The following is a 451,248-nucleotide window of genomic DNA, read 5'->3' as shown; positions in this document are numbered from 1 at the left end:
GCCGGCGGGCCGCCGTGAGCCCGTCCATCCGCGGCATCTGGATGTCCAGCACGATCAGGCCGGGGGCGTACGAGGCCGCCTTGTCGAGGGCATCGAGCCCGTCGACGGCGGTCTGCACGGCGTACCCCTCGAAGGCGAGGCTGCGGCGCAGGGCCTCGCGTACGGCCGGTTCGTCGTCGACGACGAGGATCCGCGCTTCGCCCTCGGCGGGGTTCATGGATGGGTCTCCCAGGTGTGGTGGCCGGCTGCGGGGTCCGCCGGGTGACGGCGCCTCCAGCGTCGCACGGACGGCTGGGGGGTGTCCGGCAGATCAGGCCGGGCCCGGGCCGCCCGGTGCCGCGCCTTGCCGCGTTGTCGTCACGCTCCGCGTCGACTCCCTCCTCCGCCTTGCAATCACCCCCTAGAAGGACGTGCCGAAGCCGTCTGCGAAGGAGCCGCCGCCGGAGGTGTCGGGGGTGCCGGTGAAGCCCTTGCCGCCGGGGCCGCCCTTGCGCAGGGAGTCCAGGTCGGCCTTGATCGTGTCGACGGGGATGGCGAAGCCGAGGCCGACGCTGCCCGCGGCGGAACCGGCCGAGGCGGGGGAGTAGATCGCGGAGGGCATGCCCACGATCTCGCCGTTCATGTTGAACAGGGCGCCGCCGGAGTTGCCGGGGTTGAGGGAGGCGTCGGTCTGGAGGGCCTTGTACGAGGTGGTGTTCGAGCCGGTGTCGCCGTTGAACTGCCGGCCGCCGAAGGAGAAGGGCCAGCTGTCGTCCTGCCGGCGGTTCTGCGGGGCGCTCCGCTCCGACTTGGGCACCTTCACCTCGCGGTTCAGCGCCGAGACGATGCCGCTGGTCACGGTGCCGGTGAGGCCGTCGGGGGAGCCGATGGCGACGACCTGGTCGCCGACCTTGACGCTGCCGGAGTCGCCGAGCTTCGCGGGCTTGAGGCCGGACGCGCCCTGGAGCTTGATCAGGGCCAGGTCCTTGTCGGGGTCGGTGCCGACGATCTTGGCGGGGTACTTCCTGCCGTCGCTCGTCGTCACCTGGATCTCGGTGGCGCCGTCCACGACGTGGTTGTTCGTGGCGATCTCGCCGTCGGCGGAGAGCACGATGCCGGAGCCGGTGCCCTGACCGGATCCGGTACGGGTGTCGATGCGGACGACCGAGGGGCTGACCTGCTCGGCGAGAGCTGAGACGGTGCCGCTGCTGGACTGCGAGACGTTCGTGCCGGTGACCCCGCCGGCGGTGCCTGTCTGCCGCTCCATCAGCTGCTGGACGGCGGCCGCGGTGCCGCCGCCGACCAGGGCCGCGGCGAGCGCGACGGCGGCCAGCAGGGCGACGGGCCTCTTCGCGCGCCGGCCGGGGGCGGCATGGGCCGGCCCCTGCGGGAGGCCGCCGCCTCCGCCGTCACCGCCCTCGCCGCCCTCGTCGCCGGCTCCCGCCGGGACCGTCTCGCCGCGGATGACCGGCGGCTGGTGCGCCTCGTACCAGCCGGGTGCGGCCGGCGGGTGGGCGGGCGGCGGCGGGTACGCCCCCGTCCCGGCTCCGGCTCCGACTCCGGCCTCGTGTGCCAGCCGGTCGCGTCCGCGCTGCCAGTGCTCGCCGAACGGCGCGTGCTGGGGGCGGTGTTCCTGCGGGTACTCGCCTTCGCGGCGGAAGCTCTCGGTCATGGGACGACTCTCCCCGCCGTTGATGAGAGCTTCCTGAGTCCGGCCTGAGAAGCCCGACAGAACCGCGTATGCCCGATGTAAGGACGCTTCCCGTTCCCTCCCCCTTCCGCTATCTTGAACGCGTTCAAATGAACGTGTTCACATGCTGATCGGGGGATCGTGATGGACGAGGTCGTACGGCGGAAGGTGTCCCGCGTGCCGTGGCGGCTGGCGGTGACGGCGGCCGCGGTGACGGCCGCCGCGACGGCGTGGTCGGCGACCGTGGGGACGGGGGACGTGCTGCCCCGCGTGTACCTGGCGGTTCTTGCCGTCGTGGCACTGCCGCTGCTCGCGCGTCACGCGCCGACGGCCTTCACCCGCGTCTGCCTGCTCGCCGGGATGGTCCTGCTGTGGGTGTCGCTGATCGGGGCCGCGTTCGGACTCGGGCCCGTCGTCGCGGCGGCGCTCCTGCTGCTGGCCGCATCGGTCGCCGATCGCGACAACCCGCCGACCGGCTGTTCGGTGGCGCTGGCCGCGGCGCTGCCGCCGGTGTTCTTCCTGCTGGCCTTCCTCTTCGCCTACTGAGGCGGCCCGGCTCCCTACTTGCAGCCGCAGGAGCGCCGGATCACCAGGGCCGACGGGAACTGCTTGAGGCGCTCGCGGCGGGAGCCGGCCACACGCAGGCCGTCGTCCAGTACCAGGTCCACCGCCGCGCGGGCCATCGCCGGGCGGTCCGAGGCGATCGTGGTCAGCGGCGGGTCCGTGAGGGCCGCCTCCTTCACGTCGTCGAAGCCCGCCACCGCCAGCTCCCCGGGCACGTCGATGCGCAGCTCGCGCGCGGCGCGCAGCACACCGATCGCCTGGTCGTCCGTGGCGCAGAAGACGGCCGTCGGCCGGTCGGGCCGCGCCAGGACCTCCAGGGCGACCGTGTACGCGTCGTAGCGGTTGTACGGGGCCTCGATGAGCCGGCCCTCGACCGAGCGGCCGGCCTCCAGCATGGCCCGCCGCCAGCCCTCGACGTGGTCGGCGACCGGGTCGCCGACCGACGGGGTGTTCTCGATGCCGCCGATGCAGGCGACGTACTCGTGTCCGTGCTCCAGCAGGTGCCGGGTGGCGAGCTGGGCGCCGCCGATGTCGTCCGTGACGACCGCGACGTCGTCGATCGCCTCCGGGCGCTCGTGCAGCAGCACCACGCGGGCGTCCCAGGCCTCGATCTCGCTGGCGGCCTGCTCGCTCATGCCCTGGCTGACCAGGATCAGCCCGGACACCCGCATCCCGAGGAAGGCCCGCAGGTAGTGGACCTCGCGCTCGGTGCGGTAGTCGGAGTTCCCGACCAGGACCATCTTTCCGCGCTCGGCGGCGGCCTGCTCGACCGCGTGCGCCATCTCCGCGAAGAACGGCTGACGGGCATCGGGGACGATCATGCCTATGAGGTCGGTGCGCCGCGACGCCATCGCCTGGGCGACCCGGTCCGGGCGGTAGCCCAGGTCCTTGATCGCGGCGAGGACACGCTCGCGCGTGGCCGGGGCGACCGGCCGGGGTCCGTTGTTGATGACGTAGCTCACGACGGCGGTAGAAGTACCCGCAAGTCGCGCTACGTCATCCCGCGTCACCTTGGCCACGCGCGGAAGTCTACGCGGGGTGACCTACCTCTGGGCAGGGCGTCCTGAAGACCGGACGATCATCCGACGCTTAGGCCGACCGGGTGGTGGCCCCGGAAGCCCGTACGGAGCCCTCCGCGGCCGCCTCCGCGGCGACCTGGGCCGCAGCCTGGGCCGCGGCCTCGGCGGCCGCCCGCTCGACCTTCTCCGGCGTGACGAAGCGGTAGCCGACGTTGCGGACCGTACCGATCAGGGACTCGTGCTCGGGGCCGAGTTTCGCGCGCAGCCGCCGTACGTGCACGTCGACCGTCCGGGTGCCGCCGAAGTAGTCGTAGCCCCAGACCTCCTGCAGCAGCTGGGCACGGGTGAAGACGCGGCCCGGGTGCTGCGCGAGGTACTTGAGGAGCTCGAACTCCTTGAAGGTGAGATCCAGCACCCGCCCCTTGAGCTTGGCGGAGTACGTGGCCTCGTCCACCGACAGGTCGCCGTTGCGGATCTCCATGGGGGAGTCGTCCGAGCCGAGCTGCTGACGGCCCGTGGCCAGCCGCAGGCGCGCCTCGACCTCGGCGGGACCGGCGGTGTCCAGGAGCACGTCGTCGATGCCCCAGTCGGCGGTGACGGCCGCCAGGCCGCCCTCGGTGACGACGAGGATCAGCGGACAGCCGGGGCCGGTGGAACGCAGCAGCTGGCACAGCGACCGGACCTGCGGCAGGTCGCGGCGGCCGTCGACGAGGATGACGTCGGCGCCCGGGGTGTCCACGAGGGCCGGGCCCTCGGCCGGCGCCACCCGGACGTTGTGCAGCAGCAGGCCGAGTGCGGGCAGCACTTCGGTGGACGGCTGCAGCGCGTTGGTGAGCAGCAGGAGCGAGCTCATGACCGACCACCTGCCCGGGCCGGACGGTGGTGCACGGTTCGCTGGTCCATCACGTCGGTTCCTCCTCGGTCCCGTCGAGGACGTGCGCGGTACTGCTTCGTACGTGTCGCCTGGTGCCCTCGCGGCCCCGCGCCCCGGGGTTCCGCTCGGTCACCACTGTTCTCGGTTCGTTCAACGTGCTGAAAGCACAAAAGGACCCGGGGGCCACATTGCCCGGATCCTCTCGCCAAGCAGAATAGCCCACTCGCTCTTTCCCGGCCGGGACTCTCCTGCATCGTCTGCTGTGGTTCCTGCCACGCTCCTGCCATGTCCCCGCCCTGCGTATGCACCGTTTTTCACCGGATCGGGGGCAAGCGGTACGGAAGGGCCCGACCGACGGGGCGCACACCCGGCGCGTCGGGGCACGCCGGGGGCGGCGGTGGGAGGGGCCATCATGGAGGCCGACGGTAGAGAGCCGACGATAGGAGCTGCAGTGGCAACCGGAACCATCCGCTACTGGGCGGCGGCCAAGGCCGCGGCCGGGACTGCGGAGGAGCCGTACTCGGCGCGGACACTGGCCGAGGCGCTCGACGGCGTGCGGGAACGCCACCCCGGGGAGCTGACCCGGGTCCTGCTGCGCTGCTCCTTCCTCGTGAACGAAGAACCTGTGGGCAAGCGCCCGCACGATTCCGTTCCGCTGACCGAGGGGGGCACCGTCGAGGTGCTCCCGCCGTTCGCGGGCGGGTGAGCGGGAGCCGATGAGCACGCCTGACGAACAGCAGCAGCAGCCGCAGCAGCAGCCGCAGGACCCGTACGGGACCCAGACCTGGCAGGCCGACACCTGGGACACCGGCTACCAGCCGGTGCATCCGCCGCTCGGCGCGGTGCCCGGGCAGCCGGTCGCGCCCGAGGGCTGGTTCCGCGACGAGGCCGCGGCCCCGGCTTCGGCACCGGCCGACGGTACGGGAGTGCCGTGGCCGGACGGCTCCGCCGCCGGGCCGGGCGCGGGGGCCGTGCCCGGCCCGGCCGAGGCCTACCCGTCGTACCCGGGCCAGGGGCAGAGCCCGGGGCAGAGCCAGGCCGGGGGACCGGCCTGGGGTGCGCCGCTCGCGCAGGGTCCGGGCACCGGCCCCGAGCAGCGGGCCGTGGCTCCGGAGGGCTGGTTCCGGGACGAGGCCCCGGTCCAGGCGCCCGCTCCGGCCCAGGACTGGTCCCAGGGCGGCCAGGGGCTGCCCGCCGCTGCCGCCGCCGAGACGGCGTACCTCCCTCCGTACCCCGGCCCCGGGCAGGACCAGGGCGCCGCCGCGGAGCAGACCGCCTACCTCCCGCCGTACCCCGGCCCCGAACAGCAGGCCGTGGCTCCGGAGGGCTGGTTCCGGGACGAGGCCCCGGTCCAGGCGCCCGCTCCGGCCCAGGACTGGTCCCAGGGCGGCCAGGGGCTGCCCGCCGCTGCCGCCGCCGAGACGGCGTACCTCCCGCCGTACCCCGGCCCCGGGCAGGACCAGGGCGCCGCGGAGCAGACCGCCTACCTGCCGCCGTTCCCCGGCCCCGGGCAGCAGCAGGAGCCCCCGGTGTCCGCCGCCGAGCAGACGGCGTACCTGCCGCCCCAGGCCGCCGCAGCCGGAGCCGCGGCCCCGGCCGGAGCCGGGGCCGCCGCCGCGGCTCAGGAGGTCACCGACTGGTCCCCGCCCACCCTCGGCGGGAACACCGTGCGCGCCGTGGACCCGGCCCAGGCCCGCGCCGAAGGCCGGTCGCCGATCATCGACCCCGGCCCGCAGCCGGCCATACTGACCGCCGCGCTCGGGCTGCTGCTCGCCCTCGCCGCCGTCCTCGGGCAGTTCGCGCTGCTCGTGCCGCTGATCGCCCTCCAGGGCCTCACCGCGGCCGGCTGGTTCCGCCTCAACGGCATGTGGCCGGCCCGGCAGGGCATCGCCCTCGCCTTCGCCGGAGCCCTGGCCGCCGACGCGGCCGTGCTCGCGGTCGAGGACACGTACGGCGCCGGCGCGATCGTCGGCACCCTCGGCGCCTGGGTGCTGCTGACCCTCGTCCTGCAGCTGCGCAGCCAGGCCGACCCCGACGAGCGGATGTACGGGCTGATGGCCTCGGTGGCCTCGGCAGCCCTCGCCATCATCTGCGCCGGCTACCTGGCCGCCGACACCGCCGCCGTCACGGTCGGCGCGGCCGCCGTGGCGGTCGCCGTCTTCGTCCGCGCGCTGCCGCTGCCCACCGCCACCTCGGTCGGCGTCTCGCTGGCCGCGGCCGCCGGTGCGGGCGTCGCGGCCGGGGGGCTCACCTCCGTCGGGGTCGGCGGGGCACTGCTCGGCCTGGTCGCCGGGGTGTGCGCGCTGATCGGGCTGCGCGTGGCGGCGTACGACTACCCGTCGAAGTTCGTGCACATGACGGCCGGTGTCGCGCTGCCGCTGGCGGCCGCCGCCCCCGCCGTGTACCTGATCGGCCGGGTGGTGGGCTGATCCCTGTCCGACGCGGAGCATGGTCCACTAGAACGCACGTACCGATATCTAGGGGGAGAGGCGCGTGCGCGTTCTGCGTGTCGTTGTGATCGTCGGAGTGGTGCTGGCGGCCCTGTTCGCCGGAGTGGACCGGTGGGCGGTCGGCTATGCCGAGAACCGGCTGGCCGAGCGCATACAGGCGCGCCAGGGGCTGGCCGGCACCGCCGAGGTGGACATCCACGGATTCCCCTTCCTCACCCAGGCGCTCAGCCACGATCTGGACCGGGTGGACCTCGGGCTCCGGGGCGTCGAGGTCATGGCGGACGGCCGCAAGACGCGGCTCGCGGAGCTCGACGCCAGCTTCCACGGGGTGAAGCTGGACGACGACTACAACGGCGGCACGGCCGAGCGGGCCACGGGCAGTGCGCTCATCACCTACGCCGACCTGACCGCGGCCTCGCAGACCGGCGCGACCCTCTCCTACGGCGGAGCCCCCGGCAAGGTGAAGGTCACGGCGTCGGTGGACATCATCGGCAGGACGCTCTCGCGCAGTGTCATCTCCACGATCACGCTCGTGGACGCGCCGGGTTCCAAGGGCGGCAAGATCGTCCGGGTGCACGCCGAGGAGGTGCCGGGCGAGGGCATCCCGGGGCTGGAGCGTCAGGTGCGCAAGCGGACCGACTTTGACCGCGACCTCGGCACCGGGCTCCCCGCCGGGCTCCAGCTCTCCGCCCTGACCTCGGACGAGGCCGGTGTGCACCTCACGCTGGGCGGCACGAACGTGCAGTTGGCCGGATCGTGAGACAAGGCGGTCCGATCCGCAGAAGGACGGGCCGCGCGGCGGGCCCGGGAGCCGCCGGGGCGCCCGGGAAAGCCGATCCGATCCCAGTATTCGGACGATCCTGTCTCGGCATATGACACACCGGTGACAGGGCGGCCGATTCGTCCCTACGATCCATGGCTATGAAGCATCAGCAGGCGGACCTCACGAAGCGACGGGCAGTAGACCTGTGTCGCGTCGCCGCCATGCTCTGTCGATCCATGTGACGTGTGAGCGCATCCGCTCCATCAGCCGGACGACGGCCCCGACAGGCCCTTCCCGCGTGACCGCACCTGCCTCCTGATCCCTGACGCCTCCCCGCGCAGGAAATCGAGCGCACCCGCAGGCACGCAGCACAGCGCAACCCGCACCGCCCCGCCGCACACTGCCCCGGAGGAGAACACCATGAGCCGCAGCGACGTCCTCGTAGACGCCGACTGGGTCGAGGCCCACCTGAACGACGCCAACGTCGTCATCGTCGAGGTGGACGAGGACACGTCCGCCTACGACAAGAACCACATCACCAACGCCGTCCGGATCGACTGGAAGAGCGACCTCCAGGACCCGGTCCGCCGCGACTTCGTGGACCAGGAGGGCTTCGAGAAGCTCCTCTCCGCCAAGGGCATCTCCAACGACGACACCGTCGTCCTCTACGGCGGCAACAACAACTGGTTCGCCTCCTACGCCTACTGGTACTTCAAGCTCTACGGCCACCAGGACGTCAAGCTCCTCGACGGCGGCCGCAAGAAGTGGGAGCTCGACTCCCGCGACCTGGTCGACGGCAAGGACGTCCCCAACCGCCCGGCCACCCAGTACAAGGCCAAGGCCCAGGACACCTCCATCCGCGCCTTCCGCGACGACGTCGTGGCCGCGATCGGCTCCCTGAACCTGGTCGACGTCCGGTCCCCCGACGAGTTCTCCGGCAAGCTGCTCGCCCCGGCGCACCTCCCGCAGGAGCAGTCGCAGCGCCCCGGCCACGTGCCCAGCGCCCGCAACATCCCGTGGTCGAAGAACGCCAACGACGACGGCACCTTCAAGTCGGACGAAGAGCTGACCGCCCTCTACGAGGCCGAGCAGGTCGATCTGGCGAAGGACACCATCGCCTACTGCCGCATCGGTGAGCGCTCCGCGCTCACGTGGTTCGTGCTGCACGAGCTCCTCGGCCAGGAGAACGTCAAGAACTACGACGGCTCGTGGACCGAGTACGGCTCGCTGGTCGGCGTGCCGATCGAGCTCGGCCCCAACAAGTAATCCCGGGCACGCGACGCCCTCGTAGCACGACCTCTAGGACAGGACAGAGAACATGTGTGGAGCACAGATCGGCGGGCCCGACCTCGCGACCCTCAAGCCCGGTGAGACCGCGATCCAGGGCCAGGTGACCAAGAACGGCGAGCCCGTCAGCGGTTACGTGCGGCTGCTGGACTCGACCGGTGAGTTCACCGCGGAGGTCCCGACCTCGGCCACCGGCCAGTTCCGTTTCTACGCCGCCACCGGCTCCTGGACGCTGCGGGCGCTCGTCCCGGGTGCCCAGGCGGACCGTGCCGTCGTGGTCGCCGAGGCCGGCGGCGTGACGGACGTGGCGATCGCGGTCTGAGCACCGCGCATGTGATCGCCTGATCGACCGGCCGAAGGGCCGCACCCCCGGGGGTTGGACGCCACTGGAACGGGGTGCGGCCCTTCGCGCCGTCCGCGCGCGGTTCTACGCTGGAGGCATGTACGCCCGGCGCCGGCGCGCCTACTTCCTCCTGATGGGCGGATGCCTGTTCCTCTTCGTCTCCGCCTGGACCTTCGTGCGCCTGTGGTCGGTCGAGGCAGCCGTCGCCATGTGCGTCGTCGCCATGGTGATCCCGCCGGTCGCGGCGATGATCGCGAACCGGCGCGGCCCGGACGACCGCTGGTGGGACGACCCCTCGGGCGATCCGAAGTCGGACGAATGGTGGGACGAACTGGACGGAAAACGGCGCCACGAGGACTGAACCCTCCATGAGACGAGAACGTGATCTAGTTCCGTACAACTGCTCCCCTCTGTAGCGGGTCATCGGGTACGCGCGGGTAACCAGCCCGCGCTTCCGCTTTGTGGGGGATCCTTTTGGAACACGAACAGACCGTCTCTGAGCAGCGGAAAGAGGGGGAGAACGCACCGGAATCGATCATGTCGGGCACGCCTGACACGTCGGTGCCGCGTCGCCGCGCTCGGCGCACGACGCTCCTGATCGCGGGCGCGGCCGTGCTCGGCGCCCTCGCCGGAACGGTCACCGGCTACGCGGTCCAGTACCACCGCGAGCCCACCCCGCTGCCGCCACTGGCCCAGCAGAAGATGGACGGGCCCGAGCCGGCCGCCATGAACGACGCGACGAGCCGGCGCTCGGTCAACGCCCAGCGCTGGCACAAGGCGGACGAGGACCTGGCCAAGAAGCTGGTGGACGTCCCCGCCGGCGCACAGGACAGCTTCTCGGGTGCCGTCTCCGCGGACGCGTTCGCCGCGTCCTGGTACCTGCAGCCCTCCGACGCCGTCGGCGGGCTGATCAGGGACGGCATCAAGAGCGTCGCCACCGCGAGTTGGGCCGAGAGCGACCGGAACTTCGTCGGCATCCACCTGCTCCAGTACCGCGACCGCAGCGGAGCCGAGGGCTTCCAGGCGGAAATGGTCGGCTACATGCCCGAGAAGGACTACGCGGGCAACACGGGCAAGGACTTCCCGGGCGTGCCGGCGGACTTCGGGCACCTGTGGATCGACTCCAAGGCGCACGAGGAGCCCGGCTACCACCCGGTCCGGCAGGCCCGTGCCCTGATCCGCCGCGGCGACATCGTGATGATCGTCGAGTACTCGAACAACCGCGGCGAGGTCGACGAGAAGGCCCTGGTCGAGATCGCCAAGCGACAGATGGAGCGGCTGTGAGCGAGCAGCAGAACGCGGTGGACGCCGCACAGCACAACGAGGTCGAAGCCGCACAGCACGACGAGCCCGCGGCTGCTCCGGAGCCCGCGGCCGCTGCGGAGCCCGCGACCTCTGCCGAACCCGCGGTCGCCGTTGCGGCCGCGCCCGTGCGCAAGGGGAACCGCAGGACGCTCGCGCTGATCTCGGCGGCCGTCGGTGTCGTCGTGCTCGCGGGCGGCGGTGTCGCCGCCGCGGTCGCGCTCGCCGACGCCGAACGGACCGCGCCGACGCGGTACTGGATGGCCGAGGACCACATCACCGGCGGCACGCCCGCCCCGGTCCCGTCCGTACCGCCCAACGACCTGACGGGCAAGCTGATGCCGCTGCCCGCCGACTACTGGCCGGGCCCGGACCTCGACGCCGAGGGCAACCACTACTTCCTCGCCAGTGACAGGGCGCTGGAGGCCTTCAAGGGCGCCCGGACGGGCCTGTCCAGCAGCGAGCGCGCCGAACGGGACAAGGCGCTGGCGGATCTGAAGCTCAAGGGCCTGGCCGGGCGCAGCTATGCCCGCGCCGAGGGCAACGGCGCAGCCGTCGCCGAGGTCCGGCTCACGCAGGCCGACCCGCAGCAGCTGGCCAGGTTCGCCGAGTTCACCAAGAAGTTCATCGAGCTCACCGCCGGCGGCGGCGAGGCACCCCAGGTGGAGGGCTACCCGCAGGCCAAGTGCGGACTGGACGACTCGCTCAAGGGCGGGAAGGACGGCAAGGACAAGATCGTCGCCGTCGACTGCGTGGCCGCCGAAGGCGACGTCCTCGTGACCTTCCGCATGTACGGGAGCAAGGGATTCGCGGCGAAGGACGCCGCGAGCCTCTTCAAGCAGCAACTCGACCACCTCAAGTCCCCCGGAGAGTCCGCGTGAGCAGCGAGCCGACCACCACCGGCCCCGAGAAGGAGCCCGCGCCGGTCGCCGAGGCCGCCGCCGCGCCCGCGCCGGTCGCCGAGCCCGCTGCGGAGCCCGCGCCCGCGCCGGTCGCCGAGCCCGCGTCCGGGGCCGCTGCCCAGCCCGCGCCCGCCCCGCAGGGCACCGCGCTCGCCGACGCCCCGGCAGAAGCCCCGGCCGCGCCGGCCAAGGACCGGCGGGTGCTGTTCGCCGCCCTGCGGTGGACCGCCGCCGTCGCCGTCTTCGCCGCCGTCGGCACGGGGGTCGCGTACGGGATCACCGTGCCCGAGCGCACCGACATCCCCGGCCTGGCCACCGAGGACGACGGCCGCTGGACGTTCCCGAAGCTCTCCCAGCCCGCGCTGCCCCCGGGCGCACCCCTCGCCCAGGGCCCGGACAACACGGACGGGACGCACTACGCGCAGCTCGCCGGCCTGCTCCTGCCCGCCCCCGCGGGCTCCAAGCCGGACGACGCGGTCAAGGCCGGCAAGGACGGCACGGTGCCGGTCGACTCCTTCCTGGAGGAGTACGCGCCCGAAGCCCGCGAGAAGCTCAAGACCTCCCTCGAATGGGACGGCCTGCGGCAGATCGCCGGCCGGGGCTGGACCACGCCGGACGGCACCCGCACGCACGTCTACCTGCTGCGCTTCCACTCGTCCGGCTTCGTGGACGCCTTCAAGGGTTGCGACAGCAACGCCCAGCTGAACGGCGTCTCCGCCCTGGACCTCGACGACGCCTGGAGCAAGGCCAAGAACACGCAGATGAACAGCACCGCCCTGGACTTCCCCGGCGCCGCCCACTTCGACGGCACCGACCTCAGCGTGTACCAGGAGATGAAGCCCGTCACCGGCGAGGAGCAGACCAAGGTCGGCTGCCTCCGGACGGGTGACGTCCTGGGCATGGTCGTCCAGTCCCGCAAGGGCGAGGTGGCCCCGGTCCCCTTCCACCAGACGGTGATCCTGCAGAGCCAGCTGCTGAGCTGACCCCCGCGGCTGCCCCCGCGGGCGGACCGTACGGCCCGCCTCGCACCGTACGGCCCACCTCACACCGTGCGCCGGTCCCCGGGCCAGTAGGCTTGGGGACCGGCCCCGTACAGCCCCGAAACGATTCCGAGGAGCACCCCGTGCTTGAGGCAGTCTTCACCTCCCTGCTGGTCCTGGTCTGCGTCGGCGTCATGGCCTTCACCGGCCTGGCCGTCAAGAAGCTGTACCAGGGTCAGCGCTGAGCCCCGGCTCGGCTGACCGCCCCGGAACCCCTCCCACAGATCGCCTGAGCAGCCACACATGATCCAGATCCCGTCCGACCTGAACCCGGGACTCGTCCCCCTCGCCTTCCTCCTCGGCAACTGGGAGGGTGCGGGAGTCTTCGACTTCCCCGGCGAGGAGAAGTGCAACTTCGGCCAGGAGGTCGTCTTCAGCCACGACGGCCGGGACTTCCTGGAGTACACCTCCCGCACCTGGGTCCTCGACGCCGAGGGCAACAAGGTGCGGCCGCTGGAGTCCGAGTCGGGTTACTGGCGCATCGACGCGGACCGCAAGGTCGAGATCGTCATGGTCCGCGACCAGGGCGTCGTCGAGGTCTGGTACGGCGAGCTCGCCGACCAGAAGCCCCAGATCGACCTGGTCACCGACGCGGTCGCCCGCACCGCCGCCTCCGGCCCGTACAGCGGCGGCAAGCGGCTCTACGGCTACGTGAAGAGCGACCTCATGTGGGTCGGCGAGAAGGCCACCCCGGACGTCGAGCTGCGCCCCTACATGTCGGCCCAGCTCAAGAAGGTCGTCACGCCCGAGGAGGTCGCCGAGATGGCGCGCAACCTTCCGGACATGCCCGACGACGGCATCGCCTTCTTCCGCTGAGCGGAAACCTCCACAGGCTGTGCGTGAAAGGGGACCGCGGGCTCGACCGCGGTCCCCTTCGCACACATACACTGACGGGGTGGTGAGCACCGAGAGCACCGAAGGAACCCCGGGCACCGACTGGAAGACCGATCTGCGCCGGCGCGGCTACCGTCTGACGCCGCAGCGCCAGCTCGTGCTGGAAGCCGTGGACGCACTGGAGCACGGCACCCCGGACGAGATCCTCGCGGAAGTGCGCAAGACGGCCTCCGGGGTCAACATCTCCACCGTCTACCGGACGCTGGAGCTCCTGGAGGAGCTCGGCCTGGTCTCGCACGCCCACCTCGGCCACGGGGCCCCCACCTACCACCTCGCCGACCGCCACCACCACATCCACCTGGTGTGCCGCGACTGCGGCGACGTCATCGAGGCGGACGTCGACATCGCCGCCGACTTCACCGCGAAGCTCCGCACCACCTTCGGGTTCGAGACCGACATGAAGCACTTCGCGATCTTCGGACTGTGCAAGAAGTGCGCCGCGAAGCAGCGTGCCGCCCACGCGTAGCAGGGTCGTAGGCTTGGCCGTATGACCAGCAGCCCCTTGCTCCATCTTCCCGGCGCCGTCCAGGCCGAAGGCCGCGACGAGGGCGTCGCCGCCCACTACGGCGAGCTGTACGGCGAACAGCGCGCCCTCGCGGACGGCCGCGGCTTCGTCGACCTCTCGCACCGCGGGGTCGTCGCCGTCACCGGCCCGGAGCGGCTGAGCTGGCTGCACCTGCTGATCACCCAGCACGTCACCGAACTCCCGGCCGGACAGGCCACCGAGGCGCTGATCCTCTCCGCGAACGGCCACATCGAGCACGCGCTCTACCTCGTCGACGACGGGGAGACCACCTGGGCGCACGTCGAGCCCGGCACCCAGGAGGCCCTGATCGCCTACCTGGAGTCGATGAAGTTCTTCTACCGCGTCGAAGTCGCCGACCGCACCGAGGAGTTCGCCGTCGTGCACCTGCCGGCCGGCTCCATCGCCGAGATCCCCAAGGAGCTCGTCGTCCGCGAGACCGCGTACGGCCGCGACGTCTTCCTGCCCCGCGCCGACCTGGAGGCCTTCGCCGCCGCCCACGGACCGGCCGCCGGCCTCCTGGCCTACGAGGCGCTGCGCGTCGAGGGGCACCGGCCGCGGGTCGGTCTGGAGACCGACCACCGCACCATCCCGCACGAGCTGGGCTGGATCGGCACCGCCGTGCACCTGCAGAAGGGCTGCTACCGCGGCCAGGAGACCGTCGCCCGCGTCCACAACCTGGGCAAGCCCCCGCGCCGCCTGGTCTTCCTCCACCTCGACGGCTCCGAGGTCGTCCTCCCGGCCCACGGCGCGCCGGTCCGGCTCGCCGCGGACGGCGAGGAAGGCCGCCAGCTGGGCTTCGTGACCACCGCCGTCCGCCACCACGAGCTGGGCCCGATCGCCCTCGCCCTGGTCAAGCGCAACGTCCCGGTCGACGCCCCACTCCTGGTCGGCGGCACGGCCGCCGCCCAGGAGGTCGTCGTAGCGCCCTGACCGGGCCGCTCAGACGTCGACGACGATGGTGAACGGGCCGTGGTTGGTCAGCGACACCCGCATGTCCGCGCCGAACCGGCCCGTCGCCACCGTCGCACCCAGCGCCCGCAACTGCGCCACGACCTCGTCGACCAGCGGCTCGGCGACCGGACCGGGCGCCGCCGCGTTCCACGTGGGCCGCCGTCCCTTGCGGGCGTCGCCGTAGAGCGTGAACTGGGAGATCACCAGCAGCGGCGCCCCGTTGTCGCTGCAGGACTTCTCGCCCTCCAGGATCCGCACGGACCACAGCTTGCGCGCCAGCAGCGCCGCCTTCTCCGGCGTGTCGTCATGGGTCACCCCCACCAGCACGCACAGCCCCTCGCCGACGATCTCGCCCACGGTCTCGCCGCCCACGACGACACTCGCCCCGTCCACCCTCTGCACCACAGCTCGCATACCACCTGTGTACCAGCCGTGCACCCGTCCGGGGCCGATCGGGTGGACCGGGACTGCATCGGGGCCACGGAGAGTGGCACGATGCACGCAGGCGGTGCGGGTGCGCCGCACCGGTCGAGGGGACGGACCCGAACGACATGAACACTCCTGGTACCTCCGTACCTGCATCACCCGCTTCCGTCGCAGCTGCCGCGGTACGACCGCCCGCGCAGCGCACGGCCGAGACGCGGGACCAGGGGCCGGGGGCCCCGGCCACCGCGCTCGGACTGCCCGAACTGCGCGCGCTGCGCCGCGACGCGCAGCGCGACGAGGCCGATCTCAGCTACGTACGCAGACTGCTCCAGGGCCGCATCGACATCCTGCGCGCCGAACTCGCCCGGCGGACCGATCCCGAGGCGCCGGTGGTGGACCGGCTCTCGGTGATCCTCGCCGACGCACCCTCCAGCCGCAGCGCCTCCGCCCGGCACGTCACGCTCGGCACCCCGCACAGCGAGGAGTACCGGGTGCTGGCGGCGGAGATGCTTGCCGACGTGGAGCTGTCGGACCTTCAGGCCCGCACGGACGGCGAACTGCTCGACGGGATGGGCCGGCTGGTGCGCTACGAGCAGCAGGTCTCGCGGCGCCGGCAGCAGCTGCAGCGCACCGCCGACGAGTGCAGCGCGGAGATCACCCGGCGGTACCGGGAGGGAGAAGCGCAGGTGGACGACCTGCTGGCGTAGGAAATTCGGGCGACCCACGCCGGTCGGGCGATTAGCGTGGGCCGCTATGAGTGCTGACGTCCGGCCGATCGCCGAATCCGAACTCCATGACTGGCTGCGCGCCGTTCACACCGGTTTCCTGACCGCGACCCGGGTGACCGACTCCGATGTCGCCCAGCGTGCCAAGTACGACGACCTCGCCCGTACCCAGGGCGCGTTCGACACCGACACCGGCCGCTGCGTCGGCGCCCTGCGTTCCTTCGCGCAGGAGTTGACCGTGCCCGGCGGCGCGGCCGTCCCGGCCGGCGCGGTCTCCAACGTGGGCGTGCTGCCCACCCACCGCCGGCAGGGTCTGCTGACCCGCATGATGCAGGCCGAGTTCGCCGCGGCCGCCGGGCGCGGCGACGTCCTGGCGACGCTGATCGCCGCCGAGTACCCGATCTACGGACGGTACGGCTTCGGGCCCGCGACCACGATCACCGAATGGGAGATCGACGTACCGCGCACCGGGCTGGACCGGCGGCTGTCGGCGCCCGTGGACGGCGGACGGATCGACCTGGTAGACGCGGCCGAGTTCCGGCGGATCGGGCCCGGGCTGCACGACCGGCTGCGGGCGGCCACGCCGGGGGCGGTGGACCGCCGCGAGCGCTGGTGGAACGTGGCGACCGGGCTGGAGGAGATGTCGTACCGGCCCTACAAGGAGAAGTTCCACGCCGTGTACCGGACGGCGCGGGGCGAAGTGGCCGGCGTGGCCGTCTACACCGCCGACGACCACTGGTCGGACGCGAAGGTCCCGCAGAACACCGTGCAGGTCCACGACCTGCTGGCGCTCGGCCCGCAGGCGGAGCGCGCGCTGTGGCAGTTCCTGTGCTCGATCGACTGGGTGCTGAAGGTCCGCACCGGCTACCGGGCCCCCGACGACCTCCTCCCGCAGCTGCTGCCCGACCCGCGCGCGGCCCGCGTCGTCACCTCCGCCGACTTCCTGTGGGTGCGGGTCCTGGACGTCGTACGGGCGCTGGGCGCGCGGACGTACGAGGTGCCGGGCGTGCTGGTGCTGGACGTCACGGACGCGGTGGGTCCGGCGGCCGGACGCTACCGGCTGGACGCGGCCGCGGGTGTGTGCGAGCGCACGCAGGAGGCGGCCGACCTGCGACTGGACGTGTCCGTGCTGGGCTCCTTGTACCTCGGTGACGCGTCGGCGGTGCGGCTGGCCGCGCTCGGGCGGCTGGCCGAGGAGCGGCCTGGCGCGGTGGCCCTGGCGGACGCGGTGTTCCGCACCGCGCGCCGCCCGTGGTGCCCCGACGTCTTCTGAGACGAGGACCGACATGATGACGTCACTTGTGGAATCGCTGCGCGCGGCCGGCTGCGTCTTCGCCGAGGAGGAGGCGGAGTTGCTGAGCGGCGCCGCCCGGGACGAGGCGCACCTGGCGGAGCTGCTGGCCCGCCGGGTGGGCGGCGAGCCCCTCGAACACGTCGTGGGCTGGGCGGAGTTCTGCGGGCTGCGCGTGGAAGTGGGCGCGGGGGCGTTCGTGCCGCGCCGGCGCACCGAGTTCCTTGTGGAGGAGGCGGTGGCGCTGGTCCGGCCGGGTGCGGTGGTGCTGGACCTGTGCTGCGGGGTCGGCGCGCTGGGCGCGGCGGTGGCGGCGCAGGCGCCGGGCGGGGTGGAGCTGCACGCCGCCGACATCGATCCGGCGGCGCTGGCGTACGCCCGGCGCAACGTGGCCCCGTACGGCGGCCGGGTGTGGCAGGGCGACCTGTACGCCGCGCTCCCGTCCGAGCTGCGCGGCCGGGTGGACGTACTGGTGGTCAACGCCCCGTACGTGCCCACGGGGGAGGTCGGGCTGATGCCGTCGGAGGCGCGCGACCACGAGCCGCTGGTCGCGCTGGACGGCGGGGCCGACGGTCTGGAGGTCCATCGCCGGGTGGCGGCGGGGGCTCCGGCCTGGCTGGCCCCGGGAGGTCACCTGCTGATCGAGACGAGTGCCCGGCAGGCACCGTCGACGGCGTCGGCGCTGACCTCGGCGGGCCTGTCGGTCCGGGCGGTCACGTCGGAGGAGCTGTACGCGACGGTGGTGATCGGCACGTCCTGAGCCGGGGCCGGCTCGGCCGGTTCTTCCGGCTACGGCGTGGCGAGTGCGCGGGCGGCCGATGTTCCGGTGCGCCGGGCGTACGCGAGCCGCTCGCGCACCTCGCGCAGGCTGCGCGGCCGGTAGCCGGGCCCGCACCCGCAGCAGGCCTGCCGGAAGTCGAGCCCGGCGTGCAGGAGCACGGACAGCACCCGCCAGGCGTCCCGGTCCCGCCTCGGCGGCGCCTCGAAGGCGTCACCGGCGAGGATGAGCGCCCGGCGGCACCGGGGACAGCGGTACCCGTGCTGTCCGGAATGGTCGACGGTGTGCTTGAAGGACACCCGGCAGTCGAGGCACACATAGGCGGAGCGGTGCGGCATGCCGCCAGTCTCCTTGGCCGGTTCGCCGTCCCGCCACGGCTTTTCGAGCCCTTCGCAGACCGCCCGGCGTTGGCTCTCCTGGCGCCGGGCCCAGCGTCATCGCCCCAACCTGCAATTCCTCGTCAGCACCGTCACCACGGGGCCGAGAGTCTGGAGGAGGCACGCCTGCTCCTGGTCGACTTCGTGGCCGGCCTTGTCGACGTGCTGTCGCAGCCCATGCGGCTGCGGTTCGACACCGTGACCGGACGCAGGGGACACATCCCGGACTTCCTGGCGGTGACGCGGACTGGTATCTCGCTGATCGACGTACGGCCACGCACGCTCATCGCCCCGGAGGACCTGGAGGCGTTCGCCGCGTCCGCCGAGGTTGCGCTGGCCTGCGGCTGGCATTACACCGTCGCTGCGGGCTGGAAAGAGCACGTCACCGCCGCGGCCGACGCTTTCTCCTCCCAGCGCCGACCCTTGTCTGACCCGCTCGCACTGGGGCCAGCCCTTGTGGCGGCGGCCCGCGACGGGCGGACGCTCGGCGAGGTCGTGGACACCGCGCCGTGGATCAGGCGTCGCTGCGGCCGGGTACGGCTGTAAATTCCAGCCACTTGTCCACCAGGTCGCGGACTTCGTCCAGGGCGGGATCGCGGCGTCCACCGGGCGCGTATGCCGGAGACCTGTCCGCGTGCAGCGGCACGTGGGCGCAGTACCAGGCCCGTTTGGCGCCCGCCTGTTCGGCGTCCGTGCCCGTCAGTAGATAGTCGAGCAGTGTCGCCATGACGCGGCGGCGTCCGAATACGTAGACCGTGGGCTCGACGAACCAGCGGCAGAAGCTCGGGTCGGGGTCGTAGACGGCCGCGGCCATCAGCGGAGCGAAGAACTCCTCGGGCAGCCTCGCGCGTTCGAGTAGCGGCTTGCGCGCTGCATGCGCCAGGTGCCGCGCACGTCGGTCTTCCGGCACGTTGGCCACGGTGTCGAGGTCCAGCAGCCGAGCCACCTCGGCTGCGGACGACAGGAACGTGGGTGCTTCTGCCTCGTTGCGCTCTCCATCGGCCATGGGCAGCATTCTGGGCCGATCCCGGACGGAGAGGTAGAGATGCTGGTTGCTGTGTGTCAGTGGAACCACACGACGAGCCGCACGTTCTCCGTCCCGTGGACTTCGCTGAGCGTGCCCATGACGCTCCATACTCGGCCCCAGTCGCTCCCGTCACCTGCGGCAGCGGCCCGGCTTCGGGTGCCGGAGCTGTCTGTTTCTTGCCAATCGACGGCGGTGACCTCAGCCCAGGTGACCCATGTCGTTCCGAATACGTCACCGGGTCCCCCGTAGGCTTCGTACTCGCTCCTCAGCCCCACCGAGGCATCGTCCGGGAAGCCACGGCCTTCGGCCAGAGGGCGGAAGCCGAAGGAGTTGCGGACTCCGAAGAGACAGGCGAGGCCGTCATAGGCGTTACCCCGATTGAGCATGAAGAGATCGATGGCGGCTTGCCACACGGAGTCCTCGTCGTCGGGACCCCAGAGGCGGGCCCCTGGTCGGCATTCGATCATTCCGCTGATGTCGGTGGACATGCCCGGATCTTGCCCGACCCGCCCAGGACTCGGCACCAGCATTTGGCCCGCACCTCCCCATCGGTCGCCGACAGCAGGCGGCCAACGGGAACGCGCATATCGACCCGTAGCGTCGGTGGCCAGAAGGCTCCTTACCTCGTTGGCCGGCCCTCCCGGACGCCTCGTCTTCAGGCTGAGGGATCACGCGAGCGTGACGATTTGGATCCGCGCCTACGACGACGAGAGCGTTATCCGGTCGTACTTCGAACTCGACGACGCCTGCGGCCTCGCCGGCAGAGGTCATTGAGATCCGTGACCATGGAGAGCTCGCGGCTATGGCCTCCTACGAACGGCATTAGGGCGTCCTCACGGAAGGCGCCCTGCAGGGCGGGCAAGAAGCGGACGGTGCTGCCGAGATCACCCGCCAAGAATTCGAGTCGACGTGGGCCGCTGCGCGAGAGACCCTCGACGCGGATCGCACCGAGGAGACGCGTTGATCACGGAGTACCAGCAGAAGCTGCGCGAGCGCTACATCGCCGCTACCGTCATGCCGGCCCCGGAGCCGTGGCAGAAGGTGCTGGACGACAGGACCCCCATCGGGGGTCTGCTCGGCATTGGCTTCGCCGTTCATCCCGACAGCGGTCACGACCTCGTCATGGTCGTGTCCAGCGACGGCCATGGACTCTTCGACGCGGTCACCGGCGAGAAGATCGCCCGCGACCAGGATCCAGACCCCGAAACGAGCACCCCCGACGCCCACCCCGACCTCGCCAGCCCCGGGCTCGGCCCGATCGCAGGCGTCCCGGTGCGCATTGCCGGGCTCTTCGGCGGCGGCCTGCACAGCACCACACCAGACGGCTGGACCCTGGACATCGTCAGCCCGGAGTGGCCCCATGACCGCGTCATCCTCTCCGCCGACGGCGGGTCGCACAAAGGCCCGGCGGGAGGGACGTGGTGGCACATCTTCCACTCCGAGTACTCAGAACTCCGCGCAGCCGGGTTCTCTCCCTCCGGCCTGACCCTGGCGGTCGCCACCAGCAGCGACCTCACCCTCTGGACCCGACCTGAGCTCCACTTTGACGACTGAGCGGACAGCGGGACAGCGGCCCAGCGGGCGACAGGGCGACAGATGGCCCAGCGGAATTCGCCGGGATGTTGGGAGGCCAGACCAGGGCCGGCGAACCTGTCAGAGCGGCGCTTCTCGCCGGAGGCGAGTCCGTTGTATGGGACGGCTCAGGCGCTACCGGTGACAACAACTGCTGAAGGTGACAGCTAACGCTGGAAGTCGCAGAGGGATTCCGCCCGGCAGGCGGGAGATGCTGCAAGCATCTGCTTGCAAAAGTTAGCAGGGTGGGGCAGGATCTGGAGCATGGCATCGCTCAACGTCGGAAATCTCGGCGAATACCTCCGTGAGCAACGGCGGCAGGCGCAGCTCTCGCTGCGGCAGCTGGCCGATGCGGCGGGGGTGTCGAATCCGTACCTGAGCCAGATCGAGCGCGGGCTGCGCAAGCCGAGCGCGGACATCCTCCAGCAGCTGGCCAAGGCGCTGCGGATCTCCGCGGAGACGCTGTACGTGCAGGCCGGGATCCTGGACGAGCGCGACCGCGACGAGGTGGAGACGCGAGCCGTCATACTCGCCGACCCCTCCATCAACGAGCGGCAGAAGCAGGTGCTGCTCCAGATCTACGAGTCGTTCCGCAAGGAGAACGCACTCGAGACGCCCGCCGACGAGATGCCGTCGAAGACCGACTGAAGTTGATCCGGGAGGACCAGCAGCATGGCCATCGCCGATGACCTGAAGAAGACCCTCACCGACCCCACTCCCCTCTACTTCGCCGCCGGCACCGCCGACCTCGCCGTCCAGCAGGCGAAGAAGGTGCCGGAGCTCATCGAGCAGCTGCGCGCCGAGGCCCCCGCGCGCATCGAGGCCGTGAAGAACACGGACCCGAAGGCCGTGCAGGAAGCGGTCTCCGCCAAGGTCGCCGAGGTGATCGGCGCGATCGACCCGAAGAAGATCGGGGAGACCGCCCAGGACCTGGCGCTGCGCGGTGTCGGCGTGGCCGCCGAGTACGCGGTGCGCGCCAAGGAGACCTACGACAAGGTCGCCGAACACGGTGAGCAGGCCGTACGGGCCTGGCGCGGCGAGGTCTCCGAGGAGATCGTCGACATCGCCGTCGTCGTCGAGCCGCGGCCCGAGCCGGCCGGCGAGACCGCTGCCGAGGAGCAGCAGCCCGCGGCCAAGAAGCCGGCCGCGCGCAAGAGCACGGCCAAGAAGGCCGTCGTCACCGCGGACGACGCGAGCTGAGCCGCGCCCGCATGGGCGACGACGGGCCGGGCACCCTTCAAGGGCCCGGCCCGTTGTGGTCTCCGGAGGGGCATGTGCCGGTAGCGTGGAGTGAGGCGGGATCGGAAGTGCGAAGCGGAAGCATGAGAAGGCGGTCGAAGCGATGTTGATGGACGGGTTCGATCGAGGCGTGATCCCGCTGCTCGGGCTCGCCATGCTGGTGCTCGCCGTGGTGGCCTTCGGCTTCGCGCTGCTGGCGCGCGACGACGCGTACCGGGCCGCCGACAAGCAGAGCAAGACCTTCTGGCTGGTCATCCTCGGCATCACCGTGCTCGTGGACGCCTTCCTGGGGATGCTCTTCCTCCAGATCGCTGGCCTGGTGGCGACCATCGTGTTCTTCGTGGACGTACGGCCGGCCCTCAAGCAGGTCTCGGGCGGCGGCCGCCGCAGCGGTGGCAGCAGCAGCGACGGCCCGTACGGCCCCTACAACGGCGGCCGATAGCCGGCTCTGCTCTCCCGCTCAGCCTTCTGAGCGGGAGAGCAGCACCACGGCCACGTCGTCGGTGAGCTCGCCGCCGTTGAGGCGGCGGGCCTCGGTGACGGAGGCCTCCAGCAGCCCTTCGCCGCTCAGACCGAGGTCCAGGTGGCGGTTGATCATCTCGACCATGCCGTCCTGGCCCAGCCGTTCCTTCCCCTCGCCGATCCGCCCCTCGATGAGGCCGTCGGTGTAGAGCATCAGGCTCCAGGTGCCGCCGAGCTCGACCTGCCGGCGCGGCCAGCGGGCCCGGGGCAGCAGCCCCAGGGCCGGGCCGCTGTTCTCGTACGGGAGGAGCCGCGCGCGGCGGCCCGGCCGGGAGATCAGCGGAGCCGGATGGCCGGCCAGGCACAGGCCCGCGCGGCGGCCGTCCGGGGCGATGTCGACGGTGCAGAGCGTCGCGAAGATCTCCTCGCAGGGGCGCTCGACCTCCAGCACCTCCTGGAGGGTCGCCAGCAGGTCGTCGCCGCACAGGCCGGCCAGGGTCAGGGCGCGCCAGGCGATGCGGAGCTCGACGCCGAGGGCGGCTTCGTCGGGTCCGTGGCCGCAGACGTCGCCGATCATCGCGTGGACGGTGCCGTCGGGGGTGCGGACGGCGTCGTAGAAGTCGCCGCCGAGGAGGGCCCGGCTGCGGCCGGGCCGGTAGCGGGCGGCGAAGCGCAGATCGGAACCCTCGAGGAGGGGAGTGGGGAGCAGACCGCGCTCCAGGCGGGCGTTCTCCTGGGCGCGCAGTTTCGATTCTGCGAGCTTGTACTGGGCTATGTCGGCGCGCTTTCTCTCCACGGCGTAGCGGATGGCGCGGCTCAGCAGCCGCCCGTCCAGCTCGTCCCGGAAGAGGAAGTCCTGGGCGCCGACGCGGACGGCCTCGGCGGCGCGCTCGGCGTCGTCCTCGTCGGTGAGGACCAGGACGGCGTGGCGGGGGGCGAGACGCAGCACCTGGTGCAGGACGGCGAGCTGCTGGTCCAGGGTGGCGGTGGTCGTCGCCGTGGCCGCGCCGGAGCCGCGGGTGCCGGGGAGGGACAGGTCGAGCAGGATGCAGTGCACGTCGGGCGTGAGCAGACGCTCGGCCTCGGTGAGGTTGCGGGCGGTGCGGAGCCGGATGCGGTGGCCGTCGGCGTCGAGGATCTCGGGGACGGTGAGCCCGCCGGCCGGGTCGTCCTCGATGACCAGGAGGGTCAGGGCGGTGGTCTGCGGGGTCGCCTGCGCGACGTCGGCGCCGATGGGAGTGGGCGGTGCGACGGCGTGCAGTACGGCCTGACCGCTCTCCGTGGCGGGGGTCTCCCTCTGCCGCGGTACGGGTACGGGCATCGTTTCCGGTTCCTTCCCTCCCCCCGAGGGTGCGCTCCGGCAGACCCTAGCGGTCCCGGCACCGCGAACGGAATGCCGTTCTTGGTGCGGGCCTCTGTCATATGCCGTCATCACGGGGGAAAATCGGCCTCGCCGGATGACAAAGGTCACGGCGGGGTGGTGTTCCGTCCCGTCCAACGAGACGTCCGCCACCCTTGCCGGTGCCCTGGCCGGGCGGGGCGGGGCTTTCCGTCTGCGGGCCGGTGGCCGCCTCTGCCCTGGCCGGGCGGGGCGGGGTTTTCCGTCTGCGGGCCGGTGGCCGCCTCTGCCCTGGCCGGGCGGTGCGGGGTTTTCCGTCTGCGGGCCGGTGGCCGCGCCTCAATCGCCGGCGGGGCTGGGTGGTGCGGCGGTGGTTTCGGGTGGGCGGTGGTGTGGGGTGGGGCGGTGCCCCTCCGGGGGCTCTCCTCGGCTCGGCGCGTGCGGCCATGGCTCGAACGTACGGCCCTGGTCGCGCCTCGTCCTGCGGGGAGCCCCCGCAGTGTCCCCGCCCCACAGCCCCGGCTCCGCCCGAGACGGCCCGAAGGGCCCCGACTCGCCTCGTCCGGGGTGGGCGGGAGTTGCCGGGTGGGGGTGTGGGGACGGTGGGGGGTGTCCCCGCAGGACGAGGCGGTACCGCCGCCCGGCAGCCGGGACAGGGCCGCACGCGCCGAGCCGAGGAGACACCCCCCGGCGGCCCCGCACCCCCACCCCCTCTCCCACTCCGCCCCGCGACACCACCCAGCCCCGCCGGCGATTGAGGCGCGGCCACCGGCCCGCACCCGGAAAACACCCGCACCGCCCGGCCAGGGCAGAGGCAGCCACCGAGCCGCACCCGGAGGGCAACGGCAGCGCCCGGCCAGGGCAGAGGCGGCCGACCGGCGCCGGAGGCGTTACGCGTCGGGGCGGACCACCGCCTTGATCGGCATGGAGCCCGCGCCCGCCATCGTGATGTTGCGGCCGGGGCGCGGGGCGTGGACCATCGCGCCGTCGCCCACGTACATACCGACATGGCTCGCGTCGTCGAAGTAGATGATCAGATCGCCCGGCCGCATGTCCTTGAGTGCGATCTTCGGGAGCAGCCGCAGCTGCTCCTGCGAGGTGCGTGGGATGCCGCGCCCCGCCGCCCGCCAGGCCTGGGAGGTCAGCCCGGAGCAGTCGAAGGAATCGGGGCCGACGGCGCCCCATTTGTACGGCTTCCCTATCTGCGCCGTGGCGAACTGCACGGCCTGCTTGCCGGCGTCCGTCGCCTTGCCGTTGACGTCCTTCATCGCGCCCGTGGACAGCCACGCCGTCTGCGCCCGGTACTGGGCTTCCTGCTCCAGCTGGATCAGCCGGGCCTTCTCCTCGGCCTCGAGCTTGCTCTCCAGTTCCTCCGCGGCCTTGATCTTCTCCTCGATCTGCTTCTTGGACTCCTCCTGCTTGACCCGGTTGGCCTCCAGCTTCTGCCAGCGCTCGCTCGCCTCCTCCGCGTAGCGCTGCAAGTCCGTCTGGGTGCGGTCCAGTTCGGACAGCAGGTCGGAGGCGGCCTTCTCGCCCTGGCGCAACCGGCCCGCCCCGTCGAGGAAGTGGTTCGGGTCCTCGCTCAACGCCAGCTTCGCGCCCGGCGGCAGGCCGCCCGAGCGGTACTGCGCGCGGGCCGCGGCGCCCGCGCGGCTCTTCAGCGTGGCGATCCGCTCCTTGCCCGCGACGATCAGGTTGGCGATCTCGACGATCTTGTCCGACTGGGCCTTGGTCTCGGCCTCGGCGAGGTTGTAGGCGTCCGTCGCGGTGCCCGCCTGCCGGTAGAGCTCCTCGATGTCCTTGCGGACCTGCTCCAGGGACTTGCCGCCCGGCCCCGGCAGAGGAGCGGCCGGAGCGCCCGGAGTCGCCGGAGCGCCGGGCGCGGCCGGAGCCGCCGGCGCCGCATACGCCATGCCCGTCGCGAGGCCCGGTGCCGTCAGCACCGCCATCGCGCACAGCAGCACGAGAGAGCTTGCGCCTCGTCGTCGCCTTACCGACCCCATGGTCCCCCCAGGCACCCGCGTCAGACCCGGACTCAGATCTGACTATTCATCAGTAACTTCGCACTGCCATCGGGATGGTGCCACGAGTCGATGAATTCCGACACCCTTGTGGATACCGTTTCGATCTTGTCTGCCCCAACGGACCCCGCGCCCTGCCCCTCACGGATCAACGGGGTACCCCCCGCCCCCGGTTCCCCGCCGCACCGCATTCACCCCACCGGGCGCAACGCCTCCCAGCGCAGCGTCAGTTCCCCCTGCCGCCACCGCCCCGGCCCGTCCGCCAGCGGCCAGTCCGCCGACAGCGCCCGCGCGGTGCGGATCCAGCGCTGCCGTGCCCCGTACGAGGCGTACGGGGCTGCCGCCGCCCAGGCCCGGTCGAAGTCCCGCAGGAAGGCGTGCACCGGCTCACCCGGCACGTTCCGGTGGATCAGCGCCTTCGGCAGCCGCTCCGCCAGGTCGGACGGACGCTCCAGCGAGCCCAGCCGGGCCGCGAACGTCACCGTGCGCGGCCCCTCCGGCCCCAGCGCCACCCACACGTGCCGCCGCCCGATCTCGTCGCAGGTCCCCTCCACCAGCAGCCCGCCCGGCGCCAGCCGCGCACACAGCCGGGCCCAGACCTCCGCGACCTGCTCCTCGTCGTACTGGCGCAGTACGTTCGCCGCGCGGATCAGCATCGGCCGCTCCCCGCCCTCCAGCGGGACCTCGAAGCCGCCGTGCCGGAAGCTCAGCCCCTCCCGCTCGTACGGCTTCGCCCCCGCCACCCGCGCCGGCTCGATCTCGATGCCGACCACCCGCACCCGCGGCGCCGCGTCCCGCAGCCGTGCCAGCAGCTCCACCGCGGTCCAGGGCGCCGCCCCGTATCCGAGGTCCACGGCCACCGGGTCCCCCGCTCGCCGCAGCGCCGCCCCGTGGGCGAAGGCGATCCAGCGGTCCATCCGGCGCAACCGGTTCGGGTTCGTCGTCCCGCGCGTCACCGAGCCCACAGGACGGCCGGAGGCGCGGCTGCGTGACGGTGACGGGGTACTGCGGGAGGCCATGAGCCGAGGGTAAGCGGAGGGCCCGCACACCGTGAAAAGCGCCCGGTGCCCCCAGAAAGCACCGAGAAGCACGAGGAACGCGCAGGAAAACCGGGCACCCCGGAATGCGGGGGACGGCCATCCGGGTTGCACTCCTTGCAGGGCGCCCTACGCGCCCCCGCAGTCATGCCGTCCGTCATGTCGTCCGAGCGTCGCGCGCGCACCGTCCGAGCCGAGAGGAACAGCTTCCTTGAGCCAGTACGTGTCCCGCCTCGGCGGCAGCCTCAGCGGGCGCCTCGCCGCCGCCCGTGCCGCCACCCGTCACGAGCCGCCCCGGCTGCGCCTGCCGGCCGTAGGCCACCACCGCAAGCCGCGCCGCGTGGCCATGCTCAGCGTGCACACCTCACCGCTGCACCAGCCCGGGACCGGCGACGCCGGCGGGATGAACGTCTACATCGTGGAGCTGGCCAGACGGCTCGCCGCGATCAACATCGAGGTCGAGATCTTCACCCGCGCCACCACCGGCGGGCTGCCGCCCGTGGTCGAGCTGGCACCCGGCGTACTCGTACGGCACGTGGACGCCGGCCCCTACGAGGGCCTCGCCAAGGAGGAGCTCCCGGCCCAGCTGTGCGCCTTCACCCACGGCGTGATGCAGGCCTGGGCCGGCCACCGCCCCGGCTACTACGACCTCGTCCACTCCCACTACTGGCTCTCCGGGCACGTCGGATGGCTCGCCGCCCAGCGCTGGGGCGTGCCGCTCGTCCACGCCATGCACACCATGGCCAAGGTCAAGAACGCGGCGCTGGCCGAGGGCGACACGCCCGAGCCCGCCGCCCGTGTCATAGGCGAGACGCAGATCGTCTCCGCCGCCGACCGGCTCATCGCCAACACCGCCGAAGAGGCCGACGAGCTCGTGCGGTACTACGAGGCCGACCCCGCCAAGGTGGCCGTCGTCCACCCCGGCGTGAACCTCCAGCGCTTCACCGTCGGCGACGGCCGGGCCGCCGCCCGCGCCCGCCTCGGCCTGCCGCAGGACGCCGTCATCCCGCTCTTCGCCGGACGGATCCAGCCGCTGAAGGCCCCCGATATCCTGCTGCGCGCCGTCGCCGTCCTCGTCGACCGGGACCCCTCGCTGCGCCGCCGCCTGTTCGTCCCCGTCGTCGGCGGCCCCAGCGGCAGCGGCCTCGCCAAGCCCGAGGGCCTGCAGAAGCTCGCCGCGAAGCTGGGCATCGCCGACCTCGTGCACTTCCACCCGCCGGTCGCCCAGGACGGGCTCGCGGACTGGTTCCGCGCCGCGTCCGTGCTGGTCATGCCGTCCTACAGCGAGTCCTTCGGGCTCGTCGCGATAGAGGCCCAGGCCGCCGGCACCCCGGTGCTGGCCGCCGAGGTCGGCGGGCTGCCCGTCGCCGTCGACGACGGCGTCACGGGGATCCTCGTACCCGGGCACGACCCGGCGGACTACGCGCGCCAGCTGCGCCGCTTCGTCGACGATCCCGCGCTCGCGGACCGGATGGGGGCCGAGGCGGCACGGCACGCGCAGTTCTTCGGCTGGGACACCGCGGCGAGCGGCACGGCCGACGTGTACACGGCGGCGATGCACGATCATCGCCGTCGCGTACGCTCCCACCATGGCTGACACCGCCGAGATCATCGAGAGTGCGCTCACCGGCGCGGAGCTGGACTGGGAGAGCCCCGCACCGGGCTCCTACGTCGTCACGCTCCCCGGCACGCGCAAGCTGAGCACCACCTGCTCGATCCGGGTCGGCCGGCATTCGCTGTCGGTCAACGCCTTCGTGATCCGCCATCCCGACGAGAACGAGGCGGGCGTCCACCGCTGGCTGCTGGAGCGCAACCTCAAGCTGTACGGGATGGCGTACGCGGTGGACCGGCTCGGCGACATCTACCTGACGGCCCGCCTGCCGCTGTCGGTCGTCACCCCGGAGGAGCTGGACCGGCTGCTCGGGACGGTGCTGGAGGCCGCGGACGGTTCGTTCAACACGTTGCTTGAGCTGGGCTTCGCGAGCGCGATCCGGCGCGAGTACGAGTGGCGGGTCTCGCGCGGTGAGCCGACCTTCAACCTCGACGCCTTCAAGCACCTGACGCGGCCGCAGGGCGAGCCGGCCGGCCCCGGCGGCCCGACCGGCTGACGCGCGACCGGCTGACGCGCGATCGGCTGACGCGCGATCGGCTGACGCCCGACCGGCTGACGCCGGCGGCCGGCGCACGACCCGGCTGACGCGATCGGCTGACGCGGCGCACCGGACGGCGGGGGCGGGCGTGTCGGCCCGCCCGTCCGGCCCCGGGAACCCGCACCGTGGCGGGATGAGCGGGACCACAGCCGAAGCACTGATGTACGCCTGGTTCGCCCTGGCCCTCCTGTCCGCCGGCTACGTCGCCCACGACGCGTTCACCGCGAACCCCGAGCTCACGGTGATGAAGTGGGGCTGGGTGCTGGTGACCCTCTACATCGGCCCGGTGGGCGCCGCGCTGTACGTGCTGTCCTGCAAGGAGCCGCGGCCGGGGACCCACGAGCGGTTCGTGGCACCGCTGTGGAAGCAGGCGCTCGGCTCGACCATCCACTGCGTGGCCGGCGACGCGACCGGCATCATGGTCGCGGCCGTCGTCGCCTCGCTGCTCGGACTTCCGCCGTGGGCCGACGCCCTGTTCGAGTACGTGGTCGGCTTCGGCTTCGGGCTGCTGGTCTTCCAGGCCCTGTTCATGCGCGACATGCTCGGCGGCAGCTATCTGCGGGCCGTCCGCTCGACGGTGTACGCGGAGTGGCTGTCGATGAACTGCGTGATGGGTGCCATGGTCGCGGTGAACGTGATCGTCCGCAGTCAGGTGCCGGGCGCGCGCGACGTCGGGGACGTGCGCTTCTGGGCGACCTTCTCGCTGGCGGTGCTGGCCGGCCTGGCCTGCGCGTACCCGGTCAACGCGTGGCTGGTCGCCCATCACCTGAAGCACGGGATGGGAACGGTACGGGCGCTGGGCGCGGGCGGCGAGCCCTTCCCGGCGGGCCCCGCCCCGACCCCTGCCCAGGCCCAGGCCCCCGCCCCGACCCCTGCCCAGGCCCCCGCCCCGACCCGAGCCCCTGCCCCGGCCATGACGACGGCCATGCCGGAGACCGGGGTCACGGGGGAGCAGAAGGCCGCCATGGCGGTGCTGACGGTCCTCTTCCTCGCGGCGGGCGTCCTGCTGGCGGCCCTCTTCGGCCACCTGGCCTGACCCGACCGGGCGCGCCCCGAGCGGTCAGTTCGGTGCGGCGGGGAGGGGTTCCGGCGTCCCGGGGGCGGCGGTCGTCGGGCCGCCGGCTGCCGCCGGGGCGGTGTCCGGGGCGTCCGGGGGGAGGTTCCGCATCAGGAGCCAGTAGCCGACCGCCGCCCCGGTGCCGAGGACGCCCGTGGCCGCCCAGAGCCAGTTCGCCCCCCACCGGTCGATCATGAAGCCCGCCATCAGCGGTGCCACCAGCGCGGCCACCGACCAGGACATCGTGTAGACGCCCTGGTAGCGCCCGCGCCCGTGCACCGGCGAGAGCCGTACGACCAGGCCCATCTGGGTCGGCGAGTTGACGATCTCGGCGAGCGTCCACACGCACACCGTCAGCGCGTACGCCCACACCGGTCCGGCGAAGGCCGTCAGCGCGAAGCCGTAGCCGGCCAGCAGCGCCGAGACCACCAGCAGCTTCTGCGGGTCGCGGTGCTCGATGAGGCGGGTGACGGGGATCTGCAGGACGACGATCAGCAGGCCGTTCACCGCGATGACGAGCCCGTAGTCCCCGGGGGAGAAGCCGGCGGTGCCCATCGCGACGGGCAGGCCGACCGACCCCTGCGTGAAGATCAGCGAAATCAGGAAGGACAGACCGACCACGCCCATGAACCGCCCGTCGCGCAGCACCGTCCCGAGGCCGGTCTCCGGCTCCGTCTCCGCGCCCGCGCCGCTCTTGTCCGGGGAGGCGCCGGCCGCGGCGGACGTGCCGCGCTCCGGCCGGGACTCGGGCAGCTTGACGTAGACGAGCACCGCGCAGACCAGCGTGAGCGCCGCCTCGCCCAGGAAGCCGGCGAGGTAGCTGTACTCGGCGATCAGGCCGGCCGCGGTCGCGCTGATGGCGAAGCCCAGGTTGATGGCCCAGTAGTTGAGCGCGAAGGCCCGTACGCGGTCCTCGGGGCGGACGATGTCGGCCATCATCGCCGCGACCGCCGGGCGGGAGGCGTTCGAGGTCATGCCGACCAGGAGGGCCACCGTCGCGATCGCCGCCGGATGCTCCATGAAGCCCAGCAGCGCGACCGAGAAGGCCGTCGAGGCCTGGGCCGCCAGCAGGGTGGGGCGCCGCCCCAGACGGTCGGTCATCACGCCCGCGACGAGGGAGGAGACCACGCCGCCCAGGCCGTGGAGGGCGACGACGAGTCCCGCGAAGGAGGCCGAGTAGCCCCGGTCCAGGGTCAGGTACAAGGTCATGAACGTGGCGACGAAGGCCCCGAGGCGGTTCACGAGGGTGCTCGTCCACAGCCACCAGAACGCCCGGGGCAGACCCGAGACGCTCTCCCGCGCGGCCCGTCTCAGACTGTCAGCGGACATACGGAATCCCCCCGAGGCTGTAAGTGTCGCTCTGCCGAGGTGCACATTACGAGCGGCTGGGCTCCGGGCGCCAGTCGATTGACGCCCGCCGTCAATCGACGGGACCGGGCACCGCGCGCGGGCGCGCTCGGGCGTCCATTAGGCTCGTACGCATGGCCGACGCACCGTACAAGCTGATCCTCCTCCGCCACGGCGAGAGCGAATGGAACGCGAAGAACCTGTTCACCGGCTGGGTGGACGTCAACCTCACCGAGAAGGGCGAGAAGGAGGCGGTCCGGGGCGGTGAGCTGCTGAAGGACGCCGGCCTGCTGCCCGACGTTCTGCACACCTCGCTCCAGAAGCGCGCCATCCGCACCGCCCAGCTCGCGCTGGAGGCCGCGGACCGCCACTGGATCCCGGTGCACCGCTCCTGGCGCCTGAACGAGCGCCACTACGGCGCGCTGCAGGGCAAGGACAAGGCGCAGACCCTCGCGGAGTTCGGCGAGGAGCAGTTCATGCTGTGGCGCCGCTCCTACGACACCCCGCCGCCGGTGCTCGAGGACGGTACGGAGTTCTCGCAGTCCGAGGACCCGCGCTACGCGTCGATCCCGAACGAGCTGCGTCCGCGCACCGAGTGCCTCAAGGACGTCGTCGAGCGCATGCTGCCGTACTGGTACGACGGCATCGTCCCGGACCTGCTGGCGGGCCGCACGGTCCTGGTGGCCGCGCACGGCAACTCCCTGCGCGGTCTGGTCAAGCACCTCGACGGCATCTCGGACGCCGACATCACGGGCCTGAACATCCCGACCGGCATCCCGCTCGTCTACGAGCTGGACGCTGACTTCAAGCCCCTCAACCCGGGCGGCACCTACCTCGACCCGGCCGCCGCCGCGGCCGCCATCGAAGCCGTCAAGAACCAGGGCAAGAAGAAGTAGTCACCACGAGCGAGCCCCTGACCTGCGCGTACGGCGTGGGTCAGGGGCTTTCGTCTGCTCCGGTTGCGCCGTGGGCCCCGGTGTCCTCTGTCCGGTCGGATCCGACGGTGGGGCGCGCCGGGATGCCCGGGGGTCAGTTCGGGGTCGCCGTCGGCGTGTTCCTGCGCCATTCCGCGCCGATCGAGCGGAGGAGGGCCGGGTACACGCCCAGGTAGCGGAAGGGCTTGATGGCCAGCATGTAGGCCGCGCCCAGGAAGCCGTTGGGCTTCACCAGGACCGTCATCTGGCCGCGGTGGCCGCCGTTCCCGTCCGGGACCCAGCCGATGTGCATCACCCCGTGCATGGTCCTGTTCGCCATCTCCGCCGCCCACTCGTCATGCGTCTGGTAGACGGAGGTGAAGGGGACTGCGGCGAGGTCCGGCCCGCGCTCCCCCTCGCGCAGGTCCGCCGGCAGCCGGTCGCGGAGCGTCGGCACCCGGGAGCGGAGGCCGCCCTCGGGCTTGTCCCAGCCGAGCAGGGCGCCGAGCTTCCACCGGATCGCGAAGAGCGCCCGGCCGACGGGGGAGGGGACGGGGTCCCCGGTGCCCTCCGCGAACTGGCGCACCAGGCGGGCGAGGTCGTCGGGTCCGCCCGGTGTCGGGAGCGCCCACACGTCCTCGATCCGGAAGTCGCCCGCGATCTCGTGGATCCGCCAGGGCCGGGAGGTGTGCGCGGTGCTGCGGAGTCTCATGAGCAAGCCCCTATCTATACGATGCCGTATAGATCGAGGCTAGCACCCTTCTATACGGCACCGTATAGAAGGGTGGGTGTACGAGGAGGGACACGGCATGGGTGTGACCCGCACGCCGCGCGGCAGGTGGATCGAGGAGGGGCTGCGGGCGCTGGCCGCCGGCGGCCCCGAGGCCGTCCGGGTCGAGGTGCTGGCGCAGGCGCTCGGCGTCAGCAAGGGCGGCTTCTACGGGTACTTCGGCAGCCGCGGCGCGCTGCTCACCGAGATGCTCGACACCTGGGAGCGCGAGGTCACCGAGGCGGTGATCGAGCTGGTCGAGAGCGGCGGGGGAGACGCCAGGGCCCGGCTGGACCGGCTGTTCACGATCGTCGCCTCCTACGAGGAGGGACCGGTGGTCGGCGTCGACGCCGACCTGGCGATCCGCGACTGGGCCCGGCGCGACGAGGCCGTCGCCGAACGGCTGCGCCGTGCGGACAGCCGGCGTATGGAGTACCTGCGCTCGCTGTTCCGCGCCTTCTGCGCCGACGAGGACGACGTCGAGGTCCGCTCCCTGATCACCTTCTCGCTGCGCATCGGCTCGCACTTCATCGCCGCCGACCACGGCGGCCGCAGCCGCGCGGAGGTGATGGAGCTGACCCGGAAGTGGCTGCTGAGGTAGGAGGCCGGACCTTCTAACCGGGATAGGTGTGGAAGGCGACCAGGGCGTGGTCCGGGCCGTCCGCCGTGAAGTCGACCGTCACCGCGTCGATGTCGCGGTTGCCGAAGTTGGGGGAGTCCGGGTAGGTGAGGCGGGCGTGGAGGCTGCCCTCCGGGCCGTCGAGCGACTCCGTCTCGTACGTGTGGGAGCTGTAGCGCTCCTCGGGGCGGGCTTCGAGCCAGGCCGCGACCTCCGCCCGGGGCATCCGGAAGGTACCCGTCCACTGGCTGGGGAAGAGGGTGTCCGCGTGCTCGGTGCAGCTCCCGCCGTCCGCGCCCGGCGGGAGCCGCCAGCCGATGGCCTTCATCGCCCTCTCGCACGCGACCGCGCGCGGGGCCGTCCCGCCCGACTGCTTCACGGCGTACAGGAACAGGCCGCCCACGACCAGGGGTGGCACGACCAGCAGGGTCACCGCCAGGCCGAGCAGCCACTTCGTACGCCGCCGCATCCGCGGCTGTCCGCCCACCGGGCCCGTCACGCCCGCCCCGCCCACCGGGCCCCAGCCCGCCACCGGGCCCGCCTTGCTCCCTGCGCCCACCCTGTTCACCGCACCCGCCCCACTTGATCGATTCGAACGTGTTCAGAATCGGTGACGCGGCAACCCCGGCCCGCGGTTGCGCCGGACGTACGCCAAAAGGCCCCCCGCCGGCGGGAAGTCCGCGGGCAGGGGGCCTCTTCGCGGGGCCGACCGGGTGGGCCCGGTCAGCCCCCGCACTGGCAGGGGGCACCGGACTGGCAGCCGCAGCCGCAGCCGGAGCCGCAGCCGCAGGCCGCGAGCAGCGGGAGCCGCAGCGGCTCGGGCTTCGGCGGCTGCTCCTGCTCCGGGGTGATGGGTACGGGGGAATCGGGCATGGTTCCTCCTCGGCGGGGCGGTGCCCCGCGGCATACGGGACTCGTACGACTGACCGCCCTCGCCCTCATTCATGCCCAGCTCCACCGGCGCGTCAACGGCGCACGGGAGCTCGAAGTGGCCCCGGCGCCGACGTCCGCCGAGGTGCGCCGCCGCGCGCCGTCGTACGCCGTCGTACGCCGAGGTGCCGCGTCAGGCGCCTTCGATCTGCGTCGGCTGCTGGAGCTCGTCCGCGTGCTCGCCCGTCACCAGGTAGACCACGCGCTTGGCCACCGACACCGCGTGGTCCGCGAAGCGCTCGTAGTAGCGGCCGAGCAGCGTCACGTCCACCGCCGTCTCGATGCCGTGCTTCCAGCGGTCGTCCATCAGATGCTGGAACAGCGTCCGGTGCAGCTGGTCCATTTCGTCGTCGTCCTGCTCCAGCTGGAGTGCCAGGTCCACGTCCTTCGTGATGATGACCTCGGCTGCCTTCGCCATCAGGCGCTGCGCCAGCTGACCCATCTCCAGGATCGTGGCGTGCAGGTCCCGCGGAACGGCGCGGTCCGGGAAACGCAGCCGGGCGAGCTTCGCCACGTGCTGGGCCAGGTCGCCGCTGCGCTCCAGGTCGGCGCTCATCCGCAGCGAGGTCACGACGATCCGCAGGTCGGTGGCGACGGGCTGCTGGCGGGCGAGCAGCGCGATGGCACGGGCCTCCAGGTCGTGCTGGAGGTCGTCGACCTTCTGGTCGGCGGCGATGACGCTCTCGGCGAGCTTCAGGTCGGCATCGAGCATGGAGGTCGTGGCCCGCCCGATCGCGGAACCGACGAGCCGGGCCATCTCGACCAGGCCGTCTCCGATCGAGTCCAGTTCTTCGTGGTACGCGTCGCGCATGTCTCGTGTCCCTCTCTCGACCTACTACTGCGGTGATGCCCGGGGCGGGCCGGGGGGCGGCCTTCTGCCCCACGTTGACACGGTGAGCCGGAAACGCGTCCGACTCCGGCACCACAAGTGAATCAACCCCATCGCCAGGGTGAACTCTGGGCGACGACTGTTCGAGGTGCCACCCGAACGGCTGTGGAAGTGTCGTCGTGCCTGCTTAACCTGGATGCATGGACGTGAACGCGGCGGTCGCCGCAGCTGCAGCGATCGCCGGTCTGTGCACCGGCGTCATCGCGATGCTGGCGTTCCGCTGGAGCGAGCGCGACCACGCCCGCCCCACCCGGAGCTCCATGCGCCCCGACATCAACGCGGTGCTGCCGCCCGGCGTGGACACCGTCCTGTCCGTGCTCCGTTCCTCCGCCGTGGTCCTCGACGAGGGCGACGCCGTCGTCAAGGCCTCGTCCGCCGCCTACGCCCTCGGCCTCGTACGCGGCGGCAAGCTGGCGGTGGAGCCCATGCTCCACATGGCCCGCGACACCCGCCGGGACGGGGAGATACGCCAGGTCGAGCTGGACCTGCCCCGCCGCGGAACCGGCCGGGGCGAGGCCCTCGCGGTATCGGCGCGCGTCGCCCCGCTCGGCTCCCGCCTCGTGCTGCTCCTGGTCGAGGACCTCACCGAGGCCCGCCGCATCGAGGCAGTGCGCCGTGACTTCGTCGCCAACGTGTCCCACGAGCTGAAGACCCCGGTCGGGGCGATCTCCCTGCTGTCAGAGGCCGTCATGGACGCCGCGGACGACCCCGAGGCGGTCAGCCGCTTCGCCGGCCGCATGCAGATCGAGTCGACCCGGCTGATCAATCTCGTGCAGGAGCTCATCGACCTCTCCCGGGTGCAGAACGACGACCCGCTGGAGGACGCCGAGCCCGTCCGCGTGGACACGCTGGTCGCCGAGGCCATCGACCGCTGCCGTCACACGGCGTCCTCGAAGCAGATCACCATGGCCGCGGGCGGCACCGCCGACCTGCGCGTCTGGGGCAACCGCGGGCAGCTCGCCGCCGCCCTCGGAAATCTGGTCGAGAACGCCGTCAACTACAGCCCCGCCCGTACCCGCGTCGGCATAGCCGGCCGCCGGGTCACGGCACCCGGAGGGGACCTGATCGAGATCGCCGTGACCGACCAGGGCATCGGCATCCCCGAGAAGGACCGCGAGCGCATCTTCGAGCGCTTCTACCGCGTGGACCCGGCCCGCTCCCGCGCCACGGGAGGCACCGGCCTCGGCCTCGCGATCGTGAAGCACGTGGCCGCCTCGCACGGCGGCGAGGTGTCGGTGTGGAGCTCGGAGGGCCAGGGCTCCACCTTCACCCTGCGACTGCCCGAAGCGGCCGCCTCGGCCACGCCGGCCGCCGCCCGCACCCACCCGACCCCAGCCTGAACCAGAACCGCTCCAGCCATCCCTGCCCCGGAGGTCCTTCCGTGACCCGAGTGCTCGTCGTCGAGGATGAGGAATCCTTCAGCGACGCCCTGTCCTACATGCTCCGCAAGGAGGGCTTCGAGGTCGCCATCGCGGCGACCGGCCCCGACGGGCTCGACGAGTTCGAGCGCAACGGCGCCGACCTCGTCCTCCTCGACCTGATGCTCCCCGGTCTGCCCGGCACCGAGGTCTGCCGGCAGCTGCGCGGCCGTTCCAACGTCCCCGTGATCATGGTGACCGCCAAGGACAGCGAGATCGACAAGGTCGTCGGGCTGGAGATAGGAGCCGACGACTACGTCACCAAGCCCTTCTCCTCGCGGGAGCTGGTCGCCCGCATCCGCGCGGTCCTGCGCCGCCGCGGCGAGCCGGAGGAGGTCACCCCGGCGGCCCTGGAGGCGGGCCCCGTACGGATGGACGTCGACCGCCACGTGGTCACCGTCGCCGGCGGCAAGGTGGACCTCCCGCTGAAGGAGTTCGACCTGCTGGAGATGCTGCTGCGCAACGCGGGCCGCGTACTGACCCGCATGCAGCTGATCGACCGGGTCTGGGGCGCGGACTACGTCGGCGACACCAAGACCCTCGACGTCCACGTCAAGCGCCTCCGCGCCAAGATCGAACCGGACCCGGGCGCGCCGCGCTACCTGGTCACGGTCCGCGGCCTGGGCTACAAGTTCGAGCCGTAGCCCCGGGCCGGGCGTTCCCGCGGGCCGGTCGGAGGCCGGCGCAGGGTCCCGAAGCCGATGAGGCCCCCCGGGGCCGTGTCGTGCGAGGGGCGCACGCGGGAGGGGTTCGAACCGGACCCGGGCGCGCCGCGCTACCTGGTCATGGTCCGCGGCTTGGGCTACAAGTCCCGCGGGAGTGCCGTGCCCCGGGCCGGGCGTTCCCGCGGGAGTGCCGTAGCCCCGGGCCGGGCGTTCCCGCGGGAATGCCGTGCCCCCGCGCCGGGCGTTCCCGCCCGCCGGTCATGGAGAGGGCCCCCGTCCGCAGGTGCGGACGGGGGCCCTTCCCGTATGCGTACGTGTACGGCGCTACGCCGCGACCTGACTCAGTGGCCCGCGGGGCGCGAGGCCGAGCCCGACGGCGAACCGGCGGGCGAGCCCGAGGCGGAGCCGGACGGGTTGGCGCCGGCGGCGCCCGACGGGGAGCCCGAGGGAGAGCCGGCCGGGGAGCCCGACGGCGTGCCTGAGGGAGAGCCGGCCGGGCTGCCGGACGGGGTGGCGGCCGGGGCCGCGGACGGGCCGAAGCCCGCGTACATGCCGGTGGCCGGGACCACGAAGGCCTGGAGCTCGACGCCGCCGGTGCTGCTCAGCTGGAAGACGACCTTCTGCACGTCGCCGTTCTTGGCGGCCTCGGAGCCGTTCTCGATCACGGCGGAGGCGTTGCCCGTGCCGCCCAGCACCACGGAGCCGCCGGCCGGCACGGTGATCTTCGCGGCGCCGCCGGCCGGCTTCAGCGCGACCTTGCCCTTGCCATCCGCAAGGGTGATGCCGTCAAGCGTCTGCGCCTTGGTGCCGTTGTTGAAGACGGTCGCCGAGACGACGGCCGGGCCCTTCTTGTCCTTCTCGCCCTGGGTGATCACCATGGCGTTCTGGATCTCGATGTCGCCCTTGGTGGCGGAGGCGTTGTCCGGCTTGATCTGGAGAGTCTGCGCGTCGTTGCCCGCACCGCATGCGGCCAGCGAGGCGATCGAGAACACGACGGCGGTGGCGGCGAGGGCGCCGCGTCGAAGGCTGCGGCTCACGGCGGCGGCAACTCCTTGGACGAACGGAACGGAGGGTGGGCTCTCCCGGCAACCGCTGGGAGGTACCCCCGGAGCGGCCGAGGTAAAGCCGCTCTAAGGGTGTGTCAGCGCGCTTAGGTTACCGAGCCGCCGCCCCGCCCCCGCACCCGACCCTCCGCAGGGCGGCCGCCGCCCTGGGGACGGTCCACGATCTTGCATTCCGCCCGGGGTTCACCTTCTCGTTCACCTCGCCGATCATGCGCCGCCCGCATATCGTGCGAGCGGCCTCCGTTGATCAATTCCCGGATTCCCCCGAACCCCGCCGGTGATCAATTCAGGATTGGGCCGGAACCGCTCCCGTACGCACGCTCGCCAGCCGAACGGAGCAGTTCGGTTTCGCGACTCCCAACCCGGCAAAACGGGACGTACGTCACACTGGTGGGGGTGTGAGGGAGGTGTAGCGTGGCCCTTTCGCCCGGTCCGCGCACTACCCCCGACCTGCGAATACCCCCTTCCGGAACCCTTCCGCAGCACGTTCCTGTCGCTGTTGTCAAGCCCCGAGATGTGCCCTGACCTGCGAAAACGCCATTCATAACAGTCAGTTCTCGTGTTACCCTGGATAGCCACGGAAGGGGTACCTGTCACATGACGTTCAAGGTTGGCGACACCGTGGTCTATCCCCATCACGGGGCCGCGCTGATCGAGGCCATTGAGACTCGCCAGATCAAAGGCGTGGACAAGACCTACTTGGTGCTCAAGGTCGCTCAGGGCGACCTGACGGTTCGTGTGCCTGCGGACAATGCGGAGTTCGTCGGCGTTCGCGACGTAGTCGGCCAGGACGGGCTGGACCGGGTCTTCGAGGTGCTTCGTGCACCGTATGCCGAAGAGCCGACGAACTGGTCCCGGCGCTACAAGGCAAATCTGGAGAAGCTCGCTTCTGGCGATGTCATCAAGGTCGCCGAAGTGGTGCGTGACCTGTGGCGTCGTGAGCGCGAGCGCGGGCTCTCCGCGGGCGAGAAGCGCATGCTCGCGAAGGCGCGCCAGATTCTGGTCAGCGAGCTCGCGCTCGCTGAGAACACGAACGAGGACAAGGCCGAGGCCCTCCTCGACGAGGTGCTCGCGTCCTGACGCGAGGCCCCGTGCACGGTGTGCACAGCTTGCCGCGGTGCCCGATGACAAGGTTTCTCCTCCCGGAGAGACCTGTTGCCGGGCGCTGCGGCATGTCTGTATCCGTACCTCTTGACCTCTTGCCCCACACCTCGTGCCGTACTCGTACTTCTGCGCGCCCCGCCGTGCTCGTAGCCGTACTCGTACGTGTCACTGGCGTGCCGGGTCCGGACTGCCTGCTCGACCGGTCGTCACGGAAGGGGCGAGGGCGTCGCACCCGGCACCCTTCAGGCCATACCCATGTCGGCCGAAGTCACAAACCTGGCTCGGAAACCTGGCTCGGAGCTACTGATGTCTGACGTAACGCGCCCCCGCCGCACCGCCGCGGTGATCCCGGCCGCCGGCCGCGGGGTACGCCTCGGTCCCGGCGCCCCCAAGGCCCTGCGGGCCCTCGGCGGGACCCCGATGCTCGTCCACGCCGTCCGCGCGATGGCCCGCTCCCGCGCGGTGTCCGTCGTGGTGGTCGTCGCCCCGGCCGCCGAAGCGGCCGAGGTGCGCCTCCTGCTGGGCGAGCACGCGCTGCCCGAGCGGACCGAGGTCCTGGTCGTCCCCGGCGGGGACACCCGCCAGGAGTCCGTACGGGCCGGTCTGGACGCCCTCCCGCAGGACGTCACCTCCGTCCTGATCCACGACGCGGCCCGCCCGCTCGTTCCGGTGGACACCGTCGACGCCGTCGTCGAGGCGGTACGCGACGGCGCCCGCGCCGTGGTGCCCGCGCTCCCGCTGGCCGACACCGTCAAGGAGGTCGAGCCCGGCAGGCCGGGCGAGCCCGAGCCGGTCGTCGCCACGCCCGAGCGGGCCCGGCTGCGCGCCGTGCAGACCCCTCAGGGCTTCGACCTCGCCACGCTCCTTCAGGCACACGCCGCGATCGCCGTCGCCGGCGAGGGCGCCACCGACGACGCGGGCATGGTGGAGCGCCTCGGTGTCCCCGTCGTGGTGATCCCGGGACACGAAGAGGCCTTCAAGGTCACCCGACCGCTCGACCTGGTCCTCGCAGAGGCCGTACTCGCCCGCAGGAGGGCCACCGATGGGTTCTAGCACCGCCGCACCCGGCGCAGCCGCCGCACCCGAGGCGGCCGCTGTCCCCGCCGCCACGCCCCTGATCCCGCTCGTCGGGATCGGCACCGACGTGCACGCCTTCGAGACCGGCCGCGAACTGTGGTGCGCCGGCCTGCTGTGGGAGGGGGAGGACGGCCTCGCCGGCCACTCCGACGGCGACGTCGCCGCGCACGCCGCCTGCGACGCCCTCTTCTCGGCCGCCGGAGTCGGCGACCTCGGCGCGCACTTCGGCACCTCCCGCCCCGAGTGGTCCGGCGCCGCCGGGGTGACTCTGCTGGCGGAGGCCGCCCGGATCGTGCGCGCGGAGGGCTTCGAGATCGGCAACATCGCCATCCAGGTGATCGGTGTACGCCCGAAGATCGGCAAGCGGCGCGAAGAGGCACAGAAGGCGCTCGCCGCCGCCGCGGGCGCCCCCGTCTCCGTATCGGGCACCACCACCGACGGACTGGGCCTGACCGGCCGGGCCGAGGGGCTCGCCGCGATCGCCACCGCCCTCGTGTACCGGACGAACCGGGCCTGAACGCCCCCGGAAACGGCACATCTTCGGCAACAAAGCGGCCCCGCGCCCCCAAAGGTCGCGGGGCACTGCTACAGGCGCACTACCCTGGATGCCGTGACTATTCGCCTGTACGACACCAGCGCCCGGCAGATCCGCGACTTCACCCCGCTCGTTCCGGGCTGTGTCTCGATCTACCTCTGTGGCGCCACCGTGCAGGCGGCCCCGCACATCGGGCACATCCGGTCGGGTCTCAACTTCGACATGATGCGCCGCTGGTTCCAATACCGCGGCTACGACGTCACCTTCATCCGCAACGTCACCGACATCGACGACAAGATCATCGCGAAGTCGGCCGAGCAGGGCCGCCCCTGGTGGGCCATCGGCTACGACAACGAGCAGGCCTTCAACAACGGGTACGACGCCCTCGGCTGCCTGCGGCCCACCTATGAGCCGCGCGCCACGGGCCACGTCCCCGAGATGATCGAGATGATGCGCGGCCTGATCGAGCGCGGCCACGCCTACGAGGCCGACGGCAACGTCTACTTCGACGTGCGCTCCTTCCCCGGCTACCTGAGCCTGTCCAACCAGGAGCTCGACAACCTCCTCCAGCCCTCCGGCGAGGGCGAGACGGGCAAGCGGGACCCCCGTGACTTCGCCATGTGGAAGTCCGTGAAGCCGGGCGAGCCCTCCTGGGAGACCCCGTGGGGCCGGGGCCGTCCGGGCTGGCACCTCGAATGCTCCGCCATGGCGCACAAGTACCTCGGCGAGGCCTTCGACATCCACGGCGGCGGGCTCGACCTGATCTTCCCGCACCACGAGAACGAGATCGCCCAGGCCAAGGCCTTCGGCGACGAGTTCGCGAACACGTGGGTCCACAACGCCTGGGTCACCATGGCCGGCGAGAAGATGTCCAAGTCCCTCGGGAACTCGGTCCTCGTCTCCGAGATGGTCAAGCAGTGGCGCCCGATCGTCCTGCGCTACTACCTCGGCACCCCGCACTACCGGTCGATGATCGAGTACAGCGAGGAGGCGCTGCGCGAGGCCGACGCGGCCTTCGCCCGCATCGAGGGCTTCGTCCAGCGCGTCGTGGAGAAGGCCGGCGGCCCCGTCGAGCCCGCGAAGGAGGTCCCGCCCGCCTTCGCCGAGGCCATGGACGACGACCTCGGCGTCCCGCAGGCCCTCGCGATCGTCCACACCACCGTCCGCCAGGGCAACAGCGCGCTCGCCGCCGACGACAAGGACGCGGCCATCGCACGCCTGGCGGAGGTGCGGGCCATGCTGGGCGTCCTCGGTCTCGACCCGCTCGACCCGCACTGGGCCGGCGAGAGCGAGCGCGGCGAGGACCTCCACGGCGCCGTGGACACCCTCGTACGCCTCGTCCTGGACCAGCGCGAGTCCGCCCGGGCCCGCAAGGACTGGGCGACCGCCGACGCCATCCGCGACCAGCTCCAGCAGTCCGGTCTGGTCATCGAGGACAGCCCGACGGGTCCGCGCTGGACGCTCGGCGCCCGCTGAGCCCCCGGCACCCGGAGCAGTCCGACTGTGCCGCCCGGCCTTCCGGGCGGCACACTCTTCATACGTACATATCGCAGCACCAACGAAAACAGGTAGAGGTCATGGCCGGGAACAGCCAGCGCAGGAACCGCCGCACGTCCAACAAGAAGGGCGCGACGGTCGGCAGCGGTGGCCAGCGGCGCAAGGGCCTGGAGGGCAAGGGCCCCACGCCCAAGGCCGAGGACCGCAAGAAGCACAAGGCGAACCGCATCGCCAACGCGATGGCCCGCCAGGCCGCCAAGCGCCGCCCCGCCCCCCGCCGCGGCGGCCCCAAGGGCACCAGCGAGATGGTCGTCGGCCGCAACCCGGTCTTCGAGGCACTGCGCGACGGCGTCCCCGCCACCACCCTCTACGTCCAGCAGTTCATCGACAACGACGAGCGCGTCCGCGAGGCCCTCCAGATCGCCGGCGAGCGCGGCAACATCAACCTGATGGAGGCCCCGCGCCCCGAGCTCGACCGCATGACCAACGGGCTCAACCACCAGGGCCTGGTCCTCCAGGTCCCGCCGTACGAGTACGCGCACCCCGAGGACCTCACCGACGCCGCCTACGACAACGGCGAGGACCCGCTGATCGTCGCCCTCGACGGGGTCACCGACCCGCGCAACCTCGGCGCGATCGTCCGCTCCGTCTCCGCCTTCGGCGGCCACGGCGTGGTGATCCCCGAGCGCCGTGCCGCCGGCATGACCGCCGGTGCCTGGAAGACCTCCGCCGGCACCGCCGCCCGCACCCCGGTCTCCCGCGTCACCAACCTCACCCGCGCCCTGCAGGAGTACAAGAAGGCGGGCATCGCCGTCGTCGGCCTCGCCGCCGAGGGCACGCACGAGGTGCAGGACCTGGAGGCGCTGGGCGGCCCGGTCGTCATCGTCGTGGGCTCCGAGGGCAAGGGCCTCGGCCGCCTCGTCGGCGAGAACTGCGACTACCTCGTGCGCATCCCGATGCCGGGCGGCGCAGAGTCCCTCAACGCCGGTGTCGCCGCGGGCGTCGTGCTGTACGAGGCGGCCCGCCGCCGCGCCACCCGGCCGCGCACCTGATCGCCTTGATCCACTTGGCTCACGGAATGTGACACGTGAGCGTGTCACCCCGCCCGTTTCGGGCGGGGTGGCTTGATCTTGACGGGTCTCGGACAGATCCCTGATGTCAAGGCAGTGTCCTAAACACTGATCACTCGGTTAGATGAGTGTGGACACCAGAACGTCAGGGTTCGACGACCAGCCCGCGCTGAGCATGGTCAAGGTGCCGTGCGACCCCGCACAGGTCATCGTCAACCACGCCAGCTTCCGCGTGCGGCTCGCACCGAGCCCGAGCGCGCGTCCCAAGCCCGCGCAGGCCCCCGGCCGCGCGCCCGTCCTGGGCGGCGCCGTGGTGGCGGCCGCCGGGGCCACCCGCCGCCGTGCCCCCGTGGTCTGGAGCGGAAAGTCCGACACCGCGGGCGCCGCCGCGGCCATGGGCGGACTGCTCCAGGCCGTACGCGGCCACGACGAGCACGACGGCGGGGCCACCCAGGTCATCCCGCGCGTCGACCTGGCCCACGACCTCGCCGAGGACACCCTGGCCACGCCGACCGTCATCGGTCAGCGCAGCTACGGCGACCCCGCCGAGACGCGCCCCCTGGCCGCCGTACGGGACCTGCCGTACGAGCAGCCGCACGGACCCGGGGCCGGCCCGGGGCCGGATTCCCGGCGCCCGCAGGCCGACAACCGCGGACAGGCCTCCTACTACCCCGGCCGCCGGATGAACCTCGGCGTCGTGCTGCTCCCGCTGCGCGTCTTCCTCGGCTTCATCTCCATCTACGCCGGCATGGGCAAGCTGTGCGACCCCGTCTACTTCGACGGCGGCGAACGCGGCTCCATGGTCACCTGGCTGCACACCCTCACCCCGTGGGCGCTGGCCGAGCCGCTGCGCGACTTCGCGCTCGCCCACCCGGTGGGCGCGGGCCTCAGCGTGGCCTTCCTCCAGGTCATCGTCGGCGTGCTGACCGTCTTCGGCCTGTGGCAGCGGTTCGCCGCCTGCTTCGGGGCGCTGCTGTCCGCCGCGCTGCTGATGACGGTGAGCTGGAAGACCGTACCGGCCTACGACGCCCCCGACATCATCTACCTCGCCGCCTGGAGCCCGCTGATCATCGCGGGCGCGCCGGTCTACTCCCTCGACGGACGCCTCGCGGGCGAGGCCTGGCGCACGCTCGGGCCGCGCTCGGAGATCTGGCGGCTGCGCCGGCGCGTGCTGCGGCGCGGGGCCGTCATGGCGACCGTCGTGTGCGGGCTCACCCTGCTCGTCGGCTCCCTCCTCGGTGGCGCGGTCCGCTCCACCACCGTCGTCACCGTCCCCGGTCCCGGCCAGGCTCCCAGCAACTACCTGCCGGGCCGCCCGCTGCCGCAGGCTCCCGCGAAGCAGCCGCCGGCGCAGCAGCAGCCGACCCGGCCGGCGTCGCCGACGCCCTCCGCGTCCGAGCCCTCCGCCAAGTCCGGCAGGACCGCGTCGGGCTCGCCCTCGCGGGGGACGGCGGGGACCGGTTCCGAGTCGCCCGCCGCGACCCGCGGCACGACGACCGGCAAGCAGCAGACCCCGCGCAGCACCCCCCGGCAGTCCACGGCGCCGAAGTCGTCGTCGTCCTCCTCGTCGGGCAGCAGCACGCGCGGGGGCGGCAGCACCGCGACCAATCAGCCCGGCCTGATCGGCGGGCTCATCGGCTGAGCCCTCCGCCAGGGGCAGGCCGGCAGGGGCCCGGCACGCGCAAGCGTGCCGGGCCCCTGCGGTGCGTACGGCTGCGCCGGGCTTCGTACGGTTCGGCTGTGCCGGGCTTCGTACGGGGCCGTGCGGGCGGCTGCCGGGGCGGCGTGCGGGTCGGTGCGTCGGCTGCGCCGGGCCGCGTCAGGGTCGGTGTCGGCGCTGCGCCGGGCGACGTGCGGCTCGGTGCCGGGGGTGCGCGGGGCGGCGTGCGGGTCGGTGCTGGGGGTGCGCGGGGCGGCGTGCGGGTCGGTGCCGGAGCGCGGGGGTGGTGTGCGGGTCGGCGCGGGACCGTGCGGGGGCTCAGGGGGCCGTCTGGGACGCCAACTCCCGTGCGGCCTCGGTGAGGTCCTTGGCCGTGTCGATCGCCCGCCAGTAGGCGCCCTGGGGCAGCGGGTAGCCCGCCAGCCGCCGCTCCCTCGCCAGCCGCGGGAAAGTGGTGCGCTCGTGGTCCCCCAAGTCCGGGAGCAGCGCCGCGAATTCGGGCCCGAAGACGTACACCCCGGCATTCACCGGGTAGGGCGACGGCGGAGCCTCGATGAAGTCCAGGACGTGCCCGAACTCGTTGGTCTCCACCACCCCCCACGGGATCCGCGGCCGGGCCAGCGCGAGCGTCGCGACCGCCCCGCGCTCGGCGTGGAAGGCCGCCATCTCGCGCAGCGAGAACCGGGTCCAGACGTCGCCGTTCGTCGCGTACCAGGCCCCGCCGGGGTCCGGGAGGTGCCGTGCCGCGTACTTCAGGCCGCCGCCGCGCCCCAGCGGCTCCTCCTCGACCACCGTGGTCACGCGCAGCGGCAGCGGCGCCTCGGCCAGCCACTCCTGGAGCACCCCGGCGAGGTGCCCGCACGAGACGACCGCGTCGGTGACCCCCTCGGCCGCCAGCCAGGCCAGCTGGTGCCCGATGATCGGCAGCCCGGTCCCCGGGATCTCGACCATGGGCTTGGGGCGGTCGTCGGTGTACGGACGCAGCCGCGACCCCTGGCCGCCCGCCAGGACGACGGCCTGGGTGGGGGCGGCGGGGAACGCGGCTGCGGAGGGGGCGGATCGGTGGTCGTCGGTCATGGCGGCCAGCGTAGGGACGAGGCGCGGGTCAGCCCATGGAGGCGACGCCCGTGGCGTACGAGGTGTCGCAGACGGGGCGGGCGAACGACTGGGCCTTCGTGGGCCCGTACGCCTCGACGGCGGCGCGGCCGAGCGCCCGGGCGATCCCCACGCAGTGCTCGGCGAGCGACGGCCGGCGGTTCACCTCCTGCTGGAGGTGGGTCAGGACGTCGTCCGGCTCCTGGCCCTGCTGCAGCTCGCCGACGAGCTGCGTGCGCAGCACCTCGTGGGCGGCGCGCGGCTTCGCGGGCGTGGAGACGCCCTCGGCGGACGCGGTCACGAGCTGGGAGGAGGAAGTGTCCGCCCAGGGGACCATGGTGACCGCGAGGGTCCCGGACAGGACCAGGACGACGGGCAGGACCAGGGCGAGGGAACGGCCGATTCGGCGGGCAGTGTGGGTCACGAGGGCGAGAGTAGCGCTCGGTGAGGATTTGGCGACATTTAGTCACTCTGTCGGGGGATGGTTCGACGTGGTTTTTCGAATTCCGGGTTGACGGCCCCGCCCGAATGGCCCGGTCTGCCGGGGTTCCTGCGGGTGCCCCGCGACAACGGACGGCGGAGGGGCGCCCCTTGACGGGACGCCCCTCCAACCTCCGTGCCGGTACGACTAGTCGGACAGTCGCTGCCCGGAGGAGGTCGAGAAGACGTGGATCTCGTCGGCCCGCGGCACGACGTGCAGGCTGGAGCCCTTCTCCGGGACCTGACGGCCGCCCACGCGGACCACGAGGTCCTGCGAGCCCTCGGCGGCCGAGGTGGAACCGTAGACGTAGCCGTCGGCGCCGAGCTCCTCGACCACGTTCACCGTGATGGTCAGACCACCGCTCCCGGCGACGTCGAAGTGCTCCGGGCGGACGCCGACCGTGACGGTGCGGTCGCCCGCGTCGGCCGCGGCGGACAGCGCGGCGCGCGACACCGGGACGACGCTGTCGCCGAACTTCACGCCGCCGTCGGTGATCGGGACCTCGACCAGGTTCATGGCCGGGGAGCCGATGAAGCCGGCGACGAAGAGGTTCGCGGGGCGGTCGTACATGTTGCGCGGGGTGTCGACCTGCTGGAGCAGACCGTCCTTGAGGACCGCCACCCGGTCGCCCATGGTCATGGCCTCGACCTGGTCGTGCGTGACGTAGACGGTGGTGATGCCGAGGTCGCGCTGCAGCGCCGCGATCTGCGTACGCGTCGACACGCGGAGCTTGGCGTCGAGGTTCGACAGCGGCTCGTCCATCAGGAACACCTGCGGCTTGCGCACGATCGCACGGCCCATGGCGACGCGCTGGCGCTGGCCGCCGGAGAGCGCCTTCGGCTTGCGGTCCAGGTACTGGGTGAGGTCGAGCATCTTCGCCGCGTCCTCCACCTTCTTGCGGATGGTGGCCTTGTCCTCGCCGGCGATCTTGAGCGCGAAGCCCATGTTGTCGGCGACGGTCATGTGCGGGTAGAGCGCGTAGTTCTGGAACACCATCGCGATGTCCCGGTCCTTGGGCGGCAGGTGCGTGACGTCGCGCTCACCGATGCGGATGGCGCCGCCGTTGACGTCCTCCAGGCCGGCGAGCATGCGCAGCGAGGTGGACTTGCCGCAGCCGGAGGGGCCGACGAGGACGAGGAACTCGCCGTCCTCGATCTCCAGCTCCAGCTGGTCGACGGCGGGCTTGTCGCCGCCAGGGTACAGACGGGTCGCCTTGTCGAAAGTGACAGAAGCCATGGTGGTGAATCCCTTCTACCGGCAGGAACGTGCCGGACGATCCGAGTGGAAGGTCTAGTCCAGAAATCGGACTCCGCCCGACGCTACCTTCCGGAACGCCTCCTGTCAGTACCGCGGCCCTGTGGGATTGTCGGTGCGAGCCGCTTCGATACCCCCATGAGCGTGTACGAGATCCTCCGGCGACAGCGGGGGCGGTGCCGGGATGCCCGGCGGAGGGCTGAGCCTCCCCTCCGGGCGGGATGGGCAGAGCAACACACTTTTGACCTTGCTGTTCCTGTTTCGACGCCCGCCGCCCGCCCGGCGTGACCCCGAGGGGCACACCGGGCCGGTCTTGCGCGGGCTCCACAGGCATTGCGGCCGACGGCCCGTCGGTCCGTACTGCACCCGACTACGCGGCCGGTACGAGAGCGATCAGCTCCGAAGCCCTGATCACACTCGGGGGCCTGTGCGGCGGTGGAAGCGATGCGGCCACCGTCCAGTACAGCCGCATCCCCTCGGCCCGGAGGTTCACGGCGGCATTCGTGTCCCGGTCGTGGACGGCTCCGCACTCCGCACAGCACCACTCGCGGACCGAGACGTCCAGCTTCGCCCCTTTCGCGTGGCATGCGGAGCATCGGCGGGTCGACGGGAAGAACCGGTCCACCACCACCAGCGTCCTCCCGTACCAGGCGCACTTGTAGCGGAGCTGCCTGAGCAGCTCGCCCCAGGCGGCATCGGTGATCGACCGGCTCAGCGCCGCCTTGCGGCGCCTGCCCCTGCCCGTCGCTCCACGCATGAGGTTGGCGATCGGCAGGTCCTCCACCACGAGCACTTGGTTCTCGCGCACGAGGCGGGTCGTGAACCGGTTCAGCAGGTCACGACGGACATCACCGATTCTGGCGTACAGGCGGGCGACCCGCTCCCGCACCTTGTCCCGGTTCTTCGACCCCTTCAGCTTCCGGTGCAGCTCCCGCTGAAGGGTCGCGAGCTGCTTCCCGTACTTCGCGAGCAGGCGGGGGTGCGGCAGCTTCTCCCCGTCGTCGAGGGTCACCAGCGACACGAGTCCGAGGTCCAGGCCGACGGCCTTCGGCTCGTGGTCGCCGGGCAGGAACACCGCGGGCAGCGGCGCGATCACTTCCTCCACCAGCACCGCGAGGAAGAACCGGCCGGCCCGGTCGCGGGTCACCGTCAGCTTCACCGGTAGCAGTCCGGGCGAAAGCGCACGCGACCAGCGCACGTCCAGCGGCTTCGTCTGCTTGGCGAGGGTGACGGAGGCCGTGCCCGGGCGCCGGGCGTCCTCCACCCACCGGAATCCGGTGCGTACGTACGTCGCCGCGTCGTTGGACCGGTGCTTCGACTTCCGCTGCGGGTACTTCGCCACCCCCTTGTAGAACCGGGAGAACGCGGATTCGAGGTGCCGCAGCGACTGCTGGAGGACGGTGGACGACGCCTCCTTCAGCCACGCCCTCTCCGGGATTCCCTTCCACCCCGTCAGGGCCCGGCACGTGTCCGCGAACCCCAAGGACACGCGGTGGTCCTGCCAGGCTTTCGACCGGAGGGCGAGGGCCTCGTTGTAGACCCAGCGGCAGGCGCCGAAGGTCCGATGGAGCTGTGCTGCCTGATCCGCGGTCGGATAGAAGCGGAAACGGTAGACGCGCTGCTGAGCTCCGGGGGCTCCGGTGAATCCCTTCAGCGGCGCGGCCGTCCGGGACCGGTGCTTGGTCCGCTCGCCCACCCCGAGCAGGTCGCGCTTGATGCGGTGGGCTTCCTCGCCCACTGTGCGCTCCGCCATCACCCCTCCCACGGTCTGATCTTCAGAACGGCACACCTGTCCGTCCAACGAACGCACGTGTGGTTGGTTACGGGTGCGGTCCAATGCGATGGCTCGGGGAAACGGGCGCTGTGTAGAGTGATGGCGGCTCCACTCGCAGTGTGTCCGCGAGTGGGTTCGTGCCGCCTTAGCTCAGTTGGCAGAGCGGTTGCCTTGTAAGCTCCAGGTCATCGGTTCGATTCCGATAGGCGGCTCCATCGCAGGTCAGAAGCCCCGGACGTGTCAGCGTCCGGGGTTTTTCGGCGTTCTGGGGGCGGGGCGTCAGTGGCGGCCCGAGATGCGGTCGGCCAGGCGGGCCAGGGGGGTCGTCGTCGGGGAGTGGGTGGCCGCCTCCCGGCGGTCCGCCTCGCGGTAGGCGGCGTACAGGGCCTGCACACCGAGCCAGCGGAAGGGCTCCGGCTCCCAGCGGCGGACGCGGTGGTTCACCCACGGCAGGGCGGTCAGCTCGGTGGACTCGCCGAGGACCAGGTCGCGCAGGGTGCGGCCGGCGAGGTTGGCGGTGGCGACGCCGGAACCGACGTAGCCGCCCGCCCAGCCCAGGCCCGTGGTGCGGTCCAGGGTGACGGTGGCGCACCAGTCGCGCGGGACGCCGAGGACGCCCGACCAGGCGTGGGTGATTTCCGTACCGGTGAGGACCGGGAAGAAGGAGAAGAGGAGGTCGCGGAGGGAGCCGACGGTGGCCGGCTGGGTGCGGCCGTCGTTGTCGGTGCGCGAGCCGAAGCGGTACGGGACACCGCGTCCGCCGATCGCGATCCGGTCGTCGGCGGTGCGCTGCGCGTACATGTACGCGTGCGCCATGTCGCCCAGGACCTCCCGGCCCGACCAGCCCAGCCGCGCCCAGGTCTCGGGGGACAGCGGGGCGGTCGCGATCATCGAGGAGTTCATCGGGAGCCACGACCGCTTCTGGCCCTTGAGGGCGGCGGTGAAGCCTTCCGTGCAGCGCAGGACGTACGGGGCGCGGACCGTGCCGTAGGGGGTGACGGCCTTCCCCGCGGCGATCTCCGTGACCGGGGTGGACTCGTGGATGACCACGCCGAGGCGTTCGCAGGCCGCGGCCAGGCCCCGGACCAGCTTGAGGGGGTGGATGCGGGCGCCGTGCGGGCTCCAGCCGGAGCCGACGGCGTCGGCGATGTCGATGCGGGCGCGGGTGGCGGCGGCGTCGTGGAGCTCGCGGTCGCTCTCGCCGAAGGCGAGCTCGGCGGCGTGGAAGGCCTTGAGGCGGCCGAGCTGGGCGGGGGTGCGGGCGACCTCGAGGACGCCGCCGCGGTGGATGTCGGCGTCGATGCCCTCCTTGGCGGCGACGGCGATGACCTCGGTGACGGTCTCGTTCATGGCCTGCTGGAGGCGCGCGGCGGCGGGCCGGCCGTGGAGGGCGGCGTAGCGGTCGCGGCCGGCGATCCCGTTGTAGAGCCAGCCGCCGTTGCGGCCGGAGGCGCCGTAGCCGCAGAACTTCTGCTCCAGGACGGTGACGCGGAGGTCGGGGGCGGCCTGCTTGAGGTAGTAGGCGGTCCACAGGCCGGTGTAGCCGCCGCCGACGATGACGACGTCGGCGGCGGCATGGGCGGTGAGGGGCGGCCGGGGTGGGGTGGTGGCCGGGGTGCCGGGGTCGGTCGCGTACCAGAAGGAAATACCGCCGTTGATCGTCATGGGGGAGTTGCTACACCCTTTCCCTCACGGGGTGCCAGGGACGGGGTGTCGCGTGCCGGGGCGGCAGGAGTGGCCCTACGCCGATTGCCGTCTGCACTGCGTGCGGCTCCGCGGTCCGGCTCGGGCTCCGCCCGGGCTGTGTCCCGTGGTGCTGGGTGGTTTGGCTTGGGTTCCTGGCGGGGCGGGGGTTGGTCGGGGTCGGGGAGCGGGGCCGGTCCGGGGTGTCTCCTCGGCTCGGCGCGTGCGGGTACGTCCCGGCCAGGCGGCCTTGGTTGCGCGCTCGTCCTGCGGGGACACCCCGGCCCGTCCCCACTCCCCTCGGCCGGGGCGCTGCCGTGGGGTGGGGACACGCAGGAGGGTCCCCGCAGGACGAGCGCGCAACCAAGGCCGCCATGCCGCGACAAGGCAGCACGCGCCGAGCCGAGGAGACCCTCGTGCGGGGCACCACCCCACCCCCCACACCACCGCCCCGCAACACCACCGCACACGACATCACCGAGCACCGCAGGGCCCCTGGCCCGGGCGCAGCCCGACCGACTCACCGCCGAGCCACCCCGCAGGGGCACGGCCGAGGAGACCCTCGTGCGGGGCACTACCCCACCCCCCCCCACACCACCGCCCCGCAACACCACCGCACACGACACCACCGAGCACCGCAGGGCCCCCGGGCGCAGCCCGACCAGCGCACCGCCGAGCAACCCCGCAGGGGCTAGGTTTGGGGGGTGGACAGGCTTGAGGTTCCTCGGGAGTTGGCCGAGGCGCAGGTTCGGTACAACGGGGATGCCGGGCGGGAGTTCGTCGCGGCGTTGCCCGCGCGGGCCGCGGAGTTCCTGGAGCGGTGGCGGCTGCGGCGGGCCGGGCCGGTGATGCACGGGGTGACGGCTCTGGTGCTGCCGGTGGAGCGGGCCGACGGCAGTGGGGCCGTGCTGAAGCTGGTGTCGCTGGACGAGGAGTGCGTGGGGGAGCCGGTCGCGCTGCGCGCCTGGGACGGGGACGGCTGCGTGCGGCTGCTGGAGCACGATCCGCAGACGGGCACGCTGTTGCTGGAGCGGCTGGACGCCGGGCGGGATCTGGCGGAGCTCGCGCGGCGGGACGCGCGGCAGGCGGTGCGGGTGGTCGGGGAGTTGCTGGCGCGGCTGACGGCGGTGCCCGCACCGGCCGGGTTGCGGGGGCTCGGGGAGATGGCGGCGGGGATGCTGGCGGACGTACCGGGGGCGCTCGGGCGGCTGGTGGACGAGCGGGACCGGCGGTTGCTGCGGGACTGCGCGGCGGCGGTCGCGGAGGTGGCGGGGGAGCCCGGGGACCGGTTGTTGCACTGGGACCTGCACTACGGGAACGTCCTGGCGGGCGGCCGGGAGCCGTGGCTGGCGATCGATCCGAAGCCGCTGGCGGGCGACCCGGGTTTCGACCTGCTGCCGGCGATCGTCAACAACTTCCGTCCGCAGGACGTGCGGTGGCGGTTCGATCTGCTGACGGAGGCGGCCGGGCTGGACCGGGAGCGGGCGCGGGCCTGGACGCTGGGCCGGGTGCTGCAGAACTGCCTGTGGGACGTGGAGGACGGCGAAGAGCGGCTGGACGAGGAGCAGTTGGCGGTGGTGGACGTGCTGCTGGCGCCCCCTAGGCTGCGGGGATGATCCGTAGGGCTGAAGTCACCGATGTTCCTGTCGTCTGCGAGATGATCCGCGAGCTCGCGGAGTACGAGAGGGTGCCGCACGAGGCGCGGGCGACCGAGGAGCAGTTGCGGGAGGCGCTGTTCGGGGAGCGGCCGGCGGTGTTCGCGCATGTCGCGGAGGCGGAGGACGGGGAGGTCGTCGGGTTCGCGGTGTGGTTCCTCTCCTTCTCGACGTGGCGCGGGGTGCACGGGATCTATCTGGAGGACCTGTACGTACGTCCGGGCGTGCGCGGTGGTGGTCATGGAAAGGCGTTGTTGCGGGAGTTGGCGCGTACGTGCGTCGAGCGCGGCTACGAGCGGCTGGAGTGGTCGGTCCTGAACTGGAACGCGCCGACGATCGCCTTCTACGAGGCCCTGGGTGCCCGGCCGCAGGAGGAGTGGTCGGTGTACCGGCTGACGGACGGGGCGCTGGCGGAGTTCGGGGCCGGCTAGGAGCCGGGTTCGAGTACGACTTTGCCGGTGGTGGCGCGGGTTTCCAGGGCGTGGTGGGCGGCGGCGGCCTCGGCGAGGGGGTAGCGGGTCAGGGCCGGGCGCAGTCGGCCGGCGGCGGCTTCGGCGAGGGCGCGGGTCTCCAGGAGGCGCAGGGGGTCGTCGCCGCCGGCGCGCCGGAGCATGACGGGGCCGAGTACGCCCTGGGTGGTGATGCCGCGGGCGGTGAGGTCGGCGCGTTCGGTGTCGGTCAGGTCGAGGGGGCCGCCGGACCAGCCGAAGACGAGGTGCTGTGCGCCGGGGGCGAGCAGGCCGAGGGCGGTGCGGGCGGTGTCGCCGCCCACGGAGTCGAAGAGGACGGTGGCGCCGGCGGGGTGGTGGGCGCGTACGGCGTCGGGCCAGCCGGGGTCGGTGTAGTCGAGGGCGAGGTCGGCGCCGTTCGCGGTGGTCAGGGCGGTTTTGGCGGCTCCGCCGGCGAGGGCGACGACGGTGGCGCCGGCGTTCTTCGCGTACTGGACGAGCAGGGTGCCGATGCCTCCCGCGGCGGCGGGGATCAGGGCGACCGAGTCCGGGCCGAGGTCGGCGAACTGGAGGATTCCTAGGGTGGTGCGGCCGGTGCCGATCATGGCGACGGCCTGGGCGGCGTCGAGGCCGTCGGGTACGGGGTGCAGGCGGGCGGCGTCGGCGACGGCGTACTCGGCGTATCCGCCGGGGGCGAAGCCGAGGTGGACGACGACGGGGCGGCCGAGCCAGGCGGGGTCGGTGCCGGGGCCGAGGGCGTCGACGGTGCCGGCTACCTCGCGGCCCGGGATGGTGGGGAGGTCGGGGAGCGGGGCGGGCGGGCCCTGGATGCCCTGGCGGAGCGAGGTGTCGAGGAGGTGGACGCCGGCGGCCGCGACGGCGATGCGGACCTGGCCGGGGGCGGGTACGGGGCGGTCCGTGCGCTCGTAGGTGAGGTTCTCGGCGGGGCCGAAGGCGTGGAGGCGGACGGCGTTCATGGTGGTGGCGTGCGTGTCGGTGGCGTGCGGTTCGGTGGGCATGGGGCCAGCCTGCGACCTCGAGTTCGGTTGAGGTCAAGGGCCGGGCCGGGGCCGGGGCCGGGCCGTTGTCGGTGCTGTCGGCCACGATGGGGGCATGGTGCGAAACGAGCGGCAGCAGTCGGTGAAGGCGGCGCGCAGGCCGGAGCTCAGGCTGCCGGATCTGGCGCCCTGGGAAGGGCGGGAGCTGGAGGCGGACGGGGACTACGACGGGGTGGAGTTCGCGGACCTGGACCTGGCGGGGCAGGAGGGGGTCGGGGCCCGGTTCATGGACTGCGCGGTGCGGCGCTGCGCGCTGGACGAGGCGGGCCTGGCGAAGGCGCGGATCCTGGATTCGGTGCTGGAGGGGGTCCGCGGGGTGGGGACCGACCTGTCGGGGGCGTCGCTGCGGGACGTGGAGCTGGTGGACGCCCGCCTGGGCGGGGTGCAGTTGCACGGGGCGGTGCTGGAGCGGGTGGTGGTCCGGGGCGGCAAGATCGATTACCTGAACCTGCGGAAGGCGCGGCTGCGCGACGTGGTCTTCGAGGGGTGTGTGCTGGTGGAGCCGGACTTCGGGGGTGCGGTGCTGGAGCGGGTGGAGTTCCGGGACTGCGCGCTGCGCGGGGCGGACTTCTCGGGGGTGCGGATGGCGGACGTGGACCTGCGGGAGGCGGCCGTGCTGGAGATCGCGCGGGGGGTGGATGCGCTGGCCGGGGCGGTGATCAGTCCGGCGCAGCTGTTCGATCTGGCTCCGGCGCTCGCGGTTCAGTTGGGGGTGCGGGTGCTTTCGTAGGGGGCCGTCGGGGGTGGTGCCGGTGGGTGGTCGGGTGCGGGTGTGTTGTCGGGTGCGGCGCCGTTGCGGGGGCTCTTGCCCCCGGGCCCCCGCGCCTCAATCGCCGGCGGGGCTGAGTTGGTGCCGGCGGGGCTGAGAGGTGCCGGCGGGGGTGAGAGGTGCCGGCGGGGCTGGAGGGTGGGGCGAATGGGCGAGTGTGGGGGTGGTTGGGCGGGCGGTTCGGTGGGGTGGTGCCTAACGTGCTGGCAGGCGCAGCGGTGCGCGAGGCCTGTGGAGGTGTCATGTCCCATCGGGGTCGTTGGCTGTCGGGTGCCTGCGCCGGTGCGGTGGTCGTCGCCCTGCTCGTCGTGGGGGGCGTCCTCGACGCGCGGCCGTCCCGGGAGGGGGCCGCGGGAGGTGCGGGGAGCGAGGCCTCGGGGACGGCCGTCGGCGCGTATCTGCACTACGGCTCGCCCGGCGTCGAGCGGATGGCGGAGCTTTCGCGCTGGCTCGGCGGCACCGAGCTGCGCGCCGGGCACACCTATCTGCCCGGCGACACGTGGGCGAACATCGAGGGGGCACCGGATTCCCTGCGCAGCTGGGCGCGCTGGCGGCGGGAGCGGGCCGATCGGCTGTTCGTCCTCAACGTGCCCATGCAGGAGCGCAACGAGGCCGGTGTTCCCGACGGCCGGGTCGCGGAGCTGATCCGTGCCGGCGCCCGCGGTGCGAACGACGAGCACTTCCGGCGGCTGGCCAGGAGGCTGGTCGGCCTCGGGGTGCCGGACACGGTGATCGTGCTCGGGTGGGAGATGAACGGCTTCAACTACACCCACCGGTGCCGTCCCGACCCGGAGAACTGGAAGGCGTACTGGCGGCGCATCGTGGCGGCCATGCGTTCGGTGGAGGGGCAGCGGTTCCGGTTCGACTACGCCCCGAACCGCGGGGGTGACGCGATCGCCTGGACGAGCTGCTATCCCGGCGACGACGTGGTCGACGTCCTCGGTATGGACTCCTACGACCAGGAGCCGGGCCGTACCTTCGAGGAGCAGGTCCGCCAGCCCTACGGGCTCCAGCAGCAGGTGGATTTCGCGAAGGCGCACGGCAAGCGGATCTCGTACCCCGAATGGGGGCTGTTCCGGCACGGGGACAATCCGGAGTACGTACGGGGCATGCTGTCCTGGTTCGCCGAGCACCGGCCGCTGTACCACAGCATCACCGACTACTGCCCGCACGGCGTGTGGCAGTGCGGGCAGAACCCGCGTTCCGCGGCGGTGTTCCGGGAGTTCCTGACCGGCCGTGACCTGCCGTGACCGGCGCTGACCTGCCGTGACCCCGGTCGCGGTCAGGCCGGGACGCGCGGGAAGCGGGCCTGGAGGGTCCAGATGGCCGGGTTGTCGGCGAGCCCGTCGTGCATGTCGATCAGGTCGGCGAGCAGGTCGTGCAGGAAGTCGCGGGCCTCGCGGCGCAGCAGCCGGTGGCTGAAGGTCAGCGGGGCCTCCTCGGCCGGCATCCAGTCGGCCTCGACGTCGACCCAGCCGAAGCGGCGCTCGAAGAGCATGCGGTCCGTGGACTCGGTGAAGTCGATCTCGGCGTACTGGCGGTTGGCGGAGCGGCTGCCGCGCGGGTCCTGGTCGAGCTGCTCGACGATGTCGCACAGCGCCCAGGCGAAGTCCAGCACGGGCACCCATCCCCAGGCTGTGGATACTTCCCGGTCCGAATTCGTGTCGGCGAGGTAGACGTCCCCGCAGAACAGGTCGTGCCGCAGCGTGTGGACGTCCGCCGAGCGGTAGTCGGTCTGCGGGGGGTCGGGGAAGCGCCGGGAGAGGGAGTAGCCGATGTCGAGCACGTACCCGATGGTGTCACGGGTGCGCAGCGGTCCCCACCCGGGTCGTCAGGAGGGCAGGAGGCGCTGTTCCTTCGCGACGGAGACGGCGCCCGCGCGGGTGTCGACGCCGAGCTTGTCGTAGATCCGCCCCAGGTGGGTCTTGACGGTGGCCTCGCTGATGAACAGGGCGCGGGCGATGTCACGGTTGCCGAGGCCGCGGGCCAGCTGGCCGAGGATGTCCAGTTCGCGGTCGGTGAGGGTGGGGCGGCTGCCGCGCATGTGGGCCATGACGCGGCTCGCGACCGGCGCCGAGAGGGTGGTGCGGCCCTGGGCGGCGGAGTGGATCGCGGCGAAGAGCTCCTCGGGGCGTTCCGCCTTCAGGAGGTAGCCGGTGGCGCCCGCGCCGATGGCCCGGGTGATGTCCGCGTCCGTGTCGTAGGTGGTGAGGACGAGGACGTGCGGGGGCCGGGGGAGCGCGGTGATGCGGCGGGTGGCCTCGACGCCGTCGATGCCCTCGCCGAGCTGGAGGTCCATGAGGACCACGTCGGGGTGCAGTTTCGCGGCCAGGGCGACGGCCTCCTCGCCGCTGCCCGCCTCGCCGAGGACCTCGATGTCGGGTTCGCTGCCGAGGAGGGCGAGGAGTCCGGCGCGGACCACCACGTGGTCGTCGCAGAGCAGGATCGTCGTCATGGAGCGGGCTCCAGGGGGATGGCCGCGGAGAGGACGGTGCCCTCGCCCGGCGTGGATTCGATGGTCAGGGTGCCGCCCAGCTGGCGGACGCGGGCCCGCATGGCCGGGAGGCCGTGGCCGCGCCGGTCGGCGTCGGTGCGGGGCTCGGTGAAGCCGTGGCCGTCGTCGGCGATGTCGAGCACCACCTGATCCCCGAGGAAGCTCAGGGTGAGGGCGGCCGTACGGGCGCCGGAGTGCTCCCGGACGTTGGCGAGGGCGCCCTGGGCTATGCGCAGCAGGGCGGACTGGACGCGGTCCGGGAGCGGGGTGGGGGCGCCTTCGAGGTGGAAGCGGACCTCGATGCCGGGTCCGGCGTCGAGGGCGCGCAGTGCGTCGGCGAGGCCGGCGCCGTCGGCGAGCTCGGACGGGGCCAGGTCGTGCACCAGCCGTCGGGCCTCGGCGAGGCCGTGTGCGGCGATGCCGGTGGCGGTACGGACGTGGGCGCGGGCGATGGCCGGGTCGGTGTCCCAGGTGCGGTCGGCGGCCTGGAGGAGCATCTGCTGGCTGGACAGGTTCTGGGCGAGGGTGTCGTGGATCTCCATGGACAGCCGCTGGCGTTCGGCGAGGGTGCCTTCGCGGCGCTCGGTGGCGGCCAGTTCCCGGCGGGTCCGGATCAGGTCGTCGATCAGGGCCCGTTGGGCCTGGGCCTGGCGTTCCATGTGGACGAAGACGGCGGTGGCGAGGGCGGCGACGGCGGGCGGGGCCAGGAGCAGGTTGGGGTCGAAGGACTTGGACAGCTCCATCTGGGCGGTCACGACGAAGGCGGTGAGCAGGGCCACCAGGACGATGGCGGCGCGCGGCGGGAGGGTGCGCAGGGAGGTGAAGAAGAGCGGTACGGCGCACCAGGCGAAACTCGGCGCGAGGACGACGAGGACCACCCAGGTGGTGACGACCAGGCCGAGCCAGAGGAGGCGGCGGCGGGTGGGGGCGGCGCCGAGCACCGGGCCGAGTACGTAGAGCACGGCGAGGGTGACGCTGAGGGCGATGACCCACGGGGTGCGGGGTTCGCCGGGGTGGCGGAGCAGGAAACGGGCCACGGAGGCGCCGAGGAGGAGGAAGAAGGCGGTGTGGGCGACCGTCGCGAGGGTTCGGGTGTCGTCGCGCGGCGGTGCGGGGGTCACGGGGTGCTCCTTGGTCGGGCGTGCGTCCATTGTGGGCTGCGGCGCAGTGCCGTTGCCTGCGGCGCGTGCCATTGACGGGTGCGGCGCCGTTGCGGGGGCGCTGCCCCCGGGCCCCCGCGCCTCAAACGCCGGCGGGGCTGGGATAGGCCGGCGGGGCTGGAAGAGCGGGGCTCCGCCCCGGACCCCGCACCTCGATCGCCGGCGAGGCCGGGATGGTGCCGACGGGGATGGGCGGCGGGGCTGGGATGGTGCCGGCGGGGTCGGATGCCCCGTCCGACCAGCAAATACCGCGCCGGAGGCGCTGCGCATCGGCCGATCGGATGACCCCCGGGTCAGCCGGTGCGGTGGGCGGGGCGAGCCGGTACGGGGACGGGGTGGAGGGGGCCCGGGGCCCAGGCTTGGAGCAGTGAAGGAGCCGGTTCGCCCGGCCCGGACCGACCGATCCGAAGCCGTCACCGCGGCACCGTTCTCAGGAGCAGAGATGAAGACCCGCACCCGCGTTCTCACCGGTACCGCCCTCGCCGTCGCCCTGGGCGCCGGAACCTTCGGTGCCGTGAGCGCCAGCGCGAGCCCCGCCGGCGCCACCGCCCAGGCCGCCGCCGTCGCGGCGAAGAAGGACGGCCCGAGCGACAAGAACTTCACCACGACGACCCACCTGACCGTCGACGCCGCCACTCGTGCCGCCCAGGCCGCGCTCCAGGCCGCCGCGGCGGAGAACCAGAAGGTGTCCGTCGCGGTGGTGGACCGCAACGGCAACACCATCGTGACCCTGCGCGGCGACGGCGCGGGTCCGCAGTCCTACGAGTCGGCCGAGCGCAAGGCCTTCACCGCCGTGTCCTGGAACGCCCCGACCTCGGTGCTCGTGGGCCGGCTGGCCCAGGCCCCGAACCTGAAGGACATCCCCGGCACCCTCTTCCTCGGTGGCGGCACCCCGGTCCAGGTGAACGGCGCTCCCGTCGCCGGTATCGGTGTGGCGGGCGCCCCGAGCGGCGACCTGGACGAGAAGTTCGCCAAGGCCGGCGTGGACGCGCTGAGCAAGTAGGACGGGCGCTTTGCCCGCTTAGGATCGGGTGTGTGGAACACCGCGCACTTCCCCGCCTCGCCGCCCCTGCCGTAGCCGCCCTGCTCGCCGTCACCACGGCGTGCACGGGGGGCACGGTGCAGGGGCGGCCGGGCGCGTCGGGGCTGCGCGACCCGTACTTCCCGAAGGCCGGCAACGGCGGCTACCAGGTCGAGCACTACGCGCTGGACCTGGACTACGACCCCGCCGACGGGGTGCTGCACGGCAGGGCGGTCATCACCGCGCGCGCCGAACAGGGGCTCAGTTCCTTCAACCTCGACCTGAGCGGCCTGCACGTCGAGGGCGTGGACGTCGACGGCGAGGGGGCCCGGTTCAACCGGACCGGGAACGAACTGACGGTGCGCCCGGCCGACGACGTGAAGAAGGGCCGGGTCTTCCGTACGGAGGTCGTCTACAGCGGCAGGCCGAAGGCCCTCACGGACGCGGACGGTTCCCGGGAGGGCTGGATCACCGGTGAGGCCGGTGCGGTCGGCGTCGGCGAGCCGGTCGGCTCGATGACCTGGTTCCCCGGCAACCACCATCCGAGCGACAAGGCCGCCTACGACATCACGATCAGGGTCCCGCGCGGCTACGAGGCGGTGTCCAACGGGGAGTTGCGTTTCCGTACCGAAGGTGCGGACGGGCGGACGCAGTTCGCGTGGCACAGCCCGGAGCCGATGGCCAGCTATCTGGCGACTGCCGTGGTCGGCCCGTACAAGGTGACGACGGGCCGGACGCCTTCGGGGGTGGCCGTCTACAACGCGGTGTCGCCGGAGGAGGCGGCCGCGAGCGAGCCGACGCTGGCGCGGCTGCCGGAGATGGTGGAGTGGGGCAGCGGGCGGTTCGGCCCCTACCCGTTCGGTACGGCGGGTGCGGTCGTGCTGCCCGCCGGGACGCTCGCCTACGCGCTGGAGACGCAGACCAAGCCGGTGTACCCGGGGGCGCCCGGGGACGAGTCGCTGGTGCTGCACGAGCTGGCCCACCAGTGGTTCGGCAACTCGGTGTCGCCGAAGAGCTGGAAGGACATGTGGCTCAACGAGGGCTTCGCGACCTACGCCGAGTGGCTGTGGGACGAGGACCACGGCGGGCCGACGGCGCAGGAGCACTTCGACGCGCTGCTGGCCGGTGACACGGACGTCGACGAGGCCGCCGATGCCGGCTGGGACGCCTTCCCGCCGGCCGACCCGCCCGGGCCGGAGGACATCTCCGCGAGCCCGGTGTACCAGCGCGGTGCGATGGTGCTGCAGCGGATCCGGCAGGAGGTCGGCGACGAGAAGTTCTTCGGCCTGGTGCGCGGCTGGGCCGCCGACCACCGGCACGGGAACGCGAGTACGGCCGACTTCACCGCCTACGCCGAGGAGCGGACGGGCCACGACCTGAAGAAGGTCTGGGACGTCTGGCTGTACGGGAAGGCCCGCCCGAAGTAGGCCCGTCCGGAGGAGGCCCGTCCGGAGGAGGCCCGTCCGGGGGAGGCCCGCCCGGAGGAGGCCCGCGACAGCCCCGGCACCGGACCCGGCTACGCGGGGCCGAGGGGTTTGCGCAGCACGGTGCAGTCGCGGCCCATGTCGAGGTCCTTGGCGCGGCGCACGGGGGAGTACCCCTGGGACTGCCAGAAGGCCAGGCCCTTGGGGTTGTTGTCCAGTACGGCGATCTGCACGCCGGTGCGTCCGGCGGCGCGGAAGCGGTCCTCGACCAGGGTGGCCACGGCGCGCCCGTGTCCCGCGCGGTGCGCGGTGGCGTCGATGAGCAGCAGGCCGATCCAGGGGTCGTCGTCCCCGGGGGCGGCGGCCGGGTTGTGGGCGAGGGTGGCGACGAGGCCGACGAGGCGGCCGGCGCTGCGGGCGAGCAGGATCTCGGCGCTGTCGTGGGCGAGTTCGCCGGCGAGGGCGGCCGCGACCTGTTCGACCGTGATGCGGTTCGGGTCGGGGAAGTCGCCGCTCAGTTCGAAGAAGGCGTGGTTGGTCGAGTAGAGGGCGGCGATCTCGGTCAGGACCGGCCCGGGAAGGGCGCCGTCCACGGGGGCCAGCGGTTGGAGGATCACCTGCGGAACGGTAGCGAAGCCCCCTCCCCGGACGGCCGGGAGGGGGCTTCGCCTCGCCCGCGTCGGTGTCCGTCAGTGACGGACCCGGCGGACCCGGGGACTCAGACGTTGACGCCGAAGTCCTGGGCGATGCCGGTGAGGCCGGAGGCGTAACCCTGGCCGACCGCGCGGAACTTCCACTCCGCCCCGTTGCGGTAGAGCTCGCCGAAGACCATGGCGGTCTCGGTCGCCGCGTCCTCGGAGAGGTCGTAGCGGGCGATCTCGGCGCCGCCGGCCTGGTTCACGACGCGGATGTAGGCGTTGCGGACCTGGCCGAAGTTCTGGCTGCGGCTCTCGGCGTCGTAGATGGAGACCGGGAAGACGATCTTGTCCACGTCGGCGGGCAGGCCGGCGAGGTTGACGTTGATGGCCTCGTCGTCGCCCGCGCCCTCGCCGGTGCGGTTGTCACCGGTGTGGACGATGGTCTGGTCCGGGGTGGACTTGTTGTTGAAGAAGACGAAGTGGCCGTCGGAGACGACCTTGCCCGTGGCGTTGACCGCGATGGCCGAGGCGTCGAGGTCGAAGTCGACACCGGTCGTCGTACGGACGTCCCAGCCGAGACCGACCGTGACGGCGGCGAGGCCCGGGGCCTCCTTCGTGAGCGAGACGTTGCCGCCCTTGGACAGGCTGACAGCCATGGGATTGTCCCTTTCCTCATCCGACATGCACGTACAGGCGGTCAAAGTACCGCTGACCTCTATAACGCGACGAGAGGCCGCTCGGGTTCCCGGTGTGAATTCCGGGTGACGGCAAATGCGGGTGACGCGGGCCGGGCGGGCACGGATCATAGGGGCATGCCTGGTCCCTATGTCATCCGCGGTTCGGTCGTGCTCCCCGAGGGGGAGCTGTCCTGGCGCTTCTCGCGGTCCTCCGGGCCTGGCGGGCAGCACGTGAACACCTCGGACTCGCGCGTGGAGCTGCTGTTCGACCTGGCGGCGACCAAGGCGCTGCCCGAGGTCTGGAAGGAGCGGGCGCTGGAGCGGCTCGCGGGCCGGCTGGTGGGCGGGGTGGTGACCGTACGGGCCTCCGAGCACCGCTCGCAGCTGCGCAACCGGGAGATGGCGCTGGTCCGGCTGGCCTCGCTGCTGGCCGAGGCGACGGCGCCGCCGCCCAGGCAGCGCCGGCCGACGAAGATCCCGCGGGGGATCAACGAGCGGCGGCTGCGTGAGAAGAAGGCGCGGGCCGAGACCAAGCGGGGCCGGACCGGCCGGGACTGGTAGCCCGGCCCCGAGAGGCGGGTTCCGGGACTCGGGCCTCCGGGGGCCGGCCGCGGGTGCCGCGTGCCGGTCGGGATCCGCCGGGATCGGCCCGGGTGGCAGGTTCCGGGTGCCGGGTGCCGGGTGCCGGGTGCCGGGTGCCGGGTGCCGGGTGCCGGGTGCCGCGCGCCGGGTCAGCCCAGGTGGCGGTAGCGTCCGCGGAAGTACGTCAGCGGCGAGGAGTCCGGGGACGGCAGGGAGGCCGTCAGGACACGGCCGATCACCAGGGTGTGGTCGCCCGCCTCGATGCGCTTCTCCGTACGGCATTCCAGGGTGGCGAGGGCGCCGCTGAGCAGGGGCGCGCCGGAGGCCTCGCCGCGTTCGTACGGGAGGTCGGCGAAGAGCAGCCGGTCGCTGATGCGGCCCTTCATGGCGAAGCGGCCGGCGGTCTGGAGCTGGTGGTCGGCGAGGACCGACACCGCCCACAGCGGCTGCTCCGCCAGCAGGTCGTCCATGCGGGAGCCCTCGCGCAGGCTCACCAGGACCAGGGGCGGGTCCAGGGACACGGACAGGAAGGCGGTCGCCGTCATGCCGACGTCCTCGCCGCGCGGCCCGTCGGCCGTCAGCGGGGGCTCGTGCGCGGTGATCAGGCACACGCCCGCCGCCAGCCGGGACATCGCGGCGCGGAACTCGTCATTGCTCACCCCCTCAGCATGGGGGTTCGCGGCGGGCGGGGCGGGTACGGGGGTCGTCTTCAGCACACGGAAACGCTAATCTCGCCCTCCCGTACGGCACATCGGGCCCTGGTCCGAGTCGCGCCCCCGCCCCTCGGCCTAGGCCCGGGCGTATCGTTTGCTCACGAGAATGAGGGGGAGCGCTCCCAGTCCGAACCGTCCCAGCGCGCACCGTTATTCATCTCATGTGACTTGAGTCACAGAGGGCAAGATTTGTTGACCCTGTGTACCTGCCGCACAGCTCACTGTGATTCAGTGGACGGGACACCGCAACGAAACGCCGATGACAAACCTGGAGTTGCTGTCGAGGTCTCGGGGAGAGCGAGCAATGGAGACCGAGTCGGAGCCGTACGTCCGTCTTGCGACCCTGCGGCAGCTGCACCGGGTGGTGGCCGATCTCAACACGGCCCGCAGCCTGGCGGACACTCTGCAGACCGTCGTGGACGGCATCGTCGTGGGCCTCGGCTATGAGCTCGCCTGTGTCAACCTCGTTCGCCCCGACGGGGATCTCGTCGTCGCCGCCTTCGCCGGCGACCCCGCCGCCGAGGCGCTCATCACCGGTCGCGTGGGCTCCCGCGCCTCCTGGGAACGCCGTCTGACGATGGGTGAGTGCTGGGACGGGCTCCGCTTCATCCCGCACACCGAGGGCTGGGTCCTCCTGGAGGACGACGTCCCCCAGTGGCACACCGACGGGCCCGATCCGCGCTTCGAGGACGAGTGGCACCCCGAGGACCGGCTCTACGCCCCCATGTATGCGTCCGGCGGGGAACTTCTGGGTGTCATTTCGGTGGACAGACCGCGCAACGGCCGCCGGCCCGGCGCCTGGGGCCGCGAAGCGCTCCAGATGTACGCCTTCCAGGCGGCGATTGCGATCAGCAATGCGAGGCTCCGCGCGAACATGCAGCGCGCCCTGGTCCGGCTGGAACGCGAGCAGCAGGCGCTCCGCGCCAGTGAAGAGTCGTTCCGCCAGGCCTTCGAGTACGCGCCCAGCGGCATGGCCATCGCCGAGATGGGCGGGGACCAGCACGGCCGGCTGCTGCGCACCAACGACGCCCTGTGCCGGCTCCTCGGCCGCCCCGCCTCCGTGCTGCGCCGCTACTCCTTCTCCGACCTGGTCCACCCCGAGGACATCGGCACCCTGCTGCGGACCTCCGCCGAAGGCGGCCGCGCCGAGCTGCGGCTGGGCCGCCGGGACGGCACCTACGTATGGGTCTCGCTGCGCAACTCCGTCGTCGCGGACGCCGCCGACGGGCCGCGTTTCCTCCTCACGCACGTCGAGGACATCGAGGAGCGCAAGCGCCACGAGCTCCAGCTCGCGCACCGGGCCAGCCACGACTCGCTGACCGGCCTGCCCAACAGCGCCGAGCTGCGGGCCCGGCTCGGGGCGCGGCTGTGCCGCAGGCCTCAGTCCGCGCGGGCCAGCGCGATCGAGGCCCTGGACGCGGCCTTCGAGGGGCGCGAGGCGCACGGCGGGCACGACGGCCACGAGGTGCGGGCGGAGGTGGGCGGCGGGGGAGAGCACGGCTTCCAGCCCGACGGCCCCGACCGGTACCCGGGGGGTGATCCCTTCGACTTCCCCGGGGCGCCGACCGCCCCGACGGACGGACCGTACGACCACCACGTGCACACGGTGGCGCCCGCGGCCGACGTCGACGACGGGACGAAGGGGCTCGCGGTGCTCTTCTGCGACCTCGACGGCTTCAAGTCGATCAACGACCGGTTCGGGCACCACACGGGTGACGCGGTCCTGATCGAGGTCGCCCGGCGGCTGACGACGGGCGTCAGGGACGGTGACACCGTCGCTCGGCTGGGTGGTGACGAATTCGTCGTTCTGGCGGACGGGCTCGGTGCCGCGGACGCCGCGGACCTAGCCGTCCGGCTGCGCAACGCGATCATCCCGCCGATCCGTGTGGACGGCCGTGCGGTGCGTGTAGGCGCCAGTTTCGGCATCGGCTGGGCCAGCTGCGGCATGTCGGCCGACGAGGTGCTGCGCTCCGCCGATCAGCGGATGTACATCGAGAAGAGGTCCCGCTCCAAGGCGCACCGCAGGGCCGGCTGAGGCGGTCCGTCACCCGTGTGTGCACCTGTTCGGGGTAGGCTCCCGGGGGTCGAAAGGAGTGACCTGCGATGACGACGCCCGCGAACAACGGCTCGCACGGTGGGGCGAACAAGCCCGAGGACGATGATCCGTTCGGCTATCTCTACGAGGATGGCCAGGCGGCCGGCGCCACCCCGCCCTCGTCGGGCGGCGGATACGGCTACCCCGGGGCGTCGGTCGGCGGTCACCCCGGTGCGCAGCCCGGCGTCCCCCGTACCTCGCACCACCAGGTGCGCACCGTCGGCGACCGCAGGAACGGCGGCCAGCGCGGTCCCGTCCCCCAGCAGCAGAACCCCGGCTACCAGGCCCAGTACCAGGCGCCGGAGGCGCTGCAGGCGGGCGGCTACGGCGTTCCGCAGCAGCCCCAGTCCGTGCAGCAGACCCAGACGATCGGGCACCCCGGCGGGCACGGCGGGCACGGCGGCGGCGCCTCCAGCCGGCGCGGTCTGCTGATCGCGGCCGTCGCGGTGGTCGGCGCGGTCGTGATCGGCATCGGCGCGGCCCTCGCCTTCGGCGACAAGGACAAGCCGGAGGACAAGGGCAAGGACACCGCGACCGGCGGCGGCCAGCAGTCGTCGGCCCCGCAGGACCCGGCGAGCCCCACCCCGAGCGCGAAGCCCTCGCAGGTCCAGCTGCCGAAGGCGGACTTCGGCGGCAGCGGCATGTCCCTCACGGGCGGTGCGAACCTGCAGAACACGCTGCCGGGTGCGAAGAGCGAGAACGGCCAGTACGTGACGGGCCTGAACGCGGTGGGTGCGGCGGCCACCTGGTCGGTGGAGGTCCCCAAGACGGGCAAGTACAAGCTGAAGATGACCTACGGGGTGCCGGGCAAGGACGCCAACACCACGCTGACCGTCAACGGCGAGGCGCAGACCCGGCCGGTGAACATGGCGAACTTCTCCAAGGCCGCCCCCGGCGACTGGGCCAAGGGCTGGACCAACACCTACTCGCTGGTGGACCTCAAGCAGGGCGCCAACACGATCAAGATCTCGTGCGAGGCGGGCAACCAGTGCGACGTCGTCCTCGACCAGCTCTGGCTGGAACAGGGCTGATCCGGCCGGAGCTGCCGCCCTCTAGGCGGCGGGTGTCACCTTCACCGACCCCCGTACCTCCTCGTAGGTGCGGGGGTCGAACTCTCCCGCCACCGGGGACAGGACCGTGGCCGCCGAGAGGGCGACCGCGCGGCTGAGGCGGTCCGGCCAGTCCAGGCCCTCGGCGAGGCCGGACAGCAGGCCCGCGACGACGGAGTCGCCGGCTCCGGTGGGGTTGCCGGACAGCGGGCGCGGTGGGGCCGCCTGCCAGGTGCCCTCGGCGGTGGCGGCCAGCAGGCCGGCCGGGCCGAGCGAGGTGACCACCGCGTGCGCGCCGCGGCGGCGGGCGTCGCGGCTGGCGGGCAGGGGGTCGCGGGAGCCGGTCAGCTCGGCCAGTTCGGCGGCGTTCGGCTTGATGATCTCGGGGCGGGCGGCGACTGCGCGGCGCAGGGCCTCGCCGCTGGTGTCCAGCAGGACGGGGACCCCGGCCGAGCGGGCGGCCCGTACGAGTACGGCGTACGCGCCCACGGGCACGCCCGGCGGGAGGCTGCCGCACAGGGCCACCGCCCGCACCCCGGCGACCAGCTCCTCGTAGTGCGCGAGGAACCGCGACCACTCCGCTTGTGTGATGAGCGGCCCCGGCTCGTTGAACTGCGTTGTGTCGCCGGAGGCTTCGTCGACGACGGCCAGGGTGCGGCGCGAGGGGCCCTCGCAGGGGAGCAGGGCGTCCACCACCGCGGGGCAGGTCGCCAGCTGCCGGCGCACGACGGAGCCGACCGGGCCGCCGGCAAAGCCCGTCGCCGTCACCTTGTGGCCCAGCGCGCCGAGGACGCGGGCGACGTTGAGCCCCTTGCCGCCGGGCCGTTCGGTGACGGCGGTGACCCGGTGCGAGGCGTGCGGAAGCAGCCGCGGCACGCGGTAGGTGACGTCGAGTGCGGTGTTGAGCGTCACGGTCAGGATCATGGGCACCCCCGGGTCTGTTGCTGCCGGGATCATGCCAAACACGAGGCGGTCGGCCCAGTCCCACGGGCCGACCGCCTCGGCTGCGCCAGCCGCTTGGCCGTCAGAGCTGCCCTCGGACGGCGGGGCTGACGATCCATTCGCCGCGCCGCATGACGCCCTTGACGTCGAAGGCGGCGTCCAGGACGACGAGGTCCGCGTACTTGCCGGGCTCCAGTGAGCCGACCTGGTCGTACAGGCCGAGCAGCTTGGCAGGGTTGGCGGAGATCGCCTGGACCACGGACTCCACCGGCAGTTTGTCGAGGGTCACCGAGCGCTTGAAGGCGGTGTCCAGGGTGAGCGTCGAGCCGGCGATGGAGCCGCCCTCGACGAGGCGCGCCACACCGTCCTTGACCTCGACCTCCAGCGGGCCGAGGTGGTAGGTCCCGTCGCCGAAACCGGCCGCGTCCATGGCGTCGGTGATGAGCGCCACGCGGTGTGCGCCCGCGTGGTGGAAGGCCAGTTCGAGGGCCGCGGGGTGCAGGTGCGTGCCGTCGTTGATGAGCTCGACGGTGATCCGCTCGTCCTCCAGGAGGGCGGCGATCGGGCCGGGTTCGCGGTGCGCGAGCGCGGGCATCGCGTTGAAGAGGTGGGTGGCCACGGTCGCGCCCGCGTCGATCGCGGCGCGCGTCTGCTCGTAACTGGCGTCGGTGTGCCCGATCGCGGCGATCACGCCGTGCTCGGCCAGCAGCCGTACGGAGTCCAGGCCGCCCGGGAGTTCGGTGGCCAGGGTGACCATGCGGGCGGCGCCGTGGGCCGCGTCGACGAGCTTGCGGACCTCGGCCGGGTCGGGGTCGCGGAGCAGGTCCTCCTTGTGGGCACCCTTGCGGCAGGGGTTGATGAACGGCCCCTCGAAGTGGATGCCGGCGATCTCGCCCGCCTGTGTCAGCTCGGCCAGCAGCCCGGCCCGCCGGGCCAGTTCGTCCAGGTCCCCGGTGACGGTGGAGGCGACCAGGGTGGTGGTGCCGTGCGCGCGGTGGGTGCGTACGCCCTGGAGCACGTCCTCGGCGGTGCCGGAGGTGAACGAGGCGCCGCCGCCGCCGTGGTTGTGCATGTCGACGAAGCCGGGGACGATCCAGTGCCCCGTCAGGTCGACGATCTCCGCGCCCTCGCGGGCGCTCCCGGCGATGCGGTCGCCGTCGACGATGACCCGGCCGCCCGCCACGGTCCCGGTGGGCAGCACCACCCTGGCGCCGGAGAGAACAGTGCCGTGTGCGCTTCCGGACATCAGGCCGGTACCTCCGTGGCGAGTAGGTCCCAGGCGAGCAGCCCTGCGCCCAGGCAGCCGGCGGTGTCCCCGAGGGCCGCCGGCACGATGTGGGGGAGCCGCTGGAACGTCACGCGCTCCTCCACGGCCTTCCGTAGTGGTGTGAACAAGGTTTCCCCGGCCTCGGCGAGCCCGCCACCGATGATCAGCGTGCGCGGGTCCAGCAGGGTGATCGCGGTGACCAGCCCGTCGGCGAGGGCTCCGACGGCGGCCAGCCAGACCTCGCTGGCGCGGGCGTCACCGGACCGGACGGCCTTGGCGCAGTCGGCGGCGTCGGCCTCCGGGTCGCCGGAGGCGGCGGCCCAGGCGCGGCTGACGGCGGCGGCGGAGGCGAGGGTCTCCAGGCAGCCGCGCTGGCCGCAGCCGCAGTCGGGGCCGCCGGGGCGCACCACGATGTGTCCGATCTCGCCCGCGTACCCGTGCGCGCCGGCCTCGATGCGGCCGGCGATGCCGATGGCGCCGGCGATGCCGGTGCCGAGGGGGACGAAGAGGAAGCGGTCGGCGCCCCGGCCGGCGCCGATGCGTCCTTCGGCGAGTCCGCCCGTGCGCACGTCGTGGCCGAGGGCCACGGGGATGCCGCCGAGGCGCCCGGTGAGGAGCGTGCGCAGCGGTACGTCGCGCCAGCCGAGGTTCGCCGCGTAGACGGCGATGCCGTTCTCGGCGTCGACGATGCCGGGGACGGCGACGCCGGCGGCCGAGGCGGCCCGTCCGAAGCGTTCCCGGCCGGTGTCGAGCAGCTCGGCGGCGAAGTCCTGGATCGTCTCGACGACGGCGTCCGGGCCCCGCTCGCGGCCGGTGGCGCGGCGCGCTTCGTGCAGCAGGGTGCCGTCCTCGGCGATGAGGGCGGCCTTCATCCCGGTGCCGCCCACATCGAGGGCGATGACGTGTTTCACGGGTTTCACAGAGACAGTCTCGCGTGCTCGGGGGCGAAAGGTCTAGTCCAATGAGGGGGATTGTTGAGTGACCATACAAATCGGGCGCCCTGGTGGGGAGCCGGATGTGGACGAGCCGCCAAAGTGGTGTAGACCTTACGTGGATCGTACGTACAACAAGGGGTGGATCGATACCTGTGAAGGGCCGTTACCAGAGCCTGGCCGCGTCCGGCGCCGCGCTGTGCCTGACCGCGGTGACGCTGACGGGCTGCGGAGCCGTCGGTGGACTCACCGGAGACAACGAGGTGACCCTGCGGGTCGTGGCGGCCGATTACGGGGACAATCCGCAGAACTCCTCGGCGGCCTACTGGAAGGGCCTCGCCGACGGCTTCGAGAAGGACCACCCCGGCATCAAGGTCGAGGTCGACGTCTACTCGTGGTCCGAGGTCGACGCCAAGGTCGCCGACATGGTCAAGGCCGGCAAGGCCCCCGACATCGCCCAGATCGGTGCCTACGCCGACTACGCGGCCGCCGGCAAGCTGTACTCCACGGCCGAACTGCTCTCGGTGAAGACCGAGGCCGACTTCCTCGCCCCCCTCGCGGACGCCGGAAAGGTCAAGCAGGCCCAGTACGGCATGCCCTTCGTCTCCAGCACCCGGCTGCTCTTCTACAACGAGAAGCTGCTGGCCGACGCGGGCGTGATCGGCAAGGACGCCAAGGGCTGGCAGCCCAAGAGCTGGGCCGAGCTGGAGGCCGCGGCGAAGAAGCTCAAGGGCGCGGGCGTGCCCACCCCCTTCGCGCTGCCGCTGGGCCGCGAGGAGGCGCAGGCCGAGACGATGATGTGGATGCTCGCGGGCGGTGGCGGCTACACCGACAACGAGGAGGGCTACGCCATCGACTCCGCCGACAACGTCAAGTCGCTGGAGTTCCTGCGGGACAAGATGGTCGGCCAGGGCCTCACCGGGCCGGTCGAGCCGGGCAAGCTGGACCGCCAGGCCGCGTTCGAGGCCTTCACCAAGGGCGAGGTCGGCATGCTCAACGGGCACCCGACGCTGATGAAGCAGGCCGAGGCCAAGGGCGTGAAGTTCGGCATGGTGCCGCTGCCGACCTCCGACGGCTCCCCGCAGCCGGCGATGGGCGTCGCGGACTGGGTCATGGCCTTCAAGAACGGCCACCGCGCCGAGTCCGGCAAGTTCCTGGACTACCTGTACCAGCCGAAGAACGTGACGGCCTTCACCGAGAAGTACGACCTGCTGCCCGCCACCACCAGCGGCTACCTGGCCAAGCAGGGCGCCACCAGCGGTTCGGCCGTCCAGCTGAAGCCCTTCCTGACGGCGCTGCCCAGCTCGCGGCTCTACCCCGCCGGCAAGAAGTCCTGGGCCGGTGTCAGCGAGGACATCAAGCAGAACATCGGCAAGGCCGTCCAGCCCGGCGGGCAGCCCGCCAAGGTGCTGGAGGAGATCGCCACGGCGGCACGCGCGGCGGACCCGCGCTGACCCGGGGGACGCCGCCCTCTGTCAGAGGGCGGCGTTAATCTGGCGGTATGACGGACGAGGGGCGGCTGACGGCCACCGAGGCCGCGGTGCTCGCGTACGAGGGACGCACCTGGCCCGGGCCCGGAGCCAAGGAACGGGCCATACGCGAAGGACTGGGGATGACCCCCGTCCGCTACTACCAGCTGCTCAACGCCCTCATGGACGATCCGCGCGCGCTGGCCCACGCCCCCGGCACCGTCAACCGGCTGCGAAGGATCCGCGAAGCCCAGCGAGCCCGGCGATAGCCGTAGCCGTCGCCCCGCCGGGCCGTTAGGGTCGTGCGTATGGGGAGCCATCCGCACGACCTGCCGATGCCCGTCACCGCAGCCGGACGCGAGGGACTCGAAGCCCTGCTTCGCGCACCCCGCCGGTCCGTGGTCGCCCTGGACTTCGACGGCACCCTCGCCGACATCGTCCCGGACCCGGACCAGGCCAGGGCCCATCCCGAAGCCGTTCCGGCGCTCTCGGCCCTCGCCCCCGAGGTGGACTCGGTGGCCGTCGTCACCGGCCGGCCCGCCGGTGTCGCCGTCCGCTACGGCGGCTTCGCCGGGGTGCCGGGGCTGGAACACCTCGTGGTCCTCGGCCACTACGGCGCCGAACGCTGGGACGCCGTGACCGGCATAGTCCACGCCCCCGCCGAGCACCCCGGGGTGGCGGCCGTACGGGCCGAGCTGCCCGGGTTCCTGGACTCGATCGGGGCCTGGCGCGGCACCTGGATCGAGGAGAAGGGCCGGGCGCTCGCCGTCCACACCCGGCGGGCCGAGGACCCGGCGGCGGCCTTCGCGGCGCTGCGGGAACCCCTGACGGACCTGGCCGCCCGGCACGGGCTGATGGTCGAGCCGGGGCGGGCCGTACTGGAGCTGCGGCCCCCGGGCATGGACAAGGGCGTCGCCCTGACGGAGTTCCTGGCGGAGCGGGACGCGGAGACGGTGCTGTACGCCGGGGACGACCTGGGCGACCTCGCCGCGTACTCGGCCGTCGAGAAGCGCAGGGCCGACGGGCTGCCGGGGCTGCTGGTGTGCAGCGGCTCGGCGGAGGTCCCCGAGCTCGCCGCCCGGGCCGACCTGGTCCTCCCCGGACCGGGCGCGGTCGCCGCCTTCCTGGCCGCCCTGGCCGATGCCCTGCGGGCCTGACCCTCCGCCGCCGGGCGCGCCGCCGCTGCGGGGGCGCTGGCCCGAGCCCCCGCTCCTCAATCGCCGGAGGGGCTGGGCTTTCCAGCCGTCAGGCGCTTGAGGACCGGGTCCGGGCAGAGCCAGGCTGAATCTGTCAGGCCAGGGCCGACAGCTGGGCCTTGAACCACTGGGCCGGGGGAAGGGCCGTCGCGGCCGCCGCCAGGCGCTTGGTGCGGTCCGCCCGCTCGGCATCCGGCATGGACAGCGCCGCGTGCAACGCCTCCGCCGTAGCCGACACGTCGTACGGGTTCACCGTCAGCGCGTCCCGGCGGAGCTCCTCGTACGCCCCCGCCCCCGTCGACAGCACCACCGCGCAGCCCGCCTCCGACACCACCGGGATCTCCTTGGCCACCAGGTTCATCCCGTCCCGCACCGGGTTCACCAGCGCCACGTCCGCCATCCGGTAGACCGCCAGCGACCGCGCGAAGTCGTCCTTCACCGACACCAGCACCGGCTGCCAGTCCTCCGCGGCGAACTCCGCGTTGATCTGCGCGGCCAGCTCCGAGACGGCCGCCGTGTAGTCCCGGTACACCTTCAGGTCCTGCCGCGACGGGTACGCCGAGGCCAGGTGCACCACGCGGCCGCGCCACTCGGGGTGGACCGTCAGCAGCTCCCGGTAGGCCAGCAGGCCCCGCAGGATGTTCTTCGACAGCTCCGTCCGGTCCACCCGGGCGATCGTCCTGCGGTCGCCGATCTCCGCCCGCAGTTCCGCCAGCTTCGCGTCGACCTCCGGCCGGCGCGCGAGGGCCCGCAGCTCGTCCGCGTCCACGCCCAGCGGGTACACGGCCACGCGCCGTTCGTCGTCCAGGTGCGCGGCGCCCATGAAGGCGTCCGCCCAGGCCCGGGTGTGGAAGCCCACCACGTCCGCCCCGAGCATTCCCCGCACCAACTGCTCACGCACGTCGGCCGGGAGCATGTCCAGGAACTCCCGCGACGCCCACGGCGTGTGCGTGAAGTGCCCGATCCGCAGGTCCGGCCGCAGTTCCCGCAACTGCCCCGGGACCAGCGCCAGGTGGTAGTCCTGCACCAGCACGCGGGCGCCCTCGGCGGCCTCCTCGGCCAGGGCGCGGGCGAAGGCCTCGTTGTACGCCACGTAGCCGCCCCACCGGCGCCGGAACTCCGCGTCGAAGACCGGCTCCCGCGGCACGTCGTACAGGTGGTGGTGGGTGAACCACAGCACCGAGTTCGCGATGCCGTTGTACGCGTCGTCGTACATCGTGGGATCGATGTCCAGCATCCGGACGCCCGGCTCGGAGACGTCCCGGCGGACCGCCTCCCGGTCCGCGTCCGACAGCGCCGCACAGACCCAGAGCGCCTCCGGCTGCTCCGAGAGGGCCGCCGAGAGGCCGGAGACGAGACCGCCCCCGCCGCGCCGGGCGCTGAGCGTGCCGTCGGCGGCGAGGGCGTAGGAGAGCGGGCCGCGGTTCGCCGCGACGAGTACCTGAGAAGCCATGCGCCGAACCTAGCCCGGCCCACGCTCGCTCAAACGTATGGACACGTCACGCCACCCGGCGCCGGCCGTACTCCTTCACGCCCAGCATCGGCGGCCGCTCCTCGGTGTCCACCGGGTACGTGTGCGGCACGAAGCCCTCCGGGCCCCGCTCGAACTGCGTCAGCTCCGGCCGTACGAGGTGTCCGCGCGAGAGCCGTACCTGGGCCGTGCGGTAGATCGCCGCGGCCATCCGGCCCAGCGCCTGCCCGCCCTGATGGCGGTGGAGCCGCACGCCCACGTCCACCTGGGCCAGCGCGTCCAGTCCGACCGTGTGCAGCGCGTCGACCAGCAGGCCCAGCTCGACCCCGTAGCCCACCGGGAACGGCAGCCGCTCCAGCAGCGTGCGCCGTACGGCGTACTCGCCGCCCAGCGGCTGGACGAAGCCGGCCAGCTGCGGCCAGTGCAGGTTCAGCAGCGGGCGGGCGACCAGCTCGGTGACCCGGCCGCCCTGGCCGGGAGCGTCCCCCAGCGGGCGGTCGTACATCGCCTTGACGAACTGCACGCCGGGGTCGGTGAGCAGCGGGCCCACGATCCCGGAGACGAAGGTGGCCGAGAAGTCCCGCAGGTCGGCGTCGACGAAGCAGACGATGTCGCCGGTGGTGGCCAGCAGCGAGCGCCACAGCACCTCGCCCTTGCCGGGCAGCGCCGGGATCCTCGGCAGGATCTCGTCGCGGTGCACCACCCGGGCGCCGGCCTTCGCCGCGACCTCGGCGGTCCGGTCGGCCGAGCCCGAGTCGACCACGACCAGCTCGTCCACGAGCGGGACGGGCAGTCCCTCGATCAGCTCACGCCGGATGACCTCGACGATCGCGCCGACCGTTGCCTCCTCGTCCAGCGCGGGCAGCACCACGCTGACCGTGGTCCCGGCCGCCCGTTTGAGGTCGAGCAGCTGGTCGAGCGGTCGGTCGGCGGCGGACCAGGAGCGGTCGGCCAGCCAGCGCTCCACCTCTTCCAGCACCCTCAGTACTCCCTGCGTGTCGGCGATATGGCCGTCTTTGTGATCCATCTCGCGGTTCGGACGGCTGTCTCACCCGCCCGTCCCTTCGGTTACAGTCTTGAACAACGCGAAGGACCACCGCATGCCGGGGTCCCCCGCGCACAAACGCACCGGCGCGCCACAGAGCGCGTGTGCCGGTGCCATACCGCTCATCCAGAGGGGCAGAGGGACACGGCCCGTTGAAGCCCCGGCAACCCTCCAGTCGGTTCTCGCGATCGCGCAGCAGCGCTCGTCAGCGAGGTCCCCGGCTAGGGAAGGTGCCAATTCCGTCTCATGGCGAAATGCGCCATGGGGAAGATGAGGAGAAAGGGCCTCGCCATCATGGCTGCACAGACTGTCGCCACCTCTGTCGATCTCGGACCTGCCACGGGCCTTTCCTGTCGCGAGTGCGGTACCCGCTTCGAGCTCGGTCCCATCTTCGCGTGCGCCGAGTGCTTCGGACCTCTGGAAGTCGCCTACGAGCTGCCGACCGGTGACCCCGAAGCCCTGCGCGCCGCGATCGAGGCCGGCCCGAACAACATCTGGCGCTACGCGCCGCTGCTGCCCGTCCCCGCCGACGTGGCCGCCAAGCCCAGCCTGAACCCCGGCTTCACCAAGCTCGTCGACGCGGCCAACCTGGCCAAGGAGCTGGGCGTCACCGGCAAGCTGTACGTCAAGGACGACTCCGGCAACCCGACGCACTCCTTCAAGGACCGCGTCGTGGCCATCGCCGTCGAGGCCGCCCGCGCCTTCGGCTTCACCACGCTGTCCTGCTCCTCCACCGGCAACCTGGCCGGCGCCGTCGGCGCCGCGGCCGCCCGGGCCGGCTTCCGCTCGTGCGTGTTCATCCCGCACGACCTGGAGCAGGGCAAGGTCGTCATGGCCGGTGTGTACGGCGGTGACCTGGTCGGCATCGAGGGCAACTACGACGACGTCAACCGCTTCTGCTCCGAGCTCATCGGTGACCCGCTGGGCGAGGGCTGGGGCTTCGTCAACGTCAACCTGCGCCCGTACTACGGCGAGGGTTCCAAGACCCTCGCCTACGAGATCTGCGAGCAGCTCGGCTGGCAGCTGCCCGACCAGATCGTCATCCCGATCGCGTCCGGCTCGCAGCTCACGAAGATCGACAAGGGTCTGCAGGAGCTGATCAGGCTCGGCCTCGTCGAGGACAAGCCGTACAAGATCTTCGGGGCCCAGGCCGAGGGCTGCTCCCCGGTGTCGACCGCCTTCAAGGCCGGTCACGACGTGGTCCGCCCGCAGAAGCCGAACACCATCGCGAAGTCCCTCGCGATCGGCAACCCGGCGGACGGCCCGTACGTCCTGGACATCGCGCGCCGCACCGGCGGTTTCGTCGAGGACGTGACCGACGAGCAGGTGGTCGAGGCCATCAAGATCCTCGCGCAGACCGAGGGCATCTTCGCGGAGACCGCGGGCGGCGTGACCGTCGGCGTGACGAAGAAGCTCATCGAGAACGGGCAGCTCGACCCGGCGCTGACCACCGTCGTCCTCAACACCGGTGACGGCCTCAAGACCCTGGAGGCGGTGGCCGCGGACAGCGGGCAGACCGCCACCATCCGCCCGAGCCTGGACGCGTTCCGCGCCGCCGGCCTGGCCTGACCACCCTCCACGTACTACCGGAAAGGCAGTAGCGCCATGAGCGTCAACGTCCGCATCCCCACCATCCTGCGCACCTACACCGGCGGTCAGGCCGAGGTCCCGGCCGAGGGCGCGACCCTCGCCGAGGTCATCGAGTCCCTGGAGAAGAACCACCCGGGCATCGCCGCGCGCGTCCTGGACGACCAGGGCAAGCTCCGCCGCTTCGTGAACGTCTACGTCAACGACGACGATGTGCGCTTCGAGGGTGGGCTGGAGGCGGTCACGCCGGACGGCGCGGGCGTCTCGATCATTCCGGCCGTCGCGGGCGGCTGCTGACCCACCCGGTAAACCGAAATTACCCCCTCCGCTAAAAGCGGAGGGGGTAATTCTGTTTGATTGGGCACGGTACAGTTGGGGAAGTCCCCTCCGCTGGACTTGCCCGCCGCATATGAACGGGTCGCGTGAGGGTCGACATCGGGTCAATGTGCGGGTGCCGTATGGGGCTTTGGCGAGATATGTCTGGCCCGAGTTGCCCTGGAATATGCCAAATTTTCACTCTATTTCAAACTTTCTCGGTGTCCAGATTTCTCGTCGGATTGACCTGTTGCAGACAGCACTCGCGCAGATACATTCAGCCTCGGTCGAAGCGTTCCGACGCAAGTTCTGACCCGGTAACGCGAAGTGCGTTCCCGCGCAAGGGCCAGTAATAGGGGAGTTAGGCATGGCTCAGGGCACCGTCAAGTGGTTCAACGCGGAGAAGGGCTACGGCTTCATCGCGGTCGACGGTGGTGCGGATGTGTTCGTCCACTACAGCGCCATCCAGATGGACGGGTACCGCACCCTTGAAGAGGGTCAGCGGGTCGAGTTCGAGATCTCGCAGGGCCAGAAGGGTCCGCAGGCGGACATGGTCAAGCTCGCGCTCGGCTAGTCCCGGAGCATCGACCACCGACGCTCGGTCTTCCGTCGAAGACCCGGAAGACCTACGAGGGGCCCACATCCCGTGTCCGGGATGTGGGCCCCTCGCGTGTCACCAGGGCCTTCGTCGAAGCCGCTTGCACTCCAGGGGGTCGAGTGCTAATCATTGGCGTTAGCACTCTACGAGTGAGAGTGCTACTGAAACGAGGACCGGGTCGGTGAGGCCCGCAGGGTCCGGTGGGAAGGAACCGCCGGGCACGCAGGCCGTCCGTCGCGGGCGCGGGCGCGGTCCTGGGAGCAATCCACCGCTGTCCGGGAGGACCACTTCAGATGGCCAAGATCATTGCGTTCGACGAGGAGGCCCGTCGCGGCCTCGAGCGTGGGATGAACCAGCTCGCCGACGCCGTCAAGGTCACCCTTGGCCCCAAGGGTCGCAACGTCGTCCTTGAGAAGAAGTGGGGCGCCCCCACGATCACCAACGATGGTGTCTCCATCGCCAAGGAGATCGAGCTCGAGGACCCGTACGAGAAGATCGGCGCCGAGCTGGTCAAGGAAGTCGCCAAGAAGACGGACGACGTCGCCGGCGACGGTACGACCACCGCCACCGTCCTGGCCCAGGCGCTCGTCCGCGAGGGCCTGCGCAACGTGGCCGCCGGTGCCAACCCGATGGCCCTCAAGCGTGGTATCGAGAAGGCCGTCGAGGCCGTCTCCGCCGCCCTGCTCGCCCAGGCCAAGGATGTCGAGACCAAGGAGCAGATCGCTTCCACGGCCTCCATCTCCGCCGCCGACACCCAGATCGGCGAGCTCATCGCCGAGGCCATGGACAAGGTCGGCAAGGAAGGCGTCATCACCGTCGAGGAGTCCCAGACCTTCGGTCTGGAGCTGGAGCTCACCGAGGGTATGCGCTTCGACAAGGGCTACATCTCGGCGTACTTCGCCACCGACATGGAGCGCATGGAGTCGTCCCTCGACGACCCGTACATCCTGATCGTCAACTCCAAGATCGGCTCGGTCAAGGACCTGCTGCCGCTCCTGGAGAAGGTCATGCAGTCCGGCAAGCCGCTGCTGATCATCGCCGAGGACGTCGAGGGCGAGGCCCTGTCGACCCTGGTTGTCAACAAGATCCGCGGCACCTTCAAGTCCGTCGCCGTCAAGGCCCCGGGCTTCGGCGACCGCCGCAAGGCCATGCTCGGCGACATCGCCATCCTCACCGGCGGTACGGTCATCTCCGAGGAGGTCGGCCTCAAGCTGGAGAACGCCGGTCTCGACCTGCTCGGCCGCGCCCGCAAGGTCGTCATCACCAAGGACGAGACGACCATCGTCGACGGTGCCGGTGACAGCGACCAGGTCGCCGGTCGCGTGAACCAGATCCGCGCCGAGATCGAGAACTCCGACTCGGACTACGACCGCGAGAAGCTCCAGGAGCGCCTGGCGAAGCTGGCCGGCGGCGTGGCCGTCATCAAGGCCGGTGCCGCGACCGAGGTCGAGCTCAAGGAGCGCAAGCACCGCATCGAGGACGCCGTTCGCAACGCGAAGGCGGCCGTCGAGGAGGGCATCGTCGCCGGTGGTGGCGTGGCCCTGCTGCAGGCCTCCGCGGTCTTCGAGAAGCTGGAGCTCGACGGTGACGAGGCGACCGGCGCCAACGCCGTGAAGCTCGCGCTGGAGGCCCCGCTGAAGCAGATCGCCGTCAACGGTGGTCTCGAGGGCGGCGTCGTCGTCGAGAAGGTGCGCAACCTCCCGATCGGTCACGGCCTGAACGCCGCGTCCGGTGAGTACGTCGACATGATCGCCGAGGGCATCATCGACCCGGCGAAGGTCACGCGCTCCGCGCTGCAGAACGCCGCGTCGATCGCCGCGCTGTTCCTGACCACCGAGGCCGTCATCGCCGACAAGCCGGAGAAGGCCGCGGCCGCTCCGGGCGGCATGCCGGGCGGTGACATGGACTTCTGATCGACCTGACGGTTGATCGGCTGTTCTCGAACGAGGGCGGCACCCCGACGGGGGTGCCGCCCTCGGGCGTTCCCGGAACCGGAACCGGAACCAGAGCCGGAGCCGGAGCCGGAACGTTCAGAACGCGGTGTCGAGCGCGAAGTCGAACGGTGCGGGGACGCGCAGGGCCTCACCGAAGGACACCGTCGTACGGGCGCGGTAGCCGTGGGGCGACGGGTCGTGGAAGCAGGTGATCTCCGCGTCCTGCATGTCGACGACCAGGTAGATCGGGACGAGGCGTCCGTAGACGTCGAGCTTCTCCTTCCAGTCGGCGTCTTTGGTGGAGACGGACGTGAACTCTCCCACCAGGGAGAGTGCCGCACCGTCCGCGTGAAGCCCGTCCTCCTCGAAAGCCGCCTCGTCCGCGACATACAGATCGGGTCCGTAGCCGCGCTTCGCATCCGGGAACCGGAAGAGGAAGGGAGAGGTATCGGCGAAGTGACCTTCGGGAACATGGGACTGGAGCTGTTCCCGCAGCAGGCGCATGGGGCGCGAGTAGCGCAGCCTGGAAAACGGTGACACGACGATCTTCCCCCGGATGAGCTCGGCCTTGAAGCCGTCTGGTGTGTCCATTTCCGCGACCGTGCGCAGAAGGTCCTCGAAGGCTGGTGGCGCCGACAACGCATCTATGGGTGTGGCCCGCTCGATCATGATCGTCACCGTATTCCTCCGGGATGGCGTGGAGCGCTGAGCCCGTGCCGTTCAAGGCTAGTGTCGCGGCGGGGGCCCCCGCCCGGTCCTCGGAGCGGTCCCCTTCGATCGGGTGGTGAAAACCGCTGGCCGGGGTGGGCGGGGGCGTGTGAACGTACGGCTATGGGCACCTCCGTCGCTTATCCCGTGCTGCGCACCACTGATCCCGCCGAGGCGTACGCGAAGGCGCGACATCTGTGCGGGCTGCTGGCCACGCGGTACGCACAGGTGTACGTGGGGGCCGAGCTGCGGACGGTCGCGGACGTGCGGCGGATGGCAGCCCTGTTGCCGGACGCGATCTACGACCATGCGGAGATCCGCACGGACCCCGTGACGGGTGAGCCCGTCCACTTCGATCTGGATGTACGGACGGCCACCGACGCGGAACTGGCGGGGGAGGTGCCGCTGTGGTTCTCCCAGGAGGAGCTGCCGGACGGGGTCCGTGACGAGGACTTCGTGCGTGCCATGGGCGCCGGGCCGGCCTCGGTGCGGTGGGAGGGGTGCTGGCCCGACGAGCCCGAGCTGGGCTCGTCCCCCTCGCCGGCGTACGACGGCGTGCAACTGGTCCTCAACAGCGAAGCCTGCGAATGGTGTGAGCAGGTCGCCGGGATCCACAGGGTCTACGTCCACGTGACCAAGCACGGTGACCGCGGCCGGGCCGAGCGGCTCGCCGCCGCGATCGGCGGGGCCGTCCTGGGCGAGCCGGAGCAGGGCTGAGGTGGGAAGTTCGCGGGCGTACCCCGTGTACCGGACCGATGATCTCGGGGAGGCCCATCGGCGGGCCCGGCTGCTGTGCGCGCGGATGCGGCCGCTCGAACCGGAGATGTGGCTGTGCGCGCAGGCGACCACCGTCACGGAGGCCCGGGTGCTCGGGGCGCTCATGCCGACCGGCATGTTCGAGCCGTCCTACGACTGGGCGGCGGACACCTGGTACCTGGGGGCCGCCCTGCCCGGCGGTGACCGGGAGCTGGCCGCCGTGCTGCCGCTGACCGTGGACTCGTACGCGGCTCCGGGCCCGGTCGAGGGGGCGCTCCTGCGGGCGCTGGGCGAGGGTGCGGCCACCTTGCTCTGGTACGGGGCCTGGCCCTGGGTCCCCGAGATACCGTCCCACACGGCCGACCCGACCAACCAGCGCGTGGAGCTGGACGTCAACGGGGAGCATCCCGACGGCCGGCACACGGTGTACGTGCACTTCCGGTCCGCCGACGAGGTCGGTGCGGCGCATCTCGCCGCGGCCATCGGCGGAGCGGTGCTGGGGCCCGTGCAGATCGGCCGCTGACACCGCAGCACGCCCGCGCCGCGCCCGCGCCGCGCGTGCGGCCCGTGCGGCCGGTGCGGCCCGTGCCGTTCGGTATGCGGGCGGGCCCGGTGCCGGCCGCCGGGGTCGGCATAGGCTGGGTGCATGGCTGACCTCTTCGTCAAGATCTGCGGGCTCAGGACCGCGCCGGACGTCGACGCCGCGGTGGCGGCCGGGGCCGATGCCGTCGGGTTCGTGTTCGCTCCCGGCAGCCCCCGTACGGTCGACGCGGCCACCGCGCGCGAGCTGGCGGCGCGGGTACCGGACACGGTGCTGACCGTCGGGGTGTTCCGCGGGCAGTCCGTCGAGGAGGTGCGCCGGTTCGCCGAGGAGAGCGGTGTGCGGGGCGTGCAGCTGCACGGCGAGGAGGGCCCCGAGGACTTCGCGGCGCTGCGCGCCGAGGGCCGCACCCTGCTGCGGGCCACCGCCGGGCGCGTGGAGCGTTGCGGTGAGTACGGCGAGGACCTGCTGCTGCTCGACGCCCCCGACCCGGGCTCCGGCAAGCCGTGGAACTGGGGGGCGGCGGACTTCACCGCACCCGAGGGGCGGTGGCTGCTGGCCGGCGGGCTCAATCCGGGCAATGTGCGCGAGGCGCTCGCGGCCACCGCGGCGTGGGGTGTGGACGTGTCCAGCGGTGTGGAGCGGGAGCGCGGGGTGAAGTCGCCCGACCTCATCCGCGCCTTCGTCGAGGCGGCCCGCAGCTAGGGGGTGTCCGGCGGATCAGGGCCGGGCCCGGGCCGCCCGGCACCGCGGCCTGCCGCGTTGTCGTCGGTCGCCGACGCTCCGCGTGGGCTCCCTCCTCCGCCTTGCATTCCTTCCCCTCGGCCCTGCGGGCCTGGGGAGACCCCATGGCACCGGACGACCCGGGCTGTCCGACCCTGATCCGCCGGACACCCCCTAGTCATTTTCTCCTGTCGACCCTTGGCGATCTTGTGTTAGATTCATTCTGTAGTGACCGTTACGGAAATCGAGGGGGAACTGTCATGGGGAAGACAGCACTGGTCACGGGCGGCAGCCGGGGCATCGGCCGGGCCATCGCCGAACGGCTCGCCGCCGACGGCGACACCGTCGTACTGACCTACGCGAACGACGCGACGGCGGCGCGCGAGACCGTCGAGCGGATCACCGAGGACGGCGGACGCGCCTTCGCCCTCCGGGCGGAACTCGGTCTGCCGGGCGCTTCGGCCGCGCTCTGGGCGGCGTACGACGAACTCGGCCTCGACGGGGTCGACATCATCGTCAACAACGCGGGCATCGGACTGCCCGTCCCGCTGGGCCAGGTCACCGAGGAGGACTTCGACCGGGTCTTCGCGGTGAACGTACGCGCGCCCTTCTTCGTCGTGCAGGAGGCCCTCGGGCGGCTGCGCGACGGAGGCCGGGTCATCAACGTCTCCAGCGGCGCCGCCCGCATCGCGATGCCCGAGATCCTCGCCTACGGGGCGACCAAGGGCGCGCTGGACACCCTGACGCTGAACCTGGCGAAGGTCCTGGGCGCGCGCGGGATCACCGTGAACTCGGTGGCTCCCGGCATCGTCGACACCGACATGAACGCCGGCTGGCTGCGCGGCAACGCCGAGGCCGAGGCGCACGCCGCGTCCGTCGCGGCGCTCGGCCGGACCGGCCGCCCCGAGGACATCGCCGACGTCGTCGGCTTCCTCGCCTCCGACGCCGGCCGGTGGGTGACGGGCCGCGTGGTCGACGCCACGGGTGGCTCCGGCCTCTGACCGGCCCGCAACACCGCGCGGGCGGTGGCAACACCGCCGGTGTTGCCACCGGCGTCCCCGCCGGCGGGGCGGCCGACGCGCATGGGGTCCGGCGCACGGGGCACCAGGACGGTGACCACGGTCCGTCGTCCAGGAGGTGGCAGCGGTGCGCCGTACGAAGGTGCTGGACTCCTTTCCCGCCGGTGACCCCTACGGCAGTCGGCCGGCCGAGGAGTACGCGGCCAGGTGCCGGGAGCGGGGGCAGCGGGCGACCGTCGTGATGGACCTCGACAGCGACGCCTTCCTCGTCGTGGCCCCCCTGGACACGGACGCGCCGCGCAGGGCGGGGTGACGCCAGTGCGTCAGGAGGCAGTGCGTCAGGAGGCCGTGCATCAGAAGGCCGTGCATCAACGGGCCGTGCGTCAGGAGGCCGTGCATCAGCGGGCCGTGCATCAGGAGGCCGCGCGCCAGATCGTCATGTCGGCCCTGAGCCAGCTGGGGTCCTTCGACAGGCCCGGGGCCGACTTGATCCCGATGACGAACAGCGCGATGTCCCCGGACGGGTGCTTCACGCAGACCTCGCTGCCGGCGGCCAGGACGTGCAGTGTCAGATCGTTCTGACGGGCGAACCTCAGCTGTTCGCGGCACGTTTCGAGGTTCCCGGTGCCCGCCTTCCGCGGCATGGAGAACACGCTCGCGTCGCTCTCCATCATGCAGCCGCGGGCCATCCCGCACTTCATGCGGATGTCGCCCGTCCGGTCACCGTCCTCGTGCTGGACGGGCTCGTTGAAGCTGATGGAGTTCTCCTCGTTCAGCTCCAGCCCGGGGTAGGGCATGGGCTTGGGCGGCTGGGACGCGCTCGGCGTCGGAGCGGGGGCCGGGGCGGAGCGGAGCGCCGCCGGGGCCGGGCCGGACGCCTTGGCCGCCGCCGCCTCGCGTTCGGCCGCCCGGTCCGTGACGTCCATGAGCTTCCAGCCCAGGCCGCCCAGCGTGAGCGCACCCGTGACCGCCGCCACGACGGCGATCCGCGCGGTCCGCCGCCGCCTGCTCCCCGCCGCCGTTGCCGCGGACGCGGCTGCCGCGGTCGATACAGCCGCTGCGGTCGACGTGGCCGGCGCCGCGGCTCCGGCCGGGACGGACGTCGGGTGCGCCCCGCCCTGCGCGGCGGCGTCCCCGGCGGCGTCCCCGGTGGTGCCCCCCGCGTCCCCCGCGGCGTCCCCCGACGTGGTGTCCGGCGAGGCGGGCCGCGGCTGAGGCCGCGGCTCTGCGACCGGCGCCGGTATCTCCTCGTCCAGGCCGGCGACCTCCCGCCAGACGGCCGGTCCGGCGCCCGTGGCCGCCTCCTCGCCCAGGTACGCGCGGCACCACGCCAGGACCTCCGCCGGGGTGGCCCGTTCCTCCGGGTCGGCGGCCAGGCACAGCGCGAACAGCGGGCGCAGCCGCTCCGGCAGCAGCATCAGGTCGGGCTTGGAGTGCACGATCCGGAACAGCACGGTCATGGAGGGGCCGTCCCCGTACAGCGGCTTGCCCAGTGCCGCGAACGCCGCCGTCTGGCCCAGCGCGAAGACGTCGGTGGCCGGCGTGGTCTCACCGGCCAGCCCCTGCTCGGGAGCCATGTACTGGGGCGTGCCGATGGTGTGGCCCGTGGCGGTGGCCGTCAGGCCGGAGGCCTGGGAGATGCCGAAGTCGATGACGCGGGGCCCGTCGGCGGCGAGCAGTACGTTCGACGGCTTCAGGTCCCGGTGCACGATGCCCGCACCGTGTACGGCCACGAGTGCCTCGGCCACGCCCGCCATCAGCCACACCACCGCGGCCTCCGGCAGCGGCCCGCGCCGGGCGACGGCCTCCGACAGCGAGGGACCGGGCACGTACACGGTGGCCAGCCACGGCGGTGTCGCCTCCGCGTCGGCGTCGATCAGCTCGGCCGTGTACGCCCCCCGGACCCGCCGCGCGGCCTCCACCTCCCGGCGGAAGCGCCGCCGGAAGGTCGGGTCGTCGGCCAGATCGGGATGCACCACCTTGATCGCGACGGGCCGGCCGCCCTGGGTGTGCGACAGGTAGACCCGGCCCATGCCCCCCGACCCGAGCCGGGCGGCGAGGCGGTAGCCGCCCACGGTCCGCGGATCGTCAGCCCGCAGCGGCTGGAAAACTTCGGTCGCGCTGTTCATCGGTCTCCCCCCGACCCACGCCCCGATCAACCGATGGGTTGATCCACGTAACCCTAAGCGCCGGGCGGGGACGGGGGCGTGCCGGGGAGCGGGGAGCGGGTCGCCGGGGGCGGCTTGCGTGCCGAAGCCGGTGTTCCGGTCAGCCGGCGGTGTCGAAGGAGGACACGCCGCCGTCCTCCTGGACGGACTCCACACCGGGAAGGACGTGCAGGGCCAGGACCTGGCCGGGGGTCAGCCGGGCGGAGAAGCCGTGCAGGGCGGTGCGGAAGACGTAGTCCGGGGAGGCCCCGACCATCCTGGCGACCGCCCTCGGATCGAAGTCCTTGTGCACAGTGACGATGTACGGGGCTTCGTCGCCGGCGGCCGCACGCGCCACGGGCACGGGAGCGGTCGCGGCGGCGGTCACGGGAGCGGCGACGGGAGCGGCGAGGGCGGCCGAGGCCGCGGGGAGGGCGGTGACGGTGGCCAGCGCGGCGGCGGCCGCGACCAGGGGCAGGGCTCGGCCCGCCCGGCTCAGGAGGATGCGCATGCAGGGAGGGCATCACGCGCCGCGCGGCGGGTCAAAGACGTGCCGGGGTGTGGCGGGTGCACGGGCGGCGCTCCCGCCGTGCGCCCCCCTGGAGTGGTGGCGGCCCGTACGGGTGATCTTGCCGCGACGGCCATCGGAGGTACGGCCGGGCGCGGCAGGCCCGGCGGCAGAGGTGGTTAACCCTTTCTGCAGCGCTCAGGGGCGCCGAGCCGACGGGACCGCGGGCCGATCGGCCGGCCGGGGGCAGCGGTTCAAGCCGCGCCGAGCAGCCGCCCGATGCAAGGAGGGGCCGCTCCCGCGGAGGTGTTCGACGCCGCGGGCGCGGCTTCACCCATGCCACCCCTCCATCCCCGCACCCCCGCACCCCCGCACCCCCCAAGGGAGCCCCCTTTCATGCGCATGCTCGCCCGCCTCGCCACCGCAGCCCTCCTCACCGTCACCCCGGTGGCGGCAGGTACGGCCTCCGCCGCAGGCCCTGAGCCGACCCCGGCGCCGCTGATCACCTCCACGAACGCCATCGCCGGCAGCTACATCGTCACGCTCGCCAAGTCCGTCGATCCCGCGAAGGTCGCGGAGTCCGTGGGCGTGACGGCGAAGTTCACCTACGAGACGGCGCTGAACGGCTTCGCCGCGCCCCTCACCGAGAAGCAGCTGAAGATGGTCCGGCACACCCGCGGCGTGTTGTCCGTGGCCCAGGACGGGCAGGTGACCGGCCCTCCGGCGCCGCCGAGCGGGGTCACGACCAAGGCGCCCTCGAACTCCTGGGGGCTGGACCGGATCGACCAGAGATTCCTGCCGCTGGACAACGAGTTCAGCCCCAACACCAACGGCCAGGGCGTGACCGCGTTCATCCTCGACAGCGGGATCGACTACCGCCATCCCGAGTTCGGCGGCCGGGCGCTCTTCGGCTTCGACGCCATCGGGGACGGCCGCAACGGCCAGGACTGCCACGGCCACGGCACGCACGTCGCGGGCACGGTCGGCGGCAGCAACGTCGGCGTGGCGCACAAGGTGACCCTCGTCAGCGTCCGGGTCCTCGGCTGTGACAACAGGGGTTCCTGGTCGGGGATCATCGCCGGCCTGGACTGGGTGGCCGCCAACGCCCGCGAGCCCGCCGTCCTGAACGGCTCGCTGGGCGGGGACCGCTTCGAACCGGTCAACAACGCCACCGCCGCGCTGTTCGACCGGGGTGTGCTGCCGATCGTCGCGGCCGGCAACGACAACCGGGACGCCCGCTTCGTCTCGCCCGCCTCCACCCCCAACGCGGTGACCGTCGGCGCGACCAACCGCTTCGACCAGGAGACGGACTTCTCCAACTGGGGCGAGCTCCTCGACCTCTACGCCCCCGGTCAGGACATCGTCTCCGCGCGGATCGGCGGCGGCACGGTGTCGCTGAACGGCACCTCCATGGCCGCCCCGCACGTCACCGGTGTGGCCGCCCTCTACAAGGCCGCGCACCCCAGCGCCCGCCCGGCCGAGGTCGCGAACTTCCTGAAGAACGAGGCCACCGAGGACGTCATCCAGAACCTCAGTGACAACGGCCCCGACAAGCTGCTGTTCACCAACGGCCTCTGATCCGGGACCCGATGACCCGACCCCTGTCGGCGCGGCCGGTTAGGCTCGCCGCCAGGGGGGATCATGGACGACCGCACATCCCGGGGCGCGCGGTGGCTGCCGCGCGCCCTGTTCGTCTCCGGCACGGCCGTCGCCGCCGTGACCGTGCTGTACCTGCTGCTGCTCGGCTGGATGACCACCGTCGAGTGGACCCGCGGCCGGGACCTGCTGCTCCTGCTCACCCCCGCCTTCGGCGTCCTCGCGTACATACTGCTGGCGCGCGGGCGCGGCGGCAGCCGGGGCGCGCCGGTCCGCTGGCTGGCGGCGGCCGTCGCACTGGCCGCGCTGTGGCCGGCCTGGCAGGGCTACCAGTGGATGCGCGGCCCGCAGGCGTACGCGTGGACCTGGTGGCAGGCGGAGAAGCCGGAGTCGGCGCAGCCGATCGGTGCATGGCAGCGCCCCGCGCAAGGCCTCGTACGGGTCCGCACGGACGCCCTGTTCCTCTACAACGGCGAGGGCCGCAGCGCGGGAGGCCGCAAGGCCCCGGAAGGCACGGCCTTCTGCGCGCTGAGCCGGACCATCGCGCACGACATCGGGCTCCTCGCGGCAGCGCGGCCCTCGGGCGGCTGCGGCACCCGGGTCTCGGCCGTGGACCTGGAGCAGGGCAAGGAGCTGTGGGCCAAGGACTTCCCGGCGGCCCCGCCCGCCGACGGGACCTCCCCGCCGGTCGCGGTGGTGGACACCACGGCCGTCGTCGTGACGGAGGGTGCCCTCCTCGGAGTGGACCTGCGCGGCGGCGGGGAAAGCTGGCGGACGCCGGTCCCGGCCGGCTGCCGGGCCCGCGCCCTCGACGGCGCCGCCGACCGCGTCCTGTACGTGGAGGACTGCCCCGGCGCCGGTTCGGCGCGGCTGGTGTCACTGGACGCGCGGACGGGCACCCCGGCGTGGCAGACCCCGCTGCGGGTGGGCCCGTCGGCGGAGCTGCGGATGCTGTCGGCGCAACCGGTCGCGCTGCGTGCTGGGGACACCGTGCGGCTGTTCGACGATGCGGGGCGCGAGCGGGGCGCGGTGCCGGTGGTGGGCCCGAAGGAGGACCTCCTCCCGGAACCGGGCCCGATCGTCAGCGGTGACCTGCTCGTCCTCCCGGTGAAGGCCAAGGCCCCGGGGGTCTCGGCGTACTCCCTGCTGGACGGCCGCCGCGTATGGCATGCCGGGCTCGACGGGGCCACGGTCCTCGGGCTGGCGCAGGGCCGCGCTCCGGGCGGGGTCGACGTGGTGACGTCGACCGCCGCCCGGACGCACCTGTGGCACCTGGACGGCACCACGGGCCGGGCGGACGCGGAGCCCACGATCCTGCGGGACGTCCCGCTGGGCCGGCGGTTCGAGATCTACCCGACGGGGGTCGAGGGCTACACGTTCGTGAACCTGGACCCGTCGGGTGAACTGCCGTCGTACGTGGCCCTGAAACGGGTCAGAGACTGGTGAGGAACGCCTTCCAGGCGGGCCCGCGGAAGGTGAGGTGAGGGCCCTCCGGCACCTTCGAGTCCCGGACGGGAACCGTGATGCTGCCGCTGGCCCCGCTGTGGTCGGACCTCGGCCAGGTGGCCATCTCCAAGCACTCGCCGCCGTCACCGCCGCTGTAGCTCGACTTGTGCCATATGGCCGCCGACAGGTCGTATTCAGGCATGCTCGTAATCCTTCGCCGCGGACTCGATCACGGTCAGCGATTCCCGAGGTGAGAGTGCACTGGCCGTGAGCAGATCGTAGTTCAGCACGTGGCGGGCGACCGTGGCCGGATCGTCAAACAGCTGCCCGGTTCCGTTGCCTTCGGCGTAGGAAAGCGGTGGGGCGTCGTCGAACGACATCAACTTCAGGAGCCCCATCATCCCCGCATGTGCGCCGGCGCTGAACGGAATCACCTGGACGATGATCCGGTGGGACCGGACCAGGGCAAGGATGTGCCGCAGCGCTTCGGCCATCACCTCCCGACTGCCGACTTCGCGGCGGATGACCGCTTCGTCAAACACGCACCACAACAGTGGGGTAGTTGGATCAACGAGGAGCGAGGCGCGAGCCAGACGGCTTTCGACCAGCTCGTCGATCACCTGCTCCGGTGCGGTCGGCTGGTAGGCGCGACATACCGCGCGTGCGTAGGCCTCGGTCTGGAGCAGGCCCGGGATGAGCTGCGGCGCGTAGTCGCGGATGGTCTTCGCCAGAGCCTCCGCTTCAGCGGCTTCGGCGAAGTGGTCCGGGTACTTGGACTTGGCCGCCGCGGCGCAGTTGCGGGCGAAGAAGCCGTTCGTGTCGAGGATTTCGTCTATCTGGCGGGCGAATTCGAGGTGCATCCGACGGGTGCCCGTTTCGAGCTGGCCGATGAACGAGCCGCTCACGAAGAGCGGTTCGCCCAGTTCGGCCTGGCTCATGCCCGCACGCTCGCGCGCCACGCGGAGTTCGGCGCCGAGCAGGGCGCGGGGTGAGGAAGAGGGGTCGAGGTTCTTGCCTGCCACGGCAACTCCAGGGCCAACAGGTGGGGTTGTTCACGGTGCGTCCTTGAAAGGCTAGCCACCCGGTCGCCACGCTGTGTACAGAACCCGACCACTCAGAGTAGAAAGGTGACATGTCATGGTGCTCACGCCCACGGAACGGATCCAGGCGGCCGAGGAGGCCGTACGGGAGCTGAAGGAAGCGCTCGGCGGGGTGGGCGTCGTCTTCCCCTCCCTGGGCGTGGAACGGGTCTCGGCGGCCGGTACGTACGGTCTACCGTTGGTCGACCTGGGGCGCTGCAACCTGGACACCGCGCTCCGGCTGGCCGCCGTACTCCACGAGCGGGCGCATCCGTGAGCGAGTGCGACCGGGAGCGGGCTCGCTGCGAGGCGGCCCTGGAGGGCTTCTTCGCGGTGGCGCAGAGCTGGGAGTTCGAGCTGGCCTGGAAGCTGTGCTGGCTGGAGAAGGACCTCGCCGACGCCGGATGGAGGGGCGGACCGCCGGATGATCCGGGCCGCGATGCGGTCCGGGAGGAGCGCGCACTGCTGACGCCGGGGCTGGGCACCGACGGCCTCGGCGACCGGGGCGCACCGTACTCGGTGGACGATGCGGCCGGCCTTTCGCGGACGGCCGGCGGAGGGGCCGATGCCGGAGCGTGAGCAGCGGACTCGCCCGCTCGGGGTGGACCTGGATGAAGCACTCCTCGCTGAAGCGGCGGAGAGCCTGGGCACGACCACGAAGCGAGCGACCATCAACGGTGCGTCGGCTGAATTCGTTGCCGCTGCCCGGCGGCGGCGCTTCGTGTAACCGGTGGATGAGGGCGTCTTCGACGACCTGCGCGACCCGGACGTGATGCGGGGTGCGGGGCGCTATGGGGCGGTGTCCGTGCGGAGGCGGGCGTGGAGGTGTTCGTCGTGCCAGCCGTCCGCGTGCAGGAGGGCGCCGCGCATGGTGCCCTCCAGGGGGAAACCGGCCTTCGTCGCGACGGCGCAGGAGGCCGGGTTGGCCACGGAGTGGGTGATGCGCACGCGGTGCAGGCCGAGGTCGTCGAAGGCCCAGCGGGCCAGGCGGTCGGTGGCCTTCACCATGACGCCGGTGCCGCGTCCGGCGGGGAGCAGCCAGTAGAGGATCTCGCCGCTGCCGCCCGCCAGGTCGATGTCGGCGATGCCGATCAGGCCGACGGCCCGGCCACCGTCCGGGGCGATCGCCCAGGTCCCGGCCTTCTCCGCCGTCCAGCGCTCGTGCCAGCGGGTGATCCGCGCCTCGGCGCCGGCCAGGTCCAGCCGGCTGGGGCGGTTCCAGTGCCGGATGTCCGGGTCGGGGTGGGCGGCGATGAGCGCCGGGGCGTCGTCGCGGGTCCAGGGGCGCAGCAGCATCCCGCCGGGGAGGGGGAGTTCCGGCTGGGTGAGGGCGCGCATCCGGCCGGCCGGGACCACGGGGGGTATGGAGTCGATCATGGTCCGATCATGCCCGCGGCTTCGCGGAAACGCAGCAGGAGGTACTGGGCGTTGGGGGAGTCCGAGGCGAAGGGCTGGCGGCCCAGGCCTTCCGGGACCGCCGGGCCCCAGAGCCGGGCCAGGTCGCAGCCGTAGCAGAAGGCGGCTTCGAAGAGGGGCGGGGCGGCCGGGTCGTGGCCGTACGCGCGGACGCCCCAGCCGGGGGCGAAGCCGCAGAGCGTCTGCCGGGCGGTGGGGAATCTCCCGATCAGCGCCAGGGCCCCGGCTGCTTCGGCGCCCTCCCACCGGGCCGTGACGTCGCCGGTCATCGGGTCGCCCCACCGTTCGGGGCCGGCGGCGATACGGACGACGTCGAGCCGGGCGGTGGCGCCGACGGCGCCGGCGGGAAGCTTCATGACCACACCCTCGCCCAGGGCCGGCCGGGCGGGCCCCGCCCGGCCGGCGGCCTTCTGGTTCTAGGTCAGGGCCGCTTCCTTCGAGGAGCCCGTCACGGGGTCCGGGGCGGCCGGGTCAGGGCCGGTGTTGAGGTCGGTCAGCATTCGGCCCGTGAAGCCGAAGAAGTAGGTGGCGGCGAAGCCGACGAGGTAGCCGGTCAGCAGGCCGCCCGCGTAGATCGCGACGGTGACGCCCAGGCCGGAACCGCCGGACAGCAACGGGAAGAGGGCCCAGCCGGAGGGGCCGATGGCCGTCGAGCCGAAGGCCATGCCCAGCTGGTTGAAGAGGCCGACGAACGCGCCGCCGGCCGCGCCGCCGACACAGGCCGTGACGAAGGGGCGGCCGAGCGGCAGGGAGACGCCGTAGATCAGCGGTTCGCCGATGCCCAGGAAGCCCGCGGGGAGGGCCGACCTGATGGTGGCGCGCAGCGAGCCGTTGCGCGGGAGGCGGCAGTGGACGGCGAGGGCCGCGCCGACCTGGCCCGCGCCCGCCATGGCGAGGATCGGCAGCAGCACGGTGTGGCCGGACTGCTCGATGAGGGTGGTGTGGATCGGGATCAGGGCCTGGTGCAGGCCGAGCATCACCAGCGGGAGGAAGAGCCCGCCCAGGACCAGGCCCGCGAAGGCGCCGCCGATGGACAGCAGTCCGTCGGCGAAGGTGCCGATGGCGGCGGAGGCCTCACCGGCGAGGAACATCAGGCCGAAGAGGGTGACCAGGCCGGAGATCAGGATCGTGAGGGTGGGGGTGACCAGGACGTCCAGGGCCTCGGGGACCAGCCGCCGGCAGCGCTTCTCCACGTACACGGCGAGCAGGGCGGCGGCGAGCGCGCCCAGGACACCGCCCTGGCCGGGCCTCAGCTCCGTACCGAGGACGGTGATCTTCGCGACGCCCGGGAAGACGATGATCGCGGCGACCGCGCCGCCCAGGATCGGTGTGCCGCCGAACTCCTTGGCGGTGTTGTGGCCGACGAACACCGCGATCAGCGACATGAAGCCGGACGCGATCGCGGCGAGCGCCGGGACCACGGACGGCAACAGGCCCAGATTCATGAGCAGGCCGTTCAGGCCCGCGATGATCCCGCAGCCGATGAGGGCCGGGATCAGCGGTACGAAGATGTTCGCGATCCGGCGCAGCATCAGTTTGAAGGGGGTGGCGTTGCGTGCCTTCCGGGCCTCTTTCAGGGCCGCGCCCTGGGCGGCGAGTTCGCCGGCGGTGACGGGGGGTGGGGTGGGGGCGGAGTGGGCGGCGGCAGGGGGCACGGCGCGGGGCGCGGCCGAGCGGCCCTCCTCGACCAGGGCCTCGAACTCCGGGGTGATGCGGGCGACCGCGCCCGGGCCGAGCACGATCTGGTACGTGTCGTCCTCCACCACGCCCAGGACCGCCGGGAGGGACTTGAGGGCTTCGTCCTGGACGAGGGCGCGGTCGCGCAGCGAGATGCGCAGGCGGGTCATGCAGTGAGCAACCGCGGTGATGTTGTCCGGGCCGCCGACCAGGGGGAGGATCGCGGCGGCCGCGGCGCGGTTCTTGTCGGTCGGCTCGGCGGGATGGGCGGGCTCGGTGGGCTCGGTGGGCTCGGGGGGCTCAGTGGACATGGTGGGGGTCGCCTTGCCGTAGGGGGTGGGTCAGCGGGTCCGGGCCCGGACGAGGGCCGCGCGGAGGTGGCCGCGGGAGGCGGCGAGGAGCTCGGCGGCGGCCGGGCCGTCGACCTCGCCGAGGACGACGAGGATGGCGTTCTTGACCTCGCCGCCGGTGGCGGTGAGCGCGGCCTCGATCTCCTCGTCGGGGGCGCCGGTGGCCAGCGCCACGATGCGGCGCGCGCGGGCGCGCAGCTTCTCGTTGGAGGAGCGCATGTCGACCATGAGGTTCCCGTAGGTCTTGCCCAGGCGGATCATGGTGATGGTCGAGATCAGGTTGAGGACGAGCTTCTGCGCGGTGCCGGCCTTGAGACGGGTGGAGCCGGTGAGGAGTTCCGGGCCGACGACGACCTCGATGCCGTGGTCGGCGGCGGCGGCGAGTGCGGAGCCGGCGTTGCAGGACAGGCCGACGGTGAGCGCGCCGCGGTCGCGGGCGGCGGTGACGGCGCCGATCGCGTACGGGGTGCGGCCGGAGGCGGAGATGCCGATGACGGTGTCGTCCGGCCCGATCCGCAGCGCGGCCAGGTCGTCGGCGGCCAGTTGCGGGGAGTCCTCGGCGCCCTCGACGGCCTTGACCATGGCGGAGGGGCCGCCGGCGATCAGGCCGACGACGTCGGCCGGGTCGGTGTTGAAGGTGGGCGGGCACTCGCTGGCGTCCAGGACGCCCATCCGGCCGGCGGTGCCGGCGCCGGCGTAGACGAGGCGGCCGCCGCGGGCCATTCGCTCCGCGATCGCGTCGATGGCGGCGGCGATCCGCGGGAGCTGTGCGGCGACGGCGGCCGGGACGGTGGCGTCCTCGGCGTTCATGGTGCGGGCGATGTCGAGGGTGGACAGCCGGTCGATCTCGGCGAGTTCGGGGCGGAAGGCCTCGGTGGTCAGCGTCTCCAGCTGGGCGCGGAGTTCGGCGTACGCGGTCATGGCGGGAGCCTCCGGCGGTTCGGCGGTGCGTGAGGGCGTGCGGTGGCAGGCGGGCGGCGCGGCGGGGGTACGGCGGGGCCCCGCGGGCGCGGCGGGCTGCGCCGGGTACCGGTGCGGGCCGTCGCGGGGGTCGGCCTCTGGACCGGGGCGGCGGCCCGGGGGCTGTGCCGACGAAGCGCGGCGGGGCGCCGCGGCCCCGGCCCGGCCCGGCCCGGCCGCGCCCCGTGCCCCTGCCGGCTGGCTGGCGCGGGTCGGCCCGGCAGCGCCCGTACCACTGCCGTCTGGCTGCCGCACCGCGGCCCGTGGCCGTACGCCCGGCGGGCGGGGTTCGTGGTGCGAGGGCGGGTGGCGAGCCGGTGCGCGGCAGCTGGTGGGCGAGGCTGCGGCCGACGGTGCCGGAGGCACCCACGTCGTACCGGTCCCCGCCCAGGGACCCGCTGCGGCGACGTGCACGACGGCTGTGGCTGAGGCTGTGGCTGCTGCGTTGCGGTTCCGGCGGTGAACGGGGACGTGGTGGCCGTGCGCGCGGCGGCGAGGCGCGGGGTGCGGCGGTGTACGCCGGATACCGTGCGCTTCGCGCGGGCCGGCGGGGTGAGCCGCCCGCAGTCCACCGGGTCGGCGGCGTCGGCGCGGGCGGCGTGAGTCCGCGGGCCGGTGGCGCGGGTCGGCCGGCGGAGTTCCGGCGGGCGGGCGGCGGGCCCGCGGTGCCGACCGCCGCGCGGCGGGGCCGCGGGGGTCGCTTTCGGCTTCTTGCGCACCTCTGAAAGCTATTTTCGGGCGGGGTGGTGGTCAATCCGCCATTGGGCCCACGACGGGCGGGCCTTCTTCATGGGCGCCCGGGAGGTCCACAATGGCCCCATGGACCGTACGACCCCCCTGGAGCAGGCGCTGCACGTCGCCCGCGCACTCGTGCTCGCCGATCTCGCCGCAGGCAAGGTCGCCGATGCTGACGTCGTCTCCCTCGTCGAGGATTCGGTCACGCACCGCCGGTGGTGGGTGGAGCAGTGGCCGGAGGGGGTCGACTACCTTCCGGGGCTCGTCGCCCAGGACGTGCAGGACTCGCTGCTGGAGAAGTACGGGCGCTGGCCGCTCTGCCCGGTCTGTGCCCACGGCGAACCGCACGCGCTGGACGTGGAGCCGGAGCTGGGACCCGACCCGCACTGGGTGTGCTCGGAGGCGGGCGTGAGAGTGGCCGCGGTCGGCGGCCTCGGGCCCGTCCTCGGCCTCGGGTGAGCCGCCCGTGACCGTCTACATCGACCCGCCGACCTGGCCGGGCCACGGCCGTATGTGGTCCCACCTGGTCAGCGACGTCTCGTACGAGGAGCTGCACGCCTTCGCGGCGTCCATCGGCTGTCCGTCGCGGGCCTTCGAGCGGGACCACTACGACGTGCCCTCGCACCGGTACGCCGACGCCGTCGGCGCGGGTGCGGTGGAGATCGGCAGCAAGGAGCTGGTGCGCCGGCTCACGGCGGCGGGCCTGCGCCGCCCGAAGGGCCGCCCGGCCGCCTGACCGAGCGGGACGTCAGGGCCGGGACCCAGCCGAACGGCCGGGCGAACGGCCCTACGGCTGCGGCGACGCGGGCGACGCGGGCGACGCGGGCGAGGCGGGCGACGCGGGCGACGCGGGCGACGCGGACGGTTCAGGGACCGCGTTGGGCTGGGCCGCCTTCGGGAGGGACCAGACGTGCTCCGGGGTCACGATCTCGGTGACCTTGTTGGCGACGAGTGAGCTCAGGTTGCCGAACTTCCCGTCGACGTCGGAGTTCACGACGATCACCAGGGTGGCCCGCTCCTGCGGGAGGCGGACGGCGATGGTCTCGTAGCCGGGCAGCTCGCCGTTGTGGCCGATCCAGCCGTCGATGGCGGCGATGCCGAGCCCGTAGCCGACGTCGGGGTGCCCGGTGGGCAGCATGCGCACCCGCTGGGCCTGCGTGCCCGGTTCCAGCAGCCGGCCGCCGTCGGGCAGCCGCCCGCTGACCAGGGTCGGGACCCAGGCGTGCAGGTCGTCGACGGTGGAGATCATCGCGCCCGCGGACCAGGCCCAGGACGGGTTCCACTGCGAGGCGTCGACGGTCGCGCCGTCCGGGGTGAAGTTCGTGTAGCCGTGCACGAACGGGCTGGTGATCTCCGCTCCGGTCGGCAGCGAGGTCGCGTCGAGGCCGGCCGGTTCGGTGACGTGCTGTTCCAGGTAGGTGTGCAGGGGCTGGCCGCTGATCTTCTCGACGAGCAGGCCGAGCAGGACGGTGTTGGTGTTGGAGTACTCCCAGCGCGCGCCCGGCGGGAAGTTCGCCGGGTGCCGGAAGGCGATGTCCAGCAGTTCCTGCGGCTTCCAGGAGCGGTACGGGTCGGCCTTGTAGGCCGCCAGCATGCGCGGGTCCTGGGTGTAGTCGTACAGACCGCTGCGCATGTCGGCGAGCTGCCGGACGGTGATGCGGTCGCCGCCGGGCACCCCGTCGAGGTACGTCGAGACCGGCGCGTCGAGCCGTACCTTCCCGTCGTCGACGAGCTGGAGGACGCCGGTGATGGTGAAGGTCTTCGTGACGCTGCCGATGCGGGTGTGCATGTCGGTCTTGATGGGGGTGCCGGTGGCCTTGTCGGAGGTGCCGAAGGCGCGTACGTAGGGCTCGTCGCCGTCGATCCACAGGCCGATGCCCACACCGGGGATGCCGGCCTCGCGCATGGCCGCGGTGATCGCGTCGTCGAGCTTCTCGGCGATCACGTCGTCGATGCCGACCCGGCCCGGCGGGGCGGCGGCGGGGGCCTGGCCCGCGCACAGCGCGGTCAGCAGCAGGGAGGCGGCGGCCAGGACGGTGGGCGTGCGGTACCGGCCCATGCAGGATCACCCCTGACGCACGTCCCCGAGCGGTATCCGGATCCCCGAGCCGACCTTCCCATCGTAGGAAGGCGGGCCCGGGGCGGCGACCGGGACCGGAGCCCGTGCGGTGGGACGCCGGTGGCAGGGACGATCCCGATACTCAGGACGGGAGAGAAAGCACCCCACCAAGCCCCACCCCTCCGCCCCTGGCCGCAACCCTGGCCGCGGCCCTGGAACCGGCCCTGGCACCGGCCTGGCACCGCCTCTGGCGCACGCTCACTCGCTTGAGTGAAAAAGGCCAACTTGACTGGCTTCGAGGCGGGTTGCCTGATCTACGCTCAGCGCGACAGAGCACATCACCGCTGACATGTGTCGGCCCCCGCCGGGAGTGCGAATCCCGGTGCGGGGGCCTGACCACCGAGGAAGAAGCACCTTCCTGATGGATACCCAGAACACTAGCGTGCGCCCGCCCGCCCAGCCCCGTAACGGCAAGGAAAACCACCCTTCCCGGGGCACTCGTGCGAACAACCGCTCCGGCGGCGTCATCCATGACAACTCCCGCCACACCAGCCGCTTCACGGTGATCGGCAACCACCTCGCCCAGCATGCCGAGCTGTCGCTGCTGGCCATCGGCCTGTCCGTCCACATCCAGTCCCTGCCCGGTGGTGCGCTCATCGACATCAGGACCCTCGCGGCCAGGTTCCCCGAGGGGAAGACGCGGATCGCCGCGGCCCTGCGCGAACTGGAGACCCACGGCTATCTGCGCCGCACCTGCGAACGCACCAGCACCGGCCGGGTCGTCACCCGCACGGTCTCCTGCAACCAGCCGGGCCGGTCCGGCGCCGCGGACGGGCCGAAGCCGAAGCCGAAGGTCCGGCGCCCTCCTCGCCGGGAGGGCGAGCCGCCGCGCCGCGCCCTGCCCGCCGTGCCGCAGCCCGTGTACCGGGCCCCCGATCTCCTCCGGTCCGCCGTCGAGGTCCTCACGAGCCTGCGCCACTGGGACCCCCGCCTGCTGCTGTCCGCCGCGGAGGTCGAGCACCTCGCCCCCGGTGTCGCGGCCTGGCTGGAGCGCGACCTGCCGCCGAGCGCCGTGCACCATGCCCTGACGTCCGGCCTGCCGTCGGAGCCCCTGAACCGTCCGGCCGCCCTCCTGGCCCACCGCCTCACCGCGCAGCTCCCGCCCATTCCGCGGTTCAGTGCCCCGGTAGCACGCGATGTCGTCAGACACCCGCTCCGCAACTGCGACGCCTGCGACCGCGCCTTCCGCGCCGCCGAACCGGGCCGCTGCCACGACTGCCGGCCCGAACCGCCCGGGTTTCACCCGTCCGGATGACCCCCGCCGAACCGACCGCCCCGCCCATCACCGCTCCCCACGCTCCCTACGCTCCCCAATGCATATGCCAGAGGCATTTCCCGATCCGGCCACTCCCACAGGAACTCCGATGGTCAGCTCGCCCCACGAGGCGATGCACCGCATCTTCCAGGAACACCCGGAGCTCTTCTCCCGGGTGTCGGAGGTGCTCGGCGTCGACTTCGCCCCGCCCACGTCGTTCACTGTCCTGCCGAACGACCTCACCGAGACCAAGCCCTTGGAACGCCGCGTCGACACGCTGCTGCGGCTCGACACAGAGGGCGACGGGTCCTTCCTCCTCGCCGTCGAGGCTCAGGGCAAGAAGGACCCGGACAAGCCCGCCAGCTGGGCGTACTACGCCTCCTACCTCCTCACGAAGTACCGGCTGCAGCCGGTACTGCTGGTCGTCTGCCAGGACCGCTCGACCGCCGAATGGGCCGCGCGTCCCGTTCGCTTCGGGCCTCCCAAGTGGCCCCTGCTCACCCTGCGCCCGCTGGTGGCGGGGCCGCACAACATGCCACTGATCACCAGCCCCGCCGAAGTCCGCAAGGACCTGGCGCTGGCCACCCTGGCCGCGATCACCCACGCCACGAACCCCGACATCGGAGCCATACTCAAGGCGATGACCAACGTCCTGCGGGACACACCCGCAGCCCTCTCCAACCCGATCATCGAATTCATCGCCCAAGGCATGGGTAAGCACCCATCCGCAGCACTCTGGAGGAAGCTGGTGGCCGTGGACCTCTCTTTCTACACGTCGCCCCTCTCCGAAGAACTCCGCGACGAGGGCCGGGCCGAGGGCCGGGCCGAGGACGTCCTGACCGTTCTCGCGGAACGAGGTATCGACGTTCCCGAAGCGGTACGGGAGCGGGTCACCGGCTGTGGTGACGTCGAGGTCCTGGGCCGGTGGCTCCGGCGGGCCGTCACCGCGCCCTCGGCCGACGCGATCTTCGGGGACGGGTAGCGGGCCTGGTCAGGTGCGGGCGGCGGCCTCCGCGGGAGTGGCGGCGGGGGCGGTGCCGCCTGCGGCGACCACGCGGGTCGCGCGCGGCGGCGTACGGCGGTCCAGGCGCAGGGCGGCCACGGCGAGGCCGATCGCGGTGACGGTCATGGCGGCGCCCGCCCAGGCGGTGGCGGAGAAGCCCAGGTCGGCGTCGATGACGGTGCCGCCGAGCCAGGGGCCGCCGGTGTTGCCGAGGTTGAAGGCGGCCGTGGTGGTCGCCCCGGCCAGGGTCGGGGCGGCGCCGGCCACGTTGAACATGCGGGCGTTGAGCGCCGGGGCGGTGAAGAAGGCCGAGACGCCGAGCAGGAAGGACAGCGCGATCGCGGCGACCGCGGCCGAGGCCAGCAGGGCGAGGGCCGTCAGGAAGACGGTGGAGGCGGTGATGCCCCAGATCATCACGCCGAACAGGTGCGCGTCGGCGACCCGGCCGCCGATGGTGGTGCCGACCAGCGCGCCGACCCCGAAGAGGCCGAGGATCCACGGGACCCACGCGGAGTCCAGCCCGGCGACGTCCGTGAGCAGCGGTGACAGGTAGCTGAAGGCGCAGAAGACACCGCCGGCGCCGAGTGCGGTGATGCCGATCGCGAGCCACACCTGGCGGTCGCCGTAGATGCGCAGCTCGCGGCGGAGCGTCGGCCTCTCGGCGGGCAGCGGGATCCTGGGGATGAGCGCCAGGATGCCGACGAGGGCGACCGCGGAGGCCGCGCCGACCGACCAGAACGCGGAGCGCCAGCCCAGGTGCTCGCCGAGGAACGCACCGGCCGGTACGCCGAGGACGTTGGCGATGGACAGGCCGCCGATCATCACGGCCATGGCGCGGGCCCGCTGGTCCTTGTCGACCATGGCGATGGCGACGGCCGCGCCGACGGCCCAGAAGCCGGCGCAGGCGAGGGCCGCGACCACGCGGGAGGCGAAGAGGAACGCGTAGGAGGGGGCCAGCGCACCCGCGACCTGCCCGAGGCCGAAGACGCTGATCAGGGCGATCAGGGTGGTGCGGCGGGGCAGGCGCAGGGTGGCCACGGCCAGCAGGGGTGCGCCGACGACCATGCCGATCGCGAAGGCCGATATGAGCAGGCCGGCCTGCGGGATGCTGACGCCCATGTCGTCGGCGATCGGTGGCAGCAGCCCGGAGAGCATGAACTCGCTGGTGCCGAGTGCGAAGACGGACAGTCCGAGGACGTGGACGGCGACGGGCATGCGGGGGCGTGCGGCAGCTTCGGGCATGACTGTCACCAACCCGTGTGAACGCGATCGAATTCCCCCTTGTGTGTCAGCCGGGTGAATCTCCGGAGGTCAGGGCGGCCAGTTCGGCGGCGAGGTTCGCGCGGGCGGGGGCCTCCCAGTGCGCGGTGCCGTGGGGGGTGCGGAACAGGCGCGGCAGGTCGAGGAGCTGGCGCAGGACGGCGGCGCGGCCGGTGCGGAAGGCGTCGTCGGGGACGAAGCCGTATTCGTCGCGGACGGCGGCGGCGTACGCGGCGTACTCCTGGGGGGTGCCGGCCAGGACCGCCAGGTCGGCGTCGCACAGCACCTCGCCGTCGGTGTCGCCGGGGGCCGGGTCGTGGGTGACGGTGAGCCGGACCAGGCGGGCCACCTCGGCGGTGCGTGCGGCGTCGATGCCGAGCTCGGGGAGGGCGCGCTCGGCGAGGGCGGCGCTGCGTTCCTCGTTCTCGGAGCGGTCGGGGCGGTAGACGGCGTCGTGGAACCAGGCGGCCAGCCGGACGGCGGCGGGGTCGGCGGCGTGCGGTGCGAGTACGTCGATCCGGGCGAGTACGTCGGCGAGGTGCGCGGTGGTGTGGTAGCGGCGCTGGGGCTCCGCCCAGGCGGTGAGGAGGCGGTCGGCGTAGGGGGCGGGATCGAGGTCGGCGGGGGCGCCGGCGGCGGTGACGGCCGCGTGCCAGCGGGCGCGGAGATCCGGGCGGAGGTCCGTGGTGTCGGTGCGCGGGGTGCCTATGTCCATGGGCACATTGTGGGGGTGGCGTGATTGTGCTGGTGGAGCCCGGCCGGAGGCCCGTACCCTGGATATTGGACTAGACCTGTTGTGGGGGCTCTGGCCTTGCGCGAGCTCCCCCGGCCCCTCGCTCTCCCGAGCGTTCTTCCGAAGGATGGGATCGAATGAGCAACCGTGCGCTCCTGGAGGTGATCGCCCTCGACGTGGAGGACGCGGTCGCGGCCCAGGCAGGTGGGGCGGACCGCCTGGAGCTGGTCACCGACATGGCCGCCGATGGCCTCACCCCGGCGCGCGAGACGTTCGCGGCGATCCGCGCGGCCGTCGACATCCCGCTGCGCGTGATGATCCGCAAGGCGGACGGCTTCGCCGCGGGGGACGTTTCCCTGCTGGCCGCGACGGCCCGGGAGCTGCGGGCGGAGGGGGCGCGGGAGTTCGTCCTGGGCTTCCTGAACGCGGACGGCAGCCCCGACCTGGCCGCGGTCGAGGCGGTCCTCGCGGAGCTGGCCGGCTGTGCGTGGACCTTCCACCGGGCGATCGACCGCGCGGCGGACCGGGACCAGCTGCGCAAGGCGCTGGCCGACCTGCCCGGCCTGGACACCTACCTGACGGCCGGGGCGGCGGCCGGGGTCGAGGAGGGGCTGCCGGTGCTGCTCGCGGAGGCGGCGCGGGGTGGGGAGCCGGGGTACGGGGCGCGGATCCTGGTGGGCGGGGGGCTGGGGCTGGCGCACGTGCCGGTGCTGCGCGCGGGCGGGGTGGACGCGTTCCACATCGGCGGGGCGGCGCGTCCCGGCGGGTGGGAGCGGCCGGTCTCGGCTGCCGCCGTCGCCGAGTGGCGGGCCGCGCTGGACTGACCGGCCGATCCGGCCCTGCCGGGCCAGGCCAGCCCGGTGGAGCCGAGCCAGCCCGGTGGGGCCGAGCCAGACAGGCCGGGCCAAGCCAGGCAGGCCGGCCGAATTGGCCTCGCCGGGCCAGATCAGCCTCGCCGGCGTTTGAGGCGCGGGGTCTGGGGCGGAGCCCCAGGAGGCCGGCGGAGGCCGGTGTGGGGGCCGGGGCCGGGGTGGGGTGTCGTCCTGGACTCATGATTTATGGCGCCTGGGGCGGACAGGCCTGTCGAGGTTGTCGAAGCGCCACAAATCACGTTTTACGTCCCGGACAACACCCCACGCCGTCCCCGTCCCAGGCCGGCCGGGCCCCGCAGTTCAGCCCGGGGCGCCACCCGGCGGTGGCGGACGAAAGGTCAGGCCAGGGCCTGGGGGAGGGGGGCGGAGTGGAGGGCCGTCAGGCCCGAGACGGCGCGGGTGAGGCAGACGTACAGGCGGCGCAGGCCGGTCCGCTCGTCCGGTTCGCCGTCGACGATCGCCGCGGGCTCGTCGAGGACCACGTAGTCGTACTCCAGGCCCTTGGCCAGCGAGGCCGGGACCAGGGTCAGGCGGGACTCCGCGGTCGTCTCCTCGCCGGGCGACAGGTACGGCAGGCCCGCCGCCAGCAGGGCCTCGGCCAGGGCGGGGACGCGGGCGTCCGCGGCGATCAGGCCGATGGAGCCCTCGTGGGCCAGGGACTCGCGGCAGGACCGGATCACCGCTGCCGTCAGGTCGTCGGTCTCGGTGACCCGGAGCGATCCCGGGGTTTCGCGGACGGAGGAGACCGGTGCCAGGCCCGGGGAGATCGCCGGCAGCAGGCGGGAGGCGTAGGCGATGACCTCGCGCGGTACGCGGAAGCCGGCCGTCAGTTCCTCCAGTACCGCCTGCGGCTTGCCGAGGTGGGTCAGGGCCTCGTCCCAGCTGCGCGTGGCCCACGGCGTGGTGCCCTGCGCGAGGTCGCCCAGGACCGTCGCCGAGCCGGTCGTGCAGCGCCGGCCCACCGCCCGGTACTGCATGGGGGAGAGGTCCTGCGCCTCGTCGAGGACGACGTGACCGAGCGAGTGGGTGCGTTCCACCAGGTCGGAGGCCTCGTCGATGAGGACGAGGTCGGCAGCGGACCACTTCGCCGACTTCACGCTCCGGAACGGCTTCGGCCACAACAGGAGCTTCTGTTCGTCCGCCGTCAGGACGTCCTGCGCGTGTTCGGCGAGGAAGTCGGGGTCGGAGAGGAGGCGCAGGACCAGCTTCGCCGGTTCCACAGGCGGCCAGATCTCCTTGACCGCGGCCTTCACGGCCGCGTTGCGGGCCACCGCGTCCTGGACGCGGTCGTCCGGTGCCTCGCCCGCCTGTTCCATACGGACCAGGACGGCGTGCGCGATGCGCCGGGGCAGGGCTTCGCGGGCGGCGCCGTAGCGGATGTCGCGGTTCTGCAGCTCCTCGACCATCTCCTCCAGCTCGTACGCCGGTACGCGCCAGCGGCGCGAGCCGCGGACCACCATCAGCGGTTCCGTGGGGCGGCCGACGTGGGAGCGGACCGCGCGGCGGAGCACCTCCGCCATGCGGGCGTCGCCCTTGACGACGGCGGTCTCGGCGGGGTCGGTGCCGCGTACCTCCAGGCCCCCGCGGGCCACCAGGTCGTCGACGGTGGCCTGCTTGACCTCCAGCTCGCCCAGTGCGGGGAGGACCTGCTCGATGTAGTGCAGGAAGGAGCGGTTCGGCCCGATGACGAGGGTGCCGGTGCGGGCGAGGCGCTCGCGGTGCGCGTACAGCAGGTACGCCACGCGGTGCAGGCCGACGGCCGTCTTCCCGGTGCCGGGGCCTCCCTGTACGCAGACGGAGCCGGACAGGCCGGAACGGACGATTTCGTCCTGCTCCGGCTGGATGGTGGCCACGATGTCCCGCATGGGGCCGACGCGCGGGCGCTCGATCTCCTGCTGGAGCAGCTTGCTGACGGCGGCCGCCTCGGCCGGGTCGGACAGGTGCTCGTCCTCGTAGGCGGTCAGTTCGCCGCCGGTGTAGCCGAAGCGGCGGCGCAGGGCGATGTCCTGCGGGTCCTTCTTCGAGGCCCGGTAGAAGGGCTGGGAGACGGGCGCGCGCCAGTCGATGACCATCGGGTCGCCGTCGGCGTCGTGGACGTGGCGGCGGCCGATGTAGAACTGCTCGCCCTCCGCGCCCTCGGCGAGCTCGGCGCCGGGGGAGTGCAGGTAGTCGAGACGCCCGAAGAACAGGGGCGTATGGGCGAGGTCGGCCAGGGCCTTGATGCGGTCGTCGATCTGGGCCTGCAGGACGATCGCGTTGACCCAGTTCGCGGTGACGTCGCGGATGTCGAGGGCCTCGACGTCCTCGCGCATGGCGCGCAGGGCGGAGCGCGAGGCGGTGAGGTGGGCCCGTTCGCGGCCCAGCGGGTCGGCGGGCGTCGCGTCGTCGGCGGGCGTCGCGTCGTCGGGGGTGGTCTCGGGGGCGTGCGCGGGCACGGGACTGCCTCCAGCTGCTGGAACGGAACAGATGCCCCCGGTTTCCGTCCGGCGGGCGGCTCTCCCCGGTGAGGCGGTGGGAGGCGGCAAGAGCGGAGATTCTAGCCAGCGGGGCGCGCCCGCGCGAACGGATTCGCAGGGCCCGAAGTCCCTCGCGGGCGGGACCCCCGTACGGGTGTCGTACGGGGGAGTGTCAGACCTTGGGCAGGTACCCCGAGGGGTGGCATGCGACGGAAGGAGGAGGCCGGGGGCCCGGCGATTAGGCCTGCAGAGCGATGTGGATCCGGTGGCGGCGGCGCACCATGGATTCATGAGCACCGCAACCTTCACCCCGATCCAGGGCGGCCGCCCGAGCGGCGCCACCGCCATCTCCGACTCCACGCCCCGCCACCGCCTCGGCAGCATGCTGCACGCCGCGAAGGTGTTCGCGGCGGCCGCCGTGAGCGTCGTCGTGCTGGGCGAGTACGCGGAGGACGCGGGCGTCATACGCCGCTGAGGCTCCGGCCCGCGCCCCCCGCGGCGGGTGTCAGGCGTCGATCGCCTGGTAGACCGTGGTCCAGAAGTCGTGGATGAGCTGCGCCGGAGCCGGGTTCGTCAGTCCGACCTGGGTGAGCAGGACGCCCGTGAGGTCGTTCTCCGGGTCGGCGTACGCCGAGGTGCCGGTTCCGCCGTCCCAGCCGAACTGGCCGACGGGCGCGTAGTCGCCACGGTAGGTGCGCACCGCCATTCCGAAGCCCCAGCCGCCCTGCTGCCCCTGGCCGAAGGACACGTGGACGGCGCCCCGCGCCAGGGCCGACCGGGCGGCCTCCTGCTCGGGGGTGAGCCGGTTGGTGGTCATCAGCTCGACGGCGGGCCGGGACAGGATCCGCTCGCTCGCGTGCGTGCCCCGGTTCAGCAGCATCCGGAAGTAGGCGTGGTAGTCGTCCACGGTGGAGACCAGGCCGCCGCCGCCCGCCTGGAACGCCACGGGCGCGCTGTACTGTCCGCCCTTCGCCTCGTCCCAGACGGTGAACTCCCCGGTCTGCGGGTTCGGGGCGTAGCTGGGCGGCAGTCGGTCGATCTTGTCGGCGGGCACGTGGAAGGCGGTGTCCTTCATGCCGAGCGGGTCGAGGACGCGCTCGCGCAGGAAGGTCTCGAACGGCCGGCCGGTGACCCGGGAGACGAGTACGCCGAGCACGTCGTGGCTGAGGTGGTACTGCCAGTGCTCGCCGGGCTGGCGCATCAGCGGCAGCGCGCCGAGTCGGCGCATCCACTCGTCCTGCTCGGGCAGCGGTACCGAGCCCTGGCTGAAGACGCCGCCTTCGAAGATCGCGTTCATGACCGGGGAGCCCAGCGCCGTCAGGTCGATGCCGAGGCCGAAGGTGGAGGTCAGCAGGTCCCGCACGGTGATCGGGCGGCGGGCCGGCTCGGTGTCGTCGATCGGGCCGTCGATCCGCTTGAGCACCTGGCGGCCGGCGAGCTCGGGCAGCCAGTGGTCCACCGGGTCGTCCAGCCGCAGGACGCAGTCGTCGAGCAGGGCCATCGATGCCGCCATGGTCACCGGCTTCGAGGTGGACGCCATCCGGAAGATCGTGTCCCGGCTCATCGGCGCGCCGCCGTCGTGGCGCATCGTCCCGACCGCCTCGACGTGCGTCTCCCCGCCCCGGCCGACGAGGGCGACCACTCCGGGGATCTTCCCGGAGTCGACGTACCGCGTCAGCACGTCGCGCACCTTGCGCAGCCCCGTTTCGCAGAAGCCGCCGTTGATCTTGCCCATGGTGAATCCCCCGTGGTGTTTGTGTTCGAGAACTGCTGAACGACTCCGAAGCTACATTGCGTTTACGAATCGGTCAACGAGAATTCGGGGCTCAATCCAGGTGTTGAGAAGCCGATTCTGCCGGTCTTTGCAATGGAATTGAAGGTGAATGCAATGCATGCCCCGCCCCTTCGTTGCAATGACCTGGGGGTGAACGCATAGCCGCGTCGGCTGATCCACTAGGGTCACGCGCGTGACCTTGAGCCCCGCCCCCAGCCGCTCGCCGTCCTTCCCCGCCGGTGCGCTGGTGACGGGCTCGCTCCTCGTGCTGGGCGTGCTCTGCATCGCCCTGCGCGTCCCCGTGGCCGATGACCTCGTCGAGGGCTTCTCCGCCGCCGAGTGGCACCCGCCCACCGGATATCCGCCGTTCGCGGCGATCCTGTTCACCCCGGCCGCCTGGCTGCCCGCCGGATTACTGAAGGCCGCGCTCGTCCTCGGCAACGCCGGACTGCTCGCCCTGCTCATCGCCCTGTCCTGCCGGCTCGCGGGACTGCCGGCCCGGACCGGGCCCGTCCTGGCCGCCACCATCGCCGGGCTGTGGCTGGAGCCGCTGTTCCAGGCCCCGCTCCCCGGCCAGATCAACCTCGCCCTCGCCTGCCTGGTCCTGTGGGACCTGGCCCGCCCCGGCGCCGCGCTCGGCAAGGGCTTCGCCCTGGGCATCGCCGCCGGGATCACCCTGACCCCGGCGGTCCTCGTCCCCTGCCTGCTGGCCACCCGCCGGGTGCGGGCCGGGCTGACGGCACTGGCCGCCCTGGCCGGGACCGCCCTGCTCGGCCGCCTGGTCCTGCCCGAGGAATCCGCCGCCTTCTGGTCCCGGCACCTGGCGGCCACCGGCCGCGCCCTCGTGCTGGACGCGCCGGGCCTGTGGGTCTGGGGCGTCCCCCTGCTCGCCGTGGCCGCCGCCCGGATCCGGGCGGCGGCCCACGGACGGTCGGTCAGTCGTTCGCCAGCAGCTCGTCTGCGTCCATGATCCGGTAGGCGTACCCCTGCTCGGCGAGGAACCGCTGGCGGTGCGCCGCGAAGTCCTGGTCGATGGTGTCGCGCGCGACGACCGAGTAGAACCGCGCCTCGTGACCGTCCGCCTTCGGGCGCAGGACGCGGCCCAGACGCTGCGCCTCCTCCTGGCGCGAGCCGAAGGTGCCCGACACCTGGATGGCGACCGTCGCCTCCGGCAGGTCGATGGAGAAGTTCGCGACCTTCGACACGACCAGCACGTTGATCTCGCCCTCGCGGAACGCGTCGAAGAGCTTCTCGCGCTGCGCGTTGGAGGTCTCACCCTTGATGACGGGTGCGTCCAGGTGCTCGCCGAGCTCGTCGAGTTGGTCGATGTACTGCCCGATGACGAGGGTCTGCTCGCCCCGGTGCTTGCGCACCAGCGCCTCGGTGACCTTCCGCTTCGTCGCCGTCGTCGCGCAGAAGCGGTACTTCTCCTCCGTCTCGGCGGTCGCGTACGCAAGCCGCTCGGACTCGGTCAGGTTGACCCGGACCTCCACACAGTCGGCCGGCGCGATGTAGCCCTGCGCCTCGATCTCCTTCCACGGCGCGTCGAACCGCTTCGGTCCGATCAGCGAGAAGACGTCCGACTCCCGCCCGTCCTCGCGCACCAGCGTCGCCGTCAGGCCCAGCCGGCGCCGCGCCTGCAGGTCGGCGGTGAACTTGAAGACCGGCGCGGGCAGCAGGTGCACCTCGTCGTAGACGATCAGGCCCCAGTCCCGGGAGTCGAAGAGCTCCAGGTGCGGGTAGACACCCTTCCGCTTGGTCGTCAGGACCTGGTACGTGGCGATCGTGACCGGCCGGATCTCCTTGCGGGTGCCGGAGTACTCGCCGATCTCGTCCTCCGTCAGCGACGTCCGCCTGACCAGCTCGTGCTTCCACTGGCGGGCCGAGACGGTGTTCGTCACCAGGATCAGCGTGGTCGCCTTCGCCTTCGCCATCGCGCCCGCGCCGACCAGCGTCTTTCCGGCACCGCAGGGCAGCACGACCACACCGGAGCCGCCGTGCCAGAAGCCCTCGACGGCCTGCTGCTGGTACGGGCGCAGCGCCCAGCCGTCCTCGGCCAGGTCGATCGGGTGCGCCTCGCCGTCGACGTAGCCGGCGAGGTCCTCGGCCGGCCAGCCCAGCTTGAGCAGCGTCTGCTTGATCTGCCCGCGCTCGGAGGGGTGCACGGCCACGGTGTCGGGGTCGAGCCGGGCCCCGACCAGCGGGGTGATCTTCTTCGACCGCAGGATCTCCTCCAGCACCGGCCGGTCGGTGCTGGTCAGCACCAGTCCGTGCACGGGGTGCTTGGAGAGCGTGAGGCGGCCGTAGCGGGCCATGGTCTCGGCGACGTCGACGAGCAGCGCGTGCGGCACCGGGTAGCGGGAGTACTCCACGAGCGCGTCGACGACCTGTTCGGCGTCGTGCCCCGCGGCCCGGGCGTTCCACAGCCCGAGCGGGGTGATCCGGTAGGTGTGGATGTGCTCGGGTGCCCGTTCCAGCTCGGCGAACGGAGCGATGGCGCGACGCGCGGCTCCGGCGAGCTCGTGGTCGACCTCGAGCAGGAGGGTCTTGTCGCTCTGGACGATTAGTGGACCATTCACGCGCGGCGCCCCGTTTCACTCAGGTCAAACCTCCAGTGTGCCGTACGGGGCCGGGGCTGGGAACACGGCGCCGTGCGGGGTCAGCCGCCCAGACCCGCCAGCAGCAGGGCGAGGCCGCCGTGGAACTCCCGGTCCGGGGTGAGGGAGCGGGCGCCGCGGGCCGCCTCGGTCAGGTACGGGTACTCCTCCGCCGGGAGCCCGGCGATCGCGGTGGTCCCCGCACCGGAGAGGGCACCGAGGTGCTCCTGCTGGATCGCGCCGATCACGTAGGCGAGCAGGGCGCGCAGGGCGACGATCCGCTCCTCCGGGCCGAGTCCGGCCTCGCCGAGCACGCCCAGGACGGTCTCACCCCAGCGCAGCACGCCCGGGGAGCGGTGCCGGTGGGTGAAGGTGAGCGGCAGTACGTCGGGATGCGCGCCGACGGTCGCGCGCAGCCGGTCGACCAGCACGGTGACCCGCGCCTGCCAGGTGTCGGCGTCCGGTGGCGGCGGGGTGCTGTCCACGGCGCCGAGAACCAGTTCGACGACGAGGGCTTCGAGCTCGCCGCGGTCCTGCACGTACCGGTACAGGGCCATGGTGCTGATGCCGAGTTCGACGGCGACGGCACGCATCGACAGCCCGGGCAGTCCCTCACGGTCGATCACGGCGAGGGCGGCGGCGGCCAGTCGGTGCTGGGTGAGCGAACGGGGGCGCGGCATGGTGGTTGACAGCGTACGGCATACGCTTACGCTGTTAGGTGTACGGCATACGCCTACCGAGGAGGTCCCCGTGCGGCTCGATCCCGGCTCCACCGTCCGACCCCGGTCCCTGACCGCCGTCACCGACGGCGCACCCGTCGCCGTCCCCGACCCCGAACGCCTGGTCCATCTGCAGTTCCGCCGGTTCGCCGGCTGCCCCGTCTGCCACCTGCATCTGCGGTCGGTCGTGCGCCGGCACTCCGAGATCGAGGCCGCCGGCATCCGGGAGGTCGTCGTCTTCCACTCCGCCGCCGACGAACTGCGCCCGCACGTGGCCGACCTGCCCTTCGCGGTCGTCGCCGACCCGGGCAAGCGGCTGTACGCGGAGTTCGGCGTCGGGACCTCCCCCCGCGCGCTGCTCAGCCCCCGCGCCTGGTGGCCCGTACTGCGCGCGGTCGCCGTCGGCACGGTCGAACTGCTGCGCGGACGGCAGAAGGCACCCGCCCGGACCCAGGACAACGGTCGCCTCGGCCTGCCCGCCGACTTCCTCATCGCCCCCGACGGGACCGTCCTGGCCCGGTCGTACGGGGAGCACGCCGACGACCAGTGGCCGGTGGAAAAGCTGCTGACGCTCGCGGAGGAGGCGCGTACGGTCCGGACCTGACCAGCGGTCAGCAAGGCCTTCGTCCCGGCGGGATTCACCGTGTCCCGCACCCCCGCCGGGGGCCGGGGGCCGAACGGGTCGAGGACGGGAGCCGACGACGTTGCGGCCGGGTGATCGCGGACCGGCGTCATAGGGTGGCCGTCGCTCACAGGCGACGCAGGGGGGACCGTACGCTCCTGACGAACGGACGCTCACGCTCATGACGCACTCACGCTTCGACCGCTCGCTCCTCCACGACTCCTCCGTACCCGCAGGCACCACCGTCCACGACATCGGGCTGCTCCTGCTCCGGCTCGTCGTCGGCCTCTCGATGGCCGGCCACGGCACGATGAAGCTCTTCGGCTGGTTCGGCGGCCCGGGCCTCACCGCGACCGGCAAGGGCTTCTCCATGGCCGGCTACCCCGCCGGGGACGCCATGGCCGTCATCGCCGGCCTCTCCGAGACCCTCGGCGGCCTCGGTCTCGCCCTCGGCCTGCTCACCCCGCTCGCCGGCGCCGCACTGACCGGCGTCTTCATCAACATCCTCGACGTCCGGGGCTTCGACGCCTACTTCCCGCCCAAGGGCATCGAGCTCGAAGTGGTGCTCTTCGCCTCGGTCATCGCCCTCACGCTCACCGGCCCCGGCCGCTACGCCGTCGACCACTACCTCCCGGTGCTGCGTGCATCACGGCCCCGCTACTCCGTGATCGCCCTGCTCGTGGGCGCAGTCGTCGGTTTCGTCGTGCTGCTCATCCGGGACTGACGGCCGGGCACGCTCACGCGCCGAGGTGCTCCAGCGGCCCCGCCGGGTACGGGGTCTCCACCGGCAGCAGGGCGCGCGCCGCCTCCTCGGCGCCCTGCGCGCCCGACCGGAGCAGACCGTGGACCTCATGGGCCAGCGGGGTCACATCGCGGATGGAGACCGTCCACTCGTCGGCGTACGCGCGCGAGGCGGGCCCCGACAGGCCCAGCTGCAGCGAGCGGTAGGGCAGCGGGTTCAGGTGCAGGTCGCGCTCCGGGTCCCACTGCACGCGGGCGGGCGCGCCGCGCAGCGACTCCCGCCAGGCGGCCCGGTCCGCGTGCACGCCCGCCTCGTAGTGCGACAGGCAGGCGTCGCGCAGCGCCCGGTCGAAGCCCTCGCGGGTGATCTCGACCGCCAGCACCGTCTCCTGGTCGGCCTTGGTGGCCCAGCCGCAGCGGTACATCATCCACAGGAACGACGGCTTGATCCACGTCATCCGCTCCCGCTTCCAGGCGGGCGGGAAACGGTTGTCGCGGGCCGCCGGGACCCCGAGGTGCGGGGCGTAGGCCTGGTAGACGGTGATCGTGGTGTCGGTGTGGGCGGCGCGGATCCGGCGGTGCGGGGCGTGGTGCATGGGGCCAGGGTGTACGGCGGCGGGGGCGGCCCGCCAGCCGTTTTCCCTGCGGGGCCGCGCCGTTGCGGGGGCTCCGCCCCCGGACCCCGCGCCTCGAACGCCGGCGGGGCTGGAAATGCGGGGGCTCCGCCCCCGGACCCCGGCGCCTCAATCGCCGGCGGGGCTGGATGGGCGGCGGGGCTGGATGGTGCGGTCGGGCGGGAGGGTGTGTCGGGCGCCGCGAGGCTAGAGGTGGTCGTCGGCCAGTTCTGCCACGCCCGTGACGCGGTGGAGGGCGTAGGTGCGGACCTCGTCCGCCGTGTGGTCGTAGCCCGTGACGAAGCCGCCCTCGACCCGGACCGGGGCGATGACCCGCTGGCTCGCCGCGCCGTCCGCGTTCACGTAGCCGATCCATACCGCCGACCCGGTCAGGGCCGCCGCCTGCACCGTCGCCAGCGTCTCCGCCGCGCTCGTGCGCGGGAGCTCACCCGGTACGGCCGCCGCCGGCCCCGGCCCCGGCTCCTTGCGGACCGCCGTCGCCGCCAGGTCGCCCGCACGAATCGCCCGTACGGCCGCCCCCAGCAGCGTCGCGTCCGGCACCGGCGGGCCGTCCGGCACCGGTACGGGCGCCGAACGGGGCGGCGTGCGGTGCGCGTCGGCCCGCGCCACCAGCACGTCGCCGGTCCCCGACTCCGCGGCCGGCGCATACCCCATCGCCCGCAGCCCCTCCAGCAGCGCGGTCGGTTCGGCCCGCGCCGCCAGCACCGTCGGCGCCAGCCTGCGCAGCCCCAGCCCCGCCGACCGCTTGTCCGCGAGGATCTCGCCGAGCATCGCGTCGTCGTCGCAGCGCACGTACGAGGAGGCCGCGCCGACCCGCAGGTGCCCGTGCCGCCGCGCCACGTCGTCGATCAGGTACGCCAGCGGCTGCGGCACCGGCGTACGGCTGTGCTCCTTGAGGAAGGCGTGCAGATCGGCGGCCGCATGGCCCGCGTCCAGCGCCCGCCGCACCGAGCCCGGAGTGAACCGGTACACCGTCGCCCCGCCCTTGGACTCCACGTCCGCGAGCACCGCCAGGGTGTCCCCGAGCGGGCGGCGCAGCGGTCCCGGCGCCACCGCCGTCAGGTCGGCCTGGAGCAGCACGTGGTCCACCGGCTCGGGCAGCAGCGGCGCCAGCAGCGGCGCCGGGTCCCGGTGCTCCAGCAGGGCCCGGCCCGGCCCCGACAGGGCGCCCCGGCCGGTCACGCCGAGGACCTCCGCCTCGGTCAGCGCCCAGTGCGCCAGCCGGGCCCGCAGGTCGCTCGCCGTGCGCACGGGACGTTCCCACGCGAGCCGCTCCAGCACCGCGTCCGTGTCGGCCGAGCCGCCCTCCGGCAGGTCCGCCAGGAGTTCCAGGACCCGCCGGCGCACCTCGGGCGCGGCCGACCGGTCCAGTTCGGGGCCGAGCGCCGACAGTGTGCGCCCCTTGGTGTCCTGCTCGCCGACCAGCCCGGCCGTACGGGTCGCCGGCAGCCACGCGGCCGCCAGCACCGACCACCGCTCGGCGGGCGGCAGTTCGCGCCAGTCGTCGAAGGCCGGAGTGGGCGCGTACCGCTCGTCCGCCTCCCCGTCGCCGGCCAGCAGCCCGGCCGCGTAGGCCAGTTCGATCCAGAACGCCGCCGACGCCTCGGTGGTGTCCAGGCCGGACGCGACCCGCTTCAGGTCCCGTACGGACAGCCCGCCGGCCCGCAGCACCGGCGGACCGGTGTGCTCCCAGGACTTCACCAGTTCCTCGACGGTGGCCAGCGCGGCCAGCGCCTGCCCGGCGGCGTTCGCGTCCACAAGCTGTGGACGGTGCTCGCGGTGCACCGTCACCGGCGGGGCCACCGGCGCCGTGTCCTTGTGCGCGAGCCCGCCGCGCAGGTGCAGCGCCACCTCCCGCGGCAGGACCACGGTCCGCGCCGTCGCGGGCAGCAGCAGCCCCCGGTCGCGCAGCCAGCGCACCGGCGGCGCCGGATTCGGGGTCACCTCCCCGTAGGGCGGCCCCCACACCAGCCGCCCCAGCACCTGGTGCGCCTCGGCCGGGGCCTCGTCCAGCAGCGCCGACATCCGCTCCGGATCGGTGAACAGCGCGGTCAGCGCCGTGACCGCGGAGACCGGGTCGTGCGTGGCGGGCAGTCCGGCCGCCGCCACGATCTCCTGCACCCGGGTCGGCGACATCCCCGCCGTGGCCTCGGCGACGGTCGGCCCGAGCCCCGTCGGCGAGGGCCGCTGCGCGGACGGCGCGAGCACCTCGCGGGCGGTGCGCACCAGCCGCAGCCGGTCCTCGTCCCCCCACACCAGGGCCTGGTCGCGCAGCACGCCCAGGGCCCGGGGCAGCGCGGTACGGGCCCGCTCGTCCTCGCCGCCGGTCAGCAGCCCCTCCAGCACCGGGTACGGGCACGGGTCCGGGGCCACGGCCAGGGCCTCGGCCGTCTGCAGCGTGAACCGGTCCAGGCGTTCCAGCGCCCGCACCACCGAGGCCCGGGTGCCGGCGCGCGTGGCGAGCTGGGTGACATCGCCCGGTACCGGGTTCAGCAGGTCAGGACGGGAGTGCAGCAGCGCGGAGAGCGCGGCGTCGTCACGGGCGCGCAGCGCCTCGGCGAGGGAGCGCGGAGAACTCGCCCCGGTCCCGCTCTCCGGAGCTCCCGCAGCAGTGCTTGGCTCGGGCACAGTCGCCTCCCGGTCGCGTCGGCCGGTCGTATCGGCCGGTCCCCATCCGGCCAACGGTATCCGCTGCGCCCGGGGCGGCTCCACGGGCGCACGCGCTACCTTCGGGAGAGGCGGTACGGGAGGAGCCTGGGCGTGGGGATCGAAAGCGACCACCTGGTCTACGAATATCTGAGCGCCGTCGGGGACTTGGCGCAACGCCGGCACCTCTCGTCCGGCGACCGGATGCGGCTCGTGGCGGGCCTGCGGGACGAGATCGACCGTCGGCGCGCCAAGTACGACCCCGAGACCCCGGCGGCCGTACGCCGCATCCTGGAGCGCATCGGCACGCCCGAGGAGGTCCTGGACACTCTCGGCTCGCGGCCGGGCGCGGCCCCCGCCGCCGGCCCCGCCGAGCCGGCTCCGTCGGTGCCCGCCCAGCGGATCCCGCGGCCCGCGGGCCGCCTGCGGCTGCCCGGGGTGCCCACGCCGCGGCCGGCGCCGGAGCGGGAGCCCGAGCGGGAGAACGTTCCGCCGCACCTGGCCGGGCTGGACGAGCTCGGCCCGTCCGGCGGCGCCGAGCCCGACTGGTGGCGGATGACCCCCGGCAGCCACGGGGGCGGCCCGCAGGTCGAGGGATTCGCGGGCGGCATCGAGATCCCGGACCTGTTCAGAGGCGGGCCGGAGGAGGACGCCGAGGAGGAGAAGACGGCCCCGCCGGCCGGGCCGCCGGACTCGGGCGCCCGGAGCCTCGTACGGTTCCTGCGCGAGCGGCGGCGCGCGAAGGCGGAGGCGAAGGCCGAGGCCGCGAAGGCGGCGGCCGGCGCGGAGCCGGAGGCGGCCGCCGCCCCGGCCCGTCCGCGGCCCAACGCCTTCCTGCTGCTGGCCGCGGCCGTCCTCGTCGTCGGTGTCGTCAGCGGCCACTGGCTGCTGCTCGTCATCGGGTGGCTCCTGCCGTACGCCTCGCAGGTGCTGCGCCCGGCCGAACGCAAGTGGGCCGTCCTCGGGCCGCCCGGCGTGGTCCTCGCGGGCGCCGCGGTGTGGCTGTGGGGCCGCACCAACGGCAAGTGGGGCGAGACCCTGGCCGACGACCAGGTCGGCGGCGCGGTCCAGGGGATGTGGCCCTGGCTGCTGCGCGGCGCCGCCCTGGCCTCCGTGCTGTACCTGGTGTGGCGGGCCCGCCGGCGCTGAACCGCCCGCGGGCCGCCACCGCTCAGCCGCCGGGGATGCTGCGCTGCTCCTTCTCCAGCGGCTGTGCCTCGGCGGCCCTGACCAGGTCGAGGAAGGCGGGCGCCTTCGCCACGTCCAGCAGTTGGGCGGGAGTGACGGGAGCGGACGCGTTCGCCGCCTCGTCGGGGAAGAGCGACAGCCGGACGTTGCACGTGCCGTAGCGGAAGGAGACCTCCGTCTCGGTGACGGTGCCGGTCGGGATGGTCGAGGCGTGGGCCTCGATACCGCCGGGCAGTGTGGCCTTCGCGCAGACGCGGCCCCTGATCTCCTGGCAGGGCGAGGGCTTCTCGCCGGACGGCCGCACCGAGAAGATCAGCGGGAACGCCTTGCCGTCCTTGGTGGCCCGGTAGAAGTTCACCTTCAGGTTGGTGCGCTGCACGGTGCCGACCGTCGGCGGCAGCAGGCTCTGGAGCACGCCGACGGCCCGGTCCTGGAAGTTCTCCTGCCGGGCCCGCTCGGCGGGCGGCAGGTCGGCCATCGACGATTCGCCGGGCGTCGGTTCGATGTGGACCGGCTGCGGCGGAGCCGTCGGCGACGGCGGTGCGGCGATCACGGCCTCGACGGGGCCCCGCCCGGCGCTGTCACCCGGCAGCAGCGAGGCGGTGGCCGCGCCGAGCGTGGCGACGGCCAGCACCCCGGCGCCGATCGCGACCCGGACGCGCGCCCTGCGGCGGCTGCCCTCGGTACGGGCCGGGCCCGACAGGTCCATCAGCGCGGGCAGTTCCGCGGTCGCCCGGTCCATCGCCTCGCGCACCAGCAGAGCGGTACGGGCGTCGGCAGTGTCCTCGTTGGTACCCATGACGTCTCCTCAGCTCTCGGTGGTGTGGTCGGCCGCGTAGTCGGTGGCGTAGACGTGGGCGTCGCCCAGTCGCACGCGCAGCTTCGCCAGCGCGCGCGAGCACTGGCTCTTGACCGTTCCCTCGCTGCACCGCAGCAGTTCCGCGACCGTCTCGACGCTCAGGTCCTCCCAGTAGCGCAGCACGACCATGGCGCGGGCCCGCGGTGGCAGCTCGGCGAGCGCGGCGAGCAGAGTGACGCGCAGGTCGGCGTGGTGCGGGGCCGGCGGCGGGTCGGCCCGCCGGTGGGCCAGCAGGTCCCGCAGCCGCCGGCGCCGCTCGGCGAGGAAGGTGCGGGTCAGCACGGTCCTGGCGTACGCCTGCGGGTTGTCGGCGGCGGCCACGCGCCGCCAGTGCTGGAACAGCTTGGCGAGCGTCGTCTGGGTCAGGTCGCGTGCGCCCTCGGCGTTCCCGCACAGCAGGTACGCCGTCCGGTACAGCCCCCGCTGGGCGGCCCGGGCGAACGTCTCGAAGTCGAGGACGCCGGTCGCCGCGTCCCGCTCGGCCGCGTCCTGCCCGTCCGCGTGGCCGTTCCCGGGCCCGTACGTGCTCCCGTACGCGGGCCCGAAATCCCGTACCGCGTGGTGTTCGGCGCCTGGTGGCATCCGCCCTCCCCTTCATCGTGTCCGTCATCCCTGTCCTGAGCGCCGCCGCGCCGAAAAGGTTGAACACGAGTTCCGGGGAGGTTCGTCACACCGTTCACCGCCGTCCGCCCGCCTCGGCACAATGGGCCCCATGAACCTCACCGTCGGCTTCGACCTCGACATGACCCTCATCGACTCCCGCCCGGGCATCCGGGCCGCCTACCGGGCACTGTCGGCCGAGACGGGTACGTACATCGACGCCGACGCCGCGGTCACCCGTCTGGGGCCCCCGCTGGAGGAGGAGCTCGCGCGCTGGTTCCCGGAGGCCGAGATCGCGGCCATGGCGGACCGCTACCGGGCCATCTACCCCGACCACGCCATCGAGCCGACCCCCGCGATGCCCGGCGCCCGCGAGGCCGTGGCCGCCGTGCAGGCGATGGGCGGCCGCGCGATCGTCGTCACCGCCAAGCACGAGCCCAACGCCCGCCTGCACCTGGCGCACCTCGGCATCGAGCCGGACGCCGTCATCGGCTGGCTGTGGGCGGAGGCCAAGGCGGGTGCGCTGCGCGAGCACGGGGCACAGGTCTACGTCGGCGACCACACCGGCGACGTACGCGGCGCCCGCACCGCCGGCGCGCTGTCCGTCGCGGTCCCCACCGGGCCCTGCCCCGAGCCGGAACTGCGCGAGGCGGGCGCCGACGTGGTCCTGCCGGACCTCACCGCGCTGCCCGAGTGGCTCGCCCAGTACGTCGCCGCACAGCCCGGCCCCGCACAGCCCGGCCCCGCACAGCAGCCCGCCGCCTCGGAGGCCCAGGAAGTGTCCGCCTAGGCCCCCTGGGAGGCGCGGGCCGCCCTGCGCTGGGCCGCCGCCGAGCGCAGCACGCCCGCGGCGGAGATCGCGAAGCCGACGCCCATCAGCATGCACACGGCCCACGCGTACGACGGGAACGGGTCGATGTCGAGGAACAGCGGGGCCATCGTGGCCAGCGTGGCCACGGCCCCGGCGATGAACACGATGCCGCCGGCCCTGACCAGTCCGTCGCCGGGCCGCGCTTCGTCGGAGTGAGGAGTAACAGTCACCTCACCAGGGTAGTTCCCTGGCCGAAGCAGCCGACCGTGAAGGACCGGGGAACGTCTTGTCACCCGGCCCCCGACCATTAGCCTTGAGGTGGCGGGTCACACATGGCCCGCTGCGCTGTTGTCCGGAGCCGTTCGCGGCCCTTCGGACCCCCGACGAGCACAAGGACAGAGGACGGACGTGCCTACCGGCAAGGTCAAGTGGTTCAACAGTGAGAAGGGCTTCGGCTTTCTCTCCCGCGACGACGGCGGCGACGTCTTCGTCCACTCGTCGGTACTCCCTGCCGGGGTCGATGCCCTCAAGCCCGGTCAGCGAGTCGAGTTCGGCGTCGTCGCCGGACAGCGCGGTGACCAGGCACTTTCGGTGACCGTCCTGGACCCGGCGCCGTCCGTCGCGGCCGCCCAGCGCCGCAAGCCCGACGAGCTCGCCTCGATCGTGCAGGACCTCACCACCCTGCTGGAGAACATCACCCCGATGCTGGAGCGCGGCCGCTACCCCGACAAGACGCACGGCACGAAGATCGCCGGACTGCTGCGCGCGGTGGCCGACCAGCTCGACGTCTGACCCGCGTACGCACACCCGCGCCCCGTCCCTCCCGCGAGGGACGGGGCGCGGCCGTGCACGGCCCGCGGCCGTGCACGGCCCGCGGCCGTGCACGGCCCGCGGCCGCCGCGGGAGGCGTTACGGGAAGGCGAGCGCGCCCGGCGCGATGGCCGGTACCAGCCCCTCGGCCGCGGCCCGCGTCAGCAGCCCGCGCACCGCCGCGTAGCCGGAGTCGCCCAGGTCCGCCGTGAACTCGTTGACGTACAGCCCGATGTGCTGGTCGGCGACGGCCGGGTCCAGCTCCTGCGCGTGCGCGCGGACGTACGGCCGGGAGGCCTGCGGGTCGTCCCAGGCCATCCGGACCGAGGTGCGCGCCGACTCGGCCAGCTCGCGCAGCCGCTCCGCGCCCAGCGAGCGCTTGGCGATGATCGCGCCGAGCGGGATCGGCAGGCCCGTCGTGGACTCCCAGTGCTCGCCCATGTCGGCCAGGCAGTGCAGCCCGTAGTCCTGATAGGTGAACCGGGCCTCGTGGATGACCAGTCCGGCGTCCACCCGGCCGTCGCGGACCGCCGGCATGATCTCGTGGAACGGCAGCACGACCACCTTGCCGACGCCGTCCGGCAGCACGTCCGCCGCCCACAGCCGGAACAGCAGGTAGGCGGTGGACCGTTCGCTCGGCACCGCGACCGTCTTCCCCGCCAGGTCCAGGCCCGGCTCCGCCGTCAGCACCAGCGGGCCGCAGCCGCGCCCCAGGGCCCCGCCGCACGGCAGCAGCGCGTACTCCTCCAGCACCCACGGCAGCACCGCGTACGACACCTTCAGCACGTCCAGCTCGCCGCGCTCGGCCATGCCGTTGGTGATGTCGATGTCCGCGAAGGTGACGTCCAGGGCGGGCGCGCCGGGCACCCGGCCGTGCGCCCACGCGTCGAAGACGAACGTGTCGTTCGGGCAGGGCGAGTAGGCGATCCTCAGCGGGTCACCGTTGCCCACGGTGTTGCTCATGGCGTTCTCCCCAGTTCGCGAGTACGGGCCCCAGCACCCGGAAGCCCTCGGCGAGCGCCGTCAGCGCGTCCCCGATCCGCCAGGCGGCACGGTCGCGCGGGCCCACGGCGTTGGACACGGCACGGATCTCCAGTACGGGCAGCCCGTGCGCGGCGGCGGCCTCCGCGACCCCGAAGCCCTCCATGGCCTCGGCCCCGGCCATCGGGTGCCGGGCCGCGAGCGCGGCCGCCCCGTCGGCGGTACCGGTCACGGTGGAGACGGTCAGTACGGGCGCCAGCAGCGCCCCGGTCGCCTCCGCGGCCCGGGCGGCCAGCTCGGCGGGCGGCAGGTGCACACTGCGTCCGAAGCCCAGTGAGGCCACGTCGACGAACCCGTCGGGGGTCTGCGCCCCCAGGTCGGCCGCGACGATCGCGTCCGCGACCACGAGGGAGCCGACCGGGGCGGCGGGCACGAACCCGCCGCCGATGCCTGCGCCGACGACCAGCCCGTAGGGGTTTTCGGCGAGGGCCAGCGCCGTGGCGGTGCCGGCGGCGGCCGCCGCCGGGCCGACGCCGCCGACGAGCACGTCGAAGGCGATGCCCGGCAGGTCCCGGCGGGTGATGAGGTATCCGCCGGGGAGTGTGCGCGGCTCAGGACCGGGACTGTCCGGATGAGGGGTCAGACCGGCGAGGACGGAGTCCGACTCCGCCCCCACCGCCGTCACGACGAGCGCGCGCACCGGTGTCGTCCGGTTACTTGAGCTTGAGGTTGAAGGACCAGACGGCGATCGGCTTGCCGTCCTCGCCGATCTGCAGGATGGCCAGCTTCTTCGAGGTGGGCGCCTCGCCCTGGCCGCCCGTCGCGAAGACGTCGGCGTGCGGGAAGCTGCGGTAGGTGCTCGACGAGGGCTCGGTGATCGGCTGGCCGTCGAGTACCGCCGACCAGCGCTTGCCGTCCTCGACGACCTCCGGCTCGACGCCGAGGCGCAGCGTGTCGCCGCGGCCGTACTCGATGGTCTTGGGGTTCTTCAGGTTCGTGAGGCACTCCTGGACCTCGTCCATGGAGAGCTCCTTGCCGTCGTTGTGGCAAGAGGCCTCGGCGGACACCGACGAGCTGCCGACCGTCACGGTCGCGAGCGGGGTCGGCTTGTCGCAGGCGGAGAGGAGGAGGAGGCCGGCGGACACGGCTCCGAGGGCCGCGACGCTGCGGCGGGCCCTACCCGAGAAAAGCGGTGCGGTCATGAGCCGAAGGCTATCGGGCCCCTGGGCTGCGCCGCTGCATGGGGTACCGCGGACCGGCGTGGCTCCCGCCACTGGCTCCCGCCGGGGGCTCCCGCGGGGGTGGCTGGACGGGTGTGGGCGCGGCGCGGTTCGGCTCCCGCCGGGGGTGGCCGTGCGTTGTCGGGTGCGGCGCGGTTCGGCTCCCGCCGGGGGTGGCCGTGCGTTGTCGGGTGCGGCGCCGTTGCGGGGGCGCTGCCCCCGGGCCCCCGCGCCTCAAACGCCGGCGGGGCTGAAAAGAGCGGGGCTCCGCCCCGGGCCCCCGCGCCTCAAACGCCGGCGGGGCTGAGATGGTGCCGGCGGGGCTGAGGTGGTGCCGGCGGGGCTGGAGTGGGTGGCGGGAGTCGGGGTCAGGCGACCCGGGGGCGGGAGGGGCGCTGCTGGGGGTGGTGGCGGGGGGCCGACAGGGCGCCGCGGACGGCCATCACCGCGCCCAGCGCGACGATCGCCGCCGCCACCGACATGCCCAGGACGCCGTTCAGCGGCAGCACGATGCCGATCGCCCCGCCCAGCACCCACGCCACCTGCAGCAGCGTCTCCGAACGGGCGAACGCGGACGTCCGTACCGCCTCCGGCACGTCCCGCTGGATCATCGCGTCCAGCGACAGCTTCGCCAGCGCCTGGCAGAACCCCGCCGTCGCGGCCAGCACGGCCACGAACACCCCGCTGTAGAGGACGGCCGCCAGCACGGCCACCCCGAGCGTCACGCACAGCACCGCCGCGACGATCGCCTCCGGCGCCCGCGCCCGCAGCCACGCCCCCACCGCCGTACCGCACGCGTTGCCCACGCCCGCCGACACGCCCACGATGCCCAGCGACACCGCCGCGCTCTGCCCCGCCAGGGGATGCTCCCGCAGCAGGAACGCCAGGAAGAAGATCAGGAACCCGGACAGGGCGCGCATCGACGCGTTCGCCAGCAGCCCGCACAGCACGCTGCGGCTCACCGTCCGCAGCCCCGGCCGCTTCGAGTGCGCCTCGTGCGTCGACAGCCGCGCCCGCCGCTCACCCTTCGCGTCGTCCACCTTGTGCGGCAGCGTGAACGCGGCGAAGGTCCCGCCCACGAAGATGACGCACGCCCCGTACAGCGGCCACTGCGGCCCGATCGAGTTCAGCCCGGCGGCCACCGGCGCCGCCGCGCCCGTCGCCAGCAGACCGGCCAGTGTGACCCGGGAGTTCGCCTTGACGAGTGAGAATTTCGGCGGCAGCAGCCGGGGCACCACCGCACTGCGCACCACCCCGTACGACTTGGACGCCACCAGTACGCCCAGCGCCTCCGGATACAGCTGCAGACCCCCCGTGGCCACCACGGCCGACATCAGCAGCGCGAGGACCGCCCGCGCCAGCATCGCCGCCGCCATCGAGGCCCGCCGCCCGTGCGGCAGCCGGTCCAGCAGCGGACCGATCACCGGGGCCAGCACCGTGAACGGCGCCATCGTGATCGCCAGGTACAGGGCCACCCGGCCCCGCGCCTCGTCCGTCGGCACGGAGAAGAACACCGTCGACGCCAGCGCCACCGTGATCATCATGTCGCCCGCGCCGTTGATCGCGTGCAGCTCGATCAGCTTGCCCAGGCCCGACTCGCCGGCCCCGTGCGCGTGCGTGGCCCGCCGGATGCCCTTGGCCGGACCGGTGATCGGACGGTGCAACGCACGCCCGACGGCCCGGCCGGCCCGCCTGGCCGGTCCCGAGCCGTCGTCGGACGACCGTACGGGTGCCACACTCGACATAGTGCCCCACCCGGCCCCCGCGGGGCGCCTCCCGGCGCGTCGCGGAACCGGCGGCTTGTCCGCGAATCGGACCTTGCATGTGTGCCCAGGGCTTAAGAGGAGGTAGCGTGCGTAGCGCGCCACCGGCGGTTGCTCCTGGCCGCGCGCCTCTTCGTGATCCCGCAGAATGGATCGCAGTGAGGTGCGCCCGGAGTCCGATCGGGTGCGGACGTCGACGCGGCCCTCTGGTCCGCTCCGCCCGCTCCTCGTACGGACAGCACCACCGGGTCGTTGTGGACGACAGTACGGACGGCGCACACGTGAGACGGCGTAGGAGAGAACGAGACCAGTGAGTGCTGCGACGACGCGAAGCCGTACCCCGCGTACCCCCGACCGCCTGTGCGTCGAGGCGGTGGAACTCGCCCGCGCGGCCGCCGAGGAGGCAGCTTTCCCCGGCGTGGTGGGCGCCCACGTCTCCGCCGTGGCGGAGGGCGACCGCGTCGTCACCCACTTCTTCGAGTCCAAGGAACCGGGATACCGCGGCTGGCGCTGGGCCGTCACCGTCGCCCGCGCCTCCCGCGCCAAGAACGTCACCCTCGACGAAACGGTGCTGCTCCCCGGCGACGACGCCCTGCTGGCCCCCGAGTGGGTGCCGTGGAGCGAGCGGCTGCGCCCCGGCGACATGGGCCCGGGCGACCTGCTGCCCACCGAGGCCGACGACCTGCGGCTGGAGCCGGGCTGGTCGGGCGAGGACGCCCCGCCGCCGAACTCCGTGGTCTCCACCGAGATGGCCGAACTGGTCGAGGCGGAGGACGCCGACGTCACCGACCGTGTGACGGTGCCCGCGCGCGGCTCCATCACGTCGGTCGCCGAGGAACTCGGCATGCGCCGGGCGCGCGTGCTCTCCCGGTACGGGCTGCACACGGCGGCCGACCGCTGGGACGAGTCCTTCGGCGCGAAGACCCCGATGGCGCAGGCCGCCCCCGCGTCGTGTGTGTCCTGCGGCTTCCTCGTCGCCATCGGCGGCTCGCTCGGCCAGGCCTTCGGTGTCTGCGCGAACGAGTTCAGTCCGGCCGACGGCCGTCTGGTGTCGCTGTCCTACGGCTGCGGCGGCCACTCCGAGGCCGCGGTCATGCCGGCGCCGCTGCGGCCGGCCCCGCCGGTCCTGGACTCGATGGCCGCGGACGAGTTCGTCCTGCGTCCGACCTCCGACACGGGCTCCGCCCCGACCCCGGAGGTCCAGCCCGCGGACCTGGACCTCGGTCACTCGTAACCCCCGATACCCGGGGCGCCCCGGCGCCCTGGCGCCCGGCTCCGTCGGTGCCCGGCCCTGCCGACACCCGGGCACCCGTACGGGCCGCTCCGCGCCGCGCGCGGCGTCAGTCCCGTGCGCGGCGGCGGAAGAGGCGCTTTGCGCCGAAGGTCAGGGCCAGGGCGGCCGCCAGGACCAGGGCGCCCTTGCCGAAGCTGCCCGTCGGCTCCGGCGCGGTCGCCGCGTCCGGCGGGGACCCCGGCTGCGGCGAGGCCGGACCGGCGGGCGTGGCGGCCGCGGCCGCCGGGACCGCGACGACCCGGCTGTTCGCGCCCTCCGAGCCGAACATGAGCGTCCCGCCGTCCGCCGTGTACGTCACCGACTCGGCCTGCCCCTGCCACGGCGCGTCGACCCGCTCGCCCTCGCCCTGCGGCCGGCCGTCCTTCCACGGGTACGTCCGGGCGGTGAAGTAGCCGCGCAGGGCCAGCCGGTTCCCGTCCGGGGAGAACGCCCCGTCCGTCACCCACGGGACGTCGGCGACCCGCCGGAACACGTTGGCCCCGCCCGCCGACAGCTCCGCGGGACCCTCGTACAGGCCGCCCCTGCTCTCGTGCTTGCTCGCGATGTAGACCCGTCCCGTCACCGGATGCACCATCAGGGACTCGGCGTCGCGCGGCCCGTCCTCGTACCGCACCGTGAACTGCGTTGCCTTGACGGTGACATCACCCAGTTGCTTCGGCTCCTGGAAGCGGTAGATCCATACGTGGTCCCAGGTGCCGCCGCGGTTGTCGCCGATGTCCCCCACGTAGAGCTGCCCGTCCGGGCCCAGCGAGACCGCCTCGACGTCGCGCGGCCTGCCGATGCCCGTCAGCGTCACCCTGGCCACCGTGTTGCCGGTTGCCGAGTCCACCGCGTAGACGTACGGGCCGTCCTCGCTGTCGTTGTGCGTCCAGTAGACCCCCGGATGGATGCGGCTGGCCGCCAGCCCGCTCGACTCCTTGATCCTCGGATCGGAGATGGTGAACGAGGACGCCCCGGGGGACTGCGCGGCGGACGCCGCACCCGGCAGTACGGCGACGACGACAGCGGCGGCGGTGAGGGCGGTGGCGGCGGCGCTCGCGAGGGCGGCGGCGGACGGCGGGGACAGGCGCATCCTCCCAGCCTGCCAGGAGCGGCCGCGTGTCCGGCGTCACAGGGGTTTCTGTCGCGTGATCCGCGATGATGACCGGATGCGTTTCATGTTCGTCGGCGACTCCATGACCATCGGACGCGCCGGCGACTACACCTGGCGCTACCGGATGTGGCAGCACCTCGACTCGACCTTCGGCGGCCCCTACCGGATCGTCGGGCCGCGCTGCGAGGTCTACGACACCACCGCCGACGCGCCCGTCAGCCACGACTACGCCGACCCGGGTTTCCCGGAGCACGCCCGCCGCCACCTGGCCGGCTGGGGCGAGGGCTGGCAGCACATGGCCCCCGTCATGGGCGAGACCGTGGCCGCGCACCGCCCCGACGTCCTGCTGGTCTCCCTGGGCCTGATCGACCTCGGCTTCTACACCGACGCCGAGCAGACCGCCGACAACGTCCGCCGCTTCATAGCGGGGGCCCGTGCCGCCCGTCCCGGTGTCCGGATGGTGCTGCTGCCGGTCATCGCGAACAGCCGGGCCGAGGAGGACGCCCCCTTCGCGGCCGAGGTGACCCGCTTCAACGAGCTCCTCGCGAAGGCCGTGGCCGACCTCACCACGGACGCCTCGCCGATCCTGCTGGCCGCCCGCCCGGCCTCGTACGACATCCACCACGACACCTACGACGGCACCCACCCCAACGCCTCCGGCGAGCACCGGCTGGCGGGGGAGTTCGCGGCGGTCCTCCACCAGGCCTGGGGCATCGGGGCCCCCTACCGCCCGGCCCGGGACCCGTGACACGCCCGGTCGTCGCCCGGGGGCCGGCGGTCCGAGCCGGGCGTGCTGCCGGGGCCGACGGCCAGCCTCGGCAGCACGCGGCTCCACCCGATCACCAGGCGAAGGCCTCCGGGGACGGTCCCGGGCCGGGGAAGATTTCGTCCAGTCCGGCCAGTACCTCTTCGCTCAGCTCCAGTTCCAGCGCCCGCAGGGCGCTCTCCAGCTGCTCGGCGGTGCGCGGGCCGACGATGGGGCCCGTCACTCCCGGCCGGGTGAGCAGCCAGGCCAGGGCGGCCTCGCCCGGCTCCAGGCCGTGCTTGTCGAGCAGGTCCTCGTACGCCTGCACCTGCGCGCGCACCGTGCTGTTCGCGAGGGCGTCCGCCGACCGCCCGGAGGCCCGCCGTCCGTCGACGGCCTCCTTCCTGATGACGCCGCCCAGCAGCCCGCCGTGCAGCGGGGACCACGGGATGACGCCGAGGCCGTAGTCCTGGGCCGCCGGGATGACCTCCATCTCGGCGCGCCGCTCCGCGAGGTTGTAGAGGCACTGCTCGCTGACCAGGCCCAGCATCCCGCGCCGGGCGGCCGTCTCGTTGGCCTGGGCGATCTTGTAGCCGGGGAAGTTGGAAGAGCCCGCGTAGAGGATCTTGCCCTGCTGGATGAGTACATCCACGGCCTGCCAGATCTCCTCGAAGGGGGTCCGGCGGTCCACGTGGTGGAACTGGTAGAGGTCGATGTGGTCGGTCTGCAGGCGCTTGAGGCTGGCGTCGACGGCCCGCCGGATGTTCAGAGCCGACAGCCGGTCCTCGTTGGGCCAGGTGTCCCCCTCGCGGGACATCGAAGCGTAGACCTTGGTGGCCAGCACCGTCTTCTCACGCCGGCCGCCGCCCTGCGCGAACCAGGTGCCGATGATCTCCTCGGTGCGGCCCTTGTTCTCCCCCCATCCGTACACATTGGCGGTATCCACGAAGTTCAGGCCCGCGTCGAGGGCCGAGTCCAGGATGCCGTGGCTGGTCGGTTCATCTGTCTGAGGACCGAAGTTCATCGTGCCGAGGACGAGTCGGCTGACCTTGAGTCCGGTGCGTCCGAGCTGCGTGTACTTCATGGACCCCAGCCAACTGCTTCGAGTCCACTCCAGGCAAGAGCGGCCCGTGCCCCGCTCGCCCCCCGGAACGGCGCGGGGCGTGCGCAGGTGCGGGCGTACGAGGACTCGGCGGAGGCTTTCGGCCGGTGGGCGCCGCCCGGCGCCGCCGAAGGGGGCTACTGGCCGGTGGCGGCCGCCACGGCGACGACGAGGAACATCAGCACGAGCACGCCGGCCATCACACGGTTTCTGGTCTTGGGATCCACCCGTCGAGCGTAACGCGGCAGCCCCCGCATCATGGACGCAGGGGCTGTGCCGTGGTGGGTGCGCTGCCGGCCGTGGCCGGGCGGTCACTGCCAGCTCATGTCACCGTTCTGGGCGGCGACCGGGGGCTTCGCGGCGGAGACCGGGGCCGCGGAGGCGACGGCCGGGGCCGCGGAGGCGACGGCCGGGGCGCCGAGGACGAGGGCGAGGGCGACGACCGCGGCGGCCTTGACGATGCGGGTGGTGTTCATGGTGTCCGGTGTCCCTTCGGAGGTGCCGCGAGGCGGCGTGTCGGTGGCTTCCCGGTCGGTCCCGCACCCCGCGGTGGCGCTGTCCCTTTCCGGTGAGACATAGCTAAGCCGCAGCTCAGCGGGGGGTGAAGAGATATCGGCTGGCCCAAACCGTCCGTGGACGGATGAGGACACGGACAAGGACAGGGGCCTGGCCCGAACCGTCCCGGTCGCCGCCCGGCGCAGTCAGCCGCTCCGCTGCTCCAGCAGGGCCATCGGCAGCAGGGGGACGCCGACGTCCAGCAGCCGCGCGGTCGGCAGCACCCGCGCGCCGAGCAGGCGGCGGCAGACCGACTCGGCGTGCTGCTCCGCCTCCTCCAGGGATTGCGAGAGCAGGTAGAAGCCGAGGGTGAAGTGCTCCGCGGACTGGGGGTGCACGGCCAGGTGCTCCACCCGGTCCCGGGGGCGCAGCCCGGCACGGGCGGCCTCGCGCAGGTCATCGGGCACTTCCACCGGAGGGACCGTCCGCAGACGGGCATGGACGAGATACATGCCTCCACGGTCGCCCCGCCGGACCGGTCCGGGACACCGATCCGGCTGGCCGTTTGTGGCCCTGGACACATCGGGCCAGGCGGGGCTTCTTTGAGATGATCTTCTTGTTGAAGTGCCAACGGGGTGGGGGGAAGCACATGTTGACCGAACTGGGCCTCGATGCGAGAGCCGAAGCCGTCTACCGCGCCATGCTCATGGAACCCGGGTCGGGCGTCGCCGCGCTCGCCGACGCCGTGGGGATCGGCGAGGGCGACGTACGCGAGGCCCTGGACCTGCTGAGCGAGCTGGCCCTGGTCCAGCCCTCCGCAGACGACAGCGGGCGGCTGCGCGCCGTCTCCCCGGACATCGGGATGGAGATCCTGATGGCCCGGGGGCAGGCGGAACTCGCCGCGCAGCAGCAGCGGCTGGAGGCGTCCCGGGCCGCCGCGGCCCGGCTGATCTCGGAGTACTCGGAGCTGCGGCCGGCCGCCCGGCATCCGGGCGTGGAGCAGCTCATCGGCCTCGACGCGGTCCGCGACCGGCTGGTGGCGCTGACCCGGGAGACGAAGGAAGAGCTTCTGGCGTTCTCGCCGGACGCCACGCTGAGCGAGACGGCCCTGGCCGCGTCGCGCCCGCTGAACAGGACGCTGCTCGAACGCGGCGTCCGTATGCGCACCCTCTACCTGGACAGCGTGCGCAACAGCCGGCCTTCTGTCGAGCACGCCAACTGGCTCACGGAGCTCGGCGGTCAGGTCCGCACGGTGGCGTCGCTCCCGACGCGGATGCTCATCGTGGACCGCAGGACGGCGCTGATCCCGGTGAGCGACGACTCCGCGGCGGGCGCGGTCGTCCTGACCGGGCACGGCATGCTGGTCGCCCTCTGCGCGCTCTTCGAGTCGACGTGGGCGGCGGCGCAGCCGCTGGCGGAGGTGGCGGTCCTCGGGCCGGACGGCCTGACCGCGCAACAGACGGCCGCCGTAAGGCTGTTGGCCGAGGGGCATACGGACGACGCGATAGCCAAGCGGCTGGGTGTCTCCTCGCGTACGGCCCGGCGCATCGCCAACGAGCTGATGGAGCGGCTCGGCGCCCGCAGCCGCTTCGAGGCCGGGGTCCGGGCCGTTCAGGAGGGCTGGCTGCCCGCGCGCGCCTAGGTTCTGCCGGTACCGAAGCCGCCCGGCGGGATCACGAGAGTGGTCCCGCCGGGCGGCTTTCGCATGTGCGGGTGGGGAGGCGGACGGAGGGGCCGGATCAGGCCATCGTGGACAGGTCCGGCCATGGCCCGTTCGGGCCAGTCGATCTCTCTTCCGCCCGGCCCGGGCAGCGGCGAATCTATTGCTTGTCAGCGGGGCAGCCCCCCGGGGACGAGCACCGAAGGCCCTGAAAACCCTTCAACGGACGCCACCGCGGGACGTCCTGGGGCGATGGGTTCAAGCCACCAGATCATTTCGTTTCGGAAGGACGAAGCTCCCCATGCGTACTGGACTCCTCAGGGCCACCGCGGTCGTCGCCCTCACCCTCGGCATCACCTCCGTCGCACCGATGGCCTCCGCCCACGCCCCGGCCCACCCGGCCCCGGCGACCGGAACGGCCGGCCCGGCGGGCACCCCGCTCACCCCGCTCACCGCGGTGACTGGCTCCCGCTAGGCGCGCCGCGCCGCACCCGCACCCTTCGCAGCACCCCGCACGACCCGCAGGCCCCCAGGACCGCTGTACCTGCAGGACAGCTGTCCGTCCGCCGCACCGCGCACCCCGCGCACACCGCGCACCCCGCGCACACCGCGCACACCGCGCCTCGTACGACCGCCGGTCGAGCCCTCGCTCCCGGCCTCCAGACCTCCTGACCCGCCAGAACCGGAGCACAGCCATGTCCCGACACCTGCCCAGAACCCGCCACGCGGCCGTCGCCGCACTGATAGCCGGAGCCGTCGCCGCCGGCACCGTGGTCGCCGTCGACTCCGCGGCGGTCGCCGCACCGGCCGCCGTCACCGCCGAAACCCCCACGAACCCCGACTACGGCAGCCCCGGCCAGGGCGAGGAGGAAGCGGTCGACGGGGAGTTCCGGGCGACGAGCTTCGCCGCGGCGACCTCCACACAGATCACCCGCAGTTCGGTCATCGCCCGGGCCAAGAGCTGGGTCGGTATCGGCCTGGGCTACAGCAGCGGCGGCCGTCACAACGGATACCGCACGGACTGTTCCGGCTACGTGTCGATGGCCTGGGACCTGGACTTCCAGCCGGCCACCAACAGCTTCGCCTCCCGCGGCGTGACCGAGTCGATCACCAAGTCCGAACTGAAGCCGGGCGACGCCCTCCTGGACGACGACCCGGGCGCCTCCGGACACGTCGTCCTCTTCGAGAAGTGGGCCAACTCCGACCGCACGCAGTACTGGGGCTTCGACTTCACGCCCAGCGGTGTCCACCACCGTGTCTACGACTACCCGTACTACCCGGGCTACGGCCCCTATGCGCCCGTCCGCTACAAGAACATCGTCGACGACGTGACCACCCCGCCGGCGCCCAAGCCCGGCATGACCGACCTCGTCGCGGCCAACATCAACGGCGACTCCGTGGACGACGTGGTCGGCGTCGAGGCCTCGACCGGCAAGCTGTGGCTCTACAAGGGCGCCTCCAACGGCACCATCGCCTCCGGCGGCAACCGCGTGGAGATAGGCAGCGGCGGCTGGAACGGCATGGCCGACCTGGCCGCCGGCGACTACAACGGCGACCGCAAGGACGACATCGTCGCGGTCGAGGAGGCCAGCGGAAAGCTGTACCTCTACCCGGGCACCGGCAGCGGTCTCTCCTCCCGCAAGGAGATCGGCTCCGGCGGCTGGAACGGCATGACCGAGCTCATGGGCGGCGACTTCAACGGCGACGGCAAGGCCGACGTCGCCGCCGTCGAGGAGACGACGGGCAAGCTGTGGCTCTACAAGGGCAACGGCACCGGGTCGATCGGCGGCGGCAGCAGCCGCGTACTGATCGGGTCCGGCGGCTGGAAGAGCCTGCACGACCTGGTCGGCATGGACGTCGACAACGACGGCAGGACCGACGTCGTCGGGGCGGAGACCTCGACGGGCAAGCTCTTCCTCTACAAGAGCAACGGCACCGGCCTGGGCGCCCGCACCGAGATCGGCTCGGGCGGCTGGAACGGCATGAACGACCTCATCGGCGGCGACTTCACCTCGAACGCGAACGACGACCTCGTCGGCGTCGAGAAGGCCACCGGAAAGCTCTACCTCTACCCGGGCACCGGCACGGGTCTGGGGGCGCGCAAGGAGATCGGCTCCGGCGGCTGGTAGCCACGGCGCATCTCCCCGCTCTCCTTTCGCAACTCCCCTTCCCTGACACTCTTTTTGGCACCCTCGTGCCGGTTTGGAAGCATTCCCATGGCTGTTGAGACCACCGCCTCCGCCACCACCTCCGCCACCGCCTCCGCCGCCTCCACCCCCTCCTCCTTCTCCCGTCTGATGTCCCGCCGGGTCCGCATCGCCACCGGCCTCGTCTGCGCCACCGTCGCCGCGGTCGCCCTCTCCGCCGGCGGTGCGAACGCCGACGGCGGTCCGGAGGACCCGCACGGCGACATGACCGAGCTGACGGCGGCCGACCTCGGCCTGCCCGAGGGCCCGCAGATGATGGCCATGGCGGCCACCGCCGGCGACGACCGCCCGGACTTCCAGATGCCGTTCAAGTGCGGCGAGACCTGGCAGGGCGCCTCCCGCACCTATCACAGCCCCACCGCCAACGCGATCGACTGGACGCAGGGCGGCTCGACCCTCAACTCCCCGGTCGTGGCGAGCGCCGACGGCGTCGTGTCCAAGGTGCGGGACCTGGGCGGCTCCAGCTACGGCAAGTACGTGGTCATCAACCACGGCGGCGGCTGGTCCACCGTCTACGCCCACCTCAACGGCTTCAACACCTCCACCGGTGCCACGGTCAAGGCCGGACAGCAGATCGGCATCGTCGGCAGCACCGGCAACTCCTCCGGCGCCCACCTGCACTACGAGCAGCGCCACGACCTGGTCGACCAGCGCACGGTCTTCAACGGCACCGCCTTCGGCGGCTCCGGCTCCTGGTCCAAGTCGCTGACCAGCAAGAACTGCGAGACCAAGGCTCCGGAGCCGAAGCCCGAGGGCCCCGGTGACGGAGGTACCGCCTCCTCCGGCATGGTCGACCTGGCCTCGGCCGACCTCAACGGCGACAACGTGGTCGACGTCGCCGCGGTGGAGGCGTCCACCGGCAAGCTGTGGCTCTACAAGGGCGCCTCCAACGGCACCATCGCCTCCGGCGGCAACCGCGTCCTGATCGGCTCGGGCGGCTGGAACGGCATGTCCAACCTGACCGGCGGCGACTTCACCGGCGACGGCAAGGACGACATCGTCGCGGTCGAGGAGTCCACCGGCAAGCTGTGGCTCTACAAGGGCGCCGACAACTCGACGATCTCCTCCGGCGGCAGCCGCGTCCTGATCGGTTCGGGCGGCTGGAACGGCATGTCCAGCCTGACCGCCCTCAACCTCAACGGCGACAAGATCGCCGACCTGGCGGCCGTCGAGAAGTCCACCGGCAAGCTGTACCTCTACCCGGGCAATGGCACCGGTCTGAACGCCCGCAAGGAGATCGGCTCCGGCGGCTGGAACGGCATGTCGAACCTGACCGGCATGGACCTCAACAACAGCGGCCGCCAGGACCTGGTCGCGGTGGAGAAGTCCACGGGCAAGCTGTTCATGTACCCCGGTGACAAGGGCTACCTGAGCCCGCGCATCCTGATCGGCTCGGGCGGCTGGAACGGCATGTCCGACCTGATCGGCGGCGACCTGCTGAACTCGCAGCTGTCGGACGACCTGATCGCGGTCCAGAACTCCACCGGCAAGCTCTACCTCTACCCGGGCACCGGCTCGGGCGGCCTGGGCGCCCGCAAGGAGATCGGTGTCGGCGGCTGGTAAGCGGCGGCCGAGCGGCGGTTGAGCAGCCTGCGGTGAACACCTGAGACGAAGACACGTGAGGCGGCCCGTCCCTGCAGGACGGGCCGCCTCACGGCGTTCTCAGCGGCCAGGCGCGCACGGTCTCGTAGCGGGGCTGTTCACCCGGCACCCCGCTCACGGGCAGGTGGCTGCGGACCAGGCTGAGCGTGTCCACCTGCCAGGGCGTGCCCTCGAAGCCGGCGAGGGCGTCCAGGTACGGGCGCAGGGGCGTGGCGGCGCGCTCGTGGCCGTGCCCCTGCCGGTGGCCGTGGCCGTGGCCGTGCCCCTGCGCGTGGTTGCGGGCCAGGGTGAGGTGCGGGGTGTACCGGTGGTGCTGCTCCATCGGGATCCCGGCCCGCCGCGCGGCGGCGTCGGCCCGGTCGGCGAGCAGCCGCATGGTGTCGAGGTCCCCGGCGGCGCCGGCCCACAGGGCGCGGTCGCCGAAGTGACCGCAGCCGTGCAGGCGCAGCCCGAACGGCTCCGTACGGTCGGCGGCCCGCTCCAGCCGGGCGTGCAGCTCGGGGAGCGCGTCGTCGCGGACCTCACCCATGAAGGCGAGCGTGAAGTGCCAGCCGCCTTCTGCGGTCCAGGTGAGCCGGTCGTCGCGGAGCGGCCGTACGGCTTCCCGCAGCTCGGCTACGGCCTCCTCGGGCGGCAGAACGGCGGCGAACAGTCTCATGCGGTGAGCGTATGCCCTGCACGCCGCCGGCCGAAGAGGCTCCGCCGGGCGGGGCCGGATGGCGCGGAGGGCGATCCGGCCCCGTCGGCGTCTGCCGGAGGCACAGCCCTCAGGCGACCGTCACCAGTTCGCGGCGGTGCGGCACGGCCGGGACGAACGCCACGCCGTGGCGGCCGACCCGCAGCCGGAGGTTGCCGACACGGGCCAGGACGACGCCGATGGCCACGGACGCGGCGAGCGAGATCAGGGCGCCCGAGGCCATGCCGATGCGCGCCCCGTAGGTGTCCGTGATCCAGCCGAGCAGCGGGGCGCCCAGCGGGGTGCCGCCGGTGAAGACCATCATGAACAGCGCCATGACCCGGCCGCGCATCTCGGGGTCGGTGGCCATCTGCACGCTGGAGTTGGCGGTGACGTTGACCGTCAGGCCGAAGACGCCGAGGGGCACGAGCAGCGCGGCGAACAGCCAGAAGCCGGGGGCGAAGGCCGTCACGAGCAGCAGTACGGAGAACAGCACGGCCGCGGCCACCAGCAGCCGCAGGCGGGAGTGTCCGCGCCGGGCCGCGAGCAGGGCACCCGCGAGGGAGCCGGCCGCGATCAGGGTGTTGAAGAGTCCGTAGGTGCCCGCGTCGCCGTGGAAGACGTCGCTCACGAAGGCCGACAGCCAGATCGGGAAGTTGAAGCCGAAGGTGCCGATGAAGCCGACGAGGACGATCGGCCAGACCAGCTCGGGCCGGCCGGCGACGTAGCGCAGTCCTTCGCGCAGCTGTCCCTTGGCGCGGGGCCGGGGCGGGGCGGGGTGCAGTTCCTTCGTCCGCATCATCAGCAGGCCGGCGATGGGCGCGGCGAAGGACAGGCCGTTGAGCAGGAAGGCCCAGCCGGAGCCGACGGCGGTGATCAGCACGCCTGCGATCGCCGGACCGACCAGCCGCGCGGACTGGAAGTTGGCCGAGTTGAGGCTGACGGCGTTGGCGACCTGGTCCTTGCCGACCATCTCGGGGACGAACGTCTGCCGGGCCGGGTTGTCCACGACGGTGATCAGGCCGAGGAGGAGGGCCGCGAGGTAGACGTGCCAGACCTGGACGTGTCCGGCCAGGGTGAGGGCGGCGAGCGCGATGCCGGTCAGGCCCATCGCGCTCTGGGTGGCGAGGAGCAGGGGCCGCTTGGGCAGCCGGTCGGCGAGTACGCCTCCGTAGAGGCCGAACACCAGCATCGGCAGGAACTGCAGGGCGATGGTGATGCCGACGGCGGAGGCGGAGCCGGTCAGTGAGAGGACCAGCCAGTCCTGGGCGATGCGCTGCATCCAGGTGCCGGTGTTCGAGACGACCTGCCCGGTCGCGAAGAGCCGGTAGTTGCGGATCCGCAGCGAGCTGAACATCCCGCGGTTCCTGCTCGCGGGTGCGGCGGGTGCGGCGGGTGCCGCAGGTGCCGCGTGTGCCGCGGGTCGCGCGGCGGTAGTGGGGGTGGATATGTGGCCGGGTGCGGAGTCTGCTCCGTTTCCCGTACTCAAAAGCGTTCGCCTCCTGGCGTCGTTCCTACAGGTGCGCGAGCTTCTCCAGGACGGGTGCGGCCGCGCGCAGCTTGGCCCATTCGTCCTCGGTCAGCTCTGCCGCGAGCCCGGCCAGGAAGGCGTTGCGCTTGCGGCGGCTCTCTTCGAGCATCGCTTCGGCCTCCTCCGTCTGGCGGACCACCTTCTGGCGGCGGTCGTCGGGGTGCGGTTCCAGCGTGACCAGTCCCTTGGCTTCCAGCAACGCGACGATGCGCGTCATGGACGGCGGCTGGACGTGCTCCCGCCGTGCCAGCTCACCGGGGGTGGCCTGACCGCAGCGGGCGAGGGTGCCGAGGACCGACATCTCGGTCGGGCTCAGCGACTCGTCGACACGCTGGTGCTTCAGGCGCCGCCCCAGCCGCATGACGGCGGAGCGGAGGTCGTTCACGGCGGCAGCGTCGTCGCCATGGGAGAGGTCGGGCATGTACTTAGAATAACTCATTACTCTCGCTAAAGAACACCGGATTTCTCCGGCCGTGCGGGGGTCACTCGTACGGGTGAGTCCGCGGCCGAAAGTGACCCGCGTGCGCCCCCTCTGCCCCGACTCTTTCGGCATGGGGACACATGTGCTGAGCATGCGCATAGACGGGGAGCTCCTCGAGAGGCTCCGGATCCATGCCGCCAAACGCGGAATGAGCGTCCAGGACTATGTGGTCCGGACGCTCATTCGCGACGACTTCGACGAACGCTTCAAGGCGGCCGTCGACGAGACGGAGAAGTTCTACGGGCTGACGTAGCCCGCCCGCGGAGCCGGCTAGCCGAGGCCGAGCGCGGGCATCGCGTAGTAGAAGACGAACACCGCCGACACCACGTACATGGCGGTCGGGACCTCGCGGCCCCGGCCGGTCGCCAGGCGCAGCACGCTGAAGGCGATGAAGCCGATGCCGATGCCGTTGGTGATCGAGTAGGTGAAGGGCATCATCACCATGGCCAGGAAGGCCGGGACGGCGATGGTGAAGTCGCTCCAGTCGATGTCCCTGACCGATCCCGCCAGGATCAGGAAGCCCACCGCGACCAGCGCGGGCGTGGCGGCCTGCGACGGGACCATGGTGGCCAGCGGGGTGAGGAACAGCGCCACGGCGAAGAGGCCGCCCGTCACGACGTTCGCCAGACCCGTACGGGCACCCTCGCCGACACCGGCGGTGGACTCCACGAAGCAGGTGGTCGCCGAGGAGGAGGTCGCGCCGCCGGATGCGACGGCGAGGCCGTCGATGAACAGGACCCGGTTGATGCCGGGGAACTCGCCGGTCTTCCTGTCGATCAGCTTGGCCTCGTCGCCGACGCCCAGGATCGTGCCCATGGCGTCGAAGAAGCAGGACAGCAGCACGGTGAAGACGAACAGGATGCCGGTCAGCAGTCCGACCTTGCCGAAGCCGCCGAACAGGCTGACCTGGCCGACGAGCCCGAAGTCCGGCGAGGCGACCGGGTTGCCGGGCCAGGCCGGGACGGTCAGGCCCCAGCCGGAGTCGGGCAGGTCGGCGATGAGCTGGACGACGACCGCGACCAGGGTCATGGCCACGATGGAGATCAGGATCGCGCCCGGGACCTTGCGGATCAGCAGGGCGAGGGTGAGCAGCGTACCGACCGCGAAGATCAGTACGGGCCAGCCGTGCAGGTGACCGTCGCTGCCGAGCTGGAGCGGGACCGTGGTGTGCGCGGCGTCCGGGATGCGGGAGACGAAGCCGGAGTCGACCAGGCCGATCAGCATGATGAACAGGCCGATACCGATGGCGATGCCCTTGCGCAGTCCCACGGGGACGGCGTTCATGACGCGCTCGCGCAGCCCGGTGGCGACCAGCAGCATCACCACGAAGCCGGCCAGGACCACCATGCCCATCGCATCGGGCCAGCTCATGCGCGGGGCGAGCTGGAGGGCCACGACGGTGTTCACGCCGAGGCCGGCGGCGAGCGCGATGGGGACGTTGCCGATGACGCCCATGAGGAGCGTGGTGAAGGCGGCCGTCAGGACGGTGGCCGTCACGAGCTGGCCGCTGTCGAGCTGGTTCCCGTACATGTCCTTCGCGCTGCCCAGGATGATCGGGTTCAGCACGATGATGTACGCCATGGCGAAGAAGGTCGCGAAACCGCCGCGGACCTCGCGGGCGACGCTCGAGCCGCGCTCAGAGATCTTGAAGAAGCGGTCCAGCCCGCCGGAGGGTTCCCTGGGGGCGGGTTCCGGAGAGGCGGGTGCGGGGGCGGGGGCCGGGGTGCTCATACGGTCCTCATTGGTGGTTCATACGAAGAAAATGGGCCGCGCCCAAACCGTTTCAGTATGAACACACCAGGGAAGGGCCGTCCATCTCCGCGCGTAGACCATGCGGGGGGTCCTTCCGGCACCCGCTTAAACTTGCGACATGGCGAAATGGATTGCGAAGCACGAGGCGCCCGAGCCCCTGGAGGGCCCCGTCGTCGCGACGGTCACGGGTGGCACGATCCTGTGGTTCGCCCTCTTCGTGGTCCAGCTCCCCTTCTACGGGTGGTTCGCCGACCGCGGCCAGCTGTGGTGGGTCTGGACCTGCGCGGCCGGCGGCTTCCTCGGCCTGATCGGCATCTGGTACGTACGCGGCCGCGAAGCCGCCCTGAAACGCCACGCCGCCGCCGCTGCTGCGCAGGCCCAACAGGGTCCGGCCGGAGCCACCGAGGCCTAGACTCCCCTGCTGGACCGAAGTCCCCCCGCGCCCGGCCGGTCCGAGGGTGCTCCTGCCGGGCTCGCCCGAGGGGTGGGGGCACTCCGGGACGTCCCCGCAGGCCGAGCGAACCCACCGCTGCCCGGCGGGCCGGTCCCGCGAAGGGTTCGCGAGCCGAGGAGACGTCCCGGAGTGGCCCCGCCCCGCCCCGAAGCCCGCTCCCCGCACCGCGGCCGGACCACCCGAAGCCGCCGCACCCCGCGGGCCCAGTCGGGCTGGAGCCCCGCCTCCGCGCCGGGCCCGGCCGGGCCGAAACCGCCCCCCGGCCTCGGCCGAAGCCGCTCCCGCCTCTGCGCCGGGCCCAGCCAGGCCGAAGCCGCCCCCCGGCCCCGGCCGAAGCACGCGGGCCGGCACCGCCTCCTACCAGCGGACGATTCCCGTCATCCCCAAGTCGCTTCTTCCGGCTCCTCGGCGGGTGAACCCATCCGACCCCGCTTACCGTCGAAGGCATGACGGAGCGGGCGAGGATCGACCATGACGGGCGGGAGCCGAGCGGCGGACCCGGCACGGCCATCGACGCCGGGGCGGAGCTGGACCCCGTACACCCCGTGCGGCCACCGGCGCCCCGCTTCAAGCCGGGCGGTCTGACCACCGCCGAGGTCGCCGAACGTGTCGCCCGCGGTGACGTCAACGACGTCCCGGTGCGCTCCTCGCGGTCCACCACCGACATCATCCGCGGCAACGTCTTCACCCGCTTCAACGCCATCATCGGCATCCTCTGGGTGATCATGCTCTGCGTCGCACCGATCCAGGACAGCCTCTTCGGCTTCGTGATCATCGCGAACACCGGCATCGGCATCATCCAGGAACTGCGCGCGAAGAAGACCCTCGACGGCCTCGCCGTCATCGGCGAGGCCAAACCCAGCGTCCGCCGCGACGGCCGGACCGCGGAGATCTCCACCTCCGAGATCGTCCTCGGCGACGTCATCGAACTCGGCCCGGGTGACAAGGTCGTCGTCGACGGGTCCGTCGGCGAGGCCGACGGCCTGGAGATCGACGAGTCCCTGCTCACCGGCGAGGCCGACCCCGTCCTGAAGAAGCCCGGCGACCAGGTCATGTCCGGTTCCTTCGTGGTCGCCGGTGGCGGCGCGTTCACCGCCACCAAGGTCGGGCGCGAGGCCTATGCCGCCCAGCTGGCCGAAGAGGCCTCCCGCTTCACGCTTGTCCACTCCGAGCTGCGCTCCGGCATCTCCACCATCCTCAAGTACGTCACGTGGATGATGATCCCGACCTCCATCGGCCTGATCATCAGCCAGCTCGTCGTCAAGGAGAACAACCTCGACGACGCCATCGCCCGCACCGTCGGCGGCATCGTGCCGATGATCCCCGAGGGGCTCGTCCTCCTCACCTCCGTGGCCTTCGCGATCGGCGTCATCCGCCTCGGCCGCAAGCAGTGCCTCGTGCAGGAGCTGCCCGCCATCGAGGGCCTCGCCCGCGTCGACGTGGTCTGCCTCGACAAGACGGGCACCCTCACCGAGGGCGGCATGGACGTCACCGAGCTGCGGCCGCTCGGCGGCGCGGACCCCGCGTACGTCAAGAAGGTGCTCGGCGCCCTCGGTGAGTCCGACCCGCGCCCCAACGCCAGCCTCCAGGCGATCATCGACGCCTACCCCGACAGCGCCGAGTGGCGGTGCACCGAGTCCCTGCCCTTCTCCTCCGCCCGCAAGTACAGCGGCGCCAGCTTCAGCGAGGGCGACGGTGAGAACAACACCTGGCTGCTCGGCGCCCCCGACGTCCTGCTGCCCGCCGGGGACCCCGCCCTCGACGAGATCGACGACCTCAACGAACAGGGCCTGCGCGTCCTGCTGCTCGCCCGTTCCGCCCGCGAACTGGACGACGAGGCCGTCGCCACCGGCGTCCGGCCCACCGCCCTGGTCGTCCTGGAGCAGCGGCTGCGCCCGGACGCCGCCGACACACTGCGCTACTTCGAGGACCAGAACGTCAGGGCGAAGGTCATCTCCGGCGACAACGCGATCTCCGTCGGCGCGGTCGCCGGCAAGCTGGGCCTGCCCGGCGCGCAGAACACCGTCGACGCCCGGGGGCTGCCCACCGAGCAGGCCGGGATGGCCGAGGTCCTCGACGGCAACTCCGTCTTCGGACGCGTGACCCCGCAGCAGAAGCGGGACATGGTCGGTGCCCTGCAGTCCAAGGGCCACACCGTCGCCATGACCGGCGACGGCGTCAACGACGTGCTCGCCCTCAAGGACGCGGACATCGGCGTCTCGATGGGCTCCGGCTCGGAGGCCACCCGCGCGGTCGCGCAGATCGTCCTCCTCAACAACAGCTTCTCCACCCTCCCGTCGGTGGTCGCCGAGGGCCGCCGGGTCATCGGCAACATCACGCGCGTGGCGACCCTCTTCCTGACCAAGACGGTCTACTCCGTCCTGCTGGCCATCCTGGTGGTCTGCTCACAGGTCGAGTACCCCTTCCTGCCGCGCCACCTGACCCTGCTGTCCACCCTCACCATCGGCATCCCGGCCTTCTTCCTGGCCCTGGCCCCGAACAAGGAACGCGCGAAGCCGCACTTCGTGAAACGGGTGATGCGGTACGCGATCCCCGGCGGCGTGATCGCGGCGACGGCCACCTTCGTCACGTACCTGATCGCCCGGCACCACTACACGGGCGCGGAAGCCCTGCCCGCGGAGACCAGCGCGGCGACGCTCACGCTGTTCCTGACCTCGATGTGGGTCCTCGCGATCATCGCCCGCCCGTACACGTGGTGGCGCGTGGCCCTGGTGGGCACGATGGGCGGCGCCTTCCTGATCGTCCTGATCGTGCCGTGGCTCCAGGACTTCTTCCAGCTCAAGCTGGTCGGAACCACCCTGCCGTGGACCGCGGTGGCGGTCGCGGCGGCCGCCGCGACCCTCATCGAGTTCACCTTCCGCTGGGTGGACCGCAAGTTCCCGGCCTGATTGGCTCGTTGTTCGCTTGTCAGTGCGAACCCGTGTTCCTTCTGAGAGATTCGGTTGATCCACAGCCGTGATTCCCAGGGGGGAACCAGCACATGACACCTGCACCTGTTCGCGTCGCATTACCGGCAGCGGCTCTGGCCGTGGCGATCGGCCTGGCCGCCGCGCAGCCGGCGGCCGCCACGGACCCGGCGGCCCCAACGGTCACGGCGCCCCGGACCAGCCCGGCCCCCGGCTTCGCCGGCGAGGGCCTGTCCTCCGAGTGCTACACCGACCCGTACTCCGGCTCCGGCGCCGGCTGGGTCGGGCTGAACGACGTCACCACCCGCGTCACCGCCACCTCCCCGTCCGGTGCGCAGCTCCGGACGGCATTCCAGCTCTGGGACACCTCGTACGGGGGCAGCCGGACGGAGCAGTCGACCTCCTGGTCCACGTATCCGGAGGCGAGCACGGTCCTCTCCCGCGACCTGCTGAAGGACGGCGGCCGGTACGCGTGGCGCGCCCGCGCCACCGACGGGAAACTGACCGGCCCGTACACGGCCTGGTGCCACTTCCGCGTGGACCACACCCCGCCGACGGCCGAGGTGACCACGGACGGTTCTCCCAAGAAGGTGGGCGAGGAAGCGACGTTCACGCTGAAGGGCACCGACACCGGCTCGGAGATCGCCTGCGCCCGCTGGCAGGACACACCCGTCTTCAGCGTCGGCTGGAGCTGCTCGGACGGGGCGACCGACTCCCGTGTCGTGCGCCTGGCCGACGGCTCCGCCGACATCAGGGTCAAGCCCGCCACGTGGGGCAGCCAGTCCGTCCACCTCCAGACGATGGACAACGCGGGCAACGTCTCCCGGCCGGCCCGGCTGGACTACTACGCGCAGCCGAGCACCGCCCCCGCCTCCTTCGGCGACATCGACGCCGACGGCAGGCCGGACGTGCTCGTCCCGGACGCCGAGGGCAACCTGCGCAAGCCCGGTTCGAACCCGTCGGCCGCCCCGAACGCGCGCGCCGGGGCCGCTCCCGGTGAGAGCGGGAGCTGGGCGGCCGTCCAGTACACCCACCGGGGCACCCTCGGATACCAGCAGGTCGACGACCTGCTGGCGCACGCCCCGGGAAACCGCTACCTCTCCCTGTACCGGAACGCAGGCGACGGCCGGTTCACCGAGCAGGCGCCCATGACGGTCGGCAAGCCGACGGCCTGCCGCGACACGGCGGGCCGGACCATCGACTGCGGGCAGCACGGTCTCGGTCCCGACTGGTCGAAGGTCACGCAGATCGCGGCCTACGGCTCGCCCAGGGGCGACAGCGCCGTCCGGGGCATCCTGCCGGACACCTCGGTGCTGTTCGTGGAGAACGGCCGCCTGTGGCTGGCGGAACGGGGATCCACGAACGATCTGGACGACCGGGCGACGCTCCTCTCGGGCAACGACACCCGCTGGGCCGGCCACGAGCTGCTCACCCCGGGCCGCGCCCAGGGAAGCGACTTCCCCACCCTGTGGGCCCGCTCCCCGCAGGACGGCGCCGTCCGCGCCTTCTCCGTCACCGGCACCCCGGACGCCCCGGTGTTCTCCGCCTTCGCCGACCCGGCCGCCGGGCCGGTCCTGACCACCCTGGCCCCCGCCGCGCACCCGCGCGTCGGCTCCGACGGCGACCTCACGGGAGACGGCCTGCCGGACCTCTGGTCCGCGGACGCCGCCGGCAAGGTCACCGTCTTCCCGGGTACGGGGACGACCACCCCGTACCCGACGGTGACGGGCCTCGGCCCGGCCGCCTGACCGGCAGGAACGCCCCGCATACGCCCTGACTAGGCCAGGCCCTCCGACCGGAGGCCGGTGAGGACGGCCTGGCCCAGGGTGTGGACCGCGGACTGGGGGCGGACCATCACCGTGAACTCCTTGATCCGGCCCGCCCCGTCGAAGTGCAGCATGTCGATGCCGTGGATCTCCTTGCCGTCCACCGTGGCCCGGAAGGGCAGGACCGACGCCTGCGCCTCGGTGCCGTCCGCGCTGGTCTCGGTCGCGCCGTCGAAGTGGCCGACGTAGCGCAGGTCCTCGAAGACGCGCAGCAGGACCCCGAAGAGCCCCAGCACCATCGGCCTGCCCTCGAACGGGCGGAACTTCACCGGGCTGTACAGCCTGATGTCCTCGGTGAACAGGTCCTCCAGCGCGGACAGGTCGCGCTTCTCCACGGCGGCACGGAAGCGTTCGGCGGTCTCCGTCACGGACTCCACGGTTCCTCCTGATACGGATACGGATGCTGATGCTCAAGGAATTGACTAGTCGCTTTCGTGAGTATCATGCGGGGGAGCACGAGGAAATGGGAAGGGGGCAGCCGCGATGGCCCTGCGACATGCCGTACTGGCGGCGCTGCTGGACGGCGAGTTCAGCGGCTACGAGCTGGCGAAGTCCTTCGACATCGGCGTTGCGAACTTCTGGCACGCCTCCCCCCAGCAGCTCTACACCGAGCTCACCAGGCTGGAGAAGGAAGGACTGGTCGAGGGCCGGCAGGTGGTCCAGGAGACCCGGCCCAACAAACGCCTCTTCCGGGTCACCGACGCCGGCCGGACCGAGCTGGAGGACTTCGCGGCCGCCGCGTCCAAGCCCTCGGTCATCCGCGACGACCTCCTCGTCAAGGTCCAGAACGCCGACCGGATCGGCACCGGACCCGTGATCGCACAGCTCGAGGAACGGGCGTCCGCGGCCGACGCCAAGCTCGAACTCCTCGGCAAGGTCCTGCGCAAGATGCGCGGCGAGCTCACCGAGGAGGAGTTCCTGCTCCACGGCGAACGCATCGGCGGGTACCTGACCTGCCTGCGCGGCATCGCCTTCGAGCAGGGCCACCGCGACTGGTGCCGCCGCAGCGCGGCGATCCTGCGAGAGAGGCGGACCACCCGTGCCGAGGACTGAGTACCGACGCTACGTCGCCCTCGGCGACAGCCAGACCGAAGGCCTCGGCGACGGCGACGACACCGTCGGCCTGCGCGGCTTCGCCGACCGGTTCGCCGGACACCTGGAGGCAGCCGGCCCCGGCCTGCAGTACGCCAACCTCGCCGTCCGGGGACGGCTCGCCGGCCAGGTCCGTGCCGGACAGCTGGAGGCCGCCCTGGCCCTGCGCCCCGACATCGCCACCGTCGTCGCCGGGGTCAACGACGTGCTGCGGCCCCGGTTCGACGCGGCGGAGGTCGCGGGCCACGTCGAGGCGATGTTCGCCGCGCTCACGGCCGCCGGGACGCACGTGGCCACCGTGACCTTCCCCGACCTGGGCCGGGTCGTGCCCCTCGCCCGGCCCCTCGCCCCGCGCCTGGCCGACCTCAACGACCGCATCCGCGACGCCGCCGCCCGGCACGGCGTCACCGTCGCCGAAACCGCCCTGCCGGAAGCCGTCGCCGACCCGCGGATGTGGACCACGGACCGGCTGCACGCCAGCGCCGTCGGCCACGAACGCATCGCCGCCGCCCTCGCCCACGCCGTCGGCCTCCCCGGCAGCGACGACACCTGGACGCACCCGCTGCCGCCGAGGCCGGCCCCCGCCCCGGGGGCGGCCGTCGCGGCCGAACTGCGCTGGGCGGCCGCCTTCCTCGGCCCCTGGCTCGGCCGCCGCCTGCGCGGCCGCTCCTCCGGCGACGGCCGCACCGCCAAACGCCCCGCCCTGCTCCCCGTGGCCGCCGGGAACACCGGCCCGGACACTCCCTAGTCGAACCAGCGGTCCCGGGCCAGTTCCGTCGTGCGGGACGGGTCCTCCAGCAGGGCCGCCACCTCGAAGCGGCGCGGCCACTGGCCCGCCGACCAGGCGAGGCCCGCCGCCACGCCCTCCAGGGTGGACGCGTGCAGGGTGCCGTCGGGCGTGCGCCGCCAGTCCAGTTCCGTGCCGCCCGCGACCAGTTCCTCGTGCTCCAGATACGTTGCCGGTGTCGCCGGGCCCAGCAGGATCCGTACCGACTCCGGCACCTCGTGCTCCTCGCCCGGCGTCGTCACCTCCGCCGGCACCGTCTCCGACAGGCGGCGCACCTGGAGCAGCTCCGCGAGGTCCGCCGCACGCACCGGGGACACCGGCAGCAGGGGCAGCCCCGCCGCCAGCGGCAGCAGGTCCGGGGCGTCCGCGATCACCGCGTCCGCCGCGTCCACGACGACCACCTCGCCGTCCACCACCGCCCGCAGCTCGTCCGGCAGGGTCACCTGCTCGGGGTCGAGATCGGCCAGCGCGTTGTACAGGCCGTGCAGCTGCCGGTCCGTCACCTCCCGCTCCGGATCGGCGAGCCGGCCCAGCAGCTCGGCCGCGCCCCCGGGCTCGTCCAGCAGGGCCGGCACGGACGTCCGTACGCCCAGTGCCCGCAGCACCTGCTCGTCCTCGAAACCGGTGGCGTCCGCTGAGGTGTAGAGGCCCTCCAGCAGCGGGTCGCCGCCCGCCGCGCGCAGGCCCGCCGGACGGCGGCCGTCCAGCACCGGGTGATCGCGCAGCCACCACGCCGTGTACGGACGCACCGACTGCGTGGTGCCGTCCGGCAGCAGGATCCGCACCGGCTGGGTCAGCGCGTCCCGCAGCGGCGGCTGCGCCAGCATGGCCAGGGCCTGCGGCCAGCAGTCGTCGTCGACGAGGTCCAGGTCGCGCACGGCGACCAGCTCGGTCGCCACCGGCGGCACGGGCAGCTCCGGCAGCTGGTCCAGTACGTCCTCGCACCACACGTCCACCGCGTCCAGCAGCCCCGCGTCGTCCGGCTCGGCGAAGTCACCCTCGCGGGGCTCCAGTTCGTCCGGGTCCAGGACCACGTCGGTGGCGCGCACCAGCTGGAAGGCGGCCAGCACCCCGCAGGCCGTCAGCGGGGCCTCGCCCCACCGCTCCGCCAGCTCGGCGTCCACGTACGGGACCTCGTCCTCGCGGATCACCGCAGCCAACGGCGAGCCCGGCAGCAGCAGTTCGCCCGCCGGCGTCAGCTCCCCGTCCTCGTCCGGCAGGGCCAGCGCACCCAGCCACGGCTCGTCCCCGGGCGCCAGCTCCGCATCACGGACCAGCCCGAGGACCACCTCGGCCAGCTCGTCGGCGTCCAGGGTGTCGGCGTCCTCGTCCCAGATCTCCCCGGCGTCCAGGGAGGCGGCCACGGCGTCCCGCACCTGCGGGGTGGTCAGGACGGCGCGGGCCGTCGCCGGGAGCGAGCCGAGCTTCTCCAGCAGCGGGTGCGCCGCCTCCGGGTGGGCCACCTTCAGCCCCAGCCGGGCCAGGTCCGCCGGGGTGTCCGCGTACGGGAGCAGGACGTGGCGCGGCCCGATCGTCGTACGGCCGTCGGCGAGCGGTACGGGCAGCCCCGACAGCCGGTCGGGATCCACCCCGGCGAGGCTGTCGTAGAGCCGGTACCACCACTCGGGGGTCCGCTCGATGCCCGCGATCCGCTCGATGGCGTCGCCCAGCGGCAGCCGGCCCACGCCCAGGATGCGCAGCTCGGTACGGCGTTCCAGGCCCGCCGGCAGCAGGGTCGGCAGGACCTCGGCCAGGACGCGTACGGTGTCCGCGCCCGCGCCCTCCACCACCTCGGCCTCGAAGGGGCGCAGGGCGACCCGCTCCTCCGCGTGCTCGGGCGGCGCGGCCGGTGCGAGGAAGGCCGTACGGGGCAGCCGCTGCAGCACGGCGGCGCGCAGGGCGCCGTCCAGCTCGCCCTTGCCGAGCGGGCCGGGGACCAGGTCCACGAGCCCGGTGCCCACCGGGTCCCAGGAGCCGAGGAGTTCGGCGTAGGCGTCGGCCGCGCGCTCCACGAGGAAGTCGGTCAGCGGCCCCGGCGCCGGGTGGCGGCGGCTGGTGTCCAGCGGCAGGGTCGCGATGAGCAGCGCCGGGATGCCGAGCGGCTCGTCGGTCGGGGTCGGGGCGTGCACCACGGGCGCCGTGGTCGGCCGCAGCGGGGCGCCGTCGGTGTCGACGGGCACGGCCCACGACACGGCCCAGGCGGGCCGCAGGCGTTCCTCGACGGGCCGGTCGGCGAGCAGCGCCTTCTCGATGGCGCCGCCGTGGCGGACGGTGCGCCAGCGGTTGGTGTGCGTACCGGAGCCGGTGGTGTCCTCGACGACGGTGTATGCGCCCTCGTCGCGGCGGTCGAGGGTACGGGTTCCGGCGGGGGTCTCCACGACGACCTGGCACAGCCCGGGCAGGGTCAGCAGCAGGGCGTCGTCGATGCCCGTGAGCAGCCGCTCGACGAGGTCCTCCGCGGCGGCGTCGCGCAGCGGCAGGACCACGACGGTGTCGTAGCCCTCGGGGGCGGTGCCCTCCGCGGGCAGGGGGAGCCGCAGCAGCGGTACGTGCCCGTCGCGGCGGCGCAGTTCGTCGCCGAGGCCCGGGCTGCCGACGGCGGCCTCGCGGGCCAGTTCGCGGGCCTCGGCGAGGGACCAGCGGACACCGCCGTGGCGGCCGAGGACCGCCGGTTCGTCGCAGACCGCGAGGACGGCCGCGAAGCCGACGCCGAAGCGGCCGACGCTCTCCGCGGCGGGCTCCCGCTTGGCGGAGGCCCGCAGGGTGCTCAGGGACTCCACGCCCGTCGCGTCCAGCGGTGCGCCGGTGTTGGCGACGGCCAGCAGTGCCGGGCCGCCCTCGCCCGGGTGGAGGGTCAGCCGCAGCCGGCCGGGCACCTTGGCGCGGGCCGCGGCGTCGGCCGCGTTCTGGGCCAGCTCGACGACGAGCCGGTCCCGGTAGCCGCCGAGGGCGAGGTCCTCCTCGGCGTTGGCGTCCTCGCGGAACCGGGCCGGGCCGGCCCCCCAGGCGTCGAGCACGCCGCGCCGCAGCCGGGCCGTGCCGAAGGGGTCCACGCCGCTCTGGGCCGCCGTCACTCGCACGCTCACGCCGCTGCCTCCAAGATTCGCCCAACGGAACTCCTGAAGGTATCGCGTGCCCGCCTCGCCGGGGGTGGGGCCCCGGTCGTACCGGGCCGCGTCGTCGGGCTCGGCGAAGCCGGGTTCCCGTATGACGCCCCGGGCGGCCGGACGCGCCCCCGATTTTCGGGACCGAAGTCCCCGTACCCGCGTGAGAAGGGCGAAGCCCCCGGTGACGACGGGTCACCGGGGGCTTCGGCAGTACCGGACGTGCGACGGTCAGAGCTTCTCGATCACGTAGTCGACGCAGGCCGTCAGCGCCTGCACGTCCGCCGGGTCGATCGCCGGGAACATCGCGATGCGCAGCTGGTTGCGGCCCAGCTTGCGGTACGGTTCGGTGTCCACGATCCCGTTGGCGCGCAGCACCTTCGCGACCGCCGCCGCGTCGATGTCGTCCGAGAAGTCGATCGTGCCGATGACCGCGGAGCGCTTGTCGGCGTCGGTGACGAACGGCGTCGCGTACTTCGACGCCTCCGCCCAGCCGTACAGGTTGCGCGCACTGGCCGCCGTGCGGCCCGTGGTGAACTCCAGGCCGCCCTGGCTGTTCATCCACTCCAGCTGCTGGTCCAGCAGGAAGAGCGTGGCCAGCGCGGGGGTGTTGTACGTCTGGTTCTTCAGGGAGTTGTCGATCGCCGTCGGCAGCGAGAAGAACTCCGGGATGTGCCGGCCGGACGCGTGGACACGCGCCGCGCGCTCCAGGGCCGCCGGGGAGAACGCCGCCAGCCACAGGCCGCCGTCGGAGGCGAAGGACTTCTGCGGCGCGAAGTAGTAGACGTCCGTCTCGGTGATGTCCACCGGCAGACCGCCGGCACCCGAGGTAGCGTCCACCAGAACGAGCGAACCGGCGTCCGCGCCCGCGACGCGCTTGATGGGCGCCGCGACACCCGTCGAGGTCTCGTTGTGCGTGTACGCGTACACGTCCACGCCCGCCTCGGCCACCGGCTCGGGGTGCGTACCCGGCTCGGAGGAGATCACGGACGGCTCGTCCAGCCACGGCGCGAGCTTCGCGGCCTTGGCGAACTTCGAGGAGAACTCGCCGAAGGTCAGGTGCTGGGACTTCCGCTCGATCAGACCGGCGGTCGCGACGTCCCAGAAGGCGGTGGAGCCGCCGTTGCCCAGGATCACCTCGTAACCCTCGGGGAGCGAGAAGAGGTCCCGGAGGCCCTGGCGCACCGATCCGACCAGGTTCTTGACCGGGGCCTGGCGGTGTGAGGTTCCGAGCAGGGAGGTACCGGTGGCGGCGAGGGCGTCCAGCGCCTCGGTCCGCACCTTGGAGGGGCCCGCGCCGAAGCGTCCGTCGGCGGGCTTGATGTCAGCGGGAATCTGGATCTCAGCCACGAGCGGAGCGTATCGGGTCCCGGTCCGCGCTCCGGAAGCGCGTCCACCCGATGAGACGCGGTGCGGCGGTGGCAGGCTGGGCGGCGTGACGTCATCCGGGGAAACGATGCGCGATCTTGAGCGGACATTGCGGGCGGAGCTGCGCGGGGAGGTGGATTTCGGCGCAGCGGCACGCGCCCTCGTGGCCATGGACGCCTCCAACTACCGCCGCGTCCCCGTCGGCGTCGTCGCCCCGCGCGACGCCGACGACGTCGCGGCCGCCCTGCACGTGTGCGCCGAGGCCGGTGTCCCCGTCGTCCCGCGCGGCGGCGGCACCTCCATCGCCGGGCAGGCCACGGGCACCGGCGTGGTCCTCGACCTCACCCGACACATGAACGGCCTGCTGTCCGTGGATCCCGCCGCCCGCACCGCCGTCGTCCAGCCCGGCCTGGTCCTCGGCCGGCTCCGGGACGCGGTACGCCCGTACGGACTCACCTTCGGACCCGACCCCTCCACCCACTCCCGCTGCACCCTCGGCGGCATGATCGGCAACAACGCGTGCGGCGCCCACTCCGTGGCCTGGGGAACCACCGCCGACAACGTCACCGAACTCGCCGTGACCACGTACGCGGGCACCGCCCACCGCATCGGCACGGGCTGGGCGGGCGCCCCCGACGGCCTGCGGGAACTGGTCGGCGCCCACCTCGGCCTGCTGCGCACCGGCATGCCGCCCCGCTTCTCCCGCCGGATCTCCGGCTACGGCGGGCTGGACGCGCTGCTCCCCGAACGCGGGGTGCGGCTCGCGCAGGCCTTCTGCGGCAGCGAAGGCACCCTCGGCGTGGTCACCGAGGCCGTGGTGCGCCTCGTGGAACTGCCGCCCGCGCCCGCCCTGGCCGTCCTCGGGTACGCCGACGAGAGCGCGGCGGCGGACGCGGCCGCCGGCCTGCTCCCGTACCGGCCGCTGACGGTCGAGGGCATGGCCGAGGACCTGGTCGGCGCGGCGGGCGGGGTTGCGGCGCTGCCCCGGGGCCGGGCCTGGCTGTTCGTCGAGATGCCGGACGAGGGCGCGGCACGGGCCGTCGTACGCGGCGCCGACGCGCTGGACGCGCTGGTCGTCACGGACCCGGCGGGACAGCGCGCGCTGTGGCGCATCCGCGAGGACGCCGCGGGCACCGCGACCAGGATGCCCGACGGGCGGATGGCCTGGCCGGGCTGGGAGGACTGCGCGGTCCCGCCGGCCCGGCTGGGCGCGTACCTGAGGGAGTTCCGGGCCCTGCTGGCCGCCCACGGCCTGCGCGGCACCCCGTACGGGCACTTCGGCGAGGGCTGCGTGCACGTACGCATCGACTTCGACCTGGCCTCGGCCGCCGGCGTGGCCCGCTTCCGCACCTTCTCGGAGGAACTGGCCGGCCTGGTCGTCGCCCACGGCGGATCCCTGTCGGGCGAACACGGCGACGGGCAGGCGCGGGCCGAACTCCTGCCGAAGATGTACGGCGCGGACGTCGTCCGGCTCTTCGCGGCGTACAAGGACGTGTGGGACCCGGCCGGCGGCATGAACCCGGGCATGCTGGTCCGGCCCGCCCGGCTGGACGAGAACCTCCGCTTCGCGGTCCTCCCGGCCACCCCGCTCGCGGGCGAGGTGGCACGGTGCGTGGGCGTCGCGAAGTGCCGTACGGCTGCGCCGCCGGACGGGACGGGCGTGATGTGTCCCTCCTACCGGGTCACCGGTGAGGAGCAGCACTCCACGCGCGGCCGGGCCCGGCTGCTGCACGAGATGCTCGCGGGGGAGGTCGTCACCGGCGGCTGGCGCTCGCCGGAGGTCGCCGAGGCGCTCGACCTGTGCCTGGCGTGCAAGGGCTGCCTCAGCGACTGCCCGGTCGGGGTGGACATGGCCTCGTACAAGTCGGAGTTCCTCTACCACCACTGGGCCGGCCGGATCCGGCCGCTCGCCCACTACACCCTGGGCGGCCTGCCGGCGTGGCTGCGCCTGATCGCCCGCCTGCGGGCGGCGGGCGCCGTCAACGCGGCCGCGCGCCTGCTGCCGGTACCGGTGCCGGGCCTGGCCCGGGAACGGGCCCTGCCGGAACTCGCGAAACGGCCGTTCACGCGCGACGCGTCGGCGGTGACGGGCCGGGCGGCGGGCCGTCGCCCCCGGGGCGGGGGTGACGGCCCGCCGGGTGCGGCCGGTGGCCTGTCCGGGGCCGCTCGCGAGGCCGCGGCCGCCGTGACCCTCTGGCCCGACACGTTCACGGAGTACCTCGCCCCCGAGGTCGGGCACGCCGCACTCCGCGTGCTCCGCGCGGCCGGCCTGGACGTCTCCCTCCCCCGCGGCGGCGGCCCCGTCTGCTGCGGCCTGACCTACCTCTCCACCGGCCGCCTCGACCGTGCCCGCAAGGTCCTGCGCCGGACCCTGGACACCCTCGGTGAGGTCCCCGGGCCCGTCACCGTCCTCGAACCGAGCTGCGCCGCCGCCCTGCGAGCCGACCTGCCCGCCCTGCTCCCCGACGACCCGCGCGCGGCCCGCCTGGCGGCAGCCGTACGTACCGTCGCGGAGACCCTGGAGGAGTACGCCCCGGACTGGCTGCCGCCCCGCCTCGACCGCCCGGTGGTCGGCCAGACCCACTGCCATCAGCACGCCGTCCTCGGTGACGCGGCGGACCGGCGGCTGCGCGAGCGCGCCGGACTCGTGGGCGAGCCCGTCGGAGGCTGCTGCGGCCTCGCCGGGAACTTCGGCTTCGAGCCCGGCCACCACGAGGTGTCGGTGGCGTGCGCCGAGGAACAACTGCTGCCGTCCCTGCGCGCGGCCCGGGCGGGCGCACTGGTCCAGGCCGACGGGTTCTCCTGCCGGACCCAGATCGCCCAGCTGGGCGGAGTCCGGGCCCGTCACCTCGTGGAACTGCTGGCGGAGGGACTGGCGGACGGACCGGCGGGCCGTGCCGCCCAGGGTGCTCCCGACACGCAGCCGTAGCGAAGATGTAAGGCAACATAAGCGGCAACACTCCTTACGGCGGCTTAGGCTGGACCCATGCCCGCACCTTCCGCGTCCCCGACGACCGCTCCCGCCGCCGCACTCCCCGCCGACCCCTCCGCCGAGGGCGCCCGGTCCCGCTTCGGCCCGGTCGCACTGGTGATCTCGGCGGGCGTCTCGGTCCAGTTCGGTGCCGCCCTCGCGGTCATGATCATGCCGAGGGCGGGTGCGGCGGGCGTCGTCACCCTGCGCCTCGCGGCCGCCGCGATCGTGCTGCTGCTCCTGTGCCGGCCGAAGGTGCGCGGGTACACGCGCTCCGACTGGGGGACGGTCGCCGCGTTCGGCGTGGCGATGGCCGGTATGAACGGCCTCTTCTACCAGGCCATCGACCGGATCCCGCTCGGTCCGGCGGTCACCCTGGAGGTCCTCGGGCCGCTCGCGCTCTCCGTCGTCGTCTCACGGCGGCTGGTGAACTTCCTCTGGGCCGGCCTCGCCCTCGCCGGCGTGGCCCTGCTGTCCGGGCACGGCGGGGGCGGCCTCGGCTTCGGCTCCCTCGACCCGCTGGGCGCGGCCTACGCGCTCGGCGCGGGCGCGATGTGGGCGGCGTACATCGTGTTCAGCGCGCGCACCGGCCGTCGCTTCCCGCAGGCGGACGGCCTGGCCCTGGCGATGGCGGCCGCCGCCGTCCTCTCCCTGCCGCTCGGCGTCCTCGAAGCGGGCTCGGACCTGCTGGTCCCGAGCACCCTGGCCCTGGGCGTCGGCGTGGCCGTGCTGTCCTCCGTGCTGCCCTACACCCTCGAACTCCTCGCCCTGCGGCGGATGCCGGCCCCGACCTTCGCGATCCTGATGAGCCTGGAGCCGGCCATCGCGGCCACCGCGGGCTTCCTCGTCCTGAGCCAGGCGCTGTCGCCGCTCGACGCCGTCGCCATCGCCCTCGTCATCGCGGCCAGCATGGGCGCGGTCCGCTCCCAGATCGGAAAGAAGCCCCTCTGATGGACGTCGCCTCCTACCTCGCCGCCGCCCCCGAAGCCCGCAGGCCGGCCCTGGCCCGCCTGCGCGAGCTGTGCGTGACGGAACTGCAGGGCTTCGAGGAGTCCATCGCGTACGGGATGCCGGTGTACGTACGGCCGGGCGGGACCGAGGCGGAGATCGCCTGGGCGAACCAGAAGCAGTACATCTCCTTCTACCTGATGCGCACGGACGTCCGGGACGCCTTCGCGGACCGCCTGGCGCCCCACGACATGGGCAAAGCCTGCCTCCGCTTCCGCAACCCCGCCACGGTCGACTTCACCCTCCTCCGCGACCTTCTGCGCGCGACGTCCCAGGCGGGCCCGGGGCGGGTGTGCTGAAGGGACGGTGGCGCGTAGCTCGACGACGGCGTCTGCCCCAGGTCACAGGGCCGGGAGCGGGGGCCGGGGGGTCGGAGTCGGAGTCGGAGTCGGCGGCGGGGTCGCGCCCTTGTCGGTGGCGCCGGCCTTCTCCAGAAGCTCCGGGTAGGGCGTCTGCGCCATGGCGCCACGGATCTGCGTGAGACCGTAGCGTTCGGTGGCCCTCTGATCCAGCGGCGGCCTCCGGGGATCGAACCGTATCCGTTCGTCCGGTGGGGACACGTCCACGATGACGAGAGGAGATCTACCGCCCAGCCTCCACACCGTCAGGTACTGCGGACCGCGGGTCGCGTTCAGGATTTCGCTGCTGTTCGAGATCCCGGTCCGGAATCTGTACTGCGGATCAGGCGGATCCCCCTCCTTCAAGTCCTCCTTGAGGGTCTTCCCCGACACCCTGGCGTGCTCGTAGTCGCCGGTCAATCTCATTCTGTCTTTCCTGATCACGTACACCTCGCTCTGAGCAGTGATCGCCTCGAACTTGCCAGGCGTGGGATCCTTCACCTCGATGACCGCGTCCTGGGCGACCTCTTCGCCTGGATTCAGCACGCGGCCGTCCGGCGAGACGAACTCCCCGTCGTAGATCAATTCTGATCTGGACTTCTTGTCGGCGGGCTTGCTCTTCGCGGGCTCGCCACGGATCCAGTAGGTGCTGCCCAGGACATAGACCGGCACCTGACCGGCGTTCCTCACGTACATGTGGACCGTCATGTACAGCTTCCCCGCCCTCTTGTCGATGTTCGACTCCTTGAACGCGGCCCCGGTCTGGATCAGCGGCGTCGTCACATAGGGAACATAGATCTGCGAGTACGCCAGATTGGCGGCGGCCAGAACGGTGGAAAGGATCACGCCGATCGCGATGTTCTTGGGAATGGTGAGCCCCTTCCCCGCCCGGGACTTGATCAGTTCGAACAGGGCGATCGAAGCCCAGGCGACGAGGGCTGCCCCGATGACGGTGGAGGCGGTGAAATTCTCGCCGATCTGCAGCAGAAGGATGGAGATGCCGCAGAAGAGCGCGATCGCCACTCCCAGCAGAACGGCCACCCCTGAGTAGCGCCATCTTCGCGTCTCCCAGAAGTCGACCGCAGCCGCGGCGGCGACCAACACCACCACGGCCACGAAAACAATGGTGAATCCCGCGATGCGTCCGCCGTAGGTCAGGGCACTACCACTGTCCGCGATTCCGATACGGAAGAGCAGACATGAGGTCGTGAGAAGGCCTACGACCACGAAGAAGCCGGTGGTTCGTCGCATCCACGCCCGGTCCGGCCAGACGGCGGCGTCCCCGCCGAGCCATTCCCATTGGACGGGGTCTCCGTCCGCCACACCTTCACGTCGCAGGAGTCTCCAGAGTTCCTTGTCGGACCAGACCCCGCCCACCGACCTGCCGTCGATCAGAACTTCCCGCAAGCCGAGGTCGTCCGGCGCTCCCACGGTCACCTCACGTGTGTTCGCCATAACACCAGCCTGCGCCGTGAACGCAGCGAGCGCTCCTCGTGCGCCCCCTGAAGCGCCCCTTCGTGCGCCCCGGTCGGCGTGCAAGCACCGTGCCACGGAGGGAGGGTGGTGGTGACGTACCAGTGTCACTCGATCCGAAGGAGCTCTCATGCGTACCCGATTCCTGGCGTTCGCCGCCGCCCTCGTACTGACCGCTCTCGGTGCCGCGGTTCCCGTCGCACAGGCCGCCGTGCCGGCCATCCCCGGGCCGACGTGCACGGACGCCGGCGGGGCGGTGGAGTACGACTCCGGCACCGGCCAGTGGACGTGCAAGGGCGGCGACCACGACGGCGAACTCATCACCGAGAGCTGAGTGTTGCCGAGCACGGTGGAGCACGGTGCACCGAGGTGTCCTCGGTTCGTCGGGAACCGCCGAGCACGGTGGAGCACGGTGCACCGAGGTGTCCTCGGTTCGTCGGGAACCGCTGCAACCGAAGGGGCGGGCGATGCGTCATCTGTGGAGCGTGCGCCCGCCCGGACGGCCGCGGGGGACCGGCTGGGCGGGCGTACGGCATCAGCCGAGGGGGAGCTCCAGGTACGACGGGGTGGCCTCCGGGGAGGTGAAGGCCAGCGTCGCGCGGGGCAGGTTGGCGTCGGCGTAGAAGGGGTCGCGGGCGTCGATCACCAGCATCAGGCGGTGGCCGCGCTGCACGTCGTACGCCGTGGCCTGGAGCTCGATGTCCGCGCTGATCAGGCTGTCCGGAGGCGAGGCCAGGTCGCTGTACGGGGCGTGCGTGACGAGGTGGGCCGTACCGTCCGGGGCCGTGTCCAGGAGGTACGCGACGAAGGTCGAGCCGGGGTTCGCCGCCCGGTAGGTCACGCGGAGCCGGGGTGTGCCGCGTAGCCGGACGGTTTCCGCGGCCGGTTCGGCCGTCCAGACGGCGGCGACGGTGTGGTCGATGTCCTCCGTCGGATAGGTTTTCGGGCGGCCCGCCATCTCCGCGTACCCGGACTCGACGACCTTGTCGGCGACGGTCGCCGGGGTGTCCATCCCGCACAGGACGGTCGCCGTCCAGCCGGCCTCGCCGGGCTCCGCCTCCGGCACGAGTTCGCCGTCGTCGGCGAGGTGGAGGCGTTGCAGCTGTTCGGTGGCGGAGGGCCAGGTGGGGCGGGGTTCGAGGGTCCTGCTCCACATGACCTCGCCGATGAACTGTCCCTCGTCGCCGATGCCGTTGTCGATGTCCTTGAGGTGGTGGTCGAACCAGCGGTGGGCGTCCGTCCAGATCCGGTTCGGCAGCCCGAGGACGCCCGGCATCTCCGGGCCGGAGTGGTCGCCGATGGAGACGGCGAGGCGTTTGGGGCCGGTCAGCTCGTTGAACATCCTGAGGGTCTGGTTGGGCGGGAAGAGCGTCTCGTGCCAGGCGTGCGCGTAGAAGACCGGCACCTGGCGGCGGTTGAGTTCCTTGATGTGGGTGAAGGGCGAGCGGACCTCGGCCCAGCGCAGGGTGCCCCGGACGTCGCTGCCGGTCAGGACGTTGTCGAAGACACTCTGCGTCTGCGGGCTCAGCCGGGCCTTCGCGGCCGCCCCGATCAGGGCCCGCACGGCGGCGACGCGGCGGGTGGAGTTCTCGTAGAAGGCCTCCCCGAGGTCGCCCCAGGTGCTGAGCGCGACCACGGCGTCGACGCGGGTGTCGTGGGCGGCGACCAGCTGGCTGATGCCCGAGCCGTACGAGTCCCCGAGGAAGCCGACCTTCGTCACCGGGCCGGTGGTGCGCTCGATCAGGTGGTCCAGGGCGCGGCTGCCGTCGGCGACGTCGAGCGGCCCGGCCATGTCGACCTGGCCCTCGGAGCCGGCGAAGCCACGGGCGGAGTAGGCGAGGACGTTGTAGCCGCGGGCCGCGAACAGGGTGGCCTGCACGGCGTACGTGAGCCAGCCCAGGCTGGTCCAGGGCGAGGGCATGACGATCATCGGGCGCGGCCGGGCCCCGGTGTGCCGCCACAGCGCCGCGTCGAGGAGGTCGCCGTCGGCCCCGGTCACCTTGCCGCGGGTGAAGACGGCGAGGGCGCGCGCCTCGACGACCTCGGCGGCGCGGGCGGGCGGCAGGCCGGTGACGTCGCCGCTCTCCAGCGCGGTGACGAAGGCGGCGAGGGCGGTCGCGTCGAGTTCGGGATAGAGGGAGAAGGGAGGTCGGGCGGCTGGAGTCACGTCAGTTCATCCTCTTCGTCGAGTGACACGAACGTGGACGGCCGCCCGGGCCCGGAGCGGAGCGTTCAGTATCGACGGGACATCCGGTGACGTATCGCGGGTTTCCGGCGTACGGCCTGAATCGCCCTCCGTGGTTCCCGGCGCGGGCGGCACGCGAGACCTGCGGCCGGTACCGACATGGATCAACTGCCCTTTGATTCAGCGATGTTGGCCCGATGGCGGGAAGGCGTCACCCCGCTCGGCACCGGTCGAGAAAATCATGCAAGCGTGCTTGATTGTTTTCTCGGGTGCTGCCAGTCTTCCCCTCACGCCGAGAAGGGGAGCGCACCGTGCCCGATCCGTCCGCCGTCGACGACGCCGTCGCCGTCTTCACCGATCTGCGCGAGGAGGGACGTGAACTCGACACCCTCGTCGAGGGGTTGTCCGCCCCCGACTGGGCCCGGCCCACTCCCGCACCCGGCTGGACCGTCGCCCACCAGATCGCCCACCTGCACTGGACCGACCGGGCCTCACTGGTCTCCCTCACCGATCCGACGGGCTTCGGCCGCATGGTCGAGGAGGCGCTGAAAGCCCCCGACTCCTTCGTCGACGACGGCGCGCGCGAGGGTGCGCAGCTCCCGCCCGCCACCCTGCTCACCCGCTGGCGGGACACACGCGACGCACTCGGACAGGCTCTCGCCGCGGCCCCGCCCGACACCCGATTCCCCTGGTACGGGCCGCCGATGAAGGCCGCGTCGATGGCCAGCGCCCGCCTGATGGAGACGTGGGCGCACGGTCAGGACGTCGCCGACGCGCTCGGTGTGCGCCGCACCCCGACCGCGCGGCTGCGGCACGTGGCACGGATCGGCGTACGGGCCCGCGACTACGCCTACGCCGTACGCGGACTGCCCGCGCCCGAGGGCGAGTTCCGGGTGGAGCTGACCGCCCCCGACGGCGCCGGGGTGTTGGCGTACGGGCCCCCGCAGGCCCCGCAGCGGATCACCGGCCCGGCCCTGGACTTCTGCCTGCTGGCCACCCAGCGGGCCCACCGCGCCGACCTGGCCCTGACCGCGACCGGCCCCGACGCGGACCGCTGGCTGGACATCGCCCAGGCCTTCGCCGGCCCGGCGGGCGCGGGGCGGGAGCCGGGGGCCGGGCGATGAGCCGCCGGCCGCTGCGCATCGGCAACACGTCCGGCTTCTACGGCGACCGCTTCAGCGCCCTGCACGAGATGCTGACCGGCGGCCCGCTGGACGTGCTGACCGGGGACTACCTGGCCGAGCTGACCATGCTGATCCTGGGCCGGGACCGCCTGAAGAACCCGGACCTCGGCTACGCCAAGACCTTCCTGCGCCAGCTGGAGGAAGGACTCGGGCTCGCGCACGAGCGGGGCGTACGGATCGTCACGAACGCGGGCGGCCTCCACCCGGCCGGACTCGCCGACGCGGTCCGCGCGTTGTCGGCCAAAGTGGGCGTCCCCGTCTCCGTGGCCCACGTCGAGGGCGACGACCTCACCTCCCGCGAGGACGGCGCCCTGACCGCCAACGCCTACCTCGGCGGCGCCGGCATCACCGCCTGCCTGCGGGCCGGCGCGGACATCGTCGTCACCGGCCGGGTCACCGACGCGGCCCTGGTCAGCGGCCCGGCGGCCTGGTGGTTCGAATGGGCGCCGGAGGACCACGACCGGCTGGCGGGCGCGGTGGTCGCGGGCCACGTCCTCGAATGCGGCACCCAGGCCACCGGCGGCAATTACTCCTTCTTCACCGCCCACGACGTGCGCCGCCCCGGCTTCCCGCTCGCCGAGATCTCCGAGGACGGCTCGGCGGTCATCACCAAACACCCCGGCACCGGCGGGGCCGTCACCACGGGCACGGTCACCGCCCAGCTGCTCTACGAGACGCAGGGCGTCCGCTACCTCGGCCCCGACGTGACCGCCCGCCTGGACACGGTCCGGCTGACCGACGACGGCGCCGACCGGGTCCGCATCACAGGAGTCCGCGGCGAACACCCGCCCGCCACCCTCAAGGTCGGCGTGACCCGGCTCGGCGGCTGGCGCAACGAGGTGGTCTTCGTCCTGACCGGCCTGGACATCGAGGCGAAGGCAGCGCTGCTCCGGTCCCAGCTCGCCGAGACCCTGGAGGGCGTCGCCGACGCCGCCTGGACCCTGGCCCGTACCGACCACGCGGACGCGGACACGCAGGAGACGGCGAGCGCCCTGCTGCGCCTGGTGGTCCGCGACCCGTCCCCGGACCGGGTCGGCCGCGCCCTGACCTCCACGGCGATCGAACTGGCCCTCGGCAGCTACCCGGGCTTCCACGTCGCCGCCCCACCCGGCCCGGCGCAGCCCTACGGCGTCTTCGCCTCGTCCTACGTCCCGGCGGCCGAAGTCCCGCACACCGCAGTCCTCCCGGACGGCACCCGCGTCCAGATCCCCGCCCCACCCGCCGCACCTCCAGCTTCGCCGGCGTTTGAGGCGCGGGGGTCCGGGGGCGGAGCCCCCGAAGGGGTCGGGGGCGCAGCCCCCGCCGGGTCCGGGGCGGAGCCCCGGGAGACCGTCCGCGCCCCCCTCGGGGCGCTGGCCGGGGCCCGCAGCGGAGACAAGGGCGGCGACGCCAACGTCGGCGTCTGGACCCGGCCCGGCCCCGCCTGGGACTGGCTGCGCGCCACCCTGACCGTCGACCGGTTCCAGGCCCTGCTCCCCGAGACCCGCGGCCTCACCGTCCACCGGCACGAACTGCCGAACCTCCACGCCCTCAACTTCACCGTCACCGGCATCCTCGGCGACGGCGTGGCCTCCGGCCACCGCTTCGACCCCCAGGCCAAGGCCCTCGGCGAATGGCTCCGCGCCCGCCACCTCGACATCCCCGTCCACCTGCTCCCGCCCCCGGAGGGGACCGGCACATGACCCGTCTGCGCACCACCGTCGACCCCCACGCCCCCGAGCACACGAGGGCCCGTACGGCCGCACTGGAGCGCCTCGACGCCCTCGACGCCGAACACGCCAAGGCCCTGCAGGGCGGCGGGGAGAAGTACACGGCCCGGCACAGGAAGCGCGGCAAGCTCCTGGCGCGCGAGCGCGTCGAGCTGCTCCTCGACCCCGACACCCCGTTCCTGGAGCTGTCGCCGCTCGCCGGCTGGGGCAGCGACTACCCCGTCGGCGCCTCCATGGTCACCGGCATCGGCACGGTCGAGGGCGTCGAGTGCCTGGTCACCGCGAACGACCCCACCGTCCGCGGCGGCGCCAGCAACCCCTGGACGCTGAAGAAGGCGCTGCGGGCCAACGAGATCGCCCGGCAGAACCGCCTGCCCGTCATCAGCCTCGTGGAGTCCGGCGGCGCCGACCTGCCCTCCCAGAAGGAGATCTTCATCCCGGGCGGCGCGATCTTCCGCGACCTCACCCGGCTCTCCGCCGAGGGCATCCCGACCGTCGCGGTCGTCTTCGGGAACTCCACCGCCGGAGGCGCGTACATCCCCGGCATGTCCGACCACACCGTCATGATCAAGGACCGTTCCAAGGTGTTCCTCGGCGGTCCGCCCCTGGTCAAGATGGCCACCGGCGAGGAGAGCGACGACGAGTCCCTCGGTGGGGCCGACATGCACGCCCGTACCTCCGGACTCGCCGACCACTACGCCCTCGACGAGTACGACGCCATCCGCCAGGCCCGCCGGATCGTGGCCCGCCTCAACCACCGCAAGCCCCACCAGGATCCGCCGCGGGCCCAGGAGCCGCTCCACGACCCGGAGGAACTCCTCGGGATCGTCCCGCCCGACCTGAAGACCCCCTTCGACCCGCGCGAGGTCATCGCCCGCATCGTCGACGCCTCCGACTTCGACGAGTTCAAGCCGCTCTACGGCACCAGCCTCGTCACCGGCTGGGCCACCCTCCACGGCTACCCGGTCGGCATCCTCGCCAACGCCCAGGGCGTGCTGTTCAGCGCCGAGTCCCAGAAGGCCGCACAGTTCATCCAGCTCGCCAACCAGCGCGACATCCCGCTCCTCTTCCTCCACAACACGACCGGCTACATGGTCGGCAAGGAGTACGAGCAGGGCGGCATCGTCAAACACGGCTCCATGATGATCAACGCGGTCTCCAACTCGCGCGTCCCCCACCTCTCCGTCCTGATCGGCGCGAGCTACGGCGCCGGCCACTACGGCATGTGCGGCCGCGCCTACGAACCCCGCTTCCTCTTCGCCTGGCCCAGCGCCAAATCCGCCGTCATGGGCCCCCAGCAGCTCGCCGGAGTCCTCTCCATCGTGTCCCGGCAGTCCGCCGCCGCCAAGGGACTCCCGTACGACGAGGAACAGGACGCCGGCATGCGCGCCTTCGTCGAGGCGCAGATCGAGTCCGAGTCCCTCCCCATGTTCCTGTCCGGGCGGCTGTACGACGACGGGGTCATCGACCCGCGCGACACCCGTACCGTCCTCGGCCTGTGCCTGTCGGCCGTCCACAACGCCCCCGTCGAGGGCGCCCGTGGCGGCTTCGGCGTCTTCCGGATGTGAGCCCGTACATGACGAACCTGACCTCCCTCCTCGTCGCCAACCGGGGCGAGATCGCCGTACGGATCTTCCGCACGGCCCGCGACCTGGGCCTGGCCACCGTCGCCGTCCACTCCGACCCGGACGCCGACGCCCTGCACGTCCGGGCCGCCGACGCCGCCGTACGGCTGCCCGGCGCGGCCCCCGCCGACACCTACCTGCGCGGCGACCTGATCATCAAGGCCGCCCTCGCCGCCGGCGCCGACGCCGTCCACCCCGGCTACGGCTTCCTCTCCGAGAACGCCGACTTCGCCCGCCAGGTCCAGGACTCCGGCCTGACCTGGATCGGCCCGCCCCCCGAGGCCATCGAGGCCATGGCCTCCAAGACCCGGGCCAAGGACCTGATGCGCGCCGCCGGAGTCCCGCTCCTCGACCCCGTCGACCCGGCCACCGCCACCCCTGCCGACCTGCCCCTCCTGCTCAAGGCGGCCGCCGGCGGAGGCGGCCGCGGCATGCGTGTGGTCCGCGACCTGGACACCCTCAAGGAGGCCCTCCACGCCGCCTCCGCCGAGGCGGCGTCCGCGTTCGGCGACGGCGAGGTCTTCGCCGAGCCCTACGTGGAGCGCGGCCGCCACGTCGAGGTGCAGATCCTCGCCGACGCCCACGGCACCGTCTGGGCCCTCGGCACCCGCGACTGCTCCCTCCAGCGCCGCCACCAGAAGGTCATCGAGGAGGCCCCGGCACCCGGCCTGCCCGACACCCTGCGCGAGCGCCTCCACACCGCGGCCGTCGCCGCCGCCCGGGCCGTCTCCTACCGGGGCGCGGGCACCGTCGAGTTCCTCGTCACCGCCGACGGCCGCCCCTACTTCCTGGAGATGAACACCCGCCTCCAGGTCGAACACCCTGTGACCGAAGCCGTCTTCGGCCTCGACCTCGTCGCCCTCCAACTGCGCGTCGCCGAGGGCGCGGCTCTGCCCCCCTCGCCCCCGGAACCCGCCGGGCACGCCGTCGAGGCCCGCCTCTACGCCGAGGACCCCGCCCAGGACTGGCGACCCCAGACCGGTGTCCTGCACACCCTCGACATCCCCAGCCGGGTCCGCGTCGACACCGGCTTCACCGGCGGCGACACCGTCGGCGTCCACTACGACCCCATGCTCGCCAAGGTCGTCGCCCACGCCCCCACCCGCGCCGAGGCCGTACGCACCCTCGCCCACGCCCTCGCCGGAGCCCGCATCCACGGGCTCACCACCAACCGCGAACTCCTCGTCGGCTCCCTGCGCCACCCCGACTTCACCGCCGCTCAGCTCGACACCGGCTTCTACGACCGCCACCTCACCACCCTCACCGAAACCGCCCCGGACGCCGGCACGGCCGCCCTCGCCGCCGCCCTCGCCGAGGCCGCCCCCGCCCCGGACGCCCCCCTCGCCGCCCGGCTCGGCGGCTGGCGCAACCTCCGCTCCCAGCCGCAGACCCGCCGCTACACCACCGCCGGCACCGAGTACGACGTCCAGTACCACCCCGTAGACCACCCCGGCGTTCGCGTCCTGGCGGCCGAGCGGCACCTCGTCACCCTCGAAGTCGACGGGATCCGCCGGATGTTCCACGTGAAACGAAATTCGAACAACACCGAGGTCTACGTGGACTCCCCACTCGGATCCCACACCCTCACCCCCGTCCCCCGGTTCCCGGACCCCCAGGACCGCACCGAACCGGGCTCCCTGCTCGCCCCCATGCCCGGCACCGTCGTCCGCGTCGCCGAGGGCCTCACCCCCGGCACCACCGTCACCGCAGGTCAGCCCCTGCTCTGGCTGGAGGCCATGAAGATGGAGCACCGCATCCTCGCTCCGGCCTCCGGCACGCTCACCGCGCTCCACGCCGTCACCGGCCAACAGGTCGAGTTCGGCGCCCTGCTCGCCGTCGTCCAGGAGGAACCGCTGTCATGAGCCCCACCATCGAAACCGCCGAACACCAGGCCCTGCGCGCCGCCGTCGCCGCCCTCGGACAGCGCTACGGCCGTGAGTACCTCGCCCGCCTGGCCCGCGAGGGCGGCCACCCCGACGAACTGTGGGCCGACGCCGCCAAGCTCGGCTACCTCGGGGTCAACCTCCCCGAGGAGTACGGCGGCGGAGGTGGCGGCATCGCCGAACTGGCCATCGTCCTCGAAGAACTGGGCGCCGCCGGCTGTCCCCTCCTCATGATGGTCGTCTCGCCCGCCATCTGCGGCACGGTCATCGCCCGCTTCGGCACCGACGAGCAGAAGCGGACCTGGCTCCCCGGCCTCGCCGACGGCAGCCGCACCATGGCCTTCGGCATCACCGAACCCGACGCCGGATCCAACTCCCACCGCATCACCACCACGGCCCGCCGCGACGGCGACGACTGGATCCTCACCGGCCGCAAGGTCTTCATCTCCGGCGTCGACATCGCCGACGCCACGCTGATCGTCGGCCGCACGGAGGACGCCCGTACCGGACGCCTGAAGCCCTGCCTGTTCATCGTCCCGCGCGACACCCCCGGCTTCGGGCGCTCGGTCATCGACATGGAACTCCAGGCGGCGGAGAAGCAGTTCGAACTCACCCTGGACGAGGTACGCCTGCCGTCCGCCGCGCTGGTCGGCGACGAGGACGCGGGCCTCCTCCAGCTCTTCGCCGGCCTCAACCCCGAACGCATCATGACCGCCGCGTTCGCCATCGGCATGGGCCGCTACGCCCTGGCGCGCGCCGTCGAGTACGCCAAGACCCGGCAGGTGTGGAAGGAGCCGATCGGCGCCCACCAGGCCGTGGCCCACCCCCTGGCCCAGGCCCACATCGAACTGGAACTGGCCCGCCTGATGACGCAGAAGGCGGCCCACCTGTACGACGCGGGCGACGACATGGGCGCGGGCGAGGCCGCGAACATGGCGAAGTACGCGGCGGGCGAGGCGTGCGTCCGAGCCGTGGACCAGTCGGTCCACACCCTCGGCGGCAACGGCCTCACCCGCGAATACGGCCTGGCCTCGCTCATCACCGCGGCCCGCGTGGCCCGCATCGCCCCGGTAAGCCGCGAGATGATCCTCAACTTCATCTCCCACCAATCGCTGGGCCTCCCCAAGTCCTACTAGCCCCTACGGGGTTGCTCGGCGGTGTGCGGGCTGGGCTGCGCCCGGACCCAGGTCCCTACGATGCTCGGCGGTGTCCTGACGGGTGGTGTCGCGGGGCGGTGGTGTCCAGGTGCGGGGCAGCCCCCTACACGAGGGTCTCCTCGGCCGTGCCCCTGCGGGGTTGCTCGGCGGTGTCGTGTGCGGTGGTGTTGCGGGGCGGTGGTGTGGGGGGTGGGGTGGTGCCCCGCACGAGGGTCTCCTCGGCGGTGCCCCTGCGGGGTTGCTCGGCGGTGTCGTGTGCGGTGGTGTTGCGGGGCGGTGGTGTGCAGGGTGGGGTGGTGCCCCGCACGAGGGTCTCCTCGGCTCGGCGCGTGCTGCCTTGTCGCGCCGAGACGGCCCTGGTTGCGCGCTCGTCCTGCGGGGACCCTCCTGCGTGTCCCCACCCCACGGCAGCGCCCCGGCGACCCACGGCCGAGGGGAGTGGGGACGGTGCGGGGTGTCCCCGCAGGACGAGCGCGCGACCCGGGCCGTCTGGCCGGGACGTACCCGCACGCGCCGAGCCGAGGAGACACCCCGGACCGGCCCCGCTCCCCGACCCCGACCAACCCCGCCCGGCCAGGAACCCAAGCCAAACCGCCCAGCACCACACGGCACAGCCCGGCCGGAGCCCGAGCCGGACCGCTGAGCCGCCCGCAGGGCACACCGCTCCCCGACCCCGACCAACCCCGCCCGGCCAGGAACCCAAGCCAAACCGCCCAGCACCACACGGCACAGCCCGGCCGGAGCCCGAGCCGGACCGCTGAGCCGCCCGCAGGGCACACCGCTCCCCGACCCCGACCAACCCCGCCCGGCCAGGAACCCGAGCCGAACCGCCGCGCACCGTAGGACACAGCCCGGCCGGAGCCAGAGTCGGACCGCTGAGCCGCCCCGCAGGGCAAGGCACCCGGACACCGCCGAGCACCGGAACCCCGCCCGGGCGGAGCCCGAGCCGGACCGCCGAGCCGCCCGCAGGGCACCCCGCATACGCTCCCCCCAGGAGCACCCCGTCGACCGCTCCGGAGGAGCCATGGCCACACCCGTCCACGCCACCACGGCGGCCGCCGTCACCACCCTCACCCTCGACTCCCCGGCCAACCGCAACGCGCTCTCCGCGGAGCTCGTCGCCGAGCTCCGCGCCGCCCTCGCCGCGGCCGGCGCGGACCCGGCCGTGCGCGCCGTCGTCCTCACCCACACCGGCGGTACCTTCTGTTCCGGCGCCGACCTCAAGTCCCCCTCCGCCCCCGCAGACTTCGTGGCCCTGCTCCGCGAGATCGCCGAGCTGCCCCGGCCCGTCGTCGCCCGCGTCACCGGCCACGTCCGGGCCGGCGGCCTCGGCCTGCTGGGCGTGTGCGACATCGCCGCCGCCGGGCCCGGGTCCTCGTACGCCTTCACGGAGACCCACCTGGGCGTGGTCCCCGCCGTCATCTCCGCACCGCTCCTGCCCCGCCTCGACCCGCGCGCCGCCGCCCGGTACTTCCTGACCGCCGAGGCGTTCGACGCCGCCGAGGCCGTACGGATCGGCCTGCTCACCCTCCACGGGGACGACGTCGACGAGACTCTCGCGCCCGTCCTCGCGGGCCTGCGCAAGGCCGGCCCGCAGGCGCTCGCCGCGACCAAGCGACTGGTCACCGCACCCGTACGCGCGGCCCTCGCGCAGGACGGCGCCGCGCTCACCGAGCTGTCCGCGCACCACTTCGCCTCCGCCGAGGCCCGCGAGGGCATCACCGCCCGCTTCGAGCGCCGGGAACCGTCATGGGCGCTGTGACCGGCGGCGCCACGGCCGAGACGGGCCCCAAGCAGGCCCGCAGCCGCGTCACCCGCCGCCACCTCCTGGAGGCGGCCGTGTCCTGCCTGGCGGAGCACGGCTGGGCCGGTTCCACCGTCTCCGTCGTCGCCGAACGCGCCGGCGTGTCCCGCGGAGCCGCCCAGCATCACTTCCCGACCCGCGAGGACCTCTTCACCGCCGCCGTCGAGTACGTCGCGGAGGAACGCTCCACCGCCCTGCGTGACCTCTTCCACGCCGGACCGGCCGCCCGGCCGGCCGTGGTGCAGGCACTGGTCGACCTGTACACGGGCACCCTCTTCCGGGCCGCGCTCCAACTGTGGGTGGCCGCCTCCAACGAGGAGCAGCTGCGCCCGCGGGTCACCGAGCTGGAGGCCCGGGTCGGCCGCGAAACCCATCGCATCGCCGTGGAGCTGCTGGGCGCCGACGAGGCGGTGCCGGGCGTACGGGAGACCGTGCAGGGCCTCCTCGACATGGCCCGCGGCCTGGGTCTGGCGAACGTCCTGACCGACGACGCGGCCCGCCGGGCCCGTGTCGTGGCCCAGTGGTCGCGCATCCTCGACGCGGCCCTGGGCTGAGCCGCCCGGCCCGCGCACCGCCGCCCGCCCGTTCAGCCGAGCGCGGAGGCCAGCACGATCGCCAGGGACAGCCCCATCAGGCCGAACAGGTCGTAGTCGCGCCGCCGGGGCCGCCGGGCGGCGTGCACGGTCTCGGCCCGGGCGGGGTCCCGAGGGTCGTACAGGACCTCGACAGCGTCTCCCTCGCGCGTCCCCGGAGGGCAGTCGCCCTCGCCCGCGCGATGGGTGCGGGTACGGCCGTCGGGTGTCGGGTAGCGCAGCGTGAGCCGCGCCGGGCCGCCCTGCGCGGGCCGGTGCACGGCCGCGCAGTGGGCCCGTACGGCGATCCCGCGCCGCCGCAGGGCCAGGCGGCGCCGCAGCGCGACCACGGCGAGCAGCAGCGTGCCGAGGCCGAGGACGAGGTAGGGGATCTTGTGCACGGGAGGGGCTCCTGCGGAGGGTCTCAGAACGCGGCAGGGGCGCCGCGCCCCGGAGGAGTCCGGGTCGCGGCGCCCCGCGGTGACGGGCGGCCGGGCCGGTCAGGCGGTCTCGGCGATGTCCGCGTAGCCCTCGATCTCCTGCGGGTCGCGCCGGCCCGGTCCCGTGTAGCGGGCCGACGGGCGCACCAGGCGGCCGGTGCGCTTCTGCTCCAGGATGTGCGCCGACCAGCCGGCGGTACGGGCGCAGCTGAACATGGAGGTGAACATGTGCGCCGGGACCTCGGCGAAGTCCAGCATGATCGCCGCCCAGAACTCCACGTTGGTGGCGAGCACCCGGTCGGGACGCCGCGCGTGCAGCTCCTCCAGGGCGGCCTTCTCCAGCGCGGCGGCCACCTCGTAGCGCGGCGCGTCGAGCTCCTTGGCGGTGCGCCGCAGGACGCGGGCGCGCGGGTCCTCGGCGCGGTAGACGCGGTGTCCGAAGCCCATCAGGCGCTCGCCCTTGTCGAGGGCCTTCTTCACGTACGCGACGGCGTCGCCGGTGCGCTCGATCTCCTCGATCATGCCGAGCACGCGGGAGGGCGCGCCGCCGTGCAGCGGGCCCGACATGGCGCCGACGGCGCCCGACAGGGCCGCGGCCACGTCGGCGCCGGTGGAGGCGATGACGCGCGCGGTGAACGTGGACGCGTTCATCCCGTGCTCGGCGGCGGAGGTCCAGTACGCGTCTACGGCCTTGACGTGCTTGGGGTCCGGCTCGCCGCGCCAGCGGATCATGAACCGCTCGACGACGGACTCGGCCTTGTCGATCTCGCGCTGCGGCACCATCGGCAGGCCCTGGCCGCGGGCGGACTGGGCGACGTACGAGAGCGCCATCACGGCAGCGCGCGCCAGGTCGTCGCGGGCGGTCTGCACGTCGATGTCCAGCAGCGGTTTCAGACCCCACACGGGGGCGAGCATCGCGAGTGCGGACTGCACGTCGACGCGGATGTCACCGGAGTGGACCGGGATGGGGAAGGGCTCGGCGGCCGGCAGGCCGGGGTTGAAAGCACCGTCGACCAGCAGGCCCCAGACGTTCCCGAAGGAGACGTGGCCGACGAGGTCTTCGATGTCGACGCCCCGGTAGCGGAGCGACCCGCCTTCCTTGTCCGGTTCGGCGATCTCCGTCTCGAACGCGACGACCCCTTCGAGCCCGGGTACGAAGTCGGACATCAGGCGGCTCCTCAGATAGTGCGAACACGCGCGGCTCCCGGCGTGACTCGCGGTCCGGCGCGGTCATCCCCGTTGATGCCCGGCACGGCCGTTGGTCACCCGTGCGGGGACCTTCGGACCGGCCCCAAGATTTTGGCCGCTGCGCCCCGACTGCGGAAGCGTGACATACGGCACACCGTCACCGGTCCACCTGCGGCAGGATGGCTTGCGTGACCGATCAGGACATTGACCCCGCCATGATGCGCAAGCAGTACCGCTCGGAGATCGTCCACGAGGAAAGCCTCGCCGGGGAACCGATGGAGCAGTTCGCCCGGTGGTTCCAGCAGGCGGCCGACTCGCACCTCTTCGAACCGAACGCCATGGTCGTCTCGACGGCCACCCCCGACGGCCGGCCCAGCTCGCGCACGGTGCTGCTGAAGCAGTTCGACAGCCGGGGCTTCGTGTTCTTCACGAATTACGCGTCCCGCAAGGGCCGGGAACTCGCCGAGAATCCGCAGGTCGCGCTGTTGTTCCCGTGGCACCCCATCGCCCGTCAGGTGATCGTCACCGGTACGGCGGCCCGTATCGGCCGCGACGAGACGGCGGCGTACTTCCGGTCCCGGCCGCACGGCTCGCAGCTGGGTGCGTGGGCGAGCGAGCAGTCGAGCGTGATCGGCTCCCGCGCGGAGCTGGACCGCCGCTACGCCGAGCTCGCGGAGCGCTATCCGGAGGGGGAGCAGGTGCCGGTGCCGCCGGAGTGGGGCGGGCTGCGGGTGGTGCCGCAGGAGGTCGAGTTCTGGCAGGGGCACGAGAACCGGCTGCACGACCGGCTCCACTACGTGCTGGAGGGCGAGAAGTGGCGCCTGGAGCGTCTGTGCCCGTAGCGGGCGCGCAGACGTGGAGACAGACGCAGACGACCCGCGGGCTCGGGTTCCTCTCCTGCAGTGAGAGGAGCCGGCCGGACGTTACCGGCGAGCCCGCGGGTCGGGTGACTGCTTGGGATTGGCGCCGGGCGATCCGCCGGGCACCGCACTGGGTGCGTTGCTGACGACGGGCCCTAGCCCGCAGCCACCTCACGCGTCCGGAGTTCGTACATTTCCGGGATCACCTCCTTTCAGTGTGCGTCCACTCTAAGCAGGCCTGTGCTCGGCGCTCAATCGAATTTCCGCGGCGAATCCACAGGCGTATCCATCGGCTCTCCCCCTCCGCCGGGACGTGCACCGGATGTGCGGGCACCCATCGATTTCCCTGAATGCGGTGTGGCGTGGGTCACGTTCGAGTTCAATGATCTGACGTGCCGCATACGCGAACACCTGCTGGGGGTTCCAGGTGAGTGCTTCCGGACGTGACGAGACCGCCGACGATCTGCTCGCCGCGCTGCTGGACGGGATGGACGCCGCGCTGTGCGCCTTCGATTCCGACGGGGTGATCACCCACTGGAACCGGGAGGCGGAGCGGATCCTGGGCTGGTCCGCCGGGGAGGCCGTGGGGCGCAAGGGGTTCGAGGGGTGGGCGGTGCGGGCCGCCGACGCGCAGGACGTGCAGGACAGACTCATGTCCGCCCAGCACGTGCCCGGGCGGCAGGTCCATGAGTTCGCGCTGCTCACCAAGGACGGCGGGCGGCTCCTCGTCCGCACGCAGTCCGCCGGGGTGCCGGGCGCGGACGGCTCGCCCGCGGGGGTGTACTGCGCCTTCAGCGAGGTGCACGCGCAGATCGACCTGGAGCGGTCCATCGCGCTCAGCGAGGCCCTGATGGAGGACGCCTCCTGGGGAGTCGTCCTCGTCGACGTCGACCTGCGGCCCGCCGTGGTCAACGCGCACGCCGCGCGGGCCTTCGGCACCGGCCGCACCGCCCTGCTCGGACGGCCGCTGGGGGAGCTGCTGACCCAGGGGGTCGAGGAGCTGGAGGGGGCGCTGCAGCACGTGCTCGCCGAGGGGGCGCCGCCCGCGCCCGTCGAGATGTGGGTGTCGGTGCGCACCGCGGAGGGCGTGCGGCGGCGGTGCTGGCGGTGCGGGTTCCTGCGGCTGGCCTCGCCGCTCGCGGAGGAACCGGTGCCGCTGGGGGTCGGCTGGCTGATCCAGGACGTCACCGAGGCCCGCCAGGAGCAGCTCGACGCCGCGCAGGCGCGGTTCCGGTCCCATCAGCTCCACCGTGCCGGGCGGGCCGCCGCCGAGTGCGAGGACCCGGCGGAGGCGGCCGGCGTACGCCTGGACTTCGCGCTCGCCGGCTTCGCCGAGCATGCGCTGCTGGACGTACTGGCCCCCGCGGCCGACTCCGAGCGGCGCCGGCTCGTACGGTGCGCGGTGTCGCCGCCCGCGCTGCCGGGGCCCGGTTCGATCCCCGTGCGGTACCCGGCCGGGCATCCGGCGCTGCAGGCGCTGGACCGGATCGGCTCGGTGCGGACCAGTGCCCCGCGCGGTGAGGCGGACGCGGAGTGGGCGCGGGCCCGGCAGTGGCCCGAGGGTGCGGCGCACGTGCTGTGCACGGTGCTGCGCAGCCGGGGGCGGACCCTGGGCGCGTTGACGTTCCTGCGGGGGCCCTCGCGGGTGGCGTTCGAGCGCGCGGACGCGGCGTACGCGGAGGAGGTCGCGGCCCGCGTCGCGGCGGACCTGGACCTGGCGGCGTCCCCCACCACCCCGGCCGCGGGTTGACGCCCCATCAGGTGCGGCGGGTCAGTGGCGGAAGAAGATCCGGTCGCCGTACTCCTGCATCACGCGGCCGTTCCACTCGTGGCCGCCGTCGACGTTGCCCGAGCGCAGCAGTGGGGGCTCCAGGCCGCGGGCGGCGAGCTCGCCGGCGGCCGTCGCCATGACCGCCTGCATGATCGCGCTGGTGACGACCGTGGAGGCGGGGGCGAAGGGGGCGTCGATGCCGTCGAGGCTCAGCTCGGCGTCGCCGACCGCGATCTTGCTGTCGAGGACGACGTCGCAGTGGTCCTTGAGGAAGGTGCCGGAGGCGTGCCGGGACCGGGTGCCGGTGGCGTAGGCGACCGAGGTCACGCCGATGACCTTGAGGCCGATGGCGCGGGCGTTCATGGCCATCTCGACCGGCAGGGCGTTGCGCCCGGAGAGCGAGATGATCACGAGGACGTCGCCTTCGGAGGCGGGGCTGCTGTCGAGGACGGCGCCGGCGAGGCCGTCGACGCGTTCCAGGGCGCTGCCCAGCGTGGCGGGCATGACGTCGACACCGGCGGTGCCGGGGACGGCGAGGAAGTTCATCAGAGCCAGACCGCCGGCCCGGTAGACGACGTCCTGGGCGGGCAGCGAGGAGTGTCCGGCGCCGAAGGCGAAGAGGCGGTTCCCGGCGGCGACGGCGTCGGCGACGAGGGTGCCGGCCTCGGCGATGTGCGGGGCCTCCTCGTCCCGTACCCGCTCCAGCAGGCCGATGGCGGCGTCGAAGAACTGACCGGCCAGCTTGCTCTCGCTCATGCGCCGAAGGCCCTTCCAGAGGTGGGGTGCGTCCGTGTCCGCCGCTCACCGTGCGGTCTGGACCAAGGGCCTGTCAATACGGGCGTCAATCCCGCGTCCCAAGGGAAGGAGGATGTCCGTGAACGGTCTTGGCCCTCGGCACGGGACGGTTGTCGGTTCGATGCGTCAGAATTGGGGACAGGGCCAGCGCACGCAATCCGAGGGGCACGAATGTCCGGACTGATCGATACCACGGAGATGTATCTCCGCACCATCCTCGAGCTGGAAGAGGAAGGCGTGGTACCCATGCGCGCCCGCATCGCCGAGAGGCTGGACCAGAGCGGGCCGACGGTGAGCCAGACGGTGGCACGCATGGAGCGGGACGGCCTGGTGGCCGTCGCCACCGACCGGCACCTGGAGCTGACCGACGAGGGCCGCCGGCTGGCGACGCGCGTCATGCGCAAGCACCGGCTCGCCGAGTGCCTGCTCGTCGACGTCATCGGGCTGGAGTGGGAGCAGGTCCACGCCGAGGCCTGCCGGTGGGAGCACGTGATGAGCGAGGCGGTGGAGCGGCGGGTGCTGGAGCTGCTGCGCCACCCGACCGAGTCGCCGTACGGGAATCCGATCCCCGGGCTGGAGGAGCTGGGGGAGAAGGCCGAGGCGGAGCCGTTCCTGGAGGACGGCATGATCAGCCTGTCCGAGCTGGACCCGGGCACCGAGGGCAAGACGGTGGTCGTGCGGCGTATCGGGGAGCCGATCCAGACGGATGCGCAGCTGATGTACACGCTGCGTCGTGCGGGCGTGCAGCCCGGTTCGGTGGTGAGCGTGACCGAGTCCCCGGGCGGTGTCCTGGTCGGAAGCGGTGGTGAGGCCGCCGAGCTGGAGGCGGAGATCGCCTCGCACGTGTTCGTGGCGAAGCGCTGATCCTGCGGCCCGTGCAGCCCGTGTAGCCCGTGCGGCTCGCAGCGTCCTCGCCTGTACGTATCGGTGGTGCCGGTACGTATCGGTGCTCGTGCGTATGGGCTCGTGCGTATCGGCCCGGATGTGGGTGGTCCCGGCGCCTCGCGGCGCCGGGACCGGTCCTCCCCTGTGCGACCTGGAGCCCCGAGCTCTCAAGGTCTTCCCCTCGGACCGTCTTCCCCGAGCGGCCCGCCTCCCTGTTGAAAGGATCTCCATCGGCAGCGGCCGCCAATCCTTGAGCAAGGTCACTCGAAAGAGCGGTGTTGTGGGCGAGAACCCCGTTTTCGAATGCGGGTTCGATAGTCTGGCGGGGAACGAAGGGGGTGCATCTGCGGTGGTACAGCGCATCGATGTGACAGGGGCCGAAGGCGTTCGTCTGGCCGCCTGGCGGTTCCGAGAACCGGCCGCCGAAGCGGAACCGGACCCGCGCCCCGGTGTGCTGTTACTGCACGGCCTGATGGGCCGCGCCTCCCACTGGGCCGGCACCGCCCACTGGCTCGCCGAGCGGCGCCGCGTCGTCGCCCTGGACCAGCGCGGCCACGGCCACAGCGACCGCCCGCCCGCCGGCGCCGCCCCGCACACCGCCCTGGGCCGCGAGGCCTTCGTGGCCGACGCCGAGGCCGTCGTGGAACAGCTCGGCCTCGCCCCCGTGACCCTGATCGGCCACTCCATGGGAGCGCTCACCGCCTGGCAGCTCGCCGCCCGCCGCCCCGACCTGGTCGCTGCTCTCGTCATCTGCGACATGCGCGCCTCGGCCCTCGGCGCGGCCTCCCAGCGCGAATGGGAGGACTGGTTCCACCTCTGGCCGCTGCCCTTCCCCAGCCAGGACGCCGCCCGCCGCTGGTTCGGCGAGGACGACCCCCGCGTGGAGCGCCCCGACCCCGGCCGTGGCGCCTTCTTCGCCGAGGTCATGCACGAGGCCGCGGACGGCTGGCGCCCGCTCTTCTCCCGCCGCCAGATGCTGAAGGCCCGCGAGACCTGGGTCCACGACGCCCACTGGGAGGAGCTGGCCCAGGTCCGCTGCCCGACCCTCGTGGTCCGCGGCCTGGACGGCGAACTGGGCCGCGCCGAGGCCCAGGAGATGGTCCGCGTCCTCCCGGCCGGCCGGTACGCGGAGATCCCCGACGCCGGCCACTACCTCCACTACGACCAGCCGGCGGCCTTGCGCGCCGCGCTGGAACCCTTCCTGGACGACATCCCGGCCCCCACCCCCTGAACCCCTCGCCACGCGCCGCCCCGGACTCCGTCCTCCGGGGCGCGGGCGGGCCGGGTCGGCGGGGGTGGCCGGGCTGTCAGGGGGATGTCAGTGGGGTGTTCGGGGGGTGTCAGGGGGGAGCGCCATGGTTTCCACGTCGCCAGGCAAGCACCCTGAGAAACGAGGAAACCCGATGAACGCCGTCGCCGCCCTGCAGATCCTGATCGCCCTCGCCTTCCTGAGCATCCCGCTCGTCCGCAGCCGCTACGGCAGCCGCGCCCAGGCCGCCGTCGAGGCCGAGCTGGGGCGGCAGGGGGTGCGCACCACCGTCATGGCCGAGAACGGCATGCGCCTCGACGCCGGAGGGCACGAGACGTGGGCCCCCGTCGGGATCGCCACCGCCCTGGCCGTGCCCGCCGTCCTCGCACTCACCGGCAACTCCTGGGCCGGCACGCTCACCTGGATCGTCCAGCCGCTGGTCGTCCTCGTGAACTGCGTGATCCTCTACTCCAACCTGACCGCCGTGCCGTCCGTCACCGCCGCCTTCGCCAGGTCCGACGACGCCGAACTCCGGCGCATCGACGTCCCGTCCATGCTCCGCGCCGCCGAGCGGGGTTTCCCCCGCTGGGTGATGCCGTACCTGCAGAACCTCCGCCACGGCATCGTGTTCGCCGGCTCCGCCGCCGCCCTCGTCCTGCTCGCCACCCGCTGACGCCGACGCCGACGGATCCGCCTGGCTCCGGACCCGCCCGAACCGACCGAACCACCCGAACAGACCGACGGGCCTGCCTCCGCTCCCCCCGTGGGAGCGGAGGCCGGCCCGTTCCGGCGGCGGGCGGTCAGCCCTTGCTCACCGCCGACAGGATCTCCGGCAGCTTCCGCGCCACCGTCGGCGCCGCGAGCCGCAGCCCCGCCCAGGCGGCCAGCCAGCCCCAGACCACGCCGACCGGGAGCACGATCCACGAGACGTCCCGGTTCTCGGCCATGTTCAGCCAGATCGTCAGGGCGATCACCGGCGCGCTCACCAGCGCCGACATCAGCATCCCGGCGGCGATGCCGCCCCAGGCGAGCCCGCCCTGCCCCGGGGCGACGTTCTTGAAGGCGCCGTCCGTCGGGATGGAGTACGGGAAGCGGGCCGAGGCCAGGGCCCCCGTGCACAGCATCGAGCCCACCAGGGCGAGAGCCACACCCACCCCGGCGGGGAAGGCCTGCCAGTCGTCCACCAGAGCGGCGGTGACCGCCGTGACGAGGACCGTGTACGGGAGGACGACCAGGGCCAGCGCGGCCGCACGGGCGCGCAGCTCCACGTACGCGTCACGGGTGCTGGAGATGGTCTGCGCGACCATCCAGAACGCCGAGGTGTCCTGCCCGAACTGGTTGTACATCTGGACGCCGAGCATGCCCGCGCCGAAGCTGCCGAGATACACCGACCCCGTGCCCTGCAGCGCGTTGAAGACGGGCACGATCACACCGATCGCCAGCGCGGTCACCCACGCCGACTTCGTCTTCGGGTCGCGCACGGCATAGCGCAGGGTGCGCTGCATGGACGCGCCCGTCCGGCCGCCGGGCATCAGCGACCAGAAGCCGCCGTCGGCGCCGCCGCGGTTCTTCACCGGCCCGGACGCCGCGATCGTCGAACCGTCCGGTGTGACCATCAGCTTGGTCAGGCTGCGCTCCCAGGACCACAGCAGACCGGCCACGGCCGCCACGCTCAGCACCAGCTGGGCCGCAGCCCTGCCGTACGCGCCCTCGCCCACCGAGTCCACCATGCCGACGGCGGTCGCAGGCGGCAGCCACCGCACCACCGCCTCGACGGGCTCCAGCGCCGTGACGCCGCCCGCCTGGAAGAGGCTCTGGCTGGCGAAGTTGGCCAGCTGCGCACCCACCGCGATCACCAGACCGCTCAGCAGCGCCAGGTCGCGCCCCTTGCGGCTGGTCAGCAGCCGCACATTGGCCGTCGCCACGGCCCGCGCGAGGGTCACGCACCCGAGCAGCAGGAGCGGTACGGCGACCACCGCGGCCACCGCACCCGCGGCGCCGCGCGCGACGGCTGTCACCGAGCCGACCGCCAGGCACAGCGTGAACAGCGGCCCGATCCCGACCAGCGAGGTCGCGAGCAGGGCCCGTACGAGAGGACGCGGACGCAGCGGCAGCATCACCAGCCGGCCCGGGTCCATCGTCTCGTCCCCGGCGGGGAAGAACAGCGGCATGAACGCCCAGCCGAGCGCCAGGATCCCGGCCAGCAGGACCACGACGGTGCCCGCGTGCGCGTTGCCGTGCAGCAGAGCCAGGCCGAGCGTCATGAAGAAGCCGACCACCAGCGCGAAGGCCAGCGTCGAGAAGTAGGCGGCCTTGCGCTTCGAGGAGCCCTTGAGCCCGTTGCGCAGCAGCGACAGCTTGATGCGGAGGAAGACCGGGGTCAGCGCGGGCGGCGCGGCGGGCGCGGACGCTCCCGCGGACACCCCGGGGGCGATCCCGGCGGCGCCGGTGGGAGCGGTGGGCGCGCTCATCGCGCGACCGTCCCGGAGGTGCCGCCGAGCCAGTCCAGGGATTCCCCGGCCGCGTCCCGCCCGTGCGCGCCGACCAGTTCGAGGAAGGCGGCCTGCAGGGAGGGCGCGGAGCCCCGTACGTCGGCCAGCGGGCCCGCGGCGCGGATCCGGCCGGCGGCCATCACGGCCACCCAGTCGCACAGCGACTCGACGAGCTCCATCACGTGGGAGGAGAAGACGACCGTGGCACCGGACGAGGTGTAGCGCTCCAGCACACCGCGGATGGTCTGCGCCGACACCGGGTCGACACCCTCGAACGGCTCGTCCAGGAAGAGCACTTCGGGGTTGTGCAGCAGGGCCGCCGCCAGGCCGATCTTCTTCCGCATGCCGGTCGAGTAGTCGACGACCAGCTTGTGCTGCGAACCGGCGAGGTCGAGGATCTCCAGCAGCTGCGTGGCCCGCTTGTCGGTCTCGTCCCCCGCGAGCCCGCGCAACCGGCCCATGTAGCCCAGCAGTTCACGCCCCGAAAGCCGCTCGAAGAGCCGCAGCCCCTCGGGCAGTACGCCGATCCGCGCCTTCACCTCGGTCGGGTCCGCCCACACGTCGTGGCCCGCGACGACGACCCGCCCCATGTCGGGGCGCAGCAGTCCGGTCACCATCGACAGCGTGGTCGTCTTGCCCGCGCCGTTCGGCCCCACCAGGCCGATGAACTTCCCCGCGGGCAGCTCCAGATCGATGCCGGCGACGGCGACCTGCTCGCCGAACCGCTTCCACAGACCTTCCACGCGCACGGCGGACGGAGCGGTTCGCGCGCCGTCCGTCCCGTGCGTTCCACCCGTCGCATCGCCCTGGTCCGGCATGCGCCCGCCTCTCGTCACACGTCCCCGTTGGTCGTTCTTTCCTCACGATAGGAGGAGGGGGAGAGGCCTCATCAGTTACTTATGTCATGAGTTCCCGGGGCGCTTCCTCACAGCGGCGGCCGCGGCCGCCTCACCGGCGCGGTGTCACCCCTGGCGCCGCTTCCGTTCCGCCGCCGCCTCGCTGCCGCACGCGTACGCCAGCGCGTCGATCAGCTCCTCCGTGTCCGGCAGCCACCGGTTCGCGGGCGTGGGCCGGCGCGCCCACTGGACCGCGCCCCGGCCGCCGAAGCGGGTGGGCGGGGCCGCCACGTACTCGCCCTCGCCGCGGGCCGCGAGGTCGATCGCGGACGGCACCCAGCCCAGCTTCCGTACGAGGTCCGCGACCTTGACCCCGGCGCCCGGCAGCACGAAGAACAGCATGCGGTGATCGGGCGTCAGCGTGACCGGTCCGAGGGTGCGCTGCATCCGCTCCAGCCGGGCCAGCGCCAGGAAGCCGGCCGATTCCGGCACGTCCAGCGCGTCGAAGGTCCGGCCCGTCGGCAGCAGGATCGACGCCTGAGGGTGCTTGCCCCAGACGCGGCGCACCTGGACCGCGCTGCCGGTGGCGTGCGACGCCCAGTCCTTCACCGCCGCGTGCGCGCCGGGCGCCGGGCAGTCCTCGGCCCCGCAGGAGCACAGCTCCCGGCCGTCCCCGGGCTCCAGCCAGGTGCCGGCGAAGACATCCCAGTGCCGTTCTTCCACGTACCGCACGGCATGGTCCAACAGCTGCTCGCCGCGCTGCTTGGGGATGGGTGCGGTCTCCGTGACTCCCATGGTCTCTTCCACGCCCATCACAACTGCCCGGGTCACCCGGGGTTACGGGGGTAAACCCGCCCGCGAGCGGAGCATCGATCCTGCATGCGGGGCGCACTGATGCACGCGTGGGGGCGCGTAGGAGGCCGGGGCGCTGTTGCTGGGTAGCGACACGACGCAGAGCGGAAGATTCTCCGCACATCAGGCGGGAAGTGATCATTCCAACGGATCACCCGCGGTCAGCAGGGGGTTTTCATGGCAGCCAGGCCTCTCGTCGCCCGCCAGCCGAACGAACGGCTGCAGGCGCTCATCCAGGAAGCCGGGTGCTCCAACGCCGGGCTAGCCCGGCGCGTGAACATGTGCGGGGCCGAACACGGCCTCGATCTCCGCTACGACAAGACGTCCGTGGCCCGCTGGCTGCGCGGCCAGCAGCCGCGCGGCCGGGCACCCGGGATCATCGCCGAGGCCCTCGGGCGCAAACTCGGCCGGACCGTCACCATCGACGAGATCGGCATGGCCAACGGCAAGAACCTCGCCTCCGGCGTCGGCCTGCAGTTCTCCCCGACCGTCATCGGCGCGATCGAGCAGGTCTGCGAGCTGTGGCGCAGCGACGTCGGCCGCCGCGACTTCCTCTCCGGATCCAGCGTGGCCGCCTCCGCCCTCGTCGAACCCAGCCGCGACTGGCTGATCACCGGCGCCGACCACCAGGTGGCACGCAGCGGCGGCTCACGCGTCGGCATGTCGGACGTGGAGGCGGTACGGGCGACCACCGAGGCCCTCAAGGACCTCGACCACCGCTTCGGCAGCGGCCATGTACGGCCGGTGGTCGTGCACTACCTCAACTCGGTGGTGTCGGGGCTGATCGGCGGCTCCTACCGGGAACCGGTCGGCCGGGCCCTCTTCGCGGCGGTGGCCCGGCTGACGGAGCTGGCGGGCTACATGGCGGTGGACACCGGCCAGCCGGGCCTGGCGCAGCGGTACTACATCCAGGCGCTGCGCCTGGCCCAGGCGGCCGGGGACCGCGCGTACGGGGGCTACGTACTGGCGGCGTCCATGAGCCACCTCGCGGCGGAACTCGGGAACCCACGGGAGATCGCGCAGCTGGCCCGGGCCGCGCAGGAGGGGACCCGCGGGCAGGTCACCCCGAGGGTCGAGGCCATGTACTACGCCGCCGAGGCGCGCGGGCACGCGCTGCTGGGCGACGGCCGGGCGACGGGGGTGCTGTCGGCCCGGGCCATGAGCGCGCTGGAGCGGGCGGAGCCGGAATCCGGCGACGACCCGGTGTGGATCCGCCACTTCGACGAGGCGTACCTCGCGGACGAGCTGGCCCACTGCCACCGCGACCTGGGCCAGGCGGACGCGGCGGCCAGGCAGGCTGAGGAGGCCCTGCGGAGCCTGCCGCCGGGCAAGGCGCGCCGCCGCGCCATCGGGCTGCTGCTGCTGGCGGCGGCGCGGGTGCAGCAGCGTGAGGTGGAACAGGCCTGCCAGACGGCCACGCAGGCGGCGGACCTGCTGGAGGGGCTCCGCTCGAACCGGGGGAAGGAATACCTGGAGGACCTCCGGTCCCGACTGGAACCGTTCCGGGAGGAGGCGCCGGTCCGAGAATTCGCCGCCCGAGTCGCCTGAGGGCAGGCCCCCAAGCCCCGCGGCCCCACCCCGGCCCCCACGCCTCAAACGCGGTTTCCGTGGACAGGAGACGGCGGGGACGGACGGGGACGGACAGGAGACGGCGGGGACGGACGGGGACGGACTGGGCCGTGCTCCGTGGACAGGACGGGGATGGAGGGGGCCGGACAGGACACAGGGGTGACAGACGGGGACGGTCGACGGACGGGCGGACGGGGGCGGTGAGAGGGGACGGGGGTGGGGTGGGGTGTCGGCCGGGACGTAAAACGTGATTTGTGGCGCGGCGCGTGCCAGTACGGCTGGACCGCCCCAGGGCGCCCTAAATCATGCAGTCCCGGACGGCACCCCACCCCGCCCCCGGCCCCGGCCCCGCGGCTCGCGCCCCCGCCGCGCCCCACGAGCAGGTAGCGTTGCCGGACGGTTCCGTACGGTCGGGCGAGTCGGAGAAGGAGTCCCGGTGACGCAGAGCGGACAAGGGGGTACCCCTCAGCCTGGTACCCCATGGGATCCGGACGCGGCGTCCGGCTATCCGGCGTACCCGGAGCAGCCACAGCAGGAGCAGCCGCAGCAGGCGCACCCCGGGGCCGCCTACGGCTACCCGCAGGCCTACCCCGCCACGGAGGTCCCGCCCGGGCACGTGGTCGGGCCCGGCTACGAGGGACCCGGCGCACCGCACGGCTACGGCTATCCGCCGCTGCCCGAGGCCGCCACCCAGTACATCCCGCCCGTACCGGCAGCCCCCGCAGCCCCCGCCGCCCCCGCAGCACCCGCGGCCCCCGCACACGACGAGGCGGCGACCCAGTTCATCCCGCCCGTCCCGGCACACCCCGGCCCCGGTCCCGGCCCCGGCCACGACGAGGCCGCCACGCAGTACATAGCCCCCGTGCCGGCGCACGCGGAGGCTGCGACCCAGTACATCCCGCCGGTCCCGGCGGGACCCGCGGCCCCCGCCGCCCCCGCCGCCTCCGCCGTCGAAGGCTTCGACGGCCTGTTCCGCGGCGACGACTCCGCCGGGCACACCCAGCACCTGCCGCCCGTGCAGGAGCCCGTGCTGCGGGGCCGCCCCCCGCAGCGCCCCTACCCGCCGCGCGGCCAGGGCCCCGTACCGCCCCAGGCCCACCAGCAGCACCCGCACCCGCACCCGCAACACCCACACCCGCAGCCACCGCACCAGCAGTACGCACCGCCCCCGCCGGCGGAGCCCTCCCGCAAGGTCTCGCCCGCGATCATCGGCGCCGTCGTCATCGGCCTCGCCATGGTCGGCCTCGGCGTCGGCACGTTGCTTCCCGACGGCAAGCCCCAGAACAACGACCCCGGCGCCGTGCCCGTCGCGCCGACCGCGAGCGGCGGCTCCGCCGCGCCCGCCGAGGCCCCGGTCGACCCGGCCCGCCCCCAGGCAGTCCAGCTGGACAAGCTCCTCGCGGACAGCAACGACAGCCGGGCCGCGGTGATCAAGGCCGTGGAGGACATCAAGAGCTGCGCCAATCTGGACCAGGCGGCTTCCGACCTGCGCGACGCGGCCCGCCAGCGCGAGGAACTCATCACCCGGCTGCAGGAGTTGAAGCTCGACAAGCTCCCCGACCACGCCAAGCTGTCCGCCACCCTGACCAAGGCCTGGCAGGCGTCGGCGGACGCCGATAACAGCTACGCGGCCTGGGCCGACGACGTGGACGACGACGACAAGTGCAAGGACGGCAAGGCCAAGGCCAACAAGAACGCCGCCGAGGGCAACAAGTCGAGCGGCGAGGCGACCAAGGCCAAGGAGTCGGCCGCGACCATGTGGAACACGATCGCGGCCAAGTACGGACTCACCAAGCGCGACAAGTCCCAGCTCTGAGCACGCAGTCTCTGACCGCCCCCGTCGCACGGACTACGGGCCCGTCAGGCCCCGGCCAGGCTCCCGTCAGGCCCCGGCCAGACCCCCTCCAGGCCCGGCCAGCCCCCGTCAGGCCCCGGCCAGCCCCCGTCAGGCCGTACGCGGGGCCTGCTCCAGCGTCGAGGTCATGTCCAGGCTCTGCTCGCCGGGCTGCGCCACCAGCCGCCCGGCCTGCACGATCTGGAAGGTGACCTGCCCGTTGACGATGCGGGGGAAGCCGGCGACGGCCCGCATGTCCTGGTAGCGCCAGCTCAGGTCCGGGGTGAGGCCGCCGGTCCTGACCGGCTGGGCCTCGTTCAGCGACCGCTTGACCTTGCGGGCGTCGACGCCCTCGCCCTTCCCGAAGCGCTTCACGATCTCGCTGAGCACCGTGTACGCGATCCAGGTGGTCTGCGCCCCGGTGTCGTCGGGGTCGACGGTGTCGTCGCCGAAGGCGAACTCGGTGACGACCTTGCGCATCGGCTCCCAGACGGGGTCGGAGGACACCGGGTACCAGCTCGTGATGTACGCGCCCTCGAAGGGGCTCTCCCGGCCGCCCGTGCGGTCCACCAGGGACTGGCTGACACTGCCCAGCACGGACGAGATCTGCGGCTTCCTGCGCTGCGGCTCGGTGCGGCGGAAGGCGTCGAAGAACGTCTCGGTGCGCTCGCCGAGGACCGCGGTGACGCAGCCCTTCTCCTTCTCCTTCTCCTTGCCGGTGCCGGTGGTGTGCGCGAGGGCCTCGGTGGCCTGCGGCTTGAAGTCCGCGGAGTCCTCCGCGGCCCGGATGTCGGCGGCGTCGGCCATCTTGTTCGCCCGCAGCCCCGCGTTCAGCAGGACCGGCAGCGCGTCGCCCGGGATGGTGTCGGGGCGTACGAGGGCCACCTGGTCGCAGACGCGTCCCAGCTGGTGGCCGGCGCCGGCGATGAGGACGGACTGGCCGCCGTTGACCGGGTAGGACATCGGGGACTGGAACTCCTCCGAGGAGACCCCGTAACCGCCGATGAAGGGGATGCCCTCCGCCTCCAGCGGGGCCATGAAGGCGCGTCCGTGCTGGCTGTAGGAGCCGACGACGGCGACGGCCTTCTCCGCGACGGCCTTGCGGGCGCAGTCGGCGGCGCCGCTGGGGGTGTTCTTCTCGTTGCAGGTCAAGACGCGGAGTTTGTGGCCGTTGATGCCGCCCTTGGCGTTCACCCAGCGCTCGTACGCTTTGGCCATTCCGGTCATTCCCGGCATGTTCGTGGCCTTGGTCCCCTCGGGGGCGAAGGTCATGACGGTGATGGTCCCTCCAGGGCCGCCGGAGGCCGCGGAGCCCCCGGGGAGCGCCCCGCATCCGGCCACGAGGCTCGCACCCATCGCCGTGGCCACGAAGGTGCGGGAGAGCGATGCTGCGCGTCGCGAGATGGTCATGTCCATGCACCATTCCGCCCCGCGAATAACTGTTGAGTGAGATGGACGCAACATCGGGTGACGTCGAGGTGAATTACGGGGGCGCAGTCCTTTGTGGGCGCTTCAAGATCGCACTCAACAGGAACGTACGATCGAAAGCGTGACATTCGCCCAAGGTTCGAAGAACTCTTCCAAACGCGGCGGCCGCTCCTCCACCATGGGCGGCATGCCCCTGAACGACATGCCGTGGTGGCGCTGGCGCAGCAACGTGCGCTCGGCGCTGCACATGCTTTCCGATCCGGCCTTCCACGAGGACACCTGGCTGGCCGGCGACGAAGGGTACGGCGACGTCACCGACGCCGTGTACCGGCTCGTCGAGGACACCTGGCTCGACAGCTGGTCGGCGGAGAAGTACGTCGGCACGATCTTCCGCGACTCGCAGGAGGCGGCCCTCGTCGACCTCGCCGTGCTGCGCGTGCTCCGGATCCTCCACCAGGTCGGCCCCGACGCCCCCGTCTCCGTCTACCTGGAGCACCACGCGTGGCCCGAGGCGGTCCGTGCCGCGCGCGAGGCGCACGTACGGCTCGCGCAGGCCGACGGGGACGACCCGGACGTACGGCCCACCTCGCTGGAAGTTTTGAAGATCCTCACCCGCGCGGTGTGAAAGGCTGTGCGGTCATGAGCGACCCGCACAACGAGGCCCAGGCCCAGCAGCAGCCCCAGTACGTCCTGACCGTGTCCTGCCCCGACAAGCAGGGCATCGTGCACGCCGTGTCGAGCTACCTCTTCATGACCGGCTGCAACATCGTGGACAGCCAGCAGTTCGGAGACCGGGAGACCGGGCTCTTCTTCATGCGGGTGCACTTCGAGGCCGAGCCTGCCGTGACGGTGGAGAAGCTGCGGGCGAGCTTCGCCGCCATCGGCGAGTCCTTCAAGATGGACTGGGAGATCCACCGCTCCGAGGAGCGCATGCGGATCGTCCTGATGGTGTCCAAGTTCGGGCACTGCCTCAACGACCTGCTGTTCCGGTCGCGGATCGGGGCGCTGCCGGTCGAGATCGCGGCCGTGGTGTCCAACCACACCGACTTCGCCGAGCTGGTCGCCTCGTACGACGTGCCGTTCGTGCACATCCCGGTGACGAAGGACACCAAGGCCCAGGCCGAGGCGCAGCTGCTGGAACTCGTACGGGCCGAGAACGTCGAGCTGGTGGTGCTGGCCCGGTACATGCAGGTGCTGTCGGACAACCTGTGCAAGGAGCTCAGCGGGCGGATCATCAACATCCACCACTCGTTCCTGCCGAGCTTCAAGGGCGCGAAGCCGTACCACCAGGCGCACGCGCGCGGTGTGAAGCTGATCGGTGCGACCGCGCACTACGTGACGGCGGACCTCGACGAGGGGCCGATCATCGAGCAGGAGGTCGAGCGGGTGGGCCACGAGGTCACCCCGGACCAGCTGGTGGCCGTCGGGCGCGACGTCGAGTGCCAGGCGCTCGCGCGCGCGGTGAAGTGGCACAGCGAGCACCGCGTGCTGCTGAACGGCTCCCGCACGGTGGTCTTCGCCTGACGCTGACGCGCTGACGCGCTGACGCACGGACCCCGTGGGGTACGGCGCCGGACGTACGGCCGCAGGGCCACGGCCCCGGTCGTACGGGCCCCAGCTCGGCCCTGCCCCGGCCCTGCGGGCCCCCAGGCCGGGCGTGCCCCGGCCGTACGGCCCGGCCGCGCTGCGGGCCTGCGGTGCCCGCGGCGGGGCGCCAGGATGTCGCGCCGGCCTGCCGGCCCGCCGGCCTGCCGGCCTGCCGGCCCGCCGGCCTGCCGGCCCGCCGGCCCGCCGGCCCGCCGGCCGCCCGCCCGTCCGGCAGGACAGGCGCGCGCGCCCGTCACCGCCGTGCCGCGCTCCGGCACGGCACCCCGGAAGCGTGCAAGCCCGCCGCAGGCGTCACGCGTCCGGGGCCTCCACGCCGCAGTACGCCGCGAAAGCCGCCAGGATCTCGTCCTCCGAGATGCGGCCGTCGCCGTCCGTGTCGAGGCCGAGCGCCACCTGCTCGGCGAGCTCCGGCGCCGTGCCGAGGACGCGCAGCACCCGGGCCGCGGCCGGCGGCGTCGCGCCGTGGCCGTCCTCGTCCGCCACCGCGATCACGGCGCGCAGGAACGGCCGCGCGATCTCCGCGAACCGCTGCGGGTTGTCCCGCAGCCGCTTGGCCGCCCCGGTGATGAACTCCTCGCGGGACACCCGCTGGTCCCCGTCGACGTCCGCGATTCCGGCCATGCCCTGCCAGAACGCCTCGGCTCCGCCGAAGACGGCCTGGCCCTTCTCCGACCGTGCGGTGGTACCGAATTCGACCAGGACGGCCTTCGCGGCCGCGCTGAAGTCCTCCCGGTCGATGAAGCCGGACCCGTCCTGGTCGAAGGTGGCGAATCGGGCGGCGATCTTGCGCTCGTATTCTGCGCTGTCCATATGCGGCGTTCCACCTTCACGTGTGCGTGGGGTTCAGATCAAGACAAGGCAGGAGCGTAAGGCCTATGTGGCCTGCACGTTAAGCGAAGCGGTCAAGCAGGCGGCCGCATCGAACCCGCGCACGGGGAGCGCGGCGGGGCGCGTACGCGTGTACCCATGTGCCCTCGACCGCACCACCGTTCACGCCCTGCGACGCCCCTATCACGCAGGGCCCACATCCGAAGGGAGCTTCAGCCAAAACAGGCGCGATCCGCCATGTGCCCACTACATTCGATGCGTCGACACACGGCTGGGGGCACTTATGCCGAAGGACGTACCACCGCGGTGGGACCGCCGCATGCAGCAGCGCCTCGCCCGCGGCGAGGCCGCCGCGCTCGGTGAGCTCTACGACCGCTTCGCCTCGCTCGTGCACAGCCTGGCGCACCGCGTGCTGGGCGACGAGAAGGCGGCGGACCGGATCACCCGCGAGGTCTTCGGATACATCTGGGAGAACCCGGACGCCTACGACCCCAAGCAGGGCTCCATGCGTTCCTGGGTCGCCCGGATCACCCAGGGCCAGGCGGTGGCCCGGCTGCGCCAGGCCGAACTGGGCCGGGGCTCCCGCGAGGAGCTGGAGCAGAAGGTGCGCAGCGCCAACGCCGCCGCCCGCGCGGACTACATCGTCACCTCCATGCCCACGCCGCTGCGGGCCGCGCTGGAACTCGCCTACTTCAAGCGGCGCGACTACCGGCAGGCCGCCGCCGACCTCCAGATCAGCGAGGACGAGGCGCGCCGCAGGCTGCGGCTCGGGCTCCAGCTGCTGTCGACCGCCAACGCCCTCCCGCAGGAGGACACCGCCCAGCCCGGTTACGGCTCGCGCGAATACGGAACACCCCGATGAACGGCCCCGCCCAGTCGCCCGACGACGGATACGAGCGTCCCGGCGGCCGGGCGCGGATACCGGGCCCGCGCGGGGCCGCCGACGACCTCGACCCGGGGCACGCGCCGAGGCCCCTGCCGTTGCCGCCGGAACCGGCCCCGCCGCCGCCCTCGCACGCCGTGCTGAAGTCCCTGCTCGGCGCGTGGGCGCTGGCGGCGTGCTCCGCGGAGGAGACCCGGGCCGTGGAGGACCACCTCACCGAATGCGCGCCCTGCGCCGAGGAGGCGCTGCGGCTGCGCGACGCGGTCGGACTGCTGCACCCCGAGGAGAGCCTCGACCTCAAGCCACTGCTGCGCTCGCGGGTCCTGGAGGACTGCCTCGGCAAGCGCCCGGCTCGCATTCCGGTGCCGGTGTGGGCGAGTCCGTACGACACCGAGACCGCGCGGCTCGACGCCCTGCTGCAGGACTTCGGCGACTCCGAGTGGCACACCCCCGTACGCCTGAAGTGGTTCGAGGAGGAACGGCGCCGGTCCCAGCGGACCACCGTGGCGGGCGTGATCGGGCACTTGATGACGGTCGACGGGCTGATCGCCACCGCGCTCGGGCTGGACGATCCGCTGGGGGCGGACGCGCCGCCGGGCGGTCCGACCGTACGGACGGAGTACTTCTGGGGCGCGTCGGCGAAGCCGACGACGCGCCAGGTGCGCGAACCGTGGCGGGAACAGGGCCACACCCTGGTCCGTACGGTGTCCTTCGCGGGCCGGGGTGTCGCCGAACTCGCCGTGGACTACGGCGGTTTCGCGCTGCCACTCGGTGACGCCTTCCTGGAGCGGGCCTTCGAGTGCTGGGTGCACGCGTGGGACATCGCGGACGCGGTGGACTACCCGTACGAGCCGCCGTCCGGACCGCACCTGCACGGGATGATCGACCTGGCGGCCCGCCTGCTGCCGGGCGCGCTGGCAGAGCGCCGCCGCGCGGGCCTGGCGGCCCCGCCGCGGAGCCTGGTCGCGGCGGGAGCACCCGGGCGGACCCTGCACCTGGAGATCGAGGGCGCGGGCGGCGGTGGCTGGGACATCGCGCTGGACTCGCCGGGGGCGAAACCGTCGCCGGACCGCACGGTCGCGGAGATCGCCCTGGACGGCATCGAGTTCTGCCAGCTGGCCGCCGGCCACATCGCGCCGGAGGACGTGGCGGCGGGCCAACACGGCGACCGCGAGGCGATCCGCGACGTCCTCTTCGCGGCGGCATCCCTGAGCCGCCTCTAGGCGGTGGGTGGTGGGGTCGGGTCACGGCGGGAGCAGGCGGGGTGGTGTAGGGGAGCGGGAGCCGTTCGGGGCGGGGGGCGGAAGGCGCGGGGATGGTGTGGTGGGGGCGGGAGCTGCTCGGACCTTGGTCAGTGACGCGTATGGGGGTTTCCCGTCAGTCCCATCGTCTCTCCGTGTCGTGCCGGTCCCTCAAGGGCGCTCCTTCGTCGCGTCGCTTCGCGATGTCGCTGCGCTCCACCCTTGACCGACCGTCCCGCCCCGGAAATCCGAAAGACTGCCGGGAAACCCCCAAAAGGACGGGCCGGGGGAGCAAGACGCTTAAGGGGCGGCGCCCTGCCCGGGCGAAGCCCGGAGCGCCCCCAATCGCTACGCGCTCCTGTCGGAGGGCGTCTGCGAGCCTCTTTGGTCGGTCATAAGCCGCCACTAATCGCTACGCGCTCCTGCCGGGAGGCGTCTGCGAGTCCCGGTGGCTGGTCATAGGCCGCCATCGATCGCTACGCGCTTCTCGATCACGCGTCCGCAGACCGTCAGGGGTGGCTCACAGGCCGCAGAGGCCGGAATGGGCTCCCACAGATGGCGCCTGCGGGCTGTCGGGGACTGGAAAAGCGGCGGATGACGGCTGAGGCGAATCCCATCCGGGTCTGGGAGGGTGGGCACCTCAAAGAGGCTGCAATATGCCCCAATTGCCCCTGTCTGTGCGCGTGGACGGGATCTCACGGTCACCCTGACGGGGATTGAGTTCGGCTGGGCCGATGGATCGGCCTTTCGGACCTCTCATTCGCCCCGATCAGCCCCCAACTGGCGGCGGACGCCGTCTCGCAGGAGCGCGTAGCGATCGATGGCGGCCCCTGTCGACCCCCGGAGCTCGCACTCGCCGTCTTCGAGAAGCACCTAGTGATCTGTCGCGGCCTATGACCAGCCACAGGGACTCGCAGACGCCGTCAGACAGGAGCGCGTAGCGAATTTGGGCGGCTTATGACCAGCCCAAGAGGCTCGCACCCGCCGTCCTCGAGGAGCGCGTAGCGATTGGTGGCGGCTTATGACCAGCCACAGGGGCTGGCAGACGCCGTCGGGCAGGAGCGCGTAGCGATTGGGGGCGGCTTATGACCAGCCACAGGGGCTGGCAGACGCCGTCGGGCAGGAGCGCGTAGCGATTGGGGGCGCTCCGGGCTTCGCCCGCGCAGGGCACCGCCCCTTAAGCGTCTTGCTCCCCCGGCCCGTCCTTTTGGGGGTTTCCCGGCAGTCTTTCGGATTTCCGGGGCGGGACGGTCGGTCAAGGGGGGCCGAAGGCCCTCGCGAAGCGACGCGACGAAGGAGCGCCCTTGAGGGACCGGCACGACACGGAGAGACGATGGGACTGACGGGAAACCCCCATACGCGTCACTGACCAAGGCCCGGGCAGCTCCCGCCCCCACACCACCCCGCACCGTCGAAGCCGCCGCCCCGCCATCTGCCGCCGTGCTCCGCCCCCCGCGCCCGCCTCGGCGTGGGTGCTCGTACCGCCGCGGCCCCGCCTCCTACGCGTAGCGCTCGCGGAGTTTGTACTTGAGGACCTTGCGCAGGGCTTCGTTGCGGGGGAGGGCGTCCAGGAGTTCCAGTTGTTCGGGGAGTTTGTGGGTGGCGAGGCCTTCCGCGCGGAGGTAGGCCGTGAGCTGGGGGAGGGTGAGGGGGGCGGCCCCCGGGGGCTGTTCTACTACGGCGCAGACGCGTTCGCCGCGGGTCCGGTCGGGGAGGCCGATGACGGCGACGTCCGCGACGCCCGGGAGGCGGTGGAGAAGGTCCTCGATCTCCTTGGCGGAGATGTTCTCGCCCTTGCGGATGATGACGTCCTTGCTGCGGCCGGTCAGGACCAGGTAGCCGTCGGGAGTGAGGTGGCCCAGGTCGCCGGTGACGAGGTAGCCGTCGGCGTCGAAGACCTCGGCGGACGGGTCGCCGCCCAGGTAGCCCTGGCAGACCGCCTCGCCGCGCAGGCGGACCTCCCCGTCCGTGTACGGGGGGAGGGGGATGCCGTCGGGGGTGGTGATGCGGATGGACATGCCCTGAGGGGGGCGGCCCTCGGTGGTGGCGAGGTTCTCCGGGGTGTCGTCCGGGGCGCCCATGGTGATCATGGGTACTTCGGTCATTCCGTAACCGTGGGTGAGCTGGCAGCCGAGTTCGCGGACCACCGCATGGTAGATCTCGGGGGGTTTGGGGGCTCCGCCGCCCGCGAGGAGGCGGAGGGTGGGGATGAGGGGGACGTCCGGGGCCTTGCGCTGCTCCGTGAGGAACATGGAGTAGAAGGCGGTCGACCCGCCGGCGACGGTGACGCCGTGGCGGCGGTAGCCGTCGAGGGCGTCCGGCATCGCGAACTTCTCGAAGAGGACCGCGGGGAAGCCGTAGAGCAGCAGCATCACCGTGTAGTCCGGTCCGGCTATGTGCGCGTAGGGGAAGGCCATCGAGCCGACGTCGGACGGGGTCAGGCGCAGGGCGTGCGCGAGGCAGGAGCCGCCGGCGATGAGGGAGCGGTCGGTGTGCAGGACGCCCTTGGGGTCGGAGGTGGTGCCGGAGGTCCAGTAGATCCAGCGGACGTCGGTTCCGGAGGCGGGCGGCGGGGGCAGTACGGCCGGGTCGCCGTCCGGGAGGGAGTCGTAGGCCTCGAAGACGCCGCGGGCGCCGAGCCTGCGAGCCATAGCGTGGTGGTCGTGGCCCCGCCACACGCCGGGAACGGCGAAGAACTCGGCCTTGGCCTCGCGGAGCGCGAAGCCGACCTCGCGGTCGCGGTAGAAGGGGATGACGGGGGTCTGGACGGCTCCGATCCGGGCGAGGGCGAAGGTGAGCAGCACGGTCTCGATGCGGGTGGGGAGCTGCCAGGCGACGACGGTGCCGGGGCGTACGCCCATGTCGTGGAGGCCTGCGGCGACGCGTTCGGCGCGGTCGCGCAGTTCGCCGAAGGTGAGGTGCCGGTCGGCGGCGGGGTCCTCGGCGGCTTCGATCAGGACGGTGGTGTCCGGGGTGAGTGCGGCCCGGCGGGTGATGAGTTCCCACAGGGTGCGGGAGCGGCTCAGTTCTGTCGCGGTCGCGGTGTCCGTCATCGCAGAACTCCCCCTGGCCGATTAGCTGACGGTTAGTCAGGTCAAGCGGAGAGCGTAGAGCGCCGACGCTTGTCGGTCCAGGGGTGGCGGGGCTAGCTTGTTTCTGACGACCCATCAGATAGCTACGGGGTCGGCACCGGATTGGCGCCGGATCGGCACCGGATTGGGGAGCCCATGGAACTACCTCGGATCATCAGCGTCGACGACCATGTGATCGAGCCCGCCCACCTGTTCGACGTCTGGCTGCCTGCCAAGTACCGCGACCGCGGCCCCAAGGCGCTCACGGCCGGCATCGGCGAGCTGCAGTACACGGGCGGCAAGTACGTGATCACCATGGACCCGGACGGCCCGCCGACCGACTGGTGGATCTACGAGGACCTGAAGTTCCCGTACAAGCGCAACATCGCCGCCGTCGGCTTCGACCGCGACGACATGACGCTGGAGGGGATCACCCGCGAGGAGATGCGCCAGGGATGCTGGGACCCCAAGGCGCGCCTCGCCGACATGGACCTCAACCACGTCGAGGCCTCCCTGTGCTTCCCGACCTTCCCGCGCTTCTGCGGGCAGACCTTCGCCGAGGCGCACGACAAGGAGGTGGCCCTCGCCTGTGTACGCGCCTACAACGACTGGATGGTCGAGGAATGGTGCGGCGACAGCGGCGGCCGGCTGATCCCGCTGTGCATCATCCCGCTGTGGGACATCGACCTGGCGGTGGCCGAGATCCGGCGCAACGCGGCCCGCGGGGTGCGCGCCGTGACCTTCTCCGAGATCCCCACCCACCTCGGACTCCCCTCCATCCACTCCGGCTACTGGGATCCCTTCTTCGCCGTCTGCCAGGAGACCGGCACGGTGGTCAACATGCACATCGGGTCCAGTTCCCAGATGCCCGCGGCCTCCCCGGACGCGCCGCCCGCCGTGCAGGCGTCGCTCAGCTTCAACAACGCGATGGCCTCGATGATGGACTTCCTCTTCAGCGGCGTGCTGGTGAAGTTCCCGACGCTCAAGCTGGCCTACAGCGAGGGCCAGATGGGCTGGATCCCGTACGCCCTGGAACGCGCGGACGACGTGTGGGAGGAGCACCGGGCGTGGGGCGGGGTGCGCGACCTGATCCCCGAGCCGCCGTCGACGTACTACTACCGGCAGATCTTCTGCTGCTTCTTCCGCGACAAGCACGGGATCGCCTCGCTCGACGTCGTCGGCCGCGACAACGCCACCTTCGAGACCGACTACCCGCACGTGGACTCGACCTTCCCGCACACCAAGGAGGTCGCCCTCGACCACGTGCGGGGACTGGACGAGGAGACCGTCTACAAGCTGATGCGCGGCAACGCCATCCGCATGCTCGGCCTCGACCTGGACAAGCACCGGGACCGGAACCTGGACAAGCACCGGGACTGGGACCGGATCAAGGGCCGCTGATGGACCTGACGTACACCGAGGAGGAGCGGGCCTTCCGGGCGCGGCTGCGCGAGTGGCTCGCCAAGACCCTCCCCGAGCTGCCCGCCCGGCCGTCCCCGGACGACTGGCCGGGCCGGCGCGCCTACGACCTGGGCTGGCAGCGCCGCCTGTACGAGGCCGGGTACGCGGGCCTGCACTGGCCGGTGGACGCGGGCGGCCGCGGCGCCACCCCCACCCAGCACCTGATCTTCCTGGAGGAGACGGAGCGTGCCGGAGCCCCCTACGTCGGCGCGAACTTCGTCGGGCTGCTGCACGCCGGCCCGACGATCGCCGCCGAGGGCACGGCCGGGCAGCGGGCGCGCTGGCTGCCGCCCGTACTGCGCGGCGACGAGGTGTGGTGCCAGGGCTTCAGCGAGCCGGACGCGGGCTCCGACCTGGCTTCCCTGCGTACGCGCGCGGTCCGCGACGGCGACGACTACGTGATCACCGGATCGAAGATCTGGACCTCGCACGCGGAGGTCGCCGACTGGTGCGAGCTGCTCGTGCGCACGCAGCCCGTCAGCGCCGCGGTCCCCAAGCACCGCGGGATCTCCTGGCTGGCCATGCCGATGGACGCGCCCGGGGTGACGGTGCGGCCGCTGCGCACGCTCGCCGGATCGACGGAGTTCGCCGAGGTGTTCCTCGACGAGGTGCGGGTCCCGGTCGCCAACCGGGTGGGCGCGGAGAACGACGGCTGGCGCGTCACCATGGTCACGCTGTCCTTCGAGCGGGGCACCGCCTTCGTCGGCGAGGTCGTCGCGTGCCGCCGGACCCTGGGCGAGCTGGCCCGTACGGCGAAGGCGAACGGCCGCTGGGACGACCCGGTGCTGCGGCGCCGGCTGGGGCGGCTGTACGGGGAGTTCGGCGCGCTGTGGCGGCTGACCCAGTGGAACGTCAGCGAGTCGGAGCGCTCCGGCGGGGTGCCCGGCATCGGCGGCTCGGTCTTCAAGCTTGCCTACTCGCACGCCCGCCAGGAGCTGTACGACGTGGCGGCAGAGGTCCTGGGGGCGGCGTCGCTGTCGCTGGACGAGGAGTGGACCCTGGACCGCCTCTCGTCCCTCTCGTACACGATCGCGGCGGGCACCTCGCAGATCCAGCGGAACATCGTCGCCGAGCGGATCCTCGGCCTCCCGAAGGGCCGGTGAGCGGGATGGACTTCCAGCCGACGGAGGACCAGCGGAACCTGCGGGCGGGCGTACGGGACCTGCTGGAGGGCCGGTACGGGCGGGAGGCGCTGCGCGCTTCGGTGGACTCGGGCACGGCCGTGGACCGCGGGCTGTGGCGGGAGCTGGGCGCGGCGGGCTTCTTCGCGCTGCGGCTCCCGGAGTCCGAGGGCGGGGTGGGGCTGGGCCTGCCGGAGGCGGCGGTCGTCTTCGAGGAGGCCGGGCGGGCCCTGGTGCCGGGGCCGCTGGTGGCGACGCACCTCGCCGCCGGGGTGGTGCCGGGGGCGGCGGCGGGGACGGCGGTGGTGACCGCCTTCGACCTGGGCGGGGACCTGGTGGCGTACCTGGGGGAGGCCGACGCGGTCCTGGGCGCGGACGGGCTCCCGGACGGTGAGCCGGTGCGCGCGGCGGACCCGCTGACCCCGCTGCACCGGGTCCGGCGGCCGGGCGGCGCCGCCGCGCCCGGGGTCGGGTCCGGGGTCGCGCCCGGGGTCGGGTCCGCGTACGGGTCCGCGTACGGGTCCGCGTACGGGTCCGTGTACGGGGCCGCGTACGTGGCGGAGGGGGCGCTGCTGACGGCCGCCCTCCAGGTCGGGAGCGCGCTGCGGACGGTGGAGCTGGCGGTGCGGTACGCGGGTGAGCGCGAGCAGTTCGGGCAGCCGATCGGGGCGTTCCAGGCGGTCAAGCACAGTTGTGCGCAGATGCTGGTGCGGGCGGAGGTGGCCCGTACGGCGGTGTACGCGGCAGCGGTGACGGGTGAGCCGGGGGAGGTGGCGGCGGCGAAGCTGCTGGCGGACGAGGCGGCCGTACGGGGTGCCCGGGACTGTCTGCAGGTGTACGGCGGGATGGGCTTCACGTGGGAGGCGGACGTGCACCTGCACCTGAAGCGGGCCTGGGTGCGGGCCGAGCAGTGGCGGACGGCTGCGGAGGCGGAGGAGCTGCTGGCGGCGGAGCTGCTGGACTCGGCGGAGCTGCCGGACCCGGCGGGGTAGCCGGGTTCGTCGTGGTGGCTCCGTGTGACGGCCGGGCCGGGTGGGTAACGGAAATGGGGTACGGGAGCAACGGCGCGGGACGCATGTCCGATTACAGAGAGTTGATATCGGTTCGTGTCCTTCGCCCGCCGCATTACGGCCCGGGGTCGGGGGCCTGCTCCGGTACGCTCCGACGAATGCGAGTGGTTGAGCGTCGCGAGCGTCGCACAGTATGCACCACGCCTACTCCTTCGCGCGGGAATATGCCCGAAGCGCTTGTTGTGGTGACTGTATGTCAACCATGCTGCTACGCAAGGGGGTCACGGTTGGTGATCCCGCCCCGTCGCGAGGCGAAGTGTCCGCCGGTTCGGATGGTGTGAGCGGTGCAGGTGCTTCAGGTTCAGCTGGAGGTAGGCGCGGATCCCGCCGAGGTCGGCAGGGCGCGCCGGTGGGCGCGGTCCCGGCTGGCGGGGTCGGGCATAGGGGATGACGAGCCGCTCGCCGAGACGCTGATCCTGCTGATCTCCGAGCTGGTCACGAACGCGGTCGTGCACACGGGCTGTCCGGCCGTGCTGCGCATGCTGTTCGGGGGGCCGGGGGTGCGGGTCGAGGTGGCCGACGCCAGCGACCGGGCGCCGGCCCGCCGCCAGGCCTGCGGGGAGGACACCGGCGGGCGCGGCCTGGAGCTGGTGGACGGTCTGGCGGACCGGTGGGGATGGCAGCGCGAGGGCGCGGGCAAGCGGATCTGGTGCGAGATCGACCGCGGGCGGAAGGCGGAGTCGGACGCCGCGACGAGTGCCGCCCTGACGAGCGGCGCCGTGACGAGTGCCGCCGTGACGAGTGCCTCCATGACGAGCGGTGCCGCGACGAGTGCCGCCGCGACGAGTGCCGCCGTGACGCAGGTCGCCCCGGCCGGGACGGCTTCGTGCCGCCGGTCCGAAGTTCACACTTCGGTGCGGGAACCGCGCGTGTACCTCTAACGAGGTGTTGACGGTTCGTCACCTGTTGATCACCCTGGTGTGGAGCGATTCGACGCGAGGGGACGCCAAGGACACGCCTTGACGAGTGCGGGTCGCGGGGTGGCGGCTGCCGTGCCGCGCTCGGGGCGTGCATGCGCGCCGCCGCCACCCGCAGCTCACCGCGGCGCCCGCCGCCGCGCGGCGGGCGCCGGGCGGAGGTCAGCCGTCGGTGCAGATCACGTCGTAGGGGCGGCCCACCGCGATGGTCAGACGGATCGGGTTCGTGGTGCCGGAGGGGCACTCTTCCTTCGTCTTGACGAGGCCGAGGACCTTCTGTGCGCCCGAGCCGCTGCAGGGGACCTCCTTGGCCTGGGAGGTCACGCAGTCGCCCTTGACGAGCTGGCCGCCGCCGGCGCCCGCGTCACCGGGGTGGTCGTTGGACAGGTTGCGGCCGCAGACGGTGTTGGTGGGGATGCCGCTCGACTTGCCGCCGTTGTAGGAGATGCTCACCTCGATCATCACGTCCGTGCCCGCCGGGCACTGGATGGAGCCCGGCAGGATGCTGGCCTCCTTGATGTCGATGGCCTTGAAGCTGGCCCCGGCGTCGGAGCAGCCCGTCCGCTTGTACGCGTCGGCGCCCTTGGAGGGGTCGGGGCCGCCGCAGTCGCCGACCTTCCAGGCGCTGGAGGTGTCGGAGGAGGACTCGGGGGACCCGGGGTCCTTGGCCGTGGGCTTGGCGGACGGCGTCGCGGAGGCGGTCGTGGACGTGGACGTCGAGGACTTGTTCTTGTCCGCGCCCAGCACCTTGGAGGCGCCGTACGCGCCGCCGACGACCAGCGCCAGGACCAGGAAGACGACGAACTTGTTGCCGCCGCGCCGCGGCGGGGTTCCCGGGGTGAACGGCGGCGGTGGCGGGGGCGGGGACGCCTGGTAGGGGTTGGACACGGGCTTCTCCTGCGGGTGAGGGTGGTGAGGAGCGGGGGGTGACGCGAGAACGGTGACGCGTCATGGACACAACATGGTTCCACCCGGTGCGGGACGGGGACCGCCGGGGTCGCCCCGCCCCGCGCCACCTGCGCGGACGCGCCCCGGCGCGTCCCGGGGCGCGTCTCAGAGGACGGCCACCGGGGCCACGGGGGTGCCGGTACCGCCCACGAAGGGTTCGGGCATGGCGGACAGGAGGAAGGCGTACCGGCCCTCTTCTGCACAGGCTGTGGACAGTTTTTCGAGGTTCCAGTTCTGGCCCTGGTGCATGCCCATCTCCACCAGGTCGAGGGCGTGGACCGGCAGCCACAGGTTCTCGATCTCCGGCGGGAAGATCTCGAAGGTCAGGGTGTCGTTCGCGACGGCGGCCACGTCCCGCGCGTGGAACCACTCCGGCGTACGGACGGACAGCCCGGGGGACGGGAAGCCGTAGCCGTGCCGGTCGCCCGCCAGATAGACCTGGATCTGCCCGGTGCGGACCAGGACGATGTCGCCGGGGCGGACCGTGACCCGGCCGAACTCCTCGGCCTCCGCCAGGTCCGCGGGGGTCACCGCGTGGCCGCCGGGCAGGCGGTCCAGGCCCTTCGCGCGGGCCACGTCGAGGAGCACCCCGCGCGAGACGACAGGGGTGGCCTTGTCGATGCCGCTGAACTCGGCCCGGCCGTGTGCCGTGATGGTGCCGGCGGGGCGGCCGTTGTAGATCCGGCCCGAGTGCGAGACGTGGGTGAGGGCGTCCCAGTGGGTGCCCGCCTGGAGGCCCATGCTGACGGCGTCGTCGCTGCAGGCCACCGTGCCCGGGCCGAAGAGCTCCTGGTTGATCTGCACCATCGTGTGCAGGGGGTTGATCCGGCCGGGGATCATGCCGACCTGGACCCCGTCCTCCTTCAGGGGCAGCGCCAGGGGGACGCGGCGGCCGCTGCGGATCTCCGCGGCCGCACCCCGTACGACCTCGTCGGTGATCAGGTTCAGGGTGCCGATCTCGTCGTCGGCGCCCCAGCGTCCCCAGTTGTTGACGCGCTTGGCGATGTCGTGGAACTCGGCGGGCAGGGTCATGGGCGTCGACGGCTCCTTGCGTGAATGCGGCAACGAGGGCTTGTGCGCGTGCATCTGACTACCCATAGAATCTAACGGTCCGTCAGAAATCGCGGGAAGGGGCCGGGCGTGGGGAACTTCTTGGCAGGCAGGGTCGTCGCCGTCACCGGCGCCGGCCGGGGCATCGGACGGGCCGTGGCACTGGCCGCGGCCGCCGAGGGCGCCAAGGTCGTCGTCAACGACTACGGCGTCGGCATCGAGGGCACGGAGCCCACCAGCGAGGTCGCCGACGGCGTCGTGAAGGAGATCCAGGCCGCCGGCGGGGAGGCCGTCGCCGTCGCCGACGACATCTCCACCATGGCGGGCGGCCAGCGCATCATCGACACCGCGCTCACGCAGTACGGACGCATCGACGGCGTCGTCTGCGTCGCCGGCATCCTGCGCGAACGCATGCTCTTCAACATGTCCGAGGAGGAGTGGGACCCGGTGATCGCCACCCACCTCAAGGGCACCTTCACCGTCTTCCGCGCCGCCTCCGCCGTCATGCGCCGCCAGGGCTCGGGCACCCTCATCGGCTTCACCAGCGGCAACCACCAGGGCTCGGTCGCCCAGGCCAACTACAGCGCCGCCAAGGGCGGGATCATCTCCCTCGTCCGCTCCGCCGCCCTGGGCCTGGCCAAGTACGGGGTCACCGCCAACGCGGTCGCACCCGTCGCCCGTACCCGCATGTCCGCGAACGTCCCCATGGAGCTCAAGGAGATCGGCGAGCCCGAGGACGTCGCGGCACTGGTCACCTACCTGCTCTCCGACAAGGCCGTGGCCGTCGGCGGCGAGCCGATCACCGGGCAGGTCTACACGATCGCCGGCCCGAAGATCGCCGTCTGGGCGCAGCCGCGCGAGCTGCGCGCCGGCTACGCCGAGGGCTCCTGGACCCCGGAGAAGATCGCCGACTTCCTCCCCGGGACGGTCGGCACCGACCCCATGCCGATGCTGGCGCAGCTGGAGGCCATGGCCAGGGCGGCGGCCGCCAAGGACCGCCCCAACGCCTGACGGGGGGAGCGGCGTGGACTTCGGTTTCGGGGCCGAGGACGAGGAGCTGCGCGGTCACGCCCGGGCGTGGCTGGCCGAGCACCTCGTGGGCCCGTACGCGCGCGCCGTCGGCCTCGGCGGGCCGGGCAGCGAGCACCAGGGGGTCGAGGCCCGGCGCGAGTGGGAGCGGGAGCTGGGCCGCGGCGGCTGGATCGGGCAGGGCTGGGACGCACCGGACGGGGTGTACGGGCAGCGGCGGCTGTCGCTGACCGGGCAGGTGGTGTGGGCCGAGGAGTACGCGGCGCTGCGCGCCCCCGGCCGGGTCGGTCACATCGGGGAGAACCTCCTCGCGCCCACCCTGATCGCCTACGGCAGCCAGGAGCAGCAGCGCCGCTTCCTGCCGGCCGTCGCACGGGGTGAGGAACTGTGGTGCCAGGGCTACAGCGAGCCGGGCGCCGGCTCCGACCTCGCGGGTATCCGCACCGCCGCGGTGCGCGACCCCGCCGACGGACTCTTCCGTGTCACCGGGCAGAAGATCTGGACCTCCCTCGCCCGGGAGGCCGACTGGTGCTTCGTCCTGGCCCGCACCGAGCCGGGGTCGAAACGCCACCGGGGGCTGTCCTTCCTGCTCGTGCGGATGGACCAGCCCGGCCGCGTGGAGGTCCGGCCGATCCGGCAGATGTCCGGGACTTCGGAGTTCAACGAGGTGTTCTTCGACGGGGCGGTCGCGGCGGAGGTCGTCGGCGCGGAGGGCGACGGCTGGACGGTGGCCATGGGCCTGCTCGCCCTGGAACGGGGCGTCTCCACGCTGGTCCAGCAGATCGGTTTCGCGGCGGAGCTGGAGCGGGTCCTGGGCCTGTACGCGGCTTCGGGCGCGGCCGACCCGGTGGTCCGCGACCGCCTCGTACGGCAGTGGGCCGAGCTGCGGACCATGCGGTGGAACGCGCTGCGGACCCTGGGCGCGCAGGGCGATCCGGGCGCGCCGAGCGTGGCCAAGCTGCTGTGGGGCGGCTGGCACCGGCGGCTCGGGGAGCTCGCGGTGGAGGTCCGGGGTGCGGCGGCCGCGGCCGGGCCGGGCACCTGGGCGCCCGGGCTCCCGTACGAGCACGGACTCGACGAGGAGCAGCGCCTGTTCCTGTTCACCCGCGCCGACACGATCTACGGCGGTTCGGACGAGATCCAGCGCAACATCATCGCCGAGCGGGTGCTCGGCCTGCCTAAGGAGTCCAGGTGAGAGGCGTCGTGTTCGACGGCAAGCAGGCCCGGGTGGTCGACGACCTGGAGATCCGGGATCCGGGGCCGGGGGAGGTGCTCGTCGCGATCGGTGCGGCCGGGCTGTGCCACAGCGACCTGTCGGTGATGGACGGGACGATCCCGTTCCCGCCGCCGGTGGTGCTGGGGCACGAGGGCGCGGGGGTGGTGGAGGCCGTCGGCGAGGGGGTCACGCACGTGGTGCCCGGCGATCATGTGTCGCTGTCGACGCTGGCGAACTGCGGGGCGTGCGCGGACTGCGACCGGGGCCGGCCGACGATGTGCCGCAAGGCGATCGGGATGCCGGGGCAGCCGTTCTCGCGGGGCGGGCAGCCGCTCTTCCAGTTCGCCTCGAACTCGGCCTTCGCGGAGCGGACGATCGTCAAGGCGGTGCAGGCGGTGAAGATCCCGGCCGGCATCCCGCTGACGTCGGCGGCGCTCATCGGCTGCGGCGTCCTGACCGGAGTGGGTGCGGTGCTCAACCGGGCCCGCGTCGACAACGGCGAGACGGTCGTCGTCATCGGCACCGGCGGTATCGGGCTGAACGTCCTGCAGGGTGCCCGGATCGCCGGGGCCGCGACCATCGTGGCGGTGGACGCGAACCCGGCGAAGGAGGCGGTGGCCCGCCAGTTCGGGGCCACGCACTTCGTCGACGCGTCCGAGGTGGCCGACGTGCCGGCGGCGGTGCGCGAGATCCTGCCGACCGGCGCCGACCACGCCTTCGAGTGCGTGGGGAACGTCGGGCTGATCCGTCAGGCCGTCGACCTGCTCGACCGGCACGGCCAGGCGGTCCTGCTGGGCGTGCCCGGCTTCAAGGAGGAGGCGTCCTTCCTCGTCTCCTCCATGTACCTCGACAAGACGATCATGGGTTGCCGGTACGGATCCTCGCGCCCGCAGCGGGACATCGCGCTGTACGCGGATCTCTACCGGCAGGGCCGGCTGCTGCTGGACGAGCTGGTCACGGAGGTGTACCCGGTCGAGGACTTCGCGAAGGCCGTCGACGACGCGCACCACGGGCGGGTGGCGCGCGGGGTGCTCACCTTCTGATCCGCCCTGCACGACGACTGCCGCGGGACGACTGCCGCCCCGCACGACGACCGCCGCGGGACGACTGCCACCCTGCACGACGACTGCCGGCCGGCCCCTGCGGGCCGGCCGGCAGTCGTCGTCCGGCGGCCCCTTCAGTCGGCGAGGCGGCCGAAGCGGCCCTTGTGGAAGAGGAGCGGGTCGCCCTCCCCGGCCGCGCCCATGGCGACGACCCGGCCCACGACGATGAGGTGGTCCCCGCCGGTGTGGACGGCGTGGATCCGGCAGTCGATCCAGGCGGGTACGGCGTCGAGCTGCGGGGACCCGGTGACGGGGGCCGGGGTGTGGGTCACCCCCGCGAACTTGTCGGCGCCGCTGACGGCGAAGGACCGGCACAGTCCGCCCTGATCGGCTCCCAGGATGTTGACGCAGAACACCCCGGCGCGGGCGATCCGCGGCCAGGTGGTCGACGTGCGGGCCACCATGAAGGTGACCAGGGGAGGGTCCAGGGACAGCGAGGCGAAGGACTGGCAGGCGAAGCCGGACGGCCCGTTCTCGTCCTCGCCGGGGGGCGCGGTGATGACCGTGACCCCACTGGCGAAGTTCCCCAGCACCGCGCGGAATTCGGCCGGACTGACCGGCGCCCGCTCGTCGTCGCCGACGGCCCGCAGGTCGGGACGCGGCAGGGCGTCGACGGACTCGGCCTCCCGCTGCGCCGCGGCGGAGGTGGGGGAGCCGACTGACCTGAGGTATCGGACGACGGTGGCCGCCATCCCTGCATGTCCCATCACCCTTCCGATTGAAGCTGACGGTTCGTCAGATTGGAAGGGGTGGGGGACGGCCTCGGGGACGGGCTTCGGCGGTGCTGCCCTGCGCCGGACCGGTGTGCGAGGTTCACCCGCACGGGTGAAACCGGTTGGGTGGGCGGGGCTGTGGGAGGGGGTGGGGGAGGAGGCTCGGCATCGTGGCAGCGACCCCGTACCGCCGCCGTACCCCAGGAGGGCCCATGCTCGGCACCGACTTCCGCACCGGATCACCCAACTGGCTCGACCTCGGCAGTCCCGACACCGCCGCGGCCGCCGCGTTCTACGGCGCCGTGTTCGGCTGGGAGTTCGCCTCCGCCGGACCCGAGGCAGGCGGGTACGGCTTCTTCCGGCAGGACGGCAAGACCGTCGCCGCCCTCGGACCGCTCACCGAGGAAGGCGCCCGGTCGGCCTGGATGCACCACTTCATGACCCCCGACATCCGGGCCACCGCCGAGGCCGTCCGGGCCGGCGGCGGTCAGGTGCGTACGGAACCCATGGACGTCATGGGCGAGGGATGGCTGGCCCAGTTCACCGACCCGCAGGGCGCCGAGTTCGCCTGCTGGCAGCCCGGCAAGACCAAGGGATTCGAGGTGGCCTCCGCGGAGAACGCGCTGGTGTGGGCCGAACTCCACGTACCGGACCCGGTCGCCGACATCGCCTTCTACGCGGGGCTGTTCGGATGGCGGCACGCCGAGATGCAGACGCCCGGCATGACGTACCGGGTCCTGAGCACCGCCGACGGCGACCAGGAGGACGCCTCCTTCGGCGGGGTCGCACCCCTCGGCGACGGCGCGGGCGCGGGAGCGGGCGAGGAGGCGCGCTGGGTGCCGTACTTCCACGTGGGGGACGTCGACGCCACCGTCGCCAGAGCCCGCGAGAACGGCGGGACCGTCCTCATGCCGGCCGCGGACGTACCGGACGTCGGGCGCATCGGCTGGCTCGCGGACCCCTTCGGCGCGGTGTTCGCGCTGCTGAAGCCCGACCCGCAGATGTAGCCCGCCGACGGCCATGCCCGTGCCGGGCACCGGCGCCGGTCAGCGGCCCAGGTACTTGGGTGTGCGGCGCTCCACGAAACTCGCCACGCCCTCGTGCGCGTCGGCCGTGGTCATGTTGATCTCCTGAGCGGTGGCCTCGGCGGCCAGCGCCGCCGCCCGGCCCCCGTCCAGGGAGGCGTTGACCAGCTGCTTCGTCATGGCGAGGGCCCGGGTGGGACCCTGGGCGAGCCGCTCGGCCCACTCCCGGGCGGCGGCCTGCAGCTCCTCGGCCGCCACCACCTTGTTGACCAGGCCGAGCCGGGCCGCCTCGGCCGCCGGGACGGCGTCGCCGAAGAACATCAGCTCCTTCGCCTTCTGCGGGCCGACCAGCCGGGGCAGGAGGTACGCGCCGCCCCCGTCCGGGACCAGGCCGCGGCGCACGAACACCTCGATGAGGCGGGCCCCCTCGGCGGCGATCACGAGGTCGCAGGCGAGGGCGAGGTGCGCACCGATGCCGGCGGCCGTGCCGTTGACGGCGGCGATCACCGGCTTCTCGCAATCCAGGACCGCCGTGATCAGGCGCTGCGCGCCGAGGCGGATCATGCGCGCCACGTCCCCGGCGACGCGGTCCCCGCCGGTGGCGGGGCCGCCGCGCAGATCGGCGCCCGCGCAGAAGCCCTTGCCCGTGGCGGTGACGACGACCGCGCGGACGGCGGGGTCGGCGGAGGCGTCGTCGAGCAGGGCGATGACGCGTTCGCGCTGCGCCCAGGTGACGGCGTTCATCGCCTCGGGGCGGTTGAGGGTGATCCACGAGACGTTGTTCTCAAGGCGGTGGAGGACGGTGTCCTCGGGGGCGGTGGCCATGCGTGGACTCCCGTTCGGGACGGTCAGGGTGGGTGGGTGCGGCGCCGTTGCGGGGGCGCAGCCCCGGGCCCCCGCGCCTCGAAGCGCCGGCGGGGCCGGCTTTTCCGGCCCCGCTACGGAGGCGGCGGCGGGCGCCGTCAGCGGCAGATGGCCAGGGCGTCCAGGGCTACCGCGCCCTGGCCCCGGGGAAGGACCATCAGGGGGTTGATGTCCAGCTCGGAGAGTTGGCCGCCGAACTCCAGCGCCATGCGCTGGATCCGCAGGATGACCTCCACCAGCGCGTCCACGTCGGCCGGGGGTGCGCCCCGGACGCCCTCCAGGAGGGCGTGGCCGCGCAGTTCCGTGAGCATCGCGCGGGCCTGGTCCTCGCCGAACGGCGGGACGCGGACCGCCGCGTCGTGGAGGACCTCGACGAGGACACCGCCCAGCCCGACGGTGACGGTCGGGCCGAAGAGGTCGTCCTGGGTGACCCCGACGACCATCTCCACGCCCCGTTCCACCATCTGGCAGACCAGGATCCCGTCGAGCGGGACGTTCTCGTAGCGTGCGATGTCGGTCAGCTCCCGGTAGGCGTCGCGGATCTGGCTCGCGGAGGTCAGGCCGATCTTCACCAGGCCGAGTTCGGTCTTGTGGCCGAGCTGAGGGCCGGACGCCTTCATCACCACCGGATAGCCGACCAGCCCGGCCGCGCGCACGGCCGCGGCCGCGCTCGTCACCAGCTGCTCGCGCGGCACCCGTATGCCGTAGGCGCGCAGGAGCTGCTTCGCGGCGTGCTCGCTGAGTTGCTGTCCCGGCCGCATGAGGGCCTGCGCCTTGCGGTACGAGGGCGACGGCGTGCGCGGCGCGTCGTCGAAGGGGGAGCGGTAGCCGGTGGTGAAGCGGTGGTGGCCGAGGTAGGCGCGTACGGCGGTGATGCAGTTGCCGAAGGTACGGAAGGTGGCCACGCGGGAGGAGCCGAGGAGGGTGGTGCGGTAGGCGTCCTCGGTGCCGACGGGGGAGCCCCAGATCACGCAGATCAGCTTGTCGGTCCGCTCGGCGGCGTCGGCCAGGTCCTGGGCGAGCCGGTCACTCATCGGGGGGAAGGGGCCGGTGATGGGGCAGATGAGGACGCCCACTTCAGGGTCGGCGAGGATCGCGTCGATGATCTTCCGGCCGCGCCAGTCGCCGACGGGGTGGCCGCCGTTGTCGACGGGGTTGGCGACGTTCAGGTACGGCGGGATCCACTGGTGGAGTTCGTCCTGCTTGGCCTGCGAGAGGGTGGGCAGGGTCAGGCCGGCCTCGGTGGCCAGGTCGGAGAAGTGGGCGCCGGTGCCGCCGGAGATGGAGTACACGACGACGCCGTCGGCCCGGGGCCTGCGGGCCCGGGCGAGGAGGGCGGCCGTGTCCTGGAGCTCGTCCAGGCCGTCGACGCGGATCACGCCGAACTGGCGCATGGCGGCGTCCACGACGGTGTCGGCGCCGGTCAGCTTCCCGGTGTGGGAGGCGGCCATGCGGGCGCCGGTCTCGGTGCGGCCGACCTTGACGGCGACGACGGGGACACCGTTGCGGGCGGCCCGGTCGGCGGCCAGCAGGAAGGACCGGCCGTCCTTGAGGCCCTCGACGTAGCAGGCGATGGCGCCGACCTCGGGCTGCTCGGCGAAGTAGGAGATGAAGTCGGAGGTCTCCAGGTCGGCCTCGTTGCCGGTGGGCGCCCAGTGGGACAGCCGGATGCCCAGTTCCTGGAGGGTGTAGACGGGCCGGCCCTGGTGGCCGGACTGGGTGATCAGGGCGATCGCCGGCCCGTCGAGGTCGTCGCGGAACTCCTCGAAGGCGTTGAGGTTGGTGTTCGGGCCCAGCAGGCGCAGTCCGGAGCGCTCGACCGCAGCGGCGAGGCGTTCCTGGGCGGCGGCCCCGGCGTCGCCGGTCTCGGCGAAGCCGGAGGCGAAGGCGACCGCGAACTTCACCTTGGTGTCGGCGAGTTCCTCGATGACGGGCAGCGGATCGGAGACCAGCAGGACGGCGAGGTCCACCTGCTCGGGCAGGTCGGCGACGGAGGCGTGGCAGGCCAGCCCGAAGACGGTGGCACGGGTGGGGTGCACGGGGTGGATCCGGGCGCCGACGCGTTCCGCCCAGGCGATGAGCTGGCGGGTGATGCCGGTGTTGGGCCTGCCGTCGGCGTCGGAGGCGCCGATGACGGCGACGGACTCGGGCCGGAAGAACCGGTCCAGGTCGGGTACGTCGGCGTGCAGCGGCCGTCCGCTGACGTCCACGGGGATCGCGTCGTCGGCGGAGGGGGCCGCCGAGGAATGGACGGCCGTCCTGGGGGTCTCCCCGCAGGCCTCGACCCGTGCGCGGAAGTCGGTGGTGAGGGTGCCGTGAGTAGATCCAAGCATCGTTCCGCCCGCTCCTGCTCGATGAACCTCGATGGACCTCAATAACTGACGTGCTGTCAGATTACTGAACTGACATGCCGTCAGGAACAGGGCTGCGCAGGAAAGCTGGTGGAGGTGATGTGGTGAACGGTGGCAGATGCCCGCGGAGCGGGTCCAGAGTGCACTTCCGGCCGCGGTCCCTGAGGGCGTGAGCCGGCCCGCGCGCCAGTCCGGTACGGGTGTGCGCGCCGGTCGGGGGCGGCGTGTGTGCGTCGGTTCGGGGTGGGTGCGTATGCCGGTCCGGGGCGGGGGCGCTTCCTAAACCCCCGCGAGCCCCCTGTGAGTACGTTCGGCGTAAGACAGATTTCATCTCACCCCGGACGTCCCGGAGGCTCCGTGAGCTTCAGTAATCACTCTCAACTGCCGGACGGGAAGTGTGTATTCGAACTCGTGCGCAACGTATACCTCCAGGGTGCCCCGGTGTGGGACGTCCCGCTGTGGGTGACGGACGAGACCGTCGCGTACTACGCGTCGGGCGCCCGCCGGTACGGATCGGACTGGCGGAAGTTCTGCGGCAAATCGATGCGGGCGGCGCGCGGTCACCGGAAGAAGATCCTCTCGGACCGGAGGAAGCCCTTCACCTTCCACCTGGAGCCACTGCACCCCCTGCTCGCCCCGATGCTCCAGGAGCAGCTCGGTATCGATCTCCCGGTCGGCTGGAACCGGACCGAGAAAGAGTGCGCGATCATCGCGGGCTTGGAGTACGTCGATACGGGGCGGCTGACGCAGCGCGAGAAGGAGTCCTTTCATATGGCGTGCGTGATCCGAGGGCCTCGGGCGGAGATCGCCGGCGTCATGGGGATCACCACGGACGGGCTCAAGGCACACGTGAGCAACAGCTGGAAGAAGATGCGTGATGACGGCATCGACGTGAAGGCCATGAAGTGGTTCCTGGGAGGCGACATCCCGAAGCAATCCGGTACGTGAGCAACAACGTCAGAGACGAAGGATGCGATGACCAGTACCTGCGAGACCAACAACTTCAAGGAGGAAGCTGTGGAGAAGCGCCGTACACACTCGACGGACCCGGAGGCGTACATCAGGGCCTACGCGGACTCCGTTGAACGGGCCTGCTGTGAAGGGCGCAGCGCTGCCAGGGCGCGCACGCGCGTCACGCTGGCCAAGGTGCCGGAGAAACTGGTGTCGGTGTCCGCCATGACGGTTCTCGGCGCCGTGACCTGCGCGATGCTGGTCCTCTGGGGAGTGTCCACCGCTATGGCTCTCCAGGTCGGGGTGGTGTCGGCAACGCTGTATTCGGCCACGAACGACGTCCGGATCTCGATCGTCCACGACAACCCCGGCTGGCGGCGTCGGCACCGCTTCCTCGCGCGGCTGATTCCCAGGCACCCCGCCGACTAGCGGAGGGACCGCCCAGCGCTTCCGGGATCGCGAGCCCATGGAAGACGCTGAGCGGCTACGGCCCGTCCCCCAAATGCTGTTCGGTATGACACAAGAGCAAGGAAGAGCCGATGTCCCGATTTTCCTCACAGTCCATGATGTGCGGGCCGACTGACAATTTCTCTGCAAATCCCGCACATTCGTGTTTCGTCATGGAGCGAAAGGCGACTGCATCGGCCGTACGTGCGTACGTACGCCGCCGCTTGCTTTCGATGCCCCCACCCGACGGGACCCGGCGGCCCTGAAGCAACCACGGCCCCAGGCTTGGTGGAGCCCGAGGCCGCAGTTGCGACGTGCACCGTGTCAGCAGTGCACGGAGAACCTTTGATCCACGCCGGATGATCTGTCCAGGACCTGCCGGCGCGATCCTCCCTAGTTCTCGGTTAGGACAGCCTTAATTATGCCTTCTCTCTCTTCGACGGCGCGGCAAAACGCCGGATGCCCCTATGGCTGGGATGGGATTCAGGCCACCTTCTCGGCCACCTCCGGCTTCAGCGGCTCCTTCACCTGGGCAGCTCTCCTGGCGGCCGTCACCCTCGCTGTCTCGGTCTACTTCACGGTCGTCCATCGCCGCCGCGACAGGCGGTTCGCTCAACTGGCGGAGGATTACAGGCTCCTCGATGAAATCGCAGTCGTCCTCGGCGGGCTTGAGGAGATCACGGCGACCAAGGACGACCTTCGTGGGCTGAAGAGCCTGATGGTGGGGGTCAGGCAGGCCGAAATGCGTTTTCCTGAGGTCCCGTTCGGGCCGGTTGCCGCAGCCATCGAGGCGTACGAGAAGACCGCGCTGAGTGCGGAGTGCGCCAAGAAGCTCACGAAGAAGCTCTCCGACAGCAGGTCGGTGATCGAGGCGCTGGAACGCTCCCGGCGGCAGGGCGCGCGAATTGCCGACATCCGCAGCTCGATCAACGTCGCTCAGCGAGCGATCGAGCGGCTGCTCAGGCGGTGAGGGAACCCCACCACCAGGGGCGACGGCCGTCGCGGCCGGGCCGCCCCTGGCGAGGGGTGACCAGTACTACTGCCGCGGCATGCCTGGGTGCGTGTCAGCCGGTACGGGGGATGTTCCGAGCCTGCGCGAAACCGCCTTGGCGATCTTCTCCGCGTCCAGGGCCATCTCGCGGAACATGCCGCTGATGGGGTTGGTGAAGCCGGTGAAGTACAGGCCGCGGGCCTCCGCCGGGGTGCGGGCGCCGTGCGTGCGGGGGCGGCCGCGCTCGTCCAGCACCCCGAGGTGCCCGACCAGCCCCTCCAGCCGGCGGTGGTAGCCGGTGGCCGCGATCACCGCGTCCGGGGTGATGCGCGAGCCGTCCGCGAGCACCACCTCCGCACCGTCGAAGGAGGCCACGGCCGCCACCGGCTCCACCTTCCCGGCGCGCACCGCGGCGACCAGGCCCACGTCCTGGACCGGGATCGCGCCCTCCTTGACCCGGCTGTACAGGCCGGTGGCGGGGCGCGGGAGTCCGTACGCCGACAGGTCCGGGACCGAGGCCCGGGCCACGAGCGCGCCCAGCCGGTCCACGAGCCGCACCGGCAGCCGGCGGACGAGGATCCCGCTGCGCTGGGCGGGCCAGCCGGCCGTGGAGCGGCGCATGATGTGCGGGGCGGTGCGCACGGCGAGGCGTACCCGGGCCGCGCCGCCCTCGGCGAGGTCGGCGGCTATCTCGGCGCCGGTGTTGCCGACGCCGACGACAAGGACGTCCTGACCGGCGTACGGACGGGGGTTGCGGTAGTCGGCGGCGTGCAGCAGCCGGCCGGCGTACGACTCCAGGCCCGGCCAGTCGGGCAGCCTGGGCGTGTGGTTGAAGCCGGTCGCGACGACGACGGCCGCGGCGGACAGCACCCGGCCGCCGCTGGCGTGCAGGGTCCAGCCGCCCTCGTCCTCGGGCCCGGGCTCGATCCGGGTCACCTCGACGCCGGTGACGAGTTCCAGCTCGTGGAACTCGGCGTACTTCTCCAGGTAGCGCACGACGTTGTCGCGGGACACCCAGCGTCCGAACCGGCGGGGCATCGCCAGGCCCGGGAGGGCGGACAGCCGGCGCGTGGTGTGCAGGTGCAGCCGGTCGTAGTGGCGCCGCCAGGACGCGCCGACGGCGTCGGACTTCTCGACGACCACGGCGCGGACCCCGCGGGCGCGCAGCGCGGCGGCCGCGGCGAGGCCGCCGGGGCCGGCCCCGATGACGTACACGGGGCGGGGCTGGGTGGTCATGTCGACTGCGGGTGCGGGGACTGCGGGCATGAGGTGTGATCGTATCGCCACGCTGGGTTGATGGGTCTCGGACAAGGAGGGAATCGATTGCGGATCGGTCACGGTGGTGGTCGCGGGGGCGGGCCGCAGGCGGAGCGGGGGCGGACCGGAGGCGGACCCGTGGGTGGACCGTGAGCGGACCCGTGGGTGGACCGTGAGCGGACCCGGGGCGGCCGGGGTCCTGCGGGATCGCTCCGCGGCCTTGCGGGATCGCTCCGCATCCGCTGAACTGACGTACCGTCAGATCAGTGGTGAGGGGAGTGGGGGCTGCCGATGCAGACCGTCTGGCTCAGTGGGGCCGAATGGCTCGCCGTGCTCCGGATAGGCCTCGGCCTGTGGTGGCTGGAGAGCTGGCGGCACAAGGACAAGAAGGGCTGGTTCGAACGCGGCACCGGCATCGCCTGGGCCGCCGACGTCGCGAACAAGCACCGCTGGACCTTCGTCAGGAGCGGCTTCCAGCAGGTCGTCGCCCCGCGGCCGAAGGTGATGGCGTACGTCGTCGTCTACGCGGAACTCGCCCTCGGGCTGGGCCTGGTCTCCGGCTTCCTGACCCCGGTCGCCCTGATCGGCGGACTCCTCCTGAACCTCTTCTACCTGGTGCTGATGATCCACGACTGGGCCGAGCAGGGGCAGAACGCGATGATGGCGCTCATCTCCCTCGTCGCGCTCCTCGCCATGTCCTGGCAGACCTGGTCCCTCGACGCGGCGATCGGACTGTTCCTTTGAGCGGCACCGTGCGCCACGACCTCCCCGAGGCCGACGACTTCACCCGCCCCTACTGGGACGCCGCGGCGCAGGGCCGGCTCCTGCTGCGCCGGTGCGGCGCCTGCGGACGGGCACACCACTACCCGCGCGAGTTCTGCCCCCACTGCTGGGCCGGCGAGGACCGGGTGACCTGGGAGACCGCGAGCGGCCGGGCCACCCTGTACACGTGGTCGGTGATCCACCGCAACGACCTCCCGCCGTTCGGTACGCGCGTCCCCTACACGGCGGCCGTCGTCGACCTGGCCGAAGGTCCGCGGATGATGACCGAGGTGGTGGACTGCGAGGCGGCCGCCCTGCGCATCGGCATGCCGCTGAAGGTCACCTTCCGCGAAGCCGCGGAAGGCGTGTGGGTAGCGGTCTTCCGACCTGAGCCGCAGGGCTGAGCCCAGGGCTTGGCGCCCCGGCCCGGGGGGCCGGGGCTTTGCGTGCCGGCCCGGGGGGTCGGGGCTTGGCGTGCCGGCCCGGGGGCTGGCGTCGGCCCGAACTGCGGGCCCGGCCGGCGGCTCGTCGGTGCCGGCGCCTCGGCGACCGCGCCAGGGTCGGATCAGGGCCAGAGCAGCTCGCGGACCCAGGAGCCGCTGTCGGTGCGCCGGTAGCGCAGGCGGCCGTGCCTGCGGGCGGCGTCCCCCTGGAAGAACTCCACCTCGGCGGGGGCCAGTACGTACCGCGTCCAGGTCGGAGCCGGCGCGTCCGGCTCCGACCCGGCCCGCTCCCAGGCGGCCGCCGAAGCCCGCGCCAGTTCCTCCACCGAATCCAGCACCTCGCTCTGCCGCCCCGTGAGCGCGGCCGCGAGCGCACCGCGCGACCGGACCGCCAGGTCCGCCCGGCTCTCCTCCGGCCCGCAGGCGGTGACCGTGCCCCGTACCCGGACCTGCCGGCCCACCGACGGCCAGTAGAAGCCGAGCGCCGCCTCCGGCCGCGCGGCCAGCTGTACGCCCTTGGCGCTCGTGGCGTGCGAGGCGAAGTGCCAGCCCCGCCCGTCGACGTCGTGCAGCATCAGCGTCCGTACGTCGGGCCGCCCCTCGCCGTCCGCCGTGGCCAGGCTCATCGTGTGCGGCTCCGGCTGCCCGGCCCGCGCGGCGTGCACGAACCACTCCCGGAACAGCGTCACCGGATCGCCGGGAGCCGCCTCCGTGTCGAACCCGGGGAGCGGGGAGTCCCACACGCGCAGGGCGTGCAGGACGCCATGGAACTCCTCGTCGCCGATCCCGCTGCTCTCGCTGCCGTCAGTGCCTTCGGTGCCTTCACGGCCCTCGCTGCTCATGACGCCCAGGCTAAGCGCGGCCTGAGGGGCGGGCGGCCGGGCGGCCTGACGGCCGAGAGGCTGGGCGCAGCGGGACGGTGGTGTGATGCGGGTCACGCGGGCGATCCGCTCAGTTTGCATTTCCTCGACGGTCTTCCTTACGACGGCATCGCAACGAAGGAGACTCACCATGACCGACACCGTGAAGGGCCCCGCCAGCTACTTCCCTTCGATCGAGAAGAAGTACGGGCGGCCGATCGCGGAGTGGAAGGACCTCATCAGGACCTCGCCGCTGACGAAGCACATGGAACTCGTCGCCTGGCTCAAGACGGAACACGGCCTGGGCCACGGCCACGCGAACGCCCTGGTGGCCGACACCCTGGCGGAACGGAAGTAGAAACAGGCGGGGCGGTGCGGTGGCGGGACGGGGGCGGGATCCACGCGGGCGGCATCAGTGACGGTATGGGGGTTTTCCGTCAGTCCCATCGTCTCTCCGTGTCGTGCCGGTCCGTCAAGGGCGCTCCTTCGTCGCGTCGCTTCGCGATGTCGCTGCGCTCCACCCTTGACCGACCGTCCCGCCCCGCAAATCCGAAAGACTGCCGGGAAACCCCCAAAGGAACGGGCCGGGACAGAAGGAGACAGACGAGGCGGTGCGCTGCGCGGGCGAAGCCCGGAGCGCCACCAATCGCTACGCGCTCCTCTCGAAAGGCGTCTGCGAGCCCCTTGGGCTGGACATAGGCCGCCCACATTCGCTACGCGCTCCTCGAAGACGGCGAGTGCGAGTCCCTGTGGCTGGTCATAGGCCGCCATCGATCGCTACGCGCTTCTCGATCACGCGTCCGCAGACCGTCTGGGGCCGGTCATAGGCCGCAGAGGCCGGAATGGCCTCCCAGGGACGGCGCCTGCGGGCTGTCGGGCACTGGAAAAGCGGCAAATGACGCCTGAGACGAAGCCAATCCGGGCCTGGGAGGGTGGGCGCCTCAAGGAGGCGTCAGTATGCCCCAATTACCCCCTCTGGGCGCGTGGACGGGATCTCACGGCGTCCCTGACGGGGATTGAGTTCGGCTGAGCCGATGGATCGACCTTTCGGACCTCTCATTCGCCCCGATCAACCCCCGACGGGGGCGGACGCCGTCTCGGAGGAGCGTGTAGCGCTCGATGGCGGCCCATGACCGACCACAGAGACTCGCAGTCGCGCGATCGAGAAGCGCGTAGCGAATGTGGGCGGCTTAGGACCAGCCCCAAGGGCCCGCAGACGCCGTCTCCGTGAAGCGCGTAGGGAATTGGGGCGGCCTATGACCAGCCACAGGGACTCGCAGACGCCTCCCGGCAGGAGCAGGTAGCGATTTGTGGCGGCCTGTGACCAGCCACAGGGACTCGCAGACGCCATCTTCGCGGAGCGCGTAGCGATTTGTGGCGGCCTATGACCAGCCACAGGGACTCGCACTCGCCGTCTTCGAGGAGCGCGTAGCGAATGTGGGCGGCCTATGTCCAGCCCAAGGGGCTCGCAGACGCCGTCGGGCAGGAGCGCGTAGCGATTTGGGGCGCTCCGGGCTTCGCCCGCGCAGGGCACCGCCCCTAAGTGTCTTTCTGCCCCCGGCCCGTTCCTTTGGGGGTTTCCCGGCAGTCTTTCGGATTTCCGGGGCGGGACGGTCGGTCAAGGGGGGCCGAAGGCCCTCGCGAAGCGACGCGACGAAGGAGCGCCCTTGACGGACCGGCACGACACGGAGAGACGATGGGACTGACGGAAAACCCCCATACGCGGCTCTGATGCCGCCCGCGTGGATCCCGCCCCCACACCGCCCCCGCGCCCTTCCGCTTCCGCCCCGCGTAGTCCTTGCCTTCGCGCCACCGCCCCGCTTCGTGCCCCCGCCCGGCCGTACCGCCGCTTCTACGCCACCCCGGCCCGTGACCCCTGCCGCTCCTCTACCCCCGGCCCAGCAGGATCGTGGCCGAGGAGCAGAACCAGCCGCCTGTGGCTGAGGTCAGGGCTACCTGGGGGAGCTGGCCGCCGGGCTTGGTGACCTGGCCCGGGCCTGCCTCGCCGCGGAGCTGGCGGACCGCCTCCACCAGCAGGAACAGGCCCCGCATGCCGGGATGGCAGGCCGATAGGCCGCCTCCGTCGGTGTTGACTGGGAGTTCTCCGTCGCGCAGCAGGCGGCCCTTCTCCACGAAGGCTCCGCCTTCGCCCTTCGGGCAGAAGCCGAGGTCCTCCAGGGTCACCAGGGTCATGTACGTGAAGGCGTCGTAGATCTCGGCGAGGTCCACGTCCGCGGGGGTCAGGCCCGCCCGTTCGAAGGCTATGCGGCCCGAGACGGCGGCGGGGGAGACGGTGAAGTCCTCCCACTCGGACATGGTGGTGTGGGACACGGCGGTGCCCGATCCCAGGATCCACACCGGCGCCTTCGCGGTGTCCGGTACGTAGTCCTCGGCCGCCAGGAGCACCGCGCAGCCGCCGTCCGAGCGGATGCAGCAGTGCAGCTTCGTGAAGGGGTCGGCGATCATCTCGCCGGACAGGACGTCCGCGACGGTGATCGGGTCGCGGAACATCGCGTCCGGGTTGGTCGCCGCGTTCGCGCGGGCCTGTACGGCGACCGAGGCGAGCTGCTCCAGGGTCGTCCCGTACTGGTGCATGTGGCGGCGGGCCGCCATGGCGTACTTGGAGATCAGCGTGTGGCCGTACGGGACCTCGAACTGCAGCGGTCCCCGTGCCCCGAAGGAGAGGTTCGAGGTGCGGCGCCGGGCCTTGATGTCGGCGCGCGCCGTGGAGCCGTAGACCAGCAGGACGGCGTTGGCGTGCCCCGCGGCGATCGCGTCCGCCGCGTGCGCGGCCATGACCTCCCAGGTCGAGCCGCCCACGGAGGTGGAGTCGACCCAGGTGGGGCGCAGCCCGAGGTACTCGGCCACCTCGACCGGTGCGAGTGTGCCCAGGCCGGCCGAGGCGAAGCCGTCGATGGCGGAGCGGTCGAGGCCGGAGTCGGCCAGGGCGCGCCGGGCGGCCTGTGCGTGCAGGGCGTAGGGGGTGGGGCCGTCCACCCGGCCGCAGTCCGAGAGGGCGACGCCGACCACCGCGACCCGTCGGCGGGAGGTGGTTCCAGGTGTGAGTCCAGGCATGCAAGGACGGTACATCTGACGTGTCGTCAGATGCTAGGGCCCCCCGCCGGGCCCGGCCCGCCCAGATCCGGCCCCGGCCCGGCGAGGCCCGGCCCGGCCAGATCCGGCCCCGGCCCGGCGAGGCCCGGCCCGGCCAGGTCCGGCAAGGCTAGGGCCCCCGCCGGGCCAGGCCCGCCAAGGCCAGGCCCCATGCGCGACCGCCCCCGCAATCCGGTCTCCTCACCCCCTGTGCTTCTGTCGTCCGCCGCCCTAACATGACGGCCCGTCAGAAACGGGGAGGAGCCCGACGATGGATGCCGCCTTCACCGCGGAGCAGGACGGGATACGGCGCACCCTGCGCGAGATCCTGGGCAAACGCTGCGGTCCCGACGAGGTCAAGGCCGCGGTCCGCACCGCTGCCGGACACGACCGCGAGCTGTGGCAGCAGCTCTCCCGGCAGCTCGGGCTGCCGGGCATCGCCGTGGCCGAGGAGTACGGCGGGGTCGGCTGCACCCCCGCCGACCTGGCCCTGGCCTGCGAGGAGACCGGGCGCGCGCTGCTGCCCTCGCCGCTGCTGGCGACCGCCGTGCTGTGCGCGCCCCTGATCGCGGCCCTCGGCACCGAGGCCCAGCGCTCCGCGCTGCTCCCGCCGCTGGCGTCGGGCGGGCTGACCGCCGCCCTCGCCGTCCCCGGTCCGGCGCTCGCCACCGCCCTCGCGCTGACCGGCGAGGACGCGACGGGCCAGTGGTCCGGTGGCGGCCGGGCCGGCGGGATCCAGGCCCGGCCCGACCCGGCCGGAGACGGCTGGCGCCTGTACGGGGAGGCCGCCCAGGTGCTCGACGGGCACAGCGCCCCCCTCTTACTGGTTCCCGCGCACACCGGCGGGTTCGCGCGCAGCCGTACGCTGCTGTTCCTCGTACGGGAGGACGCGCCCGGTCTCGTACGGTCGCGGCAGACCGTGCTCGACGAGACCCGCCCGCAGGCCCGCATCCAACTGCGCGACGTGCCTGCCGAGTTGCTCGGAGATCCCGGTGAGGATCCGGGTGCGGAGGCCGGTGAGCGGGGGCGGGAGGCCGGCGTGCCGGCGGCCCTCGCCGCCACCGGACGTACCGCCTCCGCCGTACTCGCCGCCGAGGCGGTCGGGGCGGCGGACCAGGCGCTCGCGCGCACCGTGGAGTACGTCCGTCAGCGGGAGCAGTTCGGCCGGGCGATCGGCTCCTTCCAGGCGGTCAAGCACCGGCTCGCCGACCTGTACGTACAGGTGCAGGCGGCCCGTTCCGCGGCCTACTACGCCGCCTGGGACCCGGGCCAGGGCGGCCTCGCGCTCGCCCAGGCCCTGGAGGCGCTGCGGATGACGGCGGGGGAGGCGATCCAGCTGCACGGCGGCATCGGCTTCACCTGGGAGCACGACGCGCACCTCTACTTCAAGCGGGCGGCCTCGGACGAGCTGCTGTTCGGCCCGGTGCACCGGCTGCGGGCGCACGCCGCGGACCGTGCGGGCCTGTTCACGCCCGCGCCCGCACCCGCACCCGCACCCGCGTCGGCCTCCGCCACGGCCACGCCCACACCCGGCGCGCCCGGCGCGCCCGCCGCACCCGCGTCCGCATCCACCGCCGCGGCTGCTGCCGCGTCCCCGCCCGCACCCGAGAAGGTGGCCGTCTGATGGCTCGCGTGGCTCCCGGCGTCAAGCTGATGCAGAAGGTCTCCTCGACCATGCTGTTCGCCAAGATCGCACCGCACTTCATCCCCGCCATGGACAAGGCGGTGCACCGGCTCACCCGCGGCAAGGTCCTGCTGAGCGCGCGGATGCTGCCGGGAGTGATCCTCACCGCGAAGGGAGCCCGGACCGGCGAACCGCGCACCACGCCGCTCGCGTGCATGCCGGAGGACGGCGGGAGGAGCTGGATCCTGATCGGGTCCAACTTCGGCCGCCCCGGGCATCCGGCATGGACCGGGAACCTGCTCAAGCACCCGGACGCGCAAGTGAGTTGGCAAGGCGAGGACATAGCCGTACGGGCCCGGCTGCTGGCGGGTGAGGAGCGCGCGGAGGCGTGGCGGGCGGTGCTGGGTTTCTGGCCGCCGTACGCGACGTACCAGGCGCGCATCGAGCGTGAGATCCGGCTGTTCCGCCTGGAGCGTCGCTGATCCCGGGCGGGTCGTGGCGCCGGCGCGGAGCCGGCCGGGGGCGGCGGACCCGGAGTGGGTCCGCCGTTACCTGGTCGGCTTCTTGCCCGTGATGCCGAGGTGGACGAGCAGGGCCAGGTTCGGCTTGAGCTCGGCCTGCTTGACGCCCCAGGTCTGGAAGCCCTTCTGGTGCGAGGCGACCGCGGCCAGCATCGCGACCAGCGAACCGGCCATCGCGGCGGGGCTGACGTCCTTGTCGACCTTGCCCTTGGCCTGGAGCTCCTTCACCGACTCCGTGAGGGAGTTGGTGACCGAGTTCAGGATCTTCATGCGGATCTTGTAGAACCGCTTGTCGCCCTCGGCCGCGCCGAGGTCGACCACGCGCAGGATCGCGTCGTTGCGACGCCAGAACTCCAGGAAGCCGTCCACGAGTTCCTCGGCGGCGGACCATCCGGACTTGCCGACCCAGGTCCGGCCCTCGACGAGCGACGTCAACTGCGCGCCCTCGGTGGCCATCTGCTCGGCGATCTCCAGGACGGCGCCCTCGACGTCCGGGAAGTACTGGTAGAAGGTCGCGGGGGAGGTGCCGGCCTTGCGGGCGACGTCGATCACCTTGACGTCGCGGTACGGCGAGGAGCTGAGCATCTCGCTGAGGCAGTCGAGCAGCTTCTGCCGCGTCGCCTGGCCGCGCCGGCCGGCGACACGCCCGTCGACGGTGCGTACTTGTCCTGTCATGCCGTCAGCTTACCGAGGGGTGATCGGCGCGCTATTCGGCCGCCTGCAAATGGGGTTACGGGGTCCCTGGCCTGGGCGGGAGGCCGTTCCGGGCGAAAGCGGAGGGGGATTTCCGGCCGGATGCGCCCCGTAGCCGCCCCGTGGCCGCCGCGTAGCCGCACCGTGGTCGCCCCGTAGTCGCCGGGTGGTCACGGTCCGGGCGTGTCGCCCGGTTCCGCGAGGTTTCCCCCGAATAGTCTTATCAACAGGCTGTGGACAAGTTTTCGGGCGGACCATGGCTGAGAGAGGTGGGAGGTCACACACCCCCGCAGAACGGAAGGAACCGGGCCCATGGCCGCATTCGTGGAAGGCGCACCCTGCTGGGTGGACGCCTCGCTTCCGGACGTCGAGGCGGGCAAGCGGTTCTACGGCGAGCTCTTCGGCTGGACCTTCGCCGACAGCGCGGGCGCCCAGTACGGCCACTACACGCAGGCCTACAGTCGGGGCCGCAACGTCGCCGCCCTCGCCCCCAAGCCCGACGGCCGGATGCCCACGGTATGGGGCGTCTACCTCTACACCACCGACGCCCACGCCTGCGCCCAGCGCATCCGCGCCGCAGGCGGCCAGATGGTGATGGACCCGATGCCGGTCGGCCCGTACGGCACCGCGGCGATGGCCGCCGACCCCGGCGGAGCCGTCTTCGGGCTGTGGCAGCCGGGCACCCACCACGGCTTCGAGGCCCAGCAGGAGCCGTACACGTACTGCTGGAGCGAGGTCTACACCCGGGCCCGCGACGCCGTGGACGTCTTCTACGCCAAGGTCTTCGGCTACGTCCCGCAGGACCAGGACGACGCCGGCGTCGAGTACCGCATCTGGTCGCCGCCCGGCAAGGCCCCCGGCACCGACACCGCCGTCCTGGGCCGCAGCCTGATCACGGACGCCTTCCCGGAGATCATGCCGGCGCACTTCCTCGTCTACTTCGCCGTCCCGGACTGCGACCAGTCCGTGGCGACCGCCCAGCGGCTCGGCGGCCGGGTCACCGCGGACCCCTTCGACACCCCCTACGGCCGGATCGCGGTCGTCGCGGACAATCAGGGGGCGGTCTTCGGACTGCTCTCGGAGCCCCGCACCGAGGCGGCCGGGTAGCCGCCGGGAACCGATCGCCGGGCAGATCACACCGCGCTGCTCGCCGTGCCGGGGCCGGACCCGCCCCGGGCCTGACAGAATCGGGGTTGCGCGACCCGGGCTGCGCCCCGGGATGAGACGCTGCACGGGGCTCGGCCCCGTGCCGGTGGGAGCGGGCCCGGTGAGTGGCCCGTACGGGGAGGTGTGGAGGCGAGTGGTGGAGCAGCTGACGCAGCACGACCCGAGACGGATCGGCCCCTTCGAGGTGCTGGGACGGCTCGGCGCCGGCGGCATGGGGCTGGTCTATCTCGCGCGGTCCGCGTCCGGACGGCGGGTCGCGATCAAGACGGTGCGCACCGAGCTCGCCGAGGACCAGCTCTTCCGCGTCCGCTTCACCCGCGAGGTGGAGGCGGCGCGTGCGGTGTCCGGCTTCTACACGGCGGCCGTGGTCGACGCCGACCCGCGGGCCGCCGTGCCGTGGCTGGCCACCGCGTACGTGCCGGCGCCCTCCCTGGAGGAGATCGTCAACGAGTGCGGGCCGATGCCCGCCCAGGCCGTACGGTGGCTCGCCGCCGGCATCGCCGAGGCCCTGCAGTCCATCCACGGAGCCGGTCTCGTCCACCGCGACCTGAAGCCGTCGAACGTGCTCGTGGTCGAGGACGGCCCGCGCGTGATCGACTTCGGTATCGCGAGCGGTGTCTCGAACACCCGCCTGACCATGACGAACGTCGCCGTCGGCACCCCCGCCTACATGTCGCCCGAGCAGGCGAAGGACTCCCGCAGCGTCAAGGGCGCCAGCGATGTCTTCTCGCTCGGCTCCACCCTGGTCTTCGCGGCGACCGGGCACCCCCCGTACCACGGGGCGAACCCGGTCGAGACGGTCTTCATGCTGCTGCGCGAGGGACCGAACCTGGAGGGGCTCCCCGAGGAGCTGCGGCCCCTGATCGAGTCCTGCATGCAGATGGACGCCTCGCTGCGCCCCACCCCGGCCGACCTGCAGGCGCAGCTGGCCCCGCACCTGTTCGACGGCGGCGACGACAGCGGCACCGCCTCGGCGTGGCTGCCGGGCCGGGCCGTCGCGATGATCGAGGCCCGGCGCGCGGGGAACCGTACGCCCGCCGCGGCCGTGCCCGTGCCCGGCCGTGACGGCCGCGGTGGCGGCGGCGCGGCCCGCGGGCCGCTGTCGGAGCAGGCGACGCACCGCCGGCCGCGCGGCGCCGAGGGCTGGGTGGACCCGCGCACCGGCCAGGCCGTGCCGCAGCGCCCGCACCACCCGCCGCGGTCCCCGGTGCCGTCGGGCGAGCCCGTGCGCCTGGGCGGCTCGCCCGTGCCGATCGGGCCCGGCCCGTTCGCGACGGCCGCGGCGTCGGCCGCGCACGCCTCCGCCGCGGACTCGGCGACCGGCTGGGTCCGTCCGCCCGACGGCTCCGCGCCCGCCCATGCCACCGGACCGGCCGCCCCGTCCGTTCCGGGTCCCGGCGCGGCCCCGGACAGCGGCCGCTGGCGGCCGTGGCGCTTCCGCATGTCGAACGAGGTCTGGGGCACCCCGACCGTCGCGGGCAACCTGCTGTACGTGACCTCCTTCGAGGTGCACGCGCTGGACGTGGCCAGCGGCCGCCGCCAGTTCAAGACGCGTGACGTCGCCTGGTCCATGGCGGTCGCCGACGGCCGGATCCACGCCTCGGACGGGCCGTCCCTGTACGCGCTCGACGGCTCCGACGGCTCCGAGCGGTGGCGGCTGTCCACCGACGCCTGGGTGTACGCGCTGCGCGCCGAGCGGGGCACCGTCGTCACCGCCACGCGCGGCGGCGGCGTACAGGCCTGGGAGGCGTCCAGCGGCCAGAAGCTGTGGGAGCTGACGGGCGCGCAGAGCGACTTCGAGACCCCGGAGGCGGCCCCCGTCCTCCACGAGGGCACGGTGTACGTGTGGCAGGACGCGCGGCTGCGCGCCCTGGACGCCCGCAGCGGCCGCGAGTCCTGGTCGTACCCGATCGGTGACGCCGGCTCCTGCGGGAACGTGCCGGTGCGGGTCACGCCCGCCGCGGACGGCAACGTGTACGTCGCGGCCGGCACCCGGGTGATCTCGGTGGACCGGGCGTCGGGCCGGGTCCGCTGGCACTTCGAGGCCCCCGCGGTCTTCCTGGCCCCGCCGGCCTTCGCGCCGGGTGCGGCGGTCACGGGCGGCGGGGTCTACCTCGCCGACTACCTGGGCACCGTCTACGCCCTCGACGCGGCCACCGGCCAGGACCGCTGGCGCATCGCGACGGAGTCGCGGCAGTCCTCCGACCCGGTGCTGGTGGTGGGCGGCAACGTCCACCTGGGGGCGGGCAGCGCGCTCTACACGCTCGACGCGGTCACCGGCACCCCGAAGTGGCGGTTCGCGGCGGGCGGCGAGATCACGGGCCTGCCGGCGGTCGCGGACGGCCGGGTGCACTTCGGGTCGGCCGACCACTGCCTGTACACGCTGGACGCGGCGGGCGGGCAGCTCCGCTGGAAGCTGGCCACGGGCGGCGAGATCACGGGCGCCCCGGTCGCGGAGGCGGGCGTGGTGTACGCGTGCAGCAAGGACCGCTGCGTGTACGCCCTGGACGCGGCGAAGGGCACGGGCACCCGTACGAGCGGGTGACCCGGCCGGGGCCGGGTCCGGCCCCGCCGGGTAGCGCACCGCACCGGGAGTGACAGGATGGACCCCATGAGCAACGTCTACTTCGACATCAACATCAACGGCGCCTCCGCCGGCCGCATCGTCTTCAAGCTGTACGACGACGTCGTCCCGAAGACCGCGCGCAACTTCCGCGAGCTGGCCACCGGCCAGAACGGTTACGGTTACGCCGGCTCGGGCTTCCACCGCGTCATCCCGCAGTTCATGCTCCAGGGTGGTGACTTCACCAACCACAACGGCACCGGCGGCAAGTCCATCTACGGCGAGAAGTTCGAGGACGAGAACTTCCAGCTGAAGCACGACCGCCCGTACCTGCTGTCGATGGCGAACGCCGGCCGCAACACCAACGGCTCGCAGTTCTTCATCACCACGGTCGTCACCCCGTGGCTCGACGGCAAGCACGTCGTCTTCGGCGAGGTCGTCGAGGGCCAGGCCCTCGTCGACCAGATCGAGGCCCTGGGCTCCCAGTCCGGCGCCCCGAAGGGCAAGATCGAGATCGCGGCCTCCGGCGTCGTCGAGGCCTGATCCCCACCCGCCTGCCCGGCCGGTCGGCCCCGCCCCCTCAAGGGGGCCGGGGCCGCCGCCGTTTCCGGGGCCGCCGCAGTATCCGGGCCCGCCCGCCTGGTAGCGTGACCCGCCGTTTGTCCGAGGGGGAGGGGTTCGGGCCATGGTGGCTGGACGTCGGATCAGGTTCACCGCGGTGCTGGTGGCCGTGGTGTTCGCACTGACGGGTTTCGCGTCGTCGGGTGGCGGGGGCGGCGGGGGCGGTGGCGGCGGGGGCGGCGGAAAGAGCAAGAGCGGCAGCAAGGGCAGCGGCGGCGGCTGCTCCAGCTCCAAGAGCAAGAAGAAGAGCCACAGCGGCGGGAACGGCAGCACGGCCTCCGTCTCGCCCACCGCCTCCGCGAGCCCCGGCGGCGATCCGGCCACCGTCGTCGTGGTCACCTGCACCGGTCCCGGCAGACCCGTCACCACGCTCCGGTTCACCTCGCTGCTCGACCGCAGGGCCACCGTCGAGGTCGAGCTCCGCCGGGAGGGCGCCGCGGGCTCCGCCGTCGAGTCCAAGGTCGTCCAGGCGGATCTGGGGGCCCGCGAGACCCGCACGGTCGACGTGCCCCTCGGCGACCCCTCGCGTGCCGCGGACGTCACGCGCTGCCGGCTCGGCGAGCCCGTCACCCGCGGCTCGGGCCCGGCCGCCACGCGCACCCCCGCCCCCGGTTCCACCTCCGGCGGTTCCACGAACAGCGGAACGGGCCCGAGCACGGGTGCGGACACGGGCACGCCGAAGCCCGGCGCGAGCAAGCCCCGCAAGTCCCGCTGACGGGAGGCGTCAGCGCAGCCGGAACTCCGTTCCCGGGCGGCGGTTCGTGAAGAGGTCCGCCTGGCGGTCCGGGGGCAGGTTGCCCAGCGCGATCAGGGCCGGGGCCTGGGCCAGGGCCTGCTGGAGCGCGGCCTGCTTCGCCGACCACAGGGCCCGTACGGTGCCCTGCACGGCCTCCGTCGGGAAGCCGGCCAGGGTCTGTGCCGCCCGCAGGGCCGCCGGGAGCAGTTCGTCCGGTGCGGTCAGTTCGGAGACCAGGCCGATGGTGTGGGCCCGTCGCGCGGAGAGCCGTTCCGCCGTGCCCATCAGGGACATCCGGGCGGCCTCGCCGAAGGGCATGCGCTGGGCCATGTAGACGGCCTCGTAGGCGCTGACCATCCCGTACGTGGTGTGCGGGTCGAAGAAGGTCGCCGTTTCGGAGGCGATGAGGAAGTCCGCCTCGCCCAGCAGGTAGAAGGCCCCGCCGCAGGCCATGCCGTTGACGGCGGCGATCACCGGCTTCCACAGGTCGCGGGACTTGGGGCCGATCGCGATCAACGGGTCGTCGGCGGAGTAGGGCGACGCGGGCTGCGGTACCTCGACGCCGCGGTCGATGCCGGTGCAGAAGGCGGCCGGGCCGGCGCCGGTCAGCACGACCGCCCGGACCTCCTCGGCGAACCGGAGCTCGCGCCACGCCTCGGCCAGTTCGGCGGCGGTGGCCAGGTCGACGGCGTTGTGCCGGTGCTGCCGGTCCAGGGTGACGACCGCGACCCCGGTCGCCTTGTCCCGCTCCACCCGTACGGTCACGGTCACGACTTCTCCAGGAGCCAGCGCGGCACGGCCATCCCGCCCGTCTCGGTGAAGGTCACGTGCACGCGTGCGCCGATGCGCAGCCGGGCCGGGTCCATGGAGTCGAGCGGGGCGTCGGCGGAGGTCACCAGGTTCCCGGCGAGCCGGATGTGCGGGGCGTCGGCGAGCTCGACGAGGATCACGTTGTACGGGGCCTGCGCGGCGTAGGCGGGCAGCAGCGGCGGGTGCGGCCGGACGTAGGACCAGATGCGGCCGCGGCCGCTCATGCGGCGCCAGTCGCTGTCGAAGGACCGGCAGTGGGGGCAGCAGGGGCGGGGCGGGAAGCGGAGCCGGCCGCAGGCGCTGCAGGCCTGGACCCGCAGTTCGCCCCGGGCGGCGTACTCCCAGAAGGGCGCGCCGTCCTCGTCGGGGACGGGCAGGAGCAGGGCGTCGGCGGTCGCGGCGGACGTGTCGGGTGCGGCGGACGCGGTGGCTGCGGCGGACGCTTCGGGTGCGGTGGTCATCGGTCGGTCAGCTCCTCAGCAGGATCGCGGACGTCGGGACGCCTTCGCCCGCCGTCACCAGGCAGGTCGCGGCGTCCGGCACCTGGGCGGTGGAGACGCCGCGCAGCTGCTTGACGCCCTCGTTGATCAGGTTGAAGCCGTGCACGTACGCCTCGGACAGGCCGCCGCCGCCGGTGTTGATGGGGAGCCGGCCGCCCAGCTCCAGGGCGCCGCCCTCGGTGAAGGCGGCGCCCTCGCCGCGTCCGCAGAAGCCGTAGCCCTCCAGGGAGAGCGGGATGAGCGGGGTGAAGGCGTCGTAGATCTGGGCGACGTCCACGTCCTGGGGGCCGAAGTCGGCCTGCTTCCACAGGTGGCGGGCGGCGGTCCAGGCGGGCCCGGACAGGGGGTCGTCGTTCCAGTAGTTGACCATGCCGTGGTGCTGGGAGGGCAGGCCCTGGGCGGCGGAGTGGACGTAGACGGGCCGGTGGCGGCAGTCACGGGCCCGTTCGGCGGAGACGATCACGCAGGCCAGGGCGCCGTCGGTTTCGAGGCAGTTGTCGAAGAGGCAGAGCGGGTCGCTGATCATGCGGGAGGTCATGTACATCTCGCGGGTCAGCGGGCGTTCGTACATCATCGCGGCGGGGTTCTCGTTGGCCCGGTTGCGGCAGGCCATCGCCACGTTGAGGAGGTGGTCGCGGGTGGCTCCGTACTCGTGCATGTAGCGGCGGGCCAGCATGCCGATCTCGTCGGCGGGGCGCAGCAGGCCGAAGGGGCGGGTCCACTGGCCGGGGGTGGGCAGCTGGACGGCGGTGTTCTTCCAGGGGCGCGGGCCGGATCCGCGTTTACGGGAGCGCCAGGCGACGCCGACGGTGGCCTGGCCGGTGGCCACGGCGGCGGCGAGGTGGCCGACGGTGGCGCAGGAACCGCCGCCGCCGTAGCCGATCTTGGAGAAGAAGGTGACGTCGCCCGCGCCGATGGCCTTGGCGACCTCGACCTCGTCGGTCTCCTCCATGGTGTACGAGGAGAAGGCGTCGACCTCGGACGGATCGATGCCGGCGTCGGCGAGGGCGGCCAGGATCGCCCGGCAGGCCAGTTCCTTCTCGGACTGCGGCAGATGTCTGGCAAAGGCGGTCTGGCCGATGCCGACTATCGCCGAAGCGTCCTTGAGCGTTGCCGCCATCGCCACCTCCGGGGAGTGCGCCAGTACTGACAGCCGCGAAGGCTACAGCTAATCTGACGGATAGTCAGCTGCTGGGTTCGCGGGAGGGTGGCACGCATGGGCGAAGACGTGCGGGAGGACGGGCGCGGTGACCTGCGCTGGGGGACCATCGCGGGGCTCGTCCGGTCGGCGGCAACGCGGTACGCCGACCGCGAGGCCGTCGTCGACGGGCGCGTCCGGATCGACTACGCGCAGCTCGGGGAGCGCGTCGAGCGCGCCGCGGCCGCCTGTATCGCCGCCGGGGTGGCGCCCGGTGACCGGGTCGCCGTCTGGGCCCCCAACACCCTGGACTGGATCGTCTCCGCGCTCGGCGCCGTCTCGGCGGGCGCCGTCCTCGTCCCCCTGAACACCCGTTTCAAGGGCGCGGAAGCGGCGTACGTCCTCCGGCAGAGCCGGGCCCGGCTGCTGTTCGTCACCGGCACCTTCCTCGGTACCTCCTACGTCGCCTCCCTGCGCCGGGCCGCGGCCGAGGGACCCGGCCGGGGACCCCTGCCCGGGCTGCCGCACCTGGACGAGGTCGTCGTCCTCGCCGAGGACGCCCCCGATTCCTTCCGCACGTGGAAGGACTTCCTCGCGGGCGGGGACCGGATCACCGCGCAGGCGGTCCGGGAGCGTGCCGAAGCCATCAGCCCCGACGCCCCCTCCGACATCATCTTCACCTCCGGGACCACCGGCAGCCCCAAGGGTGCGGTCATCACCCATGCCCAGTCCCTGCGCTGCTACGACGTGTGGAGCGAGCTCGCCGGGCTGCGCGAGGGCGACCGCTACCTGATCGTGAACCCCTTCTTCCACACCTTCGGCTACAAGGCCGGGATCCTCGCCTGCCTGATGCGCGGGGCGACGATGGTCCCGCAGCCCGTCTTCAACGCGGACACCGTCCTCGCCAACGTCGCCGCCGAACGGATCTCCGTACTGCCCGGGCCGCCCACCCTGCACCAGTCACTCCTGGACCACCCCCAGCGCGACCACCACGACCTCTCGGCCCTGCGGCTGGTCGTCACCGGCGCCGCCGTGGTCCCGCTGCGGCTCGTCGAGCGCCTGCGCGAGGAGCTGCACATCGCCACCGTCCTCACCGCCTACGGGCTCTCCGAGGCCGGCGGCATCGTCACCATGTGCCGCCGGGGCGACCCCGCCGAGGTCATCTCCGCCACCTCGGGCCGGGCCGTCCCGGACACCGAGGTGGCGGTCCTGGACGGGAACGGCCGGCCGCTGCCGGCCGGGACCCCCGGTGAGATCGCGGTCCGCGGCTACAACGTCATGCAGGGGTACTTCGAGGCCCCCGACGAGACGGCCGCGGCGATCACCCCGGAGGGCTGGCTGCACACCGGTGACGTGGGGGTGCTGGACGGACACGGGAACCTGCGCATCACCGACCGGATCAAGGACATGTTCATCGTCGGCGGCTTCAACGCCTACCCGGCCGAGATAGAGCAACTCCTCGGCCTGCACCCGGACATCGCCGACGTCGCGGTCGTCGGCGTCCCCGACCCGCGCCTGGGCGAGGTCGGCCGGGCCTACGCGGTCCGCCGCCCCGGTTCCACCCTCACCGCCGACGACCTGATCGCCTGGTCCCGGCGCGAGATGGCCAACTACAAGGTCCCGCGCACGGTGGAGTTCGTCACCGAACTCCCCCGCAACGCCGGCGGCAAGGTCCTCAAACGCGAACTCCGCACCCGCACCTGAAGGCTGACGGCCGCGGCTTCGAGGCTCCCGGCGCATCCCCCGGGGCTGTCACGCCTCGCCGTCGTGATCGTGCAGGCGCTGATCGAGGTCGCTCACCCAGCGCTGGGCCCAGGCACGCAGCTCGGCCGTCTCGCCTTCGGTGAGGCCGTAGGCGTGGAACTCCTCGTCGTCGGCCCAGTCCGCACCGGCGAGGCGGTCGCGGAGATCGTGGAGTCGGAATTCGTCCCGGCCGTGGCGCTCGCCGAGGCGCTCGAGCTCTCGGATCGTGCGATGGCGGGAGGCGGCACGCACGTCGATGAGGTCCCGGACGGCACCGCGGTCGGCGAGGGCTCGGACCTTGGTCCCGATGACGGAATCGAAGGCGAGGACCGGCCCGTACTCGGTCTGGACGGGAGCCGTCCAGAAGTGTTCCTTGAGGACGTCCACCTCGCACTCCTCACCGGTGTCCGGGTCGGCGGCCATCAATCGGGCCGAGAGCGCGTCCACGTCCATGACGCGCACCTGCCAGCCCTGTGCTGCCAGGCCCTGCTCCAGGCTTGCGACGATCTCCGCCATCGGAGCCGGGTTCTCGGTGGCTACGTCGAGGTCCTGGCTGAGCCGCTGGACAAGGCCGTGGGCTTGAACGGCGTACCCACCCGTGATCACGAGGGGGTACGGGGCTCCGATGTCGATGACCGCGGTGAGTAGCCGTCGGTGCAGGTCGCTCAGCTTCACGCGGCGGCAGACCCCCGGCTCGCGAGCTCGGGAAAGGCTTCCTCCCAGACCTGTCGCACGTGTCGGCTGACCAGATTCCGCAGGACGGGCCACTGCGCCAGCAGCAGATCGTGGTTCAGGAAATTCACGAGATCCTCGTGCTGCCCCTCGCCGAGGACGGTGCGGTACAGGCCCATGCGCAGACGGGGCCGGTCCAGATCGTAGGCACGCAGTCCGGACCAGGCCACGTGCAGCGGCAGCTCGACCACCCCGTGCTGCGGACCGGCGAGCCTCTCCAGCGAGGCGGGCAGCCGGTTCGCGTACCGGGCTCGGAACACTTCGGCCGCCGGCGGCTCCGGGCTGCTAGAGGAGTGCATGACCATGAACCCGATTATCCCGCGCCCCGCCCGCCCCCGGTAGCGCAGGCGCGACGAACCACCCTGAGGGGTGGGTGCCCGGGGCGGCCCGGGTCAGCGGGCGTAGGAGCCGATGCCCACCAGGCAGTAGACGTACTGGTTGAGGACGGTGGAGCCGCGCATGTAGCGGTAGGAGAAGGCGTACTGGGTCTTGGGGTTGTCGTTGCAGCTGTTCAGGTCGGCGGTGCCGGGGATGCTCTCGATCACCCGGTAGTGGGCGTCGGAGGCCGAGCAGGGGACCTCCTCGACGCCGCTGACGCTGCGGGGCGTCGTCGAGTCCGGGAGCTGTCCGTTCAGGCAGGTGCCCCGGTCGAAGGGGCTGGGCTCCGGGCTGGGCTCCGGGCTCGGTTCGGCGCTCTGGGCGGCGCTCGGTTCGGAGCTGTACGGGGTGGTGGCGGAGGCCTCGGGAGTGGGGGAGGGGCTCCACGAGGAGGACCAGGTGGGTGTGGACTCGGCGGCCGGTTCGGCGTCGTCGCCGTCGTCGCCGCCGCTCAGCAGGAAGAAGCCGATGACCAGAACCGCGGCGACGGCGAGACCCACCAGGCAGCCGCGCCCGCCGCCCGTCTGCGGGGCCGGGGCGGACCGCTGCGCGACCGTGTGCGCCGGCGGCGGGGGAGTGATGCCGCCGGCCCCCGCGATCCAGGCCGCGCCCGCGCCGGACACGTGGATGCGTAAGCGCATCTCCTCGGTGCCGACACGGACCTGGACGAGGTCGCCGTGCCGGCAGGGCGGTATGCGCAGGCGGACCGTTCCGGTCGGCAGCTCCACGGGGAGGATCACACCGTGGGCGGCCTGCTGGGGAGTGATCGTGATGAGCATTTCCTGTGACGACACCGGCTGCTCCAGGGAGTGAGGGTGGTGCGCAGGCTGCCTGACGGTTCCTCACGAATTGTGCCCGGTGTCCCGAAGGTGACGCAGCCGTTCCGCCGAGTCTCAGGAACGGCGGGCCAGCACCAGCCGCCAGCGCGGAGCACCGTCGGCCCGGCGGCCGAAGTGCTCCAGCGGGACGGTCTCCACGGTGAAGCCGGCCGTCCGCAGGTCGGCACGCACCCCGCTCAGCGGGAAGGTCCGGTAGTACATGACGAAGGGCGGCCGCCACACCGCGTTGCGCACCCGCATCGCGGCGTCGAAGCCCGCCACCGCCCACCACACCGGTGAGCCCGGTGGGATCGGGGCGCCGATGGGGAAGGCGAAGACCCCGCCCTCGCGCAGCGCCGCGTGCACCCCGGAGAAGAGCGCGGGCCGCTCGGCGGGCAGGAAGTGGCCGAACGCCCCGAAGCTGACCGCCAGGTCGTAGGAGTCCGCCAGCGCGGACGGCAGGGCCCGTGCGTCGGCCCGTACGAAGTCCACGCGGTCGTCGTCCGCGTGCACCCGCCCGGCCTCGGCGAGCATGCCCGCGCTGAGGTCCACCCCGGTGACGCGGTCCCGGCACAGCCGCCGCAGCATCCCGGTTCCGGCGCCGGTGCCGCAGCACACGTCCAGGCCGGATCCGAAGGTGCCCTCCCACTGGGCCAGGGTCTCCTCGACCGCGTCGAGCATCCGGTCCGGGGTACGGAAGGGGGTGTGGTCGAACTTCGGCGCGAGGAGGTCGTAACCCCGCTCGACGGAGGAGAGGCCCTGCACGGCCAGTTCGCGGACGCTCGGCCCGTGGGAGGAGAACACACCCCCAGCCTAAGCCGCCGCCCGCGCCGGGCCCGGGCATACGTGTGCGGCGGTCGCGGTGGCTCCCCCTCCGGGCCACCGCGACCGCCGTTCCCCCGTTGCTCCCCCGAATTCCCCCGAGCCCCCGTTTCCCCCGTGGGCTCCCCCGTGCTTCGTGCGGCTGTTACGGGCGCGGACCGGACGCGTGGTTGTCCAGCGTCTGGATCTCCTCGCCCGTGGCCTGGTCGTCCGTCGGCGGCTTGATCTCGATGCCCGACGCGTGGTTGTCCAGGGTCTCGATCTCGACGCCCGAGGCGTGGTTGTCGAGCGGCTTGATGGTGCCGTCGTTCGGCAGGATGTTCTCGTTCGTCGTCATCGGTTCTCCTGATGGATGGGTGGGACCCGTTCGGCGATTCCCCCGATGACCGCCGAACGGGTGTTCCTTCCAAACGGCCCGGATGTCCCCCGACGCACCGGGTCGATGCACCTATCGTGCCGTTCGGCGATAAACGAACGATGAACGCCTCGTTCAGCAGGCGTTCTTGCAGGTCAGGCTGCGATCTCCGTGGCCAGCAGGTTCTGCACCTCGGACAGTTCGGCCGAACCGAGCTGCTGGAAAACGGTCTCCGCGTCCCGCCAGCACGCCCGCGCCCGGTCCGTCTGCCCCAGCCGCCGCAACGCCTTGCCCAGCACGGTCAGCACGGTCGCGCGCCGCCACTCCCCGCCGATGCCGCGCAGCGCGATGGCCTGCTCGGCGTGCGCGGCGGCCAGCGTGGGCCGGCGCGCCGCGAGATGGGCGACGGCCAGCCGGAAGTGGGTCACGCCCTCCCACAGCGGCTGCCGGTTGTCGTGGAAGAGCGCCAGCGCCTCGGTGAGCTGCGCCAGGGCCTCGCCGAGCCGGCCCGCCTGGGTGAGCGCGATGCCGAGCGCGTAGCGGCCGTTGGCCAGGCGCAGGGACAGACCCATCCGGTCGTAGATCGCGATGCCCTGCTGGGCGAGGTCTATGGCGCTGGTGAGGCGGCCCAGTTCCACGTGGATGCGGGACAGGTTGCACAGGGCGCTCGCCTCGCCGACGTTGTTGGCGTCGGCGCGGAAGTTCTGGATGGCCTCCAGCAGGTACCGCTCGCCGTCCGCGTGGCGTCCCTCGTAGAGGGCGATGATCCCGCGGTCGTTGGGCGCCCAGCAGCTGGGCAGCGGGTCGCCGGCCTCGCGGGCCAGGGCCATGGCCTGGCGGGCCTCGTCGTCGGCCTCGGCGAAGCGGCCGGCGACCAGGTGGACGTTGGTGAGGGTGGTGCGGGCGCGGCCCTCGGCGTACGGGTCCTTGGCGGCCTGGGCGGCGTCGCGCAGGGCGGTCGCGGCGGACTCGTACTGCTTGGAGTTGGCCCCGGACTCGGCCAGGTCCTTGGCCGCCCACAGCAGGTCCACGGCCCGGCGCAGGACGGGTGAGTCGCCGCCCCGTACGGAGGCCTGGCGTACACAGGCCAGCAGCGGGCCGGCCTCCGCGTACAGCCAGTCCAGGGCGGCCCGCGGTGCGGCGAAGACCAGCCCGGGGTAGTGGGTGTCGGACAGGTGCGCGGGCAGCCGGTCGCCGGGGCGTTCCAGGGCGTACACCCCGGAGGCGGTGGCCAGGTAGAAGTCCAGGAGGCGGTCCAGGGCCGCCTCGCGCTCGCTCGGCGGCTGCTCGTCGCGCTCGGCGCAGGCACGCGCGTAGAGCCGTACGAGGTCGTGGAAGCGGTAGCGGCCCGGGGCGGCGGATTCCAGGAGGGAGCAGTCGACCAAAGCCTCCAGGAGGTCCTCGGTGTCGTACTCGGGCAGGTCCAGTACGGCGGCGGCCGCGGACAGCGAGATGTCGGGGCCGTCGGCGAGGCCGAGGAGGCGGAAGGCGCGCTGCTGGGCCGGCTCCAGCTGGCCGTAGCCGAGCTCGAAGGTGGCCTTGACGGCGAGGTCGCCGGCCTGGAGCTCGTCGAGGCGGCGGCGTTCGTCGCCGAGCTTGGCGGCGAGGACGGACACGGTCCAGGTGCGGCGGGCGGCGAGCCGGGAGGCGGCGATCCGGATGGCCAGCGGCAGGAAGCCGCAGGCGCCGACGACGTCGAGGGCGGCCTGGCGTTCGGCGCCCACGCGCTCCTCGCCGACGATGCGGGTGAAGAGCTGGAGGGCCTCCTCGGGGCTCATCACGTCGAGGTCGACGAGATGGGCCCCGGCGAGGCCCGCCATGCGGACGCGGCTGGTGACGAGCGCGGCGCAGCCGGCGGTGCCGGGCAGCAGCGGGCGGACCTGGGCGGCGTCGCGGGCGTTGTCGAGGAGGACCAGGACGCGGCGGCCGTCGAGGGTGGAGCGGTAGAGCGCGGCCCGTTCGGCCGGGGAGTCGGGGATGGCGGTGTCGGGGGTGCCGAGCGCGCGCAGGAAGGAGCCGAGGACGGCCTCCGGTTCGGCGGGGCGGGCCTCGGTGCCCTGGAGGTCGACGTAGAGCTGGCCGTCGGGGAAGTGCGGGCGGGCGGCGTGGGCGACGTGGACGGCGAGGGTGGTCTTGCCGACGCCGCCGATGCCGGCGAGTGCGGAGACGGCCATGACCTGGTCCTGGGCGCCGCCGGAGAGGATCGTGCCGAGTTCATGGACGAAGCTGGAGCGGCCGGTGAAGTCGGGTACGGTCGCGGGCAATTGGGCGGGCCTCACGTGAGTGGCGGCGGCGGCCGGGGCGGGGTCTTCGGCGCGGGCCAGATCTGCGTCGGCGTTCAGGATGCGCTGCTGGAGGGCGGCCAGCTCGGGGCGCGGGTCGACGCCGAGTTCGTCGGCGAGGAGGCGTCGGGTGTCGGCGTACACGGCGAGGGCCTCGGCCTGCCGGCCGCTGCGGTAGAGGGCGAGCATGAGCAGCTCGCGGAGCCGTTCGCGCATCGGGTGGGCGGCGGTGAGGGCGGTGAGCTCGGAGACGGCCTCGGCGTGGTGGCCGACCTCCAGGTCGAGGTCGAGCCGGGTCTCCAGCAGCGTCAGGCGCCATTCGGTGAGCCGGGTGCGCTCGGTCTCGGCGTGCGGGCCGGGCACCCCGGCGAGGGGTTCGCCCTCCCACAGGTCGAGGGCGCGGGCCAGGAGCGTACGGGCGAGCGAGCGGTCCCCGGCGGCGCGGGCGCTCTCGGCGTCGGCGGCGAGGCTGCGGGCGACGCCGAGGTCGAGGGTGGCGGCGGAGCGCAGCCGGATGGCATAGCCGCCGGACTCGGTGACGAGGAGGCCGGGGTCGACGACCTTGCGCAGGCGGGAGGCGTAGGTGCGGATGGTGGCGAGGGCCTGCTGCGGGGGGTCCTCACCCCAGATGGCGTCGATCAGCTCGGGTGCGGTGGCGGTGCGGCCGTCGCGCAGCAGGAGTACGGCGAGCAGGGCGCGCTGCTGCGGGGTGCCGGAGGGCAGTGCCTCGGCCCCCCGCCAGGCCCGCACGGGCCCGAGCACGGCGAACCGGGACTCGCGGTCGGTGTGGGTGTCGCCTGCGGCGGGCTCGGCGGGCCCGGCGGGCTCGGCGGTGTCCCGGGCGGGGCGGCCTTCGGCGGTGGAGCTCGCGGCGGTGGGTGCCGGGGCGGCGGGGCCATGGCCGACGGCGGGGATCCGGCCGGGGGTGGTACCGGCGGGGGCCGCCGGGGGTACGGGAGCGGCGGGGCGGGTGGGGCCGGCTTCGGCCGCGCGGGCCCCGGGGTGTTTCCGCGGGTGCGGGATGGCCGGTACGCCGTCCATCTGTCGTCCCCCCTGCCTTCCGTCGGTGTAAGGGTCAGTCTGCCCTGTCTCGCGCGAACACGTCAGCCCGTCCATGACCGATCACAGACCAACTAGCTGACGGTTCGTCAGATCGGCGCTACCGTATGAGCCATGGAGACCTTCCCGAAGATCATCTCGGTGGACGACCACACGGTTGAGCCTCCCCACGTCTGGCAGGACCGGCTCCCGTCCAAGTACCGGGACATCGGCCCCCGCATCGTCCGCGCCCCGCTCAAGGAAATGACCTTCCTCGGCGGCAAGTTCGCCCCCGTCATGGGAGCCCGCGGCGACGACGGCCCGATCGGCGACTGGTGGGTGTACGAGGACCTGCACCGGCCGCTCACCCGCCTCGACACCGCCGTCGGGTACGACCGCGACGAGATCAAACTGGAAGTCATCACCTACGAGCAGATGCGCCCCGGCTCCTTCTCGGTTCCCGACCGGTTGGCCGACATGGACGTCAACCACGTCCAGTCGGCGCTCTGTTTCCCCACCTTCCCCCGTTTCTGCGGCCAGACCTTCACCGAGGCCAAGGACCGTGAGCTGGGGCTCCTCGGCGTACGCGCCTACAACGACTGGATGGTGGAGGAATGGTGCGGCCCCGACGCCCGCGGCCGTCTCATCCCGCTCACCCTCGTCCCGCTCTGGGACGCCCGGCTCGCCGCCGCCGAGGTCCGCCGCAACGCGGCGCGCGGCGTGCGCGCGGTCGCCTTCTCGGAGATACCCCCGCACCTGGGCCTGCCCTCGATCCACACCGACGAGTGGGACCCCTTCCTCCAGGCGTGCGACGAGACCGGCACGGTCATCGCCATGCACATCGGCTCCTCGTCCCGCATGCCGTCCACCTCCGCGGACGCCCCGCCCGCGGTCGGCTCCACCATCACCTTCGCCAACTGCTGCTTCTCCATGGTCGACTGGCTGATGAGTGGCAAATTCGAACGCTTCCCCAACCTGAAGATCATGTACGCGGAGGGCCAGATCGGCTGGATCCCGTACATCCTCGAGCGCGCCGACGTGGTCTGGGAGGAGAACCGCGGGTGGGGCGGGGTCGCGGACAAGGTGCTCCGGCCGCCGTCCGAGCTTTTCGCCGGGCACGTCTTCGGATGCTTCTTCGACGACGCCTTCGGTCTGAAGAACCTCGACTCGATCGGCGTCGGCAACGTCCTCTACGAGACCGACTACCCCCACTCCGACTCGACCTGGCCGAAGTCCCGCGAGGTCGGCGAGGCGCAGATGGGCCACCTGGCCCCCGACGTGGTGGACCGCATCGTGCGCGGCAACGCGATCGACCTGCTCGGCCTCACCCCGGACGGCCTCTGGCCGGGACCGGGCCCGGCCGCCTGATCCCCGGCCCCGGCCGAGGTGCCGGCTCGGCCGACGACCGGCTCGACCGCGGGACCGGCTCGGGCCGACCGACCGACCGCCCGGCCGCCGGGCGGGGTCAGGTCCGTGCTCGGCGGCTGGTGACCGTGGTGGCGGGCGGTGCGGTCGCGAGCAGGAGGGACACGGTCAGGCCCGCCGCCGTGAGGAGCGGCAGCAGCACCCGTACGTCCACGAGGGCGACGAGGCCGGCGCCCAGCGCCAGGGCCAGCGCGTTCGGTACGAAGACCAGGGTGTTGGCGGTGGCGGCGGCGCGGCCCACGACGGAGTCCGGAACCTCGCGCTGCACGGTCGTCAGCGCGGCGATCAGCACGCACGGCAGGCCGACGCCGATCAGCGCGCTGCCCACCAGGGCCGCCGCGTCGTACGGCAGTGCCCGCCCACCGCACCCCAGCGCGAACAGCGCCGTCCCGGCCGCCGCGAACACCCGTACCGGCAGCCGCCGCAGGAGCGGGCCGGCGACGAGCCCGCTGAGTACGGACCCGGCTCCCTGCACCGCGTACAGCACCCCCACGTAGGCGGGTGTGCGGCCCAGGACGTCGCCGGCGACCGCGTGGACCACCGCGCCGTTGATCCCGGCCAGGAACATCACGGCGGCGGCCGTCGCCACCAGCGGCCGCAGCACCGGCGAGGCCCACAGCCGGCGGCCGCCCTCCAAGGCCTCGGCGAAACCGCCCGCCCGCGGAGCCGTCCGCTCCGGCGCGTCCCGGTCCACCCGCAGCAGCAGGAAGAGCCCGGCCGCCAGCGCGAACGTCACCGCGTCGAGCAGCGCCACCGAGGCCCCGCCGAACCGGGTGAACAGGGCTGCGCCCGCCAGCGGCGCGAGGAGCTTCATGCTCTCCCCGGCCGTCATCCGCAGTCCGTTGAAGTCGCCGAGGAGGCGGATGTCGACCGCCTTCGCGACCAGGGCGGCCTCCGCTGCCTCGTGGAGCGTGCCGCAGATCCCGTAGACGAGGAGGACGGCGAAGAGCAGCCACACCCGGTCGGCCGAGTCGAGCAGGCACAGGGCGGGCAGCAGCGCGGCCATCACGAGGCAGGTGGCCACGAGCAGGGGCCGGCGCGGCAGCCGGTCGGCGAGCACCCCCAGGGCGGGCCCGGCGAGCACCGGCGCCCACATGGCGAAGACCGTCAGTGCCGCGAGGCTGTCCGAGCCGGTGAGCGACTTGACCCAGATCCCGGCCACCAGCCACATCGCCGTCGTACCGAACCCGGACACCACCACCCCGAGCAGGTAGATCCCCGCATTGCGGTCCCGCAGGACCCGTCCGCTTCCCCAGTCGCCCATGGGGTCAGCCTGCTGCTGAGGACCCCCCGCGCGGATCGGTCACCTTCCCTGGGACGGGCCGCCCGGTGCGGGCGGCCCGTCGGGGAGCGGGTGGACGGGGACTACTTCGGGGTCGTCCAGACCTGGCGCTTGTTCGTGTTCGCCGTATAGAGCTGGACCACCGTGCCGTTGGCGGTCGCGCCGCCGGTGACGTCGAGGACCTTGCCCGACGCCACGTGGACGATCTGGCCCCTGGCGTTGACCGACCAGCGCTGGGCCGCCGAGCCGTTGCAGTCGTAGAGGCTGATCCTGTTGCCGTTGGCGCTCGCGTTGCGCGCGTTGTCCAGGCACTTGCCGAACGCGCGGAAGGTGCCGTCCTTGCCCAGGATCCAGGACTGCGCCGCGCTGCCGTTGCACGTGTAGAGCTGGATCTGCGTGCCGTTGGCGGCCTTGCCGCCCTTGACGTCCAGGCACTTCGAGCCGATCCCGCCCACCTTGCCCTGCGGCGGCAGCTGCGCCCCGGCGCCGGCCGCGAGGCGGCGCAGCCCCTGCACGTCGAACTGCTGGACGTAGGTCCCGGCCCGCTTGTCCTGGTAGGCGTAGGCGGGGGAGCACATGACGGGGAACTGACCCGAGTCGGTCCCCTTGACGCAGTCGCTCTTGTTCAGGCTGCGGTTGGCGTGCGTGAGGCCCAGCGTGTGCCCGAGCTCGTGGCTGATGTGGTTGCGCATGTACGTCTCGCCCATGGCGGCCGTCGGCCTGCCGGCCGCGGTGAAGAACGAGTCGTCGATGTAGGCGTGTCCGCTGGTGACGGTCTCGGCCACGGAGGAGCTGGTGAAACCGCAGCTCAGGTTGGCGGTGCCGGTACCGTCGCGGACGATCTTCCAGCCCGTGCTGCCCATGCTGCCCTCGCCGGCCGGCGGGACGCACGGGCGGTGCAGCACGCCCACGATCACCTCGCCCTTGGGGCGTACGTAGTCCCACCCGACCGGCTTCGTGTCGACGGCGACCGGGAGGTTCGTGATGCGGCGCAGGTCCGCGGCGGAGGCCTGGACGTATGGGCCCAGCCAGTCCGCGGACTTCTGGTCGTAGAACTTGATCGTGTAGCCGCTCGCCAGCCACTTGGTCGCGCCGCTCAGCTTCCAGCCCTCGCCCTGCGGCGGGGTGGGTGCCGCGGGTGCCGCCGGTGCGCCGGCCGCGGCCGACCTCGGGGCGGGGGCGGCCATCGGTGCCGCCTGCGTGCCGAGCGACATCACGCCGTTCCTGAAGACCGTGCCGTCGCTGCCGTGGGTGGTGGAGTCCTCCGCGTGGGCGTCGGGCCCTTCGCCGGCCGGCGGCAGGCCGGCCGCGGCGATTTCGGCCATGCCGTCCGGGGTGCCGGTGCTTTCCGTGGCGCTCGCGGCGCTCGGGGTGTCCTCGGTGCCGAACGCGGTGGAGGGGAGCTGAAGGGTTCCCACGATCGCGGCCACTGCCGCCGCGGCAACGATGGATATCCGGTGCTTGCCTGTGAATCGCAAGTGTCGTTGCCCTCTCGTCAAGATTCTCCTTCCGCGGGCCCGCGCGACGGCGGGGGCGGCGAGAATCGAAGTGATGATAGGTCAGGCAGACAAAGAGCCTGCCAGGGACCCGAGTTGACGAGTTCGGACGGACTGCCGGGGGTGACGGACCGGCTACACAGGGGTCGCCACGTGCCTTGCACCCGGCCCTGCGGACAAGGCATGCTTCGCCAGGGCAAAGCGGAAGGATCATCATGCCGGTGGACAAGCGGAGCGTCGTGACGGCGGTGCTGTGTGCGGTGGCGGCACTGGGGGCTTCCGCGGCGGTCGCGAAGCTCGCGCCGCCGCCCGAGGCGACCGCGCCCGTACGGGCGAAGGCCGCGCAGCCCTCCCTCTCGCCGACGGTTCCCTCGGGCTCGCACGCGCCGAAGCCCCAGCTGTCCGGGCAGCCCGGGATCACCCTGCCGCCGGGCGTCACGCCCCCGCCGGGCGGGCCCGCCGCCTTCACCGGCGCCCTGTTCACCAACGGCCTGGGCAGCGACCACTTCTGCACCGCCACCGTGGTGCAGAGCCCCGGCCGCAACCTCATCGTCACCGCCGGGCACTGCCTGCTCGCCGGGAAGCAGGGCGACGGCACCGCCGTCTTCGCGCCCGCCTACGCCAACGACATGGCGCCGTACGGCACATGGAAGATCGACGAGGTCTTCGAGGACGAGCGCTGGGCCGAGGGCACGGACGACGACTACGACCTCGCCTTCGCCACGCTCGCCCCCGACGCCCAGGGCCGCTCGATCGAGGACGTGACCGGCGCGGCCGTACTCGACACCACGGGCCGGGCCGGCGAGGAGGTCACGGTCACCGGCTACCCCGCCGACCGCAAGGTCCCCCGCACCTGCACGGCGACCGCGGTCCGCGAGAGCGCGACCCAGCAGCGCTTCGACTGCGCGGACTTCCCCGGCGGCACCAGCGGCAGCGCCTGGATCGCCCGCGACGGCAAGATCGTCGGCATCCTCACGGGCGGCGACACCGACGACGTCTCGACCAGCACGGTCCTGGGCGACTACGCGGCATCCCTCTACACCAAGGCCACCACCAAGACCCCCTAGAGCTCCGGCGGCCGCCGGTACGGGGCCCGGTCGGGTCAGGGAAATCCACCCGTCGGGGCGGGCCCCCGGGGCGGGGTCAGGGGAGGAGGCCCAGGTGGACGGGTTCGGGCGGGGGGTTGTTGAGGAGGTCCGCGAGGCGGGGTGGCCATACCGGTTCGCCGAGGGCGGCCAGGCGTTCCGCCGGGAGCCACTGCCAGTGGATGCCGGGGGACTCCAGGACCGGTTCCCGGTGCGGGCCCGTGGTGACGTAGATGTGCTCGTGCTGGCGCACCGGCACGCCCTGGTGCGTGAAGTCGTGCTCCCAGGTGCACAGCAGGCGCTCCGGCTCCAGGTCGGTCCACCCGGTCTCCTCGCGCAGCTCGCGCCGCACGCAGTCCTCGGGGCTCTCGCCGGGGTCGATCCCGCCGCCGGGCGGCAGCCAGTGGATGCCCACCTCCACGTTGTCCTCGCGGAAGAGGAACACCGACCCGGTGGGGGACAGGATGACAACGCGTGCCGCGTGACGTGGAGTTCGCCTCATCGATTCAGGGTACGTCGGTGATCGGCTTCGGGGGACGGGCTTGCGTCCACCGAAACCGGACCCCGAGCCGGCGCTCGCGCCGCTGACGGTGACCGGCCGGTGACCGGGTGCTGCTGGGCCACCTGCTGCGGAACCTGCTGATGACGCGGTGTGTCACCCCCGCGCGGAGGGCCGGATCTCCGTTTCCACCTCCCTGGACGGGGAACTGACGGTGTCGAACACCTGCCCGGTGATCGATCCGGTGGACGTGCCGGGGCTCCTGGAGCCCTTCCGCAGGGGCACGCCACCGGGCACGCCCGGTGGGGCGCGCCCGCAGTCTCCGTCCACGGCGGGCCGAACCGGCAGCACACCGCAGGTGAGGGCGCCGGGCGGGCCTGTCGATCGGCGCGTCGATCCCCGGGCGCACGAGGCGGAGCTGACGGCCGCGGCCACTCCGGGACCGGGGCGGCCTTGACGGTCCGTGTCCGGTTCGCCGTGCCCGGCGTGGCGCGCACAACGCGGACAAACCAGGTCTGATGGTGCGCTGATGTACGGTCGGTTGAATGAGCAAGCACGCCCGAGCACGCTCCCGCCCCGCCCGTACGAACCGCTGTGCGGCCCGCCGCGCCGCCCTCGCCGCCACTCTCTGCCTGGTGACCTTCACCGCGGGATGGGCGTACGTCGCCCACGACCCGGACCGGGCCGCGGGCGCGGCGCAGGCCCGCGCGGACTCCCGCCCGCAGCCCGTGGACCGGGTGGCGCGCGACATCCCGCGGTCGCCCACGCAGGGCCTGACCGGGATCAGCGAGCAGACCCGGGCGCGGATCCCGGCCGAGTCCCGCCAGCTGATCCTGGTCACCGGCCGGGCCGTGGACTCCTCGGAGTCGACCGCCACCCTGTACACCCGTCCCGAGGCCGGGGCCGACTGGGTCAAGGCCGAGAGCTGGCCGGCGCGCAACGGCGCCCGGGGCTGGTCCACGGAGCGCACGTACGGCGACCTGACCTCGCCGCAGGGTGTCTTCGCGCTCACCGACGCGGGCGGGCTGCTGTCCCCGCCGCCGGGTACGCGGCTCCCGTACGACGAGAACCGGGGCTTCGTCGCCACCGGCCGCGGGGTGAACGGCGAGTCCCTGGTGGGGTCCTTCGACTATGTCGTCGCCATCGACTTCAACCGCCGTCCGGGCCACTCCCCACTGGACCCGGTCAAGCCGGACGGTGAGGACAAGGGCGGCAACATCTGGCTGCACGTGGACCACGACGGCCCTTCCCAGGGCTGCGTCGGCATCCCCAAGGAGGCCATGCGCAAGGTCCTGGAGACCCTGGACCCGGCGGCGAAGCCGGTCATCGTGATGGGGCCGGAAGGCTTCTGACGGGGGTGCGCGGGCCGCGCAGCAGCAGCCCGATGTAGGCCAGGTCGAAGACGCTGCACAGGATGCCGAGCCCGAGGATGAACGGAGCGTCCTCGATCACCCCGAAGAGCAGGGTCGGGGCCAGTGTGCCGAGCCATTTGGCGACGGCGATGGTCAGGGACTGGCCCAGCGGGCCCTGCCGGGCGGCGTACATCGAGATGAACAGGCCCGACATCAGGAGGTTCTGCAGGAAGGCCGCGTAGCGGGTCGCGTCGTGCATCCCGAAGTGCGCGAGGAACATCCACTGCACGGCGAACCCGGTACCGAACACCATCAGTGACCAGCCGGCGAAGACCGGCCGGGTCACGAACCCGGGCAGCTCGGCGCGCCCGAAGCGCAGGTAGGTCCAGATGATCACCACGTCGGCCGTCGCCCACACCACGTTCACGACGCCCTGCGGCGAGAGTCCGTCCCGGAACTCCAGGACCGCGTAGGTCGCCTCCCAGGCGAAGTTCAGCGCGAGCGCGGCGACCGGCATCGCGTACGTCCGGTCCCGCAGTCCGACGCGGATCGCCTCCACGTACACGACGGTCCAGGCGACCCCGCTGACGAGGGTGAGCATCAGGTCCACGGCCCGCACCCTAGGGGGTGCACCCCGCCCGGGAAAGGTGCGCGTCCGAACCGGCCTCTTGTCTGACGGGCCGTCAGGTATCACGATGGCCCGGCACCGACAGGACGAATCGGCAGAGGAAGGCGAGGCGGGCCCGCCATGGCGCGCGTGTTTCCGGAAGGTCGGCTGGTCTACGGGATGCAGCTCCCGATCCAGTCGCAGAGCACCCTCTACGCCGAACCCTGGGAGGCGGCGGCCGGGGCCCGCGATCTCGCAGAGATCGCGCGGGCCGCCGACCGGTCGGGCTTCGGCTACCTGGCCACCTGCGACCACGTGGCCGTCCCGCGGCGGCTCGCGGGGCCGATGAGCACCGTCTGGTACGACCCGGTCGCCACCCTGTCCTTCCTCGCCGGGATCACCGAGCACGTGCGGCTGATGAGCCACGTGGCGATTCTCGGCCTGCGCCACCCGCTGATCAGCGCCAAGCAGTACGCCACCCTCGACCACCTCAGCGGCGGCCGGCTGATCCTCGGCGTCGGCGCCGGGCACGTCCAGGAGGAGTTCGAGGTCCTCGGCGTGGACTTCGCGCGCCGCGGGGCCGTCCTCGACGAGACCCTGGACGCGCTGCGGGCGGCCCTGGGTCCCGAGGAGTACCCGGAGTTCGAGGGCGGGCTGTTCTCCTTCAGGGACCTCGGGCAGCTGCCGCGGCCCGCCCAGGAGCGGATCCCCGTCTGGGTGGGCGGCTCCTCGCCCGCGGCCGTGCGCCGGGCCGCCGTCCGCGGGGACGGCTGGCTCCCGCAGGGCGACCCGCGCGAGAAGCTCCCGGCGCAGATCGCCCGTATCGCGCGGCTGCGCGCCGAGGCCGGCGTCACCGGAGCCTTCGAGGTCGGCGCGATCACGGAGGCGCTGTACGTCGGCGAGCCCGGCTGGGACACCGGCCGCCGCACCCTCACCGGCAAGGCGGAGGTGCTCGCCGAGTCCCTGCGCGAGTACCGGGCGCTCGGCGTGGACCAGATCCAGGTCCGCTTCCGCAGCCGCGACCGCGCCGAGCTCGTCGACCAGATCACCGCCTTCGGGGCCGAAGTGGCTCCGCATCTCAACGACTAGGAGCACGGGCATGGGCAAGCTGGACGGGCGCGTCGTCATCATCACCGGTGCGGCGCGCGGCCAGGGCGAGCAGGAGGCCCGGCTCTTCGCGGCCGAGGGTGCGAAGGTGCTCCTCGGTGACGTGCTGGACGAGCAGGGCGCGGCCGTGGCCAAGGAGATCGGCGAGGACCGGGCCCGGTACGTACGGATGGACGTGAGCCGGGAGGAGGACTGGGCGGCGGCCGTCACCGCCGCCAAGGAGTCCTTCGGCCGGATCGACGGCCTGGTCAACAACGCGGGCATCCTGCGCTTCAACGAGCTGACGGCGACCCCGCTGGAGGAGTTCCAGCAGGTGGTCCAGGTCAACCAGGTCGGGGCCTTCCTCGGCATCAAGTCGGTGGCGCCCGAGATCGAGGCGGCCGGCGGCGGCACCATCGTCAACACCTCCTCCTACACCGGCCTGACGGGCATGGCGTATGTCGGCACCTACGCCGCGACGAAGGCGGCGATCCTCGGCCTGACCCGGGTCGCCGCGCTGGAGCTGGCGGCCAGGGGGATCCGGGTCAACGCGATGTGCCCGGGCGCGGTGGACACCCCGATGGCCAATCCGGGGCTGCTGGACCCCGGGAACATGACCGCCGAGGCCCGCGAGGCGATGGCGGACCTCTACCGGCGGGTGGTCCCGATGGGGCGGGTGGGGCGGCCGGAGGAGATCGCCCGGCTGGCGCTCTTCCTGACCGGCGAGGACTCCTCGTACATCACCGGCCAGCCGTTCGTCATCGACGGCGGCTGGATGGCGGGCGTCAGCGTCCTGTAGCGGCGACGGCAGCGGCCATTGGCTGATGGAGCGTCAGGTATTGACGCTCCCGGCCCCGCGGTGGAACAGTCGAGACACCAAATCTGACGACACGTCAGAAAACAGAGGACGGTGACCCCCTTGGAATTCGGGCTCTTCGTGCAGGGATACGTGCCAGAGGCGCGGTCCAAGGTCGACCCCGAGGCAGAGCACAAGGCGCTGGTCGAGGAGACCGAGTACGTCATCCAGGCCGACAAGTCCGGCTTCAAGTACGCCTGGGCCTCCGAACACCACTTCCTGGAGGAGTACTCGCACCTGTCGGCGAACGAGGTGTTCCTCGGCTACCTCGCCCACGCCACCGAACGCATCCACCTCGGCTCCGGCATCTTCAACCCGCTCGCCCCGGTGAACCACCCGGTCAAGGTGGCCGAGAAGGTCACCATGCTCGACCACCTCTCCAAGGGCCGCTTCGAGTTCGGCACCGGCCGCGGCGCGGGCAGCCACGAGATCCTCGGCTTCCTGCCCGGCATCGAGGACATGAACGGCACCAAGGAGATCTGGGAGGAGACCATCGCGGAATTCCCCAAGATGTTCCTCCAGGAGGAGTACGAGGGGTTCCAGGGCAAGCACTGGTCGCTGCCGCCGCGGAAGGTCTTCCCCAAGCCGTACGGCAAGGCCCACCCGGCCATGTGGTACGCCGCCGGGTCGCCGTCCTCCTACGCGATGGCGGCGAAGAAGGGCCTCGGCGTGCTGGGCTTCAGCGTGCAGAAGGTCTCCGACATGGAGTGGGTCCTCGACCAGTACAAGACGGCCATCAGGGAGGCGAAGGCCATCGGCGCCTTCGTCAACGACAACGTGATGGTCACCTCCACCGCCATCTGCGCCGAGACCCACGACAAGGCCGTCGAGATCGCGGTCAACGCCAACATGAACCGCTTCCAGTCGCTGGTCTTCCGCTACCACGACACCTTCCCGCGGCCCGAGGCGATCCCGCAGTGGCCGGAGACCCTCCCCGAGTACAACGCGGAGATCATCGAGCTGCTGATCGCCGAGGAACTCCTCATCTGCGGCGACCCGTCGGAGGTCCGGGCCCAGTGCAAGCGCTGGGAGCAGGCGGGCGCGGACCAGCTCTCCTTCGGTCTGCCGACCGGCGTCTCGTACGAGGACACGATGACCACGATCAAGCTCATCGGCGAGCACGTGATCCCGGAGATAGACACGGACCCGGTGCACCGCACCACGCGGTTCCGCGAGGCCGCGTAGCCCTGCGGGGGCTCGGCCGCCCCAGTACGGGGACGGCGTCTTCCCGGACCGCCGTCCCGAACCTGCCCCGGCCGGGCGGCCACCGGCCGGGGCGGGTGTGGCTCCGGTGCTGGGACTCCGCCCTGGACCCCGCGCCTCACACGCCGGCGGGGCCGGATGGTGCCTGCCGGACGGGAGCGTAGCTGGTGGGGCGGTGCCCCGCCGGAGTACCTCCTCGTCGTCGCGCACCGAGCCGTGGCTTCGCCGGGTGAGGTTTGTTGCGCGCTCCTCCTGCGGGGGCACTCCGCCGTGTCCCCACCCCGCACCTACGCTCCCGGCCCACCCGGGCAGGGCTGCGGCCGACGGGGGAGCGGGGGCACACCGGGGCGTCCCCGCAGGAGGAGCGCGCAACGAACCTCCATCTCCGCAGCCATGGCTCGGTGCGCGACGACGAGGAGACGCCCCGGGGGGACACCGCGGACCAGCCCGAACAACCGGACCCCGCCGCAGGGAACCACCCCAGCAGCGGAGCCACGCCCGCGCAGGGGGCCAAAGCCAAGCAAAGGAGAAGGGACGTCATGCTCGACCACCTGATCAAGGGCGCGACCGTCGTGGACGGCACCGGCGCCCCCGCCCGCGTCGCGGACCTCGGCATACGCGCCGGCCGCATCGCCGTCATCGCCGCACCCGGCACCGTCACCGAAGAGGCCCGCACCAGTGAGGACGCCACCGGCCTCGTCCTCACCCCCGGCTTCGTCGACCCGCACACGCACTACGACGCCCAGCTCTTCTGGGACCCGTACGCCACCCCCTCCATGAACCACGGCGTCACCACCGTCGTCGGCGGCAACTGCGGCTTCACCCTGGCCCCGCTCAACCCGGCCCGCCCCGAGGACGCCGACTACACGCGCCGCATGATGAGCAAGGTCGAGGGCATGGCCCTGGCGGCCCTGGAGGAGGGCGTCGACTGGAGCTGGTCCACCTTCGGCGAGTACCTCGACGCCCTGGAGGGCCGGATCGCCGTGAACGCCGGCTTCATGGTCGGGCACTGCGCCCTGCGCCGCCACGTCATGGGCGAGGACGCCGTCGGCGGACAGCCCACCCCCGAGCAGATGCAGCAGATGCTCGACCTCCTCCACGACGCCATGGACGCCGGCGCCTGGGGCCTGTCCACCACCCAGTCCGCCACCCACTCCGACGGCGCGGGCGCCCCCGTCGCCTCCCGGCACGCCCGGCCCGCCGAACTGCTCGCGCTCTCCCGCGCGGTCGGCGACCACGAGGGCACCCAGCTGGAGGCGATCGTCGCCGGCTGCCTCGACCAGTTCTCCGACGAGGAGATCGACCTCTTCGTCGACATGAGCGCCGCCGCCGGCAGGCCCCTGAACTGGAACGTCCTCACCATCGACGCCGCCGTCCCCGAACGCGTCCCGCGCCAGCTGGTGGCCGGCGAACGCGCCCGCAAGGCCGGCGGCCGCATCGTCGCGCTGACCATGCCGATCCTCACGCCCATGAACATGTCGCTCCGCACCTTCTGCGCGCTCAACCTCATCCCCGGCTGGGGCGAGATCCTCGGCCTGCCCGTCCCCGAGCGGATCACAAAGCTCCGAGACCCCGACGTACGCGCCGCGATGCTGCGCCGCGCCGACAGCAAGGAGGCCGGAGTCTTCCGGCGCCTCGCCAACTTCGGCCGCTACGTCATCGGCGACACCTACAGCAAGGAGAACGAGGGCCTCTCCGGGCGGGTCGTGAACGACATCGCCGCCGAACGCGGCCAGGACCCCTTCCAGTGCCTGGTGGAGATCTGCGCCAACGACGACCTGCGCACCGTCCTCTGGCCGATGCCCACCGACAACGACCCGGCGAGCTGGGCCCTGCGCGCCGAGACCTGGCAGCACGAGGACGTCATGCTCGGCGGCTCCGACGCCGGCGCGCACCTGGACCGGATGTGCGGCGCCCCGTACACGACCCGTTTCCTCGGCGACTGCCTGCGCGGCCGCAAGCTGGTGCCGCTGGAACAGGCCGTACGGATGCTCACGGACGACCCGGCCCGGCTGTTCGGGCTGCGCGAGCGCGGCCGCCTCGCCGAGGGCTACCACGCGGACCTCGTTCTCTTCGACCCCCAACGCGTCGAGGCGGGCCCGGCCACCCTCGTCCACGACCTGCCCGGCGACAGCCCCCGGCTGGACGCTCGGGCCATCGGCATCGTCTCCGTACGGATCAACGGCGTCGAGACCGTCCGCGACGACGAGGTGACCGGGGCCGTCCCCGGCATCGTGCTCCGGTCGGGCCGGGACACCAGGACGGTGAGCACCCGATGACCGCCCAGCCCCTGTACATCGGCGGCGAGTGGGTGGAGCCGGCCGGCGGCCACTATGACGTGGTCAACCCGGCCGACGAGTCGGTGGTCGGGCTGGCCCCCGAGGCCTCCCGCGCCCAGGTCGCCGACGCCGCGCGCGCCGCGGCCGAGGCCCTCGAGAGCTGGTCGCGCACGACGCCGCAGGTCCGCGCGGAGATCCTCGACCGGGCCGCGGACATCATGCAGCGGGAGTTCGAGCCGTGGACGGCGCTCGCGCAGGCGGAGACGGGCGCGCCGACCGGTATCGCCCGCGGCATGCAGGTCGGTGTCGGCGTCGCCCGCTTCCGGCGGTACGCCAAGGGCGCCCTGGAGCCCGTCGAGAAGGGGCTGCCGCCGCAGGTCACGGAGGCCGGCCCGATGGGCGGGGCGAGCATCCTGGGCGCGCTGGAGGTCCGCCGGCCGGTCGGCGTGGTCACCTGCATCACCTCCTACAACAACCCGTGGGCGAACCCGGCCGGCAAAGTGGCCCCCGCCCTCGCCATGGGCAACACGGTCGTCGTCAAACCGGCCCCGCAGGACCCGCTGTCGGTGTTCAAGATGGCGCAGGCGCTCCACGAGGCCGGGGTCCCGGCGGGTGTGGTCAACGTCGTGTCCGGGCAGTCGGTGGAGGTCGGCGAGGCCGCCGTGGACTCCCCGTACGTGGACATGGTGTCCTTCACCGGCTCCACCGGCGTCGGACAGCGCATCGCCGAGGTCTGCGGCCGCACGATGAAGCGGCAGCTGATGGAACTCGGCGGCAAGGGCGCCGCGATCGTCTTCGAGGACGCCGACCTGGACGCCGCGGTCATGGGGATCGGCACCACCTTCTCCTTCTACTCCGGCCAGATCTGCACCGCCCCGACCCGGGTGATCGTCCACCGGTCGGTCTACGAGCGGCTCGTCGAGAAGCTCACCGGCTACCTGGCTTTCATGAAGGTCGGCGACCCGGCGGCGCCCGGGACCGTGGTCGGCCCGGTCATCTCGGCGGCGCACCGCGACCGGGTGGAGTCGTACGTCGAGCTGGGCAGGAAGGAGGGCGCGCGGATCGCGTACGGAGGCGAGCGCCCGGTGGTCGGGGACGGGCGGGGCTTCTACGTCGCGCCGACCCTGCTCGTGGACTGCACGAACGACATGCGGGTGGTCCGCGAGGAGATCTTCGGCCCGGTCGTCGTGGTCGTCCCCTTCGACGGCGACGAGGACGAGGCGGTCGCGCTGGCCGACGACAGCGACTTCGGCCTGCTCAGCTATGTGTGGTCCGGCGACTCGGCACGCGCCTTCCGCGTGGCGCGGCGGCTGCGCGCGGGCGGCGTCGGCGTGAACACCATCGGCCGCAACATGGAGGCCCCCTTCGGCGGCTTCAAGCGCAGCGGGGTCGGCCGGGACGTCGGCTCGTACGCCCTGCACGCGTACAGCGAGATCCAGTCGATCGTCTGGACGACGTAGCCCGCGCGGCGGATCCGGCCGGGGCGGGCCCCGCAAGGGGCCCACCCGCGCCGCTACGCCTCTTCCTCCCCGGGCCAGGGGAAGCCGAGGGCCTCGGCGTCCTCCCGCCGGGCATTGCGCAGGTCCGCGAGGAAGCGGGGATCGCCGGCCGCGAGCCGCCGGATCGCGGAGTCCGCCTGCGCCTGCGGTGGGGAGCCGTCGTCCGGGACGAGCCACTCGAAGTACAGCTGCGGTCCGTCCGGGACCTGCGTCCCGGAACCGAGGCCGGGTCCGTGGCGGAACGAGACCACGACCGTTCCGGGATCGTCCCAGGCGGGGTGCGTGCTGACGTCGCCGCAGTCCCATGCGGCCAGCACCTCGGGCCTGTCCCGCAGCCCCTGGGCGATGAGCAGGGCGGTGGTGTGGGCCTGCCATTCCCACTCCCGGTCCTGTGCGGCCCGGCTGATCTCGGCGTCGTACGCGGCGGCGTCGAACCGCAAGGCCCCGGGCTGGGGCCCCTGCACGCCCTGCCAGCCGTCCCACACCACGTGGTCACCCTCCCGGCGGATGGTGACGTGGAGCGCGCCGCAGCAGCCCTCGCCGCAGTGCGGCCAGGCCAGTTTCACCTCGCGGGGCTCGGCACCCGCCCGCAACAGGCCTCGGTCGAGGAGGGCCCGGGGGTGCTCGCCCACGCCGATGGGGAACAGCGACGCCACCAGGGGCAGGCCGTCGGCCAGGATGCGCGTCTCCACCAGGCCGCGGACGGCCGGGTCGGTCACGACGACCTCCAGGCGGAACGGGTCCGGCCCGCCGCGGCGGGCGAACGGCCGCCGCCCGGTGCGGCGGATCCAGCGGGCCCGGAGCACGTCGCCGACCTCGCCGCCCCCGCCCTCCGCAGCCCGGGCGGCCACGGCCGCCCAGGCGGGGCGGTCCAGCAGCCCGCCCAGGGCGTCGAGCAGTTCCTCGCGGCGGCCCGGCGGCCAGTCGAGGACCGCCCCGGCACCGCAGTACAGGTCGACGGCCAGGGACACCAGCGTGGCGTGGGCGTCCAGGTCCGGTACGAGCCGGTGCGCCCCGGCGACCACCGCCTCGTACAGGGGCATCGGACGTGAGTAGTCGGGGAACCGCGGTCCGTGGACGTAGGTGTCGGCCATCGTGGCGAGCAGGCGTGCGGCAAGCCCGACCAGCGCCGTGTCCTGCGGGTACGTGCGCAGCAGGCCATCGAGCCGGACGACTTCGGCGAGCCGGGCGACGGGTACGGGCCACGGTGCGGGCGGCGGGTCCGCCGGCGCTCCCGAGCGGGGGAGCAGCAGGTCCCGTACGGCTGCGGAGTCCTCGCGGGTCACCGCGTCGATCAGCTGCCGGACGCGGGGTTCTTCGCTGCGGCGGGTCAGCCACACCAGGGCGGCCGCGTGGCGGTCGATCCGGTCGAGGGCCTCGACCGCCGGATCGGCGAAGTCCTCGAGCATCCCGAGCGTCCGCAGGAGGGGGACGTCCTCGGCCTCGCCGAGCCGGATCAGCAGGCCCATCCCGGCGTGGACCGCGGCCGGGTGGGTGCCCGTGCGGGCAAGGCGGCGGGCCAGGCACCGGGCGGTGCCGGTGACCGGGTCGTCCGGCGCGAGGCGGCGGCCGATCCAGTAGGTGATGCGGTGGACGGTGGCGGGCTCGACGGGCAGCGCGGCCAGTCGCAGGTGTGCGGTTTCCGCGGCCCGGCCGGTGTCCGGGACGGCCAGCAGCGGGGCGAGGACTTCACCGACCGCCGCTTCGGCGGGACCCCATTCGAGCTCGTCGTCCTCGTCGATCTCGGGGGACTCCCCGGGGAGGGGGAAGCCGCGGGAGGGGATCCGGCGGTCCGGCTCGATGCCGTGGCGGAAGAGGGCGTAGTCGTACAGGGAGGTCGTCCGGGAGGGGAGCGCCCGGCGCTCTTCGCGGGCGCTCACCGGGCGGGGTGGGACTCGATTCCGTAGGTCATGTCCCGCAGCATGCCGCAGTGATCATCCGGCGTCCAGCGAGAAAACGGCCTCGCCGCGGACACGGCCGTTGACCTGGAGCTGCACCAAGTGCTCGCCGGAGTGGTAGCGGCGGGTGGTGATCGGCTTGAAGGAGTGATGCCTGGTGCCGGAGAGGGTCTCGCCGGGGGCGAGGGCGCGGGTGACCAGCTTGAAGACCTTCGGGGTGCGGGTGCCGTTCGCCTTGGCGTGGTGCACGACGTAGTCGATCACCAGCTCGGCGGGGAGCTCGCCGGTGTTGGTGACCGCGTAGTCGAAGACGAGGTACTCCCCGACGGCGACGCGCGGCGTGGTGACCACCGGCCCGTGCACGCTGACCGGTACGTCCGGGGCGTGCCCCAGGAGGGTCAGCGCCTCGGGCCGGCCGGCCTTGATCAGGGTGCGCAGCCCGTGCCGTACGACGCGGTCCGTCGTGCCGGCGGGCTCGGCCAGCCAGCGGGCCGCCGTCCCGACGGCGAGGTCGGGGTGGTCGCGGCTGATGTCGTTGAGGTGGTTGGAGACGGAGCGGCGCACGTACTCGGACGGGTCGCGGTGGAGGGCGTCCAGCACGGGCAGGGCGGGGCGCGGGTCGGCGACGAACGCGGGGAGCTGCGGGGCCCACGGCAGCCGGGGCCGCGTGCCCTCGCTGGCGAGGCGCCGTACGTGCGGGTCGGGGTCCTCGGTCCACGTCCGTACGACGGCCAGGGCGCGGCCGGGGTCGGCGCGCAGGAAGGGCCGTACCGCGGATTCGGCGGTGAGCCGGGGGGTCAGGTCGTGCAGCAGCCGCAGCCCGGGCTCGAAGACCTCCAGCCCGCGGACGGCGACGGCCTCGTTGACGGGGAAGGTCATCCATCCCTGGAAGGCGGGCTCGGCGAGGGCGGTGCGGACGACGGCCTCGAAGCCGGGCCAGTCCTCGGGGAGGTCGGCGAGCACGGCGTCGCGGATCGCGGCGACCCGCCCGCTGTACGTCAGCCCGTCGAGCGCGGCGGCGCGGGCGGTCAGGGCGGGCGCGGACCGGCGGCCGCCGGCCCGGGCCAGCAGCCCGGCGAGGGTGGTGACGGTGTCCGCGCTGAGGAGCTCATCGGCCGTGGGCATGGGGCCAGTCTCGCGGATCGCGTACCCGGGCGGGGCCTTCGGGGCGGAGGGGCCGGGCGGGCGGACGGGTGGCCGGCCGGGCGGGCGGCCGGGCGGCGTCCGTCGGCAGGAGTCCGCCGCGCCCGGAAGCCGCCGCCGCGCCCGGTCGGTCCGTCAGCTCTTGCGGTAGTCCGTGAGGACGCAGCCGTCCACCAGGGCCGGTTCCTTGCGGAAGCCGCTCGGCGGCTTGAACTCCGGGTGGCAGTTGAGCGTGAGCAGCCCGGCCCGGGGCTCGATGAGGGCGGCCATCGCGGTGGAGCGGGTGGAACCGACGGTGAAGTCCTGGCCGATGACGACGCCGGTCGTGCTGCTGCCCCGGTTCTCCGAGGCCTTCTTGGTGATGTCCTCCTTGTACGCGGTCTGGAACTTCTTCATGTCCTTGATCATGAAGATGCGGGTGTCGCCCTCGTCGCAGCTGCCGCGTTCGACGACGGAGAAGTTCTCGCCGTACCGGGCGACGTCCTGGTCCCAGTACTTGTAGCCCGCCTGGGTGGTGGTGATTTCGGCGCACTTGGTGAAGCCGTTGACGAAGCGGGCGGCGGCCGCGATGGTGCCCGCCTTGGGCAGCTTCTGGAAGGCGGTGCCGTCCTTGGGGGCGTTCCCGTTGACCCCGCCGTTCTTCGTGGGGTTTTCGAGGGTGCCCTCGTCGGGTCCGCCGTCGGTGGTGCCGCCGGTGCCGGTGCCGGTGCCGGAGCCGGCGCTCGTGCCGGTGCCGGAGCCGATGCCGCCGAGGCTCTGGTTCTCACCGCTTCCGCAGGCGGTGAGGGTGAGCAGGGCGGTGACGGCCGCGGCCGGTGCCAGTAGTGATGTCGTACGCATGAGCGTGATGACTCCCCCGTGAATGATCTTGACCGCGACGACCCTAGGGCGTGGTCATGTGCGCGGCAAGCAGGTCCGCGCAACGCTGTTACCAATGGTCACCGCAAAGTCACGAGGGAAACTTTGGAAAGGTGTAAATCGGACATGCCTGCGGTTTCCGCATGCTGGAAGCGTGCTGGTCGGCCCTATTGAACCGTCGTTGGATGTCTGAGTGAACCTTGTATTAAGTGCTTGTGAAGTGTCTCGGCCTCAAGATTCCAAGGCGTCGGAGCCCTTTCCCTTCCGGACTCCGATCCTCCAGATGTGGAAAGCGCAGCATCTAACGTCCTGACCCATGACTCAGCTGGACGTTCGGCCTCAGGCCGGAGACACGGTAAGCGGCGTGGCCGACGGCGATGTTCGCGGCAAGGGCCTCGGCAAGGGGTCCGTAGGGCTGGTGGGCAGCGCCGTCATCGGCATCTCGACCGTCGCCCCCGTCTACTGCCTGACCTCGACCCTCGGCTCCACCGCCGGCGAGGTCGGCCTGCAGATGCCCGCGATCTTCCTCGCCGGCTTCCTCCCGATGCTCCTGGTCGCCTTCGCCTACCGCGAGCTCAACAAGGCCATGCCCGACTGCGGCACCTCGTTCACCTGGACCGTCAAGGCCTTCGGCCCGCGGATCGGCTGGATGTGCGGCTGGGGCCTGGTGATCGCCACGATCATCGTGCTCTCCAACCTCGCGGGCGTCGCCACCTCCTACTTCTGGCTGCTGGCCGGCGAGATCACGAACAACCCGTCGATCGCCGCCCTCGACGACAACAAGCTCGTCCACATCGCCACCTGCCTGACCCTGATCGCCGTCGCGACCGCCATCAGCTACCGCGGCATGACCGCCACCAAGGGCGTCCAGTACGCCCTGGTCGGCCTCCAGCTCGTCGTGCTCGCCGTCTTCGTCGCGATGGCCTTCCAGAAGGCCTCCGCCGGCACCTTCGACACCGGCCTGGACTTCTCCTGGTCCTGGATGAACCCCTTCGCGGTCGAGTCCATGGCGGCCTTCACCGCCGGCCTCTCGCTCTCGATCTTCATGTACTGGGGCTGGGACGCCTGCCTGGCCACCAACGAGGAGACCACCGGCTCCACGAAGACCCCCGGCCGTGCCTCGCTCATCGCGATGGTCGTCCTGGTCGGCTCCTACCTCGCCACCGGCGTCGCCGCCCAGATGGCCGTCGGCTCGGGCGGCGAAGGCCTCGGCCTCGCCAACGAGGAGACCTCCGACAACGTCTTCGCGGCCCTCGCCGGCCCGGTGATGGGCCCGGTCCTCGGCATCCTGCTCTTCGTCGCCGTCCTGGCCTCCGCCGCGGCCTCCCTGCAGACCACCTTCATCCCGGTGGCCCGCACGGTCCTCGCGATGTCGACGTACGAGGCGCTGCCGCCCTCCTACGCCAAGGTCCACCCGCGCTTCAAGACCCCGGGCCGCGCCACCGTCATGGCGGGCGCCGCCACCGGGCTCTTCTACACGGTGATGACCCTGGTCAGCGAGAACGTCCTGACCGACACGATCTTCGCGCTCGGCCTGATGATCTGCTTCTACTACTCGCTGACCGCCTTCGCCTGCGCCTGGTACTTCCGCGCCGAGCTGCGCCGCTCCTCCCGCGACCTGTTCTTCAAGGGCGTCTTCCCGGTCCTGGGCGGACTGCTGCTGGCCGCGGTCTTCTGCAAGACCCTCTTCGACATGTGGGACCCGGCCTACGGATCCGGTTCCACCGTCCTCGGTGTCGGCAGCGTCTTCATCATCGGCGTCGGCCTGCTGGCCCTCGGCCTGGTGATCATGTTCGTGACCGAGCGTCGCAGCCCCGCCTTCTTCCGCGGCGAGGTCCTGACGAAATCCACCCCGTCCCTGGTGGTCGAGGACTGACCACCCCCACCGCGACGCCACCCGCCGAGTCATCCCCGCGGCCCCGGATCGATCCCCCCGATCCGGGGCCGCCGGCGTCCCCGGCGGTGACCTCGGGTGCGGGAGGTCGTTGGGACGGGCATGACTGTCATGAAGCGCACCCTTGCCGCCCTGGTCCTGTCCGGGGGCGCCGCCCTCGCACTCGTTCCCGCCGCGCACGCCGCCGACGAGCCGTCCGCGGCGACCGGGGCGGCGCCGCTCGTCGGACGCGTCGTCGAGATCGCCGACCACCCCGCGCAGACCGTCCAGGACACGAAGACGGCGGTCGCGGTGACCCAGGGCGCGGTCGGCTCCGCCGCGAAGGCGACCGACAGCTCACTCGGGGGTGCGGGGTCGGCCCTGGACGCCGGGCTGCCGAAGACCCCGAAGGTCGACTGATCCCGGCCGGTACGGACGGGCCTGCGGGCCGCGGTACGGGCAGCGGTACGGCGGCCGGAGGCGTTCGTTGAGCAGCGCATGATCCTCTGGCTGCTCAATCACGTCAGCACCTTCGTCATCGCCGTCCTCCTCGTGGGCGGCCTCACCGGCCTCGCCGTGGCCGGGAGCATCGCCGCCCGCCGCCGCTTCCCGCACCTGGCGCAGGGCGAGCACAACGAGATGGTCGGGGTCGCGCTCGGCATGTTCGGCGCGATCTACGGCATCATCCTCGCCTTCGTCGTCGTCACCCTGTGGACGCAGCGAGAGAACACCCAGGGCATCGTCGCGAACGAGGCCAGTGACCTGGCCGCCGTCGTACGCAGCGCCGACGCCTTCCCCGCCGCCGACCGCGCCCGGGTGCACGCGGCCGTCGACGCGTACGCGCACGCCGTCGTCGAGGTGCAGTGGCCGCTGATGCGTGAGGGGCGGCCGAGCTACGAGGCGACCGGCGCGCAGACGCACGCCCTCTACGAGGCGCTCATGGCCTACGAGCCGCAGGGCCCCCGCGCCGAGACCTTCTACGCGGAAGCGGTCACCCGCCTGAACGACCTCAACTCGCAGCGCCGCGCACGCATCACGATGGCCGAGACCTCCCTGCCGGTCCTGCTGCAGGTCCTCGTGTACGGGGGCGCGCTCGTGATCGTCCCCCTGACCTTCCTCTTCGGCCTGCGCAGCCTGAAGATGCAACTGCTGTTCGTGTCGGCGGTCGCCGGGCTGATCGGTTTCAGCCTGCTCCTGGTGGTAGCCCTGGACCGGCCCTTCGCCGGCGACCTGAGCGTGCGTCCGGACCCCTACAAGGAGGCGGTGCTGGCGCAGTTCTGGGCGGCCGACGCCGACGCCCCGGCGGTGCGGCCCCAGGTACGGGAGCAGAGCACCAGCCGGTAGCCGTCCGGATCGGCGACGGTGATCCCCCACTGGTCCCAGTACGGGTTGTGGGCGGCGACCCGAGTCCCACCGTGCTCGACCAGCCGACGCACGAGGGCCTCGTCGGGCTCTTCGCCGAACGCCCCCGGCCGATCATGGCCGGCAGCGTACGGACCGCCCCGCGGCGGGGGTAGCCCGCCCGCACCGGGAGACTTGGCCGGTATTGGCCCAGCGGCCCGGGGCGCGGATTCCGCTTACGGCCGGGGCGCCCGCGAGCCCCTGCGGTACCGGGCCTGGTGACGACGGCGACCGCATTCAGGCCCAGGGGCCAGTATCGGCCACATAGGGGTTGAGCTGGGAATATGCGCTTTCCGGTGCCGAAGTCACGGCCTAGGATCGAACCCGCTGACGGCTCCGGACCAGCCGCGCGTGCCGCTGCCTCGGGGGGAGCGACAGGCCTCGTATCTGGTTTCACGCGAGCCGTTCAGCCTTTTCCGGCACCGGCACCGGCACCGGCACGGGCACGGGGCACCGGTGCCCCGCGATCAGGCAGACGTGTCGGGCTCCGGCCGGTGGCGCTCGTGGTGCCGCCGCTGCCTCTGCTTGCGTCTGCGTTGTCCGGGCATGGGATCGGTCCTCGGTGCTTTCTCAGGGCCGCCGGCGCGGGGCGTCGTAGCCCGGGTCGTCCGGGCCGGGGAAGTGGAACGGCACGCCGAGGTGGTCCGCCAGGGCGCGCCCGGCCTCGGTGGCGGCCTCGGCCGGGTCGCGGTCGCGGCGGCCGTACACCGTGGCCAGGTGGCGCTCCTCGGCGGGATCGTCGGTGATCGCCAGGAGCTTCACGAACCATCCGTGGACCGTGTCCCCGTCCCAGACCGCCTCGATCGCCGCCACCCGCCCCGGCAGGCCGCTCGTGAGAGCGGTCAGCGACTCCAGGTCCAGCGGACTCTCGGGCGTACGGGCGACCCGCGCGCCGTGGAAGACGTACCGCTCGTGGACCACGCTCTCGGCCTCGTGCAGTCCGATGCCGCGGGCGCGCCCGGCGTCCCACACGAGCTTCACGGCCGGCAGGAGGGAGTCCTGGAGGACATACCCGTCCACCTGGGCGCGGATCCCCGCCGGGAGCGACTCCCAGTGGTCCCCGTCGTGCGTCTGCGTGCCGGTCATGCCGATCCGTTCCCCTCGCGTTCGGTCCGGCTGTCATCCTCCACGGCCACCGGTCCCGCCGGCGAGGGGATTCCGGCCGCCCGCACGCGGACGGAATGGCTCCGCAAGCAGCGGAAGTTGCAGGTCATATGACGACCGACAGACTTACCGATGCTGACCGTTCGTTCCTCTTCGTCCTCGGCAGCTCCCGCCCGGACGGCAACACCGAGATCCTCGCCCGGGCGGCGGCCGAACAGCTGCCCGCCGGCATCCCGCAGCGCTGGGTGGACCTGGCGAAGGACCCGCTGCCCGACTTCCAGGACGGCCGCCACGAGGACGGGACCTGGCCCGTGGGCGAGCGCGAGGAGGAGCTGCGCCGGCTCACGCTGGAAGCAACCGACATCGTGATCGCCTCGCCCCTGTACTGGTACACCGTCTCCGCGAACACCAAGCGCTACCTCGACTACTGGTCCGGCTGGCTGGGCGTGCCCGGCCTGGACTTCAAGAAGCGGATGGCCGGCCGCACCCTGTGGGGCGTCACGGCGATGTCCGAGGAGGACGAGGTCCGCGCCGACGGGCTGATCACCGCCCTCAACCACTCCGCGGCCTACCTGGGCATGCGCTTCGGCGGGGTCCTGCTCGGCAACGGCTCCCGCCCCGGCCAGGTCCGGAACGACGAGCGCGCGATCACCCGTGCCAAGACCTTCTTCGAGCGCGAGGCCCCGCTCGCCCGGTTCCCCGGCGAGGAGGAGACCGGGGAGCGGTAACCGCGCCGCCGTTCAGCGGGCGGCGGTGACGCCGCCCAGGAACGCGGTCCAGACGTCCGGGGTGACGGCCAGCTCGGGGCCGGCCGTCACCTTGGAGTCCCGGACGTGCACGGCGCCGGGGCAGGCGGCGACCTCGACGCAGTCGTCGCCCTGGCTACCGCTGTACGTGGACTTGTGCCAGGAGAGGGCGACCTCGACGCAGCTGTCGCCCTGGCTTCCGCTGTAGCTGCTCTTGAACCACCGCAAGTCGGAGCTGTTCACAGGGATCCTCGCATTCGCATCAACAGGCCCGTGCTGTCCGCAGGGTTGAGGGCCTGGATGCGAAGTTTGGCATACCGCTGGTGGAGGAGGCTGATGTCTTTCGGGTCGGAGATGACCTGGCCCGTCTGCTGACCCTCGGTGTAGCCCAGCCATTCGTGTTCGTCGGTTTCCAGGAGCTGGAAGGGGCCGTCGGTGCCCGCGTGCACCGGCTGGACCAGGGGCATGATCTGGACGTCCACGTTGGGGAGATCTCCGCACTCCAGAAGGCGGTCGATCAGCTCCCGCGTGACCTGCGGCCCGCCCGTCCGCCGCTCGATCAGCGCCTGCTCGATGACGAAGCTGAAGAGCGTATAGGGGATGCGGTGCAGCAGCTTCTGGCGCTCCAGGCGGATCGTGACGCGGGCCTCCGCCTCCTCGGGGGTGGCCAGAGGCGGAACGTTGTCGATCAGGGCGCGGGCGTACGACTCCGGCTGGAGGAGCCCCGGTACGGACCGGCACTCGTACGTATTGAGGGTGACGGCCACCTCCTCCAGCTTCGCCCACCGGCGGAACCAGGAGGCCAGGCCGCGCCGGCGCGTCAGCTGCTTCGCGGCGATGTCGATGACGCCGAAGGTGTCCAGGACCGCTTCCGTCTTGTTCACGAACTTCTGCGACGGGTGGCGGCGGCCCTGCTCCACCGAGCCGACGTACTGGACCGAGTACCCGATCAGCGGCGCCAGCTGCTCCTGGGTCAGCCCGGCGCGTTTGCGGGAGGCCTTGACCGTCTCGCCGAAGCTGCGCAGGTTGTCGTCCGGCTCGACCTCGCCGTCACCGCTGTCGTCGGCACTCACCATGGCGGTCACCTCCCCGACAGGAAGGTTCACGCACCGTGACTCCGCCTGTCCAGGGAATGGACTCGTACAGTTGGTTTGTACGAGTCCGGGTGGTGTTGAACGCGCCTGCTCGGGCGGGATGTTGGCGGCATGACCGCACCTTCCGGCCGCGCCCGGACCCTCGTACGCGTGTTCACTCAGCGTTTCACCAGCACTCGCCGCGGCGCCCGGCTCGCCCGGCAGCTGGCCCTCGTCGAGCTCGACGCGTGGGGCTTCCCCGAATCCACCGGCCTGTCCGCCGACGCCGGGCTCCTCGTGGCCGAGCTCGCCGCCAACGCCGTGCGCCACGGCCGCGTCCCGGGACGGGACTTCGAGCTGAAGCTGACGCTCCTGGAGGGGTTCCTGCGCATCGAGGTCTCCGACGCCCGCCGCGACCGCCGCCCGGCGGTGCAGCCGCACGCGTACGGGGCGGAGTCCGGCTACGGCCTGCGCATCGTGGACGCCGTCGCCGCCGACTGGGGCGTCACGGAACGCATCGTCGGCAAGACGGTCTGGGCCGAGCTGGCCCGGCGACGCCCCCCTGCGGAGCCCTTCTAGGGGGTGGATAAGCTCCGCCTGCCCGTCGTGTGAAGGACACAGGACGAGGACTGCTGAGCTGGGGGCTCCATGAGATTGCTGCCGATGGGCAGAAGAGTGCGCGAGAGACCGGGGAGGGGCAGAGCCGCGATCGCCTCCGGGGCTCTGCTGCTCTCCGTAATGGCAACGCTGACCGGCCGGGCGGGGGTCGCCGAAGCGGCGACGCAGCCGCCCGCCGCCACGGCCGCCACCGCCTCACCGCAGTCCGGCGCGCCGGTCTCCGCAGCTCCCGAGGCGGGCCCCACGGCCATCGCGCCGAAGAAGGATCCGGCGGCCGAGCGCGAGACCGTACTGAGCTCGCTCCAGCAGAGCGGCCAAGCGGCCGTCGCCTGCCCGACGGCCTTGCAGCCGAGCACGATCGTCAACTGTGCGGTGGAGCCGAACACGGCGACGTCCTTCTCCATTGCACTGTCCGCGCCCGACGTGGTCGTCCTGCAGCTCGTCACTTCGCCCGGGATCATCCGGCCCAAGCTGCTGTCGCCCACGGGCGCCACCGTGTCCTGCGAACACGTGCGGGGCGCGGGCGACTACGCGTACGGGGCGGTCCGCTGCCCCGCGGCCCAGGCGGGCACCTACACGATGAAGGTCGAGAACGGCACGGGTTCGCAGACCCAGATCTGGACCTCGTACCTGCCGCTCACCTCGTCCACGACCTGTACCACCATCGCTCCCGCCGACCGCAGGCTCGGCGCGCCCAAGGTGTTCCAGGGCTCCCTGTCGGCCGGTTCGGCCGGTGACTGCTACACGCTGGACCTGGCCGCGAACGACGTACTGCGCAGCTACTCCTCCCCGCGGGACCTCTACCACAGCGTCTACGACGCGGCCGGCAAGCAGATCTGCGCCAGTGCCGCCGCGCTCGACTGCAAGCTCACCGGAACCGCGCCGTTCCGGATGATGGTGGTCCGCTCGGACGGTGCGAGCCAGCCGGCCTACGACCTCACCCTCGCCCGTCTCTCCCGGCCCGAGGGCTGCGCGCTGGTGGAGCCGCTGGCGTTCGGGGTCTCCCCGGACCTGACCGCCACCTCACGCTGCCGGATCCTGCGGGTCGCCCAGCCCGCCTGGCACTCCTTTGGCCCCGTCGCCTCCGGCCCGGCCCCTGCCGGAACGCTGTACGACGCGGCCGGCGCCGCGATACCGGGACTCTGCCAGTACGGCGCGTGCGACCTGCCCGCCGGGGACCACACGTGGGCGGCCACACCCGGGCCCGAGGCCCCCACCGCCTTCGGCATGGCCTTCCACTCCGCCAAGGAGAGCCGCGGCTGCACCGCCACCCACGACAACGGTCTCGTCGCCGGGCCGGTGACCGGCAGCTTCGGCGGACCCGGGCAGAAGCTGTGCCTGACCCTGCCGACCGCCTCCGGGAAGGGCGTGTACCTGCTCGACCGGACGCCCGCGGGCGGGAAGGCCATCAGCGTGGTCGTGTACGACGCGGCCGGCCTCAAGCAGTGCGAGTACACCGGCTACTACCCCGCCTGCAAGCTCACCGGTACCGCGCCCTTCCGGGCCGTCCTGACCGGCACGCCGGCGGAGGCCTACGGCCTGGCGGTCCACCGGACCGGCGAGGCGGCGGGATGCGCGGCCTGGCCGCGGACCGGCTTCGACGGATCGGCCGGAGCGGAGGTCTCGCTGACCGCGGACAGCCGGCAGTCCTGCCTGAGCCTGCCCGCCGACCAGCACACGACCGCCGAGGTGCTGGCCTACGCCCAGCCCTTCAACCGGGAGTGGGCGACCTTCTACGTCACCGACCCCGCGGGCAACGTCGTGTGCCTCGGCGGCGCGGTCCTGCCGTGCCCCCTGACCGCCGGCACCCCGTACACCGTGATGCTGGTCGGCCGGGCCGACACGTACAAGCTCGCACGGCGTGACGTCTCGGCGGCGGCGAACTGCACCGCCCCGGTCTCGACGAAGGTCGGCGGCCAGGCCGTGCCCTTCGACCTGAGCTCGCCGCTCGACGCACGCTGCGTGCGGGTGACCGGCGCCGCCACCGACAAGTTCTGGCTGAGCGCCCGGACGGCCGACGGCAGGAACGACCCCTCGGCGACGCTACAGGTGGTCGACTCCGGCGGCAGATTCCTGTGCCGGCAGTACGCCGTGGCCTGCCGGGTCACCGGATCCACGTCGTACGTCGCGATCGTCTACACCGGCGGTCCCGCGGATAAGCCGGTCCACGCCGACGTGGACACCTGGAAGGTCGGCACGTCCGCGGGCTGGGTGCCCGAGTGCACCGCGAACCGGATCTCGGCGGACGGCTTCCCGGAGCGCAGCGGAGTGCTGACGCAGGCCGCCACCGCCTACTGCGCGGTCCTCGACATGAAGCCCTCGCAGAGTTTCGGCGTGCGCGGACACAGCACGTCCAACGACCTCGCCAGCCCCGCCACTCCTGAGCTGAGCCTGCTCGGCGCCCAGGGCTGGGAGGGCTCCGGCAACTCGTCCGGGTACCGGTGCGACGGCGGGTTCAGCACCCGCTGCTCCGCCGAGAGCGGCGCGAAGGCGGGCCAGGCCGTTCTGATGCTGAGCGCGGCCAGGACCGTCCTGCCGGTCGAGTACACCCTGAGCGGATCCTGCATCACGGTGTGCAGCGGGCCGCAGCAGCCGAGCCCGTGGGTGTCCGGGATCAGCCCGGCGACCGGGCCCGCCGGGACGTGGAACCAGGCGGTCGTCCACGGACAGAATCTCATCCGCACCTCCGATCTCATGCTGATGCCCAGCGGCTCGCCGTACGAGGACGGTCCCTCCCTCAAGCCGCTCTCCGTCAGCCCGGACGGGACCTCGATGAAGGTGCTGGTCGACACGACCGGTCTGCAGCCGGGCCTGTACGACGTAGGCCTCTACATCGGGCACCGGATCACCAAGGCGTACACCGTGACGGCGCCTACGACCGCCACCAAGAGCCGGTTCGTGCCGCACGGCCCCGCGCGGTTCCTGGACACGCGTGACGGTACGGGTGCGAAGCAGGAGCGGGTCGGTCCGGGCGGGGTCGTCACCCTGCAGGTGGCCGGGGTCAAGGGCATCCCGGCGACGGGGGTCACCGCCGTGGTCATGAACGTGACCGCGGTGCAGCCGACCGAGGCCGGGCACGTGATGGTCTACCCGAACGGCCAGCCAAGGCCCTCGGTGTCGAACCTCAACTTCACGCCCGGGCAGATCGTCCCCAACCTGGTGACGGTGCCGGTGGTGAACGGGAAGGTCGACCTGCGCAACAACGCCGGTTCGGTGGACCTGATCGCCGACGTGACGGGGTACTACACCGACCAGGTCGGCGCCGGTTCCGCGCTGAATCCGGTCACCCCGGCACGGTTCCTGGACACCCGTGACGGTACGGGTGCGAAGAAGGAACGGGTCGGTCCGGGTGGGGTCGTCACCCTGCAGGTGGCCGGTGTGAAGGGCGTTCCCGCGACGGGGGTCACGGCCGTGGTCATGAACGTGACCGCGGTCCACCCGACCGAGGCAGGACACGTGACGGTCTATCCGAACGGCCAGGCCGCACCGGGTGTGTCGAACCTCAACTTCACGCCGGGACAGATCGTCCCCAATCTGGTGACGGTGCCGGTGGTGAACGGGAAGGTCGACCTGCGCAACAACTCCGGTTCGGTGGACCTGATCGCCGACGTCACCGGCTACTACGCGGCCGAGGGGTCGGCCTTCTCGGCCGGCGCGCCCGTTCGGCTCCTCGACACCCGTGACGGGACCGGCGCCCGCGCCGGAGCCGTCCGCGGGGGCAGCATCGTCAGTCTGCAGGTGGCCGGCGTCGAGGGCGTGCCGCTGACCGGGGTGACCGCGGTGGTCCTGAACGTCACGGTCACCAACCCCACCGAGGCGAGCCACCTGATCGTCCACCCGCACGGGATCGGACGGCCGGGCGTGTCGAACCTCAACTTCACGGCCGGGCAGACCGTTGCCAACCTGGTCGTCGTCCCCGTGGTGGACGGCCGGGTGACCTTCTACAACAACTCCGGCTCGACCGACGTGATCGCCGATCTGAACGGCTGGTTCACGTCCTGAGGATCCGCGGAGAGAGATGAACAGGGGCCCGTCCGGTCGCACGACCGGACGGGCCCCGCCGCGTTCCGCTCGGCCCGCATCCCTAGCGGCGTGACCGCCAGGGCGGTCCGTGCCTGCGGAGGTGCTCCTCGTGGAGGTCGCGGTCCGAGCGGCGGCGTTGACCGGCGGCGAACATCGTGCCGCCGACCAGCAGGAAGAGACCGCCGGTGATGCCCAGGCCGAGCGGGTCCAGGGCGCGGCTGCCGTCGGTGTCCATCCACGGGCCGAGACCGCCGAGCCGGTCCTTGAAGAGGAACACGTGTCCGCCCGGCGGCACCCGGTCGTAGCAGTTCCGCAGGGCGTCGAGCTCGTGGCTCTCGCCCGAGGAGTCGGTCACGCGGCACGCGAAGCGCGTGTCGCCCTTCGCGTTGCTGTACTCGCGGGACGTGATCACCACCGCGTCCACGCGTTCGCCGAGCAGCTTGAGGTACGACTCGTTCAGGTTGTTCCCGGCGAAGACGCCCAGCGCGATGGTCCCGAAACCGACGACGGTCGCGGCGCCGGCCCGGTTCCAGTTCGAGCCGGCGACGGCCGCGCCGAGGCCGGCCGCGGCGAGGACGACGAGCACGCCGACGTACAGCAAGCCGTACGGAAACTGGGAGATGAAGCCGCCCACTGTCGCCGTGCCCGCGACGAGCACGGCCCAGAAGAGGGAGTTCCGACCCCGCCGGGCGCCTGTGGGAGCCGCCTTCCCCGTACGTTCGGATATCCGGGCCGCGTCCATACCGCTCTCCTCCGAGCCCTGCTGCGTGCAGTTCGGCCCCAGCCTATGCAGGCGGCCACGCCGGCCGGCCGCGCGGTCGTCAGAGGTACTGGGCGAAGCCGTCCAGGGTGCGGAGGATCTCCGGTTCGGGGGCCGAGGGGAGCTGGAGGACGACCTCCTCGATGCCGAGGTCGGCGTAGTGGGCGAGCTTGCCCGGGCTGGGGTGGACCGCGTACGGGACCACTTGGAGGGTCTTCGGGTCGCGTCCGGCGGTCTCCCAGACCTGCCGCAGCACCGGGAGGGACTCGGTGAGGCCGCCACCGCCGATCGGGAGCCAGCCGTCGGCATGGTCGGCGACCGCGGCGAACAGCTTCGGGCCGGCCGCGCCGCCGATCAGGGTACGGGGACCGTGCAGGGGGGAGCCGGGGCCGAGTTCGCGCGGGGCCTGGGCCGGCTTCGGGTGGGCGCTGCTGGCCTGCACGGAGCAGAACTGGCCCACGTACGCCGTCGGTTCGGGGGCCCACAGGGCGCGCATCAGGGCCATCCGGTCGCGGACCAGGTCGCGGCGGGTGCGCCACTCGACGCCGTGGTCGGCGGCCTCCTCCACGTTCCAGCCGTAGCCGATGCCCAGGGTGAAACGGCCGCCGGAGAGGTGGTCGAGGGTCGCGACCTGCTTCGCGAGGGCGATCGGGTCGTGCTGGGCGATCAGGGTGATGCCGGTGCCGAGCTGCAGGCGTTCGGTGACCGCGGCGGCCTGGCCGAGGGCGACGAAGGGGTCGAGGGTACGCCCGTACATGTCGGGGAGTTCGCCGCCCATCGGGGCGGGGGTCTCGCGGGAGACCGGGATGTGGGTGTGCTCCGGCAGGTAGAGGCCCGAGAATCCGCGCTCCTCCAGGACGCGGGCGAGACGGACGGGGGAGACGGTGCGGTCGGTGAGGAAGACGGTCGTGGCGATCCGCATGGGCACTGGCACCTCCGAGACGTGGGAACGCCACGGTACGGGCTGAGCCCGTGATTGTTGAGGGGGCGTCAGGTGCCGCGGCGGGGTGTCGGTCAGCCGCTGGGGTAGCGGGCCAGCCAGCCGGGGGAGGAGGCGGAGCCGGAGGCCGAGGGGCCGTGCAGGGTCGGGCCCTGGGTCATCTCCAGGGCGAAGTCGTCGCACAGCTCCAGGAGCGTGGCGCGGCCTTCGAGCTCCGCGAGCCAGGCGGGCGGGAGGGCCGTCTCGCCGTGGAGCGCGCCGAGCAGGGCCCCGCACAGGGCGCCGGCGGAGACGGAGTCGCCGCCGTGGTTGACGGCGAGGCGCAGGCCGTGGGCGATGTCCTCGGCGACCAGGGCGCAGTAGACGGCGACGGCGAGGGAGTGCGTGGCGTCGCGGGCCTCGGGTGCGGCGTCGCCGGGGGAGAGCGCTTCGACGGCGTCGGGACCGGGCGGGCCCTGGGTGACGGCCGCCGTGGCGCGCTGGAGGGCGTCGGTGACGGGCTGGTGGCCCGGGCGGGCGCCCAGCAGTCCCAGGGCGCGCTGGACGGCGGCGTCGAGGGAGTCGCCGCGGATCAGGCCGTGGACGATGACGGCGAAGGCGCCGGCCGAGAGGTGGGCGGTGGGATGGCCGTGGCTCTGCGCGGCGCACTCGACGGTGAGCTGGAGGACGAGGGCGGGCTCCCAGCCGACCAGCAGCCCGAAGGGGGCCGAGCGGGCGGCAGCGGCCGCGCCGCGGGCGGCCGGGTTCTTGGGCTGGTCGAGGGTGGCGAGGACGTCGTCGCCGAAGCCGGTCAGGCAGGCGCGGGCGGGGTCGCGGCGGGCGTAGAGCCATTCCTGCTGCGCGAGCCAGCCGTTGTCCTTGCGGCGCTCGTCGGGGCCCCAGTCGTGCTGGGTCGCCGCCCAGCGGCGGTACGCGCGGTGGACGTCGGTCGGCGGGTGCCAGGCGCCGGTGTCCCGGCGTACGTGGGCCCGGATCAGCCCGTCCACGGTGAAGAGGGTGAGCTGAGTGGCGGCGGTGACCCGGCCGCGGCGCCCGTGCGCGACGGCCGGTCCCGTCAGGCCGTCGGGGCCGTGGGCGGCGGGTGCGGTCAGGCCGTCGGGGCCGTGGGCGGCGCGGATGGCGTCGAGGGAGAGGCCGGCGAGGGGCGCGCCGAGGGCGTCGCCGAGGGCCGCGCCGAGCAGCGTGCCGCGGATCCGGCTGCGGAAGTCCTGCTGCTCGACCCGCCCCCAGAGCCCGGTGACGATCCCCCGCCCCAGCGTCCTGCCTCCGGCGGGGTCGGCGGGGTCGGCGGGGTTGCCCGCCGGGCCCTGGCCTCCGGCCGGGCTCGCCGCCCGCCCCGCCTGGCCTTGGCCTCCGGCCGGGTTGGGGGTGGCGGGCGCGGCCCCCGAGGCGCCGCTGCCCGTCGGCCCAGTCGTCCGGCCAGCCTGGCCTTGGCCTCCGGCCGGGTTGGGGGTGCTGTGCGTGGCCGCCGCGTGGGTGCCGCCCGCCGGGCCCGGGCCCGGCGGGCCGCCGACCGGGGCGGGGCCGCTCGTACTGTCTGCCGGGTCGGGGGCGTGCCCGGCCACCGGTGTGGCCGCGAGGCTGGGGCCTGCCGGGCCTGCCGGGCCTGCCGGGCCGCTGGCCTGGCCCTGGGTGGCTGCCGGGCCTGGCGGGCTGCCGGCCTGGCCCTGGGCGGCTGCCGGGGCGGAGCCCGTCCGGCCCTGGTTGTCCGCCGGGCGCGGGCTACCGGTCGCCGGTGCGGCCGTGAGGCCGTGGCCCGTCGGGCCGTCGGCCGGGGCGGGAACACCGCCGGCCGTGTTGTCGTTCGTAGCGATCACGTCGTCCACCCCCGGCACCGCGCCCCCCGCTGACCAGTCCGTCCGATGCCCGGTGACCCTGTCCGTACCCGCCGAGCATGCGAATCCGCACTGTAGTGGACAGGAACGATCGGAACCGGAAGCGGAACGGCATGCGGCCGGAATACGAACGATTCCGGCCGCGGCCGCCCCCTCCGGCACCCTCCGGGCACCCTCCGACGCCCTCCGCCCCGCTCAGTCCAATACGGGCAGCAGCTCCGGCAGATGGCCGTCCGAGGCGCGGGCCGCCTGCTGCCGTTCCTGCGGCACCTCCCCGTACAGCGTCGTGCGGGGCTTCGCGGGACGGCCCGCCGCCTCGGCCACCGCCACCAGGTCCCGGACCGACTTGTACGAGCCGTAACTCGACCCCGCCATACGGGAGATGGTCTCCTCCATCAGTGTCCCGCCGAGATCGTTCGCACCCGAGCGCAGCATCTCGGCCGCGCCTTCGGCGCCCAGCTTCACCCAGCTCGTCTGGATGTTGGGGATGTGCGGGTGCAGCAGGATCCGCGCCATCGCCGTCACCGCCCGGTTGTCGCGGACCGTCGGGCCGGGCCGGGCGATGCCCGCCAGGTACACGGGCGCGTTGGTGTGGATGAAGGGCAGCGTGACGAACTCCGTGAAGCCGCCCGTCCGCTGCTGGATGCGGGCCAGCGTGCGGAAGTGGCCGAGCCAGTGCCGCGGCTGGTCCACGTGCCCGTACATCATCGTGGACGAGGAGCGGATCCCGAGTTCGTGCGCGGTGGTGATGGCGTCGATCCAGTCCGCCGTCGGCAGCTTGCCCTTGGTCAGGACCCAGCGCACCTCGTCGTCCAGGATCTCGGCCGCCGTCCCCGGGATCGAGTCCAGGCCGGCCTCCTTGGCCGCCGTCAGCCAGTCCCGTACGGACATGCCCGTGCGGGTCGCGCCGTTGACGACCTCCATCGGCGAGAAGGCGTGCACGTGCATGCCCGGCACCCGCTGCTTCACGGCCCGCGCGATGTCGAAGTACGCCGTCCCGGGCAGGTCGGGGTGGATGCCGCCCTGCATGCACACCTCGACCGCGCCGACGTCCCAGGCCTGGGCGGCCCGGTCGGCGACCTGGTCGAGGGAGAGGGTGTAGGCGTCCGCGTCCGTGCGGCGCTGCGCGAAGGCGCAGAAACGGCAGCCGGTGTAACAGACGTTGGTGAAGTTGATGTTCCGCGTGACGATGTAGGTGACGTCGTCGCCGACGACGGACCGGCGCAGGTCGTCGGCGATCCGGCACAGGGCGTCGAGGGCCGGCCCGTCCGCGTGCAGCAGGGCGAGGGCCTGGGCGTCGGTCAGCCCCTCCGGGTCGTCGGCGGCCTGCGCGAGGGCGGCCCGTACGTCCGTGTCGATGCGCTCGGGGACCATGCCGGGGGCCGCGGCCTCGCGCAGGGCCTCCCAGTCGCCGTAGACGTGGTCGAAGTCCTCGCGCCGGTCGGCGGTGCGGCCCTCGGTGTCGATGGTGGCGTGCAGGTCCGTACGGCCGGTGCCGCTGCCGCCGTACGCGGCGAAGCCCTCGTCGGGCTCCTGCCAGGGCCGGCCCTCGACGGTCGCGGACTCGTCCGCCAGGCCCGTGTCCGCGTCGGCCAGCGCCCGGACGTGCGGCAGCAGCCGCGGGTCCAGCCAGGGCTCGCCGCGCTGGAGGAACTCCGGGTAGATGGTGAGGCGTTCGCGCAGCTCGAAGCCGGCGGCCGCGGTCCGCGCGGCCAGTTCCTCGATGTGCGGCCAGGGGCGTTCGGGGTTGACGTGGTCGGGGGTCAGCGGCGAGACGCCGCCCCAGTCGTCGATGCCCGCGCCGATGAGCAGGGCGTACTCGGCGTCCACCAGGTTCGGGGGGGCCTGGATGCGGGCGCTCGGGCCCAGGATGTGGCGGGCGACGGCGATCGCGGCGGCCAGCTCCTCCAGTTCCGCGTCCGGCATGCCGCGCATGGCGGTGTCCGGCTTGGCGCGGAAGTTCTGGACGATGACCTCCTGGATGCCGTGGTAGCTGCGCTGGACGCGGCGCAGCTCGAAGAAGGCCTCGGCCCGCTCCGCGTACGTCTCCCCGATGCCGATCAGGACGCCGGTGGTGAAGGGGACGTTGGAGCGGCCCGCGTCCTCCAGGACGCGCAGCCGTACGGCCGGTTCCTTGTCGGGGGAGCCGTGGTGGGGGCCGCCGGGCTCGGACCACAGGCGGGTCGCGGTGGTCTCCAGCATCATGCCCATGGACGGGGCGACGGGCTTGAGGCGCTGCAGCTCGGACCAGGACAGGACGCCGGGGTTGAGGTGCGGGAGGAGCCCCGTCTCCTCCAGGACCCGGATGGCCATGGCGCGGACATAGGCGAGGGTGTCGTCGTAGCCGTGCGCGTCGAGCCACTCGCGGGCCTCGGGCCAGCGGTCCTCGGGGCGGTCGCCGAGGGTGAAGAGGGCTTCCTTGCAGCCCATCGCCGCACCCTTGCGGGCGATGTCGAGGACCTCGTCGGGGGAGAGGTACATCCCGTGGCCGTCCCTGCGGAGCCTGCCGGGGACGGTGACGAAGGTGCAGTAGTGACACTTGTCGCGGCACAGGCGGGTGAGGGGGATGAAGACCTTGCGCGAGTACGTGATGACGCCGGGCCGTCCGGCCGCGGCGAGCCCGGCGTCGCGGACGCGGGCGGCGGAGGCGGCGAGGTCCCGCAGGGCCTCACCGCGCGCCTGGAGGAGCACGGCCGCCTCGGCCGCGTCGAGCGCGACGCCGTCTCGGGCCCGTCGCAGCGCCCGGCGCATCGCGTTTTCGGTCGGAGCCTCACTCGGAGTGGTCATGGGGCGAGCATACGATCCGACGTCCCGGCGCAGGAGAGGGTCATCTCATCAGCTCACCGGCGTTGACCAGCAGCGATTGGCCGGTAATCGCCCGGGCGCGGTCGGAGGCGAGGAAGACGGCGGCGTCGGCGACATCCCCGTCGGTGGCGAGATCGGGCAGCGCCATGCGCTCGGTGAGACGGGCGTGCACCTCGGCCTCGGGGACGCCCTCGGTGTGCGCGGTGAAGGTGACGAAGGCCTGTACGGGCGGCCCCCACATCCAGCCGGGCAGCACGGTGTTGACGCGGATCCGGTGCGGGCCGAGTTCGCGGGCCATGGAGTACATGGCGGAGGTCAGTGCCCCCTTGGAAGCGGCGTAGGCGGCCTGCTGCACCTCGTTGGGCGCGGCGACGGCGGACTGCGTCCCGATGATGACGACGGATCCGCCGCGTTCCTTGAGGGCGGGCAGACAGGCCCGGGTCATGCGCAGGGTGCCCAGCAGGTTGACGTCGATGATCTGCTGCCAGGTCCCGAAGTCGGCGTCCTCCAGCCCGCCGAAGTACGAGTCCCACGCGGCGACGTGCACGACGGCGTCGACGCCCCCGAACCGCTCCACGGCCAGCGCGGCGAGGGCCTCGCACTGTGCCTCGTCGCCGATGTCGGTCGGCCGGTGGGCGGTGCGGACGCCGGCGGGATCGATCTCGGCGGCGGACTTGGCGAGGTTCGCCTCGGTCCGCGCCCCGAGCACGGCGTTCCCGCCGTCCCGCACGACGGCGGCGGCCACCTGATGCCCGAGCCCGGCCCCGACGCCGGAGACGATGACGGTCTTCCCTCGCAACAGCACGACGTACCTCCAGGCGGACGCGCCCATATTTGACGGTCCGTCAGGCTAGGGGTGCACGGTGGACATGGGAAGGGGCGCGCACCGACCCGGGCCCCGGCTGCGGGCCCAGCTGCGGGTCCAGCTGCGGGCCCGGGCCCGGCCTCCGGGCCCGCCGCGGGCTTGCGTCCATGAACGATCAGGCAACGGGCCGACGGCCCCACGCACACGACTGCGACCGACCCCCCCAATCGGTCCGCGTCGACGGTGGGGGGTGTTCGGGGGATGATCGGATGGAACGCGTCCCGGCGGGGGCGGTAGGCCGCGCCGGGGCCCCGGTCGGAGGACGTGAGGACCATGTCGCTCTCGCACCCTGTCGGCGGCGCGCCCGGGCGCGCCCGGCTGTTCGCCCTGCTGGCGCTGGTCTGCGCGCTGGGCGCACTGGTGGTGCTGGTGGTGGCCGGCGCAGGCGGCGGGCTGATCGTCGTCCTGGTCGGGGCGGCCGGTACCGTCCTCGCCGCCATGGGCGCCTGGTGGCTGGTGGCCCACCGCGGCCTGGTCCGGGCCGCCGGGACCGTGCTGGTCGTCGCCGCGCCGGTGGCCGTCCTCGTCCTCTACGCCCGGGCCGACCTGTGGCCCACGGCGCTGGCCGCCCTCGTACTGTGGGCCGCCGCCGGGGTGTGTGCGCGGACCGCACTGCGCGCGGCGCGGCCACCCGTCGGCATGCGGGCGGTCGCCTCCGACCCGCCCCGCCATCCGGTGCTGATCATGAACCCGAAGTCCGGCGGCGGGAAGGTCGGCCGCTTCGGGCTCGCCGAGAAGGCCGAGGCGCTCGGCGCCCGGGTGGTGCTGCTCGACCCGGAGGTCGTCACCGACGTCGCCGCCCTCGCCCGCCGGGCGGTCGCCGAGGGGGCGGACCTGCTCGGTGTGGCGGGCGGCGACGGCACCCAGGCCCGGGTGGCCGAGGTGGCGGCCGAGCACGGCCTGCCGTTCCTGGTGATCTCCGCGGGGACCCGCAACCACTTCGCCATGGACCTCGGGCTGGACCGCGAGGATCCGTCCCGGTGCCTTGACGCCCTGACGGACGGCGAGGAGCTCAGGATCGACCTGGGCTTCGTCGGCGGGCGCGCCTTCGTGAACACCGCCTCCTTCGGTGTCTACGCGGAGGTCGTACAGCGCCCGGAGTACCGGGACGCCAAAGCGGACTCGGCCCTGAGCGCCCTGCCCGACCTGCTGCTCGGGTACGCCGGCCGCGCCCTCGAAGCGACCACCGACGACACGCGCCTGGAAGCCCAGCAGGCGCTGCTGATCAGCAACAACCCGTACTCCTCACCCGAACCCATGGCCGTCGGCGCCCGTCGGGCCCGCCTCGACGAGGGCGTGCTGGGCGTCGTCGGGATCCGCGTGAACAACGCCGCCCAGGCGGCCGATGTCGCGCTGAGGGGGGCGCGGGCGGCGGGCCTGCACGTACTGACCTCCCGGCGGGTCGTCGTCGGATCGGACGCGGAGAGCATCCCCGTCGCCGTGGACGGAGAGGCCCTGACCCTGCCCACGCCGGTCACCTGCTCCATCCGTCCGGGCGCCCTGCGCGTACGGGTGCCGCGGGGGCGGCCGGGCGCTCCGGCGGGCGCTCCGCCCCTGCGGTGGCGCGAGGTGCTCGCGCTGCTCCTCGGCCGGCTGTCGCCGCGGTGACGCGCCGACGGGGCGCCGACGGGGCGGTGACGGGCGTTGACGGGGAGGGATGAGGCGGTGACGGGGCGTACGGTACCCGGGTCGCGGGCGCCCGGGATGCCCGGCCCGCCGCGCGGCCGCACAATGAGCCTTACCCGGTGTCGCCGTTGCGGTGCTGCCGCAGTTCCCGCTGGTCGTGGCGGATAGGAGACGGCAGTGAAGGACCTCAAGTTCGAGCAGAAGAGTTCCCTTTCTCGCCTCGAGGCCGCCGATCAGCTGTCCGCGCTCGCGGAGGCGCTACGGCACGGCGGCAACGTCGAAATGCGACTCGGCCCCGGCACGATGACCCTGCGGGTCCCCGACGAACTCCGTACCGAGATCGAGGTCGAGGTCGGCGACGGGGAGATCGAGATGGAGATCGAGCTGAAGTGGCCCACCGCGCGGTCCGGAGCGGGAGCCGCGTCGTAGTGGCCTCGGACCGCGGTCCGGAGCCCGGCCCCGGGACCGGTGCGGAGCCCGGCCCGCAGCCCCCGCCGCAGGCCGGCCCCGAGACGAGTTCGGGGCCCGGCCCGCAGTCCCGGCCGGAGCCCGGCCCGCGGACCGGTGCGGAGCGCGGCCCGCTGCCCGCTCCGGAGCACGCCCTGGAGGAGGCCTCGTACGAGAAGCCGTACGAGCAGCCGTACGAGACTCCGTACGAGGCCGTGGACAAGGTCCGCGGCGACTACGCCGGCGCCGTCTACGGCTCGCTGCTCGCCGCCTCCGTCGTCGTCGGCGCCGGGACGCTCGGCTCGTTCCCACGGCTGCAGCTCATCGCGCTGCTGCTGGGCACCGGCGTCGTCTTCTGGGCCGCGCACGTCTTCGCCCACCTCTTCGGCGCCCGCATGGCGGGCCGGCTGAGCTGGCGCGTCATCCGCCGTACGGCCCGCGAGGAGCGCCCGATCATCGAGGCGGCCGTCCCGCCGGCCCTCGCCGCCGCCATCAGCCCGCTGTTCGGCCTGGGACCGCACGGCATCGCGTGGATGGCGCTCCTGGTCGCCCTGGCCGGGCAGGTCGGCTGGGCGACCGTGGCCGCCAAGCGGGCGGGTGCCTCCCGCCGCCTGATGGCGGTCGCCGGCGTGATCAACCTCTTCCTCGGGCTGCTCATCGTGCTGCTCAAGGTCGCGATCCAGCACTGAGGTCCGACGGCTCGCCGTGGTCCCTGCGCTCGCCGTGGTCGCCGCGCTCGCCGTGGTCGCTGCGCCCGCCGTTGCCGGCGCCCGGCGTCGCGGCGTACTCCGTCAGGGCCGCGCCGAGGCGGCCCACGCCCTCCGCGATCTCGTGCGGGGTGTGCGTCGTGAAGGACAGGCGCAGCGTGCGGGGGTCCGGGGTGCCCGTGTGGAAGGGGGCGCCCGGGACGAAGGCGACACCGTGCGCCACGGCCGTCCGCAGCAGGGCCGTCGCGTCGTACCCCTCCGGGAGCCGGGCCCAGACGAACATGCCGCCCTCGGGCAGGTTCCAGTCGTGGTCCGCCGGGAGGGTCCGGCTCAGGGCGCTCTGCAGGGCGTCGCGCCGCTCGCGGTACGCGGTGCGCACGGTGCCTATGTGCGCGTCCAGGTCCACCGCCGCGAGGTAGTGCGCCGCGGCCAGCTGGTCGACCGTCGAGGTGTGCAGGTCCGCCGCCTGCTTCGCGACCACCGCGGCCCGCAGGAGCGCCGCCGGCGCACGGAGCCAGCCCAGGCGCAGCCCCGGCGCCATGATCTTCGAGAAGCTGCCCAGCAGGGCCGTACGGTCCTCCGCGCCCGGGTGCGCGGCGAGCCACGGGACGTCGTGGCCCTCGTAGCGCAGGTCCCCGTACGGGTCGTCCTCCACCAGCCACAGGCCCAGCCGGGCCGCGATGCCCGCGACCGCCGCCCGGCGGGCGGCCGGCAGGGTGCGGCCCGTCGGGTTCTGGAAGGTGGGGATCGTGTAGAGCAGCTTCGGCCGCTCCCGCGCGACGAGCTCGGCGAGCGCGTCCGGCAGCAGACCCTCCCCGTCGCAGGGCACGGCCACCACGCGGGCCCCCGCCAGCCGGAAGCACTGGAGGGCGGCGAGGTAGGTGGGGTTCTCGACCAGCACCACGTCACCCGGCTCGATCAGGGCCGCGGTGATGAGGGTGAGGGCCTGCTGGGAGCCGGAGGTGACGAGTACGTCGTCCGCGCCCGTCGGCAGCCCGCGCGCCGTGGCCCGCGCCGCGACGGCGGCGCGAAGCTCCGGCGCACCCTCGGTGGTCGAGTACTGGAGCGCGCGGCGCGCCGACAGCGCGAAGGCCGCGTCGTACGCGGCGCGCAGGCCCTCGGTGTCGAAGAGTTCGGGCGCGGGGAGGCCGCCGGCGAAGGAGATGATCCCGGGCCGCTGGGTGAGCGCGAGGATCTCGCGTACGGGGGAGCCCTCGACCGAGGCGGCGCGGGCGGCGAACGCGGGCGGCGGTGCCGAGGCAGCGGCAGCGGCGGTGGCGGCGGCAGCGGCAGCGGCAGCGGCAGCGGCGCCGGTGGTCGTGGTCGTTGCGGTGACGGCAGCGGGCACGGGAGCTCCTCCGGGAGACGGGTGCGCGCAGCGTAGCGAGAGAAACGTGTAGACGGCATGGATGTATCGGAGGGTGGACGCGGCGCCGCCCGCCCCTCCCGATCTGACGTCACATCAGCTAGACCGTTCCCATGACGACAGGAGAGCAGGACCCGCGCCAGGACACCGGCACCCGCGTCGACGACTACGCCGCGCTGGCGGCCGTCGGCCCCTACGGAGTCCGCCCCGGCCATGCGCTGATCACCATGGTCGAGCCGCACCCGGGCCACGAGTACGCGTACAACCGCTGGTACGAGGACGACCACTACTACGCGGGCGCGATGGCCATGCCCTGGATGTACGCCGGCCGCCGCTGGGTGGCCACCCGTGAACTCCAGGAGCTGCGCTACCCCGAGAAGTCGGCCGTCGCCCAGCCGGTCACCGCCGGCTGCTACATATCGACGTACTGGGTCACCGAGGGCCGCTACGACGAGCACATGAAGTGGACCGTCGGCATCAACAAGCGGCTGAATCGCGACGGCCGCGTCCATCAGGGCCGGACTCACGTCTTCACGGCCTTCCAGGACCACGAGGCGACCGTCTACCGCGACGGCGCCGCCGGTCCGCGGGACTACCACGCGCTCGACCACCCGTACGCCGGGCTGGTGGTGCAGGTGGTCGACGCCGACAACCCCGGGCAGCGGGCCGAGCTGGTGGAGTGGCTGAGCTCACGGGCCCTGCCGAAGCGGCTGCACGGCTCCCCGGCGGCGATGGTGACCGTCTTCCGGCCGACGCCGCTGCCCGGTGACCGGATGACGTACGTCAAGCAGGTGGAGGGGGTCGACACGCGCCTCACGCTGCTGTGGTTCCTGGAGGAGGACCCCCGGACCTGCTGGGACCGGTTCCGGGGTTTGGACGCGGAGGTCGCGGAGGCGGGGCTGGGGCGGGTGGAGCTCGTGGCTCCGTTCATCCCGACGGTGCCGGGGACCGACCGGTACGTCGATCAGCTGCGCTGACGCGGGCATGGCCGAGCCCCCTCGGCCAGGACGGCGGACCGGTCGAGAGGGCTCCAGTCAGTGGTGCAGGTGGTGCAGGTGGTGCGAGTGGTGCCTGTCGTACGGGTGGTGCAGGTGGTGCTTGGGGTGATGGTGCGGCAGGGGTGCGTCGAGGTCTTCAGACCATGCGCCCCAGCCGGCCTTCGGTCACATCGGCGACGAACGAGGTCCACGAGCCGGGCGCGAAGGTGAGGGACGGACCGTCCTGCACCTTCGAGTCACGTACGGCGATCGACTCCACGACAGGGGACTTGACCTCGACGCAGGCGCCGTTGGCGGAGTAGGAGGACTTGACCCAGTTGTCGGTGGCGCCCTGGCGAATAGCCATGTTTCTCTCCGGTGAGCGAGTAGTTCCGGTGTCTTGTCGGCCATTTCCGGCTGACCTGATCGACGCTACCCGCAGCTCCTGACGGGTGAAGGAAGCATTCACCCGACCGAGTGGCATATTCCATTCAAGCCTTCTGTGGCTGGGGATCGACGGTGTACGGTGCCGCCCCTTCGACCGTCCAGCCCCATGCGTCACAGGACTATTCGCCCTTGTCCGCATATTGAGCGATGATCCGCAGGATGAACTCGCGTGTCTGGTCCACCCCCAGGGCCTGGGCGCGCAGGTGCTCGTACATCACGCTGTACTTCTGGACGTCGTTGGCCTTCTCCAGGTACAGGTCGCTCGTGACACCCTCGATGTAGACGACGGTCGAGTCGGACGCGTCCGGGAACTCCAGGATCGCGTACTGGCCGTTCACGCCGGGGTGCGCGCCCAGCTCGAACGGCATCACCTGCACCGTGACGTGCGGCTGCTCCGACTGCTCTATCAAGTACTCCAGCTGCCGGATCATCAGCTGGGCGTCACCCACGTGCCGGCGCAGCGCGGCCTCGTCGATGACCGCCCACAGGCGCAGCGGGCCGAGGTCCGGATTGTTGTTCTCGGTCTCGGAGAGCCGTTTCTGGCGGTGCATCCTGACCTGGACGCGTTTGTCCACGTCGGCCGGGGCGGTCTCCGGCCACGCGCCGCGGACGAGGGCCTGGGCGTACTCCGTGGTCTGGAGCAGGCCCGGGATCACCAGAGGTTCGTACGTGCGCAGGCTGGCGGCGTCGGTCTCCAGCCCGATGTAGACGCTGTACGGGATGTCGCCGAAGGCGTGCCACCAGCCCTGCTGGCGGGAGTCCTTCGCCATCTGCATCAGGGAGTCGATGAGCCGGCGGTCCTCTACCTCGTACACGTCGCACAGATCGCGGACGTCGCGCTGGCTGATCGAACGGCGGCCGTTCTCGAGTCGGCTGATCTTCGACTGGGAGACGAGGAGGCGCTCGGCGACCTGTTCGGCCGTCATGCCCTTGTCCTCGCGGAGCTTGCGCAGCTCCATTCCGAGTCGGCGGCGTCGGACGGTGGGATTGACATTGGACGCCACGTGAACGGCACCTCCGCCTTCTTCTGTCGTGTTCTGTCGTGCAGCTGTCTCTCTGCGTGTCTGATGTTCAGCAGACTGCCACCGAAGCGGGCGGCGCCGCTGGGGAACGGCAGGGAAAACACAGACGCGCGGGGCGGCGGAGCCGGCGGACCGGCTCCGTCACCCCGCGCGCTGGCGGTTCTGTGCGGTGGCGCTGCTGTGCGGTGGTGGAGCTGTGGAACAGGGGTGGGGACCCCGGACCGCGTCCGGGCCCCACCGGCGGTGGATCAGTGCGCGGCCACGCGTGCCATCGCCCCCGTGCGGCGCGGCTGCAGCGGGACGCCGCCCGCCGCGGGCCGGGCCGGCGGTGCCGGTGCGCGGTCCCGGCGTGGCTGTGCGGCCACACCGTTCTGGACGTCCATCACGGCGTGCGCCACGAGTCCGCCCATCGGGTCGTGCCTGATCAGGTCCCGCAGGCGGGATCTGGACGAGCGCCCCTCGTTGCCGGGGTACAGGTGCTTGCCGAGTCCGACCGCGTGGGCCAGTGCGGCGAGCGCCGCGGTCCGCGGGTCCGGCGGTACGCCGGTGCGGATCGCACTGTCGAGCCGGGCTCGGATCTCCCGGCTGATGTCCGTGTCCGTCGCCTGGTAGCGAGTCGTCGGCAACACCCCGCACATCTGTCCCGCGACGGCATGGACCATGCCGCAGCGCTCCAGGTGCGCGAGGTAAATCTGACGAAGCCCCAGCCGGGGTCCGCCGATCCAGTGGACGGCCCGTACCGGGCTGCCGCGCCTGCGCAGCAGTTCCAGTGCGGAGTCCAGAGTCGGATCTCCTGTCGGCCGTGGCATCACCACGGCGATACGATCCCCATCAGGGGCTATCCGTCCTGCCAGAGCCAGCTCCACTAGCTGTGCCCCGGCCAGGCCGAGGTCGAGCGACTGCGGCTGCGCCGTGGTACCCGTGGCCGGGTCCAAGGCGAGCAGCAGAAGCTCCTCCGGAATTGTTCTGCGGCTCCTGCCCATCCATGCCTCCCCGCGTGGATGAGTGACAGGGTGACGCCTCTCACATTCATCTGTCGAGAGCGCGTGGCCGGTTTGTGGGGGAACCCGCAGCTATGTCGTTCTCGTCTGGCACGGGGGCGATGCTCTCTAGACGGGACACTGTTAGACATTCGGACAGCCGAACACGGCGGCGATGAGGAGGAGCGGTGGCGGGCGAGTCCCCCGACAAGTCGGTAGATGAAGGAACGCCGGGGGCGGCGGAGTCGTCCGCGCAGCGCGACCCGAGGGTGTCGGTGTTCCGGCCGAGGGAATCCGAGGACGGTGCCGTGGTCGCCCGTAAGGGCGAAAGTGGCGCGGAGCCTGTGGTTCCGGCCGAGGCCGAGGCGGAGGCCGATGCGGAGGTCGAAGCCGAGGCGGAGGTCGATGCGGAGGTCGACGCCGAGGCCGATGCCGGCGCCGAGGCCGGCGGCCGGGATGCGCTGCGCGAGGCGGTGGCGGCCTGGGTCGCCACGACGGACGCCCCTGGGCCGGACGACGCCAAGCCTTCCGCTTCCGGCTCCGCCGCTCCCGAGCCGAAGCCGTCGGCCGAAGCCGGCGGGACTGCGCCCCGTGCGGCCGCTTCCGGTTCCGCTTCCGCGGGTACGGCCGAGCCGTCGGCCGAAGCTGATGGGACTGCGTCCCGTACGGCAGCGAAGCCGTCGGCCGGGGCTGAGGCGGCTGGTTCCGCTTCGGCGGAGCCGAAGGCTGCGGCTCCGGCTGCGGACAGCGAGCGTACGGCTGTGTTCCGCGCAATGAAGCCCGGCTCCGGCGGGGCGCCGAAGCCGTCGGCCGAGGCCGAGGGGACTGCGTCCGGTACGGCGGCGAAGCCGTCGGCCGGGGCCGAGGCGGCTGGTTCCGCTTCGGTGGAGCCGAAGGCTGCGGCTCCGGCTGCGGACAGTGAGCGTACGGCTGTGTTCCGTGCCGTGAAGCCGGGCTCCGGCGGGGCGTCGAAGCCGTCGGCCGAGGCCGAGGGGACTGGTTCCGCTTCGGTGGAGCCGAAGGCTGCGGCTCCGGCTGCGGACAGTGAGCGTACGGCTGTGTTCCGTGCCGTGAAGCCGGGCTCCGGCGGGGCGCCGAAGCCGTCGGCCGGGGCCGAGGGGACTGCGTCCCGTACGGCCGCTTCCGGCGCTGCGGACAAGCCGTCGGCCGAGGCCGCCAAGGGCGGCTCCGCTTCGGCGGAGCCGAAGGCGGCCGCGGACAGCGAGCGCACTGCGGTGTTCCGCGTGCCGAAGGTGGACACGGTGAAGCCCGAGGGCGGGCAGAAGCCGAAGCCCACCCTGGCGAAGCCGGCCTCCGCTTCCGCACCGGCGTCGGCTCCGGCTCCCGCCGACGAGGACGCCGACAGCGAGCGCACCGCCGTTTTCCGCGCCCCCAAGCCCAGCACCTTCGTGCCGCTGCGCACCGACGGTGGCGGCACGGCCGAGGCGAAGCCGAAGCCGAAGACCCCGGTTCCGCCGCCCCCGCCGACCCCGTCGGCCTCCGCGGCGGCCGCCACCGAGCGGTTCGACCGGAGCGACCGGAGCGAGCGGACCACGCAGCAGCCGCTGCCGCCCAAGCCGCCGCTCGACATGCTGGCGGACCTCACGAACAACCCGCCCCCGCCGCCGAGCCCGCTGCGCACCGCCGTCCGCCGGGTCAAGATCTACGCGCCGCTCGTCGTGCTCCTGGCGGTCATCCTGGCCGTCGTGCAGCTCGTACGCCCGCTGCCCGAGCCGAAGCTCGTGATGACCGCGAAGTCCTCGTACACCTTCGACGGTGCCGCTCCGCAGCTGCCCTGGCCCACCGAGGGACAGGCCTACATGGCGGCCGCCGGCCTCGGCACGCTCGGCCAGTCCGGCGAGCAGAAGCCGGTGCCGATCGCGAGCGTCACCAAGTCGATGACGGCCTACATCATCCTGCGCGACCACCCCATAAAGAAGGGTGAGCAGGGCGCGATGATCGACGTCGACAAGACGGCCGAGACCGAGGGCAAGAAGAACGACTCCGTCAACAACGAGTCCACTCTCGACACGGTCAAGGAGGGCGACAAGATCTCCGAGTACGACGCGATCGCCGCCCTCATGATTCCGTCGGCCAACAACATCGCGCGGCTCCTCGCGCGCTGGGACTCCGGTTCCCAGGAGGCGTTCGTCAAGAAGATGAACGACACCGCCAAGGAACTCGGCATGACCAACACCACGTACACGGACCCCTCGGGTCTGGACGCGACCACGGTCAGCACCGCCGAGGACCAGGTGAAGCTGGGTCTGAAGCTGGTCGAGATCGAGACGCTGCTCGACATCACCAAGAAGCCGAACTGGGTCGACCCGTCCGGCAAGAGCTGGCGCAACTGGAACGGGCTGACCGGGCCCAGCGGTGCGCTCGGCATCAAGACCGGTACGACGACGAAGGCGGGTGGAAACCTGCTCTTCGCCGCGCAGAAGAAGATCGGCAACACCAACCAGCTGATCGTCGGAGCGGTCCTCGGCCAGCACAAGCCGTCGATCATCGACACCGTGCTCGCGGCGAGCAAGCAGCTGATGACCGGTACGCAGAAGGCCCTCGAAGGCGCGACCGTCGTCAAGAAGGGTGACGTCGTCGGCTACGTCGACGACGGACTCGGCGGCCGGACGCCGGTCGTCGCCACCGCCGACGTGCAGGCGATCGGATGGGCCTCGCTGACCGTGACCGTGAAGCTGGCTGACGGCGGGAGCAAGATGCCGCAGACCGCGACGGCCGGCACCGAGGTCGGCATGCTGACCGTCGGCGAGGGCGCCAGCCAGGTCAAGGTGCCGGTGGCGCTCAAGAGCGACCTGGCCTCGCCGGGCATCGGCAGCAAGCTGACGCGCATCGGCTGACCGGCCGGCCGGCCGACCGACCGGCTGACCGGCCGACCGGCTGAGCGGCTGAGCGGCTGAGCGGCCGACCGACCGGCTGACCGGCGGGCCCGCCGTCCGTGGGCGTCCTCGGGCGGCCATGGACGCCGCAGCGAGAGCGCTCATCCGGCGCCCCGGGCAACCCCGGGGCGCCGGTGTGCGTCTAGCGAGTGTCCGCCGGGCCAGGCGGGACGTTGACGACAAAGCCCGGGGCCCAGGGCCTCGGGCCCAGGGCCCGGCAACCCGGGACGCGCGGACGCGTACCGGTGGGGATCCATGTGTGGGGGAGTGCGGCAGTGACCACCGCTGAGCAGCAGGGCAGGCGCGGAGCAGCCGTCCCGTCGGCAGACGGTGGCGGCGACCCGGGCCATGACGCCGTGCCGCCGCAGCAGGGGCCGCAGAGGCAGCAGGAGCCGCAGGAAGGGCCCCCGCGGCGCACCCGCAGCCGCGTCCTCGATCCGCTGCGCCGCCACCCGGTGGCCGTCGCCACCCTGGTCGCGGCCGTGCTGCACGTCGTCTGGTTCTTCGCCTTCGCCAACAGCGGCGGTGACCTCGCCGCGCAGGACGCCTGGGCGGAGTTCGTGGGCCGGCATCCCGACTCGGCCTACAACCTCGCCTGGTACGGCGGCATGCACCCCGTCTCGTACAGCGTGGTCTCGCCGTACCTCATGCACATGCTCGGCGTACGGACCACGATGATGATCGCGGGCACCGTCTCGGCCGGGCTCCTCGCTCTGATCCTGACCCGCTGCCGCGGGGCCGTGCGGGAGCCGCTGTGGCCCGCGCTGGCGGGGGCGTACGGGCTGTTCTGCAACGCGCTCTCGGGCCGGGTCACCTTCGGGCTCGGTGCGATGTTCGCCCTCGGCGCGGTCGCGGCGGTCTTCTGCTGGCCCCGCAAGTGGGCGCGGCGGCGCTGGGCGAAGGCCGCGGTCGCGGCCCCGCTGGCCGGGATCGCGACCGCCGCCAGTCCCGTCGCGGGCCTGTTCCTCGGGGTGGTCGCGGCCGCGCTGTTCCTGAGCCGGCGGCGCCCCGGTGCGTACGCCCTCGGGCTGGCGCCGGTGGCCGTGGTCGGGCTGTCGGCCTGGCTCTTCCCGTTCTCCGGGACCCAGCCGATGAAGATCGGTTCGGCCGGGCTGCCGTTCCTGTTCGGGCTGCTGATCTTCTTCCTCGTACCGCGGCGCTGGAAGACCGTCCGGATCGCCTCCGCCGTCTACGCCCTCGGGGTCTTCCTGACCTGGGCGATCGACTCCCAGGTCGGTTCGAACGTCACCAGGATGGTGATGCTGTTCGGCGGTGCCGTGCTGCTCGCGGCCCTCCCGTACGAGGTCCCGCGCTCGCGGCGCTGGTACGGGGTGCTGCTCGCGTTCGCCGGGCTGAACGCATGGATCACCACCAACAGCATCACGGACATCGTCCGTACGACCCCGGTGGCCGCCTGGAACCGGGAGCTGGCCCCGCTCGTGGACCAGCTCCAGAAGGCGGGCGCGGACCGCGGCCGGGTCGAGGTGGTGCCCGTCAGCAGCCACCGCGAGTCCTCCGCCTTCCCCTCGTACGTGAACCTCGCGCGCGGCTGGAACCGGCAGGCCGACCTGGAGCGCAACCCGCTCTTCTACGACGACACCCTCACCGCCGACAGCTACCGGGCCTGGCTGGAGCGCTGGGCCGTGCACTACGTGGTGCTGCCGGCCGACAAACCCGATTCGGGCGGCGAGGACGAGGCGAAGCTGGTGCGCGCCGGGCTCCCGTACCTCCAGCAGGTGTGGGGCGACGCGAACTGGCAGCTCTTCAAGGTCGACGCGCCGACGAACCTGGTGACGGGGCCGGCGAGCGTGGTGCGGGCGGGCGCCGACCAGCTGGTCATCGACGCGAGGCAGGCCGGACGGGTGCTGGTGCGGATCCCGCACTCGCCGTGGCTGGGGCTGGTGGACGGGGCCGGGAAACCGGTGCCGCCGCCGCAGGAGACCGCGGACTCCAAGGCGCGCGGTGCCGTGCCGAAGGAGTTCGCGAACACGGCCGGCTGCCTGTTCAAGGCGCTCCCGGACGGCGAGGGCGACGTGTGGACCGAGCTGCTGGTCCCGGCGCCGGGGGAGTACCGGGTGGCGGGGAAGTACCAGCTGCCGCGAGGTACGCCCTGCCCGGAGGAGGTCGTCCGGGCGGCGTTGGGAGCGCCGGAGCGTCCGGCTCCGGCGACCGGCTCGACTCCTTGATTTCTTTACGTTCCGGTCCGGGTGCGTTGCTCCGTATATATGCATACGATCCCAGTAGTCCGATTGGGTGCTTCCTGAGGGAGTTGACGACGGGATGAACAAAGAGCAGAAGCGGGACGTCCGGGCGGCCATCGCGAAGGCGCAGGAGACCACCTCCCAGCCGCCCCGCCCCCCGGGCCACGGCTTCGACGGTCCTGTACGGAGCAAGGTCAAGGGCGGACTGCACACGAAGGCCGATCTCAAGCGGGCCGGCACTCCGCAGGGTGACCGCATCGGCGAACGCACCAGCGGCCTGAGCTGACCCCGTGGTCACAGTCACCGGGGTCGCATCCGCGATGGCGCAGCCCTTCCGGCCCCGGCCGGGAGGGCTTCGAGCGCCCTGAGAGACGGGCCGGCCGGCTGCGGGGCGGGCCGGGCCGGGCGCGTCGGGCAATCCGGGCCGGGCGCGTCGGGCGGGCCGATCCGGGCGCGTCGGGCGGGCCGATCCGGACCGGCACGGCTCGATTACGGCCGGATCTCGCGGGATCAGGCCGGATCCCGCCGCTCACCCGCGCGGGCAGGCCGATTACCGTGACCTGACCATGAACGAGATGCAGCGCGGAGCACGGCTGCGGCCCCGCCTGCGGCTGCCGGCCTGGACCTCTACCCTCACCTGGAAGGCCGCGGTCTTCATCACCCTGATGTGCTGTGGGCTCGCCGCGCTGCTCGGGTGCCTCGTGCACGGTGCCATGACCCGCCAGACCGTCGGCACGGCGCGCGAGAAGGCGCTCACCAAGCTGGAGCGGAGCATCCAGGGGTACGAGATCGGCGCGCGCCTGCCCCGGGGCGAGGGCATCGACCCCGCGGGCCTGCCCCCGGGACTGCACGCCCTGGCGCGCGGCGGGAAGCGCGGCACGGAGGTCGGCACGCACCGCGGGCGCCCCGTGATGTGGGCGGCCGCGCCCGCCGAGGACGGCACCGCGATCGCGGTGTTCGTGGACTTCCGTGGCGCCGAGCGGACCATCCTCAACCTCGACCGGGCCATCCTCGGCTCCTCGGGCCTCGCCATCGGCGTCACCCTCCTCATCGGCGCGGTCGGCGTCACCCGGATCACCCGGCGGCTGCACGTGACCGCGCAGGTGGCCCGCCGGATCAGTGCTGGCGACCTGGACGCCCGGGTCGGCGACGCGCCCCGCAACAAGGACGAGGTGGCGGCGGTCTCCCGGGCCCTGGACACCATGGCCTCATCGCTGCAGCGCAAGCTGGAGGCGGAGCAGCGGTTCACGGCGGACGTCGCCCACGAGCTCCGCACCCCGCTGACCGGCCTGAACGCGGCCGCCGAGCTGCTGCCGCCGGGGCGCCCGGCCGAGCTCGTACGGGACCGGGTGCGGGCGATGCGCGCGCTGACCGAGGACCTGCTGGAGATCTCCCGCCTGGACACGCGCAGCGAACGCGTGGAGCTGGACCGGCACGACCTGGCCGACTTGGCGGCCCGCACGATCCGCGCGTCCGGGACGGACACGGCCCTGACGGTGCTGGCCTCCCCGCGGGTGGAGACGGACCGGCGCCGCCTGGAGCGGATCCTGGGCAACCTCGTGGCCAACGCGCACAGCCACGGCGCCGCCCCGGTCACGGTCACGGTGGACGGCCCGACCCTGACGGTGACCGACGCGGGGCCGGGCTATCCGGAGTACCTGATCGAGACCGGGCCGCAGCGGTTCCGAACCGAGGGCACGAACAAGGGCCACGGGCTGGGCCTGACCATCGCCGTCGGCCAGGCGCAGGTCCTCGGCGCCACCCTCGCCTTCCGCAACCGGGCGGAGGGCGGCGCCGAGGCCCGCGTCACGCTCCCAGAGCCCGCAGCACCGGCAGCAACTGAGCCTCCTCCCGGTCGAGATGGCCTTCCAGCTCCCGGCTCAGGCGCTCGACCCGCTCGCTGAACCCCTCGCCGACGCCGGGCGCGTCCAGGGCCCGTACCAGCTCCTCCTGAAGCCGTGCGATGACGCGGTGCTCGGCGTCGACACGGCGGAAGAACTCCCGCATGTGCGGATGCTGTTGCTCCAGGTGCGGGAAGAGCCCCGCGTCCTCGCTGCGGTGGTGGAACTCCAGGGTGTGGCAGAACGCCAGGCAGTGCTGGCGCAGTTGGAGCCCGAGCGAGGCCGCCCCGGCCCCCGGGGCGCCCGCCTCCGCCGCGCCGTCCGCCGCGAGCTCCCGTACGTGCGCCAGCTGCGCCCGCAGCCAGCCGTGCACGCTCAGCAGCTTCCCGGCGATCCCGCCCTCCTCCTCGGGAACCTCGTGCGTGCGCTGCAGCGCCACGACGGGGATCACTCGCGCGGTGCGCGCCTGGTACTCCCCGTACCCGGGCTCGGCCCGGACGATCTGCGCGAACAGCTCGTCGCGCCGCGCCCCGGCGGCGGGCACGGCGACCGCCTCGTACTCCTCGGTCCCGGTCTCGACCTGGACGAGGGGGCGCGCGAGGAGGTTGTGGTACCAGGCGGGGTGCCGGTCGGCCCCGGCGGCGGAGGCGACGACGAGCGGCGTGCCGCCGCCGTCGCGCAGGAACCCGAGCGGAACGGTGTGCGGCGTCCCGGACCTGGCGCCGGTGGTGGTGAGCAGGAGCAGCTCGGCCCCTTCGAAGGGCCCGCCGACCTTGCCGGCGTTGGCCCTGAACTCTGCGATGACGTTCTCGTTGAACTCGTTGCAAGATGACACGGAGTGCGGATTTCCTCACGGTGTGTGCGTGCGATTGGCAGCGTCTACAACCGAGGGAGATCACCCGTAGCCGGTGGCGTATGTGCCCATGGGCCCGGTCCTTCACAAGCAGGTGCCTGCCCAACCACCGCCCGGCCCACATCTCAGTAGGCGGCGTCACGCGACACGTGCGCCATCCAACCACAACGCGAAGAGGACCCCCAGCCGTTTACGGCGGGGGGTCCTCGACTGTGCCCTCGGCAGGATTCGAACCTGCGACACCGGCTTTAGGAGAGCCGTGCTCTATCCCCTGAGCTACGAAGGCGGGGGCTTGTCGGAAACGTTGCCGGAAACCCCAGAGGGATCACCCGAGCCGCTTCGGCAAGCGTGCTGGTCAGACCACGTGCGCCCACCCAGGTGGAGTTGCCCTCGCGGACACTTTCCCCGGCACACGCCTGGTAGCCGTCTGACCGCTGACAGCCTAGCGGATCAGGCTGGGAGTGGTCGCATGGATTGCCGCAGGTGCGGGTCTGGGGCGAGGGCGCGGCTGTGACGTGGGGGTTCTGAGGGCTGGGGGTGTGGCCGCGGAAGTCGGGTGTGTGGCGACGGGGCGGAGGGGCGGCTGCGGCGTCCGTTATGTCTGCTTGCCTGCTGTGGAGGCGTAAACGGGGCGACGGCCGCAGGCGTGTCAGGCGACGTGGAGCGCCTGCATGTGCCGCTTCCTGGACCGGCTTGTCGGGTACTTCGATCGCAAGGTCCACCTGATCGTCGACCGGCACTCGGCCCACCCGCGGTCTGCTGCTGACGGCCGACCGCCTCCTCGACGGCGAACTCGCCGACGCCACCACCGCCGGCCGGCACCGCGGCGCCTGCCTCGCGCTGCGGACCGCACTGGAGCTCCGCGTCGAGCAGGTGCTGGACGCGGCGACGCCCGGCCTGTCCCGCACCACCGGGCGCGCCAAGCTGCTCCTCCTGCGCTCCGTCGCGCCGGCCGAAACGGGTCGGCGGGCGAAGGCCCTCTGGTCTCAGCTGAGTCTGGGATGCCACTACCACCTGTACGAGCTCGGACCCACGTACGACCAGGTGAGGGTCTGGCGGGCCGAGGCCGGCGGTCTCGTCCGGGAACTCGGTAACTGACCGTTCATCACCGTCCGCTTCTGATAGTTGTTTCACGGGGTACGGGCACATGCCCGTGGCGGTGTCCCCCGACACCGCAGGGAGGACGCACATGAGCACCACCACTCGGGACGAGATCCTCGCCGGCGAGCAGCAGGCAGTGGACCACGCGTACGACTGCTACACCACGAAACTGGCCGAACTCAGCGGCACCTCGGCGGCCACCGCCTCGGCGAGCGGCAAGGACGGGATCGCCAACCGGGCCGCAGCGGAGGCGCGGGCCGAGGCCTACGGGGGACTGGGCGACGAGGCGCTGGTCTTCTCCCGCGTCGACGCCCCCGAGGACCCGGGCGGAGAGCCCCGGCCGTGGTACATCGGGCGCCGTGGGGTGAAGAACAGCGACAACGATCCGGTTGTCCTGCTGTGGACCAGCCCCCTGGCGAAGGCCTGGATCGAGACCCGGCCCGAGAGCCCGGGCGAGGTGGTCCTGCGCCGTCAGCTCCGCTGCGTACAGCGGATCGTCGAGGGCTACTTCGACGAGATCTCCCCGCCGGCACCCACTCCCGAACCCGTACCCGAGCCCGTCGGCGTACCCGAGCCCGCCGCCGTACCGGTGCCCCGTCAGGCCGCCGACGACAGCGCGGCGGAGGAGACGGGCGCGTCCCCCGCCCCGGAAGGGCCGTCGGCCCCCACGCCCGGCGACGATGTCGTCCGACGGCAGCGGCGTAAGGCACTCCAGCCGGACGACTTCCTGCTGCAGGAGCTCCAGCGGTCGCGCGGCGGCCGGATGAGGGACATCGTCGAGACCATCCGCCGTGACCAGATGGCGCTGGTCACCGGCTCGCCCGCGGACATCCTCGTCGTGCAGGGCGGCCCCGGTACCGGCAAGTCGGCGGTCGGTCTCCACCGGGTGACCTGGCTCGTCAACAACGAGCACTTCAAGGCCCAGGACATCCTCGTCATCGGCCCCCACCAGCGGTTCCTCGACTACGTCGGCCAGGTCCTTCCCACCCTCGGCACCCGGGACGTCAACGCCGTCCAGCTGGACCGGCTGTGGGAGGGCGAGACCCTCGGTGTGGACTCCCCGAAGGCGCGTCTGGTGAAGTCGGGCGAAGGCATGGCGGCCGTGCTGCGGCGCCGGGTCGAGAGCGACTACCGTCCCGACGCCCTCGACGCCCTCACCGTCGTCCCCTCCTACGAAGGCGACGAGCCCGCGGTCGTCGTCACCGCCGGCAGCACGACCCTCCGCGTGCCGAAGTCCGAGGTCCTCGCCCTCCTCGACCAGGCCCACGCCGGCGACGGGCCCTTCCGGGAGCGACGGGACCGCTTCCGCGGCCTGTTCGTCGACCGGCTCCTCCAAGAGCTCGCCGATGTCGCCCCGCGCCGCGGACAGGCCGACACGATCCGCCGCGACCTGGAACGCAACCGCCGCGTTGAGCGCCTCGTCGAACGCGTCTGGCCGTCCCCCGGCCCCCGCGAGGCCCTGCGCAGCCTCTACGACTCGGCCGACCTCCTGCGGGAATGCGCCGACGGCATCCTCGACGAGGGCGAGCAGGCAGTCCTGTTGCGGGCGCGCGCCGCCAGCGCCGACGCCGACCCGTGGACCCTCGACGACCACGTCTGCCTCGAAGAGCTTCGCGTGCTGATCAGCGGCGACACCCCACCGCGATACGGCCACATCGTCGTCGACGAGGCCCAGGACCTCACACCCATGCAGGCCCGCTCCCTGCGGCGGCGCTGCGCCGCGGGCGGCTCCATGACCGTCCTGGGCGACCTCGCGCAGGCGACGGGCGCCCACACCCCGACGAGCTGGGACCTGCTCGGCGCACTCCTCTCCGACCACGGCGACTGGAGCGTCGCCCAGCTCACCACCAGCTACCGCGTCCCCGCCGAGATCATGGAGTTCGTCGCCCCTCTCGCCCGCGTGGTCGCCCCGTCCCTGCCCTATCCCCAGGCTGTCCGTGAGGCGGGCGTGGACGCCGTACGGACCGTGGCGACCGAACCGTGGAAGCTGCTCGACGACACCGTCGCCCACGTGGCACGGCTGGTGCGCACCAGCGACGGCAGCACCCCCCGCTCTGTTGCCGTCATCGTCCCCGACGATTCCGACTGGCTGGACGCCATCAGCCACCGAATCCACGAGGGTGGCGCCATCGCCGAGCGGGATCGCGATGCCGTGTCCGTACTGGCCGCCGCGCAGGCCAAGGGAATGGAGTACGACCACGTCCTGGTCGTCGAGCCCGCGACGATCGCCGACCGCGGTCCGGCCGGGCTGCGCCAGCTGTACGTGGCACTCACCCGCAGCACCCAGAGCCTGACGGTCCTGCACACCGCCGCGTTGCCGGAGGCGCTCACCACATCCGCGGACGACGCCGAACCCGCGGCACCGGCGGTCCGGCCGACGGGTGCGGCGGAAAGCCTTCCCCGGATCGGCAGCGATGTCCGGGTCGAGGTCGTGGGCCACGTCTCCGGCGGCCGGTACAAGGTCAGGCCACTGTCTCCGGTGATCGGCCGGCCCCTCGTGCTCACCGTCCGCCAGGGCTCGGTCCCCCCGCGCCGGGGTGCCAAGCTGGACTGCTGGGTGTTCGCGAACGACACGAGCCAGACGGTGCTCACCGCCGATCAGCGTGGCCGATCGCCCGTCTCGGAGCGGATGGCGGGGCGCTATCTCGCGGCGCTGGACGTGCTGGGAGAGCTGACCGGCAGCGACGGCGACGTTCCCGACGCCCGCAGCCGCCTCTCCGAACTCCAGGGCATGGCCAACCGCATCCTTCGCCGGGACCAGGCCGACTGGGTCGATGTACTTCATCTGTTCGGTGATCCGGACAGAGAGCACCTCGGAGCTCTTCGAGACCTTGCCGCGACAACCAACCGTGCCCTCAAGGAGGGCACCTTCGATGCAGGTCGGCTCGCGGAGGCGCTGGACGCATCCGGCTGGGCAGGGCCCCTCGCCGACGCGCGGCGAGAGCTCCAGGAGCGCTTCGGCACGGCGACGAAGCCGAACTCCAACGGCGCGATCCCCGTCGCCCCGACGCAACCAGACCAGAAAGAAGAAGTGCAGATGACTACCGCGGACACCGCCGCCGCAACACCGGCTGCGACCACGAAGGACGGCTTCCTCCTCGCGCTGGAAGCAGCTGCCGGGGCCGACCGTACGTGCAAGAAGCACGAGGCCGTCCGTCATGCGCTGAAGGCATCACTGCTCTGGGCGGACCTCCAGCCGGCCGACTCCTCGGTCGTCGACGTCAGCTGCGCCACCCAGCACGGTCTCTTTCTCTACGAGGCCCTGGGCGCGGGTTGTTCCACCTATGCGGACCTGCGATCGGGTGCGACCCGCCTGCTCGAGATCAACCACACGCTGCCCGCGCCGGCCGACGCTCTCTACCTTGTCCTTTCCGAACCGCCCGCCGAAGACTGGTCCGTGGACACGATTCGCGACGTCTTCCGTGTCAATGTCATCTGGCGCAGCCCGACCGGCTGGGGCGGCGACAACGCACATGCCGCCTTCGGCTCCTCCGGGTGAGCAACCACCAGTAGCCGTAGGTCGGTTCGTTTGTTCGGACTGTCTCCGCTGACGGGTGGGCGTCAGTCGACCCCTCTCAGGTAGACGCGGCTGCTCTGTTCGTCGATCTGCGCCACCGCGACCTTGAGCCAGTTCAGGTCGCCCTTGCAGGGAGCGCACACCTGCCCCTCCCGGACCTTGGGAAGCGAATCAGGTTCCGGCAGCCCCAGGCGTGCGAAGGGCGTAGCCGGTGTTGCCTCTGCGGCAAAGGGCTGCTCGCGCAGTCTGAGCGGTTGCTCCGGCTTCAGCTGGGTGAGGAAGGGGTCGACGGCTTCCGCTGGGAGGACGAAGGAAAGGATCAACCCGTCGTCCTGGAATCCCCTGCGGTGCGCCGCCGCGGTCTGGGTCGCTGTCGGGGGGACCTCTACGTGCAGGGTCCGGGCGACGGACTCGGCGGTGGTTCCCTCGACCCAGTCGGACGTCCCCGGGTCCGCCGAGCGGACGCCTTCCCTGCCGCTACCGCCGGACGCCCCGGAGCATCCGGCGGCGAGCGCGCCGAGCACCACCGCCGCCATGGCGAGCGCCGGGGCGCGCCCCGGGCGTCGTGCGCGGATCATCGGGCCGCCTCGTTGCGGCCGATGTCCGTACGGGTGCCGTCCCGCCCGGTGTCCTCGGGAGGGGGCCAGGATCCGCCCGCCGACAGATCGTGCCGCTGCACCGAGCTGCTTCCTCGCATGTCGAACTCCCTGGCCAGTCCTGTCGTGTGCATGCGGGCCATGTCGGCATCGGTGACGGTGGTCGGACCGATCGGCGTGGCCTTGTCTTGGTTCTGAGCCCGGCTCCCCGGAGAGGGCCGTGCCCCGGAACCAGCCTGTGCGGCCGGCTCCGGGGCGCGGTCGTACGGGCGGCCCGGGGCCGCTCGGTGGGGGAAGGGGGTCAGTCCTTCTCGTAGAAGCCGAACATGTCGACGACGAGGTGCGTGCGGTCCCAGCCGCGGTTCCAGAAGTCGATGACGCCGGTGGTTCCGGTGCTCGCCTGAACCAGGTTCGGTACGGTCTCGCCCCTCGTCCAGTTCAGGTTGGAGGAGTTCGGCGGGGTCGGCCTCTTCGCGGTCTTGTCCAGGTACTGCGCCCAGGTGTTCGGGTCCGGGGCGACCGTGAGGTGCCCGCTGCCCTGGGTGTCGGTGACCGTGGTGTTCAGCACGAACGCCGTGACCGTCGGGTCGCCGTCCGACAGCGGCAGCCAGCGGTAGTCCTGTCCCTCGACCGGGAAGTCCCACTCGCGCGAGTCGTGCAGACGCGTCGGCTGCGTCGGGATGTAGGAGGCCTTGCTGCCGGGGCTGTAGTAGCCGACGACGTCCACGATGACGTCGGCCGGGTCCCAGGCGCCGTTGCGGATGTTGATCCTGCCGTCGGAGCCCACCGGGACGATCACCGAGTTCGCGATGGTCTGACCGGCCTTGAAGTTCACGTTCGACGTGCCCGGCGCCGTCTGCCCGCTCGGGAAGACGGTCAGGTGCCCCGCGCCGCGGGGGGCCGTGACGGTGACGTTGAGGGCCACGGCGGTGACGCCGCTCGCCGGGACCGCGCCGTTGCCGGCGACCTGGAGTCCGAACGTGCTCTGCCCGGCGACCTGGCCCCAAGTGCCCTGGCCCGTACGGCTGTCTGCGATACGGAACGGGTCCAGCGAGGTGTAGCCGCCGGCGCTGGCGGAGGGGCTGAAGTAGCCGGTGACGTCCGCGAGCAGGTCGACGTCGCCGTAGCTGCGGTTGACGAGCTCGACGTAGCCGTCCGCACCGACCGGCACGATCGTCATGTTCGGCACGGTCTGACCCGCGACGAAGTTGACGTTCGAGGTGGTCGGCTGCTCCGTGCCCGACGGGTAGGCGGTGATGTGGCCGCCGGAACGCGGGCTGACGACGGTGATGTTGAGTGCCACGGCGGTCGCGTCGGCCGGGATGCCGCTGTTGCCGCCGACCTTCACGCGAGCCACGCCGTACGGGGTGACCGGGCGATCGGTGCCGCCGATTCCGGACCGGGTGTCGAGCAGCCGGGTCGGGGTGTGCGGGGTGAACTTCGAGCCGAGGGACTGGACCTCGACGCTGTTGGTGGCGGTCACGTTGTTGTTCTGGTCGGTCAGGGTGACCGTGACCTTGTGCTTTCCGACCTCGGCGAAGGTGTGCTTCGAGGTCAGGAGCTTCGTCCTGGTGACGTGCTCGGTGTCGGTCTTCCCGTCGCCCCAGTCGATGTCGACCCGGACGGGGGTGTCGACGCCGGTGGTGACCTGGGACGCGAGGCTGATGCCGCGCGCGCCGGAGGCGGTGGCGCGCAGGCCGACCGCGAGGCCGGCGTTGTCCTTCGCAGCTCCCGCGGCACCCGTGGCTCCTGCGGCTCCCGCGGCACCCGCGGCCCCCGCGGCCTGCGGAGCGGCCGCCGCCTTGCCGGTCGTGCGGACCGTGCGCTCGGCCGGGCTGTGGAACACGGCGGACTTCGCCGCTGCCGCCTTCGCGGATTCCACCTGCGCGGAGACGCTCCCCTTGCGCTCCGCGGGCTGCTCGGCGGCCTGGGCCGCGGTCGGTACGAAGCCGATGGCTGCCGCTACGACGGCAGCCGAGATCATGACGCGGTGTTGGTGCACCGGTCCCCCCTTGATATTGAACTGGTTCAGAAAGTGAAGCGCGTTCACGGTACGCATAGTCGCCGGTCGATGCGAACGTATTTTCGATACGCGTGAACGCCTTGCCGATGGGGACGACGGGGCGTGCGTGGCGGTTGCACCGAAAGTGATCGAGTTTGATCGCAGGGTTCTCGCTGGCGAGCGAGGGCGTCCGGGGCGTCCGGCGCGCCCGGGGCCCCGGTGTCCGGTTCGGGGTGGTTCCGTCTGCCTTCCAGGGGCGGATTCGAGCCGTTTGCGCGTGGCTTGAACGACCAGGCGGGCTGGCGGGAAATGGCCGTTCGAGCTCCGCCCTCCGCTGCCCTGTCCCGAGGATCTGCGCAGCATTTCGGCGTTCGCGTCCCCGCCTCGTGGTGGCGCTCCACCGGAGCGGGCCCGCCCCGCGCCCCCGGCGACTTCAGCACGCAATCTTGACCCGCGCCCCGTCCCTGGACGACTGTGGCGCGGATCAGCCGGTGGGCGTGAGCGCCGCATGAGGCCGGCCGGCCCGCTGCATAGGCTGACCATGGGTCAATCCGGATCCGGGTCAGGGTCCATGGAACGAGGAGAATCACTGATGGTCGGGTCCCGCGTCCTTTCCTTCGGCCACTATCAGCCGTCGAAGGTGTTGACCAACGCCGATCTGGAGCAAATGGTCGAGACCACTGACGAGTGGATTCAGAGCCGGGTCGGGATCAGGACCCGCCGGGTGGCCGCCGCGGACGAGTCGGTTTCGGACATGGCGGCAAAGGCCGCAGCACACGCTCTGGCCAATGCCGGGCTGACCGGAGCGGACATAGATTTCGTCATCGTGGCCACCTGCACCGCGCAGGACCGCTCTCCCAACATGGCGGCCCGGGTCGCGGCGGCCGTCGGCGCCAAGGCCCCTGCCGCGATCGACGTGAACACGGCTTGTTCCGGGTTTCCGCACGCGATGGCACTGGCGGACCAGAGCATCCGGACCGGTTCCGCGACCAAGGCCCTCGTCATCGGCGTGGAGAAGCTGACGGACTTCGCCGACTGGACCGACCGCACCACCTGCGTTCTCGTCGGCGACGGAGCCGGCGCGGCCGTCGTGGCCGCCTCCGAGGAGTCCCTGATCAGCCCGGTCGTGTGGGGCTCCGTACCCGAGATGGGGCACGCCGTCCGCATCGAGGCGCCGTCCCACACCTTCTCCCAGGAAGGGCAGTCGGTGTACCGCTGGGCCACCACCGCCCTGCCGAAGGTCGCGCTCCAGGTGTGCGAGCGGGCCGGCGTCAAGCCCGAGGACCTGGGCGGCGTCGTCCTGCACCAGGCCAACCTGCGGATCATCGAGCCCCTGGCCCGCAAGATCGGCGCGGTCAACGCCGTCATCGCCAAGGACGTCGTCGACTCCGGCAACACCTCGGCCGCCAGCATCCCGCTCGCGCTCTCCAAGCTCGTGGAGCGCGGCGAGATCGCGAAGGGAGCCCCCGTGCTGCTCTTCGCGTTCGGCGGCGGCCTGTCCTACGCCGGCCAGATCATCCACTGCCCGTGACCGGGACGGACGACATGACCACGGTGAAGTCCTCCTCCGCCGCCCCCTGGTGGCCGCTGCTACGGCTCCGGGAGGCGGCCGCGCCCAGGCTGCGCCTGCTGGTGTTCCCGCACTCCGGCGCCGGCCCCAACACCCTCTTCCCCCTCGTCGGTCCGCTGCCCGACGACGTCGAAGTGCTCGGACTGTCGCTGCCCGGCCGGGAACGCCGCTTCGGCGAAACCCCCGGCTGCCGCCTCGACGAGGTGCTGGACTCCGTCACCGACGAGGTGCTCGGCCGGGACCCGCTGCCCACCGTGGTCTTCGGCCACAGCCTCGGGGCGCTCCTCGCGACCCGCGCCGCGCAGCTCCTCGGCCCGCACTGCCGCGCCGCCGTCGTCAGCGGCCAGGTCCCCGGCCGGACCCGGCGCCGGGCACACGCCACCAGTACCGAGGAGGACGCCGTCCGGCTGCTGCGGGACGGCGGGGGCACCCCGGACTGGGTCCTGCAGGACCCGGACATGCTCGCCCACGTCACGCGCGTCCTGCGCGCCGACCTCGACCTCGGCCGGGAGGCCGCCGTCGGGTTCGAGGACGTGCGGCTCGACGTGCCCCTGTACGTCATCGGCGGCACGGCCGATCCGCTGGTCCCGCACGAGCCGCTCGACGGCTGGGCCGAGCACACGACCGGCCCCTGCCGGGTCCGCCGCTTCGACGGCGACCACTTCTTCCTCCTCGCCGACGCGCACCGCGGCGCCGTCGTGGAGATCCTGCGCGAGGCCCTCGCGCACTGACCCTCACTGACCCTCACTGATCAGCACTGATCCTCACTGTTCCGCACCGGCCGCCGCCGCGTCCCCGGACGGCCCGCAAGGGCGTACGGCGGCGGCCCCGGCGCCTCCGGCGGCCCGGGAGGACGTCAGGGCCGGATGATCCGGACCTGGTAGCTGCCGTCGCGCAGTTCGCCCACCACCGAGATGCTGATGCCGGCCTTGTCGTCGGTGAAGGTCTCACCCGGCCGGAACGGGGCGTCCGACAGCTCGGCGTGCACGTTGGGCCGGCGGGTGCAGCCGCCGCTCGCGCCCGAGCTGTCCGACACGGTCACGGGGCCCTGCCCGGTGTCCACGTCGGAGTCCACCTTGTAGATGAGGACGCCCGGCCGGCAGACGGCCTCGTCGTTGCCGGCCCGGGTCCGCACCTCCACGGCGTATCCGGCGCTCTCCGACAGCGGGACGAACGCCAGCTTCATACCGCCCTCCGCCGCCAGCGGGGTCAGGACGTGGTCGCTCGTACCGGCCTTCGACGCACAGGAGATCTGGGTGCTGTCCAGCCAGCCCAGCTTCCACTTGTGCCAGCCCATCAGGTCGTTGTTGGCACCCCAGTCCTCGCTCATGATGTCCCAGTGCCCGACCGTGTTCCCGCCGTCGGAGGTGTAGAGGTCGGGCAGCCCGAAGACGTGCCCGTTCTCGTGCGGGAGCACCCGGTAGCCGGTCTCCCGGTAGGTCCCGGAGCCGTCGTCCTGCCGGCTGTAGACGAAGGACGTGTTGGACAGCGGCACCCCGTCGGCCGTCGGCGCCTCGCCGTTGCCCGAGAAGGTCACCGACAGCACGGTGTCCAGGGCGGACGGACCGGCGTTCGGCGTGACCAGGATGTTGACCAGGTCGTACCGGCTGAAGTCCACCTCGGAGTCGGCGGCCTTCGCGATGTGCTCGACGAGCTGCCGGTAGCCCGGCTCGTACGAGGACCCGCGCTCGATCCCGTACGCCGCGAACGGCATCGGCATCCGCAGCCAGGTCCCTATGGGCGCCTCGGCCCGGTAGGTCAGGCGGCCGTAGGAACTGGTGCGGAACCAGTCGGAGGTCTGCGGGAAGAACTCCGCCAGCCGGTCCAGCGCCGTGCCCTCGCCCTTGGCGTCGGGGAAGTCGATCATCAGGTTCAGAGCCCGGACCTCTCCCGTCGAGCGCGAGTACCCGGGCGGGGTCGGCATGCCCTCGGACATCTGCACGCCCATCGTCCCGGCGATCCGGCACGGCGCGAGCGCCGATTCGACGGTCGTGGCCACCGGCCCGGCCGCGGACTGGCCGCGTCCGGATATCCCCGTGCTCGCGGTCGCCGTGACCCCGATCGCCAGCGCGGCCAGGCCGATGTACGCGCCGGTGAGGTGTGGTCTGCGTATCCGGCGGCGGGTCTGCGTCATGGAGCTCGCCCTCGGGTCCGCGGCAGCCGGCCGTGTCCGGTCTGCGCCCTGTGCGATTCACCCTCCGCCGGGCGCGCCGCGCCCGCGCGCCGGGAGAGGCCAAACGGTGACGGGCGGCCTTCGGTGGCGTGACCCGGCTCACACGGGCGAGTGAAATAACCGGGGATCGGTTCCCCGTTTGTACGTGAGTCCCCGCCAAGCGGGGAACGGCTCCCCGTTTGAGGGCCGGCCCGTACCGCCCGATCCGACCACCGCCCCAGGGAGGCCCCGGAGATGAAGCGCCCCAGTACGACCGCCCCGACCGCCCCGGCCGCCCCGGTGGCCCCAGAGGCCGCCCCGACCGCCCCGGCCGCCCCGGTGGCCCCGGTGGCCGGCCCGGCCTGCGGCGCCCACGCCGCCCGCGCGGGCGCCGTGCCGCGCCCGCGCGCCGACGCCGTCCGCAACCGCGAGCGGATCCTGGCGGCGGCCCGCGAGGCCTTCGTCGAGTTCGGCTCGGCAGCGCCCCTCGACGAGGTGGCCCGGCGGGCCGGCATCGGGAACGCCACCCTCTACCGGCACTTCCCCGACCGCGACACCCTCGTCCACCACGTCGTGCTCTTCACGACCGAGCGGGTCACGGCCTCGGCCGAGGCCTCACTCGCCGAGGAGCCCGACGCCTTCGCCGCGCTGTGCCGGTTCACGCACACCGCCGCCGACGAGCGGATCGGCGCCCTGTGCCCCATGCTCGCCGACGGCTTCGACCAGGACCACCCCGAACTCCTCGCGGCGCGCACCGCGTTGGCGGAGGCCGTCGAGACCCTGCTGGCCGCGGGGCAGGAGTCCGGACTGGTCCGCGCGGACATCGGCGTCGGCGACCTGATGGTCGCCCTCTCCCAGCTCAGCCGCCCCCTCCCGGGCACCGCCTGCTTCGACACCGACCGCTTCGCCCACCGTCATCTGCAGCTCTTCCTCGACGGGCTGCGGACCCCGGCCCGTTCCGAACTCCCCGGTTCCGCAGCCACGTTGGAAGACCTGACGCTGAAAACCATGTGACACCGCAAAAGCTTACGAACTAGCATTTTTCAGTCATTCCGCACAGTGAAGTGGGTACCCCCATGCCGAAAACAGCCGCGACACCCGTGTCGGCTGCCGATCCCAGCCGCTGGAAGGCGCTCGTCTTCATAGCGCTGGCCCAGCTGATGGTCGTCCTCGACGCGACCATCGTGAACATCGCCCTGCCCTCCGCCCAGACCGACCTGGGCATCTCCGACGGCAACCGCCAGTGGGTCATCACCGCGTACGCGCTGGCCTTCGGCGGACTGCTCCTCTTCGGCGGCCGCATCGCCGACAAGTGGGGCCGCAAGAACGCCTTCGTCGTCGGTCTCGTCGGCTTCGCCCTGGCCTCCGCGCTCGGCGGCGCCGCGAACGGCGAGGCCATGATGCTCGGCGCCCGCGCCCTCCAGGGTGCCTTCGGCGCACTGCTCGCACCGGCGGCCCTCTCCCTGCTCGCGGTGATGTTCACCGACGCCAAGGAGCGCGCCAAGGCCTTCGGCATCTACGGCGCGATCGCGGGCGGCGGCGGTGCCGTCGGCCTGATCCTCGGCGGCTTCCTCACCGAGTACCTCGACTGGCGCTGGACCTTCTTCGTCAACATCCCCTTCGCGGTCGTCGCGGCCGTGGGCGCCTGGATGGTCATCCGCGAGCCCGCCGGCTCCCGCAACCGCGCCCCGCTGGACATCCCCGGCGTGCTCCTGTCCACCACCGGTCTCGTGGCCCTGGTGTACGGCTTCACCCGCGCGGAGTCGGCCGGCTGGTCGGACACGGTCACCGTGGCCATGTTCGTCGCCTCGGCGGCCCTGCTCGCGGCGTTCGTCTTCGTCGAGTCCAAGGTGAAGTCCCCGCTGCTGCCCCTGCGTGTCCTGCTGGAGCGCAACCGCGGCGGCGTCTACCTCTCGCTCGGCCTGGCCGTGATCGCGATGTTCGGCCTGTTCCTCTTCCTCACCTACTACCTGCAGGTCGTGAAGGGCTTCTCGCCCGTCAAGACCGGCTTCGCCTTCCTGCCGATGATCGCGGGCATGATCCTGGGCTCCACCCAGATCGGCGCCCGCCTGATGACCCGTGTCGCGCCGCGCCTGCTGATGGGCCCGGGCTTCCTGGTCGCCGCGGTCGGCATGCTGCTCCTGACCCAGCTGGAGGTCGGCTCCTCCTACCCGGCGCTGATCCTGCCGGCGCAGCTGCTGCTCGGCCTCGGTATGGGCACGGCCTTCATGCCGGCCATGTCCCTGTCCACGCACGGGGTCAACCCGGCCGACGCCGGTGTCGCCTCCGCCATGGTCAACACCTCGCAGCAGGTCGGCGGCGCCATCGGTACGGCGCTGCTGAACACCATCGCCGCCTCGGCCACCACGGCGTACCTGGCCGACCACGCGGCCGAGGCCGCCGCCGGCGGGGCCGCGGCCCAGCTGGTGCAGGCGCAGGCCATGGTCGAGGGCTACGCCTCCGCCATCTGGTGGGCGGTGGGCATCCTGGCCGCCAGCGCGGCCATCGCCCTGACCCTGATCAACACCGGCCGTCCGGGCGCGGGCGACCCGGTGGCCGCCGGGTCCGGCTCCGCCGAGGACGCGGAGTTCAAGGTCCCGGTGATCGCCCACTGATCAGGGCCGCAGGCCCGCGGGAATGACTGCACACCCCGCTTGGTTCAAATTTGAACCAAGCGGGGTTAGTCTTTTCGAGGCAGCCCTGAACCACGACGGAGGAGCGCCCCATGACCCCGGCCACCGCACCCCACGCCCGCACGGGCGCGACCCCCGGTGGGACGCGCATGCCGGCGCTCTACCTCAGCCACGGGGCGCCGCCGCTCGCCGACGACCCGGTCTGGCCGGGCGAACTGGCCGCCTGGTCGGCGGAGCTGCCCCGCCCCCGGGCGATACTCATGGTCTCCGCCCACTGGGAGGAGGCCCCCCTCGCCCTCGGCGCGACCGAGCCCGCCCCGCTGGTGTACGACTTCTGGGGTTTCCCCGAGCACTACTACCGGGTCCGCTACGACGCCCCGGGCGCCCCGGAGCTGGCCGCCTCGGTCCGGGCGCTGCTGCGGGCCCCCGGCACCCCGGTCCAGGACATCCCGGACCGCGGCCTGGACCACGGCGCGTACGTCCCGCTGGTGGAGATGTACCCGGAGGCCGACATACCGGTCCTCCAGGTGTCCCTGCCGACGCTGGACCCGCGCCGCCTGATGGACATCGGCCGCACGCTCGCGCCCCTGCGCGACGAGGGCGTCCTCATCGTCGGCAGCGGCTTCTTCACCCACAACCTGGCCGCGCTGCGCCACACGGGCCCGGGCGTTCCCGCCTGGTCCGCGGAGTTCGACGCGTGGGGCCACGAGGCGCTGGCCGCCGGCGACGTCGACGCCCTGCTCGACTTCGAGGCCAAATCCCCCTCCGGCCGCCTGGCCCACCCCCGTACGGAACACTTCGCCCCGCTCTTCGTCACCCTCGGCGCGGCCGACGCCACCGGCGACCTCGCGGCCCGCCGCGACCCGGTGGACGGCTTCTGGATGGGCCTGTCGAAGCGCAGCCTGCAGTTCGGCTAGCGGGTGTCCGTCAGGGCGCCGGTGACCGAGCCGTCGATTCCGCCGAGATGCGCCCGGGCCTCAGTCGAACGGGCGTCCAGGCAACCGCAAGCCCGCGGAGGCCGTCCTCAGGGGTGGGAGTGCAGCCGGGGCGGCACCGTTCCGAGTGAACGAGGTGGCGCCGAGCGTGACGGCCGTCTCACGGGCACGAGCCCGCGGGCCGTGTCGGACCGGCCCCCGTTCCGGGGCTGACCTGCACCTCTTCGAGGCCGCGCGATATTCGGCCCCCTCTCGTGGCGGGGCAGGATACTGCAAGATCTCGGAAAAGAGGGACCAGCGTGGGAATTCTGTCCCGTTTCCAGTCGTTGTTTCCTTCGGAAGCGGGCACTCGGGAGAGTGTCCGAGGGCGCACCACCGCACCACGGTGGCCGTCCGGCAGCCGCACCGCGACCGAACTCATCGCAAGGGAGCACGCATGGCAACCCGCGCCGTCGCCCGCCGTCAGTCCACGAGCAGCGCACGCGCTGTGGGCGGGGAGATCGCAGACCGCGACCTGGTCGGGATGTACCTGGACGAGATCGCGCGCACCCCGCTCCTCGATGCCGCCAGGGAAGTGGAGCTCTCCCAGATCATCGAGGCCGGTGTCTACGCCCAGCAGATCCTCGAAGGCGCGACGGAGCGCGAGGGGGACGCGCCCACCCGCGAGGAACTGGAGGCGCTGGCCGCCGAGGGGGAGCGGGCCAAGGAAGTGTTCATCCGCTCCAACCTCCGCCTCGTCGTCGCCGTCGCCCGGCGCTACCCGCGCAGCGGCCTGCCCCTCCTCGACCTGATCCAGGAGGGCAACGCCGGCCTGGTCCGCGCCGTGGAGAAGTTCGACTACACCAAGGGCTTCAAGTTCTCCACGTACGCCACGTGGTGGATCCGCCAGGCGATCACCCGCTCCATCGCCGACCAGTCCCGCACCATCCGCCTCCCCGTCCACCTGGTCGAGGAACTCGGCCGGATCCGCCGGGTCCAGCGTGAGTTCAACCGGGAGAACGGCCGCGATCCGGAGCACGCCGAGATCGCCGCCGAGCTGGACTCGACGGAGAAGCGCGTCGGTGACGTACTGGACTGGGCGCGCGACCCGGTCAGCCTGAACATGTCGGTGGACGACGAGGGCGACACCCAGTTCGGTGACCTCTTGGAGGACACCTCGGCGATCTCCCCCGAGCAGTCCGTGCTCTCGCTGCTGCGCAGCGAGGAGCTGGAGGACCTGCTCGGCAAGCTCGACCAGCGCACCGCGTCGATCATCAAGATGCGGTACGGGATCGACGACGGCCGCGAGCGGACCCTGACGGAGGTCGGCAAGCAGCACGGCCTGACCCGCGAGCGGATCCGCCAGATCGAGAAGCACGCCCTGCTGGAGCTGAAGCGGATGGCGCGCGACACCGGCTTCGACGCCGTGGCCTAGCCGCCCGCGTCGAGCCCCCGAACGAGCCCCGGTGCCTATCCCCCCCAGGCGCCGGGGCTCCCCCCTGCCCGGGCAGAAGGCGGGGAGGACACCCCCGGGACACCCCCAGCCGTCCGCTGCCTCCCGCGGGGCACCCCTAACCGTCCGCCGCCTCCCGCGGGGCACCCCTAACCGTCCGCCGCCTCCCGCAGGGAGCCGGCTCCGGTCAGGCGTGCGCCCAGCGTGCGGGCCGCCTCCGCCAGGGAACCCGGTGCGCGGACCGTGAAGGGCAGGCCCGTCAGGGCCAGCCGGGCCGCCAGCCACTCCGGCGCGTCCCGGCTCTCGAAGCGGACCACGGCCGGCGTGCCCCCGCCCGGCACCGCGGCCGCCCGCAGCCACTCCGGCAGCTCCGCCGCGCCCGCCTCGAAGGCGACCTCCACCGCGTACGTCCGCGAGCCGTGCGCGCCGAGCCCCCGCCGGACGAACTCCTCCGGGTCCATCGGCAGCTCCCGCGGCGCGAACCGGGCCCCCGTCGCGAAGGGCTCGGTCACCCGGTCCACCCGGAAGGTCCGCCAGTCCTCCCGCTCCAGGTCGTAGGCGACGAGATACCAGCGGCTGCCCGTGCTGACCAGCCGGTACGGCTCCACCAGCCGGCGCGTCCCGGCCCCGTCCCGCGCCCGGTAGGCGAACCGCAGCCGCTCCGGCCCCGCCACGGCCGACGCCATCGTCGTCAGCGTCCGCGGGTCCACGCTGGCCCCGTCCCCCCGCGTCAGCGCGATGGTGGCCGACTGCAGCGTGCCCACCCGGTGTCGCAGCCGCGACGGCAGGACCTGCTCCAGCTTCGCCAGAGCGCGTACGGAGGCCTCCTCGACCCCCTCGATCGCATGCCCGGCCCCCGCCCGCAGCCCCACCGCGATCGCCACGGCCTCCTCGTCGTCGAGCAGCAGCGGCGGCATCGCCGCTCCCGCCACCAGCCGATAGCCGCCCTCGGCCCCGAGCGTGGCCTCCACCGGGTAGCCGAGCTCCCGCAGCCGCTCGATGTCGCGCCGGATGGTCCGCGCGCTCACTCTCAGCCGCTCCGCCAGCTCGCTCCCCGGCCATTCGCGCGGGGTCTGGAGAAGGGACAGCAGGGAGAGCAGCCGTGCCGGTGTGTCGGTCATGTGATCCAGGTTGCCAGCGAAATAGGACACTCACTGACCTATATCCCGTCTAGGTTTCTCCTCATGACCACCGAGACGTCCAGGACACTGCCCGAAAGAGAGAACGGGCCCGTACAAGAAGAGCGGAACGACGTAGCCCACGACGCACCCAGCTCACCCCCCGACCGCCGCCGCTGGCTGGCGCTCGCCATCGTGATGACCGCGGCCTTCATGGACCTGGTCGACGTCACGATCGTCAACATCGCGATACCCACCCTGCGCCAGAACTTCGGCGCGTCCACCAGCGCGATCCAGTGGATCACCGCCGGCTACGCGCTCGCGTTCGCCGCAGGTCTCATCACCGGCGGCCGTCTCGGTGACATCTACGGACGCAAGCGCCTCTTCCTCATCGGCATCTCCGGCTTCACCACCGCCTCGCTGCTCTGCGGCATCGCGGCCGACCCGGCCATGCTCGTCGCCTCCCGCATCCTCCAGGGCGGTATGGCAGCCATGATGGTGCCGCAGGTGCTGGCCATCATCCACGTCACCTTCCCGCCCCAGGAGCGCGGCAAGGTCTTCGGGATGTTCGGCGCGATCGTGGGCCTCGGCGCCGTCTCCGGCCCCATGCTCGGCGCGCTGCTCACCGAGTGGAACCTCTTCGGCCTCGAATGGCGCCCGATCTTCCTGATCAACCTGCCCGTCGGTATCGCGGGCGTGATCCTGGGCCGCAAGTTCATCACCGAGTCCAAGGCCCCGCAGGCCCTGCGGCTGGACCTGGTGGGTGTGGTCCTGGCGACCCTCGCCCTCGTCATGCTGATCTTCCCGCTCACCCAGGGCCGCGAGAACGGCTGGCCGCTGTGGGGCTTCATCTGCATGATCGCGTCGCCGTTCGTCTTCGCCGCGTTCATCGTGTACGAGAAGTACAAGATCAAGAAGGACGGCTCCCCGCTCGTCGAGCTCTCCCTCTTCAAGGTCAAGAGCTTCGCCGGGGGCATCGCGGTCCAGCTGACCTTCGGCATCGCGACCGGCATCTTCTTCCTGGTCTGGACGCTCTACATGCAGATGGGCCTCGGCTGGAGCGCGCTGCGGGCCGGCACCACCGGCATCCCCTTCTCCATCGCCGTCTCGGTGGCCGCCGGCCTCTCCGTCGAGAAGCTCGTCCCGCGCTTCGGCCGCAAGGTGCTCCAGGCGGGCGCCCTGGTCATGGCCGCGGGCCTGATCCTCTACATCTGGGAGTCCGAGCACTACGGCATGGAGATAGCGTCCTGGCAGATGGCCGCCCCGCTGATCCTCATGGGCATCGGCATGGGCCTGATCGTCGCCCCGCTCAACGACACCACGCTGTCCGAGGTGCCGCGCCGGGACGCCGGCTCGGCCTCCGGCCTGATCAACACCACCGGCCAGATGGGCAACGCGCTGGGCCTCGCCCTGACCTCCGTCGTCTTCTTCGGGCTGATCGAGGACGACATGGTCTTCGGCCCGCCCTACGTCGAGGCCTTCCGCGGCGCGCTCTGGTGGGTCGTGGGCGTGCTGGTGGTCATCTCCGTGGTGATGTTCATGCTGCCGCGCAAGGCGATCCCGATGGAGGAGCGCGAGGGCGCCGCCGAGCACGCGGACAGCACCGCGAGCGGCACTCCGGAGAAGGTGCCCGCCCTCTAGACCCTGGGGAGCGGAGCTTCCTTGCGGACAGGCCCACCCGTCACGGGTGGGCCTGTCCGTTTTCCCTGTCCGGCTTCCTCATCGCCGCTGTTCCCGGGACACCCTGACGCGGCCGGGGCGCGGGACGGGGCGGGCCGCAGTGCTCAGCCGACGCGGGCGCGGAACTCCATCGCCCCGCGCGCGGCGGCCTCGCTCTCGTACACCTCGCACATGTGCCGCCCGTCGGGCGTCGCCGTGTGCTCGACCTCCCACAGGCTCAGCTCGGTCCCGTCCAGCAGCACGAAAGCGTGCTCGTAGAGGTTGAAGCCGGCGTCCCGCCCGTTCGGCAGGGCCTGCCGCGTCCCGAACGCCTGCGTGATGTGGTGCGCGTACGCCGCGCGCAGCAGCGCCGCCACCCGCTCGCCGGGCCGGTCCGCGTTCTCCGCGCGGCGCAGCACCCGCCGGGCGTGGTCGGCGGACTCCTCCACCACGTACTCCCGGTGCCGGGCCGCCGGCGCCGGGGTGGCGAACAGCGCACCGAACGCCGCCGGATCGCCGTGCGGTTCCTCCTCGCCCGCGAGCGGCACCGGATCGGGGGCCGCCCCGGCGGCGGACTCCCCGAACAGCCGGGCCACCGCGAGGCAGGTCTCCGCCTTGCTCGTGAAGACCTCGTGCCGCACGGCCCCGTCACCCGCCGGCCGGTACGACAGCTCCCACAGCGAGACCGAGCCTCCGTCAGCCAGCAGATAGGTGTGCCGGCGGGTCTCCCGCCAGACACCCGCCGCCGGATTGTGGTGGGTGGTGCAGAGCGAAGAGCTGTGGGCGAGCGCCGTGCCGAGGCGCTCCACCAGCCGGTCGGGCAGGTCGAAGGAGTTGAGGGCGCGGCCGAGGAGTCGGTCGAGGTGCGCCTCGGTTGTCTCGTACGGATCGCTCAAGGGGGGTCTCCAGGCCGTCGCAGCTTGTCACTTCGCGGAAGCTCAACGTAACCCCTGGCTCTGACATCACGTCCGGGGTTCGGTAAAACGTCCGGGAAGCATCGGGGGTTCCCGCCACACCTTCAGGGCAACTTGCGTACGAATGCGCATGGTTGGGCCCGCTCTGGGCGGAGACGGGGGATTATGGGCCACATGGCAATGAATACAGTGGGCCTCCCGCGCCAGCAGGTACGGCCCCGCAGCGGACACGAGGGCGAACGCGGCCGCGCGCCGAGGGGGTTGGCGTGGCTGCTGGCCGTCACCGGCGCCGCCGGAGTGCTGGCCTCCTGGGTGATCACCCTCGACAAGTTCCTCCTGCTGGAGGACCCGGACTTCAAGCCCGCCTGCAGTCTCAACCCGGTCGTCTCCTGCGGCAGCGTGATGCAGAGCGAGCAGGCGCAGGCCTTCGGCTTCCCCAATCCCATGCTCGGGCTGGTCGCCTACGCCGTCGTGGTCTGTGTCGGCGCGGGCCTGCTGGCGGGCGCCCACTACCGCGGCTGGTTCTGGCTGGGACTGAACGCCGGCACGTTGTTCGGCGTCGGCTTCTGCAGCTGGCTCATGGTCCAGTCGCTCTACGAGATCAACGCGCTCTGTCTGTGGTGCTGCCTGGCCTGGGTGGCGACGCTGCTGATGTTCTGGGCGGTCACCGCGCACAACGTCCGCACCCGCGTGCTCCCCGCTCCCGGCCCGCTGCGGGTCTTCTTCACCGAGTTCGGCTGGGCCCCGCCCGCCCTGCACATCGGGGTGATCGGGATGCTGGTCCTCACCCGGTGGTGGGACTTCTGGACCGGCTGAGCGGCACGTGCGCGGTACGTACGAGGGCCCCGGCAGCTGGACGCTGCCGGGGCCCTGTCACATCACCGCGCGGGCCGGCGGGCCCGGCCCCGCCCACCGGGCGGAGCGGCGGGCGTCAGCTGCCGACGGAGGCGTTGCCCGAGAGGATCGGGATGTTGTCCAGGATGTGCGAGAGCGGCTCGTCGCCCTTGGCCTGGGTGGAGTTCTCGGTGCACTGCTGGTTCTGCGGGTTGGACAGGACGTTGATGTCCTGGACGCCGATGTTGAGCGCGGCGATCAGCGACTGGGCGTTGACCTTCGCCGGCAGGCCGATGCAGGGCTTGTTCAGGGAGCCCTGGACCAGGCTGAGCTGCGGGCTCTGGTCGCCGTGGGTCTTCTGGTTGCCGTAGATCTGCTGGGCACCGTTGCCGTTGACGGTGTTGACCCCGTTGTCGTTGCCGATGGCCATGGCCGGGGCCGCGGCAGCAGCGCCAGCGCCGACGGCAACGGCGGAGACCGCGGCGGCGGTCATGAACTTCTTGAACATCTTGATCCTTTTGTCGCACGAGTGCCCGCTGATGGAGCGCCCTGGTCAACTGCCCGGTCAGGGGGTTGGTTCCGCTCCTTCACTCAAACGGCCTGCGCGTCCCCACCTTTTCCCCAGCCCGGGTGAGCCGCCTGCGGACACGTGCGCGAAGCCCGTACGCGACCCCAGTCGCCCGCGCTCCTGTTGCGCTCCGTGCGAGGTGTTCCCACGGTGAGTCAAGGAGCGGGCCGGTCGGGTCCGCCCGCGAGTCCCCACGCGAAGGAACCCCCATGCACCGCACCAGGCCGTCCCGCGCCCGTCTTCTCGTCCCCTCGGCGCTCGCCGTCGTCATACTGACCGGCGCGGCGGCACCCGCGAGCGCAGTCGACTCCGGGTCCGGTGCGGTGTCCACCAAGGCGGCCCCGGCCGGCCCGATCGACGACCTCGTCAACGGGCTCCTCGCCCAGATCAAGGCCCTGCTGCCGGCGGGCGTCACCCTGCCGGACATCAAGATCCCGGAGATCGGGCTGCCCGAGATCGAGCTGCCCGAGATCAACCTGCCGAGCATCCCGGGAGTGCAGCTCCCGGAGATCCCCGAGGTCGAGATCCCCGAGCTGCCGCCGCTCACCCCGCCGGCGCTGCCCGTTCCGGCGGCCCCCGCGGACCTCGTGCCGGAGGTCCCCGACGTACAGATCCCCGACGTCCAACTCCCCGCGGTCCAGCTCCCCGCCGTCCCCTAGGGACGCCCGAAACGGCAACACGGTGAAGGCGATTGAGCCGAACAGGTCTGATCGTGCGCGAAACCGTGTCGTCGGGGAGTGTCGAACCGTTTCGCTCGGTGTGAGCCCCGGAGCGGGGCGGAACGTCGAACAGAAGGTGCACTTCCCATGAACTCTGCCAAGAAGGCCGCCCTGGTCCTGGCCACCGCTGGTCTCGCCGCGGCCGGTGCCGCCGGCTCCGCCGTCGCCGACTCGTCGGCCGAGGGTGCGGCCGTGGGTTCCCCCGGCGTCCTCTCCGGCAACCTGCTCCAGGTCCCGGTCCACGTCCCGGTCAACGTCTGCGGCAACACCGTGAACGTGATCGCCCTGCTGAACCCGGCGTTCGGCAACGTCTGCGTCAACGACTGACGTCGTCGCACAACCGACTGTGGGCGCCCCGGCCTTGCCGGTGGCGCCCACAGTCTTGTCGGCGGGTGCCGGACGCGACCCGGCCCGGATCCGACCGGCGTGGATCAGCCCTTGCCGCCGTTGAGCTGTACGCCGCCCAGCATCGGCGACGCCTGGGTGGCGCCGTTCGCGAGGCCGAGGACGGTTCCGGGCACGTCGTTGCGGACCTTGTTGACCTTCTGGGCCGTGCCCACGACCTTGTTGACGGTGTCCCCCTGCTCGGCCAGTCCGTTGCCCACCGTCTGCGGAAGGGACTCGGTGACGGGGGCGACCGAGTCCAGGGTCTCCGTGACCCCGCCGGTCAGGCTCATGGGGGGCATCGCGGCCGCCGGCCCGGCGGCGAACGCGGTACCGGAGGCGCCGAGGGCGGCGACGGAGCCGACGACGACAGCGGCGACCTTCGTGAGCTTCATTATCGAAATCCTCTTCTTTCGTGGACAGAGGCGTCAGCGGCGACCGGCGCCGCTTTCGCCATGCGTAACGATTCCCGTGCGTCGTGGAAACGCGGACGCGCGGGTACATGACAGCGGCCGGAGAATCCGAGAGGGATTCTCCGGCCGATATTTCTTGCGATTACCGGTATTGCCGGGTCAGGAGATGCGCGACCGCCGGTACAGAATCGCGCCGCCCAGGATCAGGGCGGAGGCGAGAGCAGCCGCGGCCGCGGGCTGACCCGCACCCGTCTCGGCCAGTACGGGCCCGCCCGCCCCGGCGGGGGCCGGAGCCGGGGCCGGCGCGGGGACCGGTGCCGGCGCCGCCTCGGGCGCAGGGGCGGGAGCGGGCGCGGGCGCCGGCGGGACGTGGACGGGGATGTCGCCGGCGGGGGCGGCCGGCGGCTGGTCCGCCGGCGGTCCGGCCTCAGGGGCGGGCGCCGGTGCCGGCGCGGGGGCCGGGCGTTCCACGGGCTGGCTGCCGTGCGGCGGCGCGGGCGGCGCCTCCTCGACCACGGGGGCCGGGCCGGGCGCCGGGGCGGGGAGCGTGTGCGGAAGCTCCGCGGCCGGCGGCTGCGGCGCGGGCAGCGGCATGGGTGCCTCCGCGGCCGGCGGCTGCGGGGCGGGCGCCGGTGCCGGGAGCGGTACGGGCTGCTCCGCGGGCGGGGCGGGAGGCGCGGGCTGCTCCTGGACCGGCTCCGGGAGGGGCAGCGGGGCGGGGTGCTCCTGCACCGGCTCCGGCTTGGGGTGCGGGTGCTCGGGTGCCGGCGGGGCGTGGTGCGCGGGCGGGGGCGGCGCGGGGTGGTCGTCGCACTCCTCCTGCGGTGCCCGCTCCTCGCCGGGCCCGCCGTAGCCGCCCTCGTGACGGGGCTCCTCGTGGCGCGGCTTCGCGTGGCGGGGTCCCTCCTTCCGGGGGGCCTCCGGCCGGGACACCTCCGGCCGCGGCACCTCGTGGCGCCGCGCCTCCTGGCGCTGCTCGGGCACCGCGTGGCGGCCCGGGCGCTCGTCGAGGTAGCGCTCGAAGGCCTCGGCGTGCTCGGGGCTCAGGTAGCGCCCGTAGTCGTGGCCCTCGCCGGTGTGCGCGCCGGCGCCGGTGGCGCAGGTGTTGCCCATCGCGGGGTTGAGCGCCGCACCGCCGTCCACGCTGTTGCCGCACACGTTCGGCGCGAAGGTGATCGGTACCGAGACGCTGTTGCCGGCCAGCACGCCGGGTGAGTGCGAGGCCTCGGCCGTCGCGCCGTTGTGCGCGTAGGCCGCACCGGTCGCGATCGACAGCAGGCTCGACGCGGCTGCCGCCGTGAGCATCCCCTTGCCCAGTACCTGTCGGCTCAGTACCTGTCGCATGGGTCCTTCCCTGTCTACCGGCACGGTCGCCGGTGCTGTGTCGGAGGCGGCCCCGGAGTGCACCGCCGTGCACTCCGGGGCCGCCCCGAGGAGGTCTGCCCTCGCGGGCGCACGCGCAGCGTCAGGCGTTGACGCAGGTGTTGCCGAACGCGGGGTTCAGCAGCCCGACGATGTTGACGCTGTTGCCGCAGACGTTGACCGGGATGTGGACCGGGACCTGGGCGACGTTGCCGGAGAGGACACCGGGGGAGCCCACGGCCGTGCCGCCGGCCACCGAGTCGGCCATGGCGGGGGAGGCGGCACCGGCTGCCATCAGCGCGCCGGCGGCGAGCACCACTGCCTTCTTGTACGTCATTTCTTTTTCGATCCTTCCCGCAGAGGCGTATCCGCTGCAGAATTAACAACGAGTGGTCCGGTGAAAAGAAACCGGGCTTTTTCGGTGAGCGCCCTGAAATTCACTCCGATGTCCCCGCCGGAATTCGGCAGGGCGGTTCGGTGCGGTGATGTGCGACGACAATTCCGGGGTGCCGCAGATACGCCCGACATGCGGCGAGGCCGCCGCGACCCGAAGGTGCGACGGCCTCGCGGGCGCGGGGTGCGATCAGCTGCCGGCGGAGGCGTTGCCGGAGAGGACCGGGATGTTGCTGAGGATGTGCGAGAGAGCCTCGTCGCCCTTGGCCTGGGTGGAGTTCTCGGTGCACTGCTGGTTCTGCGGGCTGGACAGGACCGGGATGTCCTGGACGCCGACGTTGATCAGGGCCAGCACGGACTGGACGTTGGCCTTCGCGGGGAGCGCGATGCAGGGCTTGTTGAAGGAGCCCTGGATGAGCGCCATCTGCGGGCTCATGTTGCCGTAGGTGGCCTGGTTGCCGTAGATCTGGGCGGAGTTGTTGCCGTTGACGGTGTTGATGCCGTTGTCGTTGCCGACGGCCATCGCCTGCGGGGCCATCGCGGCACCCATGCCCACGACCGAGGCGGCAACCGCGGCCGAGGCCATCATCTTCTTGATCATTGTCGTCCCTTTTTTGCAGGATTGCCCGGTAGTGGAGCACCCGGATCAACGGCTGCGACCCGGTGCGGGTTGCGTGGCTTCACTCGGATGCAGCCGTTTCGCGCGGTGTGATTGACGCTCAGGCGTTCACGCAGGTGGTGCCGAACGCGGGGTTCAGTGCGCCGACCACGTTCACGGTCAGGGCGCAGACGTTCACGGGGACGTGGACCGGGATCTGGCCCAGGTTGCCGCTCGCCACGCCGGGGGAGCCGGCGGCGAGGCCCTCGGCCGTGGCGCCGCCACCGTGCGCGGAGGCGAGGCCCGCGCCGCCCAGCAGCACGGCGACGCCCGCGGCGGCGACGGTGGTGCCGCGCACCAGCCTCTTCTTCATCTGCGAATTTCCTTTCGGTTCGAACAATGGTGCACCTCATAACGACCCGCCCGTTGTGAGGGTGCGTGCTATCGCCCAAAAGGCCGTACAAGCGAGTCCGGCGTGATTTCCAGCCCGATTTCTGACAAAGTGCACTCCTGTTTTGTCCCCTTGATCGAAAATGGAGACAGGGTCATGGGTTCCTCCGGCAGAATCCTCGGCGCGCTCGGCCTGCTGTCCTGCCTCGCACTTTCCGTGAACGCTCCAGCGGTGGCCGCCGCCCCGCCCGCGCCCAAGGAGCTGCCCCGGATCCCGTTCACCCAGCGTTACCAGGCCGTGCAGCACGGCGGCCTGGTCCGCGCCTCCAACTCCGGCATCAGCTGCCGCAGGGAGGAGTCCCCGCAGGCGGAGCCGTGCGCCGAGGTCAAGCGGGGGGCGGCGGGGGTCAACAGCGAGTTCGAGATGTTCTACAGCGAGGTCGACAAGGACCCGGACACCTACAACTCCACCCGGGCCGAGCTCAAGGTCCCCCAGGGCGCGAAGGTCTCGTACGCCCGGCTGTACTGGGGCGGGAACCTGCGGGTGGGCGAGCAGAAGCCGCCGGAGGACAACGGCCGGGTGCTGGTCGCCGAGCCGGGCGGGGCGTACAAGGAGGTCCTCGCCGACACGGTGATCGGCCACCGCACGGACGGGGGCAGCGACGCCTACCAGGCCTCGGCGGACGTGACCCCGCTGGTGCGCAAGGGCGGCGCCGGGATGTGGACGGTCTCGCAGCTGAACATCGCCATGGGCCACTCCCAGGTCGGCGCCTGGGGCGGCTGGACCCTCGTCGTCGCCTACGAGCACCCGCAGGAGCCGCTGCGCCGGATCTCGCTGTGGGACGGCTTCGAGTCGCTCGCCGCCCGGGCCGGTGACGGAAGGGTCGCGCTCAAGGGCCTGGACGCCCCGGCGGGCTCGGCGGGCCGGGTCGGGGTGGTCGCGTACGACGGGGACCGGGGCACTCTCGGTGACTCACTCACCGTGACCGCCGACAGCGGGCGCCGGGTGAGCCTCAGCGACGGGGAGAACCCGTTCAACGACGTCATGAATTCCACGATCACGGAATTCGGCGGCCCCTCTTTCGTACGACAGCCAGATCATATGAATAATCTCGGATATGACGCGGACGTGTTCGACCTGAGTCCCGCCCTGTCCGGTGGCGCCCGCAGCCTGGACTTCAGGTTCACGGGCGAAAGTCAGGGTCATTTCCTCGGTGTGCTCTTCGTTCAGACAGACGCGCGCCGCTGAACGCAGGAGACCACTCCCCGTGCCCACGCACTCCCGGGCGGCACAGCCCACGACCGTCCTCCACCTCGTACAACCCGTCGACGGCGGTGTGGCCAGGGTCGTCACCGACCTCGTCCGCGCCCAGACCGCACAGGGCATCCGCGCCGTCGTCGGCTGCCCGCCCGGCGGCACGCTCGGCGACGCCGCCCGCTCGGCCGGCGCCGAGGTGTTCACCTGGCGGGCCGGCCGGGCCCCCGGCCCCGGCCTCCCCGCCGAACTGGCCGGTGCCCGCGGGCTGTTGCGCCGCATCCGGCCCGACCTCCTGCACGCCCACAGCGCCAAGGCCGGACTGGCCGGACGGCTCGCCGCACGCGGCACACCGCCCACCGTCTTCCAGCCCCACGCCTGGTCCTTCGACGCCGTCGGCGGCACCACCGCCGCACTCGCCCTGCGCTGGGAGCGGTACGCGGCCCGCTGGGCCGACCGGGTGCTCTGTGTCAGCGAGGCCGAACGCCGCGCGGGGGAGTCCGAGGGCATCACCGCCCGCTGGACGGTGATCCGCAACGGGGTGGACCTCGACCACTTTCGGCCCGGCGCACCGGACCCCGCCCAGGACCGGGCCGAATCCAGGGCGGCGCTGCCGCTGCCGCCCACCTTCCCGGCCGACGGCCCGCTCGCCGTCTGCGTCGGCCGGATCTGCGCCCAGAAGGGCCAGGACATCCTGCTGCGGGCCTGGCCGGAGGTGCTCGCGGCCGTCCCCGCGGCCCGCCTCGCCCTCGTCGGCGACGGCCCCGACGCCGAACGGCTGCGCCGCACCGCCCCGGCCCGGGTGCACTTCGCGGGCGCGGCCGCCGACATCCGACCGTGGCTTCGGGCCGCCGATCTCGTTGTACTGCCGTCGCGGTGGGAAGGCATGGCGCTCGCCCCGCTCGAAGCCATGGCCTGTGGCCGACCGGTCCTGGTCTCCGACGTCAGCGGTGCCCGGGAAAGCCTGCCGTCCGGCCAGGGACGCCTGTGCCTGGTACCGCCGGAGGACCCGACGGCACTGGCCGAGGCCCTGGGACGGCTGCTCGCCGAGCCGCGGCTCCTCGCCGAACTCGGGGAGCAGGCCCGGCAGCACGCCCGGACCGACTTCGACGTGCGGCGGACCACGGACGCGGTCACCGGCCTGTACCACGAACTGCTGGGCAGGCCCCGGCCCTTGAACCAGGAGCGCATCAGCCGATGACGATGGACAGCGCACCCGCCCGGCACACCGGGCAGGGCGGCACAGGGCCCGGCGGCAGCGCCTTCGCGCCCGCGCCCCACGCCGCCACCCGCCGTTCCGCGACCGCCATCCACCCGCCGCGCGGGCCCAGGGCGGACCTCGCCCGGTCCGCCGTACGCCCGCAGCGCCTGCGCCGCAGCAGCCGGCTGCTCCCCCTGCTCACCGCCGACGCGCTGGCCGCCGTACTCACCGCGGCCACCCTGCCCGGCCAGGCGCTGCCCGCCGCGCCGGCCGTCGCCGTGCTGCCCGCCCTGCTCCTCGCCCTGCACACGCAGGCGGGCCTCTACCGGCCGCGGCTCGCTCCCTCCGCCCTCCTCGAACTGCCCGCGGTGCTGGGGCGTTCCGCCGTCCTGTGGTGCGCGGCCGCCGCCGTGGCCGCGGCCCTCGACCCGGCGCGCGCCATGGGCTGGAGCACACTGCTGACCGCCGTGTGCCTGCAGGCCGTACTGGTCTGCGCGGGCCGCGGCGTCGCCAACCAGCTGCACCGCCGCACGGCCGTGCGACGGCCCGCCTCCGCCCTCGTGGTCGGACCGGGCGCCGGGGCGAGCGCGGTCGCCGCGGCCCTGCACGGCCGCCCCGAGTTCGGCCTGCGCCCGGTCGGGCTCGCCGACACCGCGGCCCCCGCCGACGGGGACCCCGGCCCCCTCCCGCTCCTCGCCACCCACGAGGACATCCGGCGCGCGGTCATCCAGAACACCGTCCGCCACGCCGTGTTCACCCGCCCGCCCGAGGCCGACGAGCGCACCGCCTCCCTGGTCCGGCTCTTCCACGACCACGGCTGCCGGCTGTGGCTCGCGGACCCGGCGGGCACCGCCAAGGTCACCGGCATGCGGCTGGCCCACCCCGCCGACCAGCTGTGGGGGTACGCCGTGCAGCCGCTCCTGCCCCGCCCGGCCCGCCCCCTGGAGCGCTGGGCCAAGCGGATCATCGACTCCGCCCTCGCCCTGGTCGCCCTGGTCGCCGCCGCCCCGGTGATGCTGCTCTGCGCGGCCGCCGTACGCCTCTGGGACGGGCCCGGGGTGATCTTCCGGCAGGAGCGCGTCGGCCTGTACGGGCGCCCCTTCACCCTGCTGAAGTTCCGGACGCTGCGCGCCGACGCGCACGAGTCCGCCACCCGCTGGACGGTCGCGGGCGACCGCCGGATGAGCCCGGTGGGCTCGTTCCTGCGCAAGTCCTCCCTCGACGAGCTGCCGCAGCTGTGGAACGTCGTGCGCGGCGACATGAGCCTGGTCGGCCCCCGTCCCGAACGGCCCTTCTTCGTCGCCAAGTTCTCCACCGTCCACCCCGGCTACGAGGCCCGCCACCGGATGCCCGTCGGCATCACCGGCCTCGCCCAGATCAACGGCCTGCGCGGGGACACCTCCATCGAGGACCGGGCCCGCTTCGACAACCACTACATCGACACCTGGTCGCTGTGGCAGGACCTGTGGATCCTCGCCCGCACCGCCGCCTCCTTCTTCCGCTTCCGGCTGGGGGGCAGCTGATGAGCCTCGCCGCCCCCGGCCACTGGGCCCGGCCGGACGTACCGGGCCTGCTGCGCCGGCACTGGCCGCTGCTGCCGCTCGCCGCGACCGTGCTCTTCCTGCTCGCCCCGCTCCCGGCCGGTGACGCGACCGCCTCCGGCAAGGTGGGCCCGGCCGACGCCGCCTCGCTGCTGCTGGTCCTCGTCTGCGCCGTCCAGGCGCTGCGCGGCCGGGTGCGGGCACTCACCCCGCTCGGGGCCCTCGTCCTCGGGGCGCCGGCCGTCGGCCTCGCGGTCGCGACGGTGACCGCGGGGGACCCGGACGCCGCCCTGCCGGGCTTCGTCCGCTACCTCCAGGTCTTCGTGCTGGTCCCGGCGGCCGTGGTGCTGCTGGTGCGCGACGCCCGGGAGTTCCGGCTCGCCGCCGGCTGCTTCGTGGTGCTGGCACTGGTCCAGGGCGCGGTGGGGGTCGTGCAGTACGCGACCCACACCGGCGCCTCCTACCAAGGCGAGGACATCCGGGCCGTCGGCACCTTCGGCCCCGGCGACGTCATGGGCATGGCCACCGTCGTCGCCTACGGGCTGGTCGTCGCGACCGCCGCCGCCCTCGCCCCCGCACTGCCCTCCCGCCTGCGGCGGATCGCCGCGGGCTGCGCCCTGGTGCTCGTCCTGCCGCTGGTGCTGTCCTTCAGCCGCGGCGCCTGGATCGCCACCCTCGGCGCGGCGCTGCTGGTGATGGCGCTGGCCGGGATCCGGCGGGCGCTCACCGTGCTCGCCGCGCTGGCCGCAGCCGGGGTGGTCCTCGTCGGCGGGCTCGGCGTCGGCTCCGAGATGGTCGCCGAACGGCTGACCTCCATCACCCAGGTCTCCAGCGCCCCCGACCAGTCGGTCACCGACCGCTACACGATGTGGGCCGCCGCCGAGTCGATGTGGCGCGAGCGGCCGGCCGCGGGCGTCGGCCTCAAGGGCTTCCCCGCCCACCGTGACGGCCACGCCTCGCTCGGGCTCTCCTCCGGCAGCGACACCGCCGGCGCGGGCCAGGCGTACATCCGCCAGCCGTTGCTCTCCCCGCACAACATGTACCTGCTGATCCTGAGCGAGCAGGGTCTGATCGGGCTGATCGCGCTGGCGGGCGGCTGGGCGGCCCTGCTGGTCGCGGGACTGCGGCGGCTCGCCACCGGCGCGGGCGCGCGGATGCGGGACTGCGGGCTGATCGCGACCGGGCTGCTCGTGTGGCAGCTGACCGACTTCCTCTACGCGGACATCGGCGGCCCGTCCACCGTCCTGACCGGCGTGATCATCGGCCTGGCGGCTTGGTGGGCCCTCCCCTCACCGGCGGGCGTCCGGGGCGGCACCGGGGTACGGGGCCCGGTCCCCGAGAGTTCGAGCGGCCGGTGACGGACACCACGCCCTGGCGGCCCGCCTCCGGCCCTCCGGCCGGAGCGGGCCACACCCGTGTCCCGCCCACCTCCGGGTATGTGCCGCACGCGGCCGCGGACGGGGCACCCGGCGGCGAGCCGGTTCCGGCGCCGCTCCCCGCGGACCCGGGCTTCGTCGCCGGGGGCCTGCCGGGCGGCGACTCCGCCGTGCGGCGACCGCCGTTCGGATCCGCGGGCTATCCGGGCGGGGCCCCGGCGGGCTGCGGTGTGCGCGTCGCCGCGCGCGTCGCGAGCGGCCCCGCCGCCGCGCCCGCCGGCACCGCGCCCGCCGCCGGCGGTGTGCGGTGCGAGGACGCGTCCCCCGCTCCGGGCGGGTCCGCCGCGCCGGCCGCTCCCGCCGGCGGCGCCGGAGGCGGCGGGAGCCGGTTCGGGCGCGGCCGCCGCCGGGTAGAGGCCGAGGTGTCCGCCGCCGAGCCCGCCGCAGGCGCCCCCCTCGGGCGGTTCCTCGCCAAGGCCGCCGCCGTCACCGCCGGGCTGACCGCCGCCGGGTCCCTGTTCGGGCTGGTGCGCGACCAGACCATCGCGCACCTCTTCGGCGCCGGGCACGACAGCGACGCCTTCCTCATCGCCTGGACCGTCCCCGAGATGGCCTCGACGCTGCTGATCGAGGACGCCATGGCGCTGCTGATGGTGCCCGCCTTCAGCCACGCCCTGGCCCGGCGGGCCGCCGGCCGCGCCGGGCTGACCCGGCGGGAGGCCCGCGTCCAGGACCCCGTACGACTGCTGGTCGGGGCGACCCTGCCGCGGCTCCTGGTGTTCCTGGCCCTCGTCGCCTCCGTCCTCGTCGTCGCCGCGCCGGCCGTCGTCGCGGTGCTCGCGCCGGGCCTGCCCGACCCCCGCCTGGCCGTGGAGTGCACCCGCCTGACCGCGCTGACCGTGCTCTCCTTCGGTATCGCCGGCTACTTCAGCGCCGCGCTGCGCGCGCACCGCTCCTTCGTACCGCCCGCCGCGATCTACGTCACGTACAACATCGGCATCATCGCCACGATGGTGACCCTGCACACCCTGTGGGGCGTGCGGGCGGCCGCCGCGGGCGTCGCCGTCGGCGGGCTGCTGATGGCGCTCGTCCAACTCCCCTCCTTCGTCCGCCACGTCGGCTTCGGCCCGCCCCGGGCCAGACGGTCCGCCGCCCCGCGCAGCCAGCGCGACCGCGACCGCCCCACCCTCATCGCCTTCGGGGTCATCGCCCCCGTCATCCTCTTCGCCGTCTTCCGCCAGTCGCAGGTCCTCGTCGAGCGGTTCCTGGCCGCCTCGCTGCCCTCCGGGGCGATCTCCCACCTCAACTACGCGCAGAAGGTCGCGCAGATGCCGATGGTGCTGTCGCTGATGATCTGCACCGTCACCTTCCCCGTCGTCGCCCAGGCCATGGCGGGCGGCGAACGCGAGAAGGCCCGCCGGCGGGTGGAGCGGGACCTGGCGCTGGCCTCGCTCGCCGTCCTGATGGGCACCGCGCTCGTCATCGGCTACGCCCCCCAGATCATCCAGGTCCTCTTCGAACGGGGCGCCTTCACCCACGAGGACACCCTCGCCACCGCCGCCGTCATGCGGGTCTACGGACTCGGACTGCTCGGCCACTGCCTCGTCGGGGCACTGTCCCGGCCCTTCTTCTCGACCGCCCGGCCCACCTGGTTCCCGGCGTTCGCGATGGGTGCCGGACTGCTCGTCAACGTCGTGGCGGGCGCCTTCGCCGTCCGCTGGTGGGGCACCTACGGGATCGCCGCCGCCAACGCTGCCGGTATCTCCACCGCCGCCGTGCTGCTGCTCACCGGCCTCGGCCCGCGGATCATCGCCATCCACGTGCGTACGGTCGCCGTCAGCATCGGGCGGCTCGCGGTAGCCGCCCTCGCCGCCTGCGCCACCGGTTGGATCGCCGGGCCGATGATCCCCGATCCGCTGCTCAGCGCCGGCCTCGGCTGCCTGCTGGTCCCGGCCATGTTCGGCGCCACCGGCATGGCCATACGCGCCCTCGAAGTCACCGCCCTGCCCGGTCAGATCTCCCAGCTCACGCAGAGGTTCCGCAATGCCCGCTGACACCGACACGGCCCCCGCCGCGGTGGGCCCCGCCCGCCGGACCGCATCGCCGTGGGTCCTGATGTACCACTCGGTCGCCGAGTTCACCGACCCCGCCGAGGACCCGTACGGGATCACCGTCACCCCCCTCGCCCTGGAGGCCCAGCTGCTGTGGCTGCGCTCCCGGGGCCTGCGCGGGGTGTCGGTCGGCGAACTGCTGCGGGCCCGGGCGGCCGGAGCCGGAACCGGTCTGGTCGGACTGACCTTCGACGACGGCTACACCGACTTCCTGACCCACGCGCTGCCGCTGCTCCGGCGCCACGGCTGCACCGCCACCCTCTTCGTGCTGCCCGGACGGCTCGGCGTCGACAACGTCTGGGACCCGCTGGGGCCGCGCAAGTCCCTGCTGACCGCCGAGGGCATCCGCGAGGTCGCCGCCGCCGGGCAGGAGATCGGCTCGCACGGCCTGCTCCACCAGGACCTCACCGCGGCCCCCGACGACGTGCTCCTGCAGGAACTGCGGGGCAGCCGCGACCTGTTGCGCGAACTGACCGGAGCCCTGCCCGAAGGATTCTGCTACCCGTACGGGCACCTCGACGCCCGGGTCGTCGACGCGACACGGGCCGCCGGATACCACTACGCCTGCGCCATCGACCCCGGGCGGCTCGCCGGCCCGCACGCCCTGCCGCGCACGCACGTCAGCCAGGCCGACGGCGGCGCCCGGCTGCGGGTCAAGCACCTGCGCCACCGGGTCCGGGAACTGCGGCGGGCGGTGCACCGGTGAAGCCGATCGAGTCGGTCAAGGCGCTGCACGTCATCACCGGCCTCGGCGTCGGCGGCGCCGAGCAGCAACTGCGTCTGCTGCTGCGGCACATGCCCATGCAGTGTGACGTGCTGACCCTGACCAACCCCGGCCCGGTGGCCGAGGGGCTGCGCGCCGACGGGGTCCGGGTCGTGAACCTGGGGATGCGCGGCAACCGGGACCTGGGAGCCCTGCCCCGGCTCGTGAAGTTCATCCGCCGCGGCCGGTACGACCTCGTGCACACCCACCTGTACCGGGCCTGCGTGTACGGGCGCCTCGCGGCCCGGCTCGCGGGCACCGGGGCGACCGTCGCCACCGAGCACTCCCTCGGCGAGGGCGAGATCGAGGGCCGGCCGCTCTCGGGCGGGGTGCGCGCGCTGTACCTGGCCAGTGAACGCCTGGGCGCGGCGACCGTGGCCGTCTCGGACACCGTCGCCGCCCGGCTGGAGGGATGGGGGGTGCCGGCCGCGCGGGTCCACGTCGTACCCAACGGGATCGAGGCCGCCCGCTTCCGTTTCGACGAGGGCGTGCGCCGGGGCACCCGGGCCCGCACCGGGCTGCCCGAGCGGGCCTTCGTGGTCGGCGGGGTCGGCCGGCTGGTCCCGGGCAAGCGGTTCGACGTCCTGGTGCGGGCCGTGGCCGCGCTGCCGGGCGCGCACCTGCTGCTGGCCGGGGACGGTCCCGAGCGGGCGGGGCTGCGCCGGCTGGCCGCCGACCTCGGCGCGCAGAGCCGGATCCACCTGCTGGGGGAGCGGGACCCGCTGGGCGACAGCGCGGACGGCCGCACCCCCGGCATTCCGGCCCTGCTGGCCGCCATGGACGTCTTCGTCTCGCCGTCGCGGGAGGAGGCCTTCGGGCTCGCGGTCGTGGAGGCCCTGGCCGCCGGACTCCCCGTCCTGCACGTGACCTGCCCGGCCATCGACGACCTGCCCGCCGCCGAGGCCCCCGGCGCCCGCCGGATCGGCACCGGCACCGAGGAACTCGTCGCGGCGCTGCGCGGCCACATGGAGGCGGGCGCCCGACGGCTGCCCCCGCCGCCGGTCGTCCGCCGCTACGACATCGCCCACAGCGCGCGGCGGCTGCTGGACGTGTACGACCTCGCCCTCTCGGCCGCGTCGCCGGGCGCGGCCGGGACGGCGGGTACGGCGGGTACGGCGGCCCCGGCCCGGGGCGCCGCGCAGCACCGGCAGGCACCGGAACCCGCCGCGGATCCGGGCCCGGGCCCATGCCCGGAGCCGCGATCGCCGGCGGGGCCGACGGTGCCCGGGCCCGGCTCCCCCCGGCGGACGCCGGGCGCCCGCGGCTGACCCCCACCCCCGAAGGGGTCCCGCCGGGACCCGAAGGAACCACCCCCTCCAGGAAGCGAGCACGACCATGGCCGACACCGCCGAGAAGAAGTCCGAGACGCCCGAGCAGAAGCCCGAGAAGAGGGCCGACCGCCGCTCCGGGAAGAGGGCCAGGCGGCGCCTCACCCGGCCCCCCGTGTGGTGGCCGCTGCCGGCCTGCGCCGTGCTGGGGCTGGCCGCCGGCGGGGCGTACGGGGTGCTCAAGGCCCCCGAGTACGCCGCCACCAGCTACGTCGTGGCCGTGCCCGACGACACCACCGAGCCCGCCACCGCCCTCGGCTTCGCGCAGGCGTACGCCCGTATCGCCACCAGCAGTTCCACCCTCGCCTACGCCCAGCCCCGTGCGGGCATCACCGCGCGGGAACTGCGGACCCAGGTGCGGGCCGAGACCTCCCCCGAGTCCCCGATGATCGCCATCACCGGGACCTCCAAGAGCCCCGCCGAGGCCGCGGACATCGCGAACGCGGTCGCCGACGCCCTGTCGCTGAGCAGCAACCAGGCCGCCAAGAACACCGGCGTCCAGCTGCTCCTCTTCAACCAGGCCGTGGCCCCCACCGAGCCCGCCTCCCCGTCCGCCGCCATCAGCGGCGCCGTGGGGATGTGCGCCGGCGGGCTGCTGGGCGGCCTGTGGCTGCTCGCCCGGCCCGGCCGCGCGCGCCGCCCCGAGGAAGGTGTGGCCGCGTCCGCCGCCGGTCCGGTGGCCGAGCCCGTCGCGGAGCGCGCGGCCGGGGCTCCGGCCGAGGAGTACGCCACCCTCCCCGCCCAGGGCGAGCCGGTCTCGGCCAAGGAGAAGGAGTCCGTTCGATGAGTCGGGGCTCCACCGGGGCCCTGTCGGTGACCCTGTGCCGCGACCCCCGGCAGTTCGCCGCGCTGGAAGAGCAGTGGAACCGGCTCGTCCGCGCCTGCCCCACCGCCACCCCCTTCCAGAGCCACGCCTGGCTGCACTCCTGGTGGCTCTCGTACGGGAAGGACGGACGGCTCCGGATCGTCCTGGTCCGGCGCGGCGGGGAACTGGTCGGCGCGGCCGCCCTGATGCTCGTCCACCGGCCTCTCCCGCTGCTGGTGCCGCTCGGCGGCCCGATCACCGACTACTTCGACGTGCTCGTGGCCGCGGAGCACGCCGGGCAGGTCGTGCCGGCGCTGGCCCGGGGGCTGCACCGGGCCGCCCGCGGCGCGGTGGTCGACCTGCGGGAGGTGCGCCCCGGGGCCGCCGCCGAGGAGCTCTTCCGGCACTGGCCGGGGATCGGGCGCAGGCTCGCCGACTCCACGTGCATGGAGCTGCCGACCCTGCCGTTCGACGAACTGGTCAAGCGGATGCCGGCCTCCGGCGCCCAGCGGGTGCGGGCCAAACTGCGCAAGACCGACGCGGCCGGGATCGAGGAGCACGAGGCCACCGAGCACGAAGTGCCGCGCGCGGTACGGAACCTGCTGCGGCTGCACGAGAAGCAGTGGCGCGGCCGCGGGGTGACCCCGGAGCACCTGCGCCCCCGCTTCGCCGAGCATCTCACCCGGGCCACCCGCCGGATGGTGCGGGCGGGGGAGGGCCGGCTGACGGAGTTCCGGCTCGACGGGAAGGTGGTGGCGGCCAACGTCACGCTGCTGTCGGCGGGACTGAGCGGCGGCTACCTCTACGGGGCGGACCCGGACCTGCGGGCGCGCAAGGTGGACGTGGCGACGCTGCTGCTGCGCTACGAGGCCGGGCGGGCGCTGGCGGAGGGCCGGCCGGTGGTGAGTTTCCTGCGGGGCAGCGAGCCGTACAAGAACCACTGGCGGCCCGAGACGGTCGTCAACCAGCGTTTCCTGCTGGCACCGAGCGCGCTCGCGCCCCTGCTGCGGCTGCACGAGTCGCAGGTGACGGGGCGCGAGCGGGCGGTGGGCGCGCTGCGGGAGGCGCTGCCGGCCGCCAGGGACTGGCGGGCGCGGCTCAACGAACTGCGGGTGCGATGACCCGTCTAGAAGGGCCAGAAGCCGGAGCCCTCCCCCAGGTCGATCGTGACGCAGACCGACTGCTTGCCGACGAGCTTGGACAGCCACTCGCCGAAGTTGAGCGGTACGCACCACTGCATGCTGTTGAGCGGCGGCTGCTGCGGCTGCGGCAGGGGCGCGGCGGGCGTGGGCTCGGGCTTCGGTACGACCGGACTCGGCGTGACGGGCGCCGGTGCCACCGGCGAGGGCGCCGCGGGGGAGGGCTTCGGCACCTCGGGACTCGGGGCGGCCGGAGTCGGGCCGGCCGGGGTCGGCACCTCGGGGCTGGGCACGACCGGGCTGGGCACGACCGGGCTCGGTGCGGCCGGGGTCGGCACTTCCGGGCTCGGTTCGGGCGCGGGCTCGGTGACCTGGGGCGTCGGGACCTGCGGGGTCGGGACCTGCGGGGTCGGGACCTGGGGAGTCGGGACAGTGGGCGTCGGGACCTGCGGGGTCGGGACCTGGGGAGTCGGGACAGTGGGCGTCGGGACCTGCGGGGTCGGGACCTGGGGAGTCGGGACAGTGGGCGTCGGGACCTGCGGGGTCGGGATCTGCGGGGTCGGGACAGTGGGCGTCGGGACCTGCGGGGTCGGGACAGTGGGCGTCGGGACCTGGGGCGTGGGCACGGCCGGGGTCGGCACCACCGGCGTGGGCACCACGGGGGTCGGCACCACGGGTGTGGGCACGACCGGCGTCGGCACGACCGGCGTGGGCACCACCGGGCCGGGCGCCTCGGGCATCAGCGCGTCCCGGAAGGCCTTCGAGGACTCGGGGTTCTGCTTGCACTGCCACACGCCGTGCGGGCAGTAGTCGGTGATGGTGTGGTAGAGCGGCTTGTGCTGCTCGATCCACCGCAGCATGCGCCGTACGTACTCCGGGTTGTCCCCGCGCCGGAACAGCCCCCACTCCGGGTACGAGATCGCCTTGCGGTGCGCCCGCGCGAAGTCGACGTGCTTCTGGAGCCCGTACGGCTGGGAGATCTGCTCGTCGAAGGTCTCTCCGGGAGCCTGGTCGTAGGAGTCCATCCCGATGATGTCGACGTGGTCGTCGCCCGGGTAGCACTTCGTCCAGCCGATCGCGTCCGTACCCCTGCTCGGGGCGAAGTCGAACTTGAACTTCTGGCCGGGCACGGCGCGCATCACGTCGACGACGCGCCGCCAGTACACCTTCCAGTTCGCCGGGTCGGGACGGCACCGGTGGGTGTAGGTGACGCCGTTCATCTCCCAGCCGAGCACGATCACGGTGTCGGGAACCCCCAGCGACACCAGCCGCTCGGCGAGCCGGCGGAAGTGCTCGTCGTGGTCGCCGCGCGCGCCCGCCCGGATCAGCCGGGCCACCTGCTGGTCGGGCACCCGCGCCTCGTTGCGCTCCTGCATGGGCACGTTGAGGACGAACATCCGGTCGTCGTCCGCCAGCCGCCACCGCGCCCAGTCCTCCAGGAAGGAGACCCGGCCCTCGATGCCGGCCCACTGGTCGCCGGGAAGATAAGTGTGGCCGACCCGGATCTCCCGGCCGCCCAGCCAGCGCGAGAGGTACGGGATGCGGGCCACCCCGTTGGGCCCGTAGTCGAGATAGGCGCCCATGGCGATGCCGGAGTCCCCCGTCCGGTTCTCGTCGGGCGCCGCGAGGGCGGCCCCGGTGGCGAGCAGTCCGGCCGTGACCGTACCGACGCAGGTGCTCGCCAGTCGGCGGCGTGGTCTGGACATGGCGTCTCCCGAGCTTTCCCGAATCGGTGTGCTTGTCGAAGACGTTGGCATCAGATCTGACGAACTGCCTGTTCGGTGACTGCCGCATAGGCCATTCGCAGCTCCACACCACCCCCGCTTGGTCCGACTAGGTGAAAGACACCGTTGCCATGCACGCGTTCGCCAACCATGTGCCCGCCGTTGTGCTCAGACTCGACCGCAATCCGTTCCACCACGGAACCCTCGGCGCCGTCAGATCCCTCGGCCGCAGGGGCGTGGAGGTCCATGCCGTCGTCGAGGCCGGGGGAGGACCCATGGGACGTTCGCGGTACCTGCGCGCCGCGCACCCCGGGCCCGTCGGCGGACTGGACCCGGAGACGCCCGAGGCCCTGCTGGAGTGCCTGACCGCGGTGTCGGAGCGGATCGGCCGCGCCGCCGTGCTCATCGCCATGGACGACCTGAGCGCCATCGCCGTGGCCCGGGTCGCCCCGGCGCTCCGCGACCGTTTCCGGATCCCCCATCAGCCCGACAACCTGCCCGCCCGGGTGGCCGACAAGGCCGAGTTGTCCAGGCTCTGTTCACGGTGGGACGTCCCGCACCCGGAGACCGTGGTCCCGGCGAGCGGGGCCGAGGCGGCGGAGGCGGCCTGGCGGCTGGGCCTGCCGGTGGTCGCCAAGTGGAGCCGGCCCTGGCTGCTGCCCGCCGGGGCGGACGGACTGCGCAGCACCACCCTCGTGCACACCACCGCCGAGGCGCGCCGGCTGTACGAGCGCTCCGCCGAGGCCGGGAGCCGGCTGCTGCTCCAGCGGTTCCTGCCGGCCGGCCCGGACACCGACTGGTTCTTCCACGGCGCCTTCACCCGGGGCGGCCGTCCGCTGCTCGCCGGATCGGGCCGCAAGGAGCTGTCCTGGCCGGTGCGCACGGGGCTGACGGCGGTGGGCCGCTGGCTGCCGGACCCGGCGGTGGAGGAGGCCGCGCTGCGGCTCGCCGAACACCTCGGCTACCAGGGCATCCTGGACCTGGACTTCCGCCGGGACGAGCGCGGGGTCTTCCGGCTGGTGGACTTCAACCCCCGTCCGGGCGCGCAGTTCAGGCTGTTCACGGACGCCGCCGGACTGGACGTGGTCCAGGCGATGTACCTGGATCTGACGGGCCAGCGGGTCCCGCAGCCCTCGGGCGGCGCGGGCCGGGTGTTCGTCGCGGAGAACTACGCGCTGCTGGCCGCCGTCGGGGGCCGGTCCCTGCCGCGCAGCCGCCGGCCGGCGGCGGACCCCGCGCCACCGAAGCAGGGCCCGGCCGCGGAGCGGGCGCGGGTCGAGGCGGCCTGGTTCGCCGCGGACGACGTCCGGCCGTTCCTGGCCATGCTCGCCGCGTTCCTGGGACGCGGCGCGGCCAAGGGGGTACGGGTCCTGCGCGGTGTCCCGGCGCAGGGCCGCCGCACGGCGCGCGCGGTCGTCCGCGCGCCCCGCCAGCGCGGGCGGGAGCAGCCCGGCGTGGCCTCCGCGGGGGCGGTCTCCGGCCCCGTTCCGCCGGAGGCCTCGGCCGAGCCGGACGAACTGGTGGCGCGTTGACCGGGCCGGGGCCGGGGCCGGGGCAGGCGGGCGGGACCGGGCAGGTGGCCATCGAGCCGGAGGAGCGGCCGTGACGCGGATCGACGATCTCGTGGTGATCGGCGCGGGCCCGTACGGGCTGTCGATCGCCGCCCACGCGGCCGGCGCGGGCCTCGGCGTACGGCTGCTGGGGAGGCCCATGGCCTCGTGGCGCGACCACATGCCCGAGGGCATGTACCTGAAGTCGGAGCCCTGGTCCTCCAACCTGTCCGCGCCGGACGGGCGGCACACCCTGGCCGAGTACTGCGCCTCTCTCGGAACGGTCGCGGAACACGGCACTCCGCTGCCCATCGGCACGTTCAGCGCGTACGGGATGTGGTTCGCCCGGCACGCCGGGCCGCAGGTGGAGGAGGTGACCGTCACGGAGGTGACCCCGCAGGGCGACGGCTTCCGCGTCCGCACCGCCGAGGGACCGCCCCTGCTCGCCCGCACGGTCGCCGTCGCGGCCGGGGTGATGCCCTTCGTCCACCACCCCGAGGCGCTGCGGGAGCTCCCGCCCACCCACTACTCGCACAGCAGCGGCCACCGGGACCTGTCCGGCTTCGCGGGCCGTGAGGTCGCCGTGGTCGGGGCCGGGCAGGCGGCCCTGGAGACCGCCGCCCTGCTGGCCGAGCAGGGTGCCCGGCCGTGCCTGGTCGCCCGGCGCTCCCGGCTGAACTGGAACACCGTTCCGCAGCCGTTGAGCCGGCCCCCGCTGCGCTCCCTGCGCGAACCGCACAGCGGGCTCGGCACGGGCTGGCGCAGCTGGGTGTGGTCGGAGCTGCCCTGGGCGGTGCGCCGGCTGCCCGCGCACACCCGGGAGCGGATCGTGGCGACCGCGCTGGGCCCGGCAGGCGCCTGGTGGCTGCGGGACCGCTTCGAGCGGCGCGTGCCCGCGCTGCTCGGGCACCGCTTGCACCGGGCGGTGGCGGTGGGCGAGCGGACACGGCTCGGGCTGACCACGCACGCGGGCGAATCGGTGGTCCTGGACGTCTCCCACGTCATCGCCGCCACCGGCTTCGCCCCGGACCTGGCCCGGCTGGAGATGCTGGACGCGCGGCTGCGCGCAGCGCTGACGACCGTCGGCAACGGCAGGGCCCCGGAGCTGGGCCCCGGCTTCGAGTCCTCGTGGCCCGGGCTGTTCTTCGCGGGGCTGCTGGCGGCTCCCTCATTCGGCCCTTCCATGCGATTCGTGCACGGCGCGGGCTTCACGGCGGGGAGACTGGTGAGAGGAGTCCGCAAGCGCCTCGGTGCCCGGGGTCCGCGGCCGGGCTCCCCCGGGGGCGCCCGGCCCGGCCGGGCCGCTTCCTCCGGGCCGGGTCCGGGGGTGCCTCCGGGGCATCCGAAGACGTACCTGCGGTGAGATCCGCGGGGAGAAGGGGTCCGTGATGAGCGCGGAGCGAGCACAGGGCCGGGGCTGGGTACGCATTCCCGCCAGCCGCGGCGAACAGTCCGCCACGGCCATGACCGCCGGGCACGACAGGTCCCCGCACCCGGGCCCGCACCCGGGCCCGTACCCGGGCGGGCACACCGGCCCGCACTCGGGCTCGTACCCGGGCCCGTACCCGGGGCCGTACGCGGGCCCGTACGCGACGGCCTCCGCCGCCGACCAGCCCACCATCTACCTCTCCGTCGTCCAGCGCTGGCGGGAGGCCGGGCGCACCCTGCCGGGCCAGCCCGACGAGGAGTGGGAGCGCCTGATCTCCCAGCCGTACTGGCCCGGCCGGTAGGGGGTGCGGAAGGTGGCAGCGGCGGAGCGCGACGGACCCGGGCCGGGCCGGCGGATCCCCGTGACCGACGCCGGCGAGCGGCTCGCGCTGAACGGCATGGGCAGCTTCGAGTGGGACCTGGACTCACGGACGGTGGCGCTGGACGCGGCCGCCATGGCCGTCTTCGACGTGGAGCCGGAGGAGTACGACGGCACCGCGGAGGGCGCCGCCCTGCGCGTCCGGCCCGAGGACGCGGCCCGGCTGCGCGAGACCATCGCCGGTGTCCTGGAGGAGGGCGGCGAGACCTTCGGCGCGTACTTCACGGTGCACCGGCGCGACGGCCGTGACCAGTGGACGCACACCACGGGCCGGGTGGTGCGGGACGCGGAGGGGCAGGCGCTGCACATCGCGGGGATCGTCCGGGACGCGGCGGCGGAACTCGCCCACGCCACGCTGCTGCGCAAGCTGGAGGCGGCCCGTGCCCAGCAGACGACGATCGTGCAGCGGACCACCGAGGCCCTGTCGAGGGCGGTGACCGTCGACGACGTCACGGCCGCGCTGACCGGGGCGGGCGCGCTGGAGCGGCTCGGGGCCGACGGCCTGGCCCTGGGGCTGGTCGAGGGCGGCACCATGAAGATCATCGCGCTCAGCGGGGAGTCGCTGGAGATCCTCAGCGAGCGCCGGTTCACCCGGATGGACGGGTCGCTGCCGCTCTCGCACGCGGTGCTGACCAGGCAGGCACGTTTCGTCACCTCGCTCGGCGAGCTCGGCGGCGAGTTCCCGCTCCTCGCGGACTACCTGGGCCGCATCCGCTTCGAGGCCGCCGCCTACCTGCCGCTCATCGCCCAGGCCAAGGCCATCGGCGGGCTCGTCCTCTTCTACCGCCGGCGTGAGGAGTTCAGCCCCGAGGAGCGCAACCTGTGCCTGGGCCTCGCGGGCATCGTGGCCCAGTCGCTCCAGCGGGCGCTCCTCTTCGACCAGGAGCGGGAGTTCGCGACCGGACTGCAGGCGGCCATGCTGCCGCGCCGGATCCCGGAGATCTCCGGCGGGGAGATCGCGGTCCGCTACCACGCCGCCTGGAGCGGGCGGGAGGTCGGCGGGGACTGGTACGACGTGATCGCGCTGCCCCGCAACCGGGTCGGCATCGTCGTGGGCGACGTACAGGGCCACGACACGCACGCGGCGGCCATCATGGGCCAGCTGCGGATCGCGCTGAGGGCGTACGCGGGGGAGGGCCACCCGCCGTCCACCGTGCTGGCGCGGGCCTCGCGCTTCCTCGCCGAGCTGGACACCGAGCGGTTCGCCACCTGCATGTACGCGCAGGTGGACCTGGAGACGGGCGGCGTACGCGCGGTCCGCGCGGGCCACCTCGGCCCGCTGATCCGCCACACGGACGGGCGAACGGGCTGGCCCAACGTGCGCGGCGGCCTGCCGCTCGGGCTGGCCTCGGCCTTCGAGCAGGAGGAGTTCCCCGAGACCCAGCTCGACCTGGTTCCCGGCGAGACGCTGGTGCTGTGCACCGACGGCCTCGTGGAGGAGCCCGGTACGACCATCACCGCGGGTATGGACGCCCTCGCCCACGCGGTGCGCAGCGGCCCCCAGGACGCCGGGGCGCTCGCCGACCACCTCTCGGACCGGCTGTGGGAGCGCTGGGGCTCCGGGGACGACGTGGCGCTGCTGGTGCTGCGCAGGGCCCCCGACCCCGGCACCCACCGGGCGCCGCGCATCCACCAGTACATCCACCAGGCCGACCCCGAGGGCCTCTCGGACGCCCGCTACGCGCTGCGCCAGGCCCTGCGCGACTGGGGTGTGCCGGAGCTCGCCGACGACGTGGAGGTGGCGGCGGGGGAGCTGCTGGTCAACGCCCTGCTGCACACCGACGGCGGGGCGGTGCTGACCATGGAGGTGCTCCCGGAGCCGGTCCGCAGGATCCGGCTGTGGGTCAAGGACCGCTCCAGCGTGTGGCCGCGCCGACGCAGCCCGGGCGAGGCGGCCACCACGGGGCGCGGACTGCTGCTGGTGGACGCCCTGGCCACGCACTGGGGTGTGGAGTCGCGGGGCGACGGCAAGGCGGTGTGGTGCGAGTTCGACGTCGGCGGCAGCCCCCGGAGCGCGGGGTGACCGCCCGGACACGTCGAGTTGTGGGCGGCGGGAGCCGGGGCGATGATGCCGAGCATGGAACGGAACGCGCTGTGCGCAGGCTGAGCAGGGGTGCCGTGACCGGCATCCTCGCCGCGCTCCTGCTGGCCGCCGCCGGTGTGCCCACGGTCGTGGACTGGACGACGGGACGACCGCACGCCGATCCCGGGTGCCAGACGGTGGCCTTCATGTCGATGACGGGCGTCGCACCCGAGTGCCGGTCCCGGTAGCGGCGGCTACCGGGAGGGCGCCACGGCCGCGCACGGCTTCAGTGCCTGCGGACCTCGACGTCCTTCGTGTCCTCGGCGACGGTGGCGACCGACTTCGGCATCAGGCCCGAGAGGCGGACCTCCTGCAGCTCGGCGGTGACCACCGCGCGGCCCGGGCGCACCTTCACCCAGCGGCCCGGGGCGGTGGCCACCCACCGGCGCTCCGTGCCGTCGCAGACGGGCTGCTCCGCGCCGACGCTCAGCCGGTGGCCGTCCTCCTGGACGACGGTCGCCCTGATCTGCATCGCCCCCGCGGGTGACGCCTGCTCGCAGTGGTAGGACCCGGAAAGGGTGACGGTGCCGTCCCCCGCGACGTACGCCTCGTGATGGACGGAAATACCCTGATTGAAAACGGTGGCGCCGGCCGGAGCGCCGAACAGCGTGGTGGCGGCCAGTGCGGAGAAGGCCGCCAGGGCCATTCGGCGGGCGGAGATGCGCATTCTTCCTCCAAGGGGTGCGGACGGCGGGATTCCGCCGGAACGCATTGTGCTGGCAGGTGGCCGTACGCACTCGCTCCGCACACTCGTGTCGTTGTGTGCAATTGCCTGCCCGGGCGCGTGAAACTGGCCGCACCACGTCCCCGAAGGGATCCCGCATGCGCCAGCCCGCTCTCCCCGTCCTCCCCGGCCTCGCCCTGCTCCCGCTCCTGCTGCTCGGCGCCACCGCCTGCCAGAGCGCTCCCGGGGGAGCCGCCCTCGCCCCCGCCGCGGCGCCGGCCGTCCCGGTGGACGACGGGGCTCCGGGGGGCGAGGGCGGCCCCGTGCGGCCGGGCGCGAAGGATGCCCATGTGGGTGACGCCGTACGGGTGCACGGCTCGCAGGTCGGGCGCCACCTGGAGGTCCTGCTCGGCGCCTATGTGGACCCCGCGGTCAGCACGGACAAGAACTACGCGCCGGCGGCCGGCAAGCGCTGGGTGGCCGCCTCGATGTCGTTCGTCAACGTGGGCGGTGCCTCGTACGGGGCGCTCGGACGCATGTGGGCGCACGACAGCGCGGGGCAGCGCCACCCGGTGGTTCCCACCGGTGAGCTGACGACCGGCAAACCGATCGTCTTCGATTCCCTCGCGGTCGGTGAGCGGGCAGAGGGATGGGTGGTGTTCGAAATCCCGGAAAACGCTCGCATTGAGCGACTCGAATACCAGGACACGAACATCAGGGCGAATACCGGAGAGGGATTCTGGGCCGTCTAGCCCGCCCGGGTGAAAGGCCGTGAAAGGCCCGGGCGCGGGACCACTAGGGTGCGGCGCATGACTTCTACTCAAGCCGAAATCGACCGGTCCCAGCTCGGCACCCTTTCGGTGCTCGCCTGGATCGGCGACCCCTCCGAGGCGCACGACATCCCGTACCTCCTCGCCTACACCCTGGGCGACGGCCCGGGGGGCCGGGAGGCCGGCGAGGCGGCGGCACGCGGGCTGCTGGAGGAGATCGGCCTGCCCATCGGCGACGTCGTCATGGACGGCACCCGCAACCCGGCCGGCTTCCCGGTGCAGATCCTGCTGGAGGGCAACCAGATCGCGCTCACCCTGCCCGGGATGAACGCGCAGTGCACCGCCCCCGACGAGTGGGTCGCCGCGGCCGACGAGAGCGGCCAGGCCTACTTCCTCTTCGCCACGCGCGCCTGGCCCGAGGCGGTCCCGGGACGCCCGGTCGACGCCAAGACCCTCCAGGCCTTCGCGGGCGACGAGGAGGTCCTCACGGGCAGCGCCCACTGCGTCCTCTCCGTGCGGCGCCTGCAGAAGTAGCCACCCGCCGGGCGCCCGCCGCGCGCGCCCCACCCGCTCCGGCCGCCGGGCTCCCAGCCTGCCCGGTGGCCGGTCCCCGCCCCCAGGGGCGGCCGGCGGATCAGGGCCGTTCGAAGGCGAACCTGAGCGAGCGGACCCGGTTGTCGAAGTTCGAGCCCGCCAGGTCCGGCAGGCCCACCGCGCGCAGCCCGACCGGCCGGGTCAGCAGCTCGCGGAAGAGCGCCTTCATCTCGACCCTGGCCAGGTGCGCGCCCAGACAGAAGTGCGGGCCGCCGCCGCCGAAGCCCAGGTGCGGATTGGGCGAGCGCGTGATGACGAAGGCGTCGGGGTCGGGGAAGACCGACTCGTCGCGGTTGGCGGACGCGTAGTACAGGACGACCTTGTCGCCCGGCTGGAGGGCGCGGCCGCCCAGGGTGTGCTCGGCGACCACCGTCCGGCGGAACTGGATGATCGGCGTCGAGTGCCGGATCATCTCGTCCACCGCGCCGTCCGCGTACGTCTCGAAGTCCGACAGCAGCAGGTCCCGCTGGTCGGGGTGGTCGGTCAGCAGGGTCAGCCCGTGGGTGATGGCGTTGCGGGTGGTCTCCACCCCGGCCACCATCAACAGCGAGAAGAAGGCGCCGAGTTGGCGGGCGCCGAGGGCCTGCCCGTCGACGTTCGCGCAGACCAGCGCCGAGATCAGGTCGTCGGTGGGGTTCCTGCGCCGCTCCCGGCCGATGCCCGCCACCATCCGCTGCATCCGGGCGAGCGCGCGCAGCCCACGGCCGGGCATCCGCAGCCGGGAGGCCAGGCCGCGTTCCACGCCGATGTTCTCGGAGGCGTGGTTGACCCGGTCGGCGATCTCGGCACGGAACCGCTCCGGGATGCCCATCATGTTGCAGATGACCTCCAGCGGCAGCCGCGAGGCCACCGCCGAGACGAACTCGTCGGGCCGGTCGGCCAGGACGTCGTCCACGATGCGGGCGGCCACGGCGTGGATGTCGGCCTCGGCCGCGGCCAGCAGACGCGGGGTGAAGGCCCGCTGGACGATCTTGCGGAGCTGGGCGTGGTCCGGGCCGTCGAGGTTGACCATCGAGTCGCCGAACAGGGCGCGGACCCAGCGGGCCGGCTCGGGGGTGGTCACCCCGGGGGCGCTCGCGAACACCTTGGGCAGCCGGCTGGCCTCCTGCACATCGGCGTGGCGGACGAGGGCCCAGTGCCCGGCCCCCTCGGGTACGAACACGGGGCCCCCGACGGCGCGGAGGCGGGCGAAGGCGGCGAGCCGGTGTGCGGGCGGCTGCTGCCAGAAGCCCGGCTCGGCCAACTCCCTGCCGGGTCCGGTGCCGTGGCGTTGCGCCGGGAGTGTCATGACCGTGCCTCCAGTCGGGCGGTGGGTGCTGCTCGTTCTGCGCTGGAGAACGGCGGCGGGGGTGCGGGGGTGACGGTCCGGCCGGGCCCGCCGTTACCGGGCCGGCCCCGCCGTTACCGGGCCGGGACGCCCGGCCGGGCCGGGGCGCCCGGCCGCCCGGCCATGATCACGCCGACGGTGACCGTGACCACGGCGACGAGTCCGGCGTAGAGGACGGCGTAGCCGCCCGTCCAGGTGCAGGCGAGGGTGACCAGGGCGGCGACCGGCAGCACCAGCTGCTGGGCGAGGCCGCGCTTGAAGTGGCGCGAGTGCAGCAGCCACACCATGAGCAGGAAGCCCGCGGCCGGGACCATGACGGAGGCGTTCGCGGCGACCTGGGAGATGTGCGCCTTGCCGACCGCGTGCTCGACCGCGACTTCGATGCCCGCACCGATCGCCGCACCGGACGCGAAGACCAGCAGGTGGCCGTATCCCCACGGCATGGCCTCCCGGTTGGAGTTCAGGTGCTGGTGCATCGGCACGGCGAAGTAGATCCACCACGCGGCGAACACGATCAGCAGCCCGCCCGCGGCGATGGGGAGCAGCAGGCCGAGGGCCTCGTGCTCGTCGAGCGCCGACTTCACCGCCACCGTGCTCGCGGCGATCGTCTCGCCCAGCACGATGATGGTGAACAGGCCGTAGCGCTCCACGATGTGGTGCGCGTGCCACGGCGTCTGGTGGCCGCGCTCGGCGATCACCGGGACCAGCAGCTCGGCCGCGACGAGGACCAGGAACAGCCAGCGTTTGGTGTCGCTCGGGGCGAACAGCAGTCCCACCCAGCCGATCTGGCAGATCACCAGCCCGGCCGCGTACGTCAGGGCCGCCGTGCGGGCGGGGCCGCTCTCCCCGGCGGCGGCGCGCAGCCACTGCGCCGTCAGCGCGACGCGCATGATGATGTAGCCGACGACGGCGACGGTCCAGTCGTTCTCGTCGAAGGCCTCGCCCACCCCGGCCGCGTAGACGAGCACACCGGCGATCTGGACGAGCGTCGCGATCCGGTACGGCACGTCGTCGCAGTCGTACGCGGAGGCGAACCAGGTGAAGTTCATCCAGGCCCACCACACGCCGAAGAAGACGAAGAAGTAGCCGATCACCCCGGTGGCGGGATGGCCCTCCGCGAGCGCGTGCACCAGCCGGGCGCCGGCCTGGGCGATCGCGACGACGAAACAGAGGTCGAAGAACAGCTCCAGGGGCGTCGAGGTGCGGTGGTGCTCGTCGCGGCTGCGGGCGGTCATGGGGGTGTAGGCCATACCGGCCAGAAGAACAGAGGAACCGCCTTCCGGCAGGTCGGGCACGCTGTCCGGGCGGCCGCTGTGCCCCGGGCGGACGCCGGTGCGGGGCGCCCCGGCCGGCCGACGGGCCCGGGGCGTCGGACCCTTGTCCCGGGACCGCGGTCCGTTCGCGTCTCCCGGCGGCCGGGCCCCCGGCGATGTTCGCCGACCTCTCGGTCATGCGGAAGGGGTGGCGTACGCCGACGGTGTCGGAGTACGCCGCCCCTGGTGCGGCGGTTCACGGGCTGCTTCGGGGCTGCTTCGTGGCGGCTTCGGGCTACTTCGGGTCCTGGCGGAACTTCGAGGCGGACCAGCGGTAGCCGAGTACCGCGAGGCCCAGGCACCAGGCGAGGGCCAGCCACCCGTTGTTGCCGATCTCGGTGCCGAGGAGGAGGCCCCGGAGGGTCTCGATGGCGGGGGTGAAGGGCTGGTACTCGGCGATGGGCCGGAACCAGCCCGGCATCGCCTCGATCGGGGTGAAGGCGCTGGAGATGAGCGGCAGCAGGATCAGCGGCATCGCGCTGTTGCTGGCGGCCTCGGCGTTGGGGCTGGCCATGCCCATGCCGACGGCGATCCAGGTGAGGGCGAGGGCGAACAGGGCGAGGAGGCCGAAGGCGGCGAGCCATTCCAGGGCGGTGGCGTCCTTGGAGCGGAAGCCGATGGCGACGGCTACGGCGCCGACGAGGACGACGCTGGCGACCGACTGCAGGACGCTGCCGACCACGTGCCCGATGAGGACCGAGCCCCGGTGGATCGCCATCGTCCGGAAGCGGGCGATGATCCCCTCGGACATGTCGGTGGCGACGGACACCGCCGCCCCGATCACGGTGGAGCCGATGGTCATCAGCAGGATGCCCGGGACGACGTACGCGATGTAGTCGGAGCGGTCGGCGCCGCCCATGCCCGCGCTCATCACGTCGCCGAAGATGTAGACGAAGAGGAGCAGCAGCATCACCGGGGTGAGCAGCAGGTTCAGCGTCAGGGACGGGTAGCGCCGGGCGTGCAGGAGGTTGCGGCGCAGCATCGTCGAGCAGTCGCGGACGGCGAGGGTGAGCGAGCTCATCGGACGTTCTCCTTGGGCTGGGCGGGGATGGCGGCGGCGCTGCCGGTCAGGGCGAAGAAGACGTCGTCGAGGTCGGGGGTGTGGACGGTCAGCTCGTCGGCCTCGATGCCGGCGGAGTCCAGCCGGTCCAGTACGGAGCGCAGGTCGCGCTGGCTGCCGTCGCTGGGTACCTGCAGGGAGAGGGATTCGTCGTCGCGGGTGGCCCCGGGCAGGGCGGGGGCGGCGGCCCGGTAGGCGACCGGGTCGGTGAAGCGGAGCCTGACGTGTCCGCCGGGGACGAGCCGCTTGAGTTCTTCGGCGGTCCCCTCGGCGGCGATCCGCCCGCCGTCGAGCACGGCGATGCGGTCGGCGAGCTGGTCGGCCTCTTCCAGGTACTGGGTGGTGAGGAAGACGGTGACGCCGCCGGTGACGAGCTCGCGGATGATCTGCCACATGTTGTGGCGGCTGCGGGGGTCGAGGCCGGTGGTGGGCTCGTCGAGGAAGATGACGCGCGGGCCGCCGACCAGGGTCATGGCGATGTCGAGGCGGCGCTTCATGCCGCCGGAGTAGGTGGCGGCGGGCTTCTTCGCGGCCTCCACCAGGTCGAAACGTTCCAGGAGTTCGCCGGTGACCCGGCGTCCCTCCTTCCGGGACAGGTGGTGCAGGTCCGCCATGAGGAGCATGTTCTCCTCACCGGTGATCAGGCCGTCGACTGCGGAGAACTGGCCGGTGACGCCGATCGCGGCGCGGACCGCCTGCGGGTCGGCGGCCAGGTCGTGGCCGGCCACCCGCAGTTCGCCGGCGTCGGCGGTGACGAGGGTGGAGAGGATCTTGACGGCGGTGGTCTTGCCGGCGCCGTTCGGGCCGAGCAGGGAGAAGACCGTGCCGCCCGGTACGGTCAGGTCGATGCCGTCGAGGACCTTCTTGTCGCCGTAGGACTTGCGCAGCCCGCGTGCTGCGATGGCCGGTTCGGTCATGGGGGGAGCTCCTTCGGGGGCTGCGGGTCAGGGGTCGGGTGTCGGGCCGGGGTTCAGAGGCTGCGGGCGGTGATGTCGCCGTATGCGGTGGTGGCGTGGATGGCGAGGCCGGCGCCGGTGCCGTCGTTCTTCAGGGCGTTGCGGACGCGGCCGTAGGAGGTGCCGGCGTCGAGGGTGGCGGAGGCTCCGCGGGCGGCGCCGATGGTGATGTCGCCGGCCTGGGTGTGCAGGACGACCGAGCCGTGCACTGCCTCATTGATGTGCAGGTCGCCCTTCTGGGTGCTGATCTCCGCAGGTCCGCCGAGGCGGCCGACGGTGATGTCACCGGCCTGGAGGGCCAGGCGGGCGCTCGCGGTCTCGTCGAGCTTGACCTCGCCGTGCGCGCTCTCGAGGGTGACGTCGCCGAGCCGTCCGACGCCCCGGATCTCGGCGCTCGCGGTCCTGGCCTCGACGCGGGAGCCGGCGGGGAGCTGGACGGTCACCTCGACCGAGCCGGGGGTGCCGAGGATCCGGTTCTTCGGCTCGGCGGCGGCGATCCGCAGAACGCCGTCGGCGTACTCGACCGTGATCTGCTCCGCGGCCTTCACGTCGCGGCCCTTGGAGGCGTCGGCCGGGAGGATCTCGACGGTGGTGTCGGCGCGGTCGGCGGCGATGAAGCGGATGCGGCCGGCGGGGACGTCCAGGACGGCGGCGATCGGGGCGGTGGTGGCGAACTGCTGCATGGTGCTTCTCCTTCGTCGTCGGCGGCGGCGCCCTTGCGGCCCGCTGTTTCCGATGAATGAAAAGCTACGTTGCGTTCGAGGTTCCAGCAACTGAGTCGTTGCATAGAAATGTTGTTATTGCAGGTCAGGTGCTGGAAATCGTTGCAACGGTTGCTCGGTTAAAGCAATAGAAGGCGACGTTCCGTTGCAATGAATTGGGGGTGAACGCTATGCTGGGGTCTCCACGGAGCACAGAAGGAGACCGCGATGCCGGGAGGCAGGCTCACTCAGCAGGAACGCCAGCAGATCGCCCTGGGGGTGGCCGACGGCCTCGCCTACGCCGAGATCGCCAGGCGCCTGGACCGTCCGACCTCGACGGTCACCCGCGAGGTCATGCGCAACGGCGGCCCCGCCGGGTACCGGGCGGAAACGGCCCACCGTGCCACCGAGCGGCGCGCCCGCCGGCGCAGGCCCGCCGCGGCCAAGGGCGCTGGTCCGTCCGCCCTGCCGCACGGCCGCGACCCGGAGGCGGTGGCCGAGTACGAGGAGCGGTTCACCGCCGTGATGATGCAGTCGGGCCTGTCCAACAAGATGACCGCGCGGGTGATGGTCTGTCTCCTCACCGCCGACTCCGGCAGCATGACCGCCGCCGAACTCGTCGAGCGCCTCCAGGTCAGCCCCGCGTCCATCTCCAAGTCGATCGCCTTCCTGGAGGGGCAGGCCCTCGTCCGCCGGGAGCGCGACGAGGGGCGCCGCGAGCGCTACGTCATCGACGAGAACCTCTGGTACCAGTCGATGGTCGCCAGCGTCCGCGCCCTCAACCAGCAGGTCGACATCGCACGGCAGGGTGCCGGCGTCCTCGGCCCGGGCACCCCGGCCGCCGTACGCCTGGAGAACGTCGCCCGCTTCCTCGACTTCGTCGCCGAAAGCCTCGCCCGCGCGGCGGAGCAGGCCCGCGACGTCCTCCATGTGAAGGAGGAAACGTCCTCGGGCGGCCCCGGCACCGACGCCGAGGGGTGACGGGTGTGACTGGTGTGGCTGTGGTTGGTGTGGCCGAGATTTCGTGAACGCCTTCCCACGCGCGCGAGGGGTTGTCGGCGCCTGCGGAACACCGGCGCTCGCCGTCCGGCTCTCCGACGGCACGCTCGTCGGCTACTCCGCCGTCTGCACCCACCTGGCCTGCGCCGTGCTCTGGCGCGAGGACCGGGGCGCCCAGGGGGAGCTTGCTGCACTGCCCCTGTCACGAAGGCGTCTTCGACGCCCGCACGGTCCCGCACAGGGGCCGGGGCGCCCGGCTGAGCCGGGCCGCCGCCGGGGGCGGCCGTACCCTGGAGCTATGAGCAGCACCCGCGCCTCTGGCCCGCAGCCCCAGCGACCCGCCGCCGAGGACCGGCAGCCCCGGCCGAAGCCGCGGATCGTCTTCGACGACCCGCTGGACCAGCAGTCGTCGGACGACACGGACCGCGGCTGGGGCGAACGGCCGCCCGCCGGCGAAAGCGCGGCCGACCTGGCCCGCTTCCTCGACGAGAAGCCGCCGCACCACATCTGACCGGCCGGGCCGGCCGGTGCGGTCAGGATCCGTCGCGCGAACCCGCCTGACCGCCGACGCCGCCGCCACCGCCACCGCCGCCCACGCGCTGTGCGACCAGCGTGTCGCGGATCTCCTTGAGGACCTCCAGCTCGGTGATCTCGACAATCTCCTGGACCCCCTCGCGGGCCTTGCGGCGCTCCTCCTGCCGCGCCAGGTACTTCGCCATCGGCAGCACCATCAAGAAGTACACGACCGCCGCGGTGATCACGAAGGTCAGCGTGGCGTTCAGCACCGATCCCCAGAGGATCTCGACACCCGTCGGCTGGCCGTCGGGGCCGATCGCGCAAGGGGCCTTCAGGCAGGACTTGTAGCCGTCCAGGCTCTTCGTGCCCACCGCGCCCACGACCGGGCCGATGATCCCCTTGACCACCGAGTTCACGATGTTGGTGAACGCGGCGCCGATCACCACGGCCACCGCCAGGTCGACGACGTTGCCGCGCATCAGGAAGGCCTTGAAGCCCGCCAGCACGCTTTCCTTCTTCTTCTCGCTCATCGCTGAGCCCTTCTACACGGAAGCCAAACACGGAGCCAACGGTTCCGAAAGCTACGGCAGTCCGGCAGAGGTGTGTCCAATCGGGCGTCCCTTTACGGTGAATCGGCTGATCGTGCGTGCGAGTCAGCACAATGTCACCGCCAGCCGGGCCGTCGCGCCCGCGCCCACCAGGTCCCGCGCGGTGTCCCGTGGCACGGACAGGACGACGAGCGCCCCACCGTCCGCAACACCCTTTTCCGGATCGGGGACTTCGGCGACCCGGGCCCCGGCGGCCAGCACCTTCGGCGGCTGCGCGCGCTCCGCCGCCACCACGTCGACCCGGTCCCCGGGCCGCAGCAGCCGCACCGTCGCGGCGTCCGCGATGCGCACGGGCGCCGAGACCATCCGCACCGCCGCCGTCGGCGGCGGTTTCACCACGGGCGCAGGCGCACTCCGGGAGGCCTGGGCCTCGGCCCCTCCCACGGCCAGGGCCGCCGCCACGACGGCCAGCGCGGCCGAGGCGGCTCGCCGCCGGCGCCGCACGGCCCGGCGCAGCCGCCCCGGCCCCCGCCCCACACGAAGCGGCGGGAACGACGGGACGGGCCGCGACGGGGGACACGTGGACGACGCCGCACACACGGGGAGCGCCCGGACGGGCGGCCCCGCCGCCACGGCGGAGGCCGAGGGCACCGAGGGCACCGAGGGCACCGAGGACGCCGACGATGCCGAGAAGGCCGGCGAAGAGGACCAGGACGGGGACGAGGACGGGGACGAGGACGGGGACGAAGAGGCTGCGAAAGTCCGGGACATGACGAGCACCACCAAACGGAGTGAGTTCCTGCGCCCGGACCCACCGCCCGGACACACCTCACGATCCGGCCTCCCCCCGAATCCCGCTCACGCCTGTGGACAGTCCCCAGCCTGTGGAAAACCCTGTCACCCGCCGGAGTGAGGGCCCCTCGCTCCGGGTGCTGTCCCGGCGGCCTCCCGAGCGGCCGCCCGGACCTGCAGCAGCGCCGCCGCCGGGTCGACCGCCCGCGCGACCGACCGGCCCACCACCACGTGCGAGGCCCCTGCCGCGAAGGCCGCCCCAGGTGTCCCCGGCCGGGCGTGCCCACCCGCCCCACCCATCCCGCCTGCCCCGCACACCCTGCCTGCCGCACCTGCCCCGCCCGCAGCACCGGCTCCCCCTCCCACCGGTCCCAGCGTCACCCCCGGCGTCACGATCAGCGGCTCCGGTCCCAGCGCTGCGCGCAGCGGCCCGGCTTCCCGTGGCGAGGCGACGACCCCGTCGCATCCGGCGCGCATCGCCAGCCGGGCCAGCCGCAGCACCTGTTCCTCGGGGCCTGCCGTGACGCCGATGTCGGCGAGGTCGCTCCCGGTCATGCTGGTGACCACCGTCAGCGCGAGCACCCGCAGCCGCGGGAACTCCCGCGCCGCGTCCACCGCCGCGGCCATGATCCCCGTACCGCCCATGCCGTGCACCGTGACCATCGACGCGCCCAGGGCACCGGCGGCCCGGACGGCACCCGCGACGGAGTTCGGGATCTCGAAGAGCTTCAGGTCGAGGAAGACGTCGTTGCCGCGCCCGACCAGGTCCCGCGCGAGTCCGGGGCCCGCGGCCGTCAGCAGCTCCAGGCCGATCTTGTAGGAGCTGCACGCGTCGCCGAGGCGCTCCACGAGCCCTTCGGCGGAACGGCGGTCGGCGAAGTCCAGGGCGACGATGACCCGGCCGTCCGCACCGGATCCGGAGTCGGACACGGTGCCGGAGTTGGATCCGGACACGGTGCCGGAATCGGCGGACGCGCAAGAGCGGGCGGAGCCGGGGGAGTCGGTGTTCACCCCGCCATTGTCGGTCGGCGTCACCGCCTCGCCGGTACCGTGCAGGACGCCGAGAAGCCCTGGCTGGTCAGGCCGAAGGCGCTGTTGACGCGCGAGCGCCAGTTCTCCAGCGCCACCACCGCCGTGAGTTCGACGAACGCCGCCTCACCGAGCCGGGCGATCAGGGCCGCGGCCAGTTCGTCCGTGACCGCCGGTTCGGTCTCGGTCATGGCCTCGGCGTACTCCATGACCAGCAGTTCCGTCTCGGTGAACACCTCGGGCGCCTCCCGCCACCGGGGCACCCGCTCGATCTTCTCCGCCGCCATGCCCTTCTCGTGGCCCTCCCAGTAGCCGAAATCCATGCACCACGAGCAGTTGACGCGGGCCGCCGCCGCCATCACCGCGAGGTGCTTCAGACCGGCGTCCAGCGCGTTCCACTTCGCCGCCCGCCGTTCGAGGCGGACGTACGTGGAGAGCACGCGCGCGTTGTGCCCGTACGCCTGACCGGGGTCGAGCACCTTGCCGTAGGTGCGGCGCGAGTACCAGGCGCCCATGCGCGTCAGCAGGGTGCGGGGCGGGGTGAGCGAGATACGAGCCATGGCTGCCATCTCCCGGAGCGGTCTGTCCTGTCTGTCCTGTCCCGACTGGGCTTTCACCGAGGAAGACAGGACAGCCGCCCCGGATGTGACAGCGGCAGCGCGGCGGCAGCGGCGGGAAAGGGCTACGGGAGCTCGATGCCCAGGTCCCAGCCGTCGTGCGCGTGGGTGCAGAGGCAGTCGCGGGAGTCCGTCGCCGGCAGGCCCGCCACCGCGTCGAAGAGCACCGTGCGCAGACGGCCGACGTTCTCGCCGAACACCTTCAGGACCTCGGTGTGGGATACGCCCTCACCGGTCTCGGCGCCCGCGTCCAGGTCCGTGACCAGCGCCATCGAGGTGTAGCAGAGCCCCAGCTCACGGGCGAGGATCGCCTCCGGGTGCCCTGTCATGCCGATCACGGACCAGCCCGCCGACGCGTACCAGCGGGACTCGGCGCGCGTCGAGAAGCGCGGCCCTTCGATGACGACCATGGTGCCGCCGTCGACCGGCTCCCAGTCCTGGCCGCGCGCCGCCGCCACCGCCACGGACCGGCCCACCGGGCAGTACGGGTCGGCGAAGGTGGTGTGCACGACGTTGGGAACGCTGCCGTCCGGCAGGGCGACCCCGTCGAAGAAGGTCTGTGCGCGGCTCTGCGTACGGTCGACCAGCTGGTCGGGGACGAGCAGCGTGCCCGGTCCGTACTCGGGCCGCAGGCCGCCGACCGCACACGGGCCGAGCACCTGGCGCACGCCGACCGAGCGCAGGGCCCAGAGGTTCGCCCGGTAGTTGATCCTGTGCGGCGGGACCGTGTGGCTGCGCCCGTGCCGCGGCAGAAAGGCCACCGAGCGGCCGGCGAGCTCGCCGATGTACAGGGAGTCGCTGGGAGGCCCGTACGGGGTCTCCACCTGGATCTCGGAGACGTCCTCCAGGAAGGAGTAGAAGCCCGAGCCGCCGATGACACCGATCTCTGCGTTCGCCATGTCACTCACCCTAACCGGGCATGCCTGAGGCCCCGCTGCCCGGTGGGGGGCGTGCGGGGCCTCGGGAAGGAGCTGTCAGGCGGCCGACGTGGAGCTGCTGCTCGTGCTCGACGACGTCGAGGAGGACGAAGCGGCGGGAGCGGCGGTGGTGGTGGTCGACGTCGAGGACGACGAGCTCGACGCGGGCTTCGAGGCAGGAGTGCTGCTCGACGAGGCGCCGCGGCTGTCGTTCCGGTAGAAACCGGAGCCCTTGAAGACGATGCCGACCGCGGAGAACACCTTCTTCAGGCGTCCGTCGCAGCTCGGGCACACGGTCAGTGCGTCATCGGTGAACTTCTGCACGGCCTCAAGGCCCTCACCGCACTCGGTGCACTGGTACTGGTAGGTCGGCACGAATTTCCTCCTGGCACTCTCACTCAATGAGTGCTAACGACGGCTCCATGGTGACGTATTCCGGCGGATCAGTCCACCGTCACCGGCACGCGGTGACCCATCCCACGCTCGTTCACCCTGTCGCGGGGGCCTGCCGCGGCCTCGCTGCCGGGCGCGGACGCACCGGCGGACGTGGACACGGGCGCGGCGGCGGACACAGGCGCGGACACGGACGCGTTCACGATCCGGCTCGGCGCCTTCGGGGCCAGCTTGGCGCGCAGCGCCAGCAGGACGGCCAGCGCCAGCGCGGTGGCCGCCATCGGCACCAGGAAGCCGTACGCCGACCCGTGCGCGTCGGTCAGGCGGCCGGCCAGGATGACCGCGACGGCCTGGCCGAAGGCGATGGAGCCGGTCAGCCAGGTGAAGGCCTCGGTCCGGGCGTTCGCCGGGACCAGCTGCTCGACCATGGTGTAGCCGGTGATCAGTGCCGGGGCGATGAACAGGCCGACGACCAGGCCGAGAGCGCCCAGCAGGATCACCGAGTTCGCGGCCCACAGGACGGACGCGGCTGCGGTGAGGCCGACGTAGCCCAGGATCAGCCGGCGGCGCGGGCCGATCTTCCACGCGACGGCGCCCATGGCGATGCCCGCGATCATGTTGCCGGCCGCGAAGACGCCGTAGAGCAGGCCGTTGGCGCCGGGGTTGCCGATCTCGGCGGAGAAGGCGGCGAGCGAGACCTGCATCCCGCCGAAGACGGCGCCGATCCCGAGGAAGGCGAGGATCAGGACCTGCAGGCCCGGGTGGGACAGTGCGAAGGAGCGGCTCTCGCCGGTGGCCGACGGGGCGTGCGTCCTGGGCTGGGAGGCGCGGCGGGCCGCGAAGAGCAGACCGCCGAGCAGCGTCAGGGTCGCCTCGGTGACCAGGCCGGCCGCCGGGTGGACGCCGGTGCACAGCGCGGTCGCCAGGACCGGGCCGACGACGAAGGTGAACTCGTCGGTGACGGACTCGAAGGCGGCGGCCGTCGGCAGCAGCGGGGAGCCCTCCAGCCGGGCGGCCCAGCGCGCCCGGACCATGGGCCCGACCTGCGGCACCGAGGCGCCGGTCGGGACTGCGGCCAGGGCCAGGAACCAGACGTTCGCGTCGGCCAGCGCGAGGGCGGCGAGGCCGCCGACGGCGGCGGCGTGCGCGAGGACCACGGGCACGAGCACGGCGCTCTGGCCGAAGCGGTCGGTCAAGATGCCCATCAGCGGGGCGGAGAGGGCCATCGAGATGCCGGTGACGGCGGCGACGATGCCGGCGCTGCCGTAGGAGCCGGTGGTGTGCTGGACCAGCAGCAGGATGCTGATGGTCAGCATCCCGAAGGGGAGTCGCGCCGCGAAGCCGGGGAGTACGAAGCCGAGGGCGCCGGGTGTGCGCAGGAGCTGTCCGTAGCCGGGGCGGGCGGAGTTGTCGGTCGTGACCGCGGATGTCACGGCCTTGCCTTTCCGCTGCCTGGTAGAGCGTCCCCGTCTGCGGACGGTGCCTTGCTTTGTGAGCGGCCGCACCCGTACGTGTTGGGAGCCCCGAGAGCTGTCCTCTTGCGCAGAACCGAGTGATACCTGGGCGCCCACTGCGGGAGGGTGCCACGGCCGCTTTGCGGTCGCGCCAGCTCTGCGTCAGGCAGAGTTGGTTCGATCTGTTGTGCCTTCATCGTACAGGGGAAGCCGATATCACGCCCTGTGATTGCGCCGACAACCCGTCTCTTCACCTGCGATTAACGGAATCTACATGCCCGAAGAGTCCTATATATCCGGATAAGAGTGGTCAGATCTCACCGAACCCTGCCTAATTAGAGCGTTGCTCTAATGGGCGCCGGATCCGTTTCCGGTCCCGAGCCAGCCCGCCAGCTTGCCGCCCCGGGCCACCGCCCGCAGCCGCGCCTCCGCCGCGTCCCGCACCGGGTCCGTGGCCACCACGAGCAGCTCGTCCCCGCGTCGCAGGACGGTCGACGGCGCCGGTACGAAGCTCTTCGCGTCCCGGACGACCAGCGTGACCGAGGCCCCCGGCGGCAGGCGCAGCTCGCTCACCTCGACGCCGTGCATCCGCGAGGCCGGCGGGATGGCGAAGGACAGCAGGTGCCCGCGCAGCTTCTCCAGCGGCGCCGACTCGATGCCGAGGTCGGAGGCGGTCTCCATGCCCCGCCCGAGGTCCAGCTTGCGCGCGAGCCACGGCAGGGTCGGCCCCTGCACCAGGGTGTAGACGACGACCAGCACGAAGACGATGTTGAAGACGCGGTCGCTGCCCTCGATCCCGGACACCATGGGGATGGTCGCCAGGATGATGGGCACGGCTCCGCGCAGGCCCGCCCACGACATCAGGACCTGCTCCTGCCACGGGAGCCGGAAGGGCAGCAGGCTGACGAAGACCTCCAGGGGCCGCGCCACCATCGTCAGCACCAGCCCGATGACCACCGCGGGCCAGAAGTCGCGGACCAGCTCGTGCGGGGTGACCAGCAGGCCCAGCAGCACGAACATGCCGATCTGGGCGATCCAGCCGAGCCCGTCGGCGAAGCCGCGGGTGGCCGGCCAGTGGGGGAGCTTGGCGTTGCCCAGGAGCATCGCCGCCAGGTACACCGCGAGGAAGCCCGAGCCGTGCGCCATCGCGCCTGCCGCGTACGCCACGATGGCGATGGCCATCACGGCGATCGGGTAGAGGCCGGAGGCGGGCAGCGCCACGTGCCGCAGGCCGTAGGCGCCGAGGAAGCCCACCGTGAGGCCGATCGCGGCGCCGATCGCGAGCTCCAGGGCGATCTTCCCGATCAGGACGTACCAGTCGTCCACCGGGCCGACCGTGGAGAAGGCCACCACCAGGATGACGACGGGTGCGTCGTTGAAGCCGGACTCGGCCTCCAGGACGCCCGTGATCCGGGACGGCAGCGGGACCTTGCGCAGCACGGAGAAGACGGCCGCCGCGTCGGTCGAGGAGACGACCGCGCCGATCAGCAGCGCCTGGCGCCATTCGAGTCCGACGAGGTAGTGCGCCCCCGCCGCCGTCACGCCCACACTGATCGCCACACCCACCAGGGAAAGCATGATCGCGGCCGGCAGGGCCGGCTTGATCTCTTTCCACTTGGTGCCCAGACCGCCCTCGGCGAGGATCACGACGAGGGCCGCATAACCGATGACCTGGGTCAGCTCGGCGTTGTCGAAAACGACGTTCCCGATGCCGTCCTGGCCTATGGCGACGCCTATGCCGAGGTAGATGAGCAGACTGGGCAGCCCGCTGCGCGACGAGACCCGCACCGCGGCCACGGCGACGAGCAGCACGAGCGAGCAGACCAGCAGCAGCTCATTGAGTGTGTGGACAGTCAGCGGGCGGCCCTCCTCAATGCGCCCGGCGGATCGGTCCGCCCGGCGGCAAGTTCGGCAAGTAGTTCGTTACCTTACCTAATCTTTGACGCGCCCTTTACGCGATAACCACATTGTGAAACGACCGCTCCCCCCTGTCCTCGGGACCGCGGGAACCGCCGGAGATCCATTTCAGGCCCCCTGCGGGGCCACCGCCGGATACAGCCCCTCCACACGGCCTCCACCCCTGGCGGATCAGTGGAGTGGGTCCTGCGCCTATGGTTGCTCCCAGCACTCCCAGGACCACCCTGCCCCTCTAAGGACAGCGATGCCCGCCAACGAAACCGCTCCTCCCGCCAAGAAGAAGGGACGACGCGCCCGTCTGATCGTGCTCGTACTGGTCCTGGGACTCGTCGCGGGCCTCGGCTACGGGGCGTACTGGAGCGTGGACGGCGTGCGCGCCTCCTTCCCCCAGACGACCGGCTCCCTCGACGTGCCCGGCCTGAAGGGGACGGTCGAGGTGAAGCGCGACGCCAACGGCATTCCCCAGCTCTACGCGGACAACGACGACGACCTCTTCCGCGCCCAGGGCTTCGTGCACGCGCAGGACCGCTTCTGGGAGATGGACGTACGCCGCCACATGACCTCGGGGCGGCTCTCGGAGATGTTCGGGGCCGGCCAGGTCGAGACCGACGCGTTCCTGCGGACGCTGGGCTGGCGCCAGGTCGCGCAGGAGGAGTACGACACCAAGCTCTCCGCCGAGACCAAGAAGAATCTGCAGGCCTACGCCGACGGGGTCAACGCGTACCTGAAGGGGAAGTCCGGCAAGGACCTCTCCGTCGAGCACGCCGCCCTCAAGATCACCGGCAGCTACGCCCCCGAGCAGTGGTCGCCGGTGGACTCGGTGGCCTGGCTCAAGGCGATGGCCTGGGACCTGCGCGGCAACATGCAGGACGAGATCGACCGCGCGCTGATGGCGAGCAAGCTCTCGCAGGCGCAGATCGCCGAGCTCTACCCGCCCTACCCCTTCGACCGGAACAAGCCGGTCGTCGAGGGCGGCAAGGTCGACGGCGGCAAGTACACCCCCCAGGGCCAGACCGGGAACACCGGCTCGGCGTCGGGCAGCGGCTCCGGCTCCGGCAGCGGTTCGGGCGGCACCGGAGCGGGCTCCGGCGGCGCCGTCGCCAACCAGGCCTCCACCGCCCCGGGCGCCGGTGACGCCACCGGCCTCGCCGGCAACGCCACCGCCCAGGGCGCGACCGTGGGCCTGCGCACGCAGCTGAGCGCCCTCGCCGACACCCTGGAGAAGGTCCCGGCCATCCTCGGCCCCAACGGCAGCGGCATCGGCTCGAACTCCTGGGTCATCTCCGGCAAGTACACGACCACCGGCAAGCCGCTGCTGGCCAACGACCCGCACCTGTCGCCGCAACTTCCCTCGGTCTGGTACCAGATGGGCCTGCACTGCCGCGCCGTCTCGGCCCAGTGCAAGTACGACGTGGCCGGCTTCACCTTCTCCGGCATGCCCGGCGTGGTCATCGGCCACAACACCGACATCGCGTGGGGCATGACCAACCTCGGCGCCGACGTCACCGACCTCTACCTGGAGCAGATCAAGCCCGAGGGCTACGTCTACGACAACCGGGTGCTCCCCTTCACCCTCCGCGAGGAGATCATCAAGGTCGCGGGCGGCGCCAGCAAGAAGATCACCGTCCGCACCACCAACAACGGCCCGCTCGTCTCGGACCGCAGCGAGGAACTCGGCACCGTCGGCACCCGCGCCCCCGTCGACAGCTCCGCCCCGGACCGCGGCGACGGCTACGCCATCGCCCTGCGCTGGACGGCGCTCGACCCGGGCAGGAGCATGGACGCGGTCTTCAAGCTCAACCAGGCCAAGACCTTCGACGACTTCCGCAAGGCGGCCGCCGACTTCGAGGTGCCCTCGCAGAACCTGATCTACGCCGACAGCAAGGGCGCCAACGGCAACATCGGCTACCAGACCCCGGGCCGCATCCCGGTCCGCGGCCAGGGCGACGGCCGGATGCCCGCCCCGGGCTGGGACTCCAAGTTCGCCTGGAAGGGCAGCCGCGACGGCGGCGCCGGCTACATCCCGCAGAACGAGCTGCCCTGGGACCAGAACCCCTCGCGCGGCTACATCGTCACCGCCAACCAGGCCGTCGCCGAGGGCGGGACCGGCGCGGGCAAGTACCCGCACCTGCTGACCACCGACTGGGGCTACGGCGCCCGCAGCCAGCGGATCAACGACCTCATCGAGGCGAAGATCAAGGACGGCGGCAAGATCTCGACCGACGACATGCGCGCCATGCAGATGGACAACAGCAGCGAGATCGCCGCGCTGCTGACCCCGATGCTGTCGAAGATCCAGATCTCGGACCCGGGCGTGCGCGCCGCGCAGAAGCTGCTCGACGGCTGGAACTACACGCAGGAGTCAGACTCCGCGGCCGCGGCCTACTTCAACGCGGTCTGGCGCAACATCCTCAAGCTGTCCTTCGGCGACAAGATGCCCAAGGAGCTGCGGATCGAGGGCAGCTGCATGAACGTCCTCGGCAACGGCACCGGCCCGGCCGACGACCTGTCCAAGACCGTCCGCGAATGCGGCACGCGCGACGCGGACTCGGCGCAGCCCGACGGCGGCGACCGCTGGTTCGAGGTGGTCCGCCGCCTGGTCAAGGACGAGAAGTCGCCGTGGTGGAGCGCGCCCGCCAAGGGCCTGAACAAGCCGGCCACCACCACCCGTGACGAGCTGTTCGCCCGGGCCATGGCGGACGCCCGCTGGGAGCTGACCGCCAAGCTCGGCAAGGACCAGTCCACCTGGAGCTGGGGCCGCCTGCACCAGCTGAACCTGAAGAACCAGACGATCGGCACCGAGGGCCCCGGCTTCATGCAGTGGCTCCTCAACCGCGGCCCGTGGAACGTGGGCGGCGGCGAGGCGACCGTCAACGCCACCGGCTGGAACGCCTCCAGCGGCTACGGGGTCACCTGGGTGCCGTCCATGCGGATGGTCGTCAACCTCAACGACCTCGACAAGTCCCGCTGGATCAACCTGACGGGCGCCTCGGGCCACGCGTACAACTCGCACTACACGGACCAGACCCAGATGTGGGCCAAGGGCGAGCTGCTGGAGTGGCCCTTCGGCAAGGAAGCCGTCGAGAAGGCCACGGTCGACACCCTGACCCTCAGGCCGGCCGGCGGCTCATGAGCTGAAGCGGCGCACCCCTGACGGGGTGGCCACCGCCTGAACGGGGTGGTCGTGCGGTTCCTCCGGGACCCGCGCGACCACCTCTTCGTCGTAGAGGAGCACGACCAGCGCCGGATGCGCCCCGGCCCGCTCCAGCCGCTGCAGCACCCGGTCGTAGCTGCCCCCGCCGCGGCCGAGCCGCATACCGCGCCCGTCCACCGCGAGTCCGGGCAGCAGCACCGCGTCGGCCTCCGTCACCGCGTCCGGTCCGAGCGCCGGGCCGGACGGCTCCAGCAGCCGCATCCTTCCCGGGTGGGCGGCCTCGGCGAGGCTGCCGGGACCCTCGTAGGCCGCCCAGTCCAGGTCGTTGTCGGGCAGCAGGAGCGGGAGCAGCACCCGCTTGCCGGCCGCGCGCAGGGCGTCGAGGAGCGCGCGGGTGCCCGGCTCGCCGCCGACCGAGACGTACGCCGCCACCGTGCGCGCACCGGCCAGTTCGGGAAGGCCGAGGGCGGTCACGGCGAGCGCCGCGGCCGCCGCGGCACGGGCGTCGGGGGACAAGGCGCGACGGGCCGCGAGGAGTTCCCGGCGCAGCTCGGACTTGGCGGACGCGGTCGGCGGGTTCTCTGCCACGAGAATCAAATTTCCTTCGAATCAGGGCATATATGGACCTACCAACCGCGATCTCGTCGGGTGTTCGGCAGGACCCACTATCGTTCTGGCCATGACTATGTTGCACCCCGTGATCAAGAAGGCCGTCATTCCGGCCGCTGGCCTCGGTACCCGCTTCCTTCCGGCGACCAAGGCGACCCCGAAGGAAATGCTCCCGGTTGTGGACAAGCCGGCCATCCAGTACGTGGTCGAGGAGGCCGTCGCGGCCGGACTCGACGACGTCCTCATGATCACTGGGCGTAACAAGCGTGCCCTGGAAGACCACTTCGACCGCAACTACGAGCTGGAGTCCGCTCTCATCGCCAAGGGCGACGACGACCGGCTGAAGAAGGTCCAGGAGTCCAGCGACCTCGCGACCATGCACTACGTCCGCCAGGGCGACCCGCGGGGCCTGGGCCACGCCGTGCTGTGCGCCGAGCCGCACGTCGGCCGCGAGCCCTTCGCCGTCCTCCTCGGCGACGACCTCATCGACCCGCGCGACCCGCTGCTGCGTCAGATGGCCGACATCCACGCCCGCACCGGCGGCACCGTCATCGCCCTCATGGAGGTCGACCCGGCCAACGTCCACCTCTACGGCTGCGCCGCCGTCGAGGCCACCGAGGAGAAGGACGTCGTCCGCATCACCGGCCTCGTCGAGAAGCCGGAACCCCAGGACGCCCCCAGCAACTACGCGGTCATCGGACGTTACGTCCTCAACCCCGCGATCTTCGACATACTGCGGGAGACCGAGCCGGGCCGCGGTGGGGAGATCCAGCTCACCGACGCCCTGCAGAAGCTGGCCGCCGACGAGACCGTGGGCGGTCCGGTGCACGGCGTGGTCTTCCGGGGCCGTCGTTACGACACCGGGGACCGCGGCGACTACCTGCGGGCCATCGTCCGCCTCGCGTGCGAGCGCGAGGACCTGGGCCCCGAGTTCCGCACCTGGCTTCACCGTTACGTCACGGAGGAGATGTAGGACCTTGAGCAGTTCCGCACCGCAGCATCCACGACCGGCGGACGGCCACCGTCTGTGGTCCGTGGACGAGCACCTCGCGGACGTCCTCGGGGCCGTCCGGCCGCTGGAGCCGATCGAGCTCCAGCTGCTGGACGCCCAGGGCTGTGTCCTCGTCGAGGACGTCACCGTGCCCGTCGCCCTCCCGCCCTTCGACAACAGCTCCATGGACGGCTACGCCGTCCGCACGGCCGACGTCCAGGGTGCGAGCGAGGAGTTCCCCGCGGTGCTGACGGTCGTCGGGGACGTCGCGGCGGGCAGCGGTGAGCTGCCCACCGTGGGCCCCGGCGAGGCCGCCCGGATCATGACCGGGGCCCCGCTGCCGCCCGGTGCGGAAGCCGTCGTACCGGTGGAGTGGACCGACGGCGGAACCGGGGGCGGCGCCGCCGCCGGGATGACCCCGGCCAGCGCCGCCCCGGAGCAGTCGGGCGGCGAGGTACGGGTGCACCGCGCGGCCGAGGCGCGGGCGCACGTCCGAGCCCGCGGCAGCGACGTCCAGGCGGGCGACCTCGCCCTCGCGGCCGGCACGGTCCTCGGCCCGCCGCAGATCGCCCTGCTGGCCGCCATCGGGCGCGGCACCGTCCGGGTGCGCCCGCGCCCGCGCGTGGTGGTCCTGTCCACCGGCAGCGAGCTGGTCCAGCCGGGCGAGCCGCTCGCCGCCGGCACGATCTACGACTCCAACAGCTTCGCGCTGGCCGCGGCCGCCCGGGACGCCGGCGCCATCGCCTACCGGGTCGGGGCCGTCGCGGACGACGCCGACACGCTGCGCTCCACCATCGAGGACCAGCTGATCCGGGCCGACCTGCTGGTCACCACCGGCGGGGTCAGCGTCGGCGCCTACGACGTGGTCAAGGAGGCGCTCTCCTCGATCGGCTCGGCCGGCTCGACCGGCCCGGGCGACGGCGACGGCGACGCGGACGTGGAGGTGGACGCGACCCGGATCGACTTCCGCAAGCTCGCCATGCAGCCCGGCAAGCCGCAGGGCTTCGGCACCATCGGCCCCGACCACACCCCGTTGCTGGCACTCCCCGGCAACCCGGTCTCCTCGTACGTCTCCTTCGAGCTGTTCGTGCGCCCCGCGATCCGCACCCTCATGGGGCTGCCGGAGTCCGAGGTCCGGCGGCCGAGCGTGCGGGCCGTGCTGAAGGCCGACAAGGCCCTCGGCTCCCCGGCCGGCCGCCGCCAGTTCCTGCGCGGCGCCTACGACGCCGAGAGCGGCACGGTCAGTCCGGTCGGCGGATCGGGCTCCCACCTGATCGCCGCACTGGCGCACGCCGACTCGCTGATGGTCGTCCCCGAGGACGTCACCTCGGTGGAGCCCGGTACCGAGCTGGAAGTGGTCCTGCTCGGCTGAGCCGCGACGCCGTCCGTTTCCGCGCGCCGGGGCCCGTTCCCCCGGCGCGCCCCTCCGGCGGCCGGTGCGGGTAGCGTGTGTCGCACCACACAGGCCCCCGGGGGCCCAGAGCGGAGCGGCACAGCAATGAGTACCGAGAGCAGGCTCACCCACATCGACGAGGCCGGTGCGGCCCGGATGGTCGACGTCTCCGCGAAGGACGTCACCACCCGGACGGCGCGCGCCAGTGGACGTGTACTCGTCTCCCCCCGGGTGATCGAGCTGCTGCGCGGCGAGGGAGTGCCCAAGGGCGACGCCCTCGCCACCGCGCGCATCGCCGGGATCATGGGGGCGAAGAAGACCCCGGACCTGATCCCGCTGTGCCACCCGCTGGCCGTCTCGGGCGTGAAGGTCGACCTGTCGGTCGCCGACGACGCCGTGGAGATCCTCGCCACCGTGAAGACGACCGACCGCACGGGCGTCGAGATGGAGGCGCTGACGGCCGTCGCGGTCGCCGGCCTCACCGTGATCGACATGGTGAAGGCGGTCGACAAGGGCGCCGTCATCACCGACGTCCGGGTGGAGGAGAAGACCGGCGGCAAGTCCGGCGACTGGGCGCGGTCGTGAACGCCCCGCGCGGCGGGGAGGTGCACAGCCACCACTCGGCGGCGGTGGCCCCGGCGCCGGAGCCCGGTGCGGCCCCGGAGCCCGGTGCGGCCCCGGCCGGACCCCTCGGCAGGGCGCTCGTCGTCACGGCCTCCAACCGGGCGTCGCAGGGCGTGTACGCGGACAAGGGCGGGCCGCTGCTGGCCGAAGCGCTGGACAGGCTCGGCTTCACGGTGGACGGCCCCCGGGTCGTCCCGGACGGCGACCCCGTCGAGCAGGCGCTGCGCGAGGGCGTGGCCGCCGCCTACGACGTCATCCTGACCACCGGCGGTACGGGCATCTCGCCGACCGACCGCACCCCGGACGCCACCGCGCGGGTACTGGACTACGAGATCCCGGGCATCCCGCAGGCCATCCGCGCCGAGGGCCTGGCCAAGGTGCCGACCGCGGCCCTGTCCCGGGGCCTGGCGGGCGTCGCCGGGCGCACGCTGATCGTCAACCTGCCCGGTTCCACGGGCGGGGTGCGCGACGGCCTCGCGGTCCTGTCCCGCATCCTGCCGCACGCGGTGGACCAGATCCGGGGCGGCGACCATCCCAGACCGGCGGGACCCTCCGGGAGCGCGAGCTGAACGGCCCCACCTGGCCGGTGGTCCTGACCGACGGCGATGTCACGCTCCGGCCGATAAAACTGCGCGACCAGAAGGACTGGCGCGAGGTCAACCGGCGCAACCGCGACTGGCTGCGGCCGTGGGAGGCGACGATCCCGCCGCCCGCGCCGTGGGGGCCGGTGATCCAGCGGCCCACGTACCGCCAGATGGTCCGTCACCTGCGGGCGGAGGCGAACGCGGGCCGGATGCTGCCCTTCGTCATCGAGTACCGGGGCCGGCTGGTGGGCCAGCTGACGGTCGCCGGCATCACCTGGGGCTCGATGTGCGCGGGGCACGTCGGCTACTGGGTGGACCGCGACGTGGCCGGCCGCGGCGTCATGCCGACGGCCGTCGCGATGGCGGTGGACCACTGCTTCCGGAAGGTCGGGCTGCACCGGATCGAGGTGTGCATCCGGCCCGAGAACGGGCCGAGCCGGCGGGTCGTGGAGAAGCTCGGCCTGCGCGAGGAGGGACTGCGTCCGCGCTACCTCCACATCGACGGCGCATGGCGCGACCACCTCGTCTACGCGATCACGGCGGAGGAGGTGCCGGAGGGGCTGCTGCGCCGCTGGCACCGCTCGCGCCACATGCCGTCACCGCCGAAATAAACGAATATCTGTTCGAATTAATGGCCCTGGGTAACCGATTCGCCCATAACCTGATCCGAAGAATCACAAAAAAAGTCCGTGATATCAGCGAGATCGCGCGACACACCGGCCCAATTGGCCGATCCCCTCGCCCGCGCCCCTCTACGGTGTGAGGTGTGAGCAGCAGCGGCCTCATCTACGCAGTCATTGTCGGGGCCTGGGCCGCCTACTTGGTGCCCATGTGGCTCCGGAGGCAGGACGAGCTGAACGAAGCCCGTCCGACGGAACGCTTCTCCACCGCCATTCGGCTGCTTTCCGGCCGGGCGGGAATGGAGCGCCGTTACGCCAAGGGGCTGCGTGAGCGCGGTGACGAGGAGGCGGAGCCCCAGCCCCACGCGGACCCGGACGCCGCGACGGAGACGGTCAATTCCGTCGACGCCGACGCCCGGGCCCTCGGCGTGTCCCCGACCAGGGCGGAGCCGCGTGCGGCGGCCGCCGAGCGGGAGCAGCGCGCGGAGCGGGCCCGGCGCGAACAACGCCTCCAGGTCCTCGCGCGCCGCCGGCGCACCACCGCACTCCTCTTCCTGGTCTTCACCGCCGGAGCCGTCGTCGCGGCCGTGGGCGGCCTGCACTACCTGTGGGCCCCCGCCGTCCCCGCCGTCCTGCTGAGTACGTACATCGCCCACCTGCGGGTCCAGGAGCGGCGGCGCTACGAGTTCACCATGGACCGGCGGCGGGCCGAGGCGGCCGCGCGCCGGCTGCGCGAGGACCGCCCGCAGCGCCGCCACCCCGAGGAGGGCGCGCCGGCGGCCGGTGAACCGGACCCCGCTCCACCGGTCTCCCCGCAGGAGGCCGGACGGCGTGCGCTGGTCGAGCAGACCGACCACGCCGAGTGGGTGGACCAGCAGCGCGAACGCGAACGCGGCCCCGTCCGCGGTGACAGCTGGGAGCCGGTCCCGGTCCCGCTGCCGACGTACGTGACGGCCCCGGTCGCCCCCCGCGCCACGGGCCCCGTGACCCCGGACGCCTGGAGCGCGACCCGCTCCAGCACGGCCGAGCCGACGGAACCCCGCCTGCGCGCCCAGCCCGCCGTCCCCGCCCCGGCACCGGCCCCGGAGGAGGACCCCCGCCCCCGCGCCCAGGGCCGCGGCCGCACCCCACTGTTCGACCAGTACGAGAACGAGGACCGCCCCCGCGCCGCGAACGAGTGATCGGTGACCTGCGCGGACCGTCGCGGATACGCGTTTTGGAGCACCGGCGCGGGGGTGCTAATGTTTCACACGTCGCAAGGGCCTGTGGCGCAGTCTGGTAGCGCACCTCGTTCGCATCGAGGGGGTCTGGGGTTCAAATCCCCACAGGTCCACAGACGACAGTTCGCGAGTAGCTCTCGTGAACGTCACGAGATCCCGTTCCGCCGGAAGGCGGGGCGGGATCTCGGCGTTTCCGGGGGCGTTCGGGATGCCGTCCCACATGTGTCCCTCGAGGGGCTCGGGCTCCGGGAGTTCAGCACTTTCCGCCCGCCGAGCACGGGCCGTCAGTCACCCGGTGAACTCCTGTGCGAACGATTGACCGGCGTTGTTATGCTCCGACGCGATCGGAGGGGGAACGGCTCGAAGAGCCAGGTCGACCGGCCCGCGAGAGCGGAGGCGCGGGGCCGGCAGCCGGCATTCCCTTCCTCCCGTGTTCGCCCAGGAGAGAGTGTCAGTGGACCCGACCGTAAGACGAACGTCGCGACTTCGCCGGGGGCTGGGGGCCGCAACGGTCGCTCTGGCCACGGGCGCCGCGCTGCTGGCCCCGGCCCTGCCCGAGGCGGTCGCGGCACCGGCCCCCGGCGCGCCCACCGAGCTCGTGCTGCCCCCGGCTCCCCGCGGTCTCCCGGCCAGGGACCAGCTGTTCGTGGCCGGCGACACCGGCCTCCTGCACGCCCGTGAGGGCGGCGACCAGCTGCTGTGGACCCGGTACGACACCGGTGCCACCAGCGACACCGGGCTGCGACTGCCCGCCCCGGTCGACGGGGGCGTCTTCGAAGGCCTCCCCCCGGGCGGCTACCTGGGAGCCCCCGACCACCGCTACGGAACCTCCTCCGACACCGTCGCCGTCCCCACGGCGGCCACGGCGCAGGCACCCGCCGAGGTCGACCTGTTCGACCTGGCCACCGGGAAGCCGGTCGCGCTGGGGACCGTCACGATCCCCGCCGGACAGAGCTACTCCGGGACCTACGGGCGCACCGTGCTGACGTACGCGGGCACCGCCTCGGCCGTGACCGGCTGGTTCCTGAACCGGCTGGACGGCTCCTCCACGGTCCGTACCAAGGTGGTGTTGCCGGCAGGTGCTTCCCTCGTGCCCGCGGTGCACGACGGCGACCACAGCGCGCTGATCCTCCGTCATCGTTCGGGCGACCTCACCCACTCCACCCTGGTGGACGTGGTGACGGGGCAGACCACTGCGCTTCCGGACGAAGGCGCCCACGACCGCGTGAACACGTTCCGGCTGGCCAAGGGCAAGGTGCTCCGCATCTCCCAGGACGGTCCGGAGCACGTGCTGGACCGGGCGCAGCCGCAGACCGTGCTGAGTTCGGGTTCGGCCCACTTCGACCAGGAGAAGGGCGAGCTGAGGCTGCTGGGCGACTGGGCGATCGGCACCCAGTCGGTTGCAGGAAGCAGCGGCGACAACCGGGGCCGTCCGCTGAGCTTCACCGGCATCGGCCCGAACGACGGGACCTTCGCATACCTGCTGGAGCTCGCCGACACCCAACTGCTGCCCGCACCGGACGGCTCGCTCATCGCGGTCGGCAGCGCCAAGGCTCCCGAGTACGGCACCCAGCCGCAGACCGCCGTCCACCGGATCACCGCGGACGGCGACGGCGCCACACCGCAGGCCCGTAAGCTGGTTGGCGTCCCTCCTGCGCCCGCGACCGTTTTCGGCCTGTCGATCGGCGGCGGCGTGCTCACCACCGCCACGGACACCGTGCACTTCCAGCCGGGAGGAACCACCGGTTCGTTCCGCAGCTACCGGATCTCGAACGACGCGACCCCGGTCAAGACCGCGGAATACCTCGACGGAACGCACTCCATCAGCAATTGCTACAGCCACGGCCGCGCCTGCGCCGGCCTCCGGTCCACCGGGGACGGCCGCTACCTGGAGCACGAGCCGGTGGCGAGGAACCGGTTCGTCGTCTTCCGCGAGGCGGGGAACCGCGAGTGGGCGGGCACCATCCCCATGAACGGCGAGGGCGGCATGCAGACCGCGGACGCCGCGGGACGCTACATGGTGCTCGCGCAGACCGCGTACGGCAATTCGACGTCCGACCACCAGGTCATCGTCAGCGATCTCGACACCCGAACTCACGTGCTCCGGACAGAGGCGACCGCCGTCGCCGTGCAGGGCGACACGCTCTGGACCGCCAAGAACGGCAGCAACACCGTCCGCGCCACGGACATCCGGGGCGAGACGGAGCGGGGCACCTTCACCACGCCCTGCCTTTCCACGTTGCTGGAGGCCGTCGGCCGTTACGTCTCCTGGGCCTGCCAGGACAGCTGGGGCACGGTGCGCACCAGTGGCGTGTACGACACGGTGACGCGCCACACCCTTTCGGTGCCGGTGCTGAGCACCAACTGGACCAACAGCTTCTGGGGGCGGGAGTCGCTGCTCGGTGACGGTTACCTGGTGCGTCAGGACCTGGCCACCGGCCGGCTGCTGCTGCTCGACTTCCACGAGGGCATCAAGACGTCGGGCAACGAAAGCACCGTGCGGGTCCGCACCCTGGCCCAGGGCCAGGAGTGGAAGGGCCAGCGCCAAGCGAACCGGTCCTGGGCGGTGGACCGTACCGGCTCGAACATCGTGTGGACCGACGCCGCCGGGCAGCGCATCCACGTCGCCGGCAACGGCATCGCGGCCGCGCGGGCCGGTGACCGCTTCACCACGCTGTCCCCGGCGCGGCTCCTCGACACCCGGGCCGGACTCGGCCGAGCCGGGACGGCCCCGGTGGGGGCGGGCGGCGAGGTGTCGCTGCAGGTGGCAGGCCGGGCCGGGGTGCCGCAGTCGGGTGTCAAGGCGGTCGTGCTGAATGTGACCGTCACCGACCCGAAGTCCGACGGGCACCTGACCGTCTGGCCCTCCGGCACCACCCGCCCCGACGCCTCCAACCTCAACTGGACGTTCGGGCGGACCGTGCCGAACCAGGTTGTGGTCCCGGTCGGCGAGGACGGCAAGGTCAACCTGCGCAACGCCGGCTGGGGCACGACGCACCTGATCGCCGACGTCTTCGGCTACTACTCCGCCGACGCCTCGGGCAGCACCTTCACCGCGGCGGGCCCGGCCCGTCTGCTGGACTCCCGCGCGGGTATCGGCCGCCCGGGCACCACCCCGGTGCCTGCCCGCGGCGAGGTGACACTGCAGGTCGCGGGCCGCGGCGGGATCCCGCAGTCCGGCGTCAGGGCCGTCGTGCTCAACATCACGGTGACGGACCCGAAGGAGGCCGGGCACCTGACGGTGTGGCCGTCGGGCACCACCCGCCCCGACTCCTCCAGCCTCAACTGGACGGCCGGACAGACCGTGCCCAACCACGTGGTGGTCCCGGTCGGCGCCGACGGCACGGTGAAGCTGTTCAACGCCGGCTGGGGCACGGCACATCTGATCGCCGACGTCTTCGGCTACTACTCCGACGACCAGGCCGGCGCCACCTACCGCACCGCCGGCATCCAGCGCCTGCTCGACACCCGGACCACCACCGCCGTGCCCGCCCGCGGCAGCACCGTCCTCGACCTCTCCGGAACCGGCGAAGCCGGCCGGGCCAAGGCCGTCGTGCTGAACGTGACCGTCACCGATCCCAAGTCCGACGGCCACCTCACCGTCTGGCCCGCCGGCACCACCCGCCCCGACTCCTCCAACCTCAACTGGACGACCGGACAGACCGTGGCCAACCTGGTCACGGTACCCGTGGGAGCCGACGGCAAGGTCGAGATCGCCAACCTCGGCTGGGCTTCCACCCATGTTGTCGTCGACCTCTTCGGCCACCTCGGCTAGCTGTCGGCAGACGTCACGAGATCCCGCCCGGTCGAAGGACCTGGCGGGATCTCGGCGTTTCCGGGGGGCGGTTGGGCGAGGATGCGTTCATGACGATCGGTGAGGAACGTGACTTCGGTACGGCGTCGGCGTGGGAGGCGCTCGGCGGTGCACCGGAGGTCGTGGGGCGGGTCCGGTACGTCGGGAGCGGCGGGCTCGGGGAAGGGCCGCTACCGGTGCGGGAGTTGGCGCGTGCCACCGTCGGGGTCTGCGCGCTGGCGGCGGGGGAGCTCGGCGCGGTGCGGGCCGGTGGCACGGCGGGAGACGTCCCGGCCCTCGTGGTGGACGAGGCGGCGGTGGCCACGGCCTTCCTCAGCGAACGCCATCTGCGGGTGGACGGCCGGGCCCCGGTGGCGTTCGCGCCGCTGTCCGGTTTCTGGCGGGCCGCGGACGGCTGGGTCCGCACGCACGCCAACTATCCGCACCACGCAGCCGCGCTGGCAAGGGCGCTGGGGCTGCCGTCCCCGACGCCGGAGGCGCTGCGCGCCGCGGTCGCCGGACGGCCGGCCGTCGAGGTGCAGGAACGCGTCTACGGCGCGGGCGGTCTCGCCGTCGCCGTTGCGCGGCGGTACGGGGGTCCGCAGCCGCTGGTGGAGACCGCCCACACCACCGGAACGGCGGGCCGGCCGCTCGGCGCGGCTCCGTCGGGCCGGCCCGTCGATGGGGTGCGGGTGCTGGACCTGACGCGGGTCATCGCCGGGCCCGTCGCCACGCGCACGCTCGGCCTGCTCGGTGCGGACGTGCTGCGGATCGACCCGCCGGGGCTGCCGGAGGCGGACGACACGTACGCGGACACCGGCTTCGGGAAGCGGTCGGCGCTGCTGGACCTGGCCCGGGTCGGGGACCGGGCGGTCTTCGAGGGCTTGCTGGACGCGGCCGACGTGGTGGTCACCGGGTACCGGCCGGGGGCGCTGGAGCGGCACGGGCTCGGGGTGCCGAACCTGCTGGAGCGGTGGCCGGGGCTGGTGGTGGCGGAGCTGTGCGCGTGGGGACGGAGGGCGCCGGAGCCGTGGGCCGGGAGGCGGGGGTTCGACTCGCTGGTGCAGGCGGGCTACGGGATCGCCGCCGCGTGCGCGGCGCCGGACGGTACGCCGGGGGTGCTGCCGGCGCAGGCGCTGGACCACGGGACGGGCTATCTGGTGGCGGCCGGCGTGATGCGGGCCCTGGCCGAGGGCGGCGGGCGGGGGCTGCGGTTCTCCCTGGCCGGGACGGGGTCCTGGCTGGTGCGCGGGCTGTCGCCGACGGGTGGGGGCCGCGGGGCTGCCGCGTACTCGGCGGAGCCGTGGCTGCGGGAGACCGGGTCGGGGTACGGGGCGCTGCGGCATGCCGCCAGTCCCTTCGGGGAGTGGGCCACCGGGCCGTCCCGGTGGGGGACGGACCGGGCCGCCTGGCTCCCGCGGTAGGGCGGTCGCCCGCCGTTGCCGGGGGCGCCGCCCCCGGACTCCCGCGCCTCGAACGCCGGCGTGGCCGGAATGCCTCAGACGGTGGCAGGGCTTGCGGGGTGGAGGGGTTTGGACATGCAGCGGCTGGAGTCGTAGAAGCGGTAGAAGCCGAACTTCGGGGACGGGGTGTAGCCCTCGGAGAGGTAGAGGGCGATCGCCTCCGGCTGCCGGTCACCCGTTTCGAGGACCATCCGCAGGCGGCCCGCCGCGCGGGCGTCCGTCTCCAGCGTGGCCAGGATGCGGCGGGCCAGGCCCAGGCCGCGGGCCTCCGGGACGACGTACATCCGCTTGAGCTCGGCGTCGCCGTCCGAGTAGCCCTCGTCGTTCTGCTCCTGGCTGCGCCAGCCGCCCGTCGCCACCGGGGCGCCGGAGGTGTCGTACGCCACTATGTACAGCCCCTGCGGCGGAGCGAACATCGCCGGGTCCAGGAAGGTCGCGTCGCCCTCGCCCTGGTACCGCTCCTGGTATTCGAGCTGGACCTGGTCGTTGAGTTTCACCGCGTCCGGGTGGTCGTACGGCACGGTGCGGAGCTCGATCCCATGAGACATCCGGACATCGTACGGAACCCTCCCGCTATGGTGCAGGGATGCTCACTGTGACCTCCGTGAATGTGAATGGGATCCGGGCCGCCGCCAAGAAGGGCTTCGGGGCGTGGCTCGCCGGATCCGACGCCGACGTGGTGTGCCTGCAGGAGGTACGGGCCGAGGAGGGGCAGATCCCGGAGGAGGTGCGCTCCCCCGAGGGCTGGCACACCGTCTTCGCGCCGGCCGCCGTGAAGGGCCGGGCCGGGGTCGCGCTGTACACGCGGCGCGCGCCCGAGCGGGTACGGGTCGGTTTCGGCAGTGAGGAATTCGACACCGCCGGGCGGTACCTGGAGATCGACCTGCCCGGTGTGACCGTGGCCAGCCTCTACCTGCCCTCCGGCGAGGCGGGCACGGAGAAGCAGGACGAGAAGTACCGGTTCATGCGGGAGTTCCTGGCCTACCTGACCGGGCTCAAGGAGAGGGCCGCCGCCGACGGGCGCGAGGTCGTGGTCTGCGGTGACTGGAACATCTGTCACCAGGAGGCCGACCTCAAGAACTGGAAGACCAACCGCAAGAGCGCCGGTTTCCTCCCCGAGGAGCGGGAGTGGCTGGGGAAGGTCTACGCCGAGGCCGGCTACGTCGACGTGGTGCGCGAGCTGCACCCCGACACGGAGGGGCCGTACTCCTGGTGGTCCTACCGCGGCCGTGCCTTCGACAACGACGCCGGCTGGCGGATCGACCTGCAGGTGGCGACCCCGGGGCTGGCCGCGAAGGCCGTGAAGGCCTTCGTCGAGCGGGCCGAGACGCACCCCGAGCGCTGGTCCGACCACGCGCCCGTGACCGTCGTCTACGAGCTCGGCGTCTGACCCTTCGCGGACGCCAGCAGGCGGTCCATCGCCATCGTCAGCTCGGCCTCGACCACGCTCTTGGCGAGCGGGCGCAGCCGGGTGAGCGCGTCCGGGGAGATGTGCTCCGAGATCAGCTCGGTGAACAGCAGCGCCATCGCGTCCGCGTGCTCGCGGACGCGGCGGCCCGTCTCCAGCACGTCGGCGAGCGGCACCCCCTCGCGGACCAGCGCCGAGGAGACGTCCAGCAGGCGGCGGCTGACGTGCACGATCGCGTCGCCGTCGACGGCGAGGTAGCCCAGGTCGAGGGAGGCCGCCAGGTTCTCGGGGGTGACCTCGCCCTCGAAGTAGTCGGCCAGTTCCTCCGGGGTGAGCCGGACGGGGGTCTCCTCCGACCAGCCGATGCCGAGCAGCTCACCCAGCTGGCCGACGTCGCGGCCCTTCTCGAAGGCGGCGGTCAGCTCGGCGATGCCGCCGAGGGTGTGACCCCGTTCGAGCAGTCCGGCGATCGTGCGCAGGCGAGCCAGGTGGTGGTCGTCGTACCAGGCGATGCGGCCCTCGCGGCGGGGCGGCGGGAGCAGTTTGCGCTCCCGGTAGAAGCGCAGGGTGCGCACGGGTATGCCGGCCGCCTCGGCCAGCTCCTCGGTGCGGTACTCGCGCACCGGCTTCGCTTGCGTTTCTTCCGTCGCCACAGACGCAGCCTATGGCGTACCGGGAGTAACTTTCCGGGTCCGCCCCCTACCCATGAGTACGGGGCTGCTCTACCCTCCCGATTGTGCCAGTGATTGCTGGCAGTGTTTCGATGGTTGGTGCGTTGCGGCGTTGCGTGGCTGGAACTGCGGATGAGCGGAAGGCGGCGGGCATGGGCGGCATGGGCGGGCGCGAGGGGCGCGAGCACGTACGGGTGGCGGTGATCGGGTCCGGATTCGGCGGGCTCGGGGCCGCCGTGCGGCTGCGGCGCGAGGGGATCACGGACTTCGTCGTCCTGGAACGGGCCGACTCCGTCGGCGGGACCTGGCGGGACAACAGCTATCCCGGATGCGCGTGCGACGTCCCGTCGCACCTGTACTCCTTCTCCTTCGCACCGAATCCGGACTGGCCCCGGACCTTCTCCGGGCAGCCCGCCATCCGGGAGTACCTGGAGCACGTCGCGGACACCTTCGGGCTGCGCCGGCACATCCGGCTCGACTCCGAGGTCCTGATGATGCGCTGGGACGCCGACGAACTGCGCTGGGAGATCGAGACCTCCCGGGGCGAGCTGACCGCCGACGTCGTGGTCTCCGCGACCGGGCCGCTGTCCGAGCCGAAGCTGCCGGAGGTGCCGGGACTGGCCGGGTTCCCCGGCAAGGTCTTCCACTCCGCGCGCTGGGACCACGACTACGACCTCGCCGGCAAGCGCGTCGCCATGATCGGTACGGGGGCCTCGGCGATCCAGATCGTGCCGGCCATCGCCCCCGACGTGGAGCGTCTGACGCTCTTCCAGCGGACCCCGCCGTGGGTGATGCCGCGCACCGACCGGGCGATCTCGGCGGTGGAGCGCTGGGTGCACCGGCAGCTGCCCTTCACCCGCGCCGCGCGCCGCGGCCTGCTGTGGGGCATCCGGGAACTCCAGGTCAGCGCCTTCACCAAGCGGCCCAACCAGCTCGGACTCGTCGAGGCGCTCGCCAGGGCCAACATGGCCCGGTCGATCAAGGACCCGGAGCTGCGCGCCAAGCTGACCCCCTCCTACCGGATCGGCTGCAAGCGGATCCTGCTCTCCAGCGAGTACTACCCGGCGCTGGCGCGGCCGAATGTGGACCTCGTCGCCTCGGGGCTGAAGGAGATCCGGGGCTCGGTCCTCGTCGCCGCCGACGGGACCGAGACCGAGGTCGACGCGATCGTCTTCGGTACGGGCTTCCATGTCACGGACATGCCGATCGCCGACCGGGTGGTGGGCGCGGACGGCCGGACCCTCGCCGACCAGTGGAAGGACGGGATGCAGTCGCTGCGCGGGGCGACCGCGGCCGGCTTCCCCAACTGGATGACGATCATCGGCCCGAACACCGGTCTCGGGAACAGCTCGATGATCCTCATGATCGAGTCGCAGCTGAACTACATGGCCGACTACCTGCGGCAGCTGGGCATGCTGGGCGGGAAGGTCGCGCTCGCCGCGCGCCCCTCCGCCGTCAACCAGTGGAACCGGCAGGTGCAGGCCCGGATGGAGCGGACCGTCTGGAACACCGGCGGCTGCACCAGCTGGTACCTGGACGCCAACGGCCGCAACACGACGGTCTGGCCGGGCACGACCGGTGAGTTCCGCCGCGAGACGCGCAGCGTCGACCTGGGGGAGTACGAGGTCGTACGGGTGAGGGAGCGGGTGCCGGTGGCCGTCGCGGCTGCTCCTGCCGCGGCGCCGTCGCCGGCGGCGCCGCCCCCGGAGGCCCGCACCGCGGACGCCGGCGGGGCCGGCCTCGAAGCCGCCGGGGCCGACGCCGCCGAGGGCGTCGCGTGAGCCGCCCGGCGCACGTCACCTCCGGCCCCTACGCCCCACCCGCCCCGCGGCGCGAACTCGTCGCCGTCTCCGCCGACGGGTCCCGCCTGCACGTCGAGGTGCACGGGGAGGAGGGGGCGCCGCCCGTGGTGCTGGCCCACGGCTGGACCTGCTCCACCGCGTTCTGGGCCGCGCAGATACGGGCCCTGTCCGCCACCCACCGGGTCGTCGCCTACGACCAGCGCGGACACGGACGCAGCCCCGCCGCCCGGGAGCACAGCACCACCGCACTCGCCGACGACCTCGTGGCGGTGCTCGGCGCCACCCTCGCCCCGGGGGAACGCGCGGTCGTCGCCGGGCACTCCATGGGCGGCATGACGATCATGGCGGCCGCGGCCCGGCCGGAGTTCACCGAACACGCCGCGGCCGCGCTGCTGTGCAGCACCGGCAGCTCCGCCCTGGTCGAGCGGGCCACCGTGCTGCCGGTGGGCGCCGGGCGCGCCCGGACCCGGGTCACCGGCGCCGTCCTCGGATCCCGCGCCCCGCTCGGGCCGGTCACGCCCGTCGCCCGGAAGATCCTCAAGTACGCCACCATGGGCCCCGGTTCGGCGCCCGACCGGGTCGAGGCGTGCGCCCGTATCGTGCACGCCTGTCCCACCGGGGTGCGGCACGCCTGGTCCCGGGTGCTGGCCGGGCTGGACCTGGACGCCGACGTGGCCCGGCTGACCGTCCCCACCGCAGTGCTCGGCGGCACCGCCGACCGGCTCACCCCGCTCGTCCACGCCCGCGGGCTCGCCGCGGCGCTGCCGCACTGCGTGGGCCTCACCGAGCTCACCGGCGTGGGTCACATGACCCCGGTCGAGGCCCCCGAAGCCGTCACCCGTGCCGTGCGCGAGCTGTCCGCGCGCTATCTCGACGATCTCGACGATCTCGACACCACCGAGAAGGAGAAGACACCGTGAGCGCTCGCAGGAGTCCGGAAGGCCGGGTCGCCGTCGTCACCGGGGCCGCCCGCGGGGTCGGCGAGCTGCTCGCCCGCAAGCTGTCGGCCCGCGGCGCGCGGATCGCCCTCGTCGGCCTGGAGCCGGAGGCCCTCAAGGAGGTCTCCGAGCGCCTGCACACCGACAGCGAGCACTGGTACGCCGACGTCACCGACCACGAGGCGATGGCGCGCGTCGCCCAGGAGGTGAAGGAGCGCTTCGGGAGGGTCGACATCGTCGTCGCCAACGCGGGCGTCGCCGCGGGAGGGCCGTTCGCCCACTCCGACCCCGACGCCTGGCGCCGGGTGATCGAGGTCAACCTGATCGGCGGGGCCGTCACCGCCCGGGCCTTCCTGCCCGTACTGACGGAGAGCCGCGGGTACTTCCTCCAGATCGCCTCGCTCGCCGCCATCACCCCGGCGCCGATGATGAGCGCCTACTGCGCCTCGAAGTCCGGCGTCGAGGCCTTCGCCCACTGCCTGCGCGCCGAGGTCGCCCACAAGGGCGTGGGCGTCGGAGTCGGCTACCTCTCGTGGACCGACACCGACATGGTGCGCGGCGCGGACCAGGACAACGTCATGCGGGAGCTGCGGCAGCGGCTGCCGTGGCCGGCGAACCGCACCTACCCGCTGGGGCCCGCCGTCGACCGGATCCTCGCGGGCATCGAGCGGCGCTCGCCGCACGTGTACGCGCAGTGGTGGCTGCGCGGGATGCAGGGGGTGCGCGGCTACCTGCCCGGGATCATCGCGACGGTCGGGCAGCGCGACGTGAAGCGCTTCGAGCCCCGGCTGGCCGGTGTCTCCCGCGGCCTGGTCGGGGCGGGCGGCGCCGCGGACGAGCAGGAACGCAGCCGGAGCCACTGACCGGGACAGCCGTCCGGGGCGCCGGGCGCGGGCTCCGTCCGTCACCCATGAGGCCCGGCCAGGGCGCGGCCGTCACCGGCGGGCGCGCCCTGGCCGGTATCCGCTCACTGCCGGGGCGGCAGCTTCGGACGGCGCCGGTCCGGTACGTCCGTGTAGCCGGGCGGCATCGCGGCTGGGTCCTGTTCGAGCAGCTCCAGCGCCAGGTGCACGGCGTCGTCCATCTGGGCGTGCCGGCCCTCCGCCCAGTCGAGCGGGGTGCGCAGGATCTCGAAGTCCGGTTCCACGCCGTGGTTCTCCACCGACCAGCCGTACTCCGGGAACCAGGCCGCGTTCATCGGCACCGTGATCACCGTGCCGTCGCCGAGGGTGTGCCGGCCGGTCATGCCGACCACCCCGCCCCAGGTGCGCTGGCCCACCACCGGCCCCAGGCCCAGCAGTTTGAAGGCCGCCGTGATCATGTCGCCGTCCGAGGAGGTCGCCTCGTCGGCCAGCGCCACGATCGGGCCGCGGGGCGCGTTGGAGGCGTAGCTGACGGGCTGGGCGTCGCGCGTCAGGTCCCAGCCGAGGATGGAGCGGGTGAGCTTCTCCACCACCAGCTCGCTGATGTGGCCGCCAGCGTTGCCGCGTACGTCCACGATCAGCGCGGGCCGGGACATCTCCATGCGCAGGTCGCGGTTGAACTGCGCCCAGCCCGAGCCGCCCATGTCGGGGATGTGGAGGTAGCCGCACCGGCCGCCGCTGAGCTCGCGGACCACCTGGCGCCGCTTGGACACCCAGTCCTGGTAGCGCAGCGGCCGTTCGTCGATGAGCGGGACGACGGCGACCCGGCGGGAGCGGGCCGAGCCCTCCTCCGGCCGGAAGGTCAGCTCGACGGTGGTGCCGCCCGCTCCCGCCAGCAGCGGGTAGGGGCCGGCGACCGGGTCCACGGGCCGGCCGTCCACGTGGGTGAGCACCGCGCCCTCCCGGATGCCGGTGCCGGCGAGCGGGGAGCGGGCCTTGGAGTCGGAGGACTCGCCGGGCAGGATCTTGCTCACCACCCATGTCCCGTCCCGGGGGACCAGGTTGGCGCCGAGCAGGCCGATGGCCCGCTGGTAGTGCGGGGGGCCCTCGTTGCGGCGGGCGGGGGAGACGTAGGCGTGCGAGGTGCCGAGCTCGCCGAGGACCTCGCGCAGCAGGTCGGCGAACTCGTCGGGGGAGGCGACCCGTTCGACCAGCGGGCGGTACTGGCGCAGTACGCCGTCCCAGTCGATGCCGCACATGTTCGGCTCCCAGAAGTACGCGCGGATGATCCGCCCGGCTTCCTCGAAGGCCTGGCGCCACTCGGCCGCCGGGTCCACCTCGTGCAGGATGCGCCGCAGGTCCAGGTAGACCGTCGAGTCGCCGTCGCCCGACTCGGTGGCGGGGACCGCGCGCAGGTCCCCGTCGTCGTTGATCACGAGGCGGGTGCCGTCGCCGCTGACCGCGAACCAGTCCAGCCCCGAGGCCAGTTCGCTCTTGCGGGCCTTGGTCAGGTCGAAGTGCTCCAGCGTGGGCTTGCCGCTGATGTCGTTGGGGTTGGCGAAGGTCTCGCCGAGCGCGCCCGAGATCGGCCAGCGCAGCCAGACCAGCCCGCCGCCGTGCACCGGGTACAGGGCCGAGTACTTGGACGCGCTCACCGGGAACGGGGTGACGCGGCTCTCCAGCCCCTCCACCTCCACGGTCACGGCGCCGCCCTCGCCCGAGTTCTCCGATTCGCCCTCGCCCGGGTCCAGTCCGCCCGCCGCGGGCCTGCCCTCGGCCGAGAGCGCGAAGGGGGAGGGGGTCGCGGAGGACAGCGGCACCAGGTACGGGCGGCAGCCGAGCGGGAAGGACAGGTCGCCGGTGTGCACGTCGTAGACCGGGTCGAAACCGCGCCAGGACAGGAAGGCCAGGTAGCGCCCGTCCCGGGTGAAGACCGGATTCTCGTCGGCGAAGCGGCCGTTGGTGACGTCGACGACGGTACGCGCGCCGGGGCCGGAGATGCGGGCCATCTTGATCTGCCGCAGCGAGCGCCCGATGCCCGGGTGCGACCAGGTCAGCCAGTCCCCGTCGGGGGAGAAGGCCAGGTCGGTGACGGGGCCGTTGATGGACCGGATCAGCTCGGTGACCTCGCCGTCGGACTCCTCCGCCGCGTCGACGAGCAGCAGCCGGCCGTCGTTCGAGGCGACGGCGAGGCGCTCCCCGTCGGGGTCGGCGAGCAGTTCGGTCACGCGTCCCAGTGCGCCCGAGGCCAGCCGGCGCGGCTCCCGGTCCCCCGAGGCCCGGGGCAGGTAGGCGATCTCGATCGCGTCCTCGCCCTCGGCGTCGGTGACGTAGGCGACCTGCCCGCCGCTGCCGAGCATCTCCGGCAGCCGCACCCGTACGCCCGGTGTGTCGGCGATGGTCCGGGCCGGTCCGTCGCGGTGGGTCAGCCAGTACAGGCTGCCGCGCACCACGACCGCGCTGGCCCGCCCGGTGGCGTCCACCGAGAGGGAGTCGACGTGGCTGGCGGCCGGTACCTGGTAGGTGCGCCGGCCCGCGCGCGGGCCGCCGAGGCGGACCCGGAGCTTGCGCGGGGCGGCGTCGGGGGCGAGGGAGTCGACGAGCCAGAGGTCCCCGGCGCACTGGTAGACGACCCGGGAGCCGTCGCTGGAGGCGTGCCGGGCGTAGAACTCGTCGTGGTCGGTGTGGCGGCGCAGGTCGGTGCCGTCGGGCAGGCAGGAGTAGAGGTTGCCGATGCCCTCGTGGTCGGAGAGGAAGGCGATCCGGCCGCCCACGAACATCGCCGCGTCCAGGTGCCCTTCGAGGCCCTCCAGGAGCTGGCGCCCGTGCAGCCAGAGCCGACCCATGGCGCCGCCCCGGTAGCGCTTCCAGGCGGCGGGCTCGTGCGGCGGTTTGCCGGTGAGGAGCAGGCTGCGGTGCTCGCCGTCGATGTCGGCGACCTGGATGTCGGAGACGGGGCCCCAGGGCAGGCGCCCGCCGGGGCTGCCGTCGGTGGGCAGTTTGTAGGCCCAGGAGAAGTAGGAGAACGGCTGTTCGTGCGAGGAGACGGCGAGGACGTTGCCGTCGGGGTCCCAGCCGCAGACCCGGGTGTCGGTGGCACCCCAGTGCGTCAGCTGCCGGGCGGGCCCGCCGTCGACGGGCGCCAGGTGGATCTCGGGGTCGAGGCTGCGCCAGGTGGTGAAGGCGATGTGCCGGCCGTCGGGGGAGAAGCGGGGGTGGCCGACCCGGGTCCGGTCGACGGTGACCCGCCAGGCGCGTCCTGGGGTGTGGCCGTCGGGGACCAGCGGGGCGACCCAGAGGTCGTCCTCGGTGGCGAAGCACAGGAGGTCGTCGTGCAGGTGCGGGAACCGGAGGTACGCGACGTCGTGACTCACCCCCCAATGCTTTCCGCGCGGAGGGGGTGCGGCAACTCGTACTGGTGATCCACGCCACCCCATCGATCGAAACGGAACGGTTTCGTTTCGCTCGCGGGAGGGGTATCGTCTTCAGCGTACGGAGCAGTTTCGTTCGGATGGAGGCACGGAGATGACCGAGGCGATGGCGGCCCGGCGCAGCCGGATCACCCCCGAACGGCAGGCCGAACTGCACGAGGCGGTCCTCGACCTCCTGCGTGACGTCGGCTACGAGGCGCTGACCATGGACGCGGTCGCCGCCCGTACGAAGTCCAGCAAGGCCACCCTCTACCGCCAGTGGGGGAGCAAGCCGGAGCTGGTCGCCAAGGCCCTGCGATGCACGCAGCCCGTCTCGCTGCGCGAGATCGACACGGGCAGCCTGCGCGGGGACTTCGCGCTCATGGTGGAGCACTCGGACGACGCGCAGATGGCCAAGGACACCGCGCTGATGCGGGGTCTGGCCCATGCCGTCCACGAGAGCCCGGAGCTCCACAAGGCGCTGCGGGACCTGTTGGTCGACCCGGAGATCACCGGGCTGCAGGTGATGCTGCAGCGCGCGGTGGACCGGGGCGAGATCGCCCCGGGGTGCCCGGCCCTGGGCTTCGTACCGCACATGCTCATCGGGGCGTTCATCGCGCTCCCGCTGATCGAGGACCGACCGGTGGACCGGGCGTTCCTCGGTGACTTCATCGACGCCGTGGTCTTCCCCGCCCTCGGCGTCTGAACCTCCCCGTCCCCGGCACCCCGTGCCGCCCTGCTGCTCCTGACACGCCGCTCTCGTCGTCGGGCCGGCTCCCCACGCCCTGATCCCTGCGGATCCATCCCACGACCTGAACGGGAGAACCACCGACGTGGCCACCTTCCTCTACCGACTCGGCCGGGGCGCCTTCAGGCGCCGCGGGCTCGTCGCCCTCCTCTGGGTGGCGCTGCTGTTCGCCGCCGGTTTCGGCGCCGCCTCCGCGGCCGCCCCGACCTCCGGATCGTTCTCGATACCCGGTACGGAGGCCCAGCGGGCCTTCGACCTGCTGGACAAGAAGTTCCCGGGCATGGCCGCCGACGGCGCCACCGCGCGCATCGTCGTCAAGGCCCCCGAGGGTGCGAAGGTCACCGACCCCGGCCCCAAGGCCGAGGTCGAGAAGATCGTCAATGACCTGAAGACCGGTCCGGGCGCGGAGCAGATCGCCTCCGTGGTCAACCCGTACGAGGTGCAGGCGGTCAGCCAGGACGGCTCCACCACCTACATCAGCGCCAAGTACACCGTCAGCGGCATGGAGCTGAAGGACGCCACCCGTGACGCGCTGAAGGAGTCCGGCGACGGCGCCAAGGCGGCGGGCCTGAATGTCCAGATCGGCGGTGACGCGCTGATGGTGGCCCCCGAGACCGGTTCCGGCGAGATCATCGGCATCCTCGTCGCCGCGATCGTCCTCGTGATCACCTTCGGCTCGCTGGTCGCGGCGGGTCTGCCGCTGCTGACGGCGATCATCGGTGTCGGCATCGGCGTCTCCTCCATCACCGCGCTCGCCAACGTGCTGGACCTCGGCAACACCACCGCCACCCTCGCCACGATGATCGGCCTCGCGGTCGGTATCGACTACGCCCTCTTCATCGTCTCCCGCTACCGCGCGGAGCTCGCCGAGGGCCGCGACCGCGACGAGGCCGCCGGCCGGGCCACCGGAACCGCCGGATCCGCCGTCGTCTTCGCCGGTCTGACCGTCGTCATCGCCCTCGTGGGCCTGGCCGTCGTCAACATCCCGATGCTGACCAAGATGGGCGTGGCGGCCGCGGGCACCGTGGTCATCGCCGTGCTCGTCGCACTCACCCTGGTCCCGGCCATCCTCGGCTTCGCGGGCAGGAAGGTCCTGCCCGCGGGCGAGAAGAGCAGGCTGTTCGGCAAGGGCAAGCCGGCCGGCGCCGAGAAGAAGGCCAACGGCGGCACCCGCTGGGCCCGCTTCGTCCTGCGCCGTCCCGTCATGGTGCTGCTGGCCGGTGTGATCGGCCTCGGCGTCGTCGCCGTCCCGGCGAGCAAGCTGGAGATGGGCCTGCCGGACGACGGCGCCCAGCCGGTCTCCACCACCCAGCGTCAGGCGTACGACCTGCTGTCCGAGGGCTTCGGCCCGGGCTTCAACGGCCCGCTGATGGTGGTCGTCGACGGGAACAAGGCCCTCGCGGACTCCACCGTCGACCGGATCAAGGGCCTGGAGGGTGTGGCCGCGGTCATGCCGCCGTCCCCCAACGAGGCCGGCGACGCCTCGGTGATCACCGTCATCCCGAAGGACCGTCCGTCCTCCACGCACACCGAGGAACTGGTCCACGAGATCCGTGACGGCAGCGGCGACGACGTCCTCGTCACCGGCGCCACCGCGATGAACATCGACTTCTCGCAGAAGATGAACGACGCGCTGCTGCCCTACCTGGCTCTCGTCGTCGGCCTCGCCTTCCTGCTGCTGATGCTCGTCTTCCGCTCGATCCTGGTCCCGCTCAAGGCGGCCCTCGGCTTCCTGCTCTCGGTCGTCGCGGCCCTCGGCGCGGTCGTCGCGGTCTTCCAGTGGGGCTGGCTCGGCTCGGTCTTCGGGGTGGAGCAGACCGGTCCGATCATGTCGATGATGCCGATCTTCATGGTCGGTGTGGTCTTCGGCCTGGCCATGGACTACGAGGTCTTCCTCGTCACCCGCATGCGGGAGGCGTACGTCCACGGCGAGCGCCCGGGCCAGGCGGTCGTGACCGGCTTCCAGTACAGCGCGCGGGTCGTCGTGGCCGCCGCCGTCATCATGATCGCCGTCTTCGCCGGCTTCCTGGGAGCCAGCGACCAGATGGTCAAGATGATCGGCTTCGGCCTGGCCGTCGCGGTCTTCTTCGACGCCTTCGTGGTCCGCATGGCCATCGTCCCGGCGGTGCTCGCCCTGCTCGGCCACAAGGCCTGGTGGCTGCCCGAGTGGCTGGACCGGATGCTGCCGAACGTGGACGTGGAGGGCGAGAGCCTGCGCAAGCACCTCGCCACCGAGTCCGCGGAGGGCGAGGGTCCGGACAAGGACCGCGAGCTGGTCAACGCCTGACCGGCAGGCGCCGCACACGGCCCGGCCCCGTACCCCCGATCATCCGGGGGTACGGGGCCGGGCCCGTTGCGTCCCGCGTTCTGCGCCGAACGGGTGGCGCCGGTCGGGTGGCGCCCCTCGCGTGGCGCCTACCGGGTGGGGGCGGAGGGGGCGGAGGCGGTGAAGGTGCGCCGGAGGAAGCGGCGCAGCGCGGCGATGTCGAACTGGACCACCGCGACGCCCTCGGGGGAGTGGAACTCGACGACCGCCTGGACGCGGCCGCAGGGCCAGACGCGTACGTCCCCGGTCCCCGTCGGCGCCTGGAGGCCGGCCTCCAGCAGGGCCCGGGGGAAGACCCACTCGTTGTCGGTGCCCTCGGGGGACAGGCCGCCGGGGAAGACGATCCGCACGGCCAGCGGCTCGGCCGGGGTGAAACGCAGGGCAACGGGGATCGCCCGGTAGAGGGGGTCGTCCGTGATCACACGGGCGCGGACCCGCTCTTCGACGGGGGCCGCGGTCGCGGTCGCTGGGAGATTCTCGGCGGTGGCTGACATCGACCAGACTCCTCGAATCGGAACGTATCCGTCCGTTTGTTCTCCAGCCTCGCACATTCCGACGAAAGTGCGCGCGGCTTTTTGTGGTGTGCTCGCTCTTGCCAACGGTTTGCAACTGGGCACTATTCTTGAACGGCTAAAGACCGTATATGAAGCGGAGTCCACTCCATGCATGTGCCCGACGGATTCATCAACGCACCCGTCTCGGTGGCCGCCGGAGTGGCGGCGGCCGCGGCGGTGGCTGTCAGCCTCCGCGGAGCCCGCCGCGAGCTCGACGAGCGGACCGCGCCGCTCGCCGGACTCGTCGCCGCCTTCATCTTCGCCGTCCAGATGCTGAACTTCCCCGTGGCCGCCGGCACCAGCGGCCACCTCATGGGCGGCGCGCTCGCCGCGATACTCGTCGGCCCCTACACCGGCGTGCTCTGCGTATCCGTCGTCCTGCTCATGCAGGGCATCCTCTTCGCCGACGGCGGCCTCACCGCCCTCGGCGTGAACATCACCGTCATGGGCGTCGTCACCGTCGTCACCGCGCACCTGGTCTTCCGCGGGCTCCTCGGCGTCCTGCCGCGCACCCGCCGCTCCGTGACCGTCGCAGGATTCGCCGCCGCCCTGCTCTCGGTGCCCGCCGCGGCCGCCGCCTTCACCGCCGTCTACGCGGTCGGCGGCACCACCGACGTGCCCCTCGGCAAGGTGCTGACCGCCATGGTCGGCGTACACGTCCTCATCGGCATCGGCGAGGCCCTCATCACCACCGCGACCGTGGGCGCCGTGATCGCCGTACGGCCCGACCTGGTGCACGGGGCCCGCGGACTGGCCGTCCCGCTGAAGCTGCGCGTCGACGGCGCACTCGTCGACGCGCCCGCCGCGGCCCCGGCCCGGGCGTCCGCCGCCGTCGGCCGCCCGACGAAGAAGGTGTGGGCGACCGGCCTGGTCACCGCGCTCGTTCTCGCCGGGTTCGTCTCCTTCTACGCCTCCGCCGACCCCGACGGCCTGGAGAAGGTCGCCGCCGACCAGGGCATCGACCAGATGGCCGAGGAGCACGCCGCCGCCGGCTCGCCGCTCGCCGACTACGGCGTCAAGGACGTCGAGGACGCCCGCCTCTCCGGCGGCCTCGCCGGGGTCATCGGCGTCGGTGTCACCGTCGTCGCCGGCACCGGCATCTTCTGGGCCGTGCGCCGCCGCACGACGGACGCGCCGGCCGCCACCGCCGCCAGCTCCACCGCCACCCCGGTCGCCTGACATGGGTGCCGGCCACGCCCACAGGCTCTACCGCCCGGGCACCTCGCCGGTCCACGCCCTGCCGCCGCACTGCAAGCTCGCCGCGACCTTCGGCTTCGTCCTGGTCGTCGTGTCCACACCGCGGGAGGCGGTGTGGGCCTTCGGCCTGTACGCCCTGCTCCTCGCCGGGGTCGCGGCCGTGGCCCGGATCCCGGCGGGCCTGGTGCTGCGCAGGCTGCTGATCGAGGTCCCGTTCGTCGCCTTCGCCGTACTGATGCCCTTCGTGGCCCAGGGCGAGCGCGTCGAGGTCCTCGGCATGTCGCTCAGCGTCTCCGGCCTGTGGGGCGCCTGGAACGTCCTCGCCAAGGGAACCCTCGGCGTGGCCGCGTCCGTCCTGCTCGCCGCGACGACCGAGCTGCGGGCCCTGCTGCTGGGCCTGCAGCGGCTCAGGCTGCCGCCCCTGCTCGTACAGATCGCCTCCTTCATGATCCGCTACGGCGACGTGATCGGCGACGAGCTGCGCCGGATGTCCGTCGCCCGCCGCTCACGCGGCTTCGAGGCGAGCGGAATCCGGCACTGGGGCGTGCTGGCGAAGACGGCGGGCGCGCTGTTCATCCGCTCCTACGAACGCGGCGAGCGGGTCTACCTGGCGATGGTCAGCCGCGGCTACACCGGGTCCATGCCGGTCATCGACGAGGCCGTCGCCACCCGAGGCCAGTGGGCCTGCGCGGCCGTGCTCCCGGTGACGGCCCTCGCCGTCTGTCTGATGGGATGGACCCTGTGACCAGTACCCCCTCGCCCGCCCCGTCGCCCGCTCTCCCACCCGCCCCCTCGCTCGAAGTCGCCGGCCTCGCGTATGCCTACCCGGACGGCCACCAGGCCCTGTTCGGCGTCGACCTGACCGTCGGGCGCGGCGAGCGCGTCGCCCTGCTGGGCCCCAACGGCGCCGGCAAGACCACCCTCGTGCTGCACCTCAACGGGATCCTCACCGGCGGGGTCGGCACGGTGGCCGTGGCCGGCCTCCCGGTGGAGAAGCGGAACCTGGCCGAGATCCGGCGCCGGGTCGGGATCGTCTTCCAGGACCCCGACGACCAGCTGTTCATGCCGACCGTGCGCGAGGACGTGGCCTTCGGACCGGCGGCGGCCGGCCTGCGGGGCGCCGAGCTGGAGGAGCGGGTCGCGGCCGCCCTGGACCAGGTCGGCATGGCAGGCTTCGCCGACCGGCCGCCGCACCACCTCTCCTTCGGGCAGCGCCGCCGGGTGGCCGTGGCGACCGTCCTGGCCATGCGGCCGGAGATCCTGGTCCTGGACGAACCCTCCTCCAACCTGGACCCGGCCTCGCGCCGCGAGCTCGCCGACATCCTGCGCTCCCTCGACGTCACCGTGCTGATGGTGACGCACGACCTGCCCTACGCCCTGGAGCTGTGCCCGCGCTCGGTGATCCTCAGCGAGGGCGTCATCGCGGCGGACGGCCGCACACAGGAACTGCTGTGCGACGAGAAGCTGATGCGGGCCCACCGGCTGGAGCTCCCCTTCGGCTTCGACCCGCGTTCGGTATCGGTGGCATAAGCACCGGTCCCCGTTTGTTGCACCGCACGTGGACATCCAGGGTGTGGTGACGGCGGGCTTCGAGCCCGTCAGGGACGCGTTCGTACGCAACTTCGAGGTGCTCGGGGACCGGGGCGCGGCCGTAGCCGTCTACCGGGACGGCCGCAAGGTCGTCGACCTGTGGGGCGGCACCAGGGACGCCGACGGCACCGCACCGTGGACCGAGGACACCGCGCAGGTCGTCCGCTCCGCCACCAAGGGCGTGGCCGCCGCCGTCCCGCTGCTCCTGCACCAGCGCGGGCTGCTCGACCTGGACGCGCCGGTCGGCGCGTACTGGCCGGAGTTCAAGGCGGGCGGCAAGGAGAAGGTCCTCGTACGGGACCTGCTCGCGCACCGCGCGGGCGTCCCGGCCCTGGACCGGGGACTGACCGCCGCCGAGGCCGCGGACGGGGTGTCCGGGCCCCGCGCGGTCGCCGCGCAGCGCCCCTTCTGGGAGCCGGGGACCGGGCACGGCTACCACGCCCAGACCTACAGCTGGCTGCTGTCCGAGCTGGTGCTCCGGGTGACCGGACGCACGCTGGGCTGCGTCCTGGCGGAGGAGATCGCCGAGCCGCTCGGCGTGGACTTCTGGATCGGCCTGCCGGACGCCGAGGCCGAGGCCGGCCGGGTGGGCCGGGTGGCCCCGGTCGAGCCGCCGGAGAGCGCCGGGATGCTGAGGACCAGGCCGCGCAGGAACGTTTCCGAGGCCTACGCCGACCCCGCGTCCCTGACCCGCCGCGCCTTCGCCGCCATCGACCCGCTGCCCGACGAGAACGCCCCCGCGTACCGGGCCGCCGAACTCCCCGCCTCGAACGGCATCGGCACGGCCCGCGCCCTGGCCCGCTTCTACGCGGCCACGATCGGGGTGGTCGAGGACGGTGCGCGGATCTTCACCCCGGCCACCACCTCGCTGGCCGCCCGGGAGCACTCCGCGGGCCCGGACCGGGTCCTGGTCGTCAACACCCGCTTCGGCGCCGGCTACATGCTGCACGGTCCGGCCTCGCCGCTGCTCTCGCCCGCCTCCTTCGGCCACCCCGGCCGCGGCGGCTCCCTGGCCTTCGCGGACCCGGAGGCCGGCATCGGCTTCGGCTACGTCACCAACGCCCTGGCCAAGTCGGTCACCGCCGACCCCCGGGCCCAGGCCCTGGTGCGGGCCCTGAAGTCGGCCCTCTGAGAGCCGGGCCGACCACTGCGGCTGCTCCGGCGGCTCCGGCCGCTCGCGTACGCCGGCCAGGGCGGTCCCGGCGGCCGCCGCGGCCGGGCGGCCGGGCGGGCGGGTCGCCTCGCGGGAGCGTGCGGGCGGGCGTCAGCCCGCGTTCAGGACCTCGGCGACGATCGGGCCGGCCGCTTCGCCGCCGTGGCCGCCGCCCTCGACCATCGCGGCCGCGGCGATGTCGCCGCTGAAACCGGTGAACCAGCTGTCCGGGCTGTCCCCGGCACCGCCGACCTCCGCCGAGCCGGTCTTGGCGCCCTTGTCCGAGCCGCGCACCGGGGCCATGGCCTCGCGTGCGGTGCCGTTGGTCGCCGTCAGCTTCATCATGGAGACGAGCTGCTGCTGTACGGAGGGCTTCATCCGGCGCTGGGCCGTGGCGATCGTCCGGCCGTCCAGCTCGGCCGAGACCAGCAGCGGCTGGCGGAACACGCCGGTGCGGGCGGTCGCGGTGATGGACGCGACGTTCAGCGGGTTCATGGTGATCCGGCCCTGCCCGATGTACGCGGCGGCCGCGGACGCGCCCGTCGCCGGCGGGACCTTGCCGTCGGTGGACCTGACGCCCGTCTTCCAGTCCAGGCCGATGCCGAAGACCTCCGTGGCCTCCTCCGGCAGCGCGGAGTCGTCGTCGACGGGCTTGATCTGCTTGATGAAGGCGGTGTTGCAGGACCGGGCGAAGGAGGTCGCGAAGTCCGTGCCGGCCGGCAGGTCGAAGTTCTTCAGGTTGTGGAAGGCGCGGCCGCCCCAGGACACCTCCTTCGGGCACTCCGCCGGCTTGCCGGCCGCCACCAGGCCACGGTCCAGCAGCATCGCGCCTGTCACGATCTTCATCGTGGAGCCCGGCGCCCGGTTGCCCTGCATGGCCGCGTTGAAGCCGTCCTTGCGGTGGTTGGCGACGGCCAGGATGTGCCCGCTGCTCGGCTTGACGGCGACCACCGACGCCTCGGGGAACTTGACGACCGCCTGCTCGGCCGCCGCCTGCACCTTCGCGTCCAGGTAGGTCTTCAGGGTGCTCGGCTCGCCCTCGACGAGCGTCAGCAGGGTCCGCTTGGGCGCCTCCTTCACGGCCGGCTCGATCCACACCTCGGCGCCGGCCTTCCCGCCCGCCTTGCTGCCGTAGTTCTGGCGCAGCTCGTCGAGGATCTGCCGCAGCGAGGGGTACTTCTCCGCCGTCAGCTCCTCGCCGTTGCGGTCCACGGCCTTCACCGGCGGGTTCGCGGGGGCGCCCGCGCGCAGCTTCTCGTCCTTCTGGAGCTGCGGGTGGATCACCGAGGGCTGCCAGTCGACGAGGGGCTTGCCGCTGGTCAGGCCGCGTACCACCGTGAGCTGGGAGTCGTAGACCAGGGGCTTGGTCGTGCCCTCGTAGGTGATCTCCGCCTCGACCTTGAAGGGAACGGTGGTGCCGTTCGCCTCGCCGGGGGTGATCACGGCCTTGGACACGTACGCCTTGGTCCGGAACTCGCCGACCGCGGTCTGCGCGGCCCCGGCGTTGTTGGTCAGGTCGGCCGCCCCCCGCTCGTCCCCGGACGCCCATGCCGCCAGGAACGCCTTGGCGGCCTGGGCCGCCTCCTTCTCGGAGACCGGGCCGCTGCCCTTGGCGGACTGGACGGAGGTGTCCGATTCCGATCCGTTGCCGCTGTCGCCGACCAGGGCGTACACCCCGTACCCGGTCGCGCCGACCATCGCCAGGAACACCCCGCCGATGACGGCGCCTTTCGCTGCCCCGTTCACTTTTCGTCCTCCCCCATGGCCACGACTCTCTGAACGCGTTCAAAGAGTCCTTGGCTTTGACCTTACTCTGCGGAGTCGGCCGGTGTGCGGTGGTTACCGGACGAAAATCCGGGAGACCGCACGCCGGTCCGCCCCCTAAGGTGCGCCCGTGGACCTCACGTACCGGCGGTTCGACCCCGCCGAGGGCGACGCCCTGGCCGCCTTCCTCACCGCGGACACCTGGCCCTTCCACGGCGCGGCCGTGGTCGACGCCGACCTCGTCCGCCGCTGGCTCGCGGACGGCCGCTTCGACGGCGACGACACCAGGACCTTCTGGATCACCGCCGGCGACGAGGCCCTCGGACTCGTCCGCCTCATGGACCTCGGCGACAGCACACCCGTGTTCGACCTGCGGATTCGCGCCCGTTACCGGGGCCGCGGCATCGGCGGCCACGCCCTGGCCTGGCTCACGGGGTACCTGTTCGCCGAGTTCCCGGGGATCCGGCGCATCGAGGGCACCACGCGCCGGGACAACACGGCGATGCGCCGCACCTTCCGGCGGTGCGGCTACGTCAAGGAGGCCCACTACCGGGACGGATGGCCCGCCGCCGACGGCGGCACCGTCCACGACGCCGTCGGCTACGCGATCCTGCGACGGGACTGGCTCACCGGCACGACCACGCTCCCCGCCTGGGACGACGAGCCCGCCTGAGCGGCCCGGCCGGCCGACGTGCAGGCGCCGGGGCCGTGTTCTAGCGTCGGAAGGGCGAGGGCGACCGATGCGTCGAGCCGGTCGCCCGCCCCGGAGTCCCCGCTCCGCGCCGCCGCCCCCGCCCGTGGTCCGGCGCATCCGCGGATCGCGTGACCGACCGAGAGAGCAGGTGCATCCGCATGCGTCCGACGGCTCGTATCCCCAGCATCCTCGCCGGCCTGGCCCTCGCCGTCGGCGGCGCCGTCGTCGCCGCCCCGTCCGCACAGGCGGACGCGAAGGCCTGCGAGCAGTACGTCGCCCAGCACGCCCCGAAGGCCACGGACGGCGCCGCGGAGGCGTGCTACGAGGGCCAGATCGGCAACCGGACCAGCTGCGTCTCCAGCCTCACCGCGGTCGGCGCGAGCAAGGACGCGGCGAACTCGGCCTGCGAAGCCTCCCGTTGACCCCGCACCCCGAACGCACGAGGGCCCGGCACCATCCGGTGCCGGGCCCGTCGTTTCACCTGCTAGACCCAGGTGTCCAGCCACATGCGGCCGCGCCAGGAGTCCATGGGCAAGGTCTGGCCCGTGTAGATCGGCCAGAAGTAGATGAAGTTCCACACGATCAGCAGGACCAGCACGCCCGCGCCGATCGCGCCCAGGGCGCGGCGGCGTTCCGTCGACCCCGCGGGCCCCAGCAGGGCGCCGATCATCATCGCCACCGCCAGGCACAGGTACGGGACGAAGACCACCGCGTAGAAGTAGAAGATCGTCCGCTCCTGGTAGTTGAACCAGGGCAGCAGACCCGCGCCCAGCGCGCACGCGATCGCGCCCGCCCGCCAGTCACGGCGGAAGAACCACCGCCACAGCACGTACAGCAGCGCGAAGCAGCCCGCCCACCACAGCAGCGGCGTCCCCAGCGCCAGGACCTCCCGGGCGCACTTGCCGGCCGCCGTCGCCGGGCAGCCGTCGGCGCCCGGCTCGGGGGACTCGTAGAAGTACGAGACGGGCCGGCCCAGCACCAGCCAGCTCCACGGGTTGGACTCGTAGGTGTGCCCCGAGGTCAGGCCGACGTGGAAGCTGTACACCTCGGTCTCGTAATGCCACAGGCTGCGCACCCACTCCGGCAGGAACGACAGCGAGCTGTCCCGGTCGTGCTTGGCGGCCCAGTCGCGCAGGTAGCCGCCCTTGCCGTTGTCCGGGCTGAAGATCCACCCCGACCAGGAGGCCACGTACGTCACGATCGCCACCGGCACCGTGGAGACGAAGGCGGGCAGCGCGTCACGGCGCAGCATCGCCGCGTACGGGGTGCCCGCGCCGGCGGTGCGCCGGGCGGCCGCGTCCCACAGCACGGTGAGGATGCCGAAGAAGGCCAGGATCACGAAGCCGTTCCACTTCGTGCCGGCCGCCAGACCCAGGCACACACCGGCCAGGATCCGGTACGGGCGCCCGCCCAGCCGTAGCGTTTCCGCGATCTTCGCGTCGGGCCGGGTCCGGCCCTCCTCGTCCACCGGCAGCGCGTCCGCGAGCCGGGCCCTGGCCCGGTCCCGGTCGATGAGCAGCGCCCCGAACGCGGCGAGCACGAAGAACATCAGCACCAGGTCGAGCAGGGCCGTGCGGCTCATCACCAGGTGCAGGCCGTCCACCGCCAGCAGCGCGCCCGCCAGGCAGCCCAGGAACGTCGAGCGGAAGAGGCGCCGCCCGATCCGGCACAGCATCAGCACCGACAGGGTGCCGAGCACGGCGGTCATGAACCGCCAGCCGAAGGGGGTGAGGCCGAACATCCACTCGCCGAGCCCGATCACCCACTTGCCGACCGGCGGGTGCACCACATAGCCCGGGTCCACCGGCAGGGCGACCCCGTCCGGGTTGGCGAGGATCGACTTGTCGATGTCCTTGGGCCAGTTCGCCTCATAGCCCTGCTTGATCGTGGCCCAGGCGTCCTTGGCGTAGTACGTCTCGTCGAATATCACCGCCTTCGGGCTGCCCAGGTGCACGAACCGCAGCACGCCCGCGACCAGCGCCACCAGCAGCGGCCCGAGCCACGACACGATGCGCTGCCAGGTCCCCCACACCTCCGGTGGCAGCCCGAAGGTCATCCACAGCTGCCGGGACGGCTTCGTGTACGGGGGCACCAGGCGGGTGCGGACGTCCACGCGGGGCGACGCGCCGGCGGCCGGCGCGTAGCCGAAGCCGCGCAGGCGGCGCAGCCAGGTGGTCGGCTCTTCTTCGCCGCCCGCAGCCTCGGCGGGCAGGGCCCCCGCGGGGCTGGGCGGCGGCGTCGCGGTACTGGTCACCGGCACATCGTAGGGAAGAGATCTGTGTGCGCCCCAGTGGCGTGGGGTGACGGGCCGCGGGACTGAGAGGATGGGCGGGTGACAACTGACCAGCCCCGCGGTACCGAGCCCACCTCCTCGGCAGGCGTCCTCGTCCTTGCCGGCACCCCCATCGGCGACCTCGCCGACGCCCCGCCGCGACTGGCGGCGGAACTGGAGCGGGCCGATGTCGTCGCCGCCGAGGACACCCGGCGGCTGCGCCGGCTGACCCAGGGGCTCGGCGTGCACACCACCGGGCGCGTCCTGTCGTACTTCGAGGGCAACGAGTCGGCCCGCACCCCGGAACTGGTCGAGGCCCTGGCCGGCGGGGCCCGCGTGCTGCTCGTGACCGACGCGGGCATGCCGTCCGTCTCCGACCCCGGCTACCGGCTGGTCGCCGCCGCCGTGGAGAAGGACATCAAGGTCACCGCGGTCCCCGGGCCGTCCGCCGTGCTCACCGCGCTCGCGCTGTCCGGGCTGCCGGTGGACCGGTTCTGCTTCGAGGGCTTCCTGCCGCGCAAGGCCGGCGAGCGCCTCGGCCGGCTCCGCGAGGTCGAGGGCGAGCGCCGCACGCTCGTCTACTTCGAGGCCCCGCACCGGCTCGACGACACCCTGGCCGCGATGGCCGAGGTCTTCGGCGCCGAGCGGCGGGCCGCGGTCTGCCGCGAGCTCACGAAGACCTACGAGGAGGTCAAGCGCGGAGGGCTCGGCGAACTCGCCGCCTGGGCCGCGGAGGGCGTACGCGGCGAGATCACCGTCGTGGTGGAGGGCGCCCCGGCGGCCGGCCCCGGCGACGTGGACGACGAGGAACTCGTGCGCCGGGTCCGGGTGCGCGAGGAAGCGGGAGAGCGCCGCAAGGAGGCCATCGCGGCGGTCGCGGCCGAGGCCGGCGTACCCAAGCGCGACGTCTTCGACGCCGTCGTGGCGGCAAAGAATGCGGCACGAAAGGCGCCATGACCCGGTAAAGAGCTAACCTGAAAGGCAAAGCTCAGACCGTGCGCCGGGCGCTTTGGGCATGACTCGGCCAAAGGCCGTCCAACACTGGACAGGACCTGATGCGCTCCCGCCCGAAGAGGCGTCCACTGGCAATGGCACCAGTGGAACAAGAGGAGCTGGCATGAGTGAGATCGCAGACACCCCGGTACCGGTCCAGCCCGCGGCATCCGCACGTTTCTCCAGCCCCGACGTGCAGACCGTGCAGGAGGCGTACTCCTTCGCGTGCATGCGCTGCGGATACGCCTGGGAGCAGGGCTACCGGATCGAGCACCACGTCGACGGCCGCGGCGAGCCGTTCATCATGTACACGGTCGACGGCGAGCGGGTGCCCTCCCCGCTGTCCAACCCGACCTGCCTGAACTGCGGCGGGCACGTCGTGCGGATCATGCGGGCCGGCCAGGTCTCCTCGGTCCTCGGCATGATCGACCACCTCTACCACCACCGCATCGCCCCCGGGATCGCCGGACCGGTGCCGGCCGGCGCGAACGTCCCGCGCACCCCGAAGCCCCGCGGGGCCGCCGAAGTCCACGAAGGCCCCGGACCCGTCGCCATCAGCGAGGCCGAGAAGCGCGGGGGCCCGATCTCCCGGCTGATGGGGTTCTTCCGCCGGTCATAAGATCGGCCCCATGAGCCCTTCCTCCGCCTCCAAGGACGCACCGCCGCCGCTGCCCGAACCCCTCCGGGTGGCGGTGGCGGACTCGCACACCCACCTGGACATGCAGTCGGGGACCGTCGAGGAGGGCCTCGCCAAGGCCGCCTCGGTCGGCGTGACCACCGTCGTCCAGGTCGGCTGCGACGTGAAGGGCTCCCGGTGGGCCGCCGAGACCGCGGCCCGGTACGACAACGTCCACGCGGCCGTCGCCCTGCACCCCAACGAAGCCCCGCGCATCGTCCTCGGGGACCCGGACGGCTGGTCCCGCCAGGGCGCCCGGCCCGGCGGCGGCGACGCCGCCCTCGACGAGGCCCTCGCGGAGATCGAGGCGCTCGCCGCCCTCGACCACGTCAAGGCGGTCGGCGAGACCGGCCTGGACTACTTCCGCACCGGCCCGGAGGGCATGGCCGCGCAGGAGCGCTCCTTCCGCGCCCACATCGAGATCGCCAAGCGGCAGGGCAAGGCCCTCGTCATCCACGACCGCGACGCCCACGCCGACGTGCTGCGCGTGCTGCGCGAGGAGGGCGCCCCCGAGCGGACCGTCTTCCACTGCTACTCCGGAGACGCCGACCTGGCCCGCGAGTGCGCCGCCGCCGGCTACTACATGTCCTTCGCCGGCACCGTCACCTTCAAGAACGCCGCGCCGCTGCGCGAGGCGCTGGCGGTGGCCCCGCTGGAACTGGTCCTCGTGGAGACCGACGCGCCCTACCTGACCCCCGCGCCGTACCGCGGACGGCCCAACGCGCCGTACCTCATCCCGCTGACGGTCCGCGCGATGGCCGCGGTCCGCGGGATCGACGAGGACGCGATGGCCACCGCCCTGGCGGCCAACACCGCCCGCGCCTTCGACTACTGACCGCCCCCCGCCCCGGCGGCACACAGAGTAATCGTACGACTTTGTTCCGTGACCGGTCCTCCGCTAGGGTGCCGTGCCCCAACCAGCGGGTGCCGGACCACCAGGGGAGCGAGCGTCGTGAGCGATACGCAGGGCAGCCACCGCCGGGGCGCTCCCGTCCCCGAGGCGTACGGGGGCGAACCCCCGGCCCGGTCCACCGACCCCGGGCTGTCGTCCTGGGACACCGAACCCGCCCTGGCCGTCCCCGTCCCCGTGCCAGGCCCGCGAGCCGAGGACCGGCGGGCCGGACGCCGCCGGCGCGCCGCGGACGCCGAGGTCCGGGACGGGGAACGGCCCGGACCGGCCGCCGCCCCGGGGACGGGCCGCCGCCGCGCACCCGCCCCGACCCCGACCCCGACCCTCGCCGACGCCGGGGCGCCCGCCCCGGGCCGCCGCGCCCGCGGCCGTACCGCCGTCGAGGAGCCCCCCGCCGGCACCGGCCGGCGCCGCGGCCCCGCCGAACCGGCCGTCCCCGCGCCCGCCGGGGCGGGCCACGGCCGCCGCCGGGCCGCGGTGCCCGTGCTCATCGGCCCCGCCGTCCCCGCCGGGAACTGGCGGCGGATCGTGCCGCAGGCCCTGGTCGTGGCCTTCCTCGCCGGCGGTACGACCGCGTTCGTCGCCGCTGACAAATCGGTACGCCTCACCGTCGACGGTGTTCCCAGGGAACTGCACACCTTCGCCGGTGACGTCGAGGAACTCCTCGCCGCGGAAGGCCTCGACGTCGGCCCCCACGACCTCGTCGCCCCCGCCCCCGGCGAACCCCTCGACGACGGCGAGGAGGTCGTCCTCCGCTACGGCCGCCCCCTGCGGCTGACCCTCGACGGCCAGCAGCGCCAGGTGTGGACCACCGCCCGCACCGTCGACGGCGCCCTGCGCCAGTTCGGCATCCGCGCCGAGGGCGCCTACCTCTCCGCCCCGCGCACCGCCCCCGTACCGCGCGCCGGCCTGGCCCTCAGCGTCCGTACCGAGCGCAGCGTCACCTTCATGGCCGACGGCCGCGAGCGCACCATCCGCACCAACGCCGCCACCGTCCAGGAGGCCCTCGACCAGGCGGGCATCACCCTCCAGGGCCAGGACACCACCTCCGTACCGCCCACCGACTTCCCGCGCGACGGGCAGACCGTCACCGTGCTCCGGATCACCGGCACCCGCGAGGTCCGAGAGGAGCGCATCCCCTTCGGGACCGAGAAGATCAGGGACGCCGAACTGTTCGCCGGAATCGAGGTCGTCGAGCGCGCCGGCCGGCCCGGGGCGCGCAGGGTCACCTACAGCCTGCGCACCGTCAACGGGGTCCGGCAGAAGCCCCGCGCGATCGCCGACGAGGTGGTGCGCGAGCCCGTCACCCAGCTGGTCAGGGTCGGTACCAGGCCGCTGCCGAGCTCCGTCGCCGGTGCGGACGGCCTCAACTGGGCGGCCCTCGCCCAGTGCGAGTCCGGGGGCCGGCCCTCCGCCACCGACGCCTCGGGGACGTACGGCGGCCTGTACCAGTTCGACGTCCGCACCTGGCAGGGCCTCGGCGGGAGCGGCCGCCCCCAGGACGCCCCGGCCGCGGAACAGACGTACCGGGCGAAGAAGCTCTACGTGCAGCGGGGCGCGAGCCCGTGGCCCCACTGCGGCCGCAGGCTCACCTCGTAGGCCGCGGGCCCGTGTCCGGCACCGGAGGCCCGCGTCCGGCACCGGAGGCCCGCGTCCGGCGCCGGAGGCCCGCGTCCGGCGCCGGAGGTTCACGTCGTCGTCGGGACCGGTCCGCCGATCTGAGACGCTTTACCGGTGAGCACCGCAGAGCAGCAGCCCGATATCCCCGCGCCCAGCACCCCCGACGCCCTCCTCGGCCCCGCCGACGTCAGGGAGCTGGCCGCCGCCCTCGGCGTACGCCCGACGAAGCAGAAGGGGCAGAACTTCGTCATCGACGCCAACACGGTGCGCCGGATCGTGCGCACCGCCGAGGTCCGCCCGGACGACGTGGTCGTCGAGGTCGGCCCCGGCCTGGGCTCGCTGACGCTCGCGCTGCTGGAGGCCGCCGACCGGGTCGTCGCCGTCGAGATCGACGACATCCTGGCGGCCGCGCTGCCCGCCACCATCGAGGCCCGCATGCCCGCGAAGAAGGACCGCTTCGCGCTGGTCCACTCCGACGCGATGCTCGTGACCGAACTGCCCGGTCCGGCGCCGACGGCGCTCGTCGCGAACCTGCCGTACAACGTGGCCGTGCCCGTCCTGCTCACCATGCTCGACCGGTTCCCGAGCATCGAGCGGACCCTCGTCATGGTCCAGGCGGAGGTCGCCGACCGGCTGGCCGCCGAGCCCGGCAACAAGGTGTACGGGGTGCCCTCCGTCAAGGCCAACTGGTACGCGCACGTCAAGCGCGCCGGAGCCATCGGCCGCAAGGTCTTCTGGCCCGCGCCCAACGTCGACTCCGGTCTCGTCTCCCTCGTGCGGCGCACCGAGCCGATCCGGACCAGCGCCTCGAAGGAAGAGGTCTTCGCGGTCGTCGACGCGGCGTTCGCGCAGCGCCGCAAGACCCTGCGCGCCGCACTGGCCGGCTGGGCCGGCTCCGCGGCGGGCGCGGAGGCCGCGCTGGTCGCCGCGGGCGTCTCCCCGCAGGCTCGCGGGGAGTCCCTGACGGTGGAGGAGTTCGCCGCGATCGCCGAGCACAAGCCCGCCCCGGAGAGGCCCGCACTGTGACCACGCGCACGAACACGAGCACCGGCCCGCGGACGACGCCCGTCACCGTACGGGTCCCCGCGAAGGTCAACGTCCAGCTGGCGGTCGGCGCGGCCCGCCCCGACGGCTTCCACGACCTCGCCAACGTCTTCCTCGCCGTCTCCCTCTTCGACGAGGTGACCGCGACCCCGGCCGACGCGCTGACGGTGACCTGCGAGGGCCCGGACGCCGACAAGGTCCCGCTGGACCGCACCAACCTCGCGGCGCGCGCCGCCGAGATCCTCGCCGCGCGCAACGGCCTCGCCCCCCTGGTGCACCTGCACATCGCCAAGAACATCCCCGTCGCCGGCGGCATGGCGGGCGGCAGCGCCGACGGCGCGGCGGCCCTGCTGGCCTGCGACGCCCTGTGGGGCCTGAACACCCCGCGCGAGGAACTCCTCGACATCTGCGCGGAGCTCGGCAGCGACGTCCCCTTCAGCCTGGTCGGCGGCGCCGCCCTCGGCACCGGCCGCGGCGAGGTCCTCACTCCGGTGCCCGCCGGTTCCTTCCACTGGGTGTTCGCGGTGGCCGACGGAGGCCTGTCCACCCCGGCCGTCTTCCGCGAGTTCGACCGCCTCGCCGAGGGCACCGGGATCCCGGAGCCGCAGGCCTCCCCGGCCCTCCTCACCGCCCTCGCCTCCGGCGACCCGGACGCGCTGGCCGCCACCCTGGCCAACGACCTCCAGCCCGCGGCCCTCTCCCTGCGGCCCTCGCTGGCGGCCACGCTGGACGCCGGCCTCGGCGCCGGCGCCCTGGCCGCCCTGGTCTCCGGCTCGGGCCCGACGACGGCCTTCCTGGCCGCCGACGAGGAGGCCGCCGCCAAGACCGCCGCCGCCCTCGAAGCCTCCGGCACCTGCCGCGCCACCCGCATCGCCTCCTCCCCCGCCCCGGGAGCCACGGTCCTGCCGCACTGAAACCGCGCCCCGGCCGCCCGCCGGTGGACAGGCTTGAACGCACCGCCGAGAGCTGCCCAGGAGGCCGTCCGATGTCCGAGCCCGTGGTGGGCGGAACGCCGCTGATCCCGATGCCGGCGCTCACCCCTGCGGCGCTGCGCGTCGCGGTGGCGCAGATCGCCCCGGCCCACCTGCCCGCCTTCGTCGAGCACCTGGACCGGGCGGCGGAGCAGAGCGCGCAACAGAGCACCATCGCCCCCCTGCGGGCGTTCCTGCAGTGGTGGGGGGAGTTCGTGGCCGTCCAGCGACACCCCGCCCGCGCGGCGCGGCTTCGGGAGCTGGAGGCCGTGGCGGCGGAAGCAGACGACCGCGAGGCACTCGACGCCGCGGTCGCCGAGATCCATGACATCCTCGCCGCAGCCCGCCGCGAGGCCGCGGCTTCCTGATGTTTCTCGCGCCGGAGCGGCTGAGGGAGATCTCGGTCGTCCGGGGGGTCTGGCTCGGCTGACACGTACTCAGGCCGGAGTTGAGTACCCGCGCACTGTCGCCGGGTGGGCGGCGGGGGAGAGCGTGGGGGCATGACAGCCACTGCGCGCGCCATGGCCGCCGCCACACCCGCCGACCGCGACCGGTACGTCGACCTGCTGCGCGTCGCCTCGCTCGGCACGGTCGTCGCCGGGCACTGGCTGATGGCCGCGGTCAGCGGCGACGGCATAGGGAACCTGCTCGCCCTCGTGCCCGCACTCCAGGTGCTCACCTGGGGGCTCCAGATCATGCCGGTCTTCTTCTTCGTCGGCGGGTTCTCGCACGCCCTCTCCTACCGCTCCCTGGCCCGCCGCCACGACGGGCCCGTCTACGCCGTCTTCCTGCGGGCCCGGCTGCGGCGGCTGCTGCGGCCCACCCTGGTGTTCGTGCTCGTGTGGGGCGCCGTCGCGCTCGGCGTGCAGCTCGCCGGAAAGGCCGAGGGGGCGTTGGCCGGCGCCGCGCTGCGGCTGGTCACCCAGCCGCTGTGGTTCATCGGGATCTACCTGGCCATGGTCGCCTTCACCCCGCCGCTGCTGAAGCTGCACGAGCGGCACGGCTGGGCCGCCTTCGCCGCGCTGGCCGGCGCCGCCGCACTGGTCGACGTACTGCGCTTCGCGTTCGGTGTCCCCTACGTGGAGTTCCTCAACTTCGCCCTCGTCTGGCTCGCCGTCCACCAGCTCGGCTTCCTCCGCGCCGACGGGCGCATCCGCCGGCCCGCCGTCCTGGCCGCCGCCGGCCTCGCCGGGGCCGCGCTGCTGGTCGCCTGCGGCCCGTACCCGCTGTCCATGGTCGGGATGCCCGGCGAGAAGGTGTCCAACATGGCCCCGCCCACCCTCGCCCTGCTCTGCCACGGCCTGTGGCTCGTCGGCGCCGTGCAGCTCGTCGCCCGGCCCGCCGGGGCCTGGCTGCGGCGCCCCCGCGTGTGGCGTACGGTCGTCGCCGCCAACGGCGTCGCCATGACCGCCTTCCTCTGGCACCTCACCGCGATGCTCGCCGTGTACGGGGCCCAGCTCGCCCTCGGCATGGAGCTGCCGGCCCCGGCCACCGCCGCCTGGTGGGCGCAGGTCCCCGTACGGATCCTGGCCGCGGCGGCGCTGACCGGCCTGTTCGTCGTCCTGTTCCGCCGCTTCGAGGCCCCCGCGCCCGCCCGTCCGGCCGGCCCCCAGGGATCCGCCGCCGGCCCCGTCGCCGCCCTCGGGATCACCCTGTGCCTCCTCGGAGTCCTGGGGGTCTCCATGACCGGACTCGGCGGCCTGCTCGACGGCCACACCGCCACCCTGATCGCCTTCCCCGTCACCGCACCGGCGGCCATCGGCATGGCCGTGGCTGGCGCCTGGCTGGTGGAACGGTCCGCCCCGGTCCGGAGGGTTAGGCTGAGGGGCTGATCCACACCCCTTCCCTGGAGCGCGTCTGATGGCCGTCAATCTGGTCAATGTCGAGGCAGTCAGCAAGGTGTACGGCACACGTACCCTGCTGGACGGTATCTCCCTCGGCGTGTCCGAGGGGGACCGGATCGGCGTCGTCGGCCGCAACGGCGACGGCAAGACCACCCTCATCCGGATGCTCGCCAAGCTGGAGGAGCCCGACGGCGGACGCGTCACCCAGTCCGGCGGCCTGCGCATGGGCGTCCTCACCCAGCACGACTCCCTCGACCCCGCCGCGACCATCCGCCACGAGATCATCGGCGACATGGCCGACCACGAGTGGGCCGGCAACGCCAAGATCCGCGACGTCCTCACCGGACTCTTCGGCGGCCTCGACCTGCCCGGCTTCAACCAGGGCCTCGACACCGTCATCGGGCCGCTCTCCGGCGGCGAGCGCCGCCGCATCGCCCTCGCCAAGCTCCTCATCGCCGACCAGGACCTCCTGATCCTCGACGAGCCCACCAACCACCTCGACGTCGAGGGCATCTCCTGGCTGGCCGGCCACCTCCAGGTGCGCCGCTCCGCACTCGTCTGCGTCACCCACGACCGCTGGTTCCTCGACCAGGTCTGCACCCGCATGTGGGACGTCCAGCGCGGCGAGGTCTTCGAGTACGAGGGCGGCTACAGCGACTACGTCTTCGCCCGCGCCGAACGCGAGCGCATCGCCGCCACCGAAGAGGCCAAGCGGCAGAACCTGATGCGCAAGGAGCTCGCCTGGCTGCGCCGCGGCGCCCCCGCCCGCACCTCCAAGCCCCGCTACCGCATCGAGGCCGCCAACGAGCTCATCGCCGACGTGCCGCCGCCGCGCGACAAGTCCGAGCTGATGCGCTTCGCCAACGCCCGCCTCGGCAAGACCGTCTTCGACCTCGAGGACGTCACCGTCCAGGCCGGCCCCAAGACCCTGCTCAAGCACCTCACCTGGCACCTCGGCCCCGGCGACCGCGTCGGCCTCGTCGGCGTCAACGGCGCCGGCAAGACCTCCCTGCTGCGCGCCCTCGCCGAGGCCGCCCGCACCCAGGGCGAGGCCCAGCCCGCCGCGGGCCGGGTCATCGTCGGCAAGACCGTCAAGCTGGCCTACCTCTCCCAGGAGGTCGGCGAACTCGACCCGTCCCTGCGGGTCCTGGAGGCGGTCCAGCGCGTCCGCGACCGCGTCGACCTCGGCAAGGGCCGCGAGATGACGGCGGGCCAGCTGTGCGAGCAGTTCGGCTTCACCAAGGAGAAGCAGTGGACGCCCGTCGGCGACCTCTCCGGCGGTGAGCGCCGCCGGCTGCAGATCCTGCGCCTGCTGATGGACGAGCCCAACGTGCTCTTCCTCGACGAGCCCACCAACGACCTCGACATCGAGACCCTGACCCAGCTCGAGGACCTCCTCGACGGCTGGCCCGGCTCGATGATCGTGATCTCCCACGACCGGTTCTTCATCGAGCGCACCACCGACACCGTCATGGCCCTGCTCGGCGACGCCAGCCTGCGGATGCTGCCGCGCGGCCTGGACGAGTACCTGGAGCGTCGCCAGAAGATGATCGAGGCGGCCGCCCCGGCGCCCGCGCCGGCCGCCGCCGCGAAGTCCACCTCCTCCGGGGACTCGCGCGCCGCGAAGAAGGAGCTCCAGAAGATCGAGCGGCAGCTCAACAAGCTCGCCGACCGCGAGGGGAACCTGCACGCCCAGATCGCCGAGCACTCCACCGACTACGACAAGGTGGCCAAGCTCGACGCGGAGCTGCGCGAACTTCTCGCCGACCGCGAGGAATTGGAGATGCGCTGGCTGGAGCTGGCCGAGGAGGCATAGGGAGGGGCATGCCGGTCAGGCCGCGAGCCCGACATGATCGGCGCAAACACCCCCTGGATTCCGCGGGTCTGCGGGGCCAACTGACCGGATAACGACGGCGTCACGGGCCGGTCCTCCCTTGGGAACAGGGGGCGGACCGGTCCGTTGTATGCACGGTGTCAGTGATAGAAAGGTCATTCTCCCCGACCCCCCGAAGCCGAAAGTGCGCTGATGACCGAGCCGCCCCAGCCGCCGAACCAGCCGCCGACCCCTTCCGGTTACGGACACCTGCCCGGCCCGCCGCAGCAGGGCTACGGATATCCGCAGCAGGGCGAGAACCCGTACGCGCAGCAGCCCGCGCACCCCCAGCAGCCCGGCCCCGTGCCGCAGCCGCCCACCGTTCCGGCGTACCCGGCCCACGGCCTGCAGCCGCCCCCGCCCGGCGCCCCCGGCATGCCTCCGAAGAAGAAGCTGCCCCTGATCGTCGCCGCCTCCGTCGCCGGCGTCCTCGTCCTCGGCGGAGTCGGCTACGCCGTCCTCGGCAGCGGCGGCAAGGACCCCGGGCAGCCCGTCGCCCAGGAGCCCGGCGACGCCAAGCCCGCCGCCTCCCCGTCCGTGGACGTCGGCGACGGCAGCGGACCGGGCGGCAACCAGCAGACCGACCTCAACGCCGGCCGCAAGCAGGGCGAGGACAAGGTCCTCTGGCTCAAGACCACCAAGATCGACGGCCCGGGCGCCGGCGTGGCCACCCATGGCCAGTGGGTCGTGGGCGACACCGTGGCCAAGACCGTCGGCAAGACGATCAAGGGTTACGCGATCGCCGACGGCAAGGAAAAGTGGACGATCACCTTCCCCGCGGACATCTGCGGCATGACCAAGCGGACCACCGACGACGGCAAGACCGTCGTCATGTACGGGGACGGCCCCTCGGCCACCGCCAACTGCAACCAGATCCGCATGGTCGACCTCAAGGCGGGCAAGGAGGGCTGGTCCAAGGAGGTCGCCAAGGAGAGCGCCTTCGACATGTTCCTCGACCCCAGCCTCGCCATGACCGGGGACACCGTCACCGTCAACCGCCTCACCCGCGCCACCGCCTTCAGGATCAGCACCGGTGAGAAGCTCTTCGGCAGCCCCGCCGAAGGCTGCGTACCCGGCGCCTACGCCGCCGGCAACGGCAAGATGATCGGCGTCGCCACCTGCAACGACGCCGACATGACCGTCGAGATCCAGGACGCCGACCCGGTCACCGGCAAGAAGACGTGGACCTACCGGCTCCCCAAGGGCTGGAAGGTCTCCCGCGTCTACGGCCTCGACCCCATCGTCCTCCACCTCACCAACGCCGCCACCAAGGAGAGCTCCATCGTGGTCCTCGGACCCGACGGCAAGCAGCGCACCACGCTCTCCGGCGAGGGCAAGTTCTCCACCGAGTGCAGCGTCAGCCACGACGACTCCCTGCAGGGCTGCGCCACCGCCGTCGTCGACGCCGGCACCCTCTACCTCCCCACCAAGGCCGGCATCGGCAAGGCCAACGAGGTCGTCGCCTTCGACCTGAACACGGGCAAGGCCAAATGGCGCGTCCCGGCGGGCGAGGGACGCACCCTGGAGCCGCTCAAGGCCGCGAACGGGCAGCTGATCGCCTACCGCAAGGCCGAATCCCGCCAGGGCGGCGAGGTCGTCTCGATCCCCGCCGACGGCAGCACCCCCACCGCGCTCCTGCGCCACCCCTCAGGCCCCTCCGCACCGATCGAGAGCTCCTTCTACTCCCCGGACGTCGACTACGCCGACGGACGCTTCTTCATCTCCACGACCCGCCTGCTCGCCCAGGACAAGGACGAGAAGCTCCTGATGGTCTTCGGCAAGTGAACCCCCGTCCGGCACGCCGTCCGACGAGCCGTCCACCGAGAGGCAACAGCAACCGATGAGTACCCCGCCGCCCCCCAGCCAGCCGCCGTCCGGCGGCTTCGGAGCGCCGCAGGATCCCCCGCCGGGCGGGTTCGGAGCGCCCCAGCCGCCCGCAGGACCGCCCGCGGCGCCCGCCGGCCCGCCCGCCCCGCCCGCAGGACCGCCCGCGGCGCCCGCCGCCGCACAGCAGCCGCCGGCCGGGCAGCCCGCGTACGGCTACCCGCAGGCCGACCCCGGCTACGGATACCCGCAGCAGCCCGCCGCGCCCGCGCAGTACGGCGCACCCGTACCCCCCGCCCAGCCCCCGGCCGGCGGTGGCGGCGGGGACAAGCGCACCCAGCTGATGATCGTCGGCGCGGCCCTCCTGGCCATCGTCCTGATCGTCGGCGGCGGCCTCTGGTACACCTCCGGCGACGGCGGCAAGGAGGACATCGCACAGAGCGACCCCAGCGCCTCCCCGGGCGGCGACAAGAACCCGGCCTCCGCGCCCGGCACCGAGAAGGTCCCCGGCAACCCCAAGTCGAAGACCCTCTACAACCAGCCCGTCCCGGCCGTCACCGACATCGTGTCCGTCAACGGCTCCTGGCTGACCGACAACACCTACGTCAAGTCCGACGTGTCGAAGGTCGTCGGCTACAACGTCGTCGACGGCGGCAAGAAGTGGGAGATCCCCCTCGCGGGCGAGGTCTGCGGAGCCACCCCGCACGTCAGCGAGAAGAAGACGGCGATCCTCTTCAGGCCCGCCCAGCCCACCGCCGAGAACAAGTACCCGCCGTGCACCGAGGTCGGCGTCATCGACCTCGAAGCCGGCAAGCTCGTCTGGTCCGGCAACATCAAGAGCGCCAACGGCGGCGACAAGCCCATCCACTTCTCCGAGATCACCCTCAGCGGCAAGACCGTCGCCGCGGCCGGCGTCTCCGGCGGCGGCGCCGCCTGGAACCTCGCCGACGGCAAGAACCTGTGGCAGCCCAAGGTCGACGGCGAGAGCTGCCGCGACACCGGCTACGCGGGCGGCGAGGCCCTCGCCGCCATCCGCAAGTGCGGCCAGCACCCCAACTACACCCTGCACGCGCAGCTCCTCGACCCGGCCACGGGCGCGCCCACCGGCTCCTACAAGCTCTCCCAAGGCATCGAGTACGCGCACATCGTCTCCACCAAGCCGTTCGTCGTCGCGGCCGACGTCGGCGACAACGCCAAGGGCGGCAAGGGCGTCAGCGACCTGTTCGTCGTCGACGCCAAGGGCGAGCTGAAGGCGCGCATCCCGCTCGCCGCCGGCTCCTTCGCCGCCAAGTGCGGCTCCACCGACGTCGAGAAGTGCTCCAACATGGTCGTCGGCAACGGCAAGATCTACGTGCCCTCCGCCGAGCACCAGGGCCAGTCGCCCACCGGCCGCACCAACGAACTGCTCTCCTTCGACCTGGAGACCGGCAAGCAGACCACCGACCGCGCCGACGCGGGCGAGCGGTACACCATGTACCCGCTGCGCATGGACGGGTCGAACATCATCGCCTACAAGGTCCCCCCCTACGACAAGGGCGGCCAGATCGTCAGCATCGACGGCAAGACGATGAAGGAGACCCTCCTCATGGAGAACCCGGCCGACAAGGACATCCGGCGCGCCGAGACCTCCTTCTCGCCCGACTTCTCCTCCGAGCTGCGCTACCACAACGGCAAGCTCTTCATGGCCAAGCAGAACATCAGCAAGCCGTACTCGTCCGAGCCGGAGTACCTCTTCGTCTCGTTCACCGCGAGCTGACCCGCACAGCACCGCATGAAGCCCCCGAACGGTCCGTACCGATCGGGGGCTTCTGCGCGGTATCACCCTCGCGCCGTCGAACAAGCGTGTAGCTTGCCGGGGCAGAAGGGTGGGGGGTGGGTTCCTCAATGGGCGTACGCGTCGTGGTGGTCGACGACCACCGGCTGCTGGCCGAGGCACTGGCCTCTGCCCTCAAACTGCGCGGCCACCGGGTGCTGGCCGCCGCGGCCCCGGCGGCGGGCGCCGCCGAACTCGTCATCGGCCGTGCCCCGGAGGTCTGCCTCCTCGGCACCGCCAACCCCGCCGAGCCCGGAGTCTTCGAACCGGTCGTCCGCATCAAACGGGAGAGACCGCAGATCGCCGTGGTCGTCCTCGGCCCCGTCCCCAGCCCCCGCGGGATCGCCGCCGCCTTCGCCGCAGGCGCCTCCGGGTACGTACGCCAGGACGAGCGCATCGAGGGAGTGGAACGGGCGCTGGCCAAGGCACGGGCGGGAGAGGCGGCGATCGCCCCGCAACTGCTCCAGGGGGCCTTCTCGGAACTCCTCAACCCCGCCGTCCAGCCCGACGACGAAGGCAGCCGGCTGCTGCGCCTGCTGACCCCGCGCGAAGTGGAGGTGCTCGTACGGGTCGCCGAGGGCGAGGACACCCGCCTGATCGCCGCGGGCATGGCCATCGCGCCCAGCACCGCCCGCACCCACGTACAGCGGGTCCTGATGAAACTGGGCGTCGGATCACGGCTGGAAGCGGCCGCGCTGGCCGCCCGCACCGGCCTCCTGGACCGGGCCCTGCCCGGACCGTCGTCCCCCGAGCCGCGGGGCTGACCGCAGGGTTCCGGAGCCGCCGATTTCCCCCGCGGGCGCCGCATCGGGTAAGCCAGTGCCCAAGCACGCGCACCCACGCGCGCGTGGTCCCCCGCGAGAGGCAGTAGGCGAGTGAGCAAGTACCTGGTAACCGGTGGCGCCGGATACGTCGGCAGCGTAGTCGCGGCCCACCTCCTGGAGGCCGGCCACGAGGTCACCGTCCTCGACGACCTCAGCACCGGCTTCCGCGCCGGCGTCCCCGAAGGCGCCACCTTCATCGAGGGCCGCATCCAGGACGCCGCCCGCCACATCGACCCCTCCTACGAGGCCGTGCTGCACTTCGCCGCCTTCTCGCAGGTCGGCGAGTCCGTGGTGAACCCCGGCAAGTACTGGGAGAACAACGTCGGCGGCACCCTCGCCCTGCTGGCCGCGATGCGCGAGGCCGGCGTGCGCCGGCTCGTCTTCTCCTCCACCGCCGCCACCTACGGCGAGCCGACCGAAGGCCTGCTCACCGAAGCCTCGGTGACCGCGCCGACCAACCCGTACGGCGCCTCCAAGCTCGCCGTCGACCACATGATCGCGGGGGAGTGCGTCGCCCACGGCCTGGCCGCGGTGTCCCTGCGCTACTTCAACGTGGCCGGCGCCTACGGAGCCTACGGCGAACGCCACAGCCCCGAGACCCACCTGATCCCGCTCGTCCTCCAGGTCGCCCTCGGCGAACGCGAGTCGATCTCCGTGTTCGGCGAGGACTACCCCACCCCGGACGGCACCTGCGTACGCGACTACATCCACGTCGCCGACCTCGCCGAGGCCCACCTGGCCGCCCTGCAGGCCGCCACCGCCGGAGAACACCTCATCTGCAACCTGGGCAACGGCAGCGGGTTCTCCGTGCGCGAGGTCATCGAGACCGTCCGCAAGGTCACCGGCCGGGACATCCCCGAGGTCGTCGCCCCGCGCCGGGCCGGCGACCCGGCGATGCTCGTCGCCTCCGCCCGCACCGCCCACGAACGCCTCGGCTGGACCCCGAACCGCGCCGACCTCACCGGCATCATCCAGGACGCCTGGAACTTCGCCCGCGCTGTTTCGTAGGGCTCGGTTCTGTTCGGACCGGGGCTCGGTTCGCCTCCGGGGCGCTTGTTGCCGGCTCGTGGGGCCGTACGTGCTCGAAAGCCGCTCGTGCCTCGCGGTTTCCTCCGCGCGCCCGGCCCCACTCCCCGGCGCGCCCCTTCGGCTCACCTCCCCGTGCAACGGCTGTGGCGGGGGCGCGAGCTCTGGGGCCATGCGCCGCGGGCGGGCGCTGCGCGCGGGCGCCCGGCGTGCGCACGCCGGGTGAAATGCCCCCCGTGCAACTGCCGATGGCACGCGCCCGTGCGCAAGACGTCCCACAGGCCCCCGATTCCGATGATTTCCAGCCACGGCCGAGCCCCTGGGGAACGCACACTCCTCAAATCCCCGGGAAAAACTTCTGCTATTCGGCCAACTGCGAGCCGCCCCCGGCCCTACGCTGATGCGTGACACCGGTGGGGGCCGGTGTTGATTCAGGGGTCGAGACAAGTCGGGTACGGCGTCCGGTCCGGGGTAGTGCAGATATGTCTCGGCGGCGGCCGGGGGCTGCGGATCACCCGGTCCTGGCGCCGTACCCGCCGTCGTCCGTTCCCCTACCCTTGGGGGTTTTGTGGTTCGTATCCGGGTTCTCGTCGTCGACGATCACCGCATCTTCGCCGAATCGCTCGCAGCCGCGCTCGCGGCCGAGCCGGACGTGGACGTGTCCGCGGCCGGCAGCGGCCCCGCCGCACTGCGCTGCCTCGAACGCGCGGTGGCCGAGGGCCGCCGCTTCGACGTCCTGCTGGTCGACGCCGACCTCGGCGCCGTCGCCGGGGCCGTGCCCGCCCAGCGGGAGCCGGGGGCCGGGCCGCCACAGCCCGCCTCGGACGGGATCGCGCTGGTGGCCGCGGTACGGGTGGCCCACCCAGGGGTCCGCACCGTCGTCCTCGCCGAGCGCGACGACCCGCGCCGGGCCGCCCACGCCCTGCAGGCGGGTGCCTCGGGCTGGGTGGCCAAGGACTGCTCGCTCTCTCGGCTCCTCGCCGTCATCCGCGGGGTCCTGCGGGAGGAGACCCACCTCCCGCCCGCACTGCTCACCGGAGTGCTCCGCGAGCTGACCGCCGCGCGCAAGCACCGCACCGACAGCGAACGGCTCGTGGAGTCCCTCACCCCGCGCGAGCACGAGGTGCTGCGCTGCATGGTGGCGGGGCTGGGCCGCAAGGACGTGGCGGCGCGGCTGTTCCTGTCCCCGCACACGGTCCGCACCCACATGCAGAACGTGCTGGGCAAGCTCGGCGTGCACTCCACGCTGGCCGCGGTGGCGCTGGCCCGGCGGGCCGGCGTACGACCCGCCGACCTAGCCGGGGATGTTGTCGAACGGAGCGGTCAACTGGCGTAGCAGCCCGGCGAGATCGCCGCGCTGGCTCTGCGAGAGCTGGGCCAGGATCGCCCGCTCCTGGGCGAGCAGCCCGGCGAGGGCCTGGTCGGCGCGGTCCCGGCCCTCGGGGGTGAGCCGCACCAGGACCCCGCGGCGGTCGCTGGGGTCCGGGAGCCGCTCGACCAGGCCCTTCTTCGCGAGCCGGTCGATGCGGTTGGTCATGGTGCCGGAGGTGACCAGGGTCTGGGTCAACAGCTGGCCGGGGGAGAGCTGGTAGGGGGCGCCGGCGCGGCGCAGCGACGTCAGGACGTCGAACTCCCAGGGCTCCAGGCCGTGCTCGGAGAAGGCCAGCCTGCGGGCGCGGTCGAGATGGCGCGCGAGCCTGCTGACGCGGCTCAGTACCTCGAGCGGTTCCACGTCGAGGTCAGGGCGCTCCCGCCGCCATGCCGCCACCAGTCGGTCGACCTCGTCCTCCATGCCGATCAGTGTAAGGGGTCTGTCGATGTGAAGTCTCTTCATCCCGAGTATCTCGATCACAAGTATCTTGACATCGAGATATAAATGAAGCGAGCATGGGGCATGGAGGGGGCCGGAACAGATTCCGCTTTCCGACCGCCCCGCCAGCAGGGAGGCTCGAACATGTATTCCGATACCGCGCACGCAGGGACCCCCACGTCCACCGCGCCCTCCGCACCCACCTGGGACCCCCAGCAGTACCTCCGGCACGCGGGCCACCGCACACGGCCCTTCCTCGACCTGCTCGCCCGCATACCCGAACTCCCCACCAGCCCCGCCCGCATCGCCGACCTCGGCTGCGGCCCCGGCAACGTCACCGAACTCCTCACCACCCGCTGGTCCGAGGCCGTCATCACCGGCTTCGATCTCTCGCCGGAGATGCTCCAGCGCGCCACCGAGCAGTACGCCGGCCCCACCGCCGGCGGAGGCAGCCTCGACTTCCGCCACGGCGACATCGCCGGCTGGCTCCCCGAGGAGCCCTACGACCTGATCGTCTCCAACGCCGCCCTGCAGTGGGTCCCCAGCCACCCCGGCTCCTTCGGCGCCTGGATCAACGGCCTGCGCCCCGGCGGCACCTTCGCCTTCCAGATCCCCGGCAACTTCACCGCCCCCAGCCACGCCCTCCTCGCGCAGCTCTGCGACGCCCCGCGCTGGCGCTCCCGCCTCGCCGGCCACGGCGCCCGCTACATCCACCTTCTCGAACCCGCCGAATATCTCGCCCGGTTCACCGAGCTCGGCTGCACCGCCGACGTCTGGGAGACCACCTACCACCAGCTCCTCCACGGCCCCGACCCCGTGCTCGACTGGGTCAAGGGCACCGCGCTGCGGCCCGTCCTCACGGCCCTCGGCGACGACCGGGAAGCCGTCGACGCCTTTCTCACCGAATACCGTGACCTGCTGCGCGCGGCCTACCCGAGCGGGCCGCGCGGAACCGTCTTCCCGTTCCGAAGGATCTTCGCCGTGGCCCGCAAGGAGGCCTGACCGTGCTCACCGCAGTCGACCACGTCCAACTGGCCGCCCCGCCCGGCTCCGAGGACCGGCTCCGCGCCTACTACACCGGCGTCCTGGGCATGACCGAGATCCCCAAACCCCCCGTCCTCGCCGCCCGAGGAGGATGCTGGTTCGCCGCCGGATCCGTACAACTGCACCTCGGCGTCGAGGACGACTTCCGGCCCGCCCGCAAGGCGCACCCCGGACTACGGGTCACCGGCATCGCGGCGTACGCGCAAAGACTGAAGGAGAGGGGCGCCGAGGTGGTCTGGGACGCGAACCTTCCCGGCCACCACCGCTTCTACTCCGAGGACCCCGTCGGCAACCGGCTCGAATTCCTGGAACCGCACGAGGCTGCACCCGCCCGCTAGCCCGCACGACACGACGGCGCCCCGCCACCGGACCACCGGTGACGGGGCGCCGTCGTACCGCCCGCGAACGGGACCTAGCTCTTGCGGCGGCCCACCAGCTGCGGCTTCGACTCCAGCCCGTCCAGCCCGTGCCACGCCAGGTTCACCAGATGCGCCGCCACCTCGGCCTTCTTCGGCTTGCGCACGTCCAGCCACCACTGCCCCGTCAGCGCCACCATCCCGACCAGCGCCTGCGCGTACAGCGGGGCCAGCTTCGGATCGAAGCCCCGGGCCTTGAACTCCAGCCCCAGGATGTCCTCCACCTGCGTGGCGATGTCACTGATCAGCGAGGCGAACGTACCCGTCGACTGCGCGACCGGGGAATCCCGCACCAGGATCCGGAAACCGTCCGTGTACGACTCGATGTAGTCCAGCAGCGCGAACGCCGCCTGCTCCAGCAGCTCCCGCGGATGCCCGGCCGTCAGCGCACCCGTGACCCCGTCCAGCAACTGGCGCATCTCCCGGTCCACGACGACCGCGTACAGGCCCTCCTTGCCGCCGAAGTGCTCGTACACCACCGGCTTGGACACCCCGGCCTTCGCCGCGATCTCCTCCACCGACGTGCCCTCGAAACCCTTCTCCGCGAACAGGGTCCGGCCGATGTCCAGCAATTGCTGGCGCCGCTCCGCGCCCGTCATCCGAACCCGGCGGCCACGCCCGGGCTTGTCGCTGCTGGTACCGCCGTCGATCGCCACGCCCCCCATCATGCCGCGTTCGACCCGTTTTCCCTGCGCCGGGCGTCGATCCGGGCCGCCGACGGCCACCGCACGTCCGTCGCCCACCCCAGCTGCTCGAACCAGCGGATCAGCCGCGCACTGGAATCCACCTGCCCCCGCAGCACACCGTGCCGGGCCGACGTCGGATCCGCGTGGTGCAGGTTGTGCCACGACTCACCGCACGACAGCACCGCCAGCCACCACACGTTGCCCGACCGGTCCCGGGACTTGAACGGCCGCTTGCCCACCGCGTGACAGATCGAATTGATCGACCAGGTCACGTGGTGCAGCAGCGCCACCCGCACCAGAGAACCCCAGAAGAACGCCGTGAACGCCCCCCACCACGACATCGTCACCAGACCGCCGACCAGCGGCGGAACCGCCAGCGAGAAGATCGTCCACCAGATGAAGTCCCGCGAGATGCGCCGGATGGCCGGGTCCTTGATCAGATCCGGGGCGTACTTCTGCTGATCGGTCTGCTCCTCGTCGAACAGCCATCCGATGTGCGCCCACCACAGGCCCTTCATCAGCGCCGGCACCGTCTCACCGAACCGCCACGGCGAATGCGGGTCACCCTCGTGGTCGGAGAACTTGTGGTGCTTGCGGTGGTCCGCCACCCACCGCACCAGCGGACCCTCGACCGCCATCGAGCCCATCACCGCGAGCACGATCCGCAGCGGCCGCTTCGCCTTGAAGGAACCATGCGTGAAGTAACGGTGGAAACCGATCGTGATCCCGTGGCAGGCCAGGAAGTACATGAACACCATCAGGCCCAGGTCCAGCCAGCTCACCCCCCAGCCCCAGGCCAGCGGCACCGCCGCCAGCAGCGCCACGAAGGGGACGGTGATGAACAGCAGCAGGGCGACCTGCTCGATCGACCGCTTGTTCTCGCCGCCCAGCGTCGCGGACGGCACAGGAGTCTCGGAGGGCGCTGAGGCACCCTCGATCAGATCGGGGCTGGTGGTCATGGGTGTCCCCTGGGGGGTGAGGGAGGTCGGAGGGTGCGCCGGATCACCGGAACCCGAATCCTACGGGTCCGTAACCTACGGCATCGTAAGTATGGCAAAGCCCGGGCCCGGGACAAGAGGAGCGCGGGCGCGGCCACCGGTGCGGACCCGCGTCCCCACCCGTCGGCCGACCCCGTACGACTCGGCCTATGAGACGTTTGCCCAGGCACGGGCATCGGACACCTATCCTGTTCCCCGTCGGACAGCGCGGTCCGCACGGGCAGCCCGAGCCACATCTCAGGAGCGGCGGTCCCCCGGACGGAGTCCGGAGGGGTCCACGCCGCCCACGGCCGGGAGCCCACCGCCCAGTAGCGCTCGAACACTGCAAGGAGCCGCACCTGTGAGCAGTGCTGACAAGGCCCCCCTGGCCACCCAGCAGGCCCCCGTCACCCCGGCCGCCACCGCCAACGCGGAACTGCGCGCGGACATCCGCCGCCTCGGCGACCTCCTCGGGGAGACCCTCGTACGCCAGGAAGGCCAGGACCTGCTCGACCTCGTCGAACGCGTCCGCGCCCTCACCCGCACCGACGGCGAAGCCGCCGCCGCCCTCCTCGGCGACACCGACCTGGAGACCGCCGCCAAGCTCGTGCGTGCCTTCTCCACCTACTTCCACCTCGCCAACATCACCGAGCAGGTCCACCGCGGCAAGGAACTGCGCGCCCACCGCGCCGCCGAGGGCGGGCTCCTCGCCCGCACCGCCGACATGCTCAAGGACGCCGACCCCGAGCACCTGCGCGAGACGGTCAAGAACCTCAACGTCCGGCCCGTCTTCACCGCGCACCCCACCGAGGCGGCCCGCCGCAGCGTCCTCAACAAGCTGCGCCGCATCGCGGCCCTCCTGGAGGAACCCGTCACCGGCGCCGGCGACCGCCGCCGCCACGACCTCCGCCTCGCCGAGAACATCGACCTCGTCTGGCAGACCGACGAACTGCGCGTCGTCCGTCCCGAGCCCGCCGACGAGGCCCGCAACGCCATCTACTACCTCGACGAGCTCCACGCCGGCGCCGTCGGCGACGTCCTGGAGGACCTCGCCGCCGAACTGCGGCGCGTCGGCATCGAACTGCCCGCCGGCACCCGCCCCCTCACCTTCGGCACCTGGATCGGCGGCGACCGCGACGGCAACCCCAACGTCACCCCCGACGTCACCCGCGACGTGCTGATCCTCCAGCACGAACACGGCATCACCGACGCCCTCGAACTCGTCGACTTCCTGCGCAGCCTGCTGTCCAACTCCATCCGCTACACCGGAGCCACCGAGGAACTCCTCGCCTCCCTCCAGGCCGACCTCGAACGCCTGCCCGAGATCAGCCCCCGCTACAAGCGCCTCAACGCCGAAGAGCCCTACCGGCTCAAGGCCACCTGCATCCGCCAGAAGCTCCTCAACACCCGTGAGCGCCTCGCCAAGGGCATCCCCCACGAGGAAGGCCGCGACTACCTCGGCACCGCCGAGCTGCTCACCGACCTCACCCTCATCCAGACCTCCCTGCGCGAGCACCGAGGCGGCCTCTTCGCGGACGGCCACATGGACCGCACCATCCGCACCCTCGCCGCCTTCGGCCTCCAGCTCGCCACCATGGACGTACGCGAACACGCCGACGCCCACCACCACGCCCTCGGCCAGCTCCTCGACCGCCTCGGCGAGGAATCCTGGCGCTACGCCGACATGCCCCGCGACTACCGGCAGAAGCTCCTCGCCAAGGAACTCCGCTCCCGCCGCCCGCTGGCACCCACCCCGGCCCCCCTCGACGCCGCCGGCGCCAAGACCCTCGGCGTCTTCGCCGCCGTCAAGGACGCCTTCGAGAAGTTCGGGCCCGAAGTCATCGAGTCCTACATCATCTCGATGTGCCAGGGCGCCGACGACGTCTTCGCCGCCGCCGTCCTCGCCCGCGAGGCCGGCCTCATCGACCTCCACGCCGGCTGGGCCAAGATCGGCATCGTCCCGCTCCTGGAGACCACCGACGAGCTCCGCGCCGCCGACGTCATCCTCGACGAGATGCTCGCCGACCCCTCCTACCGCCGCCTGGTCTCCCTCCGCGGCGACGTCCAGGAGGTCATGCTCGGCTACTCCGACTCCTCCAAGTTCGGCGGCATCACCACCAGCCAGTGGGAGATCCACCGAGCCCAGCGCCGGCTGCGCGACGTCGCCCACCGCTACGGCGTCCGCCTGCGCCTCTTCCACGGCCGCGGCGGCACCGTCGGCCGCGGCGGCGGCCCCTCCCACGACGCGATCCTCGCCCAGCCCTGGGGCACCCTCGAAGGCGAGATCAAGGTCACCGAACAGGGCGAGGTCATCTCCGACAAGTACCTCGTCCCCTCCCTCGCCCGCGAGAACCTCGAACTGACCGTCGCGGCCACCCTGCAGGCCTCCGCCCTGCACACCGCGCCCCGCCAGTCCGACGAATCCCTCGCCCGCTGGGACGCGGCCATGGACACCGTCTCCGACGCCGCCCACGCCGCCTACCGCGAGCTGGTCGAAGACCCCGACCTGCCCGCCTACTTCTTCGCCGCCACCCCCGTCGACCAGCTCGCCGACCTCCACCTCGGCTCCCGGCCCTCCCGCCGCCCCGACTCCGGAGCCGGCCTCGACGGCCTGCGCGCCATCCCGTGGGTCTTCGGCTGGACCCAGTCCCGCCAGATCGTCCCCGGCTGGTACGGCGTCGGCTCCGGCCTCAAGGCCCTGCGCGAAGCCGGCCACGAGGACGCCCTCACCGAGATGGGCGAACGCTGGCACTTCTTCCGCAACTTCCTGTCCAACGTCGAGATGACACTGGCCAAGACCGACCTGCGGATCGCCCGCCACTACGTCGACACCCTCGTACCCGACGAGCTCAAGCACGTCTTCGCCCGCATCCAGGCCGAACACGAGCTCACCGTCCGCGAGGTCCTGCGCATCACCGGCGGCGAGCAGCTCCTCGACTCCCACCCGGTGCTCCAGCAGACCTTCGCCGTCCGCGACGCCTACCTCGACCCCATCTCCTACCTCCAGGTCTCCCTCCTGGCCCGCCAGCGCGCCGCCGCCGCCCGCGGCGAGGAAGCCGACCCGCTCCTCTCCCGCGCCCTGCTCCTCACCGTCAACGGTGTCGCCGCAGGCCTGCGCAACACCGGCTGACCGGGCCGCCGTACCCACGAAAACGGGGGGTCCCCCGCGCCGCACCGGCGCCGGGGACCCCCCTTTTTTTTCTGCTTCGTACGAGGGGACTCAGCCCTCGGCGCCGGACCGGCGACGGCGGACCAGCAGGAACGCCCCGGCCGCGATCAGCGCCGCCGCCATCGCGGCGAGCAGCCCGATGGGAGCGTCCGAACCGGTCTTGGCCAGGTCACCACCGGTCGTACCGCCCGAGGCCGAGGCCGACGCGGACGGAGCGGGGGAGGACGCCGAGGAGGAGGGCGACGTGCTCGTCGACGACGACGGGCTCGTGCTCGTGCTCACCGAGGTCGACGGCGAGGCCGACGTGCTGGAACTCGGAGACGTCGAGGCCGAGGTCGAGGTCGACGGCGCCGGCGTGGTGGAGGACTGCGACGGCGTCGGCTCGGTCGTCGCCGTCGACGGGCAGGTGTGCGAGAGGTTGAACCACTCCAGCTTCTTGCCGCCGCCCGTGGTGCCCTCGACCTCGGCGACCGCCGAGACCAGCTTCGCGCCGGGCTCCGAAGCCGCGTACGCGTGGTTCTCGTTCGGCGGACCGAAGACGGTGATGACCTGCTCGCCGCCCGGCTCGAACTTCACGGTCAGCTTCACGAAGGAGACCTCGTTCGGGCTGCCCGGCGCGATGAAGTGCCAGCCGTCCTTCGTCGCGGGTATGGACGCGCAGGTCTCGCCGGGCTTGCCCTTGTACTGGGCCGCGTAGATCGGCAGGTCCTTCGCCTGGTGCAGCGGCACCTCGTAGGAGTCGGCGGCGAACGCCGGGCCGGCGGACGCGGAGAGGAGCAGCGCAGTGGCAACAGCCGCCCAGCGCTTACGGGAACGGAGCATCGAGGCACCTCTGGGGACGAGAGGGAAACATGGGGCCATGGGGGGCGGCGGCGCCAGCATGCTGATACGACGCCGCCCCGGTCAAGGGTCAGACGCACATATTTGCTACGAACTGACCTGCTCCGGGCCACTTGTCCCTTGTGAAGATGCCCGACGCGCTACCCGTTGTACGCCGACTGCGCGCGCTCCAGTCCCTCCGCGACCAGGCACTCCACCGCATCCGCCGCCCGGTCCACGAACCAGTCCAGCTCCTTGCGCTCCGTGGAGGAGAAGTCCTTCAGCACGAAGTCCGCGACCTGCATCCGGCCCGGAGGCCGCCCGATGCCGCACCGCACCCGGTGGTAATCCGCACCCATCGACTTCGTCATCGACTTCAGGCCGTTGTGCCCGTTGTCCCCGCCGCCCAGCTTCAGACGCAGCGTCGGATAGTCGATGTCCAGCTCGTCGTGGACCGCGACGATCCGCTCCAACGGCACCTTGTAGAAGTCCCGCAGGGCCGTCACCGGACCACCCGACAGGTTCATGAACGACATCGGCTTGGCGAGCACCACCCGGCGGTTCGCCGGCCCCGGCGGACCCATCCGGCCCTCGACCACCTGCGCCCGCGCCTTGTGCGCCTTGAACTTCCCGCCGATCCGCTCCGCCAGCAGATCGACCACCATGAACCCGATGTTGTGGCGGTTCCCGGCATACTCCGCACCCGGATTGCCCAGCCCCACGATCAACCAGGGTGCCGCGTCGTCCGACATCAAAAAGCTCCTTACCCGTACCGCCCGGAACGAAGACGACCGCCGTCCCGCTCCAGTGGAGCCGGACGGCGGTCGGTCAGCAACTGCTGAGAGGAAGGGGCGAGGCTCAGGCCTCGGTGCCCTCGGCCTCGGCCTCGGCGGCGGGCTCCTCGGCCTGCGGGGCGACGACCTGCAGGACGGCGGTCTCACCGTCGACGGCCAGGGTGGTGCCGGCCGGCAGCTTCAGGTCGGAGGCGTGCACGGTCGCACCGGCCTCCAGGCCCTCGATGGAGACGGTGATCTCGGTGGGGATGTGGGTGGCCTCGGCCTCGACGGAAACGGCCGTCAGGAGGGTCTCCAGCAGGTTGCCACCGGCGGCCAGGTCGCCCTCGGTGACGACCGGAACCTCGACGACGACCTTCTCGCCCTTCTGGACGATCAGGAAGTCGACGTGCGAGATGGTGCGCTTCAGGGGGTGACGCTGCACGGCCTTCGGGATGACCAGCTCGGTGCCGTCGCCCGCGATGTCCAGGGACAGCAGGACGTTCGGGGTCTTCAGCGCCATCATCAGGCCGTGGGCCTCGACGTTGACGTGCTTCGGGGCGGTGCCGTGACCGTAGATGACACCGGGGGTCAGGGCGTCACGACGGGCCTGGCGGGCAGAGCCCTTGCCGAAGGTGTCGCGCAGGGTGGCGGAAAGCTTGACCTCGGACATGCTCACTCCTCGTGGGGTGATGGAAAAGGACACAGTCACCCGGCCTGAACGGCCTGCTACGAAGAGCGCGTCGATAACGGAGTGCCCGCACAGAAATGCGGCCTCCCTCGCCGAGCAACTTCATGAGTCTACCCGGCGGGAAGGCCGCACTTCAAAAGGATCTAGCGGGAGCCCTTACTGCTGCTCCTCGAACAGGCTCGTCACCGAACCGTCCTCGAAGACCTCGCGCACCGCGCGCGCGATCATCGGGGCGATCGACAGCACCGTGATCTTGTCGAGCTCCAGGTCCGACGGGTCCGGCAGGGTGTTCGTGAAGACGAACTCGCTCACCTTGGAGTTCTTCAGACGGTCGGCCGCCGGACCCGACAGGATGCCGTGCGTCGCCGTCACGATCACGTCCTCCGCACCGTGCGCGAACAGCGCCTCGGCCGCGGCGCAGATCGTGCCACCCGTGTCGATCATGTCGTCGACCAGGACGCAGACGCGGCCCTTGACCTCACCGACGACCTCGTGGACCGTCACCTGGTTGGCGACGTCCTTGTCACGGCGCTTGTGCACGATCGCCAGCGGCGCGTCCAGCCGGTCGCACCAGCGGTCCGCCACCCGCACACGGCCGGCGTCCGGGGAGACGATCGTCAGCTTCGTGCGGTCCACCTTCGCGCCCACGTAGTCCGCGAGGACGTTCAGCGCCGACAGGTGGTCCACCGGGCCGTCGAAGAAGCCCTGGATCTGGTCCGTGTGCAGGTCGACCGTCAGGATGCGGTCCGCACCCGAGGTCTTCAGCAGGTCCGCCACCAGGCGCGCCGAGATCGGCTCGCGGCCCTTGTGCTTCTTGTCCTGACGGGCGTAGCCGTAGGACGGGATGATCACGGTGATGGAACGCGCCGACGCGCGCTTCAGCGCGTCGATCATGATCAGCTGCTCCATGATCCACTTGTTGATCGGAGCCGTGTGGCTCTGGATCAGGAAGCAGTCCGCGCCACGCGCCGACTCCTGGAAGCGGACGTAGATCTCACCGTTCGCGAAGTCGAAAGCCTTGGTCGGCACGAGGCCGACTCCCAGCTGGTGCGCGACCTCCTCGGCCAGCTCGGGGTGGGCGCGGCCGGAGAAGAGCATCAGCTTCTTCTCGCCGGTCGTCTTGATCCCGGTCACAGCACTGTCTCCTCAGACGTGTTGAAGCTGCTCGCCCCCATGTGCGTCCGTCCCGCACACGGTGAGCCAGCCGAATTGCGTGCACCTATCACGGTACGCCGTTCGAGACGTACCTGTTTCCGGTCGGTTCACCTCAAGGGCGCTCGGAGTCCTCCGAGGCAGCCGACTGCGCAGCCGTGGCGGCGGCGCTTCCCGGACGCTTGCGAGCCACCCAGCCCTCGATATTCCGCTGCTGGCCACGGGCCACCGCCAGCGCACCGGGCGGCACATCCTTCGTGATCACGGACCCGGCGGCCGTGTAGGCCCCGTCCCCGATCGTGACGGGTGCCACAAACATGTTGTCCGACCCCGTCTTGCAATGCGAGCCGACGGTGGTGTGGTGCTTGTGCTCGCCGTCGTAGTTCACGAAGACGCTCGCCGCGCCGATGTTCGTGTACTCGCCGATCGTCGCGTCGCCCACGTACGACAGGTGCGGCACCTTCGTGCCCTCGCCGATCGTCGCGTTCTTCATCTCGACGTACGTACCGGCCTTGGCCTTCGCCCCGAGGGTCGTCCCCGGACGCAGGTAGGCGAACGGTCCCACGCTCGCCTGCGGGCCCACGACCGCGCTCTCGGCCACCGTGTTGTCCACGCGCGCGCCGGCGCCCACCCGCGTGTCCCGCAGCCGGGTGTTGGGGCCGACCTCGGCGCCCTCGGCGATGTGCGTCGCGCCCAGGAGCTGGGTGCCGGGGTGCACGATCGCGTCCTGGCCGAACGTGACGGTCACGTCCACGAAGGTGCCGGCCGGGTCGACGATCGTGACGCCCGCGAGCATGGCCTGCTCCAGCAGGCGCGCGTTCAGCAGGGCACGGGCCTCGGCGAGCTGCACGCGGTTGTTGATCCCCAGGATCTGGCGGTGGTCGCTGCCCACGGCCGCGCCGACACGGTGCCCGGCCTCGCGCAGGATGCCGAGGACGTCGGTGAGGTACTCCTCGCCCTGGCTGTTGTCGGTACGGACCTTGCCGAGCGCGTCGGCGAGCAGGGCGCCGTCGAAGGCGAAGACACCCGAGTTGATCTCGCGGATGGCGCGCTGGGAGTCCGTGGCGTCCTTGTGCTCGACGATCGCGGTCACGGCGCCGCCGGCGTCGCGCACGATGCGGCCGTAGCCGGTGGAGTCCGGCACCTCGGCGGTGAGCACGGTGACGGCGTTGCCGTCGGCGGCGTGCGTCCGCGCGAGCCGGCCCAGGGTCTCCCCGGTCAGCAGCGGGGTGTCGCCGCAGACGACGATCACGGTGCCGTCGACGGGCCCGCCGAGCTCCTGCAGGGCCATGCGGACGGCGTGGCCGGTGCCGTTCTGCTCGTACTGGACGGCGGTGCGGACGTCGGCGTCGATGCCGGCGAGGTGCGCGGTGACCTGCTCCCGGGCGTGCCCGACGACCACGACGAGGTGTTCGGGGTCCAGCTCGCGGGAGGCGGCGACGACGTGACCGACGAGCGAGCGCCCGCAGATCTCGTGCAGGACCTTGGGTGTGGCCGACTTCATGCGGGTGCCCTCACCCGCTGCGAGTACGACGACGGCTGCCGGGCGGTTGGCGCTCACGGGTGTGCCCTTCGGCTTCGGGGGTGGACCCGTGAAGGATACCGGGGCGTTAACGCCGTGAAACGAGGCCGGGTCCCGACCTGGCGGTCGGGACCCGAACGTGCGTGAGCTCCCCCGCCAGGACTCGAACCCGGACATAAGGCACCAAAAGCCTCAGTGCTGCCAATTACACCACAGGGGACTATTTGCGACTAAACCGGACATTGCGTCATGGCGGTCGAGTCGACGGCACCTACTATGCCGCACCATCGCCCCTCGACGCGACGGTAAAGATCGCGCCCTGCGGGGGTTCGTGAGGCGGGGTCCGGGATGTGGGATGCGGGTCTCGGTATCCGGTTGATCCACGCGTATGTGCGATTACGGAATTTCTGTCGGTGATCTGTCGGGACGCCTGCGTACGCTGGACGGCATGACCAGTACGGGGGAAGAGCAAGGCCGTGCAGGGCCGCCGTTGTGGTGGGTGCGGCGGCGGGACGTCGTGGTGGACGGGACGCTGGCCGCGGTGTCCACCGCGGAGTGCGCGTGGGAAGGGGTCCGCTTCGCGGACGAGGCGGGCATCCCCGTGGCCGCCGGGGTGCTGTTCGGGGCCGTGGTGGGGGCCACGCTCCTGCTGCGGCGGCGCTGGCCGATCGCCGTGGTGCTCGTGGGGATCGCCGTGGCGCCGGCCGAGATGGGGTTCCTGCTCTCGGTGGCGGGGATGTACTCGCTCGCCTCGTCCGACGTGCCCCGGCGGATCATCGCCGGGCTCGCCTCGACATCGCTGGTCGCGACCTTCGTCGTGATGTACCTGAAGACGCGCGGGGACGTGGAGGCCGATCCGGCGCTCGTGGTCGCGCTGTCCGGGTTCGTCGCGGTGGCGCTGACCGTGCCGCCGATGCTGCTCGGGCTGTACATCGGCGCCCGGCGGCGGCTGATGGAGAGCCTGCAGGAGCGGGCCGACTCGCTGGAACGTGAACTGTCGCTGCTGGCGGACCGGGCGGAGGAGCGGGCCGAGTGGGCCCGCACCGAGGAGCGGACCCGGATCGCGCGCGAGATGCACGACGTGGTCGCCCACCGGGTGTCGCTGATGGTCGTGCACGCGGCCGCGCTGGAGGCGGTGGTCACCAAGGACCCGGCGCGGGCGGCGAAGAACGCCGCGCTGGTGGGGGACATGGGGCGGCAGGCGCTGACGGAGCTGCGGGAGATGCTCGGCGTGCTGCGGGCGGCGCCGTCGAAGCCGGCGGTGGCGGCGGCTGCCGCGGTGGCGGGGCCGGTCGCGGTGGCGGGGCCGGTCGCGCTCGGGGGCGGCGCGGCGGTGGTGGCCGCGGTGGCGGCGGTGGACGACGGGCCGTCGCTGAGGGAGCTGGAGGCGCTCGTCGGCCAGTCACGGGCGGCGGGGATGGCCGTCGAGATGGTGGTGCAGGGGGAGGGCGCGGCGTATGCGGCTGAGGTCGAACAGACGGCGTACCGCGTGGTGCAGGAGGCTCTGACCAACTGCCACAAGCACGCTCCGGGGGCGCGGGTCGTGGTGCGGCTGGCGCACCGGGAGGGTGAGGTGGCGATGCAGGTGGAGAACGGGCCGTGCGAGGGGCCGGGGGACGGGGTCGGGCTGCCGAGCGGGGGGAACGGGCTGGTCGGGATGCGGGAGCGGGTGGTCGGGCTGGGCGGCGTCTTCGTGTCCGGCCCGACCGACGCGGGCGGCTTCCGCGTATCGGCGGTCCTCCCGCTCCCCTGACGTGCCGTGCCCCTGCGGGGTTGCTCGGCGGGGTTGCTTCGCGTGGCTCCGGCCTGATCGTGCTGTCGGGCGGGGTACGGGCGCGGTGCGGGTGGGTCGGGGTGCCGGGCAGGGGTGTCTCCTCGGCTCGGCGCGTGCTGCTTTGGCCCGGCCAGGCGGCTTTGGTCGCGCCTCGTCCTGCGGGGACACCCCTCCCCGTCCCCCCTCCAGCAGCGCGAGCCGGTGGAGGGGGCGGGGTGTTGTCCGGGCGGAGCCGTGCCGCGGGGCGGGGTACGGGCGTGGTGCGGGTGGGTCGGGGGGCCGGGCAGGGGTGTCTCCTCGGCTCGGCGCGTGCTGCTTTGGCCCGGCCAGGCGGCTTCGGTCGCGCCTCGTCCTGCGGGGACACCCCTGCCCGTCCCCCCTCCGGCGGTACGGGCCGGTGGGGCGGGGACACGGCGGAGTGTCCCCGCAGGACGAGGCGGGACCTGGGCCGACTCGGCACGACAAGGCCGCACGCGCCGAGCCGAGGAGACACTCCGGCGGGGCACCGCCCCACACCCTTGCACTCCTGGCCGGCACATCCAGCCCCGCCGGCGATTGAGGCGCGGGGTCCGGGGCGGAGCCCCAGCACCACCGGCGGAGCCGAGCGCAGCGGTCAGGTCGGCGGTTGCGTCGTGAGGCGGGTGGGTTGGAGGCCGGTCAGGAGGAGGGTGAGGGCCTCGTCGACCGTGGAGCCGAGGTACCAGTCGCCGGTGTGGTCGATGCCGTAGACCCGCCCCTCGCGGTCGAGCGCGAGGTGCGAGCCGCCGTCGGCCTCGACCCCGAGCGGGCAGAGCTCGGTGGACAGGGCCCGGCCCAGGTCGGCGAAGGTGCGCGCGAGGTGGAGCCCGGTGAGGGGGTCGATCCGCACCGGGGTCGGGGCGATCTGGCGGCCCGGTCCGGGGGCGGTGACGGTGAGGCCGCCGAACTCGGCCCAGGCCTCGACGGCGGCGGGGAAGACCGTGTGGCGGTGCCCCGCCGGGGTGGTGTGGTCCCGGAGGGCGTCGGCCCAGTACTCGGCCTGCTTGGCGTCCCAGCGGCCCGGCTCCCAGCCGGCGGTCCGCAGCGCGGAGTCCACCGCGACCGGGAAGCGGGTGGTCGAGGAGCGGTCGTAGGAGGCGGAGGTGGTCGTCATGGCTACTCGGCTGGGGTGAGGTCGACGGGGCGTACGCCGAAGTGGGTGAGGAGGGCGTCGCAGGAGCGGCAGGGGGGTGCGTAGCTGCCGTGGAGGGGGTCGCCGTCCTCGCGGATGCGCCGGGCGGTGATCTTCGCGTGCTTGAGGGAGCGGCGGGCCTCGCTGGGCGAGAGCGGTTTGCGGGAGGCGCGCCGGGAGCGGGCGCCCTCGACGGCGGCCAGGTGGCGGGAGAGCAGTATCGCTTCGGGACATCGTCCGGTGAAACGTTCGCGCTGTCCGCTGGTGAGGGTGTCCAGGAAGTCCTGGACGAGAGGGTGGAGCGTGGGTGGCTGGTCGGCCTTGCCGGCGGTGCCGGTGAGGGTCTCGCCGCGTACGGAGAGGGCGGCGGCGACGGTGGGCAGGATGCCGTCCCGGCGGAACCGCAGGACGGGTGGGGTGGGTCGGCCGTCGCTGCTGCTCCAGCGCAGGCGGGGGTCACCGGTGGGGCCGCCCGCTTCGGCGGGTGTGCCTGTCGCGCCGGCGGTGCCGTCGCCCGGTTCCGTACGTGTTGCCGTGTTCTGCATGGTCGCGCTTTCCCTCCCGTGGCGGCGGTGGTGACCGCTTGCGCGCACGCCCCCGTGCTGCGGGGACAGCCTGCCAAATGTCATCTGTCATACGGAAGCGGGGTCGAATTTTCGTATCAATTCGGATGTTCCTGGCCGTCGAGCTGATGTGCGGGTCGCGGGCGCGGGAGCCTCTTGCCCCAGCGCATAGGCTGTGGTGAACCAGCCAGATCCAGCAGGGGGCTACCGCCATGACGACAGGTCGGCTCGGGCAGCAGGCCGCGCCACCCAACGCCGCTTACTCGGGGCAGGTCGTGCATTTCCCGGACCCGGTCCGGGCCGCTCGGCATCCCCACGGAGTGCGGATGGACGGTGACGGGTATCCGGACTTCTCCGCCTACGCGCGTGCGGCGGTGGAGATCGCCGAACCGCCCGAGGGTTTCGGCGTGGACGAGTTGCGGCTGACGGACTGCGTGTCCGCGAACGCGGCGATGAAGGCCGCGGGGCACGAGTTGTGGGACACGGTCGGGCCGGTGGCCACCCCGCACGGCTGGACCTGGCACCACGTGGCGGGTTCGCGGCGCATGGAGCTGGTCCCGGTCGAGGTGAAGGCGCTGCTGCGGCACCACGCGGGTCTGGCGACGGCTCCGGTGGACCACGAGAAGCGCGGGACGCGGCCGTTGCAGGAGGTGCGTCCGGTGCACATGGGGCTGCCGAAGTCCGTGGTGTCGGTCTCGGAGAGCCAGGTGCAGGGTGTAGAGGAGGACCTCGGCTACCGGCTGCCGGAGGCGTACCGCTCGTTCCTGAAGGCCTCGGGCGGCTGCGCCCCGGTGGGCGCGGGCCTGGACGTGGAGCTCGGTCTGCTGGTGGACCAGCCGTTCTTCACGGTGCGTGAGGAGGCGGCGGTCAACGACCTCGTCTACGTCAACAAGTGTCTGCGCGACCACCTGACGAAGGACTACCTGTGCGTGGCCTTCGCGCAGGGCGGCCTGATCGCGCTGAAGGTGAAGGGCGAGGGCATCGGCTCGGTGTGGTTCTCGCCCTACGACGACGCACGTGACCAGGACGGATGGTCGGTGCAGGAGCGCGTGGAGCGGCTTTTGCTGCCGTGCGGCGGTGATTTCGATGCCTTCCTCGAGCGGTTGGCGGGCAACCCGCCGGAACTGGAGACGGTGGCCGGTCTGATGGTGGACGGCGGATTCGCGCGTTCGGTTCCGGTGACGCGTGCCGGTACGGATGAGGGGTGACGGCACGGTGGTGACGTTTGCGCAGGCGCAGGAGCGCGCCGAGGAGTGGATCAACGGGGACGTGCCCGCGTACCAGCACCGGGAGGTGCGGGTACGGGAGTTCGGACTCGGGTTCGTGGTGTGGGCCGAGGACCGCGCGGCGGGTCCGGTGTCGGGTGGCGGCCGTCAGCGGCTGGTCATCGCGCGGGACAGCGGCGAGGTGACGTTGTGGCCCGGACTGCCGGTGGGTGAGGTGATCCGCCGGTACGAGGAGGAGTACGGGGCCGCGGCCGCGACGGCGGCTTCGGAGGCCTCGGTTCCGCCGCCGCGGATCGACTCGGAACAGACGTCGTTCATGCTGAGTCCGCCGGAGTGGCTGCAGGAGGCGGCGGACCGGGCGGGCATCGCTCCCCGGCCGGCCGCGGCTGCCGCGCCGGCGGCACCGGCTTCGGACGCGGTGTCCGCTGCGGCTTCGGATGCGGATTCCGTGGAGTCCGGTCCGGCTCCGGCCCCGGTTCCGGGTGCCGCGGACGCCGTGCCGCTGCGGCGCGGGGGCGAGATCCCGTACGAGCCGACGGCCAACGACGGGGTTCCGGCGACTCCCGCGGCCGCGGTGCCGGCCGGCGCCACGCCGTGGACGGGTACCGATGTGAACTCCGGCGCGGACGACGCGTCCGTGCCGCTGCCGGCGACGGTGTTCGCGCCGCCGCTGTCCGGGTCGGACCTGGAGGACGCGCCGTCGTCCGGGGTGGCTCCCGAGGCGAAGACGACGCTGATGCCGGGCGGCAGCCAGCTGCCGCGGACCGCGGTCGTGCCCGCGCTGGGGTCGTCGCCGCAGGACATCGCGGACGCTCCGACGAGCAAGGCCCAGGTCTCGCGGCCGGGCGCGGCCGGGGCTCCGGCTCCGGGGCAGCCGTCGACGCCGCCCGCGCCTCCCGGTGCGCCGGGGGCTCCGGGGTCGATGGGGCGTGGGCTGGACCATGCCGCGACGATGCTGGCCGGTCCGGCCGTGACGGGGCAGCCGCCGGCGCCTCCGGGCCCGCCCGGGGCTCCGGGTGCGGGTGCTTCTCAGCCGCCCGCGCCTCCTGGTCCGCCGGGGGCTCCGGGGTCGATGGGGCGTGGGCTGGACCATGCGGCGACGATGTTGGCCGGTCCGGCCGTGACGGGGCAGCCGCCGGCGCCTCCGGGTCCGCCCGGGGCTCCGGGTGCGGGTGCTTCTCAGCCGCCCGCGCCTCCTGGTCCGCCGGGGGCTCCGGGGTCGATGGGGCGTGGGCTGGACCATGCGGCGACGATGCTGGCCGGTCCGGCCGTGACGGGGCAGCCGCCGGCGCCTCCGGGTCCGCCCGGGGCTCCGGGCGCGGGTGCGCCCCAGCCGCCCGGTCCGCCCGGTCCGCCCGGGGGTGGTGCCCACCATGCCGCGACGATGCTCGCGGGTCCCGGTGTGCCGCAGCCTCCGGGTCCGCCCGGTGCTCCCGGTGCGCCCGGTGGTGGGCTGGACCATGCCGCGACGATGCTCGCCGGTCCCGGCGTGCCGCAGCCGCCCGGTCCGCCCGGTCCGCCGCCGGGAGGGCCCGTGGCGCAGCCGCAGGCTCCGACGGGTGCGCCCACGGTCGGCCCCGGCTACCAGGCCGTGCTGCGCTACCGCGCTCCCGACGGCTCCGAGCAGCAGCTGATCCGCCGCTCGGCGCCCGGCACCCCGCACCCGGAATGGCAGATCCTCTACGAGCTGCGCGCCATGAACGTGCCGCCGCAGCAGGTGCTGGAGCTGCACACCGAGCTGGAGTCCTGTGAGCTGCCCGGCGGTTACTGCGCCCGGATGATCCGGGAGACCTGGCCGCAGGTGCGGATCACCAGCGTTGCCCCGTACGGGAAGGACCACGCGGGCCGGCAGCAGGGCATGCGGCACCTGCTCACCCACCAGGGCGAGCTGCATCAGGTCGCCGACGGTCCGGCGCGCCCGGCGCCGGTGCGTGCCCCGCTGCCGCAGGTTCCGCTGCAGCCGGCGATCCCGCTGGAGGCCATCGGGCAGGAGCTGGCGGCGGCGTTCGGTCCGCAGGGCGTGTTCCGCTTCGACCAGCGGGCGGTGTCCCGTCAGGGTGTGCCGGAGATCGTGGCGCAGACGCTGATGTGGGCCGGTCTGCCGGTCGATTTCGGGCCGTTCTTCTGGGCGCAGGCGGTGCCGGGGCAGCCGGTGCCGACGCTGGCCGAGCTGGCGGCGCAGCGGCAGGTGCAGGCGGCGTCGGACGCCGGCTCGTACCTCGTGATCGGCAGCGACTTCGGCAAGGCGCTGTGCGTGCAGTACGGCACCGCGCACATCGTCGCGGTGCCGGTCGAGGGTGGTCCGGGAGGTGCTCCGGTACCGCCGCAGTTCGTGAACTCGAGCCTGCCGCAGTTCGTGCGCTCGATGGCGATGCTGGGTCACATGTGGCGGCTGCGCCAGCATCTGACGCCGGAGCAGGCGGGCCGCTGGACCGTCGATTTCCAGGCGAATCTGGCGGGCCTCGACAGTGCGGCGCTGTCGTCGCCGGAGAGCTGGTGGTCGGTGCTGCTGGAGCAGATGTGGGACGGGCTGTTGTGACGTCCGTCTGATTGCGGGTCGCGTCGCCGCGGTCGCGTGATCCGTCGAGTGGCCGGGTCGGGACCCTTGGAGGGGGTCTCGGCCCGGCCATTCGGGCTTCAGGGATCAAATGGCGCATCCTTGACGGGAATCCCCGCGAGAGAGGCGCATCCAGGATGAGTGCACCCTTTGCGACCGTGCGCGGTCGCGGCTACCGCATGGAAGAGGTCGACCGGTATCTCGCCCGGCTGTCCGGGAGCCGTGACGAGGCGTGGGAGCGGGTGGCGCGGCTGACCGTCCTGGCCAAGCAGATGGAGGCGGAGGCGGCGCGGCTGCGTGAGGTGGTGGCCGGGCTCGCCCCGCAGACGTACGACGAGCTGGGGGAGCGGGCCCGGCGGATCCTGCTGCTGGCGGAGGAGGAGGCCGGGGCCGTACGGGCGGAGGCGCGGGCGGACGCGTCCGCGACGCTGGACGCGGCCGGGGCGCGTGCCGAGCGGGTGGCGGAGCTGGCGCGCGGGGACGCGGAGGCGGTTCGGGAGCAGACCGAGGTCCGGGCGCGGCAGGGGCTTGCGCGGGCCGAGCGGGAGGCGGACGACCTGCGGGCGGGGGCGCGGCAGGACGCGTCGGCATGGCGGGCGGACGCGGCGGCGGCGCTGGCGCAGGTGCGGAGGCGGGCGGAGGAGGCGCGGGTGGAGCGGGAACGGGAGCAGGGGGAGCGCTGGGAGGCGGCCGGGCGGGAGCTGGGGGCGCGGGAGGCGGAGCTGGAGGCGCGGCTCGCGGAGGCGGAGCGGTCCGCGGAGGCCGGGCTGGCGGCGGCGCGGCGGGGGTACGCGGAGGCGGAGGAGGCGGCCCGGCACGGCCAGGAGGATGCGGAGGCGCGGGCCGCGGAGCTGCTGGCGCAGGCGGGGGTGGCGCAGGAGCGGGTCTCGCGTGAGACGGAGCGGGTACTGCGCGAGCATGTGGAGGCGCAGGAGGAGATGCGGGCGCATATGGCGCATGTGCGGGCGAGTCTGGCGGCGCTGACGGGGCGGGCTCCTGCGGAGGGCTGAGGCGCCTGCCGTTGCCCTGGCCGGGCGGGCGGGTCGGGGTGGGACGGGGCCGGGGCCGGGGTGGGTGCCGTCCGGGACTGCATGATCTATGGCGCCCTGGGCTGAGTTGTACGAGCGGGTTGATAACGCGCCAACACATCACGTTCTACGTCCCGGACAGCACCCACCCCGTCCCCGTCCCCGGCCTCAGCGCGGCCCGTAGGTCCCCCCCCCGCGTCGCCCCGTTGGTCAGAGGAGGTTCCAGAGGGGTGGGTCCAGGAGCTGGTCGAGGCCTGCGATGGTGATGAGGCAGAGGAGGGCCGTTTCGCCCCGGTCGAGGGCGTGGGCCTCCCAGGTGCCGGAGTGGGTGCGGGAGATCACCGTGTCCGTGCCGGCCGTCCGCCGGACGAAGTGGCGGTGGAGGCGGTGGACCGTGAACGACAGGGTTCGTCCGTCGGCCAGGGTGAAGTGGATGCCCCTGCGGTGCGCCAGCAGGGATCTGCCCCGGGCGTGTGCTGTGAACGGCACGCCGTCGAGCCGGCCGCGGACGCCTCGGCGCATCCGCACCCGCATCCCGTACCAGGGGGCCGCGGCGTCGTGGATCTCCAGGACGGTGTCCTCGCCGAGGCGGAACTGCCAGCGTTCCCGGGCTTCGGCCTTGGCGGTGGCCGTTCGGCGTCGGCCTGGCTCCCGGAAGAGTGTGTACGTGCCCAGGGGTGTGGGGATCTCGGCGTACCGGGCGCGGCTGTGCGCGGGGGCCTGCCAGGTACGCCGGGGTGCGCGCCAGGACGGGGTCAGGGGGGACATCCTCAGCCCGCGGTGTGCTGGGCCGGGAGGGTGGGGGCCTCGTAGCGGTACGGGTCGCTGCGCAGGCCGCGGGACGTTGCCACCAGGGTGAAGGGCGGCTTCGCCGACGGCGGCAGGGTGGCTGTCAGGGCGCCGGTCACGGGGTCGGGCCGTGCTTCGAGCGGGGTGTCGTCGACGGTGAGGCGGGTGTCGGTGAAGCCGCCGCCCTCGACGGTGAGCCGGTCGCCGGAGAGCGATGCGCCGGTGATCACCGGGTTGGCGCGGGTGGCCATCTTGTTGACGAGGTAGGCGCCGGCCGGGGCTCCGGTCAGGGCCCAGATCTCCTCGGGCAGGCGGGGGAGTCCCGCGCCCACGTCGGCGAGGAAGAAGAGGACGACGTAGAGCATCGTGACCGTGCTGAGCGCGACGTACTGGAGGTCGACGAGGTCGGTGCGTCCGCTGTCGTTCGCGATGAGCTCCCGCAGCGGCCGCCGGCCCGACGTGGTCGGCGGGGCCGCCGGTTTGGCCAGGGTGCCGCGTTCGACGCGCAGGCCGACGACCGCCTTGGCGGCGATCAGTGCCACGTACGGGCCGCCGAGCAGGGGCAGGTAGACCGTCGTCAGCGGGGACAGCGGGCCGTCGGGGCCCCGGAAGTACGCCACGCCGCCCGCGGTGAGGCCGTGGGCAAGGATGGTGAGCAGGAGCCAGACCAGGATCACCGTCCAGGCCAGGGCGAGTGTGGTGGAGGTGGAGAGCCGGCCGTCGCGGCCGGTGACGAAGGCCGGGTGGCGGCGCAGCCGCAGGCAGATCGGGCCGGCCAGCGCGGCCAGTAAGAGCAGTGCGCACAGTGCGGATGCCATGGTGTCCCCCCGGATGTCGGTGCTGCGTACGAGGGTCGCCGACTGCCCTGGTCATGACAAGGCGACACGGCGGACCTCAGTCGTCGCGCAGTTCGGGAAGGACCGGGAATCGGCGCGGGGCCAGCAGGAGCAGGACGACCAGTGCGGCGACTGCGGCGGCCGTGGCGCCGAGGAAGATGTGCTCGACGGCGGCGGCCACGGCCTCGCGCAGGTGGTCGGCGGCGGTGCGGGGGAGCAGCTCCGGGTGTTCGAGGGCCTCGGCGACGTCGTCGAGGTGGCGCGGCAGTCCCGGGACGGGGGCGTCCGCCAGGCGGGCGGCGATGGTGGCGTTGGCGACGGCGGCGAGCAGGGCGGCGCCGACGCTCTGGCCGACCTGGCGGCAGAACAGCACCGAGGCGGTGGTGGTGCCGCGTTCGGCCCAGCCCACGGTGGACTGGACCCCGACGATCAGCGGGAGCTGGAAGAGGCCGAGGGCGGCACCGAGCAGCAGCATGATCAGGGCGGGCTGCCAGGGCCGGGCAGGGTACGGGAGCAGGGTGAAGGAGCAGAGGACGGCGGCGGCCAGGGCGATGCCGACGGCCGCGCTGTCGCGGAAGCCGATGCGCCGGTAGACGTGCTGGCTGAGGGCGGCGGTGACGGGCCAGCTGAGGGTCATCACGGACATGACGAGTCCGGCGCCGACGGGCCCGAGGCCGAGTACGGACTGGGCGTAGGTCGGCATGAACACCATCGGGGCGACCATCAGCAGGCCGAGGGCGCCCATGGCCAGGTTGACGGCGGCGATGGTGCGCCGGCGCCATACCCAGCCGGGCAGGATCGGCTCCTCGGCCCGCCGCTCCACCCGGACCACGACCGCGGCCAGTACGGCGCTCGCGCCCAGCAGGCCCAGGGAGGGGGCGGACAGCCAGGGCCAGGCGACCCCGCCCTGGACGAGGGCGAAGAGGAGGAGGCCGCCGCAGCAGAAGACGCCGAGGGCGCCGGCCCAGTCGACCGGGCCGCGGCGGCCGGGCGAGCGTACGGGTTCGGTCAGGTGGCGGGTGGTCATCCACAGGGCGAGGGCGGCCAGCGGCAGGTTGATCAGGAAGATCCACCGCCAGTGCGCGTAGGAGGCGAGCAGTCCGCCGAGGGCGGGGCCGGCCACGGCCGAGGTGGCCCAGACGCTGGACATGCGGGCCTGGATCCGCGGGCGTTCCGCCAGCGGGTACAGGTCGGCGGCCAGGGTCTGGACGGTCCCCTGGAGGGCGCCGCCGCCCAGGCCCTGGACGATCCGGAAGGCGATGAGGGCGGCCATGTTCCAGGCGGACGCGCACAGCAGCGAGCCGAGGAGGAACAGGGCGATGCCGAAGAGCAGGACGGGCTTGCGGCCGAAGGTGTCGGACAGCTTGCCGTAGACCGGCAGGGTGACGGTGACGGCGAGCAGGTAGCCGGAGAAGAGCCAGGAGAAGACGGAGAAGCCGCCGAGGTCGCCGACGATCTGGGGGACGGCGGTGGCGACGATGGTGCTGTCGAGGGCGACGAGGGCCATGCCGAGCATCAGCGAGACGACCACCGGGGTCGGGGGGCGTCCGGCCGGCCGGGCGGTGCCGGACGCGGTCGGGTCCTTGGCCGAAACCGCCGCACCCGGGGCGGTGCCCGCGGGCCCGGCGGGTATGCCGTCCGGGGCTCCGTCCGTGCTGTCCGCAGCGGGCACCGAGATTCCTTCCCCTTGCACGTAGTTGCGGGGGACACCATCTCACCGCCGCCCCGCGGGCGGTATCCCTCAGGCCGGGTAGTCCGAAGGGCGGACAACCCCTAGGGGTCCCTCCGCACTACGGGCCAGGGGTCTTTCCTCCCGGCGGAGGAGGTGGGGGCGTCCGGGGTCTCCTTAACTGGACCATACGAACCGGGGGCGCGGGTGGGGTTAACCCCCGGGCGGATACGGCGACGGGCACCAGCGCGCCGCAGGGCCCACCGCCACAGACTTCATCACGGCGACGCAACGCACGCAGACGCACGCATTCGAACAAGGAGACAGACCGTGACAACGGCAATGACCGAAACCAGGCACGGGGGTACTGGAGGGCATGCTGCCGTCGCGGCCCGGGCGCGGAAGGTCGTCAAGGCCTACGGCTCCGGGGAGACGCGGGTCGTCGCCCTCGACGATGTGGACGTGGACATCATGCGCGGCCAGTTCACCGCGATCATGGGCCCGTCCGGTTCCGGCAAGTCCACGCTGATGCACTGCCTCGCCGGCCTCGACACGGTGACCAGCGGGCAGATCCACCTGGACGACACCGAGATCACCGGGCTGAAGGACAAGAAGCTCACGCGGCTGCGCCGCGACCGGATCGGCTTCATCTTCCAGGCCTTCAACCTGCTGCCCACGCTCAACGCCCTGGAGAACATCACGCTCCCCATGGACATCGCGGGCCGCAAGCCCGACGCGCAGTGGCTGAACCGGGTGGTGGAGACCGTCGGCCTGGCCGGCCGGCTCAAGCACCGCCCGACCGAGCTGTCCGGCGGCCAGCAGCAGCGCGTGGCCGTCGCCCGCGCCCTCGCCGCCCGCCCCGAGATCATCTTCGGTGACGAGCCGACCGGAAACCTGGACTCCCGTGCGGGTGCCGAGGTCCTCGGCTTCCTGCGCCGTTCGGTGGACGAGCTCGGCCAGACCATCGTGATGGTCACCCACGACCCCGTCGCCGCCTCCTACGCCGACCGCGTCATCTTCCTCGCCGACGGCCGGATCGTCGACGAGATGCACGCGCCCACCGCCGAGCAGGTCCTGGACCGGATGAAGGACTTCGACGCGCGCGGGCGGACCTCATGAGCAACACGGTCCTGAAGACCTCGCGGCGCAACTTCGTCGCGCACAAGGGACGGATGGTCCTCTCGGCCGTCGCGGTCCTGCTGTCCGTCGCCTTCGTCTGCGGCACGCTGGTGTTCACCGACACGATGAACACCACCTTCGACAAACTGTTCGCCGTCACCAACTCCGATGTGACCGTCAGCCCCAAGGCCGCCGAGAGCGGGGACGAGACCCCCGACCGCGGCAAGCCGGAGATGCTGGCCGGCTCGGCCGTCGAGCAGGTCAGGAAGGCGCAGGGCGTCAGGAGCGCCGAGGGCGGCGTCGTCTCGATGGCCGTGACGGTGGTCAACGCCAAGAACGAGAACATGGGCTCGACCACCGGCGCCCCGACCATCGCGGGCAACTGGAGCGACAACGAGCTCAAGTCCATGAAGATCACCTCGGGGCAGGCGCCGCGCGGCCCCACCGAGGTGATGGTCGACGCCGACACCGCGAAGAAGCACGGCCTGAAGCTCGGTGACGAGCTGCGCACCATCGCCGTCACCGGCGACACCCGCGCCAAAATCACCGGTATCGCCACCTTCACCGTGACCAACCCGGGCGCGGCCGTCGTCTACTTCGACACGCCCACCGCGCAGCAGGCACTGCTCGGCTCCGCCGACTCCTTCACGCACATCAACGTCACCGCCGCCGACGGGGTGAGCGACGAGCAGCTCAAGGCGAACATCGCGAGCGCCGTCGGTGCGGACACCTACAAGCTGCAGACCGCCAAGGAGGCCGCGGACGCCAACCGCAAGGACGTCGGCGCCTTCCTCGACGTGATGAAGTACGTGATGCTGGGCTTCGCCGGCATCGCCTTCCTCGTCGGCATCTTCCTGATCTTCAACACCTTCTCCATGCTGGTCGCCCAGCGCACCCGCGAGATCGGCCTGATGCGTGCCATCGGCGCCGACAGCGGGCAGGTCCTGAAGTCCGTGGTCGTCGAGGCCTTCCTGCTCGGCGTGGTCGGTTCGGTCCTGGGTGTCGGCGCGGGCGTGGGCCTGGCCGTCGGCCTCATGGCCCTCATGGGCCAGATGGGCATGCAGCTGTCCACCGACGACCTGACCATCGCCTGGACCACCCCCGTCGTCGGCGTCGTCCTCGGCGTCGTCGTGACGGTGATCTCCGCCTTCGTCCCGGCCCGCCGCGCCGGCAAGGTCTCCCCGATGGCCGCGCTGCGCGAGTCCGGCACCCCGGGCGACAAGAAGGCCGGCCGGGTCCGGGCCGCGCTCGGCCTGGTCCTCACCGCCGTCGGCGGAACCGCGCTCTACCTCGCCGCGGCCGCCGAGAAGGCCGCCGCCGGATCCCTGTGGCTGGGCCTGGGCGTCGTCCTGAGCCTCGTCGGCTTCATCGTGATCGGCCCGCTGCTCGCCGCGGGCGTGGTGCGGGTGCTCTCCGGCGTGGTCCTGCGGCCCTTCGGGTCCGTGGGCCGGCTCGCCGAGCGCAACGCCCTGCGCAACCCGCGCCGCACCGGCGCCACCGCCGCCGCACTGATGATCGGTCTCGCACTGGTCGCCTGCCTGTCGGTGGTCGGCTCCTCGATGGTGGCCTCCGCGACCGACGAGCTCGACAAGTCGGTCGGCGCGGACTACATCGTGCAGTCCGAGTCCGGCCAGCCCGTCCTGCCGCAGGCCGAGCAGGCCCTGCGCGCCACCGCCGGCCTCGACCACGTCACCGCGTACCGGCAGGTGGACGTCACGCTGACCGCGCCCGACGGCACCACCGAGGAGACCGGCCTCGGCGCGACCGACCCGACGTACGCCAAGGACATCCGGCGCAAGATGATCGCCGGCGAGCACGCAGCGGCCTACGGCGCCGGCTCCATGTCGGTCGGCTCCCTCTACGCCACCAAGCACCACATCAAGCTCGGTGACGAGATGACGGTCGCCTTCACCGGCGGAAAGACGGTCAGGCTGAAGGTCGCGGCGATCACCAGCGACGAGGGCAACATCGACAAGGGCATGAACTACATCAGCACCGAGACCGCCCGGGCGAACGTGCCGACGGACCGGCTGCCGCTGCCCTTCATGCTGCTGGCCACCGCGAAGGACGGCCAGTCCGACGCCGCCGCGTACAAGTCCGTCAAGGCGGCCCTGGGCGAGTACCCGCAGTACGTGGTGCGCAACCAGGCCGACTACAAGCAGGCCCTGAAGGACCAGGTCGGCCAGCTGCTGAACATGGTCTACGGGCTCCTGGGCCTCGCGATCATCGTCGCAGTCCTGGGCGTCGTGAACACCCTGGCCCTGTCGGTGGTCGAGCGGACCCGCGAGATCGGCCTGATGCGCGCCATCGGCCTCTCCCGCCGCCAGCTGCGCCGCATGATCCGCCTGGAGTCGGTGGTCATCGCCCTCTTCGGCGCCCTCCTCGGCCTCGGGCTGGGCATGGGCTGGGGGGCCACCGCGCAGCAGCTGCTGGCGCTGGAGGGCCTGAAGGTCCTGGAGATCCCATGGCCGACGATCATCGGGGTGTTCGCCGGATCGGCCTTCGTGGGCCTGTTCGCCGCACTGGTCCCGGCCTTCCGGGCGGGACGGATGAACGTTCTGAACGCGATCGCGAGCGAGTAACCGGCGCCGCGTTCGTCACGGGGGTGGGCGCAGGCCCGGGACCAGGTGTCCCGGGCCTGCGCCCTTGTCCGTCCCCCGCCGGGGGCGGGCCGGCCGGGTCAGCGGTCGGTGTTCCGCTGCATCAGGACGATCCCGCCGGCCTCGCCCACCACGGTGTAGCGCTCGCCGGGGTGGAGCTGGCCGGCGTAGACGGCCGGGTCCTCGCCGGCCCACTTGTTGCCGTTGTCGATGGTGATCCAGTCGGGTACGACGCCCTTGCTGCCGCCGATCCACAGGACGCGGCAGCGGGAGGTCAGCCGGGTCAGCGGGGTGGTGTCCGCCTCCACGGTGGCCCCGTCGGGGATCCGGTCGAGGAGCTTTTCGATCGCGACGACCCGGTCGGGCTTCTCGTACGTGGCCGCCTCCGTGAGCTTGGCCGTCGGCATGCTGGTCATGGCCAGGGCGAGGGAGGCGGCGAGCACGGCCGTGGGCAGCTGGAGGGCGTAGGAGCGCAGCCAGGGGCGATCGCCGCGGCGGACGGTGTCGATGGCGTCGACCAGCGCGAGGGCGACGACGGGCATCAGTACGGCGCTGTAGTGCCAGTCGGTGGACCAGTAGTGGTCGTCCCCGGACAGGAACCGCCAGCCGAGGGTGGGGGCGGCGACCAGCAGCAGCGGGGAGCGCAGGGCGAGGAGACCGGAGGTGGGGATCAGTACCCAGCCCAGCGTGGCCAGCTTGGTGCCGGCGCCGGCGAAGGGGCCCCCGCCCTCGATCTTGTGCCAGTAGCCGTAGCCGTCGGTCGCGAAGGCCGGTATGAACACGGTGAACACCAGAACGGCGAACACGCAGGCCGCCGCGGCGATGCCGAGCGCGGTCCAGGCGGTGCGCCGGTCGGTGGTGCGGCAGCGCCAGGCCACCACCACGGCCAGGGCGGCCAGCGTGAAGCCGAGGTCCTCCTTGACCAGGATCAGCGGCAGCCCCCACAGCAGGGCGGCCCGCCAGCGCCGGGCCAGGACCGCCTCCAGGGCGAAGGCCAGCAGCGGCACGGCGAAGGCGATCTCGTGGAAGTCGAACTCCACCGCCCGCTGGATGCCCCAGGACAGGCCGTACGCGACTCCGACGGCGATCCCGCGGGCCCGGCCCAGGAGCCGTCCGGCCGCCCGGGTGACGGGGACGGCGGAGAGGGCGAACAGGGCGGCCTGGACGACCAGCAGCGTGACCGGCCCCGGGAAGACCCGGTAGACGGGGGCGACGAGCGCGATGATCGGGCTGAAGTGGTCCCCGAGGATGTTGGCCCCCGGCCCCTTCAGGTCGGCGACGGGCTCCTGGAGATGGGCGTACGCGCGGATCGCCTGCTCGAAGATCCCCAGGTCCCAGGAGGCCCAGTCCATACGCCGGAACCGGCCGACGGACAGCACGAGGTAGACGAGGAAGAGCCCGGCGGCCACCGCCCAGGGGCCGGCCCAGCGGGGTGCGGCCGCCCTCGACGGGGCCTGGGCCGCCGCTGCCGGGCGGGCTATGGCATCGCTCGTCACGGACTGGTGCTCCTCGGCCGTTCGGCGTGAACTCATGCGGAAAAGGACGCGGCGAGCTCAGGTGGTGGTTACGTCGACATCGTAAAGCGGGAGCAACGTCACAAGGGTGAGGAGGGCCCGGGCCCGCGCCGTGGCCGAATCCCTCGCGCGCCGGTGTGGGCTCCGTCGTAGGGTGGGAACCCCCGGCCCGTACCACGTGTCGGGTCCTTCGCGTTGCCCCCTCACGCCCGCAAGCCCCAGACCTCACCGGACGGAAAGCCTCCTCATGAGCCTGCACGGACTGCTCGACGCCGTCACCCGGGACGCCGCCCTCACCGAGGCGGTCACCGCGGCCGGCGACGGCAACCGCATGCACGTGGACCTCGTCGGACCGGCCGCCGCGCGGCCCTTCGCGATCGCCGCGCTGGCCCGGCGGACCGAGCGGACCGTGCTGGCGGTCACCGCCACCGGGCGGGAGGCCGAGGACCTGGCCGCGGCGCTGCGCTCCCTGCTGCCGCCCGACGAGGTGGCCGAGTACCCGTCCTGGGAGACGCTGCCGCACGAGCGGCTGAGCCCGCGCAGCGACACCATGGGCCGGCGGCTCGCCGTACTGCGCCGCCTGGTGCACCCCAGCAAGGACGACCCGGCCGCGGGTCCCGTGAGCGTGATCGTCGCCCCTGTCCGGTCCGTGCTCCAGCCGCAGGTCAAGGGCCTGGGGGACCTCGTACCGGTGAGCCTGCGGCAGGGCACGGCCGCCGATCTGGGCGAGGTCACCGAGGCCCTGGCGGCGGCCGCGTACGCCCGTGTCGAGCTGGTCGAGAAGCGCGGCGAGTTCGCCGTGCGCGGCGGCATCCTCGACGTCTTCCCGCCCACCGAGGAACACCCGCTGCGCGTGGAGTTCTGGGGCGACGAGGTCGAGGAGATCCGCTACTTCAAGGTCGCCGACCAGCGGTCCCTGGAGATCGCCGAGCACGGCCTGTGGGCGCCGCCCTGCCGAGAACTGCTGCTGACGGACGCCGTCCGGGAGCGGGCCCTGGCCCTCGCCGAGGCGCACCCGGAACTCGGTGAACTCCTCGGCAGAATCGCCGAGGGGATCGCGGTGGAGGGCATGGAGTCCCTCGCCCCGGTCCTCGTCGACGACATGGAGCTGCTGATCGACGTGCTGCCCGCCGGGGCGATGGCCGTCGTCTGCGACCCCGAGCGGGTACGGACCCGGGCCGCCGACCTCGTCGCGACCAGCCAGGAGTTCCTGATGGCCTCCTGGGCGGCGACCGCGGGCGGCGGCGAGGCCCCCATCGACGTCGGCGCGGCCTCGCTGCGGGGCATCGCGGAGGTCCGCGACCGGGCCCGCGAACTCGGCATGATGTGGTGGTCGGTCTCCCCGTTCGCAGCCGACGACACCGACCTGGCCGCCGACACCCTCAAGCTCGGCATGCACGCCCCGGAGGCCTACCGCGGCGACACCGCCCGCGCGCTGGCCGACACCAAGGGCTGGATCGCCGACGGCTGGCACACCGTCTACCTGACCGAGGGCCACGGCCCGGCCGCCCGCACCGTCGAGGTGCTCGCCGGCGAGGGCATCGCCGCCCGGCTGGAGCCGGACCTGGGCGCCCTGGAGCCGAGCCTGGTCCACGTCGCCTGCGGGTCGGTCGACACCGGCTTCGTCGACCCGGTCCTGCGCCTGGCGGTGCTCACCGAGACCGACCTGACCGGGCAGCGCACCGCCACCAAGGACCTCGGCCGGATGCCGACCCGCCGCCGCAAGACGATCGACCCGCTGACCCTGGAGGCCGGCGACTACATCGTCCACGAGCAGCACGGTGTGGGCCGCTACGTCGAGATGGTCCAGCGCACGGTGCAGGGCGCCACCCGCGAGTACCTGCTGGTGGAGTACGCGCCGGCCAAGCGCGGCCAGCCCGGCGACCGCCTCTACATCCCCACCGACCAGCTGGAGCAGGTCACCAAGTACGTGGGCGGCGAGGCGCCGACCCTGCACCGGCTCGGCGGCGCCGACTGGACCAAGACCAAGGCGCGCGCGAAGAAGGCCGTCAAGGAGATCGCCGGCGACCTCATCAAGCTCTACAGCGCGCGCATGGCGGCCCCCGGGCACACCTTCGGCCCCGACACCCCCTGGCAGCGCGAGCTGGAGGACGCCTTCCCGTACGCGGAGACCCCCGACCAGCTCACCACCATCGCCGAGGTCAAGGAGGACATGGAGAAGTCGGTCCCCATGGACCGGCTGATCTGCGGCGACGTCGGCTACGGCAAGACCGAGATCGCGGTCCGGGCGGCCTTCAAGGCGGTCCAGGACGGCAAGCAGGTCGCCGTCCTCGTACCGACCACGCTCCTCGTGCAGCAGCACTTCGGGACCTTCTCCGAGCGCTACAGCCAGTTCCCCGTCAACGTGAAGGCGCTGTCCCGCTTCCAGAGCGAGACCGAGTCGAAGGCGACCCTGGAGGGGCTGAAGGAGGGCTCGGTGGACGTGGTCATCGGCACCCACCGGCTGTTCTCGCAGGAGACCCGCTTCAAGGACCTGGGCCTGGTCATCGTCGACGAGGAACAGCGCTTCGGCGTCGAGCACAAGGAGCAGCTGAAGAAGCTGCGGGCCAACGTCGACGTGCTGACGATGTCCGCGACACCGATCCCGCGCACCCTGGAGATGGCGGTGACCGGCATCCGCGAGATGTCGACGATCACCACCCCGCCGGAGGAGCGCCACCCGGTGCTCACCTTCGTCGGCCCGTACGAGGAGAAGCAGATCGGCGCGGCCATCCGCCGGGAACTGCTGCGCGAGGGGCAGTGCTTCTACATCCACAACCGGGTCGAGTCCATCGACCGGGCGGCGGCCAAGCTGCGTGAGATCGTGCCCGAGGCGCGGATCGCGACGGCGCACGGCCAGATGTCGGAGCAGGCGCTGGAGCAGGTCGTCGTCGACTTCTGGGAGAAGAAGTTCGACGTGCTGGTCTCCACCACCATCGTCGAGTCGGGCATCGACATCTCCAACGCCAACACCCTCATCGTGGAGCGCGGCGACAACTTCGGCCTCTCGCAGCTGCACCAGCTGCGCGGGCGCGTCGGCCGCGGCCGCGAGCGCGGCTACGCCTACTTCCTGTACCCGCCGGAGAAGCCGCTGACGGAGACCGCGCACGAGCGGCTCGCGACGATCGCCCAGCACACCGAGATGGGCGCGGGCATGTACGTGGCGATGAAGGACCTGGAGATCCGCGGCGCGGGCAACCTGCTCGGCGGCGAGCAGTCCGGTCACATCGCGGGCGTCGGCTTCGACCTGTACATCCGCATGGTCGGCGAGGCGGTGGCCGACTACCGGGCCGCGGTCGAGGGAGGGGTGGAGGAGGAGCCGCCGCTGGAGGTCAAGATCGAGCTGCCGGTCGACGCGCACGTCCCGCACGACTACGCGCCGGGCGAGCGGCTGCGCCTGCAGGCGTACCGGTCCATCGCCTCGGCCGCCTCCGAGGCGGACATCAAGGCCGTGCGCGAGGAACTCACCGACCGCTACGGCAAGCTGCCGGAGCCGGTGGAGAACCTGCTGCTGGTGGCGGGGCTGCGGATGCTGGCGCGGGCCTGCGGGGTCGGCGACATCACGCTCCAGGGCAACAACGTCCGCTTCGGGCCGGTGGAGTTGCGCGAGTCGCAGGAGCTGCGCCTCAAGCGCCTCTACCCGGGCACGGTGCTCAAGCCGGCGACCTCGCAGGTGCTGGTCCCCCGCCCCAAGGCGGGCCGGATCGGCGGCAAGCCGGTGGTCGGCCGGGAACTGCTGGCCTGGACCGGCGAGTTCCTCACCACCATCCTCGGCTCGTAGCGACGCCGCTCCCCGGCGGTCCGGGACCCACCGGTCCCGGACCCGACGGGGGGCTGTGCTGCGACCCTGCAACGGTTGCGTGCATCCCCTCACTGATGGCCGGGAACGCTGTATACCCTCAGTTCCGATATCTCTTCCGCACGGCCCGTCAGGAGCAGCGATGCACGGCCCCGGCCTTCCGCCGCAGCACGCCCCCCAGTCCACCTCGGGCGGTGTCGTGGCACTGCGCGTGGTGTTCATGCTGCTGCCCGTCCTGAGCTGCGGCTTCCTGGCCTGGGGCTCGATGCTGCGGCTGGCGCTGGTCACCCGCAGGTCCCGGGACTGGGCGCTGCTGGTGCTCAGCGGTGTGCTCGCGGTCGTCTGGATGACGCTGATCCAGCTCGACCCCACGCCCGACGTCAACGGCTGGCAGGGCAACCTCGGCGCCGGTGGCTCGATCCTCACCGGCTTCGCGGTCTGCGTGTACTTCCTGGTCGCCGACATCAAGCACCACGAGGCCCTGCGGTCGGCGGCGCCCGCGCCGTGGTACCCGGGGCAGCCCGCGTCCTACGGCCACCCCCAGCAGACCTCGCCCTCCTACGGCTACCCGCACTCCACGGCCCCGACCGTGATCTCGGGCCAAACGCCGGCCGCCCCGCAGGTGCCGCCGCAGCCGACGCCGCCCCCGCGCATCGGGCAGGTCCGGGCCGAACTCGACGAACTCAGTGAACTGCTGCGCAAGCAGACCCCGCCGCCCGGCGGCCACCACCAGGACCCCAACCAGACCGCCTTCCGGGACCCGCAGCAGTGACCGACCGCCTCATCGGAGACCGCTACCAGCTGGCGAGCGTTCTGGGACAGGGCGGCATGGGCCAGGTCTGGACGGCCTACGACCGGCGCCTGGACCGGCGCGTCGCCGTCAAGCTGCTGCGCCCGGACAAGGTCGCCGGCCCCGGCACGGTCGCGGAGGAACTGCGCCGCCGTTTCGTGCGCGAGTGCCGGGTCACGGCGCAGGTGGACCACCCGGGCCTGGTCACCGTCCATGACGCGGGCAGCGACGGTGACGAGCTGTTCCTCGTGATGGGGTACGTCGAGGGCTCCGACCTCGCCGACCACCTGGCCGGGCACAGCCCCTACCCGTGGCAGTGGGCGGTCGCGGTCGTCGCGCAGCTGTGCTCGGTGCTGTCGGCCGTGCACGCCGTGCCGATCGTCCACCGCGACCTGAAGCCGCGCAACGTGATGGTCCGTCCGGACGGCACCGTCCTGGTCCTCGACCTCGGCGTGGCCTCGGTCATGGACACCGACACCACCCGTCTCACCAGCACCGGAACGCCCATCGGCAGCCCGGCGTACATGGCGCCCGAGCAGGCGATGAGCGGTGCGGTGGGCCCGTACACCGACCTGTACGCGCTCGGCGTGCTCCTGTACGAACTCCTCAGCGGGAATGTCCCCTTCGCCGGGTCCACCGCTCTCGGGGTGCTGCACCGGCACCTGTACGAGCCCCCGGTCCCGGTCCGTCCGCAGCGTCCGGAGGTTCCGCAGGAGCTGGAGGCGCTCCTGATGCGCCTCCTCGCCAAGGACCCGCAGGACCGGCCGTCCTCGGCGCAGGAGGTCTACGAGGCCCTCGCCCCGCTGCTGCCGGCCCGAGACGGCCGCGGTGCCTCCGGCCCGCTCGACCCGACGCGGCCCTTCGTACGGCCCCAGGCGCCCTGGCCGGACCGGGCCGCGGTGATCCCGCCGCGGCCGACCACCCCGCCGACGTCCACGCCGACGGGTACCCCCGTGCCGCCTACACCCACGTCCGCGCCGACGCCGACGCGGACCCCCGCGCCGGTGCCGCAGAAGCCCGACATCCCGGGCGCGGTGGACCAGGCCCGCACGCTTCTGGACCAGGGCCGGCTCACGCAGGCCGTGGACATCCTCGGCGGGATCCTCCCGGCGGCGGCCGCCGAGCACGGCGAGCACTCGCCGGTGGTCCGCTCCCTGCGCAAGCAGTACGCGGCCACGCTGATGGACGACGGCCAGTACCGCCGGGCCCTGCCCGAACTGCGCCGCCTCGCCGAGGAGTTCCCGGCGGGCGACCCGCAGTCGCTGCGGTTCCGCTACGACGCGGCGCAGTGCCTGGAGCAGCTGGGCGAACCGGCCGCCGCCCTGGCGGAGTACCGCTCGCTGCTGCCCTACTTCGAGAACCGCTACGCCAATCCGGACCAGGCGCTGCCGCTGGAGATCCGCCGCCGGATCGCGCACCTGCTGCTCTCCCTCGGCGACCGGCCGGCGGCCCACGACACCCTGGCCCGGCTGCTGTTCGACGCGGAGCGCCTGCACGGTCCGGCCCATCCCTTCCCGTCGGAGATACGCCGCACGCTGCAGTGGCTGAGCCAGGTCCGCTGACGGGCCCGGCCGCTCAGGCCCGCCGGCGGGAGCCGCGGCCCCTGACCGCGGTGACCGCGAGGAGGGCCAGGGCCGCCGCGGCGACCGCCAGCCCGGGGAGCAGCCCGGGCGGCCGGAAGGAGCAGGCGACCTGTGCGGTGCCGGGGGTGAGGGGGACCGCGACCAGCCCCAGGTGGGACGCAGCGGGGCGGCCGTTGCAGGTCCAGCCGGCGATCGCGGGGACGGAGAGGACCGCCGTGCCGGTGGTGCCCGCGGGCAGGTCGGCCCGGATGCCGGAGGAGCCGACCCGGACGGAGGTCGCGGCCGTGGCGCGCAGGGCGGCCACCGCCGCGTCGAGGCGGCCGCGGTCCAGGCAGGACAGAATCCAGCGGGGCGGCGGGGCCGCGTCGAAGACCAGCGCCGAGGAGGCGCCGCGGGAGGGTCCCATCGGCTGGAGGGCCGCCCGGTTGCGGGGGGCGTTGCCGTTCAGCCGGAAGGCCGGGCCGTCGGCGAGGCGGGCCGTGGCGTTGTACTCCGGCGCCCACAGGTGGGCCTCGGTGCCCGCGCGGCAGACACCGGGGGCGAGCGGCTCCTCGTACACGCGGGCGCCCAGCAGGAGTTCCTGGTTGGCGAAGGGCGAGTCGCCGTAGGAGGCGGGCGCGCCCGGCGTGCCGGGTGCGCCCGGCGGGCGGGTCGTCACCAGCGGCGGAACCTCGGCACGCAGCACCGAGCCGTCCGGCCGCAGGCGCGCGCCGACCGCGAACACGGCGTCGGTGACCGGATTGTCGATGCTCTGGACGTTGCGGCCGCGCGAGGTCCAGCCGGCGCCGAGCGCGGCCATCGTCCGCGTGAACACCTCGGGGGTGTGGCTGCTGTAGTACGCGCCGCCCTCGCCGCCCAGCAGCAGCGGGTCGTTGCCCGACAGGGCGGGCCGGCTCGGGTCGGTGCGGTACGCGGGCCAGCCCTCGGCCGCCGCCAGGGCCGCGGCGCGCGCGGTGTGGGAGGCCCCCCAGGACGGGTAGTCGTCGAGGCCGCCCAGTTTGCCTTTGTGCCCGAAGGCGGTGGTCGCCGCCGCCTGCGCGAGCAGGACCAGGGCCAGCAGTCCGGCCGCGGGCAGTGCGGCTCGCCGGTGGCGCAGCGCCCACCAGGCCGCGCCCGCTGCCGCCAGGCCGCCCGCGAACAGCGCGTATCCCCAGGTCGTGGTCAGTGTGCTGGTGCGCGCCCACAGGGCGGCGGCGGCCAGGAGGCCCGCGCCCGCGGCCAGCGCCGTCGGCCGCGGCGGTCCGCCGGCGAGTGCGGTCCAGGCGGCGATGACGGCGATCCCGGCCAGGACGAAGGTCTGCCGGTACGGGCTGCCGTTCGGGGTGGCGAACAGGTGCCAGGCCAGATGGGTCGGCGCCCACTGCAGGGAGAGCGCCACGGCCGCCGTCAGTCCCGTCCACCACAGCCGGTCGCGCAGCGGCACGGTCCGGTGGAAGGGCAGCGCGGCGACCAGCAGCAGCGTGCCGGTGCCGACGAAGACGGCGGGCGAGGAGAAGGAGTACGTCCCCGGCAGCAGCCGTGCGAAGAGGTCCGCCCAGGGCACCGGCCGGAACTCCTTGTCCCACCCCGGGTGGGCCTGCCCCGCGCTGAGGAACAGCGGGAGCAGGACCGGCGCCGCCAGCGCGATGCCCAGCACGGTGCTCCCGGCCGCCCGGGCGATCACCGCGGTCCGGGTCCGCAGATCCTCCCGGGTCAGCACCACCCGTACCAGCAGCACCAGAGCGGCGCCGAGCGTCGCCATGTGGGCGGTGTAGAAGTTCGCGGTCCAGCAGACGGCGACGACCAGCGGGGCGAGCACCACCCGCCGTCCGCGCAGCGCCCATTCGCCGGTCAGGCACAGCAGCGGGAAGGCGATCAGACCGTCCAGCCACATCGGGTTGTAGGAGGCCTCGATCACCGACCAGCCGCACAGCGCGTAGGAGGCCCCGAGCAGTCCGGCCGCCCACCACGGCCCCCGGTGGACAGTGCGCAGCAGCCAGGCCATGGCGGCTGCGGCGGCGGCCGTCTTCAGCACGGTGACGACGTACACGGCCAGGTCGATGTCGGCGCGCGGGAAGACGGCGACGAGGACGGAGAACGGGCCGGTCAGGTAGGTGCCGAGGTCGGGCAGGAAGCTCGTGCCGTAGCCGGACTGCCAGTTGAACAGCAGTCCGCCCTGTGCGCGGCCGTGCAGGAGGTCCCACAGGTGCGCGTGTAAGGGTACGAACTGATTGCCGAGGTCGTTGACGCTGCGGTGGCGCGGTCCGTACGGGAAGACGCGGGCGGCGGCGTCCCCGGCGCACACGGCCACCGCCGTGAGCAGGGCGGCGAGCGCCGAACCGGACGGACTGCGGTGGCGCGGCGAGCGATGCGGTGTCGACATGGTGGGCCGACCCTGGCAGCACCGGGGGAAGCGGGAGTGGCCGCGGAATGGCTGCGACACGAACAGACACGTACCCCGGACACCCTGCGAATCGTTGGTCGAAGCGGTGGCCCGGGCCACCCTTACTGCATACCATCGATCACCGCACGGCCCTTGTGCATTGACGCACAATCTCCCGGCCCTGGAGGCTCCTTTGCACCGTCGCACTGCGCTCTCCGTCTCCGCCGCCCTGCTCGTGGCGGCGCCCCTGCTGTCCGCCTGCTCGGGCGAGACCCGGCCCGGCACCGCGGCCGTCGTCGGCGGTGAACGGATCACCACCTCCGCGCTCCAGGCCCAGGTGAACGACGTCCGCACCGCCCAGAACCGGTCCGAGCAGGCCGCGACCCTCATCGCCAACACCCCGCAGCTGGAGAGGATCAAGCTCGGCAAGATGATCCAGCTGCGGGTGCTGGAGCGGGCGGCCGAGGACGCGGGCCTCTCCGTCACGACCAAGGAGATCGAGGACGCGCGCAGGGCGCAGGAGGGCGACAGGGGCGCGGCGGCGCTGGAGCAGATGGCCCTCCAGGCCCGCGTCCCGCTGGCGCCCGGCCAGATCGACGAGGACCTGCGCTTCCGGCTGCTGCTCGACAAGCTGAGCGAGCGCTTCGGCGAGGACCGGATCATCGAGCCGCTCACCAAGGCGTCGGAGGCCCTCGACATCGAGGTGAACCCGCGCTACGGGGCCTGGGACGCCAAGCAGGTCGGCCTCGGCCCGGTGGAGACCCCCTGGATCACCCAGCGGACCAGGCCCGAGCAGCAACCCGCCGGAGCCTGAGGTCCTGCGGCGGAGGTAGGTTCGGAGGGTGACCGACCACTCCCAGCCCACCGCCCCGGCCGAGCCCACCGGCCGTATCGTCCTGCTGACCACCAGCCACCGGGTCGCCCCCGGGGTGCTGTCCTGGCCGGCGTGGCAGATCCTGCACGCCGCGGACCGGGTGCTGTGCGCCGACCCCGGCCACCCGCAGCTGCCGTACCTGCGGGAGGCGGGCGTCGCGGTCGAGCACGCGGCCCCGGACGCGCACGCGCTGGTGGAGGCCTGCGCGGGCGGCCGCACGGTCGTGGTGCTCCCGGGCGGGGAGGGCGACCGGCGGCTCACCGACGGGCTGGCCCGGCTGGCCGGCTCCGGCCGGGTCTCCATGCCCGACCTGGAACTGCTCCCCGGCTCCTACGACCTGCCGGGCGCCCGCCTGCTCGACCTGGTCCAGGTGATGGACCGGGTCCGCCGCGAATGCCCGTGGACCTCCCGGCAGACCCACCGGGGCCTGGCCAAGTACGCGATCGAGGAGGCGTACGAACTCGTCGAGGCGATCGAGGACGGGAACCGGGAGGAACTGCGCGAGGAGCTCGGCGATGTCCTGCTCCAGGTGGTCTTCCACGCCCGGATCGCCGAGGAGGGCCTCCCGGCCGGCGCCGAGGCGGAGGACGGTGACGAGGAGGACGCCGGTGAGGCGGCCCTCGGGGCGTTCTCCATCGACGACGTGGCCGGGGCCCTTGTGGAGAAGCTGATCCACCGGCACCCGCACGTCTTCGGCGACGCCGAGGCCGAGACCCCGGAGGACGTCCACGCGCACTGGCAGCGCACCAAGGCGGTGGAGAAGCGGCGGGAGTCCGTCACCGACGGGATCCCGGTGGGCCAGCCGGGCCTGGCGCTCGCGGCCAAGCTCGCGGGCCGGGCCCGTGCGGGCGCGGTGGCCGTGGAGCTGCCGCGCGGCGAGGGCATCGGGTACGAGCTGCTGGAGCTGGCGGCGCGCGCCGAGGCGGAGGGCGTCGACCCCGAGACCGCGCTGCGCGCGGCGGCCCGCGTCTACCGGGACGCGATCCGGGCGGCCGAGGGCGTCGGGGCGCCCCCGCGGTAGCTTCCTCGGTTCTTCAGTGCTCCTTCGGGGCGCGGGCGGAGGGGTTGTGCCAGTGCGGTGCCGGGCGGTTCAGGAACCATTCGCCGAAGCCCAGCGGACGGCCCGGCTGTTCGTGGCCGGGGCCCCCGGCGGGTACGGAGTCGTGGAAGAGCCGGGCCGGGCGGGCGCCGAGTTCCTCCAGGAGGTGCGCGGTCTCGTCGATGAACTGCGCCGGCCCGCTGAGGTAGACGTCCTGGTCGGGCCACAGCCCCCGGTTGCTCAGGGCCGTCGCGAGCCGGTCGGTGGCCTCGTTGCGGTGCCGGCCGGGGGCGGGCGTGATGTAGGTGACGTCGAGCCAGCCGCAGGAGGTGCCGTAGGCGTCGATGAGCGGGCGGTCGTAGAGGTGCGCGCCGTCCCGGGCCACCACGAAGAGCCGTACGTCCTGGTCGGGCGGCCGGTCCGCGAGTTCCTCCAGCAGGGCGCGGATCGGGGCCCAGCCGGTGCCGGCGGCGATCAGGCTGACCGGGCGGTCCGAGCGGCGGAAGGTCAGCTGCCCGCCCGCGGCGCCGAGCTTGAGGACCTCGCCGGGCTGCGTCTCGCTGACCAGGGCGGTGCTGAGCCGCCCGCGGTCGATCCGGCTGACGTGCAGGTCGACGGTGCCGTCGGGGCGAGGGGCGTTGCCGATGGAGTACGTGCGCCAGGTGCGGGGGACCCGCTCGCTGCTCACGCTGGTGTACTGCCCGGGGAGATAGGGGAAGGGGGCGTGCGGCCGCAGGGTCAGCACGCCGATGTCCTGCCCGTACTGGAGGTGGCGTACGACCTCCGCGTCCCACCACGGCGGGTCCTCGCTCGCGCCGGCCCCGGCGAGCATGGCGTCGGCGATCACCTGGTAGGCCTCGGTCCAGGCCTTCTCCACCTGGGGCGTCCAGGCGTCGCCGGAGGTCGCGGCGAGTGCGGCGAGCAGGCTGGAGCCCACGACCGCGTAGTGCTCGGGGCGGATCAGGAACTTGCGGTGGTCGCGCCCCAGGTCGTGCAGGTAGGGGCCGATGGCGGCGTCGTCGTCGAGGCGGGAGACGACGTGGGTGAGCGCCGCGAAGAGCCGGTCCCGCTGGCGTTCCATGTCCTCGGAGGAGACCGGGAAGAGGTCACGGACTCCGGGGTTGTGCCAGAAGAGGTGTGAGTAGAAGAACTTGACCGCGTGTTCGGCCCTTCTCTCCACCACCGCGAAACTGCTTTTCAAGATCCTCACGTCCACACATCCGAAAGTAGGAGTGCCGGACGGGGCGAGGTCAAGCGTTGTCCGATCTACGGACAGCCGCGACCAAGCCGTCATATCGGATGAGGGATCGGCGGGCCGCGGCCCGCGCGGGTCCGCCGGTGCGCGGCGGTTACTGTCGGGGACATGCACGATCAGTCGTCCACTCCCTCCGTCGGCGCGGCGCCCGAACTCTTCACGTGGGAGTTCGCGACCGACCCCTATCCGGCCTACGCGTGGCTGCGCGAGAACGCGCCGGTGCACCGCACCCGGCTCCCCAGCGGGGTCGAGGCCTGGCTGGTCACGCGCTACGCGGACGCCCGCCAGGCCCTGGCCGACCAGCGGCTCAGCAAGAATCCGGCGCACCACGCGGAGCCCGCGCACGCCAGGGGCAAGACCGGGATCCCGGGGGAGCGCAAGGCGGAGCTGATGACGCATCTGCTGAACATCGACCCGCCGGACCACACCCGGCTGCGGCGGCTGGTGTCGAAGGCGTTCACCCCGCGCAGGGTCGCCGAGTTCACCCCGCGGGTGCAGGCGCTCACCGATCACCTGATCGACGCCTTCGCGGGGCGGGGCGAGGCGGACCTGATCCACGAGTTCGCCTTTCCGCTCCCCATCTACGCCATCTGCGAGATGCTCGGAGTACCGCGGGAGGACCAGGACGACTTCCGCGACTGGGCCGGCATGATGATCCGCCACGGCGGCGGGCCGCGCGGCGGGGTCGCCCGGTCGGTGAAGCAGATGCGGACCTACCTCGGTGAACTGATCCATCGCAAAAGGGATGATCTGGGCGACGATCTGATCTCAGACCTGATCCGGGCGAGCGACCACGGTGACCATCTGACGGAGGGCGAGGCCACCGCGATGGCCTTCATCCTGCTCTTCGCCGGCTTCGAGACCACCGTGAACCTCATCGGCAACGGCGTCCACTCCCTCTTCATGAACCCCGTCCAGCGCGAGCGCCTGCAGGCCTCCCTGGCCGCCGGTGAGAGCGGACTGCTGGCCACCGGCGTGGAGGAACTCCTGCGCTACGACGGGCCCGTGGAGCTGGCGACGTGGCGCTTCGCCACCGAGCCGCTGACCATCGGCGGCGAGCGGATCGGGACCGGCGACCCGGTCCTGGTCGTCCTCGCGGCCGCCGACCGGGATCCCGAACGGTTCGCCGATCCGGACACCCTCGACCTCTCCCGGACCGACAACCAGCATCTGGGATACGGGCACGGCATCCACTACTGCCTGGGCGCGCCGCTCGCCCGGCTCGAAGGACAGACCGCACTCGCGACCCTGCTGACCCGCCTGCCTGATCTGGAACTTGCCGTTCCGGCCCAAGACCTGCGCTGGCGTGGGGGGTTGATCATGCGAGGGCTACGTACTCTTCCCGTTCGCTTCACGGCTCAAAACACTTCTTCAACATCTGATTAAAAGTCAGGTTCCGCTTGAACTTGTGACAATCGTTCGAAGGCCGCTAGGTTCTGCCGTTACCAGGCTGTTATGCGAAAGGTGATCCCTCATGCTCTCCGGGAACGGCCGTCACAGACGCCCCCGCCAGGTCCCCGCGCTGGTTGTCACAGCCGGAGTCACTGGCTCCGCACTGGCCATGCCGCTGCTGGCCGCCACCAGCGCGACCGCTGCCGACACTGCCACATGGGACAAGGTGGCCGAGTGCGAGAGCGGCGGCTCGTGGAGCGCGAACTTCGGCAGTGGCGCGTACGGCGGGCTCCAGTTCACCCAGGAGGAATGGCAGAACGCCGGCGGTCTGGACTTCGCCGAGCGGGCCGACCTCGCGAGCCGCTCGCAGCAGATAGCCGTGGCCGAGCGCGTGCTGGCCTCCCAGGGCCCGCAGGCCTGGCCGCTGTGCGCGGCCTCGGCCGGACTGGACCAGCAGGGTCCGGCCGCCGTCGTCGATCCGGGTCTGCCGGGCAGCCCCAAGGCGGTCGGCCCCGCGCCGTCCCGCCCCGACGACGTCGTGCCCTCCGACAAGGGCGGCAAGAAGGCGACGGACTTCGGGCTCTCGACCGAGGAGACCCCGAGCCCCACGGGCTCCCCCTTCCTCATTCCTGACGCGCCGTCCGTGGGACTGCCCGTCATGCCGGCGCCCGACGTCCCGACGACGCCGCCGACCACCCCGACCGCGCCGGTCACCCCGACCGACCCGACGACCCCGCCGGTCACTCCCACCGACCCGACGGTTCCGGCCCTCCCGACGGACCCGACGGCGCCCACGACCCCGCCGGGCACTCCGAGTCCGTCCCCGGCGGCGCCCGCGGCGCCGGGGGCCACCCCGGCGGCCCCGTCCACCCCGGGCGCCACTCCCGCCGAGGGCAACGGCAAGCACCGCGGTGCGCCGTCCCCCGAGGAGGGCTCGCCGTCCGGTGCCGCGCCGGCCCCCGTCTACACGGTGCAGGCGGGCGACAGCCTGGCGACCATCGCGGTCGCCAAGGGCGTGAAGGGCGGCTGGAGCGGCCTCTACGCGGCCAATGAGCAGGTCATCGGCAATGACGCCAACCTGATCAAGCCTGGCCAGAATCTGGATCTAACCGTGCAATAAGGGCAGTTGGTTCGTCCGGAAAGACCTGATTGTCTGTTTTCTGCAAGTGAGACATGTGTCTCTTCAGGTCAACTGGCGTGTCCCGCCCGGGGGCTTCCGCAAACCCCGTTCTCACCTGCGCAAACACCCCTGCGGGGAGCGCAAGTAGGGGCCGTTCCTCCCCGATGTTCCTCGTTGAACATCGGGGAGAGACCTGTCTACCTTCTGAGTCGCCCGCCACCGCGGGCTCCTTCGACCGCATCGCCGAATCCTGCCGGCGGACGGGGGGAACAGTCGTCGCGTCAAGCGCCGAAGGCAGGAGCGGGGGAACCAAGGTAGGTGCCGCGAGCGGCCGTTGAGAGACGGCCGGGAAGCGGCTTGGGGTTAAGTGGTGCGCTAGGCCGCACCGCCGGGTACTCACGGCCCGAACCCGACAGCTCACCTCGTAGGCGTCGGTGAGGAGAAACCTCATGCTGCTTTCCGGCAAGGGCAAGCACCGTCGCGGTTCCAAGGCCGTTCGCATCGTCACGCTCGCCGGTGTCGCCGGTGTGGCCGTCGCCGCCCCCCTGATGACCGCGGGCGCCGCCAGCGCCGCCACCGCGTCCGAGTGGGACAAGGTCGCGCAGTGCGAGTCCGGTGGCAACTGGTCCATCAACACGGGCAACGGCTACTACGGCGGGCTGCAGTTCTCGTCCTCCACCTGGGCCTCGTTCGGCGGCAAGTCGTACGCCCCGCAGGCCAACCAGGCCTCGAAGGCGCAGCAGATAGCCGTGGCCGAGAAGGTCCTCAAGAAGCAGGGCAAGGGCGCCTGGCCGCACTGCGGCAAGGGCCTGTCGAACTCCTCGTACACCGGTGGCGGCTCCACCGAGACCCCGGCCTCCACCAAGCCGAAGGTCGAGACGAAGAAGACCGAGACCAAGAAGACCGAGACCAAGGCCGCGCCGAAGAAGGAAACCAAGCGCGCCGAGGCCCCGACCACCCGCTCCGAGCGCACCGAGGCTCCGGCCGCGCCGAAGACCGGCAACGGCTCCTACGAGGTCAAGTCCGGCGACACCCTGGGCACCATCGCCGAGGCCAACGGCGTCAAGGGCGGCTGGCAGCAGCTCTTCGAGCTGAACAAGGACATCGTCTCGGACGCCGACCTGATCTACCCCGGCCAGAAGCTGAAGCTCAGCTGAACGCCGCGGCAATAGCCGCAAAAGCGTACGCAAGACGCAGAATTCCCACCGCCCGGCGCCCCTTCCCCCCACGCGCCGGGCGGCGGTGCGTGCGGGCGCGTGGGCCCCTCCAAGGCTGATGATCAAGGGTTGTATGTCCCGGAAGAGGGGTATTCGGTCCCTTTTTCGTCCCAGGGGCCGGGCGGTCGGCCGGTCGAACCCCCGAAGCCGGTTAGGCTCTAGGCGGCAAGGCCATCCCACGGCCTGACACGCCACCGCACACCCAGCGTCACATCCCAGAAGGAGATGCTCGTGCCGTCCATCGACGTCGTCGTAGCCCGGGAAATCCTGGACTCCCGAGGCAACCCCACGGTCGAGGTCGAGGTGGGCCTCGACGACGGCAGCACCGGCCGTGCTGCCGTTCCGTCCGGCGCCTCCACCGGTGCATTCGAGGCCATCGAGCTGCGTGACGGTGACCCCGACCGTTACATGGGCAAGGGCGTCGAGAAGGCCGTTCTGGCCGTCATCGAGCAGATCGGCCCGGAGCTCGTCGGCTACGACGCCACCGAGCAGCGCCTGATCGACCAGGCCATGTTCGACCTCGACGCCACCGACAACAAGGGCTCGCTCGGCGCCAACGCCATCCTCGGCGTCTCCCTCGCCGTCGCGCACGCCGCGTCCGAGGCCTCGGACCTCCCGCTCTTCCGCTACCTCGGCGGCCCGAACGCGCACCTGCTGCCCGTTCCGATGATGAACATCCTCAACGGTGGGTCGCACGCCGACTCCAACGTGGACATCCAGGAGTTCATGATCGCCCCGATCGGCGCGGAGTCCTTCTCCGAGGCGCTGCGCTGGGGTGCCGAGGTCTACCACACCCTCAAGAAGGTCCTGCACACCAAGGGCCTGTCCACCGGCCTCGGTGACGAGGGCGGCTTCGCCCCGAACCTGGAGTCCAACCGCGCCGCGCTCGACCTCATCATCGAGGCCATCAAGCAGGCCGGCTACACCCCGGGCAAGGACATCGCGCTCGCGCTCGACGTCGCCGCGTCCGAGTTCTACAAGGACGGCAAGTACGAGTTCGAGGGCCAGTCCCGCTCGGCCGCCGAGATGACCGACTACTACGCCGAGCTCGTCGAGGCGTACCCGCTCGTCTCCATCGAGGACCCGCTGTTCGAGGACGACTGGGCCGGCTGGAAGACCATCACCGACCGCCTGGGCGCCAAGGTCCAGATCGTCGGCGACGACCTCTTCGTCACCAACCCCGAGCGCCTGGCCCGCGGCATCGAGGAGGGCTCCGCGAACGCCCTGCTCGTGAAGGTGAACCAGATCGGTTCGCTGACCGAGACCCTCGACGCCGTCGAGATGGCCCAGCGCAACGGCTTCAAGTGCATGATGTCCCACCGCTCCGGTGAGACCGAGGACGTCACCATCGCCGACCTCGCCGTCGCCGTGAACTGCGGTCAGATCAAGACCGGCGCCCCGGCCCGCTCGGACCGCGTCGCCAAGTACAACCAGCTGCTGCGCATCGAGGAGATCCTCGACGACGCCGCGGTGTACGCGGGCCGCAGCGCCTTCCCGCGCTTCAAGGGCTAATCACGCTCAGCCTCCGTACGTCCCCGCACTCGGTCCCGTACCGTGTGCGGGGACGTATTGCGTAGTGCGCACCAAAGGGGAGGCGGACCAATGGCCGGGAACCGGGATCGGTTCTCCACCTTCTCCACCGCGACGCGGCTCAAGCAGCTCGGTGAGCGGACCGCGGCCCACGTCTACCGTTCGCAGACGCGCCGTCAGGTGCGCCGCAGCCGCCTCACCGGCAGGGCCGCGCTCCTGGTGCTCGTGCTCTGTACGCTGGTCGTCGCCCTCGCGTATCCGATGCGCCAGTACGTCTCCCAGCGCTCGGAGATCGCGGAGCAGCAGCGGGCCGCCGCGGCGGCGCGGGACCGCCTGGAGCGGCTCCGCGACGAGAAGGCCCGCTGGCAGGACGACGCGTACGCGGAGCAGCAGGCGCGCAAGCACCTGCACTTCCTGCGCCCGGGGGAGGTCGGCTACATCATGAGCGACCCCGGGGCACGGCCGCCGGAGCCGCACCGGACCGGCCAGGCCGGCTCCGACCGCCCCTGGTACTCGAACGTCTGGGACGGCGTCGACAAGGCCGACCGCCCGAACGACTAGTACCGCAGCACCCATCCACGAGAACGAAGAGACTTCCTCCAGGCATGCAGACGCCCCCGCCCCAGACCGACCGGACCGAGCCGACCGACGCGGACATCGAGGCGTTCGAGCAGCAGCTCGGCCGCCCGCCGCGCGGGCTGCGCGCCATCGCGCACCGTTGCCCCTGCGGGCAGCCCGACGTGGTGGAGACCGCGCCGCGGCTCCCCGACGGCACCCCCTTCCCGACGCTGTACTACCTGACGTGCCCGCGCGCGGCCTCCGCCATCGGGACGCTGGAGGCCAACGGCGTGATGAAGGAGATGCAGGCCCGGCTCGCCGAGGACCCGGAGCTCGCCGCCGCCTACCAGGCCGCGCACGAGGACTACATCCGGCGCCGCGACGCCATCGAGGTGCTCCAGGGCTTCCCGAGCGCCGGCGGCATGCCGGACCGGGTCAAGTGCCTGCACGTGCTCGTCGGCCACTCCCTCGCCGCCGGCCCCGGCGTGAACCCGTTCGGCGACGAGGCCCTCGCGATGCTGCCCGAGTGGTGGGCCAAGGGCGCCTGCGTCACGCCGTGCGGCGAGAAGAAGGCCGGGACGCAGGACGAGGAGTCCCGGTGACCCGGGTCGCGGGCATCGACTGCGGTACGAACTCCATCCGGCTGCTCGTGGCGGACTGCGACCCCGCCACGGGCGAGCTGGTCGAGCTCGACCGGCGGATGACCATCGTCCGGCTCGGCCAGGGCGTGGACCGGACCGGGCGCCTGGCCCCGGAGGCGCTGGAGCGCACCTTCGCCGCCTGCCGCGAGTACGCGGCGGTCATCAAGGAGCTGGGCGCGGAGCGGGTGCGCTTCGTGGCGACCTCGGCCTCCCGCGACGCCGAGAACCGGGACGACTTCGTCCGCGGTGTCGTGGAGATCCTGGGCGTCGAGCCCGAGGTGATCTCCGGCGACCAGGAGGCGGAGTTCTCCTTCACCGGCGCCACCAAGGAACTGACCGCGCACGAGCACCTGGAGCGGCCGTTCCTCGTGGTCGACATCGGCGGCGGCTCGACCGAGTTCGTGGTCGGCGACGACCACGTCCGGGCCGCCCGCTCCGTGGACGTGGGCTGCGTCCGGATGACCGAGCGCCACCTGGTGGTGGACGGCGTGGTCACCGACCCGCCGTCCGAGGAGCAGATCGCGGCCGTCCGGGCCGACATCGAGGCCGCGCTGGACCTCGCGTCCGAGACCGTCCCGCTGGCCGAGGCGCGCACCCTGGTCGGTCTGGCGGGCTCGGTGACCACGATCGCCGGCATCGCCCTGGGGCTGCCCGAGTACCGGTCGTCGGAGATCCACCACTCCCGGATCTCCTACGGGCAGGTCCGCGCGATCACCGAGCGGATGCTGACGGCCACGCACGACGAGCGCGCGGCGATCCCCGTGATGCACCCGGGCCGGGTCGACGTGATCGGCGCGGGCGCACTGGTCCTGCTGGCGATCATGGAGCGCATCGGCGCCTCGGAGGTCGTGGTCTCCGAGCACGACATCCTCGACGGCATTGCGATCAAGACCGCGGAAGACGTCGCGGCCGACAGGAGCCGCTGAACGATGGCGCTCCGGTCCACCGACCGGAGCGCCATCGTCACGTCGGACTCAGATGTTGCGGTAGACGTCGCGCCGGTCGCCGACCTTGACGACGAGGATGACGAGCTCACCGTCCAGGACTTGATAGGCGATCCGGTAGCTGCCGACCCGGAGCCGGTAGAGGCCGGACGGTCCGGTGAGTTTCTTGACGTCGGCGTCCTCGCGGTACGGATCGTCTCCCAGCGCGGTCAGTGAGGCGAGGATGCGCATCGCGGCCGGCCTGTCGATCGCCCGGAGCTGTCGTTGCGCCGCCGCGGTGAACCGGAACGCGTACTTCACGCCGCTCCGTCACCCCGCTCGCTGAACAGGTCGGCCAGCAGCTCGGCCATGGTCACGGTCGGACCGCCTTCGGCCAGCACGGCCTCCGCCTCGCGGGCGAGCAGTTCGTCCGCCGCCTCTTCGAGCGCGTTGAAGTCCGCGATGGGTACCAGGGCGGCCACCGGAGCGCCGTTACGGGTGATTACGGTCGACGCGCCCTGCTCCGCCCGATTGATGTGGTCTGCGAGATGGGCGCGGGCCTCGCGCACGGTCACTGCGTTCTCACTCATGACAGCAGTGTACGCGCGCATGTGTACACGCACCGGTCCGGCAATCGTGGCAGGCGCGGGACGCTGAGCCGACGGCCCAGCGACGGCGCCGGCTACCGCAACGAGCCATGGCCCCACCCGAGATGACCGGTGGATTCATCTGGTCCATGGGCCGAACGACCTTCGAACCAGGGCGTGAGGGCTCTTCGGCGCCATGATCCAGAAAAAGTTCGTGAAGTTCTTCACAAGGAAAAGGTGCCTGCTGGGCCACGGGAAGGGTCCTTCGGGGCCTTGCGGAGGGCCTGAGGCCCCTTTTGTCGCGCGTTCGTGCGATCCACGGAGGCGACGCGTCCGGCGTCGGAGGTAAGGACGAAACCCGGTGGTCTACTCCGGTTCAAGCCTTGGAGGCCAGTTCAGGACGGGTGAACAACGACTCCCGCTACACCTTGGTTCCCGTCGCGCTTCATGACGTCCGTCACGTGGGCGGCGGAGTGTAGCAGAGGCCCTCCGTCTCCTTGTGAAGGGGCTCACGAGCAACACCCCATTGGGTGCTGGATACTCGTTCTCATGAGCACCACGGAGCGTCCCAGGATCCTCGTTGTAGGAGGTGGGTACGTAGGCCTGTACGCAGCCAAGCGCATCATGAAGAAGATGCGCTACGGCGAGGCGACCGTCACGGTCGTCGACCCGCGCTCGTACATGACCTACCAGCCCTTCCTCCCCGAAGTGGCCGCAGGCAGCATCTCGCCGCGGCACGTCGTCGTCCCGCTGCGACGCGTGCTGCCCAAGGCTGAGGTTCTCACCGGCCGGGTCACCACCATCGACCAGGACCGCAAGGTCGCCGTCGTCACGCCGCTGGTCGGCGAGGCGTACGAGCTGCCCTTCGACTACCTGGTGATCGCCCTCGGCGCCGTCTCCCGCACCTTCCCGATCCCCGGTCTCGCAGAGCAGGGCATCGGCATGAAGGGTGTCGAGGAGGGCATCGGCCTGCGCAACCACGTACTCGAGCAGCTCGACAAGGCCGAGTCCACGACGGACGAGGACGTCCGCCGCAAGGCCCTCACCTTCGTCTTCGTCGGCGGCGGCTTCGCCGGCGCCGAGACGATCGGCGAGGTCGAGGACATGGCCCGTGACGCCGCGAAGTACTACTCCACGATCAAGCGCGAGGACATGCGCTTCATCCTGGTCGACGCGGCCGACAAGATCCTCCCCGAGGTCGGGCCCAAGCTCGGCACCTGGGGCAAGGAGCACCTCGAGTCCCGCGGCATCGAGATCTACCTCAACACCTCCATGGACTCCTGCGTGGACGGCCACGTGGTGCTGAAGAACGGCCTCGAGGTCGACTCCAACACCATCGTCTGGACCGCCGGCGTCAAGCCGAACCCGGCTCTGGCCCGCTTCGGCCTCCCGCTGGGCCCGCGCGGCCACGTCGACGCCGAGCCGACCCTCCAGGTCAAGGGCACCGACTACATCTGGACCGCCGGCGACAACGCCCAGGTTCCGGACATGGCCTCCCGCCGGGCCGGCGTCGAGAACGCCTGGTGCCCGCCGAACGCCCAGCACGCGCTGCGCCAGGCCAAGGTCCTCGGCGACAACGTCATCTCGGGCATGCGGGGCTTCCCGCAGACCGAGTACTCGCACTCCAACAAGGGTGCTGTGGCGGGTCTCGGTGTCCACAAGGGCGTCGCGATGATCGTCATGGGCAAGATGAAGATCAAGCTCAAGGGCCGGCTCGCCTGGTACATGCACCGTGGCTACCACGGCATGGCCATGCCGACCTGGAACCGCAAGATCCGCGTCTTCGCCGACTGGACCCTCGGCATGTTCCTCAAGCGCGAGGTCGTCTCCCTCGGCGCGCTGGAGACGCCGCGCGAGGAGTTCTACGAGGCCGCCAAGCCGGCGCCGGCCCCGGCCGCCGCCGCTGCTCCGGCCGAGAAGGCCAAGGCCTCCTGACCCTGCGTCGGGAGACCGGCCGCTGAGCCGGTCGAAGGTACGACCCCGAAGGGGCCGCCCGCCATCCGTGGTGCGGGCGGCCCCTTCGGCGTACCCGGGGCCGCGGATGGGTAGACGGATGGGTCGGAACTTTGTGGAGGTGCGCCATGACCGACGCCGCTCCGCGGCTGGCCGCTCTTGCCGAGACCCTGCTGGGCGGCCCCCTGCCCGTGCGCATCCGCGCGTGGGACGGTACCGAGGCCGGGCCGCCCGGCGGCCCCGTCCTCGTCGTCCGGGGCCGCCGGGCCCTGCGCCGGATGCTGTGGAAGCCCGGAGAGCTGGGCCTGGCCCGGGCCTGGGTGGCCGGTGACCTGACCGTCGAGGGCGACCTCTTCGAGCTGCTGGACCGGGTGTCCGGCCTGCTCTGGGACCGGGACCGGCGGCCGGCGCCCGCGCCCGCCCCGCCCGCCTCCCGCCTCGGCGCGCTGCGTCCGCGCCTGCCCCGGGCGGTCGCGGCCGCCGCGACCACCGCCGCTGCCACCGCCGAGCTGCTGCGCGACGCGGACACGCGGGGCGCCGTACGGGACCTCGTCGCCCTCGCCAGGCCGTGGCCGGCGCCCGCGCCGCCCGACGAGGAAGCGGTCCGGCGCGGCGGCCCCCGGCACACCAGGGGCCGCGACCGGCAGGCCATCAGCCACCACTACGACGTCGGCAACGACTTCTACGAGCGGGTCCTCGGCCCCTCCATGGTGTACTCCTGCGCCTACTGGACCCCCGGCTCGACCCTGGAGCGGGCCCAGCACGACAAACTCGACCTGGTCTGCCGCAAACTCGCCCTGGAGCCCGGGGACCGGCTCCTCGACGTCGGCTGCGGCTGGGGCTCCATGGCCCTGCACGCGGCCCGTGAGTACGGCGCCCGCGTCACCGGGATCACGCTCTCGCGCGAACAGGCCGTGTACGCCCGCAAGAAGGCCGCGGACGAGGGCCTGGCCGATCTGGTCGAGATCCGCATCCAGGACTACCGGGACGTCAAGGACGGCCCCTACGACGCCATTTCCTCCATCGGGATGGCCGAACACGTCGGAGCCGACCGGTACCGCGACTACGCCCGCACCCTGCACGCCCTGCTGCGCCCCGGCGGCCTGCTGCTCAACCACCAGATCGCCCGCCCGCCGGAGGCCGACGAATCGGCCTACCGGGTGGACGAGTTCATCGACGCCTACGTCTTCCCCGACGGCGAGCTCTCCCCGGTCGGCACCACGGTCGGTGAACTGGAACGGGCCGGCTTCGAGGTCCGCGACGTGGAGGCGCTGCGCGAGCACTACGCCCTGACCCTGCGGGCCTGGGTGGCCCGGCTGGAGGAGCACTGGGACGAGGCGGTGGCCCTCACCTCGGCGGGCCGGGCCCGGGTCTGGCGGCTCTACATGGCGGCCTCCGCGCTCGGCTTCGAGCGGGGCCGCCTCGGGGTCAACCAGGTGCTGGCGGTGCGGTCCGCGGCGCGCGGGGACGCCGGGCTGCCGCTGCGGCTGCGAACCTGGGGCGCGCAGCCGGCGTAATCGTTCCTGCGCGGACGACGGGAAGGGCCCCGGGGCGTGTCGCCCCGGGGCCCTTCCACGAATCGTTCCGCCTTCCGCGTGACGCGGTCCGCTACTCGGTCTTGATGGCGGTCAGCATGTTCAGACGGGCGGCGCTGCGGGCCGGCCACATGGCGGCCAGGACGCCGACCACGGCGGCCAGCAGGAGGAAGATCCCGATCCGGTCCCACGGGAGGATCAGCTCGTAGCCGGGCATGGACTTCGCCAGCGTGGAGCCGACGGCCCAGGCGAGGAAGATACCGATGGCGACGCCGAGGGCGGCTCCGAAGAGGGAGATCACCACGGCTTCGAGGCGGATCATGTTCTTGACCCGGCTGCGGTCGAGGCCGATGGCGCGCAGCATGCCGATCTCCTGGGTCCGCTCGAAGACGGACATGGCCAGGGTGTTGACCACACCGAGCACCGAGATGACCAGCGCCATGCCGAGCAGGCCGTACATGATGTTCAGCATCGTGTTGATCATGCCGC

At 72.7% G+C, this 451,248-nt stretch carries 409 protein-coding genes, 4 tRNA genes, 3 pseudogenes and 2 riboswitches (2 of these 418 cut by a window edge); of the genes and pseudogenes, 240 read left to right on the top strand and 176 right to left on the bottom strand.

Features of this window, described 5'->3' with window-relative positions; translation table 11 throughout:
- Positions 1–217 carry the 5' portion of a response regulator transcription factor gene (locus tag NRK68_RS15740; protein ID WP_183069678.1) on the bottom strand. 515 nt of this gene lie to the left of the window's left edge, so the window shows 217 of its 732 coding nt (coding positions 1–217); it begins with the start codon at positions 215–217; its stop codon lies off the left edge, out of view.
- 183 nt (positions 218–400) lie between these two features.
- Entirely contained in the window at positions 401–1,651 is a 1,251-nt protein-coding gene (locus NRK68_RS15735; RefSeq protein ID WP_257856040.1) for a S1C family serine protease, read from the bottom strand.
- 162 nt (positions 1,652–1,813) lie between these two features.
- Here NRK68_RS15735 and NRK68_RS15730 point away from each other — a divergent pair, with 162 nt between their 5' ends.
- Positions 1,814–2,215 carry a hypothetical protein gene (locus tag NRK68_RS15730; RefSeq protein ID WP_257856039.1) on the top strand — a complete coding sequence of 134 codons (402 nt, stop codon included), beginning with the start codon at positions 1,814–1,816 and terminating at the stop codon, positions 2,213–2,215.
- 14 nt (positions 2,216–2,229) lie between these two features.
- Here NRK68_RS15730 and NRK68_RS15725 read toward each other — a convergent pair whose 3' ends face one another.
- Positions 2,230–3,252, bottom strand: a complete 1,023-nt coding sequence (locus tag NRK68_RS15725; protein ID WP_030964671.1) for a LacI family DNA-binding transcriptional regulator — start codon at positions 3,250–3,252, stop codon at positions 2,230–2,232.
- A 70-nt stretch (positions 3,253–3,322) separates the two neighbouring features.
- Complete coding sequence (locus NRK68_RS15720) at positions 3,323–4,105, bottom strand: response regulator transcription factor (RefSeq protein ID WP_183069675.1); 783 nt, start codon at positions 4,103–4,105, stop codon at positions 3,323–3,325.
- Between the two features lie 472 nt (positions 4,106–4,577).
- On the opposite strand from NRK68_RS15720, the gene NRK68_RS15715 reads away from it, so the two are divergent.
- The 13 genes from NRK68_RS15715 (at position 4,578) to ygfZ (ending at position 14,563) form a co-directional block, all read left to right on the top strand.
- On the top strand, positions 4,578–4,832 hold the full coding sequence (locus tag NRK68_RS15715) for a MoaD/ThiS family protein (RefSeq protein WP_030964668.1): 255 nt from the start codon (positions 4,578–4,580) through the stop codon (positions 4,830–4,832).
- 10 nt (positions 4,833–4,842) lie between these two features.
- Positions 4,843–6,555, top strand: a complete 1,713-nt coding sequence (locus NRK68_RS15710) for a hypothetical protein (protein WP_257856038.1) — start codon at positions 4,843–4,845, stop codon at positions 6,553–6,555.
- A 64-nt stretch (positions 6,556–6,619) separates the two neighbouring features.
- Entirely contained in the window at positions 6,620–7,336 is a 717-nt protein-coding gene (locus NRK68_RS15705; protein WP_183069673.1) for an LmeA family phospholipid-binding protein, read from the top strand.
- Between the two features lie 155 nt (positions 7,337–7,491).
- Entirely contained in the window at positions 7,492–7,581 is a 90-nt protein-coding gene (locus tag NRK68_RS36940) for an Ms5788A family Cys-rich leader peptide (protein ID WP_350875872.1), read from the top strand.
- A gap of 178 nt (positions 7,582–7,759) precedes the next feature.
- The gene (locus tag NRK68_RS15700; RefSeq protein ID WP_046778629.1) at positions 7,760–8,605 is read left to right on the top strand and encodes a sulfurtransferase; all 846 of its coding nucleotides are present in this window, start codon (positions 7,760–7,762) and stop codon (positions 8,603–8,605) included.
- A gap of 52 nt (positions 8,606–8,657) precedes the next feature.
- Positions 8,658–8,948, top strand: a complete 291-nt coding sequence (locus NRK68_RS15695) for a DUF1416 domain-containing protein (protein ID WP_046778630.1) — start codon at positions 8,658–8,660, stop codon at positions 8,946–8,948.
- A 118-nt stretch (positions 8,949–9,066) separates the two neighbouring features.
- On the top strand, positions 9,067–9,330 hold the full coding sequence (locus NRK68_RS15690) for a DUF3099 domain-containing protein (protein ID WP_030964664.1): 264 nt from the start codon (positions 9,067–9,069) through the stop codon (positions 9,328–9,330).
- A gap of 176 nt (positions 9,331–9,506) precedes the next feature.
- Entirely contained in the window at positions 9,507–10,253 is a 747-nt protein-coding gene (locus NRK68_RS15685) for a hypothetical protein (protein ID WP_257856037.1), read from the top strand.
- Positions 10,250–11,152, top strand: coding sequence for a hypothetical protein (locus NRK68_RS15680; protein ID WP_257856036.1), 903 nt, complete (start codon positions 10,250–10,252; stop codon positions 11,150–11,152). Before NRK68_RS15685 ends, NRK68_RS15680 begins: the two co-directional genes overlap by 4 nt.
- Positions 11,149–12,156 carry a hypothetical protein gene (locus tag NRK68_RS15675; RefSeq protein ID WP_257856035.1) on the top strand — a complete coding sequence of 336 codons (1,008 nt, stop codon included), beginning with the start codon at positions 11,149–11,151 and terminating at the stop codon, positions 12,154–12,156. Before NRK68_RS15680 ends, NRK68_RS15675 begins: the two co-directional genes overlap by 4 nt.
- A gap of 300 nt (positions 12,157–12,456) precedes the next feature.
- Entirely contained in the window at positions 12,457–13,029 is a 573-nt protein-coding gene (locus NRK68_RS15670; RefSeq protein WP_183069670.1) for a heme-binding beta-barrel domain-containing protein, read from the top strand.
- Between the two features lie 79 nt (positions 13,030–13,108).
- Positions 13,109–13,573 (top strand): Fur family transcriptional regulator, encoded by a 465-nt coding sequence (locus NRK68_RS15665; RefSeq protein ID WP_257856034.1) that lies wholly within the window; start codon positions 13,109–13,111, stop codon positions 13,571–13,573.
- 21 nt (positions 13,574–13,594) lie between these two features.
- Positions 13,595–14,563 carry a CAF17-like 4Fe-4S cluster assembly/insertion protein YgfZ gene (ygfZ, locus tag NRK68_RS15660; RefSeq protein WP_046778632.1) on the top strand — a complete coding sequence of 323 codons (969 nt, stop codon included), beginning with the start codon at positions 13,595–13,597 and terminating at the stop codon, positions 14,561–14,563.
- A gap of 9 nt (positions 14,564–14,572) precedes the next feature.
- On the opposite strand, the gene dtd is transcribed toward ygfZ, so the two are convergent.
- A complete protein-coding gene (dtd, locus tag NRK68_RS15655) occupies positions 14,573–14,998 on the bottom strand; it encodes a D-aminoacyl-tRNA deacylase (RefSeq protein ID WP_030771205.1) in 426 nt (141 codons plus the stop codon).
- Positions 14,999–15,135: 137 nt separating this feature from the next.
- Between dtd and NRK68_RS15650 the strand changes: the two genes are divergently transcribed.
- From NRK68_RS15650 to NRK68_RS15640, 3 genes are read left to right on the top strand one after another with little or no spacing between them, the layout of a single operon-like run.
- Complete coding sequence (locus tag NRK68_RS15650; RefSeq protein WP_183069668.1) at positions 15,136–15,717, top strand: RsiG family protein; 582 nt, start codon at positions 15,136–15,138, stop codon at positions 15,715–15,717.
- Between the two features lie 46 nt (positions 15,718–15,763).
- Positions 15,764–17,008 carry a GNAT family N-acetyltransferase gene (locus tag NRK68_RS15645; protein ID WP_183069667.1) on the top strand — a complete coding sequence of 415 codons (1,245 nt, stop codon included), beginning with the start codon at positions 15,764–15,766 and terminating at the stop codon, positions 17,006–17,008.
- Between the two features lie 13 nt (positions 17,009–17,021).
- Positions 17,022–17,786 carry a putative protein N(5)-glutamine methyltransferase gene (locus NRK68_RS15640; RefSeq protein WP_183069666.1) on the top strand — a complete coding sequence of 255 codons (765 nt, stop codon included), beginning with the start codon at positions 17,022–17,024 and terminating at the stop codon, positions 17,784–17,786.
- A 29-nt stretch (positions 17,787–17,815) separates the two neighbouring features.
- Here the strand turns inward: NRK68_RS15640 and NRK68_RS15635 are convergent, their stop codons facing one another.
- The gene (locus tag NRK68_RS15635; RefSeq protein ID WP_183069665.1) at positions 17,816–18,142 is read right to left on the bottom strand and encodes a deoxyxylulose-5-phosphate synthase; all 327 of its coding nucleotides are present in this window, start codon (positions 18,140–18,142) and stop codon (positions 17,816–17,818) included.
- 183 nt (positions 18,143–18,325) lie between these two features.
- Here NRK68_RS15635 and NRK68_RS15630 point away from each other — a divergent pair, with 183 nt between their 5' ends.
- A complete protein-coding gene (locus NRK68_RS15630) occupies positions 18,326–18,727 on the top strand; it encodes a hypothetical protein (RefSeq protein WP_257856033.1) in 402 nt (133 codons plus the stop codon).
- Here NRK68_RS15630 and NRK68_RS15625 read toward each other — a convergent pair.
- Together NRK68_RS15625 and NRK68_RS15620 are read right to left on the bottom strand one after the other, a co-directional pair.
- Positions 18,696–19,187, bottom strand: a complete 492-nt coding sequence (locus NRK68_RS15625) for a hypothetical protein (RefSeq protein WP_257856032.1) — start codon at positions 19,185–19,187, stop codon at positions 18,696–18,698. The genes NRK68_RS15630 and NRK68_RS15625 overlap by 32 nt on opposite strands.
- Positions 19,188–19,243: 56 nt before the next feature.
- Complete coding sequence (locus NRK68_RS15620) at positions 19,244–19,696, bottom strand: hypothetical protein (RefSeq protein ID WP_257856030.1); 453 nt, start codon at positions 19,694–19,696, stop codon at positions 19,244–19,246.
- A 472-nt stretch (positions 19,697–20,168) separates the two neighbouring features.
- Here NRK68_RS15620 and NRK68_RS15615 point away from each other — a divergent pair, with 472 nt between their 5' ends.
- From NRK68_RS15615 to NRK68_RS15600, 4 genes are all read left to right on the top strand, one after another.
- Positions 20,169–20,762 carry a hypothetical protein gene (locus tag NRK68_RS15615; RefSeq protein WP_257856028.1) on the top strand — a complete coding sequence of 198 codons (594 nt, stop codon included), beginning with the start codon at positions 20,169–20,171 and terminating at the stop codon, positions 20,760–20,762.
- 282 nt (positions 20,763–21,044) lie between these two features.
- Positions 21,045–21,428, top strand: coding sequence for a helix-turn-helix domain-containing protein (locus NRK68_RS15610; protein ID WP_046778638.1), 384 nt, complete (start codon positions 21,045–21,047; stop codon positions 21,426–21,428).
- Between the two features lie 24 nt (positions 21,429–21,452).
- Positions 21,453–21,980 carry a hypothetical protein gene (locus NRK68_RS15605; protein WP_183069661.1) on the top strand — a complete coding sequence of 176 codons (528 nt, stop codon included), beginning with the start codon at positions 21,453–21,455 and terminating at the stop codon, positions 21,978–21,980.
- A 142-nt stretch (positions 21,981–22,122) separates the two neighbouring features.
- The gene (locus NRK68_RS15600; protein WP_030964647.1) at positions 22,123–22,461 is read left to right on the top strand and encodes a DUF2516 family protein; all 339 of its coding nucleotides are present in this window, start codon (positions 22,123–22,125) and stop codon (positions 22,459–22,461) included.
- 18 nt (positions 22,462–22,479) lie between these two features.
- On the opposite strand, the gene NRK68_RS15595 is transcribed toward NRK68_RS15600, so the two are convergent.
- The 3 genes from NRK68_RS15595 to NRK68_RS15585 form a co-directional block, all read right to left on the bottom strand.
- Complete coding sequence (locus NRK68_RS15595; RefSeq protein ID WP_183069660.1) at positions 22,480–23,802, bottom strand: PP2C family protein-serine/threonine phosphatase; 1,323 nt, start codon at positions 23,800–23,802, stop codon at positions 22,480–22,482.
- 908 nt (positions 23,803–24,710) lie between these two features.
- A complete protein-coding gene (locus tag NRK68_RS15590) occupies positions 24,711–25,823 on the bottom strand; it encodes a C40 family peptidase (RefSeq protein WP_183069659.1) in 1,113 nt (370 codons plus the stop codon).
- Positions 25,824–26,032: 209 nt separating this feature from the next.
- Positions 26,033–26,860 (bottom strand): class I SAM-dependent methyltransferase, encoded by an 828-nt coding sequence (locus NRK68_RS15585; RefSeq protein ID WP_257856027.1) that lies wholly within the window; start codon positions 26,858–26,860, stop codon positions 26,033–26,035.
- A gap of 229 nt (positions 26,861–27,089) precedes the next feature.
- Here NRK68_RS15585 and mshA point away from each other — a divergent pair, with 229 nt between their 5' ends.
- From mshA to NRK68_RS15570, 3 genes are all read left to right on the top strand, one after another.
- Positions 27,090–28,475, top strand: a complete 1,386-nt coding sequence (gene mshA, locus NRK68_RS15580; RefSeq protein WP_030966318.1) for a D-inositol-3-phosphate glycosyltransferase — start codon at positions 27,090–27,092, stop codon at positions 28,473–28,475.
- Complete coding sequence (locus NRK68_RS15575) at positions 28,468–28,986, top strand: type III secretion system chaperone family protein (protein ID WP_046778644.1); 519 nt, start codon at positions 28,468–28,470, stop codon at positions 28,984–28,986. The genes mshA and NRK68_RS15575 overlap by 8 nt, the downstream gene beginning before the upstream one ends.
- 175 nt (positions 28,987–29,161) lie before the next feature.
- Entirely contained in the window at positions 29,162–30,064 is a 903-nt protein-coding gene (locus tag NRK68_RS15570) for a DUF4396 domain-containing protein (RefSeq protein ID WP_257856026.1), read from the top strand.
- Positions 30,065–30,088: 24 nt separating this feature from the next.
- Here the strand turns inward: NRK68_RS15570 and NRK68_RS15565 are convergent, their stop codons facing one another.
- Entirely contained in the window at positions 30,089–31,414 is a 1,326-nt protein-coding gene (locus tag NRK68_RS15565) for an MDR family MFS transporter (RefSeq protein ID WP_183069656.1), read from the bottom strand.
- 152 nt (positions 31,415–31,566) lie between these two features.
- On the opposite strand from NRK68_RS15565, the gene NRK68_RS15560 reads away from it, so the two are divergent.
- Complete coding sequence (locus tag NRK68_RS15560; RefSeq protein WP_183069655.1) at positions 31,567–32,328, top strand: phosphoglyceromutase; 762 nt, start codon at positions 31,567–31,569, stop codon at positions 32,326–32,328.
- A gap of 133 nt (positions 32,329–32,461) precedes the next feature.
- Here the strand turns inward: NRK68_RS15560 and NRK68_RS15555 are convergent, their stop codons facing one another.
- Complete coding sequence (locus NRK68_RS15555) at positions 32,462–33,058, bottom strand: DUF2867 domain-containing protein (protein ID WP_257856025.1); 597 nt, start codon at positions 33,056–33,058, stop codon at positions 32,462–32,464.
- Between the two features lie 97 nt (positions 33,059–33,155).
- Between NRK68_RS15555 and NRK68_RS15550 the strand changes: the two genes are divergently transcribed.
- Positions 33,156–33,716, top strand: a complete 561-nt coding sequence (locus tag NRK68_RS15550) for a TetR/AcrR family transcriptional regulator (RefSeq protein ID WP_257856024.1) — start codon at positions 33,156–33,158, stop codon at positions 33,714–33,716.
- Between the two features lie 13 nt (positions 33,717–33,729).
- On the opposite strand, the gene NRK68_RS15545 is transcribed toward NRK68_RS15550, so the two are convergent.
- The 3 genes from NRK68_RS15545 to phoU form a co-directional block, all read right to left on the bottom strand.
- Complete coding sequence (locus tag NRK68_RS15545) at positions 33,730–34,293, bottom strand: hypothetical protein (protein ID WP_257856023.1); 564 nt, start codon at positions 34,291–34,293, stop codon at positions 33,730–33,732.
- A 164-nt stretch (positions 34,294–34,457) separates the two neighbouring features.
- A complete protein-coding gene (locus tag NRK68_RS15540; RefSeq protein ID WP_167350612.1) occupies positions 34,458–34,607 on the bottom strand; it encodes a hypothetical protein in 150 nt (49 codons plus the stop codon).
- A 190-nt stretch (positions 34,608–34,797) separates the two neighbouring features.
- Positions 34,798–35,475 carry a phosphate signaling complex protein PhoU gene (gene phoU / locus NRK68_RS15535; RefSeq protein ID WP_183069653.1) on the bottom strand — a complete coding sequence of 226 codons (678 nt, stop codon included), beginning with the start codon at positions 35,473–35,475 and terminating at the stop codon, positions 34,798–34,800.
- A 218-nt stretch (positions 35,476–35,693) separates the two neighbouring features.
- On the opposite strand from phoU, the pseudogene phoR reads away from it, so the two are divergent.
- Both phoR and phoP read left to right on the top strand, forming a co-directional pair.
- Positions 35,694–36,839: pseudogene (gene phoR / locus NRK68_RS15530) on the top strand (two-component system sensor histidine kinase PhoR); the annotation flags it as partial.
- Positions 36,840–36,943: 104 nt separating this feature from the next.
- The gene (gene phoP, locus NRK68_RS15525) at positions 36,944–37,615 is read left to right on the top strand and encodes a two-component system response regulator PhoP (protein WP_465270294.1); all 672 of its coding nucleotides are present in this window, start codon (positions 36,944–36,946) and stop codon (positions 37,613–37,615) included.
- Positions 37,616–37,977: 362 nt separating this feature from the next.
- Here the strand turns inward: phoP and NRK68_RS15520 are convergent, their stop codons facing one another.
- Positions 37,978–38,673, bottom strand: coding sequence for a DUF461 domain-containing protein (locus tag NRK68_RS15520; protein ID WP_183069807.1), 696 nt, complete (start codon positions 38,671–38,673; stop codon positions 37,978–37,980).
- A gap of 624 nt (positions 38,674–39,297) precedes the next feature.
- On the opposite strand from NRK68_RS15520, the gene NRK68_RS15515 reads away from it, so the two are divergent.
- From NRK68_RS15515 to NRK68_RS15490, 6 genes are all read left to right on the top strand, one after another.
- Positions 39,298–39,780 carry a CarD family transcriptional regulator gene (locus tag NRK68_RS15515; RefSeq protein WP_003953493.1) on the top strand — a complete coding sequence of 161 codons (483 nt, stop codon included), beginning with the start codon at positions 39,298–39,300 and terminating at the stop codon, positions 39,778–39,780.
- A 330-nt stretch (positions 39,781–40,110) separates the two neighbouring features.
- Entirely contained in the window at positions 40,111–40,857 is a 747-nt protein-coding gene (gene ispD, locus NRK68_RS15510; RefSeq protein ID WP_046778652.1) for a 2-C-methyl-D-erythritol 4-phosphate cytidylyltransferase, read from the top strand.
- Positions 40,847–41,398: a 2-C-methyl-D-erythritol 2,4-cyclodiphosphate synthase gene (ispF, locus tag NRK68_RS15505; protein WP_257856021.1), complete on the top strand. Its 552-nt coding sequence runs from the start codon at positions 40,847–40,849 to the stop codon at positions 41,396–41,398. Before ispD ends, ispF begins: the two co-directional genes overlap by 11 nt.
- Positions 41,399–41,491: 93 nt before the next feature.
- Complete coding sequence (cysS, locus tag NRK68_RS15500) at positions 41,492–42,892, top strand: cysteine--tRNA ligase (RefSeq protein WP_183069806.1); 1,401 nt, start codon at positions 41,492–41,494, stop codon at positions 42,890–42,892.
- A gap of 101 nt (positions 42,893–42,993) precedes the next feature.
- A complete protein-coding gene (gene rlmB, locus NRK68_RS15495; protein ID WP_183069805.1) occupies positions 42,994–43,965 on the top strand; it encodes a 23S rRNA (guanosine(2251)-2'-O)-methyltransferase RlmB in 972 nt (323 codons plus the stop codon).
- A 142-nt stretch (positions 43,966–44,107) separates the two neighbouring features.
- Entirely contained in the window at positions 44,108–45,625 is a 1,518-nt protein-coding gene (locus NRK68_RS15490; RefSeq protein ID WP_183069804.1) for a DoxX family protein, read from the top strand.
- 336 nt (positions 45,626–45,961) lie between these two features.
- On the opposite strand, the gene NRK68_RS15485 is transcribed toward NRK68_RS15490, so the two are convergent.
- From NRK68_RS15485 to NRK68_RS15470, 4 genes are all read right to left on the bottom strand, one after another.
- Positions 45,962–46,720, bottom strand: a complete 759-nt coding sequence (locus tag NRK68_RS15485; protein WP_183069803.1) for a nucleotidyltransferase family protein — start codon at positions 46,718–46,720, stop codon at positions 45,962–45,964.
- A 28-nt stretch (positions 46,721–46,748) separates the two neighbouring features.
- Positions 46,749–47,162 carry a hypothetical protein gene (locus tag NRK68_RS15480; protein WP_136229221.1) on the bottom strand — a complete coding sequence of 138 codons (414 nt, stop codon included), beginning with the start codon at positions 47,160–47,162 and terminating at the stop codon, positions 46,749–46,751.
- Positions 47,163–47,366: 204 nt separating this feature from the next.
- On the bottom strand, positions 47,367–48,455 hold the full coding sequence (locus NRK68_RS15475; protein ID WP_183069802.1) for an ABC transporter ATP-binding protein: 1,089 nt from the start codon (positions 48,453–48,455) through the stop codon (positions 47,367–47,369).
- Positions 48,456–48,843: 388 nt separating this feature from the next.
- On the bottom strand, positions 48,844–50,226 hold the full coding sequence (locus NRK68_RS15470) for an RNA-guided endonuclease InsQ/TnpB family protein (RefSeq protein WP_257856020.1): 1,383 nt from the start codon (positions 50,224–50,226) through the stop codon (positions 48,844–48,846).
- A gap of 160 nt (positions 50,227–50,386) precedes the next feature.
- Here NRK68_RS15470 and NRK68_RS15465 point away from each other — a divergent pair.
- A tRNA-Thr gene (locus NRK68_RS15465) sits at positions 50,387–50,462 on the top strand.
- Between the two features lie 64 nt (positions 50,463–50,526).
- Here NRK68_RS15465 and NRK68_RS15460 read toward each other — a convergent pair.
- Positions 50,527–51,912, bottom strand: a complete 1,386-nt coding sequence (locus NRK68_RS15460; protein WP_257856019.1) for an NAD(P)/FAD-dependent oxidoreductase — start codon at positions 51,910–51,912, stop codon at positions 50,527–50,529.
- A gap of 722 nt (positions 51,913–52,634) precedes the next feature.
- On the opposite strand from NRK68_RS15460, the gene NRK68_RS15455 reads away from it, so the two are divergent.
- A complete protein-coding gene (locus tag NRK68_RS15455) occupies positions 52,635–53,546 on the top strand; it encodes an aminoglycoside phosphotransferase family protein (RefSeq protein ID WP_257856018.1) in 912 nt (303 codons plus the stop codon).
- A complete protein-coding gene (locus NRK68_RS15450; RefSeq protein ID WP_183067954.1) occupies positions 53,543–54,016 on the top strand; it encodes a GNAT family N-acetyltransferase in 474 nt (157 codons plus the stop codon). The genes NRK68_RS15455 and NRK68_RS15450 overlap by 4 nt, the downstream gene beginning before the upstream one ends.
- Here the strand turns inward: NRK68_RS15450 and NRK68_RS15445 are convergent.
- The gene (locus NRK68_RS15445) at positions 54,013–55,011 is read right to left on the bottom strand and encodes a zinc-binding dehydrogenase (protein WP_257857862.1); all 999 of its coding nucleotides are present in this window, start codon (positions 55,009–55,011) and stop codon (positions 54,013–54,015) included. The two genes, NRK68_RS15450 and NRK68_RS15445, sit on opposite strands and share 4 nt — an antisense overlap.
- A 136-nt stretch (positions 55,012–55,147) precedes the next feature.
- Here NRK68_RS15445 and NRK68_RS15440 point away from each other — a divergent pair, with 136 nt between their 5' ends.
- Positions 55,148–55,822, top strand: coding sequence for a pentapeptide repeat-containing protein (locus NRK68_RS15440; RefSeq protein ID WP_183067953.1), 675 nt, complete (start codon positions 55,148–55,150; stop codon positions 55,820–55,822).
- Between the two features lie 281 nt (positions 55,823–56,103).
- Positions 56,104–57,099, top strand: a pseudogene (locus NRK68_RS15435) (glycoside hydrolase family 26 protein); the annotation flags it as partial.
- 44 nt (positions 57,100–57,143) lie between these two features.
- Here the strand turns inward: NRK68_RS15435 and NRK68_RS15430 are convergent.
- From NRK68_RS15430 to NRK68_RS15420, 3 genes are read right to left on the bottom strand one after another with little or no spacing between them, the layout of a single operon-like run.
- Positions 57,144–57,647: a hypothetical protein gene (locus tag NRK68_RS15430; protein WP_183067951.1), complete on the bottom strand. Its 504-nt coding sequence runs from the start codon at positions 57,645–57,647 to the stop codon at positions 57,144–57,146.
- A 45-nt stretch (positions 57,648–57,692) separates the two neighbouring features.
- Positions 57,693–58,316, bottom strand: coding sequence for a response regulator (locus NRK68_RS15425; RefSeq protein ID WP_030663223.1), 624 nt, complete (start codon positions 58,314–58,316; stop codon positions 57,693–57,695).
- Positions 58,313–59,506: a sensor histidine kinase gene (locus NRK68_RS15420; protein ID WP_183067950.1), complete on the bottom strand. Its 1,194-nt coding sequence runs from the start codon at positions 59,504–59,506 to the stop codon at positions 58,313–58,315. Before NRK68_RS15420 ends, NRK68_RS15425 begins: the two co-directional genes overlap by 4 nt.
- Before the next feature lie 451 nt (positions 59,507–59,957).
- Between NRK68_RS15420 and NRK68_RS15415 the strand changes: the two genes are divergently transcribed.
- Together NRK68_RS15415 and NRK68_RS15410 are read left to right on the top strand one after the other, a co-directional pair.
- Positions 59,958–60,518 carry a GlcG/HbpS family heme-binding protein gene (locus tag NRK68_RS15415; RefSeq protein WP_183067949.1) on the top strand — a complete coding sequence of 187 codons (561 nt, stop codon included), beginning with the start codon at positions 59,958–59,960 and terminating at the stop codon, positions 60,516–60,518.
- A gap of 32 nt (positions 60,519–60,550) precedes the next feature.
- Complete coding sequence (locus tag NRK68_RS15410; RefSeq protein WP_257856015.1) at positions 60,551–61,963, top strand: M1 family metallopeptidase; 1,413 nt, start codon at positions 60,551–60,553, stop codon at positions 61,961–61,963.
- Between the two features lie 89 nt (positions 61,964–62,052).
- Here NRK68_RS15410 and NRK68_RS15405 read toward each other — a convergent pair whose 3' ends face one another.
- Together NRK68_RS15405 and NRK68_RS15400 are read right to left on the bottom strand one after the other, a co-directional pair.
- On the bottom strand, positions 62,053–62,577 hold the full coding sequence (locus tag NRK68_RS15405) for a GNAT family N-acetyltransferase (RefSeq protein ID WP_257856014.1): 525 nt from the start codon (positions 62,575–62,577) through the stop codon (positions 62,053–62,055).
- Positions 62,578–62,678: 101 nt separating this feature from the next.
- Positions 62,679–63,254: a TerD family protein gene (locus tag NRK68_RS15400; protein ID WP_030031143.1), complete on the bottom strand. Its 576-nt coding sequence runs from the start codon at positions 63,252–63,254 to the stop codon at positions 62,679–62,681.
- A 156-nt stretch (positions 63,255–63,410) separates the two neighbouring features.
- Here NRK68_RS15400 and arfB point away from each other — a divergent pair, with 156 nt between their 5' ends.
- Complete coding sequence (gene arfB, locus NRK68_RS15395) at positions 63,411–63,836, top strand: alternative ribosome rescue aminoacyl-tRNA hydrolase ArfB (protein ID WP_045323070.1); 426 nt, start codon at positions 63,411–63,413, stop codon at positions 63,834–63,836.
- Between the two features lie 170 nt (positions 63,837–64,006).
- On the opposite strand, the gene NRK68_RS15390 is transcribed toward arfB, so the two are convergent.
- Positions 64,007–64,573, bottom strand: a complete 567-nt coding sequence (locus NRK68_RS15390; RefSeq protein ID WP_183067946.1) for a flavin reductase family protein — start codon at positions 64,571–64,573, stop codon at positions 64,007–64,009.
- A gap of 301 nt (positions 64,574–64,874) precedes the next feature.
- Between NRK68_RS15390 and cdgB the strand changes: the two genes are divergently transcribed.
- Together cdgB and NRK68_RS15380 are read left to right on the top strand one after the other, a co-directional pair.
- A complete protein-coding gene (gene cdgB, locus NRK68_RS15385; RefSeq protein ID WP_257856013.1) occupies positions 64,875–66,605 on the top strand; it encodes a diguanylate cyclase CdgB in 1,731 nt (576 codons plus the stop codon).
- A 68-nt stretch (positions 66,606–66,673) separates the two neighbouring features.
- On the top strand, positions 66,674–67,696 hold the full coding sequence (locus NRK68_RS15380) for a CBM35 domain-containing protein (RefSeq protein ID WP_183067942.1): 1,023 nt from the start codon (positions 66,674–66,676) through the stop codon (positions 67,694–67,696).
- A gap of 21 nt (positions 67,697–67,717) precedes the next feature.
- Here the strand turns inward: NRK68_RS15380 and NRK68_RS15375 are convergent, their stop codons facing one another.
- The 3 genes from NRK68_RS15375 to NRK68_RS15365 form a co-directional block, all read right to left on the bottom strand.
- Positions 67,718–68,638, bottom strand: coding sequence for a 1-phosphofructokinase family hexose kinase (locus tag NRK68_RS15375; protein ID WP_183067940.1), 921 nt, complete (start codon positions 68,636–68,638; stop codon positions 67,718–67,720).
- Positions 68,639–68,738: 100 nt separating this feature from the next.
- On the bottom strand, positions 68,739–69,902 hold the full coding sequence (nagA, locus tag NRK68_RS15370) for an N-acetylglucosamine-6-phosphate deacetylase (RefSeq protein WP_183067939.1): 1,164 nt from the start codon (positions 69,900–69,902) through the stop codon (positions 68,739–68,741).
- Positions 69,902–70,834, bottom strand: a complete 933-nt coding sequence (locus NRK68_RS15365; protein WP_257857861.1) for an ROK family protein — start codon at positions 70,832–70,834, stop codon at positions 69,902–69,904. Before NRK68_RS15365 ends, nagA begins: the two co-directional genes overlap by 1 nt.
- A gap of 176 nt (positions 70,835–71,010) precedes the next feature.
- Here NRK68_RS15365 and NRK68_RS15360 point away from each other — a divergent pair, with 176 nt between their 5' ends.
- The 3 genes from NRK68_RS15360 to otsB are packed head-to-tail and all read left to right on the top strand — an operon-like array spanning position 71,011 to position 73,481.
- Positions 71,011–72,309 carry an extracellular solute-binding protein gene (locus NRK68_RS15360; protein WP_257856012.1) on the top strand — a complete coding sequence of 433 codons (1,299 nt, stop codon included), beginning with the start codon at positions 71,011–71,013 and terminating at the stop codon, positions 72,307–72,309.
- A 47-nt stretch (positions 72,310–72,356) separates the two neighbouring features.
- Positions 72,357–72,593 carry a DUF3263 domain-containing protein gene (locus NRK68_RS15355; RefSeq protein ID WP_183067937.1) on the top strand — a complete coding sequence of 79 codons (237 nt, stop codon included), beginning with the start codon at positions 72,357–72,359 and terminating at the stop codon, positions 72,591–72,593.
- Positions 72,594–72,632: 39 nt separating this feature from the next.
- Positions 72,633–73,481, top strand: a complete 849-nt coding sequence (gene otsB, locus NRK68_RS15350) for a trehalose-phosphatase (RefSeq protein ID WP_183067935.1) — start codon at positions 72,633–72,635, stop codon at positions 73,479–73,481.
- A gap of 133 nt (positions 73,482–73,614) precedes the next feature.
- Here the strand turns inward: otsB and NRK68_RS15345 are convergent, their stop codons facing one another.
- Entirely contained in the window at positions 73,615–74,973 is a 1,359-nt protein-coding gene (locus NRK68_RS15345; RefSeq protein WP_257856011.1) for an alpha,alpha-trehalose-phosphate synthase (UDP-forming), read from the bottom strand.
- A gap of 46 nt (positions 74,974–75,019) precedes the next feature.
- Complete coding sequence (locus tag NRK68_RS15340; protein WP_183067982.1) at positions 75,020–75,970, bottom strand: glucosyl-3-phosphoglycerate synthase; 951 nt, start codon at positions 75,968–75,970, stop codon at positions 75,020–75,022.
- A 185-nt stretch (positions 75,971–76,155) separates the two neighbouring features.
- A riboswitch (SAM riboswitch) is annotated at positions 76,156–76,313 on the top strand.
- On the opposite strand from NRK68_RS15340, the gene thrC reads away from it, so the two are divergent.
- The 4 genes from thrC to groL all read left to right on the top strand — a co-directional run bounded on the left by thrC (position 76,307) and on the right by groL (position 80,449).
- Entirely contained in the window at positions 76,307–77,605 is a 1,299-nt protein-coding gene (gene thrC / locus NRK68_RS15335; RefSeq protein WP_183067933.1) for a threonine synthase, read from the top strand. Its footprint overlaps the riboswitch before it by 7 nt.
- Positions 77,606–77,641: 36 nt before the next feature.
- Positions 77,642–77,920 carry a MoaD/ThiS family protein gene (locus NRK68_RS15330; protein WP_030027575.1) on the top strand — a complete coding sequence of 93 codons (279 nt, stop codon included), beginning with the start codon at positions 77,642–77,644 and terminating at the stop codon, positions 77,918–77,920.
- 385 nt (positions 77,921–78,305) lie between these two features.
- Positions 78,306–78,512 (top strand): cold-shock protein, encoded by a 207-nt coding sequence (locus NRK68_RS15325; protein WP_030009783.1) that lies wholly within the window; start codon positions 78,306–78,308, stop codon positions 78,510–78,512.
- Positions 78,513–78,829: 317 nt separating this feature from the next.
- The gene (gene groL, locus NRK68_RS15320; RefSeq protein ID WP_046778676.1) at positions 78,830–80,449 is read left to right on the top strand and encodes a chaperonin GroEL; all 1,620 of its coding nucleotides are present in this window, start codon (positions 78,830–78,832) and stop codon (positions 80,447–80,449) included.
- Positions 80,450–80,566: 117 nt separating this feature from the next.
- On the opposite strand, the gene NRK68_RS15315 is transcribed toward groL, so the two are convergent.
- Positions 80,567–81,061 carry a Uma2 family endonuclease gene (locus NRK68_RS15315; protein ID WP_257856010.1) on the bottom strand — a complete coding sequence of 165 codons (495 nt, stop codon included), beginning with the start codon at positions 81,059–81,061 and terminating at the stop codon, positions 80,567–80,569.
- Between the two features lie 240 nt (positions 81,062–81,301).
- On the opposite strand from NRK68_RS15315, the gene NRK68_RS15310 reads away from it, so the two are divergent.
- From NRK68_RS15310 to NRK68_RS15290, 5 genes are all read left to right on the top strand, one after another.
- The gene (locus NRK68_RS15310) at positions 81,302–81,895 is read left to right on the top strand and encodes a hypothetical protein (RefSeq protein WP_257856009.1); all 594 of its coding nucleotides are present in this window, start codon (positions 81,302–81,304) and stop codon (positions 81,893–81,895) included.
- A gap of 25 nt (positions 81,896–81,920) precedes the next feature.
- A complete protein-coding gene (locus NRK68_RS15305) occupies positions 81,921–82,457 on the top strand; it encodes a hypothetical protein (protein ID WP_257856008.1) in 537 nt (178 codons plus the stop codon).
- 123 nt (positions 82,458–82,580) lie between these two features.
- Complete coding sequence (locus tag NRK68_RS15300; protein WP_183067929.1) at positions 82,581–83,180, top strand: phosphoribosylanthranilate isomerase; 600 nt, start codon at positions 82,581–82,583, stop codon at positions 83,178–83,180.
- Between the two features lie 278 nt (positions 83,181–83,458).
- Positions 83,459–84,199, top strand: a complete 741-nt coding sequence (locus tag NRK68_RS15295) for an SDR family oxidoreductase (protein ID WP_183067927.1) — start codon at positions 83,459–83,461, stop codon at positions 84,197–84,199.
- A gap of 145 nt (positions 84,200–84,344) precedes the next feature.
- Positions 84,345–84,530: a DUF8839 family protein gene (locus NRK68_RS15290; protein ID WP_220819298.1), complete on the top strand. Its 186-nt coding sequence runs from the start codon at positions 84,345–84,347 to the stop codon at positions 84,528–84,530.
- Positions 84,531–84,630: 100 nt separating this feature from the next.
- On the opposite strand, the gene NRK68_RS15285 is transcribed toward NRK68_RS15290, so the two are convergent.
- Both NRK68_RS15285 and NRK68_RS15280 read right to left on the bottom strand, forming a co-directional pair.
- Positions 84,631–86,346 (bottom strand): serine/threonine-protein kinase, encoded by a 1,716-nt coding sequence (locus NRK68_RS15285; RefSeq protein WP_257856007.1) that lies wholly within the window; start codon positions 86,344–86,346, stop codon positions 84,631–84,633.
- A gap of 139 nt (positions 86,347–86,485) precedes the next feature.
- Positions 86,486–86,875 (bottom strand): protease inhibitor I9 family protein, encoded by a 390-nt coding sequence (locus NRK68_RS15280; protein ID WP_183067923.1) that lies wholly within the window; start codon positions 86,873–86,875, stop codon positions 86,486–86,488.
- 393 nt (positions 86,876–87,268) lie between these two features.
- On the opposite strand from NRK68_RS15280, the gene NRK68_RS15275 reads away from it, so the two are divergent.
- Together NRK68_RS15275 and NRK68_RS15270 are read left to right on the top strand one after the other, a co-directional pair.
- On the top strand, positions 87,269–88,450 hold the full coding sequence (locus NRK68_RS15275) for a S8 family peptidase (protein WP_257856006.1): 1,182 nt from the start codon (positions 87,269–87,271) through the stop codon (positions 88,448–88,450).
- Between the two features lie 63 nt (positions 88,451–88,513).
- Complete coding sequence (locus NRK68_RS15270) at positions 88,514–89,914, top strand: outer membrane protein assembly factor BamB family protein (protein WP_257856005.1); 1,401 nt, start codon at positions 88,514–88,516, stop codon at positions 89,912–89,914.
- On the opposite strand, the gene NRK68_RS15265 is transcribed toward NRK68_RS15270, so the two are convergent.
- Both NRK68_RS15265 and NRK68_RS15260 read right to left on the bottom strand, forming a co-directional pair.
- Positions 89,901–90,116: a DUF397 domain-containing protein gene (locus tag NRK68_RS15265; protein WP_183067919.1), complete on the bottom strand. Its 216-nt coding sequence runs from the start codon at positions 90,114–90,116 to the stop codon at positions 89,901–89,903. The genes NRK68_RS15270 and NRK68_RS15265 overlap by 14 nt on opposite strands.
- Positions 90,109–90,936 carry a helix-turn-helix domain-containing protein gene (locus tag NRK68_RS15260; RefSeq protein ID WP_183067918.1) on the bottom strand — a complete coding sequence of 276 codons (828 nt, stop codon included), beginning with the start codon at positions 90,934–90,936 and terminating at the stop codon, positions 90,109–90,111. Before NRK68_RS15260 ends, NRK68_RS15265 begins: the two co-directional genes overlap by 8 nt.
- A 115-nt stretch (positions 90,937–91,051) precedes the next feature.
- Here NRK68_RS15260 and NRK68_RS15255 point away from each other — a divergent pair, with 115 nt between their 5' ends.
- Genes NRK68_RS15255 through NRK68_RS15245 form a run of 3 tightly spaced genes read left to right on the top strand, consistent with a single transcriptional unit; the run spans position 91,052 to position 91,720 of the window.
- Entirely contained in the window at positions 91,052–91,270 is a 219-nt protein-coding gene (locus tag NRK68_RS15255; RefSeq protein WP_183067916.1) for a hypothetical protein, read from the top strand.
- Entirely contained in the window at positions 91,267–91,572 is a 306-nt protein-coding gene (locus tag NRK68_RS15250; protein ID WP_183067915.1) for a hypothetical protein, read from the top strand. The genes NRK68_RS15255 and NRK68_RS15250 overlap by 4 nt, the downstream gene beginning before the upstream one ends.
- Positions 91,520–91,720 carry a type II toxin-antitoxin system VapB family antitoxin gene (locus tag NRK68_RS15245; protein ID WP_308296172.1) on the top strand — a complete coding sequence of 67 codons (201 nt, stop codon included), beginning with the start codon at positions 91,520–91,522 and terminating at the stop codon, positions 91,718–91,720. The genes NRK68_RS15250 and NRK68_RS15245 overlap by 53 nt, the downstream gene beginning before the upstream one ends.
- Before the next feature lie 62 nt (positions 91,721–91,782).
- Here NRK68_RS15245 and NRK68_RS15240 read toward each other — a convergent pair whose 3' ends face one another.
- Genes NRK68_RS15240 through murQ form a run of 4 tightly spaced genes read right to left on the bottom strand, consistent with a single transcriptional unit; the run spans position 91,783 to position 95,357 of the window.
- Positions 91,783–92,370, bottom strand: a complete 588-nt coding sequence (locus NRK68_RS15240) for a GNAT family N-acetyltransferase (RefSeq protein ID WP_257856003.1) — start codon at positions 92,368–92,370, stop codon at positions 91,783–91,785.
- The gene (locus NRK68_RS15235; protein ID WP_257856002.1) at positions 92,367–92,765 is read right to left on the bottom strand and encodes a hypothetical protein; all 399 of its coding nucleotides are present in this window, start codon (positions 92,763–92,765) and stop codon (positions 92,367–92,369) included. The genes NRK68_RS15240 and NRK68_RS15235 overlap by 4 nt, the downstream gene beginning before the upstream one ends.
- 60 nt (positions 92,766–92,825) lie before the next feature.
- A complete protein-coding gene (locus tag NRK68_RS15230) occupies positions 92,826–94,397 on the bottom strand; it encodes a PTS transporter subunit EIIC (RefSeq protein WP_257856001.1) in 1,572 nt (523 codons plus the stop codon).
- A gap of 30 nt (positions 94,398–94,427) precedes the next feature.
- Complete coding sequence (murQ, locus tag NRK68_RS15225) at positions 94,428–95,357, bottom strand: N-acetylmuramic acid 6-phosphate etherase (protein WP_183067909.1); 930 nt, start codon at positions 95,355–95,357, stop codon at positions 94,428–94,430.
- Positions 95,358–96,215: 858 nt separating this feature from the next.
- Between murQ and NRK68_RS15220 the strand changes: the two genes are divergently transcribed.
- Both NRK68_RS15220 and NRK68_RS15215 read left to right on the top strand, forming a co-directional pair.
- Positions 96,216–96,590, top strand: a complete 375-nt coding sequence (locus tag NRK68_RS15220) for a DUF8819 family protein (protein WP_183067908.1) — start codon at positions 96,216–96,218, stop codon at positions 96,588–96,590.
- A gap of 7 nt (positions 96,591–96,597) precedes the next feature.
- Positions 96,598–96,867: a DUF4031 domain-containing protein gene (locus NRK68_RS15215; RefSeq protein WP_183067907.1), complete on the top strand. Its 270-nt coding sequence runs from the start codon at positions 96,598–96,600 to the stop codon at positions 96,865–96,867.
- A gap of 51 nt (positions 96,868–96,918) precedes the next feature.
- Here NRK68_RS15215 and NRK68_RS15210 read toward each other — a convergent pair whose 3' ends face one another.
- A complete protein-coding gene (locus NRK68_RS15210; RefSeq protein WP_257855999.1) occupies positions 96,919–98,190 on the bottom strand; it encodes a serine hydrolase domain-containing protein in 1,272 nt (423 codons plus the stop codon).
- Between the two features lie 421 nt (positions 98,191–98,611).
- Between NRK68_RS15210 and NRK68_RS15205 the strand changes: the two genes are divergently transcribed.
- Together NRK68_RS15205 and NRK68_RS15200 are read left to right on the top strand one after the other, a co-directional pair.
- Entirely contained in the window at positions 98,612–99,505 is an 894-nt protein-coding gene (locus NRK68_RS15205; RefSeq protein WP_257855998.1) for a helix-turn-helix domain-containing protein, read from the top strand.
- Between the two features lie 109 nt (positions 99,506–99,614).
- A complete protein-coding gene (locus NRK68_RS15200) occupies positions 99,615–100,487 on the top strand; it encodes an RpnC/YadD family protein (RefSeq protein WP_183067904.1) in 873 nt (290 codons plus the stop codon).
- A gap of 9 nt (positions 100,488–100,496) precedes the next feature.
- Here NRK68_RS15200 and NRK68_RS15195 read toward each other — a convergent pair whose 3' ends face one another.
- The gene (locus NRK68_RS15195) at positions 100,497–101,723 is read right to left on the bottom strand and encodes a Cmx/CmrA family chloramphenicol efflux MFS transporter (protein ID WP_183067981.1); all 1,227 of its coding nucleotides are present in this window, start codon (positions 101,721–101,723) and stop codon (positions 100,497–100,499) included.
- A 73-nt stretch (positions 101,724–101,796) separates the two neighbouring features.
- On the bottom strand, positions 101,797–102,483 hold the full coding sequence (locus NRK68_RS15190; protein ID WP_183067903.1) for an HD domain-containing protein: 687 nt from the start codon (positions 102,481–102,483) through the stop codon (positions 101,797–101,799).
- Positions 102,484–102,638: 155 nt separating this feature from the next.
- On the opposite strand from NRK68_RS15190, the gene NRK68_RS15185 reads away from it, so the two are divergent.
- Positions 102,639–103,325, top strand: coding sequence for a copper homeostasis protein CutC (locus NRK68_RS15185; RefSeq protein WP_183067902.1), 687 nt, complete (start codon positions 102,639–102,641; stop codon positions 103,323–103,325).
- Positions 103,326–103,711: 386 nt separating this feature from the next.
- Here the strand turns inward: NRK68_RS15185 and NRK68_RS15180 are convergent, their stop codons facing one another.
- The gene (locus NRK68_RS15180) at positions 103,712–105,808 is read right to left on the bottom strand and encodes a HelD family protein (RefSeq protein WP_373023549.1); all 2,097 of its coding nucleotides are present in this window, start codon (positions 105,806–105,808) and stop codon (positions 103,712–103,714) included.
- A 310-nt stretch (positions 105,809–106,118) separates the two neighbouring features.
- On the opposite strand from NRK68_RS15180, the gene NRK68_RS15175 reads away from it, so the two are divergent.
- Positions 106,119–106,304 carry a hypothetical protein gene (locus NRK68_RS15175; protein ID WP_030662445.1) on the top strand — a complete coding sequence of 62 codons (186 nt, stop codon included), beginning with the start codon at positions 106,119–106,121 and terminating at the stop codon, positions 106,302–106,304.
- 30 nt (positions 106,305–106,334) lie between these two features.
- Here NRK68_RS15175 and NRK68_RS15170 read toward each other — a convergent pair whose 3' ends face one another.
- Positions 106,335–107,564, bottom strand: coding sequence for a serine hydrolase domain-containing protein (locus NRK68_RS15170; protein WP_183067901.1), 1,230 nt, complete (start codon positions 107,562–107,564; stop codon positions 106,335–106,337).
- A 232-nt stretch (positions 107,565–107,796) separates the two neighbouring features.
- On the opposite strand from NRK68_RS15170, the gene NRK68_RS15165 reads away from it, so the two are divergent.
- Positions 107,797–108,573, top strand: coding sequence for a glycosyltransferase 87 family protein (locus tag NRK68_RS15165; RefSeq protein ID WP_257855997.1), 777 nt, complete (start codon positions 107,797–107,799; stop codon positions 108,571–108,573).
- On the opposite strand, the gene NRK68_RS15160 is transcribed toward NRK68_RS15165, so the two are convergent.
- Positions 108,539–110,182: a DNA repair helicase XPB gene (locus NRK68_RS15160; RefSeq protein ID WP_183067899.1), complete on the bottom strand. Its 1,644-nt coding sequence runs from the start codon at positions 110,180–110,182 to the stop codon at positions 108,539–108,541. The genes NRK68_RS15165 and NRK68_RS15160 overlap by 35 nt on opposite strands.
- A gap of 80 nt (positions 110,183–110,262) precedes the next feature.
- A complete protein-coding gene (locus NRK68_RS15155; protein WP_257855996.1) occupies positions 110,263–110,880 on the bottom strand; it encodes a TetR/AcrR family transcriptional regulator in 618 nt (205 codons plus the stop codon).
- Positions 110,881–110,950: 70 nt separating this feature from the next.
- On the opposite strand from NRK68_RS15155, the gene NRK68_RS15150 reads away from it, so the two are divergent.
- Both NRK68_RS15150 and NRK68_RS15145 read left to right on the top strand, forming a co-directional pair.
- On the top strand, positions 110,951–111,523 hold the full coding sequence (locus tag NRK68_RS15150; RefSeq protein ID WP_257855994.1) for a peroxiredoxin-like family protein: 573 nt from the start codon (positions 110,951–110,953) through the stop codon (positions 111,521–111,523).
- 199 nt (positions 111,524–111,722) lie between these two features.
- A complete protein-coding gene (locus NRK68_RS15145) occupies positions 111,723–112,265 on the top strand; it encodes a DoxX family protein (RefSeq protein WP_183067896.1) in 543 nt (180 codons plus the stop codon).
- A gap of 13 nt (positions 112,266–112,278) precedes the next feature.
- Here NRK68_RS15145 and NRK68_RS15140 read toward each other — a convergent pair whose 3' ends face one another.
- Complete coding sequence (locus NRK68_RS15140; RefSeq protein WP_257855993.1) at positions 112,279–112,878, bottom strand: DUF4291 domain-containing protein; 600 nt, start codon at positions 112,876–112,878, stop codon at positions 112,279–112,281.
- Positions 112,879–113,103: 225 nt separating this feature from the next.
- Entirely contained in the window at positions 113,104–115,545 is a 2,442-nt protein-coding gene (locus tag NRK68_RS15135) for a helicase C-terminal domain-containing protein (RefSeq protein ID WP_183067894.1), read from the bottom strand.
- A gap of 132 nt (positions 115,546–115,677) precedes the next feature.
- Between NRK68_RS15135 and NRK68_RS15130 the strand changes: the two genes are divergently transcribed.
- Positions 115,678–116,712, top strand: a complete 1,035-nt coding sequence (locus tag NRK68_RS15130; protein ID WP_183067893.1) for a hypothetical protein — start codon at positions 115,678–115,680, stop codon at positions 116,710–116,712.
- A gap of 22 nt (positions 116,713–116,734) precedes the next feature.
- On the opposite strand, the gene NRK68_RS15125 is transcribed toward NRK68_RS15130, so the two are convergent.
- Entirely contained in the window at positions 116,735–117,550 is an 816-nt protein-coding gene (locus NRK68_RS15125; RefSeq protein ID WP_257855992.1) for a hypothetical protein, read from the bottom strand.
- 9 nt (positions 117,551–117,559) lie between these two features.
- On the bottom strand, positions 117,560–118,192 hold the full coding sequence (locus NRK68_RS15120) for a SigE family RNA polymerase sigma factor (RefSeq protein ID WP_257855990.1): 633 nt from the start codon (positions 118,190–118,192) through the stop codon (positions 117,560–117,562).
- A gap of 121 nt (positions 118,193–118,313) precedes the next feature.
- Here NRK68_RS15120 and NRK68_RS15115 point away from each other — a divergent pair, with 121 nt between their 5' ends.
- Positions 118,314–119,000 carry an HAD family hydrolase gene (locus NRK68_RS15115; protein ID WP_183067890.1) on the top strand — a complete coding sequence of 229 codons (687 nt, stop codon included), beginning with the start codon at positions 118,314–118,316 and terminating at the stop codon, positions 118,998–119,000.
- Here the strand turns inward: NRK68_RS15115 and NRK68_RS15110 are convergent.
- On the bottom strand, positions 118,997–119,251 hold the full coding sequence (locus NRK68_RS15110; protein WP_030961844.1) for a hypothetical protein: 255 nt from the start codon (positions 119,249–119,251) through the stop codon (positions 118,997–118,999). The two genes, NRK68_RS15115 and NRK68_RS15110, sit on opposite strands and share 4 nt — an antisense overlap.
- Before the next feature lie 178 nt (positions 119,252–119,429).
- Between NRK68_RS15110 and NRK68_RS36770 the strand changes: the two genes are divergently transcribed.
- Positions 119,430–119,813, top strand: coding sequence for a cold-shock protein (locus NRK68_RS36770; RefSeq protein WP_030961842.1), 384 nt, complete (start codon positions 119,430–119,432; stop codon positions 119,811–119,813).
- A 117-nt stretch (positions 119,814–119,930) separates the two neighbouring features.
- Here the strand turns inward: NRK68_RS36770 and NRK68_RS15100 are convergent, their stop codons facing one another.
- From NRK68_RS15100 to NRK68_RS15085, 4 genes are all read right to left on the bottom strand, one after another.
- The gene (locus NRK68_RS15100; RefSeq protein ID WP_257855989.1) at positions 119,931–120,794 is read right to left on the bottom strand and encodes a 1,4-dihydroxy-6-naphtoate synthase; all 864 of its coding nucleotides are present in this window, start codon (positions 120,792–120,794) and stop codon (positions 119,931–119,933) included.
- A complete protein-coding gene (locus NRK68_RS15095) occupies positions 120,769–121,512 on the bottom strand; it encodes a futalosine hydrolase (protein WP_183067888.1) in 744 nt (247 codons plus the stop codon). Before NRK68_RS15095 ends, NRK68_RS15100 begins: the two co-directional genes overlap by 26 nt.
- 13 nt (positions 121,513–121,525) lie before the next feature.
- Positions 121,526–122,014, bottom strand: coding sequence for a DUF2771 domain-containing protein (locus NRK68_RS15090; RefSeq protein WP_183067887.1), 489 nt, complete (start codon positions 122,012–122,014; stop codon positions 121,526–121,528).
- A gap of 386 nt (positions 122,015–122,400) precedes the next feature.
- Positions 122,401–123,777, bottom strand: a complete 1,377-nt coding sequence (locus NRK68_RS15085) for an MFS transporter (protein WP_257855988.1) — start codon at positions 123,775–123,777, stop codon at positions 122,401–122,403.
- 328 nt (positions 123,778–124,105) lie between these two features.
- Between NRK68_RS15085 and NRK68_RS15080 the strand changes: the two genes are divergently transcribed.
- A complete protein-coding gene (locus NRK68_RS15080; RefSeq protein ID WP_183067885.1) occupies positions 124,106–125,029 on the top strand; it encodes a DUF3027 domain-containing protein in 924 nt (307 codons plus the stop codon).
- A 106-nt stretch (positions 125,030–125,135) separates the two neighbouring features.
- Here the strand turns inward: NRK68_RS15080 and NRK68_RS15075 are convergent, their stop codons facing one another.
- On the bottom strand, positions 125,136–126,161 hold the full coding sequence (locus tag NRK68_RS15075) for a WD40 repeat domain-containing protein (RefSeq protein WP_183067884.1): 1,026 nt from the start codon (positions 126,159–126,161) through the stop codon (positions 125,136–125,138).
- 76 nt (positions 126,162–126,237) lie between these two features.
- Between NRK68_RS15075 and NRK68_RS15070 the strand changes: the two genes are divergently transcribed.
- A complete protein-coding gene (locus NRK68_RS15070) occupies positions 126,238–126,930 on the top strand; it encodes a GDSL-type esterase/lipase family protein (protein WP_257855987.1) in 693 nt (230 codons plus the stop codon).
- 91 nt (positions 126,931–127,021) lie between these two features.
- On the opposite strand, the gene NRK68_RS15065 is transcribed toward NRK68_RS15070, so the two are convergent.
- The 3 genes from NRK68_RS15065 to NRK68_RS15055 all read right to left on the bottom strand — a co-directional run bounded on the left by NRK68_RS15065 (position 127,022) and on the right by NRK68_RS15055 (position 128,997).
- Positions 127,022–128,011 (bottom strand): aldo/keto reductase, encoded by a 990-nt coding sequence (locus NRK68_RS15065; RefSeq protein ID WP_257855986.1) that lies wholly within the window; start codon positions 128,009–128,011, stop codon positions 127,022–127,024.
- Positions 128,012–128,340: 329 nt separating this feature from the next.
- On the bottom strand, positions 128,341–128,505 hold the full coding sequence (locus NRK68_RS15060; RefSeq protein ID WP_257855985.1) for a hypothetical protein: 165 nt from the start codon (positions 128,503–128,505) through the stop codon (positions 128,341–128,343).
- Positions 128,506–128,730: 225 nt separating this feature from the next.
- A complete protein-coding gene (locus NRK68_RS15055) occupies positions 128,731–128,997 on the bottom strand; it encodes a hypothetical protein (protein ID WP_257855984.1) in 267 nt (88 codons plus the stop codon).
- Positions 128,998–129,173: 176 nt separating this feature from the next.
- Here NRK68_RS15055 and NRK68_RS15050 point away from each other — a divergent pair, with 176 nt between their 5' ends.
- From NRK68_RS15050 to NRK68_RS15035, 4 genes are all read left to right on the top strand, one after another.
- A complete protein-coding gene (locus NRK68_RS15050) occupies positions 129,174–130,166 on the top strand; it encodes a helix-turn-helix transcriptional regulator (protein ID WP_183067880.1) in 993 nt (330 codons plus the stop codon).
- Positions 130,167–130,485: 319 nt separating this feature from the next.
- Positions 130,486–130,659 carry a hypothetical protein gene (locus NRK68_RS15045; protein WP_183067879.1) on the top strand — a complete coding sequence of 58 codons (174 nt, stop codon included), beginning with the start codon at positions 130,486–130,488 and terminating at the stop codon, positions 130,657–130,659.
- A gap of 220 nt (positions 130,660–130,879) precedes the next feature.
- On the top strand, positions 130,880–132,313 hold the full coding sequence (locus NRK68_RS15040) for a C40 family peptidase (protein ID WP_257855983.1): 1,434 nt from the start codon (positions 130,880–130,882) through the stop codon (positions 132,311–132,313).
- 87 nt (positions 132,314–132,400) lie between these two features.
- Positions 132,401–133,954, top strand: a complete 1,554-nt coding sequence (locus NRK68_RS15035) for a peptidoglycan DD-metalloendopeptidase family protein (RefSeq protein ID WP_257855982.1) — start codon at positions 132,401–132,403, stop codon at positions 133,952–133,954.
- Positions 133,955–134,042: 88 nt separating this feature from the next.
- On the opposite strand, the gene thpR is transcribed toward NRK68_RS15035, so the two are convergent.
- The 3 genes from thpR to NRK68_RS15020 all read right to left on the bottom strand — a co-directional run bounded on the left by thpR (position 134,043) and on the right by NRK68_RS15020 (position 136,621).
- Positions 134,043–134,651, bottom strand: a complete 609-nt coding sequence (gene thpR, locus NRK68_RS15030; RefSeq protein WP_257855981.1) for an RNA 2',3'-cyclic phosphodiesterase — start codon at positions 134,649–134,651, stop codon at positions 134,043–134,045.
- A gap of 109 nt (positions 134,652–134,760) precedes the next feature.
- Entirely contained in the window at positions 134,761–136,158 is a 1,398-nt protein-coding gene (locus tag NRK68_RS15025; protein ID WP_373023546.1) for an MFS transporter, read from the bottom strand.
- A 25-nt stretch (positions 136,159–136,183) separates the two neighbouring features.
- On the bottom strand, positions 136,184–136,621 hold the full coding sequence (locus NRK68_RS15020; RefSeq protein ID WP_030662370.1) for a MarR family winged helix-turn-helix transcriptional regulator: 438 nt from the start codon (positions 136,619–136,621) through the stop codon (positions 136,184–136,186).
- Between the two features lie 130 nt (positions 136,622–136,751).
- Here NRK68_RS15020 and NRK68_RS15015 point away from each other — a divergent pair, with 130 nt between their 5' ends.
- The gene (locus tag NRK68_RS15015; protein WP_183067875.1) at positions 136,752–136,934 is read left to right on the top strand and encodes a ribbon-helix-helix protein, CopG family; all 183 of its coding nucleotides are present in this window, start codon (positions 136,752–136,754) and stop codon (positions 136,932–136,934) included.
- 17 nt (positions 136,935–136,951) lie between these two features.
- Here the strand turns inward: NRK68_RS15015 and NRK68_RS15010 are convergent, their stop codons facing one another.
- A complete protein-coding gene (locus NRK68_RS15010) occupies positions 136,952–138,412 on the bottom strand; it encodes an NCS2 family permease (protein ID WP_257855979.1) in 1,461 nt (486 codons plus the stop codon).
- A gap of 139 nt (positions 138,413–138,551) precedes the next feature.
- Here NRK68_RS15010 and NRK68_RS15005 point away from each other — a divergent pair, with 139 nt between their 5' ends.
- The 3 genes from NRK68_RS15005 to NRK68_RS14995 all read left to right on the top strand — a co-directional run bounded on the left by NRK68_RS15005 (position 138,552) and on the right by NRK68_RS14995 (position 143,562).
- Positions 138,552–138,845 (top strand): DUF2530 domain-containing protein, encoded by a 294-nt coding sequence (locus NRK68_RS15005; protein WP_257855978.1) that lies wholly within the window; start codon positions 138,552–138,554, stop codon positions 138,843–138,845.
- A 488-nt stretch (positions 138,846–139,333) separates the two neighbouring features.
- Entirely contained in the window at positions 139,334–141,796 is a 2,463-nt protein-coding gene (locus NRK68_RS15000; protein WP_257855977.1) for a cation-translocating P-type ATPase, read from the top strand.
- Positions 141,797–141,936: 140 nt separating this feature from the next.
- Complete coding sequence (locus NRK68_RS14995; RefSeq protein WP_257855976.1) at positions 141,937–143,562, top strand: FG-GAP repeat domain-containing protein; 1,626 nt, start codon at positions 141,937–141,939, stop codon at positions 143,560–143,562.
- Positions 143,563–143,591: 29 nt separating this feature from the next.
- Here the strand turns inward: NRK68_RS14995 and NRK68_RS14990 are convergent, their stop codons facing one another.
- Entirely contained in the window at positions 143,592–144,008 is a 417-nt protein-coding gene (locus NRK68_RS14990) for a nuclear transport factor 2 family protein (RefSeq protein ID WP_183067978.1), read from the bottom strand.
- 115 nt (positions 144,009–144,123) lie between these two features.
- Between NRK68_RS14990 and NRK68_RS14985 the strand changes: the two genes are divergently transcribed.
- Positions 144,124–144,693 (top strand): PadR family transcriptional regulator, encoded by a 570-nt coding sequence (locus NRK68_RS14985; protein WP_257855975.1) that lies wholly within the window; start codon positions 144,124–144,126, stop codon positions 144,691–144,693.
- Positions 144,680–145,480, top strand: a complete 801-nt coding sequence (locus NRK68_RS14980; protein WP_257855974.1) for an SGNH/GDSL hydrolase family protein — start codon at positions 144,680–144,682, stop codon at positions 145,478–145,480. Before NRK68_RS14985 ends, NRK68_RS14980 begins: the two co-directional genes overlap by 14 nt.
- Here NRK68_RS14980 and NRK68_RS14975 read toward each other — a convergent pair.
- Complete coding sequence (locus tag NRK68_RS14975; RefSeq protein ID WP_257855972.1) at positions 145,477–148,605, bottom strand: sacsin N-terminal ATP-binding-like domain-containing protein; 3,129 nt, start codon at positions 148,603–148,605, stop codon at positions 145,477–145,479. The two genes, NRK68_RS14980 and NRK68_RS14975, sit on opposite strands and share 4 nt — an antisense overlap.
- A gap of 249 nt (positions 148,606–148,854) precedes the next feature.
- Positions 148,855–149,973 carry a phosphoserine transaminase gene (gene serC, locus NRK68_RS14970; protein WP_183067867.1) on the bottom strand — a complete coding sequence of 373 codons (1,119 nt, stop codon included), beginning with the start codon at positions 149,971–149,973 and terminating at the stop codon, positions 148,855–148,857.
- Between the two features lie 106 nt (positions 149,974–150,079).
- On the opposite strand from serC, the gene NRK68_RS14965 reads away from it, so the two are divergent.
- Genes NRK68_RS14965 through NRK68_RS14955 form a run of 3 tightly spaced genes read left to right on the top strand, consistent with a single transcriptional unit; the run spans position 150,080 to position 154,269 of the window.
- Entirely contained in the window at positions 150,080–152,920 is a 2,841-nt protein-coding gene (locus NRK68_RS14965) for an FAD-binding and (Fe-S)-binding domain-containing protein (protein ID WP_257857859.1), read from the top strand.
- Between the two features lie 57 nt (positions 152,921–152,977).
- Entirely contained in the window at positions 152,978–153,913 is a 936-nt protein-coding gene (locus NRK68_RS14960; RefSeq protein WP_183067866.1) for an EamA family transporter, read from the top strand.
- Positions 153,913–154,269 carry a DUF1801 domain-containing protein gene (locus NRK68_RS14955; protein WP_183067865.1) on the top strand — a complete coding sequence of 119 codons (357 nt, stop codon included), beginning with the start codon at positions 153,913–153,915 and terminating at the stop codon, positions 154,267–154,269. Before NRK68_RS14960 ends, NRK68_RS14955 begins: the two co-directional genes overlap by 1 nt.
- 42 nt (positions 154,270–154,311) lie before the next feature.
- Here NRK68_RS14955 and NRK68_RS14950 read toward each other — a convergent pair whose 3' ends face one another.
- Positions 154,312–155,763 (bottom strand): ABC transporter permease family protein, encoded by a 1,452-nt coding sequence (locus tag NRK68_RS14950; RefSeq protein ID WP_183067864.1) that lies wholly within the window; start codon positions 155,761–155,763, stop codon positions 154,312–154,314.
- Positions 155,764–155,911: 148 nt separating this feature from the next.
- On the opposite strand from NRK68_RS14950, the gene NRK68_RS14945 reads away from it, so the two are divergent.
- Entirely contained in the window at positions 155,912–156,115 is a 204-nt protein-coding gene (locus NRK68_RS14945) for a hypothetical protein (RefSeq protein WP_257855971.1), read from the top strand.
- A gap of 201 nt (positions 156,116–156,316) precedes the next feature.
- On the opposite strand, the gene NRK68_RS14940 is transcribed toward NRK68_RS14945, so the two are convergent.
- Complete coding sequence (locus NRK68_RS14940) at positions 156,317–157,948, bottom strand: CocE/NonD family hydrolase (RefSeq protein ID WP_257855970.1); 1,632 nt, start codon at positions 157,946–157,948, stop codon at positions 156,317–156,319.
- 329 nt (positions 157,949–158,277) lie between these two features.
- Here NRK68_RS14940 and NRK68_RS14935 point away from each other — a divergent pair, with 329 nt between their 5' ends.
- From NRK68_RS14935 to NRK68_RS14915, 5 genes are read left to right on the top strand one after another with little or no spacing between them, the layout of a single operon-like run.
- Positions 158,278–159,090 carry a TIGR03084 family metal-binding protein gene (locus NRK68_RS14935; protein ID WP_257855969.1) on the top strand — a complete coding sequence of 271 codons (813 nt, stop codon included), beginning with the start codon at positions 158,278–158,280 and terminating at the stop codon, positions 159,088–159,090.
- The gene (locus NRK68_RS14930; RefSeq protein WP_257855968.1) at positions 159,087–160,832 is read left to right on the top strand and encodes an acyclic terpene utilization AtuA family protein; all 1,746 of its coding nucleotides are present in this window, start codon (positions 159,087–159,089) and stop codon (positions 160,830–160,832) included. Before NRK68_RS14935 ends, NRK68_RS14930 begins: the two co-directional genes overlap by 4 nt.
- Positions 160,829–162,427 carry an acyl-CoA carboxylase subunit beta gene (locus NRK68_RS14925; protein WP_257855967.1) on the top strand — a complete coding sequence of 533 codons (1,599 nt, stop codon included), beginning with the start codon at positions 160,829–160,831 and terminating at the stop codon, positions 162,425–162,427. The genes NRK68_RS14930 and NRK68_RS14925 overlap by 4 nt, the downstream gene beginning before the upstream one ends.
- 8 nt (positions 162,428–162,435) lie before the next feature.
- On the top strand, positions 162,436–164,346 hold the full coding sequence (locus NRK68_RS14920; protein WP_257855966.1) for an acetyl/propionyl/methylcrotonyl-CoA carboxylase subunit alpha: 1,911 nt from the start codon (positions 162,436–162,438) through the stop codon (positions 164,344–164,346).
- Complete coding sequence (locus NRK68_RS14915) at positions 164,343–165,503, top strand: acyl-CoA dehydrogenase family protein (RefSeq protein ID WP_257855965.1); 1,161 nt, start codon at positions 164,343–164,345, stop codon at positions 165,501–165,503. Before NRK68_RS14920 ends, NRK68_RS14915 begins: the two co-directional genes overlap by 4 nt.
- Positions 165,504–165,627: 124 nt before the next feature.
- On the opposite strand, the gene NRK68_RS14910 is transcribed toward NRK68_RS14915, so the two are convergent.
- Positions 165,628–165,831 (bottom strand): hypothetical protein, encoded by a 204-nt coding sequence (locus tag NRK68_RS14910; protein WP_183067856.1) that lies wholly within the window; start codon positions 165,829–165,831, stop codon positions 165,628–165,630.
- Between the two features lie 717 nt (positions 165,832–166,548).
- On the opposite strand from NRK68_RS14910, the gene NRK68_RS14905 reads away from it, so the two are divergent.
- Together NRK68_RS14905 and NRK68_RS14900 are read left to right on the top strand one after the other, a co-directional pair.
- Positions 166,549–167,286: an enoyl-CoA hydratase family protein gene (locus NRK68_RS14905; RefSeq protein ID WP_046778740.1), complete on the top strand. Its 738-nt coding sequence runs from the start codon at positions 166,549–166,551 to the stop codon at positions 167,284–167,286.
- Complete coding sequence (locus tag NRK68_RS14900; RefSeq protein WP_183067855.1) at positions 167,274–167,882, top strand: TetR/AcrR family transcriptional regulator; 609 nt, start codon at positions 167,274–167,276, stop codon at positions 167,880–167,882. The genes NRK68_RS14905 and NRK68_RS14900 overlap by 13 nt, the downstream gene beginning before the upstream one ends.
- A 32-nt stretch (positions 167,883–167,914) precedes the next feature.
- Here the strand turns inward: NRK68_RS14900 and NRK68_RS14895 are convergent, their stop codons facing one another.
- Both NRK68_RS14895 and NRK68_RS14890 read right to left on the bottom strand, forming a co-directional pair.
- Entirely contained in the window at positions 167,915–168,301 is a 387-nt protein-coding gene (locus tag NRK68_RS14895) for a DUF3592 domain-containing protein (RefSeq protein WP_183067854.1), read from the bottom strand.
- 99 nt (positions 168,302–168,400) lie between these two features.
- A complete protein-coding gene (locus NRK68_RS14890; RefSeq protein WP_030964724.1) occupies positions 168,401–169,507 on the bottom strand; it encodes a citrate synthase 2 in 1,107 nt (368 codons plus the stop codon).
- 200 nt (positions 169,508–169,707) lie between these two features.
- Between NRK68_RS14890 and pdxH the strand changes: the two genes are divergently transcribed.
- Positions 169,708–170,370 carry a pyridoxamine 5'-phosphate oxidase gene (pdxH, locus tag NRK68_RS14885; protein WP_257855964.1) on the top strand — a complete coding sequence of 221 codons (663 nt, stop codon included), beginning with the start codon at positions 169,708–169,710 and terminating at the stop codon, positions 170,368–170,370.
- A 445-nt stretch (positions 170,371–170,815) separates the two neighbouring features.
- Positions 170,816–172,138 (top strand): PAS domain-containing protein, encoded by a 1,323-nt coding sequence (locus tag NRK68_RS14880; protein ID WP_183067853.1) that lies wholly within the window; start codon positions 170,816–170,818, stop codon positions 172,136–172,138.
- Positions 172,139–172,159: 21 nt separating this feature from the next.
- Here the strand turns inward: NRK68_RS14880 and NRK68_RS14875 are convergent, their stop codons facing one another.
- Entirely contained in the window at positions 172,160–172,915 is a 756-nt protein-coding gene (locus tag NRK68_RS14875) for an SIS domain-containing protein (RefSeq protein ID WP_183067852.1), read from the bottom strand.
- Between the two features lie 210 nt (positions 172,916–173,125).
- On the opposite strand from NRK68_RS14875, the gene NRK68_RS14870 reads away from it, so the two are divergent.
- From NRK68_RS14870 to NRK68_RS14860, 3 genes are all read left to right on the top strand, one after another.
- A complete protein-coding gene (locus tag NRK68_RS14870; RefSeq protein WP_030665907.1) occupies positions 173,126–173,818 on the top strand; it encodes an iron-dependent transcriptional repressor DtxR in 693 nt (230 codons plus the stop codon).
- Between the two features lie 370 nt (positions 173,819–174,188).
- On the top strand, positions 174,189–175,070 hold the full coding sequence (locus tag NRK68_RS14865; protein WP_183067851.1) for an alpha/beta fold hydrolase: 882 nt from the start codon (positions 174,189–174,191) through the stop codon (positions 175,068–175,070).
- Between the two features lie 172 nt (positions 175,071–175,242).
- Entirely contained in the window at positions 175,243–175,761 is a 519-nt protein-coding gene (locus tag NRK68_RS14860) for a hypothetical protein (protein WP_183067850.1), read from the top strand.
- 127 nt (positions 175,762–175,888) lie between these two features.
- Here NRK68_RS14860 and NRK68_RS14855 read toward each other — a convergent pair whose 3' ends face one another.
- The 3 genes from NRK68_RS14855 to NRK68_RS14845 all read right to left on the bottom strand — a co-directional run bounded on the left by NRK68_RS14855 (position 175,889) and on the right by NRK68_RS14845 (position 179,211).
- Positions 175,889–177,559, bottom strand: coding sequence for a transporter (locus NRK68_RS14855; protein ID WP_183067849.1), 1,671 nt, complete (start codon positions 177,557–177,559; stop codon positions 175,889–175,891).
- Positions 177,556–178,398 carry an ABC transporter ATP-binding protein gene (locus NRK68_RS14850; RefSeq protein ID WP_183067848.1) on the bottom strand — a complete coding sequence of 281 codons (843 nt, stop codon included), beginning with the start codon at positions 178,396–178,398 and terminating at the stop codon, positions 177,556–177,558. Before NRK68_RS14850 ends, NRK68_RS14855 begins: the two co-directional genes overlap by 4 nt.
- A 144-nt stretch (positions 178,399–178,542) precedes the next feature.
- On the bottom strand, positions 178,543–179,211 hold the full coding sequence (locus NRK68_RS14845; protein WP_257855963.1) for a bifunctional DNA primase/polymerase: 669 nt from the start codon (positions 179,209–179,211) through the stop codon (positions 178,543–178,545).
- A 234-nt stretch (positions 179,212–179,445) separates the two neighbouring features.
- Here NRK68_RS14845 and NRK68_RS14840 point away from each other — a divergent pair, with 234 nt between their 5' ends.
- Together NRK68_RS14840 and NRK68_RS14835 are read left to right on the top strand one after the other, a co-directional pair.
- Positions 179,446–180,816, top strand: coding sequence for an NsdA family TPR-like regulatory protein (locus NRK68_RS14840; RefSeq protein ID WP_183067846.1), 1,371 nt, complete (start codon positions 179,446–179,448; stop codon positions 180,814–180,816).
- Between the two features lie 457 nt (positions 180,817–181,273).
- Positions 181,274–182,653 carry a hypothetical protein gene (locus tag NRK68_RS14835; RefSeq protein ID WP_257855962.1) on the top strand — a complete coding sequence of 460 codons (1,380 nt, stop codon included), beginning with the start codon at positions 181,274–181,276 and terminating at the stop codon, positions 182,651–182,653.
- A gap of 129 nt (positions 182,654–182,782) precedes the next feature.
- On the opposite strand, the gene NRK68_RS14830 is transcribed toward NRK68_RS14835, so the two are convergent.
- On the bottom strand, positions 182,783–184,081 hold the full coding sequence (locus NRK68_RS14830) for an ABC transporter substrate-binding protein (RefSeq protein WP_257855961.1): 1,299 nt from the start codon (positions 184,079–184,081) through the stop codon (positions 182,783–182,785).
- Positions 184,082–184,277: 196 nt separating this feature from the next.
- Here NRK68_RS14830 and NRK68_RS14825 point away from each other — a divergent pair, with 196 nt between their 5' ends.
- Entirely contained in the window at positions 184,278–184,724 is a 447-nt protein-coding gene (locus NRK68_RS14825) for an SCO4402 family protein (RefSeq protein WP_030902465.1), read from the top strand.
- A 14-nt stretch (positions 184,725–184,738) separates the two neighbouring features.
- The gene (purU, locus tag NRK68_RS14820) at positions 184,739–185,623 is read left to right on the top strand and encodes a formyltetrahydrofolate deformylase (protein ID WP_183067843.1); all 885 of its coding nucleotides are present in this window, start codon (positions 184,739–184,741) and stop codon (positions 185,621–185,623) included.
- A 375-nt stretch (positions 185,624–185,998) separates the two neighbouring features.
- Here purU and NRK68_RS14815 read toward each other — a convergent pair whose 3' ends face one another.
- A complete protein-coding gene (locus NRK68_RS14815) occupies positions 185,999–186,517 on the bottom strand; it encodes an EF-hand domain-containing protein (protein WP_183067842.1) in 519 nt (172 codons plus the stop codon).
- 301 nt (positions 186,518–186,818) lie between these two features.
- On the opposite strand from NRK68_RS14815, the gene NRK68_RS14810 reads away from it, so the two are divergent.
- Positions 186,819–187,397 (top strand): sigma-70 family RNA polymerase sigma factor, encoded by a 579-nt coding sequence (locus tag NRK68_RS14810; RefSeq protein ID WP_183067841.1) that lies wholly within the window; start codon positions 186,819–186,821, stop codon positions 187,395–187,397.
- Positions 187,394–188,641, top strand: coding sequence for a maleylpyruvate isomerase N-terminal domain-containing protein (locus NRK68_RS14805; protein ID WP_183067840.1), 1,248 nt, complete (start codon positions 187,394–187,396; stop codon positions 188,639–188,641). Before NRK68_RS14810 ends, NRK68_RS14805 begins: the two co-directional genes overlap by 4 nt.
- 1,517 nt (positions 188,642–190,158) lie before the next feature.
- On the opposite strand, the gene NRK68_RS14800 is transcribed toward NRK68_RS14805, so the two are convergent.
- Positions 190,159–191,712 (bottom strand): AMP-binding protein, encoded by a 1,554-nt coding sequence (locus tag NRK68_RS14800; protein WP_183067839.1) that lies wholly within the window; start codon positions 191,710–191,712, stop codon positions 190,159–190,161.
- Positions 191,713–191,886: 174 nt separating this feature from the next.
- Here NRK68_RS14800 and NRK68_RS14795 point away from each other — a divergent pair, with 174 nt between their 5' ends.
- The 4 genes from NRK68_RS14795 to NRK68_RS14780 all read left to right on the top strand — a co-directional run bounded on the left by NRK68_RS14795 (position 191,887) and on the right by NRK68_RS14780 (position 196,263).
- A complete protein-coding gene (locus tag NRK68_RS14795; protein ID WP_257855959.1) occupies positions 191,887–193,131 on the top strand; it encodes an amidohydrolase family protein in 1,245 nt (414 codons plus the stop codon).
- On the top strand, positions 193,131–194,294 hold the full coding sequence (locus NRK68_RS14790; RefSeq protein WP_183067837.1) for an acyl-CoA dehydrogenase: 1,164 nt from the start codon (positions 193,131–193,133) through the stop codon (positions 194,292–194,294). Before NRK68_RS14795 ends, NRK68_RS14790 begins: the two co-directional genes overlap by 1 nt.
- A 5-nt stretch (positions 194,295–194,299) precedes the next feature.
- Positions 194,300–195,304 (top strand): acyl-CoA dehydrogenase family protein, encoded by a 1,005-nt coding sequence (locus NRK68_RS14785; protein ID WP_257855958.1) that lies wholly within the window; start codon positions 194,300–194,302, stop codon positions 195,302–195,304.
- 362 nt (positions 195,305–195,666) lie between these two features.
- A complete protein-coding gene (locus NRK68_RS14780) occupies positions 195,667–196,263 on the top strand; it encodes an ATP-binding protein (protein WP_257855957.1) in 597 nt (198 codons plus the stop codon).
- Between the two features lie 198 nt (positions 196,264–196,461).
- On the opposite strand, the gene NRK68_RS14775 is transcribed toward NRK68_RS14780, so the two are convergent.
- The gene (locus NRK68_RS14775; protein WP_308296165.1) at positions 196,462–197,187 is read right to left on the bottom strand and encodes a hypothetical protein; all 726 of its coding nucleotides are present in this window, start codon (positions 197,185–197,187) and stop codon (positions 196,462–196,464) included.
- Between the two features lie 165 nt (positions 197,188–197,352).
- Positions 197,353–198,279, bottom strand: a complete 927-nt coding sequence (locus NRK68_RS14770; protein WP_183067835.1) for a cyclase family protein — start codon at positions 198,277–198,279, stop codon at positions 197,353–197,355.
- A gap of 108 nt (positions 198,280–198,387) precedes the next feature.
- On the opposite strand from NRK68_RS14770, the gene NRK68_RS14765 reads away from it, so the two are divergent.
- The 3 genes from NRK68_RS14765 to NRK68_RS14755 are packed head-to-tail and all read left to right on the top strand — an operon-like array spanning position 198,388 to position 201,585.
- A complete protein-coding gene (locus NRK68_RS14765) occupies positions 198,388–199,308 on the top strand; it encodes an SDR family oxidoreductase (RefSeq protein WP_183067834.1) in 921 nt (306 codons plus the stop codon).
- Between the two features lie 13 nt (positions 199,309–199,321).
- Positions 199,322–200,521: an acyl-CoA dehydrogenase family protein gene (locus NRK68_RS14760; protein ID WP_183067833.1), complete on the top strand. Its 1,200-nt coding sequence runs from the start codon at positions 199,322–199,324 to the stop codon at positions 200,519–200,521.
- Positions 200,518–201,585: a Zn-dependent alcohol dehydrogenase gene (locus tag NRK68_RS14755; RefSeq protein WP_183067832.1), complete on the top strand. Its 1,068-nt coding sequence runs from the start codon at positions 200,518–200,520 to the stop codon at positions 201,583–201,585. Before NRK68_RS14760 ends, NRK68_RS14755 begins: the two co-directional genes overlap by 4 nt.
- Before the next feature lie 134 nt (positions 201,586–201,719).
- Here the strand turns inward: NRK68_RS14755 and NRK68_RS14750 are convergent, their stop codons facing one another.
- Positions 201,720–202,337 (bottom strand): flavin reductase family protein, encoded by a 618-nt coding sequence (locus NRK68_RS14750; RefSeq protein WP_183067974.1) that lies wholly within the window; start codon positions 202,335–202,337, stop codon positions 201,720–201,722.
- A gap of 233 nt (positions 202,338–202,570) precedes the next feature.
- Here NRK68_RS14750 and NRK68_RS14745 point away from each other — a divergent pair, with 233 nt between their 5' ends.
- On the top strand, positions 202,571–203,365 hold the full coding sequence (locus tag NRK68_RS14745) for a VOC family protein (RefSeq protein ID WP_183067831.1): 795 nt from the start codon (positions 202,571–202,573) through the stop codon (positions 203,363–203,365).
- A gap of 39 nt (positions 203,366–203,404) precedes the next feature.
- Here NRK68_RS14745 and NRK68_RS14740 read toward each other — a convergent pair whose 3' ends face one another.
- The gene (locus NRK68_RS14740) at positions 203,405–204,208 is read right to left on the bottom strand and encodes an enoyl-CoA hydratase/isomerase family protein (RefSeq protein ID WP_183067830.1); all 804 of its coding nucleotides are present in this window, start codon (positions 204,206–204,208) and stop codon (positions 203,405–203,407) included.
- 137 nt (positions 204,209–204,345) lie between these two features.
- Entirely contained in the window at positions 204,346–206,580 is a 2,235-nt protein-coding gene (locus tag NRK68_RS14735) for an acetate--CoA ligase family protein (protein ID WP_183067829.1), read from the bottom strand.
- Positions 206,581–207,009: 429 nt separating this feature from the next.
- Between NRK68_RS14735 and NRK68_RS14730 the strand changes: the two genes are divergently transcribed.
- From NRK68_RS14730 to NRK68_RS14720, 3 genes are all read left to right on the top strand, one after another.
- Positions 207,010–207,546: a hypothetical protein gene (locus NRK68_RS14730; protein WP_183067828.1), complete on the top strand. Its 537-nt coding sequence runs from the start codon at positions 207,010–207,012 to the stop codon at positions 207,544–207,546.
- A 27-nt stretch (positions 207,547–207,573) separates the two neighbouring features.
- Positions 207,574–207,978 (top strand): hypothetical protein, encoded by a 405-nt coding sequence (locus tag NRK68_RS14725; RefSeq protein ID WP_183067827.1) that lies wholly within the window; start codon positions 207,574–207,576, stop codon positions 207,976–207,978.
- A 439-nt stretch (positions 207,979–208,417) separates the two neighbouring features.
- Positions 208,418–208,966, top strand: a complete 549-nt coding sequence (locus tag NRK68_RS14720) for a hypothetical protein (protein WP_257855956.1) — start codon at positions 208,418–208,420, stop codon at positions 208,964–208,966.
- Between the two features lie 66 nt (positions 208,967–209,032).
- Here the strand turns inward: NRK68_RS14720 and NRK68_RS14715 are convergent, their stop codons facing one another.
- On the bottom strand, positions 209,033–210,253 hold the full coding sequence (locus tag NRK68_RS14715; protein ID WP_183067825.1) for a flavin-containing monooxygenase: 1,221 nt from the start codon (positions 210,251–210,253) through the stop codon (positions 209,033–209,035).
- 282 nt (positions 210,254–210,535) lie between these two features.
- Here NRK68_RS14715 and NRK68_RS14710 point away from each other — a divergent pair, with 282 nt between their 5' ends.
- Positions 210,536–210,988 carry a DoxX family membrane protein gene (locus NRK68_RS14710; RefSeq protein WP_257855955.1) on the top strand — a complete coding sequence of 151 codons (453 nt, stop codon included), beginning with the start codon at positions 210,536–210,538 and terminating at the stop codon, positions 210,986–210,988.
- Positions 210,985–211,410 carry a Zn-ribbon domain-containing OB-fold protein gene (locus tag NRK68_RS14705; protein ID WP_183067823.1) on the top strand — a complete coding sequence of 142 codons (426 nt, stop codon included), beginning with the start codon at positions 210,985–210,987 and terminating at the stop codon, positions 211,408–211,410. The genes NRK68_RS14710 and NRK68_RS14705 overlap by 4 nt, the downstream gene beginning before the upstream one ends.
- A gap of 161 nt (positions 211,411–211,571) precedes the next feature.
- On the opposite strand, the gene NRK68_RS14700 is transcribed toward NRK68_RS14705, so the two are convergent.
- Positions 211,572–212,291, bottom strand: coding sequence for a pyridoxine/pyridoxamine 5'-phosphate oxidase (locus tag NRK68_RS14700; RefSeq protein WP_257855954.1), 720 nt, complete (start codon positions 212,289–212,291; stop codon positions 211,572–211,574).
- A 169-nt stretch (positions 212,292–212,460) separates the two neighbouring features.
- Here NRK68_RS14700 and NRK68_RS14695 point away from each other — a divergent pair, with 169 nt between their 5' ends.
- Complete coding sequence (locus NRK68_RS14695; RefSeq protein WP_183067821.1) at positions 212,461–212,667, top strand: DUF4287 domain-containing protein; 207 nt, start codon at positions 212,461–212,463, stop codon at positions 212,665–212,667.
- A 1,529-nt stretch (positions 212,668–214,196) separates the two neighbouring features.
- Here the strand turns inward: NRK68_RS14695 and NRK68_RS14690 are convergent.
- Positions 214,197–215,384 (bottom strand): thiolase C-terminal domain-containing protein, encoded by a 1,188-nt coding sequence (locus NRK68_RS14690; RefSeq protein ID WP_257855953.1) that lies wholly within the window; start codon positions 215,382–215,384, stop codon positions 214,197–214,199.
- Positions 215,385–215,673: 289 nt separating this feature from the next.
- Here NRK68_RS14690 and NRK68_RS14685 point away from each other — a divergent pair, with 289 nt between their 5' ends.
- Both NRK68_RS14685 and NRK68_RS14680 read left to right on the top strand, forming a co-directional pair.
- Positions 215,674–217,026, top strand: coding sequence for an acyl-CoA dehydrogenase family protein (locus tag NRK68_RS14685; RefSeq protein WP_183067819.1), 1,353 nt, complete (start codon positions 215,674–215,676; stop codon positions 217,024–217,026).
- Positions 217,026–217,508 (top strand): nitroreductase family deazaflavin-dependent oxidoreductase, encoded by a 483-nt coding sequence (locus NRK68_RS14680; RefSeq protein WP_183067818.1) that lies wholly within the window; start codon positions 217,026–217,028, stop codon positions 217,506–217,508. Before NRK68_RS14685 ends, NRK68_RS14680 begins: the two co-directional genes overlap by 1 nt.
- Positions 217,509–217,574: 66 nt before the next feature.
- On the opposite strand, the gene NRK68_RS14675 is transcribed toward NRK68_RS14680, so the two are convergent.
- A complete protein-coding gene (locus tag NRK68_RS14675) occupies positions 217,575–218,222 on the bottom strand; it encodes a TetR family transcriptional regulator (RefSeq protein ID WP_030031188.1) in 648 nt (215 codons plus the stop codon).
- Between the two features lie 330 nt (positions 218,223–218,552).
- Here NRK68_RS14675 and NRK68_RS14670 point away from each other — a divergent pair, with 330 nt between their 5' ends.
- The 4 genes from NRK68_RS14670 to NRK68_RS14655 all read left to right on the top strand — a co-directional run bounded on the left by NRK68_RS14670 (position 218,553) and on the right by NRK68_RS14655 (position 223,306).
- Positions 218,553–219,347, top strand: a complete 795-nt coding sequence (locus tag NRK68_RS14670; protein WP_183067817.1) for a VOC family protein — start codon at positions 218,553–218,555, stop codon at positions 219,345–219,347.
- A gap of 193 nt (positions 219,348–219,540) precedes the next feature.
- Positions 219,541–221,952 carry a protein serine/threonine kinase AfsK gene (gene afsK / locus NRK68_RS14665; RefSeq protein ID WP_183067816.1) on the top strand — a complete coding sequence of 804 codons (2,412 nt, stop codon included), beginning with the start codon at positions 219,541–219,543 and terminating at the stop codon, positions 221,950–221,952.
- Positions 221,953–222,018: 66 nt separating this feature from the next.
- Positions 222,019–222,513: a peptidylprolyl isomerase gene (locus NRK68_RS14660; RefSeq protein WP_046778776.1), complete on the top strand. Its 495-nt coding sequence runs from the start codon at positions 222,019–222,021 to the stop codon at positions 222,511–222,513.
- A gap of 142 nt (positions 222,514–222,655) precedes the next feature.
- Positions 222,656–223,306, top strand: coding sequence for a hypothetical protein (locus tag NRK68_RS14655; RefSeq protein ID WP_257855952.1), 651 nt, complete (start codon positions 222,656–222,658; stop codon positions 223,304–223,306).
- Positions 223,307–223,315: 9 nt separating this feature from the next.
- Here the strand turns inward: NRK68_RS14655 and NRK68_RS14650 are convergent, their stop codons facing one another.
- The 3 genes from NRK68_RS14650 to NRK68_RS14640 are packed head-to-tail and all read right to left on the bottom strand — an operon-like array spanning position 223,316 to position 225,757.
- Positions 223,316–224,092: an enoyl-CoA hydratase/isomerase family protein gene (locus NRK68_RS14650; RefSeq protein WP_183067973.1), complete on the bottom strand. Its 777-nt coding sequence runs from the start codon at positions 224,090–224,092 to the stop codon at positions 223,316–223,318.
- 2 nt (positions 224,093–224,094) lie between these two features.
- Positions 224,095–224,598: a Zn-ribbon domain-containing OB-fold protein gene (locus NRK68_RS14645; protein ID WP_183067814.1), complete on the bottom strand. Its 504-nt coding sequence runs from the start codon at positions 224,596–224,598 to the stop codon at positions 224,095–224,097.
- A 7-nt stretch (positions 224,599–224,605) separates the two neighbouring features.
- Positions 224,606–225,757: a lipid-transfer protein gene (locus NRK68_RS14640; RefSeq protein WP_183067813.1), complete on the bottom strand. Its 1,152-nt coding sequence runs from the start codon at positions 225,755–225,757 to the stop codon at positions 224,606–224,608.
- Positions 225,758–225,853: 96 nt separating this feature from the next.
- On the opposite strand from NRK68_RS14640, the gene NRK68_RS14635 reads away from it, so the two are divergent.
- A complete protein-coding gene (locus NRK68_RS14635) occupies positions 225,854–227,479 on the top strand; it encodes a FadD3 family acyl-CoA ligase (protein WP_183067812.1) in 1,626 nt (541 codons plus the stop codon).
- A gap of 48 nt (positions 227,480–227,527) precedes the next feature.
- Here the strand turns inward: NRK68_RS14635 and NRK68_RS14630 are convergent, their stop codons facing one another.
- The 6 genes from NRK68_RS14630 to afsR all read right to left on the bottom strand — a co-directional run bounded on the left by NRK68_RS14630 (position 227,528) and on the right by afsR (position 233,946).
- Entirely contained in the window at positions 227,528–228,193 is a 666-nt protein-coding gene (locus NRK68_RS14630; RefSeq protein WP_183067811.1) for a nucleotidyl transferase AbiEii/AbiGii toxin family protein, read from the bottom strand.
- On the bottom strand, positions 228,190–228,555 hold the full coding sequence (locus NRK68_RS14625) for a hypothetical protein (RefSeq protein ID WP_183067810.1): 366 nt from the start codon (positions 228,553–228,555) through the stop codon (positions 228,190–228,192). Before NRK68_RS14625 ends, NRK68_RS14630 begins: the two co-directional genes overlap by 4 nt.
- Positions 228,556–228,642: 87 nt before the next feature.
- Entirely contained in the window at positions 228,643–229,422 is a 780-nt protein-coding gene (locus tag NRK68_RS14620) for an LppU/SCO3897 family protein (RefSeq protein ID WP_257855951.1), read from the bottom strand.
- Between the two features lie 99 nt (positions 229,423–229,521).
- Positions 229,522–230,250 (bottom strand): class I SAM-dependent methyltransferase, encoded by a 729-nt coding sequence (locus NRK68_RS14615; protein ID WP_183067808.1) that lies wholly within the window; start codon positions 230,248–230,250, stop codon positions 229,522–229,524.
- Positions 230,251–230,413: 163 nt separating this feature from the next.
- Positions 230,414–230,605 carry a hypothetical protein gene (locus NRK68_RS14610; protein ID WP_183067807.1) on the bottom strand — a complete coding sequence of 64 codons (192 nt, stop codon included), beginning with the start codon at positions 230,603–230,605 and terminating at the stop codon, positions 230,414–230,416.
- Positions 230,606–230,778: 173 nt separating this feature from the next.
- Positions 230,779–233,946, bottom strand: a complete 3,168-nt coding sequence (afsR, locus tag NRK68_RS14605) for an SARP-family global regulator AfsR (RefSeq protein WP_257855950.1) — start codon at positions 233,944–233,946, stop codon at positions 230,779–230,781.
- Positions 233,947–234,078: 132 nt separating this feature from the next.
- Here afsR and NRK68_RS14600 point away from each other — a divergent pair, with 132 nt between their 5' ends.
- Positions 234,079–235,311 (top strand): amidohydrolase family protein, encoded by a 1,233-nt coding sequence (locus NRK68_RS14600; RefSeq protein ID WP_257855949.1) that lies wholly within the window; start codon positions 234,079–234,081, stop codon positions 235,309–235,311.
- A 97-nt stretch (positions 235,312–235,408) separates the two neighbouring features.
- On the opposite strand, the gene NRK68_RS14595 is transcribed toward NRK68_RS14600, so the two are convergent.
- Both NRK68_RS14595 and NRK68_RS14590 read right to left on the bottom strand, forming a co-directional pair.
- Positions 235,409–236,632: an MFS transporter gene (locus NRK68_RS14595; protein ID WP_257855948.1), complete on the bottom strand. Its 1,224-nt coding sequence runs from the start codon at positions 236,630–236,632 to the stop codon at positions 235,409–235,411.
- 101 nt (positions 236,633–236,733) lie between these two features.
- On the bottom strand, positions 236,734–238,068 hold the full coding sequence (locus NRK68_RS14590; protein ID WP_257855947.1) for an RICIN domain-containing protein: 1,335 nt from the start codon (positions 238,066–238,068) through the stop codon (positions 236,734–236,736).
- Positions 238,069–238,367: 299 nt separating this feature from the next.
- On the opposite strand from NRK68_RS14590, the gene NRK68_RS14585 reads away from it, so the two are divergent.
- Positions 238,368–239,213 carry a trypsin-like serine peptidase gene (locus tag NRK68_RS14585; protein WP_257855946.1) on the top strand — a complete coding sequence of 282 codons (846 nt, stop codon included), beginning with the start codon at positions 238,368–238,370 and terminating at the stop codon, positions 239,211–239,213.
- 76 nt (positions 239,214–239,289) lie between these two features.
- Here NRK68_RS14585 and NRK68_RS14580 read toward each other — a convergent pair whose 3' ends face one another.
- Complete coding sequence (locus NRK68_RS14580) at positions 239,290–239,733, bottom strand: NUDIX hydrolase (RefSeq protein WP_183067802.1); 444 nt, start codon at positions 239,731–239,733, stop codon at positions 239,290–239,292.
- A 542-nt stretch (positions 239,734–240,275) separates the two neighbouring features.
- Here NRK68_RS14580 and NRK68_RS14575 point away from each other — a divergent pair.
- Positions 240,276–241,082 (top strand): L,D-transpeptidase family protein, encoded by an 807-nt coding sequence (locus tag NRK68_RS14575; protein WP_257855945.1) that lies wholly within the window; start codon positions 240,276–240,278, stop codon positions 241,080–241,082.
- On the opposite strand, the gene NRK68_RS14570 is transcribed toward NRK68_RS14575, so the two are convergent.
- Positions 241,054–241,701: a transmembrane-type terpene cyclase gene (locus NRK68_RS14570; RefSeq protein WP_444465699.1), complete on the bottom strand. Its 648-nt coding sequence runs from the start codon at positions 241,699–241,701 to the stop codon at positions 241,054–241,056. The genes NRK68_RS14575 and NRK68_RS14570 overlap by 29 nt on opposite strands.
- Before the next feature lie 129 nt (positions 241,702–241,830).
- Between NRK68_RS14570 and NRK68_RS14565 the strand changes: the two genes are divergently transcribed.
- The 5 genes from NRK68_RS14565 (at position 241,831) to NRK68_RS14545 (ending at position 248,573) form a co-directional block, all read left to right on the top strand.
- Complete coding sequence (locus NRK68_RS14565) at positions 241,831–242,778, top strand: LLM class F420-dependent oxidoreductase (RefSeq protein WP_183067800.1); 948 nt, start codon at positions 241,831–241,833, stop codon at positions 242,776–242,778.
- 10 nt (positions 242,779–242,788) lie between these two features.
- A complete protein-coding gene (locus NRK68_RS14560) occupies positions 242,789–243,574 on the top strand; it encodes an SDR family NAD(P)-dependent oxidoreductase (protein ID WP_257855944.1) in 786 nt (261 codons plus the stop codon).
- 120 nt (positions 243,575–243,694) lie between these two features.
- The gene (locus tag NRK68_RS14555; protein WP_046778794.1) at positions 243,695–244,816 is read left to right on the top strand and encodes an LLM class flavin-dependent oxidoreductase; all 1,122 of its coding nucleotides are present in this window, start codon (positions 243,695–243,697) and stop codon (positions 244,814–244,816) included.
- A 557-nt stretch (positions 244,817–245,373) separates the two neighbouring features.
- Complete coding sequence (locus tag NRK68_RS14550; RefSeq protein ID WP_257855943.1) at positions 245,374–247,113, top strand: N-acyl-D-amino-acid deacylase family protein; 1,740 nt, start codon at positions 245,374–245,376, stop codon at positions 247,111–247,113.
- Positions 247,110–248,573, top strand: a complete 1,464-nt coding sequence (locus tag NRK68_RS14545; RefSeq protein WP_183067797.1) for an aldehyde dehydrogenase family protein — start codon at positions 247,110–247,112, stop codon at positions 248,571–248,573. Before NRK68_RS14550 ends, NRK68_RS14545 begins: the two co-directional genes overlap by 4 nt.
- A gap of 53 nt (positions 248,574–248,626) precedes the next feature.
- On the opposite strand, the gene NRK68_RS14540 is transcribed toward NRK68_RS14545, so the two are convergent.
- From NRK68_RS14540 to NRK68_RS14530, 3 genes are all read right to left on the bottom strand, one after another.
- On the bottom strand, positions 248,627–250,492 hold the full coding sequence (locus NRK68_RS14540; protein ID WP_183067796.1) for a hypothetical protein: 1,866 nt from the start codon (positions 250,490–250,492) through the stop codon (positions 248,627–248,629).
- Positions 250,493–250,546: 54 nt separating this feature from the next.
- Positions 250,547–251,635 carry a DNA alkylation repair protein gene (locus tag NRK68_RS14535; protein WP_257855942.1) on the bottom strand — a complete coding sequence of 363 codons (1,089 nt, stop codon included), beginning with the start codon at positions 251,633–251,635 and terminating at the stop codon, positions 250,547–250,549.
- A gap of 153 nt (positions 251,636–251,788) precedes the next feature.
- Positions 251,789–252,493, bottom strand: a complete 705-nt coding sequence (locus NRK68_RS14530; RefSeq protein WP_257855941.1) for a hypothetical protein — start codon at positions 252,491–252,493, stop codon at positions 251,789–251,791.
- A 334-nt stretch (positions 252,494–252,827) separates the two neighbouring features.
- On the opposite strand from NRK68_RS14530, the gene NRK68_RS14525 reads away from it, so the two are divergent.
- The 3 genes from NRK68_RS14525 to NRK68_RS14515 all read left to right on the top strand — a co-directional run bounded on the left by NRK68_RS14525 (position 252,828) and on the right by NRK68_RS14515 (position 255,728).
- On the top strand, positions 252,828–254,387 hold the full coding sequence (locus NRK68_RS14525; RefSeq protein ID WP_183067793.1) for an APC family permease: 1,560 nt from the start codon (positions 252,828–252,830) through the stop codon (positions 254,385–254,387).
- 129 nt (positions 254,388–254,516) lie between these two features.
- A complete protein-coding gene (locus tag NRK68_RS14520; RefSeq protein ID WP_235439108.1) occupies positions 254,517–254,804 on the top strand; it encodes a hypothetical protein in 288 nt (95 codons plus the stop codon).
- 78 nt (positions 254,805–254,882) lie between these two features.
- Positions 254,883–255,728 (top strand): bestrophin-like domain, encoded by an 846-nt coding sequence (locus NRK68_RS14515; RefSeq protein ID WP_257855940.1) that lies wholly within the window; start codon positions 254,883–254,885, stop codon positions 255,726–255,728.
- A 38-nt stretch (positions 255,729–255,766) separates the two neighbouring features.
- On the opposite strand, the pseudogene NRK68_RS36935 reads toward NRK68_RS14515, so the two are convergent.
- Positions 255,767–255,820 (bottom strand): annotated as a pseudogene (locus tag NRK68_RS36935) (hypothetical protein); the annotation flags it as partial.
- Positions 255,821–256,355: 535 nt separating this feature from the next.
- Entirely contained in the window at positions 256,356–256,871 is a 516-nt protein-coding gene (locus tag NRK68_RS14505) for a hypothetical protein (RefSeq protein WP_257855939.1), read from the bottom strand.
- Between the two features lie 128 nt (positions 256,872–256,999).
- Here NRK68_RS14505 and NRK68_RS14500 point away from each other — a divergent pair, with 128 nt between their 5' ends.
- Positions 257,000–257,617 carry a flavodoxin family protein gene (locus tag NRK68_RS14500; protein ID WP_183067789.1) on the top strand — a complete coding sequence of 206 codons (618 nt, stop codon included), beginning with the start codon at positions 257,000–257,002 and terminating at the stop codon, positions 257,615–257,617.
- 12 nt (positions 257,618–257,629) lie between these two features.
- On the opposite strand, the gene NRK68_RS14495 is transcribed toward NRK68_RS14500, so the two are convergent.
- On the bottom strand, positions 257,630–257,878 hold the full coding sequence (locus NRK68_RS14495; protein ID WP_183067788.1) for a DUF397 domain-containing protein: 249 nt from the start codon (positions 257,876–257,878) through the stop codon (positions 257,630–257,632).
- Positions 257,875–258,711 carry a helix-turn-helix domain-containing protein gene (locus NRK68_RS14490; RefSeq protein ID WP_257857855.1) on the bottom strand — a complete coding sequence of 279 codons (837 nt, stop codon included), beginning with the start codon at positions 258,709–258,711 and terminating at the stop codon, positions 257,875–257,877. Before NRK68_RS14490 ends, NRK68_RS14495 begins: the two co-directional genes overlap by 4 nt.
- Before the next feature lie 129 nt (positions 258,712–258,840).
- On the opposite strand from NRK68_RS14490, the gene NRK68_RS14485 reads away from it, so the two are divergent.
- Complete coding sequence (locus tag NRK68_RS14485) at positions 258,841–259,287, top strand: ATP-binding protein (protein ID WP_183067786.1); 447 nt, start codon at positions 258,841–258,843, stop codon at positions 259,285–259,287.
- A gap of 159 nt (positions 259,288–259,446) precedes the next feature.
- Positions 259,447–263,328: a hypothetical protein gene (locus NRK68_RS14480; protein WP_257855938.1), complete on the top strand. Its 3,882-nt coding sequence runs from the start codon at positions 259,447–259,449 to the stop codon at positions 263,326–263,328.
- An 82-nt stretch (positions 263,329–263,410) separates the two neighbouring features.
- On the opposite strand, the gene NRK68_RS14475 is transcribed toward NRK68_RS14480, so the two are convergent.
- The 5 genes from NRK68_RS14475 to NRK68_RS14455 all read right to left on the bottom strand — a co-directional run bounded on the left by NRK68_RS14475 (position 263,411) and on the right by NRK68_RS14455 (position 270,521).
- A complete protein-coding gene (locus tag NRK68_RS14475; RefSeq protein ID WP_183067784.1) occupies positions 263,411–264,091 on the bottom strand; it encodes a hypothetical protein in 681 nt (226 codons plus the stop codon).
- Between the two features lie 79 nt (positions 264,092–264,170).
- Positions 264,171–265,031 (bottom strand): LLM class F420-dependent oxidoreductase, encoded by an 861-nt coding sequence (locus tag NRK68_RS14470; protein ID WP_183067783.1) that lies wholly within the window; start codon positions 265,029–265,031, stop codon positions 264,171–264,173.
- A gap of 92 nt (positions 265,032–265,123) precedes the next feature.
- The gene (locus NRK68_RS14465) at positions 265,124–266,293 is read right to left on the bottom strand and encodes an ADP-ribosylglycohydrolase family protein (RefSeq protein ID WP_373024454.1); all 1,170 of its coding nucleotides are present in this window, start codon (positions 266,291–266,293) and stop codon (positions 265,124–265,126) included.
- A gap of 786 nt (positions 266,294–267,079) precedes the next feature.
- Positions 267,080–269,671 (bottom strand): bifunctional FO biosynthesis protein CofGH, encoded by a 2,592-nt coding sequence (locus NRK68_RS14460; protein WP_257855937.1) that lies wholly within the window; start codon positions 269,669–269,671, stop codon positions 267,080–267,082.
- A gap of 40 nt (positions 269,672–269,711) precedes the next feature.
- Entirely contained in the window at positions 269,712–270,521 is an 810-nt protein-coding gene (locus NRK68_RS14455) for an SDR family oxidoreductase (RefSeq protein ID WP_257855936.1), read from the bottom strand.
- Between the two features lie 306 nt (positions 270,522–270,827).
- Between NRK68_RS14455 and NRK68_RS14450 the strand changes: the two genes are divergently transcribed.
- The 3 genes from NRK68_RS14450 to NRK68_RS14440 all read left to right on the top strand — a co-directional run bounded on the left by NRK68_RS14450 (position 270,828) and on the right by NRK68_RS14440 (position 273,316).
- Positions 270,828–272,162 (top strand): diacylglycerol/lipid kinase family protein, encoded by a 1,335-nt coding sequence (locus tag NRK68_RS14450; protein WP_257855935.1) that lies wholly within the window; start codon positions 270,828–270,830, stop codon positions 272,160–272,162.
- Positions 272,163–272,357: 195 nt separating this feature from the next.
- Positions 272,358–272,609, top strand: coding sequence for an amphi-Trp domain-containing protein (locus NRK68_RS14445; RefSeq protein ID WP_183067779.1), 252 nt, complete (start codon positions 272,358–272,360; stop codon positions 272,607–272,609).
- A gap of 233 nt (positions 272,610–272,842) precedes the next feature.
- The gene (locus NRK68_RS14440) at positions 272,843–273,316 is read left to right on the top strand and encodes a hypothetical protein (protein WP_183067968.1); all 474 of its coding nucleotides are present in this window, start codon (positions 272,843–272,845) and stop codon (positions 273,314–273,316) included.
- On the opposite strand, the gene NRK68_RS14435 is transcribed toward NRK68_RS14440, so the two are convergent.
- Positions 273,294–274,682: an aminotransferase-like domain-containing protein gene (locus NRK68_RS14435; protein ID WP_257855934.1), complete on the bottom strand. Its 1,389-nt coding sequence runs from the start codon at positions 274,680–274,682 to the stop codon at positions 273,294–273,296. The two genes, NRK68_RS14440 and NRK68_RS14435, sit on opposite strands and share 23 nt — an antisense overlap.
- A 131-nt stretch (positions 274,683–274,813) precedes the next feature.
- On the opposite strand from NRK68_RS14435, the gene NRK68_RS14430 reads away from it, so the two are divergent.
- Positions 274,814–275,677, top strand: a complete 864-nt coding sequence (locus NRK68_RS14430; RefSeq protein WP_183067777.1) for a hypothetical protein — start codon at positions 274,814–274,816, stop codon at positions 275,675–275,677.
- A 157-nt stretch (positions 275,678–275,834) separates the two neighbouring features.
- Here NRK68_RS14430 and NRK68_RS14425 read toward each other — a convergent pair whose 3' ends face one another.
- The 3 genes from NRK68_RS14425 to NRK68_RS14415 all read right to left on the bottom strand — a co-directional run bounded on the left by NRK68_RS14425 (position 275,835) and on the right by NRK68_RS14415 (position 278,129).
- Positions 275,835–276,044 (bottom strand): DUF397 domain-containing protein, encoded by a 210-nt coding sequence (locus NRK68_RS14425; protein WP_046778811.1) that lies wholly within the window; start codon positions 276,042–276,044, stop codon positions 275,835–275,837.
- Positions 276,045–276,243: 199 nt separating this feature from the next.
- On the bottom strand, positions 276,244–277,128 hold the full coding sequence (locus NRK68_RS14420) for a helix-turn-helix domain-containing protein (protein WP_183067776.1): 885 nt from the start codon (positions 277,126–277,128) through the stop codon (positions 276,244–276,246).
- A gap of 266 nt (positions 277,129–277,394) precedes the next feature.
- Complete coding sequence (locus NRK68_RS14415) at positions 277,395–278,129, bottom strand: GOLPH3/VPS74 family protein (RefSeq protein WP_046778813.1); 735 nt, start codon at positions 278,127–278,129, stop codon at positions 277,395–277,397.
- 1,055 nt (positions 278,130–279,184) lie between these two features.
- Between NRK68_RS14415 and NRK68_RS14410 the strand changes: the two genes are divergently transcribed.
- From NRK68_RS14410 to NRK68_RS14395, 4 genes are all read left to right on the top strand, one after another.
- Positions 279,185–280,984 (top strand): D-alanyl-D-alanine carboxypeptidase family protein, encoded by a 1,800-nt coding sequence (locus tag NRK68_RS14410; RefSeq protein ID WP_257855933.1) that lies wholly within the window; start codon positions 279,185–279,187, stop codon positions 280,982–280,984.
- Positions 280,985–281,298: 314 nt separating this feature from the next.
- Positions 281,299–283,209, top strand: coding sequence for a DUF8823 domain-containing protein (locus NRK68_RS14405; protein ID WP_373023542.1), 1,911 nt, complete (start codon positions 281,299–281,301; stop codon positions 283,207–283,209).
- 94 nt (positions 283,210–283,303) lie between these two features.
- Positions 283,304–283,510 (top strand): hypothetical protein, encoded by a 207-nt coding sequence (locus NRK68_RS14400; RefSeq protein WP_220819254.1) that lies wholly within the window; start codon positions 283,304–283,306, stop codon positions 283,508–283,510.
- Positions 283,511–283,790: 280 nt separating this feature from the next.
- Positions 283,791–285,128 (top strand): ATP-binding protein, encoded by a 1,338-nt coding sequence (locus NRK68_RS14395; protein WP_257855932.1) that lies wholly within the window; start codon positions 283,791–283,793, stop codon positions 285,126–285,128.
- On the opposite strand, the gene NRK68_RS14390 is transcribed toward NRK68_RS14395, so the two are convergent.
- Both NRK68_RS14390 and NRK68_RS14385 read right to left on the bottom strand, forming a co-directional pair.
- Positions 285,031–285,900: a nitroreductase/quinone reductase family protein gene (locus NRK68_RS14390; protein ID WP_257855931.1), complete on the bottom strand. Its 870-nt coding sequence runs from the start codon at positions 285,898–285,900 to the stop codon at positions 285,031–285,033. The two genes, NRK68_RS14395 and NRK68_RS14390, sit on opposite strands and share 98 nt — an antisense overlap.
- Before the next feature lie 231 nt (positions 285,901–286,131).
- Positions 286,132–286,204 (bottom strand) — tRNA-Arg (locus NRK68_RS14385).
- 587 nt (positions 286,205–286,791) lie between these two features.
- Between NRK68_RS14385 and NRK68_RS14380 the strand changes: the two genes are divergently transcribed.
- Both NRK68_RS14380 and NRK68_RS14375 read left to right on the top strand, forming a co-directional pair.
- Complete coding sequence (locus NRK68_RS14380) at positions 286,792–287,016, top strand: hypothetical protein (protein ID WP_257855930.1); 225 nt, start codon at positions 286,792–286,794, stop codon at positions 287,014–287,016.
- A 91-nt stretch (positions 287,017–287,107) separates the two neighbouring features.
- The gene (locus tag NRK68_RS14375) at positions 287,108–290,518 is read left to right on the top strand and encodes a HelD family protein (protein WP_257855929.1); all 3,411 of its coding nucleotides are present in this window, start codon (positions 287,108–287,110) and stop codon (positions 290,516–290,518) included.
- Between the two features lie 62 nt (positions 290,519–290,580).
- On the opposite strand, the gene NRK68_RS14370 is transcribed toward NRK68_RS14375, so the two are convergent.
- The 3 genes from NRK68_RS14370 to NRK68_RS14360 all read right to left on the bottom strand — a co-directional run bounded on the left by NRK68_RS14370 (position 290,581) and on the right by NRK68_RS14360 (position 293,134).
- A complete protein-coding gene (locus NRK68_RS14370; RefSeq protein ID WP_257855928.1) occupies positions 290,581–291,114 on the bottom strand; it encodes a hypothetical protein in 534 nt (177 codons plus the stop codon).
- Positions 291,111–291,233 (bottom strand): hypothetical protein, encoded by a 123-nt coding sequence (locus NRK68_RS14365; RefSeq protein WP_257855927.1) that lies wholly within the window; start codon positions 291,231–291,233, stop codon positions 291,111–291,113. The genes NRK68_RS14370 and NRK68_RS14365 overlap by 4 nt, the downstream gene beginning before the upstream one ends.
- 200 nt (positions 291,234–291,433) lie before the next feature.
- A complete protein-coding gene (locus NRK68_RS14360) occupies positions 291,434–293,134 on the bottom strand; it encodes a PKD domain-containing protein (protein WP_257855926.1) in 1,701 nt (566 codons plus the stop codon).
- A gap of 592 nt (positions 293,135–293,726) precedes the next feature.
- Between NRK68_RS14360 and NRK68_RS14355 the strand changes: the two genes are divergently transcribed.
- Together NRK68_RS14355 and NRK68_RS14350 are read left to right on the top strand one after the other, a co-directional pair.
- A complete protein-coding gene (locus NRK68_RS14355) occupies positions 293,727–294,665 on the top strand; it encodes a beta-ketoacyl-ACP synthase 3 (protein WP_257855925.1) in 939 nt (312 codons plus the stop codon).
- Positions 294,662–295,435: a thioesterase II family protein gene (locus NRK68_RS14350; protein WP_257855924.1), complete on the top strand. Its 774-nt coding sequence runs from the start codon at positions 294,662–294,664 to the stop codon at positions 295,433–295,435. Before NRK68_RS14355 ends, NRK68_RS14350 begins: the two co-directional genes overlap by 4 nt.
- A 125-nt stretch (positions 295,436–295,560) precedes the next feature.
- Here the strand turns inward: NRK68_RS14350 and NRK68_RS14345 are convergent, their stop codons facing one another.
- On the bottom strand, positions 295,561–296,838 hold the full coding sequence (locus NRK68_RS14345; protein WP_183067737.1) for a M6 family metalloprotease domain-containing protein: 1,278 nt from the start codon (positions 296,836–296,838) through the stop codon (positions 295,561–295,563).
- Positions 296,839–297,111: 273 nt separating this feature from the next.
- Between NRK68_RS14345 and NRK68_RS14340 the strand changes: the two genes are divergently transcribed.
- The 4 genes from NRK68_RS14340 (at position 297,112) to NRK68_RS14325 (ending at position 301,838) form a co-directional block, all read left to right on the top strand.
- Complete coding sequence (locus tag NRK68_RS14340; protein ID WP_257855923.1) at positions 297,112–297,870, top strand: TetR/AcrR family transcriptional regulator; 759 nt, start codon at positions 297,112–297,114, stop codon at positions 297,868–297,870.
- Between the two features lie 62 nt (positions 297,871–297,932).
- Positions 297,933–299,471, top strand: coding sequence for an MFS transporter (locus NRK68_RS14335; protein ID WP_183067735.1), 1,539 nt, complete (start codon positions 297,933–297,935; stop codon positions 299,469–299,471).
- 110 nt (positions 299,472–299,581) lie between these two features.
- Entirely contained in the window at positions 299,582–300,406 is an 825-nt protein-coding gene (locus NRK68_RS14330; RefSeq protein WP_257855922.1) for a dioxygenase family protein, read from the top strand.
- A gap of 454 nt (positions 300,407–300,860) precedes the next feature.
- Entirely contained in the window at positions 300,861–301,838 is a 978-nt protein-coding gene (locus NRK68_RS14325) for a sigma-70 family RNA polymerase sigma factor (RefSeq protein WP_257855921.1), read from the top strand.
- Between the two features lie 167 nt (positions 301,839–302,005).
- Here the strand turns inward: NRK68_RS14325 and NRK68_RS14320 are convergent, their stop codons facing one another.
- Positions 302,006–302,977: a helix-turn-helix transcriptional regulator gene (locus NRK68_RS14320; protein WP_257855920.1), complete on the bottom strand. Its 972-nt coding sequence runs from the start codon at positions 302,975–302,977 to the stop codon at positions 302,006–302,008.
- Positions 302,978–303,040: 63 nt separating this feature from the next.
- Between NRK68_RS14320 and NRK68_RS14315 the strand changes: the two genes are divergently transcribed.
- Complete coding sequence (locus NRK68_RS14315) at positions 303,041–304,615, top strand: MFS transporter (protein ID WP_308296161.1); 1,575 nt, start codon at positions 303,041–303,043, stop codon at positions 304,613–304,615.
- Between the two features lie 143 nt (positions 304,616–304,758).
- Here NRK68_RS14315 and NRK68_RS14310 read toward each other — a convergent pair whose 3' ends face one another.
- On the bottom strand, positions 304,759–305,529 hold the full coding sequence (locus NRK68_RS14310) for a DUF6227 family protein (protein WP_183067730.1): 771 nt from the start codon (positions 305,527–305,529) through the stop codon (positions 304,759–304,761).
- 183 nt (positions 305,530–305,712) lie between these two features.
- Here NRK68_RS14310 and NRK68_RS14305 point away from each other — a divergent pair, with 183 nt between their 5' ends.
- On the top strand, positions 305,713–306,363 hold the full coding sequence (locus NRK68_RS14305; RefSeq protein ID WP_373023541.1) for a vitamin K epoxide reductase family protein: 651 nt from the start codon (positions 305,713–305,715) through the stop codon (positions 306,361–306,363).
- Between the two features lie 115 nt (positions 306,364–306,478).
- Here the strand turns inward: NRK68_RS14305 and NRK68_RS14300 are convergent, their stop codons facing one another.
- The gene (locus tag NRK68_RS14300; protein WP_183067729.1) at positions 306,479–306,889 is read right to left on the bottom strand and encodes a rodlin; all 411 of its coding nucleotides are present in this window, start codon (positions 306,887–306,889) and stop codon (positions 306,479–306,481) included.
- 269 nt (positions 306,890–307,158) lie between these two features.
- Here NRK68_RS14300 and NRK68_RS14295 point away from each other — a divergent pair, with 269 nt between their 5' ends.
- Positions 307,159–307,608: a hypothetical protein gene (locus NRK68_RS14295; RefSeq protein ID WP_183067728.1), complete on the top strand. Its 450-nt coding sequence runs from the start codon at positions 307,159–307,161 to the stop codon at positions 307,606–307,608.
- 147 nt (positions 307,609–307,755) lie between these two features.
- The gene (locus NRK68_RS14290; RefSeq protein WP_030845163.1) at positions 307,756–307,995 is read left to right on the top strand and encodes a chaplin; all 240 of its coding nucleotides are present in this window, start codon (positions 307,756–307,758) and stop codon (positions 307,993–307,995) included.
- A gap of 104 nt (positions 307,996–308,099) precedes the next feature.
- Here NRK68_RS14290 and NRK68_RS14285 read toward each other — a convergent pair whose 3' ends face one another.
- The 5 genes from NRK68_RS14285 to NRK68_RS14260 all read right to left on the bottom strand — a co-directional run bounded on the left by NRK68_RS14285 (position 308,100) and on the right by NRK68_RS14260 (position 311,191).
- On the bottom strand, positions 308,100–308,447 hold the full coding sequence (locus NRK68_RS14285; protein WP_046778829.1) for a hypothetical protein: 348 nt from the start codon (positions 308,445–308,447) through the stop codon (positions 308,100–308,102).
- 177 nt (positions 308,448–308,624) lie between these two features.
- On the bottom strand, positions 308,625–309,809 hold the full coding sequence (locus tag NRK68_RS36765; RefSeq protein ID WP_308296159.1) for a chaplin: 1,185 nt from the start codon (positions 309,807–309,809) through the stop codon (positions 308,625–308,627).
- Positions 309,810–309,930: 121 nt separating this feature from the next.
- Positions 309,931–310,164, bottom strand: a complete 234-nt coding sequence (locus NRK68_RS14270; protein ID WP_079025896.1) for a chaplin — start codon at positions 310,162–310,164, stop codon at positions 309,931–309,933.
- Positions 310,165–310,410: 246 nt separating this feature from the next.
- Entirely contained in the window at positions 310,411–310,821 is a 411-nt protein-coding gene (locus tag NRK68_RS14265; protein ID WP_030963015.1) for a rodlin, read from the bottom strand.
- Positions 310,822–310,939: 118 nt separating this feature from the next.
- Positions 310,940–311,191, bottom strand: a complete 252-nt coding sequence (locus tag NRK68_RS14260) for a chaplin (RefSeq protein WP_183067726.1) — start codon at positions 311,189–311,191, stop codon at positions 310,940–310,942.
- A gap of 102 nt (positions 311,192–311,293) precedes the next feature.
- On the opposite strand from NRK68_RS14260, the gene NRK68_RS14255 reads away from it, so the two are divergent.
- The 9 genes from NRK68_RS14255 to NRK68_RS14215 all read left to right on the top strand — a co-directional run bounded on the left by NRK68_RS14255 (position 311,294) and on the right by NRK68_RS14215 (position 322,709).
- Complete coding sequence (locus tag NRK68_RS14255) at positions 311,294–312,457, top strand: DUF3344 domain-containing protein (protein WP_183067725.1); 1,164 nt, start codon at positions 311,294–311,296, stop codon at positions 312,455–312,457.
- A gap of 19 nt (positions 312,458–312,476) precedes the next feature.
- The gene (locus NRK68_RS14250; RefSeq protein ID WP_257855919.1) at positions 312,477–313,664 is read left to right on the top strand and encodes a glycosyltransferase; all 1,188 of its coding nucleotides are present in this window, start codon (positions 312,477–312,479) and stop codon (positions 313,662–313,664) included.
- The gene (locus NRK68_RS14245; protein WP_373023540.1) at positions 313,661–315,187 is read left to right on the top strand and encodes an exopolysaccharide biosynthesis polyprenyl glycosylphosphotransferase; all 1,527 of its coding nucleotides are present in this window, start codon (positions 313,661–313,663) and stop codon (positions 315,185–315,187) included. The genes NRK68_RS14250 and NRK68_RS14245 overlap by 4 nt, the downstream gene beginning before the upstream one ends.
- A complete protein-coding gene (locus NRK68_RS14240; RefSeq protein ID WP_257855918.1) occupies positions 315,187–316,563 on the top strand; it encodes an O-antigen ligase family protein in 1,377 nt (458 codons plus the stop codon). Before NRK68_RS14245 ends, NRK68_RS14240 begins: the two co-directional genes overlap by 1 nt.
- Entirely contained in the window at positions 316,560–318,635 is a 2,076-nt protein-coding gene (murJ, locus tag NRK68_RS14235) for a murein biosynthesis integral membrane protein MurJ (protein ID WP_257855917.1), read from the top strand. Before NRK68_RS14240 ends, murJ begins: the two co-directional genes overlap by 4 nt.
- On the top strand, positions 318,625–319,398 hold the full coding sequence (locus tag NRK68_RS14230; protein ID WP_183067723.1) for a polysaccharide deacetylase family protein: 774 nt from the start codon (positions 318,625–318,627) through the stop codon (positions 319,396–319,398). The genes murJ and NRK68_RS14230 overlap by 11 nt, the downstream gene beginning before the upstream one ends.
- Positions 319,395–320,723 (top strand): glycosyltransferase, encoded by a 1,329-nt coding sequence (locus tag NRK68_RS14225; RefSeq protein WP_257855916.1) that lies wholly within the window; start codon positions 319,395–319,397, stop codon positions 320,721–320,723. Before NRK68_RS14230 ends, NRK68_RS14225 begins: the two co-directional genes overlap by 4 nt.
- Before the next feature lie 67 nt (positions 320,724–320,790).
- The gene (locus NRK68_RS14220) at positions 320,791–321,570 is read left to right on the top strand and encodes a YveK family protein (RefSeq protein WP_183067722.1); all 780 of its coding nucleotides are present in this window, start codon (positions 320,791–320,793) and stop codon (positions 321,568–321,570) included.
- Complete coding sequence (locus NRK68_RS14215; RefSeq protein WP_183067721.1) at positions 321,567–322,709, top strand: GNAT family N-acetyltransferase; 1,143 nt, start codon at positions 321,567–321,569, stop codon at positions 322,707–322,709. Before NRK68_RS14220 ends, NRK68_RS14215 begins: the two co-directional genes overlap by 4 nt.
- 5 nt (positions 322,710–322,714) lie before the next feature.
- Here the strand turns inward: NRK68_RS14215 and NRK68_RS36930 are convergent, their stop codons facing one another.
- The gene (locus NRK68_RS36930) at positions 322,715–324,433 is read right to left on the bottom strand and encodes a glycoside hydrolase family 26 protein (protein WP_373023539.1); all 1,719 of its coding nucleotides are present in this window, start codon (positions 324,431–324,433) and stop codon (positions 322,715–322,717) included.
- 293 nt (positions 324,434–324,726) lie between these two features.
- Between NRK68_RS36930 and NRK68_RS14200 the strand changes: the two genes are divergently transcribed.
- From NRK68_RS14200 to NRK68_RS14180, 5 genes are all read left to right on the top strand, one after another.
- Positions 324,727–325,983 (top strand): carboxylate--amine ligase, encoded by a 1,257-nt coding sequence (locus NRK68_RS14200; RefSeq protein ID WP_373023538.1) that lies wholly within the window; start codon positions 324,727–324,729, stop codon positions 325,981–325,983.
- Between the two features lie 79 nt (positions 325,984–326,062).
- Positions 326,063–327,364, top strand: a complete 1,302-nt coding sequence (locus NRK68_RS14195; RefSeq protein ID WP_257857850.1) for an NAD(P)-binding domain-containing protein — start codon at positions 326,063–326,065, stop codon at positions 327,362–327,364.
- Positions 327,365–327,389: 25 nt separating this feature from the next.
- Positions 327,390–327,731, top strand: a complete 342-nt coding sequence (locus NRK68_RS14190; RefSeq protein WP_183067719.1) for a hypothetical protein — start codon at positions 327,390–327,392, stop codon at positions 327,729–327,731.
- A gap of 12 nt (positions 327,732–327,743) precedes the next feature.
- Positions 327,744–329,831, top strand: a complete 2,088-nt coding sequence (locus NRK68_RS14185; RefSeq protein ID WP_373023537.1) for a SpoIIE family protein phosphatase — start codon at positions 327,744–327,746, stop codon at positions 329,829–329,831.
- 95 nt (positions 329,832–329,926) lie between these two features.
- Entirely contained in the window at positions 329,927–330,079 is a 153-nt protein-coding gene (locus NRK68_RS14180) for a hypothetical protein (protein ID WP_167350611.1), read from the top strand.
- Between the two features lie 38 nt (positions 330,080–330,117).
- On the opposite strand, the gene NRK68_RS14175 is transcribed toward NRK68_RS14180, so the two are convergent.
- Complete coding sequence (locus NRK68_RS14175) at positions 330,118–330,558, bottom strand: DUF6299 family protein (RefSeq protein WP_183067717.1); 441 nt, start codon at positions 330,556–330,558, stop codon at positions 330,118–330,120.
- Positions 330,559–330,713: 155 nt separating this feature from the next.
- Between NRK68_RS14175 and NRK68_RS14170 the strand changes: the two genes are divergently transcribed.
- Both NRK68_RS14170 and NRK68_RS14165 read left to right on the top strand, forming a co-directional pair.
- A complete protein-coding gene (locus NRK68_RS14170; protein ID WP_257855915.1) occupies positions 330,714–331,307 on the top strand; it encodes a DUF4352 domain-containing protein in 594 nt (197 codons plus the stop codon).
- Positions 331,308–331,364: 57 nt separating this feature from the next.
- A complete protein-coding gene (locus NRK68_RS14165; protein ID WP_030852554.1) occupies positions 331,365–331,859 on the top strand; it encodes a DUF5949 family protein in 495 nt (164 codons plus the stop codon).
- 100 nt (positions 331,860–331,959) lie between these two features.
- Here NRK68_RS14165 and NRK68_RS14160 read toward each other — a convergent pair whose 3' ends face one another.
- From NRK68_RS14160 to NRK68_RS14140, 5 genes are all read right to left on the bottom strand, one after another.
- Positions 331,960–333,207, bottom strand: a complete 1,248-nt coding sequence (locus NRK68_RS14160; protein WP_257855914.1) for a cytochrome P450 — start codon at positions 333,205–333,207, stop codon at positions 331,960–331,962.
- Positions 333,208–333,320: 113 nt separating this feature from the next.
- Positions 333,321–334,496, bottom strand: a complete 1,176-nt coding sequence (locus NRK68_RS14155; protein ID WP_257855913.1) for a low temperature requirement protein A — start codon at positions 334,494–334,496, stop codon at positions 333,321–333,323.
- 298 nt (positions 334,497–334,794) lie between these two features.
- Positions 334,795–335,580, bottom strand: coding sequence for an ABC transporter permease (locus NRK68_RS14150; RefSeq protein WP_183069083.1), 786 nt, complete (start codon positions 335,578–335,580; stop codon positions 334,795–334,797).
- Positions 335,577–336,536, bottom strand: coding sequence for an ATP-binding cassette domain-containing protein (locus NRK68_RS14145; RefSeq protein ID WP_257855912.1), 960 nt, complete (start codon positions 336,534–336,536; stop codon positions 335,577–335,579). Before NRK68_RS14145 ends, NRK68_RS14150 begins: the two co-directional genes overlap by 4 nt.
- Before the next feature lie 53 nt (positions 336,537–336,589).
- The gene (locus tag NRK68_RS14140) at positions 336,590–337,258 is read right to left on the bottom strand and encodes a DUF4097 family beta strand repeat-containing protein (protein WP_257855911.1); all 669 of its coding nucleotides are present in this window, start codon (positions 337,256–337,258) and stop codon (positions 336,590–336,592) included.
- A 246-nt stretch (positions 337,259–337,504) separates the two neighbouring features.
- Here NRK68_RS14140 and NRK68_RS14130 point away from each other — a divergent pair, with 246 nt between their 5' ends.
- Both NRK68_RS14130 and NRK68_RS14125 read left to right on the top strand, forming a co-directional pair.
- A complete protein-coding gene (locus NRK68_RS14130) occupies positions 337,505–338,257 on the top strand; it encodes a helix-turn-helix domain-containing protein (RefSeq protein ID WP_183069086.1) in 753 nt (250 codons plus the stop codon).
- Between the two features lie 316 nt (positions 338,258–338,573).
- A complete protein-coding gene (locus NRK68_RS14125) occupies positions 338,574–338,786 on the top strand; it encodes a hypothetical protein (RefSeq protein WP_183069087.1) in 213 nt (70 codons plus the stop codon).
- A gap of 22 nt (positions 338,787–338,808) precedes the next feature.
- Here the strand turns inward: NRK68_RS14125 and mscL are convergent, their stop codons facing one another.
- From mscL to NRK68_RS14085, 8 genes are all read right to left on the bottom strand, one after another.
- Positions 338,809–339,321, bottom strand: a complete 513-nt coding sequence (gene mscL / locus NRK68_RS14120) for a large conductance mechanosensitive channel protein MscL (protein WP_183069088.1) — start codon at positions 339,319–339,321, stop codon at positions 338,809–338,811.
- 123 nt (positions 339,322–339,444) lie between these two features.
- Positions 339,445–339,738 (bottom strand): hypothetical protein, encoded by a 294-nt coding sequence (locus tag NRK68_RS36760; protein WP_308296157.1) that lies wholly within the window; start codon positions 339,736–339,738, stop codon positions 339,445–339,447.
- Positions 339,739–340,236: 498 nt separating this feature from the next.
- On the bottom strand, positions 340,237–341,142 hold the full coding sequence (gene pyrF, locus NRK68_RS14110; RefSeq protein ID WP_257855909.1) for an orotidine-5'-phosphate decarboxylase: 906 nt from the start codon (positions 341,140–341,142) through the stop codon (positions 340,237–340,239).
- Positions 341,143–341,162: 20 nt separating this feature from the next.
- On the bottom strand, positions 341,163–341,720 hold the full coding sequence (locus NRK68_RS14105) for a carboxymuconolactone decarboxylase family protein (protein WP_257855908.1): 558 nt from the start codon (positions 341,718–341,720) through the stop codon (positions 341,163–341,165).
- A gap of 122 nt (positions 341,721–341,842) precedes the next feature.
- Positions 341,843–342,676 (bottom strand): S-methyl-5'-thioadenosine phosphorylase, encoded by an 834-nt coding sequence (locus NRK68_RS14100; RefSeq protein ID WP_183069091.1) that lies wholly within the window; start codon positions 342,674–342,676, stop codon positions 341,843–341,845.
- A gap of 75 nt (positions 342,677–342,751) precedes the next feature.
- Positions 342,752–343,069, bottom strand: a complete 318-nt coding sequence (locus tag NRK68_RS14095) for an FmdB family zinc ribbon protein (protein WP_183069092.1) — start codon at positions 343,067–343,069, stop codon at positions 342,752–342,754.
- Between the two features lie 68 nt (positions 343,070–343,137).
- Positions 343,138–344,520, bottom strand: coding sequence for an MFS transporter (locus tag NRK68_RS14090; RefSeq protein WP_257855907.1), 1,383 nt, complete (start codon positions 344,518–344,520; stop codon positions 343,138–343,140).
- Positions 344,521–344,889: 369 nt separating this feature from the next.
- On the bottom strand, positions 344,890–346,353 hold the full coding sequence (locus NRK68_RS14085) for a potassium/proton antiporter (protein WP_373023536.1): 1,464 nt from the start codon (positions 346,351–346,353) through the stop codon (positions 344,890–344,892).
- 349 nt (positions 346,354–346,702) lie between these two features.
- Between NRK68_RS14085 and NRK68_RS14080 the strand changes: the two genes are divergently transcribed.
- The gene (locus tag NRK68_RS14080; protein WP_183069094.1) at positions 346,703–349,591 is read left to right on the top strand and encodes a penicillin acylase family protein; all 2,889 of its coding nucleotides are present in this window, start codon (positions 346,703–346,705) and stop codon (positions 349,589–349,591) included.
- Here NRK68_RS14080 and NRK68_RS14075 read toward each other — a convergent pair.
- Positions 349,586–350,200, bottom strand: coding sequence for a 5-formyltetrahydrofolate cyclo-ligase (locus tag NRK68_RS14075; protein ID WP_183069095.1), 615 nt, complete (start codon positions 350,198–350,200; stop codon positions 349,586–349,588). The two genes, NRK68_RS14080 and NRK68_RS14075, sit on opposite strands and share 6 nt — an antisense overlap.
- Positions 350,201–350,291: 91 nt before the next feature.
- On the opposite strand from NRK68_RS14075, the gene galU reads away from it, so the two are divergent.
- From galU to NRK68_RS14030, 9 genes are all read left to right on the top strand, one after another.
- Positions 350,292–351,194: a UTP--glucose-1-phosphate uridylyltransferase GalU gene (gene galU / locus NRK68_RS14070; protein ID WP_183069096.1), complete on the top strand. Its 903-nt coding sequence runs from the start codon at positions 350,292–350,294 to the stop codon at positions 351,192–351,194.
- A gap of 4 nt (positions 351,195–351,198) precedes the next feature.
- Positions 351,199–352,584, top strand: a complete 1,386-nt coding sequence (gene glp / locus NRK68_RS14065; RefSeq protein WP_183069097.1) for a molybdotransferase-like divisome protein Glp — start codon at positions 351,199–351,201, stop codon at positions 352,582–352,584.
- 126 nt (positions 352,585–352,710) lie between these two features.
- Positions 352,711–353,190, top strand: coding sequence for a cyclic pyranopterin monophosphate synthase MoaC (gene moaC, locus NRK68_RS14060; RefSeq protein WP_030662516.1), 480 nt, complete (start codon positions 352,711–352,713; stop codon positions 353,188–353,190).
- Between the two features lie 44 nt (positions 353,191–353,234).
- Positions 353,235–353,798, top strand: a complete 564-nt coding sequence (locus NRK68_RS14055; RefSeq protein ID WP_183069198.1) for a MogA/MoaB family molybdenum cofactor biosynthesis protein — start codon at positions 353,235–353,237, stop codon at positions 353,796–353,798.
- A gap of 17 nt (positions 353,799–353,815) precedes the next feature.
- On the top strand, positions 353,816–354,424 hold the full coding sequence (locus tag NRK68_RS14050) for a GNAT family N-acetyltransferase (RefSeq protein ID WP_257855906.1): 609 nt from the start codon (positions 353,816–353,818) through the stop codon (positions 354,422–354,424).
- 155 nt (positions 354,425–354,579) lie between these two features.
- Positions 354,580–355,614: a divisome protein SepX/GlpR gene (gene sepX / locus NRK68_RS14045; RefSeq protein WP_183069099.1), complete on the top strand. Its 1,035-nt coding sequence runs from the start codon at positions 354,580–354,582 to the stop codon at positions 355,612–355,614.
- Between the two features lie 78 nt (positions 355,615–355,692).
- Positions 355,693–355,766: transfer RNA gene (locus tag NRK68_RS14040), tRNA-Ala, on the top strand.
- A gap of 341 nt (positions 355,767–356,107) precedes the next feature.
- A complete protein-coding gene (locus NRK68_RS14035; RefSeq protein ID WP_257855905.1) occupies positions 356,108–359,428 on the top strand; it encodes a hypothetical protein in 3,321 nt (1,106 codons plus the stop codon).
- A gap of 89 nt (positions 359,429–359,517) precedes the next feature.
- Positions 359,518–360,870 (top strand): CoA transferase, encoded by a 1,353-nt coding sequence (locus NRK68_RS14030; RefSeq protein ID WP_257855904.1) that lies wholly within the window; start codon positions 359,518–359,520, stop codon positions 360,868–360,870.
- Between the two features lie 74 nt (positions 360,871–360,944).
- Here NRK68_RS14030 and NRK68_RS14025 read toward each other — a convergent pair whose 3' ends face one another.
- The gene (locus NRK68_RS14025; protein ID WP_257855903.1) at positions 360,945–361,457 is read right to left on the bottom strand and encodes a GNAT family N-acetyltransferase; all 513 of its coding nucleotides are present in this window, start codon (positions 361,455–361,457) and stop codon (positions 360,945–360,947) included.
- A gap of 38 nt (positions 361,458–361,495) precedes the next feature.
- Between NRK68_RS14025 and NRK68_RS14020 the strand changes: the two genes are divergently transcribed.
- A complete protein-coding gene (locus tag NRK68_RS14020; RefSeq protein WP_183069103.1) occupies positions 361,496–362,299 on the top strand; it encodes an exodeoxyribonuclease III in 804 nt (267 codons plus the stop codon).
- On the opposite strand, the gene NRK68_RS14015 is transcribed toward NRK68_RS14020, so the two are convergent.
- Complete coding sequence (locus NRK68_RS14015; RefSeq protein WP_183069104.1) at positions 362,281–362,970, bottom strand: MerR family transcriptional regulator; 690 nt, start codon at positions 362,968–362,970, stop codon at positions 362,281–362,283. The two genes, NRK68_RS14020 and NRK68_RS14015, sit on opposite strands and share 19 nt — an antisense overlap.
- Positions 362,971–363,149: 179 nt before the next feature.
- Here NRK68_RS14015 and NRK68_RS14010 point away from each other — a divergent pair, with 179 nt between their 5' ends.
- From NRK68_RS14010 to NRK68_RS14000, 3 genes are read left to right on the top strand one after another with little or no spacing between them, the layout of a single operon-like run.
- Complete coding sequence (locus NRK68_RS14010; RefSeq protein WP_257857846.1) at positions 363,150–364,769, top strand: flavin-containing monooxygenase; 1,620 nt, start codon at positions 363,150–363,152, stop codon at positions 364,767–364,769.
- A complete protein-coding gene (locus tag NRK68_RS14005) occupies positions 364,766–365,710 on the top strand; it encodes an alpha/beta fold hydrolase (RefSeq protein WP_257855902.1) in 945 nt (314 codons plus the stop codon). The genes NRK68_RS14010 and NRK68_RS14005 overlap by 4 nt, the downstream gene beginning before the upstream one ends.
- Positions 365,707–366,591: an SDR family oxidoreductase gene (locus NRK68_RS14000; protein ID WP_257855901.1), complete on the top strand. Its 885-nt coding sequence runs from the start codon at positions 365,707–365,709 to the stop codon at positions 366,589–366,591. Before NRK68_RS14005 ends, NRK68_RS14000 begins: the two co-directional genes overlap by 4 nt.
- A gap of 104 nt (positions 366,592–366,695) precedes the next feature.
- Here the strand turns inward: NRK68_RS14000 and NRK68_RS13995 are convergent, their stop codons facing one another.
- Complete coding sequence (locus tag NRK68_RS13995; protein WP_183069107.1) at positions 366,696–369,965, bottom strand: S41 family peptidase; 3,270 nt, start codon at positions 369,963–369,965, stop codon at positions 366,696–366,698.
- Positions 369,966–370,116: 151 nt separating this feature from the next.
- Between NRK68_RS13995 and NRK68_RS13990 the strand changes: the two genes are divergently transcribed.
- Both NRK68_RS13990 and NRK68_RS13985 read left to right on the top strand, forming a co-directional pair.
- On the top strand, positions 370,117–370,707 hold the full coding sequence (locus NRK68_RS13990) for a TetR/AcrR family transcriptional regulator (protein WP_030027812.1): 591 nt from the start codon (positions 370,117–370,119) through the stop codon (positions 370,705–370,707).
- A gap of 127 nt (positions 370,708–370,834) precedes the next feature.
- Complete coding sequence (locus tag NRK68_RS13985; protein WP_183069108.1) at positions 370,835–373,036, top strand: MMPL family transporter; 2,202 nt, start codon at positions 370,835–370,837, stop codon at positions 373,034–373,036.
- A gap of 128 nt (positions 373,037–373,164) precedes the next feature.
- On the opposite strand, the gene NRK68_RS13980 is transcribed toward NRK68_RS13985, so the two are convergent.
- Positions 373,165–373,569, bottom strand: a complete 405-nt coding sequence (locus tag NRK68_RS13980; protein WP_183069109.1) for an SsgA family sporulation/cell division regulator — start codon at positions 373,567–373,569, stop codon at positions 373,165–373,167.
- 168 nt (positions 373,570–373,737) lie between these two features.
- Here NRK68_RS13980 and NRK68_RS13975 point away from each other — a divergent pair, with 168 nt between their 5' ends.
- From NRK68_RS13975 to NRK68_RS13960, 4 genes are read left to right on the top strand one after another with little or no spacing between them, the layout of a single operon-like run.
- The gene (locus NRK68_RS13975; protein WP_183069110.1) at positions 373,738–374,808 is read left to right on the top strand and encodes an energy-coupling factor ABC transporter permease; all 1,071 of its coding nucleotides are present in this window, start codon (positions 373,738–373,740) and stop codon (positions 374,806–374,808) included.
- A gap of 1 nt (position 374,809) precedes the next feature.
- Entirely contained in the window at positions 374,810–375,571 is a 762-nt protein-coding gene (gene cbiQ / locus NRK68_RS13970) for a cobalt ECF transporter T component CbiQ (protein WP_183069111.1), read from the top strand.
- On the top strand, positions 375,559–376,356 hold the full coding sequence (locus tag NRK68_RS13965) for an energy-coupling factor ABC transporter ATP-binding protein (protein ID WP_257855900.1): 798 nt from the start codon (positions 375,559–375,561) through the stop codon (positions 376,354–376,356). Before cbiQ ends, NRK68_RS13965 begins: the two co-directional genes overlap by 13 nt.
- Before the next feature lie 28 nt (positions 376,357–376,384).
- Positions 376,385–377,548, top strand: a complete 1,164-nt coding sequence (locus tag NRK68_RS13960; protein ID WP_183069113.1) for a serine hydrolase domain-containing protein — start codon at positions 376,385–376,387, stop codon at positions 377,546–377,548.
- A 132-nt stretch (positions 377,549–377,680) separates the two neighbouring features.
- Here the strand turns inward: NRK68_RS13960 and NRK68_RS13955 are convergent, their stop codons facing one another.
- Positions 377,681–379,315, bottom strand: coding sequence for a penicillin-binding transpeptidase domain-containing protein (locus NRK68_RS13955; protein ID WP_183069114.1), 1,635 nt, complete (start codon positions 379,313–379,315; stop codon positions 377,681–377,683).
- A 148-nt stretch (positions 379,316–379,463) separates the two neighbouring features.
- On the opposite strand from NRK68_RS13955, the gene NRK68_RS13950 reads away from it, so the two are divergent.
- The gene (locus NRK68_RS13950; RefSeq protein WP_257855899.1) at positions 379,464–380,006 is read left to right on the top strand and encodes a GNAT family N-acetyltransferase; all 543 of its coding nucleotides are present in this window, start codon (positions 379,464–379,466) and stop codon (positions 380,004–380,006) included.
- A gap of 179 nt (positions 380,007–380,185) precedes the next feature.
- Positions 380,186–380,449, top strand: a complete 264-nt coding sequence (locus NRK68_RS13945) for a hypothetical protein (protein ID WP_183069116.1) — start codon at positions 380,186–380,188, stop codon at positions 380,447–380,449.
- Between the two features lie 62 nt (positions 380,450–380,511).
- On the opposite strand, the gene NRK68_RS13940 is transcribed toward NRK68_RS13945, so the two are convergent.
- The gene (locus NRK68_RS13940; RefSeq protein WP_183069117.1) at positions 380,512–382,281 is read right to left on the bottom strand and encodes a dolichyl-phosphate-mannose--protein mannosyltransferase; all 1,770 of its coding nucleotides are present in this window, start codon (positions 382,279–382,281) and stop codon (positions 380,512–380,514) included.
- Positions 382,282–382,359: 78 nt separating this feature from the next.
- On the opposite strand from NRK68_RS13940, the gene rsmI reads away from it, so the two are divergent.
- The 14 genes from rsmI (at position 382,360) to NRK68_RS13870 (ending at position 399,053) form a co-directional block, all read left to right on the top strand.
- A complete protein-coding gene (gene rsmI / locus NRK68_RS13935) occupies positions 382,360–383,256 on the top strand; it encodes a 16S rRNA (cytidine(1402)-2'-O)-methyltransferase (RefSeq protein ID WP_257855898.1) in 897 nt (298 codons plus the stop codon).
- 160 nt (positions 383,257–383,416) lie between these two features.
- Positions 383,417–383,911 (top strand): hypothetical protein, encoded by a 495-nt coding sequence (locus NRK68_RS13930; RefSeq protein WP_373023535.1) that lies wholly within the window; start codon positions 383,417–383,419, stop codon positions 383,909–383,911.
- Positions 383,912–383,921: 10 nt separating this feature from the next.
- Positions 383,922–384,803 (top strand): TatD family hydrolase, encoded by an 882-nt coding sequence (locus tag NRK68_RS13925; RefSeq protein WP_257855897.1) that lies wholly within the window; start codon positions 383,922–383,924, stop codon positions 384,801–384,803.
- Between the two features lie 117 nt (positions 384,804–384,920).
- On the top strand, positions 384,921–386,477 hold the full coding sequence (locus NRK68_RS13920) for a resuscitation-promoting factor (protein WP_257855896.1): 1,557 nt from the start codon (positions 384,921–384,923) through the stop codon (positions 386,475–386,477).
- 135 nt (positions 386,478–386,612) lie between these two features.
- Entirely contained in the window at positions 386,613–387,524 is a 912-nt protein-coding gene (gene rsmA, locus NRK68_RS13915) for a 16S rRNA (adenine(1518)-N(6)/adenine(1519)-N(6))-dimethyltransferase RsmA (RefSeq protein ID WP_183069120.1), read from the top strand.
- Positions 387,521–388,456, top strand: coding sequence for a 4-(cytidine 5'-diphospho)-2-C-methyl-D-erythritol kinase (locus tag NRK68_RS13910; protein ID WP_257855895.1), 936 nt, complete (start codon positions 387,521–387,523; stop codon positions 388,454–388,456). Before rsmA ends, NRK68_RS13910 begins: the two co-directional genes overlap by 4 nt.
- A 71-nt stretch (positions 388,457–388,527) precedes the next feature.
- Positions 388,528–388,881: a hypothetical protein gene (locus tag NRK68_RS13905; protein WP_183069122.1), complete on the top strand. Its 354-nt coding sequence runs from the start codon at positions 388,528–388,530 to the stop codon at positions 388,879–388,881.
- Positions 388,882–389,013: 132 nt separating this feature from the next.
- Positions 389,014–390,345: an acyltransferase family protein gene (locus NRK68_RS13900; protein ID WP_257855894.1), complete on the top strand. Its 1,332-nt coding sequence runs from the start codon at positions 389,014–389,016 to the stop codon at positions 390,343–390,345.
- 28 nt (positions 390,346–390,373) lie between these two features.
- Positions 390,374–392,173 carry an ABC-F family ATP-binding cassette domain-containing protein gene (locus tag NRK68_RS13895; protein ID WP_183069124.1) on the top strand — a complete coding sequence of 600 codons (1,800 nt, stop codon included), beginning with the start codon at positions 390,374–390,376 and terminating at the stop codon, positions 392,171–392,173.
- A gap of 210 nt (positions 392,174–392,383) precedes the next feature.
- Positions 392,384–394,015 carry an outer membrane protein assembly factor BamB family protein gene (locus NRK68_RS13890; RefSeq protein ID WP_183069125.1) on the top strand — a complete coding sequence of 544 codons (1,632 nt, stop codon included), beginning with the start codon at positions 392,384–392,386 and terminating at the stop codon, positions 394,013–394,015.
- Between the two features lie 55 nt (positions 394,016–394,070).
- Positions 394,071–395,810 carry an outer membrane protein assembly factor BamB family protein gene (locus NRK68_RS13885; RefSeq protein WP_257855893.1) on the top strand — a complete coding sequence of 580 codons (1,740 nt, stop codon included), beginning with the start codon at positions 394,071–394,073 and terminating at the stop codon, positions 395,808–395,810.
- A 128-nt stretch (positions 395,811–395,938) separates the two neighbouring features.
- Positions 395,939–396,631, top strand: coding sequence for a response regulator transcription factor (locus tag NRK68_RS13880; protein WP_183069202.1), 693 nt, complete (start codon positions 395,939–395,941; stop codon positions 396,629–396,631).
- Positions 396,632–396,742: 111 nt separating this feature from the next.
- A complete protein-coding gene (gene galE, locus NRK68_RS13875; protein ID WP_257855892.1) occupies positions 396,743–397,699 on the top strand; it encodes a UDP-glucose 4-epimerase GalE in 957 nt (318 codons plus the stop codon).
- 586 nt (positions 397,700–398,285) lie between these two features.
- On the top strand, positions 398,286–399,053 hold the full coding sequence (locus NRK68_RS13870; RefSeq protein ID WP_183069128.1) for a LuxR C-terminal-related transcriptional regulator: 768 nt from the start codon (positions 398,286–398,288) through the stop codon (positions 399,051–399,053).
- Here NRK68_RS13870 and NRK68_RS13865 read toward each other — a convergent pair.
- A complete protein-coding gene (locus NRK68_RS13865) occupies positions 399,012–399,509 on the bottom strand; it encodes a MarR family winged helix-turn-helix transcriptional regulator (protein WP_030659599.1) in 498 nt (165 codons plus the stop codon). The two genes, NRK68_RS13870 and NRK68_RS13865, sit on opposite strands and share 42 nt — an antisense overlap.
- 162 nt (positions 399,510–399,671) lie before the next feature.
- Between NRK68_RS13865 and NRK68_RS13860 the strand changes: the two genes are divergently transcribed.
- Together NRK68_RS13860 and NRK68_RS13855 are read left to right on the top strand one after the other, a co-directional pair.
- A complete protein-coding gene (locus NRK68_RS13860) occupies positions 399,672–400,529 on the top strand; it encodes a trans-aconitate 2-methyltransferase (protein ID WP_183069129.1) in 858 nt (285 codons plus the stop codon).
- A gap of 2 nt (positions 400,530–400,531) precedes the next feature.
- A complete protein-coding gene (locus NRK68_RS13855; protein WP_183069130.1) occupies positions 400,532–400,909 on the top strand; it encodes a VOC family protein in 378 nt (125 codons plus the stop codon).
- A gap of 74 nt (positions 400,910–400,983) precedes the next feature.
- Here the strand turns inward: NRK68_RS13855 and NRK68_RS13850 are convergent, their stop codons facing one another.
- Complete coding sequence (locus NRK68_RS13850) at positions 400,984–401,652, bottom strand: TetR/AcrR family transcriptional regulator (RefSeq protein WP_257857844.1); 669 nt, start codon at positions 401,650–401,652, stop codon at positions 400,984–400,986.
- A complete protein-coding gene (locus NRK68_RS13845; protein ID WP_183069132.1) occupies positions 401,652–402,632 on the bottom strand; it encodes an acyl-CoA desaturase in 981 nt (326 codons plus the stop codon). Before NRK68_RS13845 ends, NRK68_RS13850 begins: the two co-directional genes overlap by 1 nt.
- A 379-nt stretch (positions 402,633–403,011) precedes the next feature.
- Between NRK68_RS13845 and ppc the strand changes: the two genes are divergently transcribed.
- Positions 403,012–405,780, top strand: coding sequence for a phosphoenolpyruvate carboxylase (gene ppc, locus NRK68_RS13840; protein ID WP_373023530.1), 2,769 nt, complete (start codon positions 403,012–403,014; stop codon positions 405,778–405,780).
- Positions 405,781–405,870: 90 nt separating this feature from the next.
- Here ppc and NRK68_RS13835 read toward each other — a convergent pair whose 3' ends face one another.
- The 6 genes from NRK68_RS13835 to NRK68_RS13810 all read right to left on the bottom strand — a co-directional run bounded on the left by NRK68_RS13835 (position 405,871) and on the right by NRK68_RS13810 (position 410,996).
- Positions 405,871–406,641, bottom strand: a complete 771-nt coding sequence (locus NRK68_RS13835) for an LAVTG motif-containing sortase-dependent surface protein (protein ID WP_183069133.1) — start codon at positions 406,639–406,641, stop codon at positions 405,871–405,873.
- Positions 406,642–406,799: 158 nt separating this feature from the next.
- On the bottom strand, positions 406,800–407,390 hold the full coding sequence (gene pth, locus NRK68_RS13830; protein WP_183069134.1) for an aminoacyl-tRNA hydrolase: 591 nt from the start codon (positions 407,388–407,390) through the stop codon (positions 406,800–406,802).
- Positions 407,391–407,496: 106 nt separating this feature from the next.
- Positions 407,497–408,084 carry a 50S ribosomal protein L25/general stress protein Ctc gene (locus NRK68_RS13825; RefSeq protein WP_183069135.1) on the bottom strand — a complete coding sequence of 196 codons (588 nt, stop codon included), beginning with the start codon at positions 408,082–408,084 and terminating at the stop codon, positions 407,497–407,499.
- A 174-nt stretch (positions 408,085–408,258) separates the two neighbouring features.
- Positions 408,259–409,236, bottom strand: coding sequence for a ribose-phosphate diphosphokinase (locus NRK68_RS13820; RefSeq protein WP_030027111.1), 978 nt, complete (start codon positions 409,234–409,236; stop codon positions 408,259–408,261).
- A 133-nt stretch (positions 409,237–409,369) separates the two neighbouring features.
- Positions 409,370–410,815 (bottom strand): bifunctional UDP-N-acetylglucosamine diphosphorylase/glucosamine-1-phosphate N-acetyltransferase GlmU, encoded by a 1,446-nt coding sequence (gene glmU, locus NRK68_RS13815; protein WP_183069136.1) that lies wholly within the window; start codon positions 410,813–410,815, stop codon positions 409,370–409,372.
- Between the two features lie 109 nt (positions 410,816–410,924).
- Positions 410,925–410,996, bottom strand: a tRNA-Gln gene (locus NRK68_RS13810).
- A 228-nt stretch (positions 410,997–411,224) separates the two neighbouring features.
- Between NRK68_RS13810 and NRK68_RS13805 the strand changes: the two genes are divergently transcribed.
- Complete coding sequence (locus NRK68_RS13805) at positions 411,225–412,529, top strand: sensor histidine kinase (RefSeq protein ID WP_257855891.1); 1,305 nt, start codon at positions 411,225–411,227, stop codon at positions 412,527–412,529.
- A gap of 634 nt (positions 412,530–413,163) precedes the next feature.
- On the opposite strand, the gene NRK68_RS13800 is transcribed toward NRK68_RS13805, so the two are convergent.
- Both NRK68_RS13800 and NRK68_RS13795 read right to left on the bottom strand, forming a co-directional pair.
- Positions 413,164–413,682 carry an SUKH-3 domain-containing protein gene (locus NRK68_RS13800; protein WP_183069138.1) on the bottom strand — a complete coding sequence of 173 codons (519 nt, stop codon included), beginning with the start codon at positions 413,680–413,682 and terminating at the stop codon, positions 413,164–413,166.
- Positions 413,683–413,684: 2 nt separating this feature from the next.
- Positions 413,685–414,245: a YwqJ-related putative deaminase gene (locus NRK68_RS13795; RefSeq protein ID WP_183069139.1), complete on the bottom strand. Its 561-nt coding sequence runs from the start codon at positions 414,243–414,245 to the stop codon at positions 413,685–413,687.
- A 230-nt stretch (positions 414,246–414,475) separates the two neighbouring features.
- Between NRK68_RS13795 and NRK68_RS13790 the strand changes: the two genes are divergently transcribed.
- The 3 genes from NRK68_RS13790 to NRK68_RS13780 all read left to right on the top strand — a co-directional run bounded on the left by NRK68_RS13790 (position 414,476) and on the right by NRK68_RS13780 (position 419,056).
- On the top strand, positions 414,476–415,471 hold the full coding sequence (locus NRK68_RS13790) for an SMI1/KNR4 family protein (protein WP_079025909.1): 996 nt from the start codon (positions 414,476–414,478) through the stop codon (positions 415,469–415,471).
- A gap of 7 nt (positions 415,472–415,478) precedes the next feature.
- On the top strand, positions 415,479–418,028 hold the full coding sequence (locus tag NRK68_RS13785; protein ID WP_257855890.1) for an SUKH-4 family immunity protein: 2,550 nt from the start codon (positions 415,479–415,481) through the stop codon (positions 418,026–418,028).
- Positions 418,029–418,183: 155 nt separating this feature from the next.
- The gene (locus NRK68_RS13780; RefSeq protein WP_257855889.1) at positions 418,184–419,056 is read left to right on the top strand and encodes a DivIVA domain-containing protein; all 873 of its coding nucleotides are present in this window, start codon (positions 418,184–418,186) and stop codon (positions 419,054–419,056) included.
- A gap of 228 nt (positions 419,057–419,284) precedes the next feature.
- On the opposite strand, the gene NRK68_RS13775 is transcribed toward NRK68_RS13780, so the two are convergent.
- The 3 genes from NRK68_RS13775 to NRK68_RS13765 form a co-directional block, all read right to left on the bottom strand.
- Complete coding sequence (locus NRK68_RS13775; RefSeq protein WP_257855888.1) at positions 419,285–419,842, bottom strand: hypothetical protein; 558 nt, start codon at positions 419,840–419,842, stop codon at positions 419,285–419,287.
- A gap of 2 nt (positions 419,843–419,844) precedes the next feature.
- Positions 419,845–420,681 carry a hypothetical protein gene (locus NRK68_RS13770; protein WP_257855887.1) on the bottom strand — a complete coding sequence of 279 codons (837 nt, stop codon included), beginning with the start codon at positions 420,679–420,681 and terminating at the stop codon, positions 419,845–419,847.
- 76 nt (positions 420,682–420,757) lie between these two features.
- Complete coding sequence (locus NRK68_RS13765; RefSeq protein WP_257855886.1) at positions 420,758–422,371, bottom strand: MFS transporter; 1,614 nt, start codon at positions 422,369–422,371, stop codon at positions 420,758–420,760.
- Positions 422,372–422,710: 339 nt separating this feature from the next.
- Between NRK68_RS13765 and NRK68_RS13760 the strand changes: the two genes are divergently transcribed.
- Together NRK68_RS13760 and NRK68_RS13755 are read left to right on the top strand one after the other, a co-directional pair.
- The gene (locus NRK68_RS13760) at positions 422,711–423,487 is read left to right on the top strand and encodes an ABC transporter ATP-binding protein (protein WP_220819546.1); all 777 of its coding nucleotides are present in this window, start codon (positions 422,711–422,713) and stop codon (positions 423,485–423,487) included.
- Entirely contained in the window at positions 423,484–426,069 is a 2,586-nt protein-coding gene (locus tag NRK68_RS13755) for an ABC transporter permease (protein ID WP_257855885.1), read from the top strand. The genes NRK68_RS13760 and NRK68_RS13755 overlap by 4 nt, the downstream gene beginning before the upstream one ends.
- Positions 426,070–426,167: 98 nt before the next feature.
- Here the strand turns inward: NRK68_RS13755 and NRK68_RS13750 are convergent, their stop codons facing one another.
- Entirely contained in the window at positions 426,168–427,619 is a 1,452-nt protein-coding gene (locus NRK68_RS13750) for a DUF2079 domain-containing protein (RefSeq protein WP_373023524.1), read from the bottom strand.
- A gap of 229 nt (positions 427,620–427,848) precedes the next feature.
- Between NRK68_RS13750 and mfd the strand changes: the two genes are divergently transcribed.
- From mfd to NRK68_RS13735, 3 genes are all read left to right on the top strand, one after another.
- Positions 427,849–431,382 (top strand): transcription-repair coupling factor, encoded by a 3,534-nt coding sequence (gene mfd, locus NRK68_RS13745; protein WP_183069146.1) that lies wholly within the window; start codon positions 427,849–427,851, stop codon positions 431,380–431,382.
- A 160-nt stretch (positions 431,383–431,542) separates the two neighbouring features.
- Positions 431,543–432,172, top strand: coding sequence for a hypothetical protein (locus NRK68_RS13740; protein ID WP_183069147.1), 630 nt, complete (start codon positions 431,543–431,545; stop codon positions 432,170–432,172).
- On the top strand, positions 432,169–433,752 hold the full coding sequence (locus tag NRK68_RS13735; protein ID WP_183069148.1) for a serine/threonine-protein kinase: 1,584 nt from the start codon (positions 432,169–432,171) through the stop codon (positions 433,750–433,752). The genes NRK68_RS13740 and NRK68_RS13735 overlap by 4 nt, the downstream gene beginning before the upstream one ends.
- A 13-nt stretch (positions 433,753–433,765) precedes the next feature.
- Here the strand turns inward: NRK68_RS13735 and NRK68_RS13730 are convergent, their stop codons facing one another.
- Positions 433,766–436,135, bottom strand: coding sequence for a YfhO family protein (locus tag NRK68_RS13730; RefSeq protein ID WP_257855883.1), 2,370 nt, complete (start codon positions 436,133–436,135; stop codon positions 433,766–433,768).
- A 193-nt stretch (positions 436,136–436,328) separates the two neighbouring features.
- On the opposite strand from NRK68_RS13730, the gene NRK68_RS13725 reads away from it, so the two are divergent.
- Both NRK68_RS13725 and NRK68_RS13720 read left to right on the top strand, forming a co-directional pair.
- Positions 436,329–436,949 (top strand): SurA N-terminal domain-containing protein, encoded by a 621-nt coding sequence (locus tag NRK68_RS13725; protein WP_183069150.1) that lies wholly within the window; start codon positions 436,329–436,331, stop codon positions 436,947–436,949.
- 28 nt (positions 436,950–436,977) lie between these two features.
- Positions 436,978–438,030 carry a nucleoside triphosphate pyrophosphohydrolase gene (locus tag NRK68_RS13720; RefSeq protein ID WP_183069151.1) on the top strand — a complete coding sequence of 351 codons (1,053 nt, stop codon included), beginning with the start codon at positions 436,978–436,980 and terminating at the stop codon, positions 438,028–438,030.
- Positions 438,031–438,043: 13 nt separating this feature from the next.
- Here the strand turns inward: NRK68_RS13720 and NRK68_RS13715 are convergent, their stop codons facing one another.
- On the bottom strand, positions 438,044–439,231 hold the full coding sequence (locus NRK68_RS13715) for a globin domain-containing protein (protein ID WP_257855882.1): 1,188 nt from the start codon (positions 439,229–439,231) through the stop codon (positions 438,044–438,046).
- A 180-nt stretch (positions 439,232–439,411) separates the two neighbouring features.
- On the opposite strand from NRK68_RS13715, the gene NRK68_RS13710 reads away from it, so the two are divergent.
- The 7 genes from NRK68_RS13710 to NRK68_RS13680 all read left to right on the top strand — a co-directional run bounded on the left by NRK68_RS13710 (position 439,412) and on the right by NRK68_RS13680 (position 446,687).
- Positions 439,412–440,689: a cytochrome P450 family protein gene (locus tag NRK68_RS13710; protein WP_183069153.1), complete on the top strand. Its 1,278-nt coding sequence runs from the start codon at positions 439,412–439,414 to the stop codon at positions 440,687–440,689.
- An 88-nt stretch (positions 440,690–440,777) separates the two neighbouring features.
- Positions 440,778–441,815: a LysM peptidoglycan-binding domain-containing protein gene (locus NRK68_RS13705; RefSeq protein WP_257855881.1), complete on the top strand. Its 1,038-nt coding sequence runs from the start codon at positions 440,778–440,780 to the stop codon at positions 441,813–441,815.
- Positions 441,816–442,091: 276 nt separating this feature from the next.
- Positions 442,092–442,261, top strand: a riboswitch (cyclic di-AMP (ydaO/yuaA leader).
- Positions 442,262–442,264: 3 nt separating this feature from the next.
- Complete coding sequence (locus NRK68_RS13700; RefSeq protein ID WP_257855880.1) at positions 442,265–442,972, top strand: transglycosylase family protein; 708 nt, start codon at positions 442,265–442,267, stop codon at positions 442,970–442,972.
- Between the two features lie 285 nt (positions 442,973–443,257).
- Positions 443,258–444,544 carry a phosphopyruvate hydratase gene (gene eno, locus NRK68_RS13695; RefSeq protein ID WP_046778918.1) on the top strand — a complete coding sequence of 429 codons (1,287 nt, stop codon included), beginning with the start codon at positions 443,258–443,260 and terminating at the stop codon, positions 444,542–444,544.
- Between the two features lie 90 nt (positions 444,545–444,634).
- Positions 444,635–445,123, top strand: a complete 489-nt coding sequence (locus NRK68_RS13690; protein ID WP_030961444.1) for an FtsB family cell division protein — start codon at positions 444,635–444,637, stop codon at positions 445,121–445,123.
- A 44-nt stretch (positions 445,124–445,167) separates the two neighbouring features.
- Positions 445,168–445,722, top strand: a complete 555-nt coding sequence (locus NRK68_RS13685; protein ID WP_183069156.1) for a DUF501 domain-containing protein — start codon at positions 445,168–445,170, stop codon at positions 445,720–445,722.
- Positions 445,719–446,687: a Ppx/GppA phosphatase family protein gene (locus NRK68_RS13680; protein WP_257855879.1), complete on the top strand. Its 969-nt coding sequence runs from the start codon at positions 445,719–445,721 to the stop codon at positions 446,685–446,687. Before NRK68_RS13685 ends, NRK68_RS13680 begins: the two co-directional genes overlap by 4 nt.
- A gap of 48 nt (positions 446,688–446,735) precedes the next feature.
- On the opposite strand, the gene NRK68_RS13675 is transcribed toward NRK68_RS13680, so the two are convergent.
- Complete coding sequence (locus NRK68_RS13675) at positions 446,736–447,005, bottom strand: type II toxin-antitoxin system RelE family toxin (protein ID WP_183069158.1); 270 nt, start codon at positions 447,003–447,005, stop codon at positions 446,736–446,738.
- Positions 447,002–447,274 (bottom strand): type II toxin-antitoxin system Phd/YefM family antitoxin, encoded by a 273-nt coding sequence (locus NRK68_RS13670; RefSeq protein ID WP_257855878.1) that lies wholly within the window; start codon positions 447,272–447,274, stop codon positions 447,002–447,004. Before NRK68_RS13670 ends, NRK68_RS13675 begins: the two co-directional genes overlap by 4 nt.
- Positions 447,275–447,820: 546 nt before the next feature.
- Here NRK68_RS13670 and NRK68_RS13665 point away from each other — a divergent pair.
- Together NRK68_RS13665 and NRK68_RS13660 are read left to right on the top strand one after the other, a co-directional pair.
- Positions 447,821–449,206, top strand: a complete 1,386-nt coding sequence (locus NRK68_RS13665) for an NAD(P)/FAD-dependent oxidoreductase (protein WP_046778922.1) — start codon at positions 447,821–447,823, stop codon at positions 449,204–449,206.
- A gap of 146 nt (positions 449,207–449,352) precedes the next feature.
- Positions 449,353–450,741, top strand: a complete 1,389-nt coding sequence (locus tag NRK68_RS13660; RefSeq protein WP_183069159.1) for an SAM-dependent methyltransferase — start codon at positions 449,353–449,355, stop codon at positions 450,739–450,741.
- A 91-nt stretch (positions 450,742–450,832) separates the two neighbouring features.
- Here NRK68_RS13660 and NRK68_RS13655 read toward each other — a convergent pair whose 3' ends face one another.
- Positions 450,833–451,248, bottom strand: partial view of an ABC transporter permease gene (locus NRK68_RS13655; protein ID WP_257855877.1) — the final stretch only. The gene runs 2,137 nt beyond the window's last position; only the last 416 of its 2,553 coding nucleotides appear in the window; its start codon lies beyond the right edge, outside the window; it ends in the stop codon at positions 450,833–450,835.

Source organism: Streptomyces yangpuensis (genome assembly GCF_024666385.1).
Taxonomy (GTDB): domain Bacteria; phylum Actinomycetota; class Actinomycetes; order Streptomycetales; family Streptomycetaceae; genus Streptomyces; species Streptomyces yangpuensis.
This window is presented reverse-complemented; position numbering and strand designations above follow the sequence as displayed.

What these genes read in the sequence shown, in the direction of transcription:
- NRK68_RS15735 (WP_257856040.1), bottom strand. Translation starts at nt 1,651, where the DNA reads ATGACCGAGAGCTTCCGCCGCGAAGGCGAGTACCCGCAGGAACACCGC.
- NRK68_RS15730 (WP_257856039.1), top strand. Translation starts at nt 1,814, where the DNA reads ATGGACGAGGTCGTACGGCGGAAGGTGTCCCGCGTGCCGTGGCGGCTG.
- NRK68_RS15720 (WP_183069675.1), bottom strand. Translation starts at nt 4,105, where the DNA reads ATGAGCTCGCTCCTGCTGCTCACCAACGCGCTGCAGCCGTCCACCGAA.
- NRK68_RS15710 (WP_257856038.1), top strand. Translation starts at nt 4,843, where the DNA reads ATGAGCACGCCTGACGAACAGCAGCAGCAGCCGCAGCAGCAGCCGCAG.
- NRK68_RS36940 (WP_350875872.1), top strand. Translation starts at nt 7,492, where the DNA reads ATGGCTATGAAGCATCAGCAGGCGGACCTCACGAAGCGACGGGCAGTA.
- NRK68_RS15700 (WP_046778629.1), top strand. Translation starts at nt 7,760, where the DNA reads ATGAGCCGCAGCGACGTCCTCGTAGACGCCGACTGGGTCGAGGCCCAC.
- NRK68_RS15695 (WP_046778630.1), top strand. Translation starts at nt 8,658, where the DNA reads ATGTGTGGAGCACAGATCGGCGGGCCCGACCTCGCGACCCTCAAGCCC.
- NRK68_RS15690 (WP_030964664.1), top strand. Translation starts at nt 9,067, where the DNA reads ATGTACGCCCGGCGCCGGCGCGCCTACTTCCTCCTGATGGGCGGATGC.
- NRK68_RS15685 (WP_257856037.1), top strand. Translation starts at nt 9,507, where the DNA reads ATGTCGGGCACGCCTGACACGTCGGTGCCGCGTCGCCGCGCTCGGCGC.
- NRK68_RS15670 (WP_183069670.1), top strand. Translation starts at nt 12,457, where the DNA reads ATGATCCAGATCCCGTCCGACCTGAACCCGGGACTCGTCCCCCTCGCC.
- ygfZ (WP_046778632.1), top strand. Translation starts at nt 13,595, where the DNA reads ATGACCAGCAGCCCCTTGCTCCATCTTCCCGGCGCCGTCCAGGCCGAA.
- dtd (WP_030771205.1), bottom strand. Translation starts at nt 14,998, where the DNA reads ATGCGAGCTGTGGTGCAGAGGGTGGACGGGGCGAGTGTCGTCGTGGGC.
- NRK68_RS15650 (WP_183069668.1), top strand. Translation starts at nt 15,136, where the DNA reads ATGAACACTCCTGGTACCTCCGTACCTGCATCACCCGCTTCCGTCGCA.
- NRK68_RS15645 (WP_183069667.1), top strand. Translation starts at nt 15,764, where the DNA reads ATGAGTGCTGACGTCCGGCCGATCGCCGAATCCGAACTCCATGACTGG.
- NRK68_RS15640 (WP_183069666.1), top strand. Translation starts at nt 17,022, where the DNA reads ATGATGACGTCACTTGTGGAATCGCTGCGCGCGGCCGGCTGCGTCTTC.
- NRK68_RS15635 (WP_183069665.1), bottom strand. Translation starts at nt 18,142, where the DNA reads ATGCCGCACCGCTCCGCCTATGTGTGCCTCGACTGCCGGGTGTCCTTC.
- NRK68_RS15625 (WP_257856032.1), bottom strand. Translation starts at nt 19,187, where the DNA reads ATGGCCGATGGAGAGCGCAACGAGGCAGAAGCACCCACGTTCCTGTCG.
- NRK68_RS15620 (WP_257856030.1), bottom strand. Translation starts at nt 19,696, where the DNA reads ATGTCCACCGACATCAGCGGAATGATCGAATGCCGACCAGGGGCCCGC.
- NRK68_RS15610 (WP_046778638.1), top strand. Translation starts at nt 21,045, where the DNA reads ATGGCATCGCTCAACGTCGGAAATCTCGGCGAATACCTCCGTGAGCAA.
- NRK68_RS15605 (WP_183069661.1), top strand. Translation starts at nt 21,453, where the DNA reads ATGGCCATCGCCGATGACCTGAAGAAGACCCTCACCGACCCCACTCCC.
- NRK68_RS15600 (WP_030964647.1), top strand. Translation starts at nt 22,123, where the DNA reads ATGTTGATGGACGGGTTCGATCGAGGCGTGATCCCGCTGCTCGGGCTC.
- NRK68_RS15595 (WP_183069660.1), bottom strand. Translation starts at nt 23,802, where the DNA reads ATGCCCGTACCCGTACCGCGGCAGAGGGAGACCCCCGCCACGGAGAGC.
- NRK68_RS15590 (WP_183069659.1), bottom strand. Translation starts at nt 25,823, where the DNA reads ATGGGGTCGGTAAGGCGACGACGAGGCGCAAGCTCTCTCGTGCTGCTG.
- NRK68_RS15585 (WP_257856027.1), bottom strand. Translation starts at nt 26,860, where the DNA reads ATGGCCTCCCGCAGTACCCCGTCACCGTCACGCAGCCGCGCCTCCGGC.
- NRK68_RS15575 (WP_046778644.1), top strand. Translation starts at nt 28,468, where the DNA reads ATGGCTGACACCGCCGAGATCATCGAGAGTGCGCTCACCGGCGCGGAG.
- NRK68_RS15570 (WP_257856026.1), top strand. Translation starts at nt 29,162, where the DNA reads ATGAGCGGGACCACAGCCGAAGCACTGATGTACGCCTGGTTCGCCCTG.
- NRK68_RS15565 (WP_183069656.1), bottom strand. Translation starts at nt 31,414, where the DNA reads ATGTCCGCTGACAGTCTGAGACGGGCCGCGCGGGAGAGCGTCTCGGGT.
- NRK68_RS15560 (WP_183069655.1), top strand. Translation starts at nt 31,567, where the DNA reads ATGGCCGACGCACCGTACAAGCTGATCCTCCTCCGCCACGGCGAGAGC.
- NRK68_RS15555 (WP_257856025.1), bottom strand. Translation starts at nt 33,058, where the DNA reads ATGAGACTCCGCAGCACCGCGCACACCTCCCGGCCCTGGCGGATCCAC.
- NRK68_RS15550 (WP_257856024.1), top strand. Translation starts at nt 33,156, where the DNA reads ATGGGTGTGACCCGCACGCCGCGCGGCAGGTGGATCGAGGAGGGGCTG.
- NRK68_RS15540 (WP_167350612.1), bottom strand. Translation starts at nt 34,607, where the DNA reads ATGCCCGATTCCCCCGTACCCATCACCCCGGAGCAGGAGCAGCCGCCG.
- phoU (WP_183069653.1), bottom strand. Translation starts at nt 35,475, where the DNA reads ATGCGCGACGCGTACCACGAAGAACTGGACTCGATCGGAGACGGCCTG.
- NRK68_RS15515 (WP_003953493.1), top strand. Translation starts at nt 39,298, where the DNA reads ATGACGTTCAAGGTTGGCGACACCGTGGTCTATCCCCATCACGGGGCC.
- ispD (WP_046778652.1), top strand. Translation starts at nt 40,111, where the DNA reads ATGTCTGACGTAACGCGCCCCCGCCGCACCGCCGCGGTGATCCCGGCC.
- ispF (WP_257856021.1), top strand. Translation starts at nt 40,847, where the DNA reads ATGGGTTCTAGCACCGCCGCACCCGGCGCAGCCGCCGCACCCGAGGCG.
- rlmB (WP_183069805.1), top strand. Translation starts at nt 42,994, where the DNA reads ATGGCCGGGAACAGCCAGCGCAGGAACCGCCGCACGTCCAACAAGAAG.
- NRK68_RS15490 (WP_183069804.1), top strand. Translation starts at nt 44,108, where the DNA reads ATGAGTGTGGACACCAGAACGTCAGGGTTCGACGACCAGCCCGCGCTG.
- NRK68_RS15485 (WP_183069803.1), bottom strand. Translation starts at nt 46,720, where the DNA reads ATGACCGACGACCACCGATCCGCCCCCTCCGCAGCCGCGTTCCCCGCC.
- NRK68_RS15475 (WP_183069802.1), bottom strand. Translation starts at nt 48,455, where the DNA reads ATGGCTTCTGTCACTTTCGACAAGGCGACCCGTCTGTACCCTGGCGGC.
- NRK68_RS15470 (WP_257856020.1), bottom strand. Translation starts at nt 50,226, where the DNA reads ATGGCGGAGCGCACAGTGGGCGAGGAAGCCCACCGCATCAAGCGCGAC.
- NRK68_RS15460 (WP_257856019.1), bottom strand. Translation starts at nt 51,912, where the DNA reads ATGACGATCAACGGCGGTATTTCCTTCTGGTACGCGACCGACCCCGGC.
- NRK68_RS15450 (WP_183067954.1), top strand. Translation starts at nt 53,543, where the DNA reads ATGATCCGTAGGGCTGAAGTCACCGATGTTCCTGTCGTCTGCGAGATG.
- NRK68_RS15445 (WP_257857862.1), bottom strand. Translation starts at nt 55,011, where the DNA reads ATGAACGCCGTCCGCCTCCACGCCTTCGGCCCCGCCGAGAACCTCACC.
- NRK68_RS15440 (WP_183067953.1), top strand. Translation starts at nt 55,148, where the DNA reads ATGGTGCGAAACGAGCGGCAGCAGTCGGTGAAGGCGGCGCGCAGGCCG.
- NRK68_RS15425 (WP_030663223.1), bottom strand. Translation starts at nt 58,316, where the DNA reads ATGACGACGATCCTGCTCTGCGACGACCACGTGGTGGTCCGCGCCGGA.
- NRK68_RS15420 (WP_183067950.1), bottom strand. Translation starts at nt 59,506, where the DNA reads ATGGACGCACGCCCGACCAAGGAGCACCCCGTGACCCCCGCACCGCCG.
- NRK68_RS15415 (WP_183067949.1), top strand. Translation starts at nt 59,958, where the DNA reads ATGAAGACCCGCACCCGCGTTCTCACCGGTACCGCCCTCGCCGTCGCC.
- NRK68_RS15400 (WP_030031143.1), bottom strand. Translation starts at nt 63,254, where the DNA reads ATGGCTGTCAGCCTGTCCAAGGGCGGCAACGTCTCGCTCACGAAGGAG.
- arfB (WP_045323070.1), top strand. Translation starts at nt 63,411, where the DNA reads ATGCCTGGTCCCTATGTCATCCGCGGTTCGGTCGTGCTCCCCGAGGGG.
- cdgB (WP_257856013.1), top strand. Translation starts at nt 64,875, where the DNA reads ATGGAGACCGAGTCGGAGCCGTACGTCCGTCTTGCGACCCTGCGGCAG.
- NRK68_RS15380 (WP_183067942.1), top strand. Translation starts at nt 66,674, where the DNA reads ATGACGACGCCCGCGAACAACGGCTCGCACGGTGGGGCGAACAAGCCC.
- NRK68_RS15375 (WP_183067940.1), bottom strand. Translation starts at nt 68,638, where the DNA reads ATGATCCTGACCGTGACGCTCAACACCGCACTCGACGTCACCTACCGC.
- nagA (WP_183067939.1), bottom strand. Translation starts at nt 69,902, where the DNA reads ATGTCCGGAAGCGCACACGGCACTGTTCTCTCCGGCGCCAGGGTGGTG.
- NRK68_RS15355 (WP_183067937.1), top strand. Translation starts at nt 72,357, where the DNA reads ATGACGGACGAGGGGCGGCTGACGGCCACCGAGGCCGCGGTGCTCGCG.
- otsB (WP_183067935.1), top strand. Translation starts at nt 72,633, where the DNA reads ATGGGGAGCCATCCGCACGACCTGCCGATGCCCGTCACCGCAGCCGGA.
- NRK68_RS15345 (WP_257856011.1), bottom strand. Translation starts at nt 74,973, where the DNA reads ATGGCTTCTCAGGTACTCGTCGCGGCGAACCGCGGCCCGCTCTCCTAC.
- thrC (WP_183067933.1), top strand. Translation starts at nt 76,307, where the DNA reads ATGAGGAGAAAGGGCCTCGCCATCATGGCTGCACAGACTGTCGCCACC.
- NRK68_RS15330 (WP_030027575.1), top strand. Translation starts at nt 77,642, where the DNA reads ATGAGCGTCAACGTCCGCATCCCCACCATCCTGCGCACCTACACCGGC.
- NRK68_RS15325 (WP_030009783.1), top strand. Translation starts at nt 78,306, where the DNA reads ATGGCTCAGGGCACCGTCAAGTGGTTCAACGCGGAGAAGGGCTACGGC.
- groL (WP_046778676.1), top strand. Translation starts at nt 78,830, where the DNA reads ATGGCCAAGATCATTGCGTTCGACGAGGAGGCCCGTCGCGGCCTCGAG.
- NRK68_RS15315 (WP_257856010.1), bottom strand. Translation starts at nt 81,061, where the DNA reads ATGGACACACCAGACGGCTTCAAGGCCGAGCTCATCCGGGGGAAGATC.
- NRK68_RS15310 (WP_257856009.1), top strand. Translation starts at nt 81,302, where the DNA reads ATGGGCACCTCCGTCGCTTATCCCGTGCTGCGCACCACTGATCCCGCC.
- NRK68_RS15300 (WP_183067929.1), top strand. Translation starts at nt 82,581, where the DNA reads ATGGCTGACCTCTTCGTCAAGATCTGCGGGCTCAGGACCGCGCCGGAC.
- NRK68_RS15295 (WP_183067927.1), top strand. Translation starts at nt 83,459, where the DNA reads ATGGGGAAGACAGCACTGGTCACGGGCGGCAGCCGGGGCATCGGCCGG.
- NRK68_RS15285 (WP_257856007.1), bottom strand. Translation starts at nt 86,346, where the DNA reads ATGAACAGCGCGACCGAAGTTTTCCAGCCGCTGCGGGCTGACGATCCG.
- NRK68_RS15280 (WP_183067923.1), bottom strand. Translation starts at nt 86,875, where the DNA reads ATGCGCATCCTCCTGAGCCGGGCGGGCCGAGCCCTGCCCCTGGTCGCG.
- NRK68_RS15275 (WP_257856006.1), top strand. Translation starts at nt 87,269, where the DNA reads ATGCGCATGCTCGCCCGCCTCGCCACCGCAGCCCTCCTCACCGTCACC.
- NRK68_RS15270 (WP_257856005.1), top strand. Translation starts at nt 88,514, where the DNA reads ATGGACGACCGCACATCCCGGGGCGCGCGGTGGCTGCCGCGCGCCCTG.
- NRK68_RS15265 (WP_183067919.1), bottom strand. Translation starts at nt 90,116, where the DNA reads ATGCCTGAATACGACCTGTCGGCGGCCATATGGCACAAGTCGAGCTAC.
- NRK68_RS15255 (WP_183067916.1), top strand. Translation starts at nt 91,052, where the DNA reads ATGGTGCTCACGCCCACGGAACGGATCCAGGCGGCCGAGGAGGCCGTA.
- NRK68_RS15245 (WP_308296172.1), top strand. Translation starts at nt 91,520, where the DNA reads ATGCGGCCGGCCTTTCGCGGACGGCCGGCGGAGGGGCCGATGCCGGAG.
- NRK68_RS15240 (WP_257856003.1), bottom strand. Translation starts at nt 92,370, where the DNA reads ATGATCGACTCCATACCCCCCGTGGTCCCGGCCGGCCGGATGCGCGCC.
- NRK68_RS15235 (WP_257856002.1), bottom strand. Translation starts at nt 92,765, where the DNA reads ATGAAGCTTCCCGCCGGCGCCGTCGGCGCCACCGCCCGGCTCGACGTC.
- NRK68_RS15230 (WP_257856001.1), bottom strand. Translation starts at nt 94,397, where the DNA reads ATGTCCACTGAGCCCCCCGAGCCCACCGAGCCCACCGAGCCCGCCCAT.
- murQ (WP_183067909.1), bottom strand. Translation starts at nt 95,357, where the DNA reads ATGACCGCGTACGCCGAACTCCGCGCCCAGCTGGAGACGCTGACCACC.
- NRK68_RS15220 (WP_183067908.1), top strand. Translation starts at nt 96,216, where the DNA reads ATGGACCGTACGACCCCCCTGGAGCAGGCGCTGCACGTCGCCCGCGCA.
- NRK68_RS15210 (WP_257855999.1), bottom strand. Translation starts at nt 98,190, where the DNA reads ATGGGCCGGTACCGCACGCCCACCGTCCTGGCCGCCGCCTCCCTGCTG.
- NRK68_RS15205 (WP_257855998.1), top strand. Translation starts at nt 98,612, where the DNA reads ATGGATACCCAGAACACTAGCGTGCGCCCGCCCGCCCAGCCCCGTAAC.
- NRK68_RS15200 (WP_183067904.1), top strand. Translation starts at nt 99,615, where the DNA reads ATGGTCAGCTCGCCCCACGAGGCGATGCACCGCATCTTCCAGGAACAC.
- NRK68_RS15195 (WP_183067981.1), bottom strand. Translation starts at nt 101,723, where the DNA reads ATGCCCGTCGCCGTCCACGTCCTCGGACTGTCCGTCTTCGCACTCGGC.
- NRK68_RS15190 (WP_183067903.1), bottom strand. Translation starts at nt 102,483, where the DNA reads ATGGACATAGGCACCCCGCGCACCGACACCACGGACCTCCGCCCGGAT.
- NRK68_RS15185 (WP_183067902.1), top strand. Translation starts at nt 102,639, where the DNA reads ATGAGCAACCGTGCGCTCCTGGAGGTGATCGCCCTCGACGTGGAGGAC.
- NRK68_RS15175 (WP_030662445.1), top strand. Translation starts at nt 106,119, where the DNA reads ATGAGCACCGCAACCTTCACCCCGATCCAGGGCGGCCGCCCGAGCGGC.
- NRK68_RS15170 (WP_183067901.1), bottom strand. Translation starts at nt 107,564, where the DNA reads ATGGGCAAGATCAACGGCGGCTTCTGCGAAACGGGGCTGCGCAAGGTG.
- NRK68_RS15155 (WP_257855996.1), bottom strand. Translation starts at nt 110,880, where the DNA reads ATGCCGCGCCCCCGTTCGCTCACCCAGCACCGACTGGCCGCCGCCGCC.
- NRK68_RS15145 (WP_183067896.1), top strand. Translation starts at nt 111,723, where the DNA reads ATGACGCACTCACGCTTCGACCGCTCGCTCCTCCACGACTCCTCCGTA.
- NRK68_RS15140 (WP_257855993.1), bottom strand. Translation starts at nt 112,878, where the DNA reads ATGCACCACGCCCCGCACCGCCGGATCCGCGCCGCCCACACCGACACC.
- NRK68_RS15125 (WP_257855992.1), bottom strand. Translation starts at nt 117,550, where the DNA reads ATGGGTACCAACGAGGACACTGCCGACGCCCGTACCGCTCTGCTGGTG.
- NRK68_RS15120 (WP_257855990.1), bottom strand. Translation starts at nt 118,192, where the DNA reads ATGCCACCAGGCGCCGAACACCACGCGGTACGGGATTTCGGGCCCGCG.
- NRK68_RS15115 (WP_183067890.1), top strand. Translation starts at nt 118,314, where the DNA reads ATGGGCCCCATGAACCTCACCGTCGGCTTCGACCTCGACATGACCCTC.
- NRK68_RS15100 (WP_257855989.1), bottom strand. Translation starts at nt 120,794, where the DNA reads ATGAGCAACACCGTGGGCAACGGTGACCCGCTGAGGATCGCCTACTCG.
- NRK68_RS15090 (WP_183067887.1), bottom strand. Translation starts at nt 122,014, where the DNA reads ATGACCGCACCGCTTTTCTCGGGTAGGGCCCGCCGCAGCGTCGCGGCC.
- NRK68_RS15085 (WP_257855988.1), bottom strand. Translation starts at nt 123,777, where the DNA reads ATGTCGAGTGTGGCACCCGTACGGTCGTCCGACGACGGCTCGGGACCG.
- NRK68_RS15075 (WP_183067884.1), bottom strand. Translation starts at nt 126,161, where the DNA reads ATGCGCCTGTCCCCGCCGTCCGCCGCCGCCCTCGCGAGCGCCGCCGCC.
- NRK68_RS15070 (WP_257855987.1), top strand. Translation starts at nt 126,238, where the DNA reads ATGCGTTTCATGTTCGTCGGCGACTCCATGACCATCGGACGCGCCGGC.
- NRK68_RS15065 (WP_257855986.1), bottom strand. Translation starts at nt 128,011, where the DNA reads ATGAAGTACACGCAGCTCGGACGCACCGGACTCAAGGTCAGCCGACTC.
- NRK68_RS15060 (WP_257855985.1), bottom strand. Translation starts at nt 128,505, where the DNA reads ATGAACACCACCCGCATCGTCAAGGCCGCCGCGGTCGTCGCCCTCGCC.
- NRK68_RS15050 (WP_183067880.1), top strand. Translation starts at nt 129,174, where the DNA reads ATGTTGACCGAACTGGGCCTCGATGCGAGAGCCGAAGCCGTCTACCGC.
- NRK68_RS15045 (WP_183067879.1), top strand. Translation starts at nt 130,486, where the DNA reads ATGCGTACTGGACTCCTCAGGGCCACCGCGGTCGTCGCCCTCACCCTC.
- NRK68_RS15040 (WP_257855983.1), top strand. Translation starts at nt 130,880, where the DNA reads ATGTCCCGACACCTGCCCAGAACCCGCCACGCGGCCGTCGCCGCACTG.
- NRK68_RS15035 (WP_257855982.1), top strand. Translation starts at nt 132,401, where the DNA reads ATGGCTGTTGAGACCACCGCCTCCGCCACCACCTCCGCCACCGCCTCC.
- thpR (WP_257855981.1), bottom strand. Translation starts at nt 134,651, where the DNA reads ATGAGACTGTTCGCCGCCGTTCTGCCGCCCGAGGAGGCCGTAGCCGAG.
- NRK68_RS15020 (WP_030662370.1), bottom strand. Translation starts at nt 136,621, where the DNA reads ATGCCCGACCTCTCCCATGGCGACGACGCTGCCGCCGTGAACGACCTC.
- NRK68_RS15015 (WP_183067875.1), top strand. Translation starts at nt 136,752, where the DNA reads ATGGGGACACATGTGCTGAGCATGCGCATAGACGGGGAGCTCCTCGAG.
- NRK68_RS15010 (WP_257855979.1), bottom strand. Translation starts at nt 138,412, where the DNA reads ATGAGCACCCCGGCCCCCGCCCCCGCACCCGCCTCTCCGGAACCCGCC.
- NRK68_RS15005 (WP_257855978.1), top strand. Translation starts at nt 138,552, where the DNA reads ATGGCGAAATGGATTGCGAAGCACGAGGCGCCCGAGCCCCTGGAGGGC.
- NRK68_RS15000 (WP_257855977.1), top strand. Translation starts at nt 139,334, where the DNA reads ATGACGGAGCGGGCGAGGATCGACCATGACGGGCGGGAGCCGAGCGGC.
- NRK68_RS14985 (WP_257855975.1), top strand. Translation starts at nt 144,124, where the DNA reads ATGGCCCTGCGACATGCCGTACTGGCGGCGCTGCTGGACGGCGAGTTC.
- NRK68_RS14965 (WP_257857859.1), top strand. Translation starts at nt 150,080, where the DNA reads ATGCGCGATCTTGAGCGGACATTGCGGGCGGAGCTGCGCGGGGAGGTG.
- NRK68_RS14960 (WP_183067866.1), top strand. Translation starts at nt 152,978, where the DNA reads ATGCCCGCACCTTCCGCGTCCCCGACGACCGCTCCCGCCGCCGCACTC.
- NRK68_RS14955 (WP_183067865.1), top strand. Translation starts at nt 153,913, where the DNA reads ATGGACGTCGCCTCCTACCTCGCCGCCGCCCCCGAAGCCCGCAGGCCG.
- NRK68_RS14950 (WP_183067864.1), bottom strand. Translation starts at nt 155,763, where the DNA reads ATGGCGAACACACGTGAGGTGACCGTGGGAGCGCCGGACGACCTCGGC.
- NRK68_RS14945 (WP_257855971.1), top strand. Translation starts at nt 155,912, where the DNA reads ATGCGTACCCGATTCCTGGCGTTCGCCGCCGCCCTCGTACTGACCGCT.
- NRK68_RS14930 (WP_257855968.1), top strand. Translation starts at nt 159,087, where the DNA reads ATGAGCCGCCGGCCGCTGCGCATCGGCAACACGTCCGGCTTCTACGGC.
- NRK68_RS14925 (WP_257855967.1), top strand. Translation starts at nt 160,829, where the DNA reads ATGACCCGTCTGCGCACCACCGTCGACCCCCACGCCCCCGAGCACACG.
- NRK68_RS14920 (WP_257855966.1), top strand. Translation starts at nt 162,436, where the DNA reads ATGACGAACCTGACCTCCCTCCTCGTCGCCAACCGGGGCGAGATCGCC.
- NRK68_RS14915 (WP_257855965.1), top strand. Translation starts at nt 164,343, where the DNA reads ATGAGCCCCACCATCGAAACCGCCGAACACCAGGCCCTGCGCGCCGCC.
- NRK68_RS14905 (WP_046778740.1), top strand. Translation starts at nt 166,549, where the DNA reads ATGGCCACACCCGTCCACGCCACCACGGCGGCCGCCGTCACCACCCTC.
- NRK68_RS14900 (WP_183067855.1), top strand. Translation starts at nt 167,274, where the DNA reads ATGGGCGCTGTGACCGGCGGCGCCACGGCCGAGACGGGCCCCAAGCAG.
- NRK68_RS14890 (WP_030964724.1), bottom strand. Translation starts at nt 169,507, where the DNA reads ATGTCCGACTTCGTACCCGGGCTCGAAGGGGTCGTCGCGTTCGAGACG.
- pdxH (WP_257855964.1), top strand. Translation starts at nt 169,708, where the DNA reads ATGGCTTGCGTGACCGATCAGGACATTGACCCCGCCATGATGCGCAAG.
- NRK68_RS14875 (WP_183067852.1), bottom strand. Translation starts at nt 172,915, where the DNA reads ATGAGCGAGAGCAAGCTGGCCGGTCAGTTCTTCGACGCCGCCATCGGC.
- NRK68_RS14870 (WP_030665907.1), top strand. Translation starts at nt 173,126, where the DNA reads ATGTCCGGACTGATCGATACCACGGAGATGTATCTCCGCACCATCCTC.
- NRK68_RS14860 (WP_183067850.1), top strand. Translation starts at nt 175,243, where the DNA reads ATGAACGCCGTCGCCGCCCTGCAGATCCTGATCGCCCTCGCCTTCCTG.
- NRK68_RS14855 (WP_183067849.1), bottom strand. Translation starts at nt 177,559, where the DNA reads ATGAGCGCGCCCACCGCTCCCACCGGCGCCGCCGGGATCGCCCCCGGG.
- NRK68_RS14850 (WP_183067848.1), bottom strand. Translation starts at nt 178,398, where the DNA reads ATGCCGGACCAGGGCGATGCGACGGGTGGAACGCACGGGACGGACGGC.
- NRK68_RS14845 (WP_257855963.1), bottom strand. Translation starts at nt 179,211, where the DNA reads ATGGGAGTCACGGAGACCGCACCCATCCCCAAGCAGCGCGGCGAGCAG.
- NRK68_RS14840 (WP_183067846.1), top strand. Translation starts at nt 179,446, where the DNA reads ATGGCAGCCAGGCCTCTCGTCGCCCGCCAGCCGAACGAACGGCTGCAG.
- NRK68_RS14830 (WP_257855961.1), bottom strand. Translation starts at nt 184,081, where the DNA reads ATGACCATCTCGCGACGCGCAGCATCGCTCTCCCGCACCTTCGTGGCC.
- NRK68_RS14825 (WP_030902465.1), top strand. Translation starts at nt 184,278, where the DNA reads ATGGGCGGCATGCCCCTGAACGACATGCCGTGGTGGCGCTGGCGCAGC.
- purU (WP_183067843.1), top strand. Translation starts at nt 184,739, where the DNA reads ATGAGCGACCCGCACAACGAGGCCCAGGCCCAGCAGCAGCCCCAGTAC.
- NRK68_RS14815 (WP_183067842.1), bottom strand. Translation starts at nt 186,517, where the DNA reads ATGGACAGCGCAGAATACGAGCGCAAGATCGCCGCCCGATTCGCCACC.
- NRK68_RS14810 (WP_183067841.1), top strand. Translation starts at nt 186,819, where the DNA reads ATGCCGAAGGACGTACCACCGCGGTGGGACCGCCGCATGCAGCAGCGC.
- NRK68_RS14805 (WP_183067840.1), top strand. Translation starts at nt 187,394, where the DNA reads ATGAACGGCCCCGCCCAGTCGCCCGACGACGGATACGAGCGTCCCGGC.
- NRK68_RS14800 (WP_183067839.1), bottom strand. Translation starts at nt 191,712, where the DNA reads ATGACGGACACCGCGACCGCGACAGAACTGAGCCGCTCCCGCACCCTG.
- NRK68_RS14795 (WP_257855959.1), top strand. Translation starts at nt 191,887, where the DNA reads ATGGAACTACCTCGGATCATCAGCGTCGACGACCATGTGATCGAGCCC.
- NRK68_RS14790 (WP_183067837.1), top strand. Translation starts at nt 193,131, where the DNA reads ATGGACCTGACGTACACCGAGGAGGAGCGGGCCTTCCGGGCGCGGCTG.
- NRK68_RS14785 (WP_257855958.1), top strand. Translation starts at nt 194,300, where the DNA reads ATGGACTTCCAGCCGACGGAGGACCAGCGGAACCTGCGGGCGGGCGTA.
- NRK68_RS14770 (WP_183067835.1), bottom strand. Translation starts at nt 198,279, where the DNA reads ATGACCCTGCCCGCCGAGTTCCACGACATCGCCAAGCGCGTCAACAAC.
- NRK68_RS14750 (WP_183067974.1), bottom strand. Translation starts at nt 202,337, where the DNA reads ATGGCGGCCACCGTCGTCCGATACCTCAGGTCAGTCGGCTCCCCCACC.
- NRK68_RS14745 (WP_183067831.1), top strand. Translation starts at nt 202,571, where the DNA reads ATGCTCGGCACCGACTTCCGCACCGGATCACCCAACTGGCTCGACCTC.
- NRK68_RS14740 (WP_183067830.1), bottom strand. Translation starts at nt 204,208, where the DNA reads ATGGCCACCGCCCCCGAGGACACCGTCCTCCACCGCCTTGAGAACAAC.
- NRK68_RS14735 (WP_183067829.1), bottom strand. Translation starts at nt 206,580, where the DNA reads ATGCTTGGATCTACTCACGGCACCCTCACCACCGACTTCCGCGCACGG.
- NRK68_RS14725 (WP_183067827.1), top strand. Translation starts at nt 207,574, where the DNA reads ATGACCAGTACCTGCGAGACCAACAACTTCAAGGAGGAAGCTGTGGAG.
- NRK68_RS14720 (WP_257855956.1), top strand. Translation starts at nt 208,418, where the DNA reads ATGCCTTCTCTCTCTTCGACGGCGCGGCAAAACGCCGGATGCCCCTAT.
- NRK68_RS14715 (WP_183067825.1), bottom strand. Translation starts at nt 210,253, where the DNA reads ATGCCCGCAGTCCCCGCACCCGCAGTCGACATGACCACCCAGCCCCGC.
- NRK68_RS14710 (WP_257855955.1), top strand. Translation starts at nt 210,536, where the DNA reads ATGCAGACCGTCTGGCTCAGTGGGGCCGAATGGCTCGCCGTGCTCCGG.
- NRK68_RS14700 (WP_257855954.1), bottom strand. Translation starts at nt 212,291, where the DNA reads ATGAGCAGCGAGGGCCGTGAAGGCACCGAAGGCACTGACGGCAGCGAG.
- NRK68_RS14695 (WP_183067821.1), top strand. Translation starts at nt 212,461, where the DNA reads ATGACCGACACCGTGAAGGGCCCCGCCAGCTACTTCCCTTCGATCGAG.
- NRK68_RS14690 (WP_257855953.1), bottom strand. Translation starts at nt 215,384, where the DNA reads ATGCCTGGACTCACACCTGGAACCACCTCCCGCCGACGGGTCGCGGTG.
- NRK68_RS14685 (WP_183067819.1), top strand. Translation starts at nt 215,674, where the DNA reads ATGGATGCCGCCTTCACCGCGGAGCAGGACGGGATACGGCGCACCCTG.
- NRK68_RS14680 (WP_183067818.1), top strand. Translation starts at nt 217,026, where the DNA reads ATGGCTCGCGTGGCTCCCGGCGTCAAGCTGATGCAGAAGGTCTCCTCG.
- NRK68_RS14675 (WP_030031188.1), bottom strand. Translation starts at nt 218,222, where the DNA reads ATGACAGGACAAGTACGCACCGTCGACGGGCGTGTCGCCGGCCGGCGC.
- NRK68_RS14670 (WP_183067817.1), top strand. Translation starts at nt 218,553, where the DNA reads ATGGCCGCATTCGTGGAAGGCGCACCCTGCTGGGTGGACGCCTCGCTT.
- NRK68_RS14660 (WP_046778776.1), top strand. Translation starts at nt 222,019, where the DNA reads ATGAGCAACGTCTACTTCGACATCAACATCAACGGCGCCTCCGCCGGC.
- NRK68_RS14655 (WP_257855952.1), top strand. Translation starts at nt 222,656, where the DNA reads ATGGTGGCTGGACGTCGGATCAGGTTCACCGCGGTGCTGGTGGCCGTG.
- NRK68_RS14645 (WP_183067814.1), bottom strand. Translation starts at nt 224,598, where the DNA reads ATGACCACCGCACCCGAAGCGTCCGCCGCAGCCACCGCGTCCGCCGCA.
- NRK68_RS14640 (WP_183067813.1), bottom strand. Translation starts at nt 225,757, where the DNA reads ATGGCGGCAACGCTCAAGGACGCTTCGGCGATAGTCGGCATCGGCCAG.
- NRK68_RS14635 (WP_183067812.1), top strand. Translation starts at nt 225,854, where the DNA reads ATGGGCGAAGACGTGCGGGAGGACGGGCGCGGTGACCTGCGCTGGGGG.
- NRK68_RS14625 (WP_183067810.1), bottom strand. Translation starts at nt 228,555, where the DNA reads ATGGTCATGCACTCCTCTAGCAGCCCGGAGCCGCCGGCGGCCGAAGTG.
- NRK68_RS14610 (WP_183067807.1), bottom strand. Translation starts at nt 230,605, where the DNA reads ATGACGACGAACGAGAACATCCTGCCGAACGACGGCACCATCAAGCCG.
- afsR (WP_257855950.1), bottom strand. Translation starts at nt 233,946, where the DNA reads ATGGACGGCGTACCGGCCATCCCGCACCCGCGGAAACACCCCGGGGCC.
- NRK68_RS14600 (WP_257855949.1), top strand. Translation starts at nt 234,079, where the DNA reads ATGGAGACCTTCCCGAAGATCATCTCGGTGGACGACCACACGGTTGAG.
- NRK68_RS14595 (WP_257855948.1), bottom strand. Translation starts at nt 236,632, where the DNA reads ATGGGCGACTGGGGAAGCGGACGGGTCCTGCGGGACCGCAATGCGGGG.
- NRK68_RS14580 (WP_183067802.1), bottom strand. Translation starts at nt 239,733, where the DNA reads ATGAGGCGAACTCCACGTCACGCGGCACGCGTTGTCATCCTGTCCCCC.
- NRK68_RS14575 (WP_257855945.1), top strand. Translation starts at nt 240,276, where the DNA reads ATGAGCAAGCACGCCCGAGCACGCTCCCGCCCCGCCCGTACGAACCGC.
- NRK68_RS14565 (WP_183067800.1), top strand. Translation starts at nt 241,831, where the DNA reads ATGGCGCGCGTGTTTCCGGAAGGTCGGCTGGTCTACGGGATGCAGCTC.
- NRK68_RS14560 (WP_257855944.1), top strand. Translation starts at nt 242,789, where the DNA reads ATGGGCAAGCTGGACGGGCGCGTCGTCATCATCACCGGTGCGGCGCGC.
- NRK68_RS14550 (WP_257855943.1), top strand. Translation starts at nt 245,374, where the DNA reads ATGCTCGACCACCTGATCAAGGGCGCGACCGTCGTGGACGGCACCGGC.
- NRK68_RS14545 (WP_183067797.1), top strand. Translation starts at nt 247,110, where the DNA reads ATGACCGCCCAGCCCCTGTACATCGGCGGCGAGTGGGTGGAGCCGGCC.
- NRK68_RS14535 (WP_257855942.1), bottom strand. Translation starts at nt 251,635, where the DNA reads ATGCCCACGGCCGATGAGCTCCTCAGCGCGGACACCGTCACCACCCTC.
- NRK68_RS14530 (WP_257855941.1), bottom strand. Translation starts at nt 252,493, where the DNA reads ATGCGTACGACATCACTACTGGCACCGGCCGCGGCCGTCACCGCCCTG.
- NRK68_RS14525 (WP_183067793.1), top strand. Translation starts at nt 252,828, where the DNA reads ATGACTCAGCTGGACGTTCGGCCTCAGGCCGGAGACACGGTAAGCGGC.
- NRK68_RS14520 (WP_235439108.1), top strand. Translation starts at nt 254,517, where the DNA reads ATGAAGCGCACCCTTGCCGCCCTGGTCCTGTCCGGGGGCGCCGCCCTC.
- NRK68_RS14515 (WP_257855940.1), top strand. Translation starts at nt 254,883, where the DNA reads ATGATCCTCTGGCTGCTCAATCACGTCAGCACCTTCGTCATCGCCGTC.
- NRK68_RS14505 (WP_257855939.1), bottom strand. Translation starts at nt 256,871, where the DNA reads ATGACCGGCACGCAGACGCACGACGGGGACCACTGGGAGTCGCTCCCG.
- NRK68_RS14500 (WP_183067789.1), top strand. Translation starts at nt 257,000, where the DNA reads ATGACGACCGACAGACTTACCGATGCTGACCGTTCGTTCCTCTTCGTC.
- NRK68_RS14490 (WP_257857855.1), bottom strand. Translation starts at nt 258,711, where the DNA reads ATGGTGAGTGCCGACGACAGCGGTGACGGCGAGGTCGAGCCGGACGAC.
- NRK68_RS14485 (WP_183067786.1), top strand. Translation starts at nt 258,841, where the DNA reads ATGACCGCACCTTCCGGCCGCGCCCGGACCCTCGTACGCGTGTTCACT.
- NRK68_RS14480 (WP_257855938.1), top strand. Translation starts at nt 259,447, where the DNA reads ATGGCAACGCTGACCGGCCGGGCGGGGGTCGCCGAAGCGGCGACGCAG.
- NRK68_RS14475 (WP_183067784.1), bottom strand. Translation starts at nt 264,091, where the DNA reads ATGGACGCGGCCCGGATATCCGAACGTACGGGGAAGGCGGCTCCCACA.
- NRK68_RS14470 (WP_183067783.1), bottom strand. Translation starts at nt 265,031, where the DNA reads ATGCGGATCGCCACGACCGTCTTCCTCACCGACCGCACCGTCTCCCCC.
- NRK68_RS14460 (WP_257855937.1), bottom strand. Translation starts at nt 269,671, where the DNA reads ATGACCACTCCGAGTGAGGCTCCGACCGAAAACGCGATGCGCCGGGCG.
- NRK68_RS14455 (WP_257855936.1), bottom strand. Translation starts at nt 270,521, where the DNA reads ATGGGCGCGTCCGCCTGGAGGTACGTCGTGCTGTTGCGAGGGAAGACC.
- NRK68_RS14450 (WP_257855935.1), top strand. Translation starts at nt 270,828, where the DNA reads ATGTCGCTCTCGCACCCTGTCGGCGGCGCGCCCGGGCGCGCCCGGCTG.
- NRK68_RS14430 (WP_183067777.1), top strand. Translation starts at nt 274,814, where the DNA reads ATGACGACAGGAGAGCAGGACCCGCGCCAGGACACCGGCACCCGCGTC.
- NRK68_RS14425 (WP_046778811.1), bottom strand. Translation starts at nt 276,044, where the DNA reads ATGGCTATTCGCCAGGGCGCCACCGACAACTGGGTCAAGTCCTCCTAC.
- NRK68_RS14415 (WP_046778813.1), bottom strand. Translation starts at nt 278,129, where the DNA reads ATGGGCAGGAGCCGCAGAACAATTCCGGAGGAGCTTCTGCTGCTCGCC.
- NRK68_RS14400 (WP_220819254.1), top strand. Translation starts at nt 283,304, where the DNA reads ATGAACAAAGAGCAGAAGCGGGACGTCCGGGCGGCCATCGCGAAGGCG.
- NRK68_RS14395 (WP_257855932.1), top strand. Translation starts at nt 283,791, where the DNA reads ATGAACGAGATGCAGCGCGGAGCACGGCTGCGGCCCCGCCTGCGGCTG.
- NRK68_RS14375 (WP_257855929.1), top strand. Translation starts at nt 287,108, where the DNA reads ATGAGCACCACCACTCGGGACGAGATCCTCGCCGGCGAGCAGCAGGCA.
- NRK68_RS14370 (WP_257855928.1), bottom strand. Translation starts at nt 291,114, where the DNA reads ATGATCCGCGCACGACGCCCGGGGCGCGCCCCGGCGCTCGCCATGGCG.
- NRK68_RS14365 (WP_257855927.1), bottom strand. Translation starts at nt 291,233, where the DNA reads ATGCGAGGAAGCAGCTCGGTGCAGCGGCACGATCTGTCGGCGGGCGGA.
- NRK68_RS14355 (WP_257855925.1), top strand. Translation starts at nt 293,727, where the DNA reads ATGGTCGGGTCCCGCGTCCTTTCCTTCGGCCACTATCAGCCGTCGAAG.
- NRK68_RS14345 (WP_183067737.1), bottom strand. Translation starts at nt 296,838, where the DNA reads ATGACGCAGACCCGCCGCCGGATACGCAGACCACACCTCACCGGCGCG.
- NRK68_RS14340 (WP_257855923.1), top strand. Translation starts at nt 297,112, where the DNA reads ATGAAGCGCCCCAGTACGACCGCCCCGACCGCCCCGGCCGCCCCGGTG.
- NRK68_RS14335 (WP_183067735.1), top strand. Translation starts at nt 297,933, where the DNA reads ATGCCGAAAACAGCCGCGACACCCGTGTCGGCTGCCGATCCCAGCCGC.
- NRK68_RS14330 (WP_257855922.1), top strand. Translation starts at nt 299,582, where the DNA reads ATGACCCCGGCCACCGCACCCCACGCCCGCACGGGCGCGACCCCCGGT.
- NRK68_RS14325 (WP_257855921.1), top strand. Translation starts at nt 300,861, where the DNA reads ATGGCAACCCGCGCCGTCGCCCGCCGTCAGTCCACGAGCAGCGCACGC.
- NRK68_RS14320 (WP_257855920.1), bottom strand. Translation starts at nt 302,977, where the DNA reads ATGACCGACACACCGGCACGGCTGCTCTCCCTGCTGTCCCTTCTCCAG.
- NRK68_RS14315 (WP_308296161.1), top strand. Translation starts at nt 303,041, where the DNA reads ATGACCACCGAGACGTCCAGGACACTGCCCGAAAGAGAGAACGGGCCC.
- NRK68_RS14305 (WP_373023541.1), top strand. Translation starts at nt 305,713, where the DNA reads ATGGGCCACATGGCAATGAATACAGTGGGCCTCCCGCGCCAGCAGGTA.
- NRK68_RS14300 (WP_183067729.1), bottom strand. Translation starts at nt 306,889, where the DNA reads ATGTTCAAGAAGTTCATGACCGCCGCCGCGGTCTCCGCCGTTGCCGTC.
- NRK68_RS14295 (WP_183067728.1), top strand. Translation starts at nt 307,159, where the DNA reads ATGCACCGCACCAGGCCGTCCCGCGCCCGTCTTCTCGTCCCCTCGGCG.
- NRK68_RS14290 (WP_030845163.1), top strand. Translation starts at nt 307,756, where the DNA reads ATGAACTCTGCCAAGAAGGCCGCCCTGGTCCTGGCCACCGCTGGTCTC.
- NRK68_RS14285 (WP_046778829.1), bottom strand. Translation starts at nt 308,447, where the DNA reads ATGAAGCTCACGAAGGTCGCCGCTGTCGTCGTCGGCTCCGTCGCCGCC.
- NRK68_RS36765 (WP_308296159.1), bottom strand. Translation starts at nt 309,809, where the DNA reads ATGCGACAGGTACTGAGCCGACAGGTACTGGGCAAGGGGATGCTCACG.
- NRK68_RS14270 (WP_079025896.1), bottom strand. Translation starts at nt 310,164, where the DNA reads ATGACGTACAAGAAGGCAGTGGTGCTCGCCGCCGGCGCGCTGATGGCA.
- NRK68_RS14265 (WP_030963015.1), bottom strand. Translation starts at nt 310,821, where the DNA reads ATGATCAAGAAGATGATGGCCTCGGCCGCGGTTGCCGCCTCGGTCGTG.
- NRK68_RS14260 (WP_183067726.1), bottom strand. Translation starts at nt 311,191, where the DNA reads ATGAAGAAGAGGCTGGTGCGCGGCACCACCGTCGCCGCCGCGGGCGTC.
- NRK68_RS14245 (WP_373023540.1), top strand. Translation starts at nt 313,661, where the DNA reads ATGACGATGGACAGCGCACCCGCCCGGCACACCGGGCAGGGCGGCACA.
- NRK68_RS14240 (WP_257855918.1), top strand. Translation starts at nt 315,187, where the DNA reads ATGAGCCTCGCCGCCCCCGGCCACTGGGCCCGGCCGGACGTACCGGGC.
- NRK68_RS14230 (WP_183067723.1), top strand. Translation starts at nt 318,625, where the DNA reads ATGCCCGCTGACACCGACACGGCCCCCGCCGCGGTGGGCCCCGCCCGC.
- NRK68_RS14220 (WP_183067722.1), top strand. Translation starts at nt 320,791, where the DNA reads ATGGCCGACACCGCCGAGAAGAAGTCCGAGACGCCCGAGCAGAAGCCC.
- NRK68_RS14215 (WP_183067721.1), top strand. Translation starts at nt 321,567, where the DNA reads ATGAGTCGGGGCTCCACCGGGGCCCTGTCGGTGACCCTGTGCCGCGAC.
- NRK68_RS36930 (WP_373023539.1), bottom strand. Translation starts at nt 324,433, where the DNA reads ATGTCCAGACCACGCCGCCGACTGGCGAGCACCTGCGTCGGTACGGTC.
- NRK68_RS14200 (WP_373023538.1), top strand. Translation starts at nt 324,727, where the DNA reads ATGGGACGTTCGCGGTACCTGCGCGCCGCGCACCCCGGGCCCGTCGGC.
- NRK68_RS14190 (WP_183067719.1), top strand. Translation starts at nt 327,390, where the DNA reads ATGAGCGCGGAGCGAGCACAGGGCCGGGGCTGGGTACGCATTCCCGCC.
- NRK68_RS14175 (WP_183067717.1), bottom strand. Translation starts at nt 330,558, where the DNA reads ATGCGCATCTCCGCCCGCCGAATGGCCCTGGCGGCCTTCTCCGCACTG.
- NRK68_RS14170 (WP_257855915.1), top strand. Translation starts at nt 330,714, where the DNA reads ATGCGCCAGCCCGCTCTCCCCGTCCTCCCCGGCCTCGCCCTGCTCCCG.
- NRK68_RS14165 (WP_030852554.1), top strand. Translation starts at nt 331,365, where the DNA reads ATGACTTCTACTCAAGCCGAAATCGACCGGTCCCAGCTCGGCACCCTT.
- NRK68_RS14160 (WP_257855914.1), bottom strand. Translation starts at nt 333,207, where the DNA reads ATGACACTCCCGGCGCAACGCCACGGCACCGGACCCGGCAGGGAGTTG.
- NRK68_RS14155 (WP_257855913.1), bottom strand. Translation starts at nt 334,496, where the DNA reads ATGGCCTACACCCCCATGACCGCCCGCAGCCGCGACGAGCACCACCGC.
- NRK68_RS14150 (WP_183069083.1), bottom strand. Translation starts at nt 335,580, where the DNA reads ATGAGCTCGCTCACCCTCGCCGTCCGCGACTGCTCGACGATGCTGCGC.
- NRK68_RS14145 (WP_257855912.1), bottom strand. Translation starts at nt 336,536, where the DNA reads ATGACCGAACCGGCCATCGCAGCACGCGGGCTGCGCAAGTCCTACGGC.
- NRK68_RS14140 (WP_257855911.1), bottom strand. Translation starts at nt 337,258, where the DNA reads ATGCAGCAGTTCGCCACCACCGCCCCGATCGCCGCCGTCCTGGACGTC.
- NRK68_RS14130 (WP_183069086.1), top strand. Translation starts at nt 337,505, where the DNA reads ATGCCGGGAGGCAGGCTCACTCAGCAGGAACGCCAGCAGATCGCCCTG.
- NRK68_RS14125 (WP_183069087.1), top strand. Translation starts at nt 338,574, where the DNA reads ATGAGCAGCACCCGCGCCTCTGGCCCGCAGCCCCAGCGACCCGCCGCC.
- mscL (WP_183069088.1), bottom strand. Translation starts at nt 339,321, where the DNA reads ATGAGCGAGAAGAAGAAGGAAAGCGTGCTGGCGGGCTTCAAGGCCTTC.
- NRK68_RS14105 (WP_257855908.1), bottom strand. Translation starts at nt 341,720, where the DNA reads ATGGCTCGTATCTCGCTCACCCCGCCCCGCACCCTGCTGACGCGCATG.
- NRK68_RS14100 (WP_183069091.1), bottom strand. Translation starts at nt 342,676, where the DNA reads ATGGCGAACGCAGAGATCGGTGTCATCGGCGGCTCGGGCTTCTACTCC.
- NRK68_RS14080 (WP_183069094.1), top strand. Translation starts at nt 346,703, where the DNA reads ATGCCCGCCAACGAAACCGCTCCTCCCGCCAAGAAGAAGGGACGACGC.
- galU (WP_183069096.1), top strand. Translation starts at nt 350,292, where the DNA reads ATGACTATGTTGCACCCCGTGATCAAGAAGGCCGTCATTCCGGCCGCT.
- moaC (WP_030662516.1), top strand. Translation starts at nt 352,711, where the DNA reads ATGAGTACCGAGAGCAGGCTCACCCACATCGACGAGGCCGGTGCGGCC.
- NRK68_RS14030 (WP_257855904.1), top strand. Translation starts at nt 359,518, where the DNA reads ATGACGATCGGTGAGGAACGTGACTTCGGTACGGCGTCGGCGTGGGAG.
- NRK68_RS14025 (WP_257855903.1), bottom strand. Translation starts at nt 361,457, where the DNA reads ATGTCTCATGGGATCGAGCTCCGCACCGTGCCGTACGACCACCCGGAC.
- NRK68_RS14020 (WP_183069103.1), top strand. Translation starts at nt 361,496, where the DNA reads ATGCTCACTGTGACCTCCGTGAATGTGAATGGGATCCGGGCCGCCGCC.
- NRK68_RS14010 (WP_257857846.1), top strand. Translation starts at nt 363,150, where the DNA reads ATGGGCGGGCGCGAGGGGCGCGAGCACGTACGGGTGGCGGTGATCGGG.
- NRK68_RS13990 (WP_030027812.1), top strand. Translation starts at nt 370,117, where the DNA reads ATGACCGAGGCGATGGCGGCCCGGCGCAGCCGGATCACCCCCGAACGG.
- NRK68_RS13980 (WP_183069109.1), bottom strand. Translation starts at nt 373,569, where the DNA reads ATGTCAGCCACCGCCGAGAATCTCCCAGCGACCGCGACCGCGGCCCCC.
- NRK68_RS13975 (WP_183069110.1), top strand. Translation starts at nt 373,738, where the DNA reads ATGCATGTGCCCGACGGATTCATCAACGCACCCGTCTCGGTGGCCGCC.
- cbiQ (WP_183069111.1), top strand. Translation starts at nt 374,810, where the DNA reads ATGGGTGCCGGCCACGCCCACAGGCTCTACCGCCCGGGCACCTCGCCG.
- NRK68_RS13965 (WP_257855900.1), top strand. Translation starts at nt 375,559, where the DNA reads ATGGACCCTGTGACCAGTACCCCCTCGCCCGCCCCGTCGCCCGCTCTC.
- NRK68_RS13945 (WP_183069116.1), top strand. Translation starts at nt 380,186, where the DNA reads ATGCGTCCGACGGCTCGTATCCCCAGCATCCTCGCCGGCCTGGCCCTC.
- NRK68_RS13930 (WP_373023535.1), top strand. Translation starts at nt 383,417, where the DNA reads ATGAGTGAGATCGCAGACACCCCGGTACCGGTCCAGCCCGCGGCATCC.
- NRK68_RS13925 (WP_257855897.1), top strand. Translation starts at nt 383,922, where the DNA reads ATGAGCCCTTCCTCCGCCTCCAAGGACGCACCGCCGCCGCTGCCCGAA.
- NRK68_RS13905 (WP_183069122.1), top strand. Translation starts at nt 388,528, where the DNA reads ATGTCCGAGCCCGTGGTGGGCGGAACGCCGCTGATCCCGATGCCGGCG.
- NRK68_RS13900 (WP_257855894.1), top strand. Translation starts at nt 389,014, where the DNA reads ATGACAGCCACTGCGCGCGCCATGGCCGCCGCCACACCCGCCGACCGC.
- NRK68_RS13895 (WP_183069124.1), top strand. Translation starts at nt 390,374, where the DNA reads ATGGCCGTCAATCTGGTCAATGTCGAGGCAGTCAGCAAGGTGTACGGC.
- NRK68_RS13890 (WP_183069125.1), top strand. Translation starts at nt 392,384, where the DNA reads ATGACCGAGCCGCCCCAGCCGCCGAACCAGCCGCCGACCCCTTCCGGT.
- NRK68_RS13885 (WP_257855893.1), top strand. Translation starts at nt 394,071, where the DNA reads ATGAGTACCCCGCCGCCCCCCAGCCAGCCGCCGTCCGGCGGCTTCGGA.
- NRK68_RS13880 (WP_183069202.1), top strand. Translation starts at nt 395,939, where the DNA reads ATGGGCGTACGCGTCGTGGTGGTCGACGACCACCGGCTGCTGGCCGAG.
- NRK68_RS13865 (WP_030659599.1), bottom strand. Translation starts at nt 399,509, where the DNA reads ATGGAGGACGAGGTCGACCGACTGGTGGCGGCATGGCGGCGGGAGCGC.
- NRK68_RS13860 (WP_183069129.1), top strand. Translation starts at nt 399,672, where the DNA reads ATGTATTCCGATACCGCGCACGCAGGGACCCCCACGTCCACCGCGCCC.
- NRK68_RS13850 (WP_257857844.1), bottom strand. Translation starts at nt 401,652, where the DNA reads ATGGGGGGCGTGGCGATCGACGGCGGTACCAGCAGCGACAAGCCCGGG.
- NRK68_RS13845 (WP_183069132.1), bottom strand. Translation starts at nt 402,632, where the DNA reads ATGACCACCAGCCCCGATCTGATCGAGGGTGCCTCAGCGCCCTCCGAG.
- NRK68_RS13835 (WP_183069133.1), bottom strand. Translation starts at nt 406,641, where the DNA reads ATGCTCCGTTCCCGTAAGCGCTGGGCGGCTGTTGCCACTGCGCTGCTC.
- pth (WP_183069134.1), bottom strand. Translation starts at nt 407,390, where the DNA reads ATGTCGGACGACGCGGCACCCTGGTTGATCGTGGGGCTGGGCAATCCG.
- NRK68_RS13825 (WP_183069135.1), bottom strand. Translation starts at nt 408,084, where the DNA reads ATGTCCGAGGTCAAGCTTTCCGCCACCCTGCGCGACACCTTCGGCAAG.
- NRK68_RS13805 (WP_257855891.1), top strand. Translation starts at nt 411,225, where the DNA reads ATGACCAGTACGGGGGAAGAGCAAGGCCGTGCAGGGCCGCCGTTGTGG.
- NRK68_RS13800 (WP_183069138.1), bottom strand. Translation starts at nt 413,682, where the DNA reads ATGACGACCACCTCCGCCTCCTACGACCGCTCCTCGACCACCCGCTTC.
- NRK68_RS13795 (WP_183069139.1), bottom strand. Translation starts at nt 414,245, where the DNA reads ATGCAGAACACGGCAACACGTACGGAACCGGGCGACGGCACCGCCGGC.
- NRK68_RS13790 (WP_079025909.1), top strand. Translation starts at nt 414,476, where the DNA reads ATGACGACAGGTCGGCTCGGGCAGCAGGCCGCGCCACCCAACGCCGCT.
- NRK68_RS13780 (WP_257855889.1), top strand. Translation starts at nt 418,184, where the DNA reads ATGAGTGCACCCTTTGCGACCGTGCGCGGTCGCGGCTACCGCATGGAA.
- NRK68_RS13775 (WP_257855888.1), bottom strand. Translation starts at nt 419,842, where the DNA reads ATGTCCCCCCTGACCCCGTCCTGGCGCGCACCCCGGCGTACCTGGCAG.
- NRK68_RS13770 (WP_257855887.1), bottom strand. Translation starts at nt 420,681, where the DNA reads ATGGCATCCGCACTGTGCGCACTGCTCTTACTGGCCGCGCTGGCCGGC.
- NRK68_RS13760 (WP_220819546.1), top strand. Translation starts at nt 422,711, where the DNA reads ATGACCGAAACCAGGCACGGGGGTACTGGAGGGCATGCTGCCGTCGCG.
- NRK68_RS13755 (WP_257855885.1), top strand. Translation starts at nt 423,484, where the DNA reads ATGAGCAACACGGTCCTGAAGACCTCGCGGCGCAACTTCGTCGCGCAC.
- NRK68_RS13750 (WP_373023524.1), bottom strand. Translation starts at nt 427,619, where the DNA reads ATGAGTTCACGCCGAACGGCCGAGGAGCACCAGTCCGTGACGAGCGAT.
- mfd (WP_183069146.1), top strand. Translation starts at nt 427,849, where the DNA reads ATGAGCCTGCACGGACTGCTCGACGCCGTCACCCGGGACGCCGCCCTC.
- NRK68_RS13740 (WP_183069147.1), top strand. Translation starts at nt 431,543, where the DNA reads ATGCACGGCCCCGGCCTTCCGCCGCAGCACGCCCCCCAGTCCACCTCG.
- NRK68_RS13730 (WP_257855883.1), bottom strand. Translation starts at nt 436,135, where the DNA reads ATGTCGACACCGCATCGCTCGCCGCGCCACCGCAGTCCGTCCGGTTCG.
- NRK68_RS13710 (WP_183069153.1), top strand. Translation starts at nt 439,412, where the DNA reads ATGCACGATCAGTCGTCCACTCCCTCCGTCGGCGCGGCGCCCGAACTC.
- NRK68_RS13705 (WP_257855881.1), top strand. Translation starts at nt 440,778, where the DNA reads ATGCTCTCCGGGAACGGCCGTCACAGACGCCCCCGCCAGGTCCCCGCG.
- NRK68_RS13700 (WP_257855880.1), top strand. Translation starts at nt 442,265, where the DNA reads ATGCTGCTTTCCGGCAAGGGCAAGCACCGTCGCGGTTCCAAGGCCGTT.
- eno (WP_046778918.1), top strand. Translation starts at nt 443,258, where the DNA reads ATGCTCGTGCCGTCCATCGACGTCGTCGTAGCCCGGGAAATCCTGGAC.
- NRK68_RS13690 (WP_030961444.1), top strand. Translation starts at nt 444,635, where the DNA reads ATGGCCGGGAACCGGGATCGGTTCTCCACCTTCTCCACCGCGACGCGG.
- NRK68_RS13685 (WP_183069156.1), top strand. Translation starts at nt 445,168, where the DNA reads ATGCAGACGCCCCCGCCCCAGACCGACCGGACCGAGCCGACCGACGCG.
- NRK68_RS13670 (WP_257855878.1), bottom strand. Translation starts at nt 447,274, where the DNA reads ATGAGTGAGAACGCAGTGACCGTGCGCGAGGCCCGCGCCCATCTCGCA.
- NRK68_RS13665 (WP_046778922.1), top strand. Translation starts at nt 447,821, where the DNA reads ATGAGCACCACGGAGCGTCCCAGGATCCTCGTTGTAGGAGGTGGGTAC.
- NRK68_RS13660 (WP_183069159.1), top strand. Translation starts at nt 449,353, where the DNA reads ATGACCGACGCCGCTCCGCGGCTGGCCGCTCTTGCCGAGACCCTGCTG.